This is a genomic window from Nocardia sp. NPDC057668, from assembly GCF_042799795.1.
Classification (GTDB): domain Bacteria; phylum Actinomycetota; class Actinomycetes; order Mycobacteriales; family Mycobacteriaceae; genus Nocardia.
This window is the reverse complement of record NZ_JBHVIC010000005.1, coordinates 112,477-573,849: the sequence shown is the minus strand read 5'-3', so window position 1 is coordinate 573,849 and position 461,373 is coordinate 112,477. Positions and strand designations below refer to the sequence as shown.

Below are 461,373 nucleotides of genomic sequence, written 5' to 3'. Positions count from 1 at the left end.
GCTGCTGCTCTCGCCGTACGCCGAGTTCGCGGGGCATCCGTTCGCGCAGGCGCGCGGAATCCCCACCGCGGGTGTGCGTTTGCAGCACATGTCGGCCACCGGCGACTTCCCGCCGTCCTTCACCGGCGCCTGGTCGCGCGGCCGATTGGGCAATCGGCTGTTCGCCGACGCCGGAGCGTGGGTGGTGGATCGGTACTACCGCCCGGTCATCGCCGGGTTCCGGCGGGAACTCGGGCTGCCCCGGGTCTCGGCGCGCACGCTGCGCCGTCGGCGCACCGCGGCCGAATGGCCGATCCTGCACGGGTTCTCACCCACCCTGGTGCCCCGGCCGGCGGATTGGCGGCCCGGACTCGAGGTGATGGGTTTCTGGTGGCCCGCCCGGCCCGCCGATTTCGAGCCGCCCGCGGCGCTGGTGGAATTCCTGGCGGCGGGCCCGCCCCCGGTGCTGGTGAGCTTCGGCAGCAACATGAACTCCCCGGAGCACACCGCCGAACTGGGCGCGATGGTGCGCATCGCGCTGCGGGCGGCCGGGGTGCGCGGCCTGGTTCAGGCGGGCTGGTCCGGGCTGGGCGTCACCGATGAGGATGTGCTGAACATCGGTGAGATCCCCTACGACTGGCTCTTTCCCCAGTTGGCAGCGGCCGTGCACCACTGCGGCGCGGGCACCTGCGCCGCCGCGCTGCGCGCCGGCATCCCGACCGTCGCGGTACCGAAGATCCCCGAACAGCGGTTCTGGGCGCACCGCACCGCACTGCTCGGCGTGACCGCCGACCTGATCCCCGAGTCCGAGCTGACCGCGCCCCGGCTCACCGACGCGATCACCCGGGCCGTGACCGATACCGTGTTGCGCGCCAACGCCGTCCAGGTCGCCGCCCGCATAACCGCCGAAGACGGCGCGGGGGAGACGCTCCGGGTCATCGAGGAACTGCTCGCCCGCGCCGAACCGGCGACCGCGCACTGACGTTGGGCGTATCCGGGGCCCGGGTTCTGCCCCCAGTCGCAGGTGTCATCTGCTGCACCCGGCTGTGATTCGCAGAGCGGCAGCAGATTTCGGTGCGGGGTCGTAGAACTCGAGGCGCCGTTGCCTCGCCGCCCGGCGGCTGCTCCGGACGTGATTCGGAGAGCGGCAACGGGTTGCGTTGCGGGGTCGCGGAACTGCACGCGCCCTCGGGTGTCCCGCGCTGGGCAACTCGTTCCGGCTCGTCCTCATCGAGCGGGGACGCCGACCGGCTTCCGCCGGACAGCAGAACGCCGGCACGACACTCGCGGAAGGTGTCGTGCCGGCGCTCGTCGCATCGCCGGGGGCCGAATCAGGCCGCGCCGATGGGCTTTCCGAAGAAGGACGCCAGGGTCTCGCCCAGGGTGTGGCCGAGCATTTCCAGCTCACCCGGGGTGCCGAGCATGGACGGCATGTCGGTGGTGGAGCAGCCGGTCGGCGCCGGCTTGCCGTCGAGCCGGTCGAACAGCCACATGAGCGCGGCCGGGCCGCCGACGACCTCGGCCACCACGTGCTCGCTCGCCCAGTCGCGGGTGTAGGTCACCCGGGCGGACGGATCGGCGCAGTAGGTGTCGACCAGCTGGTTGGCCGAGGACAGCGGCAGGATCTCGTCCCACTGCGAATGCCACATGTACAGCGGCACGTCCGGCAGCGTGGTACCCAGCTTGGTATCGGCGAGCACCTTCTGCACCGCGGGCTCGGCGAACGGATCCGGGCTGTTGATCAGGCCGTAGATGTTCAGGAACGGCAGCAGCGCGGTCTGGTACTGCACGCACAGCGGGGCCTTGATCGCGCTGAGCACCTGCCCGACGGGGTTGAGCTTGGTGTCCAGCAGTGCCTTGAACTCCGGGTACTCGCGCGACAGGCCGAGCACCGCGCCGAAGACCAGGCCCGCGGTGGCCTGGTTGTTGGCCATGTTCAGCGCCGCGCCCAGATCCGCGCCGGTGCCGCCGGAGGCCGCGCCGACGATATTCAGTTCGGGCGCATAGGTTTTGCGCATCTCGGCGGCGTGCATGGTCGGCATGGACCCGCCGGAGTAGCCGTACAGCGCCGTCGGCGCGCCCGGTCCGGCCTCCAGCGGCGCGAACGAGGTCGCGGCGCGCACGCCGTCCAGGGTGATGCGGCCGCCGAGCGGGCCCGCGGCGTACGCGGAATTCGGACCCTGGTGATCGGGGATCACCACGGCCATGCCCTGCTGCAGCGCGGCCTGCGCGAAGAGGAATTCGGCGGGCGCGACGATCTGCCCCAGGAAGGTCGAGGGTGACAGGTGCTGCAGCGCGTACGACGGGCTGCAGTAGCCCTGGGTGGAATCCTCGGCGATCTGCACCGAGAGCAATTTCCGCGGGGTCGGCGAGGTGCCCCGCGGCTTGATCAGGGTGGCGACCGCCGCGATGGCGTCGTCCCGGCTGTCATTGGACCGGTAGGACACCTGCCAGGCGTCCACGTTGAGCGGGATGAGCCCGAAATTGGCGAGATTCACCTGGCGGGCGGCGATGATCCCACCGGGCGCGGTGGCGGCCACGATCTCGGGCGCGGGGCGGTAGAACCCCGGATCGAGTTCGGGCGGCAGCGGGATCATCTTCACGGGTTCGATCGGCGGCGTTGCCGGTGCGTCCGGCTCGGCCGCGGCCGGCACGGTCATCGCCATCACCGCGACCAGCGCGGAGATGGGGACCACCGCCAACCGCGCCAACCGGCTGAACCTGTCCCTGGTCTTCATGGGTACATTCCTTCACGGACTGTGAGACTTCTCGGTCTCAGAATTGCGCCCACTATGCCATCCCTGTGACCCGGACCGCAATAAGCGATGTCGCCGGGGTTGAATCACCCCGATGTGGCTGGGCTCACCGCGGGCGACGCTATTCGCGCGCGTATACGCGATACTCGGTCCAACTCGAGAGCTATTGCGCGGAAACGTAATTCGATACTCACCCGCAGAATTCCGGTGTGCGCCGGTCATACTTGTGCCGCGGCGGGGTAAGGACACATGAACACCGTTTTCCACGCCCCCGGGGCGTGTTTCCCGGCCGGGCGAAAGGCGGACGGGAGCACCGATTCCGATATCGCACCGCCCGGGCAGCCGGTCCGCTCCATTCGATGGACCGACCGGCTGGAGCACGAAGTGGACGCCGCGCTGGCCGCGGGCGCTCCGGGCCTGGAAGCGGTGGCGCGGCGGTTCGCGGTCAGCCCGCGCACACTGCAGCGCCGGCTGGCGGACGAGGGCACCACCTGGCGTCGCGAACTCGAACGTGCCCGGCACCGGCGGCTGCTGGCGAGCGCCGGGTCGGCGCTCACCCGGGACGAGCAGGCCGCCCTGCTCGGCTACGCCGATCCCGCCTCCCTGCGGCGCGCCCTGCGCCGCTGGGCCATGCGCAACTGAGCTTTTCCGGCATTCGTGGCGTGTTCGTACGAACGTGGCGTCTTCGGCCCTGGGCGGGCGGCACGCCATCCGGCAGGCTGGAAGCCGGGAGGTCGCCCCCGAATTCGCCCGATTCCCGGCGACCTCCCACTTTCGCGCAGGCGCGCCGCATCGGCGCGCGACCTGCTTCCCGGCCGGGTGGACGATGGAATCAATGGTGATTTGGCGCAATCCGGCCGGTTCATGACCCGTCGACGCGAGGCGCTTCGTGGCATCCGGAGCGCCTCGCGTCAACGGGGCGGGGGTTCCGCCGGGTATGGGTAGCCCTATGGGTAGTGCCCTGGCGGCGTCGGCCCGGGGCGGGGGACCATGGCGGAGTCGGTCGATCCCCCGCAGATCGTCCGGCGTTCCCGGACGAGAAGGGCCGCACTCCACCCCTTCCAGCACAACCGCCGCCGGAGGCGGCCCGTCTCGTCCGCGAACCGCTACAGCAGACCGGTCAGGCGGGCCCGCTCCACGGCGTTGACCCGCGTATTGGCTTCGAGTTTGGTGTAGATCCCGCGCAGATGAGTCTTGATGGTATTGATGGAAACCCCGAGGTCCGTCGCGATCTGCCCGGTGGTCCGCCCGGACGGAAGCTGCTTCAGCACAATGGTTTCCGATTCGGTCAGTGGCGGCAGCGTGCCGTCGCGCACCGCCGCCGGATGATGGCGCAGCCCTTCGGCGTACTCGTCGAGGCGGCCGAAGCGCCCGGCGTAGATATCGAGGAGCTCGATCGCCTCGGGCACATCGATCCACGGCGAGACCAGCCCGTCCGCGGCCGAGAGCCGCAGTGCCGCTTCCAGCGCGGTGGCGGCCTTGGCCGGCATCTCGAGCTGGTGCAGCACGCTCGCGTAGCGCAGCCACACCGACAGTTCCGTCACCGGATACATCCGTTCGGCCCCCCGCAGCAGGGGTTCGAGCAGTGCGCGCGCCGAGCGCGGCTTGTGTGCCGCATCGGCCAGCATGGCCTGCGCCAGAACCACTTCCGGGGTATCGCCCAGCGCCGCGTGCGCCCGATCGGTGAGTTCCCGCGCCGTGCGCGGCTCACGAAGTTTCAGCAGGGAACGCACCACGCCCGGCAACTGCACACCCTGATTGCCCGGTGGCAGCGGAGTGGATTCCAGGAGCCGGAGCAGGCTCGTGCGCGCCTGATGGACGGCGGTGTATTTGTCCGGTTCTATCCGGCTGAGCAGGAAGCGGCACGAGGCCAGGGTGGCCGGGCCGGTGCCGGGCATTCCGGAACTCTCGGACTCGAGAAAGTGCGTCACGATGTCGTAGATCGCCTGCTCATCGAACTTCTCGCCCTGGACGTACCGGGCCAGCGCGATGACCAGGCGCATATGCTGCGTATCGGCGACATCGTGCAATTCGTGCCGTACCGCGAAGTCGATCGCGTGCTGGGCGCGGGCGCGGGCGATGGTGATCGCGCCCGAGTAGATGGACGCCACCGTCAATCGGGACAGTGCCCGCATGACCAGCCGCTGCCGTCCGGTGTGCTCGGCCAGGGTGATGCCGGACCGCAGCAGTGCTTCGCCCCGGTCCATCCGGCCGGACAACAGCATGGCCCCGGCGGCCTGGATCGCGAGATAGCAGTCGATATCGAGATTGCCGGTCGCGGGCAGGTCGGTGTGCGCGTCCAGGTCGTCCGGGCTCGCACCGGAACTGAGGACGGCGTCGATACGCAGTGCGTGGCCCAGGGCGTCGAGCCAGGACGCCGGCGCCAGGGACGGTATCGACATCGGCTGGCTGCGAATCAAATCGAGATAGGCGAGCGCTTCACGGTGCTCGCCGCGTCCCATCGCGTCGATGGCGCGCAATCGCCACACGAAGGGATCGTCGGAGATCACGGATCCGGCGCGGTCCAGCTCGGCGAGCAGCCGCGGCCCATCGCCATCGAAAACGAGTCCGAGACCGTTGTCCCGGATGAACTTTCGCAGTGGCTCCGGATCGGGCAGGGCCACCAGGTGCGGTAGCGCCGCGGCCGGCTGCCCCGCCCGGATGAGCCAGTCGGCGCTGTCCAGGCGGAGCCGCGCCAGGGCCACGTCACCGCGTGCGCGAGCCTCGGTGAGCAGGTACGCCCGCACCATGGGGTGGTAGGTGAACCACAGCTCGCCGTGCTCCGATTGCCGGGTGAAGGGAAAACCCTTGCGCTGCAGTTCATCCAACGCCTCATGCGCGGGTGTGTCCTGCAGCCGGTCCGCGAGCGCCTCGGTGAAGCGCTCCGGAACGCTTGTCCGGACCAGAAATTCGACCAGGTCCGCGGGCAGTGGTCGCAGCAGTTCGCCGACCACGAAATCCACCATGGCGGGTGCGGGGCGCGCCAGCACCGCCAGCGCGGCGGCACGGTCCTGCGCACTGCCCGACACCACCAGCGCCGCGATCCGTACCAGCGCGGGCCAGCCCTGAGTGAGGGCCATGACGGTGGCCAGCCCGGGTGCGTCCAGGGTGCACCCGTGCCGGGTGAACAGTTCTGCCACTTCGGCTTCGGCCAGGGCCAGATCCCATTTGCGAATCCGCACCACGCGCCCCTCTGCCCCGAGGGCGTGCCAGCGCAGCGGCGGCTCGTAGCGGCCGGACAGCACGATGGTCAGTGCGGGCGGTGCGTGCCGGATCAGATACTGCACGGCGGCCAGCACGAAGGAGTCGGTGATGAGGTGCGCGTCGTCGACAACCAACACGGCCGGGGTCTCCCGATCTGCGAGTGCGTCGATGACGTGCGCGGCGAACGTGCTGCCGGTCGGGGTCGGAGCTATGCCCAGTGCTTCGCACAGCGCGCCGGTGACCACGGGCCAGCGGGTGCGATCCCGGTCGAAGGATTCGGTGATGGTGAGCCAGGCGATGGTGGTCCGGGGTGAGCGCGTTCGCAGTCGGCGTTCGAGCCAATCCAGCAGCAGTACGGTCTTACCCGTGCCGGCCGGTGCGTTCAGCACGATCACCGGCGCCCCGCGTTCCGGATCCGGGGCGACCATGCGGTCGAAGAGTTCGGCACGGGGGAGCGGATCGCAGTCGAGCGTGGGCGGCCGGTAGGGCGCGTAGCGCTCCATCGCCGATCGCGGACAAGAAGTTGTTCGTTGTGAGGTGGTCACCGAAACCTCCGGTTCGAGTGCAGACACATCACAACCGCCGCCAGCGACTCTACCGCAAATAAGAGCTGGTCAAGCGTTCGATGGTCTTCCTCACACGCGTTCGCGGGCGGTGCCGACGCTCGCGGGCGCGGTATCCCCGGCGGTGTGGAGGACGCCGCGCCCGCGAGCCGGGCCGGGCTCAGCCGAGCTCGGCGGCGGCCTCGTCGATCAGATCGGCCACGGCCTTGGGCTGCGAGGCCAGCGACGCGTGGCTCGCGGCCAGTTCGATGGTCTTGCGCGGCTCGATCCGCGCCGCCATACGACGCTCGTTGTCCGGGTGGATCATTCGATCCTCGGTAGACACCTGGTACCAGCTGGGCTTGACCTTCCAGGCCGGCGCGGTGACGGTATCGCCGAAGGTGGAGGCCAGCGGCGCCTTCTGGGTCACCGCCATGACCAGCGCGTCGTCATCGGACAGGTCCTGGCAGAAGCTCTCCTGGAATTTGTCCTGCCGGACCCAGAGGTAGCCGTCGGAATCGGGGGCCAGGTTCGGCGCGGCGGCGGGCGGCTGCTCCTGGGTGATCTGTCCCGGGCTCTCGCCCGCGTCCGGGGCGAAGGCCGCGATGTAGACCAGGCCCACCACGTTCGGCAGGTCACCGGCCTCGGTGATGACCGCGCCGCCGTACGAGTGACCGACCAGCAACACCGGCCCGTCGATCTGGGCAACCATCTTGCGGGTGCGCTCGGCGTCGTCGGCGAGCGAGGTCAGGGGGTTCTCCACGGCGTGCAGATCGGTGTAGCCGCGCTGCTTCAGTTCGACGATGACATTGGCCCAGTGGGCGGCGCCGCCCCAGAATCCGTGGACGAGAACGATTGCCGGCTTTGCCATTACGGGTCTACCTCTCCATTGATGTCGTGCCTGCTGATGTCGTGCCTGCTCGAAACGAATGCGACCGGGAGCACCCGGGCGCGCCGGCCGCGCGGGCCGGCCGTGGAGATCACGCGGTGCGACTCGCGGCGTGCACGAGTCCGAACAATCGCTCGGCGTTGGTTTCCAGGATCGCGGCCGACTCCTCGGGCGCGATGCTCGGATCGGAGATGTAGTCGATCGCGCGAACGAAGATCTTGTCGGCCTCGTAGGGGAAATCGGTGCCCAGCAGGAGCCGATCCGCTCCGAAGGAGTCGATGGCCGCCCGCAGCGCGGGCAGATGACCGTGCCCCACGGTGTCGTACCACATCATGCGGGCGATCACGCTCGGCGCTTCGGGCGTCTGCGGCGCCTCCCACGGGTACTGGTTGTCCGCGCGCTGCAACAGCATGGGCAGCGCACCGCCCAGATGGGAATTGATGATCCGGATGTTGGGATAGCGCAGCGGAAAACCGTTGGTGATCAACTGCATGACGCTGATCGTGTCCTCGATCGGCGCGCCGGCCATCCAGGTCAGGTGATAGTCGGCGATCAGCGGCGAGCAGGCGCTGTTCCCCGCCGGATGCAGGTACAGCACCGCGCCGCGCCGGTCGAGTTCGGAGAACACCGGGGCGAATTCGGGATCCACCAGCGCGCGACCGAGCACGGTGGTGTTCAGCGCCACCCCGACCATGCCCAGATCGTCCAGCGCCCGGCGTATTTCGGCGATGGCTGCGTCGATGTGCGGTAGTGGCGCGGAGGCGAAGGCCATGAACCGATCCGGATACGCGGCGACCACGCCGGCGTACTGGTCGTTCACGAAACGCGCTGCGGCGACGGCCTTTACCCGATCCTCGCCGTAGGGGTTCTGCGGTGCGCTGGACAGCACCTGCATATCGACCCCGGCGCGATCCATCAGCCGGAGTCTGGTCGCGAGTTCCGCGCCGCGGCCCGCGCCCATTCCGCGCTGGGTAGCGGTGTCGGTTTTGCCGAGTCCGACCAGGAGGTCGAGATAGTCGTCGGTCCAGTAGTGCGCGTGTACATCGATTCGCATGGATCCTCCTGTTCCGTTTCCGGACCGGTCCTGCGGGGCTACACGGGTATCCGAGCGGTGCTCCGATCGATTCGCCTTCACGCTAGGAGCGCCGCGTCCGCCGGACCCCACCCATTGCGGGTGAAGCGACCCGATCGGCACGTGGTGAACCGGACAAAGCGCCTGGTGAACCGGACAACCGGAAGAAAGCGTACTCCGGGTGTGCGGGCCGTCACACGGTGCGCTGTTCACCCGGATCGCGTGAGGCCGGGCGTCGTGCGGGCTCGTAGCGTGCGATCGAACCCGGCGGGAGTGACCGGGGCGGTTCGGAAGGAAGTGCGCGATGGGCAGTGGTGCGCGGTATCGGCTGGAAGTCGCGACCCTGTGCGTCGCGGCGGCGGTCGCGGGTCTCGCGGTCACCGTGCCGATCGACTTCCCTTGGGCAGCAAAGGGTTCGGTCGTGGAATTGCAGATGCTCATCTTCAACGTCCCGCGGGCCACCGCCACCGCGGCGCTGGCGGCGGTGGTCGTCGCGGTGCTGTGTGCGGCGGCGACGATGCGCATGGTGTGGCTGACCGCCGTCGGATTCGGAGCGCTGCTCTCGCTCAGCCACGTGGTGGCCCGCGGGCTGACCCACGAACTGGCGACCTTCGGCTACGTCGACGCCATCGTCGGCGGCGCCCTGCTGGGCGCGCTGACCGCGCTCGCGGGCCGGCGTAGCCTCGCCCGGGCGGGACTGCTGCTCGGCGCGCTGTCCGGCATCATCATCGGCAACCGCGTCACGCCGTCGGCCGATCGCGAGCACCTGCACCCCCTCGTGCGGTGGGCCCTGGTCGACCCGCCCTCCCTGGTGCTCCTCGTGATCGCGCTGGGGCTGCTCGGCTGGGGTCTGTGGCGGCACCGCTATGACGCGGCGGTGCCGGTCGAGGAGATCCCGCTGCGCCCGGTGGCGGCGGTGCTGGTGCTGGTGTCGGCGTCCCTGATCCGCACCGAAGTACTTGCCGAACAGGACAACTGGGTCTTCCGGGTGGTCGCCGGGAGCGCGCTCGTGGTGCTCGCGACACTGCTGGCCGCCCTGCTGCTGCCCGCGCGCGACGGCGTGCTCGTCGCCATGGCGGTGACGTTCGCGGTGGCGGGCGGCGTGGTCGGGACCGGGCCGAGTCCGGGCTGGGCCGCGCCGGTGCTGGTGGTGGCGGTGGCCGTCGGCCTGGCCGCGGGGGCTCGATATCCGCGCCCGGTGCTCGCCGTGCCGGCCACGGTGTCGCTCGCCGTCTTCGAAGCCGTGCTCAACAACACGGTGCGCGCCGAGTCGCTCACCGTCGCGGGGGCCGCCGTGACGGCCGCGATCGGCGGCTACTGCTTCGGGACGATCGTGCCGCGCGAACTGTCCACGTCCGCGCTGGCCCTGATGACGCTGGTCGCGCCCTCGGTGGTCGCGGTGATCACCAGCCGCCGCTTCGGGCACGTCGGCGAGGCCAAGGTGTGGTTCCACGGCCCGCCCGCCGACCCCTGGGTTCCGGGCTGGACCACGGTCGTCGTCGCGATCGGCTGCGGCGCGGTCGCGCTGGCGGTATGGCGGCTGCGGTCGGCGACGTCCGAACCCGAGCTCCCGGCTCGGGCCGACTCGCGCCCGATTCCGACGCACTGAGGAAGCCGCCGCCGCAGGGGCGCTGCGGGTGCGAGTCGAAAACCAGTGCCGCCCGGAGTCGCGCAGCCGTCATCGATGTCGGCGGGATCACCGACGATTGCGGGGTCAGCACCATCGCGGCAGTCGCAAACAGCGTGATGAGCCGATCCCGATCGGGGCCGGCCCGCCCCGCGCGACGGCCGGCAACAACCGCCGCACGGGCACCCGCCGCAGCGGAATCAGCCGGCCCCGGGTGCCACGCCGTGCGGAAGCTGGTCGGGTACAACGCCGAAGTACTCGTTGAAGTCGGCTGTCGTCTCGCTGAGGAGCGGCCCACGCGAAAGCCTTGGGGCGGAGCGCTTCCGCCGTGTGCGATCGTGCCGTGTTCGGGACGGGGGCGCTCCGCCGCAGCAACTACGCTGCCGTCCAATCAGGTCGTCAGGCGGAAGCCGTTCTCGAAATCGATGTTGCCCAGATCGCCGCGACCGGCCAGGCCGAGCTTGGCGAAGATGTGGGACAGGTGGTTTCCGACCGTGCGGGGGCTGATCAGCAGGCGGGCGGCGATCTCGCGGTTGGTCAGGCCGGTGGCGGCCAGGCGGGCCACCTGAAGTTCCTGGGCGGTCAGTACCTCGATGACCTGTGGGTTCGTCGTCGAGCCGGTGCGGTCACCGGCCATGATGATCTCGCGACCGGCGCGCTCGGACCACGGATGCGCGCCCAGGCGCTGGAAAGCGTTGTGGGCCGGACGCAGTTGTTCCAAGGCCTCGGGGCGGCGGCGCACCCGCCGCAGCCATTCACCGAACTGCAGCTGGATGCGCGCGCGGGCCAGCGGGCGTTCGGCGGGCGCTGCCGCCAGTGCGGCCGCGAACAGCTCCTCCGCCGCGTCATCGCCGGCCAGCAGCGCGCGGACCCGGTGGCTGTCCGCGGTGGCCCAGGCGGCTCCGCTGCTCTCGGCGTGCGCGATCAGCCGGTCGAGATAGCCACGGGCACGGTCGAATCGGCCGATTCGGACGGCGGCCTCCGCGGCGTCGGCCGCGCTCAGCACCGCCAGGGTGGGGTGGTGCGCGAAGTGCCCGGGGGTCGCGATCGGGTCCAGTGCCTCGAAGGCGTCGTCCGGGCGGCCCGCACCCACCGCACCGAGCCCGCGCGCGAAGAACGCTCCGGCGGTGATGGGGTAGTAGCGGCGGGGCGTCGAGAAGGCGAGGGAGCGTTCGGTCAGATCGAACGCGGCGGCCGTGTCACCGCGCAGCGCGGTGATGAGACCCAGTGTGCTGTAACCGTATGCGGGCGTTTGCAAGCCGCCGAAATCCGCGGCCAGCGTGATCGCCTCGGACGCGTCGGCGATGGCATCGTCCCACCGGCCCAGCGTGCACAGCAGGATGGCGCGCTGGCACAGCGAATACCCGAGCCAGGTGACGGGACCTTCGGTGCGCATTCGCTCGATACAATCCGAATACTGCCGCAGCGCATGGCTTTCCACGCCGAGTGCGATGGCGACCTCGGCGATCGGCAGCCGGTACGGCGGCAGGTCCGTGCCGTCTGCGATGTCGCGGGCGGCGATCTCGTCCAGCGCACCGGGATCGAGCGGATCCCGCAGCGCCCAGGATGCGCGCAGCGCCAGATGCCGCAGTTCGGCGCCGAAGCGCGGCGCCGTGGATCCGGCGTCCCGCAGCAGCATGTGCCGCGCGCGTTCGGGATCGCCGAGCCCCAGTTCCAGCAGACCGGCCAGGCCACCGGCGGCCGCCCCGACCGCCGCCGCGCCCACGCGGTCGTCGGCCGCGGCGAGCAGTTCCCGCGCCGACTCGATATCGCCGCCGTCCCAGGCCGCGCGGGCGGCTCGGGCCAGGCGATGTGCCGCGGCGGTCGTGTCGGGGGACAGCGCGGCGGCGCGGCGATGCAGCCTCGCCGCGGACAGGGCGCCGCCGCGCGCTCCGGCGCGTTCGGCCGCGATGTCCAGCATGGCGGCGATGGACTCGTCCGGTCCGCTCGCGGTGGCCGCGAGATGCCAGTCGTGCCGGTCCGGATCGCTCTCGGCGTACACCCGGGCCAGGGCCACGTGCGCGGCCCGGCGCGCGAGCGGATCGGCGCTCTCGTAGACCGCCGCGCGAATCAGGGGGTGCCCGACGGTGATTCGCCCGTCGGACAGGTGCAGCAGGTCGGAATCCAGTGCGCTCGGCCATTTCTCGGCCGGCACACCGAGCAGCGCCGCCGCCTGCTGCACCGTGCGCGCGTCCGCGCCGTCCGCGGCGGCGGCGACGAGGGCGACGGTGCGGTCCGCGACGGGCAGCGCGCGCAGGCGGGAGTCGAACGAGGCGCGTAACCGAGGGCCGAGCGCGAGCGGGGAATTGACGGCGGGGCCGAGTTCGGAACCCGCATCGCGGCTCAATTCCAGTAGCGCGAGCGGGTTTCCGCCGGTGAGCAGCAACAGTCGCCTGCTCCGCACCGGGCTCAGCGTCGGATGGTGTTCGGCGATCAGCTGTTCGGAGCTGTGGACGTCCAGCCCCTCGATCACCAGGCTCGGCGTCGGCTCACCGGTCTCGCTCGCGGTGCCGGGGTGCGTGGCCACCAGCATGAGAACAGATTCCTCGGCGATCCGCCGCGAGACGAAGCGCAGGCAGTTCCGGCTCGGCTCGTCGAGCAGGTAGAGGTCGTCGATCAGGACCAGCACCGGGCGGTCCGCGGACAGCTCCGAGAGCAGGGTCAGCACCGCGACGCCGATGAGCAGCCGGTCCCCGGTGTGACCGCCGAGCCCCAGCGCGCCCCGGAGCACGGCGGCCTGCGCGGGCGGCAGCGCGTCGATGCGGTCGAGCACCGGCCACAGCAGCTGATGCAGTCCGGCGAAGGCCAGTTCGGTCTCGCTGGGCACCCCGCGGCAGTCCAGGACCCGGAAGTCCGTGGCCCGGGAGGCGGCGTAGCGCAGCAGCGCGGTCTTCCCGATACCCGGTTCGCCGACGAGTAGCAGCGCCGAACCCGCGCCCGCTCGCGCCCGTTCCAGCAGCCGGTCCAGTTCCCGGCGTTCCCGGTCGCGGCCGAACAGGTGCGGCGGCGTGCTGTGCTGCGGCATCGGAGAGGAATGCTCCCTTCACGAAGGATCGATGCGGGGCAGGCTCGTGGTCGAGCGTATCCCGGAGCCGCACCCGGACCATTTTGTTGAACGAATTCGTCTAACAAATCGCCGATGGTAGCTGGCCGGTGGCGCGAATGCCCCCGGGTTGTCCTAATTGTGATACTGCACGGTCTCACCTTCGGGCATGCGCCGAGGCGCAGCGGGCCGAGTACCCCGGCCGTTGCCGGCTGGGCTTCGGCGGGCGTCGCCGGGCCGTCAGCTCGGCGCGGGCGCCAGTCCGGTCAGGAAGCAGGTCAGCGTCTCGATGATGTCGTCGAGTGCGGCCCGCGACGGCGCGGCGCTCCAATTGTGCACCAGCGCCATCAGCGCGCCGACGAATCCCATTGCCGCGGAGGCGTATCCGCCCGGCGGCGTGTAATCCTCGCCGAAGGTGTAGCGCAACTCGGCCTCGGCGAACTGCAGCCAGATCCGGCGCTGATCCACCCGGTGCTGTTCCACGCGCGCGCTGACCCCGATGATCTCCACGAACGAGATCGCCGCGCGGCGCGGATCCTGGCCGAGCGATTCGGCGTAGGCGGTGACCGCGATCCGGGCCCGCGCCGCGATACCGGTCGCGTCGGTCTCGGACAGCGCGGTCACCAGCGCGGTCCGCGCGTCGTCCTGGATCATGTCGTACACCGCGAGCAGCAGGTCCTCGCGATTGTCGAAGTGCTCGTACAGCTGCGCCCGGGCCAGGCCGGCGGTCCGGCAGATAGTCGCGATGGAGCTGTTGGCGTAACCGTCGTCGCCGAACACCACCAGCGCGGCGGCGAGGAATTGCCGCCGTCGGTGGGCCCGGCGATCCTCCACGGCCAGCCCGCCGTAGGTACGCACAGTCGAACTCGTCACCCGACAACCGTAGCCGCCGCCCGCCGCGCCGGGCCCGCGCGCACACTGGAGTGATGGATCCGGTCGCCGCACTGCGTGAGATCGCCTACTACAAGGATCGCGCCCGCGAGGAGTCCCGGCGGGTGATGGCCTATCGCCGGGCCGCCGACATCGTCGAAGGGCTCGACCCCGCGCAGCGCGAGACGCTGGGCCGATCCGGCGGCTGGCAGTCCCTGCCCGGCATCGGGCCCAAGACGGCAGCGGTGATCGCCCAGGCGTGGGCGGGCCGCGACCCGGATCTGCTCGTGGAGCTGCGGGCCACGGCCGGGGACCTGGGCGGCGGCGAGCTACGCGCGGCCCTCAAAGGAGACCTGCACCTGCATTCCAATTGGTCGGACGGCTCGGCGCCGATCGACGAGATGATGTCCGCCGCACAGGCTCTGGGCCACGAGTACTGCGCCCTCACCGATCACTCGCCGCGCCTCACGGTCGCCAACGGCCTGTCCGCGGACCGGCTGCGACGGCAACTCGACGTCATCGACGAACTGCGCGAACGCTTCGCCCCGATGCGCATCCTCACCGGCATCGAGGTCGACATCCTGGACGACGGCTCGCTCGATCAAGACGCCGACCTGCTGTCCCGGCTCGACGTGGTGGTCGCGAGCGTGCACTCCAAACTCCGCATGGAACGCGACGCCATGACCAGGCGCATGGTGCGTGCGGTAGCGGGCGGGCAGGCCCACGTCCTGGGCCACTGCACCGGCCGCCTGGTCGAGGGCGCCCGCGGCACCCGCCCCGAATCGGCCTTCGACCCCGACCAGGTCTTCACCGCCTGCCGCGACCACGGTGTGGCCGTAGAGATCAATTCCCGCCCCGAGCGCCGCGATCCACCGTCCCGCCTGCTACGCCAGGCCCTGGAGATGGGCTGCGACTTCTCGATCGACAGCGACGCCCACGCCCCCGGCCAGCTCGACTTCCTCGGGTACGGCGCCCAGCGCGCCACCGACAACGGTGTGCCCGCCGCCCGCGTCATCAACACCTGGCCGTGGGAAGAGTTGAGCCGCAGGCTGACTCGCGCCGGCTAGCGTCCCCAGCCGCCGCCGGTGGACCCGCCCGTCATCACCTCCGGCCAGCCGGGCGGCGAGCTCACAGCGTGCGGGCGATGATCTCCTTCATGATCTCGTTGGTGCCCGCGTAGATCTTCTGCACCCGGTTGTCCACCCACAGCCGGGAGATCGGGTACTCGGTCATGTAGCCGTATCCGCCGTGCAGTTGCAGGCACTGGTCGATGTTGGCCATGGCCCGTTCGCTGGTCCACCACTTGGCCATGGCCACCGTGGGGATATCGAGTTCACCGCGAATATGACGCTCCACGCAGTCGTCGGTGAACACGCGCATGATCCGTGCCTCGGTGGCCACCTCGGCCAGGGTGAACTTGGTGTTCTGGAAGCCGAACACCGGTTTGCCGAACGCTTCTCGCGCCTTGGTGTACGTGAGGGTCTGCGCCAGTGCGGTTTCCACCGCGACGGTGGAACCCACCGCGATGATCAGCCGCTCCTGGGGCAGCTGCTGCATGAGCTGGATGAAGCCTTCGCCCTCGACCGTGCCCAGCAGGTTGGCCGCGGGCACCCGCACCGCGTCGAAGAACAGCTCGGAGGTGTCCTGCCCGCGCTGGCCGATCTTGTCCAGCACCCGGCCGCGCCGGAAGCCGGGCCGGTCGCCCTCGACCAGTATCAGCGAAATGCCCTGTGCGCCTTCGCCGCCGGTCTTGGCCACGACGATGATCAGATCGGCCTGGCCGCCGTTGGTGATGAAGGTCTTCGCGCCGTCCACGACGTACTCGTCACCGTCGCGCACCGCGCGCGTCTTCACGTTCTGCAGGTCGGAGCCGGTACCGGGTTCGGTCATGGCGATCGCGCCCACCACCTCGCCCGAGGCCAGCCGCGGCAGCCAATGCCGTTTCTGCTCCTCGGTGCCGTAGGCGAGCAGGTAGTGCGCGACGATGCCGCTGTGCAGCGCCGCGCCCCACGAGGAATCGCCGATGCGGGCCTGCTCCTCGATGAGCACGGCCTCGTGCGCGAAAGTGCCACCGCCGCCGCCGTATTCCTCGGGAATCGACATGCACAGCAGACCCAGCGACCCCGCGACCTGCCACAGTTCCCGATCCACGTGGTGCTGGTCGATGAACCGCTCGATGTGCGGGGCGATCTCCTTCTCGCAGAACGAGCGCGCCAGGTCGCGCAGCGCGTCCAGGTCATCGTCCATCCAGCGGGAGCGGTAGGGGGTTGTCACGTGCGGAACTCTCTTCTTCGAGATAGGACGGTTGCCGAAAGGTGGTGCGGGCGCGGCTCAGTGCGCGGTACGGGCGGGCTCGCTGCGGTAGCGCGAGACCGGGCCGTCGATCCCGCAGAGCTTCCACAGCACCCGCGCGACCGGATTCATCAGGCCGAGGCCGTGGGCGAGCATGCGGACGTCGGCGAAGAAGTCACGCAGGTTCTTCCGGGATTCCGGGCTGCTCCAGAAGATCTCGTCCACCACGTGTTTCGGCACGTCGCAGTCCTCGCGGAACTTGCGTGTGGGCACGGCGATGAGATCGCAGATGATGCGCATGGTCGGCGCGAACAGCAGGGACAGCGCGAATTTGCGGATCCGCCCCATCCGCGGCACCGCGTTCTCCAGGTAGTTGTGCGCGAAGCTGATGTGCCGGGCCTCCTCGGCGACGTGGATCGCCATCACCCGCTGGATCATCGGGTGCGTGTCGCGGCCCGCGCGCAGCAGCAGCTTCTGCCCGTGGTCGATGGGCTCCTCCCCGGCCAGCACCATGACGAAGAACCACTCGGGAAAGATCGAGGCCAGGAACGGGACCAGCGGCCCGACGTAGCGCACCCAGGTCCGCATCCCCGGGGTATCCATGCCGATCCGGTTCACCACCTCCTGGAACATCATGGTGTGGTTGCACTCTTCGATGGATTCGTGTGTGCAGTAGCGGAATTCGGGTGAGCCGTTGGGCACCGAGAACACGTACTGCATGAGCCCGCGGATCAGGATGTTCTCGAATTGCAGGCCGACCTTGGCGATATTGGCCTGGCGCCACATGCCGATCTCGATCTGCCGATCCAGCGGCAGCGCGCGGTACCAGGGGTGCGCGCCGAGCGCGTCCTCCGGGGGCATGACCCAGCGTGGGTCATCGTCTCGGACCGCGAAATCCGGGTGGTCCCAGTCGATGTCGAGGTACGGGTCGAAGCGTTTGTGCACGGACCCGTAGGACAGGGTCGCCAGTGTCTCGGTGTAGTGCGCGTCGGACTGCGCGGCTGCGGTCTGCGTCGTGGAATTCATCCCCAGCACTCCTGATCGAATGAACGTGACACGGTGTCGCGATCACGTCGTGACACGACCGTACCCCGGCCGTGTGGCGTCGAACAAGAGTGATCGCGACATCGTGTCGCGAACAGAATGTGCGGCCGGCCGCGAGCGCGCGGCGGCCGGTCAGGCGTCGGTGGTGGTCCGGTCCAGCAGTTCGCGCAGCGGCAGGTGCGGATCGATCTCGACGCCGTGCGCGCGGGCGTGGCCGTCGATCATGTAGCAGATGGAATCGGTGAGCAGCCGGGTCACCTCGGCCGCCGGATACTCCCTGGGGGTGGTCCCCATCCAGCGCGTGATCGCGCCGTCCGCCATGGACACCACGGCGAAGGCGGCGATCTCCACCCCGGGCTCCTGGATGTCGAGCAGCGCCATCGACATGCTGAACAGCGTCGAAACACGTTCCGCGATGGCGGCTTTCGTGCCGGTCACCACCGCGCGCCCGGCCGGGTCATGGCTGCCGGGACCGTGTTCGACCCACTCGTGCAGGCGCGGATGCGCTTCCACCAGCGCCACATACGGCCCGACGATCCCGGAGACGGTGTCGTACAGGCTGTCCGACAGGTCCAGGGTCGGCAGTAGTCGGTCCACATTCGATTCGACCGCGAACTCGCGGGTCTTGGCGTCCAGATCCTTGCGATCGGTGAAGTGCCGGTAGACCACCGACCGCCGGATCCCGGCTCGTTCGGCGATGAGCTGCAGGGGAATCTCGGCCCCGGGCTCGGACTCCTCGATGAGGGCGATCAGGGCCGCCATGATGGCGCGCCGGCGCTCCAGGTTGTGGTCACCCCACCGTCCACCGGGAACGTCCGCGCTTTCCGACACCATCCGCCAAGCATCCCATCCCGGCCGCGTCGGTACCGCCCCCCGGTCGGCGGCGTGGTTGTCGCCCACGTCGCCGCGATCTCGGCGCTCGGCCCCCGACCGTCCCGTCCGGGCCCGAGCGGGGAAGATCGCTGTGCGCGACCCGGTTGCAGGTGTCGTCGTGTTCGGCGGCGCGGTCGTGCCGATGGCCGCCGGCCCGGGCGCGATCCGGGCTCGCCACTAGTCGGAAAGGAGCGGATATGCCGCTCGAGTCCTCCACCCCGGTGCTGTTCCTCAGCGGCGCGGGGCTGCCCGCGTGGATCTGGGACGCGGTGCGCGCCGAGTTGCCGGTGTCATCGGTGGTCGCGGAGCATCCCCGGGGTGGCCGGGCGAGCCTGCGGGAGTACGCCGAGGCCGCGCTGGCTCAGGCCCCGGAGGGGTCTTTCGTCCTGGTCGCGCATTCGGCGGGCGGGGCCGTGGCCGGTGAGATCGTCGCGGCCGCCCCCGATCGGGTTGCGGGGGTGCTCGGGGTCGCCGCCTCGATCCCCGTACCCGGCGGCTCGTTCGTCTCGGCGCTGCCCGTGCCGCAGCGCTATGTCATCGGGCCGATCATGCGCATCGCGGGAACTCGCCCGCCGGAGAAGGCGATTCGCGCCGGCCTCGGCTCCGGGCTGGGGGAGGACGACCTCACCCGCCTCGTTGCCGATTTCACCCCGGAGTCGCAGCGCCTGTACCGGGATCGCCTGTCCCCGCACGCTTTTCCCGAAAGGGCCGGCTACGTGGTGACAACCGCCGACCGCGAGTTCGCCCCCGCCCTGCAACGCCGCTACGCCGCCCGGCTGACCCCCGCCGCTCCCCGCGAGCTGGCGACGGGCCACCTCCCGATGCTGGAGGACCCGAAAGCGCTGACGCGCGTCGTCACCGAGTTCCTCGCGTCGGCCTGATCCGGCGGGCCGTCGCCACGCGACGGCCCGAACGCCGCCGCGCCCGCTCGTGTAGGCGGCGGGAAATCCCGGCGGTGTGCCGGCCGCGCCGACCGAACGGGCTCCTCGCGACGTGCGTGCCCGAGTCGGCCTACGAATCCGGCTGCGTACCAGCACACTTCGAGGTCGGCCGGTACCTCGCGGGAGTCGATCCCGTCGGTGGCCTGAATTTTCGCGACGGCCGACGACTCCCGAGCGTCAGTGCGCGAGCGCCACGGGTAGCGCGCCCGACTCGGCCAGTGCCTGCTGCCGGTCGTAGTTGTCTCGCGCCGCGGCGATCTGGTTCTGATGCGCCTCGGTCCAGGTGACCAGCGCCTTGATGGTCGTGTGCAGGCTCGCGCCGAGCGGGGTCAGCGCGTAGTCCACGCGCGGGGGGACCGTCGGGTAGACCGTGCGCTCCACCAGGCCGTCGCGTTCGAGCTGGCGCAGGGTGCGGCTCAACATGCGCTGGCTCACCCCGTCGATCTTGTACTTGAGTTCGCTGAAGCGCAGGGTCCGCTCCTCGAGGAGCGCGATCACCAGGAGCGACCATTTGTCGGCGACGCGGTCCAGAATCTGGCGCACCTCGCAGTCGTTGCGCGCGTCCCAGTGCACCGCGTACAGGTCAGGGTCGGTATCCCCGCAGTCACCGGGTGACTTGAATGTGCCGTCTTCCATGAGATCGAATCTTGCCCGAAACTTCCCTTGGTAACAAGAAGTAACCGACCCCACGCTGGGGAACCGTTGATCAAGGGAGTTGCACGATGTTGCAATCCAGGCCGCCCGCGGTCTTCACCGACATGTCCGCCCGTGCGTGGGCGGTACTCGCCGTCCTGAGCGGGGCCATCTTCCTCGAGGGCATCGACGTCGCGATGCTCAACGTCGCGCTGCCGTCCATTCGCGCCGATCTGGGCCTGTCCACCGGCATGCTCAGCGGCGTCGTCTCCGCCTATGTGCTGGGCTACGGCGGGTTCATGCTGCTGGGCGGCCGCGCCGCGGATCTGTTCGGTCGCCGGCGCGTATTCCTGTTCTGGCTCACGGTATTCGTGGTGTTCTCCGGTCTCGGCGGTTTCGCGACCGAGGGCTGGATGCTGCTGACCGCCCGTTTCGTCACCGGTGTCGCCGCGGCGTTCATGGCGCCGGCCGGGCTCTCGCTGATCACCACCAATTTCGCGGAGGGGCCGGTGCGCAACCGCGCGCTGCTGGTCTACGCGGGAGTTGGTGCGGGCGGCTTCTCGCTCGGAATGGTGGTCGGCGGCGTGCTCACCACCTTCGGCTGGCGCTGGGTCTTCTTCGCGCCGGTGGTGCTCTCGGCGCTGATCCTGGTGGCCGCGCTCGCCCTGGTACGCGACGCCGAGGGACCGCGGTCCGAGCGCGGCACGGTCGATGTGGTGGGCGCGATCTCGGTGACCGGCGCGATGATGCTGCTGGTGTACGGCGTCGTCCGGCTCGAACACCCGGGTGAGGGTCCCGCACTGACAGCGGCGGTGTTCGCCGCGGGTCTGGCGCTGCTCGGACTCTTCGTGCTCACCGAGCGGCGCGTGGCCGATCCGCTGGTGCGCCTCGGCATCCTGCGCAATCCGAACCTGGTGCGCACCAACGTGATCGCCCTGCTGTTCATCGGCTCCTTCGCCGGCTTCCAGTTCCTGGCGGCGCTGTACTTCCAGGAGTTGCGCGGCTGGAGCACCATGGAGACCGGTTTGGCCATGGCTGTGATCGGCATCGACGCGATTCTCGCGCCGCTGCTCACCCCGAAACTGGTGGAACGCTTCGGCAACGGCCGGGTGGTCTTCGGCGGCGTCGTCATCGCCGCGGTGGCCTACCTGCTCCTGCTGCCCATGGGCCTGGACACCGCCTACACCGCGATTCTGCCCGCGCTCATCCTGCTCGGCATCTCCTTCGCCCTGGTCTACGGCCCGCTGACCATCGCGGGTACGGACGGCATCGACGAGCGCGAGCACGGCCTGGCGGGCGGGCTGCTCTACACCGCCTTCCAATTCGGCTTCGCCCTGGGCGTTTCCGCGGTCACCGCGGTGCACGTGGCCGCCCTCGCCTCCGGCGCGAGCGGAATGGACGCGATCCGCACTGCCCTGTTCGTCCCGGTGATCGCCGTGGTCCTCGCCGGCCTGCTCGGCGCCTTCGGCCTGCGCCGCGGCGCCGGCTCCACGGCAGCCGAGCCCGCCGAGATCCCCGCCACCGCCACGGCCTGACCGCTGTTCGATTCGAGAGGAAGATCGACATGACCGCCAAGACAACGGCTTTCGCCGATATCGAGACCCAGTTCGACGACTACATCGGCGAAACCGTCTATGCCCACATGGTGACCGTGGATCGCAAGAACCGCCCTCGCGCCCGGGTGCTCATCCCGGTGTGGGAGACGGTGGACGGCAACCCCGTCGGCTGGCTCGCCACCTACCGCACCCCCGTCAAGGAGGCGCACCTGGCGAACAACCCGAACACCACGTTCTCCTACTGGAATCGCAAACAGAACTCGGTGCACATCGACGCTACCGCCGACTGGATTCCCTTGGAGGACTTGACCACTCGTCAGCACGTCTGGAATCTGTACCTGAACACCAGCCCCCGGGGCGCGGGCTATCCGCTGAGCAATTTCTGGACCGGCATCGAAGATCCGAAGCTGCACATGCTGAAGCTCGACCCCTGGCGCATCCAGGTGATTCGCGGCCGGGACCTGCGCAGCACGCTCTGGCAGGCCCCCGCCGAGGTGGCCGTCCGCTGAGCCCCCCGTGTCACGGTCAGCCGAAAGGCCCGGCCCCGCAACCTATTCGGTGCGGCTCCGGGCCTTTCCCGTGTGAACGGCGGGAATCCGCCGCTCGGTCGGCACGTCGGCGAATCCGCCGGCCCACACGCCGATTCGGCTCCACGGTTCATCCGGCGACGGGATTCGCACGGCCCACTCGGGTGGCCCGGCCGGGGCGGCGGCCCGCTGGGCCTGCATGGCACTGCCAAGCGAAAGATGCTGTACCGCAACCGATTCAATCCGGATCCGGGCCTCCCGTGTGGGCGAAGCGGTGTCCGGTGGTCGGGTTCGACACCGCACCCGCCGAGTGGGCGCCGCAGCGCTTCGGGTCAGGCGGCGCGGCGCCGGCGGCGACCCTCGCCGAGCTGCCCGGCCAGCCAGGGCACGGCCACCCGCGTATGTGCCGGGCCCGCGGTCAGGTGTTCCAGCCCGCGGAAACCCCGGAAGGTGACATCTACCCCGAGCCGGGTCCAATCGTCGCGCAGCACGGGGGCCTGCGCGTAGCCGAGCACCTGGTCCCGCTGCCCGTGGGTGAGCAGTACCGGCGCGGCCGGTGCGATCCCGCCGAGCCGGTTCTCCCGGAACCGCGCCAGCCAGTCCGGGTGAGCCATCAGATCCTCGGTCAGATACCGGTGCCGGTCGAAGCGGAACGGCAGCCCGGTCAGGATCTGGGTGACGATGTGCGTATCCGCCAGGCGCGCGGCCATTTTCCGCCCGGCCGGGGTGAGGTAGCCGTCGAGGTCCAGCTCCGGATACGCGACGTCCATCCCGAGCGCGGTGTACGCGAGCAGCCAGGCGAACCGTCCGCCGTCGAGGAACTCGCCCTGGAATTCCAGATCCGCGGCCACCCCGCCGAGCGCGGCCGCGGCCAGCGGGATGTCGGGCGCGTAGGTGGGCTGGAGCTGTGCGGCCCAGCCCGCCGCGGTCCCGCCTTCGGAATAGCCGAACAGCGCCGCCGGTCCCTCCGGCGGCAGCGCGGCCGCCTCCAGCTGCCGCGCGGCGCGCATGCTGTCGAGCACCGCCGGCCCCAGCGCGCGCCCGACGATGTAGGGGTGCCGCCCCGAAGCGCCGAGTCCCGGATAGTCGGTGAGGGCGACGGCCCATCCCCGCCGCAGCAGCGCCATGATCAGCGCCGTCTCGTACTCGAGCCCGGTGAGCAGTTGCAGTGACGGCGCGCAATGGGCTCCGTGTCCCTGTGTGCCGATCGCGTAACCGATCAGCGGCCGCTGCCCCGGATACGGCCGGCGCGGCACCAGCACCGTCCCGGAGACGTCGACGGGCGCGCCCAGCGCGGTGGTGCTGGTGTACAGCACGCGCCACGCGTGCGCCCGCAGGGCGATGCCCGGCAGCAGCCGCGCGATCATGGGCTCGGCGCGCACCAGGGTTCCGGGCGGCCCCGCCGCCACCCCGCCCGCCGCCGGACGGTAGAAGTCGCGGTGACGCAGGGCAGCCGCGCGCAGCGGCGTGGTCGGCCGCCGCATCAGCGCGCCTCGGACGGCTGATCGTGCCCGCTCAGCACATCGGTGATGGTCGAGCATCTCATCGTGCGGCCTCCGTCAGCTGATCGGCGGGTTCGGGCAGGGCGGCGGCGATCCAGCCGCGCAGGTCCTCGCCACCGTACGACGCGATGGCGAGCAACGCCGTCCGGTGCTCGTCCGTGCCGGCCGCCGCAGCCAGCTTTTCGACCGTCTCTCGTTCGGCCAGTGCCGGATGCTGGGCGAGGCTGGTGAGGACCGAATCATCAAGTGCGGCAAGGCAGGTGAGCAGCTCGACCTGTGCGCCAGCGGCGTGCGCGGCGGTGAACAGGATGCCGGTCGCGACATCGGGTCCGCCGAACAGCGTGTCGCACAGCTCACGCCCGATGGCGGAGTCCAGCCGGGCGAGCACGGACAGCCCGGCCAGCGCCGTCGCCGTGTCGCCGGAGGTCGCCGCGCGCAGAATCCGGTCGCGGCGTCCGGGCGGCAGCAGCCGGATCACGTGCGCGAGCCGCTCGGCGGACGAGCCGAGCGCGGCCGTGTGCAGCAGCCCGGCGTCGTCGTCGATGCCGCGCTCGAAGTCCGCGATCAGCTCGTCGGGTGCGTGGTCGAGAAAGCTCGCGGCGGTCACGTAGTCCCGCCGGGCGAGCAGTTCGTTCGCGGCCGGAATGAGCACCGCGGCCGGGATGCGCGGTGCGAGGACCGCGATGGCGCGCGGATCCAGGAACGGCGCGGCATCGGCCATATAGGTCGTGGTCAGCGCGCCGAGCAGCCCCGCCGCGCGATCGGGGTGGTCGATGCCGATCGCGCCGCCCGCGCGACCGGCGACCTCCGGCGGCACCGCCTTGAGCGCCACCTTGGCGGCCAGCGCGTTCGGAATCAACGGGGCCAGCTTCGACACCCGCGCGAAGGTGTCGGCGTGCGCGTCGTACAGCAGCGCCGAAATCCGTTCGCGCAGTGCGCGAATGTCGTCCGCGCCCAGCCGGGCCAGCGATTCCAGCTCGGCCGCCGGGGCGGCCACGGTCTGGGCCAGCAGGTCGAGCTGGCCACGGGTCACCAGGTCGGTCATCGTGCTCACTTTCCGAACAGAATCGAGCGGGCGGGCCTGCGCAGCAGCGCGGGCAGCACCCCCAGGGCCGAATCCATCGCCTGGAACAGGCTTTCGTGCTGATCGGTCCGGGCCTGCCGCAGGTGGCGCAGCAGGAGTTCGGCCTCCCGGTCGGTGAGCGCGTCCAGTACGGTGCGCGGCTCACCCCCGAGTTCGGTGTACAGCTCGGCCCTGGGGTCCGTCATTCGGGCGATGCTCCTGTCGGGTTGATCGCACGGCGGTGCGATGAATGATGCTCGGGCAATGCGGTTCTCGCTCAGGCCGTGCGGGACAACCGCGGCCCGGCGAGCATGCGGTCGACGAAACCGGCGATCTCGCCGAGCGCGCGGGTGGCCTCCGGGACGAAACCGGATGCCGCCTGGAACACGTGCACCTGACCGGGCCAGGTCTGCAGTTCGGTGTGCACACCGTGGGCGCCGAGACGCTCGGCGAGCAGAACCGCGTCGGGATAGACCATTTCGTCGCGGCTGGCCTGAATCAGCGTCGGCGGCAACCCGGTCAGGTCGCAATGCGCGGGTGACTCCAGCGCCGTGTCGCGAACGGCCGCGCGCACGAACTCGCCGAAGATCGGCACCATGGCGGAGGGGAACACCGCGCAGGTGGCCGCCGACGGCGCTGCCAGTTTGGCGGTGAAATCCCAGTCCGCCAGGGGTGCCATGGCCACCAGCGCGGCGGGCGCGGGCAGCCCTCGGCGCTTGATCTCGATGGCGGTCATCATGGTCAGATAGCCGCCCGCGGAATCGCCCATCACCACGATTTCCGCGGGGTCCGCTCCCGAATCCAGGGCGTGCCGGTACGCGTCGACGCAGTCCGAGACCGCGTCGGCGATGGTGTGCCGGGGCAGTTTCCGGTACTGCCCGCTCAGCATCTGCGCGCCGAGCAGCGTCGCCAGGCGACCGACCATGTGCCGATGCAGTTGACGACCCCCGACCAGGAACGCGCCACCGTGCGCGTAGATGACGAACCGCCCGCCCACGCGTCGCGCCGGGGTGGTCAGCGTTGCGGAACAGTGCGGGAGCGAACGGATTTCGCGTTTCACCCCGCGCACCGGCGGCAGCACACGGCCGAGCTGATCGACAGCCGGGTAGGGCCAGCGCCGCTGTGGACCGCGCGACCACACGTTGATGACGGGTTTGACGGTGCCGCGCACGAACGCGTGCACCATCCGACCCTGTCGACTCACCCCGTCGAAATCGGTGCGCGCGAACGCCGCTGGCGCGGCCATGAATTCGGAGCCCATGCCCCTGCCTCCCTCTGCTGCGAAACGGCGGCGCGCCGGTGCGCCGTCGTCGCGGTTCCGCCGCGGATGCGCCGCCGGCGGGACCGGGGCCGGTGTCGGCAGGAGGCGCCCGGCCGGTGCCCGGATAGTCTCCGGGCACCGGTGGACACGACCTGTCGCCGCGGCCGAATCATCAGTATTGGCAGTCCAGGACGGGCGCGTCACTGCACCGAGAGGAGAAAGCGCGCGGGCCGATTAGTCTCCGGAAACAAGGCGCTCGACGGGTGTATTGTCCACGCGCGCAGGGCTCTCCGCCGGATAGAGCCGGTGGATGATCAAGGCCGCGGCGATCAATCGGGAGCCCCCGGGATCGGCCGGATCGATGCCGGTCAGCTCGGCCACGCGGCGCAAACGGTAGCTGAAGGTGTTGGGATGCACGTGCACTTCCGCCGCCGCCGCTTTGCGATCGGCGCCGAATCGGATGTGGGCGTCCAGCGATTCCAGCAGATGCGGATGATCGAGCAGCGGCGCGATGCGGTCGGCGAGCCGGTCCCGGGCGGGGCCGGGCCGCGTCAACTGGAATTCCAGCAGTAGATCGTCCAATTCGTAGACCCCGCCCGGGCGTTCCAGCATGGCGGCCAGCTCCGCGAGCTCGGCGGCCTGCCGCGCGGGTTCGGGCAGTTCGGCGGTGGCGACGCGGGGCCACGGTACGAGCAGCACCGCGGTCCCGAGTTGCTGGGTGAGCATCGTGGCCAGCCGCAGGTACCTGGCCCGGACGCCGTCGGAACGGACCGGCAGCAGGGCGATACCGGAGCTGCCGTCGAAGGTGTGCAGCGCGCTGGTGCCCACGAGATCGTCGAGCGCGTTCTGCACCAGGCGCAGCCGGCGGCGGGCCATGGCGTGCCCGGCGAGCGGTTCGGCGTGGGCCGCCGAGCGGACGCGGATGGCGAGCACGTCGTACTCCGCGGCGGGGGTCAGGTCCGCGCTGACGGCGAGCTCGCCGACGTCCGCACCCCGCAGCAGTGCCGCGCACAGTGCCCGCCGGGCGTCGCGTTCGATGCCCGTGAACGACTGCTCGACCGCCAGGTAGTCGTCGGCCATGGCCAGGGTGAGATTGTTCAGCAGGTCGAACAGCGTGAGTGAGAACGCGACCAGGTCCGGAAGATCCTCGGGCTCGGCCAGTTCCAGCGCCATGGTCCACAGCCGGCGCGCGCCGCCGAAGAAGGCGTCGATGAGCGCGCGCACCGGAATGCGCTCTTCGACGTGGCGCTGGATCACCGGTGTCATGTGGTCCGAGATCTCGGCGACGCTGAAGGGACGCTGTTCCTGTAGCGAGTGCAGAAATCCGGTCATGGTCGCCACGATGGCGGGCAGCACGTGGGGGGTGAAGTGATCGTCCGGAAGTTCGGCCACCTCCGGCATGGTGGCCAGTGATGCCCCGAACAGTTCCTCCGCCACGGTGGGCAGCAGCGCGGTGAAACGCTGGAAGAGGGCGGAGTCGAGATCGAGCTCGGGGCGTACGGCGACCATCGCCAAATTGTCACCGGCGACAGAGTTTGCGGCAAGTTTCCTGAAGAACATCGTCGCTGGACAGTTGTCTTGCACTCGGGAGACAAAAACCGATCGGGATCTTCTGCGATCCGTGCAGTGACACTCCTCACGCGCCCGCCCTAGATTCGAACACCGGTCCGGATTTTTCGGGCCGTCGCATTCGGGCCAGGGGAAGGATGCCGCAGGGTGGTAGTCGAGGTCGGCGCGGGGGAGATTCGGAATGCCGGGGCCTCGAGTCCGCGAACCATGAGATCGGTGGTTCGCCAGAATTTCGCTGAAACGGTTGTGGACGCGATTCGCACCTTCGGTCGAGCCGTCGGAATGGCCGAGGAGTCGATCACTGTCGCGTTCGGCGATATGGCGCGCAACCGATTCCAGTGGCGCGAGACGATCATTCAGGCCTGGCGGCTGATCACCGTGACCGCGCTGCCCGGATTGCTGATGGCGATTCCCTTCGGTGTCATCGTCTCGGTGCAGGTCGGCAATCTGATCCACACGCTCGGTGCGGATTCGCTGCTCGGCGCGACCGGCGGCCTCGGCGTGATCAAACAGGGCGCGCCCATGGCCACCGGCTTCCTGCTCGGCGGCGCGGGCGCGGCGGCCATCGCCGCGGATCTGGGTGCGCGCACCATCCGCGAGGAGATCGACGCGCTGAAAACCATGGGCATCAACCCGATTCAGCGTCTGGTCGTGCCCCGCATGGCGGCCATGCTGCTGGTCGCGCCGCTGCTCAACATCCTGATCATCTTCATCGGCGTGCTCGCCGGATACGTCGTGGCCATCGGCGGGCAGGGCGTCACCCCGGGCAGCTACTGGGCGACCTTCGGCTCGTTCACCACCACCGCCGACGTCTGGGTCTCGCTGACCAAGGCGCTGGTCTTCGGCTTCCTGGTGGTGATCGTGGCCTGCCAGCGCGGGCTCGAGGCCCGGGGCGGACCCCGGGGCGTGGCCGACGCGGTCAACGCCGCGGTGGTGCTGTCCGTTGTCTCCATCGTGGTGGTGAACCTCGCCATCACCCAGCTCACCGCGATGTTCCTGCCGACCAGGCTCGCGTGATGGCCGCGCCGTACAAGCCGCGCGCGCTGGCCTGGACCTACCGGCTGCCCGGCCCGCGCGGTGTGCTGCGCCCGTTCGAATCGCTGGGCTTCGCGGCGGGCTTCACCTGGCAGGTGCTCTCCGCTGTTCCCTTGGCGCTCATGCACTATCGCGCCGAGACGCTGCGGGCGATCACCAATATGACCTGGGGCCGCGGCTCGGTGATCGTGGGCGGCGGGACCGTGCCCATGATGATCGTGCTCGGGCTGGCCATGGGCGCCTCGGTCGGCGTGGAGTCCTTCGCGACGCTGAACATGCTGGGCCTCGGGCCGGTGACCGGCGTGGTCTCGGCCTTCGCGACCACCCGCGAACTCGCCCCCATCGCCGCCGCGATCGGATTCGCCGCCCAGGCCGGGTGCCGCATGACCGCCGAGATCGGTTCCATGCGCATCTCGGAGGAGATCGACGCGCTGGAATCGCTCGGCCTGCGGTCGGTGCCCTTCGTGGTGACGACCCGGGTGATCGCCGGGGTGGTCGCCATCGTGCCGACCTTCCTGGTCGCCCTCGTGCTGAGCTACCTCGCCTGCCGGGGGCTGATCACCCTGGTGCACGGGCAGCCCGCCGGCGTCTACGACCACTACTTCTTTCAGTTCATCTCCGGATTCGACATGCTCGCGGCGGTCGCCAAGGTCGCCATCTTCAGCACCGCCGTCATTCTGATCCATTGCTATCAGGGGTTTTTCGCCGTCGGCGGCCCGGAAGGCGTCGGCATCGCCTCGGGCCGGGCGGTCCGCGCGAGCTTCGTCGCCATCATCGCGATCGACATGGTGCTCTCCATCGCGCTGTGGGGATTCAACGCGGCCATCAGTTTCACGGGATAGGGATATGCCGCACTACGGAATGCCTGGCGTACAGGTCGACAGGAAACAAGCACTCTCGGCGGGGGCCGTGATCACCGTCGTCGTGACGGCCATCGTGGTCGCCTGGACGGTGACCTCGGGTCTGCGCGAACCCGACCGGGTGCCGGTCACCCTGCGGACCGAGCGGATCGGCGAGGGTATTCGGCCCGGCGTCGACGTCCGGCTGGACGGGCTCGCCGCGGGCACGGTGGACGATATCGAGCCCGGAGAGCTCGGTACGCAATACATTCGGCTGCGACTGGACCCCGAGGCCGCACGGGCGCTGGACGACAGCATGCTGGTCGACTACGCCGCCGCGAACCTGTTCGGCATCAGCGAGATCGACCTGCGCCGGGGCTCGGGCGGTGCGCCGCTGCGGGCGGGCGCGGTGATCGATCTGACCGGTCCGGCCGCGGCCAAAGCATACGACGCCACCATGGGCAGTCTGCTGCGCTCGCTGTCGCAGGTGACCAATGATGTTCTCACCCCGCAGCTGTCGAGTGTGCTCGCGCGAATCGCCAGTGACGTGGGCGCTTTCACCCCGCTGCTGCAGTCGATGGTCGTGCTGGCCCGCACGGTCGCGGACACCCGCACCGTGCCGCTGTCCGAGCAGTTCGGGGCCTACGGGTCCACGCTGGACGGGGTCGGCGTCTTCGCGGACGCGCTCGTGGACGTGATCGGGCAGGTGTACCGCATCGACGTATTGCGTACCGACAGAACCACGTTCGACGCCACTATCGACATGGTGGTGCAGCGGCTGTTCCCCGCGCTGCAGAACACCCTCTACCACGCCGGTGATCAGTTCTCGGAGTACGCGGGCATGCTCGCTCCGATCCTGTCCCATGCTGCCGGGATGGTGCCGGACCCGCAGCGAGCCGGCGCCGAACTGCGCGCACTACTGGACAGCCTGCGCGCGGCCATGCCCGATACCGGGGCGGGCCCGGTCCTGAACGTGGATCTGGATCTGAGACTGGTTCCGGCCCTGGCGGTTCCGCTGGGCGTCGCCGGGGAGGCACGATGAATACGGCGTGGCGCGCGGGCTGGCGACTCCTGGTGTTCGCGGCCGCCATGCTCGTGGTGCTGGCGCTGATCGTCACCGCCATCCGCCGGCCGGTGGCGGGGGAGACGACCCAGTTCCAGGCCCTGTTCACCGACGCCAACGGGCTCAAGACGGGCGACGACGTCCGCATGTACGGCGTGCAGGTCGGAAAGGTGAAAACTATTCGCCTGCAAGGGAACCTGGCCGCGGTGGAGCTCGACGTCGAGAACGACTCCGCGATCTACGACAACAGCAGGTTCGCCATCCGCTACCAGAACCTGACCGGCCAGCGGTACGTGGACATTCAGCAGGCCGCAACCCCGGGTACCCGAACCTCCCCGGGTACCGATGTCGGCACCGATCGCACGGTGCCGTCCTACGACGTGACGAGCCTGTTCAACGGGCTCGAACCGGTGCTGTCCACGCTCTCCCCGGAAGCGCTCAACCGGTTCGGTGAGAGCATGCTGGCGGTCATCGACGGCAACGGCAGCGGCATCGGCCCCGCGCTCGACGCGATCGGTCAGCTCAGTTCCTACGTGTCCGATCGGCAGGCCGTGATCTCCACGCTGGTGCGCAATCTCGCGGAGATCTCCGACCGCATCGGCGGTCGCTCACCGCAATTGGTGACACTGCTCGCCAAGCTCTCCGATGTCTTCGAATCCCTGCAGGTCAAGATCGACGGCCTGATCGACTTCGCCCTCACCGCCCCGCCGGTGCTCGATCCCATCGACCGGCTGCTCGCCACGGCCGGCCTCACCGAACAGCGGAATCCCGATCTGGACGCCCTGCTGCGCACGGCGTTCCCGAATCCACAGGACATCCTCGACATGTTGAGCAGGCTGCCCGGCGTCGTGGCCGGTCTCAGCGCCACGCTGCCCGGTGGCGGTGCTGCCGAATGCGGCCGCGGCGCCGCGGACATCCCCGCGCCGCTGGCCATCCTCGTTGCCGGACAGCAGGTGACGATATGCCGTCGCTGACCCTTCCCGCCGGTGTGCGGAACCGATTCCGCCGGGACGACAGCCCCCGCGACGCGGCCGCCCAGCGCCGCTGGGAAACCCGGCGCGGCCTGTTCGGAGCGCTCGCGTTCGTCATAGCGCTCGCCGCGGTCGCGGTGCTGTACGCCGTGCCCTTCGGAAAGCACACGTACACCGCCGAATTGATCGAGGCGCAGTCGGTGCGGGCCGGAGACGACGTCCGCCTGGCCGGCATCTCCGTCGGCAAGGTCGAAAGCCTGGAACTGCGGCCCGACCGCGTGCTCATGACGTTCACGGTCGACAGCGCCGTGTTCCTGGGCCGCGAAACCTCCCTCGACATCCGGATGCTCACCGTCGTCGGGGGCCACTACGTGGCGCTGTTCCCCGCCGGGACAACCGCATTGGGCTCGGAGCGCATTCCGGCCGATCGAGTGCGGCTGCCCTACAGTCTCGCGGAAGCCTTTCAGGACGCGGCCGCGCCGATCCGCGGCGTCGACGGAGCGACGTTGCGCGGCAATCTCGATGCCCTGGCCGGGGCACTGACCACCGCGCCGGACGGGCTGCGCCGGATGCTCGACGGCGTAGAGAACTTCGTCGACGTGCTCACCCAGCAGCGCTCCGACGTGTCGAAGGCGATCTCCATCTCGGACGAATACCTGCGGGGACTCGTCACCGCCCGCGGTGAACTGAAGCGACTGGTGGACAAGGTCAACGTGCTCGAAACGGTGCTCGGCGACAAGCGCACCGAGGTGCGCCTCGCCGTGGAGACGCTGAACCGGGTCGTCGGCCGGCTCGCCGGAGTGCAACCGGCCTGGGAGGGAACCCTGAAACCGATGGCCGAGCGGATCGCCGCCGTTGTCCCCGAATTGGACAGGCTCGGCGCGCAGCTGGAGCCACTGCTGGGCGCGGTGCAGGCGCTGGCCGGACAGTTGCGCGCACTGACCACAGCCGAACCCGGCGTCACCGTCGACCGGTCCGGGGTGGTCCTGGACGCCCAGGCCGCGATAGACCCGGCCGCGTTCGGTGAGTTCTGTGTTCCGGTGCGGGGCAGGGACTGCCGATGATCATCAGACTTCTCGGCTCGCGCGGATTCATGTCTGCCGCGGGTGCGCTCGCGGTTGCGGTGCTCGCGGTGGTGGGCTACCTGATCATCGTCCAGCCGCTGCGCGCGCAGAACGCGTACTGCGCCATCATGTCCGACGGCATCGGGCTGTACCCCGGCAACGAGGTCACCATGCGGGGCGTGCCCATCGGCACCGTGCGTTCGGTGGAACCCCGGGGGCGCACCGTACGGGTGGACTTCGACGTGGACGCGGACTACGCACTCGCGGGTGATGTTTCGGCCACGACCGTGTCGCCGACCATCATCGCGGACCGCGCGCTGGCGCTGTTGAGCCCCGACCCGGGCGGGCCGCGCCGGGACGGTTCGCAGTGCATCACCAAGACGCTGACCCCAAAGAGCATGACCGAGACCCTCGGCGCGCTCGCCGAACTGTCCAGGCAGACACTGGGTCCCGACGGCGAGAGCCCGGAGGCGCTGCGGCGGGGTGTGGCCGCCCTGGACGCGGCGACCACGGGCACCGGGCCGCAGCTCAACGAGATCATTCGGAAACTCGGCACCGCGCTGAATTCGCCCGACGCCGCCATCGGTCACCTCGCCGGCGTGATCGACTCGCTGTCGGCCCTCTCGCGCAGCATCGCCGGGAACTGGGGCGACATCAAATCCATGCTGGTGCGGCTGAGTTCGGTACTGGGCCAGGTGAACAACGAATTGTTCAGCCGCACGGTCGAGATCATCGACGGCTTCCAGCGGGTGCTGCCGATGCTCAACGACATCACCACCCTCTTCGGGGATCCCATCTTCCGGGTGCTCGACTCCACCGTGCCGCTGGCCGAATTCATCGGGGCACACGCGAATACGCTGCGTGACCTCATCGGTACCGCTCCCGTGCTGACCGGCGCGTTCGCCGCCGTCACCGATCTGCGGCCCGATGCCACCGGAATCTCCTATCGGCCACCTCGTTTCGCGATTCCGCAGCCGCAAGCGGAGCAGGTCTGCGCTGCGGTGAACGCGGTCACCGCCGGCACCTGCGCGGGTGCGGCGAACGGCCTGGTGGACCTTCGACTCGTGCAGCTGGTGCTGGGAATGGCGGGTGCGCGATGACGCGGCGTTCGATCGTCCGGCGGTCGATGATCAGGTCCACGGTGACCGGATCCGCCGGCCGGTGGCGGGCCGGGACCGGGCGCGCCCTGGCCGGGCTGGCGGCCACCACGCTGCTGCTCGGCGGGTGCGCCTTCGATCCGGCCGCCGTGCCCATCCCCGGCACCGAGGTCTCCGGCCCCGCGTACGAGATCGGCATCGAGTTCAGCAACGCGCTGAATCTGCCCATGCGGGCCAAGATCTTCGCGAACGGCGTGCGCATCGGGACGGTCGAGGACGTCACGGTGCACGAATCGGCGGAACCCGGCGGGCACGGCGGCTACGTGGTGGTGCGCGCGAGCATCAGCGAATCGGTGCGCCTGCCCGTCACGACCACCGCCGACCTGCGGCAGGACACGGTGCTCGGCGATATCCACCTCGCCCTGACCACGCCGCCGGACGGGTTCGGCGAGCTGCTCGGCGCGGGCGGCACCATTCCGCTGCGGCAGACCCGCCCGCCGATTCAGATCGAGGACACCCTCGCGGGTATGGCGACGTTCGTGCAGGGCGGTGCGATCAATCGGATGCAGGAGATCGTCAACCGGTTCAACGCCGTGCTGCCCGAGGACCCCGCGCAGACGGCCCGGATCGCGCAGGTGGTCGGCGGCGACGCCATCGATCTCGCGGCGAATCTCGCGCAGGTCGAATCCCTGCTGAACGGGCTCGGCGGCACCGCGGCGAGCGTGCGCGCCAACGGCGACGAACTGGCGGAACTGCTCACCGATGACGGGGTGCGGCAGGTGTCGGATTCGGTGACCTCCATCGTCGGTGTGGTCGGCGTGCTGGGCGCGCTCGGTGAGGTCGCGCACTCGCTGGCCTGGCTGGCTCCGCTCGCGCAATCCGGTGACGCGGCGGCGGCCGCGTTCGTGCCGCTGGCCCTGACCGGGCGGCCACTGGATCTGAACGCGCCGTCCAATCTCAACGCCCTGGTCGCCCTGATTCGCGACAAGATCATTCCGTGGGTCGAGCACGGCCCGAAGGCGAACATCATCGCCGCGCGGATCACCGGTGCGGGGGAGACCCCGGGCACCGACGAACAGATCGAGCACATGCTCGACGCCCTGCGCATGATCGGAGCCGTGCGATGAAGGCGGGCAACGTGTTCTCCCTCGGCGGGATCGCCGTCATCTGCGCGGTCTGCGTGGCCTACCTGAGTTTCGGTGTGCTGCGCGCCGACCCGCTGTCCGAACCGATCCGGGTCGCCATGGCGCTGCCGGAAACAGCCGGGCTGCAGGTGGGTTCGCCGGTGCTGCTGCTCGGGGTGAAGGTCGGTGAGGTCACCTCGCTGCGGCGCGCGGCCGCGGGCATCGAGGTCGGGCTCGAGGTCGAACCCGAACGACCGATCGCGGTCGACAGCACGGTGACCATCGAAACCCTGTCCGCGCTCGGCGAGCCCTATCTCGAGTTCGTGCCCGATACCGAGGACGGACCGCACCTGGTCGACGGCGATCGGGTGCGCACCGAGGCCGTGCGCGTTCCGCCGTCGATTCCCGAGGTGGCCCGGGTGGTCACCCAGGTCATGAACCAGCTCGATCCCCGCGCCATCGAATCCCTGATCGGCACCGCCGGAACGGCATTGGCGGGCACCGAGGCCGTGGTGCCGGATCTGGCGCGCGCCACCGACGTGCTCGCCGCCACCGTGCTGACCCGGTCCCCGCAGATCGCGTCCATGCTCACCGATCTGCAGTCGATGGTCCCGGACACGGCCTGGACCGGTCCCGCGTTCACCGCCGCCGCACCGGATTTCGTGGAGTTCGGGCAGCGCGTCGACGAGATCGCCAGGGCCGTGGAACGTCTGGTGCGTACCGGCGACACCCCGGCCATGTACCTCGAGGGCCAGGGCCTGGTGCCGTTCCTGGACCGGCTCACCGCCTGGATCGACAAGGCGGGCCCCGAACTCCAGCCCTTGATTCCGGTGCTGCGGCCCTTGGCCGAGAGCTCCGCCGCCGCCCCGCGCATCGATATCGGCGCACTGATCAGCCAGGCCCTGGCCGCCACCGCGCCCGACGGCGCGATCCGGCTCCGGGTCACCGTCAACTAGAGGTTCGAGGACACCCATGAGCGACGAGACATCCAGCAGCGCCACGGCATCGGAGAGCCAAGTGCGCCTGGACAAGCCACCTGCACGGCCGACCGCGAGCGGCACCGTCTCGATACGCCGTTCCACCCTGGTCACCGGGGTCGCACTGCTGACCGCGGCGGCGGTCGCCGGAACGACCACGACACTGTGGCTGTCTGCCCGCTCCGACCTGAGCGCGGCGGACGCCGCCCGGAGCGCGGAGCACCGGGCCGAACAGGTCGCCACCGACTACGCGGTCGGTGCGGCGAGCATCGACTACCGGCAGGCCGACGCCTGGGTGGGCAAGCTCAAGGCCAACACCTCGCCGCAGCTGGCCGGCAAGTTCGACGCCACCGCGGGCAAACTCCAGGAGATCCTGGTCCCGCTCCAATGGACATCGACCGCCGCGCCCCTTGCCGCGAAAGTCGCTGATACACAAGGGGAGCTGTACAGGGTGAACGTCTTCGTGAACGTCACCTCCAAGAGCGCGCAGAACCCGGACGGGGTACAGACCACGGTCACCTACACCGTCAGCGTGGACGGGGCGCAGGGCTGGCAGGTCGTGGACGTCGGCGGCGCCGAGGGGGCGTTCCCGGCGAAGTAGGTGGCCCGGCGACAGTGCGCCGGCCGGGGAGGATGTGCCGTACACCGAGTCGCGATGCCCCGGGCACGATTCCACGCGACGAGCTGTTCGCAACCCGATGCCCCGGTCGCTGGAAAATGCCGGGGCACAGGATCTTCGGTCAGCTCGTGAGGTCGCTCGGCCGGGCGTCGAGCTGCTTGCGCAGCACCTTGCCACTCGGATTGCGCGGAATCCGGTCCAGCGCGCGGAACTCCTTGGGGACCTTGTAGCGCTCGAGCCGGGCGCGAATATGAGCCTTGAGCTCGTCGTCCCCGGGCGCCGCGTGACCGGCCGCGGGCACCACGTAGGCGCGCAGCACCTGACCGAATTCCGCACTGGGAACGCCGATCACGACGGTGTCGCCGATCGCCGGATGGTCGGCCAGCACGTCTTCCACCTCCTTGGGATAGATGTTCTCGCCGCCGGAGACGATCATGTCGTCGTCACGGCCGTCCACGTACACGCGGCCGTCGGCGTCGAGGTGGCCCATATCGCCGGTGTTCACGTGGCCGTCGACGATCTCCTTGGCCGGGGCCGGCGAATTCGCTTCCGCCACATAGCCGTGATAGCCGAGACCGCCGCGCACGAAGATGGTTCCGGTCTCCCCGGTCGCGGCGGGCGTGCGGTCGGCGCGCAGGACGCGCACCGAGACCCCGATGGCGGGCCGTCCGGCGGTCTTGGGTGAGAACAGCAGATCGTCGGCGGTGGCGATGGACACCACCCCCGCCTCGGTGGACCCGTAGCCGTTGACCAGGATCGGGCCGAAGGCGGCCAGGAACCTCGAAATCGTCACCGGTGCGATGGGAGCCGCGCCCGTCACCGCCAAACGCAGTGAATCGGTGCGGAACTCGCGGCGGCGCTGCTCGGGCACCGCCATCAGACGCTGGATCATGACCGGGACGCCGACGAAGACCGTCGCCCGGTGCCGCTCGATATCGCCCAGGGCGACTTCGGGATCGAAGCGGGTGCGCGTGATCACCGTCGCGCCCAGCGCCAGCGCTCCGGTCAGCAGGGCGAGGCCGAACCCGTGGAAGAACGGCGGTGCGAGCACCAGGACATCACGGGTGCCGAAGCGGGTGGCGGACATCGAGGTCGCCACCATCTCCAGCAGTACGCGCTGACTGATCGGGCGGGAAACGCCCTTGGCCAGACCGGTGGTGCCGGAGGTCAGCAGGGTGATCTTCACCGGTACCCGCACGCGCGGCGCGGCCGGATGCGACTGCCGAGCAAGCGAATCCAGGCTCGGCTCGGCAGTGCCGCCATCCGCGCACAGGCGAGTACCCGCGAACCCGGTCCCGGCGATGGCGGTCTCGTACTCCGCGTCGTGCACCAGGATGTCCGGACGGTGCCGATCCAGAATCTGCGCGAGCTGAGCGGCGGGCAGATCGGTGTTGAGGAATACCAGCTCGCACCCGAGCTGCGCTCCGGCCACGGTCGCCTCGATGAAGCCGCGATGATTGCGGCACAGCACCGCAAGGGTTTTCGCGCCGGGGTGCAGGGCGTGCAGAGCGGCGCTGATGGCCTCGGCGCGTCGCTGCAGGGTCCCGTAGGTGACCGCGCCGCGCTCGTCGATGATCGCGGTGCGATCGGCGTGCCGGGCGGCCGAGATGGCCAGCACCGTCGCGAGTGAGGGGCCGTACCGCCGCAGCGCGGCGCCGATCCGGACCGCGGTGACCGGGCCGACCGGCGTCAGCGCACCCGAGGCAAGCAGCGGCAGCGCCGCGTCCCGCCAGCGGAAACCCTTGGTGTCATGCGGCATTGCCGTCCCCCTTGACCACGGCCAGCGAGGCCCGCGTGTCGCCGAGGAAGCGGTACAGCAGGCCGGCCCCGATCTCGAGCGGATTCTGCAGCAGCGCCGCCAGCACCGCGCTCGGCCGGCCGTAGGCGGGGGTCAGCGTGCGCGGCTTGCGCACCACGGCCCGGGCGATGATGTACCCGGCCTCGCGCGCGGAATGCCCGGGGAGCGCGGAGATCCAGCCGCTGGGCGCGCTCATGCGGGTGAACATCGCGCCCGCGTAGAGGGTGGTCAGCGTGACGCCGTCGGGGCGGGCCTCCATGCCGACCGCGCGCATCCAGATGTCGAACGCGGCCTTGGAGGAGAGATAGAACCCCCATTTCGGGGCCACCGGGAACAGCACGCCCACGGTCGAGACATTCACGATGTGACCGGATCCGCGCTCGCGCATGCCCGGCAGCAGCGCGAGGGTCAGCCGCATCGGGCCGATGTAGTTCGCGGCGGTGGTGGCGGCCAGATCCTTCGGCCGGTCGTAGGACAGGTGGATCGAACGACGCAGTGATTTGCCCGCGTTGTGCACCAGGTAGTCGACCCGGCCGAACTGCGTGAGCACTTGTCCGGCAAAGGAATTGACGGAATCCTCCGATGCCAGGTCGAGCGGGATCGCGACCGCGCTGCCGCCCGCCTCCTTGATCTCGGCCACGATCAGATCGAGCTGATCGGCCGAGCGCGCGCCCAGCACCACCGTCGCGCCCGCCGCGGCGAGCATGCGCGCGGTGGCTTCGCCGAGGCCGTAGGACGCGCCCGTCACGACGGCGATCTTGCCGTCCACCTCGCGGCGCAACCGGTCCGGATTCCGCAGGCCGCGCGGGCCGATCAGCCAGGCGATGCCGCGGCCGAGCGGGCCCGCCGCGAGTCTGTTGGTCGGCCCGGTGTCGAGCGATGTGGTCATCTGTCGTGCTCCGTCTCGTCGTCGAGTGCGTGTGCGGTGGGGGAGTGGTCGGGGCGGGAGTGATCGAACAGCGCGGTGATCGCGCGCGAGGACAGGGGCGTGCCCGGGTCCATGGACAGCACGGCCTGGGCGGTGCCGAAGAAGTTGGCCAGCAGCAGTTCTCGCACCTGCTCGCGGGTGAGCTCGCGGGTGCGCAGCCACTCCGCGACAACGCCCTCGACGAAACCGAGCCAGCCCGCCACCGAGGCGCGAATGAGCGCGGTGCCGGGTCCGCCGGAGACCTCCTGCAGCAGGCCGTTCACCAGCTGGTCGAAGTACCGCTCGTGAATGGCGCGCAATTCCGGATCGGTGGCGCGGGCGGTGGGGGCCAGCGGCGAGCCCAGGTAGCGCTCGGCATGGTCGAAGTACAGGTCGAGGCCGCGCACCAGGCGCGGGACGGCCGGACCGCGCATCGCCCGCAGGCTCTCCCAGAACTCCGTCGCCACCGCCTCGGCCGCGGCCAGGTACAGGCCGCGCTTGCTGCCGAAGTGATAGGTGATCAGGCCGATGGCGACGCCGGCGCGGCGGGCGATCTCGGTGGTGGAGACCTCGTCGAGGCGCTGTGCGGTGAAGATGTCGACGGCGGCCGCCAGCAGCGCGGTCCGCGCACCGCCGCGGCCGGTTGAAGGATCTTCAACGGTGGGCTGCGGGGGAGTTTGAAAATCTTTCAACCCATCGGCCGCCCGCTCGGCGGGTGCCGGGCTCCCGGCGGTCACGGTCGCGGCGGCGGCTTCGGCGCGCTGTGCGGTCTCGGCGTGGATCAGTTCGAGAACCTCCAGGCAGAGCTCGTTCTTGCTCTGAAAATTCGAGTACACCGCACCTTTCGAGTACCCGGCCGCTTCGGCCACCCGGGCCAGCGAGGTATTCGCCGGCCCTTCGGCCACGAAGAGGTCGCGGGCCGCCCGGACCAGCGCGTTACGGGTGTGGGCTCGGCTCTCCGCCCGGTTCATCCGTGCCATGGGTATCAAGATACCCATGGAATCTGAATACCGGAAGACTCTTCACGCGCGGGATCGTTCCAGCAGCACGACCGGGACGCAGAGCAGGGCCAGGCCCGCGCCCAGCCACGGAACGGCGGAAATGCTCGCGCCCGCGTCGAGCGCGACCCCGGCGATGATCGGCACCAGGGCGATTCCGAGCTGGAAGGCCGAGACCGTGGTCGCGCCCGCCAGGGTCGGGGCATCGGCGGCCACGGTGAAGACGCGGCCGTAGATCGCGGGATTCAGCACGAAGCCCGCGATGCCGAGCAGCGCGACGAGCGGAACCACGGAGATCGCCTGCCCGGCGAACACCGCGATCAGCGCCGAGCACAGCGCGATTCCGGCCGCACCGGCCAGCAGCGCACGATGCGGACGGCGATCGGCGATCCGGCCGCCGATGGCCAGGCCGACGTACGCGCCGATCCCGAACAGCACCAGAATCGGTGCGAGCCAATCGTTCTCGATGCCGGTGACGGTTGTCAGCAACTCGGCCAGATAGTTGAAGGTGATCATGTACGCCGCGGTGCTCAGCAGGGTGGCCGCGTAGACGAGCCAGAGCCCGGGCCGTCGCATGGCGGCGAGCTCACGCCCGATACTCGGCTCGGCCGCCCCCGCCGTCGGCGGCAACAGGAGCGCGACGGCGGCGGCCGCCACCACGGTCAGCGCCACCACCAGCCAGAACCCGCCCTGCCAGCCGGTGCGATAGCCGATGAAGGTGCCCGCCGGACCGCCCAGAATCATGGCCAGGCTCAACCCGCTGATCACCACCCCCGACGCCCGGGCCGCCCGATCCGGGGACACCAGCCCGACCGCCGTCACCGCGGCCACCGCGAAGAATCCGGCGTACGCGAGGCCCGCGACGAATCGCGTGATCAGCAGGGCCGGATACGTGCCGACGAGCAGTCCCGCCGCGATGCTCGCCGCGAACACCAACTGCGACAACACCAGTGCGGTGCGCCGCGGCCACCGCAGACTCACCACCGCGAACGGCGGCCCGCCCACCACGACGCCGATGGCGAACGCGGTGATCAATCCGCCGACCGTGGCCAGCCCGACCCCGACGTCGGCGGCCACCGCCGGCAGCACCCCGGCGAGCAGAAACTCCGCGCTGCCCATCGCGAAAAGACTGAAGGCCAGCAGATACACCCCGGCGGGCAACCGGCCGCCGGCCTGCGGGGCGGCCGTGCCGACACCCGTCTCGATACTCGAACTCATACCTCGGAGCGTGCTGCGCCCCGCACGGACCGGCAATGAATCGTTGCCGAAACAGGGACGCTCACGTCTACTGGACGCGGTGGAGAATCACCCCGCCCTCGCCGCCACCCTCGCCCAGGTCGGCCTGCGCCTGCGCCGCCTGCGCGAAAGCAAAGACCTCTCGCTCGCCGACCTGAACCGCCTGACCGGCATCTCGAAGAGCACCCTGTCCCGCCTCGAATCCGGCGGCCGCAAACCGAGTTTGGAGCTCCTGCTCCCGATCGCCGCCGCCCTCGCCGTCCCCCTGGACGACATCGTCGCCGCCCCCCGCATCCTCGATCCCCGCCTACCCCAGGAACCCCGCCACACCGCGGGCCGCGTGATAGTCCCCCTCTCCCGCACCCAGGGCGAACCCAAGGCCTACAAACTCTTCATCCCCGAGTCCGAGTCCGACCCGTTCCCCCGAACCCACACCGGCTACGAATGGCTCTACGTCCTGACCGGCCGCCTCCGCCTGGTCCTCGGCGACTACGACGTCACCCTCGGCCCCGGCGAGGTGGCCGAGTTCGACACCCAGCACCCCCACTGGTTCGGCTCGACCGGCAAGGGCCCGGTGGAGATCCTGAGCCTGTTCGGCGGCCAGGGCGAACGGATCCACATCCGCGCACGCTCGACGCCGTGATCGCGGTTGCCCCGGCAATCCCGGTCATTCGACAGAGGCCACCCCGCGCGGCTCGCACATAGCGTTTCGGACATGACCACAACCGAGCGCCCCGAGGTTTTCACCGCCGCCGTCAGTGCCGAGGACCGAGCGCAATTGCACGCGCTCATCACGCATTTGGAAGACGGGTTCAACAGCAAGGAGGCCGCGGTTCTCGATCGGCCCTTCGCCCGCGACGCGGTGATCGTCGTCCCCGACGGCACCCTGATCCGCGGCTGGGACGACCTGTTCGCCTATCACACCGAGCGCCTGGCCAACGCGGTCTCGACCTGGAAAACGCAGATCCGGATGCTGAGCGTGGCGATGCTCGACCGCGACACCGCCGTGGCCCACTTCCGCCAGGACACCACGATCCACGGTGGCGCGTTCGCCAACCACGGAACGTTCGTGGCGGTCCGCCGGTCCGGCGCATGGTGGATCGCCGCGCTGCACAACACCAATATTCAGCACTGAGCAGTCGCCGCGGGAGGTCCACGGCGCCGGGCTCTTCGCCGGCCAGTCGGCGGTGTTTATCTACGCGGCGGCTCGGTTGGAGTTTCCGAGCGCCGGCCGGTCGGTGACCGCGCGCGGCGCGAAGCAGGGTGGTAGGTGCCCTGGGCGGGAATCGAACCTGCGACCTACCCTTTAGGACATCGGGCGGGGCCTCGGTCGGCTGTGGTGCCCTCGGCAGGAATCGAACCTGCGACCTACCCTTTAGGACATCGGGCAGAGCCTCGGTCGGCTGTGGTGCCCTCGGCAGGAATCGAACCTGCGACCTACCCTTTAGGAGAGGGTTGCTCTATCCCCTGAGCTACGAAGGCTGGCCGGTGCGGTGGGTGACCGAGCCGGACCCGGGGGAGTCTACCTGGTTCGGGTCCGGGGGACAGCATCGAATCGGGGCGGCGCGGTCGTGTTCGGCGCGCCGCCGGGGACTCAGCGGCGGTCGGCTCGCTGCTCCTCGTAGTCCGACGGATCGAAAGAGCGTGTCTTCCAACGGAACAGCACCGTCGCGCCGGGCCAGTTGTTGGTGATCCGGCCCGAGGCGTTGCGATACCAGCTCGAGCAGAAGTTCCAGGGGGTGTCCTTCAGGCGCTTCTGGAGCCAGTCGTCCCAGGACTGCTCCGCCTCGGCGCGCGCGGAGAGATAGCGGCCGGACTTGCCCGAGAGATACTGCGCCACCTGCCGGATGTAGCGGGCCTGCGACTCCAGCATGTAGATGATCGAGCCGGAGCCGACATTGGTGTTCGGGCCGTACATCATGAACAGATTCGGGAACTCCGGCACCGACATGCCGAGGTAGGCGCGCGCGCCCTCGGGCGTCCACTGATCGGTCAGCTTGCGGCCGCCCAGGCCGTAGATGTGCATGGGCGCAAGGAATTCGGTGCCCTTGAAGCCCGTGCCGTAGACGATGACGTCCACCGGATGCTCCACGCCGTCGGCCGTGCGAATGCCGGTCGGGGTCACCGCCTCGATCGCGGTGGTCTCCACGTGCACGTTGGGCTGGGCCAGTGCCGGGAAGTACTCGTTGGAGAACAGCCCGCGCTTGCAGCCGGCCGCGTAATCGGGAGTCAGCTTGGCGCGCAATGCCGCATCGGGCACCTGCTTCAGGCGGTGCCGGTCCGCGATGGCGATCACGGGCGCCTTCATGGCCGGGATATCGGTCAGCGCCAGCGCGAGCACCTCGAAGAAACTCCAGATCGCGAACCGCTCGGCGAGCCGTGTGACGGGGAGGCGCTCGAACAGCGTGTGATGCAGCGCCGTGTACTCGGTGTCGAACTTCGGCAGCACCCAGGCGGCCGAACGCTGGAACAGCGTCAGGTGCCGAACCTGCGGCTGAATCGCCGGAATGTACTGAATGGCACTGGCTCCGGTGCCGATGCAGGCCACCCGCTTACCGGTCAGATCGACCGAATGGTCCCACTCCGCGGAGTGAAAGGCGGCCCCGGTGAAACTGTCGATACCCGGCAGATTCGGCATCGCCGGGCGCGAGAGCTGGCCGACCGCCGGAATGAGAATGTCGGCGAGATGGGTGTTGCCGTCCGCGGTGCGCACCCGCCAGATGCCGTTGCGCTCATCGAATTCCGCCTCGGTGACCTCGACCCCGAATTCGATCTTTTCGGGCAGCCGGTGCTTCTCGGCGACATCGCGCATGTAACCGTGGATATCGGCCTGGTGCGAGAAGCGCCGGGGCCAATCGGATTTCGGCTCGAACGACCACGAGTACAGCGGCGAGGGCACATCGCAGGCCGCGCCCGGATAGGTGTTCTCGCGCCAGACGCCGCCCAGGTCGGCGGCCTTCTCCAGGATCGTGAAATTGGACAGGCCGTGACGCTGCAACTCCAGCGCCATGCCGAGCCCGGCGAACCCGGCGCCGATGATGAGGATGGACGGCTCACGATTCATAACCCGACAGTATTGGGTATAGGCGCTGGTCAGAAAGACATCCCCGGACACTGAATCGATATTTTCGGCCACCTTGTCGTGTCGCGGGGTAGAAAATGTTTGCCGAGCCGCCCGCGGGTCAACCTCACTGCCGGGTTTGCGCGCCGGTGAGCCCCGTCTGACCTGCGCCGCTGTCGCCGACTGGACAGCCCGCGGGCGAACTACCTATATTCACGGAAGACTGTGCTTCAATTTGCTTGTCCTGGTTAGTGATTGGCTATTCTGCGGCGCCGCAGGGGGTGTCGTAGCCGTCGATCCTCATCGGGACTTCGAGGCCGGCCGGTCGCTGTTCACGCGGCGGCGGGTCGGCGCAGACTGCGGGCGGCGAATGTGGGGTTCGCCGCCCGCAGTCATTTTCCGGGTTCGACCGGCCTCGTGTGTCTGAGGTCACCCTGCCATCAGTTACTGCGGGTAACACTAATTCGGTTACCCGAGGTCACAGCTCTGTCCGATTCGACTATTCTGCCGGATAAGTGACCTGGTTCACGGTCGCGAGGAAACGTGCAAGGGAGCGGTTGGGAAATGTTGAGCACCATGCAAGACGAGCAGCTGTCACTCGCGACGCTGCTGCGGTATGCGAGCACCTTCCAAGGTGAGAGCACCATTTCGACCTGGACCGGCGACGGCGTGCGCACCCAGACTTTCCGGGAGATCGGCGCGGACGCCGCCCGTCTCGCCAATGCCCTGCGTGACCTCGGCATCGGCGAAGGCGACCGGGTCGGCACCTTCATGTGGAACAACAACGAGCACATGGTCGTGTACGTGGCCGTGCCCGCCATGGGCGCGGTGCTGCACGCGCTGAACATCCGCCTGTTCCCCGAGCAGCTGGTCTACGTGGCCAACCACGCCGAGGACCAGGTCGTCATCGTGGACGGCACGCTGCTGCCGATGTTCGCGCAGTACCTGCCGAACCTGAAGACCGTGCGGCACGTCATCGTCGCCAACGGCGACGCGAGCGCGCTCACCGCGCCCGAGGGCGTGCAGGTGCACTCCTACGCCGAGCTGCTCGCGGCCCAGCCCGATACCTACGACTTCCCGGTCGTGGACGAGCGCTCGGCCGCCGGCATGTGCTACACCTCGGGCACCACCGGCGACCCCAAGGGCGTCGTCTACTCGCACCGCTCGAACTTCCTGCACGCCATGCAGGTCTGCGCGCCCAACGGCATGGGCTTCTCCGAGGCCGACACGGTGCTGGCCATCGTGCCGCTGTTCCACGCCAACGCCTGGGGCCTGCCGTACGCGGCCATGATGTCCGGCGCGAATCTGCTCATGCCCGACCGCTTCCTGCAGCCCGGACCGCTGCTGGAGATGATGGCCGCGGTCAAGCCGACCTTCGCCGCCGCGGTGCCCACCATCTGGGGCGGCGTGCTCGCGGGCCTGCAGGCCCAGCCGCAGGACATCTCGCACCTGCGCACCTGTGTCGTCGGCGGCGCGGCCGTGCCGCCGTCCATGATGCAGGCGTTCCAGCAGCAGCACGGTGTGCGCCTGCTGCACGCGTGGGGCATGACCGAGACCTCCCCGCTGGGCTCGGTCGCGCACGCTCCCGCCAGCGCGGAGGGCGACGAGGAGTGGGCCTACCGCTACACCCAGGGTCGTTTCCCGGCCGGCGTGCAGGCGCGCCTGGTCGGCGACGACGGCAGCGTCGTGCCCAATGACGGTGTGGCCCTTGGTGAGCTGGAGGTGAAGGGCCCCTGGATCACCGGCTCGTACTACTCGCCCACCGGCGCCGAGGTCGACCCGGACAAGTTCGACGACGGCTGGCTGCGCACCGGCGACGTCGGCAAGATCAGCCCCAACGGCTTCCTGACGCTGGTCGACCGGTCCAAGGACGTCATCAAGTCCGGTGGCGAGTGGATCTCCTCGGTGGATCTGGAGAACGCGGTCGTCGGCCATCCGGCCGTCGCGGAGGCCGCGGTCATCGGCATTCCGGACGAGAAGTGGGACGAGCGCCCGCTGGTCGCGGTGGTGCTGGCGGAGGGCGCGGACGCCAAGCCCGAAGAGCTGCGCGACTTCCTGGCCGACAAGTTCGCCAAGTGGCAGCTGCCCGAGTACTGGACCTTCATCGCCGAGGTGCCCAAGACCTCGGTCGGCAAGTTCGACAAGAAGCGGCTGCGCGCGCAGTACGCCGAGGGTGAGCTGACTGTCACCACGCTGTAGTCCCCGGGGTCTACCCGCAGGTCACGCCCGTCCCGGTTCGCCCGGGGCGGGCGTTTCCCGTCGCGGCGGCCGGGCACGGGATGTGCGATGCGCCGGGGGTGCGAGGTTCACCGAGCCATTCCGTTCGAGCCCCCGCGGTCGTACGGTTGACTCGCGGGCGAACGCCCGCGGTCGCCGGTGGCAGCCGGCACGGGGTGGACGAGGAGGTCCGGGTGGAATCAGCAGGGGCGCAGGGACAATCGCGGGCAGTGCACTGTCCGGCCGGTCCGGCGAACGGGGCACGCGCATGACACTCGGCTTGATTCGCGCGGTGGGGGAGCGGGCGTACACCGAGGTGGAGTCCGCCCGCCTGATCATGGAGGCGGGTCTGGCCCGGGTCGAGTCCCCGACGGTCCTGCTGGCCGCCGCCACCGCCATGCTGAGGTACGGCACCCTGGCCGCCGGCCTCCGCCTCTCGGCGGCCCGATACGGCAGGCGCACCGCCCTCATCGATGAACTGGGTGAACTGACCTTCGCCGAACTGGAGGACCGTTCCAACCGGCTGGCCAACGCCTGGCGCGAACGCGGCCTGGAACCCCGTGAGGGCGTGGCGATCCTGGCGCGCAACCATCGCGGCCTGCTGGACGCCACGTTCGCGGCCGCCAAGTGCGGCGCCCGAATAATCCTGCTCAACACCGACTTCGCGGGCCCGCAGATCCGCGACGTGGCCACCCGCGAAGGCACCGACCTACTCGTCTACGACGACGAGTACGCACACATGCTCGACGGCGTGACCCCGCGCCGGGGCAGCTACCGCGCCTGGACCGACGACCCCGGCGAAGACAGCCTGGAATGGCTGATCGAGATCGGCTCCTCGGCGGCCCCGCCCGCCCCGGGCGTCGAACCCAAGATCATCCTGCTGACCTCGGGCACGACCGGCACCCCCAAGGGCGCACCCCGACCCGAACCCAAATCCCTTGCGGCCCTGGGCGGTCTGCTATCCCGGGTGCCGTTCCGCGCGAAGGAGGTGACCGAGTGCTGTGCCCCCATGTTCCACACCCTCGGCTTCGCCTCGGCCATGCTGGCCCTGGGTTTCGGCTCCACCCTGGTCATCCGCCGCCGCTTCGACCCGCAGGCGGCGATCGACAGCGCGGCCGCACACGGCGCCACCACCATGATCGTGGTGCCCGTCATGCTCTCCCGCATGGTGGATCTGGGCGGCCGCGCTCTGACCGGCCGGGACCTGTCGGCACTGCGCATCATCTTCGTCGCGGGCTCCCAACTCGGCGCCCAACTGTGCCGCGAGGTCACCGCGGCCTTCGGTCCCGTGATCTACAACCTGTACGGCTCAACGGAAGTCGCGTACGCGACGGTCGCCGATCCCGAGGATCTGGCCGCCGAGCCCGGCTGTGTCGGCCGCCCGGTACTCGGCGCGCGCGTGCGGATCCTCGACGAGAACGGCCGCCGTCTCCCCGCCGGTGCCACCGGCCGGATCTTCGTCGGCAACGTCATCCAGTTCGAGGGCTACACCGGCGGTGGCCACAAGGAGATCGTCCGCGGCCTCATGTCCTCGGGCGACGTGGGCCATTTCGACAGGGAGGGCAGGCTTTTCATCGACGGCCGCGACGACGACATGATCGTCTCCGGCGGCGAGAACGTCTTCCCCGGCGAGGTGGAGGAGTTGCTGCACACCCATCCCGCCGTCCGCGAGGCCGCCGTGATCGGCGTTCCCGACGAGACTTTCGGCGCTCGTCTCAAGGCGTTCGTGGTCGTGCACGAGGGTCATTCGCTCAGCGCGGAGGACACCCGGGAGTTCGTGAAGTCCAATCTGGCCCGCTACAAGGTCCCCCGCGAGGTGGTGTTCCTGGTGGAGCTCCCCCGCAACCCGACCGGCAAGGTGCTCAAACGCAGACTGCTGGAGGTCTGAGGGACCGGAACCCCCGGAAAATACCCCCTGAACACGGGTATTTTACCCCCGGGTTAGGGTGCCCTTATGAGCACTGTGTCGCTGGGTCGCATTCGGAACCGGTTGGCCGCCGCCGCACTCGCCGTCGTGACGGCGGCGGGCGTCGGGGCCGTGACGGCAACACCGTCCGCCGCGGACCCGTCCCCGTCCATCGAGCTGTTCACGGCCGACGGCAAGACGCCGCTGTCCGACACGGTGGTGCATCCCGGCGACAAGATCGTGGTACGCGGCACCGGCTTCGACCCGTCCGCCAACACCGACGGCCTCCCCGTCCCGGTTCCCCCGGGCGTCCCGCACGGCACCTTCGTGACGTTCGGCGGCTTCGCCCCCGACTGGCGTCCCTCCGCCGGCGCGCCCGGAGCTTCCCGGGGCGTCAATCGCTCTGCGGTGCAATGGATCATGGGCGAGTCGGCCCTGAACCAGGTACCCCGCGCCCCCTTCGACCTCCAGCGCACCATCCGCAATCAGTGGGTGCCGCTGGCGTCCGACGGCACGTTCACGGCGGTCATCGACGTGGTCCAGCCGACCAAGGCGCCCGCCGACGCGGTGTTCGGCGTCTACACCTACGCGGCGGCCGAATCGGTGAACCCGTCCCAGGAACTCGCGGTCCCCGTGCGCTACGACCCGGCCCCCGGCCCGAACACCCCCAAGCCCCCCGCCGCCGACCTGACCTGGGCGGTGGCCCCCGGCTTCGCCGACACGGTGACCGGCCCGCTCCAGGGTTCGATGTCCGGTAGGGACGGCGCGGCGGTCCGCGACAAGGCCCTGACCTTCGAGCTGGATGAGGCTGCCATCGACCCGGCGACCGGCCTCGGCGAACTCCGCTACCGCGGCACCGTGATCGCCTCGACCCGCTTCCACCTGGGCGAGATCGCCCTGGCCGATCCGTGGATCGAGTTCACGAGTTCCGGAACCTGGCTCACCGCCGAAACTTCCACCAGCGACACCATCGGCGCTGACGATCTGCGCCGTATTCGGGTGGCTCGGCTCGATGCCCCCGCCACGTCGAACCGCACCGAATGGTCGCAGGTATCTGCCACTTTCGAACCGGTGCTGACGCCCGCTTCGCTTCAGCTCTATGCCGGCGGGGCTACCGCGCCACTTTCTTTCCGGTACTGACGGAAGGGTGTGGCGGAGGCTGTGGATAGATTTGCACCCCTACCCCGCCAACCGAGCCAGCAACGCGGCGAACTCGGCCCGAGACAACTTCCCATCCCCATCCAAATCAGCAGCCCCCAACAACTCTCCGGCACTCTGATCCGACAACCCCGGACAAGTCCGCAACAACGATTCGAGCTCATCCACCTCGATCAACTCGTTCCGATTGACATCGAACTCATCGAAAGCCGCATCCGCGTCATTGATTTCGGGATCCCGCCCGATCCGAGCTGCTTCGAATTCCGCTCGCGATACCAGCCAGTCACCGTCGGTGTCGGCGGCGGCGACGAGCCGCTGCACGGCATCGGGATCGATATCCAGTCCGAGTGCGGTGATGCCCGCGAGGATGTCGTCGGCGGAGATCAGCCCGTCGCCGTCGCGATCCCAGAGATCAAAAGTGTCGGCTGACTGTTCGCTGGCCACGGTAACTCCTCGAGACTGACTCTGCTGACGTGCCTTTCGATCGTATGCTGACCCTGCGCGCAGGGCAGTGTGCGCAGCGGTGCCGCAATTGGAGGACAGGTGTTGGGGGATGGCAAGCTCGGCCACTATCGGCTCGAAGAGCTGCTCGGGCAGGGCGGTATGGGACAGGTCTGGCTGGCCTACGACACTCGCATGGGTCGCGATGTCGCGCTGAAGGTGCTACCGGCCGAGCTCGCCGATGACGCCGACTATCGGCAGCGATTCGAGCGGGAAGCTCGGCTGGCGGCCAAGTTACGCGGTCCGCATGTGGTGCCCATTCACAATTTCGGTGAACTCGACGGCCGGCTGTTCATCGATATGGAACTGGTTGACGGGGTCGATCTGGGACAGGTGCTGCATGATCGAGGGCCGCTGCCGGTCACCATGGCCGTTGATATCGTGCGGCAATTGGCGCAGGCTCTCGACATCGCGCACGATGCGGGACTGGTGCATCGGGATATCAAGCCATCCAATACCCTGCTGCTCCCCAATGGCTTCGTCTACCTCATCGATTTCGGCCTCGCCCGGGGCGCCGGGCAGACCGCGCTGACTTCCACCGGTGCGGCTGTGGGCACCTGGGGATATATGGCGCCGGAGCGATTCTCCGGTGAGGGCGGGATTCCCTCCGATGTGTATTCGCTCGCCTGCGTGCTCTACGAATGCCTCACTGCCCGGCGGCCTTTCGGTGACAGTGCTCCGGCGCAGCAGATGCTCGCGCACATGACTTCACCGCCGCCGCGTGCCAGCGGTCAGAATTCGGCCGTACCGGCCGGCCTGGACGAAGTGATCGTGCGCGGTCTCGCCAAGGATCCCGCGCGGCGGTTCGACACCGCCGGTGAGTTGGCCGCGAGTGCGCTGGCCGCGATTCAGGAGCCCACCGCGCCGCGGGCGGTGTTCGCGCCACCGCGGGATCCGGTACCCACGAGCGCTCAGCCGAGTTCTTCGCCACGGTCCTACGTGGTGCCCGGGGCGTATTCCGCACCGCAGCCCTATCCCGAGCCGCCGCCGCCCGCTGCGCGGCCGTACGGCGCGCCACTTCAGGCTGCGCTGGGCAGGGCGGAAAGTCAGCCTCGCCCAACGGGTTACGCGCCCTCAGCGCCACAGTACGACTACGTGCACCCCTCGGTGCCGCCCGGAGCGGCAGCGCCGCTGCGGTATCCGATGCCCCCGCAACCGGCGACTCATCAGCCGGGGCACTCCGAACAGCCCTGGGGCTATGCACCCATTGCTCCGGGCAGGCCCAAGCCCGTCAATCACCTCGGCCGGATGCTGTGGTGGGTGCTGCTGGGCGTGTGCACGGTGTTCTTCGGATTTCTCTCGATGGTCTGCGTTTTCGGGCTGTTCGTCGGCGACCAGAGCATTGCGACGCGGGTCGCGATCAACGTCTTCTTCCATGTGCCGACGGCGGGATTCGTCTGGCTGGTGCGCCGCGAGGTACGTAAACACCAGGGGCGCTGAACGAGCGGTGGCGTCGATTCGCGCTCGATCACCATGAGTCACAAGCGAATCGGCGCGCTCGCCAGGGGCGAACGCGCCGATTCACCGACCACGACTCAGCAGTTGCGCAGTTCCGGGCTCTGGTTGAGCAGTTGTGCGCGCGTGGAGACGAAGGTGTTGTAGGTGTCACCACCCGCCGAGGTCACCGGGAAGGCCGCTACCCGGTGGCAGTTCTGGAAGGCGAGCTTGATGTTGAAGTGGCGTTCCAGGCCGCCGCGAATGGCGTCCGAGGCCATGGCGCGCAGCAGTTGGCCGCGGGCCGTCTCATCCGGCGGCGGGATGACGTTGTCCGCGTATTCCTCGGTGCCCGAACGCAGATCGGCCGCGACTCGGCTGACTACCTCGTAGGCGTAGGGCAGGGAAATCCGAACACATTCGACGAATTCCTCGTCGCTGACTTCACCGCGTTCGGCACGCTCGAGTAGTGCGGTGGGTACTTCGAGTGACATATCGCTCTCCTCATGGGATGGCGGATGGTGTGACCCGAGTCTAATCGGCAAACGTTGTCAATAACCCTGAATTCGAAGCGAAAGTACCCGCTCCAGAGCACTTTTCGCGTCGCGGGACAGTTGCCGCACCAGCTCGCCCGCCGGTAGCTCGGGTGCGAGTGAATGTGCTTGACCTGCCCAGAGATTCACTTGCTCGGCGTCTCCCGCGGCGCGTGCTGCGGCGCGCAAAGGTCCGGTGGCGTAATGGATTTCCGGATAGGCGGCGGGTGCGTTCGGATGGTCGAGCATGAATTGGTTGCGCAGTCCGCGGGCGCGGCGTCCGGTGAAGGCGCGGGTGAGCATGGTGGGGGTCTGGCTCGTGATGGCCGTGCGCACGAGCGGTGCGGTGCCCGCTTCGGGACAGCGCAGGAAGGCCGTGCCGATCTGTACCGCGCGAGCGCCCGCGGTGAGCGCGGCCGCCATGCCCGCGCCGGTGGCGATGCCGCCGGCGGCGATGATCGGCCGGTCCATTTCGGGCACGAGCAGTTGGATCAGCGCGAGCAGCCCGAGTGCGTCCTCGCTGTCGTCCTCCGGCCGATCATCGAAGCTGCCGCGATGCCCACCCGCTTCGGCGCCCTGGGCGATGACCGCGTCCGCGCCGACCGTGCGGGCGTGCAGTGCTTCGGGCACGGAGGTGACCGTCACCCACACTTCGGTGCCGACGGCGTGCAGTCGCTCGATGTCCGCTACCGATGGGCAGCCGAAGGTGGTGGACACGACCGGCACCGGATCGGCGATGAGCACGTCGAGCTTGGCGGTCCAGTCGTCGCTGTCGTAGCGGGCATCGCCGATCGGGAAGTCACGACTCAGTTCCGTGACATAAGCGGCGAAACGCTCGGGCGGCGAGGGTTCGGAGGGGAAGAAGAGATTCACGCCGAAGGGTGCGGCGGTGACTTTCCGCGTCTGCCGCACGCGGTCCGCGAGGTCCGTAGCGGAGAGATATCCGGCGGCCAGAAAACCCAGTCCGCCGGCGGCCGAAACCGCTGCTGCCAGCTCGGGAGTGGACGGCCCGCCCGCCATCGGGGCCAGAACTATCGGTGTGTCGAGCGTGTCGAGTAGCACCGCACCAGTGTGCCCCGCGGGTAACGGGCAATGCGCGCGTCGCCTCCCTAGCACACGAATAAACGCGATCCAAGGTTGCGGAATGGTCACGGGCGAGTACAGTTTCCATCACAGCGATGCCGAATCGTTACCGGATCCCCGAACGCTAGGACGAGCTTTGCCGCACCACAGAGAGACCGCAGACTCCGTATCCGTTATGGACTTGCTTGGTGATTCTGGTGCGGGGCGCGTTGACGTCGCCGCACGTCGTCGCCGGCATCGGGCCGATCCCACCACCGCCGATCGCGTGAAGGTCGTGGCCAGTGCCGCGGTCGCCGCGGGTGCGCTGCTGGGCACCGCGTCCCAGCTGGTTCCGGCCCTCGCGCACGCCGCGCCGCTGCTCCCCAATCACGAGGAGAAGTCGGTCGCCGAGGATATCGCGCTCGCCGATGCCTCCCAATCTCTCAAGCAGGCCGCTGTTCCCGCTGCCGCGCCCGTCGCCGAGCAGGCTCCGGCTCCGGACGCGAATGCCGCGCCGATCGCCGCCGCGCCCGCGCCCTTCGGCCTGCAGAATCTGCCGCCGGAGATCTCCGGGCCGCTGGCTCAGGCCGAGTCGACGCTCAAGCAGTTGCAGCAGCAGTTCGCCCCCGCCGCGGCCGTGCGCCCGGTCGCCGGCGTCATCTCCTCCGGCTTCGGCGCGCGCTGGGGCGCCATGCACTACGGCGTCGATTTCGCCGATCAGATCGGCGCTCCCATCCATTCGGTCATGGGCGGCACCGTCATCGAGGCCGGACCGGCTTCGGGCTTCGGCCTCTGGGTGCGCGTGCAGCAGGACGACGGCACCATCGCCGTCTACGGCCACGTGAACGACATGCTGGTCAATGCCGGTCAGCGCGTGAATGCCGGTGATGTCATCGCCACCGTCGGCAATCGCGGCAATTCCACCGGCCCGCATCTGCACCTGGAGATCTGGGATGCCGCGGGCGGCAAGATGGATCCGCTGCCGTGGCTGGCCAGCAAGGGCGTCATCATGCAGCAGCAGTGGGGCCCGGGCCAGTAGAGCGTGCACCCGCCCCTGCGAACGGGCGCTTCCCGGACCGGCGATCGCCGGTGGGCGCGGTGACAACGCTGGATGACCTTTTCGACCCGGCTTCGCTGCACGGTCGCGCGTACGCCGCGCTCGTCCAGCATCCCCGGTCGACCGCGCTCGAAGTCGCCGAGCGACTGGACTGCCCGCCGCAGGTGGCCGAAGCCGCGCTGGACGCGCTGTGCCGGCTCGAAGCCGCGGTTCGCCTCACCGAGAGCGATGGCACCGTGCGCTGGGACGCGCACGCTCCGGAAGCCTTGTCCGAGGCCGAGACTCGCCGCCGCAATTCCGACATGCTGCGCATGCAGTCCGCTGCCGCGCGCCTGGGCGAGACCTTCCGCTCGGTGCGCCGCACGACCGATGCCGATGGCGCGGTGGTCGCGGTCTACGAACGCCGCCAGCTGCTGGCCGATTTCGAGGATCTGCAGCACACCGCGCATCACTGCGTGAAAGTCGTGGAGCGCGGTCCGTTCCTGTCCGATGTGGATACCGAGGAGCGGTTGTTCGAACTCAAGTCCGCGCGCATCACCGCGGGCATCGACTACCGCACGCTGTACCAGGAGACGATCTACCAGGACGCCGAGCGACTGCGGCACGTACTGGCCACCAATGCCGTCGGCGCGCAGGCACGAACGCTGCCCGATCCACCGATGAAGATCATCCTCGCCGATGATCGCCGCGCGGTGCTGGTGCTGCACACCGATGAGCGCCGCGGTGATCCCATGGGCGTGCGGGTCGGCCCGTCGCCGACGCTGGATCTGCTGGTCAAGACCTTCGACGCGCTGTGGTCCATGGCCACTCCGGTCTCGGTGAATCCCGCGGAGTCGCTCGACGAACGCGATCGGGCCATTCTCACCCTCATGAGCATGGGCGCCACCGACGACACCATCGCCCGCCGCCTGGGTCTGTCCCGGCGTACCGTGGTGCGCCGGACCGCGAGCCTGCTGGAGCGCCTCGGCGCCAGCACTCGTTTCCAGGCGGGGGTGCAGGCCACGCGCCGGGGGTGGTTGTAGCAGGCTGTGGCGCAGATCACATGGCTGCAACGCCCTGACCTGGCCACCGATAGTCACTGAGCTCGAGCCGTTATCGCGGCTCCGCGCGCCCGATATGATTGCTCGGTCCGCCGGCCCAGGGGTTGACCGGGGTCCCGTGTGGGTTGACCGAAGGTTTTCGGCGCGCGGATCAAGCTAGACCCGAGAGGTGAATGCACTCGAATGGATACTGCCCGCCGTACTGCTCGCGGTAATCGTCGGCGTCGGTCCGGCAGCCCCCTTTTCGGGCAGCTTCTCACCGCCGCGGTCGAGTCCGCGGCCGACACCGTCGCCATCTCCTTCAATCCGACGGGCGCGCCCGAGGATCAGCGGGAGGTCACCTACCGCGAATTGGACGAGCAGTCCTCGCGGATAGCGCGCGAACTCATCGCGCGCGGGGTCGGGCCGGGCGACGTGGTCGCCATGGCGATCACCCGGTCGGTGGAATCGGTGCTCGCCATGTGGAGCATCGCCAAGACCGGCGCGGCGTATCTGCCGGTGGATCCGTCCTATCCGGTCGATCGCATCGAGCACATTCTCACCGACTCCCGGACCGACTTCGGCCTGACGCTGCGTGCGCACCGGGGCGGGCTGGACGACGCCTCGACCTGGCTCGAACTCGACGATCCGGAGCTGGCAGCGGCCATCGCCGCGCAGCCCGCGCATCCGGTCTCCTACGCCGATCGGGTGCGCCCGCTCGCCGAACAGCATCTGGCCTGGATCATCTACACCTCCGGTTCCACCGGTAAGCCCAAGGGCGTGGCGACCACGCACGCGGGCGTGGCGCACCTGGCCACCGCCATGCGCGAGCGCCGCCGGGTGACCGGCGAATCGCGGGTCTCGCAGCTGACCACCCCCAGCTTCGACTTCTCCCTGGTCGAAATGCTGATGGCCTTCACCGCCGGGGCGACGCTGGTCGTGGTGCCGCCGAACGTCTTCGGCGGGCCGGAGCTGGCCGAGGTGCTGCGCCGCGAGCGCGTGACCCACATGTGCATCACCCCCGCGGTGCTCGAATCCATCGATCACACCGGGCTGGACGATCTCGCGGCCATCATGTGCGGTGGTGAGCGGGTCAGCACCAATCTGGTGGATCGCTGGTCCTCTCCGACGCGCTCCTTCTATATCGAGTACGGCCCGACCGAGGTCACCGCGATCTCCGTCGGCACCGAGGTCCTCACCCCCGGCGATCCCGAGCACATCGGCACCGCGATCCCCGGCATCGGCGCGTACGTGCTGGACGCGCGGCTGCGGCCGGTGCCCGCGGGCGTGGTCGGCGAGCTGTATCTCTCGGGTCCCGGTCTGGCACAGGGCTATCTGTATCGCCCGAGCCTGACCGCCGAGCGCTACGTGGCCAGCCCGTTCGGCGACGCCGAGAACGGTGAGGCCGGATCGCGCCTGTACCGCACCGGCGATCTCGTGAAGCGCCTGGACAGCGGCAATTTCGAGTATCACGGCCGCTCGGACTTCCAGGTGAAGATTCGCGGTCTGCGCATCGAGCTCGGCGAGATCGACGCGGTGCTGGCCTCGCATCCCGATATCGACTACGCGGCCACCCTCGGCGTCACCCTGCCGACCGGCGCGGCCGCGCTGGTGTCCTACGTGCTGCCGCGCCCGGGCGCGGTCGTCGACACCGCGGCGCTGGCCGCCTTCGCGGGAGAGTCGTTGCCCGCGTACATGGTTCCGGCGGCCCTCATGGTGCTGGACGAGATTCCGCTGAATCCGGTGGGCAAGCTCGATCGCGCGCGCCTGCCCGAGCCGGAGTTCAACGCGCGCGCCTTCCGCGCGCCCGCCACCGCCGCCGAACAGGCGATCGCCGAGGTGTTCTCGGCCCTGCTGACTCCGCCCGAGGCCGATGACCCGGTGCGGGTCGGCGCGGACGACGACTTCTTCGAACTCGGCGGCAACTCGCTGCTGGCCACCCAGGCCACCGCGCGCATCGGCAACGCGCTCGGCGTGCGGGTGCCGGTGCACGTGCTGTTCGAGGCGTCCTCGGTCGCGGCGCTGGCTTCGCGCCTGGAGGGGGAGAGCGTCGCGGCCACCGGTCCCGCGCTGGGCACCCTGGCCCGCCCGGAGCGGGTGCCGCTCTCGTTCGCCCAGCAGCGCATGTGGTTCCTCAATCGCTTCGATCCCGCCAGCGCGGTGAACAACATCCCGCTCGCGGTGCGCCTGACCGGCGCCATCGACATCGACGCGTTGCGCGCCGCGGCACGGGATCTGGTGCAGCGGCACGAGGTGCTGCGCACCATCTACCCGGAGGTCGACGGCGAAGGCTTCCAGCAGGTGCTGGCGCTGAACGATCCCCGCGCGGTGCCCGCGCTCGACGTGCTCGACATCGACCTCGCCGATATCCGCGCCCGCGTGGGCGAGGTGGTCGCCGGCGGTTTCGACGTGACCACCGCGCCGCCGATTCGCCTGCGCGTGCTGCGCGTCGGCGCGCAGGAGCACGTGCTGGTGTGCGTGGTGCACCACATCGCCGCCGACGGTTTCTCCATGGGACCGCTGACCCGGGATCTGGTGACCGCCTACGCCGAACGCGCGCGCGGGGTGGCCCCGTCCTGGGCGCCGCTGTCCGTGCAGTACGCGGATTACGCGGTGTGGCAACGGGAAACGCTCGGCCGCGAGGACGACGAGACCTCGGTGCTGGCCCGGCAGATCGCGTTCTGGCGCGAGGCGCTGGCGGATCTGCCCGACGAACTGGTGCTGCCCGCGGATCGCCCGCGGCCGCCGGTCGCCTCGTATCGCGGTGGGACCTACCGGTTCACGCTCGCCGATGATGTGTACGCCGCCGCGCGCCGGCTGGCCGAGAGCCGCAATTCGACGCTCTTCATGGTCGTGCACGCGGCGCTCACGGTGTTGCTGGCGCGGCTGTCCGGCACGGCCGACATCGCCGTGGGTACGCCCGTGGCGGGTCGCGGCGAGGCCGAATTGGACGATCTGATCGGCATGTTCGTCAACACCCTGGTGCTGCGCACCGAGGTCGACGGCGCGCGGTCGTTCGACGAACTGCTGGCGCAGGTGCGCGAGCACGACGTGCGCGCCTTCGGGCATGCCGACGTGCCCTTCGAGCGCCTGGTGGAACTGCTCGATCCGGCGCGCTCCCAGGCGCGCAATCCGCTGTTCCAGGTCATGCTCGCCTTCCAGAATCTGGCCCCCACGCGGCTGGAACTGCCGGGCCTGAGCGTGTCCGGCGCCGATCTCGAGGTGCCGTTCGCCAAGTTCGACCTGCAGCTCACCGTGCAGGAGGAGATGGACGAGCGCGGCGACGCCACCGGTCTGGCCGCCGAGTTCTCCTACGCGCTGGATCTTTTCGACGAATCGACGATCGCGGGCTTCGCGAACCGGTTCGCGCGGATTCTGGCCGCGGTGAGCGCGGACCCGAACGCGGCGGTCGGCGACATCGACCTGTTCGGCGTCGGCGAGCGGGCGCGCGTGCTGCACGACTGGAACGCCACCGCGGTCGATATGCCCGCCGCGACACTGGTTTCGCAGTTCGACGCGCAGGTCGCGGCCACCCCCGACGCGGTGGCCCTGGTCTTCGAGGACGAGGCGCTCACCTACCGGGAACTGGCCGAGCGGTCCGCCCGCCTGGCCCGCGAACTGGTGCGCACCGCCGGAGCCGGTCCGGAATCGCTGGTGGCCCTGGCCATTCGGCGCTCCACCGAACTCGTCGTGGCGATGTACGCGGTGCTGCGGACCGGTGCGGCGTACGTGCCGCTGGATCCGGACCAGCCGCTGGATCGCATCGCGCACATTCTCGACACCGCGCAACCCCGGCTGGTATTGAGCACCGCGCGTGACGAATTCACCGCCGCCGGCGCGGCGCTGGTGGAGGACCTCGAGCGCGCCGCGCTCGGACACAGCGGCGCACCGCTCACCGATGCCGAGCGCACCGGCCCACTGCGGCCGGAGAATTCGGCGTACGTCATCTTCACCTCGGGGTCGACCGGCCGCCCCAAGGGCGTCGCGGTCTCGCACGCGGCCATCGTGAATCGCCTGGTGTGGATGCAGTCCGAATACGGGCTCACCGCCGACGACGCGGTGCTGCAGAAGACCCCGGCGACCTTCGACGTGTCGGTCTGGGAGTTCTTCTGGCCCCTGCAGGTCGGTGCGCGCCTGGTGGTCGCCACCCCGGACGGGCACCGGGATCCGGCCTACCTGACCCGCGTCATCGCCGAAGCCGGCATCACCACGGCGCATTTCGTGCCGTCGATGCTCGCGGTGTTCGTGGCCGGGCTGGACGCGGCGACCCCCGATCTGCGCCTGCGGCACGTCTTCGCCTCGGGTGAGGCGCTGCCCGCGCCGACGGCACAGCGACTGCGGGAGCTGACCGGCGCCCGCCTGCACAATCTCTACGGACCCACCGAGGCCGCGGTCGACGTCACCTATCACGAGGTCACCGCCGCCGACACGGTGTCGGTGCCGATCGGCCGCCCGGTCTTCAATACCCGCGTATACGTGCTGGATTCGCGCCTGGTGCCGGTTCCGGTCGGCGTCGCGGGCGAGCTCTACCTGGCCGGTGCGCAGTTGGCGCGCGGCTATGTGCGGCGCCCGGATCTGACCGCGGATCGATTCCTGGCCGATCCCTTCGTCGACGGCGAACGGATGTACCGCACCGGCGATCTGGTGAAGTGGTCCGCCTCCGGGGAGCTGGAATACCTGGGCCGCACCGACTTCCAGGTGAAGCTGCGCGGTCTGCGCATCGAACTCGGCGAGATCGAGGCGGCGCTGCTGGCCCAGCCGGGCATCGCGCAGTCGGTGGTCGTGGTGCGCGCCGACGCGCACGCCGGGGATCGCCTGGTCGGATACGTGGTTCCCGAACCCGGCGCGGTGATCGACACCGCCGCACTGGAATCCGCGCTGACCGCCACGCTGCCGGGCTACATGGTGCCCGCCGCCACCGTGGTGCTGGACGCCTTCCCGCTGAACGCCTCGGGCAAGCTGGATCGAAAGGCCCTGCCCGCGCCGGTGTTCGAGGCCAAGGCCTTCCGTGCGCCCGGGACCCCGATCGAGGAGATCGTGGCGCAGGTGTTCGCCGATCTGCTGGGCGCCCAGCGCGTCGGCGCCGACGACGATTTCTTCGAACTCGGCGGCAACTCCCTGGTCGCGACGCGGGCGGTGGCCCGGGTCAACGAGGCCCTGCACGCCGACGTCGCGGTGCGCGAGCTGTTCGAGACCTCCACCGTGGCCGGACTGGCCGCGCGCATCGTGCCCGGCGCGGGCGCCGGGGCGCGGCCGCCGCTGACCGCCGGGCAGCGCCCGCAGCGGCTGCCGCTCTCGCTCGCGCAGCAGCGCATGTGGGTGCTCAACCAGTTCGATCCCGAGTCCCCGGCCTACAACATCCCGATGGCCATCCGCCTGACCGGCGCGCTCGATGTGGCCGCGCTGCGGCAGGCCGCGGAGGACGTGCTGCTGCGGCACGAGGTGCTGCGCACCCGCTACCCCGAATCCGCGCCCGGCGCGCCGGCGTACCAGGAGATCCTCTCGGTCGCCGATGTGCTGCCGCGCGGGCTCGAGACCGAGCGCATGGCCGACGTCCCGGCGCGACTGGTGGAACTGGCCTCGGCCGGATTCGATGTCGCGGCACAGGTTCCGGTGCGGGTGCGCCTGCTCACCGGCACCGATCCCGAGGATCACCTGCTGGTGCTGGTCGCGCACCACATCGCCGCCGACGGCTCGTCGATGGCCCCGCTGGCGCGCGACCTGATGACCGCGTACCTGGCCCGCACCGCGGGTGCGACGCCGGGCTGGACGCCGCTGACCGTGCAGTACGGTGATTTCGCGGTCTGGCAGCGCACGGTCATCGGCGCCGACGACGACGAGACCTCGCGCGCGGCACAGCAGTTGGCGTTCTGGCGGGATCGCCTGGCCGGTCTCCCCGACACCCCGGTGCTGCCGCTGGACCGCCCCCGCCCGGCGGTGTCGAGCATGCGCGGCGCGCTGGTGGACACCACGGTCCCCGCCGCGGTGCACGCGGAACTGAATCGAATCGCGCGCCGCCACAACGCTTCGCTGTTCATGGTGGTGCACGCGGCGCTGGCCGTGGTGCTGGCGCGACTCTCCGGCGGGAACGACATCGCCGTGGGCACCGCGGTCGCCGGGCGCGGGGAACGCGCGCTGGACGACCTGGTCGGCATGTTCGTGAACACCCTGACCCTGCGCACGGTGGTCGATCCCACCGCGCCCTTCGACGCCCTCGTCGAGCAGGCGCGCGAGGCCGACCTGTCGGCCTTCGCCAATGCCGACGTGCCGTTCGAACGGGTCGCCGAGGTGGCCGCCGCCGGTCGCGGCGCCGCGAATCCGCTGCTGCAGGTGGTGCTTTCGCTGCTCAACACCGAGCAGCCGGTGGTGGAACTGCCCGGTCTGACGGTCTCGGCCCTGGACTCCGGCCTCACCGTGGCCAAGTTCGATCTGCAGATCGGCGTCGAACCCCGCCCCGCGGTGGACGGTGATTTCGGCGATCTCGGCATCGTGTTCTCGTACGCCACCGACCTTTTCGACGAGGAGACGGTGCGGTCGTTCGGGCGCAGGCTCGAACGCGTGCTGGCGGCCGTGGCGGCCGACCCGCAGATTCCGGTCGGCGACATCGACCTGCTCGATGAGCGGGAGCGTGATCGTGGCGTGGCGGCGGTCGAGTCGGCCGAGCCCGCGGTCGGACTCACCCGGGGCGCGGCTCTGAGTCAGGTCCTGGTCACCGCGGCCGACGACGATCCCGAGGGTCCCGCACTGGTCTGGGGCGAGGACGCGGTCAGCTACGAGGAGCTGGCGGCGCGGTCCGCGCGGCTGGCTCGTGTGCTGATCGCGCACGGGAGTGGGCCGGGGACCGGGGTGGCGGTGCGCCTGGATCGCGGTGTGGAGCTGGCGGTGGCGACCTGGGCGGTGCTGCAGGCGGGCGCCGCGCTGGTGCCGGCCGCCGCCGCGACCGCGCCCGGTCTCGACGTCAAAGTGGGCCTGACGCTCGGGGTGGCGCCCGCCGCGGCGGACGGCATCGCATGGCTGGCACTGGACGATCCGGCGGTCGTGGCCGAGATGGCCGCCGAGTCGGCGCGGCCGGTGACCTACGCGAGCCGCACCCGTGCGCTGCGCGGTGAGGATGCCGCGTACGTGGCGGGGTCGGGCCTGAGCTACGACGGGCTGGCCGCCGCGGTGCATCGGGTGCGCACGGGCAGCGAACTGACCTTCGAGTCCCGCACCTATCAGTTCGGGCCGTCCGAATCGGCGCTGGCGCTGATCGAACTGGTGAGCGCGGGCGCGGTGGGCGCCTCGGTCGTGCTGGCCGAGCCGGACGAGGTGTCCGAGGAATGGATCACGCACCTGTTCGCGGCCGGCCACCTGCTCCCCGAGCTGGGCGATCCGGCGGCGTTAGCGGACTTACAGGCGCTGGTGCTCGACACCACACCCGTCACACCGGCATGGGCGCAGGTCGAGACCGTGCTCGAGCTGCCCGGACTGCCCGTCGGCGGCACGAAGTGAGGTGAGCTCGAACCGCCGGGTTTGCGAGCACGCGCCTGCTGGGGTGAAGTAACCGCTGTGAAGTAACCGCTCGACGTAACACGGCCTCGGCACGCTCGATGGTTCTCGTGGCGTGTCGGCACAGCACAATGGACAGGATGAGGAAAATCTTCATGATTCGGGTGGTCGGGGACCGGCACTACGAGACTCGGGCGGTGTGCGCATGACCCGCACGGCTCGCGTCCGGCCCACCCGCACCCGGCGGCCGCGTATTCCCACGCTGCCGCAGCTCATGGCGACCGCGGTGGAGGCCAATCCGGCCGGCGCCGCCCTCGTGCTCGCCGACGGCGAGGCCACCCTCGCGCAGTTGAGCTACGCCGAGCTGGACGAGCGGTCCACACGCCTTGCGCGCCTGCTCATCGAGCGCGGCGTCGGCCCCGAGGATCTGGTCGCGATCGGCATCCGGCGCTCGCTGGAGTCGGTCATCGCGGTCTGGGCGGTCGCGAAGTCCGGCGCCGGATTCGTTCCCGTCGACCCGAACTATCCGGCCGATCGCGTCGCGCACATGGTCTCCGATTCGGGGGCGGTACTCGGCCTGACCGTGACCGATACCCTCGGTGATCTGCCCGGACTCGTCGAATGGGTGACCATCGATGGACCCGAGGGCGATTACTCGGCCGAGGCCATCGCCAATGCCGAACGAGTGCGCCCGCTGCGCGCCGAGCATCCCGCGTACGTCATCTACACCTCCGGCTCGACCGGCAAACCCAAGGGCGTCGTCGTCACGCACGCCGGGCTCGCGGGCTTCTGCGAGGTACAGCGCGAGCGATACGACATCACGGCCGCCGCGCGCACCGTGCACTTCGCGACGCCGTCGTTCGACGCCTCGGTGCTGGAACTGCTGCTGGCCCTGGGCGGCGCGGCCACCATGGTCGTGGTGTCGCCCGCGGTGTACGGCGGCGCGGAACTGGCCGCCGTGCTCGAGCGCGAGCAGGTGACCCATGCCTTCATCACCCCCGCCGCGCTGGCGTCGGTCGATGCCAGCGGATTGCCCGCGCTGCGGGTGGTGATCACCGGCGGCGAAGCCTGCCCGCCGGACCTGGTGCAGCGCTGGGCCACCGATTCCCGCCGGTTCTGGAATGCCTACGGCCCCACCGAGGCCACGGTCATGACCAATATGGCCGAGTTGCTGCCGGATCGGCCGGTGACCATCGGCGCGCCGATCCCGGGCGTCGTGGAGTATGTGCTGGACGAACGGCTCGGGCAGGTCCCGACCGGCGTCGTCGGTGAACTGTACGTCGCCGGAGCGCATCTGGCCCGCGGCTACCATGGGCAGTCGGCGCTCACCGCAGGACGATTCGTCGCCAATCCCTTCGCTGCCAACGGTTCCCGGCTCTACCGCACCGGTGATCTGGTGCGCTGGAACGCGGCCGGTGAAGTCGAGTACATGGGCCGCAACGACTTCCAGGTGAAGATCCGCGGCTTCCGCATCGAACTCGGCGAGATCGACGCGGTGCTCGCCGAACATCCCGGCATCGACCTGGCCGTCACCGTCGGCCACCGATTGCCGACGGGCGCAACGGTGCTGGTGACATACGTGCACGGGATCGGCGACGCGGAGGTGGCGGTCGCGGAGCTGTCCGCGCTTGCCGAGCGCAGCCTGCCCGCCCACATGGTGCCCGCCGCCATCATGGTGCTGGATCGGATCCCGCTGACTCCGGCGGGCAAACTCGACCGGCGGGCGCTGCCGGAACCCGAACTGCGGGAACGCGAATACCGCGCTCCCGAAACCGCGACCGAACAGCTGCTGGCCGGCATCGTCGCGGAGGTGCTGCGGCTCGAGCGTGTCGGGCTCGACGACGATTTCTTCGCACTCGGCGTGGATTCCATCACCGCCATTCAAATCGTCTCGCGCGCTCGGGCACAGGGCGTGGCGTTCAAGCCCAAGGATCTGTTCGAGACCCGAACGGTCGCGGAACTCGCGCTGATCGCCGAAGAGGCCGGGGCGGAAACGGAATTCACCCCCGGCACGCTGCCCGAGCCCGCGCCGGCGGATCTGGAGCGACTGCGCGGCGACTACCCGAACCTGGCCGAGGTCTGGCCGCTGACGCCGCTGCAGTCCGGCATGCTCTTCCACGCGCTGCTGGCCGAATCCTCGGTCGACGCCTACATGACCCAGTTCACCGTGGACATCGGCGGCGGGGTCGACATCGAGCGCCTGCACAGCGCGGCCCAGTCCGTGCTGGACCGGCATCAGAACCTGCGCGTCGCCTTCGCCGAGGACGGTGACGGCAATCCCGTCCAGGTCGTGGTCGACGGTCTCGATGTGCCCTGGCGCTATGTGGATCTCGGCGAGCTGCCCGCGGACGAGTCCGGCGCGGAGACCGCGCGGGTCCTGGCGGCCGACCTGGCCGAGCACTTCGACATGGCCGCCGCGCCGCTGCTGCGGTTCACCCTGATCCGGACCGCCGCCGACGGCTACCGTGTCGTCGCCACCAGCCATCACATCCTCGTAGACGGCTGGTCCATGCCCCTGCTCATGCAGGACATGTTCGCCTTCTACGCGCTCGGCGACGCCGCGGCGCAGCTGCCTGCCCGGCCCTACCGGGACTACCTGGAATGGCTGGCGGGACAGGACCGTTCGGCGGCGCGCGCGGCGTGGGGCGAGGCGCTGGCCGGTATCACCGAGCCGACGCCGCTCGCGCCCGGCGACCGCTCCCGGGTGATCACCGACGGCATCGGCCAGATCGAGTTCGAGCTGGCCGAGGCCGAGACCGCAGCGCTGAGCCGGGTGGCCGCCGAAGCGGGCGTCACCGTCAACACCATCGTCCAGGCCGCCTGGGGCCTGCTCATCGGACGCAGCACCGACCGCGACGACGTGGTCTTCGGAGCCACCGTCTCCGGGCGTCCCCCGCAGCTCGCGGGCATCGAGACGATGGTCGGGTTGTTCCTGAACGCAATTCCCGTCCGTGTGCGGCTGCGCGCGGCAGACACCCTGGGCGGGCTGCTGCGTCAGCTGCAGCGCGAGCAGGCCGGGCTGCTGGAGCATCACTACCTGGGCCTCAGCGAGATACAGGACACGATCGGCGTCGAAGGGCTCTTCGATTCGCTGGTCGTCTTCGCCTCCTTCCCGGTCGACGGGGAGAAGCTGGCCGAAGCCGCCGCGCCGGTGGCCGGGGTCGACCTGCTCGGTACGCAGATGGTGAACGGCACGCACTACCCGGTGACGGTCATGGTGCTGCCCGGTGCGGACACGCTGCACATCCAGGTCAAATACCTGCGCGACGTCTACGACGAACCGGTAGCCGAGGCACTGGCACAGCGACTGTCGATGCTGCTGGATCGTTTCGGCCGCGATCCGCACGCGCGCGTCGCGGACGTGGACGCGCTCACCGCCGGCGAGCGCACCGCGCTGGCCGCGATCAACGACACCGAAGTCGCCGAGCTGCTGGACGATTCGACGCTGCTGTCGCTGTTCGACGCACAGGTCGCGAAGACCCCCGAGGCCACCGCGGTCATCTTCGGGGACACCACGCTGAGCTACGCCGAACTCGACGCGCGCTCGCGGGTGCTGGCCGAGGAACTGCGCCTGCGCGGGGTCGGGCCCGAATCGCGGGTGGCCGTGGCGCTGCGGCGCAGTATCGATCTCGTCGTCGCGGTGTACGCGGTGCTGCGCGCCGGGGGCGCGTACGTGCCGGTCGACCCGGACCATCCGGCCGAGCGCAACGAGTACGTGCTCGACAGCGCCGCACCGGTCTGCGTGCTCACCCGCCGGGCCGAGGAGTTCGAAACCGCCTCGGGCACACCGCTCTTCTATCTCGAGGCGCTGACCTCGGGCAGCTCGGTCCCGGTGGTCGCCGCCGCCGCGCAGGTGCACCCGGACAACGCCGCGTACGTCATCTACACCTCCGGCTCGACCGGCCGCCCCAAGGGCGTGATGATCACGCACCGGCAGATGGCGAACCAGTTCCGCTGGGCGCAGCGCGAATACCCGCACGGCCCCGGTGACGTGGTGCTGCACAAGACTCCCATCACCTTCGACATCTCCACCTGGGAACTGTTCTGGCCGTTGCAGACCGGCGCGGCCGTGGTCGTCGCCGAGCCGGACGGCCATCGCGATCCCGCCTACCTGGCCCGGGTCATCGACGCCTACGGCGTGGGCACCGTGCACTTCGTGCCGTCGATGCTGGACGCCTTCCTGGACGGCGCCACCGGCGCCGGATTCCCGTCGCTGCGGCGCATTTTCGCCGCGGGTGAGGCGCTGACCGCCGAGACCGCCGCCAAGTGCGCGGACCGGCTGCCCGGCACCGCCCTGCTGAACTGGTACGGCCCGGCCGAGGCCACGGTGGTCACCGCCCATCCGGCGCGCGAGATCACCGGACTCGCGGTGCCGATCGGCAGCCCGGTCGCCAATACCCGTGTGCACGTGCTGGATCGCCAGCTGCGGCCGGTGCCCGTCGGCGCGGCCGGTGAACTCTACGTCGCGGGTGTGCAATTGGCGCGCGGCTACCTCGGCGCGCCCGCCCTCACCGCCGAGCGTTTCGTCGCCCACACCGGCGGGCAGCGGCTCTACCGCACCGGCGACGTGGTGCGCTGGACCGGGAACGCCCTGGAGTACCTGGGGCGCAGTGACTTCCAGGTGAAGCTGCGCGGTCAGCGCATCGAGCTGGGCGAGATCGAGACCGTCCTGCTCGCGCACCCGGACGTGCACCGGGCCGCGGTGTCGCTGGTGCGCGGCGCGGGCGGCGATCGACTGGTTGCCTACGTGGTGCTCGAACCGGGCGCCGAACCCGCGGACGCCGCGCTGCTCGCGCCCGCCCGCGAGGCGCTGCCGTCGTACATGGTCCCCGCGGCGATCGTGCGCCTGGACGCCATGCCGCTCAACGCCAGCGGCAAACTCGACCGTAAAGCCCTGCCGGAGCCGGAGTTCCAGGCCCGCGCCTACCGCGCGCCCGCCACGGCGCTGGAGAACACCGTGGCCGAGGTGTTCGCGGCCGTGCTCGGCCTGGAGCGCGTCGGCGCGGACGACGAATTCTTCGAGCTCGGCGGCAACTCGCTCAGCGCCACCCAGGTCGTGGCCAGGCTCGGCGCGGCGGTCGGCGGCCGGGTGCCGGTGCGAGCGCTGTTCACCGCGCCGAGCGTGGCGCAGCTGGCGGCCCATCTGGCCGAGCACGCGGATTCCGCTGCCGCGCAGCCGCTGCGGCCCATGCCGCGCCCGGACCGGGTGCCGCTGTCGTACGCGCAGCAGCGCATGTGGTTCCTCAACCGGTTCGATCCCGAGAGCGGCGTGAACAACCTGCCGTTCGTGGTCCGGCTCACCGGTGACCTGGACGCCGCGGTACTGCGCGCCGCGCTGCACGACGTGGTCGCGCGGCACGAGGTGCTGCGCACGCGCTACCCCGAGCTCGACGGCGAGGGCTACCAGCTCATCCTGCCGAGCACCGATCCGGCCGCGCTGCCGGAGCTTCCGGTCCTCGACGTCGAGGCGGGTGAGATCGCGGACCTGGTGGCCGCGGACGCCATCGCCGGCTTCGACGTGACGGTCGCGCCGCCCCTGCGGATTCGCCTGCTGCGGGTGTCAGCGACCGAGCACGTGCTGGTCGCGGTCGTGCACCACATCGCGGGCGACGGCTTCTCGATGGGCCCGCTCACCCGCGATCTCATGATCGCCTACTTCGATCGGGTACAGGGCAGCGCGCCGCGGTGGGAGCCGCTGCCGGTGCAGTACGCCGATTACGCGCTGTGGCAGCGCGAGGCACTCGGCGCCGAATCGGATCCCGAATCCGCGCTGGCCCGCCAGGTGGCCTACTGGCGGACGGTCCTGGCCGGCCTGCCCGATCAATTGGATCTGCCGCTGGACCACCCGCGGCCCGCGGTGGCCACCGGACGCGGTGCGACACTGGTCTTCGACATCGACCGGTACGTGCACGCGGTACTGAACCGCACTGCGCAGGAACATAATTCGACGCTGTTCATGGTCGTGCACACGGCCCTGGCGGTGCTGCTGGCCCGGCTGTCGGGCTCCCGGGACATCGCCATCGGCACCCCGGTCGCCGGCCGCGGTGAGGCCGAACTCGACGGCCTCATCGGCATGTTCGTCAACACCCTGGTGTTGCGCACCGACGTCGACCCGTCCGCCACCTTCGGCGAACTGCTGGCCACGGTGCGGCACAACGACATCGAGGGCTTCGGGCACGCGGACGTGCCGTTCGAGCGGCTGGTCGAGCTGCTGGATCCGGCGCGCTCGCAGGCCCGCCATCCGCTGTTCCAGACCATGCTGACCTTCCAGAACATGGCAAGCACCGAGCTGGAACTGCCGGGCCTGGCGGTGGCGCCGGTCGATCTGGACGTGCCGCTGGCCAAGTTCGACCTGCAGCTCTCGGTGGTCGAGCAGACCGGGCCGGACGGCCGTGCGCAGGGCCTGACCGCCGTGTTCACCTACGCCACCGACATTTTCGGCCCGGCGACGGTGCAGAGCTTCGCGGATCGTTTCCGTCGCGTGCTGGTCGCGGTGGCCGCGCATCCGGAGCTGCCGATCGGCGACTTCGACCTGCTGGCGGTGGACGAGCGCCAGCGGGTGCTCGCCGATTGGAACGCCACCGGCGTGGACCTGCCGCCCGCGACGACCCTGGTCTCGGTGTTCGCCGAGCAGGTCGCGCGCACGCCTGGCGCGCCCGCGCTGATCGCCGAGGGGACGAGTCTGTCCTACGGCGAGTTCGCCGACCGCGTGCACCGGCTTGCCCGCCGCCTCATCGCGGCGGGCGTCGGACCGGAATCCCTGGTGGCCCTGGGCATCAGGCGCTCGGTCGACCTGGTCGTGGCCATGTACGCGGTCCTGGAGGCCGGTGGCGCGTACGTGCCGCTGGATCCGGACCAGCCCGCCGAGCGCAACGGCCACGTCCTGGACACCGCGGCGCCGGTGTGCGTGCTGTCCACCGGCCGCGATGGCTTCGACGCGGGGGACCGCCCGGTCCTGGACATCGACCGCGAGGATCTGTCCGGCTTCGCCGCGACCCCGGTGACGGACGCCGAACGCCGTGCCCCGCTGCGGTCGTCGAACACCGCCTACGTCATCTTCACCTCCGGTTCGACCGGCCGCCCCAAGGGTGTGGCCGTGCCGCACGCGGCCGTGGTCAACCAGATCCGCTGGATCACCGCCGAATACGGCATCGACGCCGACGACGTGGTGCTGTTCAAGACCCCCGCGACCTTCGACGTCTCGGTGTGGGAACTCTTCGGGCCCTTGGCCGTCGGCGGCCGCATGGTCGTGGCGAGCCCGGACGGCCACCGTGATCCGCACTACCTCGCCGAGGTCATTGCCGCGCGCCGGGTCACGCTCACCTCGTTCGTGCCGTCCATGCTCAGCGTGTTCGCAGGCAGTGCCGCGCCCGACGCGCTCACTTCGCTGCGCGCGCTGCTCATCGCCGGTGAGGCTTTCACCGCCGACGCGGTACACGCCTTCCGCCGGGTCGGCACGGCCGCGCTGCACAACCTCTACGGCCCCACCGAATTCACGGTGCACGCCACCTTCGCGCCGGTGCCCGAGCAGGTTTCGGGCGCGGTGCCGATCGGCGCTCCGGTGTGGAACTCGCAGGCGTACGTGCTCGATGCGCGACTGCACCCGGTCGCGCCGGGTATCGCGGGCGAGCTGTATCTCGCGGGCGATCAGCTGGCCACGGGATACGTCGGCCGCCCCGATCTGACGTCGGATCGATTCGTGGCCAACCCCTTCGGCCGTGCCGAGCGGATGTACCGCACCGGCGACCTGGTCACCCGCGACGCCGACGGCGCGATCGTGTACCTGGGCCGCACCGATTTCCAGGTCAAGCTGCGCGGCCAGCGCATCGAGCTCGGTGAGATCGAGGCGGCGCTCGTCGCACACGAAACTGTCGCGCAGGCGGTCGCGCTGGTGCGCTCGGACGAGCACACCGGTGACCGGCTCATCGGCTACGTGGTGCCGGTGGCGGGCACGGAGACGGACCTGTCCGGCCTGCGCACCCACCTGTCCGATCTGCTGCCGTCCTACATGGTGCCCGCGGCGCTGGTGGTGCTGGACGCGTTGCCGCTCAACGCCAACGGCAAACTCGATCGCAAGGCGCTGCCCGTCCCCGACATCGAGGTCCGGGCTTTCCGTGCGCCGTCCACCCCGGTCGAGGAGATCATCGCGGGGGTGTACGCCGAAGCGCTGGGCCTGACCCGGCCCGTCGGCGCGGACGACGACTTCTTCGATCTCGGCGGCAACTCGCTGATCGCCACCCAGGTCGCGGCCCGCCTCGGCGCCGCCCTCGACATCCACGTACCCGTGCGGGTGCTCTTCGAGGCCGCGAGCGTGAGCGGTCTCGCCGTTGCCGTGGAGCAGCACCGCGGTGCCGGCGCCCGGCGCGCGCTCACCCCAGTCGAACGGCCCGAGCGTATTCCGCTGTCGATGGCGCAGCAGCGCATGTGGTTCCTGAACCAGCTCGACAACGCGTCGGTCGCCTACAACCTGCCGATCGCGTTGCGGCTCATCGGTGACCTGGACGTCGAGGCGCTGCAGCACGCGGTCGCCGACGTGGTGACCCGGCACGAGACGTTGCGCACCGTCTATCCGGAGATCGACGGTGTCGGGCACCAGGTGGTGCTGCCGGTCGGGGAGTTCGCACCCGATCTCGCGCCCGAGACGATCGAATCGGCCGACGTGCTCGAACGCGTCGCCCGGATGTTCCTGAGTCCGTTCGACGTGACCGGCGCGGTTCCGTTGCGGGTCAAGCTGTTCCGCATCGACACCGCCTCGCGCGAGGCCGAGCACGTGTTCGTGATGGTCGCGCACCACATCAGCTCCGACGGCTGGTCGCTCGGACCGCTGACCCGCGACCTGATGATCGCCTACGCGGCCCGCACGGCGGATGTCGAGCCCGGCTGGGCGCCGCTGGCGGTGCAGTACGCGGACTACTCGCTGTGGCAGCGCGAGGTGCTCGGCCGCGAGGACGATCCGGAATCGCTTGCCGCGCAGCAGCTCGCGTACTGGAAGCAGGCCCTGGCGGGGCTGCCCGACCAGCTGGACCTGCCCACCGACCGGCCGCGGCCCGCGGTGCAGTCCTTCGCCGGCGGCACCGCCGAGATCAGCGTAGGCGCGCAGACGCATCAGGCGTTGCTGAACCTGGCGCGCGCCGAGGGCGCGACCCTGTTCATGGTCGTGCACACCGCACTCGCGGTGCTGCTGGCCCGGCTCTCGGGGACCGACGACATCGCGGTGGGCACCCCCATCGCCGGTCGTGGCGAGGCGGTGCTGGACGACCTGGTCGGCATGTTCGTCAACACCCTGGTGTTCCGCTCCCGCGTCGACAGCGACGCCGTCTTCACCGATCTGCTCGCCCGCCAGCGCGCCACTGACATCGCGGCCTTCGCCCACGCGGACGTGCCGTTCGAGCGCCTGGTCGAGGTGCTGAATCCGGTGCGATCCACCGCGCGGCATCCGCTCTTCCAGGTCGGGCTCTCGTTCCAGAACCTGGCCAAGGCCGGACTGGAACTGCCCGGCCTTTCGGTCGCGCCGGTCGCGGTGGACACCGAGCTGTCGCAGTTCGATCTGCACTTCCTGATCACCGACTCGCACGACGATTCCGGTGCGGCGGCGGGGATCACCGGCCTGGTGACCTACGCGGCCGACATGTTCGACCGCGCCACCGTCCAGGGCTTCGCGGATCGCTTCATGCGCCTGCTCGACGCCATCGTGGCGAACCCGGGCAGCGCGGTCGGCGACTACGAACTGCTGACCCGCACCGAGTACGACCACCTGGTGCGCGACGCCAATGCCACCGCGCACGAGACGGATTCGACGGCGACGCTGGCCGCGCTGCTCACCGGTAGCATCGCCCGGCACGGGTCGGCCATCGCCCTGTTCGAGGACGCCACCGGCGCCGACCTGACCTACGCCGAGCTGGGGGAGCGGGTCAATCGCCTGGCCCGGTACCTGATCTCGGCCGGGGTCGGACCCGAGACTCGGGTCGCCCTGGCGTTGCGGCGCTCGGCCGATCTGGTCGTTGCCATGTACGCGGTCACCCTGGCCGGTGGCGCGTACGTGCCGGTGGATCCGGATCAGGCCGCCGAGCGCACCGGGTACATCCTGGAGACCGCCGCGCCGATCTGTGTGCTGACGAACGCGGACGCCGACTTCCACACCGACCTCGCGCCGGTGCTGCGGATCGACGAGCTGGATCTCGAAGCCTTTGCGAGCGATCCGATTTCGGACGCCGACCGCACCGCGACCCTGCTGCCCGAGCACACCGCCTACGTCATCTTCACCTCCGGCTCCACCGGCAGGCCCAAGGGCGTGGCGGTGCCCCACGCGGCCATCGTCAACCAATTGCTGTGGAAGACGGACGAATTCGCGCTCGGTTCCGACGACGCGGTGCTGCTCAAGACCGCGGCCACCTTCGACCTGTCGGTCTGGGAGTTCTGGTCCGCGGCGGTCTGCGGGGGACAGCTCGTCATTGCCGGGCCGGACGGGCATCGCGATCCCGCCTACCTGAACGAGCTCATGCGTCGCGAGCAGGTCACCACCCTGCATGTCGTGCCGTCCATGCTGGACGCGCTGCTGGCCGACGCCGCCACCACGGGCGCGGGTGCGCTGCGGCGGGTGCTGGCCATCGGCGAGGCGCTGCCGGGCGCGCTGGCCCAGCGCTACCGCACCACCTTCCCGCAGGTCGAGCTGTTCAACCTGTACGGCCCCACCGAGGCCGCGGTGTCCATCACCAGTCACCGGGTGAACTCCGGCGATCAGGTGTCGGTCTCCATCGGCGCGCCCGAGTGGAACAGCCGCGCCTACGTGCTGGATTCCCGGCTGCGGCCGGTCCCGGCCGGGGTGTCGGGCGAGTTGTACCTGGCCGGAGCGCAATTGGCGCGCGGCTACTTCGCCCGGCCCGACCTGACCGCCGATCGGTTCGTGGCCGACCCGTTCGGCGTCCCGGGCACGCGGATGTACCGCACCGGCGACCTGGTGGCGTGGAATCGCAACGGCGAGCTGGACTATCGCGGCCGCACCGACTTCCAGGTGAAGATCCGCGGCTTCCGCATCGAACTCGGTGAGATCGAGGCCGCGCTGCTGGCGCTGCCCGAGATAGACCGGACCGCGGTGCTCGCCACCTCCGACGCGCGGATCGGGGATCGGCTCGTCGCCTACCTCGTCGGCACGGATATCGATGTGGCGCGGGTGAAGTCGGCGCTGTCGGCTGCCCTGCCCTCGTACATGGTGCCGGCCGCCTTCGTGGTGCTGGACGCACTGCCACTCAACGTCAACGGCAAGCTCGACCGCAAGGCGCTACCCGAACCCGAGATCGCGGCCCGCGAATACCGCGCGCCGGGAACGGCTTTGGAACAAACCGTCGCCGACGCGTTCGGCGCCGCGCTCGGGGTCGAACGCGTCGGGCTGGACGACGACTTCTTCACCCTGGGCGGCAACTCGCTGCTGGCCACCCAGGTGGTCAGCCGCCTGCGCACCCTCACCGGCGCGCAGGTCATGGTCGCGTGGTTCTTCACCGATCCCACCGTCGGCGGGCTCAGCGCGCAGATCATGACCGCGCTGGCCGGGGAACACGACTACGACGAAGACTCCGAGGCCGGACTCCAGGTCGTGCTGCCCATCCGGGCCACCGGTGCCCGCGCCCCGCTGTTCTGTGCGCCGCCGATGGCGGGCATGTCCTGGTGCTACGCGGGCCTGACCCGGTTCCTGCCCGACGACCAGCCGATCCTCGGCCTGCAGTCGCCAGCGCTGACCGAAGCGGACTGGGATCCCGCCACGCTGCAGGATGTGGTGCGGCGCTACGTGTCCGAGATGCGGCGCGTGCAGCCGGAAGGCCCGTATCGGGTCCTCGGCTACTCACTCGGCGGCATCCTGGCGCACGCCATCGCCACCGAGCTGCGGGCCGACGGTCAGCAGGTCGACCTGGTCGCGATCCTGGACTCGTACCCCGAAACCGAATTCACCGACTTCCGCAGCTCACTGCGTGACGAGCTGGCTCAGGTCGGCGTCGGACCGGACGCCTTCCCGGACGGCGACCTGCGCAACCTCGACGGTGAGGCCCTCGCGGCGGTACACGCCGCCATCCCCGCCGACCTGGCGGTGCTGACGCTGGAACGTTTCCAGCAGATCTACCGCGGTGCGGTGCGCAGCATGGAACTCGGCTCCGAGTACCGGCACGCCGTACTCGACGGCCCCCTGGAACTCTTCCGGGCTACCTTCGGCCGTGACGGCGCGGGACAACCGCATTCGGCCGCGGACTGGCGACCGTACGTCACCGGACCCATCGGTGAATACTCTGTCGAGACACGACATCAGCTCATGACGACCGCCGAAGCCTTCGCCGAAATCGGACCGAAGCTGGCGGAGCTCATCGAACGCGCCGACCGAGAACGCGGCGAATCGGAGGAAACCGTGCGAGTTCCGGTATCCCCGGCCCAGCAGCGCATCTGGTCCCGCGAGCGATCGGCGGTCGACAACCTGCCCGTCGTGCTGCGCTTCACCGGTGAGCTCGACGCCGGAGCCCTCGAACAGGCCCTCGGGGACGTGGTGCGGCGGCACGAGTCGCTGCGCACCCTGTACCCGGTGGTCGACGGCGAGGTGTATCAGCGGGTGCTGCCCGGGGTGCAGATCGCGCCGAAGGTCACTCCCGAGCTGATCGACGTCGACACCCTGCCCGATCGGCTGGAACGGCTGCTCACCCGGCGGTTCGACGTGGCCGCCGAACTGCCCTTGCGCGCGGAGCTCTTCCGCGTGGATCTGGGCGGCGAGATCGAGCACGTGCTCGGCCTGGTCGTGCACGCGATCAGCGCCGACGAGGGCTCGGTCGGGCCGCTGGTGCGAGATCTGGTGACCGCGTACGAGTCCCGGACCACCGGCGCCGCCCCGCAGTGGGCGCCGCTGCCCATGCGCTCGGTGGATCAGACCGGATTGCGCACGGACACCCGGCGATTCGCCGACCTGCGACTGCCCGGCGACCGGCCGCGTCCCGCGACGCCGAGTCATCGCGGCGGCAGCGTGCGGTTCCCCGTCAACGCCGCCATCCACCGCGGCCTCGATCGCATCGCCCGCCGGCACGGCACCACGCTGTTCTCCGTGGTGCACACCGCGCTGGCGTTGTTCCTGGCCCGGCTGTCCGGGACCGAGGACATCGCCATCGGTACCCCCGTCACCGGGCGGGACGCGGCCGGATTGCACGACTCGGTCGGCGTTTACGCCAATACCGTGGTGCTGCGCACCCGGGTCGAAGGCCACCTGAAGTTCGCGCAGTTGCTCGCGCGGGCCGGGGACGCCCAGGCCGAGGCGTTCGCCCAGGCCGAACTGCCGGTCGGGGCCGCGCAGGTCGCGCTGTCCTTCCAGCGGCCCGCGCAGACCGAGTTCGAGCTGCCCGGATTGCGGGTCAGCACACTCGATTCCGGAATCGAGTACACCGCGACCGATCTCGCGCTCAGCATTCGCGAGCGCACCGATCACGACGCCGGGCTGTTCGCCACGCTGAGTTTCGCGCGGGACCTGTTCGACGACGAGACCGTGGACGTGTTCGCGTACCGCTTCGTGCGGCTGCTCGCGGCCGTGGTCACCAGCTCCGAGACGCCCATCGGCGATCTGCCGTTGCTCGGCGACGACGAGTACGAATTGCTCACCCGGGTCACCGATTCGGCGCCGGTCACCCGGCTGCTGCCGGATCTGCTGGCCGCCGGCGCACGCCTGGGCCGGGACCGCGTCGCGGTGCGCTACCGCGGGCATTCGCTGACCTACGGGGAATTCGACGACTACTCCTCGCAGCTGGCGCGGGTGCTCATCGATCGCGGGGTGGCGCCGGAAAGCCTGGTCGCCGTGGCGTTCCCGCGCTCGTTCGAGGCCGTGGCCGCAGTGCTCGCGGTCGCCAAGTCCGGTGGCGCGTACGTGCCGGTCGATCCCACCGATGCCGCGTCGGCCGCCCGGCGGATCACCGAATCCGGTGCCACCGTGGGCATCACGGTCAAGGCGTTCCTGCCGGTGCTGCCGGGCACGGTCGAATGGCTGTGCCTCGACGACGCCGACACCGACGCGCGGTGCGTGGCCGAGGCCACCGATCCGGTGACCGACGCCGATCGCAACGCGCCGCTGCGCGCGGACCATCCCGCCTATGTCGTGTACACCGCGGGAACCCGAGGTGTGGTCGTGACGCACGCCGGTGCGCAGGGCCTGCTCGAATCGGTCGTGCGCCGGTTCGGCCTGGACTCCGGCAGCCGGGTGCTGCACGCGGGCAGCCCCGCCGACGATCTGTCGGTCCTGGAATGGCTGTCGGCCTTCGAGATCGGGGCCACCCTGGTCATCGCGCCGGCCGCCGCCGCCGACGGTGCGGCGCTGGCCGATGTCATTCGCGCCGAGCAGGTCACCCATGCCCTGCTCACCCCGCGCGTCGCCGAGACCCTGGAGCCGGGCACCCTGCCCGGATTGCGCCTGGTCGCGGTGCGCGGGCACAGCACGCCGGAACTGGTCGGCTCGTGGCAGCGGCCCGAGCGCGCCTACCGGCAGCTGCACGGCTCGGCCGAGGCCACCGTCGTGGCCGCCCTGGCCGAGCCCGCACCCGGCCGGCACCTGACCCTCGGCCATCCGGTCAACGGCTTGTCCGCGCTGATCCTGGACGAGCGCCTCAACCCCGTGCCGCCCGGCGTCCCCGGCGAGCTGTACCTCACCGGTCCGGCCCTGGCCCGCGGCTACCACGCGCGCCGCGCCACCACCGCCGTGCGCTTCGTGGCCAACCCGTGGGGCGCCCCCGGCTCCCGCATGCTCCGCACCGGCGACCTGGTGCGCTGGTACGCCGCGCCCCGGGCCCGCAACGGCAACGCCGCCCTGCCCACGGTGGACTGGGAACTCGAGTACCTGGACCACACGGCTCCCGCCGACGAGTTCGACCTCGAGCAGCTGGCCCGCGCTCGCAAGGCCGCGGCCGACGCACCCCCCGTCCTGCGCACCGAGTTCGGGGTCCTGCCCCCGGTGACTCCCCGCCGCGGTGAAACCGCCACCGGTGCAACAGGTCTGTCCGGTGATCGTTCTACCGGATCGGGTCTGCCCGGCGATCGTTCCGCCGGTTCCGGCTTGCCCGGCGACCGTTCTGCCGGATCGGGTCTGTCGGGCGACCGTTCGCCGGGCTCGGCTGACGGCCGCGCTGCTGCTCCCGGCTCAGCTGGTAACCGGTCCGCCGCCACGGGTCTGTCCGGTGACGCCGCTGCCGCACCGGGCGTACCCGGTGGCCGTCGCGGCTCGGGTCTGCCCGGCGACAGCCAGGCAGCCTCGGGGCTATCCGGTGCCGGCCCGGCCGGTCCGGTCCGGTCCGGCGACCGCCCCGCCTCGCCGGTCACCGCCCGCCGCGACCTACCCCCGCGGACGGAGCCGAGATCCTCGAGATCCGCCGAATCCGCTTCCCCGAGTAGGAATTTCGCTGACAACAACGAGGACTGGGCTACCACTCAGGTGTTGCCCGTGATCAAGTCGGACGGCCCCCCGACCAGCGTCAAACTCCGCGCGGTCGACCCCTCCACCCTCGGGCCCGACTTCGCTCCCCGGGTCTCCCGCCCCCGCACGGAGGAACCCGGCGCGGCCGCGACATCCCCCGGCGAGACGGACGAACGCCCCCCGGCAGATGCCTCCCGCTCCGGCGACGCCGAGCTTGGTACGTCCCGGTCGGTGGAAGCCCCTGCCGCGCAGCGCGTCATAGACGCCGCAGCGGGCGGCCCGGCCGAGCTCCGGTACCCCGGCGGCGATACGGCCGCCGGATCCCGGACCTCCTCCGCCGGCGCCGCACCTCGTTTCGGCGATCCGGCGTCCGATGCGCAGCCCCCGAACCCGGCGGACGAGCGCGCCCTGGCCGACGCGTACCGATTCGGCGCGGCCACTCCGGCGGAAACAACAACCGTCGTGCCGGTTTTCACCGACACCGCCGACGGCGGCTCGGGCGAGCCCCCGCGGCCCGGCGGTGCCGAACCCTTCGGTTCCCGTGGTTCTTCCGCGGGTTCCGCGGGTCGTTTCGGTGACGCCGCAGCCGGTGAGCAGGCTCCCGGCGCGGCGGACGAGCGCGCTTCGGCCGACGCCTATCGCTCGGGCGCAGCCGCGCCGGCGGAATCCGCTGCCGCGCCACGGTTCCCAGATGCCGTCGAGGCCGAGCGCCCGCTACCTCGCGGTGCCGAGGCTTTCGGCTCGCGCGCCTCCTCTGCCGATTCCGCGCCGCGTTTCGCTGACGCGGATTCCGATGCACAGGCTCCCAGTGCGGCGGATGAGCGTGCTTTGGCCGACGCCTATCGGTCCGGCGCAGCCGCCCCGCTGGAATCCGCTGCCACGCCGCGCTTCACAGATGAGGTTGAGGCCGGACGGGACGATCGCCCGCTACCCGGCGGTGCCGAAGCCTTCGGATCTCGTGCCCCCGCTGCCGGCTCCGCGCCGCGTTTCGGTGACGAGGATTCCGATGCGCAGGCCCCCAGCGCGGCGGATGAGCGTGCGTTGGCCGACGCCTATCGGTTCGGGGCGGCTACGCCCGCCGAAACCGGTGCCGCGCAGGTGGATCAGGATCCCGCGGCTCGGTTCGCCGACGTCGGGCCGAGCACCGCGGCCAACCGCGCACTGGCCGAGGCGTACAAGGCCGACGCGGTCGGTCCGGATGTCAGTTGGCAGGCGTACTCGGCTGTGCCCGAGGATGAGCCCACTGATGCCGGGAGCTTCGGCGATGACGCCGGCGAGGCTCCCAATACTGCCGCGAACCGAGCGCTGGCGGACGCCTACAAGGCGGACGTGTCGGCGGAGGATGCCGCCTGGCGCGCCGGAGGACTGGCGTATTCGGCCCTGGACGAAGGCATCTCGCTGCCCGGCCGGCCGGAAGCGGCCGGGCCGGGCGGATCGGGAGACGCAGCCGGGAACGGCGCGCCCGCGCGGTTCGACGACTCGGCCGACGAGATCGACCACCGTGCGCTGGCCGACGCGTATCGCGCAGGCTCGCAGGGCGACTCCACCGGCTCGGAGGGCAGCGAGCTGCCCGCGCGATTCGGCGACGAGGCCGAGCGGCCCGCCGCCGACGCGGACCGTGCGCTCGCCGACGCCTACCGCTCGGATTCCGGCCCGGACGACACAGCGTGGCGCACCGGCGGCCTGGCCTACTCGGCCGTCCCCGACGAGCACGCCACCGGCGCTTCACGTTTCGGCGACACCCACGACGAGCCACACGCCGAGGTCGACCACCGCGCGCTGGCCGACGCCTACAAGGCGGACGCGGGCGCACAGCCGACCGGCGATGCCGATCGGCACGCGTTCGGACCCGCTGCGGCAGATCAGCATGTGTTCGGGCAGGCGTCCGGCGATGCCGACGCGCGCACTTTCGGTCGGGCGTCCCGCGATGCTGACCCGCATACGTTCGGGCAGGCATCGGGTGAGGCTGATTCGCACCCGTTCGGGCAGGCATCGGGTGAGGCTGATTCGCACGCGTTCGGGCAGGCGTCGCGTGGCGCTGACCTGTACGGGGACTCGCCCCGGGCAGGTGCGGGGTTCGGCGCGGACCCGGCCGACCGGGCACGGACGGCGGGGGAGAACCTCGCTGCCGCAGGCGAATTCGATGAAGCCGAAGCACAGCGGGCCAGCGCCGCCGCCGATCGGGCACTGGCCGAGGCGTACCGCGCCGAAGCCGCGGTGAGCCCCTCGGCCGGGGTCTTCGGACCGCCCGTGGACGCGGAGCCGGTACCGGAACCTTCCGTGGACAAGGCGTTCTCGGGCTTCGGTGAGCCGAGCGCCCCGCCGCACACCGAGGACTTCACGCACCGCGCGGACCGGACCGCCGAGGCGGCGGCCGGTTTCGGGCCGGGCTTCGCGGACTCGACCGACGCCGACGCGAATGCCAGTGCCGGTGCGAATATCGAGGCCGACCAGAGTTTCCGCGCCTACTCGGATCACGACGCCGGTACCTCCGGCACCGCCGCACGGGCCGAGTTCGCTGGGAACCCCGTCGCCGGTGTGAAGAACGGCGGAGGCGCGAACGTCGCCGAACTCGGCACACCCGCTGATGCCGTTACCGGCGCTGCGGCCGATGCAGACGCCGTGTCTGCAAACGCGGCTGGCGCTGCCGCCGCCAACGACGCCGGTGCTCCCGACGCCGTTCTCGCCGACGCCACCGCCGCTGCCGCCGACGAGGTTGCGGCCGCCGCGGCCGAGAACGCGGACGCTGCCGCGGCACACGCTGCCGCCGCCGAAGCTCCCGCCGCCGGCGATTCGCCTGTCCCGCAGGCGGATTCCACCCCCGTCCCCCGGCTCTCCGCGGTAGGCAAGGTCTCCGCCCTCCCGGCGGGCGCGGTCAGCCTGCTCGAGGTGGAGCCCTCGGGGCTGTGGGTGCGGGCCATCACGCTCGACATCGCGGCCGATGTGTCCGGCACCCGGGTCCGGCGTTCGGTCGCGGGCCTGCTGGAACGGCATCCGGCGCTGTGGTCGCGCCTGCGCCGGGACGGCGACGCCGTCGCCATGGACATTCCGGCCGCTCCCAGCCGCGGGGACGCGGTGGTGTGGCAGCTGGATCCGTCGGTCGAAGCCGTCGGGGACCCCATCGAAGCGGTGATCCACGCGGCCGCCGCGGAGATGGATCCGGAGAAGGGCCGCAACATTCGCTTCGTGCTCATGGCGGGCGCCGAAGCGGATCCGAGCGTCGACGCCGGTGACCGGCCGGCCGCGGTGCTGGTCGTGGTCGCCAACGGACTCGTGGTGGACGACACCTCGTGGCGCACCGTCATCGAGGACCTCACCGCCTCCTGGTCCGGCGGTCACGCCACCCCGCCCAGTGCCGACGCGCACCCGCTCGGCATCGCCGCCGCGCTCGCCGACCGTGCCGCCGAACCGGACACCCTCGACGAATTGCCGTGGTGGCAGGCCACACTGGCCGGCGCCGAACCGGGCATGGATCTCGAGCAGGCGCTCGGCGGCGACGACGGCCCCGTCGGCCGCGGCCGCGTGTCGGTCTCGATCACCGGCGAAGGCGCGGCCGCGGTGGACACCGTCGCCCGCCGCTACCACGCCACCATCGACGAGGTCCTGCTCGGCGCCCTCGCGGTCGCCCTGCTGGACGACAGCGTCGAATCCGCCCGGCACGCCATCGGTTCGGTGGTCCGGCTGGTCGCCGACGGCCGCGTCCCCGGCGACCGGGCCGGTCATCGCACCGTCGGCGCGTTCAGCACCGAGTACCCGTTCGCCCTGCGCCTGGCCGGCGTGGACTACGCCGAGGTACGCCGGGGCGGCGGCGCCGCCGGATCGGTCATCGAGCAGATCCGCGACCGCTGCCGCGAGGTGCCCTCGCAGGGCGTCGGCTTCGGGCTGCTGCGGCACCTGAATCCCGACACCGCCGCCGAGGCGGCCGCGCTCCCGGTGGGCCGCATCGGCTTCCGCTATCGCGATCTGCGACCCGCCCGGGTGTACCCGGAACCGGTCGCCGACGATCTGTACCTGGACGTCACCGTCGACACGACCCAGGACGGCCTGGTCGCCCGGTTCGATTTCGCCGGTGCGGTGCTGGACCTGGAGCAGATCAAGAAGCTCGTGGAGGGCTGGGTTCAGGCACTGGGCGGACTTGCCGAACATGGACGCGCGGTCAATTCGTAGCGCATCGGCTACCGTCACCAACGGTTAGCCCGTAGGGTCTCCACCCGAGGCCCGTATGCGCTGCGAGTCCGGCCGGAGCCATCCGGTCGAGAACCCGAATGCGGGGTAGATCTACCGGCACACGAACCGATAGTGAAGGTGTGAACATTGATTCGTCGACATGTCCGCAATCGGCTTACAAGTCGCAAGCGCGGTGCCCGCACCGCCGCTTTCATGGCCGCGACGGCAGTACTCACCGGCCTGGTGGCCGGTGTCGGCATCCCCACCGCCGCTGCTGATCCGATCATCGACAACAAGAAGCTGCTCGCGGATCCGGTGGCGCCGGACGGGTCGAAGATCACCAAGGCGGAGATGAAGGACGGCCGCAACATCCGGCTGTACGTCTACTCCGCGGCCATGGACGCCACCTTCCCCGTCGATGTGCAGCGGCCCGCCGACACCTCCGAACCGCGCCCGACCCTCTACCTGCTCAACGGCGCGGGCGGCGGTCAGGACGACGCCTCCTGGGTGAAGAAGACCAATATCGTCAACGGCTTCCTCGCCGACAAGAACGTCAATGTCGTGCAGCCGATCGGCGGCAAGTGGTCCTACTACATGGACTGGCAGCAGGACGATCCCACGCTCGGCCGCAACAAGTGGCAGACCTTCTTCACCGAGGAACTGCCGCCGCTGGTCGACGGCGCCCTCGGCACCAACGGCGTGAACGCGGTCGCCGGCATCTCCACCTCCGGCACCACCGTCCTCTCGCTGCCCGAGGCCAAGCCCGGCCTGTTCCGTGCCGCGGCCGCCTACAGCGGCTGCGCCCAGTTCGCCGATCCGGTGGGCCGCGAGTTCATGCGCCTGACCGTCGAGACCTGGGGCGGCGGCAAGCTGGAGAACATGTTCGGCCCCGAGAACTCCCCGGCCTGGGCCGAGAACGACCCGGTCGTCAACGCCGAGAAGCTGCGCGGCACCGACCTTTACATCTCCACCGGCAACGGCCTGCCGGGCCAGTGGGACGGGCTCAACGGCCCGTACACCCTGCCGGGCAGCTACGGCCTGGTGAACCAGCTCGTCATCGGCGGCGTCATCGAGGCGGGCACCAACTACTGCACCGCGAACCTCAAGACCAAGCTGGACTCGCTGAACATTCCGGCGACGTACAACTTCCGCAACAGCGGCACCCACTCGTGGGGGTACTGGAACGACGAGTTCATCAACTCGTGGCCGGTGCTCGCCCGCGGCCTGGGGCTCTAGAGCTAGCCCGCCTCGCTAGCCCGCCTCCCCGAGTATTCAGCGCCCGGCTCGGGAGCCGTTGCCTGATTCGCACGCGTGGTGCGGTCGGGCACGGCACCGGTTCTGGGCGTACCCGGGGAGTTACCCCGATCTCGCGAGATCAGTTGTCGCCTTTGCATGACGTGGCGGGGAGCGGTCCTCGTACGGTGCCTGCGTCTGATCCGGGTGCATCCTCTTCGGCGTCGCGCGTCGCCGTGAGGGTCTGGCTACGTAACCTGCGGTGTTCTTTCGACCGCTCGCCTTCGGGCGGGCGGTCGAATTCGTTCGGCGGGTTCGTCGGCCTGCCATAACGCGGCGGGTGGCCCGGTTTTATGGGGCTGACTCAACAAAAAGTTTGGTTCACCGTAAACTCCTGGGGTGGAGATCAGGCAGGCCGAGCGCCGCACCCGGTTGCAGCGCGGCAGATCGGCCGCCGTGCTGCTCGGCCCGGCGTTCGTCGCCGCCATCGCCTACGTCGATCCCGGCAACGTGGCCTCGAACATCAGTGCCGGCGCGAAGTTCGGGTATCTGCTGGTGTGGGTCATCGTCATGGCCAACGTCATGGCGGGGCTGGTGCAGTTCCTGTCGGCCAAGCTGGGTTTGGTCACCGGCATGTCGCTGCCCGAGGCCGTGCGCGACCGGGCGAGTCGCCGGGTGCGCCTGGCCTACTGGGCGCAGGCCGAGACCGTCGCGATGGCAACCGATCTCGCCGAGGTCGTGGGCGGCGCCATCGCGCTGAACCTGCTGTTCGGACTCCCGCTGCTGCTGGGCGGGCTGATCACCGGGGTGGTGTCGCTGGCCCTACTGGCGGTGCAGAACCGGCGCGGGCAGCGGCCCTTCGAACGCATCATCATCGGCATGCTGGCCGTCATCGCCATCGGCTTCCTGGCCTCGGTATTCATCTCGCCCCCTTCGGTTTCGGGCACCATCGGGGGACTGGTGCCGCGCTTCGACGGCACCGAGAGCGTGCTGCTGGCCGCCGCCATGATCGGCGCGACCGTCATGCCGCACGCCGTGTACCTGCACTCGGGACTGGCCCGGGATCGGCACGGTTCACCCGAACCCGGTCCCGCCCGCGCCCGGCTGCTGCGCATCACCCGGTACGACGTGGGCCTGGCCATGCTGCTGGCGGGCGCGGTGAACCTGGCCATGCTGCTCATGGCCGCGAGCACCCTGCGCGGGCGCGAGGGCGTGGACTCCCTCGAGGACGCGCACGCGGCGGTGACCCAAACCCTCGGTCCCGCCGCCGGATTGCTGCTCGCGGTCGGCCTGCTCGCCTCGGGCCTGGCCTCGACCTCGGTCGGCGCGTACGCCGGCGCGATGATCATGCAGGGCCTGCTGCGCCGCCGGATCCCGCTGCTGGTGCGCCGCGTGGTCACCCTCATTCCGGCCCTGGTGATCCTGGCCCTGGGCGTCGACCCCACCCGCGCGCTCATCGTGTCGCAGGTGGTGCTGTCCTTCGGCATCCCGTTCGCCCTGATCCCGCTGGTGCGCTTCACCGCCGACCGAAACCTCATGGGCGCGGACGTGAATCGCCGCCTCACCACGGGGCTGGCCTGGCTGGTGGCGGCCGTCATCTCGGCGCTGAACGTCGCGCTGATCTACCTGACGGTCACCGGAAGTTAGTCCGGTACAGGCGAAGTCGCTCGCTCCGTAGGGGGGAGCGAGCGACTTCGCACGGGCCCGGGGGACGGTCGCCGTCCCCCGGGCTCCGCGTGACGACCGGGAAACCTATTGTGCGAAAACCGCCGGGCGCTTCCCGAGCATGGCGTTCGCGCCCTCGGCGAAATCGGGGGAGCGCAGCAGCTCCGGCTGCCCCACGGCCTCGGCCGCCAGCGCCGCGTCGAGCGAGGTGAGCGCCGCGGCGTTGAGCGCGCGCTTGGTGAGTTCGATGGCCCGGCGCGGACCGTGCGCGAGCTTGGCGGCCGCGGCCTCGACCTTCGCGTCCAGCTCCGCCTCGGACAGCACGCCGGTGACGAGCCCGTGCCGCAGCGCGTCGGTCACCGGCAGCCGCTCGCCGAGCAGTGCCATCTCCGCCGCCAGCGGCCGCCCCGCCGCGGCCGCCACCATGGCCGCCGCGCCGCCGTCGGGCATGAGCCCGATATTGATGAAGGCCAGCAGCAGATAGGCGTCCTCGGTGGCGTAGGTCAGATCCGCCGCGAGCGCGAACGCGACCCCGACCCCGGCCGCCGCACCCCGTAGCCGGGCGATAACCGGTACGGGCGCGTCGACGATGGCCTTGATCATCCGATTGGCCGCCACCATGGTCATCTCGGGGGTGATGCCGCGGGCCGCCTCGGCGGGACTGGCCGACAGATCCGCGCCCGTGCAGAAGTCACCGCCCGCACCGGTCAGTACTATCACCCGCACGGCCGGTTCCGCCGCCGCGGCCAGCACGGTTTCGCCGAGACCGACCATGGTGTCGTAGTCGATGGCATTCTTGCGCTTGGGATTGGTGATGGTGATGCGCAGCACCCGCCCGTCGAGCACGGCGGTGTAGCCCGGGGTCGTCGCGGCAATGCTCATCGGTACTCCTGCCCGCGTGCGGCGAATTAGCCCGCGCGATGTGTTCAGCTGTGCGAATTGTGGTTAACTTAGGGTGACTCGTCCGGCACTGTCAACAGCCGGTGCCGTTCGGAAGGAGAAAGCGCATGGTCGCCGATCGCAGCGAGGTGGGACTCGCCGACGCGCGACCGGCCGCCGAATCCGGCCCCCGCCGACGACCCAAGAATCGCAAGGCGCAGATCGTGCGGGTGGCCGCACGAGCCTTCGCTGAGCGGGGCTATCACCCCGTGGGCGTGGACGAGATCGCGGCCGAGGTCGGCATCTCCGGGCCCGCGCTGTACCGGCACTTCCACAACAAGTACGCCATGCTGGTCGCCGCCGCCGAAATGGGGGCCCAGCAGTTGCTCGACGCCGCCAAGGCCGCGGACGACCCGAACCTCGAACCGGAACCGCGACTCACCGCGCTGTTCCGCGGCATCACCGAATACACCATCGACTGCCGTCGCGAGGGCGGGCTGTACCGCTGGGAGCGCCGCTACCTCGAACGCGAGGACCGCGCGCGCATCCGCGTCATCTACACCGAACTGCACGCCACCATGGAAGCGGCGATCGCCGCGCTCTACCCCGACGCCGACCCCGCCGACATCAGCCTGCGCGCGGCCGCCGTGCTCAGCGCTATCGGCAGTGTCACCGCGCACCGCACGGCCCTGTCCAACACGCGCCTGGTCGGCCTGCTCAACGAGATCTGCTGGGACATCCTGCGCGCCGACCTGCCGCCGGTGCCGCCCCATCCCGCGGGCGATCCGATCGTGCGCGGCCTGCCCGTCATCTCCAAGCGCGAGCAGTTGCTGACCGAGGCCATTCGCATCTTCGGCCGCCAGGGCTACCACGAAGCCAGCATCGAGGAGATCGGCGCGGCCGCCGGCATCAACGCCTCCAGCGTGTACCGGTACTTCGCCAGCAAGGCCGACCTGCTGGCCGCGGCGTTCCACCGCACCGGCGAGCGGGTGGCCATCGCCAACGCCGAGGCGCTCTCGGAGGCGACCAGCCGTTCGGACGCCGCGGTGCGCATCGCCGAGCGCTTCGCCCGCATGACCTTCCACATGCCCGAGATCCTGCCGGTGTACTTCGCCGAGTTCTCCAATCTGCCCGCCTCCGAACAGCATCGGCTGCGCTCGATCCAGCGGCAGAACGTCCTGGAGTGGGCCAATCTGCTCGAGGGCGATCAGGTGGAGGCGCGCTTCCGGGTGCACGCGGCCATCGGCCAGGTCGTCGATGTGGGCCGCCGCCTGCGCTTCGACTCCCGTCCCGCGCAAATGGCCCGGGTCGCCGCGCTCATGAGCGCGGTGCTGCTGGGCGCGGACACCGCGAACGCGGCGGAACCGGTCGCCTAGGCCGCCCGGCCGCGAAAGCGACCGCCGCGCAGGCTCGATCGTGTGGAATCGACGCCGCGGCCGGACCCGGTGCTCGGGCCCGGCGGCTCAGACCCGGTGCCGCAACCGGAACAGCGCCCGCGCCATGCGCAGCCGCTGCGGATGCCGGTCGAAGGTGCCCAGATCCACCGGATCCCGGCGGCGCTTCTCCACGATCGCCTGCGGCCGCGCGAATTCACGCAGCCGCTGTGCGTCCCGGATCCGGCCCGGACCGTGCACCCCGTACGCCGGGGCCGCGTTGACCGTCACCAGCTCGGTGCGGAGCCGTTCGGCGAACTCCGGCACGCTGCGCAGATCGCGGGTGAAAACCGCGACGGGCAGCGACCTTTCGTGCCCGTTGACGCGTTCCACCGCCTCGTCCATGGTCGCGACCCGGTTCACGATGAGCACCGGCCCGGTCGCCTCGCCGGTGGCGGCCAGGCTGACCTCCGGAACCTCGGTCAGCACAATGGGTTCGATGTAGGGCTCGCGAATCGACTCCAGGCTGCCGACCACCGGCCGCCCGCCCCGGGTGAGCGCGTCCCGGACCTGCCTGCGCACCACGTCGATCTGCGAGTCCAGGGTCATGGGCCCGTAGGAGGCGCGCCGATCGGCGGCCGGTCGCAGCCGGCGGGCCTGTTCGGCCACCAGCTCGAGGAAGGGCTCGTACACCGATTCCGCCACGTACACCCGGTGCACGCCCGCGGGTTGCTGGCCGGCATTGGACATCGACCCGTAAACCGCTGCCGCGGCGGCGATGTCGAGGCGCGCGTCGACCTGGACGATCATCGCGCCGCGCCCGCCCGGCTCGACCACCAGGGGAGTGGAGCTCTGCGCGCACAGCGCGGTGACCTCGCGGGCGCCCGCCACCGACCCGGAGTACGCGATCTTGTCCAGCCGGGCCCGGCACAGCGCGGCGGCGGTCGAACCGTCGCCGGTGACCACCTGCAGCACAGGCTGATTGGGAGACAGTCGACTCCAACTGTCGGCCAGCCAGGCGCCGACGCCGGGCGTCAGCTCGCTGGGCTTGAAGACCACCGCGTTCCCGGCCGCCATGGCGCTCGCGATCGAATTCATCGGCGTGAGAACGGGATTGTGCCAGGGCCCCAGGACTCCGACCACGCCGAGTGGCCGGTAGCCGACCACGCCGGGCTCGGCCCGCCGGAACCACGCGCGGGCGCGGGTGGGGCGGCCCAGCGTCTTTTCCGCATGGCGCGCAACCCAATCCAGGTGCTCGATCGCGAGCGTCACCTCGATCGCCGCGTCCATCCGGGGTTTGCCGGTCTCGGTGCTGATGAGCTCGACCAGGTCGCGGGTGCCGCGCGCGATCACGCGTTTCCAGTCCAGCAGCCAGCGCCTTCTGCCCGCGAATCCCAGTGCCGCCCACCACTGTTCGGTGGTGCGGGCGGAGCGGACCGCGCGGGTCAGCTCGCCGGCGCCCATGATGGCGAAATCGCCGACGACCTCGCCGGTGCGTGGATCGTACGATGTCAGTACCTTCGGTCGGCCCGTTCCCGTGCGCACCGTGGCCCGCGGCGGATGGGATTCCGACCGCGGCTGCGCAGACTCGGCCATGGTCACCCTCTCGTGGCCAATGAAATTCTCCCCGTCCCGCCAGACTATGGGCGGTGCGCGGACCCGACAAGGTACGAAAATCGACACATACCGCCCGGTCTGCGCCCGGAACAGCGGCTATTCGTAAACCCATCGGTTTGTGACCAAGCACACGTTTGCCGGATAGCTGCTTCGGCAAAGAAACGTCCTCGAAACTGGTGCCCCGGTAACATCGCGCACGGTGGAGTGGATCATCCCGGATGGGATGTGGGGACCTGCCGAAACGGGGCGACGGAATTGCCCGCCTATGCCGATAGTGGAGAGTTGATGCCGAGCTTGGACAAACCGGATTCGCAGACCGCGGAGACGCACAGCATAGGGAGCGAACCGGCCGTTTTCGTCGAGGACGTTCGTAAGTCGTTCGGCGATGTGCACGCGCTGCAGGGCATCAGCTTCAGCGCCGCCCGCGGCCAGGTGCTGGGCATTCTCGGCCCGAACGGCGCCGGCAAGACCACCACGGTCAAGGTCCTGTCCACCCTGCTGCGCCCGGACTCCGGCATCGCCCGCGTCGCCGGGCACGATGTGCGCAAGGATCCGGCGGCCGTCCGCCGCTCGATCATGATGACCGGCCAGTACGCGGCCCTCGACGAGAACCTCTCGGGCCGCGAGAACCTCGAACTCTTCGGCCGTCTCATGGGTCTGCAGCGCAAGGCCGCTCGACAGCGCGCCGACACCCTGCTCGAGGAATTCGACCTGACCGGCGCCGGCCGCCGCGCGGTCCGGCACTACTCCGGCGGCATGCGCCGCCGCGTCGACATCGCCTGCGGACTCGTGGTCCGCCCCGAGGTCGTCTTCCTCGACGAACCCACCACCGGTCTGGACCCGCGCAGCCGCCAGGGCGTCTGGGATCTGGTCAACACCCTCAAGACCCAGGGCATCACCGTCCTGCTGACCACGCAGTACCTCGAAGAGGCCGACGTGCTCAGCGACAACATCATCGTCATCGACAAGGGCACCGTCATCGCCGAGGGCACCGCCGACGCCCTCAAGGAGAAGACCGGCGGCAGCTACTGCGAGATCGTGCCGTTGGATCCGAGCGATCTCGCCAAGGCCGTCGAAGCGCTCGGCGAACTCGTGCCCGAGGCGGTACGCACCGTGACCACCGGCGAACGGCTCTCCATCCCCGCGCCCGACGGTGCGGGCACCCTGTCCGACGCGCTGCGCAAGCTCGACGCCGCGGGCATCAAGCTCGCCGACATCGGCCTGCGCCGCCCCTCGCTCGACGATGTGTTCCTCACTCTCACCGGGCACGGCGCCGAGCAGAACACGGCGGCCGTCACGGCGAAGCCGGAAGCCGTGCCGACAACCGCGGACGCGGAGCAGGCCGCCACCGCTGTCGAGACGACGGAGACCGCGGAGCAGAAAGCGTCCGCCGAGTGAGCGCCCCCGCCATGCCGGCCGGGGCACAGCTCTTCTCCGGGATGCCGGAGTCCAAACCGAACAGCTTCGCGCAGTGGCGTGCGCTGACCGGGCGCATCGTCTGGGTCATGGCCACCAAGGGTGAGCTGATCGTCGCGGTCTTCATTCCGCTGGTCTTCACCCTCGGCTTCTACCTGCCGCTCAAATTCATCATGTCGTTCCAGGGCATCGACTACGCCCAGTACGTCATGCCGATCATCGTGCTGCAGACCATGTCCTTCACCATGATGTCGAACGCGCAATTGGCCGCGTTCGAAGCCATGACCGGTCTCAACACCCGCATGCAGACCATGCCCATCGGCAAGATGGTGCCGCTGCTGGCCCGGCTTTCGGCGGGTCTGGTGCGTTCGGTCGTGTCCCTCGCCGCCGCGCTGGGCTGGGGCCACATGATCGGCTTCCGCTTCGTGGCCGGGTGGCAGCAGGCGCTGTGGTTCTGCCTGTTCTCCCTGGCGGTCGGCACCGTGCTGGCCATCGGCGCGGATGGTCTCGGGTCGCTGACCAAGAGTCCGGAATCGCTGAGTCAGGCGCTGACCCTGCCGACGCTCATCTTCGGCATGCTCTCCTGCGGCTTCGTGCCCGAAGACGGCTTCCCGGCGTGGATTCGGCCGTTCGTCCGCAATCAGCCCATCTCGCAGTTCTCCTACGCGCTGCGTGACATGGCGGCGGGTGGGGTGACCTGGCAGGTGCTGTGGGTGCCGCTGGTGTGGTTGATCGGCGGCCTGGTGGTCTTCACGCCACTGGCCGTGTGGGCGAGTGTGAGGCGATCATGAGTACAGTCATCGAGGCCGATCGGGCCACCGTCGCCGAAGCGGATTCGTGGGCCGGTCATCAGCCGTTGCCCGTCGTGCGCGCCCGCAACGAGAAGGCCCTGCGAATCTGGCTGCAGCAGAGCCTCATCCAGTGCAAGCGACTGCTGATCGGCTGGTCCCGGGACCCCGCGACCACCGTGCAGACGCTGGTCTACCCGGCGGCCACCCTGCTGATGTTCAACGTCGTGCTCGGCCACACGATCACCAGGGTCACCGGCATCCCCGCCGTGTACGGCCACACGCCGATGATCATGCTGGTGGCGGCCATGTCCGGATCGGTCGTCTCGGCGCTCGGCTTCAAGGTCGAGAAAGCGACCGGTCTGCTCGGGCGCTTCTACACCATGCCGACGCATCGGGCGGCCGGGTTGACCGGGCGGCTGCTGGCGGAGGCGATCCGGGTGCTGATCACCACGATCTTCGTGCTGCTGGTCGGAGTCTGCCTGGGCTTCAGATTCTGGTACGGCCCCGCGGCGTCCATCGCGATGATCCTGATTCCGGTGCTGTTCGCGATCGGTTTCGCGGTGCTGGTGACCGCGCTGGCCACCCTGTCCGAGGGCATCATGCTGGTGTCGATCATCGGCATCATCAGCAACCTGCTCATGTTCTTCAACTCCGGCTTCGTGCCGGTGGCCGCGTACCCCGCGTGGCTGCAGGGCGTGGTCGAGAACCAGCCCATGAGCACCGCGATCGACGCCATGAAGGGACTCGCCTTCGACGGTCCCATCGCCACCCCGCTGTGGAAGACGGTGGCGTGGTCGGTCGGCATGATCGTGGTGTTCGCGTACCCCGCGATCCGCGGTTATCGGAAGGCCGCTGAAACCGGGGCGTGAAATTTCGTCCCGCATGCGAGCTTTGGGTGTGTCGTCGAGCCGGGAACCGGGTGTGTCGTGGATCACGCTAGGCTGAGTCCATGTCTTACCTGGTTACCGGGGCAACCGGGTTCATCGGCCGATTTCTGGTACCCGAACTCCTCGAACGCGGCAGGCCCGTCCATGTGCTCGTGCGTCCCGGTGAAGACTCCGTCCTGCGTTTCAACCGCTGCATGCGCGCCTGGGATGCAGAGGGCCGGGTTCGTCCCGTGCGCGGGGACCTCGGCGCACCCGGGCTCGGGGTGGATCCGGGCTGGATCGCGGCGCACCGGGGTTCGATAGAACACGTCATCCACCTGGCCGGCGGCTACGACGCCGCCGTGCCCGGGGGCGGCACCCGCCGCGTCGCCGAACTCGCCGCGACCCTGGAAGCGGGCCTGCTGCACCATGTTTCGACCGTGCACGTGGCCGGCGGCTGGAACGGCACCTTCACCGAGGACATGCTCGACGTCGGCCAGCAGCTCGGCACCCCGTATCAGCGCGCCATGCTCGCCGCCGAACAGGCCGTGCGGGATCAGGATTCGGTGCCGTGGCGGATCTACCGGCCGTCCATCGTGATCGGGCATTCGCGCACCGGCGAGATCGATCGCATCGAGGGGCCGTACTACTTCTTCCGGCTGCTGCGCATGGCGGCGCAATTGCCGCGCATCCTGCCGGTGGTCGCGCCCAAGCTCGGCGACACCAACATGGTCCCGGTCGACTTCGTGGCCCGGGCGCTGGACCACATCGCGCATCGGCCCGGCGGCAACGGTCAGACCTACCACCTGGCCGACCCGCGCGAGCAGAGCGTCGCGGACGTGTTCAACCTCTTCGCCGACGAGGCCGGGGCGCCGCACCTGGTCGAGGTCATGCCAAAGCAGACCCTCGACATGACGATGAAGGTGCCGGGCATGGGCTGGATGCTGAAGCAGGTAGGCGTGCCCAGCGACGTCATCGAGCACAGCGAGTTCGGCTGCCGCTTCGACACCGCGCGGACCGGGGCCGCGCTGGCCGGCAGCGATATCAAGGTGCCGCCGCTGGCGGGGTACGCGCCGGTGATCTGGAAGTACTGGATCGAGAACTGGGTCTGACGCGCCGGGATCGTCGTGGACCGGGGGCTCAGGGCGCGGTGCTGGTCTCGCTCTCGTGCGTGCCCGGGAAATCCGGCTCCGGGCGCGGTTCCGGGCGGCCGTAATCCCAGCCCACCCAGCGATTGCGGTTGGTCCAGCCGACCAGGTCGTAGCGCCAGCGGAACGGCCAGGTGCGGGCCACCGTCATGAACAGGCCGCCGCCGAGCGCGGCGTAATCGTCGTGTGCGGACAGCAGCGCGCGCTGCTGGCGGGGGGAACCGGTGAAGAAGGCGTCGAACATCGCGATCGCCTGCGCCTCGGTGAGCCGGCCCAGGCCGTAGACGCCGCGCATGCGCATCCAGTACACGAGGCGCGCCTGCCACGGCCACAGCGCCTCGACCGGATCCGTGCCGCGCTGCACCGCGTCGACCGCGGTGTCCACCAGGGCCAGCGAATCGGCGACGCAGTAGCCGGTGATCGGGTGCATCATGCCGCCGCGCGAGCCGTACGGAATCACCTGCCCGAGACCGGTTTCCGGCGGCGGGGTGTCGAGCGGATAGTGCGCGGCCTCGCTGGGTTCGTCGCCGCGTAGTCGAATACCGTGCGCGGCCAGGCGATTCAGCGTGCGCCGCCGCAATTCGTGCTGCGGCATGCCGCCGCGCAGGCCGAGGCTGGTCTCCTCGAAGATCACCGTGCCGTCGCCCAGGGGCACCGAGTACAGGAAGCTCGGCGGGGCGCCGGGGCCCGCGCCGTTCTCGGGCCGCCAATCCAGCAGCAGGCCCTCACCGGCCTTGACCATGGGCGCGGCGATGTCCTCGTCCACGAAAATGCCATGTGCGCTGGCGGTTCGGCGTTTGGCGGGGGAGGGCATGCCGCGGGTGTCGAACACCGTCGCCGCGCGGACCTCGGTGCCGTCGGCCAATTCGACCCGGTGCGCCTGCACGATCCGGGCGCGACCGGAGATCACGGTGGCGTCGTCCAGCGCCAGGGTCTCGTGCAGGCCCCGTTTGGACAGCACGGCGTACGGCCGGTCGATGCGGTGCGCGCTCTTGGTCCACACCACGGGGGCCTCGATGCGGCTGGCGATCACGCCGGGCGGCAACCAGTCCGGCAGTTCGTCGACCCAGCACGAGAAGGTGGGCGGGAAGAGCCGATCGGGCCGCGGATCCACCGCGACCACCCGCAACCCCGCCCGCATCGCCCGGTGCGCCAGGGCCCGGCCCGTGGGCCCGAGCCCCACCACGCACACATCGGCGGCTCCGCCGACCTTCCGGCCACTCATACCCGCATTCAAACAGCCGGGTCCCCGGGCCGCCAGCACCCGGGCGACCTCGCACCCCCGGGGTCGCGAAGAGGGCGGTTGCGGCGAATCGGCCGCGCCGAGTCGGCACACTGCTCTCAGCTGCGCAGACGGTGGTCGAAGAGATGTTTGAAACTGGTCAGTTTGATAGGACGCAATCTTCGAGTTACTGACAAGGCCCGGGGAATCCATGAGGAACGACAGCGATCCGCTGCAGAACACCACTGCCCGGCTGGCCGACGCGCTGACCGCCGCCCGCACCCGGGCCCGTTCCGCCGACGGCTGGCTCCAGGTCGAGGCCCGCGCCGACGGTGAGATCACCATTCACATCGACGACCGCGCCCCCGCCCTGACCGGCGGCGAACTGGGCCGCCGGCTCACCGCCCTGGCTCAGCAGGCGCTCGCCGACGCGCGCGCCCACGCGGCCGCCGCGCTCGCCGCCTTCCGCGCCGACCCGCGGATCGAGGCGGCGGTGCAGGCCGCGACCGCCGCGATCGACGCGCCCCGGCCGGAGTTGGCAGGGGTTGGTTCCCGGTCGATGTCCGGCGGGGAGCCCGCCACCGCACGATCCGCGCACGCGGTGAGCGCGCCCGCCCAACCCGCGCCCCCGGCCCGGGACCCGCGCGCCCGAGCCGACGCCGAGCTGGCCCGTGAACTCGAATTCGAGGACGAGGTCCGCGAGAACCAGGCGTTCCTGCGCCGCAGCCTGGGCCGGTAGTCCCGTGCCGAGCCCCTTCGCCGAGTCGCTCCGCATCGACCAGGCCGACGCCCTGAGCCTGGCCACCGCGGTGCGCGCCCACGGCAGGTCCCTCGAAGAACTCCCCGCCGGTCAGGCCGCGGCCGGAGTCGCCGCGGGCTTCGCCGGCTTCCGCCTCGGGACGGTGTGCGCCGCTCGCTCCGCGGATACCGACGACGCGACCGCCGCGCTCGGCCGGGCCCTGGAACTGATCGGCGGCAACACCGTCCGCTGCGTGGACGCCTTCCACCACACCGACCACGCGGTTCGCCTGAACATCGTGGACGCGACGACCCACCTCCCGAACCCATGACCGCGCCCGTCACCAAGTCCCAGGCCTACGCGCTGGCCCCCGATTCCCTCACTCGCCAGATCGCCGAGTGGACAACGGCCCGCGACACGACCCAACTCCACCTGGACCTTTCGGCCCGCGACTACACCGCCTCCACCACCTTCTGGGAAGGCGCCGCCGCCGACCGCGCCCGCGCCGCGGTGACCGAAACCGCCACCGCGGCAACCACCCTGACCACAGCCCTAACCGCCGCGATCACCACCGCCACGACCGCTCGAACGAAAATCGCTATGGCCCAACAGGTCACGATCGCCGCGATAGACCTGGCCGAGAAAAACAACTTTCAGGTCGCCGAAGACGGCACGGTAACGCCCCCCGACGCCGCCCTCTCCCTCCCCGCCGACGCGACCCCCGCCGACCTGGCAATGGCACAGGGGGCTTTGAACCACACCGCCAAAACCTTCTACGAGCCCCCGATAAAGCTGGCCCTCGCCGGCCTCGGCCAGATAGTAGAAAACGCGACCGCCGCAATAGATTCCGCCTTCGAGCCGCTGACCGCCGTCAAGGCCCTCCCCTCGCGGGTCCCGGTATCCCTCGGCGAACGCGGTCAGCGGGTGCAGGACGTCGTCGACGGCAAAGCCGCCCTGCACGCCGATCAGCAGGGCTTCGGCGACTTCTGGCAAACCCTGGGTCAGGAAGAGAAAGACGCACTCTGGTTGCACGATCAGTACCTCGGTAATCGCGACGGCATGCCGGTCGCCGAGCGTGACCACTACAACCGCATCAAGCTCGCGGACGAACTGGCGCGGGCCCGCGCCGGCGACCCCGCGGTGAGCGGCAAGTTCGCCGATCTCGAAGCGGTCGACAAGGCCGTCAACACCGGGCCGCTGAAGAACGAACGCATGCTTCTGCTGTTGGACACGCAATCGGGCGCACAGGCGCACGCGGCTGTCTCGGTCGGCAATCCGGATACAGCGGACCATGTCTCGGTCACCACGCCCGGTCTGAACACGACGGTGCACAGTTCGATCGGCAGCATGGTCGCCGAGGCCACGACGTTGCGAAACACCGCTGTCTCGGACCTGCTGACGGCGAATCGCCCCGACAGCACCGTCGCGACGATCGCCTGGATCGGCTACGACGCACCGCAGTTGGCCAATACCGACGAGTGGTGGGATACCGACAACGCCCAGGGCGGCTGGGACGTGGCACACGACGACCTCGCGGCGAACGCGGCACCCAGGCTGGCGTCCTTCTATCAGGGATTGCAGGTCTCACACGGCGGGGATCCCCATCTGACCGCGGTCGGCCACTCCTACGGGTCCCTCGTTACCGGCATGGCCCTGCAGCAACCCGGCCCCCATCCGGTGGACGACCTGGTCGTCTACGGTTCGCCTGGCCTGGACACGGGGTACAACCCGTGGGAGAACGCGCTGGACAAGCTCAACCTCGACCCCGGCCACGCGTACGAGATGACCGCGCACGACGACGCCGTGGCGAGTCTCAACGGCTTCGGTCTGAGTCCTGGCTACATTCCTGGTTTCACGCACCTGGAGACAGATGCGGAGGTAACTCCCGACGGCGTCCGCCGCGACGGTGCGGTGGGTCATTCGGAATACCCGCGATCGGGCGATGACGGCGAACAACTCCGGACGACCGGATACAACGTCGCCGCCGTCGTCGCCGGGTTGCCGGTGGTCGAAGGGGACCCCGGCTACAAGACGGGACCGACCGACCTCGGCCGAGCAATTCTGGACTGGGTGCGATGACTTCGAGCGTGGGGCGATGACAGTGAAGCGCAAACGAATTCGGCTACTTGTCGCTGCGGCCGCAGTGCTGCTGACCATGACGGGATGTGATCGAGCGGTGTCGGACCCTGCCGAACAGACCAGCCGGGCGGAATCGGACAACGCGGAGCGAACGCTCGCGGGTCTGCCTTCGCTCGAGGAATCGAAGGCCGAACTCGAGGCCGCGGTGCTGCAGCTCGCCGCCTATATCGACACGCTCGTACCGGGCTTGCGGTGGGAATGGAAGGACAGCGAACTGGGTGCCGAGTGCAGCCCGCCCTTCGAGAAGTCCCAAGGTGTGAAGCTCTTCCTCCGCCACTACACCGCGTCGGGCCCAGTTCCCGACGACCTGTGGCCCGCCGTAACACAGAGGGCGAAAGAGCTTGCCGCGCCGCTGGGCTCCACCGAGGTGGAAACTTTCCCCGAGCAGGCCGGCAACCACGGTGTGCGCTACTTCGGCTCCAACGCCCCCGTGCTCTGGGCCCGCAGCGGCGCGGCCACGGTCATCACTTCCAACACCGGCTGCCGCCTCCCACGAGAGGTCAAGGACCGGGATTGAGCGGCGGCCATGCAGAAGCGCTCTGGCCGGAGTACTGCTGGTCCTAGGGGGCGGCGCTGTTGTTGGTCGGGGAGAGGGCCTCAATCGCCGAGTAGCCTTGGCGATTCTGTTGTCTCGCAACAGAATCGCCGGTTCGGGACTACTTCGGCGTCACCCACGTGGTGATATCCGCGTGCACCACCTCGAGCCCCGAGCGGTCGTAGATCGACACCGGAACCACGATCTCGCGGCCCTCGGTGATCGCCGTGAAGTCCGGGACCTCCGGGAGCTTCGCCACCGCGTGCAGGCTCGAGTTCGCCTTCGCCAGGTACTGCACGTTCATCGCCTTGGGGATCCAGCGGTGGGTGCCGGGGACCGTTGCCTCGGACAGCATGCCCATGGCCACCTCGGCGAGGTTGCAGGCGGCGATCGCGTGGAACGTGCTCAGGTGGTTGTGGATGCCGAACCACTTGGGGGCGCTGACCTCGCACAGGCCCGGTTCGAGGCGGGTGACGGTCGGCAGGATCGTGCCGAAGTAGGGGACCCGCGCGACCATGCCGAGGGAGAACAGGGTGTGGCCGAGCCGGTTGTCCGGCAGTTTCTTCCAGCCGCGGTAGGTGGCGGTCTCTTGTGTCATACCGCTATCTTACTCAATAGTAAGTTCTGTGGAACCCCTCGGGCGCGCCCGGGAAGCGTTTGCCTATAGGTTGGATTCGCCCCCGAACGCGGCGGCTGTGACCAGCGCCATCGCCATCCGGGATGGATGTGGGGGGCGATTTGAAGTCCCCCCGGGGCGTGGGGCATACTGTTCAGGTTGCCCGCACCGGGTTGCGTCTGTTTTCTGGATAGACGCTGGTGGTGGCGGGTGAGAAGGACCAATCTCGTACTTCGCCGAAATGGCTGGAGTGCGTCCGGGACAGGATTCCGAGGCTCGAGTTTCACTCCGAGGCCGAAGAATGAGCGGATGGGCGACACGCCCGACCGCGTGGACCGGATAGAACCATGACAGATGAACAGCGGCGATGGATCGGGCCCACGGGTCTCGGTCGTGTGGTGGCTGATGCGTCTTCGTGTGTTCGGACTGTGCAAATGAGGGTGTTTCGGGAGCGAAAGTTCCTGGGGCACAAACGTTAAGCGGAGAAAAGGACACTCAGCGTGGCGGGACAGAAGATCCGCATCAGGCTCAAGGCCTACGACCATGAGGCGATCGACGCGTCTGCGCGCAAGATCGTCGAGACGGTGACCCGTACCGGTGCCCGTGTCGTCGGCCCGGTGCCGTTGCCCACCGAAAAGAACGTGTACTGCGTCATCCGTTCGCCGCACAAGTACAAAGACTCGCGCGAGCACTTCGAGATGCGTACTCACAAGCGGCTGATTGACATCCTCGACCCCACGCCGAAGACGGTTGACGCGCTGATGCGCATCGATCTCCCGGCCAGTGTCGACGTCAACATTCAGTGACGGGGATTCCAGATATGACTGACAACAAGAGCAGGCCGGCTGCCGGCATCCTGGGAACCAAGCTCGGTATGACCCAGGTCTTCGACGAGAAGAACCGTGTTGTTCCGGTGACCGTCGTCAAGGCCGGGCCGAACGTGGTGACCCAGATCCGCACCGCAGAGCGCGATGGCTACGCCGCCATCCAGATCGCCTACGGCGCCATCGACCCGCGCAAGGTGAACAAGCCGGTTTCCGGCCAGTTCGCCAAGGCCGGCGTCACCCCGCGTCGCCACATCACCGAGATCCGCGTCGCTGACGTCGATTCCTTCTCGGTGGGCCAGGAAATCGGCGCGGAGGCCTTCGAAGAGGGCACCTACGTCGACGTGACCGGCACCTCCAAGGGCAAGGGCTTCGCCGGCACCATGAAGCGTCACGGCTTCGCCGGCCAGGGCGCCTCGCACGGCGCGCAGGCTGTGCACCGTCGTCCGGGCTCCATCGGTGGTTGCTCCACCCCGGGTCGCGTGTTCAAGGGCATGCGCATGTCCGGCCGGATGGGTAGCGACCGCGTGACCACGCAGAACCTCACGGTCCACAAGGTGGATGCCGAGAACGGTCTGCTGCTGATCAAGGGTGCGATCCCGGGCCGTCGCGGCCACGTCGTGATCGTCAAGAGTGCAGTGAAGGGTGGTGCCCGGGCATGAGCACCGAGACCAAGACCAACCTGACGCTCCCGGTCAAGGCCGTTGGCGGCAAGACCGAGGGCACCGTCGAGCTCCCCGCGGAGATCTTCGACGTGACCGCCAATATCGCGCTGATGCACCAGGTCGTCGTGGCCCAGCTGGCCGCGGCTCGCCAGGGCACGCACGCCACCAAGACCCGCGGCGAGGTCCGCGGCGGTGGGCGTAAGCCGTACCGCCAGAAGGGCACCGGCCGCGCCCGTCAGGGCTCGACCCGTGCGCCGCAGTTCGCCGGCGGTGGCACCGTCCACGGCCCGCAGCCGCGCGATTACACCCAGCGCCTGCCCAAGAAGATGAAGGTTGCCGCACTGCGTGGCGCCCTGTCCGACCGGGCCCGCAACGAGCGCATCCAGGTCATCACCGAACTGGTTGCCGGGCAGGCCCCGTCGACCAAGACCGCCAAGACCTTCCTTGCCGAGCTCTCGAGCCGCAAGCAGATCCTGGTTGTCATCGGTCGTGAAGATGTCGCCGCGTGGAAGAGCGTTGCGAACCTGCAGAACGTGCACCCGATCGCTCCCGATCAGCTGAACACTTACGACGTGCTGAAGGCCGATGAGGTCATCTTCTCCGTCGAGGCGCTCAACGCCTTCGTGCACGGCCCTGCCGAAGCTGCACAGGAGGAGAGCAAGTGACCACGATCGCCGACCCCCGCGACATTCTGCTGGCGCCGGTCATCTCCGAGAAGTCCTATGGACTGATCGAAGAGGGTACCTACACCTTCATCGTGCACCCGGACTCCAACAAGACGCAGATCAAGATCGCCGTCGAGAAGGTTTTCGGCGTGAAGGTGACCAGCGTCAACACCGCTAACCGTCAGGGCAAGCGCAAGCGGACCCGCGCCGGTTACGGCAAGCGCAAGAACACCAAGCGCGCGCTCGTGACCCTCTCGGCCGACAGCAAGCCCATCGAGATCTTCGGGGGCCCGGTCGCGTAAGCGCCTGGGAATCCAGAAAGTAGAGAAGACTCATGGCAATTCGTAAATACAAGCCGACAACCCCGGGTCGTCGTGGCTCCTCGGTGTCCGACTTCGCCGAGATCACCCGTTCGACCCCCGAGAAGTCGCTGCTGCGTCCGCTGCACAAGACCGGTGGCCGTAACGCGCAGGGTCGCATCACCACCCGGCACAAGGGTGGCGGCCACAAGCGTGCCTACCGCGTCATCGACTTCCGTCGCCTCGACAAGGACGGCATCCCGGCCAAGGTCGCTCACATCGAGTACGACCCCAACCGCACCGCGAACATCGCCCTGCTGCACTTCGCGGACGGCGAGAAGCGCTACATCATCGCGCCCAAGGGCATTGCCCAGGGCACGCAGATCGAGTCCGGCCCCGGCGCGGACATCAAGCCCGGCAACAACCTGCCGCTGCGCTCGATCCCGACCGGTACCACCATCCACGCGGTCGAACTGCGTCCGGGTGGCGGCGCCAAGCTGGCCCGCTCGGCCGGCATGAGCATCCAGCTGCTGGGTAAGGAAGGCGCCTACGCCGTCCTGCGTATGCCCTCCGGCGAAATCCGTCGCGTCGATGTGCGCTGCCGCGCCTCCATCGGCGAGGTCGGCAACGCCGAACAGTCGAACATCAACTGGGGCAAGGCCGGCCGTATGCGGTGGAAGGGCGTTCGCCCGACCGTCCGTGGTGTGGTCATGAACCCGGTCGACCACCCGCACGGTGGTGGTGAGGGTAAGACCTCCGGTGGTCGCCACCCGGTCTCCCCGTGGGGCAAGCCCGAGGGCCGCACCCGCAAGCCCAACCGTCCGAGCGACAAGCTCATCGTCCGCCGCCGCGGCAAGAAGCGTTAAGGAGGAGGTTAGAAATGCCACGCAGCCTGAAGAAGGGCCCGTTCGTCGACGATCACCTCCTCAAGAAGGTGGACGTTCAGAACGAGAAGGGCACGAAGCAGGTCATCAAGACCTGGTCGCGTCGTTCCACCATCATCCCCGATTTCATCGGGCACACGTTCTCGGTGCACGACGGCCGCAAGCACGTCCCGGTCTTCGTGTCGGACAACATGGTTGGACACAAGCTCGGTGAATTTGCGCCGACTCGGACGTTCAAGAGCCACGTCAAGGACGATCGGAAGAGCAAGCGGCGATGAGCACTGAAACTCAGAACCAGACCGCACGCGCCACCGCCAAGCACGTGCGCGTGACGCCCATGAAGGCCCGTCGTGTTGTGGACCTGGTCCGCGGCAAGAGTGTTGCGGACGCGCTGAACATCCTGCGGTTCGCCCCGCAGGCCGCCAGCGAGCCGGTCGCCAAGGTCGTGGCTTCGGCCGCCGCCAACGCGACCAACAACCTCGGCCTGAACCCGGCCACCCTGGTCATCTCGACGGCTTTCGTCGACGAGGGCGCGACCATGAAGCGTTTCCAGCCGCGGGCCCAGGGCCGTGCGTTCCGGATCCGCAAGCGCACCAGCCACATCACCATCGAGGTCGAGAGCGTGCCCACCGTCGGCGCTGCCACTCGTAGCCGCCGGAACGGAGGGGAGAAGTAAATGGGACAGAAGATCAATCCCCACGGCTTCCGCCTCGGCATCACCACCGACTGGAAGTCGCGCTGGTACGCCGACAAGCAGTACAAGGAATACGTCGGAGAAGACGTCAAGATCCGCAAGCTTCTTGCCACCGGCATGGAGCGCGCGGGCATCTCGAAGGTCGAGATCGAGCGCACCCGTGATCGCGTCCGTGTGGATATCCACACCGCGCGTCCGGGCATCGTGATCGGCCGTCGTGGCGCCGAGGCCGACCGCATCCGTGCCGAGCTGGAGAAGCTCACCGGCAAGCAGGTGCAGCTGAACATCCTCGAGGTCAAGAACCCCGAGTCGGATGCGCAGCTCGTTGCCCAGGGTGTGGCCGAGCAGCTGTCGAACCGTGTGGCGTTCCGTCGCGCGATGCGCAAGGCCATTCAGTCGGCCATGCGTTCGCCGAACGTCAAGGGCATCCGCGTGCAGTGCTCGGGCCGCCTCGGTGGCGCCGAAATGTCGCGCTCGGAGTTCTACCGCGAAGGCCGTGTGCCGCTGCACACGCTTCGCGCGGACATCGACTACGGCCTGTACGAGGCCCGCACCACCTTCGGCCGCATCGGCGTGAAGGTGTGGATCTACAAGGGCGACATCGTCGGTGGCAAGCGCGAGGTCACCGCCTCCGCCGCGCCCGCCGGCGACCGTGATCGTCCGCGTCGTGAGCGGCCGAGCCGCCCGCGTCGCTCGGGTGCCCAGGGCACTACTGCCACCAGCACTGAAGCCGGCCGTGCCGCGACTGCTGTCGCGGATGCTCCGGCAGAGACGACCCAGGAGGGCTGACCTATGTTGATGCCTCGCAAGGTCAAGCACCGTAAGCAGCACCACCCGGGCCGCTCCGGCATGTCCAAGGGCGGCACCTCGGTGACGTTCGGTGAGTACGGCCTCCAGGCTCTGGAGCCGGCTTACGTGACCAACCGTCAGATCGAGTCGGCGCGTATCGCGATGACCCGCCACATCAAGCGTGGCGGCAAGATCTGGATCAACATCTACCCCGATCGCCCGCTCACCAAGAAGCCGGCCGAAACCCGCATGGGTTCCGGTAAGGGTTCGCCGGAGTGGTGGATCGCGAACGTGAAGCCGGGACGGGTCATGTTCGAGATGTCTTACCCGAATGAGGAGACCGCTCGTGAGGCCCTGCGCCGCGCGATGCACAAGCTCCCCATGAAGTGCAGGATCGTGAAGCGAGAGGAGCAGTTCTGATGGCTACCGGAACTCCGGCTGCAGAGCTGCGCGAGCTGACCGAAGAGGAGCTCGTCGCGAAACTGCGTGAAAGCAAGGAAGAGCTGTTCAACCTGCGCTTCCAGATGGCGACGGGCCAGTTGCAGAACAACCGTCGTCTGCGCGTGGTCCGGCACGAGATCGCGCGCATCTACACGGTCATGCGTGAGCGCGAGCTCGGCCTGGCCACCGGTCCTGAAGGCAAGGGAGATGCGGCATGAGTGACGCAAAAGGCCCGGCCAAGACGCCGGCGCAGGTTGAGGATCGTGGCCAGCGCAAGGTGCGCTACGGCTACGTCGTCTCCGACAAGATGACCAAGACCATCGTGGTCGAGCTGGAGAATCGCGTGAAGCACAAGCTTTACGGCAAGATCATCCGGACCACCTCGAAGGTCAAGGCGCACGACGAGAACGAGATCGCCGCCGTCGGTGACCGCGTGCAGCTGATGGAGACCCGTCCGCTGTCCGCCACCAAGCGCTGGCGTCTGGTCGAGGTGCTGGAGAAGGCCAAGTAAGCCGGTTCCACCTCGACGACAGTCGAAGTACGAAGGCCCGCTTCCCGATTGGGGAGCGGGCCTTCGTCGTATCCGAGGGTGTCGCCGGTTTCAGAAGCTGCCCATGTCGGCCGACAGCCAGTGTTCGGGGGTCATGTACACGGCGACCTGCTCACCGTGCGATTCCGCGAATTTCAGGTACTCGTCCACCGCCGCGGGCGGCAGGTAGCGCTCCGCCATCTCCCGATGCTGTTCGGGCGTCATCACCGTGACCTTGGTGATCGGCCCTTCCACGGTCACGTAGCGGACGCTGGGTTCCACGACCTGCACCATGAGGCTGAAGCGCCCCGCGGATTCCAGGGCGCGCATCTTGCGGGATTCGGGTCCGGTGAGGATCCAGAGATCGCCGCCGGGGGTGTACTGGTACCAGATGGGCAGGTTGAGTGGCGCCCGCCCGGGCTTCTCGGTGACGGCGAGCGCGCCGATGAGCGGCTGCGCGAGGAATTCCTGTCGATCTGCAATCGTCAGTGCCATGTTCCCAACCTACTGAAACCGAGCCGCCTCCCTCGGAAATTCTTGCCCGAGAGCGTCAGTGGGCCGGGGTGTGCAGTGCCTCCACCGTGCGGACCAGGGGTGCCAGTTCGGGGGAGAGGGCGGCCTCGTCGAGGGCCGCGCGCAGGGCGGCGTCGTTGGTCGGGCGGGCCTGTTCCAGGAGGGTGCGGCCGGCGTCGGTGACGTTGGTGTAGATGCCGCGGCGATCGTGCGGGCAGAGGTAGCGGGCCAGGAGGCCGCGGTCCTCGAGGCGGGTCACCAGCCGGGTGGTGGCGCTCTGGGACAGGACCACCGCGTCGGCCACCTGCTTCATCTGCAGCATGCCGCCGTCGCCCGTGTGCTGGCGGTTGAGCACGTCGAGCAGGGAGTACTCGCGCACGCTCAGGCCGTGCCCGGACTGCAGGGCGCGTTCGATATGGGCCTCGATGCGGCCGTGCAGCAGCGAGAGCGCGCACCAGCCCTGGGCGAGCGCGGTCAGGGCGGGGTCCGTGGCGGTCATGGCGTTTCCTCTGTTCGGAGCGGCTCGTACCAGAATAGACGACTTCCGCGAATGCCAGCGCTTGCATATAGAGCGCGCGTGCAACTAATGTGCATGCAATAACAAGCTAGTGCAATCGTCTGGAAGGTGTTCCCATGCCGCTCGCGCTGCTGGCTCTCGCAATCGGGGCCTTCGGAATCGGCACCACCGAATTCGTCATCATGGGCCTGCTGCCCGAGGTCGCCGGTGACTTCGGCGTCTCCATTCCCACCGCGGGCTGGCTGGTCACCGGCTACGCGCTCGGCGTCATGGCCGGCGCCCCGATCATGACCGCGCTCGGCACCCGCGTCTCCCGCAAGCGCATGCTCATGATCCTCATGGGCCTGTTCATCGCCGGAAACCTGATCTCCGCCGTCGCGCCGGTCTTCGGTGTGATGCTGGCGGGCCGCGTGGTCGCCTCGCTGGCGCACGGCGCGTTCTTCGGCATCGGGGCCGTGGTGGCCGCCGAGCTGGTCGCGCCGGACAAGAAGGCCGGGGCCATCGCGATGATGTTCACCGGGCTGACCGTCGCCAACGTCGTCGGCGTTCCGCTGGGCACGATCGTCGGTCAATCCCTGGGCTGGCGTGTCACTTTCGCCATCGTGGCCCTGCTCGGCGTCGTCGGGCTGGTGGGCATCGCCAAACTGGTTCCCGAGCAGCCGATGCGCGAACCGGTGCGCCTGCGCCGGGAGCTGGCCGCCTTCAAGAACATTCAGGTGCTACTGGCCAATGCCATGACGGTGCTGGGGTTCGGCGCGGTCTTCGCCGCCATCACCTACATCGCCCCGATGATGACCGAGATCGGCGGCTTCGCGGACACTTCGGTGCCCTGGCTGCTGGTCCTGCTCGGCCTCGGCATGGTGGTGGGCAACCTGGTCGGCGGCAGATACGCCGACCGTCACCTGATGCCGATGCTCTACATCTCCCTCGGCGCGCTGACCCTCACCCTGGCCCTGTTCACCGTCACCGCCCACAGCAAGCCCCTGGCCGCGATCTCCGTATTCCTCATCGGCGCACTGGGTTTCGCGTCGGTCCCGTCGCTACAGAAGCGCGTCCTGGATCACGCCCAGGCGGCCCCGACCCTGGCCTCCGCGGTGAACATCGGCGCCTTCAACCTCGGCAACGCCCTCGCCGCCTGGCTCGGCGGCCTCACGATCGCCGCGGGCCTGGGCTACACGGCCCCCAACTGGGTGGGCGCGGCCCTGGCGGCTTCCGCCCTGGCCCTGGCGGTGCTGGCGGCGGCACTCGAACGCCGCGGCGTCGCAACAACTCTCGTCACCGGCCAACGAGATCAGGTACTGGTCCACTCCTGACCGGCTGCTGATATCTGTGGCGCGGAGAGCATTACGCGCTCCGCGCCACGGGTCGCAGGGGCTAAGCCTTCTTACCGGGCGCCCCGAACCGGTTCTTCGCGGGCCGGTTGGTGGCGGCGCGACGCTCGGCATCCTTGTTCTTCACACGCTCGGCCTCGGCCTGCACCGTGCGCAGGTTCTCGCGTTCGCGCACCAGCCAGTCCGGGGACTCGGCGTTCAGGGCGTCGATCTCGGCGGAGGTGAGCGCGTCGGCGACGCCCGCGCGGGCCAGACCGGAGTTGGAGATCCCGAGTTTGCGGGCGGTCACGTCGCGGGGGAAGGGGCCGGCGGCGCGCAGGTCGGTCAGCCACTGCGGCGGGTTGACGCGCAGCTCCTCGAGTTCGCCGCGGGTGATGGGTGAGTTCCGGAACTCCTCGGGCGCGGCCGGGAGGTAGATGCCGAGCTTGTCGGCCGCGGTCAGCGGCTTCATGGTCTGGTTGTTCTTGTCCGGGCTCACTGATCAAGGGTATCGGGGCGGGCCGGGCACCTGCGCACAGGGCGGTGTCGCGGTGCAATAACCTGGGTGGAATGAGCCGCTTCTCCTCGATCGATGTCACGCGTCTGCGCTGGTTCGTGGCGGTTGCGGAAGAGTTGCACTTCGCGCGCGCCGCGCGCGGTCTCGGGATCTCCCGGCAGCGACTGAGCGCGACGGTCATCGAGCTGGAGGAGGAGCTCGGCGTCAAGCTCTTCGTGCCCGGTGCGCAGCCCACCGAGCTCAGTGCCGACGGCGGCGAGCTGCTGGCGTCGGCGCGCGAGATCCTCGCGAATGTCGTGGAGCCCGAACCCGTTGCCGCACAGGGTGATCGGCTGCGCGTCGGATTCGTGCCGGGCGTGACGGTCACCAAATGGGATCGCATCTGGCGTGAGCGCTTCCCCGACACTCCCGCCGAGATGATCCCGGTCCCCATGCGCGAGCAGGAGTCGGCGCTGCGTGAGCGCGCCGTGGACATGTGCTTCGTGCGCCTGCCCATCGACCGTGACGGCCTGGACGTGATTCCGCTCTATCGCGAGCTGCCGGTGGTGGTCGTGCCCAAGGATCATCCGCTCTCGGTCTTCGAGCAGATCGGCCTGGCCGACCTGGCCGATGAGCGCATGCAGGACGCCGACGACCTGGACGACGCGGCCATGACCATGGATCTGGTGGCCGCGGTGAGCGGCGCCGCCATCGTCCCGCATTCGATCGCGCGCCTGCACACCCGCAAGGATCTGGTTTATCGGACCGTCATGGGCCTGCCCGAGACCGAGATCGCCCTGGCCTGGCCGACCGAGGCGACCACCGAGCTGGTGGAGGAGTTCGTCGGCGTGGTGCGCGGCCGATCGGCGCAGAGTTCGCGGTCCCCGTCGGGACAGCGCAAGCCGGCGCGGGCGCAGCCTGCCAAGGCGCGCACGGGCGGTGCGAAGAAGTCCGTCGGCAAGAAGCCGCAGCCGGGCGCCGCGAAGTCGAAAGGCGCTGGAGCGCAGAAGAAGTCCGGTAAGAAGCGAGGCCGCTAGCCCGGCCCGCCGGAACACGAGCCCGCCGCCCCGGTCCCCGGGGCGGCGGGCTTTCATCATCTCGGGGATCGATTCCGGGAAAGTTCAGGGTCACGTCAGGGTTGCGCTATACGTATACGTCTACTTATAGTGATTTCAGGCGAGGGGAGACCCTGGCACCAACTGGATCCGGAAGCCCTGTGGCGCAAGGGGAATCGAGCGCGGTGCCATGTTCTACAAGCATGCCTATATGCGCATCTATGCGAACAATTTCGTCAACCAACTGTTGACTATTCACCATGGGTCAACCTATGGTTGACGCACTGAATCCGGGAGCGATCATGGACATCGATATGCAGAAAACAGCCGGCGAACCCACCTCCGGCGCCGCCGTCACCCAGACCCTGCCCGAGGGCATGCGCACCATCGAGCTGCGCGTCGGCCCGGGTGGCGCGCGGACGCAGACCTTCATCGGGCGTGAACTCGCCGAGTCGCACCGCGTCACCAAGGCCGGCGCCGAGGTGGTCCGGGTGTATCAGAGTAGGAAGGGCAAACTCGTGGTGCACCGGCACTACATCGAGTGGACCGAGTTCACCAACGTCACCCGGCGGGCCTTCCGCGACAAGAAGTCCGAGTTCACTGTCGCCCGCAAGCAGTCCGACCAGTCGGACCTTTCCGCGATCACGCACTGGGCCAAAGGTTTCCGGGACTGGCGCGACATGCTCGGTCTCGGTGAGGATGGGTATGGCGACTTCACCGTCGACATCGTGAACGCGCCGGGGGAGTTGCGTGATCTGGTGCCGGAGAAGGTCTTCCGGATCGTCGCCGATGTGCTCGAGAACCCCGCCGCCCAAGTGCTCGACATCTGAGTTCGCCTCGAAAAACGAATAGTACGGCCGAACCCCGAAGGGACCCTTCGCATGTTCTCCCGACTCGGACGCCTGGTCGTCGCGCAACCGTGGGCGGTGATCGGCGTCTGGCTGATCGCCATCGTCGCGGTGGCAGGCCTCGCGCCGAAGCTCACCGCGACCACCGACCAAGCCGACTTCCTGCCCTCGCACTACGAGTCCATCCAGGCGATGGAATTGCAGCAGCGGGCCTTCCCCAACAGCGCCACCCCGGCCGCCCTCATCGTGTTCGTCCGGGCCGACGGCGGTCCGCTCACCGACGCCGACGCGGCATCGGTGGCTGCTGTCGCGGGTGCGCTCGGTGAACGCAAGGTCGAGGACGTCACGACCGTTCAGGCCACGCCGCCGTCGCAGAATCGCCTGGTACAGGTGGTCGCGGTCGGAATGACCAAGATCACCAGTCCGGAGGACACCCGGCAGAGCGACGCGGTCAAGGACCTGCGCACCGCGTTGCAGGAGCAGGTCGCGGGCACCGATCTGAAGGCCGGTATCACCGGCTCGGCCGCGCAGGGCCTGGATCAGCAGGAGTCGAGCCAGAAGGGCATGGCCATCATCGCCATCGCCACCATCGTGCTGATCCTGGTGCTGCTGCTCGTCATCTTCCGCAGTCCGGTCATCGCACTGCTGCCCATCGTGGTCATCTTCGGGATCTCGTCCATGGTCGGCGGTCTGCTCGCCATCGTGAGCAAGGCCTTCGATCTGAAGATCGACAGTTCGGTGCAGTCGCTGCTCATCGTGGTGCTCTTCGGCGTCGGCACCGACTACATCCTGTTCCTGATGTTCCGGTACCGCGAACGACTACGGGCCGGTGAGGATCCCAAGACGGCCATGGTCAGCTCGGTGACCCGGGTCGGCGAGGCCATCACCTCGGCGGCCGCGGCGGTCATCATCGCCTTCGGCGCGCTCACCCTGTCCACGCTCGGCATGTTCCGGTCCATGGGCCTGGCGCTGGCGATCGCGGTGGCGGTGGCGCTGCTGGCCGGGCTGACCCTGATCCCGGCGATCGTCTCGCTGCTGGGCACCAAGGTCTTCTGGCCGTCCAAGGCGTGGCAGCACGAGCCCACGGGCGCGCGTTTCGACGCCATCGGAAGCTCGCTGGGCAGGCGGCCCGGGCTGTACGCGGTCGCGTCCGGCGGTGTGCTGATCCTGTTGGGCGTCTTCGCTTTCGGCTTCAATCCGACCTTCGATCTGTCCTCGGGCTCGACCTCGAGCGCGTCCGAGTCCACGATCTACGGCGAGGAACTGCTCAAGGGCATGCCCGCGGGCAGCACCCAGCCCTCGCAGGTCTACCTGAGCGCGGATCAGGGCGCGCTGGGCGCGGATCAGCTCGGCGCGTATCGCACCGCGCTGGCGGCGGTCCCGGGCGTCGGCCAGGTCGGCGAGCCGGTGCTGTCCGAGGACAAGGCCGTGGCCGAATATCAGGTGACGCTCACCGACGCACCCGAATCCGACGCGGCGGCCGACACCATGAAGGGCCCGCTGCGCACCACCGCGCACGACGCGGCGCCGGCCGGCACCACGGCGGTGGTGGGCGGTATGACCTCGATCTTCGTCGATTTCCAGGCGGCCATGAATCGGGACTATCGGGTGGTCTTCCCGGTGGCGGCGGTGCTCATCATGATCGTGCTCGGGTTGCTGCTGCGCAGTCTGGTGGCGCCCTGGTACCTGATGGCCTCGGTGTTCCTGGGCTTCGCGGCCACGCTCGGCGCGGCGGTGCTGGTGTTCCAGCACCTGCAGGGTGATTCGGGCTTGATCTTCACGTTGCCGATCATCATGTACCTGTTCGTGGTCGCACTCGGCACGGACTACAACATCCTCATGGTGGCGCGCCTGCGCGAGGAGGCCCGCGAGGGCCACGATCCGCACCGGGCGGCGGCGCTGGCGTTCAAGCACGCCGGCCCGACCGTCGCCGCGGCCGGTGTCATCCTGGCGGGCACCTTCGCCTCGATGATGCTGGCGGGCAACAACGTGCTCTCGCAGATGGGTTTCGCCATCTCGGTCGGCATCGCCATCGCGGCGTTCGTGATGGCCATGTTCTTCACCCCGGCGGTGACCGCGCTCATCGGTCGCGCCGCGTGGTGGCCCGGGCACGGCGGCGACGCCCGGCCGAACACCACGACGGTGACCCTGGGCAAGTCCGCGGATGCGGATCGGGACGCCGCACACCGGTAGCTCCGCACCCGTGATCGGGCCCGCTTCCCTCGGGAGGCGGGCCCGTTTCGCCGTGTGCGGTCGGTTGTTCACGCAGGTCGGGGATGTTTGACAGGAACTCGTTTCAGTTTTTCGGGCAAAGTGCCCCATAGTGAACTGGACAACCGATACAGTTCGCCGACCGCGCACAACGCGGGCAGGCATCGAGGAGTGACATGAAGCAGTCCGTGCACAAGCGCATCGCCCGTCGGGTCGGCGCGGGCGCCACGGCCCTGGCCGCGCTGGGCTGTTCGGCGGCGATGGCGGCCCCCTACGCGGGCGCGGTCCCCACCGGCATCTCGGTGAACGCCGACAAGATCTACGCGGCCTGCACCTACGAGATCACCGCGACCTACGACCACTGGTTCGAGGCGTGGTTCTACGTGGACGGCCTGGTCATCTCCGGCAGCCCCGTGAAGCCGTCCGGCGGCAAGGCCACCATTCAGTGGACGCCGAAGAAGGCCGGGACGCACACCATTTCGACGCTGCAGGGCTCGGCGTGGGAGCTGAAGGTGAACGTGCTGCAGCCGACCCTGACCGGCAGTGCCACCTGCGGCGCGAGCCCGCTGGGCTTCCTGGGTTCGTAGGCGCGGCCTCCAAGACCCGGTTCGCTGTGGCCCGACCACGGCGAACCGTCCCGGGCCAGGCTGACGCCATTCCTCTGTTCCCTAGTCAGCCTGGCCCTCCCCGTTGTCCGGGAACCGTCCTCAGCTGAGGGTCGTGTGCCAGACCACGGCCGCGGCCAGCGCGCCGGCGCCGTTCACCGACCAGTGCAGTGCGATGGGTGCGAGCAGGCTCCCGCTGCGTCGCCGCAGCCAGGTGAATACGGCACCGGCTGCCGCGGTGGCGACCACCGCGAGCGCGATACCCGCGATCTGACCGGCGACCCCGCCGCCCAGAAATCCGCTCAGTCCCTTGTTCCCGCTGGTCAAACCGAGCGAGGACGCGATGTGCCAGAGCCCGAAAAGCATTGATCCGGCCGCGAATACGCCGCGCGCCCCGTAGGCGCGATCGAGGGTTCCGTGCAGGACGCCGCGGAAGGCGAGCTCTTCCGGGATGGCCGTCTGCAGCGGAATGACGATCATCGACGCGATGAGCGCGCCGGAGATGGTGGCGTAGCGATCGGCCAGGAAGAACGGCCGGGTGATCGGCAGGATCGCGCCGATGGCGACGACCGTGAGAACGAGTCCCACCGCCCCCAGCGCCCAGAGCGACCCCCGCCGCCAGTGCCGCGGGGAGAGCCCGAGTTCGGACCAGGCCAGCCCCCTGCGCCGGACCATGGCCAGCAGCACAACCGCGGCAATCGGTACCGAGACGATGCTCGCCCAGGGCGTGGTGAAGTGCGCTATGAGATTCGTGCAGGTCAAGACGACGACAACGACCGCCACATCGATATACGCGTGCATGCGGTGGCGCGGCTGTTCGGTCGGGGCCGACAGGACAGCGACCGCACCGTTATCGTTTCGAGACATCTCGGCCAGTGTACGTAGCAATTCTTAGAGCGCACTTCGAATGTGCGTAATACCGCTCGGTTCGATCGGATCAGCCGGTTTCCGCTGTTCCGTTCCACCCGGCGAGGTCGTCCCAGGCCTGCAGGGTGCGGGCGGTTTCGAAGCGGCGCGGGTCGCCGGTCAGCGGATCGGTGAATTCGAGTGCGCAGGCGAGCAACTGGAGTGGACGGGTGTAGTCATCGACCGGTTTGTCGGTGAGTTCGGGATAGAAGTCGTCGCCCAGGATCGGGATACCCAGGCCGTTCATGTGCAATCGGAGCTGATGGGTGCGGCCGGTGGCGGGCAGCAGCCGGTATCGGCCCAGTCCGTCGCGCTGGTCGAGCAGCTCGATCCGGGTCTCGGCATTGGGCTCGCCGGGCTCCTCGTACGCCTTGAGGATCTGCCGTTCCTTGACGATGCGGCTCACCACCGTGCGCGGCAGTTCGAGCGCGGGGTCGAACGGCGCGACGGCTTCGTACTCCTTGTGCACCACGCGGCGGTGGAACATGGTCTGATACGCGCCGCGCGCGGCCGGGTCGACGATGAACATGACCAGTCCGGCGGTGACCCGGTCGAGCCGGTGCGCGGGCACCAGATCGGGCAGGTCGAGGTCGCGGCGCAGGCGCACCAGCGCGGTCTGCAGAATGTGCTGCCCGCGCGGAATCGTGGACAGGAAGTGCGGTTTGTCGATGACGAGCAGCCGCTCGTCGCGGTGCACGATGCCGATCTCGAACGGCACCTCGGCCTCGTCGGGCAGATCCCGGTGGAACCAGACCGCGCCGCCGGGCACGTAGGGCGCGTCCGGCGCGATGGGCCCGTCCAGGTCGACGATGCCGCCGGTGCGCAGCAGTTCGTCGATGCGCGCGGGATCCACGCGCGGCAGGCGTTCCACGAGATGGTCGCGGATGGTCGTCCACTCGCCGTCCTCGGGCAGCCGCAGCCGCGCCGGGTCCAACCCGTGCCGCTTGGGTAGCGGCGGCTGCTGCCTGCGTCTCACCGCTAGGACCCTAGTGGGGTCAGTACCCGCGCAGTTTGTCGGGAGTGATGCGGATCAGCGTGTTGTACTCGCCGAAGAACTGCTCGGCGGTGAAGTTCAGGCTCGCGAGCCCGCCGGTGTACTTCTCGGTGTAGTCGGCGATCTCGCCGGGGGTGGCGGGCTGCGCGGCGATGTGCGCGTCGCCGACGAAGATGGCGAAGTCGCCGCCGTCGAAGGTGGAGTTGAGGTTGAGCGATACGCGCGGCTGCCGGGTGAGGTTGCGCACCTTGGCCTGCCCGGGCTTGCTGAAGATCAGGAACTCGGTTCCGTTCCAGAGGAACCAGACCGGGTTGGGCTGCGGGGTGCCGTCGGCGGCGGTCGTGGTGAGCCAGATGACATTGTCGCGCTGCAGGCGCGCGGCGACGCGGGCGCCGAAATCGGTGGCGGCGTCGATGAGCGGTGCGTGAGTGGTCATATCAGGCGACAACGCGGGTGCGGTCGCGGCGATTCCGGATCGGCGATGCGGATTCTTTACTGGCGTATCCCGAACGTGGCCCCACAAAATAAGGTAAGCCTATGCAAATATAGCCGGGGCGGTGGGTTACCCGCTGTGGACAACAGTGGGCAACCGTGACAGGCGGGAGAACCGGTGGACACAGTTCTGGTGGTCGGGGCAGGTCCGAAAGCCCTTGCCGTGGCGGCGAAGTCGCAGGCGTTGCGGGCGATCGGGTTGCCCGCACCACGCGTGATCGTGGTGGAATCGCATGCGGTGGGCGGCAATTGGCTGCCCAGCGGAGGCTGGACGGACGGTCAGCATCGACTCGGCACGAGCCCGGAGAAGGACGTCGGCTTCCCGTACCACTCCACGTGGGCGCGCGGCCGCAATCGCGAGATCGACGCGGCCATGCGCGATTTCAGCTGGAACGCCTTCCTGATCGAGCACGGCACCTACGCCGAGTGGATCGATCGCGGCCGCCCCGCGCCCCAGCATCACGTCTGGGCCAGGTATCTGCAGTGGGTGGGCCGCAAGACCGACATGGAGTTGATCGCGGGCAGCGTCACCGGCATCGCCGCCGCCGCGGACGGCTGGCTCGTCACGGTCACCGATGCCGGCGGCGGCAGCAGCGAAATCGACTGTGACGCCGTGATGATCACCGGCCCGGGTCGCAGCGATCGGGCCTTCACCACGCATCCGAAGGTGCTCAGCATTCAGCGCTTCTGGGATCTGGCGGGACGGCGACTGCTGCCCCCGTCCTCGCGGGCGGCGGTCATCGGAGGCGGCGAGACGGCGGGCTCGGCCCTGGACGAGCTGGTCCGGCACGAAATGCTCACGGTCTCGGTCATTTCGCCGAACGCCACGCTGTACACCCGCGGCGAGAGCTTCTTCGAGAACTCGCTGTACAGCGATCCGACGAAGTGGAGCACGCTCGGCGCCGAGGAGCGCCGCGATGTGATCCGGCGGACCGATCGCGGGGTGTTCTCCGTCCGCGTGCAGGAAACGCTGCTGGGCGACAACCGGGTTCACCATCTCCAGGGCAGGGTGACGGCGATGGCCGATCAGGACGGCCGGGTCGCGCTCACCCTGGCCAATGAGCGGCGCGCGGATCAGGTGCACACCTTCGATCTCGTGGTCGACGCGACCGGCGGGCAACCGCTGTGGTTCCTGGACCTGTTCGACGCGAGCGCGACCGATCTGCTCGAGCTGGCCGTGGGCGGACCGCTCACCCAGGCGCGCATCGAGAACGCCATCGGCTACGACCTGGCGGTGTCCGGACTGGACGCCAAGCTGTACCTGCCCAACATGGCCGCGCTCGCGCAGGGGCCGGGCTTCCCGAATCTCAGTTGCCTGGGCGAACTTTCGGATCGGGTGCTGCGCCCGGATCCGGCGCGGCGGCGGCCCGGAGCGCGTGAGCGTGCCGGGCTGAATCGGTAGCCGTGGGCCGGTTCGCGGTGCGCGCCGAGCCCGCGGCCCGCGCTCGCAGGCTGTCGGCGAACGTCCGGCTACGGCCGGTGGCGGCAACCGCGATGCGCTATCGCGGGCGAATTGCGTAGCCGCCCACATTATTCCGGCGCCGGCGCGGGTGAAATCCGCACGGCGGTGAATTGCGGGCCGCTGAATCACTGTGTGAATTACGCGAGATTCGCCCTGCTCAACCGAATTATCCCAAAGAGTGGTAAGGGTAGCCTATACTAACTCGGGGGCGTTGCACTGCCCGGGCGCCGGGGGGCAGGTGAACCGATGATGCCGCGTGCGGTGGGCGGCGTGCAGGAGAGATGACCAATGCCAAGGGAACTCGGATGGATCAGGCAATTTCAGGCTCCGGGTTCCGATCGCTGCCCGCCGCTGCTGATTTTCCCGCACGCGGGCGCCGGCGCGTCGGCTTATCGAGTTTTTGCCAAATCGCTGGCCCCGCACTTCGACACCGTGGTGTTCCAGTACCCGGGTCGCCAGGACCGCGCCCGGGAGGCGGCCGCGCCGACGTTGAACGAGCTTGCCGCCGGGGCATTCTCGGCCTTTCATCGCTCACCGCATCACACCGGTGCGCCGCTGACCCTGTTCGGGCACAGCATGGGCGCGGTCGCGGCGTTCGAGTTCGCCCGCCTGGCCGAGGCCGCCGGGGTGGGCGTGCGCCTGCTGGCGGTCTCGTCCTCGGCCGCGCCCGCGCTCATCGCCGAACTGCCCCCGCACCCCACCGGTGACGAGGAACTGCTCGATCATCTGTCCGCGCTCAACGGCACCGGCGCCGAGGTGCTGGCCAGCCGGGAACTGCTGCGCATGGCGCTGCCGGTCATGAAGGCCGACTACCGCGCCTTCGATGCCTACTCGTGTGCCCCCGGCATCGCCGTGCGCGCCCCGATCGTGGCCCTGGGTGGTGACGAGGACGAATTCGTCTCGCCCCGTGCGCTGTACGCGTGGGAACCGCACACCGCCGGTGGATTGCGGGTGACGCTGTTCGCGGGCGGGCACTTCTACATCGACGAGCACGCCGCGGGCATCGCCGATCTGCTGGTCCCGCAATCGAGCGGGGTCGCGTGAGCGGGGCCGATCCGGGCGATCCCATCGTGATCGCGGGTATCGGGGTCGAAGCGCCCGGCGGGGTCGGCACACCGGCGGAGTTCTGGGCCGCGCTGGCCGGGGGCCGGGAATTGATCGGCGCGTTCCCGCGCGATCGGGAATGGCCGCTCGCCGAGGTCTTGGGCCTGGGTGAGCGCGAGAGCTGGGGGACGGTGTGCGACGCCGGTGGATTCCTCACCGCCGCCGCCGAATTCGATCCGCTCTTCTTCGGCATCACCCCGCGTGAGGCCGTCGCGATGGATCCGCAACAGCGCGTGGCGCTGCGGGTGGCCTGGCGCGCCCTCGAGCACGCGGGAATGAATCCGGCTGCACTGGAAGGTGATTCGGCCGGGTGCTGGATGGGCGTCTCCACCATGGAGTACGGACCGCGCGCCTCGGAGATCAACGAGTTCAACGGCTATCGCGTCACCGGCGCCGCACAGGGCGCGGTGGCCGGTCGGATCTCGCACGCGTTCGGTCTGCTCGGGCCGTCCATCAGCGTCGATACCGCCTGCGCCTCCTCGCTCACCGCGGTGCATCAGGCCGCAGCGGCCATTCGCGCGGGCGAGTGCGACTGGGCGCTGGCGGGCGGGGTCTGCGTCATGGGCTCGCCGGGCGCGTTCTACGAGTTCGCCAGGAACAACGCCCTCGCCGCCGACGGGCACTGCCGCCCCTACGCCGCCGACGCCACCGGAACGCTGTGGGGCGAGGGTGCGGGAGTGGTCGTGCTGGAACGGGAATCGCGGGCGGCGGCGCGCGGGCACCGGGTGTACGGGCGCCTGCTGGGTTCGCGGGTGAACCACAACGGCGGCGGTGCGCCGCTCGCGGTGCCGAGCGCCGCCGCGCAGGAGCGCCTGATTCGCGGCACGCTGGCCGCGTCCGGGGTCGCGCCGGATCGGGTCGGGGTCGTCGAGGGTCACGGGACCGGGACACCGGTCGGCGATCCGCTGGAGCTGGCCGCCTTGGCCGGCACCTACGGGAGCGCGGGCGGCGCGGGCCCGTACCTGGGTTCGGTGAAGTCCAACACCGGTCACGCCCAGGCGGCCGCGGGCATGCTGGGGCTGATCAAGGTGCTGCTGTGCGGCCTGCACGGGCAGGTCGCGCCCTCGCTGTTCGCCGACCGTCCCACCGCGGAAATCGACTGGGATACAGCCGGTTTACGGCTGGCCACCGAGCTGACGGACTGGGAGCCGATCGACGACTGCCGCTACGCCGCGGTGTCGTCCTTCGGCGTCTCGGGCACCAACGCGCACGCCATCATCGGCATGCCGGTCCCGCGGGAGAGCGATGTCTAGCCACCGACTGCCCGACGGGAGCATCCCGGTCCCGCTGTCCTCCGATACCGGACCGGGCCTGCGCGCCGAAGCCGCCGCCGTGGCGGGGTACCTGGAGTCCCACGCCGCGGTCAACCCGGATCGGGTGTCGGACATGCTCTTCCGCACCAGAACCGTGCGCCGCCATCGGGCACTGGCCATGGTGACAACCCGGTCCGACCTGCTGCAGGCCCTGCGCGCCATCACCGCGGGCGTGCCCCATCCGCTGGTGGCGGCCGGCGACGGGCCCGCCACGGCGCGCCGCATCGGCTTCGTCTTCCCCGGCCAGGGCGGCCAGCGCCCCGGCATGGGCGGGCTGTACTACGAACTCTCCCCGGCCTATCGGGCCGCCGTCGATGCCTGCGCCGCCCTGCACGCCGCGCGATTCGGCCAGAACCAGCCGCTGCACTATCTGCTCGGCGACGAGGGCCGGTTCCGAGACGAGGTGTGGGAAGTGCAGCCCGCCTTGATGTTCCACATGATCGGGCTGGCCGCGATGTGGCGGGCCGCCGGGGTGCACCCGGCCGCCACCATCGGTCACAGCCAGGGCGAACTGGCTGCCGGCGCGGTGTCGGCGGTGATGTCGCTGCACGACGCGGTCCTGGTGGTGACGCATCGCTCCCGGCTGGTCGAGCGGCTGTCGCCGCGCGGCTACTCCATGGCGGTGCTGGCCATGGATCGCGAGGAGTGCGAGGCGCTGCTGGCCCGGCATTCGGGCTGGGCCGAACTGTCGGTGGTGAACTCCCCGCACATCATGGCCGTCTCGGGAACCCGCGAAACCATCGGCGAACTGGTGGTGTCGGCCACCGGCGGCGGCCGGTTCGCGCGTGAGATCCGGGTCGCCTATCCGGCGCACACCTCCATCGTCGCCGAATTGCGCGCGGATCTCGGCGCCTTCCTCAGCGCGGACATGGAACACGAGCACTTCCTGCCCACCGAGATCCCCTGCTACGGATCGACTCTCGGCGAGCCCCTGACTCCGGAGCTGGTGCAGGAGGAGTACTGGTACTGGAACCTGCGCAACCGGGTGCGCTTCGATCGCGCCGTCGTCGCGGCCGCGACCGACGGCATCGACACCTTCATCGAGGTGGTCGAACACCCCGTGTTGCAGTTGGCGATTCAGGAGAACCTGACCCTGGTCCCGTCCGACCCGGTGCGCGGCCCGCGCGACTACACGGTGCTCGCCACCTCCCTGCGCACCGCGACCGGCCTGACCGAGTTCACCCGCAATCTGGCCGCGGTCGCGGTAGCCGACCTGAACTACGACTGGGACGCCCTGCGCACCGGCGAACCCCCCGCCCTCCCGCTGCGCGACTTCCCGCACACGGTCATGAACGAACGCCGCCTGTGGGCGCCGATCGGCTACGACGACAGCCGAATCCACCCGCCCCCGCCGCCGGTCCCCGCCCCACAGCGCCTGGTCGAAACCTGGATTCCCTGGAATCAGCGGTCCCTGACCCCGCCGCGCCGCATCGCCCTGATCGATCCGACGGATGACTGCGCGGAGCTGACCGCCGCCCTGGTGCGCTCCGCCGATCGATATGGAGCCAGCGCAGAGGTGCTGTCGGAGAACGAATCCGACCTGAGTGCCTACGACACCCTTGCAATCCTGCTCTCCGCGCCGTCCGCCACCGCGACCGGCGCGAACACCGACCTCTTGGCGACCTTCTTCGCCGAATCGCGTTGGATTCCGGCGGCTACTGCGTTCTCAGCCGCCGCTGGAAAGCCGGCGTTCCCGCAGAACGACTTCCGGCCGACGCGGTGGGCCGCCCCCTGCGATGCCGATGAGCCGGTCGCTGCGGCCGGGCTTGCAAGCGATGTGAGACAGAGGGGCGCGCGACCGGCCTCGCCCTCGAGTTGGCGGAGCGGGGCGGGACCGGAAAATGATCGCGGGACCAAGGACGTCCCGATGGCGGGCCACACCGTCCAGACGTCCGGCGACGGTCCTGCCGGTGCAGTGCCGGGCGCGCGGGCGGGACGGAATTCGGCTGTGCCGGTCGTTGCGGGCGGCACCGATCTGAGCCGTGATGACCGCGGCGCGAGTGCGGAAACACCGGCTGCGGTGAATGGGCGAGCGGCAGCGCTGCACCGTGAGCTGTGGCTGATCACCGTTGGTGGTGAGACGGTGACGTCCGGGGAAGACGGTCTCTCCCCGTACCTCGCCGCGGCTGCCGCCGGATTCCGCTGTGCGGGGGCCGAACTGCCGGGTGCGCGGGTCCGGCATCTGGACCTGTCGGCGGGGTCCGGGATCGAGCAGGCCGCCCGGGCGATCGGTGCGCTGCATACGGCCGGTGAGTCGGAGATGGCGCTGCGTGCGGAGAAGGTGTTCGTCAAACGCCTGGTGCCCGACGACTCCGCGCCCGGCCCGGCGGCGGATCTCGGCCACGTCTTGATCGTGGGCGGTACGGGAAAACTCGGGCTGTTGTTCGCAGAGCATTTCGCGCGGGCCGGTGCAATCCGGGTGACACTGCTGAGCCGCACCGGTGAATCTCCTTCCATAGCAGCCGATCTCGTCCGACTGCGCGGAATCGGGCGCACCGAGATCGAGGTGGCGGCGTGCGACGTCGTCGATCCCGCGGCGCTCGCGCTGTTCGCCGGCGCATCCGCCGCGCGGCCGGTGAGCCTGCTGATTCACGCGGCGGTCGGCTACGTGGCCGCCGATCTCGCGGACATCGGCCCAGACCTGGTCGTCGCCGCCACGGCCGCCAAGGTGATCGGGCTGGAATCGGTCCTGGCCACGGTCGCGCGTACCCCCACCTGCCGCATCGTGCTGTGCTCTTCGCTGGCCGCGACCATCGGTGGCCGGGGCCAGGCCCTGTACGCGGCGGCCAACCGCCTGCTCGACGTGACCGCGCGGCGGCTGCGTGCGGACGGCCTGGACGCAGTAGCCCTGCAATGGAGCCTGTGGAGCGAGGCGGGCCCGCTCGACGCCGACGGTTTCGCCCGGGTCTCGGGAGCCGGTGTGTACCCGATGAATCCACCGGACGCGATTGCCGCGGGTCTCACCGGCGCGCCCGCCGACGCGGTGATCATCTCCGCCGACTGGCCCACGTTGCGCGATGTGCTCGATGCGTTCGGTCAGGCCCCGCTGCTCGCACTGGTTCCCGACCCTCCGGAACAGGCGGCTGGGCAGCGGAATCCGGCGGCCGAGCCGTTCGATACCGGCTTCGCTCGGCCCGGAGCTGTGACCGGCCGGGCCGACTCTTCGGCCGGACAGCCGGGGACTGGGGCGGCGGCCCTGGGGGCACCGGGCGGACAGTCGATGCCCAACCGGACGTCCGAAACCGTGAACGGATCGTTGCCGCACGCGGTTCCAGGACCGGACGCCTCCGGCCACGAGGGACGGTCGGCCGCGGCGGGCGTTCCGGTTCCGGCCGACACCCGCCCGCTCGCCGATCGGGTGCTCACCGAACTCGAACGCGTCATGGGCGTGGCGCCCGGCGAGCACCTCGACCGTTCCATTCCACTGGTCGCCCTGGGCCTGGATTCGTTGCAGGCCCTGGACTTCCGCAAACGCGTGCGATCGGTCCTGGACCGAGACCTGCCGGTCGCGGCGATTCTGGGCGGCGCGTCGTTCGACGACGTCGTATCGCTCATGGCACAGAACACCATCCAGCGCTGAGGGGCCAGATCTCATGTCAGACACCGACGCCACCGTGCGCGAAGACCTGTCCGCCACCGACCGCCGCCGTGCGCTGTTGCGCCGCCGGCTGGCCGAGAACGGCCTGGCAGAGGACGGTTCGGGTGCTCCGCCGCCGCGCACCGCGGCGGGGGAGCGCCGTCCGCTCTCGGCAGGACAGCGCCGGATGTGGTTCCTGCAAACCCGCGATCCCCTCGACACCACCCTCAACATCTGTGTGGCCTACCGGCTTTCGGGCGAGCTCGACGCGGACCGCCTGCACGCGGCGTTCACCGCCGTCGCCGCCCGGCACGACATCCTGCGCACCACCTACGGCGTGGACGCCGACGGTGAACCGTTCCAGGTGTTCACCGACACCGCCGAGGTGTCCTGGCGATCCCACGATCTGACCGACCTGTCCGAGCAGAGCCGCCCGGTGCGCGTGGAGGTCCTGGCCCGCCGGGAGTTCGCGCGCGCCTTCGACCTGGCGACCGAGACGCCGCTGCGGGTGAGCCTGGTGCGCACCGGCGCCCGAGACCACGTGCTGCTGCTGGCCGTGCATCACATCTGCTGGGACGACGACGCCTGGGGAGTGCTGTTCACCGAACTGAACGCGGCCTATCGCGGCAGCGGGAAGCCGGCCCTCGCAGCGCAATTCATCGATCTGGAGGTGCTCGACGCACCCGCCGAGAACGACGCCGACGTCGACTACTGGCGCACAACGCTGCGCCCGCCCCCCGAGCCGCTGGAGCTGCCGGGTGCGGCGCTGCCCGCCCCCGGCCGCGCCGCCGCCCGCCGCACCGTCCCACTGCCCGCGGGCCTGCTCGACCGGGTGGACGCCTTCGCGCGCGCCCACGCGGCCAGCCCCTTCATGGTGCTGCTCGCCGCCTACGCAGCCCTTGTCGAGCGCTACACCGCCGCGGGTGATTTCCTGGTCGCCATCCCGATCACCGACCGCCGCTCCGCCGCCGCCGAAAACCTGATCGGCTACTTCGGCAACACCCTGCTGATCCGCGAAACCGTGCCCGCGGGAGCCTCTTTCACCGACCTGGTGAAGTCCACCAAACACACCTGCCTCGCCGCCTTCGCCCGCCAGGGCGTCGGGATCGATCGGGTGGTGCGCGAGGTGAATCCCGAGCGCGCCGGCGGCCGGGACGGCATGGATCAGCTGGCGCGTCTGGGCTTCAGCGTGCGCAAGAACGTGAACGGCTTCGACCTGGACGGCATCGACGCCACCCGGCTCGACGAGCTCGGCGCACCCACCGCGCAGGTGCCGCTGGCGCTGGCCGTTGTCACCGCGGCTTCGGATGACTCGGTGTCCGGTGACCCGGAATCCACGCGCCCGCACCGGGTATCGGCCGTGCTGGAAGCCGAGTACCAGGTCGACGTGCTGTCCGGCGCTCTCGTGCAGCGCATGCTCGAGCATTACGCCCACCTCCTGAACAGCGCCCTGACCACGCCGGATCGCCGCCTCGGCAACCTCGACATGCTCGGCCCGGACGATGCCGCCGAACTCCTGGACCTGTCCCGCGGCCCGCTCGTCCCCGCGGCTCCCACGACCGTCGTCGAGCTCTTCGAGCACTCGGTGGCCGCGACCCCGCAGGCCACGGCCCTGGTCTCGGACACCGAGCGTCTCACCTACGCGGACCTCGCCGCCCGCGTGCACCGGCTGGCGCACAAGCTGATCCGTGACGGCATCGGCCCCGAGGACATCGTCGGCCTGCGGATGAGCACCTCGGTCGACTTCATCGTGGCCCTGTTCGCGGTGCTGGAAGCGGGCGCGGCCTACCTGCCCATCGACCCGGCCTACCCGCCCGATCGCATCGCCTACCTGGTCGCCGATGCCCGCCCCCGGCTGGTCCTGGATCACGAGTCCTTCGCCGCGGCCGAAACCGTCGCCGCCGAACTGTCCGGTGCCGCTCCCGCCGACGCCGATCGCGTCCGTCCGCTGCACCCGTCCAACCTGGCGTACGTCATCTACACCTCCGGTTCCACCGGCCGTCCCAAGGGCGTCCCGGTCGAGCACGCGGCCATCGCCGAGCACGTCACCGGCTTCGCGGCCGAATGGGGCATGACCGCCCAGGATCGCCTGCTGCAATCGTCCTCGGTCAGTTTCGACGCCTCCCTGCTGGACATCTTCGTCACCCTGGCCCTGGGCGCGCGGCTCGTCGTCCCGAAACCCGATGCCTTCCGGGACATCCGGTACGTCGCCGATCTCATCACCCGCCAGGGCGTGACGGTGCTGCACATGGTGCCGTCGATGCTGAGCACCTTCCTGCTGCTGCCCGAGGTCAGCGAATGGCGTGCGCTGCGCCATGTTCCGGTCGGCGGCGAGGCACTCACCGGGGAAGTGGCCGACCGTTTCGCCACCGTCTTCGACGCCGAACTGCGAAATCACTACGGTCCCACCGAGGCCGTGGTCTGTGCCACCCACATGCCGGTGGAAGGCCCGCAGGGCACGGGCATCGTGCCCATCGGGGTGCCGAACCGGAACGTCGCGGCCTACATCCTGGACGACGCGCTGGGCCTGGTGCCCGCGGGCGTGGTCGGCGAAATCTACCTGGGCGGTGCGCAATTGGCGCGCGGGTACCTGGGCAGGCCGGGGCTGACCGCCGAGCGTTTCGTCGCCGACCCCTTCTCCCCGGGCGCGCGCCTGTATCGGTCCGGAGATCTGGCCCGCCGCAACGAGTTCGGCGAGATCGACTTCGTGGGCCGGGCCGACGAACAGGTCAAGATCCGCGGCTACCGCATCGAACTCGGCGAGGTCGAAGCCGCGCTGACCGCCCACCCCGCGGTCGGGCACTGCGTGGTCGTGGTGGTCCGGGATCCGGCGGCAGGGCCGCTGCTGGCCGCCTACGTGGTGCCCGCGGCCGGGCAGCGGGTGGAGACCGAGGGTGTGCGCGCGCACGCCGCGACCGTGCTCCCGGAGTACATGGTGCCCGGCGCTTTCGCCGTCATCGACGAGATTCCGCTGACGGTCAACGGCAAACTGGACCGGCGAGCCCTGCCCGCGCCGGTCTCCGCGGCCCGCCGCAACCACCGTGCCCCCGCCACCGCGACCGAGCGCCGCCTCTGCGAGATCTACGGTCAGCTCTTCGATCGCGAGTCCGTGGGTGCGGACGACTCGTTCTTCGAACTGGGCGGCCATTCCCTGCTGGCGGCTCGCCTGGTCGCCCGGATGCGCGCCGAATTCGGGGTGGAACTCGAGGTCCGGGTCGTCTTCGACGCGCCGACGGCGGCGGGACTGGCCGCCCTGCTGGTGGCGCACTTCCGCGCGGAGTTCGACATCGACCTCGACGCGGCGACATCCGATGCGGCGGGCTTCGAACCGGATCCCGAGCCCACCGACCGGCCCGCGCTCGTCGAACATCAACGGCCGCAGCGTCTTCCGCTGTCGTACTCACAGCTGGCCATGTGGTTCCAGTACCGCATGGAGGGTCCGAGCGCGGTCGGCAATCTGCCCTTCGCGATGCGCGTGGACGGCGCACTGGACACCGCGGCCCTCACCGCCGCGCTGAACGATGTGGCCACCCGGCACGAGGCGCTGCGCACCTCGTTCCCCGAACAGGGCGGTGTGCCCTGCCAACTCGTGCACGATCACCTCGAGATCCCGCTGCCCGTCACCGATATCGAGCCCGCCGCACTGGATTCCGAACTCGCGGCGATCGCCGGCCTGCAGTTCGCCGTGGAGTCCGCCCCGCTGCTGCGGGCCCGGCTGCTGGTGCTCGGCCCCGAGACCCGGGTGCTGTCCCTGCTCGTGCATCACATCGTCGCCGATCACGCCTCCCTCGGCCTGCTGCTGGCCGACCTGGTGACCGCGTACCGGGCGCGGGTGGCCACCGCCGCGCCGCCGCGGTGGCCCGCGCTCCCGGTGCAGTACGCGGACCACGCGCTGTGGCAGCACGAGGTCTTCGACACCGGCGCGGGTGGTGCGCCGAGCGCGTTCGCCCGGGCTCGGATCGATTACTGGCGTGCGACTCTGGCCGGAGCGCCCGTCGAAATCGATGTCGCGCACGATCGCCCGCGTCCGCCAATCCCGGGTAGGCGCGGCGAGGTCGTCACCTTCACCCTCGCCCCGGCCCGGCGTGCGGAACTCACCGCTCTCGCCGAGCACTGTGGCGCCACCGAATTCATGCTTTACCAGTCGATCGTGGCGACCCTGCTGCACACACTCGGCGGGGGACCGGACATCACCCTCGGCACGCCCGTCGCCGCACGCGTAGACACGGCCGTGCAGCACCTGGTGGGCCTGTTCGCCAATATGGTCGTGCTGCGCAACGACCTGTCCGGCGCGCCCACGCTGCGCGACACCGTGCTGCGCGGCCGCGATGTCGTGCTCGACGCGTACGCGCACCAGGAATTGCCGATCGAGCGGGTGGTGGAAGCGCTCAATCCGCCGCGGTCGCGCTCCCGCAATCCGCTGTTCCAATCCATGCTGCACTTCCGCGGCGCGGAGTGGGCGCCGGCGGCCCTGGCGCTGTCCGGGGACACCACCGTGACGGTCCTGCCCGTCGATTTCGACGTCTCGTTCCTGGACTTGAATCTGAGCCTGACCGTGACCGCGGACGGCGGTCTGGCGGTGCGGGTGGTCGCGAATGCCGATCTGTACGAGCCGGATACGGTCCGTTCCATCGCCGCGGCACTGGACGCCGCCCTGCACGCCTACGCCACCGAGCCCGGCCTCCCGGTCGCGGAACTGACGGTCCTGCCCGCCGCCGAACTCGAACGGCTGCGGACCGCGCCCCGGCCCGTGGTGCGCGACCGCACCCCGGAAGCGGATCCGGACCGCCCCGCGACCCCCACCGAGATCACCCTCATCGCCCTGCTGGAAGAACTGCTGGAGATCACCGGGGTCGATCCCGAGGACAACTTCTTCGCCCTCGGCGGCGACAGCGTGATCTCGATCCAATGGTCCGCGCGTGCGGCGGAGGCGGGCCTCGCGCTGACGCCGCAGCTGGTGTTCGAGCACCTGACGATCGCCGAGCTGGCCGCCGCGGTGTCCGCCACGGAAAGCGCTGATCCGCAGCCGGATTCGGCCGCCGGACCGCGCTCCGCGCCCATGAGCGCCTCCGGCCTCGACGCCGAGGCGCTGGCCGCGCTGACGACCGCGTGGCAGGAGCGGCCGTGAACCAGCCGTCGCGCATCCGGGATGTCCTGGCCCTGAGTCCTTTACAGCAGGGCTTGTTCGCGCTGGCCCGGGTCGGTGGACCCGACCTGGACCTGTACACCATGCAGTTCGTCGCGGATGTCGACGGCCCGCTCGACCTGCGGTTGCTGCGCCGCAGCGCCGCCGCGATGCTGGAACGCCACCCGAATCTCGAGGCGGCGTTCTGGGACGAGAACGTGCCGCACCCTGTGCAGATCATTCCGGCCGAGGCAGAGCTACCGTGGTACGAAGACGACTGCACTGCTGAGCAATTCGATGATATGGCCGCCGCCGATCGCCGCACGCCGTTCGACCTGTCCCGGGGTCCGGCCCTGCGCTTCCGCATCGTGCACGACCCGCGTTCGGGCGCGCGCCGCCTGATTCTGACCGCGCACCACATCCTCATGGACGGCTGGTCGGTCGCGGTATTCGTCACCGAGCTCCTGGCCGTGCACGCGGCGGGCGGCCGCACCGGCGCACTGCCCGCGCCGCACCCCTACCGGGACTACATCGCCTGGCTCGCCGGGCGGGATCGCGCCGTGGCCACGGCCGCGTGGGCTGACTACCTGAGCCTGCTGTCCGCCCCGCTCATGCTGGCCGAGGCTGTCCCACAGCCGAACTCGATCCCCGAGACGACCAGGCTGCTGCTCTCCGCCGCCGACACCCGCCGACTCCGCGACTGGTCGCGAGAGCACGGGCTGACGCTCAATACCGCCGTGCAATTCGCCTGGACGGTCCTGCTGGGCCGCCTCACGGACCGCCGCGACATCGTCTACGGCGCCACGATCTCCGGCCGCCCCGAACATCTTCCGGGCGTGGAAACCATGGTCGGCCTGTTCATCAACACGGTCCCGGTCGCACACCGCCTCGATTACAGCCTGAGCGTCGTCACGCAATGCCAACGCCTGCAACGCGACTGCGCCGCCATGCGCGATCACGGGTACCTGGCCCTCTCCGACATTCAGCGCGCCGCCGGCCACGGTTCCCTCTTCGACACCCTCTTCGTCTTCGAGAACGCTCCCATCGACGCCGCCGTCCACGCGGTCCGCACCCCCGATGGGGCCCACTTCCGCCCCCGCGAGATGGAAAGCCTGGCCCACTACCCCCTCACCGTCGTCGCCCACCTCGCCGCCGACGACCTGGTGGTCCTGATCGAGGCCGTCCCAGCCGCCCTGCCCCACCTGTCCGCCCCCGACCTGGGCGCCCGCCTCCTCGGCCTGCTCCGCCAACTCCCCGGCATCGCCGACGCGACCCCCGACGCCCTGGAGGTGCTGACCGCTGCCGAAGGTCTGAACGGACTTCTCTCAGCTCCGAATGGCACGTCTGCAGGTCCGAACGGCCCTGTCGGTGCGGTGTCGCCCGCACCGGCCGCCTCGGCGTTCGCCGGGTCCGTTTGGACCGGGTTCGAAGAACAGGCCGCGCGGACTCCCGGCGCGGTGGCTCTGCAGACGAGCGGGGGAGTGTGTCTGACCTATCGCGAGCTACGCGCCGCCGCCGCTCGGCTGGCCAACGAGCTGGCCGGGTGGGGTGTGGGACCGGAATCCGTTGTCGCCCTGCTGCTGCCGCGCGGACCGGAGGCCATAGTCGCACTGCTCGCCACCCTGGCAGCCGGCGCGGCCTATGTGCCGGTGGACATCTCGCTTCCGCCCGCGCGAATCGAATCCATCCTCGAGCAATCGGCGCCCGCCCTGCTGGTCACCGTGGCCGCCTGTCGCGAATCGGTGGGCGGCCGGAAATCCGTGCTGCTGGACGACCCTTCGGTCGCCGAGCGGCTGTCCCGTCATCCCGTCACGACACCCGATGTCTTCCGCCACCCGCAGCATGCCGCGTATCTGATCTTCACCTCCGGTTCGACCGGTGCGCCCAAGGGCGTCATGGGCACCCATGCCGCCCTGCTGGCCTACTGCGCCGACCATCGCGAACGCGTCTACCGCTCCGCCCGTGCCCGTCTCGGCCGCCCGCTGCGCATAGCGCACGCCTGGTCGCTGAGCTTCGACGCCTCCTGGCAGCCCATGGCCGGGCTGCTCGACGGCCACACGGTGCACCTGTTCGACGCCGAGGAGCTGCGCGACGCGGGCCGATTGGTCGAGGGCATAGCCGAATTCGGCCTGGACATGATCGATACGACACCGTCGATGTTCGCCCAGCTCCTGGCCGCCGGGCTCGCGGACCGCCCGCTCCCGGTGCTGGCACTCGGCGGTGAAGCGATCGACGGCGCGCTGTGGACCCGCTTGCGAGCCCTGGCTCCGGCAGGTGGTGCACCGGGCACCGCCGTCTACAACTGCTATGGGCCGACCGAGACCACCGTCGAAGCGGTCGTCGCGCCGGTCGCGGACCACGAGACCCCCACCATAGGGACGCCGAACACCGGAACGGCCTGCTACGTATTGGATTCCAGGCTGCGCCCGGTGCCGCACGGCGTCGTCGGCGAGCTGTACCTGTCCGGCCCGCAACTCGCGCGCGGCTATGTCGGGCGGGCCGCCGCCACCGCCGATCGCTTCGTCGCGGACACCTTCCGGCCCGGCCACCGCATGTACCGCACGGGCGATCTGGTGCGCCGCCTCGCCCACGGCGGTCTCGGCTATCTGGGCCGCGCCGACGACCAGGTCAAAGTGCGCGGCTACCGCATCGAGATGGGCGAAATCGAGACGGCGCTACGACGATTGCCCGGCGTGAGCACGGCCGCGGTCACCGTGGTCCGCCGGGCGGGCGGCGCGAGTCTCGTGGGTTTCCTGGTGGGGGATCCCCGTGCTCACGGAGATGTGCTCGACCCCGCGCGGCTCCGCCCGGTTCTCGCGGAAGGCTTGCCCGCGTACATGATTCCCGCCCGCCTGCTCGTCCTGCCGAATCTGCCCACCACCGTGAACGGCAAACTCGACGCCCGCGAACTCACGAGCATGGCCGAACAGGCTCTGTCGGCGACCGGCGTCCGCGACACCGCGGCCACCCCCATGGAGAAGGAACTCGGCGAAATCCTGGCCGAGCTCTTCGAAGGCCGCACCCCCGCCGCCGACGACGACTTCTTCGCCCTGGGCGTGGACAGCATCGTCGCCATCGCCCTGGTCAACAGGGCTCGCCGCCGCGGCCTGACCCTCACCCCGCGCATGGTGCTGGCCACGCCCACCATCCGCGACCTCGCCGCCGCCGTGGATGCCGCTGCCGCCCCGGGTGTTCCGGACCGAACCCCCGACTACGGCGAGGTGCCGCCGCTCCCGGTGGTCGCCTGGCTGCACGAGTACGGCAACTACCGCCGCTTCACCCAGACCGCCCTGCTGCGCACCCCGCCGGGGATGACCCGCCCGCAGCTCGAAGCCGCACTGCGGATTCTGCTGGACAACCACGACACCCTGCGCGCGATCCTCACCGATACCCCGGCCGGGCCACGCCTGCGCACACGGGAGCGCGGGAGCGTGCCGGTTGCGAATATCTTTGTGGACCGGCTCGACTCGGGGCGGGACGGTCCGCCAACCGCTGGTCCGCCAACTGCCGGCCTGTCACCTTCCGGTCCCGTGGAGTCCGGCCCCGAGCACTCGACCGCCGGTGGTCCGCCCGCATCGGCGCACTCCACGCCGGCCTGCGATCCGCCGTCCCCCGGCGCCTTCGCCGCGGCACTACGCGCGGCCGCTCGCCGCGCCGACGACGGCATCGACCCCCGCACCGGCGATATGGTCCGCGCGGCATGGTTTCCACACGCACCCGGGGGCGCGGTTCTGCTGCTGGCCATCCACCACTTGGCCGTCGACGTGGTGTCCTGGCACCTGATCCTCGCGACCCTGAACGACGCGCGGGCGCGAGCCGGCATGGGCGACGCACCCCGCCCACTGCCGGAAGTCACGGCCTACCGCGAGTTCGCCCGGTTGATGGGGGAGCGGGCCCACGATCCCGCCGTGTCGGCGCAACGCGACTACTGGGCGAGCCAACTGCGCGGCCCGGATCCCGCCCTCGGAGCCCGGATTCCGGACCCGCGCACCGACACCTGGTCGACCCTGCGCGTCGCCACCGCGCACACCCCGGTCGCCGTCACCGAACGACTGCTGTCCCGCCTCACCCGCGCCGAGGGCGTGCGCGAATTCCTGCTCACCGCCCTCACCATCACCCTGGCGAGCTGGCGCGCGGAACGCGGGCAGGATTCGACCGGGGGAGCGCTCATCGCCCTCGAAGGGCACGGCCGCGCGGACGAACTGCTCGGCACCGACACGAGCAACACGGTCGGCTGGTTCACCACGGTCTACCCGGTCCGGCTCGGGCGCGGCGCGCAAGTCGATCATGCCCGGGCGCACCGGGATCCGAGTGCCGCGCGCGCCCTGCTCGACTCCGTGGCCGAGCACCTGACCGCCCTGCCGAATCAGGGTTCGGACTACGGCGTCCTGCGCTACCTCACCCGCGACCCGGAATTGGCGACGGCCCCGCACCCGCAGCTCGAGTTCAACTACCTGGGCCGCGTCGACCTCACGGCCGGGGACGCGACGGCCTGGTCCCTGTACACGGGTGAACACGCCGAGGCGCTGCCCCTGGACCCGGAACCGGATCTACCGCTGCGCTACGCCCTCGACGTGATCGCGGGCATCGGCGCGACCCCCGAAGGCCCGCGCCTGACCACCACGTGGCGCTGGAGCACCGCCCTGTTCACCGAGTCCGAGGCCGTCCGGCTGACCGAACTCTGGAACCTCAGCGTCCGCGCCCTGAGCGCGGCGCTGTGACGAGCCCCGGGTCGCCGCCACCGGCTGGGGCGGCGGCGACCCGGGCCCGACCGGCTCAGTGGGTGATGAGCTGCCAATCGTCGGGCAGATGCGACGCCGTCACCCGATCGCCCTCCACCGCGAGATCGATCAGCGCACCGCCGAGCCGCAGATCGGTGAGCTCCACCCGTCCCCAGCGCGCGGGCAGATGCGGCAGCACCGTCAGCGATCGGCGCGGCACATCCGGATCCAGCCCCAGGAACGAGCGCACCAGCAGCAACGGTGCGGCGCTCGCCCACGCCTGCGGGGAGCAGGAGGTCGGGTAGGGCACCGGCGCGGGGAACTTGGAACGCGGGAAACCGCAGTACAACTCGGGCAGTCGCCCCCCGAACGCGGCCGCGGCGTCCCACAGCCCGTCGGCCAGCCGGGTCGCCAGGGTGATGGCCCCCGGAATGTGCCGGTACTTCAGCAGCCCCGCGACCCCGATCGCGGTGTCGTGCGGCCACACCGAGCCGTTGTGGTAGCTCATCGGGTTGTAGGCGCCCATGTCCGAAGACAGTGTGCGCAAACCGAATCCGCTGTCCATGTCCGCGGCCGAGAGCCGTTCGATCACGATCGCCGCGTGTTCGTCCGAGACGATGCCCGACCACAGGCAGTGCCCGATATTGCTGGTGAGCGCGTCCAGCCGGCGCTTGCTGCCGTCCAAACCCACCGCGAACCAGCCCTTTTCGGGCAGCCAGAACGCTTCGGCGAACTTGGTGCGCAGATCCGCGGCCCTATCCCGCAGATGTCCGGCGGTGATGCCGTCGCCGAACTCCTCCGCCAGGTCGGCGCGCGCCAGCAGTGCGGCGTACACGTACCCCTGCACTTCACACAGTGCGATGGGCGGCTCGGGCAGGTGCCCGAGCACATCGTTGATGCCGTCGAAGCTGTCCTTCCAGCCCTGGTTGATCAGGCCCCGGTCGGTGGCGCGCCGGTACTCCACGAACCCGTCGCCGTCCCGATCGCCGTGGTCGGTGATCCACGCCAGGGCCGCATCGGCGGCGGGCAGCAGGGCCCGCACCGCCTCCACATCCGCGCCCCAGCGCCGGGCCTGCGCCAGCAACATGACGAAAAGCGGTGTGGCGTCGATCGTTCCGTAGTACGTCTCGCCGCCCAGAACCTGACCGCTGGCCGGCCCGCGGCGCATCTCGTGCATGATGCGCCCGGGCTGCTCCTCGGTGAGCGGATCATGCTTGGTCCCCTGCATCTCCGCGAGCTGCTGCATGGTGCCGACCGCCAGGCCCACGTCCAGCGGCAGCGCCATCCACGCGGTCAGCAGGGAATCCCGCCCGAACAGCGTCATGAACCACGGCGCGCCCGCCGCGACGAACGGTCGCCCGCCCCGCGTTTCGTCGTGAATCTGCAGTGCGCCCAAATCACTTTCGGTGCGCTGCAGGACCCAGGCCAGGTGCGGATCCGAGGCGGTGACATTGGTGGCGCTGTCGCGCCAGGCCGCGATCTTGCGACTCGGCTCGCTGAATTCGTACTGCTCGCCCGCGCGCGGCGGTGAGTGCACCGACTGCCCGCCGTGGGTGGGCTGGGCCACGATCTCGGTCTGCCAGCTCCCCCCGGCGGGGACCACCACCCGCCACGACAGCGAACCCGGTAGCACCACGGGCGTTTCCGAGGACGAGACCGCCAGCCCGCGGGTGCGGTCCGAGCGATCGTTCAGCAGCAACTCCACGTCGGCCACCATGATCTCGGCCCGTGCGCTGGCGGTGCGGCCCTCCTTGACCGCGAACAGGTCCACGAAATCGGCGTCGACGAGCAATTGCAGGTCCATGGCGGTGGTTTCGCGCCCCAGATTCTCCACCGTGATCGTCTCCCGCAGCCCGTCGGCGACCAGCCGTTCCCGGACGATGAGCACCGTACTGTCCGCTGCGCCGGCCCGGGGCGGCCGGCGCAGTATGAACCGGGCGGTGAAGGCCTCCGGGTTCAATACCGAGAGCGGTTCGGGCCGTTGCCCGTCCAGGCGCAGCTCCCAGCGGGACAGCACCCGGGCGTCGCGATAGAACAGTCCGTACGGGGTGCCCGGCTCCACGTCGCCGAGCCGGTCCGATAGACAGAAGGTGCTGCCCTCCACCAGGGTCACCGCACCGCTGAGGCCGCCCAGCGCCGACGGTTCACCGGCGTTCAGAGCGGCCGGGGCCTCTCCGTTCATATGAGCCTTCCTGTGTCGTCTCCACGCCCGCGGGTGTCGTCACCGGGCCGGCGGCATGGATTGGTGCGCGGCGTTGGCGGATCGGGCGTGAATCGCGGTGACCCGGTTGCCGCGGTGGGGTGCACGGGCGCGCAGCACGCGGTGATAGATCTCCTCGTAGCCCCGGCTCAGGGTGTCCGCCCCGAAGTGCGCCAGCACGTGATCGCGCATGGCCTGCGGATCGTAGGTCTGCACTTCCTTGATGGCGGTGGGGAGTTCGCTCGGGTCGTCGCAGACGCGCCCGGTGACGCCGTCCACGATGACCTCGGCGACCGCGCCTCCGCGCAGGGCGACCACGGGCGTGCCGCAGACCATCGCCTCGATCATGACCATGCCGAACGGTTCCTCCCAGCGGACCGGGAACAGCAGGCAGCGCGCCCCGGTCAGCAGTGTGCGTTTGGCGGCGGCGTCGGCCATTCCGAACATGTGATCGTGCTCGGTGAGCAACGGCCGTACCGCACTGTCGAAATATCTCAACTCGGGTGGTTCGGCGCACTTTCCGGCGAGGATCAGCGGAATATCGGCGGCGTGCGCGGCCTCCAGCGCCAGGTGGGGCGCCTTCTCCTCGGTGAACCGGCCCAGGAACAGAGCGTAGTCCTGTTTCTCGGGCTGGAAGGGCCAATCCGGGACACGGAGCGCATTGTGCACGCGTCCAACCCAATTCAGGTCCGGTGCCAGCTCGCGCTGCCGGTCGCTGATCGCCACCAGGTGCGCGTCCGAGCCGAGCGCGCGGTAGTACGGATACGGATCGCCGGTGACCGGACCGTGCACGGTGACCACGGTCGGCAGGCCGAGCGCGCCGTACGCGGGCATGTTGAGCGGTCCGGCGAAGGTGTGGTCGTGCACCAGATCCAAGCCGTCCAGTACGGCCAGTTCCTCGATGGCGCGCCGAACCTTCAACGCGTGCAGCACCTCCGGGAAGGGATTGCCGAGTCCGTCCGATTGGATGCGATCCCACAGCGAGACCAGCCTGCCCCGCGTCCCGTTCTCGCCCGCGCCGAACAGCGTCACCCGGTGCCCGCGATCGGTGAGCGCGTCGACCAGGTCGGCCACCACCGCTTCCACGCCGCCGTACGCCTTGGGCGGTATGTCGAAATACGGGGGCACCACCATGGCGATGCGGAGTTGTTCCCGATCGAGGAACGGAAATTCGAATGCGGCAGTTGCCGGGCCGGGCGTCACGTAATCCGTGCGCATAGCCCCTCCTTCCAGAACGCGAGCGTCGACACCCGATGTGCGCGGGGCATCGAGACAGGTGATCGTGGTCCGGGAAGACGGCGCGACTACAGCACCATTGGTGGGGTCGTCACCGTCGGTCGTTCACGGTGAGACCAGGATCGAAGGTCCGCCGGGTCGCGTCGTCGCGACGGGCGGCCAGTGAATGATTTCCACGATATCGCTGGAGATCACACATTTCGGGCAGATCGTAATGTTCCGGTGTTTATTCGGAGAAAGTTTCAGGCGGCGTAGTCGACGGGGTCGCTCGGGTCGCCCAGGTCGACATCGGAAACATGTGCGGCATTGGTAGATTCGGCCACATCGAACACCAGCCAGCCGTCGGCGTTCCAGCGGCCGCGCGTACCGGTCGGATAGATTCGGCCATCGGGGGCAAAGGGATCCGCGAGCGCGGCGATGCCGGACTCGGCCGCCAGTGCCGCGCCGCCGAGATATACGTCCCCGCTCACGCCGGGCGCGCACAGGCCCAGGGCGTCGTCGAGCACCAGCACCCGCGCGCCGGGGATGGGACGCAGCCGCCCGGTGCCGTCCAGCGGGCCGCGCGCGGCGATGCCCGCGTATTCCGGTGCGGTGTACGCGAATCCGGCCACCGATCCCGGCGCGATGGCGCCGAGCAGGCTGGAAAGAATTGCCGGGCAGCCGGTTCCGGTGATGTCCCAGCGCCGCACGGTCGGCAGCGCCGGGGCGGGCCGGTCCGCCAGCGCGGCCAGGGTCCGGGCCTCGGCCACCACGTGCGTCGCCGCGCAGGTGGAGATGAGTTCGGCCAGGGCGATGGGATCGTTGCGCTGGGCGGTGGTGGCCAGCACCAGCGTGGCGCCGTCGGCCAGCGCGGCCAGCAGTTCCACCGCGGCGTCCGCGCAGTCCCAGGCCGTGGCGAACAGGCGCACGTCGGCCGAGCCGTAGGCGGGATCCACCCGCCCCGAGCGACAGTCCGCGACCACGGCCCGCCGGTCGTCGGCGGCGGCGGCCAGGGCGTCCGGAGTGAGTGCGATGTCGGAGGAGCCCAGGATCAGCACCGAATCGGCCGCGGCGGCTGCCGCGATGTCGCAGAACAGCCGGGCCAGTCCGTCGAGCGAGGGGCCCGCGGTGCCGATCGCACCGCCGTCGAGGCTGCCGAACAGTTCGGCGTAGGTCAGGATGTGCCCGCCGTAGCGGACCGCGGTGCGCACCATGGGCACTCGCCGGCCGGATTCGATCAACTTGGTGACCGGCGGCACGTCGTAGAGCTCGACGCCATTGGCCCATTCGTCCACGAGCCGATGCCGCTCGACAGCGGACATGGCCGGCACCACTTGCTCCATCGCAATCATCCTCGGAACGAATACTTGATCAACAACTGCACAACGACTGCGCAACTACTTATGCAACCCTAACCTAACGGTTGTGGAACACGATAGGCAGACCTAACCGGAATCGAAGCGGCAACATGCTGCCGTGATCGGATTGATAATTAGGCTAGGCTCACCTCTGGCTCTTCCGTGCGGGATTGAGCTTTTCTACTAGGAGAGGTCCATCGATGAAGTCGGTCCGCAGTTCACGCGGCTGGACGCGGGCGGCCGTCGCCGCCCTCGCCGGCGCACTCACCCTCGGATTGGCCGCCTGCGGTAGCGGGTCGGACGAGGCCGGGGGCGGGGGCGAACCCGTCACCATCACCCACGCCCAGGGTGAAACCACCATCACCGGCGTGCCCGAGCGCGTCGTCACGCTCGGCAACCAGTGGCTCGACACCGCCCAGGTGCTGGGCGTGCAGCCGGTCGGGTACATCGACAATGTGGCCGTCGTCGGCAAGGGTGTCACGCCCTGGGAGCCGGAGTCGCTGAAGCAGTCCAAGGCCCTGGACACCACCGGCAGCGTGGTCGAGCAGGTCGCGGCGCTGGCCCCGGACCTCATCCTGGTCGACGCCTTCCTCGCCGATGCCAAGATGTACGGCGATCTGTCCAAGGTCGCCCCGACCATCCCGGCGCTGTCCAAGGACGCCGTCGCGGCCTGGCAGGACCAGGTGAAGGCCCTCGGCAAGGTCCTGCACAAGGACGAGGCCGCGGAGAAGGTCGTCACCGACCTGAACACGCGGATCGAGGCCATCGGCAAGAAGAACCCGACCCTGGCCGGCAAGACCTTCGTCAGCAGCTGGCTCGCGAGCCCCGCGCAGCTCATGGTGCTCACCGACGCCAAGGATCCCTCCGCCACGCTGTTCACCCAGCAGGGCATGACCGTTCCGGCCGGGCTCGCCGCCAAGGGCGGCACCGGTGGTCGCCTGTCGCTTTCGCCCGAGCGCCTCGACGAGCTGAACGCCGATCTCGTGCTGGCCGGCTACTCGCCCGGCATGGACGAGAAGTGGAAGCAGCTCCCGGGCTACAACGAGCTGCCCGCGGTCAAGAAGAACTCCCTCGTCTTCCTGACCGTGCAGGAGATCACCGCGGTGAACCAGCCGACGCCGCTGTCGCTGCCCTACGTCCTGGACAAGCTGGAGCCGGCCTTCGCGAACGCAGCCAAGTAGCGTTTTTCGCGTAAGATCCGACGCTCCATCGCTTTTCGAAGGACCGCGGTCGTGTCGATTCCGCTCGAACACACCCGCTACGCGCTGCGTGCAGGTGCCACCCGACTCCTGATCCCGGGTGGCGCCCTGCTGCTGAATCCACCGCGCCAGGACAGACTCACCGGCCTGGCCCCGGCACAGCGCGGGGTTGTCGAGTCCCTCGGCCCCGGTCCCTCGACGGCACGCGAACTTTCCGGCGGCACACCCTCTTCCGAGGTCACCGCCCTGCTCGACCGCCTCGCCGCGGACGGCTGGCTCACCATCACGGTCAGCGACATCGAGCGCGACTACTACACCCTGCGCCCCTTCGGCGTTCCGCCGACGGCCGGGACCGGGCTCGGGGTTGAGCGCTCCGGCGGCGCGGCGGCATCCTCACCGCAGACCGCGGGTGATATCGGCCGGACATCCGGTCCCGAGGCGGCTCCGTCCGGTCCGGGTGTGCGCGCCTCGGCCGCAGCTCCCGCCGCTGCCCCGGCGGTGCTGTCGAAATTCGCCCTCATGCACCGTGATTCGGATGGGCTCGTGCTCGAGCACCCCACCTCCTGGTGCGATATCCGGCTGCACGATCCGCGCCTGGCCGCGGTGATCGCCGGTGCGAATCCCGCCGAACTCGGCCTCCCCGCGACGATTTCGGCCCGGTTCGCCGCCGACCTCCGCCACGCGGGCTTCACCCTCGCCGACCCCGCCGCCGAGGAGTCGACCTTCACCACCCGTTCCTGGAGCGCCCCCGACCTGTGGTTCCACCGCCGCAGCACCCTCGGCCCGCGCACCCTGACCTGGGACGATTTCGGCCCCACCCGCTGGGCCGCAACGGAATTCCCGCCCCTCCCGGCCCGCAGGCCGCCCTACCCCGCGCCCCCGCTGGCCCTGCCGGTCCCCGACCTGGCCACCCTGCGCGCCACCGACCCGCCCCTGGCCGCCGTCCTGGAGGACCGCCGTTCCCACCGCGCCTTCGACGATGCCGCCCCCCTCACCCTGCCCCAACTGGCCGAGCTCCTGTACCGCACATCCCGCACCCGCTCGGTCGAAACCACCCCCGCCGGTGACGAACTCCCGTCCCGCCCCTACCCCTCGGGCGGCAGCGTCCACGAACTAGAGCTCTACCCCGTGGTCCGCCACGTCACGGGCCTACCCCCCGCGATGTACCACTACGACTCCCACACCCACGCCCTCCACGAGGTGGCCCCCGCCGATTCCCCCGCGGTCCGCCGCCTCCTGACCACCGCGGCCGCCACCCTCACGGCGGCCGCCACCCCCCAACTCCTGCTGGTCCTGGCCGCCCGCGCGGGCCGCGCGATGTGGACCTACGAACAGGTCGCCTACGCCAACACCCTGAAACACGCAGGCGTCCTGACCCAAACCCTCTACCTGGCCGCCACCGCCATGAACCTCGGCGCCGTGGCCCAGGCGTTCACCGACACCGCCGCCTTCGCCACCGCCACCGGCGTCGACGAGCTGGAGGAATGCCCGGTGGGCAGCATGGTCATCGGCAGCATCGGCCGATGACCGCCTGGGTGCGACGGCATCTGTCGGACGGGGCTGGGAGCATCGGGGCATGAAAGTAGTCGGGGATGATGTTCGGGCGGCGGCGCTTGCGCTGCCGCAGGTTCGAGAGCTGTTCGAGTGGGAGATGCCCACGTTCCGGGTCGCGAAGAAGCTGTTTCTGACGCTGCCGGACGGGGAGACCTCGATGGCGGTCAAGTGCCCGATCGCGGAGCGGAACGAGCTGGTGCTGGCCGAGCCGAAGAAGTTCTGGGTCGCCGCGCACGAGGTGGGCGGGGCGTGGGTCCGGGTGCGGCTCGAGGCGCTGGACGACCTCGACGAGCTGGCGGCCATCGTGCTGGATTCGTGGCGGCAGGCCGCGTCGCCGAAACTGCTGGAGGAGTTCGCCGATCGGTGAGGCGCGGGCGCTGCCGCGCCTCACCGGGACGCGCTAGAGCGAGGCCCGCTTGTCCGGGGCCAGGAACAGCTTGTCGCTCTCGACCACCCCGAAGGTGGTGTAGAACTCCGGCAGGTTCCGCACGATCTGGTTGCAGCGGAACTCGTTGGGGGAGTGGGTGTCGGTGAGCAGTTCGGCGGTGATCTCGGGGGTCTGGACCTGCCGCCACCCGCGCGCGTAGGACAGGAACAGATCCCGGAAGTCGGGATTCGCGTTGCCCTCCCGCTGCTCGGCCACCCGGTAGGCGGCCAGCGCGATCTGCAATCCGCGCAGGTCCGCCAGGTTCTCACCGAGCGTCAGCTTGCCGTCGACGTGCTCGTTGGGCTCCAGCCCCTCGGGCACGAGCACGTTGTACTGATCCACCAGCTTCTGCGCGGTCGCGTCGAACGCCGCCCGATCGGCCGCGGTCCACCAGTCCCGCAGATTGCCGTCCCCGTCGTACTTGGAACCCTGATCGTCGAAACCGTGCCCGATCTCGTGCCCGATGGTCGTGCCGATCCCGCCGTAATTCACCGCGCGCGTGGCATTCACATCGAAATTGGGCGACTGCAAATACGCTGCGGGGAAAACGATTTCATTGTTCGGCGGCGAATAGTAGGCATTCACCGTCTGCGGGCTCATTCCCCATTCGCCCTTGTCCACCGGCTTGCCCAGCCGATCATTGGCGCGCCGGGATTCGAACGCCGACATGGCGAGCATCGATTCGACGAGCTTGCCCCGGGTGATGGTGAGCTTGGAGTAGTCCTCCCACTTGTCCGGGTACCCGATCTTGACCCGCATCTTGTCCAGCTTGGCCAGTGCGGCGTCCTTGGTGGCCTGGGTCATCCACGTCGAATTCCGGAAGTCCTCGCGGTAGGCGGCGAACAGATCGTCCACCATGCGCTTGATCTCGTCCTTGGCCTCGGGCGGGAAATGCTTGTCCACGTACAGCTTTCCGAGCTGCTCGCCGAGCATGTCGTTGACCGTGGACACCCCGTACTTCCAGCGGTCGGGCCGCTCCTGCTGCCCGGCCATGACGGTGCCGAAGAAGTCGAAGTTGGCGTCGTTGATCTTCTGCGGCAGGTACTTCGCGAACCCGCGCACCAGCGAGATCTTCAAATACTCACGCCAGATCGCGATGTCGACCTCGCTCCACAGCCGCGCCGCCGCCGGAATGTACGACGGCTGCCCGACCACGATGTCCGCGAACAGCTCCTTGGGCCGGTCGGAATTGCCCAGCAGCCACGGCTCCCAGTCGAAACCCTTACCGAGCTCGGTCAATTGGGTCCAGGTCATGCGGTTGTAGGTGGCGTTGGCGTCGCGCAGGCGCACGCGATCCCAGTGCTCGGCCGCGATCCTGGTCTCCAGGTCGAACACGCGCTGTGCGATGCCGGCCGCGTCCGCGAAACCCGCTCCGGCGGCGATCTTTTCGAGATACACCCGGTAGGCGGCCCGCTTCTCCGCGTGCTCGGGCTTGCTGTAGTAGTCCTGCTCCAGCCCGATGCCCGACTGCCACACCGAGGGGACGTAGCTGTCGGAATTTTTGCGGTCGATGCCGATGCTCAGCGAAACCAGCCCGCCCAGCGGCAGTTCCCCCATGACCCGCGCCAACTCGGGCTTGCCGGCCGTCTTGTCGATCTTGTCGAACAACCCCTGCAACGGCGTGATGCCGAGCTTCTCGATGGTGTCCCAGTCCACGCGCGCGTCGTACAGATCACGAATCTGCTGCGCCTCGGAGCCCGGCGCCGCATCGGCCGGGATGCCGTCGATGATGGCCCGCAACTGATCCTGGGTGCGCTCGGCGATCTCCCCGGTGGTTCCGTAGGCCACCTTGTCCGGCGGCAGCTTGTACTCGCGCAGCCACTTCCCGTTGACGTGGCGGTACAGGTCGTCCTGCGGCCGCACTACCGCATCGGCCCCGGACACGTCCGGTCCGGTCAGCGCGCGCGGCGCCTCGTCCTTCGAGCAGGAAGCGAGCGCGGCCGCGGCCGGAACCAGCCCCAGGGCGATGAGAAAAGCACGGCGGTCGATCCGCGCCGGACTCGACGAACTCACGTGTGGAACCCTCCCGGTAGCCGAATTGCTGGCTCGAGGCTACCGGGGATACGGGAACCGCGTCAGAGAGTCACGCGCTGGTCGGGCGCCAGGTACAGCTTGTCGCCCTCGTGCACGCCGTAGGTGTCGTAGAACTCGGCGAGATTGCGCACCACCTGGTTGCATCGGAACTCGGCGGGGGAGTGCGGATCGTTCGCGATCTGATTCTCGAGCGCCTCGGTCGTCATCTCGGTGCGCCAGGTCCGGCCCCACGACTCGAACATGGGCCGGAAGTCCGGCTTGTCTTTGCCATCTCGCTGCTGAACCAGCCGGTAGGCCGCCAGCGAGATCTCGAGTCCGCGCAGATCGGCCAGATTCTCCCCGACGGTGAGTTCGCCGTTCACGTGCTGATCGGCGGGCAACCCCTGCGGCACCAGCGCGTTGTACTGCGCGATGAGCTGTTTGGTCTTGGCCTCGAAGGCCGCCTTGTCCGCCGGTGTCCACCAATCCTTCAGATTGCCGTCGCCGTCGTACTTGGAGCCCTGATCGTCGAAGCCGTGCCCGATCTCGTGCCCGATGACCGCGCCGCCCGCGCCGTAGTTGACCGCGGCCTGCGCGTCCGGATCGAAGAACGGCGGTTGCAGGAACGCCGCGGGGAACACGATCTCGTTGGCGGCCGGGTTGTAATAGGCGTTCACCGTCTGCGGCGGCATGCCCCATTCGGTCTTGTCGACCTTGGTGCCGAGCCGGTCGAACATGCGGCGCGCATCGAATTCGTTTGCCGCGATGAGGGATTCGACGAGCCTGCCGCGCGTGACGGTCAGCTTGGAGTAGTCCTCCCACTTGTCCGGGTACCCGATCTTGGCGTCGATCTTGTCCAGCTTCACGATCGCGGCGTCGCGGGTCGGCGGCGACATCCAGTTCGACGTGCGGAAGTTCTCCCGGTAGGCGGATTTGAGATCGTCCACCATAGCCAGCGCCTGCTTCTTGGCCGACGGCGGAAAGTGCTTGTCCACGTACATTTTTCCGAGCGCCTCGCCCACGGTGCCGTTGACCGTCGCGATGCCGGACTTCCACAGTTCGGGCCGCTGCTGCAAACCCGCCATCTGCCTACCGAAGAAGTCGAAGTACGGATCGGAGATGCTCTTGGGCAGGTTGTTCGCGAATTCGCGCACCAGTCCCAGCTTCAGATAGTCCTTCCAGAGCGCGAGATCGGTCTCGGCCCACAGCCCCGCCGCGCCGGTGACGAACGAGGGCTCCCCGACGTTCACGGTGGCGAAGAGCTCCTTCGGCCGCTCGGTGCTGCCGGTGAGCCAGGGGTCCCAATCGAATTGCGGTCCGAGCGCGACCATGTCCGCCCAGCTCATGGGATTGTTGGTGGCATCGGTGTCGCGGGTGCGGACGTTGTCCCAGTGGAATCCGGCGATCCGCGATTCCAGATCCACGACGCGATCGGCCAGCGCGTCCGGATCCGCGAACCCCGCGCCGGCGGCCATCTTGCGCATGCACGCGCGGTATCCGGCGAGCTGTTCGGCGTTCTCGGGTTTGCGGTAGTACTGCTCACCCAGTCCGAGCCCCGCCTGCATGACGAACGGCTGATAGGCATTGGAATCGGACGGGTTCGCGCCCACACCCAGCCCGATCAACCCCACCCCCGGCAGCGCTCCCATCACCTGGGCCAGCTCCGGCTTGCCCGCGGCCAACTCGATCCGTTCGAACAGCCCGCGCAGCGGTGTCATACCGAGCTGCTCGATCTCGGTCAGATCCATCCGCCCGTCGTACAGATCGCGGATCCGCTGCTCGTCGGTGTTCTTGCCCGGGTTGTGGATGCCCTCCACGATCTCCCGCAGCTGTCCCTCGACCCGGTCGTTGACCTCGTCGAAGGTCCCGAACGACACCTTGTCCGGCGGCAGCTTGTACTCGTTCAGCCACTTGCCGTTGACGAACCGGTACAGATCGTCCTGCGGCCGGACGGCCGCGTCCGAGCCGGACATATCCGGCCCGACCAGCGCCTTCTGCTGATCATCGGGAGAACACGCGGGCAGCAGCGCCGTGGCCGGCAGCACCCCCAGCGCGATCAGGAACCTACGGCGATCGAGAGCGAAGGGGCGCTCATCATTCAACGCGAATCTCCTCTACCGGGGAAAACGGCCATTGCTGGGACGTTGCCGAATCGACGCTAGTGGCTGACCCTGAGCGAGAGCTGAATCACCGCGTTCCCCGGCTTGTCCCGGTCCCGCACCCCGATTTCACTCCTACCTGCGGCTTGGCTACACTTGACCGGTTGCCTGCGGGACCTGTACCCGCAATCCGGCCGCGAACCCCCGGTGGTCGATCGGTTTCCGATCGTGATAACCGCAGGTAGGCGCGCGTTCCGGTGGGTAACTGACCATGCTCGTCGGGTCGGCAATCCGGCGCGCATTTCGTCCAGGTCTAGGAGGAGCTGAAGTGATTCAGCAGGAGTCGCGACTGCGCGTCGCCGACAACACGGGTGCCAAGGAGATTCTCTGCATCCGCGTTCTCGGTGGTTCGGCGCGTCGCTATGCCGGTATCGGCGACATCATCGTCGCCACCGTGAAGGACGCCATCCCCGGTGGCAACGTCAAGAAGGGCGAGGTCGTCAAGGCCGTCGTCGTGCGCACCGTCAAGGAGCGTCGTCGCCCGGACGGCTCGTACATCAAGTTCGACGAGAACGCCGCGGTGCTGATCAAGCCGGACAACGATCCGCGCGGCACCCGCATCTTCGGCCCGGTCGGCCGTGAGCTGCGTGAGAAGAAGTTCATGAAGATCGTTTCGCTCGCTCCGGAGGTGCTCTGACCATGAAGGTGCACAAGGGCGATACCGTGATCGTCGTTTCGGGCAAGGACAAGGGCGCCAAGGGCAAGGTCATCACGGCCTACCCGGCGACCGGCAAGGTCCTGGTCGAGGGCGTCAACCGGATCAAGAAGCACGTCGCGAACTCCGCGAACCAGCGTGGCGCCAGCTCGGGCGGCATCGTCACCCAGGAAGCGCCGATCCAGGCCTCCAACGTGATGGTCGTCGACTCCGATGGCAACCCGACCCGCGTCGGCTACCGCACGGATGAGAACGGCAAGCGCGTTCGCATCTCCCGTCGCAACGGGAAGGACATCTGAGATGACTTCTACTGAGAACAAGGTGCAGCCGCGCCTGAAGGCGCGCTACCGCGCCGAGATCAAGGACGCGCTGCAGAGCGAGTTCAACTACGACAACGTGATGCAGATCCCGGGCGTCGTGAAGGTCGTCGTGAACATGGGTGTCGGCGACGCCGCCCGTGACGCGAAGCTGATCAACGGTGCGGTCGCCGACCTCACCCTGATCACCGGCCAGAAGCCCGAGATCCGCAAGGCGACCAAGTCGATCGCGCAGTTCAAGCTGCGCGAGGGCATGCCGATCGGCGCGAAGGTCACCCTTCGTGGCGACCGCATGTGGGAGTTCCTGGATCGCCTGATCTCCATCGCGCTGCCCCGTATCCGCGACTTCCGCGGCCTGTCGCCGAAGCAGTTCGACGGCAACGGCAACTACACCTTCGGCCTCTCGGAGCAGTCGATGTTCCACGAGATCGACGTGGACAAGATCGACCGTCCGCGTGGTATGGACATCACCGTGGTGACGACCGCGACCAACAACGAAGAAGGTCGCGCCCTGCTCAAGCACCTCGGCTTCCCGTTCAAGGAGAACTGAGAATGGCCAAGAAAGCCCTCGTCAACAAGGCCAACGCCAAGCCGAAGTTCGCGGTGCGCGCCTACACCCGTTGCCAGCGCTGCGGTCGCCCGCACGCTGTCTACCGCAAGTTCGGCCTGTGCCGCATCTGCCTGCGCGAGATGGCCCACCGCGGCGAACTCCCGGGCGTGCACAAGTCGTCCTGGTGACGTAGTCCCTTCGGGGACAGCACATCTGAATCAGCGAAAGCCCTCCCGAGTCCGCTCGGGAGGGCTTTCGCCGTGCTGGTGGAGTCACACCGCGATCAGCGTGAGCAATGGCTCCAGGTCTTTGAAATCGTCGGCGTTGCGAGTGAACAGTGGAAGGTCGTTCGCCGACGCGATGGCGGCGATCATCAGGTCCATTCGGCGTGGCTTGGGGCTACGGCCGGACGCGACAACAAGTTTCGACATCGAGGTGAATCGTCGCGCCGCCGCCGTGCAGAACGGGAGCGCGTCGAAACCGTGCTCGATCGCCAGTAGCCGCTCGGTCCGCAACGCCAGTGCCGTGGGTGTCGACGCGAGTGCGATTCCGAGACCCAATTCCGCGAGGGTGACCGTGCAGATCTTCGCGCGCACCGGCAGTTCGGCATCGTCGATGGTTTCGAGGTCGATGAGAACGCAGGTGTCGAGCAGCCCCTCCGGAAATCGGCCGGTTGGTGTCGGCTCAGTCATCGAGTCGATCCTCGCCGAAGACTGCGTCGATCTCCGCCCGCTCCTCCGCTCCGCTGCCGCTGCGTCCGATACGCGCCAGCACGGCCTTGAGTTCGGTGACCGTCAGATCGCGGGTCGGGGCGATCGGCCGCAGCTCGCCGACGGGCCGTCCGTTTCGGGTGATGACAAAGTCCTCACCGGCTTCCAGGGCGTCCATCACACCGGCGCTGCCGTTGCGCAGCTCGGCTTGGGTGATAGTACGGGTCATCCCCCCAGGATAGCTTCGGGTGCTATCTCTTGCTATATGGTTTGGCGGGTTCCGCAACTGGTTGACGGGCCGTCCGAAATCTGTGCCGAGACCGTGAGCCCGGCCCGGCGCGACATTGGATGGCGAGGCCGTAAGTTTCGCCTTTTTTCGGTGGGTGTATGGCACCCCAACTTTCGTTGACATACAAAGTTCTGCCCCCAAAATTGCCGGGGCACAACATATTTCAAATATCGGCGATGCATTTTCCTGGAACGCTATGGTGCGCTGACTCCGATATCCGGGGGCTGGGAGGTTGGAAAATGCAGAAGATAATGACGTTCTTGGGTGCCGCCGCCGTTGCGGGCGCCGCGGTTCTCGCCGGCACGGGAACGGCGAACGCCTACTACCCCTACGACGTCGAACTGGGCAGCTGCTACGGGTACCTCGACACCAAGATCACCGGCAACGCCGACGAAGCCCGGGCCGTAGGCCGCCAGGACTGGTTCGAGCAGAGCGGCATCTGCCGCTTCTGGCTCGAGCGCAAAACCCCCGACTACGCCTACAAACGCGTCAGCGACGTCTACACCTCGCCCTCCGGCCTCGATGTGAAGCGCACCGGCTGGCACTGGAACGGTTCCCCCAGCGACAGCGTCCTGTCCCGCGTCTGCGTCAAGAACGTCTCAACCAACCAAACCAAGTGCGGTACCGGCCACTAGCCGTTCCGCATCAACGCTGAACACCCGGTCCCGCAGCGCCGGGTCGTTCGCGCTGCCCCGGCTATGCCGCTTTCGCGGCAGGACCGGCCGGTCGAATCAGAATGCGAGCTCGGACCAGGGGATGTGGATCGGGAACGGGTAGTCGAATTCGATTCCGTCCGAATCGGATCGGGTCCACTCGCCCGCGAGGATGTAGTTCGCCGGCCGCAACGGGCGAACGCCATCGACCAGCCGTCCCGGTTCGAGTTCGAGCGCGTGGGCTTGGACGCGGGCGATTGCGCTGGTGTCCGGGTCGAGTGAAACCTCCCAGTACCAAGGGATTCCGGCGCCGGCGTAACGGGTCTTCTTCGCGCCCATCTCCGGTGGAGTGTTGGAAGGTGAGAGAACCTCGCCGACCAGGAGCGTGTCGGCGGCCCGCACATCCTGGTAGGGCGACGAGAGACACTGAAAGATCAAGAAGTCAGGGGTCAGGAAGTCGGACTTTCCACTGTCTCCGAGAAAGACGTTGTTTTCGAAATCGACCCGCCAGCACTGTTCCGGGTGTTCTGACATCGACTCTCGGGCGGAGCGCTCCAACGCGTTCGTGACACGACGGGTGAAGGTTTGATGCTCGCCAGGTCCTCGGCGGAGCCAGACCACCCGGCCGTCCCACAGTTCGATCTGCTCGGCTATCTCTTCGGGAAGCCGCTCGAGCTCCTCCCAGGTCATGAACTCCGGGAGTTCCGGTTGCGCGAGGTTGGGCACGGACATGTCATCAGGGTATTTCGACATATTCGCGTCCTCCCGGGGTTCGTCAATTGGGTCGGTTTCGTCTGGATCCCGCCTGCCCTGTTGTCAGTAGACCCTCTGACCCGTTGGTTGTCACTCACCGCGCTCGATACGGGCGATCCCCGGTACGTCGTCGTTGCTCGGTGACAAGCGTCCCGGCGCGTGCCGGAAACCTCACGATTCGGTCGGCGGCCTATGCTCGTCCCCGACGAGAGGAGAGGCACATGCGCATCGGCATTCTGCTCAACGAGGGTCGCGGTCCGGACGCCCTGACCCGGCTCACCGACGAGGTCGCCACGGCCGCCGCGGACGGTTTCGCCTCCGCCTGGCTCCCGCATATCTTCGGTCTGGACGCGTTGACCGCGCTGGCTGTCGCCGGCAGCCGGGTCCCCGGCATCGAGCTCGGTCCCGCCGTCGTCCCCACCTACCCCCGGCACCCCGCCGCCCTGGCCCAGCAGGCCCGCACCACCGCCCTGGCGCTCGGCCCGAACCGCCTGACCCTCGGCATCGGCCTGTCCCACAAGATCGTCATCGAGAACATGTTCGGCCTCGACTACGACCGCCCCGCCCGCCACATGCGCGAGTACCTCGAGGTCCTGACCCCGCTGCTGGCCGGCCAACCGGCCTCGTTCCAGGGCGAAACCCTCAGCGCGAACGTGGCCCTGTCCACCCCCGCCGAAGGCGAGATCCCGGTCCTGCTGGCGGCTCTCGGCCCCCACATGCTGAAACTCGCGGGCCGCGCGACGGCGGGGACCATCCTCTGGATGACCGGCCCCACCACCATCGCCGACCACATCGCCCCCCTGATCAGCGAAGCGGCCGCCACCGCGAACCGCCCCGCCCCCCGAATCGTCTGCAACCTCCCCATCTGCGTAACCGACGACCCGGCCCCCGCCCGCGAAGCGGCAGGCAAGGCCTTCGCCGTCTACAACACCCTCCCCTCCTACCGCGCCATGATGGACCGAGAAGGTGCCTCCGGCCCCGCAGACCTCGCCGTGATCGGCACCGAAGATCAGGTAGCGGCCCAGCTGGCCACCATCTCCGCTTCCGGCGCAACGGATTTCGTCGCCAGCGTCTACACCCGCGACGACACCCGAACCCGAAAGTTCCTCTCCGACTACGCCTCCGACACAAAGTCGTAGTCGAACAACCAGAATTCGCCCCTGCTGCTTACTCCTCGAGCAGCACGGGCGATTCCACCCGGCACGGGCGATTCCACCTCGTTCCGCGGCCGCGAATACCCGCAATCCCGGCCTCCGGGAACGCCCGCGCCCATTCTCGGCCCCGGTGCTGGTTCGTGTGCTCGCGGAGCCCGTCGGCGTGGTGCGAGCACCGGCAATCGGCGGCTCGATCCCCGAGCCCTCCGCGAAGGGCGCGGTGCGCCGCGACACGACCGATGAACCGCCGCGCGTGACGACTCGCCGAGTGCAGCAACTATTCAGTTGACCATCAGCCGGAATCGGGCACTCGCTCAGCCGATCTCCCTGATACTGGGGTGATGGCACAGCCGGGTGATGGTCGGTCCAACGGGAACTCGGAGCCCACGAGCGTGGGGCAGCGGGCGGGTGGGGGCGGTCAGCCGCTCGGAATCATCGTGGTCGGGGCGGGTATCGCGGGACTCGCTGCCGCGCAGGCGCTTCGCAAGCTCGGCCACGCCGTCACGATCGTCGAGGCCCGGGACCGGATCGGCGGGCGGATCTGGACCGACGACGAGGGCGTCGACCTGGGCGCGCACTGGATCCACGGCACCGAGGGTAACCCGCTCACCGAGCTGGTGGAGCGGCTCGAGATACCGTTCAGCTACGTCGGCGGGGACAGCTCGTACACCGGCGGATTCGACAGCCTGACCCTGTTCGGGCCGGACGGCATCGTCACCACCCCGACGGCGAAGTCCCGCACCCTGGCCCTGGCCGACCAGGTGTTGCACGAACTCGAACAGCGGGCCGAGATCGCCCGCCGACGTGGGCATCCGGACATGTCGCTGGCGAGCGTCCTGGACGAGATCCTCACCGCGGGCGAGCATTCCGCGCAGGACGAGCAGGCCATCAGATACCACCTGAACGTGATCCTGCGCGAGGACGTCGCCGAGGACCCCGCCCGCCTGTCCTTCAAGTACTGGGAGGACGGCTACCGCGTCTACGGCTACGGCGACAGCATCCTGCGCGGCGGGTACCACGCGGTCATCGCCTCCCTCGCCGAAGGCGCGACGGTGGAACTCGGCACCCCGGTCCGTCGAATAGCGCTGAGCGACAGCCACGTCCGTGTGATCACGGACGACAAGGTGCACGAGGCGGACAAGGTCCTGATCACCGTCCCGCTCGGCGTCCTGAAATCCGGCGACGTTCTGTTCGACCCGCCCCTGCCCGACCGCAAACAACAGGCCCTGACCCGCCTCGGCTTCGGCACCCTGAACAAAATCGCCCTGCACTACGACGAAAGGTTCTGGCCCGCAGAGCAATACGTCTTCGGCTACCTCTGCCGCGAGACCGCGAGCTACCCCACCGTCGTGATCAGCATGTGGAAATCGCACGGCAAACCCATCCTGGTCCTGCTCCTGGGCGCATCCCTGGGCCGCGACATGGAATCCTGGCCCGACGAACAGGTCCGCGACTACGCGACCACCGTCGTCAACGACATCTTCGGCGCGAACACGCCTTCCCCCCAGCACATTTCACGCACCGCCTGGAACTCGGACCCCTACGCCCGCGGCGCGTACGCCTGCATCGGCGTCGACGCTTCCCCGCGCGATCTGGACGTTCTCGCCGAGCCCATAGCCGACCGCCTCTACTTCGCCGGCGAGGCCACCAACAGCTACCACTGGGGCTGCGTGCACAGCGCCTACGAATCCGGCCTGCGCGAGGCCGCTCGCATGGCGAACGACTCCTCGCTCTACAGCCCGCCCGCCACCGAGACCGCCCGCCGCCAGCGCCGCGACATCGACCGCATGAAACGCTTCGCCCGCATGCGCATCAGCCACCTGAGCCACGCGCAGATCCGCGAGCGCATGTCCTGCCTCGCCGACGGCATCGACCCCTTCGGCGTCCGCCTCTTCGCACCCCTGGTCGACACCGATCTGGAAACCCTCGCCTCGATGTTCGACGAAATCACCTACGAACCGGGCGATTCCATCTGCAAGGAGGACGACCCCGCACACGGCGTCTACGTCATCGCCGAGGGTGAGGTGGAGATCGATTTCGGCGGCGTCTACGAACGCGCGATCATGTCCCGCGGCGCGGTCCTGGGCAGCCACGACCTGTTCTTCGACGCCAGAACGGCCACCGTCACCGCACACACCCCGGTCCGCCTCTACTACCTGGACCACTACCGCTACAAAACGTTCCTCTACGCCTTCCCCGACGTCATGATGATGATGCTCACCGACTTCGTCACCCGCTGGGAGCAACTCGAAGACGTCCTGGGCGCGGCGACCTTGGCCGGCGCCCGCCGAATCATCCAGAGCCGCCGCGCACCCGTCGCCGAGTCCTGAGTTCGCGCACCCCGAAGTACCGATCGAGCGAACACGACTCCCCGAGCCAAGACCCGAATCCCCGCACCCACCCGGTAAGTTGCGCGCCGGGGGTGATCGATGGGCCCCATGACGTCCGAGGGGGACCCGATGATCCGACGCCTGGCCGCAGCCGCCCTGCCGCTATTCCTGCTGGCGGCCTGCGCCGACGACCAATCCCCGACACGCCCGGCCGGATTCTGGTTTACAGCTCCGCGGAACGACGAGATCCGCCTCGAGGCCCTCGACCGCGCCCGAGCCGTCGACCCCTGCGCGCTGGTTCCGCGCGCAGAGTTGGCGAAGATCGCCCCGATCCGCTCGGTGGAGAACGACGATCGGGATTCCTGTGAAGCCGAACTGGGTTCGGCGGAGGCGAACAAGGGAATCGAGCTCGACTGGGCGGTCGTCTTCGCAACCGTGCAGGAGGGCGCGAAGAGCGCGAAGACCACCATCGCGGGCACGGATGTCCTGCTCGCGGGCGACAAGAACAACATCCCCGAGGACCAGTTCGCCAAGCTCGTCCAGCGAAACTGCACCGCCACAGCCCAATTCCCGGCCGGCGCCGCGCTGATGCTCTTCGTCACCACCCCGCTCGGCACCGAACCCTGTGACCTGGGCGAGAAAGTACTGGGCACCGCGATCGCGGAATTTCTGCAGGAACCGGCCCGCGGCACCTCACCCGACACCGCCGCCACGGTGCTCGACGCGACCGCCGACCCGTGCGACGTGCTGCCGCAGCTGGGCGTCACCGTGAACGCCGCCGACCGTCGCATGCGAACCTGCGACTTCACCTACAAGGGTGACGAGATCTCCCTGCGCTACGAATACGAGGAGCGCGACACCATCCCCGGCCACGACGGACCACCGCTCGACCTGGGCGGCAACTACCCCGTGTACCGGGATGTCTCCGGCGACGACCCCGATGACTTCCACTTCTATACGGCCGTCATCGGCCCCGAGATCAACCCGGCGACCGCGGATCCGACCTTCGGTCCCCGCGTGCCGACGGTCAGCGTGACCGGCAAGAACGACGAGGTCCTCACCGAAGTCCTACGCCGCACGCTGACCCTGTTCCCCTGAACCGCCAACGACACGCCCGGCCTCAGCGCACTCTTTCCGCCCGTGCCAGCCCCACCAATTGAGGCTATGTGGAGCATGTGATTTTCACTACTGTTTCCCGGGGCTGGTCGCGGTGATCGGCCCAGGGAGGAAGTGATGTTCAAGCTGGCAGTGAAAACCGTTGGCGCGGTGTGCTTTACGTCATTCGTACTGCCCGGGGTGCTGGCCCCGGCGGCCTCCGCGTACGTCTCCGCGATCAAGGTCGCCGCGCGGGACAACACCGACTGCACGGTGGCGGTGGGGGACTGCCGCATCTACGTCACCGTCAAAGGAGACGACGTACACGAGCCGATAACCGTCAATGTCAACGACGTCGCGCTGGGGGAATGCCCGATCAAGCATGCGGGCAAGGACTATCTGAAATGCGAGCTGAGCTGGTCACCGGCGGCGAACGGAACGTACGTCATCTCCGCGACCCAGGGCACGCGCACCGAATCGGTGACCCTGAACATCCCGGGCCGGGTGGAGCAGGACGTGGCAACGGGCTCCGCCGACTGGCTCGGCAGACTCGGGACCGGCTCACTGGGTTAGCGATCTCGACGCCCGATCGCTATCGGAGCTCACACCCACCCCGATTTTGCGTGCTCAGAGCGCTTGTCTACACTGAACCGGTTGCCTGGGCACATCTATGTCCGCACGCGTCGTCGTCGCGGCGTTGCTCCAGGCCACAAGCGAATTGATCCGGTCGGGCAATCCCGGCTGGACCGCCCCGAATTGTCGTAGGCCCACGACCGCCGATCTCAGACGGTGCTGGATGGGAACCGCGGCGAGAAAGGTAACGGTCAACCCATGACCATGACTGATCCAATCGCAGACTTCTTGACCCGTCTGCGCAACGCCAACTCGGCGTACCACGATCAGGTGAAGGCTCCCCACTCGAAGATCAAGGTGAACATCGCCGAGATCCTCAAGCGTGAGGGCTACATCTCTGATTACCGCATCGAAGACGCTCAGGTCGGCAAGGCCATCGTCGTCGACCTCAAGTACGGCCCGAGCCGTGAGCGCAGCCTGCAGGGCGTGCGTCGCGTCTCCAAGCCCGGTCTGCGTGTGTACGCGAAGTCCACCAACCTGCCCAAGGTGCTCGGCGGCCTCGGCGTGGCGATCATCTCCACGTCCGCTGGTCTGCTCACGGACCGTCAGGCCAAGCAGCAGAGTGTAGGCGGGGAAGTCCTCGCCTACGTCTGGTAAGGGAGGTAGGAACAATGTCGCGTATCGGTAAGAAGCCGATCCCGGTTCCCGCCGGCGTCGAGGTGTCCATCGACGGCCAGAACATCGCGGTCAAGGGTCCCAAGGGCACCCTGTCGCATGTTATCGCCGAGCCGATCACCGTCGCCCGCGCAGAGTCCGGTGAGCTCGAGGTCGTTCGTCCGAACGACGAGCGTCAGAATCGCGCCCTTCACGGCCTGACCCGCACCTTGGTCTCCAACATGATCGAGGGCGTCACCAAGGGCTACGAGAAGAAGATGGAGATCTTCGGCGTCGGTTACCGCGTGCAGGCCAAGGGCTCGAACCTCGAGTTCGCCCTGGGCTACAGCCACCCGGTCCCGATCGAGGCTCCCGAGGGCATCACCTTCGCGGTCGAGGCTCCCACCAAGTTCTCGGTGTCGGGCATCGACAAGCAGAAGGTCGGCCAGATTGCCGCGGTGATCCACGGCCTGCGCAAGCCCGACCCGTACAAGGGCAAGGGCATCCGCTACGCCGGCGAGGTCGTTCGCCGCAAGGTCGGAAAGACGGGTAAGTAAGCCATGGCACAAACCGAAAACCAGAAGCTGAAGCGTAAGCCGAAGGGCACCGACGCTTCGACTCGTCGTCGTTTGTCCAAGACGCGCCGGCACTTCCGTCTGCGCAAGAAGATCGAAGGCACCACCGTGCGTCCGCGCCTGGTGGTCAACCGCTCGGCTCGCCACATCCACGCTCAGCTGATCGACGACTCGGTGGGCAAGACCATCGCGTACGCGTCGACCATCGAGGCCGATGTGCGCGCCGTCGAGGGTGACAAGTCCGCCAAGGGCGCCAAGGTCGGCGAGCTCATCGCCGCCCGCGCCAAGGCTGCCGGCATCGAGGCGGTCGTGTTCGACCGTGGTGGTCACGACTACCACGGCCGTATCGCGGCGCTCGCGGATGCCGCCCGTGAAGGTGGGCTGAAGTTCTGATGATCAACACTGCAAACGGAAGGAACGTCTGATGCCGGGACGTCAGCGGCGTGACGGCGGAAACAACGGTCCCGCCGGACAGAACAACGGACCTGGCGGCAACGACCGCGACAACCGTGGCCGTGGCCGCGGCGACCGTCGCGATCAGCAGCAGGCCGAGAAGAGCAACCAGCTCGAGCGCGTAGTCGCGATCAACCGCGTCTCCAAGGTCGTGAAGGGTGGTCGTCGCTTCAGCTTCACCGCCCTCGTGATCGTCGGTGACGGCAACGGTCTGGTCGGCGTCGGCTACGGCAAGGCCAAGGAAGTTCCCGCGGCCATCCAGAAGGGTGTCGAGGAGGCTCGCAAGAGCTTCTTCCGCGTCCCGATGATCGGCTCCACCATCACTCACCCGGTTCAGGGTGAGGCGGCGGCCGGTGTCGTCATGCTGCGTCCGGCTTCGCCCGGTACCGGTGTGATCGCCGGTGGCGCGGCTCGTGCCGTGCTGGAGTGCGCTGGTATCCACGACATTCTGGCCAAGTCGCTCGGTAGCGACAACGCCATCAACGTCGTGCACGCCACCGTTGCTGCCCTCAAGATGCTGCAGCGCCCCGAAGAGGTTGCCGCCCGCCGCGGTCTGCCGATCGAGGATGTTGCACCTGCGGGCATGCTGCGTGCGCGTGCGGGACAGGGAGTCTGACATGGCAGATCTCAAAGTGACCCAGACCAAGAGCTCCATTGGCGCCCTGCGTAACCAGCGCGAGTCGCTGCGGACCCTCGGCCTGCGTGGCATTCGCCAGACTGTCGTCCGCGAGGACAACGCGCAGAACCGCGGTCTGATCAACGTCGTGCGCCACCTCGTTCAGGTTGAGGAGGTTTAAGCATGACCATCAAGTTGCACCACCTGCGTCCTGCCCCCGGTTCCAAGACCGAGAAGACCCGTGTGGGTCGCGGTGAAGGTTCCAAGGGTAAGACCGCGGGCCGTGGTACCAAGGGTACGAAGGCTCGCAAGAACGTTCCGGTCCGCTTCGAGGGCGGGCAGATGCCGATCCACATGCGTCTGCCCAAGCTGAAGGGCTTCAAGAACCCGTTCCGCACCGAGTACCAGGTCGTGAACGTGTCCGATATCGCCCGTCTGTTCCCCGAGGGCGGCACCATCGGCAAGGCAGAGCTGGTCGCCTCCGGCCTCGTTCGCAAGAACGAGCTCGTGAAGGTGCTCGGCGAGGGCGAAATCGGTGTGGCCGTTCAGGTCTCCGCCGACAAGTTCTCCGGCTCGGCCACCGAGAAGATCACCGCTGCCGGTGGCTCCGCCACCGTCCTCGGCTGATCTTGCCGAGCGACCTGCAAGCAGTCGCTACGGATCGGTAATCTAGTTTCAGTGACACCGGGTGAGCGCAGAGCTCACCCGGTGTCACTGTTAGAGTTCAAGTGTTGTCTGCCAACACTGTCATGGGGATTCGGCGTTCCGTCGTTGTAGCCATGGCCTGACCCATGTCGTTCGCCAGGAGGATCTGTGCTTTCCGCCTTCGTGTCGGCTTTCAGGACCCCGGACTTACGGCGGAAGATTCTCTTCACGCTGGGGCTGATCGCGCTCTACCGGATCGGCGCCGCGCTGCCCTCCCCGGGCGTCAGCTACAAGAACATCCAAGAGTGCGTCGAGCTGGTGAACGGCGGCGATTCCGCCGGCATCTACCAGCTGATCAATCTCTTCTCCGGTGGTGCCCTGTTGCAGCTGTCGGTGTTCGCGATCGGCATCATGCCGTACATCACCGCGAGCATCATTATCCAGCTGTTGACGGTGGTTATTCCGCGGTTCGAGGAACTGCGTAAAGAAGGCCAATCGGGTCAGAACAAAATGACCCAGTACACCCGATATCTGTCGATCGCCCTGGCGGTCCTGCAGGCGACGGGTCTGGTGGCGCTCGCAGCGCGCGGTCAGCTGCTGCGCGGGTGCCCCAAGGACATCCTGGCCGACACCTCCATCTTCGGCATGATCATCATCGTGCTGGTCATGACCGCGGGCGCCGCCCTCGTCATGTGGTTCGGCGAGCAGATCACCGAGCGCGGTGTCGGTAACGGCATGTCGCTGTTGATCTTCGCCGGTATCGCGGCGCGAATTCCGGCCGAGGGCAAGATGATCCTCGACAGCCGTGGCTGGGGCGTGGTCGGCATGGTCGCCGCCGCCGCACTGGTCGTGATCGTGGGTGTCATCTTCGTCGAGCAGGGTCAGCGCCGAATTCCGGTGCAGTACGCCAAGCGCGTGGTGGGTCGCAAGATGTACGGCGGCTCGTCGACCTATCTGCCGCTGAAGGTGAATCAGGCGGGCGTCATCCCCGTCATCTTCGCCTCGTCGCTGTTGTATCTGCCCAACCTGCTCGCCCAGCTCACGCAGGACACCTCCGGCGGAGATATGTCCAAGTGGCAGGAACTGATTCAGAAGTACCTGGTCAACCCGAGCAACCCGGTCTACGTCGGAATCTACTTCGCGTTGATCGTGTTCTTCACCTACTTCTACGTCGCGATCACCTTCAACCCGGAGGAGCGCGCGGACGAGATGAAGAAGTTCGGCGGCTTCATTCCGGGCTACCGTCCCGGCAAGCCGACCGCGGACTACCTGAACTATGTGCTGAGCCGGATCACCCTGCCCGGATCGATCTACCTCGGTGCGGTTGCCGTGCTCCCGAACCTGCTGCTCGGCATCGGCGCCGACAGCGGCGTACAGAACCTGCCCTTCGGCGGTACCGCTGTGCTGATCATTGTGAGCGTGGGCCTCGATACCGTGAAACAGATCGAGAGCCAATTGATGAATCGAAATTACGAAGGGTTCCTCAAGTGAGAGTTGTTCTGCTCGGACCGCCCGGTGCCGGCAAAGGCACGCAGGCCGTCCTGCTGTCGGAAAAGCTTGGTGTACCGCACATCTCCACCGGGGATCTGTTCCGTGCGAACATCGGCCAGCAGACCGCGCTGGGCCGCGAGGCGCAGAAGTACATGGACGCCGGGGATCTGGTTCCCAGCGATGTGACCAACCGCATGGTCGAGGCTCGCATCGCCGAGCCGGACGCCACCAATGGCTTCGTGCTGGACGGCTACCCGCGCACGGTGGATCAGGCCGACGCCCTGGAGAAGATGCTCAAGGAGTCGGGCCATGCGCTCGACGCCGTGCTCTGCTTCGTGGTGGCCGAGGACATCGTGGTCGAGCGCATGCTGGCGCGCGGCCGCGGTGACGACACCGAGGAGACCATCCGCAACCGCATGCGCGTCTACCGCGAGGAGACCGAGCCGCTGCTCGACCACTACGACGGTCTCGTCGTGTCGGTCGAGGGCATCGGCGAGATCGCGGACGTGAACGCGCGGGCGCTGTCGGCGCTGGGTCGCTGAATGGTCTTCGGCCGCAAGAACAAGAAGGTGGTGCCGTTCCGCACCGCCGGTGAGTTGGACGCGATGGCGGCGGCCGGCGAAATCGTCGGCCGCGCGCTGGTGGCGGTGCGCAATGCCGCCAAGCCCGGGGTCTCGACCCTGGAGCTGGACGAGGTCGCCGAGCAGCTCATCCGCGAAGCCGGAGCGATCCCGTCCTTCAAGGGCTACAACGGCTTTCCGGGTTCGATCTGCTCGTCGGTGAACGACCGCGTCGTGCACGGCATCCCGACCAAGGACGACGTCCTGGCCGAGGGTGATCTCGTGTCCATCGACTGCGGCGCGATTCTCGATGGCTGGCACGGTGATTCGGCGTGGACGTTCGGCGTCGGCAACATCATCGAGGCCGACCGCCTGCTGAGCGAGGCGACCCGGATGTCGATGGAGGCCGGCATCGCCGCGATGATCGCCGGTAACCGCCTGACCGACGTCTCGCACGCCATCGAGCTGGGCACCCGCGCGGCCGAGGTCGAGCACGGCCGGTCCTACGGCATCGTCGACGGCTACGGCGGTCACGCCATCGGCCGCAAGATGCACATGGATCCGTTCCTGCCCAACGAGGGCGCGCCCGGCAAGGGCCCGCAACTCGTGGTCGGCTCGGTGCTGGCGATCGAGCCGATGCTCACCCTGGGCACCACGGAAACCGTGACCCTCGAGGATGATTGGACCGTGGTGACCAGCGACGGCACCCGTGCCGCCCACTGGGAGCACACGGTCGCGGTCACCGAAGACGGCCCGCGGATCCTGACCCTCCGCCCGGAGTAGTACACGCTTTCACCGAACGCCGCGATCCCTTCGGGGGTCGCGGCGTTCGGTGTTTTCATGCCTGCTCGGGCACCGCGAATGTCGTGCCGACCGCGGAAACCGCCATGGGATGCACGGCCGTCCGGCCACGGTCGTGCCTGCTGTCAGGCGATGCGAATGTGTTTGACGCCCACCAGTGCTCGCCGCAGCCGACCTCGTAGCGGACCGTCGGCATCGGCGGTGAGCCTTACTCCGGCGGAGTTGGCGATCCGCTCGGCGACCTCGGGAATCCCGATGTGATCGGTGCGGATGTGTTCCCCGAACTCGCTGCCGCGCAGACTCTTCAGGCAATCATCGACTCGATCGACCGCGAAACTCTCGTGCCGCAACCCCCACAGCGAGCGCTCCCGTAGCCGGCGCAGCACCGTCTCCCGCTCGGCGAGCAGCGCGAAATGCCGTACGTCGTGGCCGATTTCCCGCAGTCGCCCCACGGTTTCCGCGAAGTACGCGGGCTCGACCACGGTCATGGGCGCGATCACCACCCCGTCGTGCTTGCGCAACACCAGATCGAGCACCTCCACCACCCCCTGCCGCCAGGCGGTCAGATGCTGAAAGTCCTCCCGCAACTCCCGGGGCATGGCTCGATGCAACCCGAACCCCACCATCTCCGGGTCGCACACGACACTTCCGGCCAGTCGCCGATGCAGCTCGAACGCGGTCTGCGTCTTGCCCCCGCCGAACGGCCCGTTGATCCAGATCAGCATCCCGCCACCCTAGGCGCGCTCCCGCCCGGCCCGCCGAATCCGCCGGTCACGGTCGCCGGTAGCGGTGTCGGATCCGTCCCCGGATGGCAGGGCGTCGAGCGTCGATCCGCGCGGATCTCGTGCTCGTGCGGGCCGGGCAGGCTGATCTCGATCGTGGGGTGCACCGCGGTCTCGATCCGTACGGGGAGCTAGTCGAGGAAGAAGGCCAGGGTCTTCTCGTCGGAATCCAGGATCTCGTCCGCCGCCACGCCGAGTTGTCGCGCGAGCTCGGCCGAACCGGTGAGGGCGGCCTCCACGTCGGGGGTGAAGGCCCGGTCCAGCAGCCCGAGGTAATCGGCCATGCTCGCCTCGAGCCTGTCGATGAGCTCCCGATGCTCGGCCGCGAGTTGCTCCGTGAGCAGGCGTTGCTGGTCGAGATACCGTGCGATCGCCTCCGCCTCCCGCTGCGAAAGGGCGGACGAGACAGCCCGGTACATCACGGTGCCGACGGTGTTGCCGATGACGGCGCCGAGGATCGGCACCGGAATCGCCGCCTGTCCCAGGAAGGACGACAGCGCGCTCACCGCCGCCTCCAGTGAGACCAACTCGGCGTTCTCGATGAACTCCAGTTCGTCGATCTCGCCGCGGCGGAACTTGTTGGCCTGCGCGGCGATTCCGAACGACGCGGTGACGATCGAACTGGCCACGGCCGCCGGTGTCGCGGTGAAGTTCGTCAGCGTGTAGGTGCTCATACCGCGCACGCCGCCCTGCACGAAGCCCAGCCCGATGCCGGTCCAGTCTTCTCGGGTGAAGTCCTCGAACTTCATGCCCTCCCTGCGCTTCTGGACGATGGCCAGCACGATGGCGGTTCCGCCTTCGATGGCTGCCGATGCGAGCGTGGCTTTCACGCCTTCCCGCATCGACAGCAGGCTCGCCTGATAGTCGCTGTCCCGCAGCGATTTGTCGGTGGCGCGCAGGGAATCCTGCTCGGCCCTCAGCGTGGCTTCGTAGCTGTCCCGCTGCACGTCGTGATAGTCCAGTGCCGAGGGCTCGATCGATTCGACGCCGATCTGCCCTTCCGCGAAGAACGCTCGAACGCGCTGCCAGTCCCCGAACGAGGGGCCGTCGCCGCCGCGCGTCAATAATCTGCCCGCGTCCTCGGGCGACATGGCGTGTAGTTCGCGCACCACCCTGAAGTGGTCGCCGGGGATCTGGTACTTCCCGCCGTCCCGTACGAAGTCGGGATACCTGCCGAGGTGTTCCGCGATGGCGCCGAGCCCGAAGCGGCCACCGGCGGCGACGAACTTCTGCTGGATTTCGACCTCGCCGCGCATCAGATCGACGGGTCCGTTGTCATTGACCCACCGGTAAACCGCGCCCCCGCCTAGAATCCGGCTCCGCGCGTTGCCGACTCCTACCTCGGCGATCTCGGCGATGAAGCCGTGCATTCCCTTCACACCGCCGCGATTGGTCTCGACCACTTTGGAGCCGATGTCCTTGACCGTCACCTCGATGGTGGCAAGGGCTTCAGCCAGATTCAGGTTTCGCTGCTTATAGGCGCTCACAAGCTCCTCGAGCCGGAGCTGGTTCAGATAGCCCACCCACGCCGCGACAGCCTGCTCCTGGTTGCTCTTCGCGAGTCTCGTGCTGTCGTCGACGATCTCACTCACCGGGCGCGTCCTGCTCGACGCGGCGGCTCAGCAGCGCCGCACATGCTTTCGTGTTGTTGACCAGAGCGGCCAGCTGTGACTGTCGGGCCGGCTCCAGCGTCCGGAAGTCGGCGCCGAACAGTCTCAGTGCTCCGCCGTAGCTCGTGACGAGCAGGCCGCGCAGGGCTGCGGTGCGCTCCAGCAGATCGCTGATCTCCGCATCCATACCCCGCACCAGGGCGGTGTTGCGCGTGAGCGCGGTCAGCGCCTCCTGCTTCGCCTCGCGGTTCTCGAACTTCTTCCGGGCCAGAAGCGCGATCGATGCGAGTAGGGTCGCGCCCGCGATCCCCCAGCCGACCGGACCCGCGAGCGCGAGTAGTGCGCCGCCCCCTGCGATTCCGTTACCTCCGGCAGCAAGTGCACCACCGCCGAGCCAGGCCAGAGCCGCCTTGGTCGCGGCCGCTCCCGAAAGTGTCGAGATCGCGGAGCCCGTCGAGGCAGTGCCGAACGTGGTGGCGACCCATATCGCGGCCGACGGGGCCATGCTCGCCACCGCGGCGCCGGCGGTGAACCCAGCGCCCGCACCCGCCGCGGACTGACGTGCGGCTGCCAAGTCGCGCTGGGCGAACTCTGTGGCATCGACGAAAGATGTTTTATCTGCATTGATTTCGATGAAGTCGCGCTCGAACGACTTCGGCGTACACGCGATGCTGTTGACGAGCGACTCGACCAGCTCGATCAGGTCCGCCGCGCGCTCCCGCTGCCGCAGCAGCGATAGTCCGGCGTCGTTCATCAAAGTGAAAGCGCCGTTGTATTCGACAATGGCCTCTTCATAGGGGTCGGGCTTCTTCGCGGTCAGCTTCTCCACGGTGCCGACCGCGGAGTCCTTGAAGTCACCGGCCTGCACGGCCAGATGCGTCGAGCTGTTTCGCGCGAACCGCCCGAGCCCGTCCAGGGACTTACCCAGACTTTCCCTGGCCTTGTCCATGCTGAGTGGTTCGGTCATCGTGCCCCCGGATTCATCACGGGTCACCTACTCGGAAACGTAGGTTTACCCTCCCGGCAGAAGGGTATAACCATCCGCTGACGCGCGATGAGATACCGATCGGTAAGCGCTATTCGCGAACAATGCACTCTAGGTACAGGTTTCGCGCGCTCAGCCCTCCAGCATCAGCGTGACCGGTCCGTCGTTGATCAGCTCCACCTGCATGTGCGCCCCGAACTGCCCCGTGGCGACGCTCGCCCCGAACGCCCGCAGCGTCTCCGCGAACAAATCGACCAGCGGTTCGGCGACGGCCCCCGGCGCGGCAGCGTTCCACGACGGCCGCCGCCCTTTCGCGGTCTCGGCGTACAGCGTGAACTGGCTGATCACCAGGATCGGCGCGTTCAGGTCGGCCGCCGACCGCTCCCCGTCGAGTATCCGCAACCGGAACAGTTTGTCCGCCAGCGCTTTCACGGTGGCCTCGGTGTCGGTGTGCGTAACCCCGACCAACGCCACCAGCCCGTGCGGTGCGTCACAGGCCCCGGGATCGATCGCACCGACAACTTCGCCGTCGACGCTGACCCGCGCCGAGCTCACCCGCTGCACCAGTACTCGCACGACCTGATCATCGCAGCAGGCCAGGACCCTGCTGGGGTGGGGCCCCGCCATAACCGGCGGCCGTTCACGCCGTCTGCCCCCACTTCTAGGGGCAGCGGAACGAATTTCCTTCTGCGCCATCGGTAGTTCACGAAAGTAGGCTGTGCTGGATCGAACTGTTGGAAACGGGCGGAGTGGCAGTAGATACCGATGGCACCTGACAACAAGGACAACACAGCGTGGGCCGGTCTGCGGAAGGCAGCCGAGGCTCCGGGCGGTGCGGTGAAGTTCCATCCGTCGGCGGCGAAGGCGGGATTCAATGGGGCCACAACGCTGCTGACCGAGTTCCGGGCTTTCCGGGATATGGCGACGACCGGCAAGCTGAACAACATCCCGACGATCGGCACCGTGCCGATGCGTTCGGGTGAGCTGCTGGCGCTGGCCTACAGCAGGCAGGGCGGCTATCTGCTGGACCTGTTCGAGATTCAGGTCGACACGCTCACCAACATGGCCGAGACGTTTCGAGCGGCGTCCAAGGCCTTCGCGGAGTCCGAGAAGACCTCCGTCGACGATTTCAACGCGATCAAAGACACGGCCATCCCCAAGGTCTCGGCGAACCTGGACACGCCCAAACCCGCGGACTACAAGCTCTCCTACGACCCGCCGAAGCTGCCGGACCGGCTGAAGAACTACAAGGGGGAAAAGGACACCGAGACGGTGTTCGCGCAGGAGAACGCCGACGGCATGCTCTGGAAGCCGCTCTACGATCTCGGCGTGGAACTTCAGCCGCAGACCTACCGGGCGGCGAGCAAGCTGTGGAACGACATCGCCGGACTCGTCGAGTCCAGGGTCAAGAACTTCACGACCATGATCCAGACGTGGGACAAGAACGACAACTGGCGGGGGAGCAGCGGGGATGCCGCGCGAGCCGCGATCAAGCAGTACGCGCTGGATGTAGATCCGTTCGTCGAGAAGATGCGAACGATGGGTTCGAGTCTGGACTACACCGATCAGTGGGTCGGCTGGACCAAACGGACGTGTCCCGATACACCGGAGAATCCCGGAGCGGGCTGCTACAAGCAGAAGAAGCTCGAGGAGCATCAGCGGTACTTCGAACGCGACTACAACAAGCCGCTGCAGGAGACCGCGAAAGCGCTTCCGACCCTGGCGGTTCCACCCGCACAACCCGCCAAGCCGGCGCTTCCCACCGAACCGAAGGACGACACCACCAAGAAGCCCGGCGACGACGAGAAGAAGACGGAGCCGACGACACCGGCCGGCCCCGGCGGGGGTGGCAATCAGCAACAGCCCCAGCCGCAGCAACAGCCTCAACCGCAGCAGAAGCAGCCGGACCCGAAGGACAAGGACAAGCCGCAGGACAAGGACAAGCCGCAGGACAAAGACAAGCCGCAGGACAAAGACAAGCCGCAGGATAAGCCGCAGGATAAGCCCGGTGAAAAGCCGACCCAGCCGGGTGGCCAGGGTCAGCAGCCGGGAGCGGGAATCGGCGGCACCGGCTCGGGCTCGATCGGCGGCGCCACCGGAGCGGGCTCGTCCGGCGCGGGATCCAGCGGATCGAGCAGTGGCCAGGGCCTGTCGCAGATCACGAGTGCGCTCAGTGCGCTGATCAGCGCGGGATCCACTGCGCTGCAACAGCTGCCGTCCCTGCTCACGCAGCTCGACACCGCGTTGAAGTCCGGCGACAACACGACGCTGGCCCAGTTGCTCGGTGTTCCGGAGGACAAGGTCACCGCGGCGCTCGCCCAGATACAGCAATCTCCCGACAAACTGGCCGACCTGTCTCAGCTGCTGGGTCTGACAGCGGCGCCCGAGGTTGCCGTCCCCGTCGCCGGTCTGCCCGCGGAGACCACCGCCTCGGGTGCGGCCCTGGTGACGCCGGTCGTCGGCGGTGCCACCGCTGATCCCGCTGCCGCGCTGACCAACCTGTTCGCACGAGCCGGTCTCGATACCTCCCCGATGGCACCGGTTCTCGGCGTGAGCGCGGGCTTTTCCGAAGGTGTGCTGGTCGATTCGGTCACCGCGGGTGCGGACGCCGAGCCGGCCCCGGTGGACTTCCTCGAACCGCTCGTCCACGCCATCGATCCGCAAGCCGGTCGACCGGCGGAATCGAATCCGGTGGTAGAAGCGTGAAGTGGGAATTCACCGACGTCGAATTCAAAGTGCTGTGCAATCGGCACTGGTCCGACTCGATGCTGCCGCCGTTCACCTACGTCAGTCGCACGCCGAGTCTGGCCGAGTACCAGCGTGAGCTGGCAGCGGCGGGCGCGCAGCTCGACGAGCGGCTGGGCAGCAGCTTCGACGCGATGATCGACACCATCGCGCGCCCGGAGTTGCTCTACGTCCTGCAGGGTTGGTGCGACAGCGATTTCGAGAACCCGGAGAAGTGGATTCGCGCCCGGGCCCTGCGTAGTGGGATGCGCGCGTGCGTCATCACGATGAAGCCGGGCGAAACCGATATGCACAGTGGTGGTTTCACGGTCGTCGAATGCACGCCTGAGCAGATCCCGGCAATGATGGTCGCGTTGCTCCCCGATGCCGGCCCGGGACGGCTCTCGGAGATCCAGCTCGTGACCGAGACGGCGACGGACGACTCGGATCCGGACTCGCAATCCTTCGCGTTCGACAGTTTCGATGACTCCGTCGAAACCCGAAGCATGGCATTCCTGTCCACGCCCGCGGAACTGACCGGGACGTTTCTGGTGGGCCAGGGGCGATCCAAGTTCGGCCCGCGCGGCCGGATGGAGCGAATACTGCTGCTTCGCGACATCGCCGGTGATGGCAGATACCTGACCGATCTGGATGCTCCCGTTCGCACCGCGGTCGGTGTGACGACCCAGAAGTTCGTGGATCGGATCGGGCGCTGCGTCGGTGATGTGCTGGCCCATATGGAGAATCAAGATGACCGAGCCGAGGAATGGCAGGACGGGGATGCCCGCAGCTGGGCCTTCTGATCCGGACCGCCTGTCTCGCGTGAGATGAACAACGGAGAGCGTCGATTCCCCGGGAACGGCACTCTCCGTTCACTTTCCAGCAAAGATCCGGTTGCTCTGACCTGACAGTCTCACCCGTGTGAACGACCGGCTCAAGACGTACACGGACCTGCTGAACACCGCCGCCGGCAAGACCGGCAAGGTGCGCGACGGCATCGAGAAGGTCGTCGACACACTGGTTTCCACCTCGAACGGCCGTGGTCAGCCCTGGGGCAACGACACCCTGGGTAGGAACTTCTCCGGCGGCGACAACGGCTACGACAAGTCGAGCCAGAACATCATCAAGGGCGCGGGCAACATGGCCGGCACCTTCGGCAACTTCTCCGCGGGCCAGATCAAGGCCGCGGAGAAGCTGGCCGGAATGGACGAAACCAACGGCAGTCAGTTCAAGTAGGGGACTGACGATGGCCAACGAGTTCGCCAAAGCCAATCTGTCCGACATCCTCGAGGATTTCGCGGGCCAGATGCGGACCATCACCGGACTGCAGCGACAGCGGGCGGTGCTCACCGCCTCCGCGACCGTGCGCAAGCGCGTGACGGTGACGGTGAACGCCGACGGCACGGTGATCGAGGTCAAATTCTCCTCGGACATAGCCGATCTCGACTACCCGGAGATCGCCGCCGCGGTCGCCGAGGCCGCGCAGCAGGCCGCCGCCGAGGTGGCCCGCAAGGGCCGGGAACTCATGGCCCCGGTCTCGCAGAACCGCAACCGCCTGCCCAAGTTCAGCGATCTGGTGCCCGGCATGCCGGATCTGAGCCGCGAGCTGGCGATCCCGGAACCGCCGGTGGTCTCGACCGCGCCGCCGAAGGCGCCGGAACGCCTTGCCGCACAGGCGGAACTGGACGCGGACGCTCCGCGCCGAACCGGCGGGGCCACCGACTCGGGATGGTGAGCGCGCGCCCCGGGGCAGTCGGCACGTCATGATCTACCTGCCCTCGGAACTCGAATGGCTGGGCTGGATCGTCGGCATGGAATGGCCCGACGGCAACGAAGACCAGATGTGGAATCTGGCCCAGGACTGGCACACCGCCGCCGACGGTCTGCGCGGCCTGCTCGACGAGGTCAGCGACGCGCGCTACGCCACCCTGGCCTCCTACCCGGACGGCAAGGGTTCGGAGGAGATGGCCAAGGTCTTCGACCTGCTCAGCGGCAAGACCGACGCGGACGACAGCACCTCCATCCCGGATCTGGCGAAATACTTCGACTCGATCGGTGATTCGGCGCACGACACCGGCACCGAGATCGAGTACACGAAGCTGATGTTCTATTCGTCGCTGGGGCTGCTGGCGGCGGAACTCATTGCCGCATGGGTGTTTCCGCCTACCGCACCGGCGGTGGAGGCCGCGGCGATCGCCTTCACCCGGGTCGCGGTCCGCATCATCGGCGCCCGCGCGGTGGCGGCGATCGCTCGCTTCGCCGCGAAGATGGCGGGCTCCGCGCTCGCGAAATTCCTACTGCGCCACGTGGCCATCGATTTCACCCTCGGCACGGTCCAGGAAATCGGCATCCAGCAGTACCAGGTGTCCAAGGGCTCCCGCAAAGAGATCAACTGGACCCAGGTCGGCGTCACCGCCATCAGCTCGGCGGCGGGCGGCGCGGCGGCCGGCCCGTTCGGCGGCTGGCTCGGCGACAACCTGGCCCGGCGCGGCCTGGACGGTATCGGCGGCGCGGGCCTGGCCAGCATCGGCGCCGGATTGGCCGGTGCCGGAGCGGGTTTCGTCGCCGCGACCGGTGCCCAGTTCGGCTTCGACGTGGCACAGCATGGCTGGGACCAGGCGGTCGAGAACCTCTCCAACACCCAGTTCGACTGGCGCATGCTCAGCGCCGGCGCCACGAACGGCGCGATGTCGGGCATGAATCACCATGCCGCCCACAACTTCTGGGACTCCCGCGGCGGCGACGGCAGCAGCGATCCGCCCCCGGCCCCGCCCGCCCCCAACGTCGATCCGCCCGCACCCGGTGTGGATCCCGCCGCTCCGGGCGTCGACCCCGCCGCTCCCGGTGTGGATCCCGCCGCCCCCGGTCAGGACCCGAGCACCCGTCCGACCACCGACGGCCAAGATCCGAGCACCCGTCCCACGACAGACGGTCAGGACAACCGCGCCAACCCGGATGTCAACGAGCCCACCCGAGGTGAGGACCGAACCCGTCCCGGCGGCCACGACACCAACGACCTTCGCGGCGCCCCAGCCACTTCCGAGTCGAACGCCCCCCGCGCCTCGACCCCCGACTCGCCCGCGACAACCCCCACGGTCAACACGGCCGCGGGCCCCACGGCAGCCCCGGCCCCCAGCACCGCCCCCGTCACCTCCGCACCCCACGCCGCGCCCACCACGTCCGCGCCGGGCTCCAGCGCCCCGGGCTCTAGCGCACCCGGTTCGAGTTCGCAGCCTTCGAGCGCACCCCAATCCAGCGCCCCCCGCGCGGACGCACCCTCGAACCCCGGTGCCGCCACCGATTCCCGCGCGGACATAGACGGCTCGTCCGCCCACCCAGATTCCCCGCCGGAGACCCAAGATGCCTCCCGCGCAAGCGCTCCCGACGCCGCCGATGCACACGCGGCCGCCGCGGACCCGTCCGCCGAGACCCCACGCGCCGGTGTCTCCGACGCCCCCACGTCCCCCACGGCCGAAGTCTCCGCCGCCCCCTCGGACGCACCCCCCACCCACCCCGCCGACGCAGCAGACCACAGCGCCCGCACTCCCGAGTCGGCCGATTTCCCCACCTCGACCCCCTTCACGACCCCCGACACCCCCACTTCCCACCTCGACGCACCGGTTTCTCCGGCCGGCGACCAGGTCCCCGCAACGTCCCCCGTCCCGACCACGTCCCCCGCGACGGCGACCGCCCCGCCCACCACCGCTCCCACCTCGACCGCGCCTACGTCCCCCAATACCCCCGGCGATCACCGTGCCCCAGCCCCGCCCGCCCGGCCGGACGTCGCACCCCGCCCGGATCTGAACGCCGCCACTCGCCCCGACGTCACCACGCCACTCGCCGACACGGCCCCGCGCGCCCATGCCGCCCCCGGCCCCGGCGAAGCTCCGCGGGCCGCCGCCGACACGACACCGCCCCGCGCGGACCTCGCCCCCGAGCCCGGCACTGCCCCCCGAGTCGACTCCGACCTCGCTTCGCGCGCGGACCTGAATCCCGTAGACGGTCCGGAGTCCCGTCCCGCCGTCGACCCGGTCGCGGACCCCGCCGCGGTCGGTCGCCATGATGCCGAACCGGCCGCACGGCCGGACCCGAGCCTGCGCGCCGACCCCGCGCCCGGAACCGACGCGAACCCCCGCGCCGATTCCGACTCCGCCTCGCGCACGGAGTCGCCCCCGCGTGCCGACGACACGGTGCAGCCGGACGACCCGGGCGCGGATCGAACCTCCGAACCGGAGTCTCGTTCATCTGCCGAGGAAAGCTCGGCGGCGCGTCCGGACGCCCCGCACACCACCGGCGATGGGGCTCCGATTCGTGATGCGGACCCGGCTGGGACGATCCGAGCCGTCGAGAATGCTGTTGGTGCAACCGATTCCGTCGCGTCCCGCACCGTCGGTGATGATCGTGCCGGTTCCCCGCTGGGCGATGACCCCGGCTCGGTCCCGCGTGTCGACAACGTCATCCCCTTTCCCGTGGACGCCCCGGCTCCCGCCGCGCACGAGCCGCGTTCGCGCCCCGCCCCCGCAGCGGCCCGCCGTTCGGGCGGCGAGCCCATCGGCGACGGCGGACCGGACCGCGCGGGCGACGGGGGAGCGCCGCGTGACGCGGACGCCCGCCCGCCAACAGACGAGGAAGTGGCCTCCGCCTTGTACGGCGGTGACGAACCCCCGGTCGACGACTGGTCGAACCTGACCCCAGACGAGATCTCCGAGCGGCTGCGCACCTTGCACGGCATCGAGACATTCGGCTTCGACAACCCGAACGTGCATCCGGAAGTGTTGCGCGAGTTCGCCCGTGCGGTCGACGACGTCGTCAGCCGCTACGGCGAGATCGACCTGCGCGAGGTGTCCGTCCAGTCGATGGACGACCCGGACAACTACGCCGAGGCATGGTCGGCGTGGGGGTCGGACGGCAGCATCGTCACCCAGCGGCTGGTGCTGAACGACACCTGGATGACCACGCCCGAACGCTTCGCGAACGCCGTGTCGGAGGATGAGGCGGCGGGCGATCTGGTCCCGAATTCCGCTGCCCGGCCGGTGTTCTCGACGGTCGTGCACGAACTCGGCCACGCCCTCGATTTCGCCGGCAACCTGGACGCCCGCGATCGCGCCCTGGACGCGCTGGTCGATCACTACGAGGACACCTACAACGTCCAGAACTGGACCGACGCCGAGAACGCCCGCTTCCAGGAGTGGCTGCATCAGCTCAGCGACTACGGCTTCGACGACCGCGACAACTTCGACGCCACCGAGGCCCTGGCCGAGGCGTTCACCGACGTCGAGCTGAACGGCGACGACGCCAGCGAACCTGCCCGGGTCCTCTACAACCTGCTCACCGACATCGCCGCCGATGCGACGAGCGGCCGCGATCCCGATGCCGCACGCCCCGAGGTGATTTCACCCGGCGACGAGTCGCCCCCGCGCGGCCGCACCCCGGACTCCGGTGACGAGTCGGGGAAACCCGGCGACGATTCACCCGGGAAGCCCGGGGGAGACGATTCTGCGGCGAAGCCGGACGCCGAAACCCCGGCCGACAAGACCGACGCTCCCGCCGACAAGACCGACGCTCCCGCCGACAAGCCGGACGCCGAAACCCCGGCCGACAAGCCCACCGCGGACGATCCGAACTCCCGACCGGATTCCGCTGATACCCAGGAAATCCCGCTCCCGACCACGGCCGAAGCCCTCGATCGCGCGAACGCCGTCATCTCCGAATCCGAAGCGCGCCTTGCGGAGATGCAGCGCCGCATCGACGAAGGGTTCGCCGACCTGGACCGCCTCGTCGAACGCGGCATGGACGCGGCCACCCGAGGCGAGGAACCCAACCTCGCCGATGCCCTGGATCGCGCCGGCGACGTCCTGGACGAGTCCGCCAATCGCCTGGCGGAGATGCAACGCCGCATCGACGACGGTCTGGCCGAGCTGGAGCGGACGATCGACGAGGGTTTCGCCCGCACACCCGAATCCACCGGCGACCAACGCAATCCGGATGGCAGCTTCCAACGCCCGGACGCCGACGCCGCGCCCGATCGGCACGATGAATCGGCTCATCCCGGCGACCGCCGCGCCGAGGACGGTTCCTGGCAGCGTCCGGATGCGGATGCGCCCGGCGACCGCCGCGCCGAGGACGGCTCTTGGCAGCGTCCGGATGCGGATGCGCCCGGCGACCGCCGCGCCGAGGACGGCTCCTGGCAACGACCTGACGCCGAAACCCCGGTGGCAGAACGCAATCCGGACGGCTCTTGGCAGCGCCCGGGTGACCCGCCCGGCATGTTGCGCGATGCCGACGGCAAATGGCGGCCGGATGCCCGCAATCCCGACGGCTCGTGGCAATCACCGGGTTCGGACGCCACCCGCCCCGACATTCCCGTCTCCGAGGCGACCCGCACGGATATGACCCGTCCGGACATCCCGGTCGCACCGGCCACCCGTCCCGACATCCCGCTCGACGCCACCCGCCCGGACGCACCCCCGACCCGCCAGGATCTGCCCACGCAGTCGACCCGCGCGGATGCCACGCGCCCCGACCTCCCGGCCGCCGACGCGACGCGCACCGACATAACCCGCCAGAACACCCTCCCGCTGGAGGTAGGCCCCGACCTGCCGACCGCCCCGCTGCCGGTGCGCCCGGAGGCCCCGCGCCTGATCGAGCGTCTACGACAAATCCGCGACGAGATCCGCGAACTCCTGCGTCAGCACGCGGAGATCCTGCGCCACCCCTCCGGCTCCCAAAACGACAGTTTCGGCGCGTCGTTCCTCTGGGAGGGCCTGACCACGATCTTCGGCGGCAAACCGAACCTCGACGGTTCGGACGGCATCATCCGCGTGCTGAAGGAGGTCATCGAGCTCTACAAGAAGCGCGGCCGCATCGCCGAGTTCTTCAAGGGCTTCAAGGCGAATCGCGCGGATGATTTCACCGTCCCGGTGAACGAGGACGGCACCCCGAATCGCTACTGGGAGAACGAGGCCGATCCGAGCCTGGCCGATCAGGTCGATATTCCCGAACACCTGCGCCGGCACTGGGCGGACCTGGATTCCCGCCTGCCCGAACCGGGTTCACCCGATGCCACGCAGGATCTCCTCGATCCCCGCGAACGCGCCCAGCGCCGCGTGGACATGGTCGACGAGCTGGAAGATCTCGCCCGCCGCTACGTCGAAGAGAACGAGCGCGTCCCCTTCAGCGACCAGCTGCCCCTGGACGGTAAGGGCCGCGTCACCGAGGATCCGGGCCAGCGCTACCTGCGCGAGCTCCGCGGCGACGCCGCCAACATCCTCGACCACCCCGGCGTCAACAACGGCATGGAAGGCGCGCCCCTCGACGGCCCCCTCGGCGACCAGTTCCGCGAAGCAGGCCGCCGCCGCGCCGAATTGGTCGAGGACCTCGGCATCCTCGCCGACTATTTCGACCTGACCTTCGCCGACCTGACCAACGACCTCGAAGGCACGATCACCCGCCTCCGAGCCGAAGCCCTCCTGGAACAACTCCGCGCGGAACGCCTCTTCGCCCCCCACCCCACCCTCCCCGATGCGACCCCGCCCTTCGGGACCCCTCTCCCACCCCCCGGCCCGCCGCCGTCGTCTCCCGAAACCCGCACCGACACAACGCGCCCGGACGGCTTCGATCCGGCCCCGACTCGCCCCGACGCCGTCGATGCCGACCTGACGCGCCCTGACGGCTTGGATCCGAACGCGACTCGTCCGGATGGCTTGGATCAGGACGCGACTCGTCCGGATGGCTTGGGTCCGAACGCGACCCGTCCCGACGGCTTGGACCCGAACGCGACCCGCCCCGACGGTCTCGATCCCACCGCAACCCTTCCGGACGGCCTCGACCCCAGTACGACCCGCCCCGACGGCCTCGAACCCCCCGCCCGACGCCAGTCGCCCGATGACGATCCCGACGGCCCGGAGTTCTTCGACGGCAGCGACTGGGGTTCGGACCCCGGACCCGGCGGCGATTCACCCGTCCCCCAGCACGCTCAACCCGAAGCAGGCCCGGTCCACACCGACGCGACCACACACACCTCGGACGCGGACGACGCGGCGAACTCACCGGGTTCCGCGACACCCGAGCCCGATTGGTCGCCCCGTCCGGACGACGACTGGTCCACCCGCGACCGCTGGGAAATCACCGACCGCCTGACCGAGATACTCTCCGACCGCCGCACCGACGGTGTCCCGATCCAGGTGCTCGGCTTCGACAACGAGCACGTCCCCACCGAGGTGCTGCGCGAGTACGCGCGCGCGATCGCCGACATGCTCGCGCGCCATCCGTCGGTGGATCTGCGCGGTATTTCGATCGAGCCGCTGTCCGACATCGACACCTACGCACAGGCTTTCCCGGTGGTGGACGAGTCGGGCCGCGTGTACACCGAACGTCTGGCGCTGGGCCTGCGCTACGCCATCTTCCCGGAGGAGTTCCAGACCAGTCTGGCCGCGGACGAGGCGACTCGTTTCATGGCCCCCGGCTCCGGCGACCGCCCCGTCTACTCGACGATCCTGCACGAGTTCGGTCACGCCCTGGACTTCGAAGGCCAAATGCGCGCCCGCGAATTGGCTTTCGGGGTGCTGTCCGACGCGTACGATCGCCTCACCGGCACGTCGGACCTCACCGGCTTCGGCCCCTGGCTGTCGGAAGGGCTCAGCGGCTACAGCTTCCGCGATGGCGTCTTCAATCCCACCGAGGCTCTGGCCGAAGCCTTCACGGACGTGGAATCCAACGGAGACCGAGCATCCGAACCCGCCAGGGCCCTCTATCAGGCCATGCTGGACGCCGCCGCCGAGTCTGCGCCGAACCCGCGCCTGCGCGCGGACGACGATTCCGACGCCCCGCCCCGCCATGACACGGCCGACCCGGACCCCGATGCGGCTGTACGCCCCGCGCCGGGTTCGGAGTCGGCAACCCGCCTCGATCCGGATGCCGATCCGGGCAACCGTCCCGAGCGCAGCGCGGACGTCCGTCCCGAGTCCGCGCGCCGGCCGGACGGTCAGCCGCCGCAAACCCCGGATTCTCCGGGCAGGAGCCCCCTGCCCGACGAACCTGGGCAGCACCGGTCGTCCGCTCCTGCTTCGGAGAATCGGGAGCCTCGCGTGGAATCCGCGCCCGCACAGCGCGATACCGGCGACGACGGCGAAACAACCAGGGCGGATCCGGATAGCAGCGTCCCCGCGCGCGAGGCCCCGGATTGGTCACCGCGCCCCGACGACGAGTGGTCCCCCCTGGATCGCGATCAGATCGCGGACGAGTTAGCCGAGCGCTGGGACGTCGACGTATTCGGTTTCGACAATCCGAATATCGACCCGGAAGTGCTGCGCGAGTTCGCGCGGGCCGTGGACGAAATGTTCACCCGCTACCCGGACACCGATCTGAACGCCATTGCCATCATGCCGCTCGAGGAAGGGACGTTGGGCGAGGCATGGCCGAAGATCGAGGACGGCGAGCACTACACGGATCGGCTGGTGCTGAACGAGCAATACGCCGGCAACCCTGAGGATTTCGCCCGCCGCGTGCGGGAGAGCGAAGAAGCCGGCCACCTGGTCGCGGGCTCGGCAGATCGTCCTATCTACTCCACGGTGGTCCACGAGTTCGCCCACGCCATCGACTTCTCCGGTCAAATGCACGGCCGCACAGAGGCGTTCAACGCGCTGATGGAGCACTATTCAGAGACCCGGGGCGATCTGGACGGCTTTGTCGACTGGCTCGAGGACCAGCTCAGTGGGTACAGCTTCGCCGAGGACGGCACCTTCGATCGCGCGGAGGCCATGGCCGAGGCCCTCACCGACGTCGTATTGAACGGTCCGGCGGCCAGCCCTGCCGCCCACGTCCTGCACCGGGTGCTCGTCGAGGCTGCCGCGGACTACATCGCGCAGCGTGACCTGGCAGATTCGGCCGAACCCGTCGAAAACCCTGGTGGCAAAGTCGAATCCGGTCCCAAGCAGGGGTTCAACGCCGATGGCACCTTGCTGCCCCCGGAGCCGGTTACCCCGCACGGTTTCAATCCGGACGGCACCCTTCGGCCGCCCGATGCGGCGGACCCCGTCGTGCGCCCGGGCTACGACCCGGACGGCAACTCGACCGCGCCCCGCCGGGCGTTCGGCGATGACGGCGCACCGACCGACCCCGGCCGTTCCGACGGCACGGATCCCGGCCGTGGCGAACCCGAAGCCGGCTCCCCGCGGCCCGAATCGGCCGACGAGCCCGCCGCCGCGCCGGGCTCGGACGGCTGGTTCGAGCGCATGCAGCAGGATCAAGCCGATTGGCTCGCGCGGATGGAGGCCGAGCGCGAAGCCTGGCTGGCCGGCTTCGATCATCCCGAAACCGACTCGGAGACAGCGCCTCCCGAGACTTCAGCCGCCGGTGACGGTCAACCTCCGAACGACGGCCCGCCCACCCGCCGGGCAGCCGACGACGATGACCCCGACGCCTGGTTCGATCGAATGCAGCGCGAGCACGATGCCTGGCTGGCGCGCATGGACGCCGAGCGCGCCGAATGGCTCGCCGGCTTCGATCTCCCGGAGTCGTCCGCGACCACCCCGGATACGCCGCCGACCACCCCGGAAACCGCTCCGGCGGGTCCCGGAGAACCCCCGGACGCGGGCCCGCCCCTGCGCCCGGCGTCCGATCCCAACGATCCGGACGCCTGGTTCGACCGCATGCGCGCGGACCAGGCCGACTGGCTCGCCCGCATGGACGCCCAGCGCGCGGAATGGCTGCACCGCATAGCCGACGAATACACCCCCGGCAGCCCCGAGGAATGGGCCGCCCGCTTCCGCGCCGACGCCGCGACCTGGGACGCCCAGATCTCCGCCGACCGTGCCGACTGGCTCTGGGACATGGCGGGCGGCCGCCCCGATCTCCCAGCGCCCGGCGCGATCCCGCCCCCCGAGAGTGCCCCTGCGGCAACGAGTCCGGACCTGGCACCGAGCCCCGGTCCGGCGACAACCCCGGATCCTGCGACCACCTCTGGTCCGGCCACGATCCCGGACGGATACACCCCGACCGTGCCCGATCTCCCCGCGGCACCGACATCGGGCGATCCCGCCACGACCGGCCATGACCCCGGCTCGGGCTACACCCCGACTCTCCCGGACATCCCGGTACCTCCGGGTATCCACGAGGCCGAAACGCAGCCGATTCCTGTGGGGGAGCAGCCAACCGGGGACGCACCCGCCCCGGCCCCGGTGAACCCCATGCTCGCCTCCCCGGCGCTACGGGCACTCGCCGAGCACCTGCTCCGGCCGGGCGTGCGCGGCCCGGCATCGACCCGCACCCCCGAGCAGCAGGCCTACGCCGACCGCCTCGCGCACACCCTCGGCCTGCGCCAGGCCCTGGCCGGCCACCCCGACTCCCTCGCGGCCTTCCGCGATATCGCCGAAATGGCCCGCGCACGGGGACTTTTCGGCGACCCGGAGAACGGCGTCCCGCCCACTCCCATGGGCCCGGATGATTTCCGCCCCCTGACCCCCGACGAGCGCTACGCGGGCGAGCAGTACTGGCGCACCGAAGCCGACCCCGAGCAACGGGCCGCCATCGAGGCGGAGATCCGCGCCGCGGGCCTGGAAGACCGCCTGGCCCGTGCCGCCGCCGAGGAAGACGCCGCCGCCCTCCCGCCGGCCACCGGCGAATCCCGCCCGGCCCTCTCCCCGGCCCGCCCGGACGACCCGTCGACGACCCGCCCGGACAACTCCGCCGTCACCCACCCCGAAAACCTCTCGTCCACACCACATCCCGACCCCCAATCCGCCCTGACCCGCCCCGACGCCCCCACCAACCGCCCCACCGAGCCCCAGTCCGAACCGCGCGTCCTCACCCTCCCCGAACTGCGCGCCGAGATCGCAGCCCGCCTCAACCTCTCCGAAGCCGATCTCACCCCCGCCCGCATGTCCGAGCTCGCCGGCGACCTGCAGTTCCAGAACGTGTTGCGCGCCGGTGCGATCGAAGCGCTCGCCGACGCCGTCCAACGGCACGACGCGGCCACCGATCCCGCCGACCGAGCGGATCACGCCCGCACCCGAGACGACTGGGCGCGGCGTCTCAACGTGGACCCGGATGCGCTCGCCACGGACAGCGCCCGCGTCCTGGACGAGCTGCGCGCCGAAACCTACCGCCGCGCAGCCGATGTCGCCGACCTGCTCGCGATCACCCACCACACCCCCGATCCGGCCGACGGCACCCGCATCGTGCTCGAGGCCGACGGCGAGCGAATTCACGTGCGCATCACCGACGGCCCCGACGGCCGTGTGGTTGAGCAGGTCCCGCGCCCAGGCCTCCCGCCCGAACCCACGACCTCGAACGCGGTCGAACGCCGGCAGCGGCCCGGTTTCTTCCGCAGGCAGTGGGAGCGTCTCAAAGCCGGATTCCCGGTCTTCACACCGAAATACCCGTCGGGCTCGGGTCAGGACGGCCAGGTGCAGGTCCAGCTCGCGGTGGAGCTGGGCCACCTGGTGGACAGCACGCTGCTGATGGGCATCGAGAGCGGCTTCAACCCGATCCGCCTGTGGAAGGAACTAGCCACCCAGTGGCAGGTCCGCGAGCGCCTCCCACTGCTGAACCAACTCACCGCCCGTACCGCCGCCATCTCCCCGGACGCGCTGCCCATGCACACGCGCCAGGGCGATCTCTACGAGCCGTGGTTCACCGAAGCCGACCCGGTGCTGCGCGCCGAGGTCGAGGAGAGCCTGCGCATGGCGGGCCTGCCCGTCGGCGAGGAGCAGCTGGAAAACGTTCCGTACCAGCAAAGTCCGGCCGAGCGTCCCGAAATCCCCGAGCCGCCGCCGCATCACTGGAGCCCGGAGCTGCCGCAGCCGGTCACCGATGCGGTGGACGCGCGCGACGCCGCCCTCACCGACCTGCTCCGCATGGCGCGGGACCAGGGCATCGATCTGTCCGCGATCGATCCGGCGACCCTGCACCGCGCGGTCGACGCCGCGACCTACGAACTCATGCGCCGCGCGGGCGCCATCGAGGGCCTGCGCGACGCCGCGACGCGCTACAACACCCAGGACGGCGAGGTCCCGTACACCCGCGAGATCAACTTCTCCGACAACGACCCGCTCGGCCGCTACCTGCGCGAGGTCCGCGCGGCCAACGAAGCGATCCTGGCCGACGAGCGCGCCGAAGCGGCCCGGGCACGAGCCCGCACGCCGCTGGAGGCGGACTACCTCGAGTACAAGGCCCGCCGCCCGCGCCCGACCTTCCTGGACGCGGTCGGGGTCAACAACGGCGGCGAGCCCGCCCGCGATTTCGACAATGCCGAGGAGGAGCTCAGCAGCGAACGCTCGGGCGGCCTGTTCGAGACCGCGCTGATGCGCGATCAGATCCGCGACGAACGCTCGAACTGGGCTCAGCTGCTGGCTGTTTCGCTCGACGAGCTGACCGCCGATCGCCTGGCCCACACCATCGGCGACATGCGGATGGAGGTTCGCGACGGCGCTGACCGGCTCGCCGATTTCGCCGACGCCGTCGACAACTTCCTGCGCCTCGATCAGGCCGCCCGCGACCAAGCGATTCTCTTGGGCGAGGGCACGTCTCGCGATTGGGTGCACGCGAACGGCGGCGTGATGATCGACCGGGGCGTCGGGTTGCTGCCGGGGGAGCCGGGCGGTCCGCAACGCCTGGTCGTCATTCGCGGCGACATCGATCACGACGCCCGCCTGGCCGACGCGCTCGCCGTGAATCCGCACCTGGGCGACATGCTGAATCGCGGTGAGCTGCAACTCGATTACCGCAGGGTCGGATTCGACGAGGACGGCCGGCTCCGCGTCATCGACATGGCCCCGCCGCAGGTGCGGTTCCACGACGTCGAGTCCGCTGGGGAAAGACTGCCGCTGACGCTGCTGCGCGACGGTGCAGACCCGTGGCGGATCGTGCAGGGCGCGGTCCCGGAGCCGGACGCCCCCGTGCACTCCGATCCGGACACCGCGCCCGCGCCTCCGCGCGACCCGGACGTGGTGCGCGAGGAACGCAACGAGGTGGCCGCCCGCCTGTCCGTCTATCAGATGGATCTGGGCCCGGAGTTCCTGCGGGACACCATCGATAACCTCCGGCACGACAATGCCCTGCGGGCCGCGCAGATCGAGGGCATGGTCGATTTCATTCGCACCAGCGATGCCATCGACAACTTCCACGATCTCGATCGCCACCTGGCCAATCTGGCCAACCGGTTGAACCTGGATCCGACCCAGCTCACCGCACAGGGTCTGGCCGAGGCCATGGCGGATCCGAGCGTGCGCGCCGTACGGCGGTTGCAGGCCGTCGAAGATCTGCTGAACTACGCGAAAGTGCTTCGCGACGGCGCGGATTCGGCCGCCGTGCTCGCCGCGCGCGACGAGCTCGCGCGCAGGCTCGGGGTCGAGCCGGAGGATCTGTACGCGTCCAAGCACGTCAAGGACGAGGTCAGCGGCGAAGTCGTCGCGTACCGGCCCGATCCCAAGAGCGTCAAGCCGGGTTCGCTGCTCGAGGCCATCAACGACCTGCTGTACCGCTCCGGTGAACGGCCGGAATTGCTTGCGGCCCTGACCGATTACATCGACACGCTCGGCAAGCTCGATCCGTACCGCGAGAACATGCGGTACGACCCGTCCACCGATCCGCGCGCAGCGGACGGCGAACTCCCGATCCACGATCCGAAGGCGCCCGCGCTGCTCCGGGCGCTGATGAACGAACTCCTCGGTGAGCCACCGGTTTCCGACAACCCGTCCGGCGCGGCCAGCGTCTGGTCGCGACTGCTCGGGGTCGATCTGAGCGATAACGCGGCGATCGCGAAGATCTACGAGAAGCGCATGGTCGATCTGCACGATCGGCTGTCCCCGCGGCAGTTCGCCGATGTGCTCGATACCCTTCGCGCACGGGATATGGACGCGGCGTACGACGCCTACACCGACAGCGCGACCGAAGGTCAGCGACTTCTCACGCCCGATCAGCTGGCCGAAGTGGTGCAGCGACTGCAGGACGCGCGCTACTCCGACGTGTACGACCTGTACCGCGACGGCAAGATCGACAAGCACGAGCGGCTGGAACCGGCGAAGTTCGCCGAGCAGATCGAGAGCCTCCGGCGCGAGATCCGCGAGCGCGAGGCCGACATCGACCTGCTGGAGCGGCTCGCGGCCGAACACGGAGCGCTGACGGGAACTCCGGAACCGGCAGCACCACCGCGTGATTCGCGTGACGTGGCTGCCGACCTCGCCCGGGCCCGGCGCGATCTGGAGCAGGCACGCGCCGACCTGGACTACGCCCGCGATCGCCTGCCGCTGCGGCAGGACCGCCCGCTCGCCGACGCCGATCTGTCCCCGGAACGCCTGCCGGGCACGATCGACTACCTGAATACCCGGAGCGAGCGGGAGATCGGCGCGCCCGCGGTCTCCGACCGGCGGATCGCGGATCTGCACGATGCCGCGCAGCAGTTTCACCGGGCCGAGGACGGCGTCGCCCGGCTCGAGGACGCCATGCGCGACGCGCTGCTGCGCGAGTCGGGCCCGGACGAGTCGCCGGTCGACGCCTGGCGGCGTGAAGTGGACAGCGCCAGAACCGAACTCGAGGCGGCCCTGGACGATCTGCCGGGCAACAGGCCGGTGGACCCGGAGCGCGCGGCCGAGATGATCGAGCGCCTGAACCGAATCCCGCTGGATCAGACCGACGTCTGGACCGACGAACTGCTCGCGGTCCGCGACGCCGCCGACCGCTACACCCAGGCCCAGGATTTCCTCTCCCGCGCCGAAGCGGACCAACTCGACGCCGTGCACGCGGCCGAGTCCCCGGCCGACACGGCCCGCCGCGAACTCACCACCGCCCGCCTGGACCTGCTGTCCGCCGAGGCTCAGCGCGACGCCTCCCTCATCGGCCACCCCGAGTCCGCCGCCGACCTCAGCCGCGACTGGGTGGCCGACACCCGAGAGGCGCTGTCCGGCAACGATCCCCGCACCCTGCCCCCCGCCGATCGCGCCCGCCTGGATCTGGCCGAAGCCGCAGCCCGCCACCACGATGCCGAAGATCGCGTAGCCCGCTGGGAAGCCGAACAGTCCCGCCTGGCCTCCCAGGCGGCAGCCGCCGACCTCGGCCCCCACACCGCCGCGGCCCGCGCCCGCGATGCCGCCGAAGCGGATCTGCACCAGGCGATCTCCGACTTCCGCCGCCACACCGGCCTCAACGTGGCCCCCGCCGACCTGACCCCCACCCGCCTGATCTCCACCCTCGATGATCTGGCCTCCCAAACGATCCGCGGCGTCACCCCCCACTCCTTCGACGCCTTCACCACCCTCCGCGATGCCGCCGAAGCTCACCACCGAGCCGCCGCCTTCGCCGACTGGCTGGCAACGAACCTCCCCGACCCCGCCTCCAACCCACCCCCGGCCGAAGCCGCCACGACGCCGGATCAGCCTGCGGCCGTGATGACGCCGGATCAGCCTGCGGCCGTGACGATCCCGGATCAGCCTGCGGCCGTGACGACTTCAGATCCGGTCAAGGCCGTGACGACGGAGGACCCCACCGGAGGCATTACTCCGCCGCAAAATCCGGACTCCCCACATTCACCGGACCCCGGCGATGACCCGGACCCCGGTGACTCCGGCCCAACCCCCGCCAAACCTGACGGCCCCGCCCACCCGCCAACGACCCCCGCGTCGCCCGCAACCCTGCCCACACCTGAACCCCCAACCCGCCCGGTCCCGCTCACCTCCGGCCAGTCCCCAGACCCGGCCGTCCACCCTGCCGCCGATCCCCCGGCAACCCCACCGCCGCCGTCACACCCCCCGCGTCCGGTGGCCCCGCCGATGCCGTCCGAGCCGCCGCGTCCTGTCGGCCCGCCGCGGCCGAGCCATCCGCCGATGCCGGTGGAGCCTCCGAGGCCCGCGCACCCTCCGCGCCCGTCGGAGCCGCCGCGTCCTGTCGGCCCGCCGAGGCCGAATCATCCGCCGATGCCGGTGGAGCCTCCGAGGCCCGCGCACCCTCCGCGCCCGTCAGAGCCGCCGCGTCCGGTGGCCCCGCCGATGCCGTCAGAGCCGCCGCGCCCTATCGGTCCACCCATGCCCAACCACCCGCCGATGCCGTCGGAGCCGCCGAGGCCCGCGTATCCGCCGATGCCCGTGGAACCGCCACGCTCGCCGGACTCTGCGATCCCGGCTCAGCTCGAACAGCCTGATCCCGCAACTACTCCGGATCATTCGGCTGCTCCCGACACGGGCGAACAACTGCCCCCGGCAACGGGTCCGTCGAGTTCGGACGAGGCACTCAGCCCCAAACCTCCGATGCGCTCGGATGATTCGACGGCCCCGCCGATCTCCGAGACCTTCTATCTCGCAACGGAACCGGCCCCGAACGCGGAACGACCCGTCGCCGAACGCATTCCGTCGCCGGATGCTTCGGCCGAGCAGCTTCCGCCGCCGGGTGTCGACGCTTCCACTCCTCCTGATCGGGAATCGGCGATGTCGCCGGGACCGGAACAACCGATAGCCGACCCCGCCGATGCCGGCGGAGATCCGGGTGGGCCGGTCGTTCTGGGCACCGACGCCGCGGACGAATCGGCCGGCACCGATCGGAATGTCGATACCCCTGATGAATCAGGAGCTGCCGGGAGAAGCGCTGACGATCCGCACGGATCGGCAGATTCCGACCGAGATCGCAGTGAGGGGATCGACGAGGATCCGGATGTGCCCGAAGCAACGGGTCCGGACACCGGGGATCGCGATGCCGGGGACCGGTCCGGAGGCGTCGATCGCGCTGACGACGGTGCCGATGCCGACGACACGGCCGGTGACGCCGACTCTGGCGACAGGAACTCCGACGATCCAGATTCCGACGATCCCAATTCCGGCGATCAGGATGGTTCCGACGCGGGCGACGATCGGCCGGATCGTGCGAACTGGCGCTCCCACCTGCCCCGCGTCCCGCACGACGAGGAGTTCGAGTTCCCGGAATATGCGCCGGAGCCCCCTCGCGACCTCTACCCGTGGACGCTGCCCCCGGAGGATTCGACCGACAATCCTCCACAGCCACAGCCACAGCCACAGCCACAGCCACAGCCACAGCCACAGCCACAGCCACAGCCACAGCCACAGCCACAGAAGCCGCCGTACGTACCCGACCGGGTGCCAGGCGTCCCACCGTCGCAGCCCCAGCGCCCTCCCTATGTACCGGGCGAGGCCCCGGGTACTCCGGAGCCTCAGCCGCAACGGCCGCCGTATGTCCCCGGTGAGGTCCCGGGCATTCCCCAGCCGCAGCAGCCGCCCCAAAACCCAGGCGGGTTCCCGAATGTTCCAGGTGCCCAGCCCGGACAGCCGCCTCAGCTGCCGGGTGGGTTCCCGGGCATTCCGGGGCAGCAGCCGCCCTACGTCCCCGGCGAAGTCCCGAATGTTCCGGGTGTACAGCCCGGTCAACCGCCCCAACTGCCCGGCGGGTTCCCGGGCATCCCGGGTTCGCAGCCGCAGCAGCAGCCCAATGTCCCCGGCGAAGTCCCGAATATCCCGGGTGACCAGCCGGGCCGCCCGCCTCAGCTGCCGGGCGGGTTCCCAGCCATCCCGGACGCTCAGCCCGGTCAGCCGCCGTTCGGCTCCGGCGGGTTCCCGACGATCCCGCAGTCGGGCCAGTCACCTCAGCTGCCGGGCGGTTTCCCCGGCGTCCCGGGCGCGCAGCCGGGCGAGTCGCCGGACGGCACCGACGGCTTCCCCGCGATCCCGCAGCCCGAGCGACCGCCCTACGTCCCGGGGCAGGCCCCCGGTCTGGCGCAGTCAGGATGGAACAGCGATTCGGACTGGAACAGCGAGTCCGGCTGGAACAACCAGCCGAGCTGGTCGGGGGGCTCGGGCACTCTGCCGGAGAATCCCTGGCAGCAAGACTTTTCGCAGTCGCCGACCGACTCGGACGCGAACGGACAGCCCCGCAACCCGGGTGAATCCGCACCCGGTGCAGCCGAATTCGACTGGGGGCAGTTCGGGGACCCGAATGTCCAGGCGCCCAACGGATACGACCCCGCTCACGATCAATTCGGTGCACCTGGCGGCCGGCCTATCGGCGGACCGGATGCGGCCCAGGACCCGTACGGGCAGGCCCCCGGTGGTCCGGCGCAACCCTTCGGCGGGCACCCGGGTGCAACCGGCGACGGCACGAACCACGTTGCCGGACAGCCCGTCACGAACGGCGACGCGCCCGCCCGCTACGAAGCCGGCGGATCGGGCCAAGCCCCCGCGCAGTCCCAGCCCGGCGCTGGAATGCCCATGGGCGGCGCCCCGATGATGGGCCAGCCACCCGCGCCCTCCACCGCACCCGCCCGTGCGGCACAGCGCTTCCCGCGCGCCACCGCACCGAGCGCGGGCAACGGCGAACTTCTGCTCCGCGCCCACGCGGGCTTCGGCGAGTTCGCCGTGCTCGACCCCGGCACCGGCGCCCTGCGCGGCGTGGCAGGTGCGGGCAGCGCGGTCGCCGGGCTGTACGCGGACCTGTCCGGAATGCAGGTCCTGTTCTATCGCGACCCGCAGGCCGGTCTCATGCTGCGCGTCGCCGACCAGGCCATCGCCCTCGACCGCGTCGGCGGTGAGGCGGTGTGGGAACGCGGGCAGGGTTTCCACCGGCTGCTGGTGCACGCCGCCGGGAATCCGGTGTGTGACCTGAAGTACGCCCCGCTGTCGCCCGACGCCGACCTCGGCCTCCTGATCAGGGATGTCCTCGCTGATCCGGCGCGCAGAGCGGGGATTTTCGGATGATTCGCTCGACCTGAGTTGGCCGGTTATTGGTGTTCCGGCAACCACACGGTCGGCTCGGATATGTGATGCTGACAGTTGATTCGATAGCGAAGGAGACGAACGTGCGCAGTGCCCGCCCCAGCGAGGAGCAGTTGCGGCGCAACTTCGACTCCGTGCTCAGCGAGGTGTCGGCCGGGCGCGGGGTGCGTACCGAGACCGGGCTCGACGAGCAGACCGAGAACGCGCTCTGGGCCATCGCCCGGGCCGCGCCGAACATCGCGCCCGAACTCGTCGACGCCGCCCGCGCCGCGTTCGCCGGCCAGCTGGATGGCAGCAACGCCGTCGCCCGGCGCGCGGAGTTCGATCGCAAACTCGCCGAGCGCGCGGCCCGCAATCAGCGCTGACCGCCGCGCCTTCCCCGCAGCTCGGGATGCCCGCCGTCTCGAAGTGCCCGCCCAGGAGACGACTACGTGACGATGTCCTACGAACCCGCCGAAGCCCGCGCGACGCGGCAGCAGTCCACCGACGCGGCACCGGATTTCACCGAGTTCAACGCACCGGCCACGGCCGCGAATCACGCTGATCACAGCGCCACAACGGATCTCGGCGAGTCAGCGAATCTGGACCGGGGCTTCTCCGTTTCGGACTCGTCCGCCGAACCGCCTGCGCCGTCGGTGCACACTCCCGCGGAACCTCGGATCTCCGCGGATTCCGAATCGCTCGGCTCCGCAGCGGATTCCGAGTCCGCGGATCACCCCGGCACAGCGTCGTCGGACTCCGATCCCGAATCCTCCAGCACCCCGGCCGATCCCACTCCCGACATCGGCTTCAGCCTCACCCCGCCGGAACCCGAGCCCGAACCCGACCTCGCCGAACGCGCCCGCAGGCTCGCCCACCGCATCGCGCAGGACCTCATCGCCGAGGCCCCGACGGGCTGGGACACCCTCACCGCTGCCTTCGCGGTCACCGTGGCGGGCCAGGTCTCCAGGGTCGTCTTCGCCGACACCCAGCAGCGCCAGGCTCAGATCCTGCCCTCACCACAGGCTTTGGCCATGGTCGAGGCCCATCGCGGTGTGGCCGCCCAACTCGGCGATCCCTGGTGGCGCCTGGAGCTGGTGCTCACCGCCGCCGGTGAACTCACCGTCGACCACGACTACGGCGACGAGCCGTTCCCGGACGACCAACTCTTCGCTCCCCAAGCGTATTTGGCCGACCTGGAGGCCTACCCGCGGGCCGAGCTGCCGACCTGGCTCGCCGCCTACCTGCGCCACGGCAATCGCCAGTCGCGCCCGCCGCGCGACGCAGCCGAAATGTCGCGCGTGGACGCCACCACCGGTGCGCGGCCGATCCGTTCGCGAGACGACTTCCCGGATTTCCCGCTGCTCTGGGCGCGCTGGGCCGCCATCGCGGCCGCCTTCGTTGCGGTCGGCTCCGAGCGCGGTCCCCGAGTCCTGCCCTCCTTCGCCTGGTTCGAGGGCTCCCGCCGTTCCGGCGCTTCGCTCTACCAACTCCCCGGCGGCCGCGCGGTGCTGTCGGGTGGCGTGTGGAACGCGCCGCAGTTGCACGCCGCCTACAACGGCCATTCCGCGCTCCCGCGGCTGTACGACGGCGCACCGGAGTGGGTTGCCAATCCGGTCTTGAACACTCGGGCCGGAGCCGGCCTGCTTTCGTTCTGCTACTGGTGGGATCAAGACAGCTGGTATCGCGGGGAGTCGCCCGCGGCAAGGGAACTCGCGGCGGCGGTCCCGGGTATCTGGACCGCCGACAGCGCCGCGAGCGTGATCAGTGGCCTGCTCGCGGATGACCCGACCGCCGAACAGCGCGCTGCCGCAGTAGCTTTGGTAGCCGCAGCCGAAGGGGGCCGCGTCACGCGGGAACTGCTCGCCGAGATATTCGGTGCCGCAGCAGATCTGGATTCAGCGAACTACCAGCTCCTGCTCGCGGGCGTAGTGGAGTAGAGGTCTCGCCGCGAGGGACCTATCTTAAGGCGTTGGTGAGTGAGGAGCTGATGACGTGGGCGACTGGGACGATCTTTCCAAGCGAGCGCACCAGGGCGGGCTGACACTGGACGACGGCGCGGCCAAGAAGGCGGCCGACGCCGCGGCCGACTGCGTGTACTCGCTCGAGCGCATGCGGGGCCTGGTCGACGCTCTGGTGGATTCGCACAAGGGTTTCAGCGACAACGCCCAGCTCGGGTCCGCGACCAAGCTCGCGGGCCGATTCGACACCCAGGGCGGACGCCTGACCGAGGTTCTGACCCAGTACATCGCGCTGGTCAATGCCATGGGCGACACCTTGGTGACCGCAGGCCAGCTGTACGACGCTCAGAAAGAGGAGTCCGTCGCGCACTTCCGGTCGCTGCAGACCGCAGCCGCGGATCGGGACTACAAAGACGCCCCGCCCATCGTTCTCAACGGCAAAACCCCGATTCCCGAATGGCAGGAGTCCAACGCGAATCTGGTCGTCGACAACAGCAAGAACGGATTCGACCCCGTCAAGAAGGCCGCCAAGGGTGACAACGCGCACTACACCGATGCGATCGGCGTGGAGGACATCGGCAGTAAAAGCATCTGGTGGTTCGTCGATGTCCGCAGTGGCATCAACGCTCAGCTGGTCGCGGATCGCGCCGGCGACTGGCACTGGATCGCCAAGTCGATCGCTCAGGACTTCAAGACGCTGAAAGATCAACTGGCGGCGATGGAGAAGAACGAGCAGTGGAAGGGGGCCGGCGCTCGAGGTGCGATCCTCGCCGCGGGCCGCTTCAAAGAGCAGGCCGACGACTTGACCACCGATCTGCATCTCATGGGCAACACCTTGACCTTCATCTCGGGCTGGCTGCAGAACACCAAGAACGCCCTGCCTGTGGAATGGGATATCGCCAAGACGAATACTCAGGCAGAGCGGAATGCGGTCGATCGTGCCGTAGCGGGATTCACCAACTGGTACATCCCGGGCATGGCGAAGGCCAGTGTCGCGATCCCCAAACTCGGCTCGCCGGACTCGGATGCGCCTACCCTGACCGGTCCCACGACAACGGCCACCGGCCCCGGGGGTACGACCGGCAACGTGCTGAGTGACAGCACCTTCAAGTGGCCGGACAAGAACACCCAGGACAAGAATCCCGACGGCAAGAACCCGGACGGCAAGAATCCCGACTCGAACCAGCCTCCGGGACAGCAGGATCCAGGTAATCAGCAGCCGGGGCAGAACGGCCAGGATCAAGGCGGCGGCCAGAACCAGAACGGCGGCCAGGATCAAAACGGATCCTCCAGCCAGGACGGCCTGTCACAGCTGACGAGCGCGCTGGAGCAGGGCACGCAGGGCTTGGAATCGCTCACGACCCAGGAGACCAAGCAGGACCCGGCCACAACCCTGGCCGGACTGCCGGGCCTCAGCACCATGCTGAACGATCTGAAGGGCGGCGGTGGTGGTGGTGGAGGTGGCGGCGGCGGACCCGCGACCGCCCCGGCGCGAGATGTCCAGCAGACCAAGCTCTTCCCGCGTGCAGCCGTGGCGACGCCTACCGCTGAAACGACTTCCAGCGCCGTACGAGCCGGAATCGCCGGCGGCGCGATGGCCGGCGGCATGGGCGGTATGCCGATGGGCGGCATGGGTGGCGCGCAGGGCGCCGGCGGTCAGGGCAAGGACCACAAACGCCCGGATTACCTGGACAACCTCGAACACCTCGAAAGCGCCATGGGTGCACCGCCGGTCGTAGCCAAGCCGGTGGTAGAGGGCTGATTCGGTGGATCGAACCTGGACCTTCAGCGATCTCGAATTCGTTGCGCTCTGGGCGGACCTCGGCGAGGAGTTTCTGCCGCACCCGCTGATGTTCACGAGTCGCACCGAGTGGTGGGACGACCACCTGGAGAATCTGGCCCGCGCCCGAGAATCACTGCGCGACCGCGAGTCCGAGCTGGAGGATCTGCCCGAGCTGACCTACGCCCTGCGCAACCCGGACCTGCTGGTACGGGTGCACGGCTGGGATCCACGCGACATCGAATCCGGTGCGGGCAGCGTGCGGGGACTGGGCGTGCGATACGGCGAGCTCGGCTACGTGCTCACCCAGCTGCCCGGCGAAACCTACCGGCACAGTGGCGGATTCACCGCGAAGGAGTTTCCGGCCGCTCGCCTGGCCGAAGAGCTGGTTGCCCTGCTGCCGGACACCGCGGCCAGTCGCGGCCGCGACATCGTGCTCGCCCGGCCCGAACACGTCGAGCAGTTCGATTACGCCTTCGGTATGTCCCCGGCGCACGAAACCCTGGAGGGCGGGGTGATCGACCGGGCCGCGGACTTCCTCGCCGCGCCGGCGACCAGCCGCGGCACCATGGAAGTGGTGCAGGGACATTCGCGCTTCGGCCCGCGCGGCATTACTCGCCACCAGCTTGAATGGCGCGACGTGGTCGACGACGGCCGCTACGTCATCACCGGATACCCGTCCGTCGCCGCGCCCGCCGACCGCAGGCGCATGGTCTCGACCCTGCAATCTCATATCGCCGAAGTCGTCCTGGCCATGGCGGACGAATGAGCACAGCACAGGAGGATTCACGGTGACGATCGAGGACACCTTCCCGACGCACTTCACCATGTCCTCACGGACGGGTTCGGTCGTGGTGACCACCACCGAGCAGGGGTTGCCGGTCGGCCTCGAGGTCGAGCGCGACCAATTGCGCGGTGACCCCGATCAATTGGCCGGTGAGATCCTGCGCCTGTGCGCGCAGTCCGCCGCTCGTGCCGGTCTGGAGCGCCGCGCGCAACTGCAGGCCGCCGGCCTGGCCCCGGAGATGCTGGCGCTGTCCGGGCTGCCCACGATCGAGGAGGTGACCAGGCAGGAGTACGTCGAAGAACAGGAGTACGACACCGAGCCCGACAGCTGGCTGCGACCCATCTGACGGAATGAAAACCGCTGTACCGCAGTTTGATTACATGAACAGCGGGGCACTCGTACGGCACCTGATGTTCACCGCACCACCCCAGGAATTGGGGCATCGCTCGCTATGCCGGGTGAATCCTCGCTCTGTATAGTTCAAATCGAATTGATCTTCCTGATGGGGGACCTATGACCAACCTCGTTGCCACGCCCGACGCGATTCGCGGTTACGGGGACGCCTCGGCCGCCATGGCCTCGGCCGTCGCCGGCGCGGCCACCGTGGACCAGGCCGCCCTGCTCGCCTCGGTGATCCCGGTGTTCGGTCTCATCGGCCAGGAGTTCCTGCTGAGTTTCGTGGGCGCACAGGGCAATCACTATTCGTCCACCGCCGAACTCGCCGCCGTCTTCGCCGGCACCGCGGTCACCGCGCACGAGGCCGCGGCCTCGTACGAGACGGTCGAGGATCACTCCAGCGTCGACTTCCTCTCGCTGTCACACGACCTATGACCACGCCGGCGGCCTCGGGATCGGTCGAGTCGGGCGCACCCGGCGCGATGGCGGGGGCGCAGTCGCAAGTGCTGTCCGGCACCGCGCTCGGCGCGAACCTGGACCTCCCGATCAACGACATCCTGAGTGGTCTGGGCCTGCCGAACCTGCCGCAATTGCCCGCGGCCCCCATAGCTTTCGAGCTGCCGCCGCTGCCCACCCTGGATCTGTCGGTGCTGACCAGGCCGCTCACCGATCTGGCGTCGTCCTTCGGCACCGGCCAGCTCGGCCAGGGCCTGAACGTGGATCCCACCGCGGTGCTTGACGGGATCTCCAGCGCGCTGCAGACCGCGATGTCGCTGGCGTCCACCGTCGCCCAGCTCGCCAGTTCCTGGCAGGGCTCCGGAGCAACCGGCGCGACCGACAAAGCCGCTGCCGCGCAGACGAATACGACCGAGCTGGCGGGCCAGAACGTGCAGCAGAAGACGATTCTGGTGAACGCCTCGACCACGGTGGCCACCGGCGCGGCCTCCATCTCGGCCATCATCGCCAAGTTCCTCGCCGCGGTGACCGCCTCGGCCCCCTTCCTGGTGACCCCGCCCGGACAGGTCTTCCTGCTGTCCATGGCGACCGAGTCCGCCGCCGAGGCATCCGCGGTGGTCGCCAAGACCAAGGCCGAACTGACCGTGCAGAGCGCGCAGATGACGACCGCGGGGGAGAAGGTCAAGGTCACCGAGGCCCCCGGCGGTGTGGACGCGCTGTCGCAGGTCACCCAGCTGCTCAGCCTGATCTCGCCGCTGGCGAGCGTGGCGACCACCGGCGCGGAAGCGGTACAGAAGCTGCAGGACATCGCGCAGCCGGTCGAGATCACCGAGGATGCCGCACCCGTCGCCGACCCGATCGACAGCGTCGCGACCCTCGGCGGGGGTGGCGGCGGAATGCCGATCGGCGCGCTCGTCGGCTCGACCTCCCCGGTGGCGCAGTCCCTGACCCCGCGCACCGCCGCGGCCCCGCCGGTAGCCCCCGGCGTCGCCGCCGACGCGCCCGCCGTGGCACGGGTCGCCGGCCCGGGCGGCACGGGCATGATGCCGCCGATGGGCATGATGGGTGCCGGTATGGGCGGACGTGCAGGCCTGGACGAGTCCGAGGGCGGCGACGACGTGCGCACGCAGATGGTCACCAGCGAGCACGGTGACGACGTCGTGGGCGAGCTGGGCAACACCGGCGTGGCTGTGGTCGGCGCGGCGGGGTCGACGAGCACGCGCGCCGTTCAGTCCTGAGGATTCGGGTCGGGTCATCCGGCTGTCCGTGCGTCGGGTAAACAGCTGACACCCAATTGCTTTCGTGTCGATGGTTCGGGTGCGATGGTCCGTTGCAGCGCGTGTGCGGTTGGCTCTTGATGTCCCGAACGGTGTTTCGAAGCGGGCGACCTTGCGAAGTACACAGGTGTGGGCACGCCGGGCCGGACAGAATTGTCGGGGACGACGCGGCCAGGAATAGGTGCTCCAGGACAGGCGGGAGTGCGCGCGCGGGAGCAGTCAGGAAGGTACCCGCCGGGACAGACAGGAATGCGTGCGCCGGGACAGCCAGAAGTGTGCGGGCGGACGCTGACAAGAATGCGCTTGCCGACCTGGGTATGCTCCTGACCTGGTAGGGATTGTTGGGAGGGGAGCCCAAATGGTTAAGCTCGGGGTGGGTCAGTCATTCGCGGAATTCACGCTCGACGGCGTGCTCGGCCGCGGCGGTACGGGGTTGGTCTATCTGGCCAGACATCCGCGCATGCCGGGCCAGGTGGCCTTGAAATTGCTGGCGAACGAGGTGTCCGCCGACCCCCGGCTACGGTCGAGATTCGAGCAGGAGGCCAATGCCATTGCCCGGCTGAATCATCCGGGAATAGTCGGCCTGCACGACCGCGGCATGCACAACGAACAGCTGTGGATCGCGATGCAGTACATCCGCGGCACCGACGCGGCGCAGCTGATGCCCCGGGAGGTCTCGCCCCACCGTGCGGTCCGGATCATCACCGAAACCGCTGCCGCCCTGGACTTCGCACACAGCCGCGGCGTGCTGCACCGCGATGTGAAACCCGCGAACATCCTCCTCGCGACACCGGAACCCGGTCACGAGGAACGCGCGGTACTCACCGATTTCGGCATAGCTCGCCTGGTCGACTCGAACCTGCAACTCACCTCGACCGGAACCTTCACCGCCACCATGGCTTTCGCTTCGCCCGAGCAGTTGACCGGTGCGCCGGTAGACCACCGCGCGGACCAATACGCCCTGGGCTGCACACTTTTCACCCTGCTGACCGGACGCCCGCCGTTCGTATCGGAGAACCCGGGCGAGGTGGCGGCGGGCCACCTGAACCGGTCGATGCCCCGACTGAGCGTCTTTCGCCGCGATACGCCCCCGCAGCTCGATCGCGTTCTCGCCCGCGCCACAGCCAAACGGCGCGAGGATCGCTATCCAACGTGCACGGAGTTCGCCGTCGCGGCCGCGCAGGCGCTCGCTGGGCAGGCTGTCGCTCGGGAGCCGCAGTCGCTTACGGAACCGGTCGGCATTCGGGCAGGAGGCGCTGCTCCGAGCTTGGGCGCTGCTCCCACGGGGGCGGCACTTCCCGGCCGGAACGCTGATCCGGCGGGGGAGTCCTTGCCCGGGCGCGGCCCGGCTCCTGCCGGCGATGTCCGCTCAGCGTCCCAGGATGGTGTGCGGCAAACCTTTTCATACGGCTCCCCGACACCGCCCGCCCGACACTCTGCCGATCATCGTGGAGCGGACGCCACCTCGCAGCTGGGGACCATTCTCGGCAAGGTGACCGGTGGCCTGCTCCTCGCCGGCGCGATGCTCGGCATCGGCGCGTCGATCCTGCCGATCGTCAGCGTCTGGCTGCCTCCCTTCGGCCTGCAACGCTGGTACGCCTGGCAGGTCGAAACCGAGAGTATGTCCGGCCGCACCGGCTCGGCGACCCACCTGCTGGCCGTGGCTTTCGTGATGTCGATCGTGTTGGCCGGCGTCTCGGGTGTTCTCCTGCTCCGCAACGCTTCCCGCGCCTGGGTACGGCCGCTCGCCGCGCTCGCCGCGGGCCTGAACTTCGGCGTCAACCTGGCCGCGATCATCGACATGGCCGAGTACCAATCCCAGGCATACACGGATTTCGTGCTCGGCGCGGGCGGCTGGTTCCTGGTCGGCGCGGCAACGCTGGCCCTGGCCGCCCTGGCCCTCTCACTGGCCGAATCGGCGCTCTCCACCCCCCACCCCTCGCCCGCGTCGCACGCCGGTCGATCGAACCGAACCACCGGCGCGCTACTCACCGCCGCGGCCCTGCTGACGGCCGTCACCCCCTTCCTCGGCCGCGAGAACCGAGGCGACGCAGGCTACTTCGCCTTCTTCGGCGTAGCCCCCCACACGTTGTTCCAAAGCCCAGACATCGCCCTGCTCCTCGTGGCCCTCCCCGCCGCCGCGATGGGCATCCTGCTCACGGTCACCCCGGGCCCCGCCCATCGCCACGGCATGCTCCTGTCGACCGGAGCACTGATCGGTGTGACGGCCACGGCGGTCCTGGAGGCGTCCTCCGAACTCGTCGGCAGTTGGCGCTTCACCGAGATGTTCGTGCTCGGCGAATGGCTGCTGACGGCCGCGGCGCTGCTGGCCGTGCTCGCAGTCGGCGTGGGGATGATCGGGCATTCGACCCGGGACCGGCGATCCGGTCGCTGATCAGCCGATAGCCGATCTCACCCCTCGCGCGGGGGTGGGAGCGGCAACCTGTAGTGCGCGCGCAGTTCGCCCGGCGCGATCGTATTCTCCGTATTCACCGGGCCGAACCCCTTGTTGAACTTCGGGTTGTCGTCGAGGATCCGATCCTCGGGCGGCAGCGCGTCGCGAGCCCGCACGTCCTCGGCGACCTGCCGGTCGATCGCGTGCAGCTCCTCGACAGTGATGCCCATCCGAGCGGCGGTCCGCTCGTCCCGGGCACGTTCGGCATCGGGAACCGCAGGTTCCAGCCAGGGTGGCAAGCTCATCGAATCCTCCTACGGCAGATCAGAAGTAGGCCTCGATCGCGGCATCCGCGATCTCGTGGGTGAGGGTGAAGGCCGCCGGGCGATAGTCGAGCGATCGCACCCGCCGCAGGAACTCCTCGGGGATCTCCATCGGGTACTCGCGCAGATAGTGCACCGAGTCGAGGCGCCAGACCCACTCACCGTCGGTGACGAGGGACGGGCCCGCGTGGACGGAGCGATTGCCGTCGATGAGGTCGGGAGACGGTCCCATGACATCGAAGACGACTGTCGCCGAATCCATATAGCGGACAACGAGATCGCGGTCGTCGATGACTTCCGTGGTTTGTGAATCGCGCAACGAGGGCAGCTCCTCGCGCACTTTGCTATACATCTCGCGGTAGATCCCGACGGGCTTCAGTGACCGGCGTGCATCCGATCCTGCGGCGATCCCCTGCGTGAGCCGCTTCTGCAACCACGTACGGAACGCCGTGTAATTGGCCCTGTGCACGAGGAACACGGTGTGTTCGCCCGGGGTCATGCGGCCGATGTCGTCCAACCCGACACCGGTCCGCCCGAAACGCAGGAACGGCAACAGCATCGCCTGCGCCAAGGCCAGTGCGTCGTGCTGCATCGTCCCGGGGTGGAAGTTTGCGAACCACTGATCCATATGCGCTTGAATCAGCGTCCACGGACCCCCGGCTCCCGCCAGCAACTCGTACTCCGGTGACCGGGAAGTGATTTCGTTCTCGGCGTGGAACGTGACATCGGACGGCACGATCCACATCTGCGGTCCGGCGGCCAAAACCGTGCGCGCGGCAGCGACATCGAGCCGGATATTGTGCTCGGCCCGGTCATCGTGTCGATATTGCATGGCCCCGCCCATCTGGGTAACCACCAGGCGCGGAAGTGATTCGGGAATCTCGGTCAGGACGTTCGCGAGGTTCGACGGCGGTCCGATGCCCAGCCAGCGCACCTTGCCCTCGGCCCGGTCGAGCACTCCGCGAACCGCGCCGATCACATCCCGCGACTGGTCAGGAGTATCGATCGGTGTGAGTCCGTCGGCAGCCCAATACTTTTCGTTGCCGAGGTCGATTCCCGCGACAACCGGAACCTCGGGCCGGCCCAATGCATCCAGCAGGTGCCGGGCGAATCGCGCACGCCGATCGCCATGTTCGTCGCTGGTGATCACCAGCGCCAACTCGGGCAGCCCCGCCGCGACCGCGAGGGCCACCGCATCGTCCGGGTCGCCACCGATGTCGGTATCGACGATCAAGGGCATCGTCGACGGTGGCGGCAACAGGTCCGGGTTGGCGGCCAGCCGGTCGGCGGTGCCGGTCAATCCGATGCTGCGGGCCTGCTCCACCAGTGCATCCCGAAGCTCGTTCGTCGACAGCTCCGGGTTCTCGGGGCCAGTCATCAAGCGTCTTCCAGTCGCTTCGGTACGTAGTCCCGAAGGTACCCGGCGAAGAAGGTGGTCACGTCGTCCGGAAGCGGAATGTAAGCCGAGAGGGAGTAGTCCGCGACGTAGCCCGCACGGCTGTGCCCGCCCTCGAAGAACCTGTAGTTGGGGGCGTAGTCGTCGAGCAGACCCTGGTAGAGATCGCGGATCTGCAGGAAGTCGAGAAGTGCCGGGAGATCCCACTTTTCGATCCTCTTGCCGGGATCCGCTGGCAAGAGCTGCGAATGGACCCCGTCGTTTCCACGCAGTCGCTCACCGCGGCCCAGTGTTTCCGCCCGCTCGAGATCGAGTATGTGAAACGGTCCGGCCGACTCCACGAATACCCAGCGATCGAACCGCGGACTCTCGTAGATCTCGCCGCTGGCGAGGACCGCGACGCGTTCGGTGAAACCCAGTCCGGTGCGGGTCGACTCGTGTTGCAACCCGTCCGTTCCCATCAGGCTGATGGTGTCTCGAGTAACGGTGATCCAAGCGAGAAATTCCCTGCGGACCTCCGCGTGCCGATCGAAGGATCGCAGACAGGCCAAATGGTATGAAGCACCGCCGAAGAAGGTCGCCTCGTCGTCCCACGGCGCGAGGATCTGGTGATATGGCTGAGTCGACTCCGCCCAGCCTTCGACCTCCAGCACGAAACGCCCGCAGAAGTGACAGCTGTAGCGCTCGTGGAACATTCGTGACCCTCTCGTTCTGAATCGTCGTCCGAGTCCCGACAGCTCACCCGCCGCCGGTGACCATTTGTACCGCCGATTTCTTCGCCGCCTCGTCGACCGTACCCACCTCGAAGTTGCGGCTCACGATGTGGGACACCAGCTCGGGCGCCGGTGGCAATCCGTGTTTACGCAGATAGTGCGCGACCACCCCGCCCCAGATCCACACCCCGTCGGTTCGGAACGTCAGCGGCACATCCACATCCGCGGGTACGAACTCGTCTGCCCCGAAGCTGCGCGCGGCCAAGACAAGCGGCGCCGACTCCAGGTATTCGAGCAGATCGTTCACAACCTCCGGTGCTACCGCGTCCCGCTTCGCGAACGGCCGCCCGCGCGCATCTCGCCCGTCGTACACCGGCGCCAAACGCATCGTCGCTCTCCTTGGCCTAAACAGCGGACTCGCGTTGCACGTCAAGGATGTTCGTGCGGTTGTCCCGGAACACCTCGAACAACATGTCCGGGCCCTCCTCTTTGATGAAATCGACCTCGTAGCCCGTGATTGGCACCATGGTGATGAGCTGCAGCTTCGGGGCGTCATGGCCAGGGAAAAGGTTGAAGCCCACATCGTGGATCAGGTTGGTATGCCCCACCAGGGCCGTGATCTTGGTCCCCTCGATCAGCGGCTTGCTGTTTTCGAATACCGATCCGTACTCCATGCCCTGCTTGTTCTTCAGTATCAGCGAGGCCATCGAATCCACCAGATACATCGCGATGTGCTGCTGGTCCGAGCGCAGGGAGCACATGATCTCCTCTGGCAGCATCGAGGTGATGGCCTGGAAACGAAGCCCGTTGGTGACAACGGTGGTGACCGGAGGCTGGTCGTTCTCGTAGAAGGTCAAATCGTATCCACGATTTCCCGCGGCCGTCTTCGCCGATTCTACGCGCTGGACGGGGCCGAGTCGCTGCTCAATATGCTCGAGCAGGCCGGGGAATCTCGCGTCTTCGGTCATGGCGTCGATTTCTTCCTTCTGTCGAACAGATGTCAGCGGCGGGAAAGAGGTCTTCGAATCATGCTATCCGAGGCTATCATTGGCGCGGGTCGCCAGGTTTCGGCGTTCCCTTGACGATGTCATCCTCGTTCGCGGGCGCCATCGGGATGCCGTCCAGTTCGTCATCCGGAAACAGCTTTTCGTACAGCGCAGGGTATTTGCCGTATCCGGGTTCGTTGGACTCATGCCCGTGTGCCTCGTTCTCTTCCTTCAACTCGAGCCGATAGTGACCGGGATCGTCGTACACTCGCTCGAATTGCTCGATCGTGGAGGTGTGATAGAGCGCGTACATGCGCTGCCGCCAGTATTCGTAGCCCTCCATATGGCCCATATGGGCCACTTTCGGTTCGGGGATCGTGAATTTCTGATGAGGCGGGTCGGATGGATCGGTGCTGTTCGTGAACCAGTCGGGCGGTGTGGTCGCCGCACGCTGACCATTTACCATTTCGAAGAATTGCGGCTTGCCGTTGGCGTCGGTTACGACGGGAATGTCTCCTCCCGATACAGCACACTTGTACGTTCCGTCTTCGTTCATTTCCGTATTGCGATAGACGGCGTACTTCGTGGACGCGGAGAAGGAAGGCCGAGCCCCTTCGTAGATGTACCGCAGGAACTTCTCCACGGGCGTCAGATGGTCCGGTGTGTCCGGTGTGGGCACGAGCGTGCCTTCCCGCTCGACCCAATCGCCCTTCCCGTTGTCCGCCGCCGGGTCCCAGCGCAGCGGCGGGCCGTCCTCACCGGCGCGCAGTCGCGCTTCGATGCCGCGGTACAGGTAGTACTGGCTGGGCAGCGCGTCGCGGCGCTGCTTCTTCTCGGCCTCAGTGGGCGGTTGCGGATTGCCCGCGTCGGGATCGTCCCCGCGATCCCGCGCTCCCTCCGGGTCGAGGTGCTGTTCGGCCTCGTCTCGGGTGCCCGGAACGAAGCCGTCCTCGCCGGCTCTGGTGCTGGTCCCGTCCGGGTGATGCGTCTGCCATTCGCCGTCCGGTGGGATGCGGGGCCTGCGTTGTCCGTCGGGGCCGATCTCGGCGGAACTGGTGTAGACATTTCCGTCGGGATCCGTCCAGGCCGGCGCGGTGGGCGCCAGCACATCGACGCCCAAGGCCTGGGCGAGGCGCGTGGCGAAGCCGTTCGTGGCGGCGTCGCAGCCGATCAGGCGGATGGGAGTACGCCCATCCCACCCGGATTCACGAAGCAGGTCGGCGAACTGTTCGGGAGTCATGACCCGGTCGCCGATTCGGATGTTGCCGGCCTGATCGATGTGAGCATCGACGGTCGTGTAGTCGGGATCGTTCGGAACTCGATGCGCAAGGTCCGCGTAATCGGGGTCGGTGTGGAAAGAGTGACCCGCGTCGGTCGGCTCACCGTGGAAGGCGTCGGGTTCTTGCGTGGTTCGGATGGCGGGGTCGAGGTCCTGCACCATGCGGACGATGTCCGCGGGATCGGTGCCGTTGCGGGCTTCGAGAGCGATCGTGGCCATCTTGTGGGCCGGGCTGCCCTCCACATCCGGTGTTGCCGGGTTGCCCTCCAGCAGAGAACGGTATGCGGGGTGGTCGAAATCCGGTGCGGCGGCCAGATCGTTGGCTAGTCGGCGTAGTTCGTCGATGTCCGCCGGGGCAGTCTCGGATCGGGTGGGATCGATTCCGGCCAGATCGGATTCCAGGTGCCACGGCGTCATGTCCCGGTCGATGGCGTGAACGTCGCGGTCGGACCAGGTGACCCGCGGATCCTGATGCGGTTCGAACCTGATGAGCGGTTCGGCGTCGGGGTTGCCCGGATCGAACCGGTGGTCCTTGATGATGGGCTCGAAGTTGCGGATGCGCTGGTCGGGTTCGGGGTTCCAGTAGACGTGCGGGCCGTGCATGATGCCGGCGTCGAGCTTGCTCAGCTCCTTCTCGTGGAAAGCGAGTTCCGCTGGGCTGAGGCGTGTTCCATCGGCGTGCCGAAGATCGAAGAGGTCATGATCACCGGTGACGGGCACGGGCACGCCGTCGACCAAGGCTTCCAGCACACCGTGTTCGTTGACCTGGAACTTGCCTTCCTCGATGTACTTCCGCATGTTCTTCTGGTACTTGCCGTAGTCGCCTTCGCGGTCGGCGAGCCGCTTCGCCAGGGCCGCGATCTCCTGCTCGGTCATGCCGGTGGTGTCCGGCATGGCGAGCGTGCCGGGCGCGAAACGGCCTACCAGGCCCTTGTCCTCTGCACGCGCACCCAGTTTGATGTCGAGATCGTTGATCGTCTTGTCCTTGATCGACATCGGTTTGGGCATGGCGCCGTTTTTCAGGTGCCGGACCGCGTCGGGGTTGGTCGGACGGACGTCGAAACGCAGGTTGTGCCCGTTGGCGTACCGCTGGATCTTGCCCTGGTTCTCGACAGGTATTCCGTATTTGGACTCGATCTCGGTGTCACCGATCGGATCGGAGGCCGGTGGCGCGGTGTTGTCGGGAATCGGGGTGGTCGGGGTCGGCCCACTGTGTGCCGTGCCAGTAGTGGCGGGCTCGGTTGTCGTTTGCTGGTCGGGGCTCTGCTGCGGCAGCGGAGAAGTCGCGTCGGGTGTGCCGGAAGTTGTTGTGGGCAAGGCGGATCGAGGTGCCAGTGTGTCGAGATTCTGGTCCAGGTACAGCGCCAGCGCAGGCTGATGCTGGTTGAGCAGGTTCCACGGTGTGCCCGACGGATCCTGCGTGTCGAGACCGAGCTGGGTGAGCAGATCGGTCAATTGCCGCTGCTTGACGGGAACTTCGGTCGCGCGGCCCGGGTCGCGCATGGCCGTGGCGATGTCGGTGGCCAGCGCGCGCACCTGTTCGAACCGGGCACTCAGATGGGGTGTGAGCTGTTGCGGCTGATCGGGGTTCGTGTCCTGATCAGGTGTCGAGTCGTCCGGGCCGAAGTCGGGCTCCGGCGCGGCCGGTTGCTCGGTTGTGGTGTCGATCCCCGACGTCGTCGCGGTGGTGGTGTCCGCTGGTTCCTGGTCCGCGGTCTCGTTCGCCGCCGGTTGGTTCGGACCGTTCTCCGGTCCCTCGGGGCCGACCGGTTCCGCGCCGGAGTCGGGTGGGGTGTCATCGCCCTGTTCACCGTCGTCTTTGGCGTCCGGGTCCGCTCCTGTGGTATCCGGGGGTGCCGGTTGCGCGGGTCCGGTGACGGTGTCCTGCTGCGGTGCCGGATGGTCCAATGCCTCGACCTTACCGAGGATCTCGGCGGGATCGGTCCCGGCGAGAGCTTCGAGCTTGATCGTGGCGATCTTGTGTGCGGGTGTACCGGTTTCGGTCGGGGTGGTGAGTTCGTCGTTGAGCCACGCGCGGTAGGCGTCGTGGTCGAAGTCGGGATGATTGGCCAGGTCGCGAGCCAGGTCGCGCAGCCGGTCGATATCCTGCTCGACCCGTTGCCGGGGGTCGGTGGTGCTGGTCTCGTTCGGCTGATCGGCGTCGGTATCGGGAACCGCTGTCTGCGGCTGCGCGGGAGACTGTTGCCGGTCCAGTGCGTCGAGGCTGTGCTGCTGCAGTTTCCGCAGATCGGTTTCCAGGTGCCACGGTGTCATCTCGCGGTCGATGGCCGCGAGATCCTTGTCTGCCCAGACGACCGCGGGTTCCTGATTCGGCTCGAATCGGATCAGTGGCTCGGCCTTGGGATTGCCAGGATTCTCCTGGTGATTGTCGACAATGGGCTCGAAGTTTCGTTGCCGCTGGAACTCGGTGTCGGGGTTCCAGTAGACGTGCGGCCCGTGCATGATGCCCGCGCCGAGATCCTTGAGTCTGTCTTCGTGCGCCGCGAGTTCCTCGGGCGTGAGCCGAGTTCCGTCCCCGTGCCGGATGTCGAAGAGGTCATGATCACCGGTGACGGGGACGGCCTCGCCATCGACGAGGGCTTCGAGAACACCGTCATCACGCACCTGGAACTTGCCCGCGTCCAGGTAGCCCTGCATGTACTCGCGATAGGCGTGAAAGTCCTTCTCCCGGTCCGCCAGTCGCTTCTGCAGGTCCGCGATCTCCTGCTCGGTTCGGCCCGTGGTGTCGGGCATCGAGAGTTGACCGGGTGCGAACCTGCCGACCAATCCTTTGGCATCGGACGGTGCCCCCAGCTCGATGTCCAGGTCGTTGATCGTCTTGTCCTTGACGGACATCGGCTTGGGCATCGCGCCGTTCTTCAGGTGCGGAACGGCGTCGGGATTCGTAGGCCGGACGAACATCTGCAGGTTGTGCTCGTCCGCGTAGCCCTGGATCTTGCGCTGGTTCTCAACCGGGATGCCGTACTCGGACTCGATGTTCCGTTCCAGATCAGAAGCGGGCGGGTCGAGCTCGGTCGCCACCGGAACGTCGCCCGCCTGATCTTCGGCAGTCCGCTGTTCGGGTTGAGCCGGTTCCTGTTCGGGCTGAGCCTGCTTCGGTTGCGACTGCGCCGGACTCTGCTCGGGCCGATCCGAGGAATCCGGCTCTTGGATGGGTGGATCCTGCTCCGGATCTCGTTCCGGCGGTTCAGGTTCGGGATCCTGGCTGATGTCGCGATGATTCTCTGGATCCGAGTCGGGGTTCTGATTCGGGTTCGGCCCCTCGGACATATTGCGTGTCGAGGGGGAGTCCGTGTTCGGACCGCCCAGATTCTGGACAGGGACCACGTAGCCGCGATCGTTGATCGGACCGCCGGCGGGAACCTGGCCGGGTGGGACGTCGAGCAGGCCCTCGTTGTTGAAGAATCGCACCTGGCCGTCGCGGCTCACCACAACTTCGGTGTGGGGAGAACGCTTGTTGTCCAAATCCTTCCACATGCTGTCCGTGTTGTGGCCGAGCCGGCGCTCGGCTTCGGACGGAGGCCCGGGCGTGCGATCTTCGGGATGCGTGTGGACGACGAACATGTATTCGCCACGCAGGTCGAGCGGGATGGAGCTGGTGGTTTCCTTGCCGCGGAACAGACGCAGGTCGCCGTTCCTGTTCTGCACGATGGCGTGTTCGACACCGGAGAACTGCTGCAGTTCGGCGAGGTGCGAGACCGAGACCTCACCCGCGCGGATCGGGATATGTTCGTTCTGCGCCAGTGCGTTGACCAGTTGCTTGGCCTTGGGCGATAGTTCGCCGAAGCTGATCTGCCCGCCGGGCATGCGGGAGTTCGACTTGTAGTTCTGGGCCATTTCCCGCTGGTCCTCGTTGCGGGTGCCGGGGTCGTTGGATCTGGTCGGGTCGACGCCGACGGGCAGTACCGGCACCGGAACCGGGACGGGAACGGCCTGCTCTGTGTCCGGGTTGAGTTGCGGCCCTTGGTGTTCGGTGTGCTGATCAGGTTTGGAAGTGGCTTCCACGCCGGTCTGTGCCGCCTGGATCGAGATGCCCGCGCCGGGGTGCGCGAATGTAGCGTCGCCGATAGACGCACGGGTGGTCGTGGCCGGTGCGTCGACAGCACGGGGGCCCGCTACGTCGGCCCGGGGGGCGGGCGCGGACCTGGCGGGGTCGCCAGGATTTGCGGCGCGGGTATCGGCGGAGTTGGGAGCGGTTGCCGAGTTGCTCGAGGTGGGTGTCGTCGTGGTGGACGTCGTGCTCGTCGCGGTGCTGGGTGCACTGGTGTTGGGCGCGGTGGTATTCGGTGCCGTGGTGTTCGGCGACACGTTGGCCGTGGTGTTCGTCGTGGCCGTCGCGTGCTGGTTCGTCGTGGCAGCCGTGTCGGGCGATGTCGTCGTATCAGGTTGCGAGGAAATGTCGTTCAGCGCCCGACCGGTCTGATCGGCCTTCGTGTCCGCTTCGCTTCGCGTCTCGCCCTTCGTCTCGGACCTGGTATCCGCGTCGGTCTGACCGTCCGTGGCGGTTGCGGTGTCCGGCTTGCCGTCCGTGGCGGTTGTGCTGTCAGCTTTGCTATCGCTCGCGGTCGTGCTGTCGGACTCGGTATTCGAATCGTTGCTGGGTACGGCGCCATCATCGTTGGTGTCCGCGTCCGGTCCGTCGCCGCGCCCGTCGGTGTCACCGGACTCCTTGCCGTTCGACGGCGCGGACTCGCCGTTGTTCGAGGGAGATTCGCCGCCCTGCTGATTGGCGCCGGAGGTATCGGAGCCCTTCCCGTTGGTGTCGCCGGAGTTGGCGGGCTGGTTCGATCCGCCGTCCTCTCCGTTGGTCGCGCCGTTTTGGTTGGCGCCGTTGGAGTTCGCCCCGTTCTGGTTGGCGCCGTTCTGGTTGGCGCCGTTGTTGTTCGCGCCGTTCTGGCCGGACCCCGGGCTGTTCGCGCCGTTCGTACCGGCGGGACTAGTCGAACTCGGATTGGTCCCGGGCGTTGTACCCGGGGTGTTCGTGCTCGGCGTCGTGGTGGGGTCGGTGCCGGGAGCACGCACCGGACCCGCGTCCGGCGACAGCCCCCGCGCCCCGTGAATGGCGCTGGGCCCCGCACCGGACAGTGCACCGCCGGTCAGTGAGCGCGGATCGAACTCACCCAGCTCACCGGTGACGAGGCCGCCGCCGAGCCAGGCCGCTCCCGCGCCGACGGCGCCGGCGCCCGCGCCGGTGAGCGCCCCGTTGAATGCGCCTTTGAAGCCGCCCATATTGGTCGGGAACAACTTGCTGCCGCCGAACCCGGCGGCGCCCCCCGCGGCGCCCGCTATGGCGGAGATCTTGGCGTTGTCCTTGACCGCGTCCCAGTTGTACTCGTCGATATGGCCGGACTTCTTCTGAATGTACTGGACCAGTAGTTCCTGCGACGTTCCCTGCAGCGTCTCCTCGAGCGATTCCTGCACGATCTCGTAGATCAGCTTCGGCGAGATCCTGCGCAGCAGGGGGGAGGTGATGCGCCGAGCGATGTTCGCGAGAATGCGCTTGAGGAACGCGCCGCCCAGGGCTCGGAAGACGACTCGGCCGGTGGCGAGCGCCGCCGCGTGCAGGGCGGGGGCGAAGGGGCCGCCGAACGCGGCCCACGCAAGCTCGGCGACCAGCCAGCCGCCCGCGATGTAGAAATTGAGTTTCGCGGACTGCAACTGATCGCCCATGGCGTCGGCCGACGTGGCGAGCTGCTGGTAGTGCTCGGCGAGTTCCTGCACGGAGCCGTTTTTTTCGGGCCCGGTGCCGTCCCGAAGCGGTTGCAGCCAGGTCAGGATCTGCTCGCCGCCGGTGCCTTCCGGGTATGCCTTGCGCACATCGCCGAGCAGCTTATCGATGTCACCGAGCAGGAAGTCCGCTTCGTCAGCGACGGTTTGCAGATCGCGACCCATCTGCCACATCAGATCTTCGTTGCCGTGCGGCCAGTCGGAGCCGACGACCCATTCGAGCCATTCCAGCCAGGACGGAAACTCCAGCGCCATCGGACACCTCAGCCGTCAACAGAACGGAAAGTGCTGCGCGACATCACCGGTGGCGCATCCAACTCGGATTGTCCATGAGTTCCCCTGTGTCCCTGCCGCCCGACCATTGGTCACGACTGATGTCGGCGAGACCGACTGTGCCACAGCATTGCAACTGAACTCAACATGAACGGGATGTGACTTTGCGGTGCAGGCTCACCACTCGCGGTCGGTGGCGCCCCCGGACTTGGTGGATTGCCACGCTTCGTAGTCCAACGCGCCGTCGAACTCGGGGGCAGGTTCGGCGGTTGCCGCCAGCCGCTCGCGCGAGTTCGGCGCCGCCAGCGAGGCGGGCGTTGTCAGTGGCGCCTCGGTAATCAGATCCGGCATGCCCTCGAACAGGTCCGAAAGCTTCGGCATCCTAGCCCGTTGATCGGTAAGCGGCTTCATCAAATCGGCTGCCTTGCGGCCCATTTCGGCCGCCGCGTTCTGGGCGGCCGTGGTGACGGCCTTGGCGATCTCATCGGAGGTGAGATCGTCGATCGCGGAGGAGAAGCGGGTGGCGATGACGATCATGTCGGCGTTCACAGTGACCACCACCCGGCCGCTGGAGGCCGTTCCCGTCGCCGTGAGTTGCGCGCGCTTGTGCGACGCCTCGGCGATGGCGCGCATCTGCCCGGCGAATTCCTCCACGATGGAGGCGGCTTCAGCTTCCCCGTGCTCTCTGACCACTTGGATCCCTCCCCGACTACTACACCCTGAACCGGTCGGCGTTGGCCTGTTCCATCGCGGTCAGTCGGTCGGCAGTGGTATCGAATCCGGTGCTGAGCGTCTCGAACGACTCGGACAGGCTGGACGTGCTGTCGACGGTGTTGGTCGAGCCCTTGGCGAATCCGTTGTCGCCGTCGGCGAACTTCGACCCGAACTTGTCGTCGCCCCATGCGCCGGAACCAGCCGACACCGCGGCCTCCGCGGACTTGGCGATGCGCGCCAGTCGATCCGCCAGGTCGCCCGCCGAGTTGCCGGCCTGCCGCACGTTGTCCGGGGTGACACCAACCTTGTTACCCGACATGGAATTCCCCTTCGAGTCTGCGAGCTCAGCGTTCGACCGGTGACGGTGTTCGGTGACGAGCGGAGCCCTGACACCGCGCCTGCACCGGACACGCTGGGATCGACTGTGTCATACCTCTTTTGGCTCGGCAACAAGAAGGGCTCCTCCACCAGCCTCGATGCTGACAGTTGCCGACCTCACTATGAATCAAGATCACAGGTTGTCAACCATCCGTATCACATTGCCGCCGAGTGCAACTCGTTCGGATATTGTGCGAGAGCGGGGCTGATGTTGGATCGGGGGACCGATGAACCACGAGAATCGCTGGTTCCCGCTCAAGCCGACGAGTATTCGTCCATCGGCCGGGGCAGCGGCGGAAGCCGTCGTTCAGCAGTCTCGAAAGGCAGTGCCGCGCCAACCCGAACCCGTCGTGCCCGGCCGAACCAGCGATGTGATGGCCCTCGAAGGGACGCTGGAGGGCTCGGGGTCAGCCGTGGGGTCCGGTGTGGCATCCCCGCCGAAGCCCGATGCCGGACCGGCATCGAAGCTGAGGCACCGGCGTCTGCTGCGGAGCGGGGCGGCCCGGTCGCGTGGGCTCCTTGTTCTGTGGAGGCGGCGAACTTCGATCGGGATCGGGGCGGTGGCCGTCTTCCTTGTCACGGCCGCGCTCGTCATAGGAGCGGAGCGGACTGGCACCCCCCAATACACCGATCCCGCTGGACGTTTGTTCGCCGATTTCGGAATTCCGGTTCGGAATAGACCGGTGAGTCTGGCGGTGTATTCGAATACGGCTTACGTCATCGGCAAAGACGGCACACTTGTGATGGTTGATACCGCCGCCGGCGCCACGCTAGCGACGATAACGCTCGGTTCGGCACCCGGGGAGGCCGTCCTCAATCCCGATTCGAAGCTGCTGTACGTCACCAATGGCGACCGCGCGAACAAGAACTGGGTTGATGTGGTCGATACAGCTACTCGCACTGTCAAACAGTCCATCACGGTCGGAGCGAAGGCAACGGATATTGCCATCGATCAGTCGGTTGACTCCGTCTATGTCGTGGGTGAGGGATCAGGCAGTGGTATCAGTCTGCTGGAAGTCATCGATATTCGCACCAACTCCGTTGTCGCGGAGCTTCCGATTCGTGGTTCCGTCTTCGATCTCGCCGTGGATCCCAGCACTCATCTGGTGTACGCCAGCGTCAGGAGGGAAGGGGGTGGACATGGCGAGGGCACGGTAGTTGTCATCGATGGTCCGAAGCGGTCCATCACCGCCACCCTGCCCCTTCCCGGAAACGCCTACCGACTCGCAGTGGATCCGGAGGCCCATACGCTCTTCGTCGAGGGTGAAGTCGACAGCGAGGACGGCCCGACCGTCTTCCATGTGATCGACACCCGCACACGCGCGGTGACCGGCGAGATAGCCGTTGACGGGTCTGTAGCCGGCATCGCCGTGGACCCGTTGGCCCGCGTCTTCTACACGTTCGGCCATTCGACTCCGGCGGGTTCGCAGACTCGCGTGTCGATGATCCGTGCCTACGACACGGATGCCAGGGCTGCTTCGGCCGAAGCTGTGGTTCGGTCAGGAATGCCGCTGGGCGGTAACGGTATTGCCGTGGATCCGGCTACAGGCCGCGTCTTCGTGATCGACGAGATCAAGCTGTATCCGTTGGCTCGCTGATGGCTGTCTGTTGGCGGAGTGTGTCCACTCACCAATCAGGGGCTGCGATATTCGAGCGTTGCCGGACGTGCGGGTCGTGTTCGTAATCCTCGGTTTCGGTGAACACGGCGGGTTCTTCGGGCTGCGGTTCCTCGCGAGCACCCGGAGGCGCGGTAGGCGCGCTCGGAGCCTTGGGAATCAGTGCCGCCATGTCAGGCATACCCGGGAACACCTCGGACAGCGTGGGGATGAGCTTCTGCTGCTCTTCCAGTTTTTCCAGAAGCTCCGCCGCCCTGCGCTGTACCTTGCCGGCGGCTTCCTGCGTGGCGGCGGTGACCGCGCTCGCAATCTCCGCGTAGGTCAGTTCGTCTATGTCATCGGAGAATTCGGTCTTGATGACGATGCAATCGGCGTTGACGGTCACCGTGACGCGCCGACCTCTGGCGTGCGCGGTAGCGGTCAGCCGTGCACGTTCTTCCTGCGCGTGGGCGACCATGGCAAGACTGCCTTTGACCATGTCGACCAAATCGGCCAGTTGCGCTTTCTCGTGTTCATTAGCCATAGGGCATCAGTCCTCCCCGCTCCTGGCCATATCGACCGTTACCGTCCCCGTACGGTTTCATCGAACGTCGGGCGAGCATATACGTGGCTCGCCGAAGTCGCGACTGCGTCCGGCGCTAGCCGATAAGACGCCCCCTTTCAAGGGGCAAGCACCGAACCAACGACGCGCTTGTATCCCGCTACCGCGGGAGAACCAGTAGCCTCGGCGCCGCTCAGAAGTAGACGAGCAGGTCGGCGTGCAGTTCGGGGGTGAAGTCGAGTTGTTCCGGAGCGCGGTAGTCGAGGCGTCGCACGTGCCGCAGGAAGTCCTCCGGAAAGCCCAGGTCGTAGCGGCTCAGGTAGTAGATCGAGTCCAGGCGCCAAATCCATGTCCCGTCGGAGATCAGCGATGAGGCGCTCATGATCCGGTCGGCCCCGTCGATCAGGTCGTCCGCGACGTCGAGTACGTCGAACACAACCGGCGCGGAACGCATGTAGGCGAGCACCGAGTCGCGGTCCTCGATCCTCAGTTCACTGAAAGAGTCGTGGATCGACGGAAGTTCGGCGTGCTTGCCGTTGTACATCTCTCGATACAGCCCTACCGGGTTCAATGGCATGTCGCGATCCTAAACGTCACCCTCGCAATGGTTTCTAACCCTGTATAGGATCGTCCGGGGTTGCTCCGAAGACCACAGGGGGACGGCATGGCGAGGACGACGCGACGCGATGCGGCTGAAATCCGCAGTGCAACAGTAGAACCTGTCGGGTATTTCGGTAGCTGATGTCGAAGTTCACAGCGGCAGGAGACTTCCTCCCCGGCTGGTTGATGCAGGCCCTGAACTTCGGTATGGCCTATCCCAAGGGTGATGAGGACGACCTTTTCGCGCTGGGTGACGCTTGGAAACAAGCCGCGGCCGCCCTCGAGGCACTCGAACCCGATCTGCGGGCGGCGACCGACAAGGTTCCGCAGTACTACACCGGCGAGGGCGCGACCGCCGCGGCCACGGAATTCGCGTTGCTGTTCGACGGCAAGGACTACTCGATCCAAAAGCTCGTGGAGAGCCTCGAGGCACTGGGCAAGGATGCTCGGACGACCGCGACCGATATCGAGTACACCAAGATCCAATCGGAGATCTTCGCACTTCTGACGCTGTCCACGGTGCTGTCGTTGCTGCCCACACTGTGGGGTTCGGCGGCGGTTCCCAGCGTGTTGGCCGTTGCCCGAGTGGGTTTGGCCAAGTTCGCAGCCCAGATGGCAGAGAAGATCGCCGCCCGCACCGCAGCCGCCGGCCTTCGATCCTTGGCGAAACCGCTGAGCCGCGAGCTGGTCATACCGGTGGCGCCGAAGCTCACCGCGAGACAGCTCGCCGGCCAGGTGGCCAAGGGAGCCGGCGTCGGAGCGGGCCTGGGCGGGCTGATGGACGGAGGTATTCAAGCCGGTCAGATCATGGCGGGGCGTCGTGACGATGGTTTCGATGTTCGGCAGTTCGTCAAGACGGTGACCGAATGGGGTGCCGGCGGAGCATTCGGAGCGCCCGCCCACAGCCTGCTCGGCGCCGGGATCAAGCGGGTTCCCTCGCTGACGAGCAAACCGGCGATGCTGACCGAAGGGTTGGCGGGCGCCGGGGCGGGCGCGGTCGGCGGCGTCGGTATGTGGGGCGCGGGGATCGGCAACCAGCTCTACGACTTCCACAACGACAAAATCACCAAGGTCGACTACTCCTTTCACAAGGAGATGCTCATCGGTGGCGTGGTACTGGGCGGTGGTGGCGCCGCCCGACACGCGTCCGTCGCGGCGAAGCACGACGGCTCCGCGCCGTACGCCGGAGACGGCGCTACCAAGCCGCCCACCAATGAGCATGCCGCTGATCCGAAACGTGTCGCTGATGTCGGTGACCGCGATGTCGCGAAGATTCACAAGTCGATTTCCAGGGACCTGCATCCAGACGCGGCCGGGAGATACTCGGACGCCGGTCAGCAGGCACGAGAGAGTCTTTGGAAGCAGGCCAGCGATGTTCATTACGCGGCCTCGCTGAAGGACGCGACCGGCCAAACCGGCTACACCGCCGAACATGTGACCAGGCTCGAACAGATCCGCGACGAAGGTCGTCAGCTCGCCCGCACCGACCCCGGCCCAGAATCGCGGGCGAACGTGCCGTCCGATACCGGCAGGTCCGGCGACGGCAGCACTCCCAAACCGGCCGACCGAGCCGGGGCGCCTTCGGCTCCGAGGGACGCCGGGGCAGGGGCAGGTAGCCGCCCGTCGATTCCGGAGAGCACGCACCGTGCCGGCGCCGGCACGGGTACCACCACACAGAACCCGAACATCGCAGCGGCAACACAAGGCAAGGCCGTAGTCGCGGATGTGAAGCCTTCGCACGCCCCGGTGGTGGAAGTCGAGTCCTCGCTGCCTGCAGGCGGCCGAGATGCCACGGCGGTCGAAGGGTCTGTCCCGCACACATCCGACAGGGTTCCGGTACCTGACAACGCGAAGGTGATCGAAGCCCCCCAGGACCGGGCTCAAATACCAGCGGAGAACCGCCCCGCCCCGGCGGAGAACGGCAAGACCCCTACTTCGGTAGCCGAGACATCGGTCGACCATCCTCAGCGTCCGGTAGCTGGTGAGAGCCCTGATGCTTCAGCGACGCACACCGGCAGCGGTAACCGGCCGGAAGCGAAATCGCCGTCGCAGCCGTACCAAGGGGAGCACAAGCCGTCGAAAGTCGAAGAACCGAACATATCGGACGAGATGGGCGGGCCCGCCAAGGAGGGGCCGGAGAACTCGAAGCCGGACAACGGCGAGGTCGTGTTCGACGACTACCTGCCCGACGGCGCGCCGGTTAGGCATGACCCGACCAGTACCACGATCGGACATGATCAAGCCACACAGAACGTCCGGAAGAACGTACTCAACGAGGGCGAACACGACGTCATTCTGCATGGCAGTCCCGAAGGTGAGCCGATTCCAGGGTTCGGGAACGCGGTCCACCCGGAGCAGGTTGTCCAGGCGATCCTCAACAATCCGCACTACGTAGCGGGGACCCCTGTCCGCCTGCTGGCCTGCTTCAGCGGCAACGAGGTCGGCTGGGCGCAATACGTCGCCGATCGATTGGGTGCGCAGGTTCGCGCCCCTTCCGACAAGGTGGGAACACCTCAGGCCCCGAACTCGCCCGCAGTGATTTGGAACAATGGCGAGTGGGTGACCCGCAGCCCGCGGAACCCCGTCGATCCGGCAACGCCGTCCAACCCGCTGCACGAGCCCAGCCAATCGCGGGAGCCCGGGACCGAGGGCCCGGGTGCACGCCGGTCCGTTTACGAGGACCCACCCGGTTGGGATTTCATGGGTAAGGACCCGCGGGGAACACCACTCGAGTCCGTCCACCTCGACGGTCGTGAGTGGTATCAGCACACCACTGACAAGTGGTCGGCGATGGATGCGGTGGAGATCGCGGACAGACTCCGGAGCGAATGGGGCGTCGAAGCAACGCATTTCGAGTATCCGGGCCTGCATCCGGAGGTGTTTCGCGAGTTCGCTCGCGGCGTCGAGGACATGCAGACCAGGTATCCGGATGTGCGGTTGCCCGAGATCTCCATCGCGAGACTCCCGGAAGGGTGCTACGCCGAAACCGTCCCTCGCATCGAGAACGGCCAAGCGTCGACCAAACGAATCGTGCTCAACGGGGACTACGCTCTCGACCCGCGGCAGATGACCGACCATGTCGCACAGGACGTCGTGGATGGCCATTTCGTCCCCGGCTCCGGCGACCGCCCTTTCTATTCGACGTTTGTGCACGAATACGGCCACACCATCGATCTGGAAGGTCAGATGCGGGCCCGGTCGAGTGCCGAGCAGGCGCTGGAGGACTACTTCACCTCGAGTCGCGGAGGGATGGACAGAGCTGCGTTCGATGCGTGGATGGACGAACTCACCGGTTACAGCTTCCAAGAGGACGGCCGATTCAATCCGGCCGAGGCGCTGGCCGAAGCCTTCACCTATGTGGAGCTTTATCGTGAGGCCGCGCCCGAACCCACCAAAGTGCTGTATTGGCATCTCCTGGACAATGCGAACTGGCACAGTACTTCCCCGAACGGGTTCACCCATGTACCCGATGACGCAATCGCTCGCGTCTTCGAGCCGTACCGCCCTGATCGGCCGATAGCGAATACTGTTGCGCCCGAGCATAACTCCGCGCCGCTCGAGGCTCCCGCCCCGCAGTTGCACCCAACGGAGTTGACGCCCGAACTGCGTGAGCGCTTCGAGGACTTGCGCGGCCAGGCTCAGCAGGTCGCGGTAGCGTTCGGCGACCCGGCGAGCGCCGCCGAATTGCCAGGGCTTCGCACGGAATTGGCTCTCACCTTCGATGAGCTCGGCCTGCGCTCGCCCGCGATCAGCGAGGCGGTCTGGAACCTGGTTCACGAGCACGATCCCAAACTGGCCGAATATCTCTCGCTGTACAGTCGTGAGCTCTTGCCCGCGGAGACCCCGTCGCATTCGGGAACTGAACTGGACCCGATGCGGTCGGAGCGACCGGCTCGAGAAGAGCCGGGTTCGCCTGCGGATTCGAGTGCCAAGCCCTCCAGTTCGCCCGAATCCCAGGTCCCTGCCGGAGAACCGGCGCCGGTGACCCACGGGCCTGATGCGCTGCCGGATCTGACCGAAGCGCAGAACCCGGCGACCACGGCCCTGCCGGAAAACGTGCCGCATTCCTGGCCTGTCGACCCGATGACCGGCTACGAGATCAAGCCACGCGACCTGGAATTCCTCGGTCTGACGTCCGAACAGGTGCATGCCTGGATGGCGCGTGAGGCGCCGCTGGGTATGACCCCCGAAATCTACGGGGATTGGCGCACTTCGCTCTTGGAAGCCCTGCACCGTGACGGCGTCGACACCCGCGCGGTGGACATCCGGTTGCGGGGCTCCGGCGCTGATTTCTTCTCCGGTGCGCACAAGCAGCTGCCGACGCTCGAGGAACTCGCTGGGCAACCGGAAGCGCAGGCCAGGCTGCGAGAGTGGCTGGGTGAAGACCTCGACCGCCCGGTGAGCCGCCCGTACGACTCGATGTACAAACTGGGCCTCGAAGAGCCGAGCGATTTCGATCTCAACATTTCTTCCCACGAGATGTTCGACCGCGCGGCCGCAGTGTGGGATCCGGAGCTGTTCGAAGGGCAGTTGTCGAAGGATCACGGGTATCTGAACAAATCGCTGATCACGGCGGAGTACCCGCATCTGCTTCGATGGGCGGAAGAGTGGAGCGCCCGCCTGGGTCGCGAAATGTCGTACGCCGTTTTCACCGGAACCGGTCCGAAAGATGTGTCGGCTCAAGGATTTTATGTACATTTCCAGGCGACGGACTGGATCATCCACGATCCTGGCCGACTCTCGGTGGATGTCGGGCCGGACGGTGGGCTGCCGCTCAAGCCGGTGCGGGCGGTCGATCCGAGCGCGGTTGCGGAGCGGAGTTGGTCGTCGGAGTTCAGTGAGTCGATCATGACCGACCACGGCACGGTCACCCGGTCCGAAGATGCGAAGACCCGTGTCATCCAATCCATTACCGAACTCATGACAACGCCGACCGGCCGACTGTTGGAAGCCGGCCGTGAGGTTCATGTGGATCCCGCCATGCATCTGCGTCTCGGCGATCCGGAGTACGTTGTTGCACTGCGGAATCCGGACTATCCGTCGATGGGTGGAACGTTGCTGGCCAGGGCCGAGTTGGACCCGGGGAATCCGGCACATGCTCCCGAATACCTCTTGGCGCTGGATGTGCCCGGGGCCGAACGCGTACTCCGTCAAATCGGTGTCAGCGAGCTGATCCAGTCCTGGGCACACGATTCGAACGGTACGAACGTGAAGTCGCTGGCCATACAGGAGGCAGCTGCCGCGGAATTCGGTCTGTCAAATATTTTGGAATGGCGAATGACCGAAGAGCTGCGCGCCATAGTCGACCGGGAGATAGCGGACTATGGCGACGTGCACAGGGAACTGCTTCGCGCCCAATACGAGCGAACCCAGCAACAGCTGGCGAGCGAGGGTGTCAACAGCCTGATCCTCTACCGGGCAGTTTCCTGGTCGCCGGAGGACTTCCCAGCGTGGGCCGCAGGGCAGCCCGGTGCCGTGCTGGATATGCCACAGCAACGGCCGCTGTCATCCTGGACCGGCGAGCGTCGTATAGCGTCGGATTGGCTCACCCAGCATGAACGGCCGGGTGTAATCCTGGCGGCCACCTTCTCCCGGGAGTCCATCCTGGCATACCCGCAGACCGGTATCGGCTGCCTTTGGCAGGTTGAGTTCGTACCCCTGGCGCGCCCGGGTTCGGTGACACTCGATCTGGTGCACCGGCCGCCGGATCGCCCGAAGGGGTAGAAAGGCAGCGGAACGTCCGCTCGAAACCGCGCGAACAGGATGAGGACTCGTCACGAATGACACGACTGAAACCACTGCGGCCCAGGCTGCGGATGATTATGAGCGGCGAGCTCGACCGAACTCGGCTCGACCGGCTGCGTGAGGCACTCGGGCTCGCGCGCAAAGGGCGACTGACGGATCGAGAAGACGAGCATTTCGGGTATCGGGATGTCAGTGAGAACCAGGATCGATCGCTCAGCCTCGATCTCTGGCGGGTCTCCGATGCCGAGTGGTCCCTGCGCATCTCCGCCGCCGCCGACGTGGATCTCAGCGACGCTGAGATCACCCGCTGGCAATCGGTCATCGCCGCCGCCGCGGATGCCAACGGTCTGGAAATTTCCAGTGTGAAGGTCTTCCCGCCGCCGAGCCGCGATAACTACGAGACGATGTGGCGGAACGAGAACTGGCTGCGTACTGCGCATTGGGACCTGCCCGCACGAACCCTCGACGAGCTCTGGTGGGTAATCGGCATCGAACCATCCGCGTCCGAGGTGGAGCGGCGGGACAAATTGGCTGCGTTCATGACCAATCCTGTGTGGCAGCCCGCACCAGCCGAACTGCGTCAAGAGGCCGAAGCGTTCGTGCGGCGCGTAACCGAGTCCGAGGGTGGCGAGCAGTAGCCGACACCTTCCGCCGCGTCAGTCGCGCTGTTCGAGCTCTGTCAGTCGGCGGTCCCGCTCGGCTCGCCACCGAGCTGTATTGCTGCCGTCCAACTGCCCGGCGAATGTGCGCCGAGCGGCTGCGACCAGATCGTCGGTGACAGCTGGATACGATCGTGCAATCGTCCATAGGGCCTCAGTGGTGTCCGGGTCGAGCCCGGTCGAACTCGGAACTCCGTCGCCCGAGAGCACCATCGACAGCGCGCGATCGAAGTTCTGGCGCAACTGGTCGCTGGTTGGATGGCTACGTCGCACAGTGATCCTCTCCGCTGGGGCCCGATCCCCAGCATCGCACAACTCGGGATGTCGTGGAGGACGCACCGCCTTGATCTGCGTCCTTCGCTCTGCCAGCGGATTCGCCGACGAATCGCGAAGCCATCCCGATCTGGGTAGGATCGCAAACGGTTTGTCACAACAACCGACTGGGGGCGTAATGTCGGACGAACTGCGGGTCGAATTTACCGGGATGCGGACTGCCGCAAGCGGTCTCACCGATGTGTCCACTCGAATAGACGCTCTCCGGGCAACCTTGAAATCCGCTGCGGATTCCGGCGACGGTTGCTGGGGCGCCGATGAGTTCGGGAATCCGTTCGCCGAAGGTGAATCCGGCTACCTGACCCGTTCCGTGCAGCTATTGGATGTCCTGCAGTCCAAGGTCGGTCGTTTGAACGTGTACTCCACCGCGTTGAACGATGCCGCCACCTTGCTCGAGGACACGGACGACAACAACGCCGGCCAGTTCAAGTAGCAGGATCGATGCCGGCGACAACCGATCGGGATGCCCCGGCGATGTGCCTCGCACCCGAATCGGCAATCGGTGGGAGGGCTCGGTCGATGCGACCTGGACGGCTGTGGCGAGGACAACCGTTGCGAGAGCGAAAGAATGCGTACGTTGTCTCGCTGGTCGCGGTTGCGGCCATTCTGGCCGGGTGTTCCACCGTACCGGGAAAGCCGGTAGCCGCATCGAACACCGCCCCCTTCTATGCCGCGGTGGTGGACCTGCTCACGCAATCGATCGCACGGTACACGGGCTCGGATTCCGAAGGGACGGCCTGGGATATTCAGACCACCACAAAGGGTGAGTCGCTCGGAACGGTGTTCACCGCCGGTCAGCGATCCTCCGTACTGGTGTCCGGGGGCACCATCTATGTGCGGCCTCCGGCGAGCGCTCTGACGTCCAAACTTCCACGCGGGCTGTCATTCTCGGAGGCCGGCGGACGCTGGATCACCGGTGCTGCCGATTACGGTGTGAAGCTGCCCAACTTGGCGTCACCCAGGGATCTCGCGGTGGCGCTACTGGATTCGCTCGATCGGACCGCGGACTTCCCGCACGTCGGTGACCCGGTTGTGCAGGTGGAAACCGAAAAGGCCTACGAGGTAGAGACGCCCGACGGCAAGTTGGCGGTCTCGACTACAGCCCCGTACCGAGTATTGAGGTTCCTGCCGGAATCCCCGTCCGAATCTTCGGCAGACGAAGGCGGCAGCGCTGCTGGAGTCAACCCGCTGGGCTCGCCGATCATCTTCCCCCTGATGACGCCGGCGTCCAGAGAACAGGCCTACCGAGAACTGATCGCACAGACCCAGGCTTTGAACTCCGCGGTCGATACTCGTGTGCAGTTCGACTTCGATTCCGCGGGAAGCCTCGACTGCACCGACACGGGCTGCACGGTCACCACGAATGTTCGAACCTCGACGTCCTCCACGTCGGGCGGGGGTGTATCGGGCACTGTCGGGGCGACGATGAAGGCCACGGTCACCGTGGACGGAACGCCGAGTGCCGGCTGTGTCGCCACACAGCAGTTGCCGATCAACGGCAACGCCGTCATGTCGTGCGTGGATACTAGCGTCGCTCCGCTCGTCGCGGCGATCAAAGCACGGAAGCAGGCCGAAGCCGACGCGCAGTCGCGGGCGCAGGGCCGCAGCGTTACCGTCGAATACTTCATCGACTATCGAGCGTCGATCGATGTCCAAGCCGCGGCCATGGTCCAGGCCGAGATCGACCGTGCCGCAGCGGCATTGCGTTCTGATCAGGAGAGTGATCGCAACCGGGCAGACTGCGGTACCAACTGCGAGCTTCAGCAGATCCCCTACAACAGTGATCGATTGAGCCAGGCGGCGAATCAGGACCGAAACGGCAGGGGCACGCCATCGGACCGCAATATCCTGGTGGTGCTGGTGCCGGGCTGGAACGATCCGACTCACGGCGACCTCGTCATCGGAACCGGCGAGAGCCGGTCCGGCAACGCCACTGGCGAATCCGAGGAGGACGTCCTCGGGCAGCTGGCGACGAGGGGCTTCGCGCCCGACCGGATCACGGGGGTGTACAGCGAGCGCCAGCCATGCTTTGTGAACTGTGGTTCCAAGCTGGGACAGGGCCTCGTGGCGGGAACTCCCGTGAGTTACACGATTCCCTGGCGGGCAAACGATCAGCAGGCCCTCGACGCCGGAAACGATCTGCTCGACAGACTTCGGGAGGAACCCGCGGCAGGGTGACGGAGATGTATCAGCGCTGCAAGGTTCCGCGCTCGTCCCGAATTCTGCGGACGACTTCCGCGATGCGGGTGTTGATCATGGTCACCAGTCGTTTCGAGTCCACGCCGACGGCTGTGACCGGTGGCTCGCTTCCGATGGCGTATCGGCCGTCGTCATCGAGATCGCGCCACTGCAAACGGAACCGGGCTGTGCCACGCGGGCCGAATTCGGAACGGCCCTGAATGACGTCGATCGTTCCGACGACTGTCGGGACCGTGGTCAGAAACATCTTCGAGCGGTGGCCAGCTGAATCCTCGAAGATGTCATCGACCACCACTCGCCCCGTGCCCGCTTCCCCTTGTGGATCGACCAGGGGGATATCCGCCTGCTTGCCGGCGTCACATTCAGGCAGTGCGCGGACTACTTCGTCCGCCAGCCGCAGGGCATCGCACTCGCGAACTACGAATCCGCCACTGTGCGCGTAGGTCTTTCCCGGTAGCTGCGTCAGGAGATAGCCCCGGTCTCGGTGCCGAATCGCCATCATGCGGATACATCCGTCAGCCCGTCCGGGATCGTGTCCATCGAAGCCGTTGACGACTATGCGTAGGTCCGGCTGGGTGACGGCTGTCTCGAGGTACCCGAGCGCGGCGTCCCAATCCGCTCGCAGCCGCCGGGCTACCTCCTGCTTCTCGCGCATGTAGTCGATGAGCAGCGGTGTGCTGCTGGTGAACAGGAACGGGTGCGGCAGGTCCTCCCCGGTCATGAGTTCCCACAGCACGGTGAACTCGAGGTCGCCGAAGCGCCGTTCACTCATCGGTCGGCCACCGGTGTGGAAGCTTCCGGGAGGACCCCGAGCGCTTCCTTGATGTTTTCGGAGGACCTCAGATAGTCGGGCCGCTTCTGCTCTTTTCCTTGACCGGCGCCCTGCGCCGCGCCCGCGCCCATGGGGCTGGCTGCCATGGGTGTTCCGGAGGATGTCGTCCCACCCGTAGTGGTCGATGCCAGCCCCGCACGTGAGGTCGTCGTCGTGGCGGTTTCGTCGACGCTGACCGCGGCTCGTGGGAAGAGCTTGGTCTGTGGGCTGTTCTGTACCGGCGCTGCGCCCGTGGGCACGCCACCGCCACCCCCACCACCGCCGCCGCCGGTCGTGGTCGGAACACCCGGAGTGGTCGGGGTGGTCGGCACCGGCTGGACTTCCGGCTGTTCGGTTGTCGGCTCGGTAATCTCTTTCACGGCCGTGGTGAGTTGGTCGGCCAGTGAAGTCAGCCCGGACAGCCCTTGTGTCACAACGCTTTGCAGGGCCTCGGAACCCGCGGACAGGGCGCTCGTCAAGGCTTCGGAGCCGGTCGACAGCAAGCTCTGCAACGCTTCGGACTGCTTGGTCGTGGCCTCGGATGCCTGTTTGGCAGCTTCTTCTGCCGCGGTCTTGGCGGCTTCCTCCGCAGCCTTTTTCGCGGCCTCGTCTGCTGCGGTCTTGGCGGCTTCCTCCGCTGCTTTCTGCTGTTCGTCGGTGTTCACCGGGACGGAGGGCACGCCGCCGCCGCCACCGCCTGTGTTGTTGCCGCCACCGCCACCATTGGTATTCGGCACAGCCGCGGGGTTAACCTGCGGTTGCGACGGAATCGAAGCCGTCGGCAAGCCTTTTGTCGGGAACACCTCGAATTTCACCAAGGTCGAGTTGTAGTCGTACAGGCCCGGGAGATACGTCGAATCGAAATCCATTCGATAGATCTTGAGCAAGTTATCGAGACATTCCTGCTCGGTATCACCCATGGACCAGTGCGCGCCGCCCGAATCGTATACCCAGTAGTTGTTTTCCTTGGTCATCTGCGGGGGAGATGCGGTCTTGGGCATCGCGTTCTTGGCTGCCAGCAGCCAGCTTGCCGAGGTGCGGAGGCGAGAGTCTATGTCGCCGAGTTTGTTTGCGAAATCCGTTGCCGCGGTGACGTAGTTGCCACCGGCTCTCTCCGCGCTCTGGGCCGATAGGCCAACCCATTGATTCTTGAAGGTCGGGTTGTCGACTATTTCAGATTTGAAGGTGGTCAGCGCCGATGTCAGCTGCGTTTTCATCCACTTGAATTCATCTGCGAGCCGCACGACGTCGTTGGCGTCGATAATGGTGCCCAAGGTGTACAGCGTAGACCAGCCCAAGCTTGTGGAATTCTCGGGAGACAGCGCCCTGTCATCGTTGGGTAGTGTCCAATTCTGACTGGCCTCGCCCGGCAGAAGTGTTTTGTTCATGATAGTTTTTGGGGCCGGAATATGAGGTTCGACGCGACTCGAGTAATCGACGGCGGGGAGGCCGGTCCTGGCTTCGGTGGCCATCTTGATTTTGGTGAAGCTCTGCACGGATTCGTCTTCGGAATTCTGAAAGGTCTTCGCGGCGTCACGGTACAGATCTGCCATCGCCTGTACCGTGCTGATGTTCTCGCCGAGGATCACCCCGGCTTGAGCGGCCAACTGCCGGAAGCCCTCCGCCCATTTGTGCCCGGACGCGATCTCGGGGCTGGGGCCGGCGAAATCCTTTATGCTGTCACGTGTCTTGTCGGCTTGGTTGCGGATGGCCAGGAGCGTCGCGATCGTATTGCTGCACGTATTCATCGCCGCGGTCGCGACACTCGGGTTGAACGTCAACTGATCCAGCCCAGCGGCGGCCAGCATCTCTGCCAACGTCGCATCCGCCATCTTCAACCCTCCCCGATCGAGATTTCAGCCACCACAGTACAGCGAACGGTTGTGCGGCGTGGCTGCGCACATCCTGTCGCGCAGCGGTCAGGCCCGCAACTTCGGGAGGGTTGTGCTCGCCGAATCCCGTAGCAGTGCAACGGCTTCGTCGGTGGTGAGTAGGGGTGCGCCGTCCGCGCCGACGTCGATGCCCTGACTCCAGGTCAGGGTGTACACCATCCATCCGTCGCGAATCGCGAGCTCTACACGGTTGACCTTGCTCTGCTGGGGATCCGAGAGCACCACCCTGTATGCGTCGTCTCCGATGCCGGTCAGCCGGAGTGTTGTCTCCTCGGGAAGGCCGACGCCGAAGTGTCCTTGAATCCGGGCTTGGTACGCGGCTTCGAATTCGGCTGCGGGGTCGGACTGCTTGTTCAGGCGTGCGACAGCGTCGAACTGGTTGTGCTTGCCCGCGCCCGAGGTCTGTGCCGGCCAAGCGAAAGAAATGCGGCACCGCATCGTGTCGACGGCAGGATGCCGAGTGGTCCGCGAGTCCGGATTGTTGCCCGCGTTGTCCGAGACGACGAAGCCCGCCTTGGTGATCGCCGAGGTGTCCGCTACCGCGCAGATGTCGTCGACGGCGTGGTAGCCGCGCAGGTCTGCGGTGGGATGCGGATCGTCTACCGGGTTGGTGGTGATGGCCGCTCCTTCGCCCCGCCCGAGTATGAATATCGCTACAGCCCAGACGATCGCAGTCGCCGTCGCTGCGCCCGCAGTCCATACCCAGGTTTTTCGCTTCGGGCGATCGGGCCCGGGGCGATCAGGGCTGAACTGTTCGAGTGCTGACACGAGTTTCCTTACCGAATTCGGACGCGAAGGGTGCTACCGGCTCAGTTCTGATAGTGCGTGCGAAGCCAGGGCCTGCAACATCGGGCTCTTGGCATCTCGGGGAACGATGTCGCTCGAGGGCGACGAACTGCGCCAGAGTATTTCGTAGACGAACCAGCCGTCTCGAACCCGCAGAGTAGCCAGTGCGCCATTGCGTTCGTAGACGATGTAGGCGTCGTCTCCGAGTCCGGAGATCTTTTCGACTTCCGGCTTGCCGCTCTGCTGATCGACCGTTTCGAATTCGGCGAGGAACGCGGGGACCGGATTGGATACTTTGTGCACGGTGGCGGTTGTATCCAAGAAGACAGTCGTCCGGCCGCCCTTGTCCGTAAGAGTCATGCGGCATTGCGAGGTGTCGACCGCGGGATGCCGTGCGACGGAGTACGTCGGTGACGACCCGGTTGCCGGTGCTGCGCCCGCGGCCGCGATCGGCTTCAGGTCAAGCACCGTACAAGGCGTATCGGTTAGTTGATAGCCCCGTGTATCGGGAGTCGAACCGAGGTAGCCGTCTTCCGTTCCCTTCGAGGAGCGGAGGCCTACCAATATGGCGGCGCCGATGCAGGATGTGAGGACCACCGCGATGGTCGGCCACAGCAGCCCCCGTAGTGGCGAGCGGGTTGATCGCGGCGGGGAGAGAAGGTCGGACAACCCGTCGTCAGCACGAAAAGTGTTTTCGCCGTGCCGATTCTGCGTGATTGGTGCGGGGGCGAGCGGCCTGGCGGGGTTTTCGCTCGATGTTGAGAAACCCTCGCCGTTGTGCTGCTGCGCCCCCGGTCTGTGCATGGTGGGACCGTATCATTCAGGAAGAGAGGTGCGCTCGGTGCAGACGGAGCCCGTGGTGCGCCTCGGATCGCGCCTACCGGGTGGATACCCCTGCTAATGCGCCTCCATCACCGGTGGAGGTTTGTCTCGTTTGCCCGCCCGGCTGCCTGCCGATAGCGTCCAGGCCGAGTGATCGCGTCTATGCGGGGGTGTGCGATGAACCGAAACCTGGTCGCAAAGAGAAACGGTAGATCGCGCGGCCGCCGGGGCGGGGTGATCGCGGCGCTGCTGTCGGTAGTGGTCGCGGCTGGATGCTCCACCGTGCCGGGTCATCCGATTGCCGCGTCGAACTCCGATCCGTTCTACTCGGCGGTGCTGGACCTGATGACGCAACCGGTGGTGCACGTGAGCAGCCTTGACGCCAGCGACAACGGGTGGAATCTACGGATCACGTCGGACGGGTGGTCGACCGGGTTCGCCGTCTCGCGCGGCAAGCCTTCCGATCTGCTGCAAACGGGAACCGTCAGCTACGTGAAGCCGGACGCTGGAGTGCTGGCGTCGAACCTGCCCCGGGGCAAGTCGGTTGCCGACCTGCAAGGGAAGTGGATAACCGGCTCGGACGCGTTTCTGGAGGGAGTGCCCAGGAGGCTGGAGCCGGACGACCTGGGCGAGGCGCTGCTGTTGGCGCTGAACAAGGTCGAGGAGTTCCCGCGGGTGGGGGAGCCGACCATCACCGTCGGTTCTGATCAGGCATACGAGGTAACGACTCCTCGTGGCGCCCTTGCCGTTTCAGCTGCCCGGCCGTATCGGGTGTTGCGTTTCATTCCGGGGAACGATGCCGCGCCGACATCCTCGGAGTCTGCCGAGGCCTCCGAGACTCCCGACGAGAACTCCGGTGGAACGACGCCCCGGTTCGACCCGCTGGCGGTGCCACTGGTGTTCTTCCCGCTGACCCCTGCCGCGCGAGACCAGGCCTACAACGACATCGCGGGACAGTTGCAGGGACTCGCCAACGTGGTCGACGTCGGGGTGCAGTTCGACTTCAACTCCACCGGAGAGATGAAGTGCACCAACGACAGTTGCGTGGTCACCTCCAGTGTGAAGACTTCGACGACATCTTCGAGTAGCGCGCGATTGACCGGAGGCGTCGACGCACTGATGCGGGCCTCGATCACGGTCGATGGCACGCCCAGCGCGGGTTGCACCGCCGCGCAGAAGATCTCGATCAACGGCACAGCCAAGCTGACCTGCACCGACGCCTCGATCGCGCCGCTGGTCGCGGCCATCGGAGCGCGCAAGCAAGCCGAAGCCGATGCGCAGTCCCGCGCACAGGGGCGGAGTGTCACCGTCGAATACGTCATCAACTATCGAGGCTCGGTCGACTTCCAGGTCGCGCCGATGATCCAGGCCGACATCGACGCCCGCGTCAAACTCGTTCGGGGCTATCAGGACAAGGCTCGCAGCGAGACCGGTTGTGGGCCGAACTGCACCTATCAATTAGTCCCGTACGGCGGTGATCCGCTGAGCCAGGCTGCCGGCCGGGAGCGGCAGACCGCGGGAACCGCGCCGAACGGCAATATCCTCGTGGCACTGGTGCCGGGCTGGGGCGATCCGGAAACCGGAGACATGGTGATCGGCACCGGGCCGGGCGAGCACAGCAGCGCCACCGCGGCCTCCGAAGCAGATCTGCTCGGCCAGTTGACCGCGCGTGGTTTCAATCCCGGGCAGATCACGGCGATGTACAGCGAACGCCAGCCCTGCTTCGCGACGTGCGGCACCAAACTGCAAGGGGTGAAACCGGATACGCCCGTCAGTTACAGCGTGCCTTGGAAGGAACACGGTCCCGACCTGACCGCTGCGGCGGACAGCGTGGTGGAGTCGCTCAGCAGGAATTCAGGCGGCAAGTGAGTCGCGTGCTGACGTGGCGCGGCGAACCGCCCTGGTCGACGGCCAATATCGTCAAAGAAGACTGCGCAGGAATCGATCCCACTGCTCCCCGGTGAACCAGAGTTCCGGGCCGCCAGCGTGTTTGGAATCGCGGACGCCAACCACCGCGTCGGACAGGCAAATCTCGACGCACGCGTTCGAAGCCTCGCTGTGACTCGACTTGAACCAGTTGCCCTGGGGCGCTGTGCTACTCACGCCGCGTACTCCTTTGCCAATCTGGCCACCATGTCTCGGGTGTCGCCTTCACTCAACGCTACAGCCCGCTGGGAGGAGATCGCGGCCTCGTACTTCTGGACGACTTCCTCTCGATCGTCGTAGTCGCCACCGCCGAGGTGGCGTTCCAGGTAGACCACCGGCGGCTCCGAGCGTCCACGATCGAGGGTGGGGAACCGCAGCAGCGAGAAGCTCAGAATCGTCAGTCCGCGGTGCGAGCCGACGTCGAACGGAATCGCGCGGAGGCTGATGTTGTCGCGTTCGCTCGCCTCGGCCAACCAGCGCAGTTGCGCGGACATGACCGCGTTCCCTCCTGGGCGGTGGCGGAGAACCGCTTCGGAGACGATGACCTCCATCTGAAAACCCTCTTCATCCAGCTTGGCCTGTCGTTTCGCCGTCAGCTCCACTCGGCGTTCTTGGTTGACCCGTGACATCTCGGGGTCATCGATCAGCGCTACGGCCCGGCGGTAGTCGGCGGTCTGCAGTAGGCCTGGAACCAGGACGAGTTGGTGTGTGCTGATTCGGTTGGCCGTGGCCTCCAGGCGCAGCAGATGGGGGAGGTGGGAGGCGAACTGGTCCGCGTACTCGCGCCAGTAGCCCTTCGAATTGCCCTGTAGTTTCGCGACTTTGGCTTGCTCGCGAACCTCTGCCCACAGCTGCAACGCTTCCTCCCGGCAATCGGGTTCTGCGCCGTAGAAGGTGAGAAGACTTTCCAGCTGCGGAGTGGTTATTTTTGTTAGCTCACCGTCCTCCAAACGGCTGATTGTCATGCGGGAGACCTCCGCATGCAATCCGGCCGCGAGCGGTGATTTGCCTGATTTGGTGCGTATCTCGCGCAAGAACTTCCCGAATGCCCTGCGAGAGACCGTTGTTCCGGTCATTTCTCCGCCTAGCTGTCTGGGTGCTCACTCTGTGCACACACATGGTGTGCATGCTCACCGTGTGCACCCAGCATATTTGCTGTTCATCGAGCCGTGTGCAGTTCGCGTGAATGGATTGGGGTGTCTACTGAGTGAGTCAGATCAGGTTCCGCAAAGCAGCTTTCATGAAAGTGGTGCCGAAATGTCTTGGGACGCGTGGGCTCTACTGTCGATCAACGTTTTGTGTATCTCCGTCATCGTTTGGGCCGCTTGGGGTTTCCGCCAGGAGTCACGAAACTCCCGGCTACTACGGATCGCGCTGACCACCGGCGAGTACCTCGTCATCCCCGTCGGCCCGCAGCGCGGGGCGGGCTGGGTGCACCGGGGCCAGCATCGGGGGTGGGTATGACCAATCCATTCGCCTATATTCCGCGGACCGATCGGCCGGCCGTCTATCACGGTGAGCCCGCGCCCTACACCCGGTTCTCCGATCGTGACATCGAGCGGCGACTGCTGGAGCACGGCGCCGAGTGCGAGGAGAACGACTGTCCGATGCTGCGGCATCTGCGGCGGCTCCGGGACCGGCGCGACGGTCGTGGAGAGGCCGGATGACGCCGACAAGCGGGTGCGGCGCTGCTCACATGGGTCCCTCGGGGGCGGAAACAAGATTGCTCCCCGCTCGTGCCGTATGGTACTTCTACGCAAGGTAGTTCTGGGGAGGGAGTGTCTGCATGACCGAGGCGGAGGCGGTGACATCGGGCGCTGGGGAGTGGCCCGCGGTCAACGCGATCTCGCGCAACGGTGGCATACGGATGCGGATTACCGAACAGGGGATTCCGCTCGCGGTGAAGATCGATCCGGCCGAGTTGCATCGGGATCCGGCGCATTTGGCGGCGGAGATGCTGCGAATTTGTCGGCGGGCCGCCGACGAAGCCGGATTGGCCACTCGTAAGAAGCTGGAGGCAGCGGGTATGAGTCCCGCCGCGCTCGCTGCCACGGGGTTGCCCACCGAGGCTGATCTCGCTCGACAGGAGATTGTCGAGGAGCAGGACTACGATACGGAACCGCAGAGCTGGCTTCGGACTGTGTGAGAGGGGGGCTCGATGGTCGGATCAATGGATGAACTCGAGGATCGGGTTCGTCGGCAGCTGTATCGGTTTCAGGATTTGGCCGATCAGATGAAGGCCGTTCGGGGGCGGGAGACCTCCGAGGACGGCGCCGTGATGGCCGAGGTGGACGGCAATGGCGCACTGCGTGATTTGCAGTTCAGCAGCGCCGTGTCCCGAATGACGCCCGCCGAGTTCGAACAGGCCGTGGTGAGTACGGCCGCCGCCGCCGCCCGAAATGCCTTCCAGCGCAGGGCCGATGTTGTGAATCGGTTCAACGAGGAGATGGCCGGCTGATCCGGTCCGTTCACTCAACCGTGCATCAGTGTTAGCGCTTTACTTACTGGCACAACCATTTTCATACTTGTACTGTTACTCAAGATCGATGTACTGGGAGGGACCACCGATGGCTGGAACCGTAAAGGCTGATTTCGTCAAGATCGCGGAGTACGGCACCCGAGAAGCCGCCAGTGCCACGCAGGTCGCGGGGGCCGCAGCCGCCGACTCGATCAGCGCGCTGGCCGCGGCGGTGCCCGTCTTCGGCCTCATCGGACAGGATTTCCTGCTGGCCTTCGCGGGCGCGCAGGCGAGCTACCTGTCCTCGGCCGCCGAGATCGCCGCGGTGCACGGCAGCACCGCCGTCACGGCTTATTCCGCTGTCGGTCTTTTCGAGGGCAATGAACTGACCTCGGCGGCGAGCTTCCTCTCGACCCTGTGAGCGAGGAAGTCGGAGCGGCGTCCGGGGCTGCGGTCAGCCCCACGGTCGCGGATGTGCTGTACAGCAGCCCGGTTGGTCCCCTGATGGACCAACCGGTAGCCGATGTGCTCAGCAACATCGGACTACCGCAGCTGCCGGCGCTCCCCGAGATCACGCTGCCCGACCTGTCGGGGCTGGAGATGCCGACGCTGCCGACCATCGACCTCAGCACGCTCATCGAACCGGTGACCTCGCTGCTGTCGTCCTTCGGTTCCGGCAGTCTCGGTGACGGATTCGATCCGACCTCGATCTTCAGCGCCGTTACCAGCGCGCTCAGCTCGGCTTCTTCGAACAGTAAATCCGCGATGCAACAGCTCTCCACCGGCATGCTCGGTCAGGCGGCTGACGCGGCGCAGATCAAGAGCGACCTGGTGCAGGCCGACTATCCCAAGGTTCTGAACCAGGGCAATGAGCAGCGCGCCATTCTGCTCGACGCCCAGCGGGTCGTTGCCCAGGGATATGCCGAACTCACCGCCCTCATTTCGCGTTTCATCGCTTCGGCGACCGCGGCCGGCGCCTTCATCTGGACTCCGGCCGGATTGCCGACGCTCATTGCTCTTGCGACGGAGGCGATTTCCGAGGGCACGGCCATCGTGGCGAAGACCAGGGTCGAACTCGCGGTGAAGACCGCCGAGATCGCCGTCGCCGGAATCAAGATCCCGATCACCGGCGCACCCAATCTCGCCGATGCCGCAACCCTGGCGAACAACGTCATCTCCGCCATGGAGCCCTACGCGAACATCGCCAAGACCGTCGGCGAGAAGGTGATCGAGAAGGGTGGCGAGGTCGTCTCCGCCGGCTCCGAGGTGGTCAGCGAGATCAGCTCGACCGGTCAGGAGATCCTCAGCGGCCTGACCTCGACCACGACCGACACCAAGACCACCACGACCGATCCCAAGACGACCACGACCACCACCGAAGAGAAGACGACCGAGGAGAAGGTCACCGGCGAGGACGGCGGCGCCGGAGACGGTGGTGGCGGAGGCGGTGGCGGCGGCCTCGGACTCGGCGGGGTGCCGACCAGCACCTCACCGCTGAACAACGTCGCCGCGCGCGTGCCGACCGGTGAATCCAGTCCGCTGTCGGGTCAGCCGCGCACGAGTACCGCCAGCGCGGTGCCGCAGACCACCCGGGCGGGCACCTCGCCCATGATGGGCGGCATGGGCGCCGGTGCGGGCCGGGCCGGCGACGCCGGTGAATCCGGATCGGGCGCGGACCGCTCCAACCTCGTCACCGGTGCGCACGGCGACGAGGTCGTCGGACAGATCGAAGGCGTATCCATTCCGGTCGTCGGCGCCGTAGAGGTGGTCGAGGAATCGCCGGACAAAGCTCTCACACTCTGAAATATCCGGGGGAACAGGAGAATTGACATGACCACCAATGCATTCGAAGGTGTGCGGTTCGACGCGACGACGGCGCTGTCCGCCGCCGCGCAGCTGGACGCGCTCGCCGATCGCATCGAGAGCAGCCTGGGCGAGGAGCAGTCCAAGCTCGGCTTCGTCGCGGCCGGAGCGGACCAGGTCTCGGTGCGCGCGGCGCAGACGCTGACCGCGGTCGCGGACTCGTTCGGCGTCTCCACCGGCGCGGGCGTCACCGAGGTGCGGCAGCTCGCCGCGGCCCTGCGGGCCCAGTCGGTGCAGTTCGGACAGGTCGAAGAGCAGAACTCCCTCGGCTTCGCGGTCTGATCGGGACTGCCGCCGATGCTCGAGCCGACGAAACCCGGTTTCACGGGGGAAGTTTGGGAATCCAAACCCCCCGAGGAACTGGCCCGGGATCTGGTGACGGGGGCGGGCGCCGTGCCCGCCGCCGAAGCCGGTCTCGCCTGGGCCAGGTTGAGCGCGAACCTCGGTGCGGCGGCACTCGATTACGACCGCATCCTCGGCGTGCTGAGCAGCGCGTGGGAGTCGAAGAACAGCACCGCGTTCATCGAACGCATTCGCGCGCTGCGTGAGTGGCTCGCGCACTCGGCCGCTTCGGCGGCCGGGAACGCGGTCCAAGCCGAAACACACGCCGCCGCATACGAAATAGCCCGCCTGGCGATGCCGGACGCCGGTGATGTGGAGAAGCTGCGCCAGCTGCAGGAGATGCTGGAGAAGGTCGGCACCGCCCTGGGCGCGCCGATGCTCGCCAAGCTCGCCACCGTGGACGGCGACGCCGATGCGGCGAAAGCCGTTGCGGCACGGGTGATGCGCACGTACGAGGCGGCGACGGAATCCCTGGCGACCCCGTGGGAGCACCAGACGCCCCCGCCCATCACCGAGGGCATGAACACCACGGCCGCCCCACCGGCCGAACCCGCGCCCGAAGCGCCCGCCGCCGCACCCGGCTTCCCCGGCGGCATCCCGAGCCTGAGCCTCGGCTCGATGCCCCTGGTACCGGTGAACCTGGCGGCCCGCACCGCGACCACCACCAACTCCACGACGAAACAGACGGTGGTGCAACCGGTTACGGTGCAGTCGATGGGCTCCTCGATGCCCATGGCGCCCATGGCCGGCACCCAGAACGGTCAGGACGAGGAACACACGACCCGCGAGGGCCTGGCGGGCCCGCAAGCCAGCGATGCCGAACTCGGCCTCGCCTCCGGCATGCAGGTCGCGCCGTCGGTCCTCGGCGGCGTGGACCCGAACGCGCAGCGCTCGCCCGACATCGCGTTCTCCGCAGGCAGTACCGGCGCGGAGAACGCGGCCCCGGGTCCCGCGGCGACGCGAACGGAGTCCGCCACATGATCACCCTGAGCAACGACGGCGTGATGGCGCTGGCCGCCGAACTGGGCGTCCAGACTCTCCCGCTGGTGCTCGCGGTAGGCCCGCAGCAGACGACCCACGCGGAATGGAATGCGGCGCAGGAACGCGCCCGCGCCGAGATCCGCGCGGCCCGCCTGGTGGACGCACACGGTGACGTGACCGCCGACGCGGCCGAGTCCCTGTTCGTCCTGGCCCAGCCGGATCGGGAACTGGCGGCTCGGATCGTGACCCCGGACGGGCTGGTGCGGCTGTGCGTCGCCCGCCGCGGGGAGGCGCACGCGGTCGCGGTGCGGCGGGATGATCGGTTCGCGATCAGCTCGCTGTGGACCGACGGGTCCGGATCGTCATTGATCCGCCCGATCCTGGATGCGCTGGGCCCCTGCCCACCCGCCGAGGTCGCCAACTTCAGCGCCGCCGCTTCGGAACTGAGCGAGCGCTTCGACGCGGCGTCAGTCTCGGCGGACTACACCAATGCCTGCTATGCCCTCGGCATGAATGAAACCGACGCCACCGCATACGGTCTAGCGCTCGGCTCATGCCATACCTACGCCGAGGTGGTGGCTTACGCCTACACCGACGGCGTCACCGAACGATCTCCGGGAGCCGTGGTGGTTTACGACACCGCAAGGGGTCGCATTGCCTCCGCGCCCGGGGTCGCTGCGGACCAGCAGATCTGGTCCACATTGACACCGGGCACCGATCACCGTATCGCACAAGCGATTACGGGCCTGATCGATTCGATGCCTGGGCGGAGGTGGCTCTCTTGAGCCGCTGTGACGGGGGCCGCTGGTCCACTCCGAATGGGCGATGCAGTACCGCATCGTTCGACATATCAAGGAACTACCAGAGGTAGGGAAAATGTCCGAAGAGAACGCAGTCAAGTCTAATCACGACGCCGCGACCGCGGCGCAGAACGAGATGGCCGATGTCGTCGCCACGGTCAAGGCGATCCTCGCCAAGACCACCGATTCGGTCGACGGCGCGCGCCGGGGCTTCTACGGCCAGGCCGCCGTGGCGTTCAACGCGGTCGCCAACGAGTGGGACCTGGAGAACAAGAACCTGAACGACCGCCTCGATGAGGTCGAGAAGCAGGTCGGCGTCGGTGTTGCCAGCTTCCGCAACCTCGAATCCGAGAACGAGGGCGGCTTCAAGCAGCTCACCAACCTCTGATCCCTTGACCACCCAGGTCGCTGTTATACCCAAGAATCTTGATGGAGGAATGAATCATGGCTGCTGATGATGGAATGCTTTATGACCCCGCGGTGATCAGCCAGCTGGTCAGCGAGCTGCGCGAGAACTTCGGCCAGCTCAAGGCCGCCGGTACCGACATGGAGACCGCCGCCGGCAAGCTGCAGCAGGCGTGGTCCGCGCAGGCTTGGGCCGGCTTCGCCGGTGTCTACTCGAAGTGGACCACCGAGTACGGCGACTCGCTGCACAAGCTGAACGCTGTCGCGGCCGCCGTCGAGGACGCGATGGGCCGCGCGCTCGGCGCCGACCAGAAGATCGGCGACGGCTTCGGCGCGTTCTGAAAATTGATCGCGCAGTGCGAAACAGCGCATCTCTCCACGGCGGAGGGGTGCGCTGTTCGCCGCTCGCAGTCGCAGTAGTCTCGTGCCCGTAGTTCTTGTCCCCACGGAGGATCTGTGCCAGCCCAATTGACCACTCGTGCCCAGGTCAATGGGTACCGCTTCCTGCTGCGCCGGCTGGATCACGCGCTCGTGCGCCGTGATGTGCGCATGCTGCACGATCCCATGCGCGCGCAATCGCGCTCGTTGATCTCCGGGGCGATTCTGGCACTGCTGGTCGTAGCAGGTTGTGCGATTCTGGCCTTCATCAAGCCGCAGGGTTCGATCGGTGACGCCAACATCGTCGTCGGCAAGGACAGCGGCGCACTGTACGTCGTGATCCGCGACAAGAGCGACAAGTCCAAGATGACCCTGCATCCCGCCTTGAACTTGGCGTCTGCGCGGCTCATCGCCGAATCGGCCGACTCGCCGAAGTCGGTGAAGGACAGCAAGCTCGACTCGGTGGCCCGCGGACCCATGCTCGGAATTCCGGGTGCGCCCGGATCGCTGCCGGGATCGGATCAGGGCGACCGTTCACGCTGGACGCTGTGTGACACCGTGCAACTCTCGGCCACCGGTGGCTCGGCCTCGACCACCGGATCCACGACAACCGCTATTGCCGGTGGTCTGGAACTCGGTGACCGAATCAAGCAGGCGGAGAACGGCACCGCGATTCTGGCCACCAAAGAGAACAAGACCTATCTGATCTACGACGGCAAGAAGGCCGAAGTCGATCCGCAGAACGCGATCATGAAAGACGCGCTCGGACTGAGCGGCGTGCGGGCCCGCCCCATTTCAACCGGTCTGCTCGATGCGGCGGTTTCCGTGCCGGTACTGTCCGCGCCGTCGATTCCCCAGGCTGGGCAACCTGGCCCCGGTCGACTCAGCGGTGTGCCGGTCGGCGGTGTCATCAAGGTAACCGGGCTCGACAATTCCGCCGACCCCGAGCTGTATGTCGTGCTGGCCGATGGTCGTCAAAGAATCTCCCCATTCACCGCCACCGTCATTCGCAATGAGAATTCGCAGGGCATGAGCGAGATCAAGCCCGTCACACCGGATCTCCTCGCCAGCGTGCCGGTGGTGAAGTCGCTTCCGGTGGACGACTTCCCGATAGCGCCCCCGAGAATCATTACGGCCGAAGACAATCCGGTTGCTTGCATCGCCTGGGCACGTGAAGCCGGATTCGGGCGTTCGTCCTCGGATGCGGCCGAGGGCCCCACCGATCGCGCAACGGTGAATCTGCTCGTGGGCACACGGCTCCCGCTGTCGGATAAGGCTGTGCCTGTCTCGCTGGCGTCCACCGACACAACCGGCGATCGCATCGACGCTGTCTACGTTCCTCCTGCCTCGGGGGAATTCGTCCGTGTCACCGGGGTGGAACCCGGCAGTCAGCGCCGCGACACGCTCTTCTACGTTACTGATACCGGAATTCGGTACGGCATAGATGATTTGGAGACGGCCAAGATTCTCGGGCTGGGTACTTCGCCGCGGCTCGCGCCCTGGGCGATCATCGGCGAGCTGGTGCCCGGGCCGACGCTGTCCAAGGCCGAGGCACAGGTACAGCACGACGTACTGCCCACCAAATAGCGGTGGTTGCGCCGCGCCCGAACAGCCTCGGGCGCGGCTATCGACTTATTTCACGTTCCTGCGCAGCACGGGCACAAGCTTTTCGAGCAGTACCTGTTCGGATCCATCCGACCACTGCCGCATGGCAGCTACGGCCGCCGGATCGTCGAGTACGAGAACCGATGCGGTGGTCGCAGATACGCCGCTCGGCAGATTCACGAGGCCGCCGCCGCCGGCATCGGTGTCGCTGCGCACGGCGAGCACGAACCCCGAGGTCGCGCGATCCATTGCCTTGTATTGCGCTGTTGAACTCGATTCGACCGGACGCGGATTGGGCTCATCGCCTTGGCGGGCGTAGCCCGAGTTGTAGACGAACCCCAAACCCTCCAAGAACTGCGACTGCGGGCTGGGACTGAGCGGGATGCTCATGGTCGCGTTGTAACCGCTCTTGCCGGAGATATCCACGATCATGATGGTTTTGCCGGCGAATGCGGGGTTCTGAGCCTTTGCGTCGGGCAGTGTTTTCGGAGCGGTCGTGACGGTCGTCGTTGTGGATCCTCCGGCCGCGGGGGTGGAGTCACCCTGTACCGCCCAGATTCCTACACCTGCGGCGACCGCGATTGCCACCGCGGCCGCCATGCCGATCAGCAGCGGGCGTTTCGCGGCCGCTGGCTTCGGCGCCTGCGGCGTGGTCCCGGTTTTGGCGAACTGTGTATGGGTGGTGGTGCGTGGATCTGTCGCGGTGGTGGACGAATGGTGCGGAGCGAGCGGCAAGGTCTGCAGATTGAGACCCGAAACTCCGTATTCGAGAGCTGATTTGAGCGCGGTGGTGAATTCGTGGCAGGTATCGAATCGATCCGCCGGATCCTTCGCCATCGCGACGGCCAGCACTTCGTCGACCGCGGGCGGCAGACTGCTGTCCACGGCGGTAGCGCGTGGGACCGGCTCGTAGAGGTGACCCATCATCACCATGGCCGGTTGGGTTCCGGGATAGGGGTTTTGACCTGTCACCAATCGGAAGAACGAGCACGCCAGGCTGTAGACGTCTGCACGGTGGTCCACGTGCTGGCCGCTGAGCTGCTCGGGAGACGCGTACGCGATGGTTGCGACGAAACTCCCCGCCTGAGTCAGCTCGTTGGTGTCCTCGGTGGATTTGGCGACGCCGAAATCAGTGAGCAGCACACGTTCTTCGCCGCCGTCGCTCTGTGAGAGCAGGAAGTTGGCGGGTTTGATATCGCGGTGCAGCATGCCCCGGCGATGCGCGTGATCGAGGCCGCGGCCCACCTCGCTGACAATGTGCAGTGCTCTCCACGGCGTCATGGATTGCGGTTGCTGCTTGGCGGCGTCGGAGGCGTCGATGCCGTTGACATACTGCATGGCGATCCACAGCTGGCCGTGGTCCTCACCGCGGTTGTAGATCGAGACGATGTTCGGATGATCCAGTGCGGACGCGAGATTCGCTTCACGTTCGAATCGCGCTCGGTACTCGGTATCTTGGCTGTACTGGGTACTGAGCACCTTGAGCGCGTCGCGTCGCGGCAGCTCCGGATGCTTCGCCAGGTATACCGTACCCATTCCGCCGGCGCCGATCACGCGCTCGATCCGGTATCCCCCGACGAGAGAACCCGGGCCGATGCTCATTGTGGATTCCTACGATCGCAGAACCGCATGTCTGAATTCCCCCACCGTTACCGCTGACTGGTCGAACGTACTACTGGTCGCAGAGTGTACTGGCCGACACCGTCCGACCGTGCACCGTGCAATCCTTGGTCCTTCTTGACTTGCTACTTGACCGATCTGCTCAGGACGGGAACCAGCTTCTCCAACAGGATGCCCTCCGATGTCCCGGACCACTGCCGGAGCGCGGTGACCGCCACCGGGTCATCGAGGACGATGATGGTGGCCTTCGAGGAGAGCAGAAAATCAGGGAGATTCACCAGGCTGCCGCCTCCCGCTTTGGTGTCACTTCGGGCAACGAGCAGGTAGCCGGAATTGATGCCGCGCAACAGCTTGGCTGTTGCTTCGCTCGTAATTGGCCGAGGGCTCGGTTCGTCACCATCACGCTGAAAGTCGCTGTTGTAACGAAAGCCGAGCTTCTCCAAGAAATCGGACTGCAGACCCGGGCTCAGCTGGACACTCAAACTGGCATTGGGATTGTCGAGTGTGCTGCTCGGAGCATCCACGAGCACAATGCGCTTTCCTTCGAACGCGGGGTTCTGTGCACGTGCCTGGTCGATGGACTTTGGTCCGCTCAAGGTTGCCGATGCCGCAGTGTCTGCGTTCCCGTGAGTGTTGTCAACGCGCGACCAGATTCCTATGCCCACCGCTGCTGCGGCGACTGCTGTGACAGTGGCAATGCAGATCCAAAGTCGCTTGGGTACAGACGCTATCGGACGCGAGGCGGTGAGTGGGCTCGTCCATGTCGCGCCGCGCCCTGTGGGAAGCCCCGGGGCCAACGAGGGTGCACGTTGAGGAATCGTGCGCTCATCGAAGCTCGAAGTAGAGTGTTCAAGAGCGGATTTCAACGCGGAGGTGAAGTCATGGCAGTTGTCGAACCGGGCCGTCGGATCCTTCGCCATGGCCATGGCCAATACGTGGTCCACGCCAGGAGGTAGTGCGGGGTTCACCGTGCTCGCCCGTGGTAGCGGTCCGTGTAGGTGGCCGACCATCACCGGGGCCGGCTGAGTGCCGGGGTACGGGTTCTGCCCTGTTGCCAACCGGAAGAATGAACAGGCGAGGCTGTAGATGTCAGTGCGATGGTCGAGCCGATGACCACTCAATTGCTCGGGTGAGGCGTACGCGATGGTGGCGACCAGGCCTCCAGCCTGCGTGATTTCCGTTGTGTCGTCTGTGGACTTGGCGACGCCGAAATCAGTGAGTAGCACGCGCTCATCGTCATCATCGCTGGCGGAGAGCAGGAAGTTCGCGGGTTTGATATCTCGATGCAGCATGCCACGTCGATGTGCGTGGTCGAGTCCACGGCCGATCTCACTGACAATCCGCAGCGCACGCTGCGGGGTCATCGTTTGAGGGGATCGCGCCTGTTCGTTTGCGGCGTCGACACCGCTCACGTATTGCATGGCGATCCAGAGCTGACCTTGTGATTCGCCCCGGGTGTAGATCGAGACGATGTTCGGGTGATCCAGTGCTGCAGCGAGATTCGCTTCACGTTCGAATCGCGCCCGGTAGTTGGGATCGCGGCTGTATTGCGCGCTCAGTACCTTCAGTGCATCGTATCGAGGCAACTCTGGATGCCGGGCGAGATACACGCTGCCCATTCCGCCCACTCCGAGAACCCGCTCGATGCGGTACCCGTCGACCACGTCTCCCGGTCTGATGCTCATTGCGATTCCTCAGAGATACTGGCTCTTGGCAAGCAACGCGTACTGTGCGGCAGCACGTTGTTGGGCGTCAGCCAACTGCGAGCTTGCTACTCGAGCCACGTATCGGTCGTACCGTATGTTGCAGTAAAAGCGACCGTTGTCGTACCACGCCGGGTGGACTCCGTTGCTGCGCTCGGGCTGAGGATTCTCTTTGCAAACCACGTCGCGGGTGTTGGCGGGCGGATCTACAGTCTTTGGGAGCTGTTCATTGATTGCGGCCCATAGGGTGACCGCTGCTTCGCTGTCGCGGGCGCGCAGTAGCAGCGCGGCCGCGGTGGAAATACGGTCCACACCGTTGTCGTCGAGCAATGTCTTCCAAGTTCGCTGATCTGCCGCGTAGTGAAGCCAGCCGCGCGGGAGGCGGGTGATATGCGACTCAGCGTCCGGGATCGCGTATCCGCTTTCGTTCAATGTTCTCCGCAGCATCGACTGGGGATCGTAGTCTTGGTGCAGGGAATCGCGCGCGCTGAGCGGCGGCGACTGATTCAACAGTGCCAGCTGAGCCGTGAATATCCGCTGGAGAAGTTTCTGCAGTTCCGCTGCATCCGGATTCGGCTGCTGTGCATAGACATTGATGAAGTACTGCCCGGACGCCATCGTCGCGGCCATCGAAGCCACTCCAGGGCGCCAGTGGGCCTTCGCGTTCGGGTACCCATCAATAGTGACACGAGCGTTCTGATCGGCGGCGATATCGAAATCGGCCTGCTCCACCTGCTCGGCGGCAGTCTTGGCACGCTGCTCGTCCGGAAATTGGAGCACCATGATGCTGAATGAAGTTGCCTCTGGGCGGTTGGTCTTTCCAATGCCGAACGGACTGAAGATGTCGGATCCGTCCCATGTCCTACCGTCGGTTGGTGGATGTGTGCTCGACGCCGCCATGAAGCCCAGAATCATGCCGTTGGCTTCCAGGATCGACTTAGCGGCCGATACCAGCAGAAACTGTGTCAAGGCGGGCTGAGTGATCGCCCTGGGCTCAAAGCTATTCGTGAATTTCGGGTCGACGTCCGCACCGATTACGACGGAGTCTGCCAACCTTCCCAGTGCCAGTGATCGGCCGTACGCCGCGTTGTGCTCGTAGGTATCCCGGTACTCCAGAGGATCTGTCCCGTACTTGCCGACGGACAGCAAACGGATGTCGATCTCTCCAGGAATTGCCGTGCCGCCAGTCTCGCTGCTACAGGCCGCGAGGGCAGCTGTCAGCGCAACAGTCATGATCGTGTTTCCGACGGTGCAACAGCGCTTTCGGATTCTCAACTCGATCCCCCTACTTGTCGTTCGCGAGAATGGCGTACTGTGCCGAGATTTGCTGGTATGTCTCCTGCACCTGGTCGGCTCTGGTATATGCGGCGTACCGGCCAACCGAGACGTAGCAGTCGAATGCCCAAACGCTCCAGGACGGGCCGTGGTATTTGAAGCATCGCGCCGTCGGCAACTCCTGCGGAGGATCGATGCGTACACGGAACTTGTTGATCGAGACTTCATCGATGTAGGTTTCGGCTGCTGTGGCGTCGCGGGTGCGAACGAGCATGCCAGCGCCGTAACTGATGTTGTCCACGCCCGTCCTGTCGAACAGGGCACGGGCTTTGTCCTGGTCAGGACGGCGATGGAGTTCAGCGGTGGCACTCAGGACGCCATTGAAGCTGGACTCCTGAGCTTCTCGGGGAGCTATCGGCAGCGTGATTCGGACCATTCCCGTTGGGTCGAGCGCAAGGCTTGTCAGAGCGTTCGGCGGCGTTGGAACGAACTTGCTTAAACGGTCCATAGTGACGGTGATCGCCTTGTCCGACAGAGCTAGAAGGCCGGGGAGATCGGAGATCCTCAGTTGAAAGTTCTCTTCATTCCTGACCAACGTGCTGATGACGAATCGTCCTGTGGCATACCAGGATGCGAGTACCTGATTGTTCGGCTTCCAGAGGACCTTCGCGGCAGGAAACCTCAGTGAGGTGGTCTCTACGGGCGGAGTGCGGTTACTGTCGTGATCGAGATCCGGGCTGGAGAACCCACTGCGGGACAGTGCGTTTGCGGCAGCCGCGGCTGAGTTGTCACTGTCGAAGATCATGACGTTGTTCGTCAGTGCGTATGAGAGACCGTCGCTCGGATTCGACTGGGCGGTGGTGTAGAAACCACCGATTAACCCGGCAGTATCGGAATCGAAGTTCTCTTCCTCGAACCAGCTCAAATCCACCGCAGGTGACAGTGAGGCAAGGTTCGTGTATGACTTCGCTCGGCCGGATCCATGGATCAATGCCGAATCGATGTCCTTCGGAAGCGGCATGACTTCGGCGAGCCGGAGGGCCTCGAGGTTGTGGGCTGCGGCAACAGGATTGAGCGGCGCCGGGTCCCGAGGCTTGGTTTCGTAACCGCCCGTATCCAGCTTACTGAGGTCGATCTCGGGAAGCGTCCCGGCAGCGTCGGATTCCGAACCACATCCGGCGCTGACCAGCACCGTAACCGCCAACGCGACAGCCGTGGCAGCGCGTAGAGCGCTACCCGCCGGCTTGTTCAGGCCATGGCTGATGAACATGTCGAAATTTCCCCCCACCGGTACCAGTCGACTGGCACTACGTTCTTCTGGTTTGCCGAGTGTACTGGTCGGTACTGGTGAGCCGCTCGCCGTGCTCGGCAACTTCGCTTCGTGCGACGCCTGTGTTCGGCCCCGGCAATCTCGAAGCTCTCACATGTACTGGCTCTTGACCAGCAAGGCGTACTGCGCGGCAGCACGTTGCTGGGCGTCGGTCAGTTGGGTGCTGGCCACCCGGGCCACGTACCTGTCGTAGCTGACGGTGCAGAGGAACCGGTCGCTGGCGTCCCAGGTCTGCAAGACGTTCCCGGAGCGTTTGGGCTTCGGGTTCTCGGCGCAGGTGATGTCACGAGAGTTGGGCGGCGCCTCAGCCGGCTGGGGGTACAGGGCGTCGATCGCCGTGTGGAGGGAGCGAGCGGCGGTGGCGTCACGCGCCCGGAACAGGATCGCGGTCTTCTTGGTCGTCGCGATGTAGTCCACGCCGCTGGAATCCAGCATGGGCTCCCACACCCGCTGCTCCGGCACGAAATGCAGCCAGCCACGGGGGGTTCGGATCGCGTTGCTGTCGGCGTCCACCGCGAGGCCGTCGTTCAGGCTCAGCGTCCGGCGGGCGACGCCGTGGGGATCGGGAGGCTGGAGCAGTGAGTCGCGGGGGCTCAGAACCGGCATCCGCTCCAGCAGGGGGATCTGGGCCGCGAAGACCCGCTCGGCGAGGCTCTTCAGTTCCGGCAGGTCCGCGGTCGGCTGTTGGACGAACACGTTGATCAGATGGCTTCCGTGCGACACCGTCGCGGCCAGGGATGGGACGCCCGGCCGCCAGTGCGCTCGGGCCGTCGGCAGGCCGTCGATGGTCACGCGGGCATTCACGTCGGGCGCGACATCGAAGTCGGCAGCCTCGATCTGCTCGGCTGCGGTCCGGGCACTCTCATCATCCGGGAATTCCAGGACGGTGATATTGAACGACGTCGCTTCGGGATTCGTGTCCGCGCCGCCGAACGGCTTGAAGTTGCCGGTGCTGTCGTAGTACGTGGTGTCGACCAAGGGATGGGTGCTGGCGGCCGCCGAGAAGCCGTACAGCATTCCGGTCGCTTCCAGAATGGGCTTCGCCGCCTCGGTCAGCACAATTGTCGTATACGTGGGTGTGTGAAGGAGTCTGGACAGCAGGGCGTGCTCGAACTTCTCGTCGACATCCGATCCGATGACGACATGATCGACCAGACGGGAGAAATCGAGCATCTCGCCGGCCGCGACCGAGTGACGGGGCTTGCCTCGATACTCTGCCGGATCAGTGTTGTAGTTACCCACGTCCAGCTGTCGGATGTCGATCTCGCCGGGGGAGGGGAAGCCGTCGATGTCGCTGCCGCAGGCGGCTAGCGACGCCGCTAGGACGAGCGCGCCCACGGCCTTGGCGCGCCGCCGATGTGCGTGACTCCACATTGGTTTGCCCTACCTGTCGTTCGCCAGGATCGCGTACTGCGCGCTGACGCGCTGGTACGCGTCTTGCAGGTGGTATGACCACACCTGGGCCGCGTAGCGGCCGTGCGAGACGTAGCAGTTGTAGGGGAACTCATTGGTGGCCGGGCCGCGATACTTGAAGCAGAGGGCCGTGGGGAGACCCGGGGGCGGGTCTATCCGTTGCTGGAACTTGTTGGCGGAGAGGTCGGTGATGAAGGTTCGGGCGGATTGCGCGTCTCGGGTGCGGGTCAGCTCGCCGGCGCCGTAGCCGACGTAATCCGCTCCGGCACGGTCGAAGATCGCGGCGGTTTTCGTGTCGTCCACCCAGCGGTGCAGGGCGCCGTGGGTGGTCAGGGTGCCGTCGAAGGCCGCGGCGGTTTTGTCGCCGTTCGGGCGGAGGAGGGTCAGGCGCATCAGGCCCTGAGGATCGATCGGGAGGGAGGCTAGTTTGTCGGGCGATGTCGGCTCGAACGTGCGCAGGCGGTCCGACAGCACGGTGACGGCCTTCTCGGTGAGGGCCACGAGGGACCCCTGGTCCGAGATCTTCAGCTGATTGTTCACGTTGTCGCGGACCAGAGTGTTGATCACGTACCTGCCGGTGGCATACCAGGACGCCAGGACCTGGTAGTCGGGGATCCAGGTCAACTGTGCCGACGAATAGCGTTGGGGGACAGCGGGTTGAGCCTTGCTGTTGTCGTTGAAACCTTTGCGACCGAGCGCGATAGCGGCCGCAGCGGCCGCGTCGTCGCTGTCGAAGACCATGACGGCGGCCGTGATTCCGAACGCGATGTCGGTGTCCTCGTTGGATCGTGCGGAGGTGGAGAAGCCCGCTACCAGGCCCGCGGCGTTGGCGTCGAACTCGGTCTTGTCGAACCAGCCGAAAATCGAAGCGCTGTCGAACGAGTCCGCACCCGTGAACGGCCCGCCGCCGGTCGAGCCGTAGGTCAGGGCCGGGTCGATGTCCTGCGGCAGGGGCATGGCGTCGCCCAGGCGCAGCGCCTCCAGGTTCCTGGCCATCTTCGCCGGATCCTTGGCCGCCAGGACCTGCGGCTTCGTGTCATAGCTGCCGGTGTCGAGTTTGCTCAGGTCGATGTTCGGAACCGGCTCGCCCGCATCGGATTCCGAGCCGCAGCCGGTGACCGCCAGCACCGACACGGCCAGTGCGGCCGCGACCGTCGCGCGCAGCCGTCTCCCCGCCGACCTGCGCCGGACGTCGTTGTACCGCATGTGTGTATCCCCCACCGAACCGCCTACCCGGTCGCACGTCCCACCGGTGGGGCGAGTCTACTGGGTGGGCGCGGGCCCGCGTCCAGCGTGCGGTGGCCGGCGACTTCTCTCGCCTTGCCGAAACCGGCGCGGTCGATATTCTCTAGAACCGTTGAGTTGATCAGCGGGGGAGCGAATTTCGTGCGTAGGGCATTGCGGGGTGGGCTGGTCGCGGCGTTGGTCGCGGGTGTGGTCACCGTCACATCGTGTGGGTCGGATCCGGGTGGGGGGCCGCCGGATCCGGTGGTCGACCTCGGGGCGCTGGACGTGGGCGGATACCGGACCGAGCCGAAGGACTACGCGCCGAAAGACCATCGGTCCGTCGCGCGGATCTTCGAGGCCGAGCGACTCGGGGCGATGGTTCCGGTGCCGTCGGAACTGGATGCCCGGTTGCGGTTCAATCGGGGCGGGGACATCCACGCGTTCCTGGAACCCGACGTCACCCACCCGAGCCCCATGTACACGTGGTTGAAGAAGGACGGATTCGCCCAGGACGCAGCGGGTTTCGTCGCGGGGTTCGCGAGCAGCGGGCGATCCGAGTCCGACGAGCGCATCTCCTTCGCGCTGTCGGTCTCGGTGCTGCTCTTCGAATCCGAGCAGCAGGCCGCGGCAGCCGGAACGGCGCTGGCCGCGCGCGGGTGGCAGGCCGAGGCGAGCAAGGTGGTGGCGCTGAGTTCGGCCCGGCATCCGCGGGCGGTGGTCTCGTGGCAGCCCGAGGCACAGGTGCTCACATCCTGGTACGCGACGGGGAAGTTCGTCATCGTGGCCACGGCGGACAGCCGGGAGAACCGCACGCTGAAGATCTCCGATCAGGACCTGCTGTCCACGCTGGCCGACAACGGCACGGCGGCGGTCGCCGAGCGGGTTCGCTCGTTCGAGCCGACGCCGCCGGACCAACTGGACACCGTCCCGCTGGATCCCGAAGGACTGCTGCGGATTTCATTGCCGCGACCCGAGGGGGACGAGTTCCGAATGCTGCCCGGCGTCTACGAGCCGACCGCCTTCGTGCACCTGAGCGAGGACGCTGACAAGGCGCGGAAGCGACTGGAGGAGTTCGGCGTCGACCGGGTGAGCGTCAACGGCTCCTGGCTGTATCGGACGCGGGACGCGGCAGCCGCCGAGGGGATGCTGGCCGAGGAATCCGCGGGGAAATTCCGGGTGGCGGTGAGCCCGCCCGCCGGGCTGTCGAACGCGAAATGCACCAAATACCGCGGGCCGGAGGAGAGCACCTACCCGTTCTACTGCTACGTGCGTTTCGGCCGGTACATGGCCATGTCGTGGGGACTGCAACTACCCGATGTCCAGCAACGCATTTCGGCCCAGTACACGCTGCTCGCCCGGAACAAGTAGGGGAGCGATCCTGATGTCTGCGCGCAGAACACTGTCAAGACTGATTCCGGGGCTGCTGTCGGCGCTGCTGCTGACCGCCTGTGCCGGGGTGTCCGGCACGCCGGTGGCCGGTGAGATCGACGTCCGCACCATCGATGCCGGTTCCTATCCCACCGACCCGCTCGACTACCGCATGGTGTGGGAGCACTATCCCAACAAGACCGCGGACCTGGCCGCCATCCGGCTGGCCGGATACGTCCCCACCGGAACCGAGATCGATTCGGAGTTGCGGTTCCGGCGCAACGGGAGTCCGATCACCAACGTGTACGCGGGAGCGCAGTTCCTGCTGAAAGCCGATGTCCCGATCATCGAGCGCAACGGAATGCTGTTCGGGTTCACCATGTCCGCGGCGTCCACGCCGCGGCAGAACGGGGACGCGGCCGAGCAGATCGAGGTCAACGCGCTCGATTCGGCGGCACTGGAACCGAATTCGAGCTCCGTGCATCTGACCGTGCTGCAGTTCCCGGACGGGAGCGCCGCGACCCGCGCGGTCGTGGAGATGGAGGCCGCCGACTTCGCCGTCGCGGCGGAGAACGTTCCGGTGACCCTGGACCGGTATCCGGACGCGAAATCGCACTGGCGGCCAGGTGTTCCGACCCTGGGCGCGCTGGCGGCACGCGGGAACTACCTGATCAACGTCTTCGTGAAGCGCCCCACAGCCGAACTCGGCGACCTGACCGCACTGGCGCAGAAGACGCTGGACGCACAGATCCCCCTGCTGGATCAGCTGCCCCCGCTCTCCTCGCGCGACGTCCTGCGTCTGGACTACGACCCGCAGGGCATGATGCGGCGAATCCTGCACCCCGACAGGTACGTGACGCCGTACTTCGGGCGGGAGGGCGTCTACACCCCGCGCGCCTACCTGCACACCACCGACGATCAGGAGCAGACGCGCCGGGTGCTGGAGAGCGCCGGGGTCGATGCGGTGGCCGAACTGAATTCGTTGCAGGACACCACTTTGATCCGGGCACGTGACGGCGACGCCGCCGCTGCGCTGCTGAACGACTTCAAGAGCAATCGCACCGACTCGGCCGACGCCCCGACCGGTGTTCCCGACACCTTCTGCCATCGCTACGTGCGGTACCCCAAGCTCCGCTCGCTGGACGAGTTCCACTGCTACGTGCGATACGACCGCTACGTCGGCATCGTCCAGGCCACCCAGCTCCCGGACGCGCAGCAGAAGGCCGCCGCCCAATACGCGCTGCTCGCCAAGAGCGCGTGGATGTAGGTGCCGGACATGACAATTCAACCCGGAGCGGTGCTGGGCGGATACCGCCTCGATCGCGTGCTCGGCGCGGGCGGCATGGGGACGGTGTATCTTGCCCGCCATCCGAGCCTGCCGAGGTGGGACGCGATCAAGGTGCTGGGCGCGGAGTACTCCGCCGACCCGGAGTATCGCTCCCGTTTCACGAGGGAAGCCGATCTCGCCGCTGCCCTCGATCATCCGAACGTGGTGGCCGTGCACACCCGCGGTGAGACCGATGGGCAGCTGTGGATCGCCATGCAGTACGTCGAGGGCACCGACGCCGCCGCCGCGCTCGAACACGATCCGGGGTCGATGACGCCCGCGCGGGCGCTGCGCATCGTGACCGAGGCCGGACGGGGCCTGGATCACGCGCACCGGCGCGGGCTGCTGCACCGGGACGTCAAACCCGCGAACTTCCTGCTCTCCAGCGCCGACGGTGACGCGGAGCGGGTGCTGCTCACCGATTTCGGAGTCGCCAAGTCCACCGCGGACGCGGTCGAGATCACCCGGACCGGAAAGTTCGTCGCCACCATCGCCTACGCCTCACCCGAACAGCTCGAGGGGCACCGGCTCGACCACCACGCGGACGTCTACGGCCTGGCGTGTGCGTTCTTCAAGCTGGCGACGGGACGCAATCCCTTCCCGGGCAACCAGCCCGGGCCGGTCATGATGGCGCACCTGTTCGAGCCGCCGCCCCGGGTCACCGAGCTGCGGCCGGAACTGCCGGCGGCGGTGGACGAGGTGCTCGCGGTCGCCATGGCGAAGCATCCCGAAGGACGATTCCACAGCTGTCACGAATTCACTCGGGCTTTGGAAGCTGCGATGGTGCAAGGGGTTTCACCGCTTGCTACCTCGACCGACAGAGGTTTCCACACGATCCCGGCGGGCACCACGCGGACAGGAAAGCCGGATCCGGCCACCGTGCCGTCGGCTTCCGGTGTGCCGCCGCGGAATGCCACTGCGACATCGCGATCCGAGGGTGCGAAACCGGATCGCCGCCGAAACCGTTGGATCGCAGCGGGTGTGGGAGCGGTAATCCTCGCCGCGGCGGCCGGAACGGGTGCGTGGGCGATTCGCGGCGACGACCCCGTCGCGGTCCCGCCCGGATCCACCACGACCGCGGCCGCCCCGCCGCACACCACCGCCGAAGCGCGGCAGCAGAATCCGGCGTTCGCGGGCAAGGTCATCGCCGCGGTGGACATCATCGGAGAGGGCGGCCGGGAAGGCGATGTGGATCTGCACCTGGAACCGAGCCCCCAGGCCGCCTTCCTCGAGGCCCTCGGCTTCACCTACAACCTGAACTGCCGGCGCGCCGGCGACGAGCCCACCCCGCGCCCGGTGACCCGCGACAGCCAGAACCCGGCCGAGCTTTCGGACATCCGGTCCGGATACATCCTCGCCGTTCGCAGCGACGCCGCCGCGAAAGGCGGTGGCAGCCAGACGAATCTGCCCCTGAGCATCACCTTGCGCGAGGCGGCCGTCGTGGTCCTGGACGACCCGGCCGCCGTCGAGGCCTTCCGCCACTGGACCGACGCCTCCGAACAGATCCTGCTCGACAAACTCGTGCCGGCCCTGCGGCGCGGCGTCCGATAGTTCCGTGGTCCGGGCGGGCCGCACCGGGAGCTCGACCCGGTGCGTGAGGTTGCTCTGCCTCGGCCGACGAACCTCGGTCCGGCGGTCCGGCCGGGCCGCGCGCTCGGGATGGCGGTGAACCCCGAATCGGCGCCGGACAGCCATCTTCGGGCGGTCCGCCGTGGCGTCCGCGGTCAGTAGCGAGCCGGTTGCGCCGCCCCGATATAGCGCTGCTCCGCCGGCGTCGTCACCAACTGCGCCGTCGTCTTGGTCGCCGGGGTGTGCACCGTCACCGTGTGGGGCGCGTTGCGGTGCTGCATGATCGTCACGTCCGCGTCCGGCTGGTAGCCCGGGGGTACACCCTGGTGCAGGGTGACCACGGTCGCCGAGCCCGGGGGAGCGGTGGCCGGAACCCCGTCGAAGACGATCACGGTCGCGGCCGGGTTCGGGGTGCGGGCGGTCATCGTGCTGTGGCGCGAGCTGTGGGTGACCGAGGACGCCAACGAGAGTGCGTGGGACGCACCGACATTCGCGATCATGTGCTGCCACGCGCCGGGGCGGGCGGTGTGCACCACCGCGCCCGCGCCCAGGGCGATGGCGCGCAGGATGACCTGCTGGGCCAGATGGAGATCGGAGATGATGTCGATGCGGCGCGAGCCGTTGCCGATCAGCGGTACGGCCACGCCGCTGCCGGTGGCGTCCGCGCCGATGAGCTGGCCGCAGCCCGCGGTCGGGACCGCGATCTCGGACAGCGCCTCGATCGGGCCCTGGTAGCCGCTGGGCCGAATCTCCTGCGCGCCATAGGAAAGAATGTCGGCCAGGGCCCACAGCTGGCGGCGGGGGAGTTCGAGCAGGCCCGGGACCGGCGGCTCCTCGACCGGCTGCTGGGTGTCGTAGCGGACGCGCGCGTCCACCTCGATGGCCTCGAAGCGCGCGTCGGCATCGGCCGTCGGGCGCAGGCGCACGGTCACCGTGGTGGCCAGGCTGCGCACCGCCCAGATCTTGGCCAGGCCGTCGAGATTGAACAGCTGGGGATCGATCTGGAAGCTGGTCAGGTGAATGCCGTTGTACTCGAGCGAATCCGGGTGCTCGATGAACTCCTCCAGCGGAATGCCGCGGGTGAGTTCACGACTGGCCAGGGTCATCTCGGCGGTGGTAAGCACCGAGGCCGTGATGCCGCGGGCGGCAAGGCGATTGGCGACCCGGCGGGTGCCGATGATCGCCGAGCGCAGCGCGCCCTCGGGGCCGCCGCCGCGATTCTGCACCGCCTTGTTGTTGGTGAGCGGGTTCAGGCGCAGCACCAGCCACACCGTGCGGTGCGCGATGGCCGGTAGCGGGCCGAGGATCTCGTCGTACAGGTGGCCGAGCGGCGCGATGCTCGACGCGTAGCCGGACAGCACCGCCTCGGTGCTCGCGGTGCGGGTGCCGTTGCTGATCACGTCGACCGAATCCAGCTCGACATCGTATTGCCGGAGGCAAGAGGCGATTTCGGCGAGCGGAAGCACCTGGTCGGTGCTGAGCGAGCCGCGCCGCAGCAGCGTCAGGGTGTCCGGCGGATTGTCGATGCGCAGCATCGTGGTGAGCAGCGTTCCGTCCCAGCGCAATCCGTAGCTGCCGCCCTCGGGCAGCGGCACGTCGAACTGGGTGCCCTCCTCGACGTCGCGGCGCGTGGCCTGGCGCCAGCGGAAGCCCGCCCAGCGGCCCAGGCGCAGGCCGATCGGGACGCCGCGGAAGGGAGACAGGAAGATCAGGGCGGGGATCACCCCGGCCAGCGCCGCTGCCCACCAGGGGGCGTCGAGCATGACGGCGATGAGCGAGGTGAGCACGCCGAACAGCGCGACCGGAATCACCAGCCGCAGCGGCAGCATGCGGAACAGCCACATCTCGTCCGACCGCAGTTCGGCGGGCGGGCGCTGCGGCGCGGGCGGCGGCTCCGGTGGCGCCTGCGGCGCCGGACGTTCTTCTGTAGCGACCCCGGATCCCCGGTTCGGGACGTCGTTCACAAGTGTTCCCCCTAGCTCTAACTCACTGCCGACGCCAAGCCTAGCGAGGTGAGCATGGTGGCCAAGGCCGCCTTCATATCCGGGGCTTCGATTCGCATGAGCACCGCCTCGTCGACCGCGCTCAGATCGATGGATTCGTCGTTGGCCAGCCGGAATTCGCGCTCTTCCTCGGCTGCCTCGATGAGATTTCGAATGAAGCGGCCGTTGCCGGCCACGTCGACGCCTCGGCGCGGCTGCCCGCTCTGATCGGTGCTCTCCAGGTCGTAGAGCCGGCGGCAGGTCTGCACCAGCTGGCCCAGCGCCTCGTCCGTGAGCTCGGAATCGCGCTTGTTCGAGATGACCCGGCCGATGTCGCCCAGCTCCTCGGCGGAGTAGGACGGGAACTGCAGGCGCTTGGCGAAGCGCGAGGACAGACCGTCGTTCGCCGCCAGGAAGCGGTCGATCTCGCCGTCGTATCCGGCGATGATCACCACCAGGCGGTCGCGGTCGTTCTCCATGCGTGCCAGTAGCGTGTCCACCGCCTCGCGGCCGAACGCGTCGCCGCCGGAAAGACCCTGCTGGATCAGGGTGTACGCCTCGTCGATGAACAGCACGCCGTCCATGGCCGAGTCGATCAGCTTCTCGGTCTTGATGGCGGTCGAACCCAGGTGCTGGCCGACGAAGTCCGAGCGCTTGGACTCGATCACCTTGTCGGTCTTGAGGATTCCCAGTCCGCAGTAGATCTTGGCGACCACGCGGGCGATGGTGGTCTTACCGGTTCCGGGCGGGCCGGTGAAGGCCAGGTGCTGGCCGCGCGCGGAGCTCGACAGGCCCTTCTCGGCGCGGATCTTCGCCAGCTGCGCGCTCGACTGCAGCTTGGCCACCTGGGTTTTCACCGCGGTGAGACCGATCTGCTTGTCGAGTTCGGCGCGCGCCTCGGCGAGCACGCGCTTGGCGCGGTCCTCGTGTTCGGCCTGCTGCTTCTCCGCCAGCGACGGCGCCGACGCCGGATCCCACTTGTCGGTGCGGGCGTCGATCACCTCCTGGGAGGTGATGGTGATGCGGTAGGTGCGGTCGCGCATCGCCGCGGCGTTGGCCTCGAAATCCGGGGCCTGGGAGTAGACCTTCTCGAACAGCGACTGCGCCTCGTCGGCATTGCCGCTCTCGCGCAGGCTCAGGCCGCGGCAGAACATGGCGGCGGTGCGCGCGGCCGGAATCGGGCCCGCCTCGGCCTTTTCCATGCGGCGGATGGCCTCGGCGAACAGGCCCAGTTGCGCACAGGCTGTGCCGACCATCACATGCGCGCCGGCCGCGAGGTACGGATCCTCCCATTCGGCCGAACCGGCCAGAATGGTCATGACGTCGGGCCAGCGCTGGGTGTTGTAGTGCAGGATGCCGCGAATGTAGCTGGTGATTCGCCCATCTACCGCGTAGTCCGGATCCGAGTTGCGCCCGCGGCGGTAGGCCTCGAGCTCGTCGAGCACGCGCTCGGCCTCGTCGAACTGCTTGTCGGTGATCAACTGTGCGGCGTACGCCAGGTGGATTTCGGTGTAGCTGGCGAGGGGATAGTCGATGTAGAGCCCGGGCAGGAATCGGCCGGCCAGCACCCTTGACGGGAGGCCGAGACGGCGCTGTTCCCGGGACAGGGTCTCGGAGCTGGTCTTGTACAGGTTGTACAGAACGTCCTTGGTCACCTCACCGGCGACGGCCCGGCCGAGCCAGGCGTCGCACATGGTGGGATCCCACTCGGTCGCGCGCTGGAACGCCAGCTTCGCGTACTCGAGGTCCCGATTCGATTCCTGTCCGTCGATGCTCAACCCCAGTGACAGCACCCCGGCATCGAAGGCGCGCTGGGCCTGGCGAGTGTCGATCATGCTAGTCGAACCCCGAATTCGTTGAACCTGGTTGGGCTTTCGTTCACATTCCCCAGCCACACGTGCTCTTCGCACAGTTGCGGACAGTCGGATACATTATGGTTAACCGCCCTGGGCGGGCAACTGTTGAGACGTTAGGGGCAGTTCAGCAAGTGACAACAGCACCTTCGATCGGCGGCCTGGGAGCCGCCGAACCCGAATTGTGCCGAGTGTCCGTCATCGGGGGGAATACCCAGCTCGACGTCGGGCTGCCGGCAAACACGCCAATCGCAGCATTCATCGACGATCTCGTGAAATTGATCGAATCCCGCAACCCGGAGCCACTGGGTAGCGAAGACGGGGGGACACCGCTTCAGCCGCAGCACTGGACGCTGGCCAAACTCGGGCGCGACATGATCGCGCCGAGCCAGACGCTCAACGACGCCGAGATCTTCGACGGCGAGCTGCTCGTACTGCGCGCGGTCGCCGCGAAGGAAGCGCCCGCGCTCTTCGACGACGTGATCGACGCCGTATCCCGGCTCACCGCAGAGGAATTCCGGGGCTGGTCGGCGGGCTCGGCCCGCTGGACCGGACTGGCCGCGGCGATCTTCGCCACACTGTTCGCGCTGGTGCTCGGTGCGTTCGCGCGCGGTGCGGGCGACGCGTTCGTGGCCGCGGCCATGTTCATGGGCGGGGCGATCGCGGCACTGGTGGCCGCTGTCATCACCGAGCGCAAATATCAGGACGAGCTCACCGCCACCGTGCTCACCCTGCTCATGCTGCTGCTGACCTTCGGCGGCGGCGCGCTCATGGTGCCCGGCGACCTGGGCAGTCCGAACGCGCTGCTGGGGGCCACGGCCACGCTGCTCATGGCGATCGTCGGATACCGGCTGATCCGCGTGGGCGCGGCCGTCGTCGCGGCGGGGGTGACGCTCTCGATACTGATCGGCGGAGCGGCCGCGGTCCGTATCGCCTGGGATGTGGGCCTGGCCCAACTCGGCGGCGGCGCACTGGTCGTCGCGCTCATCGTGCTCTCCTCCGTGCCGCGACTGGCCGCCACCCTGGCCCGGCTGCCCGTGCCGCCGGTGCCCACCGCGGGCGCGGCCATCGACCCGGCCGACCACGAACCACGGCCCACGATCGAGGGCATCGGCGCCATCGGCGCGACCGTGCTGCCCTCGGCCCACGGGCTCGGCATTCGCGCGCGCACCGCCAACCAGTTCCAGACCGGCATGGTGGTCGGCAGCACCCTGGGCGCGGTCGTCGGCGCGCTGCTGGCCGCGGATCCGCTGGGATCGCCGCGCTGGCAGGGCATCACGCTCGCCGTCGTGGTCGCCATCATCCTGTGCCTGCGGGGGCGGTCCTTCGCGGACCTCACCCAGGCCTGCGTGCTCATCGTCGGGGGCATGAGCACCTTCGCGGGCCTGCTGGTGCTGCTGGCGCTCAGTGACAATCACAAGCTGTTGCTCTCGGCCGGATTGCTGCTCATCTTCGCGGTGTGCGCCATCGGGTTCGGGGTCATCGGCCCGCACATCGAGGTGACCCCGGTGCAGCGGCGCTTCAACGAGATCTTCGAATACGGCCTGATCGTATCGATCATCCCGCTGGTGCTCTGGCTCACGGGCGTCTACTCGATGGCGCGGAACATATGAGCGGGCGATTCACGAACTGGGCCCGAGTGGTCTGCGCCACAGCCGTTCTCGGCGCCGCCCTGATGGGACCGGCGGCCGGGGCCGGCGCACGGCCGATGGCGACGGTGTCGCCGCCGGTCGCCGATCTCGGGTTGCTCGGTGAGGCACAGGGTTTGAGCGGCAAGCCCGCTCCGCTGGTGACCACCGAGAAGCACGGCATCTGCATCGAGGGCACGGTCGGCACCGCGGTGGACACCGGTGACGGCCGAAAGGTCAAGCCGGACGGCATCGTTCCGCGTGACGAGCCGGTCTCGCAGAAGGTGCTCAACCTGCCGGCGGCGTGGAAGTTCGCCACGGGCAAGGGACAGAAGGTCGCGGTCATCGACTCCGGGGTGAACCGGCATCCGCGGTTGCCCGCGCTGCAGGCGGGCGGGGACTACGTGTCCGCCGACTCCGACGGCACCTGGGATTGCGACGGGCACGGAACGCTGGTGGCCGGGATCATCGCCGCCCGGCCCAGTGGTGACGACGCCTTCGTCGGCGTCGCGCCGGACGCCGAGATCCTCTCGATTCGGCAGTACAGCATCGCCTATCGGGAGAAGGACAAGAAGGGCGACGCGGCCCCCGGCAGCATCACCGACAGCGGGTACGGCAGCACGCTGACCATGGCCGCGGCCGTGGTGCGCGCGGTCGACATGGGCGCGACGGTCATCAACATCTCCGAGGTCGCCTGTTCCGGCGCGTCCGGCGACAGCGCCGACGGATCGCTCGGCGCCGCGGTGCGCTACGCCTACGAACGCAACGTGGTCGTGGTCGTGGCGGCGGGCAATACGTCCAACAAGGGTTGCGGCACACAGAATCCGGGCAACGGCGGCTGGGGACAGGTGAGCACCGTGGCCACCCCCGCGTGGTTCACCCCGTACGTGCTCAGCGTCGGATCGGTGCAGGACACCGGCGGGCCCTCCAGCTTCAGCCTCTACGGGCCGTGGGTCGGGGTCGCCGCCGTCGGCACCAACATCGTCTCGCTCGACAACAAGCCGGGCGGCACCGGGCTGATCAACGGATTGCCCGGGGACAAGGGCGGATTCGTGCCGATCAACGGCACCAGCTTCGCCGCGCCCTACGTGGCCGGGCTCGCCGCGCTCATTCGTGAACAGCATCCCGAATACACCGCGCAGCAGGTCATGGACCGCATCACCCGCACCGCGCACGGTCCCGGCACCGGCCGGGACGATCGCATGGGCTACGGGCTCATCGATCCGCTCGCCGCGCTGACCGCGAAACTGCCCGCACAGCACGTGAGTACGGGCGCCGATCAGGCCTTCATCTTCCCGGAGCCGCAGGCGCCGGAGGGACCCGCGCGGTTCCCCCGTCTCGTGGCCGTCATCGGGTCCATCGTCTGCCTCGCCGCGCTGGGAATCGGTCTCGCCATCTCGATTCCGTTCCGCCGCGCGCACCGCGACGACGAGCTGCCCGACCTCGATTAGCAAGGACCGGAGAAACATCCATGGCTACCGAAGGATTCGTACGCAGGCCACGTATCGCCCCGCCCCGCGCACCCGGCGGTGAACTCGCGCTCACCGCGCCGCCGGAGATTCCGCGCGCGGTGCCCGCACCGCTGATCCAGAAGCTCATGCCGGTGATCATGATCATCGCGATGGTCGGCATGATCGCCATGATGGCGATGATGGGCAGGTCCATCCTGACCAACCCGTTCATGATGATGTTCCCGCTCATGATGGTCATGTCCATGGCCGGCATGTTCATGGGACAGCGCGGCAACAACAAGGGTTCGGCCGAGCTCAACGAGGATCGCAAGGACTACTTCCGCTACCTGGACCAGACCCGGCGTGAGGTGCGGCGCACCGCGCAGAAGCAGCTCGAGACGCTGGTGTGGAGTCATCCGGAACCGGCGGATCTGCCCTCGGTGGTCGGGACCAGGCGCATGTGGGAGCGCAGGCCCAACGATCCGGACTTCGGGCACGTGCGCGTCGGCATCGGAACCCACCGGCTCGCGGCCAAACTCGCCCGGCCCGAGACCGGGCCGCTCGAGGATCTCGAACCCGTCTCCACGGTGGCGCTGCGCCGGTTCGTGCGCACGCATTCGGTGGTGCACCATCTGCCCACAGCGGTGTCGCTGCGCGCCTTCCCGGCCATCAATGTCGAAGGGCCGGTGGAGGATTCGCGGGCGCTGGTGGCGTCGATGATCATGGAGCTGACCGCGTTCCACGGGCCCGACCACGTCGCGGTCGCCATCGTCTGCGCCGAGCCCGACGACCCGGCCTGGTCCTGGGCGAAATGGCTTCCGCACATCCAGCATTCGGCCCATCGCGACGGCATGGGCGCGGCCCGCATGATCTACCGTTCGCTCGGCGAGCTGGAGACCGCGCTCGCGGAGGATCTGCTCGAACGCGGGCGGTTCATGCGCAATCCGCAGCCCACCGCGGGCCGGCTGCACCTGGTCGTGGTGATCGACGACGGGTACGTGAACGGAACCGAAAGGCTCATCAGCGAATCCGGGCTGGACGCGGTGACGGTCATCGACCTCAGCTCCACCGACAACAGCCTGGCGGCGCGGCGCGGGCTGCAATTGGTGGCCGCCGACGGTGACGTGTTCGCCAAGAGCGCCTCCGGCACCGAGAAATTCGCCACCGCCGACATCGTGACGCGGGCGCAGACCGAATCGTTCTCGCGCAGTCTGGCGCGCTTCCGCATCGCCACCGCCGCGCAGATCGTCAGCCTGGGGGACAGCACCGGCGCGGCCGACCCGGGACTCATGGCGCTGCTGAAGATTCCGGACGCGGCGCAGATCGACGCGTCCAAGGTATGGCGGCCGCGTGCGGGGCGCGAGCGGTTGCGGGTGCCGATCGGCACCACGCCCGACGGCACGCCCGTCGAGATCGACATCAAGGAATCGGCCGAGAACGGCATGGGCCCGCACGGGCTGTGCATCGGCGCGACCGGTTCGGGTAAGTCCGAATTCCTGCGCACCCTGGTGCTTTCCATGGTCGCGACGCACTCGCCCGATCAGCTGAACCTCGTGCTGGTCGACTTCAAGGGCGGCGCGACGTTCCTCGGACTGGATCCGCTGCCGCACGTCGCGGCGGTCATCACCAACCTCGAGGAAGAGCTCGACCTCGTCGACCGTATGCGGGACGCGCTGGCCGGTGAGATGAACCGGCGGCAGGAATTGCTGCGCACCGCGGGCAATTTCGCCAACGTCACCGACTACGAAAAGGCGCGTGCGGCGGGCGTGCCGCTGGATCCGCTGCCCGCGCTGTTCGTCGTCATCGACGAGTTCTCCGAATTGCTCTCGCAGAAGCCGGATTTCGCGGATCTTTTCGTCATGATCGGCCGCCTCGGGCGGTCGCTGCACGTGCACCTGCTGCTCGCCTCGCAGCGGCTGGAGGAGAACAAGATGCGCGGACTCGACGCGCATCTGTCGTACCGGATCGGTCTGCGGACGTTCTCCGCCAACGAATCCCGTGCCGTGCTGGGTATCACCGACGCCTACCACCTGCCCGGTGTACCGGGTGCGGGCTATCTCAAGAGCGATGCCTCGGATCCGTTGCGGTTCAACGCGACCTACGTGTCCGGACCGTACGTCGCGCCGCGCGCCGCGCGTCAGGCCGACGGCACCGCGGTGGCCGAAGCGCCGCCGCGCGAATTCATCGCCGGGCCGGTGGAACAGCTGGCGCTGCCCGCGCCCGATCCGAGCCTGGATCCGCTGGACCTGCTGCCCCCGCCGCCCGCCGCCGACGAAGGCATCCCGGACAGCCTGCTGCAGGTGGTCGTCAAGCGACTGACCGGGCACGGGCGGCCCGCCCACGAGGTGTGGTTGCCGCCGCTCGAGGAATCGCCGACCGTGGACATGCTGCTGCCCGACCCGGATTGGCGCTCGCCCGTCAACCGGCACGGACAGCTGTGGATGCCCATCGGCATCATCGACAAGCCGTACGAGCAGCGGCGCGACGTGCTGCAGATCAATCTCGCGGGCGCACAGGGCAATATCGCCGTCGTCGGTGGTCCGCAGGCGGGTAAATCCACCACGCTGCGCACCATCATCATGGCGGCCGCGGCGACGCATACGCCCGAACAGGTGCAGTTCTACTGCCTCGACTTCGGTGGCGGCAGCATGGCCGGTCTGTCGGGGATGCCGCACGTCGGGTCCGTCGCCAACAAGCTGGACGTGGATCGGGTGCGGCGTACGATCGCCGAGCTCACCACGCTGCTGCATCAGCGCGAGGAGCGTTTCGCGCAGCTCGGCATCGAGTCCATGGCCGAGTACCGGCGGCGCAAGCACGCGGCGCTGGCTCAAGGGGCGCACGACGATCCGCTGCTGACGGACAAGTACGGCGACGTGTTCCTGGTCGTCGACGGCTGGGCGGTGCTGCGCGAGGAGTTCGACACCCTCGAGTCCGCGGTGACCCAGCTCGGTGCGCAGGGTCTGTCGTACGGCATCCACGTCATTCTCGGCACCTCGCGCTGGGCCGAGATCCGGCCGGCCATCAAGGATCAGATCGGTACTCGAATCGAACTGCGCCTGGGTGATCCGTCCGACTCGGAGATGGGCCGGCGCATCGCGGTGAACGTGCCGCTGAACCGGCCGGGCCGCGGTCTGACCGCCGAGCAGCTGCACATGCTGATCGCGCTGCCGCGCTTGGACTCCGACACCGGCGCCCAGAACCTCGGCGAGGGCGTGGCCGCGGCCAAGGCGCAGATGCAGGCCATGTACGGCGACCGGCGGGCGCCCGAGGTGCGCATGCTGCCGCAGAACATCCACCGCGAGCAGGTACTCGAGATCGCGCGGGCGCATCGCGTGCAGCAGGGGCCGACCAAGATCGTGGTCGGGCTCGGCGAGGCCGAATTGGCCCCGCTGGTCCTGGATTTCGGCACCGATCCGCACCTGATGGCCTTCGCCGACGTGGAGTCGGGCAAGACCACCCTGCTGCGCAACATCATTCACGGCATCGCCGAGAGCTCGGACGCCACCCAGGCCCGGGTCATCCTGATCGACTACCGCCGCACGCTGCTCGGTGCGCTGGAAGGTGATCAGCTGGCCGGGTACTCGACGTCGTCGCAGACCTCCGGGCCGATGATCCAGGAGGTGGTGAACTACCTCTCCAAGCGGATCCCCGGCTCCGACATCACCCCCCAGCAGCTGCGCGAGCGCAGTTGGTGGACCGGGCCGGAGATCTACATCGTGATCGACGACTACGACATGGTGGCGACCGGCGGTCTGACCAATCCCCTTGCACCCCTTGTCGAATACCTGCCCCAGGCCCGCGACATCGGTATGCACGTGATCATCACGCGCCGGATGGGCGGCGTGTCCCGCGCCCTCTACGACGGCGTTCTCGGCGCGATGAAGAACATGTCCGTCGACGCGCTGCTGATGAGCGGCCCCCGCGACGAGGGCAAACTGATCGGTGACGTCCGCCCGTCGAAGCTGCCCCCGGGCCGCGGGATCCTGGTGTCGCGCTCGCGCGGGCAGGAGATGGTCCAGATCGCCGAACTGCCGGGGTTGTAGGCGTTGATCATCGGTCCCGGCGCCACCCTGGGCGGGTACTACCTCGAACGGGTCCTGGGCAGCGGTGGGATGGGCACGGTCTATCTGGCCCGCCATCCCACCCTGCCCAGGTTCGACGCGCTCAAGGTGCTGTGGCCGCATCTGGTGGGTGATCCGGAGTATCGGGCGCGGTTCGAGCGGGAAGCCAATCTGGCCGCCGCCCTGGATCATCCGAACATCGTGTCGGTGCAGAACCGGGGCGAGGATCAGGGCTGCCTGTGGATCGCCCTGCAATACGTCAATGGCACCGACGCCGCGAGCGCGCTGGAAGCGTCACCCGGCGGGCTGGAGCCGGAGCGAGCGCTGCGCATCGTCGCCGAGATCGGCCAGGGGCTGGACCACGCGCACCGCGCCGGGCTGCTGCACCGGGACATCAAGCCCGCCAACTTCCTGCTCGCGCCGCAACAGCACGGAGATGAGCGAGTTCTGCTTGCGGACTTCGGCATCGCGAAACCGTCCGGCGATGCCACCGAGCTGACCCGCACGGGCACCTTCCTGGCCACCGTCGCGTATGCCTCGCCGGAACAGCTGTCCGGCGGGCCGCTGGATTCGCGCACCGACGTGTACAGCCTCGGCGCGTCGTTCTACCGGCTGGTCACCGGGCAGCCGCCCTTCCCCGGCACCCAGGCCATGACCGTGATGACCGGTCACCTCCACAAGCCGCCGCCCCGGATCACCGCGGCGCGACCCGACCTTCCGGCGGCGCTGGACGATGTGCTCGCCCGGGTCCTGGCCAAGGATCCGGGCGATCGGTTCGCCACCTGCCTCGAATTCACCGATGCGGCGGCCGCGGCGTTGGCGGGAAGGGGTGCGCCGCCTTCGTTCGCCGGGCCGAGTGGTGAATCCGCTCGGCGCTCGCCTGCTCCCGCGCCGTTCTCGCCTCGTGCCGCCGAGACGGTCGAGCAGCAGTTCGCCCCACCGCCCGAATCTGGGGTACGGCCCTTCGCGTCACTGGTCGGCCCGAGTGACGCGTGGATCCCACACGACATCCGGGCCACGGGCCCCGATGCGGAACGGACAGTTGTCCATTCTGGCGGCGGGGCCTTCGATCAGCAGACCGACCGGGCCGTACCGGCCGGTTACCCGTCGAAAGGTGTGAGGCCGAACTTCGTATGGTCCGACTCCGCCGCCCAAGCCCAGGACGGCGTTCCTCCCGCCCGAGCCGGTAGCAAGTGGAAAGCCATCGTCATCGCTCTGGTCTGCGTCGGTGTCGTCGCCTCTATCGCGCTCGCGATCTCGAACGCGGTCGGAGCCGAAGGTGACAGCGCCGCAGACGACGAGTACGCGACTACCCGAACGACCCTCTCGACCACCACCTCCAATGGCTACACGACGACCGGCCCAGCGCCCATCGCGAGGCAGGAACCGTGTTCGTTCATGACGCCGAACATGCGCGATCGACTGGATGTCAGGGACAAGGGCACACTGAGCGACACCGGAGACCAACGCCGCTGCGACTGGCAGATGCGAAATTCGGGCGGCCGGTTGTCCCTCGCGGTATCAATTCTGGTGTCCAGTCGCCGGTTCCCCGATGAACCCGGGGCTACCGTCGTCACCATCGGTAACTCTGTACAAGCGCGGCAGACCGCGCTGTCGCCCGGCGGCGAGCCAGACCACATGACCTGTACCTTGGCCTGGCCCACCACCTACGGCTACGTCTCGGTCGCCACGACCGGTTACCTGTCGAAAGCGGGCCGTGAAGAGCTCTGCGGCTATGCCGTCGAGCTGGCCGATGTCGTGTACCAGAGCGTGTGGCGCTGAGTGTTATCCATTCGGCGGCAACGCCGCCAGCTCGTTCGGATATGTCCGGATCGTGATGGAGGACTGCCGAACCGGCGTTCCCGAGGCCGAACTGTGTTCGTCCGTGCGGGATCTCACCGACCGGGTGGACCCGGCCGGTAATCGCTGATCCGCTCGTTCAGCCTGCGTGGAGCTGCTGCTGCACCGTGGCGGACACGGGCAGCGGTGGGAGTCTACGGGTGGAAACCCAGCTGGCGGTCGCCCGTTCGAACAGGGCGCAGGAGGGGCCGGTGGCCTCGGGGCCGGCTACGCGAGCCTGGCGGAAGCCCGCGCGGACGTAATAGTCGTGCAGGGCCGTGTTCGTCGTCCACGCGTCCAGGCGGACCCAGTCGCGGTGGGTGCGGGCGGCGAGCATCGCGGCGTGTTCCAGCAGCGCGTGGCCTATGCGATGGCCCGCGAAGCGGAGGTCGACGATCATGTAGTGAACGATCACGGCGTCGGCGAGTTCGCCCGGCGACCACAGGCCTTCGTCGGCACGGTCGTTGACCGTGATCGTGCCGGCCACCTCGCCGTCGATCTCGGCCATCCAGGTCTCGCCGTTGCCGACCGCGCGCGCGACCGACCGGACGAAGGTCTCTATGGGCAGGCCGCGGCCCGCGCGCGTCCACTGGTCACTGCCGCGAGCGGCCAGCCAGGACGTACGTTGCAGGCGGAACCGGGTGATGGTCCCGATGTCGGCGAGGCGGGCCGGCCGGATTAGGGGGGTCATGAGGAGCCGGGTAGCAGCGAACTCTCGAAGGAGTGGGAATTGGCGGGAGGTGGTGGGGCGCCGAGGGTCTTGCGTATGACATCGGTGCCGTCGTCGTCGCCCAGTTCGTAGGCGAGGCGATTGCGGGCCGCCGTGGAGCGATGGCGGGTGACGCGGGTGATGCGCTCGTGGTTCGCGCCGATGCGCAGGTGGTCCAGCAGGATCGTGCCGGGACCGACCCCGAGCACGGCCGCCTCCTCCGCCGTCGCCGGGCGCGCCACGACCGTGTCGCGGTGCGCGGTCTCGGCGTAACCGCGCTCGGACAGCCGTCGCGTGGTGCCCTCGGGGATGTCGTGCGGTACATCGATGCCGGTGGCCTCGGCGAGGTCGCGCGGATAGAAGCTGACCTCCCAGGACCACGGCTCATTGTCCAGGTACTGCATGACGGTTCGTGACACGACCCAGGCATCCCTTTCCACGCCGAGCCAGTGGGCAACCTCCGGACTGGCCGGTTCCATTCTGGCAGTGAACTGTTTGGACGGCTCGCGCCCGGCCGCCCGGGCGATCTCTACGAAGATATCGTGTGCAGCCCGCGGCCGGTCGGGTCGAATATGGTTGGTGACAACCGATTCGAGGACCTCTTGGCTGCGGACGATAGTGCCTCTGGAAGTTGCTGTGTAAACCAAGTTCTCGGCGACCAGGAGTTGAATCGCGTTGCGAGCGGTGGTGATCGAAACCTGCATCTGGTCGGCCAGCTCGTTGTGGCTGGGAAGTCGATCGCCCGGCTTCCACTTGCCAGCGCGGATCTCCTCGCGGAGGAGGTCTGCGATCCGTTGGTATCTCGGACCGTCCGCCATCTCGCTCCTCGGTTGTTGCTTCAAGGACCCGAAGTCTACTCCGGGTGCCGAATCGCCGTGTAAGGCTTGACAGGGACGTTCCGAGGTTTATTGTAATGAACATCCTGAATGCGTGTTGTACGTTCATGAACGCGAGGCAACGTGGCAGGTTCGGAGACATCAAATACGGTCGTTGTGGCGCTGCCCGACGTGTCCGAGCAGTATGCGGACGTCGTCGATACGCAGGGCTTGACCTCCGGGCTATTGCCGACCTCCGACCTACTTTTGCGCGCCTGCCGCGGTCACCGCGTCATCGGCGGACCCCTGCTGTGGTTCGCCCATGATCTCGCGGTGCTGCACGAGCGGCGCATCGTCGGTCGCGGCGGCTTCGGGCCGGAGATGGATCCGGCCGCGATAGTCGAAAACAAGCGTCGGCGTGTCGAATTGGTCATGGCCATCGACGACTGGATCGTGCGCTCGGTACCCCAGCATCGGCTGGGCGCCACCCTGCACACGGAAACGGTCGGTTCGGTCATCGATCGGCTGGCCGAGGCGTCGATCCGCGCGCATCACGCGCTGATGACCCTCGACGCCAACGACGAGATGCTGCACGGCGCGTGGCACCATTTGGCCGAATTGTCTGACGCCTACGACGATTTGGTGCGCGACGTGCTCGCCGGGCGTCGGCGGTTGCCCGCCTGGTAAAGGCCCCTGGCGGTCCCGCCGGAACCTCGAGGGTGGGGTCCGGCGGGACGGTCCATTGTGGGTTTGTCCGGCTTCCGGGCTGTGCCCGGGAGTCGATCGGTGCGTGCCCGGGTGCGGTGGGTCGCGGGTGAATCGCGACGGCTGTAAGCATTTGTCGTTGTGCTGCGGGTTATTTCGATACGGACGCGAATCGCGCCGGGGCTGTGGCCCCGGCGCGATCGGTCGTGTGAGTGCGGTCAGCCGTGGCGGCGGTGGTCGGTGGCGAAATCGTCGGCGACGGTGGCGGCGAGTTCCACGTAGGCGCGTTTGGTGTCCTTCGTCAGGCGGGCCAGGTCGATCTCCGCGCCTTCACCGAGGTGGCCGTCGTACGGGATGATGTGGACCGCGCGGCAGCGGGACAGGAAGTAGTCGCGGAGCTGGTTGATGCCCACGGTCTTCGCGCCGGGGCGCGGAAGGTTGATGACCACCACGGCATTTCGGACCAGGTGGTCGTGGCCGTGGAGGGACAGCCAGTCCAGGGTGGCGGCGGCGCTGCGGGCGCCGTCGATGGCAGAGGACGAGATCAGGACCAGGGAATGGGCCAGGTCCAGGACGCCGGCCATGGCCGAATGCATCAGACCCGTGCCGCAATCGGTGAGGATGATGTTGTAGAAGCGCTGCAGGATCCGGGCGACCGACCGGTACTCGTCTTCGCTGAACGCCTCCGAGGCGGCCGGATCACGTTCACTGGCAAGCACTTCCAGGCGACTGGATGCTTGGGAGGTGTGCCGGCGGACGTCGGAGTAGCGCGTGATCGAGGGATCCAGGAGCAGATCCCGGACCGTGGAACGGGTTTGCAGCGCCACCCGCTGGGAGAGCGTGCCGAAGTCCGGGTTCGCGTCGACCGCGATCACCCGGTCGCCGCGGATCGAGGAGAAGATCGCGCCCAGGCCCATGGTCGTGGTGGTCTTGCCTACGCCGCCCTTGAGGGAGAGCACCGCGATGCGGTAATCGCCGCGCACGGGCTGGCGGATTCGGGCCACCAGTTCCTGTAGACGACGCTCTTCAGCGGACAGACCGGGGTTGATGGCTCCGCCCGAAACATGGTGCACGGCTTTACGCCAGCCTGAACCGGGGGCCTTCTTGGCGCGCCGCAGCGGCACGTTGTCCAGCGAGGGCGGTGGCTGTGCGCTGCCGTACTGCAGGGGTGCGCCGGGGGCGGGGTATTGCTGCCCCTGGCCGGGGCCGTACGCACCGGAAGGCCCCGGGACGTATCCGGTGGGCCCGCCCGGTGCGGGCCGGCCGTACTGCGGCGAATTGCCCTGCGGCCCGCCGGTATCCGGTTCGTACTGACCCGGTGCGAACTGCCCCGGTGCGAACTGCTGAGGCCCGTTCGGCTGCCCGGGCGCACCCGGCCCGTAGGACGGCTGCCCGTGCGGCGCGCCCTGCCCGGTCTGCGCCGGATCACCGAGATGCGGCTGCTGCCCGGAGCCGGCTGCCTGCCCGTCGACCGGCTCGGCAGACGGTCCCTGACCCAGCGGCTCGCCGGAAAGATTCTGTCCAGCCGGGTTGCCGGGATTGCCCCAATCAGACTGTCCCGGGTCGCTTCCCGGCTGCTGCCACTGCGGGTTGCCCGCCTGCTGCGCGCCGAACTGCTGCGGCGCAGCGGCGAGCGGGCCACCCTGCTCGGCTCCGGGCTGCTGCCGATCGCCGGTCGCCGGACCGCCGTTCGGCCCGGGTGCACCGGTCTGCTGGGCCCAGCCCTGCTGCGGCGCACCGTGGGCTTGCTGCCACGGACCCTGTTGTGAGGGGCCGAAACCGGCCTCCTGTCCGCCCTGTGGGCCGTCCTGCTCGGGCCGCTGCCATTCACCGGTCGCCGGACCGCCGTTCGGCCCGGGTGCACCGGTCTGCTGCGCCCAGCCCTGCTGCGGCCCACCGTGTGCCTGCTGCCACGGACCCTGTTGTGGGGCACCGAAACCGGCACCCTGCCCGCCGGGCCCGCCCTGCGGCCCCTGCCCGTACACGGTTGTCTGATCCCCGTACTGAGCCTGCTGCGGCGTACCTGGGAAGCTGCCCTGGGTTCCACCAACCGGTGTCTGCTGCCCCGGTGCGAACGGCGACTGCTGATGCGCGGCAGGCGCAAACGGCTGCGGGGCCTGCCCCTCACCACCCGCCGGGTTCACCCACGGCCCGTCTGCGCCTCTGCCCGGCGTCCCGTCTCCGGACGTCGGCCAAGAATCATCGCGCAGCGGAGCCCGATGCGAAGACTCCGAACCACCCAACCCGTCCACGGCCCGATGCCGGCCCGTACTGGTCGATGCGTTCCCGCCGGTGGCCCAGTTCTCCGCGGCGGCCCGCCCGGCTTCGGGCGAACCCACGGGACCCGCTGCCGCGCCTGTGGTTCGAGACTCGTCGGCGGGATCGCCCGGCAGGTCGCGACGTGCCGCCACGGCCGGATCCGGGTCGGCTGTCGTTTCGCCGGGACGGTCGGTCGCCGGAGCAGCGTGCGGGGAACCGTCAACCGCCGCAGCATCGCTCGACCCGCCGAGATCGGGCTGGGTCGCCGGCAGCGCTTGGTCGGAGCGTTCGGCCGCGGTGGCACCGGGGCCGTCGATACCGGGCACGCCGCTTCCGGTCGAATCTCCGATATCGGGTAGCGGTGCGGCAGCGCCAGGAACCTCGGCCGTCGCTCCGCGCTGTGCTGCGGATCCCGCGTTGCCCGGGTCTGTCGTGGGCTCGGCCGGGTGCTCGTCCCAGCCGTTCGCGCTCGCCGAATCAGATGCCGGACGGCGGGCATGCCGCGTTGCGGCGTCGGACACGGCGGAATCTCGCTGTGCTGCCGCAGATTCGCGGGAGTCGGCCGTTGAATCGGCCGTCCACGAGGTCGTTTCGTCGGGATTCAGCTCGCCCGGTGTCGGGGGCAGCGGCGGGCGAACAACCCGGGTTGCCTCGTCGGTGGCCGACTGTGCGGCGTCACGATCGGGCGGGGACGAGACGGGGCCTCCGGTGAAACCAACTCCGTCCGGTCCGGTCGCCCGTGCGGGTTGGCCGCCGGGGGAAGTCGCATTGTCTCGGGCGTCTGCGCCGGAAGCGGATTCCGAGGTGCCATGGCTCGCCGACCCCATCGAGCCCTGGCTGGGCGGGGCGGGGGGTAGCGGGGGAGCGGAATTCGGTTCGGGTGCGGGGGGATTCGTCGGCGGCGTGGGGGGCGTCGTCGCGCCCTGCGGGGCGGGAGCCGGGGGCAGGGGAGGGCGGTTGGGGGTGGCGGCGTTCGGGGCGCTCGTCGGCTGGTCGGGTGCCGGGGGCAGAGGGGGGAGGCCTGGGGGGCGCGGTGCCGGGGCGGGGGTGGGGGCGCTCGAACCGGTGGTGGCGGGACCGGGGGCCGGTGCCGGGGGGAGGCCCGGGGATGTGGAGGGGGCGCTTGGGGCGGAGGGGGACGTGGGGAGGCTCTGCCGAGCATCGGGGGCCGGTGGGAGGGGTGGGGTGCGGCGCGAATCGTTGTTCGGCGCAAGGGGGTTCGCGGCCGTGGCGGAGGGGGCTCCGGGCGGGGCGTCGGGGAGTGGGGGGAGGTTCGGCGGGGCGGGGCGCGCGGCATCGGGGGCCGGGGGTAGGGCGTCGCGAGCGGCGGGTGGTGCCTCGCCCGGGGCGGGGGGCAGCGGCGGGAGGCCGGACTGCGGGGGCGTGTTCGCTGCGGGTGGTGTGGTGAAGCGGCCCGTGCCTATGGCCTGGTTGTGCGGGGTGGGGGCGTCGGGGAGGGGTGGGCGCGCGGGATCGCGCGGCGGCACGGCCGGGGGTGCACTCGGCGGAGCGGCGGGGGCCGGGGCGTCGGGGAGCGGGGGGCGTGCCGCGGCGGGTGGGGTCGGGGCGGGGGTCGACGGGGCGTCCGAGCGGACGGGCGGGGGGACGTCGAAGGGGCCGGGGGCGGGGCCCGTGGAGGGCGAGGGGCGGGGCGCGGGGGGAGCGGGGAAGTCGAGGGGGCCCGGGGTGCGGGCGTCCAGGGGTGGCAGGCGGGGTGGGCTGACCTGGGATTTCGTGGGGGGTGCGGAATCCGGGCGGGGAGTGGTCGCGGGGGCGCCGACCTGGGGCGGCGGCGGGGGCAGGTCGGGGTGAGGGGTGCGCGGGTTCGCGGATTGCGTTGGGGTGGAGGGGAATTGGCCGGTCGTGGGAGATCCGGCCGTCCCGGGTCCGCGATTTCTGGCGCTCGGGCCCTGGGGCTGCGGATCGCTCGGGCGCTGGGTGCCGGATGAGGTGTTCGTCGACTGCTGCGCGCCGCCGGCGCTACTTGTGGATCGAGGCGAGCCGAACCCATCGCCCGTCGGTGTCGGGGCGCCGAACCCGTCGCCCGTGGATCGGGGTGCGCCGAACCCATCGCCCGCGGATGTCGGAGCGCCGAACCCATTGTTCGCGGACGTCGGAGCGCCGAACGTCTCGCCCGTGGACGGTTGAGCGCCGAACGTCTTGCCCGTGGACGGTTGAGCGCCGAACGTCTCGCCCGTCGACGGTTGAGCGCCGAACGCTTCGCTCGTCGCGGGCTGTTCGGGGGCCGCGGGGCGCGGCAGCGGAGGCTGTTGTGTGCGCGCATCGCCCGACTGGGCCGGGGACTGTTGAGCGTCACCCCGGTGATTGGGGCTCGCGGGAGGTCGGTGGCCGTTCGCCTGGGGGCGCGGGTCCACCGGGTGCTGCGGGCGGCCGTTGGTGGCCGGACCCGGGGCGCCGGGGATGTCGCTGACGGGGAGACCGTTCGTGCCCGTCGGCTGCTGGAACTCGGGGGACCGGCCCGTGGGAGCGGACCGGCCGGCTGTGCCGCGGGAGTCGGGTGACCGGCCGTCGGTGGGCTGCGGCGCTGTGCCGCGTGCCGCGTCCGGGGGTGTGGGCCGGGGCGGGTCGGGGGTGAACTCCAGGGGACTGCTCACACCGGGGCCCGGGGGCGGGGTTGCCGCGGCGGGGGGCTGTGGGCGGCGCGGGGGAGCCGGGGGCTGATCCGGCTGGGGCGCGGAGTCGGTGTCCTTGCGGGGTTTGCGGCGGCCGAACAGGCGGCGGGACGCTTTTTCCTCGGGGATGAGGTCGTCGTGGGGGAGGTTCTCGACGGGGGCTTCGTAGCCGGATTCGGAGACGTCGCTCTCGGAGAGCCATGGCGGAAGCATGGGGAGACCGTCGTTGTTGCGGCTCACATCAACCCCCGATGTGCTGGACGATCTTGCAAGGACAGCCCGTAGTTTAGCGATTGCCCCGGCCAGCGTGCTCCCCCCGCTGGTACCTCGCACCGGTTGGGTGGGTGCCGCGGGTGTTCCCGCACACTCGGGACGGCCCTGGTTTGGCCGGATCTACGCGACCGGGTAAAGTTAGTCGGCGGTGCATCTTCACGCTGGTTGTGGCATGTCCGCATACTCACTTCCCGCGAAGTATCGCACCGTCTCGGCTTCCACGCACGACAGTGATGTCGCTGCTGGGCGCCGGGGTAAGCCGTAATGAGCTGCAACCAACCAGGTTCAGCCCAACCGGGATCGCGGAGGATATGGCGAAAAAAGAAGGGGCCATCGAGGTCGAGGGCCGGGTTATCGAGCCGCTGCCCAATGCGATGTTCCGGATTGAGCTGGAGAACGGTCACAAGGTTCTCGCGCACATCAGCGGCAAGATGCGGCAGCACTACATCCGTATTCTGCCCGAGGATCGCGTCGTCGTGGAGCTTTCGCCGTACGACTTGACCCGCGGTCGCATCGTCTACCGCTACAAGTGAGTTCCCGCAGGGGGACAACCAAGTTTCCGGGGTCCTGAACCCCGGTCTTCCCCGGCCATTCCGGCCGGGGAAAAACTGTGTTCACGGCCAGTGAGCACACGGAACCAGATTGGATCTGACGTGAAGGTCAACCCCAGCGTCAAGCCGATCTGCGAGAAGTGCAAGGTGATCCGCCGTCACGGCCGGGTCATGGTGATCTGCGAGAACCTGCGCCACAAGCAGCGTCAGGGCTGATCTCGGCCCACGGTCGGGGTCACCGGAGGTAATTCTCCGGTCGCTCACCAGCCAAGCACCGAACGCGATTCGGATTGGCAGAGAACAAAGAAGTAACTCCCAGCGCCAGTCGCCGTTGTCGAGCCCTGCAGAGGGCGGACGGCGGCCTTCCCCCGGTACGGAGGCCGGGGCCCCATTACGCGGGGACGGACAGGGAGCAGACCTCCGCAACCATTAAGGAAATGCCACATGGCACGTCTGATGGGCGTAGATCTCCCGCGCGAAAAGCGCATGGAGATCGCGCTGACCTACATCTTCGGCATTGGCCGTACCCGGTCCAAGGAGATCCTCGCGGGCACGGGCGTCAGCCCGGACCTGCGTTCCAAGGACCTCACCGATGAGCAGCTCACGACTCTTCGTGACTTCATCGAGCGCTCCGCTCTGAAGGTGGAAGGCGACCTGCGCCGCGAGGTTCAGGCCGACATCCGTCGCAAGATCGAGATCGGCTGCTACCAGGGTCTTCGCCACCGTCGTGGCCTGCCCGTGCGTGGCCAGCGGACCAAGACCAACGCCCGCACGCGCAAGGGTCCGAAGAAGACCGTCGCCGGCAAGAAGAAGTAGGGATAGCGCATGCCTCCGAAGAGCCGGACCTCCGGTCCGAAGAAGACTCAGAAAGCGCGTCGCCGGGATAAGAAGAACATCCCGCACGGCCACGCTCACATCAAGAGCACGTTCAACAACACCATCGTGTCGATCACCGACCCGACCGGCAACGTCATCGCATGGGCGTCCTCGGGCCACGTCGGTTTCAAGGGCTCGCGTAAGTCGACCCCGTTCGCCGCGCAGCTCGCCGCCGAGAACGCTGCCCGCAAGGCGCAGGAGCACGGCGTCAAGAAGGTCGACGTGTTCGTGAAGGGCCCGGGCTCGGGCCGCGAGACCGCGATCCGTTCCCTCCAGGCCGCCGGCCTCGAGGTCGGCACGATCTCCGATGTCACTCCGCAGCCGCACAACGGCTGCCGTCCGCCCAAGCGGCGTCGCGTCTAAAGCGGGAAGGAAAAGGTAAAGAATCATGGCTCGCTATACAGGCCCCATCACCCGCAAGTCGCGTCGTCTCCGTGTTGACCTCGTTGGAGGCGACCAGGCGTTCGAGCGTCGTCCTTACCCGCCGGGCCAGCACGGCCGCGCGCGGATCAAGGAATCCGAGTACCTCATGCAGCTGCAGGAGAAGCAGAAGGCTCGCTTCTCGTACGGCGTCATGGAGAAGCAGTTCCGCAAGTACTACGCGGAGGCCAACCGTCAGACCGGCAAGACCGGCGACAACCTGCTTCGCCTGCTCGAGACCCGTCTGGACAACGTCGTGTACCGCGCCGGTCTGGCCCGTACCCGTCGCCAGGCCCGTCAGCTCGTCTCGCACGGCCACCTGCTGGTCAACGGCGTGAAGGTCGACGTCCCCAGCTTCCAGGTCTCCCAGTACGACATCATCGATGTCCGGGAGAAGTCGCTGGGCACCCTGCCTTTCCAGGTTGCGCGCGAAACCGTTGGTGACCGCCCGGTTCCGGGTTGGCTCCAGGTCGTTCCCGGCCGTCTTCGCATTCTGGTGCACCAGCTCCCCGAGCGTGCGCAGATCGATGTTCCGCTGCAGGAACAGCTGATCGTCGAGTTCTACTCGAAGTAATAGGGGCGCTAACGCGCCGCTGGTGGATTGCCACAGTGTGGGGGCTTGCCCCCACACCCCAGGTCAAGGTCCGATACTTGATATTCGTCAAGCGTCGAGGTTGACATTCAGCGCAGGGCTTCGGTCCGGCGTAAGGGGCTGTGGCAGTTCACAATTCCAGTCGTGAGCGTCAAATAGCGGACGCTCGAAGGAGGAGAAATCCATGCTGATTTCACAGCGACCGACACTGACCGAAGAGGTTGTGTCCGAGAACCGGTCGCGGTTCACCATCGAACCGCTCGAGCCGGGCTTCGGTTACACCCTCGGCAACTCGCTGCGCCGCACGCTGCTGTCGAGCATCCCGGGTGCCGCTGTCACGAGCATCCGCATCGACGGCGTGCTGCACGAGTTCACCACGGTTCCGGGCGTGAAGGAAGATGTCACCGACATCATCCTGAACCTCAAGGGCCTGGTTGTCTCGTCCGAAGAGGACGAGCCGGTCACCATGTACGTCCGTAAGCAGGGCCCGGGGGCCGTCACCGGCGGGGACATCGTTCCGCCGGCCGGTGTCACCGTGCACAACCCGGACATGCACATCGCGACCCTGAACGACAAGGGCAAGCTGGAGATCGAGCTCGTCGTCGAGCGCGGTCGCGGCTACGTTCCTGCCGTGCAGAACAAGGCGTCGGGTGCGGAAATCGGCCGGATTCCGGTGGATTCGATCTACTCGCCGGTTCTGAAGGTGACCTACAAGGTCGAGGCGACTCGTGTCGAGCAGCGCACCGACTTCGACCGGCTCATCCTGGATGTCGAGACCAAGAACTCGATCTCCGCTCGGGATGCGCTGGCGTCGGCGGGTAAGACTCTGGTCGAACTGTTCGGTCTCGCTCGCGAGCTGAACGTCGAGGCCGAGGGCATCGAGATCGGCCCCAGCCCGGCCGAGGCGGATCACATCGCTTCGTTCGGTCTGCCGATCGAGGACCTGGACCTGACCGTGCGGTCCTACAACTGCCTCAAGCGCGAGGGTGTGCACACCGTCGGCGAGCTGGTTGCCCGCACCGAGTCCGATCTGCTGGATATCCGCAACTTCGGCCAGAAGTCCATCGACGAGGTCAAGGTCAAGCTGCATTCGCTTGGTCTGTCCCTCAAGGACTCCCCGGCCTCCTTCGATCCGTCCTCCGTCGTCGGTTACGACGCGGCGAGCGGCACCTGGAGCGACAGCGGTTCGTTCAGCGACACCGACAGCGGCGAGCAGGACTACGCCGAGACCGAACAGCTTTAGGCCGTAATGGGGCGGGCGCCCCGACGGTCTTAGACACAGGAGATTCCAATGCCCAAGCCCAAGAAGGGTGCCCGCTTCGGCGGGTCGGCGTCGCACCAGAAGGCGATCTTCGCCAACCTGGCCACGGCGCTCTTCGAGCACGGTCGCATCACGACCACCGAGTCCAAGGCCAAGGCCCTGCGCCCGTACGCCGAGAAGCTTGTCACCAAGGCGAAGGCCGGCACCCTTGCCGACCGTCGCGAGGTGATGAAGGTGATCCGCTCCAAGGACGTCGTGCACGAGCTTTTCGCGAACATCGGACCGTCGTTCGAGGGTCGCGAGGGTGGCTACACCCGGATCATCAAGACGATCCCGCGCAAGGGCGACAACGCCCCGATGGCGATCATCGAGCTGGTCCGCGAGAAGACCGTGACCAACGAGGCCGATCGTGCCCGTCGCGTCGCGGCTTCGAAGGCCCCCGAGGCCGTCGCCGACGAGGCGAAGACCGAGGAGACCACCGAGGTTGCTGCCGAGGCTCCCGCCGAGGCCGCTGACCTGGAGAAGAAGGAAGACGCCTAGTCTTCCCGCTCATTCCATGAGGAAGCCCGCCGTCCCCTCCGGGTCGGCGGGCTTCTTTCATGTTAACCAGGAGATCGCTGTGACCGTGGACGATCAGGCGGCCGAGTCGCAGGCGCCCGAGCAGGCGCCGGTTCGGGTGCGGCTCGACATCAGCTATGACGGCACCGACTTCACCGGCTGGGCCCGCCAGCCCGGTCTGCGCACCGTGCAGGGCGTGCTGGAGGAATCGCTGAGCAAGGTGCAGCGCGAGCCGATCCAGCTCACCGTGGCCGGGCGCACCGACGCCGGTGTGCACGCACAGGGACAGGTGGCGCATTTCGACACCCGCACCGCGGTGGACGGCGCGCGCCTTGTGCACCGGCTGGCGCGGTTCCTGCCGAAAGACGTGCGCGTCAAGGATGTTCGGCTTGTGCCGCCGGAGTTCGACGCCCGCTTCTCGGCGATCCGCAGGCACTACGCCTACCGCCTGACCACCGCGCCGTACGGAGCGGAACCCCTGCAGGCCCGCCATATCGTGCCGTGCCGTCCCGGCGTGGATCTCGAGGCCATGCGCGCGGCCTCCCGAAAGCTCTTGGGCCTGCACGATTTCGCGGCCTTCTGCCGGCGGCGCGAGGGCGCGACCACCATTCGTGAGCTCCAGCGCTTCGAGTGGGAGCGCGACGGTGAGCTGCTGACCGCCTACGTCAGCGCCGACGCCTTCTGCTGGTCGATGGTCCGCAGCCTGGTGGGCGGTGTGCTCGCGGTCGGGGAGGGCCGGCGCACGCCGGAGTGGATCGGCGGTTTGCTGAACGAACGCGAGCGGGCCAGCGCGGTGACCGTCGCGCCCGCGCACGGGTTGAGCCTGATCGCGGTGGACTATCCGGCGGACGCGGAGTTGGCGGCGCGGAACGCCCAGACCCGCGAGGTGCGGTCGGTGCCGGGGCCTTCGGGCTCCGCCGCGGCACAGGGCTGCTGCGGCGACTGACGGCCCCGCGGCTCGTCGGGGCGATCGTGTTCCCGCGTCGTCCCGCCCGGAATTGCCGGCCGCCGGCGCGGATTTCGCGGTGGCGTGAATTGCCTTATCGCCGAGTCGTATTCGGCTTTGCTTTGCGGGTGTTTTCGGCCCGATATCAGTAACACGGTGTCACGGTCAGCTCGCGTCGTCGCGAAGTGAAAGCTCAACTGGGGGGTGAGGATTCGTGCCGCGGGTTGCGGTGCGATCCGGAGTGCCGGGTCCCGGCGGTTCTGGTTTCTTCGGGCAACTTACCTATTTCGGGCGCGTCTTCCGAAAGTTGGAAGATGTGAAGGGATTTCGGCATTCTGGAACACCAATGGTGCGACAATCGGCCAATGAGCGGCGGCTCCGATCCCGCGGTGGTCGATGTCAGATCTACCCCCGAGGTTTCCGAACAGCAGGCATTCGAGCAGTGGGAGGCTGCCGTCGCGCAGGCGTATGTGCCGCTGGTCGTCACCCCGGTTCGCCCGGGCGAGTTCCGGGCCCGCATCGTGCAGTCGCGGTTCGACGATATGGACATCTCGACGGTTACGGCGACCGGCCAGCACATCTCGCGCCTGCCCCGCCTGATCCACGAGCCCGATGAGCCGTACCTGTTCGCCAGCATCACCACGCAGGGCAGCGGCTGGCTGGAGCAGGACGGCCGGGTGGGGGAGATGGCGAACCGCGGGCTCATGCTCTACGTGAGCTCACGGCCCTTCACCGCGCATTTCGAGCAGAACTGGGGGGTGGTGGCCGTGCAGGTGCCGCTGTCGCGGGTGGTCCGGGCCTCGGGGGTCCCCTCCGATCGCATACCGACCGCGGTGCGGTTCCCGCCCGAGGGCGCGGCGGGCATCGTCGGCCGATTCTTCTGCGGGCTGGCGCAATTGCAGCAGACCGCCCCCGAACAGGCCGCGGTGCTGGCCCGGCACGGCACCGGACTGCTGGCGTCGGTGGTCCAATTGGCGGCCGGGGAGACCCCGCACGAGGAAGCCGGGCAGGCGCTGGCCCGGCAGCACGCGCTGACCTACATACAGCGGCATTTCGCCGATCCCGGACTGACCGTGGACGATGTCGCGGCGGCGTGCTCGGTCTCGCGCCGCACGCTCTATCGCCTATTCGAGGAGGATGACGACGGCGTCGCCGCGGTGCTGCGCCGGTTGCGGATCGAACGGGCGCTGGCGCTCATCCGGACCGATCAGACGAGGCCGTTGCTTTCGATCGCGCGGGCCTCGGGATTCGTCTCCGAACGACAGTTCTATCGGGCCTTCCGGCGCGAAATGGGAATGACGCCGGGGGAATTCCGGACCGAGTACGCCTGAGTCGTACGGGATTCCGCGTACGCCGCGCGGCCAAACCGCCATGACGTGAATAGTCAGTGATCTGGCACGGCCGGACAGTCACAACATCGTGCCCGATGTGAATACTTGTGAAGGCATCCGGTTCACGCCGCTGATCTTCTCCGCACCAACTCGTTGACCCCGTGCACCGCCGGTCTTCGCGTCCCGATCGTGTCTGGGGCGAAGCGCCGCTTGCACGCAGGCGCAGTCGTCGACGTTGCCGACCGGCCGGGTCATGCGATGAGGAGACGCGACCCGGTCGTCGTCGAGCCGCCGACGACCGGGTTGCGTGCTGTACGCCCGGCATTCGGGGCGCTCACCAGCGCGGATACCTGCGCGAATGGACTCAGGCACGTCCGGTCGGTAGCTCGGCACGGTATGTCGCTGCACCTCGCCTCCGTTCGGCGAAGGGTGATTGCACAGATCATCCCGAGCGTGTCGAAGGGGGCCGAGGTGCGAACCAAGGTGCGGGTGGCGGCTGTCCAGGCCGAACCACGATGGCTGGACCTGCGGGCGGGCGTCCAGCAGGCGATCGAACTCATCGAGACCGCGGCCGCGGGCGGCGCGCAGCTGGTGGCCTTCCCCGAGACCTTCCTGCCGGGCTACCCGTGGTGGCTGTGGCTGGATTCGGTGAGCTGGGGACAGGGCTTCTTCGCGCGCTACCGCACGAACTCCATGACGGTGGGCCGCACCGAATTCCGCCGGATCGCCGATGCTGCGCGGCGCAATCGGGTGCACGTGCTGCTCGGCTTCAGCGAGCGCTGCGGCACCTCGCTGTACATGTCGCAGTGCCTGATCGACGACCGCGGCGTCCTGGCCGGTGTGCGGCGCAAGCCCGAGCTGACGCCCCTGGAGCACAAGATCTTTCGTTGCGGTGAGGTGACCGCGCCGTACGTGTTCCGCACCGATATCGGCCGGATCGGGGTGCAGGGCGGGTCGGAGCAGTTGCATCTGCCCGCGCGCCGGGAGTTGGAGCGCACCGGGGCTCAGGTGCACGTGGTGTCGTGGCCGGGCTTCATCATCGCCCGGGATGTGGAGTGGGGTGTGCGGGTGAACAATGCCGCGACGCTCTGGTACGCGGTGGTCGGTCAGCTCAATGTGGTCGCGGCGTGTTCGATTATGGATGTCGCGGGCAGCGAAAGTCGCCACGGCGGAATGGAACCCGCCAAACAGCTGGTGCGCGGCCCGGGTGGTCACTCGCGAATCTTCGCCCCGGGCGGGGAGGAGTTGGCGGCTCCGCTGGGCGGGCACGAGGAGGGCATCCTGTACGCCGATCTCGAACTCGACACGAGCTGTGAATCGGCCGCGTAGGCGTTCGCCGTCGCTGGCTGACCGCAGTCGAATCTGACACACTGCCCGGTATTCGGCCGGGTGGCGGCCGTCGAGGGTTGTCGAGGGATGGGGAGTGGAAGGGTCAGAAGCGATCAATCGGTTCGAAGTGCGGACCGGGTCGGAATCGCCGGCGGTGGATGCATTCGAGCGCTGGGAAGCGCAGGTGAGCGCGGCGTATGTGCCGCTTGCGGTTTCGCCGGATGCGAGTGGGAGTTTCGGGAGTTTTCACGGTCATATCGAGCACGGCAGGTACGGGGATCTCGAGCTCACGATCGTCGGATCGACGCCGCAGGAGATCCGGCGTACGCCCCGGTTGATCTCGCGCACCGAGGACGAGTTCCTGTTGGTGAGCATTCCGCTTTCCGGTACCGCGCGCCTGTATCAGGACGAGCGGATCGCCGAGGTGGGACCGGGCGGCATCGTCTTCTACGACACTTCGCGGCCGTACCGCTGGGAATTCGGGCAGGAGTGGGAGCAGGTGGTACTGCAGGTCCCGTTGAGCCGGCTGCGTGAGCGTCACGGCCTGCTCGGCACGGAAGTCCCTACGGCGACGGCTTTTTCGGGGGATTCCGCCCCCGCTGTCGTGGCGCAATTCTTCCGCGGCATCGCGAAATTGCAGGGCGTCGATCCCGGCGGTGCGGCGCTGCTGGCCGAGCCCGGATTGGATCTGCTGGCGGCGGCGGTGGTGGCGGCCACCGGCGGGGTGGCCCGGGAACGTTCGGCCGATGCGCTGAATCGTCAACGCGTGCTGGTGTTCATGCGGGACAACTGCACCGATCCCGAACTCGGTGTTGATCGAATCGCGGCCGGTTGCCGAATGTCGCGGCGTACGCTCTATCGAGTGTTCGGTGAGTTCGAGGGCGGACCGGGAGCGGTGTTGCGGCGCATGCGAATCGAACGGGCCTGCGAGTTGTTGCGCAGCGCCCCACAGCTTCCGCTGTCCGCGGTCGCCAGTGCTTCGGGTTTCCTTACCGAGCGAAGTTTCTACCGTTCCTTCCGTACCGAGACTGGCACTACACCGGGTACATTCCGTACATTACTTTGAACTGTTCATTGGAATGAACATCGCGGTGGCATGAAGAGTCCGGAAAACGGCACTTTTCGGCATGGTGCGCTCGGAAGGCATTCGCGAACATCACCTCTCATGAGGGTTGTCCAATGAGAAAAACGGTGCGCGTCGCGGCAGTCCAGGCCGAGCCGAAATGGCTTCGGCTGCGAGAAGGCGTCGAGCAGGTCGTGGAACTCATCGGGGCCGCGGCCGTGTCGGGCGCCGAGCTGGTCGCATTCCCGGAGACGTTTCTCCCCGGGTTTCCCTGGTGGCGCTGGGTCGAAACCAATCAATGGAACGTCGAATACTCGACTCGTTGCCGCGAGAATTCGATGTCACGCGACGGCGCCGAAATGCGGGCCGTCACCGCCGCCGCCCGTCGCTACGGCATCCACGTGGTGCTCGGATTCGGGGAGCGGCAGGATCGCCGAATCTATATGTCGCAGGCGGTGATCGACGATTCCGGGGTGGTGCTCTCGGTGCGGCGCAAGGCCGGGCTCAATGGTGTGGAGCGCAAGGTGTTCGCCTCGGGCGCACCGAATCTCCCGGCCGTGCATCGCACGCCGTTCGGGGCGCTGGGCGCGCTGACCGGGCAGGAGAACCAGCGTCCGCTGCTGACCCGCGCGTTGCGCGCGGACGGTGAGCAGATTCATGTCGCCGCCTGGCCCGGCGGGATGGAGGGCGATACGCCCGGACCGGATTCGAGCACCACCGTGAGCCGGATGTACGCCCTCGAGGCCGGCGCCTACGTGATCGCGCCGTGCGTGGTGGTCGGGGACGGCGCCTGGGAAGGTGGCGGCGGGCAGCGGCCCACCGGGCGCGCGCGCATCTACGGCCCGGACGGGATCGAGGTCATCGCGCCGCTGGCCGAGGGCGCGCAGGGGTTGCTCTACGCGGAACTGGAGTTGCGCGGCGGGGTCGATGTGGGGATAGCCCGGCGTCCGCGGGAGCGACGCGGGCAGAGCGCCGCGCGCACCGCGCGGGCGGGGGTCGGGCGGATTCCGAGTTCGGATCGCTGGGCGATGCCGCTCACCATCGGGTCGACGGCGAGCGGCATGGCGGCCTGCTAGCGGGCAGGGCAGAGCGCGGCGGCTGCCGGCGGGCGGTGGGGCGACTGCCGACGGGGGTGGGGAAGCTGCCGGCGGGCGGAACAGACGCTCGCCGGCGGCGGATCAGGAGCGGACCAGGCGCGCGATGGCGTCGGTGGCTTCCTTGATCTTGGCCTCGGCTTCCGGGCCGCCCGCGATGGCGGCGTCCACGACGCAGTGGCTGATGTGATCCTCGAGCAGGCCCATCGCGACCGCCTGCAGGGCCTTGGTCATGGCCGAGACCTGGGTGAGGATGTCGATGCAGTACTTCTCTTCCTCGACCATCCGCTGCAGGCCGCGGCTCTGCCCCTCGATGCGGCGCAGGCGCTTGAGGTAGTCGTCCTTGGCGGTGATGTAGCCGTGCGAGCTGTGATCGTGGCAGGGCTTGTCGGCCTGATCCGCCGCCGTCGCGGCCTTCGCCACGTCGGCGGTGTCCGTCACCGCTTCGGCCGTGCTGATCTGATCCTTGGTCACCGACGGTTTCCTCACTCCCGGCGTCAATACCCCCCTAGGGTACAGGGTTCGCCCTGACCCCACCAGTTGCGCCCGGATGCGCAAGAATTGGCGGCATGAGTTCGGATTCTCGGGCCACGTTGGCCATTATCGGTGGTAGCGGTTTCTACGACTTCTTCGGTGACGACGCGACCGCGGTGGAGGTCGAGACTCCCTACGGCGCGCCCAGTGCGCCCATCACCATCGGCACCGTCGAGGGCCGGTCGGTGGCGTTCCTGCCCCGGCACGGCCGCAAGCACGAGTTCTCCCCGCACACCGTGCCCTACCGGGCCAATATGTGGGCGCTGCGCTCGCTGGGCGTGCGGCGGATCTTCGGCCCCTGCGCGGTCGGCAGTCTGCGCGCGGATTGGGGGCCGGGCACCGTGGCTGTGCCCGATCAGCTGGTGGACCGCACCTCCGGGCGCGATCAGACCTTCTTCGACGCGGGCGGCGTGCACGTCTCCTTCGCCGACCCGTACTGCGCGGAACTGCGCACCGCGGCCATCGCGGCCAAGGGCGACGAACTGCCGCTGAAGGATCACGGCACCATGGTCGTGGTGCAGGGCCCGCGGTTCTCCACCCGCGCCGAGAGCCAGTGGTTCGCCGGGCTGGGCTGGGAGCTGGTCAATATGACCGGTCACCCCGAGGCCGTGCTCGCCCGTGAACTCGAAATGTGCTACTCCGCAATCGCTCTGGTCACGGACCTGGACGCCGGGGTGGAGTCCGGGCACGGCGTGAGCGCCGTGGACGTCTTCGCCGAGTTCGAGCGAAACCTGGTGCCCTTCAAGGGATTGGTGCGCCGCGCGGTCGCCGCCGTCGAGGGCGACGACACCTGCGACGCCTGCCGCGTGCATTCGGGCACCGGCGTGCAGTTGCCGTTCGAGCTGCCCTAGTCCGCCACCCGTTTCCGGCCCGGTTCCTGTTCGGAGCCGGGCCTTTCGCTGTGCTGTATGCCGAGATCTCGCTGCGCGGTATGCCGAGATCTCGCCGTGCTGTGCGCCGAGATCTCGCCGCGCGCTGAACCGGGATCGCGCTGCTCGACGCGTGTGGATCCCGCTGCCTGATGCGCTCGTCCGGTCCGCGCTCCGGCGCGGTCGCCTACGCTGGAGGAATGAGCTCGGGTAGACCTGTGTCCGGCCGGTTGCGAGTGCTGTTGACCGGGGCGGCCGGCTACATCGGTTCCCACGTGCATCGCGCGCTGCTGGAGGCGGGCCACGAGGTCGTCGCCATCGACGCCATGCTCGGCGCGGTGCACGGACCGGGATCGACGATGCCCGAACAGGTTTCACTGGTCGACATCCGCAATCCCGAAGCGCTGGAGCCACTTCTGCGCGGCGTCGACGTGGTGTGTCACCTGGCCGCCGCTGTCCCGCTGCCGGACCTGCCCCCGCCGCCGCCCGAGCCCGCCCGCTCGGCTTCGCCGCGGGCCGCGGCGCGCGCCGAAACCGTTGGCAATCAGGCTCTATCGGGTTCAGGTCCGGCGGTGAACCGTCCCGCCGCGGCGAAGAGATCCGCGGAGGCGAGTGCCGAGCGTCCCGCCGTCGGCCGACCGGTCGGTCCTCTCGGTCCGGATAGCGGCGCCGGCGCGAGCCCTGGCGATTCTGCTGGGAGACAGGGTGAACCGGGCGAGCGGCCGGAGAAATTGATCAGCCGTGTCGACTCCGCCGGGCGAGGCGGCGACCCCGTCGGAGCAGACGGCGGGTCTCCCGGACACGGCGGTGATGCTTCCGGTGTTGGTGGTCCTGCTGGGCACGACGGTGGTCCTGCCGGACCAGGCGGAGCAGATGGCGTGGCTGCCGGGCCGGGTGGTGACACCGGCGCAGGTGCGGGCGCGCCGGCCGGGCGAGGCGGTGGTCCAGTCGGAGCGGACGGCGGGTCATTTGGGCCGGCCGGTGGCGTTGACGCGGAAGTGGGCGGGCCGGCTGAGAGTGACGGTGGCGGCGCACGTCCGGGGGACGGCGTAGTGGGTGGGGAGGCGGCGAGTGCGGTCGGTTCCGGTCGTGCGGGGGAGTCAGGGAAGGGGCTGGGGCGCAGCACTGTTCCGACTTATCGGCAGCAGCCACCCGGGGGCTTTGGGGGGATTCGGGGTGGCGGCGAGGCCGGGGGCCGGGGCGCGGGCGGCGGGTCGAGCGAGGATGTGGGACATGGGGCCGGGGCGGGTGTTCGGGGTCCCGATAGGGGCCGAGGGACGGACGGGGGGCGTGGTGCGGCGAGGGATGGCGTGCGCGGGGCCGCGCCCGCGCGGCGGGGGCCGTTGCAGATGGAGGCGGCGGCCGCCTACGCCACGCACAACGACGCGGGGACCGCGATTCTGCTGGCCGCCATGGAGCGAGTGGGGGTGCGGCGGCTGGTGCTCGCCTCGACGGCGGCGGTGTACGGGGAGGGGCGGTATCGGGCCGTGCGGAGCGGGCCGTTCTTTCCCGGGTTGCGGCGGCGGGGGGATCTCGACCGGGGGTTGTTCGATCATCGGGCGCCGCGGACGGGGGAGTTGCTGACCTGGGAGGCGGTGGGTGAGGACGCGCCGTTGCGGCCGCGCAGCGCTTACGCGGCAAGCAAAGTCGCGCAGGAGCATTACGCGCTGGCGTGGGCGGTCAGCACCGGGTCGGCGGCGACGGTGCTGCGGTACAACCACGTCTATGGCGCGCCGGTGGCGGGGGCGCGGCCGGTGCGGACGGCGGAAACCGGTGTGGTGGCGCGGTTCCGGGCCGAGCTGCGCGCCGGGCGGGCGCCGCACGTGTTCGAGGACGGAGGGCAGGTCCGGGACTTCGTGCAGGTGCGAGACGTGGCGTCCGCGACGGTCGCCGCCGTCGAGCGCGGGCTGCCCGGCTTCCTGCCGCTGAATGTGGGCTCGGGGCAACCGCTCACGCTGTGGGAGGTGGCCTCGACCATGGCCAAGGCGCTGAACGGACCCGCGCCGGTCGTGACCGGGCAGTACCGGATCACCGATGTCAGGCACCTGGTGGCCGACGCCGAACGGGCGCGGCAGGCGCTGGATTTCACCGCGCGCACCGCTCCGGCCGAGGGGCTGGTGTCCTACGCGATCGGGACGGCCGGGTCGCACTAGGCTCGGCGCATGGAGAATCCGCTTCGGCTCGAAGTGCTCGTGGCCAGTGTGCGCCCGGAACGATTCGCGCCGGTGGTGGCGGACTGGTTCCTGCGCGCGGCGCTGGCCGACGAACGATTCGATACGCGGGTCATCGACCTGCTCGACACGCCGCTTCCGGTGGACCTGAGCGTCACCCCGGAATCGAGGGCCTACTGCGAAAGAATCTCCGCCGCCGATGCTTTCGTGGTGGTGACCTCGGAGTACAACCACGGCTATCCGGCCTCGCTCAAGACCGCGCTCGACACGGCCAAGCGGGAATGGCGGGCCAAGCCGATCGGTTTCGTGAGCTACGGCGGACTCTCCGGCGGGCTGCGGGCCGTCGAGCAGTTGCGGCAGGTGGTGGCCGAGATCCATATGGTGTCGATTCGGGAGACGGTCAGCTTCCACGAGGCCAAGCGGAAGTTCGATGACGCGGGGGATACCGCGGACGGGGCGGCCATCGATGCCGCGGGCAGGATGCTCACCCAACTGGCTTGGTGGGGAAGGACTTTGCGGGCCGCGCGGGCGACAGACCCGTATCCGGGGTGATTCCCCGCCGCGCCGGGATCGTGCGCCCTGCGCGGCGTGCGATCTACGGTTGCGCGGCGAACGCGCGAGCGGCGCGAGGTTGCCCGATATAGGCGCCCTCGCGGGGGATGGAGACCAGGGTCAACTCGACCTCGGTTGTGCCGGTGCGCAGGGTGATTCGGTTGCCCGCGGCGCCGGGCTGCCGGATCGACAGGTCCGGGGGCGCACCGGGCCAGCCCAGCGGATTGCCGGTCAGATACAGCGTGGTGACGCCCGCGTGCGGACCGGGGGCCAGGACCCCGTCCACCAGCACGGCGGTGAATCCCGCGTCGGACTGGTGGGTTTCGGCGGCCAGCGTCAGGCGTTCGGGATTGCCGATGGTGGTGAGCAGGTGCTCCCAGGACTGCGGGCGGTCGGTGCGGATGAGCACTCGTTCCCCGACGGCCAGCGCGCGAAAGACCAGCTGTTGCGCGAGATAGAGCTCGCCCGAGATGTACACGGTCGAAATGCCCTGGCCGACAAGACGAACCGCGACCCCGTTGCCCGCGTCGTCGGAGCCGAGCAGCTGGCCGCAGCCCGCCGAGGCGAGCCGGACCCGCTCGACATCGCTCATGGGCCGTTCGATGGCGGGGACGCACTCGTCCAGTCCCGGCACCGCGAGCGGCAGGTGCGCGAGCAGCCCTTCGCGCTGACGGCCGTTCATGGAGATCATGTGCCTGTGCACCGGTTCCGCGGGCAGTTCGCGTGCGGTGAGTCGCCAGGCCGCGCCGATCCGCACCGTGCCGGGTGCGTCGCCGGGCCGCAGCCGCACCGCCACCGTGGTACCGCGCGAGGGCGGCACCCACAGCTGGTCCAGGGTTTCGGACCCGAGCCGGCCGGGATCCAGGGCCGCGCCGATGTTCACGCTGTTGCCGAGTTCGGCGTAGCGCCAGTGCTGGGTGAGATCGCGCGGGTCCACCCCGCCGGTGATCTGCAGGGCCGCCTGGGTGATCTCGGGTGCGGTGAGAACGCGTGCGGCGCAGTCGGCGTCCTCCAGGGTGCGCACGATGCGCCGGGTGGCGATGGTGACCGCGCGGCAGGCTCCGGGCAGGCCGCCGCCGCGCCGGTCCGCGGCGTCCGGGCACAGCAGCGGATCGAAGGCGATGGCCAGCCGGACCGTGCGGTGCGCGGTGGCGGGCAGCGGGCCGAGCAGTGATTCGTAGATGGCCCCGGCTGGCGTGCCGGATCGGCTGCGATGGCCGTGCGAGACGATGTCGATGCCCGCCAAGCGGATGTCGTGCTGTGTCAGTCGCTCGGCCAGCGCCTTCAGGGGCAGCAGGTGGGTGGATTGCACGGTGGTGCGGCCCAGGCGGGTCAGCCCGCCCCTGGGCGGCAGCACCTCCACGACGGCGACAACGCGCGAGCGGTCCAGATACAGCCCGAGCGAGCGGCCGTCGGCGGCGGTGAAGTCGATGGCATCTGCCAGGGCGCGCGGTCGGCGTGCGCGATAGCGGGAGCGGGTGCCGATCCACTGGGCAACTGAACGTTTGCCCAGTGGTACGAGCAGCAGCAGCCCGAGTATGAGGGCAACGCCGAGGGCGGGCCACGGCGGTATGCCGGCGAGTACGGCGGTGAGCAGGACGACCATCGCGGTCGACTGGGCCACCAGCAGGTTCGTCAACCGCGCGCGGCCCGTCATATCGCTCCCCGATCGCCGATTCCCGGCCCGCTTGCGTTGGCCGAGTGCCCATTCGGATTCGGGGGAACTGTACTGTGCTCTGCGGACGTAATGACTGGTCGGGGGATCTACATGCCTTCAAAACCCACGACGCGATGGCAGGTCGGCGGCTATCGCTTCCTGGTTCGGCGCATGGAACACGCCCTGGTGCGCAGGGACGTGCGGATGCTGCACGACCCCATGCGCGCCCAGTCCCGCGCCTTCACCGCCGGGGTGATCCTCGCGTGTGTCGCACTGGCCGGTTGCGGATTATTAGCGCTGCTGCGACCGCAGGACAAGATCGGCTCGAACAAGATCCTGCTCGGCAAGAACACCGGCGCGGTGTACGTGGTCATCGACAACGTCGTGCATCCCGCGCTGAATCTGGCCTCGGCGCGGCTGGCCGCGGGCGAGGCCGCCAAACCCGGCACGGTGAAGGAATCCGAACTCGCCAAGAAGCCGCGCGGGCAGTTGATCGGCATTCCGGGCGCACCCGCCTCGCTGAACGTCGAGACCGGCGGGTCGGGCCGCGCCTGGACCGTGTGCGACGCGCTCGCGAACGACGGCAGCCGGACCCTGACCACCTCGGTCATCGCGGGCACGCCGGATCTGGGGGACAAGGCCGCGCCACTGGCCGCGGGCCGAGCGCTGCTGGTGCAGAGCCGCGACCACACCTACCTCGTCTACGACAATCAGCGCGCGCGGCTGGACATGAACGACCGGGCGGTAGTGGACGCCCTCGACATTCGCGGGCGTACGCCCCGGCCCGTCAGCGCGGGACTGCTGAACGCCATTCCCGAGGTGCTGCCGCTGACCGCCCCGCCCATCGCGGAAGCCGGTGCGGCCCCGCGCTATTCGATCGGTGATCACCGCATCGGCGACGTGGTGCGGGTGCGCACGGACAACCGGCAGTACGTGGTGCTCGCGGACGGCTTGCAGCCGGTGTCGCCGTTGACAGCGGACATCATTCGCAACGCCTACCGCTCCACCGCCGCCGACGACTTCATCGCGCAGGCCGATCGCACCGGCGCGCCGGTCTCGGGCGCGCTGGCGGTCGGCGCCTACCCGGCGGCGGCTCCGGCCCTGGTGGACGGCAAAGATCAACCCGTGGAATGTCTCTCGTGGCGGCCCATCGAGTCCGCCGACACCTCGGACGGCAGCAGGCACGCCGAGCTCACCCTGCTGACCGGGCACGCGCCGCCCATTCCGGACCAGGCGCGGCTGGTGCCGCTCGCGCAGGCCGACGGCAACGGGCCCGAACTCGACGCGTTCTACCTGAAACCCGGTGCGGGCGCGTACGTCCAGACCACCGGGATCGAACCAGACAGCCAGCGGCGCGACAGCCTGTTCTTCCTGTCCGACTATGGGGTTCGCTACGGAATAAGGGATCTGGACGCGGCGAAGGCACTGGGCATGGACCCGGAGTCGACGCGCCCCGAACCCGCGCCGTGGCAGATCGTCGGCCTGCTCGCGCCCGGCCCGACCCTGAGCCGGGAGGCCGCGATGGTCGCCCACGACGGCGTCGCCCCGGACCCGAATCCGGCGAAACAGCCTGTGAAACCTCAGAACTGAGCTTTCCTCGGGTGAAAGGGCGGATGCCGTCGCGGCACGGTGGACCGGCGTCCCCGGTGGGAACCAGGGGAAGGGCGGGATGGCGAAGTCCGGCTCCGGCGGCAGAACGTGCGGGCCGCGCCATCGATCAGCCAGGGACGCGTGAAAAGAGACTCGGGTGGAATGACCGTCGCTGTGCGGCGGCGGGATGCCGCCCGGCGGTCAGCAGTCGGAACACGGCCTGATGAAACCATTCGGTCCCGTGTCATCGCCGATCCGTGTTGCGAGACAACGTCACTCGACTGTCCTCACGCCTACCGAACTTGCGGCGCAGGGGGAACGAGGCCAGGAAGCCCAGGACGACCAGGAGGCCGACCACGCCGGTGCCGATGAGTGCGACGTCGCGGGCGGTGTTGTCCGGGGATGGCGCCGGGGCCGGCAGCGGGAGCTGTCGATCGCGAGGGGTGTTGGGACGCTTGGGCGGTAGGTCGCGGGGGACCTCGGCGGTCAGGGCGGCCACCGGGTCGATCGCGCCGTAGCCGACGTAGGGGTTCCAGCCTTCGCCGGGGGCGTGCGCGGTGGCCTGGATGCGGTCGATCACCGCGCGGGCGTTCAGGTTCGGGAAGCGGGAGCGCACCAGGGCGGCCACGCCGGAGACGTAGGGTGCGGCGAAACTCGTTCCGCTGTAGCGCGATACCTGACCCTGATTGGACACCTTGGCGGTGGTCAGCCCGGTGCTTCGGGGATCGAGGGAGATGATGTCCTCGCCCGGCGCGGCCACCCCGACCCAGGGGCCGGGCACCGTGAACTTCGACGGGCGGCCGAAGGCGTCGATGGAGCCGACCGAGAGCACGTACTCGTCCCACCAGGCCGGGGCCACGTAGGAGGAGATGCGCTTCCAGAGGTCGGCGTCCGGGTGCAGCGGGTCCGGGCCGGGGTTGCTCGCCCTGCAGGTGTCGGTGTTGCCCGCCGAAGTGACCACGACGACGTCCTTCTCGACCGCGGCGTAGCGCACGGCCGCGCCGAGCATGCCCATCTCGGTGCTTGCCGGGCGGCTGGCGGGGCAGGCGACCAGGGAGATGTTGATGACGCGCGCACCGGCGTCGGCGGCGCGGCGCACGGCCGAGGCCAGCGCGGAGATCTTGCCGTAGCCGTCGGGCATGTCGTCGGGGCCCTTGTCCCGGCTCGCGCCCGCGGCCTGGTACATGGCGCTGGTCTGGCGGATGGTCATGATGCGGGCTTCGGGCGCGACGCCGGCGAAACCCTCTCCGGGTACGCGGGTGGCGGCGATCAGCCCGGCCACGAGGGTGCCGTGCGCGTCGCAATCCTCGGTCCCGTCACCGGAATTGGCGACGTAGTCGCCGCCGGGGATGAGCCCGGGCAGGCGGGGATGCGGCGCAACGCCGGTGTCGATGACCGCCACCAGCTGGCCCGCGCCCCGGGAGAACCGCCAGGCGTGTTCGAGGTCGAGCGCGCGCTGGGTGGGCGGGATCGTCGGGCCGTCGCCGCCGGCCTGGGTGCTCAGGCACGGGGAGTTGGCCGGATGTTCGGTCTTGCCGGGCGGGGCGGCGGGACCGCCCGGCGGCAGCAGTCGTGGATCCACGGCGGGCGGCCGATCGGCGTGGGCCGCCGCGAGTTCGGCGCCGAGCCCGAAGGACAGACCTACCGCCAGCACCGCGGCGGCGGCGCCGGCGCGCAGGGCGCGATGCCTCGCGGGAGTCGGCATCGCGTCGATCAGAGCCCGCGCACGAGCGCGAACAGGCCGGTCACCCAGAACACGAGCGGCACAACGGCCGCCACGCAGGTGTATTCCAGCAGTTCCACCGCCCGGCGCATGGGCGGGGTGGCCTGCCTGCGCGGGAGCGCGATGCCCAGCACCAGCGCGGCGATCAGAATCAGCAGGGCCGCACCGAAAACCAGCAGCGGGACCTCGAAGAGCAGGGCCGTGGCGATCAGCATCGCGAGCACGATGCCCGCGCCGCCCGCGACCAGGCCCACCGCCTGGTCGGCCCCGGCGTAGGTCCGGCTGCGGAACATCAGTACCGCCGCGCACACCAGCGCGAGCGCGAGGCCGGGCCAGTAGCGCTGCTCGGATCCCGGATCGCACGCGGCCAGCGCGCCGGCGGCCACGACCAGGGTGGTGGCGGCGATCAGGCCTGCCAGATACTCGCGCGCGCGTTCGGATTTCGCGCGCAGCGCGCCCAGGCTCGGCAGCGCGCGATGATCGTCGGGATCGTCCTCGGTGGGGTCGATGGGGGTGCCGGGGGCGGGCACCGGCGGCAGCGGAAGCCCGGCCAGCGCAATGGAAAGCCTTGGCGCGAGCGCCAATCCGATGAGGCCGAGGGCGGCGGCGCCCGCGCCGATGGATTTGCGCGGCGCCTCGGTGAGCAGTCCGATCAGCGCGACCGGAATCGCGTACACCGCCAGGGTCGCGGTCCCGGTGAACAGGCCCGGGCCCACGTCGCTCACGCGCCGGGTCAGCACGGCGACCGCGCCGGTGAGCACCGCGCCGAGCAGCAGATTCGCCCAGCCGTAGGCGTCGGGGACGAAGAGCATGCCCGCGGTGAACGCTGCCGGGAGCGCACAGCCGCCCAGGACGAGCGCCGTCGCGTCGTCGTCGTACACGCGGGACAGCACCGCACTCGCGACCACCAGCAGGACGGTGACGAACAGGGCGATGGAACCGCTCACCCAGCCGGGTACGGCCGTGGGCGCGGCCAGCAGGCCGAGGCAGCCGACCAGCATGGTGAGCACCGCGAGGATCGAACCGGTCAGCCGGGCCGTGCGCGGATTCCAGCCGCGGAAACGGTCGGCGTCGGCGATGGCGACGTTGTACATGATGTCGTCGAACAGCGGGGTCGGCGCGGTGTGCTCGGCGCTTTCGAGCATGAGCAGTTCGCCGTCGCGCACGCCCTGTTCGGCCAGACTCAGCGAATTGGACAGCGGCGGTTGGCCGATGCGGGCGAGCACCCATTCGCGGGGTTCGAAGGCCTCCCCGTCGCTGCCGAACTCGTTGGCCCGGTTGTGCTGGGCCACCATGTCCACCACGCTCGGAATGAGCAGCGCGACCGGTACGTCGACCGGGATGGCCATATCCACCTGGGTGTGCTTGGCCAGAATCGTCACCCGCGCGAGGTCGGGCGCTCGGACCGTGCCGCGGCCGTCGTCGATATGGTCGTTTCGCGCAAGCGTCACGCTGCCCCCCACTCGGATTCGACCCGCCGGACCGCTCCGGGCGCGCGAATCACCGCCGCCGCGCCGGTATGTGCCGAAATGTTGCCCGCACTGTACGTGATGGCTATGAGTGTCCGTAAACTACCCGCCGGAAGCAGGGGGCAAGCCAACTCGAGCTCCGCCCGATGTCGACTCCCCGCTGATGCCACCCGCTGACGCGGGCGACCCGCCCAATTCTCCGGTAGCAACACCCTGTGGTCCGCGGCCGTCTCGTTCTGGACTGAGTGGAGCGGAGGAGCGGAGGGAGGGAAGAACGAGACCTCCGGGCCGCGGACCGCGCCCGGAGCGAAGCGGAGGGCAGAAGACACTGAGCACCGTACGGTTTCAACGGCGGCCGCGGCGGGAGGTCCCGCGGTCACCGGGCGGCGAGGTGACGCTGCAGGCGCCGCCGGAGATTCCGCGCAGTATCCCGGCGAATCTGTTCACCAAGCTCATGCCGCTGGTGATGGTGGTGGGCATGCTGGGCATGGTCGCGCTCATGTTCACCTCGGGGAGCGGGTTCGCTTCCAACCCCATGAGCTTGATGTTTCCCATGATGATGGTGTTCTCCATGGCGGGCATGTACGCGGGGCAGGGTGGCCGGGGGCAGAAGGCGTCCGAGGCCGACGAGGACCGCAAGGACTACCTGCGCTACCTCGATCAGGTCCGGCGCGACGTGGCCGAGACCGCGGCGCAGCAGCGGGCCGCCATCGAGTGGAGTCACCCCGAACCCGGTCTGGTCTGGATGCTCGCGGGCACCACCCGCATGTGGGAACGCCGGCCGGGGGACAAGGACTTCTGTCACGCCCGCATCGGGCTGGGCAGTCAGCGGCTCGCGACCCGGCTGGTGGCGCCGGAAACCGGCCCGGTCGAGGAACTCGAACCGATAGCTGCGGTGTCGCTGAGACGTTTCGTGCGGACCCATGCGACGGTCCTGGACCTGCCGACCGCGATCGCGGTGAAGGGCTTCGCCAGCATCGCGCTCACCGGTGACCGGGTTCAGGCCCGGGAGCTGACCCGGGCGATGCTGCTGCAGCTGGCCATGTTCCAGGGCCCGGATCAGGTGCTGATCGCCGTGGTCTGCGGCCCCGACACCGCCCGCGAGTGGGAATGGGCCAAGTGGCTGCCGCACACCCAGCACCCGGACTCGCTGGACGGCGTCGGCACCGAGCGCATGGTGTACGGGTCCATTCGCGAGGTGCACGCCGGACTGCATCCGCTGCTGCACAACAGGGTTCGGTACTCGCGCAATCAGCCGCCGGACCCGAACCTGGTGCAGATCGTGCTGGTGGTGGACGGCGGCCTGCTGGAGGCGGAGGAAGATCCCTTGCGCGACAGCGGTTTCGAGGGCGTCACCGTGATAGACCTGTGCGGGTACGCGCCGCGACTGGCCGCCTCGCGCGGTATTCCGATGCTGGTCGAGAACGGCGACTGCTCGGGCCGGGGCGCGAGCGGGGCGATGGAGCGGTTCGCGAGCATCGACCGCATCGGCGTGCGCGAGGCCGAACAGGCCGCGCGCCGGCTCGCGCCCTATCGGGCCGCGGTGCAGCAGACCGGTGCGGCGGCGGGTGATGCGGGCGAAATCATTTCGAGCTGGTCGCAACTGCTGGGGCTGGGCGACATCGGCGCGTTCACGCCCGAGACCGCCTGGCAGCCGCGCTACGGGCGGGAACGCCTGCGGGTGCCGTTCGGCGTCGGCGCGGACGGGCTGCCGGTCGTACTCGACATCAAGGAGGCCGCGGAGGGCGGCATGGGGCCGCACGGGCTGTGTATCGGCGCGACCGGTTCGGGAAAGTCGGAATTCCTTCGCACCCTGGTGCTTTCGCTCATCGCCACGCATTCATCGGACCAGTTGAACTTCGTGCTGGTGGATTTCAAGGGCGGTGCGACCTTTCTCGGGCTCGAGGGCGTGGCGCACGTGGCGGCCATCATCACCAATCTCGAGGAGGAGGCCGATCTCGTCGACCGCATGCGCGACGCGCTGGACGGCGAAATGAACCGCAGGCAGGAAGTGCTGCGGGCGGCGGGCAATTTCGCCAATGTCTCCGAGTACGAGAAGGCGCGGGCCGCGGGCGCGGATCTGGACCCCATGCCCGCATTGTTCGTGGTGCTCGACGAATTCTCCGAATTGCTCTCCCAGCATCCGGATTTCGCCGAACTGTTCACCGGTATCGGGCGACTCGGCCGCTCGCTGCACATGCATCTGTTGCTGGCCTCGCAACGGCTGGAGGAGGGCAGGCTCAAGGGACTGGAGAGTCATCTGTCCTATCGGATCGGATTGAAGACATTCTCCGCCAACGAATCCCGTCAGGTACTCGGGGTGCCCGACGCGTACAACCTGCCGGGCAATCCGGGCGGCGGCTATCTGAAATCGGATTCGGGGGAGATCGTGCGGTTCCAATCCGCCTACGTCTCGGGTCCGTACACCGGCGCCGGAGCCCCACGCGATCTCGGCGCGGCCACGCGGTCCGGGGAAATCGATGTGACCGCTCGGCCTTTCACCGCGACACACGTGGAATTCCGGGCCGCCGATCGCATTCCGCCGATCGGACCGAACGAGCCCGACGAGCCCCGGCCCCCGGCCGAGGAGGTCTCCGATCTGCGCATGCTGGTCTCGCGAGTGCGCGGGCACGGGCGTCCGGCGCACGAGATCTGGCTGCCGCCACTGGATCAGGCGCCGACGCTGGACGAGCTGCTCCCGCGATCGGTGCTCACCGGCGACTGGAATCGCACCGCCACCCTGCGCGCGCCCATCGGCCTGGTCGACCGGCCCTACGATCAGCGGCGCGACCCGCTGCTGGTGGACCTGTCGGGATCACGCGGCAATGTCGCGGTGGTGGGCGGGCCGCAGTCGGGCAAGTCGACCGCGCTGCGCTCGCTGGTCATGGCCATGTCTCTCACCCACACCGCCGAACAGGCGCAGTTCTACTGCCTCGATTTCGGCGGCGGCACCCTGGTCGCGCTCGAGGGGTTGCCGCACGTGGGCGCGGTCTCCTCGCGGATGGAGGGGGACAAGGTCCGGCGGACCGTCGCGGAGCTGGTCGCCCTGGTGCGCCGGCGCGAGGCGCGTTTCCGGCAGTTGGGCATCGAATCCATGGCCGAGTTCCGGCGGCTGCGCGCCGTGGAGGTGAACGCCGCGACCGACCCGGCCGCCGGGCGGGCGGCGGCGGGCGCGCAGGAGGATCCCTTCGGCGACGCCTTCCTGGTGATCGACGGCTACGGCACTTTCCGCCAGGAGTTCGACGCGCTCGAACAGACCGTCATGAACCTTGCCGTGCAGGGACTTTCGTACGGTGTGCACGTGGTGATCTCGCTCGCGCGCTGGCCGGAGGCGCGGCCCGCGCTCAAGGATCAGATCGGCACGCGCGTCGAATTGCGCCTCGGCGACCCGATGGACTCGGACCTCGGGCGCAAGTTCGCGGCGCTGGTGCCGATGGGGCGACCCGGGCGCGGTATGACCGCGGATCTGCTGCACATGCTCACCGCGCTGCCCCGCGTCGACGGGGATTCCGATCCGGCCACGCTGGGAGTCGGTGTGGCCCGGGCTGTTTCGGAGATCGCGCAGCGCACGCCCGGCCGGTCCGCGCCGCGGGTGCGCATGCTGCCCGAGCGGCTGCCGTACTCGGATCTGCTGCGGCTGGCGGGGGATCGGCCCGGGGGAGAGGACCCGGCGCACCCGTGCACGCGGATTCCGATCGGCATCGACGAGGCCGAATTGGCCCCGGTGTACCTGGATTTCGCCGCGAGTCCGCACTTCGTGGCCGTCGGTGATTCCGAGAGCGGCAAGACCGCGCTGCTGCGCTCGATCGTGCGGTCGATCTGCGCCGCGAACACCCCGGATCAGGCTCGCATCATCATGGGCGACTATCGGCGCACCATGCTCGGCACCGTGCCCGACGGGTACCTCGCGGGCTACGGGTCGACAGCGCCGCAGTTCAGTCGGCAGATGTCCGATCTGGCCGCGTACGTCACCCAGCGCATGCCCGGACCCGATGTCACCGCGCAGCAGCTGCGGGAGCGCTCGTGGTGGAACGGGCCCGAGCTGTACGTGGTGGTCGACGACTACGACCTCGTCGCGACCGCGACCGGTAATCCCGTGCACGCGCTGCTCGACCACCTCGCGCACGCCCGCGACCTGGGTTTCCACCTGATCATCGCGCGGCGCTCGGGCGGCGCCGGCCGGGCCATGTACGAGGCCACCCTCAACCGGCTCAAGGAACTGAACTCCGCGGCACTGATCATGAGCTGCGGTCGCGACGAGGGCGTGCTGTTCGGCAACACGCGGCCCTCGCTGATGCCGCCGGGTCGCGGGACCTACGTGACCCGCGCGGGCGAGGATCTGATCCAGCTCGGCCGGCTGCCGGAGTCGTGAGACACGGGCCCGCGGTCCGACGGCTCGCGGCCGCGACCGCTCGAGCTCCGGTCGGCCGGCCAGGGTCCGGCTGTTCGGGCCGGAGGTCCCGTCGATCCGGGCCGGAGGTTCCAGCGGTCCGGGAGCGAGAGCCGGCTGCCCATGACGAAGCGCCCCCGGCACCCGGGCGCGAGGGCGCTTGTCACGCAGCGTTGTTCAGATGTACGGCGTCGCTCGAGCAGGCCGCTGCGGGGATCAGAACAGGCCGGCGAGGGCCGTGTCTTTCGCCTGGAGTTCGGCGTTGCCGGTGCGGACCAGGGTGCCCGCGCCGCTGAGGGTGGCGTTGAGCTGGCCCACGTGGGTGTTCCACACGCGCTGCATGTCGGCGAACGCCTCGTTGGCGTCGCCCTTCCAGTTGTTGGTGACGAACTCTTCGACGGCGCGGTGGAAGGCCTCGAGCTGGTCGCGAATGTTCTCCGCGCGGCGGATGACCGAGGTCGCGCCGTCGGCGACGCCCTCGAACTGGGCGGAAATGATCTGACCGTTGGATGCGGCTGCCATGGTGGTTCCTTTGCTGACGGGTCGGGTGGGAGCGGCGGATCAGACCGGCGGTAGATCGAGGCTGGAGGTCTGCGCCTTGACCCGGGCCTCGTAATCGCGGTCGTGCTCCTCGTAGTTCGACCCGACCCTGATGAGGTTCTCGGTCGTCGTCATCAGCTTGTCGTTGAGCTTGTCGGCCTGGAAGTAGTAGCGCTCCATGAACGCGTTGAAGGCGTTCCGCGCACCGCCCTGCCAGTTCGAACCCACGGTCATGGCGTCCTCGTCGCGCTTGAGGTCGGCGATGAGATGCATGAGCGTCTCGTGGGTCTGCTTGAACTCCTGGGCCTTGGCCTGAATGAGCTCATTACTGGCTTCGAATGCACCGGCCACGGTGCCTCCTCTCGATCACGTGCGGGCGGACGAGCTCTACATCTTGATTAGACGTGGGTCACTGCCCGACGGTTCCACCCCTGTTCAGCAATTCGACGGCACCCTAACCGAGGAGAGGCGTCGCTGATCAGAGTCGATGACTCGGGGGTGAGAATGTCGATGCGAGAGGCTGCTTACACGGCGATTACCAGGAGCTATTCGCCATGAGGGCGTATTGGGCGGCGGCCCGCTGATGGACGTCGGTGATCTGATCACTCTGGACCGCGGCCACGTACTGCCGGTAGGCAACCACGCAGCGGTACCTTTTCAGGCCGCTCGTGGCGTCCTTCGGGGCCTCGCCGCACGTGGTGTCGGGAACGCCGGCGGGCGCTTCGGCGGGCCCGGCGTGATTGGCCGACAGGACGGCCGCGCCGAACCTGATCGCGGCGTCCGCGTCCCGGGTGCGGAACAGGATCGTGGTGCCCTCGAAGGACGCGCCCGAGACGGCGAATCGGTCGACGCCGTTGTCCTGCAGCACCTGCCGCCAGTGCGCCTGATTCGCGACCCGATGCAGATACGCGCGCTGTTCGAAGACCGCCTGCTGCCCGACGTCCGGTTGCCCGATGCCCTGGATGTTGAGCGTCTGGCGCAGCATCCCGTCCGGGTCGTACGGCTGGCGGAGCACCGCCTCGGTATCGAGCGGCCGCAGCGCGTCGAGCAGCGGGAGCTGGACGTCCAGCACCTGCTCGACGAGGGCGGTCAGCTGATCCTGCTCCGGATCCCGCGTGCCGACGAACAGGGCGACCACGTAGCTGCCGCGAGCGATAGTCGCGCCCATGCTCGCGACCCCGGGGCGCCAATGGGCCAGGGCAGCAGGGTATTTGGGCAGCGTCACGTGCTGATTGGCTTCGGCCGCGATCGCGAAGTCCGCCTCGTCCAGCTCGGTCGCGGCCCGGGCGGCGCTCGCGTCGTCGGGGAACTGCATGACGGTGACGGTGGTGAAGGGGCTGCCCGCGGGGGCCGCACCCTTGATCGGCTCCTGTTCGCTGTGGCCCACCGCCACACCGAATTTCAGATTGTTGCGGGCCAGGACGGGCGCGGTGACGTCGGCCAGGACCTTGGTGGCCTTGTCCGGGGTGAGGAACGGGATCATCCCGGTGCCGTACTTGAATCTCGCGTCGATCTCGGGTCCGGTCACCACCCGGTTGGCCAGTCGCATGAGCGCCAGATTCAGGCCCTTGGCCAGATCGGGGTTATAGGCGTACCGCTCCTCGAGCGGTCCCGTCGCGTACTTGCCCACATCGAAACCGCGCACATCTGTTTCGCCCGGTGTGGCCGATCCGGCGACGGTGCAGCCCGCCAGCGCCAGCCCGGTCAGCGTCACCGCCGCGGCATGGCGAATACGTCGTGAAAACATGAGAAATCCCCCGGGCACTTCGTCAGTGAGCGTTGACCAGAATGGCGTACTGCGCGGCGATGCGCTGTTGCGCGTCCTTCAGCTGCAGCGCGGACACCTGCGCGGCGTAGCGGCCGTGCGAGACGTAGCAGTAGTACGGGATATCCGCGGCGCCGGGACCGGAGTACTTGCGGCACTGCGCGTTCGGCAGGTTCTCCGGACTGTCCGCGCGTTTGAAGAGGCGGGTGGTCGAGCTGTACTCGGTGACGATCTCCGCGGCGGCGTCGGCATCGCGGGCGCGGTAGAGATAGCCGCCGTTCCAGGCCACGCGGTCCACTCCGGTGCGTTCCAGCAGCGCCGCGGAATCGGTCCCCTGCACGATGTGCAGTCCGCCGTGCGCGTCGAAAACCCCGGGGGAGCCGACCTGTGCCGAATCGAGTTTCGTCGTGGACAGCGTGCGGCCCAGGATGTTGTCGGGATCCACCGGCAGATTCATGAGCTGATCCTTCGGCGTGGCTCGGAAGGACGTCAGCGCCGGGGGGATCACGTCCAGGGCGCGTTCCACGCGCGCGGTGAGCTTGCCCAGGTCCCGCGTCTTCGCCTCGGCCATCAGGTTGTCCCACACGTAGGTGAACACGACGAATTTTCCGGTGGCGTACCAGGATTTGATGAGGCCCTTGGTGTCGCCGCCCTCGGCGTGCACGATCGCGCCCGGGTATTTCGCCAGCTCCACCGGTTCACTGCCCGCGACGGACTCGAAGTCCAGGCGGCCCAGCGCCTGTGCGGCGGACGTGGCGGCGGCGTCGTCCTCGAAGAGCAGGACGATGTTCTCGTATTCGTAGGAGAGCGCGGGGTATTCGTCGTTCGACTTGCCGCTGCTGACGAAGCCGACGACGAATCCCGGTGCGGCGGCGTTTAATTCCGCAGGTGCGGCGGTGGTCCGGATCTTGATCGCGCGTGAGGAGAAGTCGATGAACGTGCGCACCGCGACGCTGGCGATCTGCGCCGGAACGCTGACCTCGGGAATGATCTCGGACGGCAGCGGGACGACGTTCGCGAGTCGCATGCCCTCCACCGCCTTGGCCTGCTCGATGCTGGTGACCCTGTCGTAGGTCACCGGCTCGGTCGGCAGGCTGCCGACGTCGAGGGTGGTCAGATCGATGTCGGGTTCGGCGCCCCCGGAACCACCGTCCGACCCGCACGCGGCGGCTCCCCCGAGCGTCAACGCCATCGCCGCGGCCACGACGGACCGCACGAATCTACTCACAATTCCCTCCCCGGTAATCGGGGGTCACCCTACTCGATTCGGCTGCGCAGCACCGGAACCAATCGGGCGAGCAGCAGTTCCTCGCTGCGCGGTCCCCACTGCTGCATGGAGACGACGGCGTTGGGGTCCTCCAGATCGATGACCCGGCCGCGCGCGCCGATGATCGCCGAGGGCGTCGCGGGGGCCACCCCGTTGTTCGCCTTCTCGTTGCCGTGCAGCGCGAGGATGTAGGAATCGGCCGGGGCTTGCAGGGCATCCGGGCTCTCGGTCCGCGGGGAGATCTCCGCGTCGCGGGGTACGTACGCGGGGTTGTAGACGAAACCGAGCTCTTCCAGGAACCGTGCCTGCGGGGAGCCGGTGAGGTAGACCCGATAGCGGTTGTCCTCGTGGGGGTATTGCGAGAAGTCGATGACGGTGATCGTCTTGCCCTGGAAGGCGGGGTTCTGCGAGCGGGCCTGCGCCGGCGCCGTTCGGGACGCGGTGGTCGCCGCGGTGTCCGGGCCGGACTCGCCCGCACCGCCGCCCGCGTACACGCCTATCCCCGCGGCCGTGACGGCCGCGATGGCGGCGGCTCCCAGGCCGAGCAGCAGTTTGACCGGGCGTTCGCGCGGAGTGTCCGCGCGGGGCGGGGGTTCGGTTCCCGGGCGGGTGGGCCGGGTGGAAACCACCTCGGTGGGTTCGGAACCGTTGTGTCCCACAGCTTGCGGTCCGGTTGTTCCCGCGACGGTGTGCGCGGCGGTCTCGGCCGTGTGCGCTCCGCCCGGATCGCCGCCGAAAGTGGTTGCCGTCGTGCCGGACTCGTTCGTCCGCGCGGGAGGCGCCGTGTACCAGGGCACATTCGGCGACGTGATGTGGGACGCGTGGTATCCGGGGAGCAGGACTTCGGCGGCCGCCTCGGTGAACTCCCGGCAGGTGGAGTAGCGCGCGGCCGGATTCTTGGCCAGCACCCGGGCGAAGATCGCGTCGATGGCGGGCGGCAGGTCGGGGCGCACCGCCGTGACCCGGGGCGGGGGCTGGTGCAGGTGGCCGAGCATGACCAGGGACGGTTGCGCCGCGGGATAGGGGTTCTGGCCGGTGAGCAGTTTGTAGAACGAGCAGCCGAGGCTGTAGATGTCCGAGCGCGGGTCCAGGGGCAAGCCCGCGAGCTGCTCCGGCGGGGCGTAGTCGATCGTGGCCACGAAACTGCCGGTCTGGGTGAGTTCGGTGGTGTCGGTGACGCTTTTCGCGACGCCGAAATCGCCGAGCAGCGCTCGCTCCTCTTCCCCGTCGTGCTGGGTGAGCAGGAAATTCGCCGGTTTGATGTCCCGGTGCAGCAGACCCGCGCGATGCGCGTGGTCCAGGCCCCGGCCGACCTGGGCCGTAATGGTCAGTGCGCGAAGGGGTGTCATGGCGGCCGGGTCGCGGCGGAGTTCGGCGGCGGCGTCGCTGCCCCGTACGTACTGCATGGCGATCCAGAGGTGGCCGTCCTCCTCGCCGCGATTGTGCACCGCGACGATGCTCGGATGATCCAGTGCCGCAACGACGTCGGCTTCGCGCTGGAAGCGGCCCCGGAACTCCCGGTCGTGTGAGAGCTCGGCGGAGAGCACCTTGAGCGCGTCCATGCGCGGCAGGCTCGGATGCTTGCCGAGATAGACGGTGCCCATCCCGCCGGAGCCGAGCACCCGGACGATCCGATATCCGCCGAGCAGGGCGCCGGCACGAAGCGTCATCTACTCGGGCTCCTGAATCATCTCGCGGGCGGTGCCGTCGCGCGGTCGGCGGCGCGCCCGCGAGCCTACCGATTACAGGCTGTTCGCGAGCAGCGCGTACTGCGCCGCGATCTTCTGCCGCACCTCGGGTTCGTCATCGCTGCTGACCACGCCGATGTAGCGCTTGTAGGTGACGTAGCAGCGGTTCTTGTACTCGGTTTCGGTGTCGCCCTTGCTGTTCAGCTGCACGCACTTCGCGCCGGGGACGTCGTTGGGCGCGCCGATGCTGTCGTAGTGATCGCTCTCGTCGGCGACGAGGGCGTCCAGCAGCGTGGTCGCGCCGGCGTCGTCGCGGGTGCGGATGACCGAGGCGGTGTCGACCGTGGCGATGCCGTCCGCGCCCGTCTCGTTCACCGCCTGCTGGATCTTGCCCTGGTTGTTGGCGCTGTGCACGATCTTGGTCCCGCCGTAGGCGGCGAAGGTGCGCGGTTCCGGCGTGCCGTCGCCCCGTTCGGTGACCACGGCCCGGGCGAGCAGATTGTCCGGATCCACCTCGAGCTCGGGAAGATTGGACTCGGGGGTGGGCGCGAACTTGGCGAGCACCGGAACCTGGGCGTCGAAGGTCTTGCGGACCCACTCGAGCAGGTCCTTCTCGTCGGCGGCGGGGCGCTGGATGAACAGCGAGATCACGAACTCTTTGTAGGGCAGGAACGCGCCGATGGTGGGCACGCCCGGGCGCCAGTGGATGAACGAGTCCGGGTACTGGCTCAGGGTGAGCTTCTTGTTCAGGTCGGGAGCGACACCGAAGTCGGCGTCCTCGAGTTCGCTCGCGGCGGTCTTGGCGGTGCGCTCGTTCCCGAAGCGCAGCACCATGTTGGTGATCGTGGTCGCGCCCGCCGGATCCGGCTTGCCGGGCTCGTCGACCTTGTCCGAGCCGCTGGCGGCGAAGGCCGTGATCAGCTTGTTGCGATCCAGGACCGCGCGCGAGGGCGCGGCGAGCGCGACCTTGGTGGCGTCCTCGGTGCCGACCGTGGCGCGGCCGCCGCGACCGTAGGTGAGCGAGGGGTCGATGCCGACCGTGGGCACCACGGCGTCGGCCATCCGGAAGCCTTCGAGCAGGGCGCCCTGACCGTTGGCGTCCTGCGGGTACGAGAACTTGTCGACCGGGTAGGAGCCGACCGCCAGGGTGCGGACGTCGAGTTCCCCGGCGACCGGCGTGCCGTCGATGCTGCCGCAGGCGGTCAGCAACAGCGCGGCCAGCGACAGACATGCGGCGAAGAGTGGTTTGCGCGCTGTGCGAACCATGTCAGGTCCTCGATCCTCCCGTACGGTGCATTCAAAGTAGCGGACGAACCCGGCGGCCGGTGGGCCGTCGCGCATCGTCGCGCTCCCTACCCCTCATCGTCCGATGGCGGCCCGGACGTAACGGATCCGGGCCACGTAATCTGGTGCGTGTGCTGAACATCCCGTGCCGCGCGAACACCGGGGGCCGGTTCCATTGATGGATCGGCAGGTCGAGGTAGTCGCGGGCAATCACATCGTCGCCCGGGTGGCCGGTGCGGTCATCCTGGTCGCACACCGCGAACCGGGTGCGCCGACCGCGCGCTCGCGGGCGGCCGTCGCCGCGACCGCGCTCTCCGAACTGGTGGCCGAGGCCACCCGCCTGGCCCCGGACGGACCGGGCAGGCAGGTCGCGCGCCAGGCCACCCGCTGGCTGATGAAGGACGCCGAGCGCATCTCCCCGGGCGAACCGATCGAATTCGGGATCCTGTCCGCCGCCGAGACGGGCGGGGTGGCGATCTTCCTGCACGGTTCGGTGACCGCGGTGCTGGCCGGTGCGCAGCTCGAGTACTACCGCGGCAGCGACGCCGCGTTCACCGTGGACCGGGTGGCCGCGCATCCCGCGCGTGCCGCGGCGCTGCTGATCGACGCGGGCAAGCGCCGGGCGCCCGAGCTGCCCGAACGCGGAATCGGTTCGCTCATCGAGGGCGTGGCGGTCGCGGCGGGCGCGGTCGTCTGGTTCGAGGGCGAGCCGGTCACCCCGTGGCTGCCCGCGCGCGGCGACGGCGCGCGGAGTGCCGCGGCCCCGAACGCCGCCCGGCCGAGCCGGCCGTTGCCGCCCACCGCCTCCTATGACCCGGAGCCGGAAACGGCCGCGCGGGAACCGTATTCGGAAGCGGACCCGAATCTCACGCCCACCCGGACCTCCAATCGCATTCCGACCGAATCCGATACCGAGCTGGGCGCACCGCCCGCCACCGCCGAATTCGATCCGCGCACCGATGCACTGCCCGCCACGGCGGGTTTCGACCCGGCCGCCGAATCACCCGGCGTACCCGGCGGATTCGATCCGCATCACGCGCCCACCGAGACCGGCGGCACCAACCCCGCGCCGAAACCGGACCCGGGACTCCAGCGCCGCCTGGAGGCCACGGCCAAGGCCGCCGCGCTGACCACCAAGGTGCTCGGGTTCAAGTGCGCGCGTGCGCATCCCAGCGACCCACGCGCCGCGTTCTGCTCGGTGTGCGGCATGCCGGTGGATCAGACGCAGCAGGTGAGCGAGGTGATCCGGCCGCCCCTGGGCATGCTGGTGCTCGACGACGGCATGACCTACATGCTGGCCGCCGACGCGGTGGCCGGCCGCGATCCGGAGTTCTCCGACGCCGCCCGCGGCGGGCTGGTGCCCCTGAAGATCGACGACAATTCCGGCGGCATGTCCCGTGCGCACGCGGAGATCCGGCTGGTGAATTGGGATGTCACGGTGCTGGATCGGGGGTCCACCAACGGCACGCGGGTGCGCCTGCCGGGATACCGGGATTGGGTGCGGCTCCAGCCCGGGCAGCCCATGACGCTGATTCCCGGCGCGGAGATCATGCTGGGCAACCGCATGCTGCGCCTGGAACCGGTCGCGCCCCCGCCCTTCGGCTGAGCGCGGGATTGCCCGGCGGTACGCGGTATTCCCGCGCGGCGCGTGGTATCCCGCTGTGAACGCGTGGTATCCCGCTGTGAAAAGCGATATCCGGGCCGCGGGGTGCGGTATCGCGCTCTCGGGACCGGTATTACGAATACCGCGACGTGCAGGTGTTCTGGTTGCCCAGGACACCGGCGCGGAAGGCGTCCACCCGCGAGAACCCGCTGGGCACCGTGTTGCCGTCGGTGTCACTGGCCGCCAGCCCGTCGGTGAGCAGGCCCGAGACCGCCTCGTCCAGATCGCCCGGCGACAGGCTGATATCCCCGTCGGCCTTGGATCTGTTGGGATCGGCCAGTTTTCCGGTGATCACCCCGGCCAGACAGGCCGCGCGCAACGCGGTCTTGGCGCCCTTGAGTTTCTGCCCCTCGCTCTGCTGCACCGCCAGCGCGTACCGCGAGATGAACACCACGTACGCGGTGAAATCGCCGGTCACCTTGACCGGAAGACCGTCCTGTTCATCGGTGTTGGCCTCGCCGCGATCACGGAGCGCGGGTAGATCGGTGCCGATGGTGTTGGTGGCGGGGCAGTAGGTCACCGGTGCGGTGTCCTTGCCGTTGCGGCACTTCAGGGTCGCGCCGTCGTAGGTGTACTCGGGGGCCTCGTCGATCGGCATGATCGCGGCCATGGCCTTGGCCATCTCGTCGAGGTTGCTTCGCGCCACCTCGGATTCGCCCATGGTGGTGTCGTTGCCGAAGGTCTGCGGCAGGTTGCCGCGGCGGCGCTCGATCTCGTCGGTGTCGATGGCCTTGCAGCCCTTGGCGCCGTCGGTGAAGCCGATCTGCACCGCGGTCACGCGCTCGAAGGCCGAACCGTGCACGCTCTCGGGATCCTCGGGATTGTCGTCGCGGATGGCGACGGTCGCGGCCAGCACCGCGTTCAGCCCATCCGAGGTGTTGATCGTGAAGTGCTTCGACTTGCCCTCGGCCACATGGCGAATGAACGCGCCGGCGAAGCAGTCGGCCTGCTGTTCCTTCACGATGGTCGGGGTCTTGCGGCTCACGATCTTGGCGATGCTCTGGATGGCGTGCCCGTATTCGTGGGCGATGACGGTGACCACCGACATCTTCCCGAAGCTCTCCTGCACCGCGGGCAACAGCACGGTGCGATCCCAGCCGATGGTGTGGTCGAGACTGCAGTACGCGGCGTTGACCAGCCGGTATGTGCTCTCCTCGCAGAACTGCACCTGTTGCGAGCGTGGGGCTTTCGCGCTCCAGGACACCAGCTTGGTGACCCGCACGAAATCGCCCTCGAAGTCCTTGCTGAACTCACCGCCCCAGTACGCCTCGATGTCCTCGATCGCGTTCATGACGAGCCGGTCGATATCGCCGTTGTCGGTGTTCTCCGCGCGTAACGGGCTGTCGGGCACCCCGCCGCGCGGGCCGCTGGGGCCGCTCGTGGTGGGCAGGCCCGCGACCTTGAACGGATCGTCGTAGATCGAGACGGCGCGACCCGGCACATTGCGGGTGCATCCGCAGACGACCACCGCGATACAGGTGAGCAGGAGCAGCATCACCGTCGCCCGACGCTTCCCCACGTCCACTCCCTCACGGTCCGACCCTGTTCCGCCCCACCGGCCGGCCCCACGCATATTATCCGGCTCGTGGCCCGCGGCCCGGGTCAGCTGTCCGATCGGTCATCGGACCGGCGGTGATTCGCCGCCGGCGCGGCCGCTCGGCGGGCAATCCGTGATGCGCCCTTGACCGCCTCGAGACTCATCTGGCTCCCGGCGAGGTAGCCGGTAGTATCCGGGCCATGTCTTCACCGGGGGCGCAGCAGATCACCGTGCGTCATGAAGGAACCGATCGGGTCTTCGACGCAAGTCAGCAGATCACCATGGGGCGGGCGCCCGAGGTCACGCTATTCGTGGACAGCCCGCTCGTGTCGCGAGTGCACGCCACACTGTCCTGGCGGGGGAACGGGTGGGTGCTCGCCGACAACGGCAGTACCAATGGTGTTTTCGTGGACGCGCGGCGGATCGGTCAGCCGCTGACCATCGACCGGCCGGTGCAGGTGCGGCTGGGGGACGCCATCACCGGCCCGCTGCTGCACCTGGTGCCGCAGGGCGCGCAGCCGCAGTACCGGCCGCCGGCGCCCCAGCGGCCGCCGACACCGTCGCACGGTCAGCCGCAGCAGCGGCCGCCACAGCAGCCGCAGTACCGGCCCCCGGCCCAGCATCGGCCGCCCACGCCCGCGCATCCGCAACAGCCGGTGCAGCAGCGCCCGCCGCATTCGGCGCAGCAGCCGGTGCAGCGGCCCCCGACGCCGGCCAATCCGCTGCCCTCGGCCGGTATGCCCTCGGCCGGTATGCCCTCGGCGCCGCTGCCTTTGCACCCGGACGCCCCGGCCAATCTGAACATGACGGCCAAGGCGACCATCGCCGCCACGCCCCCGGTGCGCGCCCGCGCGGGCACCGGTCCCGCCGCGCGCGCGGATCGAATTCCCGCCAACGGCTTGCACATCGGCCGGACCAGCGACAACGAGATCGTCGTCAATGATCCGCTGGCCTCGCGCCGCCATGCCCGCCTCGTCTCGGACCGCGGCAATCTGGCGATCGAGGACCTGGGCTCGGCCAACGGCACCTTCGTCAACGGCCGCCGCGAACAGCGCACCGCCCTGCGCGAACGCGACATCGTCACCATCGGCAACATCGACTTCGTCGTCCAGGAGGGCACTCTCGTCCACCGGCAGCGACCGGTCGCCGAGCAGGGCCTGCACGTGCACGGGGTCAGCTTCACCGTCGAGGGCAACAAACAGCTGCTGGTCGATGTGAACCTGCAGGCCGGGCGCGGCACCCTGACCGCGCTCATCGGGCCCTCGGGCGCGGGCAAGTCGACGCTGTCCAAGCTCATCGCGGGCAACACCCAGCCCTCGGCAGGCGTGGTCACCTTCGAGGGCCGCGGCCTGCACGCCGAATACGAAGCGCTGCGCTCCCGCATCGGCATGGTGCCGCAGGACGACGTGCTGCACCGGCAGCTCACCGTCAAGCAGGCGCTGGGCTTCGCCGCCCAGCTGCGGCTGCCCCCCGACACCACCAAGGCCGACCGCAAGCGCGTCATCGACGGTGTGCTGGACGAGCTTTCGCTCACCCAGCACGCCGACACCCGCGTCGATCGCCTCTCCGGCGGACAGCGCAAACGCGCCTCGGTGGCCATGGAACTGCTCACCGGCCCGTCGCTGCTCATCCTCGACGAGCCCACCTCCGGCCTGGATCCGGCGCTGGACCGTCAGGTCATGACCATGCTGCGCGAGCTGGCCGACGCCGGGCGCACGGTCATCGTGGTCACGCATTCGGTTGCCTGCCTTGACATGTGCGACCAGGTGCTGCTGCTGGCGCCGGGCGGCAAGACCGCGTTCGCCGGGCATCCGGGCAGCGTGCGCGACTTCCTCGGCACCAGCGACTGGGCCGAGATCTTCGCCCGCGTCGCCGAGGATCCCGACCGCGCCTTCGCCAATTACCGCTCCCGTCAAGCCTTCGCGCCCGCGCCGCCGGCCGTGCAGCAGGGCCAGCGCGCCAAGCCGCCGAAATCGAGTTCCTTCAAACAGTTCTCGACACTGTCGCGCAGGCAGATACGGCTCATCTTCGCCGATCGCGGGTATCTCGCCTTCCTGCTGATACTTCCGTTCGTCCTGGGCGGGCTATCCCTGGTGGTGCCGGGCAAGAACGGCTTCCAGAAGGGCGGCTTCACCCAGATGCCGGACGGGTCGTTCGTGAACACGGGCGGCAGCGAGGCGCAACAGCTGCTGGTGGTGCTGATCCTGGGCGCCTGCTTCATGGGCTCGACGCTGACCGTCCGCGATCTGGTGGGCGAGCGCGCCATCTACTACCGCGAGCGCGCCGTCGGCCTGGGGTCGGGCGCGTACCTGATGTCCAAGGTCGTCGTGTTCAGCCTCGCGGCACTGCTGCAGGCCGCGGTCATGATGGGCATCGTGCTGGCGGGCAAGAAGCGGCCCGGGCCCGGCGTGGTGCTGTCGGCGGGCAGCGCCGAGCTGTACATCGACATCGCGTTGACGGCCGTCACCTGCGTGGTGGTGGGTCTGTTGCTGTCCACCCTGGCCAAGTCCAACGAACAGGTGATGCCGCTGCTGGTCGTCACCATCATGTGCCAGCTGGTCATGGCCGGCGGCATGATCCCGGTCACGGGCCGCGTTGTGCTGGAACAGGTTTCGTGGCTGTTCCCGGCTCGCTGGGGGTATGCCTCCGGAGCGTCCACCATCAACATCCGGGACCTGTTCGCCAGCGCGCAGCCCGATGCGCTGTGGAAGCACGAGTCCGGCATCTGGTACCTCGACATCGGCATGCTGGTGGTGCTCACCGTGCTGTTCTCGCTGCTCACCTGGTCCCGGCTGCGTTTGAAGAAGACGGCGGCGTGAGCACTGCGAGCGGGCAGCCGCGCGCTTCGCTGCGCGAGCAGGCACACTGATGGCTGTGACAGCTCGAGTAGGGGCAGTGCATCTCGGCTGGGACGTGGTCTCGGTCGCCGCCGGCGGCGGTGGCGCGCCGATCCGCCCGGTCCAGGTCGAGGGCACCTACACACCGCCCGCCTATCTGCTGGCGGACGCCTCCGGCCGCCTGCACACCGCCGGGGTGGACCGGCGCCCGGACGTCGGCATCGCCATCTCCGATGTGCGCGACATCCTCGGGCATCCGCAGATCGTGGTGGCCGGGGCGACCTGGCCCGCCGACCTGGTCTTCCGCGCGCGCCTGCACAATCCGCTGGCCGAGATCGTCAAACACCTCGGCGGTCAGGCGGACGTTGTCGCGGTGCCGTTCCCGGACGACTGGCCCGACGCCAAGGTCGAGGAGTTCATGCGGCTGGTCGAGCAGCTCGGGGTCGTCGCCGAACCGCTGCCCGAATCGGTGGCCATGTCCGGCTACGTGCGGGCGCTCGGGCTCGTGCGCGCGCCCGGGCGGGGTCCCGCGGTCGGGGCCACCGGCGTCTACTCCGACGGCCGCGAATGCCTGGTCGTGGCGGTGGACGGTGACGACGAACAGCCCACCGAATCGGTGAGCGTGCGCATCACGCCCGAGGCGCTGCACCAGGCGCGCGCCGCGGACAACGTGGTCATCGAGGTCATGGCGGCCGCGCGGGCGGTGGGGGCCGACACCTCGACCGTGCTGCTGGCGGGCAACGTCTGCTTCAACGACGCCATTCGACTGGCGTTCCAGAACCATCTCGGGCACCGGTTCCAGGTGGCCGATCACCCGATGCACGCGCTGGTGCTCGGGGCGACGCATCTGCTGGTGAACGACAGCGAACTGGCCGAGGGTCTCGCGGAATCCGGTGCCCGGCAAGGGGACTCGGCGGGGCAGGGTGCGGCTCCCGCCGCGCCGCAGGCTCCCGCCGCGCCCGCGCAGTCACCGGCGGCTCCCGCGCCGCAGGCTCCGGCCGCCGCGCAGCCGCCGGTCGCACCGGCGCAGCAGGCGGCCGCCGCATCGGCGCCCGCCGCCGTACCGCACGTTCCGGCACAGCCGGTCGCGCCCGCACAGCCGGCCGCACAGGCTCAGGGCACGCGGGGTCCGGTCGCCGAAGGCGGGTCCGAGCGCGCGCCCGGGCAGCCGCGGCACGGCAGGCCCGCGCAGGCGGGACCGCCGTCCGGGCCGATCGGCCAGCAGCCCGCGGCCGCCGCCCGCCCGGCCGAGCAGGGTTCGCGCCAGGGCGAACAGCCGCCCGCCGAGACGCCTGCCGTCGAGGAAACGCATCGCATCACCCCCGAGGAACTCGCGCAGACGCCGATCGCGTCGCGGGGGCTGCCGCCCGGTCTGGCCGGGGTGGGCGGGCGCTTCACCCGTCCGCCGGGGACGCCCGCCGACGATCAGATGACCTCGGTCATGGGCCGGAATCCGCAGCAGCCGGGTTCGCCCGGCGCGTTCGGTCCCGCCCAGCAGGGCGTGCCGCCGCAGGGTCAGGCCGGCCAGGGTTACCCGGGTTACGGCGCACAGGGGCAGCCCGGCGGCCAGCAATCGGGGTATGCCGGTGGGACGCCGGGACATTCGGGCGGCCAGCAGGGTGCGCCGGGCGCCGGCGCGTACGGCGGTCAGGGCGGCTACGGCCAGCCGGCCGGCGCGTACCCCCAGCAGGGCGGATACGGCCAGGGCGGCGGCGGATACGGTCAGCCGGGCGGCCAGTCCGGTGGTGAATCGGGTGGCTACCACCCCGAGTCCGGCGGACGCGGGGGTTTTGCTGGGACTTCCGGAAACGCTCCTGGTCAGGCCGGGTCGATGTACGGTGGGTCGATGCCGTCCAGTGGGTCGCGTCAGAATCCGCAGTCGCCGGAGGATGTTGCCGGGCAGTCGGATTCGGAGTCCGGCGCCGAGGGGGAGCGCAGGCCGCGCAAGGGCAAGCTGTGGAAGAAGATGAAGGGCAACCTGTTCGGTGCGCCCATCATCATCGGCGCGGCGGCGCTGACCGCGCTGGGCGCCTATTCCGGTTCCGAGCCACCGCAACTCGCGGCCTCGAACATCGCGGACGGGCCACTGGCTCCCGGGCACGTGTGGGACCTGTCCCGCCTCATGGGCGAGGTCTGCGCGCTCACCCCGCTGGCGGTCCCGCCCGCGCCGGGCATCTCCGGGGTCGAGGATCCACAGCGCTCGCAATGCGTCACCGAGGGCGTGGACACCCTGCGCTACAAGATTCCCGGCCCGGTCCGGGGCAAGGACCCCGGGCCGCCGCTGCACATCTAGCGCAGGCGGAAACCGCCCCCGGACTCGTTGTCGGCTTGCGGCTGTACCTTCCCTCGGCCAGCTGGGGGAAGGTACAACACCTCCCTGTCCGTGGCCCGTCTCGTTCTGGACTGAGTGGAGCGGGGGAGCGCAGCGGAGGAGCGGAGGGAGGGAAGAACGAGACATCGGGGGCCACGGACCCGCCCGGAGCGTAGCGGAGGGCAATAAGGTACTGTTCTCCGTTGGCGTGCGGTACAGCCGGGTTCATTCCTGGCCGTCGCACGAGCCCCGGGTCTCCACCAGCCGCCGGGATCGCTCGACCACACGCCTGGCTGGCACCACATACGACAGACAGGGAACGACTGTGCCTACGTACAGCCCCAAGGCGGGTGACGTGACCCGCAAGTGGTACGTCATCGACGCCACTGACGTAGTGCTCGGCCGTCTCGCCGTGCAGGCCGCTGGCCTGCTGCGCGGCAAGAACAAGCCGACCTACGCGCCGAACGTCGACGGTGGCGACTTCGTCATCATCATCAACGCTGACAAGGTTGCCATCTCCGGCAACAAGCGTGAGAACAAGTTCATCCACACCCACTCCGGGTACCCGGGTGGTCTGACCTCGCGCTCGGTGGGCCAGGTCCTGGCCAGCCGTCCCGACCGTCTGGTCGAGAAGGCTGTCAAGGGCATGATCCCCAAGAACAAGCTGGGTAACGCCATCGGCGGCAAGCTCAAGGTCTACGCAGGCCCGACGCACCCGCACGCCGCTCAGCAGCCCATCCCGTTCGAGATCAAGCAGGTGGCCCAGTGACCGCTCCTGAGGAATTCGCCGACGACTACGTGGTCGAAGACACCACCGTCGAGGTTGTCGAGGAGGGTGACGGCTACGAGGCCGAGTACTCCTCCGAGGAGACCTTCGCCCCCATCGTGATCGACCGTCCGGTGCAGACCGTCGGCCGTCGCAAGGAGGCCGTGGTTCGCGTGCGCATGGTGCCGGGTACCGGCAACTTCGTGCTCAACGGCCGCACCATCGAGAACTACTTCCCGAACAAGGTGCACCAGCAGCTGGTCAAGTCGCCGCTGGTGACCGTCGAGCGCACCGAGTCGTTCGACATCTACGCCCGCCTCGTCGGCGGCGGCCCGTCCGGTCAGGCCGGCGCGCTGCGCCTGGCGATCGCGCGTGCGCTGATCGAGGTCACCCCGGAGGACCGTCCCGCCCTCAAGCGTGCCGGCTTCCTGACCCGTGACCCGCGTGCCACCGAGCGTAAGAAGTACGGCCTCAAGAAGGCCCGTAAGGCGCCTCAGTACTCGAAGCGCTGATATCACGCCGTACGGCAATACCGTGCCCGGTCTCCTCGGAGGCTGGGCACGGTACGGTTCGGGCGGCGTTTCGTGTGGGCGGGGCGCGGTGGCCCCGTGTTCTTCGCCCACATGCGCGGGGTTTTCCCGAGAGCAGGCTCCCGGCGGCGATTCTCGAAATCGCTGCTACCCCCGCCGTCCGGCGTTATCCGATACGTTTCGTGTCGGGTATCCCGGGCGGCGGGTGGGTCCGGGTGCCTGCTCTTTCTGTTTTCCACCGATCAGGGGTGAGGTATGGGACGTTTGTTCGGCACCGACGGTGTCCGCGGGCTCGCCAACGACTCGTTGAGTCCGGAACTGGCGCTGCGGGTTTCGGCCGCGGCGGCACAGGTTCTGAGTAGGGGCAAGAAGCGCGCGCTGGCCGTGGTCGGCCGCGACCCCCGCGCGAGCGGCGAGATGCTGGAGGCGGCGGTCATCGCCGGGCTCACCTCCGCGGGCGTGGACGTGCTCTCGGTCGGCGTGCTGCCGACCCCCGCGGTCGCGTATCTGACCGGGGTCCACGACGCCTGCCTGGGCGTCATGATCTCCGCGTCGCACAATCCCATGCCGGACAACGGCATCAAGATCTTCGCGGCGGGCGGGCACAAACTCGATGACGCCATCGAGGACCGCATCGAGGCGCTCATGGCCGACGGCGGCTTCGCGCGGCCCACCGGTGCCGGGATCGGCCGCGTGCTGGGCAAGCCGGGGCAGCTGGACGAGGGGCAACCCGCGTACAGCCTGGAAGGCACCCACGAGCGGTACGTTGAGCATCTGGTGGAGGCCACCGGGCGCGACCTGAGCGGGCTCACCGTGGTCGTCGACTGCGCGCACGGCGCGGCCTCCGAGGTCGGGCCCGCCGCGCTGCGGGAGGCGGGCGCGACGGTCATCGCCATCAACGCCGAACCCGACGGGCTCAACATCAACGACGGCTGCGGCTCGACGCACCTCGAACCGGTGCGGCGCGCGGTCACCGAACACGGTGCGGATCTGGGCCTGGCGCTGGACGGCGACGCCGACCGCTGCCTGGCCGTGGACGCCACCGGCGCGGTGGTCGACGGCGACGCCATCATGGCGATCATCGCCCTGGCCATGCGCGATGCCGGGGAACTGGCACAGGACACGCTCGTGGCCACCGTCATGAGCAATCTCGGCCTGCACATCGCCATGCGCGACGCCGGAATCCTCATGCGCACCACCGCGGTCGGTGATCGCTACGTGCTCGAGGAACTGCGCCGCAGCGGGTACACCCTCGGCGGCGAACAGTCCGGGCACGTCGTGCTGCCCAGGTTCGGCACCACCGGCGACGGGGTGCTGACCGGGCTCAAGCTCATGGCGCGGATGGCCGAAACCGGCCGTGCCCTGGCCGATCTCGCGTCCGTGGTGACGACCGTGCCGCAGGTGCTGGTGAACGTCCCGGTCTCGGACAAGGCCGCCGTCGCGGTCGCGCCCGAGGTGCTGGAGGCGGTCGCGGAGGGCGAACGCCAGCTTGGGGACACCGGGCGAATCCTGCTGCGGCCCAGTGGAACCGAGCAGCTGGTGCGGGTGATGGTGGAGGCCACCGACCCCGAGCACGCCAACCGGCTGGCCGGCGATCTGGCGAAGCTGGTCGCCGCGGTCTGACACAGGTCCGATCGCGATGATGCCCGCTGTCGTCCCGGCAGCGGGCATTGCCCGGCGGCGAACCGGCGCGGCCGGAGCCGCTCGCAAATCTACACGGGTCGTGCATGCCGCGCCGCAGTGGCGAGTGGAGTACGCCCGCGACATCGAGACCACGCCAAGGGAATTGGCGACGTCCTGCACCTGCGGGCGAAGCCCAGTTCGGCGAGCCCCACCCGGCCGGACACTCGGCGCAGGGTGACGGTGCCCGCGCCCACGGCGGCGCGGTGGCGGGGCCCTGCGGCCCGGTGCCCGAGGTTGCCCGGAAACACGGCACGGCCTGCGCCGCGACCGGCCGCCTCGGCGAGCGGCCGGATGGTCGGCTTCGGGCTACTGCTCTTCGGTGAGCTGACCCGCGTCCAGGTGCCAGCGGCGGGTGGCGCGGACGTTGTCGAGCATGCGGCGGTCGTGAGTCACCAGCAGGACCGTGCCGGTGAAGGATTCGACGGCCTGCTCGAGCTGCTCGATGGCGGCCAGGTCCAGGTGGTTGGTGGGCTCGTCCAGCACCAGGAGGTTGACGCCGCGGGCCTGGAGCAGGGCCAGGGCGGCGCGGGTGCGCTCGCCGGGGGACAGGGTGTCGTTGGGGCGCAGCACATGTGGGCCGCGCAGGCCGAACTTGGCCAGCAGGGTGCGCACCTCGGCCTCGGGCCAGTCGGGGATCAGGGCGCTGAAAGTGTCCGCGAGCGTTTCGTTTCCGCGGAAGAGGCCGCGGGCCTGATCCACCTCGCCGATCGCGACGCCGGAACCCAGTGCGGCCGTGCCGCTGTCGGGGGCGGTCTTACCCAGCAGCAGCGAGAGCAGGGTCGACTTGCCCGCGCCGTTGGCTCCGGTGAGCACGATGCGATCGCCGTAGTCCACCTGCACCGTCACCGGGCCGAGCGTGAAATCGCCGCGGGTGACGCGCGCGCCGTTCAGGGTGGCCACCACCGAACCGCTGCGCGGCGCGGCGGCGATGGACATGCGCAGTTCCCACTCTTTGCGCGGCTCCTCGACGGTCTCCAGGCGCTCGATGCGGCGCATGGTCTGCTTGACCTTGGACGCCTGCTTCTCGGTGGCCTCGGCACGGGCCTTGCGGCCCATCTTGTCCGAATCCTGTTTGCTCTTGCGGCGGGCGTTGCGGACGCCGTGCTCCATCCAGTTGCGCTGCATGCCCGCTCGGGCCTCGAGCCCGGCCTTGGTGTCGGCGTACTCGTCGTAGGCCTCGCGCACATGCCTGCGGGCGATCTCGCGCTCCTCCAGGTACGACTCGTAGCCGCCGTCGTACTGGCCGACCTGCTGCTGTGCCAGGTCGAGTTCGACGATGCGATTCACGGTGCGCGCCAGGAACTCCCGATCGTGGCTGATCACCATGAGCGGTTCGCGGACGCCGGTCACGAACTGCTCCAGGCGGGCCAGGCCGTTCAGGTCCAGGTCGTTGGTCGGCTCGTCCAGCAGCAGAATGTCGAAGCGGGACAGCAGGACCGAGGCCAGACCGGCCCGTGCGGCCTGGCCGCCGGAGAGCACGGTCATCGGGGTGTCCAGGCCGTGCGGCAGGCTCTCGGTCAGACCCAGTTCGGCGGCGACCTCCTCGGCGCGCTGTTCCAGATCCGCGCCGCCCAGGGCCAGCCAGCGTTCGAGCGCGGGGGAGAACTCGTCCTCGCCGCCCTCGGCGAGGCGTTCGGCCGCCGCGTCCATGGTCTGCTGGGCGGCGGCGACCTCGGTGCGGCGGCGCAGGAACTCCAGCACCGATTCACCCTCGACGCGTTCGGGTTCCTGGGTCAGATAGCCGACGGTGGCGTCGGGCGGGCTCAGGGTGATCTCGCCCTCGGGGGCGTCGCCGTCGGCGAGCATGCGCAGCAGGGTGGACTTGCCGGCGCCGTTCACCCCGACCAGGCCGATCACATCCCCGGGCGCCAGCACGAGATCGAGGTCGGCGAACAGGGTGCGCTCGCCGTGTCCGGCGGCCAGGCCGCGCGCATGCAGAGTGGTGCTCACCTGCGCGATTCTGCCGTGCTCAGGGTTTCACCCTGACCTCGGCCCCGTCGAAGTTCAGGGTCGGAATCGGGTGTGGGACCGATGCGCGGGGTCCGCCGAAACCGGAGAGTGGAGGTATGACAACACCGATCACCACCCGCAAGCGTCTCACCCGTTCGAGCCAGGACAAGTGGATCGCCGGTGTGTGCGGCGGCCTCGCCGAGTACTTCGGCTGGAGCCCCGCCATCGTCCGGCTGCTCTTCGTGCTGTCCTGTCTGCTGCCCGGACCGCAATTCGTGCTGTACATCGTGCTGTGGCTGGTTATCCCGAAGCGCTGATTCATCCACAGGCGGGGAGTTATCCACATTTGGTATGAACGCGGTGCGGCGAGTCCTCGCGGGTGACAGGATGAGATCCACGTCACAGTGGAGGAGCTCAAATGGTCACATCGGGTGATCTGTCCGGCTTGGATCTGCCGAATCTCGACTCGCATTCCGAATTGGGCGCGCTCGGCGCCGTGGAGCTACAGCACCCGACCCAGGACATCGATGGCGACGGGCTGCTGGACACCGTGACAACCAACAGCGATCGCGCCATGCACGTCTGGACAGATATGGATCACGACGGGTACGTGGATCACGTCACCGTCGTGGACAGCGGTGGGGCGTACGCGGCCTGGGAGTTCCACCATCACCCGGACGGGTCCACCGAATGGGTGCGCACCGACGCCGGTCACCTCGGCGGGTGACCGGACGCTCGGGGGGTTTCGCGCCCGGATAGCTGAATTACGCTGCCGCCCAGGCTGATCCGCGCGTCCTCGGCGGGTGGCTGCCGCATTCTTGCCAGGGATTCAGGGGGATCAATGGGTGGATCGAACATGCCCGGATTCGGTGCGCTGCACGCGGATCTGACCGAGATGCGGGTTGCTGCCACCACCCTGCGATGTTGCGCGGACGCGCTCGCCCGGCAATCTCGCGCGGTGGCGGACAACAGTTTCGGTGCGGGAAGTTCGGACGCGGGCCGCGACTACGCCGCCCAGGCGGCGGCAATCCACGCCGGGTTCACCCAGATAGCGGCCTTCCTGCACCGGTGGAGCAGCGCGGCGTTGCTCACTGCCGACGTATTCGATCATGCCGCTGCCGAATACGAGCGGCTGGATCGCGAACGGGCGGCCTCCGCCGGTGCGGCGCAGCCATGACCTACGACGCCGCCGGCAGGTCGATCGACGAGATCCTGGACCACGGCGCCCCCGGGCTCCGGTACTGGGAGCACTTCCTGCCGCTGTACGAGGAGGTGTTCCCGTCCCGGCCGAACAGCGCGCTGTCGGCTCTGCGGGCGGCCTACGACGAGCAGCGCGGTGCGGATCTCGCCGGACTCGACGACGCCCGAAACCGGTTGGCGCAGGCGCTGTCCGACGCGGAGTGCCAGTGGTCCGCCCAGTGGGCCCTGGCCCAGCGGTTGCCCGCGTTCTGGAGCGGCGGCACCGGCGACCAGGCGCAGTCCACCCTGATCGCCCAGTTGCGCCGCGCCCGCGAGGATCTCGATGTCGCCCGCTCGGCCGTGACGGCCCTCGGTGACCTGCCCGCCCCGCTCCGCCAGGCCGCCCTGACGAAAGCGGAGTCGGCTCTCGCCCTCCTGGAATCTGCCGGGGGTGGTGAGCCCCGCGTCGCCGTCGCGGGGAGGTCGCTCGTCGAGATCGCGGCCTTGGAGGATTCCGACCCCTGGCTCACCTCCACCTTCAAACCCGAGGTGGAAGAGAAACTGGAAGCCTTCACCCGAACCTGCCGCACAACGGACCAAGCCTTCGAATCCCACTACGCCACGGTGATATCCGCGCTCGACGCCGTTCTCGACCTGCCCTTTCCGCAGCCGTTCGCCGTCTGGTCGGAGCAGTCACCAGCCGATCCTGCCCGGCTCGGCACGTCACCGGACGCGATGGCGGGCGGCTCGAAGTACGGTTTGCCCGATGATCGTTCGGGTCCCGAGCGGAGCGCCGAAGGTCGGCAGGGTGGTCCCGACTCTCCGGGTTCCGGATTCACCGATTCCGGAGCCGGACCAGGCGCGCCACCGGCAACGAACCCCGACCTCCGATCGGCCCCGGCATCCCAGTACGACGACGCGCAGACCCGGCCGGCCACCACCCTCGATGCCTGCCCGCAACCGCCCGGCCCGATGACAGCGCCCGCCGCAACCTGCCCGGACGCGGCGAACCCGAATGCCGCGCAACAGGCCCAGCCGAACGCCGCTCAACCACAGTGCGCACAGTCGAACCCCGCCCGACTCCACTGCGCCCCATCGGGAACCGCCTCCGCCCCAGGCCAGCCGTCCACCCTCAACGCCCCGTCCAACCGTGAACCCGACGGCGAACCGGGCCACTCACGTCCGGAATCGTCCACCGACCCCGAAGCGCCGGGCGCGCCCGCGACCCAACTCGCCGAAGCCGCCGCGACCTTCCTCACCACCCTCACCGAGGCCGTCGGCACCCTCGCAACCACCGTGCTCCCCGAAGCCCTCTCGGCCCTCACGGACCTCCTGCCCACCCCGGGCGAATTCCTCGGGGAGCCATCGGATCCGAACCCGATTCCGTCGGACCCCGCCGATCCCGCCCCCACGCCCGGCGCCCCCGCGGACAACTCGCCCGCTCCCGGCGGCCTCGACCAGCCACCCGAGCCGCCCCCTGCCGAAGCCCAACCCCCCGCGGCGGACAACAATCCATCGCCCGGCGACCCTCGGCCTCCGGAGTCCTGCGCCAATCCGCCACGCGCACCCGAAAGCCCGGTTGCGGCAGCCGATCCCGCCCCTCGGTCTCCGGCGAGTCCGGATGCATCGTTCCCCGGCCCCGCACCCGCCGAAATCCCGCCGTCCTGTCCCGCCCCGCCAACGGATGCCAAGGACGACACGGCGCCGCCCGGGAAACACGATCCCGGACCGCCATCCGCCGCATGCGAAGAGGTTCCGCCACCCGTCCACCCCGATCCAGGTGTGGCACAGAACGAATGCGGACCCGGTTCCCCCGCCTCCTCGTGTCCCGGCGATGGATCCCCGGAAGCGCCATCACCCCCATCCGCCGGTAAGCCCGACTGCGAAGCAGCGCCGCCGCCGAACGAGGCTCACCCCGACCCCGCCCCGAACCAGCTCCCGGATCGCCCGGCTCCCCCAGAACTCGAGGTGCTGCCCCTCGGCCCGGACGGCCTCCCCCCTCCCTCCGCCGCGCCACCCCCCGAACCCGCTCCGCCCCCGAACAACCCGGCCGAACCCCCGCCCGCCGCCCCACCCGGCGCCGAGATCCCCGACGGCGGAACAGAAATCCCCGACACCGTCGAGCCCTAGCGGATCGGATCATGGTCGATACCCTCGCCCTGCAACGTCCTTGTCGCCCGATCGCGACAGTGGACTGCCAGTCCTGGTGGTATCTGAGCTCCGCTGAATCCCGGCGACCAGGAGCGGGGAGGCACCTTACGAACCTGTTCCGTCATAGAACAACCCGGCCGAACCTCGAGCGAAGGCCTGCTAGCGGCGAATTCCTCGACCGCGGAACGGAAATCCTCGACACCGCCGAGGAGCAAACGTGCGCGTCGGCTTCGCTTTCCCCGCGGATGACCTTCGCCATCGGATATACCTGGAGGCATCACGGTTCTTACCTCTGCGGCCGTGTAACCGTCGCGCCGAACTCGCCGGGCTCGTGAATCCGCCCGGATGAACTCGGGTGGCTAGGTCGCGGCGCGGTGGAAAGAGATTCGGCAGCCACCTCCCATTCTCGCCGAACCCGTTCTATGGCATGGCAACCCGGTTCGAGCCCGATACGCCATCTCGCCGGTCGCGGCGGCCCGAGTTGCGGGCGTGCCAGGGCGATCACGCGAAACGGATCGGGCTTCCGCGCCTGTCGAGCGGGTGGGTAGCGACCGGAGATGCGTGGCAGATCCGACCGGGGCGTGGCGGTGTCGGAGTGGGGCGGCCGTGGACCTTGGGCTACTTGCGGAGGGCCTGGACCAGTTGGAGGAGGGGGAGTTTCTGGGGCTCGGGGGTGGGGTCTTCCTCTTCGGGGGCGTGGGGGTCCACGGTTGTCGTGTGGGGGACCAGGGACTCGGGGTCGGCGAAGGGCTTGTACTTCTTGTCGCCGAGGAGGGTGTAGTTCAGGTAGCCGGTCAGCAGGGCGCGGGTCAGGCGTTCGGTCTTGGGCTCGTGTTTGCCCGCGCCGAGGGCCGACAGGGCGCGGCGGCCTTCGACTATGCCGTTGTGCGTGGCCTTTTCGACCGTGCGCAGGACGGCGGGGCCGGCCCAGGCGGCGGCCAGGGGGAGGGCGTTGGAGTTCACGGCGTCGATGTCGTCGGCGCCCGCCAGGATCAGGGCGGGGGCGTCGATGCCGGGGGCCAGGGCCTCACCGGAGGGCGCGGTGGGGGAGGGGTAGAGGGCGGCGACCGCCGCGACCTCGCGCTGGGCGGCGGCGATCACCGCGGCGCCCGCGCCCATGCCGTGCCCGGCCAGCGCCAGGCGATCGGGGTGCACGCTGATGTCGCCGTTGCCCAGTCGCACCCCGGTGCAGATGTCCAGGGTGGTGAGCAGGTCGGCGGCCAGATTCAGGTGCGAGGGAATCGGCCCGCGCTCGGTATCGGGCGCGGCCGCCACGAATCCCCACGACGCCAGATGCTCCAGCAGGCGACGGTAGTTCGAGGCGCCCGTCAGCCACCCGTGACCGAAGGCCACCGCGGGCAGGTTCAGGCCCTTCGCGGGCGTGTACACCACACCGGGCTGCCCCGCGATGCCGAGGTTTCCCCGCAGCACCTGGTGGTTGCCGCGGGCGGTCAAAGTGCTCAGGAGCGATTTCACAGACGCCGACACGAGGTTGAACTTATAGGATCGCCGACTCGTTGGGGCGTTTCGCCCGGTCCGCTGCACATCCGGATTCGCGAGCCTCACATACCTCGGTAGGCTGGTGACCCATGTGCGGAATCGTGGGGTACGTGGGGTATAGGGACGCCCTGGCCGTGGTGGTGGACGCGTTGCGCCGCATGGAGTATCGCGGCTACGACTCCGCCGGAGTGGCCATCGCCGACGGCGCGGGCGGGCTCGCCGTCGAGCGAAAAGCGGGCCGACTCGCCAATCTGGAAGCCGAACTCGGCGAGTCCGGTGTCGCGCGTTTCGCGGGATCGACCGGTATGGGTCACACCCGCTGGGCCACCCACGGTGCGCCCACCGACCGCAACGCCCATCCGCACCGCGACCACACCGGCCGGGTCGCGGTGGTGCACAACGGCATTATCGAGAACTTCGCACCCCTGCGGCGCGAACTCGAGGAGGCCGGGGTCGAGCTCGGCAGCGACACCGATACCGAGGTCGCGGTTCACCTGGTCGCCCGTGCCTACGCCAAGGGCGAGACCGCCGGTGATTTCGTCGCTTCCGCGCTCGGCGTGGTCCGCCGCCTCGAAGGCGCGTTCACCCTGGTCTTCACCCACGCCGACCATCCGGACACCATCGTCGCCGCCCGCCGCTCCACCCCGCTCGTCGTCGGCGTCGGCAAGGGCGAGATGTTCATCGCCTCCGACGTCACCGCCTTCATCGAGCACACCCGCGAGGCGGTCGAACTCGGCCAGGACCAGGCCGTGGTCATCACCGCGAACACCTACGCCGTCACCGACTTCCACGGCGCGACCGAGGGCGTGCGCACCCGGCCCTTCACCATCGACTGGGATCTGGCCGCCGCCGAGAAGGGCGGCCACGAGTACTTCATGCTCAAGGAGATCGAGGAGCAGCCCGCCGGCGTCGCCGACACGCTGATCGGGCACTTCGCCGACGGCAAGATCATCCTCGACGAACAGCGGCTGCACGATCAGGAACTGCGCGAGGTCGACAAGGTCTTCGTGGTCGCCTGCGGCAGTTCGTATCACGCGGGCCTGCTCGCCAAATACGCCATCGAGCACTGGACCCGCCTGCCCGTGGAAGTCGAGCTGGCCAGCGAATTCCGTTACCGCGACCCGGTTCTGGACCGCTCCACGCTGGTGGTCGCCATCTCCCAGTCCGGCGAGACCGCCGACACCCTGGAGGCCGTGCGGCACGCCAAGGAGCAGAAGGCGCGCGTACTGGCCATCTGCAACACCAACGGCGCGCAGATCCCCCGCGAGGCCGACGCCGTGCTCTACACCCGCACCGGGCCGGAGATCGGCGTCGCCTCCACCAAGGCGTTCCTGGCCCAGATCACCGCCAACTACCTGGTCGGGCTCGCCCTGGCCCAGGCGCGCGGCGTCAAGTACCCGGACGAGGTCGCGCGCGAGTTCGCCGAACTCGAGGCCATGCCGAAACTCGTGTCGCGCGTGCTGGAATCGGGCGAACAGGTGCGTGCCATCGCCCGGCAACTCGCCACCGTGCCCACGGTGCTGTTCCTGGGCAGGCACGTCGGCTACCCGGTGGCCCTCGAAGGCGCGCTCAAGCTCAAGGAACTGGCGTACATGCACGCCGAGGGCTTCGCGGCGGGCGAGCTCAAACACGGCCCGATCGCGCTCATCGAGGAGGGACTGCCCGTCATCGTGGTCATGCCCTCGCCCAAGGGCCGGGCCGTCCTGCACTCCAAACTGCTGAGCAATATCCGCGAGATCCAGGCGCGCGGCGCCCGCACCATCGTGATCGCCGAGGAAGGCGACGACACCGTGCGCCCCTTCGCCGACCACCTCATCGAAATCCCCGCGGCCCCAACCCTTTACCAGCCGCTGCTGGCAACGATCCCGCTCCAGATCTTCGCCGCCGAGGTGGCGATGGCTCGCGGCTACGACGTCGACAAGCCCCGCAACCTCGCGAAGTCGGTGACGGTCGAGTAGCTCGCCCGGGCGTCACCGGCGAGATACCGGGTCATCCGGGGCTCAGGGCTCGACGGTGACGGTGCCCTTCATCTCCGGATGCAGCGGGCACAGGTAGCGGAAGGTGCCGGCGGTGGTGAAGGTGTAGCTCCACTCGCCGGTGCGGATGATCGGACTGTTGATCCCGAGGGCCACGTCGCCGATGCCCTGCACCGCGTGCGGGGCCTTGTCGGCGAACTTCCACAGGACCGTGTCGCCGGCCTTGACGGTCAGGTTCGCGGGGGAGAACGCCATGTCCTCGACGGTCACCGTCGTGGTGGCGGCCGGGCGCGGGCCGGAGTTCGCCGCCGCCGAGGTGGTCGCACCGGCGCCCGGGGTCGCCGAGGCGCTCGGCTTCGACTCGTCCGAACCGCATCCGGCCAGCGCCACCACTCCACCGACGACGGTCACGAGGAACAGGGCACGCGCGGGCGAGTAGCGGCGGATCGACATGCGGGCCAGCGTAAACCCTCGCCGGTGGCGGCCCGCCGAGCGGTGCGCCCAAGGGGCGGCCCCACGGTGCGGACTCGGCTCGGCGGGTGCGAACCGCCGAACCCGAGGCGGCGCGACTCGATTTCACGCACCGGCGCGAGTAGGCATGCACGTCCGTATGCACGGTGCCCAGGGCGCGCGGTTTTGCCGGGCGAGTGCACGCACGTCCGGGATGGGGGGCATCGAGGCGTGCGTCCCGACGGGTGGGCGCCCGCGGTCGGCACCGGGACGCGAGCCGGTCTCGCGCCCCGGCGCGCGTGCGCGCCCGGGGGTGGTGGCGGGGCGTAGTCTGCTGACGTCGTGCACAGGCGGGGTGAACGCCCCGCGAAACCTGCTCTCGCGGGAGGCGAGCCATGAGCGCACCGGGCCGGCGTGGATATTTCACCGCCGCGGAGATCCGCGCGGCCGAGGCGGAGCTGTTCGAACGCGTGCCCGTCGGAATGCCCATGCGCCGTGCGGCTTTCGGGCTCGCCGAGGTGGTGGTGCGGGAACTGCGCGAGCGCACCGGCGGCGTGGCCGGGCGTTCGGTGACACTGCTGGCGGGCTCCGGAGACAACGGCGGCGACGCGCTGTGGGCGGGCTCGTTCCTGCGGCGGCGCGGGGTGGCGGTCGAGGCGATTCTGCTGGCCCCGGAGCGGGCGCACGCGGCGGGGCTGGCCGCGCTGCGCCGGGCCGGCGGCCGGATCAGCGACGGCCCGGGCGCACCCGATCTCGTGGTGGACGGCATCGTCGGCATCTCGGGGCGCGGATCGCTGCGGCCCGACGCCGCGAAACTCGTTGCCGCCGTGCGGGCTCCTATTATCGCCGCCGATCTGCCGAGCGGTGTGGACCCGGATACCGGCGCGATCGACGGTCCGGCGGTACGGGCCGCGGTGACCGTCGCGTTCGGCGCGTACAAGCCGGTGCACGCCTTGGCCGCCCCGCACTGCGGGCGAATCGATCTGGTGCCCATCGGCTTACGGCTACCGGAGCCGAATCTCGCCGCGCTGGAACCGATGTCGATCGGCGCGGACTGGCCGGTCCCCGCCGCCTCGGACGACAAGTACACCCAGGGCGTGACCGGCGTCTGCGCGGGCAGCGCCACCTATCCCGGCGCGGCGGTGCTGTGCACCGGCGGCGCGATCGCCGCCACCTCGGGCATGGTTCGCTACGCGGGCACCGGGGCCGAATCCGTGCTGGCGCACTTCCCTGAAGTCATTGCCGCACCCGCTGTTTCGGCGACCGGCCGGGTTCAGTCCTGGGTGTTCGGCCCCGGCGCGGGCACCGACGCCGCCGCCCGCGAGCGACTCGCCGAGATCCTGGCCACCGACCTCCCGGTCGTGGTCGACGCCGACGGTCTCACGCTGCTGGCCGCGGACCCCGCCCTGATCGGCGGTCGCAGCGCGCCCACGGTGCTGACCCCGCACGCCGGTGAGTTCGCCCGTCTGACCGGCGCCGAACCCGGCCCGGACCGGGTGTCGGCGGTGCGCGAACTCGCCGAATCCCGGGGGGTCACAGTCCTTCTCAAGGGCCGGGCCACCCTGGTCGCCACGCCCGGGCAGCCGGTCCTGGTCAACGAGGCGGGCGGCTCCTGGGCCGCGACCGCCGGATCCGGTGACATCCTGTCCGGCGTCATCGCCGCCCTGCTGGCCGCCGGGCGCGAGCCCGCCTGGGCCGCCGCGGCCGGTGCGCGCGTCCACGCGCTGGCCGCCAACCTCGCCGCCCACGACACGTCCGTCGCGGGCGCGCCGATCTCGGCCTCCCCGCTGCTCGCCCACCTCCGCCGGTCCATCGCCACCCTGCGTGAACTCGCCGCCTGAGCCCGGTCCCGATACGAGCGCCGATCGATGCGTCCGCGTTCGGACACCGTCCCGCCCGGTCGCGCACGGTGTTCGAGCACCGGGCCGTGGCTTTTCGCGCCCGCGGAGGCGGCAGCACCGCGAGGACCCTGCTCGGCTCAGGCTGATCGATCGGCCTCGACACCGGATTTCGGCGGCCGTGCGCCGGATCGGCCCGCCTGCCCGGGCGGGTGTGATCGGTGTCGCGCGGGCCGGGATGGCAGGATCGGGATTGTGAACAAGCCCGATCCGCAGGTGGAGACCCTCGTCGATCTGAACGCCATTGCCCACAATGTGCGAATTCTGGCCGAGCACGCGGGGGACGCGGCGGTCATGGTCGTGGTGAAGGCGGACGGATACAACCACGGGGCGGCGGAAGTCGCACGGGCCGCGCTGGCCGCCGGGGCGCGCGAGCTCGGGGTGACCACCGTGGGCGAGGCGCTGCAGTTGCGGGCGGCGGGGATCACCGCGCCGATTCTGTGCTGGCTCAACAACTCCGACGCCGATTTCGTGAGCGCGGTCGAGGCGGACATCGAGATCGCGACACCGTCCGTGGACCACCTGCGGGCGGTCGCGACGGCGGCGCGCGAGGCCGGCAAGACCGCGATCGTCTCGCTCAAGGTCGACACCGGGCTGAACCGCAACGGGGTCTCGCCCACCGAATACACGTCGGTGCTGGAGCTGCTGAAGGAACTGGTGGCAGCCGGCACGGTGCGATTCCGGGCCGTGTTCTCCCATCTCGCGCACGCCGATCAGCCGCACCACCCCACCATCGACACCCAGCGCGATCGGTTCCTCGATTACATCGCCACCGCCAAGGAATACGGCCTGGAACCGGAACTGGTGCACCTGGCCAACTCCGCCGCCACCCTGACCCGCCCGGACCTGGCCTTCGACATGGTCCGCCCGGGCATCGCGGTGTACGGGCTCTCGCCCATTCCGGAGATCTCCGACTTCGGCCTGCGCCCGGCCATGACCTTCCGCGCCCGCGTCGCCCTGGTGAAACACGTCGCCGCCGGGGAGGGGGTCTCCTACGGTCACGAGTGGATCGCCGAGCGCGAGACCGTCGTCGCCCTCATCCCCGCCGGGTACGCCGACGGCGTACCGCGCACACTGGGCGGCAAATTCGAGGTGTGGGTCGGCGGCGAACGGCGGCCCAATGTCGGGCGGGTCTGCATGGACCAGCTGCTGGTGGACCTGGGCGACAACGCCTCCGGCGTCCGCGAGGGCGACACCGCGGTGCTGTTCGGCGGCGCCGCGGGCGAGCCGCACGCGCAGGACTGGGCCGACATCCTCGGCACCATCCACTACGAAGTGGTGTGCGCTCCCCGCGGCCGCGTCGTCCGCCGGCACCTCGGCGGTGACCGGTGAGCGCGCGCGGCGGCCACCGCGAACTCCCCACCGTTGAGGACACCGAAGCCCTCGGCCGTGAACTCGCCACCCACCTCCAAGCCGGTGACCTCGTGATCCTCGACGGCCCCCTGGGCGCGGGCAAAACCGCCCTCACCCGCGGCATAGCCGCCGGCCTCGGCGTCCAAGGCCGGGTCAGCTCACCGACTTTCATCATCGCCCGCCAGCACCGCGCCGCCGCCGACCCCGGCTCGATAGCCCTGGTCCACGTCGACGCCTACCGCCTCGGCGGCGATCTCGACGAGCTCGACGCCCTCGACCTCGACACCGACCTCAACGACGCCGTGGTCGTGGTCGAGTGGGGCCTCGGCGTGGTCGAGCACCTGGCCGACCGCCACCTCCGCGTCCTGCTCCGCCGCGAACCCGACTCCGACACCCGCACCGCCGACTGGGAATGGGTGTCGTCGAACTGACCCCCGGCCACCCGGTGCCACCCTGATCACCCCACCCGGACCCGCATTCGCGAGTGGTGAACCCGCCGGAGCGAAGCGGAGGCAGACAACCCAGTATCGTGGGGTCAATCATGCTTGTATTGGCTGTCGACACCTCGACTCCTGCCGTTACGGCGGGACTGGTGGAACTGGAACCGGCGGACGGCGGGGCTTCCGCACCTCGAATCACCACGATCGCCTCCAGGGTGACCGTGGACGCACGCGCGCACAACGAGGTGCTGACCCCGCAGATCCTGGCCTGCCTGGCCGAATCCGGGCGGGCCAGAGCCGATATCGCGGCGGTCGTCGCCGGGGTCGGCCCGGGACCGTTCACCGGGCTGCGGGTGGGTATGGCCACCGCGGCCGCGTTCGGCGACGCGCTGGGCGTGCCGGTGTACGGGGTGTGCAGCCTCGACGCCATCGCCGTCGACACCGAAAGTGATCTGCGCGACCGCACCGAACCCGTCGAACTGCTGGTCGTCACCGACGCCCGGCGTCGCGAGGTGTACTGGGCGCGCTACAACGCCACCGGCCGGATCGAGGGTCCGGAGGTGAGCAAGCCCGCCGATCTGGACCCGGGCACCGCGACCGTCATCGCCGGTTCGGCCTCGCACGTGGACTATTTCGATCTGCCGGTGCTGCCGGTCGAGACGCCGTCCCCGGCCGGGCTGGTGCGCTGCGCCGCCGCCGATCTGCTCGCCGGCGTCACCCCCGAACCGCTGGTGCCGCTGTACCTGCGCCGTCCCGACGCGGTCGAACGCAGCTACGCCCAGGTGGGCCGATGACCATCCGCATCGGGCCGATGCGGCCGAGCGATGCCGCGCGCTGCGCGCAGCTCGAAACCGTGCTGTTCCCCGAGGACGATCCCTGGCACGAGGTGTCGTTCCTGTCGGAGCTGGCCGGGCCGCACAACCGCTACATCACCGCGCGCGACGCCGACAACCGATTGGTCGGCTACGCCGGGATCGCGTTGCTCGGCACCCCAGAACATCCCGAGGCCGAAATCCACACCATCGGCGTGGATCCGCGGGTGCACCGCGGCGGCGTCGGCACCCAGCTGCTCAACGCGCTGCTGGCCGCGGCCGGGCGGCGCGGCGGACCGGTGTTCCTCGAAGTGCGCACCGACAACGCGCCCGCCATCGCGATGTACGAGAAGCACGGCTTCCACATCATCGGCCTGCGCAAGAACTACTACCAGCCCAGCGGCGCGGACGCGTACACCATGCGCCGGCCCGCCCTGGCCGGATTCCCGCAGGGCGCCGCGGCTTTCGCGTCGGAGACGACCGGCGCGACGCTCCCGCACGACACCGAGGTCACGTCATGATCGTCATGGGTATCGAGAGTTCCTGCGACGAGACCGGGGTCGGCATCGTCCGGTACCTGCCGGACGGCACGTGCGAACTGCTCGCCGACGAGGTCGCCTCGAGCGTCGATCAGCACGCTCGCTTCGGCGGCGTGGTTCCGGAGATCGCCTCGCGCGCCCACCTGGAATCCATCGTCCCGGCCATGCGCCGAGCGCTCGCGGCGGCCGACATCGAACGACCGGACGCGCTGGCCGTCACCATCGGGCCCGGGCTGGCCGGTGCGCTGCTGGTCGGGGTCGCGGCGGCGAAAGCCTATGCGGCGGCCTGGGATATCCCGTTCTACGCGCTCAATCACCTCGGCGGGCACGTCGCGGTCGACACCCTCGAACACGGGCCGATGCCGCCCGCGGTCGCGCTGCTGGTGTCCGGCGGCCACACCCATCTGCTGCACGTGACCGATCTCGGGCAGCCGATCGTCGAACTCGGCAGCACCATCGACGACGCCGCCGGCGAGGCGTTCGACAAGGTGGCGCGCCTGCTCGGACTCGGTTACCCGGGCGGACCGGTACTGGACGCCATTGCCGCCGAAGGCGATCCGGCCGCCATCGCGTTCCCGCGCGGCATGACCGGTCCCCGCGACGCGCGCTACGACTTCTCCTTCTCCGGGCTCAAGACCGCGGTGGCGCGCTATGTCGAAGCCGCCCAGCGCGAGGGCCGCGAGGTGCCGATCCCGGATATCGCCGCGTCCTTCCAGGAGGCGGTCGCGGATGTGCTGACGATGAAGGCCGTGCGCGCGGCCGAGGACGTCGGCGTCGACACCATCGTGCTCGGCGGCGGCGCGACCGCGAACTCCCGCATCCGCTCGATGGCTCAGGAACGGTGTGCCGCGGCCGGTCTCACCCTGCGCGTCCCCAAGCCCCGGCTCTGCACCGACAACGGCGTCATGATCGCCACCCTCGGCGCTCACGTGATCGCGGGCGGTGCGAAGCCGTCCGCGCTGACCGTGGCCACGGATCCCGGCCTGCCGGTGTCGACCAGCCAGCTCTGAATCCGGCGCAGGTCCTTTCGCGCGTTCATCCCCGATCCGCGCAGGAGGCCGGGGCGATGTGCGCGACGGACAGCACCGCGCAGACGATCCCGTGGTCGTGTGAACCGGCCGGCTCCACCGGCGGGGCGGTCGACAACACCGACAGCGCCAACCCGACCGCCGCGACGGCCCCCGCCGCCACGTCCCTGATCCGCATCACGCCACCTCACTCCTCGGGACCGTTCCCGCCGGTGACGCTAGCCATCCCCGCCCCGCCCCCGTAGCCGGAACTTCCCCCGCCCCGGAAACCGTGGGCCGCCGACGGCCGGTGCGTGGACGCCGCGTCGAGGTTGCGATGCACCGCGCGCGGCATCTTGTCCGGGTCTGTCCCGCCCAGCGACCCCGTGATGGCGCCCCGGTTATCTGATCAACGGTCATCCCGTAGCGGCGGGCCGGGGTGCGGTGCGACGCCGGGCGGTCTTCGAGCGCGACTTGTGGTCGGCGAGTCATGGTTTGGCGCGCCGAGGGTGCGGCGTGTGGGGTAACGGGCGGGGAGTGGCGGCGTATTGCCTGGATATGAACACCGTGTGGGGGACGGGAGCCGGGCTGGGGCCGGGGGCGGGTGCAGCCGTGCGGGGTGAAGGGGATCGAGTGGCCAGCGGTCACGGTAGCGCGGGCGCGGCCAGGCAGGGTGCGGCAGAGTGGATGTGCTGCAAGAGGTTTCGTGCGGCTCTCGGGACGGCGCGGCCGAACGGGAACTTGCGGGGCGGGGGATCGAGCCTGCGACCGGGGCCGGTGGGCGCCGGGAGGTTCGGGGAGGTCGGCGGCGTTCGAGGGGTGGCTCGGGAGCGCGGCCGGAAGCCGGGGGGCGACTGCGGGTGGGTCGCGGGTGGGTCGGTCAGTCGGTCGGACGGGCCGAGGTGGTGCTTGCGCCTGCGCCGGAACCGGAATCGCGGCGCGGGGTGGTGGTGGCGGGGGCGCTCGGGTCGGGGGTCGTGCCGGGCGTGGTGGTGCCCAGCAGGGGGCCGAGGATGCGCGGTAGGTCGGCGGGGAACGGGATCTGGGGCAGACCGGGATCCGGGCGCAGGGGCGGCTGCTGAATCGTGGTCACGGTGGTGCCGGGGCCGCTGGTGCCGGCCGGACCGGTGGTGGTGATCGGCGGCGTGGTGGTGCGGCGGGCGGTCTCGCGACTCTGGCCCGTGGTGGTGCTGATGGCGGGGCCGACGCCCGCGCCGGTGCTGGGCACGGTCGACGAGACCGGCTGCTGCACACCGGTGGTGGTGGGCGAGTAGTTCGTGCCCTGCGGCTCGGGCACCAGTTCCTTCACGCCGTAGCCGATGATCAGCCCGACCACCACGATGGCGCCGGCCAGCGTGCCCGCGAGTTTGGTGAAGGTGCCGATCGGGGCGTCGGCGCCGCGGCTGATGACCGGGAACGCGGTGGGCGTGGCCGAATCGGCGGTGAGGGCGGCGCCTTTGGCGATGACCGATTCCGGTTCGGGCACGGTGAATACCGGAACATCGAGCCGGCGTTCGAGATTGGCCACCACCGCGGGGGTGTTCGCCCCGCCGCCGATGACCGCGACCGCCTCCGGAAACTTCGGCGCGCGGGCGAAGACCCCGCGGGCGAAGGACGAGAGCTCGCGTAGCAGGTCGGCGACCAACTCGTCGAAATCCACCCGGGTGAGCTTGAGCGGCTGCCCGGCCACGTGGTCGATGGTGACCGCGGGCGCGATGGACAGGTGTTCCTTGGCCGCGCGGCTGCGGTTGAGCAGCATGCCGCGATTGGGGCGGGTGCCCCGGCGCGCCAGGTGGCAATCCATGAGGTGCTGCAGGATCAATTCGTCGACCGCGTTGCCGCTGACGGTCGCGGTGCGCTCGGAGCGCAGCACGGTGTCGTCGGCGTGATCGGCGACGGTGACCGTGGATCCGGAGGCGCCCATGTCGAGCAACGCCACGGTCTCGTATCTGTCCAGCAAACCGGTGTGCCGCAGGAAGGCCAGGGCCGCTGTGCTTTCCGGAATCAGTCGCACCTCGCGACGTTGCCGGCCGATAGCTGAGCGGATGATCTGGGCCTGTTCCCGGTCCCGGTACGCCACGGCGATGTCGCCGGGCGGGCCCGCCTCCGAATCCTGCTGTGCCGCGACCTGACCGGGGTGCGCGCCGACCGGATGCACTGTCTCGCGCGGGATCTGGGTGGTCATCAGCTCGATGGACGAGGCCACCAGATCGCCGAGGTCCGAATGCGCCGTATCGGCGGTGACGACCCGGTAGTCGAAGTTCTGGGCGCCGTTGGGTGCGGTGGTGACCGTGGCCGAGCACACCACTTCGCTCCCGGCGGAGATGCCGAGGGATGTTCGCATGTTCACCTCCCTTCGAGCGGATGGTCCGGGTGTAGACGACCATCTCGAACGGACTCTGGAACCGCCCCGCGGATGGCGGGTGATCCCGAGCTACGGATCCGGCCGGGCCCCTGTCCGATGGGGCGTCGGGACCAGCCAGCGATCACTTGCGGTAAGGCTCTCGTCTCAGCGCTGTGCGGAAACTCCCGCGCAGTGGGGTTCAGCAACTGTGGGATGAAGCAACTGTGTAACTGTTCGGCGACGGCGTGACGGAGATGGACGGGGGTCGGCAGCCTTGTCACGCGGCCGTCGTCAATGGTGTCACAATCCGTTATCCGAACGTTACAGATTTTCGTTTTTCTTTGGAAGCCCTCAGATTTTCCGGCCGTTCGCTCCGGCGAGTCGGGGTTATCCGTCTCAGCTGCGGATAACCCTGCCTTGAGCGCTGGCACTCACGTGTATAGAGTGCTAGTTGGCTCCCGGTCAGTGCTCCCGGACGCCAGTTTCCGACTACTGGGCAGTGGTCCCGGCTCCCGCGACGACGGGGCTTGTGCGCAGCAGGTCGGAACCTAAGACCGAAACCGTGAGTCCGGGGAACCGCCCCGGGCGCGAAGACCCCTGAAAAGTGGAGGGCTCAACGTGGCGAGCGTGAACATCAAGCCGCTCGAGGACAAGATCCTCGTCCAGGCCAACGAGGCCGAGACGACGACCGCCTCCGGCCTGGTCATCCCCGACACGGCGAAGGAGAAGCCCCAGGAGGGCACCGTCATCGCCGTGGGTCCCGGCCGCTGGGACGATGAGGGCGAGAAGCGGATTCCGCTGGACGTCAAGGAAGGCGACGTCGTCATCTACAGCAAGTACGGCGGCACCGAGATCAAGTACGGCGGCGGCGAGTACCTGATCCTGTCGGCGCGCGACCTGCTGGCCGTCGTCACCAAGTAGGAACGACCGAACTCCCGGACCCGAGAGCCGGCCCTGTCCCCCCAAATTGGGTGGGTGGGTGCGCCGTCTCGAAACGCCCGCAACGGGTGAACGGGGCACCACCGCCCCGCGGGTTCCCGAGGTTTCCGCCCCGGTGTCGTCGCTGTCAACAGCTCCGGCCCCGGGGCGGTTCGCGTTTGCCCCCCAACTCATTTTCAGGAGCAGGTACACATGCCAAAGCAGATCGAATTCGACGAGAAGGCTCGTCGCGCGATGGAGCGCGGCGTCGACAAGCTCGCCGACGCCGTGAAGGTCACCCTGGGCCCGCGTGGCCGGCACGTGGTGCTGGCCAAGGCTTTCGGCGGCCCGACCGTCACCAATGACGGCGTGACCATCGCCCGCGACATCGATCTCGAGGATCCGTTCGAGAACCTGGGCGCGCAGCTGGTCAAGAGCGTCGCCACCAAGACCAACGACGTCGCCGGCGACGGCACCACCACCGCCACCGTGCTGGCCCAGGCCCTCATCAAGGGCGGCCTGAAGAACATCGCCGCGGGCGCCAACCCCATGACCCTGGGCAAGGGCATGAACAAGGCCGCCGACGCGATCACCGCCGCCCTGCAGGCCGCCGCGACCCCGGTCGACGGCGAGAAGGCCATCGCCCAGGTCGCCACCGTGTCCTCGCGCGACGAGGAAATCGGCGAGCTGGTCGGCAAGGCGCTCACCACCGTCGGCAAGGACGGCGTGGTCACCATCGAGGAGTCCTCCTCGACCCAGACCGAGCTGGCCATCACCGAGGGCGTGCAGTTCGACAAGGGCTACCAGTCCCCGTACTTCGTCACCGATCCGGAGACGCAGCAGGCCGTTCTCGAGGACGCCTGGATCCTGCTGAACCGCGAGAAGATCAGCTCGCTGCCCGATCTGCTCCCGCTGCTGGAGAAGATCGCGGAGTCCGGCAAGCCGGTCGTCATCATCGCCGAGGACATCGAGGGCGAGGCGCTGTCCACCCTGGTGGTCAACGCGATCCGCAAGACCCTCAAGGCCGTTGCCGTCAAGGCCCCGTTCTTCGGCGACCGCCGCAAGGCGTTCCTGGACGACCTGGCCATCGTCACCGGCGGCACCGTGATCAACCCGGACCTGGGCATCACGCTGCGCGAGGCCGGCCTGGACGTGCTGGGCAAGGCCCGTCGCGTGGTGGTCACCAAGGACGAGACCACCATCGTCGAGGGCGCCGGCACCCAGGACGAGATCAACGCGCGGGTTTCCCAGCTGCGCAAGGAGATCGAGAACACCGACTCCGACTGGGACCGCGAGAAGCTGGAAGAGCGCCTCGCCAAGCTGGCCGGCGGCGTCGCGGTCATCAAGGTCGGCGCGGCCACCGAGACCGAGCTCAAGGAGCGCAAGTACCGCGTCGAGGACGCGGTCGCCTCGGCCAAGGCCGCGGTCGCCGAGGGCATCGTCCCCGGCGGCGGCACCGCCCTGGTGCAGGCCGCCGCGACCCTGGGCGCGCTGAAGGATTCGCTCTCGGGCGACGAGGCGGTCGGCGTCGAGGTCGTGCGGCAGGCGCTGCTGGCCCCGCTGTACTGGATCGCCACCAACGCGGGCGTGGACGGCGCGGTCGTGGTCGCCAAGGTCACCGAGGGCAAGGACGGCTTCAACGCCGCCACCCTGGCCTACGGCGACCTGGTCGCCGACGGCGTCATCGACCCGGTCAAGGTGACCCGTTCCGCGGTCGAGAACGCCATCTCGGTGGCGCGCATGGTGCTCACCACCGAGAGCGCCATCGTGGAGAAGCCGGCCGAGGAGCCGGCCGACGCGCACCACGGCCACTCGCACTGAGTGTGAGGACCGCTCGGCGCTCGTGAGTCGCTGAACGTCGAAGCCCCCGGACAGGAGATCTGTCCGGGGGCTTCGTCGTGTTCGGGAGTTGCCGGGCGGGGTTCACGGTCGAGCTGTCCGGAATGCGGCGCGTCCGGCTCCGCTGGGCCGCGGTACGGCCTGCCGCCGGAGTGGTTGTGTCTCAGCCGTACCCGGCCCGGGGTTCGGGCCGTCGCGGATTTCGGTCAGGGCCACTTGACGCCGAGGGGGAGCGTCGGTGCCCGGAAACCGTTGTGCGCGCGAGCGATCCCCGTGTGTGGAGCGGCACCCCGCGTCCCGCGAACGGGATTCCCGCGGGGCCGGAGCCCGATCGCACAGAAGGGACTGGGCGGATGCCCTGAACGGCGGATACGCGAAAGCGGCTCAGTCGTGAACGGCTGGGCTGCGCCCGTTTCCGGAATGGAGCGTGGAGCGGTCGTGGTGGAACTCTGTCGCCGGCGCCTGGTCTGCTGCTACTGCGGCGAGCACGCGATCGCGCAGGGCGGGCGGCGGTGGTGTGGCCACCGCGCTCGCGTATGCGGCGAGGGCGTCTCGGGTGTGCTGCACTTCCTGGGTGAAGCTCGCGCGCAGTACCGGATCGTCGGTATCCAATAGTTCCCGCACCGCGCGCTGATCTTCGTCGCCGATCGATCCCAGCGCGACAGTGTGCGCGAGATCGATCTGGCTTTCGTTCATCTCACGTCACTCCCAAACTTTTCTTGAGTCGTGTCAGTCCGTCCCGTATACGGGACTTAACGGTAGGTAACCCTACGCCGAGGTACGCCGCTACCTCCGCATATGTGCGCCCGCCGAAGTAGGCGAGCGAGATGGCCTCGCGCTGCGTCTCGGTCAGGGTCGCCAGACCCTGCAGCACCGCCTGCTGTTCGAGCCGCCGGCCGACCTCTTCGGTCACTTCATCGAATTCGTGCCCGAGAGTGCTGGTGCCATAGGCGACTTCGCGCAACGCGTGGGCTTGTTCGGCACGTACCCGATCGACCGCGCGCCGGTGGGCGAGGGTCATGAGCCAGGTGACAGCGGACCCCTTGGCCGGATCGAAATTGGCTGCGGTGCGCCATATCTGGAGGTAGACCTCCTGGGTGGTCTCCTCCGCATAGCCCGGATCGTGTAGCACCCGGAGAACCAGCCCGAAGACTCGCGCGCTGGTGCGGTCGTAGAGCTCGGCGAATGCCGGCTCGTCGGACTGCCCACAGCGCTGGAGAAGCGCGGCTAGTTCGAGGCTTTCGGCTGCGCGCGCCGTCATCGCAGAGTCCGTCGGTGTCTCCACCTTCTCGTTCCCCGAACTCTGGAACGAGTCGCCCTCTGCGGCCGGCGGCCGCGCTGTCACAACGCTCCGTTCTGTGTCATCGGCCACGAGGGTAGCGTGCCGCTATGACCTCCTTCCGCGTGGGGGTATCGGCAAAACGATTGTCGTACAGCGGTTTTCCGTTTTGTACCGACTTGTCCAAACCGGTGTGAAATGAAGACACGCCGTGACACGCCGGAGCTCCGGCGAATCGCCGGGGCTCTGCCGTCTGCAACCGGTTTTGCGCTCCGCAGTGGCCGGTTGTTTGCTAGACATTCGGCGCGCCGTGCCGCGCGGATGGGAAGGTTTCTGAACTCACACCTGCTGTGGTCAGCGGCAACGTGGCCACTCGCCCCGCTCGTATCGCTGATGCTCAGGAGTCACACGCGTGCTCCCGGGCGATTCTCCCGGAGTGTCAGGCGACCGCCCGGCGGCGGTTGCGGCGCGCGTGCATCTCGCGCTCGGTTTCGGACATCCCGCCCCAGATTCCATAGGGCTCGCTGACCTTCAGGGCGTGCGAACGGCACTGCAGCAGGACGGGGCAGGCGCGGCAGACTTCCTTGGCGCGCATCTCGCGCTGAGCCCGGGCTCGGCCGCGTTCGCCATCCGGGTGGAAGAACACCGAAGAGTCCTGTCCGCGGCAGGACCCGCGCATCTGCCAATCCCAGACATCGGCGTTCGGACCAGGGAGGTGGGTCGGCATCGGCATGGTGAACTCCTCTTGGTGCGAGCTCGTCGGCATTGTCGAGCAGTGCTGGTGGCAAACGGTGAGCCGCATCGCCGGGTCCCGGCGATCACGCTCCGCCGGTGCCGCAATTTCACACGGCGCCGACGGCGGCGATGTCGTACGTTAGGTCGGACAATGAATTCCAGTCAATAGACAGTTCCACGCTGATCCAAATACCTGCGCATTAGAGAATTAACACCATTGCTATTTACAAGTAGGGCCGACTGTGGTGATACTGATCGGTTGGCCAGGAGGGTGCTGGCTCTCTGATAGCCCATCCGACTTGTTGAAACTGCTGGTGGAGACTGGTTTTCGCGCTCGAATGGGATCAATGTCGGCTATGCGTGAGTGGCGATCACCGTGATCTCAGCCATTGCCCCGCCGGCCGTGAGTGCGGTAGAGATGGCCACCTCGAGGCCGTCAGGTTAATAGCGCGAAACGGCGCACGAATTTCTTGTGCGCGTGCTAGGCGATAGCGAGCGCAGTTTTACGGAGTGGAAACACAATGCCGCTTTCGAATGCTGCGAGGTAGCTGAGGTTCTGTGCTATGTCGGGGCATGCTCGGCCGATAGCACTGGTTACAGTGCGGCGGTGCCTGTGCTCGAAATGAACTCGCTCCCGGCCGCCGTCGCGTTCGGCGCCGATCCCGGTCGCGCTGCTGCCGGATTGCCGTCTCCGGGCGACGCCACCGAAAGTTGGCTGCGCGCGGTCGCACTCGGCGGGGTCGGGCATTACGCCGCGGCCCGGACCGAGCTGCGGCGCGCCGCGCTCGGCACCGTCGATCCGGTGTTGCTCTCACTCGTGCACAGCACCCGGGGCTCCCTGCTGCGCCAGCTCGGCTGGCATGCCCGCGCCGCCGTCGCGGACGGCCGGGCCGCGGCCCTCGTGCTGCCGTCCGCCCCCTTTGCCGGGAGTGTCGCGATAGCTGCGGAGTCGGATCCGGCCCGCGCGCAAGCGGTTTGCGACGCGTTGACGGGTTTGGCCGCCGATGCGCTCGGCACCGCACGGCCCGGGCTCGCGGCCCGGCTGCTGAACCGTTGCCATCACTACCTCGGCGCCGCGCCCGCGGATCCCGATCCGCTGTGGCGGCAGCGCATCCGGCTGCACTGGGTGGCTGCCGAGACGGCGCTGTGCGCCCCCGGCTCCGGATTGATCGCCACGCCCGGACCGAGCGGTTTCGTTCCGGGCCCGGCCGGTCCCGCGGACCGGTCCGGCGAACCGGCCCGCGCGCATGCCGAAGTGGCTCTGGCACTGGCCGTGAACTCGCCGTCGGTGCGGCATCGAGTCAAATCCCGGCTACTGGTGGCCGCCGCCTCGGCCGCGGCCGGCGACCTCGAGCGGTCCCGGCTGCTGGCGGCCGAAGTGTCCACGGCGGCGCGCGAATTCGAGCTGCTGCCGCTGCGGTGGGCCTGCGCCATGTTGCGCTCGGGGGTGGACCCGGCCGCGGGCGCGGCCGCCGAGGCCGACGAGTGCGCGCGTTTGCTGGCTGCTCGCGGAGGGCGATTGCGTTCGGCCGCCGACCTTCTCGATCGCCCCTGAACTTGCTCCGGGACCACCCTGAGAAGCCCCGGAGACTGACCCCGTAACAGCTGGTGCGGATGCGGTAGCCGCTATTGTTGGACCGTTCCGCCCCTCCGCGGAAGCACCGCTGCGCCATCCACGGTGCCACTCGTAACGCCAGGAACAGCTCTGACGATGAACAACGCGGGTGAGGAGTTGGACCCAGCAGTCGTCGCTGCCGCAGCGCAGGGCGACCGGTCCGCTCTAGCCCAGGTACTGGAGAGCATCCGCCCCCTCGTGGTGCGGTATTGCCGTGCGCGCATCGGGTCGGCCGAACGAGGTCAACTCTCCGCGGACGACGTCGCGCAGGAGGTTTGTCTGGCCGTCATGACAGCCCTGCCGCGTTATCAGGATCAGGGCAGACCGTTCATGGCTTTCGTCTATGGCATCGCTTCCCACAAAGTCGCTGACGCTCATCGCAACGCCGCCCGTAACAAGGCGGACGCCATGGCCGAAGTACCGGATGTCATATCCACCGACCAGGGGCCGGAGCAGCGAGCTCTCGAATCCGAAACAAGCAGGCAGATGAACAGTCTGCTCGCAACGCTTCCGGAGAAACATCGAGAAATCCTGATCCTCCGCCTGGTTATGGGTTTGTCAGCCGAAGAAACAGCAGTCGCCGTGGGCAGTACGGCGGGTGCTATACGAGTCGCCCAGCACAGGGCACTCGCGAAACTCAAGACTCAAGTGGCGAGGGCAGGTGAAATGTATGGCTAGGGATGGCGAGCGCGGTCGGGGCGACGGCAAGCGGCTTGGATCGCAGAACAGCGGTCCCTACGCCGAGGCGTCCGGTGATTCCGGTCCGGTGGATATCGCGGCGGTTCGCCGCGATGATGCGCTGATCGATGCCATCTCCGGCGACGGTCCCGTGCAAACGGGGACCTCGGACGAGTACCAGCTCGCGGCGTTGCTCGCGAACTGGCGCGCCGAGATCCTCGAGGAGCCGATGCCGGCCGGTCCGGATCTCGACACCATTGTCGCGGCGGTTAATCAGGAGATCGGTGCGCGAGACGCGCGGATCGGCGCTCAGGCGGGACGCGGCCGACTACGGCTCGTGCGCCCCCTGTTCGGCGCCGCGGCCGCGCTGGCGCTGGTGTTCGGCGGTCTGACCGCCTTCTCGTACAGTGCCGAACCCGGTGATCCGCTGTGGCGGGTCAAGGAGGTCGTGTTCAGCGAGCAGGCCCAGACCACCGTGGTGGCTCGTGCGGACAGTGATCTGGCCGAGGCGCAGTTGCTCATCAGCCAGAATCGCCCCGAGGAAGCCAAGGCCGTCATGGAGCGGGCGTCGGCGAACGCGGGTCAGGTCAACGACTCCGGTAAGAAGGACGATCTGCTCGATCGCTGGCAGCAGCTGTACACCCAGCTGCACGATATCGCGCCGACGATCGCCAGCTCCCTCGTGCCGGTGCCGACCACCTCCGCGGTCAAGCCGACCGGTAATCCGGCGATCAGCACGACCCCGGACGCCTCGGTGCTCGGCACCACCGCGCCGAACACCTCCGGTGGTGGCGAGGATCCCACGACGGTCGACCCGCGCGGCATCGATACCTTGCCGGGTACCGTGCCGCCCACGGGTGGCCCGGTCACCCCGTTGCCCGAGACCCCCGGTCCGAGCACGGTGCCCACGCAGCCGTCGGTGGATTCGCCTCCGCCGTCCACGGTTCCGGGCACCGGCGGGACCACAGCTCCGGCGTCGCTGCCCGAACCGGGCGGCACCGTGCCGCCCGGCGGGCCGGTGACGGCGCCCTCGGTCGAGCAGCCCGCGCCGGCGCCGGTGGTGCCGCCGCAGAACACGCTGCCGAGTGCCGGTGGTGGCCTGCCGAATGTGCCGTCGGTGCCGGGTGCGGGTGCGCGGTGACATGATCGGCCGCAACGTGTGACGAGATCATGAGAGAGCCGGCCTACGGTCGGCTTTTTTCATGTCCTTTTCCGGCCCGCGGTGAGAGCGGGCACAGCGAAGCGGGCCCGCGATCGATGATCGCGGGCCCGCTTCGGTGTTCTAGACGTCGAACCCGTCGAAGCCGTCGCCGTGCAGTGCCTCGTTCATCGAGGCATCGGCATAGCCGCGGCAGTAGTCCCAGGTGACGTACGCCTCGGGAGTGGGATCGTAGGCGGGTTCGTGCGGGCGCACCGTGCCGTCCACCAATAGCTGGAGGAGGTTGGCGCGCAACATGTCCCAGTCGTGGTAGTGGTCCTGTCGGCAGTCCTCGCAACTGACAACCAAACCGCGGATGCCGCGGTGGGCCAGTAGTGCCTCATATACCGCGAGGTCGGCGAGGTCCTCTTCGACCGCTAGGCGCTCGTGAGGATCCAGCGGTTCCCCCGGCTCGATGGCATCGAGCGCGGCCGACGGGTCGGAGGGGTCTCCGGCGAATGGATCCGGCGGCAAGCCAGGTGGTAGATGGTCACGCACAGTCCCACGGTACGCAGAAAGAGGGGGTCTGCGCCAGCGCTGTTGAGTATTTGCCCTCACTTTGCGGGTGGTACAACGCACACCCGCACGCCGCATTCGCCATTGTGTCGCATTCGCGGACTTCGCAGTGGCCGGGCGTGGCTGCCGGAGGGAATCGGCGGGCGGATACCATGGTTGACCAAAGGCCGGGTAGCAAACGCCGGCTTTGTCATTCATCCAGTCGCCCGCCGGTACCGGTCAGGGGGACTGTGCCGAGCTCCAGGAGGGGTCGATCCGATGAGCAGTCCCGTAACGGGCGAACGAAACGCCGGCCGCCCCCATACGGGTGGAGACGATCCGAACAAGATCGCCATGCTCGGCCTCACCTTCGACGACGTATTGCTGTTGCCCGCCGCTTCGGACCTGATTCCCAGCTCGGTCGACACCTCGAGCCGTCTGACGCGTGAGATCACACTGCGCACGCCGCTGGTGAGTTCGGCCATGGACACCGTCACCGAGGCGCGCATGGCCATCGCCATGGCGCGTGCCGGCGGTATGGGCGTGTTGCACCGCAATCTGTCGGTGGCCGATCAGGCGGCGCAGGCCGAGACGGTGAAGCGGTCCGAGGCGGGCATGGTGACCGATCCGGTGACCTGTCGCCCGACCGACACCCTCGCCGAGGTCGACGCCATGTGCGCGCGCTACCGCATCTCGGGTTTGCCGGTGGTGGACGACGCGGGTCAATTGGTGGGCATTATCACCAATCGCGATATGCGTTTCGAGGTCGATCAGAACAGCCGGGTCGCCGACATCATGACCAAGGCGCCGCTCATCACCGCGCAGGAGGGCGTCACCGCGCCGGCCGCGCTGGGGCTGCTGCGCCGGCACAAGATCGAGAAGCTGCCGATCGTCGACGGCAACGGCAAGCTGCGCGGTCTGATCACGGTCAAGGACTTCGTCAAGACCGAGCAGTACCCGAACGCCACCAAGGACCGCGACGGCCGCCTGCTGGTCGGCGCGGCGGTCGGTGTCGGCGAGGACGCCTGGTCGCGTGCCATGACCCTGGCCGACGTCGGCGTCGACGTGCTCGTGGTGGACACCGCGCACGGTCACCAGGCCGGCGTGCTGCAGATGGTCTCCAAGGTCAAGGCCGAGGTCGGCGATCGCGTGCAGATCATCGGCGGCAACGTCGCCACCCGCGCGGGCGCCCTGGCGCTGGTCGAGGCGGGCGTGGACGCGGTGAAGGTGGGCGTCGGTCCCGGCTCCATCTGCACCACCCGCGTGGTCGCCGGTGTCGGCGCGCCGCAGATCACCGCGATTCTCGAGGCCAACGCGGCGTGCGCGCCGCTGGGCGTTCCGGTCATCGCCGACGGCGGCGTGCAGTACTCCGGCGACATCGCCAAGGCGATCGCCGCGGGCGCGTCGACCGTGATGCTGGGCTCGCTGCTCGCGGGCACCGCCGAATCGCCGGGTGAGCTGATCCTGGTGGGCGGCAAGCAGTTCAAGAGCTACCGCGGCATGGGTTCGCTGGGCGCGATGCAGTCGCGCGGCGAGGCCAAGTCCTACTCCAAGGACCGCTACTTCCAGGACGACGTGCTCTCGGAGAAGAAGCTGGTGCCCGAGGGCATCGAGGGCCGGGTGCCGTTCCGCGGTCCGCTGGATCAGGTGATCCATCAGCTGGTCGGCGGCGTGCGCGCTGCCATGGGCTACACCGGCGCGCAGAATATCGAGGGTCTGCAGTCCGCGCAGTTCGTGCAGATCACGGCGGCGGGTCTGAAGGAGTCGCACCCGCACGACATCACGATGACCGTCGAGGCCCCGAACTACACCACTCGCGGCTGAGATACGGCGCATCCGTTGTCGCGCGGCCCGTTCGGTCTCCGGACCGGGCGGGCCGCGCGCTGCGGGCGCCGGTCACCGGACAACTTCACAACCCGAAACCGATTGCCCCACCTCGAAGGTCCGCCCGTCTTTGTTCTGGACCGTGAAGTGATCGAGCCGAGGGCGGGTACGTCGCGACCATCGAGTCGCGAGCACCGCCCTTCGGCGCAGGCAATCACCACAGAAAGGACATACAGGCGTGCGCGACCTCGTTGAGATCGGCATGGGGCGAACTGCCCGTCGCACTTACGAGCTGGATGATGTGGATATCGTGCCCTCGCGCCGGACCCGCTCGTCCAAGCAGGTCTCGGTGGCGTGGCAGCTCGATGCCTATCGCTTCGAGATCCCGTTCCTGGCACATCCCACCGATGCGCTGGTGTCGCCGAAGTTCGCGATCGAGCTGGGTAAGGCCGGCGGGCTGGGCGTCATCAACGGCGAGGGCCTGTGGGCGCGCCACTCCGATGTCGAGGCGAAGATCCAGCAGCTGTCCGACGTCGCGGAGAAGGAGGGCGTCGAGGCCGCCATCGCGCTGCTGCAGGAGCTGCACGCCGCGCCGATGCAGCCCGAGCTGCTCGCCACCGCGGTGGCCGAGGTGCGCGCGGCCGGTGTCACGGTCGCGGTGCGGGTCAGCCCGCAGAACGCGCGGGCGCTGACCCCGGGTCTGGTGAAGGCCGGGCTCGACCTGCTGGTCGTGCACGGCACCATCATCTCGGCCGAGCACGTCGGTGACGGCGAGCCGCTGAACCTCAAGACCTTCATCTCCGAACTGGACGTGCCGGTGGTGGCGGGCGGCGTGAGCGATCACCGCACCGCGCTGCACCTGATGCGCACCGGCGCGGCCGGCGTCATCGTGGGCTACGGCTCGCAGCAGGGCGCGACGACGACCAACGAGGTGCTGGGCATTCGGGTTCCGATGGCGACCGCCATCGCCGACGCCGCCGCCGCGCGCCGGGATTACCTGGACGAGACCGGTGGCCGGTACGTGCACGTGATCGCCGACGGCGAGACGCTGACCTCCGGGCATATCGCCAAGGCCATCGCGTGCGGCGCGGACGCGGTCATGCTGGGCATGCCGCTGTCGGTCGCGAAGGAGACCCCGGGCAGGGGCCTGTACTGGCCGTCGGCGGCCGCGCATCCGTCGGTGCCGCGCGGTGCGGTGCTGCCGTATGCCATCGACGAGGAGCAGGTGCCGCTGGAGCAGGTGCTCAACGGGCCCTCCAACGATCCGTACGGTTCGCTGAATCTCGTTGGCGGCCTGCGCCGTGCGATGGCCAAGACCGGGTACAGCGATCTCAAGGAATTCCAGAAGGTCGGCCTGAACATCCGCGCGTAGGTTCTCGCGCTCGCATCGCCCCCGTTCCGGATCCGCGGAGCGGGGGCGTTGTCGTCAATGACGACAACGGATTTCGTGGGGCGGCAACCTTCGGGTAGCACGCCCTGACTTGCCGGGGCACCCGAGCGTGCCCGGCGGTTTACGGTGCCCGGGACCGCGCGCGGAAGCCCGGGACATCGTTCAGGGTTCGCGGCGCAGGGGAATCTCGCCCGTTCTGGGGCGGCTGGTGACGCGGGAAACCGCTGGCTCGCGCAGGAATTGGCGGATGGCGTTGTTGACCGCGACCGGGTGGGTCATGTTGACGGTCTGGCGCGCGCCCTCGATTTCGAGGTAGCGCGCGTCGGGCAGCCGAGCGGCGAGTTCGCGGGCGTGCGCGAGCGGGACGCCGCTGTGTGTCGGATGCACGATCAGTGTGGGACAGGCGATCTCGGCTAGTCGGTCCAGGACGGCGTCGCGGCCGAGCATCGCGCCGGCGGCGACCTCGGTGGCATTGGGGTCGCGGGTGAGCCAGCGTTTCACCCAGACGGCGCGGTACCAGTCGTCGTCGCCGATCAGCCAGCGGGCGAGGTGTTCGGCCAGGGCCGGGCGCGGACCGTCCTCGTACCATTTGTCCAGGAACCTACGGGCATTCGAGAGTTCGGCGGGCAGCGGTTCGTGCGCCTCGGTGGTCAGCAGCACCAGGGCCGTCACGCGTTCGGGGGCCAGCAGCGCGGTGCGCAGCGCGATGATGCCGCCCTGGGAAATGCCGCCCACCACGGCTCTTTCCACGCCGAGGTGATCCAGTACGGTGAGCGCGTCGCGGGCGCAGGTCCAGTAGGTGAAGGGCAGGCCCTCGTCCCGAGTTCGGCCGTGCCCGCGGGCATCCCAGGACACGAGCCGGAATTCCGGTGTCAGCGCCGCGATCTGCGACGCGAACATCGTTCGGTCCATGAGGAATTCGTGCCCCAGCAGCAGTACCGGACCCCCGCCCCCGCTGTCCTCGTAGTGGATCTCGGCATCGATCGCACGGGCGAATGGCACGAGGTAGAGGATAGCCAGCACCGCCGACAAGTGGCGATGCTTTCTCGCACGGCAGCATCCGCCAAATCGGGTGTGCCACGTAGGACACAGACGATTGACGCGAACGCGACATCGGGTTCCGTCGCTCGACAGTGACACAGATCGCGTACGGAAGCGGCGGCGAATCAAACGGAACGCGACAACTGATTTCGCGAGGATCGGGGTAACTCCCCGGGTACCCCCAGAATTGTGTTCGCGCACGACCGCACCACGCGTGCGCGACTGTTGACGGCTCTCGGCCGGGCGCTGAGTATTCGGGGTGGCGGGGGAGTGGCGTATGTCGCTCCGTAGACTGCCCAGGTGGCAGAAACGCAGCGACCAGTCCTTGTTGTCGACTTCGGCGCGCAGTACGCGCAACTGATCGCGCGCCGGGTGCGCGAGGCCAGCGTCTACTCCGAGGTGGTACCGCATACGGCCACCGTCGAGGAGATCGCGGAGCGCAATCCGCTGGCGGTGATTCTGTCCGGCGGCCCGTCGAGCGTGTACGCCGAGGGCGCCCCGCAGCTCGACGCGCGGCTGTTCGACCTCGATGTTCCGGTGTTCGGCATCTGCTACGGCTTCCAGGCCATGGCGCAGGCGCTGGGCGGAACCGTGGCGCACACCGGCACTCGCGAATACGGCCGCACCGAGCTGAGCATCGACGGCGGTGTGCTGCACGGCGGTCTGCCCGCGCGGCAGCCGGTGTGGATGAGCCACGGTGACGCGGTCACCGACGCCCCGGCCGGGTTCGAGGTCACCGGTACCTCCGCGGGCGCGCCGGTCGCGGCGTTCGAGAATCTGGAGCGCAGGCTCGCGGGTGTGCAGTACCACCCCGAGGTGCTGCACTCGCCGCACGGGCAGCAGGTGCTGAGCCGCTTCCTGCACGAGATCGCGGGGATTCCGGCGGCGTGGACGGCGTCCAATATCGCCGAGGCGCTGATCGAGCAGGTGCGCGAGCAGGTCGGCGACGGGCATGCCATCTGCGGGCTGTCCGGCGGCGTGGATTCCGCGGTGGCGGCCGCGCTGGTGCAGCGCGCGATCGGTGATCGGCTGACCTGCGTGTTCGTCGATCACGGTCTGCTGCGCGCGGGTGAGCGGGAGCAGGTGCAGCGCGACTTCGTCGCCGCGACCGGCGCCCGCCTGGTGACCGTGGACGCGGTGGAGAAGTTCCAGAGCGAACTGAAGGGTGTCACCGACCCCGAGGAGAAGCGCAAGATCATCGGCCGGGAGTTCATCCGGTCGTTCGAGGACGCGGTCGGCGAGGTCGTCGGCGAGCAGGGCGAGACCAAGGTCGAGTACCTGGTGCAGGGCACTCTGTACCCGGACGTGGTCGAGTCCGGCGGCGGCACCGGCACCGCGAACATCAAGAGCCATCACAACGTCGGCGGGCTGCCGGACGATCTGGAGTTCTCGCTCGTCGAGCCGCTGCGCCTGCTGTTCAAGGACGAGGTGCGCGCGGTCGGCCGCGAGCTGGGCCTGCCCGAGGAAATCGTTGCCCGCCAGCCCTTCCCGGGTCCGGGTCTGGCGATTCGCATCATCGGCGAGGTGACCTTCGAGCGCCTGGAGCTGCTGCGCCAGGCCGACGCCATCGCGCGCGAGGAGCTCACCGCGGCCGGTCTGGACAAGCAGATCTGGCAGTGCCCGGTGGTGCTGCTGGCCGACGTGCGCAGCGTCGGCGTGCAGGGCGACGGGCGGACCTACGGTCACCCGATCGTGCTGCGCCCGGTGTCGTCCGAGGACGCCATGACCGCGGACTGGACCCGCCTGCCGTACGAGGCGCTCGAGCGCATCTCGACCCGCATCACCAACGAGGTGCCGGACGTGAACCGGGTGGTGCTCGACGTGACGAGCAAGCCGCCGGGCACCATCGAATGGGAGTGACAGGGGTTTCCTGACACGTGCGAAAGGGCCCGCGATCCGAAGATCGCGGGCCCTTTCGCGGTGGGGGAGAAGCTGTCTCGCCCGGGTCGTGTCGCTCGCTAGGTCTTCGGCGGGGCGGGGGAGTCGTCGCGCTTTCTGGGCGAGAGCACCAGGACCACGCCGACCACGATGGCGACGATCACCACGATCCAGCCCAGGGACAGCCCGCCCGAGATGGGCCACGAGTGCGGGCCGATGAAGGCCCAGATGCTGACCGCCAGGCCGAGGACTCCGGCCACCAGCAGTGAGAACGATGGGCGTCGGTTCTTGTTCTCAGCCACGCTTCACCTCCGCGGATCCCATCTGTACGTCGATGGTCAGGTTCAATGTCGGTCCGGTCGCCGGGCCGGTGATGCCGCCCACGCAGCCGTCGGTGTCACCCATGCGCACGTTGCACGTGGTGTGGACACGCAGGTTCTCGGGGATCAGCACGCGGGCGTCGCCCATGCGCACCGAGACGGTGGTGGCGCGGTCCTCGGTCAGGGCCAGGTTGGTCAGGTCGAGGGTGGCCGAGCCCATGGAGACGTGATACTCCGGCTGGAGATCGGCGGCGCCGGTGGCGGCCCAGCTGCGGTCGCCCATGGCGCCCTGATCGAACTGGATCGGGCCGATGAGCGAGGCCAGGATGACGAATCCGGCCAGCGGGGCGAGCAGCACCATGAGGCCGAAGCCGCGGCGCAGGAACGCGCCGACGATCAGGCCGAGCGACAGCACCGCCAGCGCGGCGGCGCCGATGCGGCCCGGGGTCATCCAGTCCACGCCCGCGGCGGCCGCCGACCCCGCCGCGGCGGCGGCGAGCAGGCTGAGCCCGATGATCACCGGGGTGAGCCGGGAGCGCGGGGCGCGCGGTGGGGCCTGGACCGGATGTCGCTGTGCGGGGCCGGGTTCGGGGAGGTCCCAGGCCAGCGGGGCGACGCCGAGGGGGTCCCAGCCGGGCGGGGTCGGGCCGAAGTCGGGGGAGATGGGGGCCGGGCCGACCGGGGCGTAGGGACGCTCGGTCGCGGACGGGATGGGATGCAGGGCCGGGGTTTTGCGGAGGACGGGGAGCGGGGCGCCGGTGTCGGCGGACGTGCCGGTGCGGTCGCCGGCCGGTGCGTCGGCGCCGGGCGCGCTTCCGTCGCCGGAAGGGTTCTCGCTGTCGCCACCGGCGGACGGGTCGTCGCTCGGATCCCGGTGCGGTGAATCAGCCTGCTTCGCAGACTGTTTCGGCTCGTCGGTGCCGGGCTTGCGTAGCACCACGGTCTCGGCGGTGATGTCGGGATCGGCATCGGCCGCCGGAAGATCCTGTGCGGTAGCCGGGTTCACGGCGAGGACGGCTGTGTCGTGGTCGGTTGTCGTGTCCGGTGTCGCGGAAGTGTCGCTCTTGCGCAGGACTTCGGTGGGTAGCTCGGACCCGGCCTCGGATGGCGAACCGGTGCCGTGCGCGAAGGAGGCGGCGGCCGGGTGCGCGCCCGCGCCTGATTGCTGCGCGGCGGCCGGATTCGCACGGGACTGTTCGCGATTCGGGTCGGGCTCGTAGCTGTCGGGCAGCTTGGTGTACGGACCGTAGGTTTCGAACGGGCCGCTGGTGCCCGGATAGCCCGTCCAGTACGGGGAATTGGCGTTCGGGTATCCGCCGAGTGCGTCCGGCATCGGGTACTCGAACTGTGCGGCCGGCGGTTGCGGTTGCCGCTGATGCAGCAACCACCATCCGGCCAGCATGAGCGCGAAGCTGATCGCCCCCGATCCGCCGAGTCCGACCCCGACCGGTCCGACGGTGGTGACGGCGATGCCCAGCGCCACCAGCAGCACGACGGTCTTGGACGACCCCTGCGAGCTCTGTCCCTTCCCGAAGAGCGACTCGGCCGCCGAGGTCTGGTCACCCTGCTGGCTCAGCAGCAGCCACGCCAGCAGGTACAGCACGATCCCGGCCCCGCCGAACAGCGCCGACACCACGAACGCGACCCGCACCACGACCGGGTCGATGTTGTATCGCACCCCGAATCCGGCGGCGACGCCCGCGACGTGCCCCTGTTGCGGCAGCCGCACCGGCCGGGTCCGCCACATGTCATGAAGCTGGTCCCCCAGGCCGGTACGCCCGGCGCGCTCGGACCAGTCGCTCGTTCTCGTCATGGGATCCATGGTGGTTGCGCCGGGGTCTCGCGCGCATCGGGGATGACCCTGAAAGTGCACCTGAAATGGGGGTGGGAGCGGTCGGATGAGCGGATTCGAGCCGAAGAGGGATCGGGCGTGTCAGTCGCAGTACGGGCTGTCGAGCAGGTCGCGGTGCGATCGAAGACTCGGTTTCTACCGCTGGGCAGGGCGCGATCGGCGACTCCGCCGGTCAGTCGCAGGGCGGGTGGTAGGGCTGATCGGCGGGTAGGTACCGCTGCCAGAGCTCTTCGGTCCAGATGGAGCCGGTGACCGCGCAGATGCGATCGATGGCGTGCTCTTCGTTCAAGTCCCACAGGCGGATTGCGCCGTCGGCGCCACCGGCGGCGACCATCGTCGTATCGGGGTGCAGGGCGATGTGCCAGGACTGGTGGGCGGACTCGGCGAGGGTGACCGAGCGGGTGGGGTGCGCGGGATCGCTGTAGTCCCAGATCTGCACCGTGCCATCGTTGTCGCTGGTGATCAGGGTGCGGGAGTCGGGGCTCAGCAGTAGCGAGCGCAGGTCGAGAGCGTGGGAGACGAAGGGTTCGCCCAGTCGGGCCGGGCGTGCGGGGTCGCGGATGTCCCAGCTCTGCAGGGACTCGTTGTCGGCCACGATCAGCGTGCTCATGTCGCCCGTGAACGTGAAAATTGGTGTGCCGGTCCCGAACTGCCGCAGTAGCTCGCCGGCCTGATGGGGCTCGGCGGGGACGCTGATGTCCCACAGGGTGATGACGTCGCCTTCCCGAGCGCCGTCGCGGATCGTCTCCCGCACGATCATGGTTCGATTGCCCGGTCCGAACCCCATGCTCGGATGCTTCGAGGAGAGTTTCCAGCCTTGCCCGATCCGGGTCGGTGCGGCTCGATTCGACACATCCCAGAGCTGGACGGTGTTGTCGGCATCGATGGCGGCGAGCATCGACCAGTCCGGACTGAGCACCGTGGAAGCATTCGAGAAATTGGCTGTGCGCCAGTCGGGCAGCGGTTTGATGTGCGCCGGGTCGCTGATGTCGAGCAGGGAGTAGTCACGGCCGGTCGCCCCGATGATCAGGGTACTGCCGTCCGGCGAGATGGTCGGGGAAAGAAAACTCCGCTCGGCACGGTATTCGCCGATACGTCGGGGCAGTTGTGGATTTCGCAGGTCCCACACCACGATTCGGCCGTCGCTCGAGGCGGTGACCATGCGGGTGCCCGTGCTGTCGAACTTCGGGGTCGAGACCCAGCCCGCCTGTCCGGTCAGGATCGCCGGGGGCAGTGACCACACGCGTAGTTCTCCGGAGTTGTTCCCCGCCAGCAGCGTCCGTCCATCGGCGGCGAAGACGAGCGCGCTCGGTCCGCCCGGGCAGGGCATGGATCGCGCGGTGAAGCGGCAGAGGGAGGGTAGCGCAGGCAGCCCGCCGAGCATCCGGATGGGATAGGCGGGCTCGGCCAGGTTCCACAGGCCGCCGCCCTGCATGCCGCCCACCGCGAGCACCCTGCCCTCGGGGGCGAAGTCGAGTGCGGCGAGGCCGCTGAAGCCGGCGTCGAAGGTGCTGAATTCGCGTGCTCGCGACGGGTCGCTGACGTCCCACAGATGTACTTCGGAGTCATTGCTGCCGACCTCTCGCATGGAGCCGTCGCCGCTGCCGAAGGCGAGAATCGTGCCGTCGGGGCTGAAGTCGAGGCCCCGGGCGGAGGCGATCGGGCCGCCGAGCGCCGAATTCCGCAGTACCGGGCCGGCGGGATCACCGAGATCCCACAGCTGCACCGTATGGGATTCCAGCAGCGCATCGATCGAAATCAAGGCCAGCAGTTGCCCGTTCGGTGAGATGCGCAGTTCCCCGATGCCCGCGTTCGAGTCGTCCGCGCGGAGTCGCCGTGCGGGACCCGCGACCGGTGCTGCCGGGTTGCGGACATCCCACAGCATGAGGTGGCTCCGGCTCATCGTCACCAGGGTGCCGCTGTCCGGCGTGAATTCGAGGCGGGAGAACCCGACGTCGTTGATGTCGGGAAGGACGCCGATCCGTTGCGGCGCCGACGGGACGGTGACATCCCACAGGATTGCCAGTTGCGGAGATCTGCTCCAGCCGGTGGTGGCCATGGTTCTACCGTCCGGACTGAATGCCACGGTGCCGATGTCGTCGAGTTGGCCGCCGAGCGAGCGTGGGTGCTGCGCGTCGGTGGTGTCCCACAGCCGGAGACTGCCGTCGTAGCCGAGGGTGGCCAGCACCCCATCCCGCGAGCGCCGCACCATCCGGCTGATGCCTTCGGCATGTGCGGCGATGGTGGTCACCAGCGGAGTGTTCTGTGTTTGCAGGAGCCGGGAGCGGACCCGCTGATCGCCGGGGCGCATCCGCCAGGCGATGAGGTCGAGTTGTGCGGCCACCGAGGAATCCGTCTCACGAATGCGATCGGCCTCCGCCAGAACGTCGGCGAAGTTCTTGTCCGCACGTTGCTGATCGACCAGGCGCGTTTGGGTGTAGGCGGCGAAGCCCAGGACCAGCAGGGCCACCCCGAGTATCGCGAGGATCGCCTTGGAACGGGTGGAGCGGCGGCGGGTGTGGTCGCGGGACGCCGTTGCGGCGGTGAGGAACTCGCGGGCCAGGGGCCCTACCGGGGGCGGGTCTACGTTGTCCGCCGCGTTCTGGAGGCGCGTGCCGCGGTACAGCAGCGACGGATCCCTGTCCTGGGCCGCCCATTCGGCGGCGTCGGTTTCCAGGCGCTGGCGGACCAGGTAGCCGACGCGGTCCTCGTTGATCCATTCGCGGAGGCGGGGCCAGGCGGTCAGGACTATCTCGTGGGTGAGGGTCACCGCTTCGGCGTCGAGGGTGATCAGGCGGGTGCGGGACAGGAGTTCCAGTGCGGCGGTGGCGGCTTCGGTGTCGGTGACGCGGCGCAGGAGGTCGGTGCGGTCGGCGGGGCGGCGGGTGTCGCGGGCGTCCTGGCCGACGGTGACCAGGCCGAGCAGGATGTCGCGGGCCGCGTTCTGCTGGGCGGGCGAGAGCTCGTTCCAGGCCTGTTCGGCGGTTTCGGTGACCGAGCCGACCACGCCGCCGGCGGTGCGGTAGCCGGTGCCGGTGAGGCGGCGGCCCTCGCGGTGCTGCCAGGTGGCGGCCATGACGTGCGAGAGCAGTGGGAGGGCGCCCGGGTCGTAGCTGCGGCGGCCGTGATGGTCGCCCGCCCCGCAGAGTTCGGTGATCACCAGCTCTTCGAGGCCGGGTTCGAGTTCCAGGCCGACCGCGCGGGCGGGGCCCGAAATCGCCTGGGCCAGTTCGTCCAAGCGCATCGGGCCGAGCAGGTAGCTCCGGTGTTCCAGCGCGTCCTGCAGGATCAGGTGGTTGAGGCAGTGGGCGTAGAAGTCGGCGCGCAGGGCCACCACGACCGCGACGGGATCGTCCGCCCGGGTGGCACAGTCGCGCAGCACGGTCAGGAAGTCCTCGCGCGCATGCTCATCGGCGCAGGTGGTGAACAGCTCCTCGAACTGGTCGACGATGAGCAGCCGGCGGGCGCCGTCCGCGCGCGGCGTCAGCGCCGCCCGCGCCGCGGCGACGCCGGCCGAGCCCAGTGCCGCGAGCAGGGCCGCCGACGGATCCGCGCCCGGGGTGAAAGTCGTTGTTTCCCAGTCCGGTAGTGCCGGGATCAGGCCCGCCGCCAGCAGTGAGGACTTGCCCGCGCCCGAGGCCCCGATCACGGCGATGATGCCGGTGGTCGTGCGGACCAGGTCGGTGAGTTCGGTGGTGGCGCGGGTGCGGCCGAAGAACAGGGCGCTGTCATCGCTGCGGTACGAGGTCAGGCCCGGGTACGGGCAGGCCGCCTCGGTGTCGGCTTCGGGATTCCAGGTGGTCGCGGACTGCCAGAGGCGTTGCCATTCCCGGGGTTCGGCGAGTTCGCGGGTGAGCGGGTGGCCGGCTTTGCGGGCCAGGTCGGCGAGGGTGAGCACGACCGGGAGCAGGGACTCGAAGCGCGCCGGGACGTTGCGGCCCGCCTTCCAGTCGCTGATGCGCTGCGCGGACGCGCCGCCGGGACGGGCGCCCGCGGCGGCGCGCATCCGGGTCTCCGCGGTGGCGGCGACCCGGCGCAGCGTCGGATTGCCCGCGGCCTCATACAGTTCGGTGAAGCGGTGGGCGAAAAGCGCTCGTGGGGAACGAATCTGCTCCGCGGTGACCGATTCCCCCGTCACCACTGTCGATCCGCTGTTCGATTCGTTCCCCCACGCACCCCGCCAATTTACCCGTCTCACAGAATGATCGGATCGCCGATGACCCAGTCGGCGGCATCGGTAGCCGTAGAGGTGGCCTCGATGATGACGAACGGTTTGATGGTCAGCTGGCCGCCGCACCCGGTGACCGCCAGCCGATAGTCACGGTTGACGATGTAGCCGGTGTCCGGGCCGGACAGCTCCTTGGTCCCGGTGTCGATCTTCTGGATCTTGCCGGCGGTGATGCCCAGATCGAAGCCGATGCCCGCCCCGATGCTCGGGGTGATGGTCACCCCGGCAGTGGGCGTGACGCCGAACAGGTCGACGTCGACGCCCGCCGAGGCCCCGACGTTGATCCCGACGTTGCCGTTGATGTCGAACGTCACGTCGAGATCGACCGCGCAGCCCACGAAGAAGCCGGTGCTGAGTTTGCCGGTGCCGCCGTCGATTCGGCCGTAGGCGGTGTTGTCCAGGTACACCTCCCGATCGGTCGGCATCCCGTTCATCGGCGCCACCGGCCGGAACGCGGTGTTCATCGAGCCGACGGTGGTGATCATCCCCCCGGGGGCTTCGAGCACCTTCTCGTGCGGGGCCATCGGGCCGGCGTAGGCCAGCGCCGAGTCCGGCATTCCGAAGGCTGCGCCGAGTGCGGTGAAAGCGGCGACGATAGCGGTCTTGGAAAACATGTGCTGGTTCCTCCCCGAACCTTGTCGCGCCGTCGGTAGGACGGTCGCGAGGTGGTGCGCACCGGGTCCGGACCCCCCTTCGGACCGGACCCGGTGCGGGACTGCGGGCCGCCGTGGAAGCGATTCCGTGCGGCTCGTTCGTCCTGAACACAACGTAGGGATTCCGGTGTACTCCGGACGAGCCGGATAGCGTTGGGGGAGAAGTGAAAACGCAGCTCAGAACGGATGTAACCGGTTGTCCGGTCCGGTCATCCGGGTACCGGTCCGGGGCGTGGATCCTGTCCGGACCGGACAGGAATCGGCGGGGTGATCCTCGCGGAATCCCGAAATCGGCTGTGCGCCAGGGGCGGTCAAGCGGGGTCGAGCAGAACGGCCGGGCGCGGCCGGGCGAAGCGTTCGCGGTACTCGCCGGGCGCCACCCCGAGCAGGCGCTGGAAGCTGCGGTAGAGGGTCTCGGGCCGGCGCAGCCCGACCGCGAGCGCGACCCGATCGAGGGGCTGGTCGCTGGTTTCCAGCAGCCGCCGGGCCGCGGTCACCCGGGCCGTCTCCACGTAGCGGGCGGGTGTGGTGCCGAACTCGGCGGCGAAGACCCGGGAGAAGTTGCGGGTGCTCATATCGGCCTGGCGGGCAAGGGCTTCCAGGGACAGATCCGCGGCCAGGTTCTCCTCGATCCAGCCCTGCAGCGCGCGCAGCGGTTGCAGGCGCGGCGGTCCGGCGGCCACCGGCGCGCTGAACTGACTCTGCCCACCCGGGCGGTGCAGATAGACCACCAGCCAGCGCGAGACCTCGCGGGCGAGATCGGGGCCGTGGTCCTCGGCGACCAGCGCGATGGCCAGATCGATGCCCGCGGTCACCCCGGCCGAGGTCCAGATCTTGCCGTCGCGCACATAGATTCGGTCCGGATCGACCCGGATATCGGGATAGCGCTCGATCAGGCCGATACTGCTCGACCAGTGCGTGGTCACCGTCCGCCCGCGCAGCAGGCCCGCTTCGGCTAGCAGGAACGCGCCGGTGCAGATGGCCCCGACCCGGCGGGCGCGGGGCGCGGCGCGGCGGATGCCCTCGATCAGGCTCTGGTTCCGGCCGGCTTCGCCGAAGGTCAGGCCGCCCGCGACCAGCAGGGTGTCCACCGGGCCGGGGCTGTCGCCGATCGCGCGGACGGCCTGGACCTCGATGCCGTTGAACGCGCGGACCGGACCGGGCTCGGCGGACACCACCTCGATGCGATACCGCGGTTCGCCCCCGCCGAGCAGGGCGGCGGCGTGGAAGACATCGGCGGGTCCGGCGAGGTCGAGCAGCTGGAAGCCTTCGAACACCGCCAGCTGGACGAGTCGCGGTTCGCTGGGCACGAGCTCATGGTGCCCGCGCCGCGCGTATGGCGTCAACGACACGGGTATTGCATATCGAGCCGAACAGACCTGGCTGGAATCGCAATACTTGTGTCCTGGACGCCAAGGTCGTGGCGATCGGACCATGGAGGGGTGGCCGGTAAGACCGAGAGATAGGAAGCACCGTGCAGATCGCCATCGTTCTCTACCCGGGGATGACCGCCCTGGATGTGGTCGGGCCGTATGAAATCCTGCGGGCGCTCGACGACACCGAGATCCGGTTCGTCTGGCACGAACCCGGTCCGATCGTCACCGACAGCGGTGTCCTGGTGCTGGGCGCGACGCATTCGTTCGAGGAGACGCCCGCACCGGATGTGGTGCTGATCGGGGGCTCGGCGGCGGCCACCATGAACACCGCCGCCGACGAGAAGCTGCTGGCCTGGCTGCGGCAGGTGCACGCCACCAGCAGCTGGACCACCTCGGTGTGCAGCGGTTCGGTGATCCTGGCCGCGGCCGGGGTGCTGGACGGGCTGTCCGCGACCAGTCACTGGTCGGTGCTGCCGATGCTGCGCACGCTGGGCGTCACCCCGCGCGGCAGCGATCGGATCGTGCGCGAGGGGAAGGTCGTCACCGCGGCGGGGGTCTCGGCGGGCATCGACTTCGCACTGTGGCTGGCCGCGGAGATCGATGGCCGCGAGACCGCCGAGGCGATTCAGCTGGCTATCGAATACGACCCGCAGCCGCCGTTCGATTCCGGGCATTTCGACAAGGCGTCGGGCAAGACCAAGGCGCGGGTCGCCACGGTCGGTAAGCGCATGCTCGCGCCCCGGGACATCGGCTCGGAGGCGGTCGCGGCGACGAAAGTGGCCTGGCGCAACACTCTTCGGCGGGTGCGCGCGGGCAAGGGGATGCGGGGACGCGCCACCGCGGGGGTCTAGGCGTGGTGTTGGGGGTGCGGGTGCCGGTGCGGCTGTTGCCTGCGGGCGGGATCGCCTGCGGCATCGGGTGTTCTGTCGCCCCCTGCCGGCCGGATCCGTTGCCGGAGGTGTCGTGGGTCGCCGATCCGAGCCCGGGATGGCTCGCCTGCGGTCGCGGGTTCGGCGGCCATCGGCCCAGCGTGGCGGGGTGCGGGTCCGGAACACGGGAAGCCCGCGGGGATACGGGCGGGTCGTCGGCGATCCCGCCGGCCCCCGCGTGTGACCGCCGATCCGGTTCACCGTTCGCGACTTGCGGATGATCATCCTCAGGGATGGAATCGGGGTGTTTCCCGATGCCGGGCGTCGGCATGCCGTGCCAGGATCAAAGCATGTATCCGTCCGCACCCCTGTTCGACCCTGCCCGCGGGTTGGCGGAGACCCCGCGTCCGGGCGTGTACGCGCCGCGGCTGCTGCGGCGATCCGGGGGCCGGGTTGTCGGCGGGGTGGCGGGCGGGCTCGCCGACCATCTCGAGGTCGACGTGTTCAAGGTGCGGATGGCCTTCGTGCTGCTGTCCGCGCTGGCCGGGGCCGGGGTGGTGGTCTACGGGCTGCTGTGGATCTTCACCCCGGGCGGCACGGACGAAACTCCGCCCACGCCCGCGGAACGGCGGCAGGCGATCGGGCTCGCGCTGCTGGGCCTGTCGCTCGCGGTGGCCATGGCCTGGGTGCTCAACGGCACGGCCGCCCAGGTGATCGGCCCGATCCTGGCGGTCGCCATCGGCGCGGCGCTGGTGTGGCGCGAATTCGACGCCGAGGGACCGCGGTCGGTCATCGGCCTGCCCGCCTCGCCGACGGTGATCACCTGGGCGCGCATCGTCGGCGGTGCGACGCTCATCGTGGTCGGGCTCGGCGTGGTGGTGCTGGCCCGCATCAATCTGAGTTCGCTGGGGTCGGCGCTGCTGGCGGTGGCGGTCACCCTGGTCGGGGCCGGGCTGCTCACGGTGCCGCTGTGGCTGCGTATGGTGCGCGCGCTCAATGATGAACGCGCGGCGCGCATTCGCAACGAGGAGCGCGAGGAGATCGCCTCGCACCTGCACGATTCGGTGCTGCAGACCCTGGCCCTGATCCAGCGGCAGGCCGGGGATCCGCAGGAGGTGGTGCGGCTGGCGCGCAGCCAGGAACGCGAACTGCGCAAGTGGCTGTTCGACGACACCGGCCCGGCGCAGTCGAGTCTGGCCGCGGCGCTGCGCACCATCGCGGGCGAGGTGGAGGATCAGCACGGGGTGAAGGTCACGCCGGTGACCGTCGGCGATGTGTCCATGGACGTGGACGACAGCGGGGTCGGCCTGCCCAAGGAGAACTTCACCGCCGTGCTGGGCGCGGCCCGCGAGGCCCTGGTGAACGCCGCCAAACACGCGGAGGTGCCCGCCATCGACCTGTTCGCCGAGGCCGAACCGCATCAGGTCAGCGTGTTCGTGCGCGATCGCGGTAAGGGTTTCGACGTGGACGCGGTCGAGGCCGACCGGCACGGGCTGACCCGCTCCATTCGCGCCCGGATCGAAAGGCGCGGTGGGCACGTGGAGATCGTGTCCGCGCCCGGGCGCGGGACCGAGGTCCGAATCATCATGCCGCGCAAGGACGGTGCGGACGAACGGATCGTGGTGGTGCAACCCCCCGAGAGCACGTCCGAAGAAAATGATGATGGACCCGGTGGAAGTGCCTGATCTGGTGAAGGATGTAACCGCCGTGTTCGCGGCCCGCCCGGTTCTGGACTGAGTGGAGCGGGGGAGCGAAGCGGAGGAGCGGAGGGAGGGAAGAACCGGGCCGAAGGGGCAGCGAACAGCCGGAGCGGAGCGGAGGCAGATCAGACGGAGCCCGCCCGGTTCTGGACTGAGTGGAGCGGGGGAGCGAAGCGGAGGAGCGGAGGGAGGGAAGAATCGGGCCAAAGGGGCCGCGAACCCGCCGCAGCGAAGCGGAGGCAGAAAATACAGAGGAGATATCGGTGAGTGTCCGGGTTTTTCTGGTCGACGATCACGCCGTGTTCCGGTCCGGGGTGCGGGCCGAGCTGAGCCGGGAATCCGATATGGAGGTGATCGGCGAGGCCGGCGGGGTGGCGGAGGCCATCGCCGGGATCAAGGCGACCACGCCCGATGTGGTGCTGCTCGATGTGCACATGCCCGACGGCGGTGGCGTCGCGGTGCTGGCGGGGGTGGAGGCGGGCCCGGTGTGCTTGGCGCTCAGTGTTTCCGACGCGGCCGAGGATGTGATCGCGGTGATCCGCGCGGGCGCCCGTGGCTATGTCACCAAGACCATTTCGGGGCCGGAACTGGCCGACGGCATTCGCCGGGTGGCGGGCGGGGACGCGGTGTTCAGTCCGCGCCTGGCCGGGTTCGTCCTGGATTCGTTCACCGGCAAATCACCGGTGCCCGAGCCGCCGCTGGATCCCGAGCTCGATTCGCTGACCCCGCGCGAACTGGAGGTGCTGCGCCTGCTCGCGCGCGGCTACACCTACCGCGAGATAGCCGAGTCCCTGTTCATCTCGGTGAAGACGGTGGAGACCCACGCCTCGAACGTGCTGCGAAAAACGCAGCAGTCCAACCGCAATGCGCTGACGCGCTGGGCGCACCGCCGCCGCATCGATTGAAATTCGCAACGCGACAGTCCTACAGCGCCACCAGGATCACGATGATGATCAGGAGGCCGATGAGCAGGCCGACCGCCACCGCGAGCGGGCCCGCGTTGGGGCCGAACTTGGCCAGATCGAAACCCTTCGACTGCTGTTGCGGTGCGGCCGCGGGCGCGGCGGCCTGCTGGCGCTGCGGGCGCGGCAGCGGGGTGGAGTTCGGGCTGCGCAGGCCGGCGGCGGAATTGCGGGCCGCCCAGGCCGGGATGGTGCCGTCCTCGGTGCGCACGGGCGCGCCGAGGATGTAGGGCGCGGTGCCGGGACCGAAAGCGGCGGTGAGGATTTCGTTGCGAGCCTCGGTCATGGTGGGCCGGCGCTGCGGTGCGGGCTCCATCATGTGCAGCAGCACGCTGGTGAGCGGGCCGCTGCGGGTGGGCGGAATGATCTGCGCCATGGCGGCGCGCTCCACGATCACCCCGCTGTCGTCGTCGAAACCGTAGGGCGGCTGACCCTCGATCGCGGTGTACAGCGTTGCGCCGAGCGAGAATACGTCGCTGGCCGCACTGGGCTGGATGCCGCGCGCCACCTCCGGCGGCAGATAGGCGGGGGTGCCGGTGATGACGTCGCCGACGTCCTCGGCGTCGCCCGCGCCGCTGGAGATGCCGAAGTCGCTGAGCTTGACCATGCCGACCTCGTCACCGCGATCGGCGACCAGGATGTTGCCGGGCTTGATGTCGCGGTGCACGATGCCCGCGGCGTGCGCGGCGGCCAGCGCGTCGGCGACCTGCGCCCCGATCTGCGCGACCTCGATGGGGGAGAGGGTGTCCGCGAGCGAGAGCGCCTTGGCGACGCTGCGCGAGGGCAGGTACTCCATGATCAGCCAGGGTTCGCCGGCCTCGAGGACGACGTCGTACACGGCGATGGCGTGCTCGTGCGAGAGCTTGGCGGCCACCCGGCCCTCGTGCATGATGCGCTGGCGTACCTCGCGGGCCTCGTCCTCGTCGAGGCCGGAGGTCGTGAGCACCTGTTTGATGGCCACATCGCGGTGCAGCAGGCGGTCGGTCGCCAGCCACACGGCGCCCATACCACCGCCGCCGAGCTTCGACTGGAGACGGTAGCGGCCGGCGACCAGGTAGTCGGGGCCGACGATGGGACGGGGGCGTTCGGTCACGGGTGCAGGGTAGCGGAAAACCATCCTGACTGGCCTGGTTCGAAACTCGTGGTTTGCGGCACCCTCGCGCTCGAGGTTTGCGCCACTGTCCTCTTGACGCGCGTCGGGGCTCGAGTTCTACTGTGCATGAATAGAACGTATGTTCGAGTATTCTTGGTTGCTGAATCGGTGCTGACTATCCGGCTCGGACCCGTGGTGGTTCGGGAGCGCGGTTTCGTGCGAGCTCCCGGGAGTTATGGGTCCCCCATCGTTGGGAGAGGTGGTCGTTAGATGGATTCGGCGGAGGACGCGAAGCAGGCGCAGCTGGCGGAGCTGCGGCGACGGATGGCGGCCATTCCGGCGCGCGGTGCGGGTGCGGCGGCGCGGATGCCGGTGCGGGGTGAATCGCCACAGTTGGCGGTGGGTTTTTCGGCGCCCGCCGGGAACGGGCGGCTGGTCGCGGCGGTGGCGACGCCGGTGGCGGCGCCCGCGGGCGGCGGGGGCGAAGGTGCGCGGCGGCTGGCCGAACAGGTGCGGCGGGAAGCGCTGCCGGTGCCGTCCGCGCTCGAAAGTCTTTTGCCCGAAGGCGGTTTGGCCAAGGGTTCGGTGGTCGCCTATACGGGCGCGAGTTCGCTGCTTTCGGGTTTGCTGGCCGCGGTCACCGGGTCCGGCGGCCATGCCGCGGTGGTCGGGTTGCCGCGGCTCGGCTTGCTGGCGGCGGCCGAAATGGGTGCGCGACTGGACCGTTTGGCCGTCGTCACCGATCCCGGATCCGACCCGCTGGAGGTTGCTTCTGTTTTGCTGGATGGCCTCGATTTGGTGGTTCTCGGGCTGAACGGGGCGTCGGTGCCCATCTCGCGCACCCGGGTGCTCGCCGCGCGGGCGCGGAGCAAGGGGTCCACGCTGGTGGTGACGGGCGGATCGTGGGCGGGTCCGGCGCTGCGCATCGACACCCACGTCGCCGGCTACGGCGGGCTGGGGCGCGGGTGCGGGCGACTGCGCACGGTGCGGCTGAACGTCTCGGTGCACGGGCGTTCGGATCGGGCCCGGCAGGGGTATCTGGCCCTGTGCCCGAGCAACGGGCGCGTGGAGTGGGTGGATACGAATCCGGTGAGCGATACGGCATCCGGCGCGCCGGATGCCGCGACCCCGAGTGTGGTCCGGCATGCCGTTTCCTGACGGTGGCGTGGGTCGTGCCGCGGTATAGCGGCCTCGACACGGCACGGTCGGACCGGTCGGTCCCGATCGTGCTGCGGTGCGCGGCTTTTCGTATCACCGGATACGTCCCGCCCGAGCGGCGCCGACCGTGACGGCGCGGCGGTCGCGAGTCCTGGCGGTGTGGTGCCAGGACTGGCCCGCGGTCGCCGCGGCGGCCGAAGCCGGTGCGCCGGTGACGCGGGCGGTGGCGGTGTTCGCCGCGAACCGGGTCGTCGCGTGCTCGGCGGTGGCGCGGTCCGAGGGGATCCGGCGCGGGCTGCGCCGGCGCGAGGCGCAGGGCCGCTGCCCGGATCTGCTGGTGGCACAGGATGATCCGGATCGGGACGCGCGGCTGTTCGAGACGGTGGTGGCGGCCGTGGACGCGACGGTGCCGGGTGTGGAGGTGCTGCGGCCGGGGCTGCTGATTCTGGCTGCGCGCGGTGCGGCGCGGTTCTTCGGTTCGGAGGAGGCGGCGGCCGAGCGGCTCGTGGACGCGGTGGCGGCGGCCGGGGCGGAATGTCAGATCGGCATCGCCGACGAGCTGTCCACGGCGGTGCTGGCCGCGCGCCGGGGTGTGATCGTGCCCGTGGGCGGGGGTGCGGAATTCCTTGCGCCGCTGCCGGTCTCGGAGCTGTCGGTGGAACCCGCGCTGGCCGCGCCCGAACGCGCCGAGCTGGTGGATCTGCTGCACCGCCTGGGTTTGCGCAGGATCGGTGATTTCGCCGCGCTCACGCCCGTGGAGGTGTCCTCGCGCTTCGGCCGCGATGCCATCACGGCGCATCGTTGTGCGCGTGCGGAACCCGAGCGCCCGCCGTCGGCCCAGACCCCCGCGCCCGACCTGACCGTGGACTACCGCTGTGAGCCGCCGATCGAACGGATCGACGCCGCCGCCTTCGCGGGCCGCCTGCTCGCGACCCGTCTGCACGAGGCGCTCGCCGCCGCGTCCTCGGCCTGCACCCGGCTGTCCATCTACGCGGAAACCGAGTCCGGCGAACAGCTTTCCCGCATCTGGCGCTGCGCCGAACCCCTCACCCCGGACAGCACCGCCGACCGTGTGCGCTGGCAGTTGGACGGCTGGCTCACCCGCCGCACCCTGGATCGCGCGCGGCGGCTGCGCGCGGAGCGGGCGGCCGCGCAGAACGCGGCGGCAGCGACCTCGGCTCCGGGCCGGCCCTCTTCACGGAAACGGCCGGCGCGCTCTTCGGGCAACGGCCGGGTGTCGTTGCCTGCCGAGGGAACAGCGCCGGCATCGGCCGCCGGATCGACGGCGTTCCCGATCGACGACGCCGAGATCTGGGACGAGACGCCCGACCCGATCGTGCTGTTGCGCCTGGAGCCCATCGAGGTGGTCGCCGCCGGAGCGTTGCAGCTCGGGCTGTGGGGCGGGGTCGGCGAGGACGAGGAGCGCGCGCGCCGCGCCCTGATCCGCGTGCAGGGTCTGCTCGGCGGGGACGCCGTCCGCATGGGCGTGCTCAGCGGTGGTCGCGGCCCCGGCGAGCGCATCACCATGGTCAACCTGGGTGACGAACCCGTCCCCGCCGCCGATCCGGCGCAACCCTGGCCCGGCCGCCTGCCCGAACCCGCGCCCACCGTGGTCTGGGCGACCCGCCCCGAGATCCGCCTGGAGTCCGCGGACGGCGCCCCCGTCTGGGTGACCGACCGCGGCCTGTTCACCGCCGATCCCGCCGTCCTGCACTGGGGCAGCCGCACCTGGTCCCTCACCGGCTGGGCCGGGCCGTGGCCCCTGGACGACCGCTGGTGGGTCCACCACCCCGACCACCCGCCCGCGGCCCGCGCCCAGGTCCTGCTCGACGAGGACAAGCGGGCTCTGCTCCTGCTCGGCTACGACGGGGTCTGGCACGTGGAAGGGCTGTACGAGTGACTCCGGCGCGGTGTCCGGGCGGCGTGCTGCGGACGCGAAAGAGATTGTGCGCGAGAGAAACGCAGGAGAGATGTCGGCCCGGGGCAGCGCGCGATCGAAGCCGGTAACCGCCGCGTCCCAGCGTGGGCAGCTGCCCGATCCAGGCCGGCCACACCGGGGAAGGATCGAAGCGGCGGGCGCCGGGTGCCGGCCGCTGCGGGGTGTCGTACACCGAATCTCACGGGTCGTCGCCGGCGTACCAGCCCGCGGCGACCGGGCGCGTGAGCGTGCGGCGACCTGTCCGGCGTGGGTCCGGGTCGGCGAGCGGCACCATCGCAGCGCGGCAGGATGCGATGCCGCGGCGATCAGGGCCGATCGGTGTCGTACCGGGTGCGGGCGGTGTGGACCTCGTCCATGTGGTGTTCGGCCCAGGACTTGATCGCGTGCATCACCGGTAGCAGTGAGCGGCCAAGGTCGGTCAGTTCATAGTCGACGCGGACCGGGACCGCGGCGGTCACCGTGCGCGTGACCAGGCCGTCGCGTTCGAGGTTGCGCAGGGTCTGGGTGAGCATCTTCTGGCTGACGCTGGCCAGGCGGCGGCGCAGCTCGCCGTAGCGCTGCGGGCCGTCGGCCAGCGCGGTGATCGCCAGGCTCACCCATTTGTCCGCGATCCGGTCCAGCAGGTGGCGGGCCGGGCATTCGGCCAGATAGGCGTCGTAGGCGACGCCGGCGTCAGCGCGCTGCTGCGCGGCGGTGCGGGTCGGCACAGGCGCTCCTCACGGTTCCCTACGCACCCGAAAGTGCCCACTTCCTTTCGGAGAGTAGCACTCTGAAACTGGTGCACATGACGACGAACAAGGTGATGCGCGCGGTGATCGCCCGCGGCTACGGGGACGCCGATGTCCTCGAGCTCATCGAGGCGGCGGTTCCGGAGCCCGGTCCCGGACAGGTTCTGATCAGTGTGGAAGCGGCCACCGTCAATCCGGTCGACGTGGCGACCCGGTCGGGCGCGCTGGCGGCGGCGGGACTGATGGCGCCCCGGGCGATCACCGGCATCGGCTGGGACGTGGCCGGTGTGGTCGAGCGGCTCGGCCCGGGGACGCGCGGGTTCGCGGTGGGAGAGCGCGTGATCGGGCTGCGCGATCTGCTCGATACAGCGGCGGGCGCGTACGCCGACTACATCGCCCTGGACGCGAGTGCGGTGGCGCCCGCGCCGGCCGGCGTTCCGGCCGTCGCCGCGGCCACCCTGCCGCTGAACGGGCTGACCGCCCTGCAGTCTCTGGACCTGCTCGGCCTCGCACCCGGTGGCACGCTGCTCGTGACCGGCGCGGCGGGCGCTGTCGGCGGCTTCGCCGTCGAGCTGGCGGTGCGCCGCGGTCTGCGCGTGGCCGCGTACGCCGACGCGGCGGACGAGCCGTTCGTGCGCGGGCTGGGCGCGGAGTGGTTCATCGACCGCGCGACCCCCGATCTGGCGGAACGGGTACGGGGGCTCGTGCCCGGCGGCGTCGACGCGGCCCTGGACACCTCCGGCGGTGGGATCCGCGCCATGGCGGCGGTCCGCACCCGCGGTGCTTTCGTCACCGTGATGGGTGGGGACCCTCCTATTCCCTTGCGCGGCATCACCGTTCACCGGCAGTGGATCAGCGCCGACGGTCCCGCGCTGGCGGGGTTGGCCGCCGCGCGCCTCACCCTGCGGGTGGCCGGGACGCTGCCCCTGGAACGAGCCGCCGAGGCGCACGATCGGCTCGGCGCGCGCGGTCTGCGCGGCCGTCTCGTGTTGACGCCCTGAGCGAGTCCCCTCGAACACCCGGCTGCCCGGTGACAGCGCCCCGGACGAGTGGCAGCCGCCTCGGTCCGGCCATCGGTACCTCCTGGACCAGGTGGTACTTGCCACAACCGGCGGCGGGCGTCCGGGAGCGATCCGTACGCTGGTTTCTCGTGGAGACGATCAGCAGGGTCATGGCGGGTGACGTGTCGATCGCCTATCGGGATTCGGGGGCCGCGGGGAACACCGGCTCCGTGCCGGTCGTGCTGGTGCACGGGATGGGTGGGGACGGGCACACCTGGGACAGGTTCGCCGGGCAGCTGGCGCGCCGCGGGCGGCGCGTGATCATTCCGGATCTGCGCGGGCACGGGCGGAGCGCGCACGCGGGCTCGTATCTGTTCCCGGAGTTCGGTGCGGACGTGCTGCGGCTGGTGGAGCGGCTCGGGGTGGAGCGGGTCGATCTGGTCGGCCATTCGCTCGGCGGCTACGCGGTGTCCTGGGTCGCCATGGAACGCCCGGAGCTGGTGCGGCGCTTGGTGATCGAGGAACAGCCGCTGCCGCTGCGGTCGGGTGACGAGCAGGTGACCTTCACGCGGCGACTGCCGTCGATTCCGGAGCTGTGGCATGCGACCAGCAGCGCGATCCGGCATCCGCGCGCGGTGCTCGCCTTCGACCGGTCCATGACGGGCACGGCGCTGGAACAGTTCCGCAAGCCCTATCCGGAATGGTGGGAGGGGCTGGCGGGGATCAGCGCGCCCACCCTGTTCCTGCGGGGCGGGCCGGGCGGCATGGTGGATCTCGCGAAGCTCGAGCTCATGCGCGCGGCGGTGCCCGATTTCACGGTGCGGGCGCTGTCCTGCGGGCACAGCATCCATCGCGATCGGTACGCGGAGTTCGAGTCGGCCGTGCTGCCGTTCCTCGGGCACTGAGCGCGGCCCCTTCCACCGTTCCCATACCGTCGGGTACTCGACGGACCGCCCCGGCCGGTATCTACAGTGAACCGGTGTCCGCACTCGAGCGTCCTACGCTGTTCTTTCCCGATGAGCGGTCGTTCCGGGAGTGGCTGGCGGCCAACCACGCCGCGGTCGACGGCATCTGGGTGAAATTCGCGAAGAAGGGGACGGGGCACCTCTCCCTCGACTACGACGGCGCGTTGCGGCAGGCCCTGTGCTTCGGCTGGATCGACGGGCAGGCCCGGCGCGCGGACGACACGGACTTCCATCTGCGCGGTTTCACCCCGCGCCGCCGGCGCAGCCCGTGGTCGCAGCGCAATGTGGGGATCGCCGGCGAACTGATCGAGCAGGGGCTCATGCACCCCGCCGGGCAGGCCGAGATCGACCGCGCCAGGGCGGACGGGCGCTGGGACACCGCGTACGGCCGCGAGGGCGACCTGCCGCAGGATTTCCAGGCCGCCCTCGACGCCAACCCGGAGGCGGCGGCCTTCTTCGACACCCTGCCCGCCCAGGCCCGCGTCACCGTCGGCTATCACCTGGGCAGCGCGGTGCGCCCGGAGACCCGCGCACGCAGGCTCGAACAACTCATCCGCAAGCTCGCCGCCGGGCAGCCGCTGTGAGTTCGCCCGGGGACCTATCGCGCCCGCCCGCGAGTTCGCCGAACCGGTTCGAGGGCCTGCCCTGTTCGACCGCTGCCCTGGAGGTGCCGCTGCCCGGCACGGCCACCCGCGTCACCGGCTGGCTGTGCGTCGAACAGCCCGGCGCGTGGGGCCGCGATGTCATCGGCGACGAGGTACTCGGTCCGGAGATCACCGCCGAACTCGCCGCGCGCACCAAGGCCGCGCGGGTGCGACCGACTCTCATCCGGCGGCCGGGTCGCCATGAATTCACCGGTGTGCGAACGGTTCTGCTTGCGAGCTCCCGCCCCGAGGGTTCCTGGTGCGAGCGGTTCGAGATCACCGATCTGAAGCAGCTCTTCGATCTGGACCTGGGCCTGGTGAACGGCCCGCCGCCGGGAATCGGCGCGGCCGTTGATGATCCGCTGGTGCTGGTCTGCGCGCACGGGAAACGCGATCAGTGTTGCGCTCGTCTGGGCCGCCCCATCGCTGCGGGTCTGGCCGCGTCCTACCCCGGCCGGGTCTGGGAGTGCTCGCACACCGGCGGCCACCGCTTCGCGCCCGCGGTGGTGCTGCTCCCCACCGGCTTGACCTACGGTCGCCTGGACGGGGATTCGGCCGCCGCGATGCTCGCGGCCGCCGATCGAGGTGAGATCTCGCTGCCCGGGTTGCGCGGGCGCAGTTGCTACTCCCCGGTGGAGCAGGCGGCGGAAGTGGCTGTGCTACAACGCCTCGCGGACGACGCGTCGGCGTCCGCCGCCGATGTCGATGCGGCGCTGCTGCCCGGCGACGACGCGCCGCGGCTCGATCTCGGTGCGCGGTCGGCCGAACTCGCCGCGAGCGTGGCTGCTCAACTGCGGGTGAGCCCGGCTCCCGAGGGGGTCGAATTCTCGGGTGACCCAGCCACTTTCGCGGGCGCGGCCACGGTCACGCACCAGGACGGCCGCGCCTGGCTGGTCACCACCCGCACCGTCTCCTACGCTCCACGGCAGGCCAGTTGCGGCGCCGGGCCGAAGCCGGTGACCGGCCCGGTGGTGGACGAGGTCCGCCGGATCGCCTGAACGCACCGGTCGTCGCCCGGGAGCGGCGGTGGACCGGTATGCGGCGGGGCCTCACCGATGCTTGTCGGTGGCCTGACCAGGTCATGTCTCAGACGGTTGAGCACTTGCACTGCTGCCAATCGAAAATTTCTCGCATCTGCCAATGGTGACCTGGGTAACGCGGGTGGTGTGCTGGGCCGGACGTCGAGGTCAGCGGTTGCACCGTGCCTTGTCGTTCCATCTGGGACACATGCGAAGGAGGCCGATCGTGGCATCGGTTGTCAGTACCCGCCGGGGTCGTCCGGCCCGGGGGAACGCGCGGCGCGCGGCCGCGCTGGCTGTCACCGCGGCGGTGGTGAGCGCGGTGTCGCCCGCGTTCGTCGCCACGGCGCAGGAGCCGATCCCGGTCAGCGGTGCCGTCGACCGTCAGGAGCGTGTGCTCGAAACGCGCGACGGGGTCGTCGTCTCCCAGGTCAGTTACGCACTGCCGCTGCCCGCGAACGCCGCGCCGCACCCGGCGGCCTGCGATCGCGCCGGGTATCTGCGCTACCGCTCGGCGGACGGGCCCGCCGATTCCGGGGACGCCGACAACGTGATCGTCCAGCAGCCCGGCGCCATCGGCGGCGCGGTCAACAACGACAGCGTCGCGGCCAATACCGTCGCCGCCGCGCGCGCACTGGGACAGCACGTCGAGTTCTGGGCGCTGGCGCGGCGCAGCGCCTGCCTCGACGAGACCTTCGGCTTCGACTACGCGCTGCGCACCGGCAACTATCTCGACGCGGTCGACTACTACTTCAATCGCAAGCCGATCGACGGTCAGGTCTTCGGCGGTTTCAAGGAATCACACGATCTCGCGGTGCTCGATGCCATGGGCATGGAACGCATCATTCGCGACCAGTACGAGATGATGCTGTTCGAGATCCCGGATCAGGCTGTGCGCCGGCAGAAGTACGTGTGCACCGGAATCTCCCTGGGCGGCCTCGTCACCGGATTCTTCTCGGACTGGGATTTCGACGGCAATCCGGCGACCACCGCCGACGCGGGCTACAACCAGTGCGCCGCTTTCGCCGCGCAGGACACGATGATCACCTCCGATCCGGTGGCCATCCAGAACACCCCGTTCTTCAGCGACGTCACCGATGCCATTGTCGGACCGGTCAATGACGTGGTGAAGGCCGTTGCCAACGTCGGGGTGCTGCCGCGTTCGCTGACCTCGGTGCCGGTCATCGGCGCGCGCACCTTCATGATCTACCGCCTGGCCGGGCTGGCCGCGCACCTGGATCCGAAGGCGGAAAGCCAACTGCTGGCGCATCTTCCGCGCGATCCGGATCTCGAGCTCAGCCTCGACTACATGTTCTCCGGATCGGTGGCGGGCTTCGCCACCAACGGCGCGGACGGCTCGGGGAACATTCGCGACTTCCGATTCACCAACGAGGCCCTGCTCGGTCTGTTCATCGACAACAACTCGGGCAATTTTGCCATGTTCCACCAGGGTGTCGGCGCGCTGGACGGCGGGCCGGTGACCGAGAAGGTCTTCCCGATTCCTGGTTCGGTTACCCAGATTCCGCTCATGGGCGGCTTCCTGCGCGCCGTCGCCGGCCCGCAGACGCGGGTGCGGCCGACCGATCGGACCGCGCTCTACACCTGGCGGAACTACGACGACGTGCGCGGGGTTCCGTACACCGCCCCGAACCACGAGTCCTCCGATATCCGTGACGCGGCACGGCAACTCGGCACCGGCGGACCCTACGCGTACTGGGAAACCTACTTCCCGTCCCGGATCTTCCTCGATATCGGCGCGGGCTACGGCGGCGCGCGCGGCGGCGACATGACCAACCTGCGGTACGCCAACATGGCGCGCACCAAGCCCATGTACATCGCCTACGCCGGTGACGGTTTCGTGCAGCAGGGCGCCGGCGTGGTGGTCCCGCCGCCGCCCACGGCGCAGGTGGTCACCCTGCCCGGTTACAGCCACGTGGACACCATCGGCGCGGCCCGCGTGCAGAACGACGGCAAGCCCGACGCCAGCGCGCAGACCCTGGCCGAATTCGTGAAAAGCCTGCGATGACAGGCGAACCCACCATCACTGCGAACCGAAAGCGGGGGGCGATGTCGCTCACCAGGCGGATCAGGCTCGGGCTGTCCATGGGAATTCCCCTGGCCGTCAGCGCATTACTGGTCGTCACCGGATTGACCGTGCCGATCTCCGCGGCCCAGCCCGTGGCGCTCGGCGGTGCGGACGATTCCACGGTCACCACCATCACCGGTGATACAGGGCTCGGCGACGATGTCGAGGCGACCTATGTGCGACTGCACTATCCGAGTCCGTACTCGACCATGGCTCATCCCGAGGCGTGCGACTGGATCTCCTTCGTGCGGTACCGGTCCACGAAGGGACCGGAGAAGACGAGCGATGCGGACGCGGTGCTGTCCATGCAGCCCGGCACCTTCTCCGGTGCGGCGAACCTGAATCCGCAGGCGCCGCAGGTGGTTCGCAAGGCCGCCGCGAACGGGAAGTTCGTCGAGTACATCGCGCTGGACCGGCGCTCCAACTGCGCCGAGGACCACACCGGCTGGGCGGCCGCGCAGCGGGCGGGGGACTACCGCGTCGCGGCGGACTACTACTTCGGCGGCAAGCCGGTGGACGGGAAGACCTACCGCTATCAGACACCGCAGGATCTGAACTACCTCGGCGAGTACGGCCTGGCGCTGACCATGGACGACTGGCGGGTGGTCATCGAGCATCTGCTGCCGGACGCGGCCGATCGGCGCAAGAGCTCGTGCGGCGGGCACTCGCTCGGCGCGTTCCTCGTCGGGCCCATGCTGGCCTGGGATTTCGACCGGAATCCGGCCACCGTCGACGACGCGGGCTACAGCCTGTGCGCGGGCGGCGCGGTGCCGGTGGACGGTTTCGCCATGACCGATCCGGCGGGCTTCGAAGGTGTTCCGCCACTGGACATGCTGATGTCCGCGGTGGGCGGGGTGCTCAAGAACGGTGTCGACTTCCTGCTGAAGAACGGCCTGAGCGTGGCGCAGCTGCCGGTGGTCGCGGCCAGTGAGCTGATGAACGCCTACCAGCTGGCCGCCATGGCCGCCGATCAGCAGCCGGACGCGGTCAGTGATCTGAAGTCGCTGGTCCCCGCGGATCTGCGGACCGAACCGTGGATGCGCCTGATGTACGGCAGGGATTACCTGGATCTGTTCACCGGCCAGAACCTGCCGCGCGACTACCAGCTCACCAACACCTCGATGCTGGGCATGATGTTCGATCAGAACTCCGCCGAATACGTCATGCAGGCCGGGCTCGGCTTCTACGACTGCCAGACCGCGAGCAAGACCTACCCGGTGCCCAACGGCCTTGCGTCCGTGCCGGTTCTGGGCCCGACCCTGTTCGTCATCCCGATGCGCGTCGGTTACGGCCAGAACTACACCCCGGCCGATCGCAACCGGCTGTGCGGCTGGAAGAACTACGATCAGGTGCCGTTCGCGACCATCGACGGCATCGACCCGGCACGCGGCAACTTCACCGATCGTGACCACGAGGTCACCGATATCCGGGAGTTCGCGCACGCGATGAATCCGGGCTGGCAGCCGACGGACTTCTTCGAGCAGTACACCCCGCTGCGGATCATCACCGACACCGTCTTCGCCATGGGCCTGGGCCGCGACGGTGAACTGAAGCAGCTGCAGAATCGCGACGGCGGCATCCTGAGCTTCCTGCTGCACGGTGATCGCTGGCAGAGCACCCCGGCCGGGGTGCGCAATCTGACCCTCCTCGCGGGTGATTCGCCACTGCAGAACGCGGGCTATGCCGGGCTGCTCCCGGCCAACGCCAAACTCATTCCGGGATACCGGCATTACGACGTGATCACCGCGACGGAGCGGCAGAACAACGGGTTGCCGGAGATGGCGAGCACCTATATCGCCAACTTCCTGAGCCAGACCTAGCGGGCCGGGCGGACAGCACGACGATGGTCCCGGCCGCTCGGCCGGGACCATCGTCGTTGGCGTGTATATGTTTTCGCCGGTGTGCACGGATTTTCGGGTCACCGCGCCGGGTGCGCCTCCGGCGCTGTCCGCAACCCGGGGTCACCGGGCTTTGCGCAGACCCAGGTACTGCAGGGCGGCGAAGGCGCCGACCGTCACGGCCTGCATGAGGGTCCAGACGGTCCCCGCGACGTTGAGATCCAGGGTGCCCTCGATCGCGGTGGCGAGGCTGACCACGACCCAGACCGCGTTCAGCGCCATGACCGTGCGGGCGGCGGTCATATTGATCGACCGGGTCGCGCTGGTCGCCGCGACCGCCAGGCCGAACAGGGTGAGGAACGCGCCGATGGCGAGGCTGTGCGAACGATCCAGGCCGAGCAGCGATTCCAGCGGCACCGCCAGGGCGAGGTAGGCCAGGCCGTTCGCGCCGGTGACCACGGCGTCCAGCCGGAGCGAGGTGCGCAGCAGCTTGTCGCCGCGGGCGAGCAGGGTGGACAGGTAGGTGGGGGTGACGGCGGTGGTCATGATGGAACTTCTTTCTCGATGCGGGTTTTCGTCGTGCGAGGGGGCGAACTAGATGGCGGCGGGGACCTTGTCCAGGAAGCCGTAGACGCCGTTGATGCGGCCGTGCTCGAGGGTGGCGACGTCGAATCCGACGACCAGGGCGGGACCGTCGGCCGGGCCCAGCTCCCAGGTGAAGCGCACCTGCTCGTGGTGGCCGTCCACCGGGCCCGCCAGGCGGAACACCATGCCGGGGAACTGGGCCTGCACGGCGGCGATGCCGGCGTCCAGGGCGCCGTGGCCGGTGACGTCCATGAGCGGATCGACGTAGCGCACCTGCTCGGTGAACAGTCCGCCGATGGCGGCCGCGCGGGCGGCGGCGTCGGTGGTGTTCCAGATCTCCAGGTAGCGGCTGACCAGGTCGTTCATTGCTGTCTCCCTTGTTGTCTCTGCGCTGTGTCGCGCTCTGGAACAAAGGTATGGCGGGGGCGGGGTCGCCCGAATCAGTCATCCATAGGTACTTTTCGCGGTCGATTACCTAGGTCGGCGGACCCCTACGGCGCGACCGCGAATGTCCGATTAGTCCGACCTTTGCTCGGGTGGCCGCCACCTGCCCCGATACGGTGGACGGATGCTCCACGGACGCCAGGCAGAACAGCTCCGCATCGATGAATTGCTCGACGCGGCGCGGGCCGGTCGCAGCGGGGTCCTGGTGTTGCGCGGCGAGGCCGGCATCGGCAAGACGGCGCTGCTGGATTACGCGGCCGCGCAGGGTATTACGTGCGTGCGCGGCGCGGGCATCGAATCCGAGGCCGAATTGCCGTTCGCCGGACTGCATCTGCTGCTGCGCCCGGGCATGGAACTGGTGCGGACCCTGCCCGAACGGCAGCGGGCGGCCCTGCTCGGCGCGTTCGGCCTGGGTGAGCAGCAGGCCGGTGACCAGCTGCTCATCGGGCTCGCGGTGCTCACGCTGCTGGCCGAGGAAGCCGCGGACGGGCCGCTGCTGGTCCTGATCGACGACGCGCACTGGCTCGATCGGGCGACCGCGGACACCCTGCTGTTCGTCGCACGCCGCCTGGAGGCCGAGGGGATCGCGGTGGTGTTCGCGACGCGTGCGGGCGCCGCGGATTTCCCGGCGCCGGGTCTGCCGGAACTCGAGGTGCGAGCGCTGCGGCAGGACGCGGCGGCCGCCCTGGTGGACGCGGCCGACCCGGACCTGCCGCCCGCGCTGCGCTACCGGCTGCTGAGCGAGGCGGGCGGCAATCCGCTCGCGCTGCGCGAACTGCCCGCCGTGCTGGCCGCCGAATCGGCGGGGGCCGGGCCGAATCCGCTGCCGCTGGGCCAGCGTCTGCAGGTCGCCTTCCACGGCCGCGTCAGCAGGCTGCCCGCCGCGACGCGCACCCTGTTGCTGCTGGCCGCCGCGGCCGGGTCGAGCGAACTCGATCCGCTGCTGCGGGCGGCCGCGAGCCTGGGTGCGGGGCTCGCCGACCTGCAGCCCGCCGAGGAGGACGGCCTGGTCTACACCGACGGCCGCACCCTGGACTTCCGACATCCGCTCCTGCGTTCGGCCGTCTACCAGGGTGCGCCGCTGGCCCAGCGGCTCGCCGCGCACGGTGCGCTGGCCGCGGCGCTGGACCGGCCCGAGGACGCGGATCTGCGGGCCTGGCATCGGGCTTCGGCCGCCACCGGACCGGACGAGGACATCGCCGGGGAGCTGGCGGCCACCGCCGATCGCGCGCGTGCGCGCACCGGGTATCACGGTGCGGTGGCGGCCTACGAACGCGCGGCCGCGCTGAGCGCCGATCCGGTGGCGAAGGTGAACCGGCTGGTGCTGGCCGCCGAAACCGCCGGTGAGACCGGCCTTTACGAGCTGGCCGATCGGCTGGCGGGGCGGGCGGCGGCGCAGACCGCCGATCCGGCGCTGGCGGCCCGGCTGGACCTCATCCGGGGGCGCGCGGAATTCGGTGCGGGCAAACAGCTTTCCGCCCATCGCCGACTGGTCGCCGCGGCGGACGCGGCGCACACGCAGCCGCTGGCGGCGGCGCGCATGCTCATGGTCGCCGTGCACACCGCCTGGTACCTGGGGGACGGCGAGCTGCGCGAGGTCACCGAGCGCCTCGCGAAACTGTCACTACCCGAGGATGATTCGCTGTCCTACACCACCGCCTACGTGCTGGACGGGGTGCACGGCCGATTTCACGCCGACCTGCGCGCCACGGCCGAACGGGCCCGCGCCACCGGTGCGGACGTGAGCGACCTGGTGCAGCTGTCCGGGGTGGGGCTGGTGGTCGGGCAGGACGAGCAGGTGGCCGAACTGGCCGGGGAACTGATCGCGGCCTGCCGCGAGGAGGGGCGGATCGGACCGCTGCCCACCCTGCTGTTCTTCCGCGCCGAAGCCGAGTCGTTCCTGGGCCGCCCGCGCGAAGCCCTGGTGATCGCCACCGAAGGCGCCCGCATCGCGCGCGACACCAGGCAGGAACACTGGGTCGGCCAGCACACGGCGATGCTCGCCTATCTGGCCGCGCTCGACGGGCGCGAGGACGAATGCCGCGCCGCCGCCGAGGAATCGATGGCCGAGCGGTTCGGCGGCGCGGACGCCCCGGGCGCGGCCTGGGCGCGCGCGGCCCTCGGCCTGCTCGAGCTCGGTCTCGGCCGGGTGGACAGCGCGCTGGCCCGGTTCGAATCGCTGACCCGGGAACCCGCGCGGCACATGGTGATCGGCCTGCGCTGCCTGCCCGATCTCATCGAAGCCGCCGTGCGACTGGGTGATCCGGCCCGCGCGGGCGACGCTCTCGACCGCCTGGACCGGTGGGCGGAGGTCTCGCGGCAGCCGTGGGTGGCGGCGCTGGCCGCCCGCGCCCGTGCCCTGGCCGGCCCGGACGCTGCCGCCGAGCAGCACTACCGAACCGCGCTCGACCTCGGCGGCCGCCCCTTCGAACAGGCCCGAACCCAACTGCTGTACGGGGAATGGCTCCGCCGCAACCGTCGCAAGGTCGACGCCCGGACCCAATTGACCTCTGCCCTGGAGACTTTCGAGCGGCTCGGCGCCGCCCCCTGGGCCGGCCGTGCCACCACCGAACTCGGCGCGCTCGGCGTCGGGACGGCCGCCCGCACCGCCACCGGCGTGCTCGCCACCCTCACTCCCCAGGAGCTCCAGATAGTCCGCCTGGCCGCCCAGGGCCTGAGCAACCGTGACATAGCCGCCCAACTGTTCCTGAGCCCCCGCACCGTGGGGCACCATCTCTACAAGGCGTACCCGAAACTCGGCGTGGTCTCCCGCGGCGAGCTGAACTCCCTGGCCCTGGACCAGAACTGAGTCGTCGCGGCCGAGTGCCGACGGCGGCCGATCCGGCGGTGGTTTCGTACACCGAGCACCGCGTGAGCGCGCGAATACCTTGCCGTCGTCGTCTCCGTGATGGCGATTGCCGTCGCCGGGCCGGGACGGCTGCTGCTCGGGACCGGCGACTGCCGGACAGCTCGGCGGCGGTTTACCAGTAGGTGCCGGGGACCAGGCGGGCCGCCTTGCGCAGGGCGGTGCCGGTCACCCGGACCACGGTGGGCGGGGTGCGGCGGTGGCGTTGGGGGACAACGATTTCCGCGTCCTCGGTTTCGGGTTCCTCCACCACCTCGCCCTTGGCGGCGGGGGAGTCGCCGATCGAGCGGTAGTAGCGGTGCAGGACCCGTTCCTTGATGCCGGGGGCGAACATCTGGCCGTACTCGGCCAGGGTGCCGAGGGGGACGTCGATCCGGCGGGGGCGTTCGCTCAGGGCGCGCACGATGAGGGCGGCCGCCCATTCCGGGGACTGGACGGGGGAGCCCTGATCGCCGCTGGGGGCGATCATGGGGGTGCGGACCAGGGGCATGTGGATCGTGGTGAAAGTGACGTTGTCCGAGAGCATTTCGATCGCGGTCACCTCGGCGAACTTGTCCAGGGCGGCCTTGCTGGCCAGGTAGGCCGCGAAGCGCGGCGAGGCGACCTGCACGCCCGCGCTGGAGATGTTCACGATGTGGCCGGACTTGCGCTCGCGCATCTGCGGCAGCAGGGCCAGGGTCATGCGCACCGCGCCGAAGTAGTTCACCGCCATGGTCCGCTCGAAATCGTGCATGCGATCGGTGGAGCGGTGCACGGCCCGGCGAATCGAGCGCCCGGCATTGTTGACCAGCATGTCCACGTGGCCGTGCGCGGCCAGCAGCAGGGTGACCGCGCGGTCCGCGGATTCGGGATCGGTGACGTCGCACTGGTACCCGTGCGCCTGCCCGCCGGCCGCCCGGATCTCCGCGACCACGGCCTCGAGTTCGTCCTCGCGGCGGGCGAGCAGCAGGACCACCGCGCCCTTCTCGGCCACGGCCAGGGCGGCCGAGCGCCCGATGCCGGACGAGGCGCCGGTGATCACGACGTGCTTGCCGGTCAGATCGCGACCGGCACGCCGGCGGGCCAGGTAGCCGTTGCCGTTGGCGGCGGAGGTATCGCTCATCGCTGCTCCCTCGAGGAATCGATTTGCCTCGAACTTACTCCAAAGTAAGTTCCGTGGCCAGGGTGGCGTCGTGAGAGTTTCCGGACCGGTCCGGACACGCCGAATCGAGTGATTACAGACCGTTCGGTTGGGTCTCCTGCAATGCTTCGGAAGATCGAATGTATGTTCGACACTCGAGCAAGATCGAGGCAGAGGAGGGACCGTGGGCTGGCACAACGGTCCGCCGACCTGGTCGGAACTCGAACGCGTGCTCTCCGGCCGCCCCGCCCCGGCCCGCGAGATCGAGGGCGACGGCGGCGACAGCCCGGCCTGGTCCCGCAAACGCGAGAAGTACGAACCGGGCGCACTGGCCCGTGCCGCCGGACCGGGCGTGCCCTACGCCGAACTGCACACCCACTCCGCCTACAGCTTCCTGGACGGCGCGAGCCAGCCCGAGGAACTGGTCGAGGAAGCGGTGCGCCTGGGCCTCGAGGCGCTCGCGCTCACCGATCACGACGGGTTCTACGGGGTGGTGCGCTTCGCCGAGGCCGCCCGCGAATGGGGCATGCCGACGGTCTTCGGCGCGGAACTGTCCCTGGGCACCGCCGCCCGCGCGGGCGCGCACCTGGCCCCGCGCGGCACCCGCCGGGGACGCGGGCGCGCCGAGGAGGACAGCGGCGACTCCGCCCCGCGCACCGGCGCGCCCGATCCGGCCGGACCGCACCTGCTGGTGCTCGCGCGCGGGCAGGAGGGCTATCGCCGGCTGTCCCGGGAAATGGCGACCGCGCACATGGCGGCGGGGGAGAAGGGCATCCTGCGCTACGACCTGGACCGGCTCACCGAAGCCGCGGGCGGGCACTGGCACATCCTCACCGGCTGCCGCAAGGGCACCGTGCGCCAGGCGCTCCAGCAGAGCGACGCCGCCGCCGAAGCCGAATTGCGGGAACTGGTCGAAAGATTCGGCCGCGAGCACGTCAGCGTCGAGCTCACCCACCACGGCATTCCCGAGGACGACGAGCGCAACGCCCGGCTCATCGCCCTCGCCGATCGCCTGGGGCTGCCCGTACTCGCCACCACCGGAGCGCATTTCGCCGCCCCGCCGCACCGGCGCCGGGCCATGGCGCTGGCCGCCATTCGCGCCCGCTCCAGCCTGGACGAGATGGCGGGCTGGCTCGCGCCCACCGGCGGCGCGCACCTGCGCTCTGGCACCGAGATGACACGGTTGTTCGCCCGGTGCCCGCGCGCGGTCGCCAATGCCGTTGCGCTGGCCCGCGAATGCGCCTTCGATCTGCGGCTGATCGCCCCGCAGCTGCCGCCGTTCGACGTGCCGCCCGGGCACGACGAGAACTCGTGGCTGCGCGAGCTGACCATGCGCGGCGCGGCCCGGCGGTACGGTCCGCGCGCGGGCAATCCGAAGGCGTACGAGCAGCTCGAACACGAACTGCGGGTCATCACCGAGCTGAAGTTCCCGGGGTACTTCCTGGTGGTGCACGACATCGTGGACTTCTGCCACACCAACGACATCCTGTGCCAGGGCCGGGGTTCGGCGGCGAACTCGGCCGTCTGCTACGCCATCGGCATCACCAATGTCGATCCGGTCGCCAACAAGCTGCTCTTCGAACGGTTCCTCGCGCCTGAGCGGGACGGGCCGCCCGATATCGACGTCGACATCGAATCCGATCGGCGCGAGGAGGCTATTCAGCACGTCTACGCCAAGTACGGGCGCGAATACGCCGCGCAGGTGGCCAACGTGATCACCTATCGCGGGCGGTCGGCGGTGCGCGATGCCGCACGCGCGCTGGGATTCTCGCCCGGGCAGCAGGACGCGTGGAGCAAACAGGTGAGCCGCTGGAGCGGGGTGGCGAAGGAAGAGCACACCGATATTCCGGCGGACGTGCTCGGGCTGGCCGGTGAATTGGAAGGACTGCCCAGGCATTTGGGCATTCACTCCGGCGGCATGGTGATCTGCGATCGCCCCATCGCCGATGTCTGCCCCACCGAATGGGCGCGCATGGCCGGGCGCAGCGTTCTGCAATGGGACAAGGACGACTGCGCCGCAGCGGGTTTGGTGAAATTCGATCTGCTCGGGCTCGGCATGCTGTCCGCGCTGCACTACATGATCGACCTGGTGCGCGAGCACAAGGGCGAGACCGTGGAGCTGCATCAGCTCGACCTCGGCGAGGCCGCCGTGTACGACATGCTGTGCCGCGCCGACTCGGTCGGGGTGTTTCAGGTGGAATCGCGGGCGCAGATGGCGACCCTGCCGCGGCTGAAGCCGCGCAATTTCTACGACCTGGTGGTGGAGGTGGCGCTGATCCGGCCGGGGCCGATCCAGGGCGGATCGGTGCATCCCTACATCCGGCGGCGCAACGGCCGGGAGAAGGTCACCTACGACCATGCGGCGCTGGAGAATTCGCTCGAGCGCACCCTGGGTATTCCGCTGTTCCAGGAACAGCTCATGCAGATGGCGGTGGACATCGCCGGTTTCACCGCCGCCGAAGCGGATCAGCTGCGCCGTGCCATGGGGTCCAAGCGGTCGCCGGAGAAGATGGAGCGGCTGCGCGAGCGGTTCTACACCGGCATGCACGAGCTGCACGGCATCACCGGCGAGGTCGCGGACCGGATCTACGAGAAGGTCTACGCCTTCGCGAATTTCGGTTTCCCGGAGAGCCATTCGCAGAGTTTCGCCTCGCTGGTGTTCTATTCGTCGTGGTTCAAGCTGCATCATCCGGCGGCTTTCTGCGCGGGGCTGCTGCGCGCGCAGCCCATGGGGTTCTATTCGCCGCAGTCGCTGGTGGCCGACGCGCGCCGGCACGGGGTGGTGGTGCACGGGCCCGACATCAATCACAGCCTCGCCGAGGCGACGCTGGCCGCGGGCGGTACCCAGGTGCGGCTCGGGCTGGGCGCGGTGCGCACCATCGGCACGGAGCTGGCCGAACAGATCGTGGCCGCACGCGAATTCGGGCCGTACACCTCGTTCCGGAACCTCACCGGGCGAGTGGAATTGACCGTTCCGCAGGCCGAGGCACTGGCCACCGCGGGCGCGCTCGGCAGTCTCGGCGGCACCCGGCGCGCGGCACTGTGGGCGGCGGGCGCGGCGGCGGGGGAGCGGCCCGATCGGCTGCCCGGCATGGGCGCGGCGGTGGACGCGCCCGCGCTGCCCGGGATGAGCGCGCTGGAGTTGGCGGCGGCCGATGTGTGGGCCACCGGGGTCTCGCCCGGCAGCTATCCCACCGAGTTCCTGCGCGAACGGCTCGACGCGCTCGGCGTGGTGCCCGCCGATCAGCTGCTGGGCGTGCGCGACGGCACCCGGGTGCTGGTCGGCGGGGCGGTCACGCACCGGCAGCGGCCCGCCACCGCGGCCGGGGTCACCTTCCTGAATCTGGAGGACGAGACCGGCATGGTGAACGTGGTCTGCTCGGTCGGGCTGTGGGCGCGCTACCGCAGGCTCGTGCAGACCGCGCCGGCGCTGCTCATCCGGGGGCGGGTGCAGAACGCCGAGGGCGCGGTCACGGTGGTGGCCGATCACGTGCAGCGGATGGATCTGCGGATCGAGGCGCGCTCGCGCGACTTCCGCTGACAGCGAACGAATGTCACCGCGGGGATGGCTGTGTCGTCTATCCGGTGTTGCCGAGCAGTACTCGAACACAGGAGAACACCGTGAGCATCGACCTCATCAACCCCGCCGATCTGCACGATCCGACCGGCTTCGGGTACAGCCATATCGCCCGCGTGAGTGGGGAATTGGTCTTCATCGCGGGCCAGTACGACTCCGACGCGCACGGGCACACCGTCAACCCGGAGTTCGCCACCCAGGTGGACAACGCCTTCGCGAACCTCGGAAAGGCCTTGCGCGCGGTCGGTCTCGACTACGCCGACGTGGCGCAGCTGCGCACCTTCATCGTCGACCACGACCTGGACAAGCTCGCCGTGCTCGGCAGGAAGATCGCCGAGATCTGGGGCGACCGCCCGCCCGCCCAGACCCTGGCGGGCGTGGCCGCCCTGGCCCTGCCGGAAATGAAGTTCGAGGTGGACGCCACCGCCGTCCGATCCTGACCCGGCGGTGCGACGGCCCGGCCCGGTTCGCGACAATCGACCCGTCCCCACGGGTTCGGAAGGAGCGCGCGATGCCCATCGTGGTCCGGGCCGTCATCAAACCCAACAGCAGGAAAGGCCCCCTGGTGGAGTCCCTCCCCGACGGGACGCTCCAGCTCTACGTCCGGGCCCCCGCCGTGGAAGGCAAGGCCAACAAGGCTGCCCTGGAACTCCTGGCCGCCCACTACGGAGTCCCCAAGACCGCCGTCCGCCTGACCGCCGGGGCCACCTCCCGCTTCAAAAGGTTCGAGGTCGACCGCTGAGCGTGTGAACAGCCCTGAACCGAGCCGAACAGTCGGGCGTACTCGGCGACCCGGTCCCGGTGATGCGGATCGACCACCCGATCGGTTCCGGGACGGTGGCCCGCGGCTCTGCGCCGGTCAGAAGGATCTAGTACTGCAGTTCGGACCAGGGAATGTGGATCGGGAAGGGGAAATCGAAGTCGATGCCGTTGGTGTCGGTGGGAATCCATTCTCCGGCGGCGATGTAGTTGGCCGGGTGCAGCGGGTGCACCCCGTCCGGCAGTACAGCCGGTGTGGTCTGCAGGCCGAAGGCCCGGACCGTTGCTATCGCGCTGGCTTCCGCGGCCAGATGGACTTCCCAGTACCAGGGGATCCCCGCGCTCGCGTAGCGACCCTTCTTCGCCTCGATATCCGATCGAGTGTTGGAGGGGGACAAGACCTCTCCGACCAAGAGCGCGTCCGACGCGCGCACATCCTGGTATGGCTGGTCCAGGCAGCGATGGACGAGGAAATCCGGGGTCAGGAAGTTGGACTTCCCGGTGTGTCCCAGGAAGACATTCGTCTCGGTCGTTGCCTTCCAGCACTGCTCCGGCTGATGCGTCATCGCATCGCGCGCGCACGTCCGCAGGCCACTCCACAGCAGGTTGGTGAAAGTCTGATGCTCGGCGGGGCCGCGTCGTAGCCACACCACACGCCCGTCCCACAGCTCGATCTGCTCGGCGATCTCCTCCGGGAGCCGCTCGAGTTCTTCCCAGGTCATGAATTCCGGCAGTTCCGGTTGCGGGTGCGGGATGGCCACGTCATCAGGGTAATCAGGCATCTCCGCGGCCTCCCGGGGTTTACGCGCTGGGGACGGTTTCGTCCTGATTATCGCGTGTCCGCCCCGCCGGGAGACCGCTCACCTCGCCGAAGGGCACTACACCGCGCCCGGGAAGCCCTGTTGGCGCCAGGCCTCGTAGACGGCGACGGCGGCGGCGTTCGAGAGGTTCATCGAGCGGCGGCCGGGGAGCATCGGGATCCGGAGCTGGTCGGTGACGCGGGGGTCGGACAGGACCTCCGGGGGGAGGCCGGTGGGTTCGGGGCCGAACAGGAGGGCGTCGCCGTCGGCGTAGGTGATGTCGGTGTTGCGGGTCGTGGCGGCGGCGGTGAAGGCGAACACCCGGGCCGGCTGGATGGAATCCCATGCGGCGGTGAGGTTTCGGTGCACCGTCACCGAAGCGAGGTCGTGGTAGTCCAGTCCCGCCCGGCGTAGCTTGGGCTCGGATAGGTCGAAGCCCAGGGGTTCGATCAGGTGCAATCGGCACCCCGTCCCGGCGGCGAGCCGGATGGCGTTGCCGGTGTTGGGCGGGATGCGCGGCGAGAAGAACACAAGATGGAACACGCCCACCAGCATCGCAGAACAAGAGAACCGTACTGTTCGCGGCCGGTGCGTGCGCGTGGCGGCGGGGGAGCCGGGTCCGGCGGGGGCGGTTAAGCTTCCGGGCGTGAGTGCAGCACATGCCGCCCCGGAGAGCCGGGGCAGTCGTCTCGGCCAGGCCCTGCGTGACAACCTGCCCATGGTGGTGATCGCCCTGGTGCTGGTGGTGGCCGTGGTCTTTCTGGCCTGGGACCGGTGGCGGCGCGGCACCTTCTTCTTCGGGGGCGCGACGTTGCTCGCCGCAGCCTTCCGGCTACTGCTTCCGACCGAGCGCGTCGGGCTGCTCGCGGTCCGCAGCAAACCCTTCGACGTGACGTGGCTGGCGGTGCTGGGCAGCGCCATCATCGTGCTCGCCGCGACCATCAACAGCCTCGGTGTCACCTAGACTCGCGGGTAACTCGAGTCATGCCTGTTTCGTACGAATTATCCTGACGCACTGTCGGTTTCGTTAGGGTGACGGCTCCGTAACCCCGGTACCAATTACGGGACGAACTCGCATCGTCCACGTACCCTGTTAGGCATGACAGCGACCTTCGACGACATGGAACTGCGGGACCTGGTCGGCCTGCTCTCTCTCGAGGAACAGCGCGAACTTCGCCCCGCCGTACTCCGTGTCCTGCACCGTTTGCCCGATCAAGAAGTACTGCGCCGCGAACTCGGCCGCCGCCTCACCGAGGTCTGAGACTCGATACAGCAATCCCCCGGCAGCAGGCGCTCCCGGGGGATCATTTGTTTAGAGCTTTGCTACCGCAACTAACGGCGTGCGGCCCGGGCCAGCTCCATGGTCTGCACCATGAGTTTGCCCACCGCTTCGGTCTCGGTGAGGAATCCGTCGTGCCCGTCACGGGAACGCACGATCTCCAACCCCTTGCACCCGGGTAGTAGATCAGCCAGTTCCTGCTGCGTGCGCAGCGGATACAGCCGATCCGAGTCCACGCCGCCGACCACACACGGCACCGTGGTGGAGCCCAGCGCCGCCTCGATGCCGCCGCGCCCGCGGCCGACGTCGTGCCGGTTCATGGCCTCGGTGAGCAACACGTAGGTGGCCGGGTCGAACCGCGAGATGAGCTTGTCGGCCTGGTACTCCAGGTAGCTCTGCACCGCGTAACGCCCACCGTCCCAAGGGTTCTCGTCGCCCTGGGCGCGGTTCTCGAAGCGGTGGTCGAGCTCGCCCTCGGTCCGGTAGGTCAGATGCGCGATCCGCCGCGCGATGCCCATACCGGTCATCGGCGCGGTGCCGGTGCCGTGATAGGCCCCGCCCTGCCAGTCCGGATCGGACCGGATGGCCGCGATCTGGGTGGTCTGGGTTCCGATCTGATCTGCGGTGGCACGCGCGCCCACCGCCAGCACCAGGGCCGACCCGACCCGCTCGGGATAGCCGACCATCCACTCCAGCACCCGCATGCCGCCCATCGACCCGCCGACGACCGAGGCCAGCCGGTAGATGCCGAGCAGATCGAGCAACTGCGCCTCCGCGGTTACCTGATCGCGAATGCTGATCTCGGGAAAGCGTGCGCCCCAGGGCTTTCCGTCCGCGGCGAGCGACGCCGGTCCGGTGCTGCCCTTGCAGCCGCCGAGCACGTTCGTGGCGATGACACACCATTCGCGGGTGTCGACCGCCGCGCCCTCGCCGACGATGCCGTCCCACCAGCCGGGCTGGGCGTGCTGCACGTCGGCGGGGCCGACCACATGTGAATCGCCGGTGAGGGCGTGCTCGACGAGGATGACGTTATCCGCGTTCGCCGAGAGTTCGCCCCACCGCTGCACCGCCAGGCTCGCGTCGGGGATGACGGCGCCGTTCTCGAGCCGGACCTCCCCGATCGCAATGGTGCAGAGCGTCCCGTCGGGCGGCGGCAGCAAGATGTCCGCCGCTGGACGAGAGGTGCTCGATTCAATGCTCACTATCAGCTCGCTGCCGCAATCAGTCCCGCGCGCAAATCCGCCAGGATGTCGTCGATACCTTCGATACCCACGGCCAAACGCACCAGACCAGGGGTGACGCCGGACGCGAGCTGCTCTTCGGGAGTCAGCTGGGAGTGGGTGGTCGAAGCCGGATGAATCACGAGCGAGCGCACATCCCCGATGTTAGCGACATGGCTGTGCAGGACCAGCGCGTCCACGAACTTCTTGCCCGCATCGACACCACCGGCCAGCTCGAACGACACGATGGCGCTCACGCCCTTCGGTGCCAGCTGTTTGCCACGCTCGAACCAGGGGGAGTCGGGCAGGCCCGCGTAGTACACGGACTCCACCGCGTCGTGCCCGCTCAGGAACTCCGCGACGGCCTGGGCGTTGGCCACGTGCCGCTCGACCCGCAGGCTGAGCGTCTCGATGCCCTGGCTGATCAGGAAGGCGTTGAACGGCGAGACCGCCGCGCCGAGATCGCGCAGCAACTGCACGCGCGCCTTGAGCGCGTACGCCGGAGCGCCCAGGTCGGCGAACACCACACCGTGGTAGCTCGGGTCCGCGGTGGTGAAGCCGGGGAAGCGGGGCTTGCCGTCGGCGTCGGTCACGGTCCAGTCGAAGGTGCCGCCGTCCACGATGACGCCCGCGACGGCCGAACCGTGGCCGCCCAGGTACTTGGTCGCCGAGTGCACGACGATGTCCGCGCCGTGCTTCAGCGGCTGGATCAGGTACGGGGTGGCGACGGTGTTGTCCACGATCAGCGGAACGCCGGCCGCGTGCGCGATGCCCGCGATGCCCTCGATGTCGAAGATCGAGCTGCTCGGGTTGGCGACCGTCTCACCGTAGAAAGCCTTGGTGTTGGGCCGGACCGCGGCTTCCCACTGCGCCAGATCGTCCGGATCCTCGACGAAGCTGACCTCGATGCCGAGCTTGGGCAGCGAGTAGTGGAAGAGGTTGTAGGTGCCGCCGTACAGGTGCGGGCTGGACACGATGTGGTCGCCGGCCTCGGCGATGTTCAGGATCGCGTAGGTCTCCGCGGCCTGGCCCGACGACACCAGCAGCGCCGCGACGCCGCCCTCGAGGGCGGCCACGCGCTGCTCCACCGCGTCCTGGGTGGGGTTCATGATGCGGGTGTAGATGTTGCCCGGCTCGGCCAGGCCGAACAGCGCCGCCGCGTGATCGGTGTCGCGGAAGGCGTACGAGGTCGTCTGGTAGATCGGCAGGGCGCGCGCGCCCGTGGCCGGATCGGGGGCCTGCCCGGCGTGGATCTGCTTGGTCTCGAAGGACCAGTTCGCGGGATCGAGGTTGGCAGCGGGCGCGGTCGAGTCACTCATGATTACTGCTCCAGGAAGAATCGCCGTATACGGCGGAAGGCTTGGGTTATCGGAAGGCGAATTGGCTTCGACAACAACACATCTCGGTGCCTCCTACAGTGCGCTTGCGCTCGGCCTTCGAGCGCCCGGTCTTCACCCGGAGCACCCCACCGCAGCTGGAGGGTTGCCGATCAGCGAGCCGGGGCTTGGCGCTGATGCTCTTGACCTGTTTCGGGATTCTAACGGTGCTCGGCCGCGATGTCGGCAATGGGGTTACCCACACTCGGAACGGCGCAAATACGGACGAACTCGTGATAGGCGGTGACCACCGCGTCGGCCATGGCGCGCGCGGAGTCGGCCAGCACCCCGTCGCAGCTCTCGAGCTCGGCCTCGCACTCCACCCCGGCCCGCATGATGGCGTGCCAGGTGCCGGTGATGAGCCGCACGTGCAGTGAATCCGGCCCGGTGCCGAGCCGTTCGCCGAGCACGGTCGAGGTCTCGCGCATCTTGTAGTCCGCGGCGTCGAGACTGCGGGCGCGCACGGCGGGGGAGTGCCGAATGATGTTCTGCATCTGCTGGAACCAGCGGAACGGCAGCGGTTCGTCGCGGTCGATGATGCCCTCGATCATCTCCAGGTAGCTGTTCAGTAGCGCCTGGAGTTCATTGCCCGTGACGGGCTGTCGGCGCAGATTGTCCGCCAGCGTGCCGCCGAAATCCTCGATCGGCGCGATGACGATGTCTTCCTTGCTGTCGAAATACCTGTTCACGGTGCGCGGGGAGACATCGGCGGCATCGGCGATCTGTTCGACCGTGGTGGCGTCGAAGCCGTGCTCGTCGCACAGGCGCAGCGCCACGTCGATGACCCGGGTGCGGGTCTGCTGCTTCTTTCGCTCGCGCAGTCCCGTGCGGGCGGTCGGCGATGACGGCTCGAACATGTCCCGATGGTAGCGCGGACCCGAGCAATGCTGTCCATGTACGCCAACTGTCGCAGTCGGACATTTTTCTCTTGACGCCAATTGTCGCATGATGCCACGATGGGCTCGGCTGTTCGGAGCAATCGAGGAGTAGGTATGACCGGCGGGACGGCAACGCTCGAACCTGACGAAATATCAAGTGAGACAAAAAATTCCGCGCGATGGTGGGCCCTCGGCGTCATCGCCGTCGCGCAGCTGATCGTGGTGCTCGACGCCACCATCGTCACCATTTCGCTGCCCTTCGCCCAGCAGGACCTGGGCATCAGTGACGGCAACAAGCAATGGGTCCTGACGGCGTACACGCTGATCTTCGGCGGACTGCTGCTGCTCGGCGGCCGTCTGGCGGACTATCTCGGCCGCCGGCGCGTCTTCATCGCCGGCCTGGTCGGTTTCGCACTGGCCTCCGCACTGGCCGGGCTCGCGCAGAACGGCGCACAGCTGTTCGCCGGGCGTGGTCTGCAGGGCGCTTTCGCGGCGCTGCTCGCCCCGGCGGCGCTGTCCCTGGTGTCGGTGACCTTCACCGAGGCCAAGGAGCGGGCCAAAGCGTTCGGCGTCTTCGCCGGGGTCTCGGCGGGCGGCGCGGCCATCGGCCTCATCGCGGGCGGCGCGCTGACCGAATACGCCAGCTGGCGCTGGTGCCTGCTGGTGAACACCCCGATCGCGCTGCTCGCCGTGCTGGGCGCGCTCGCCTTCGTGGTCCGGGACGTACCGGCCCCGCGGACCGGCGGATACGACCTGCCGGGTGCGATCACCGGCACCCTCGGCCTGGTCGCGGTGGTGTACGGCTTCAGCCGCGCCGCCGAGGACGGCTGGCTGGCCGCCTCGACCCTCGGGCTGCTCGCCGGCGGCGCGGTGCTGCTGGCGCTGTTCGTTTTCATCGAATATCGCAGCTCGAATCCGCTGCTGCCGCTGCGTATTCCGGGTGAGATCAATCGCGGCGGGTCGTTCCTCGTGGCGCTGCTGGTGCCGATCGCCATGTTCGCCATGTTCCTGAACCTGAGCTTCTACATGCAGATGACCCTGGGGTACTCCGCGCTGAAGACCGGTTTCGCGTTCATGCCGTTCCCGCTGGGCATCACGATCTCCGCGGGCATCACCAGCGTGCTGCTGCCCAAGCTCGGGCCGCGCCCGCTCATGCTGGCCGGTGCGGTGCTCGGGGCGTCCGGCCTCGTGTACATGGCGCAACTCGACTTCGGTTCCAGCTACGCCGCGGTCGTGCTGCCCGCGATGACGCTGATCGCGCTCGGCATGGGCCCGCTGTTCGTCTGCATGCAGACCACCGCGCTGCACCAGGTCGACGACGAGGACTCCGGTGTGGCCAGTGCGCTGCTCAACGCCGCGCAGCAGGTCGGCGGGTCCATCGGCGTCGCGCTGCTCACCACGATCGCGGTGCAGGCCGCCGAGCGGTACGCCACCGACAATCCGACGGTCGACAACCTGGCGGCGCGGGCCGCGATCCACAGTTACGACGTGGCCTTCTACCTGGGCGCGGTGTTCTTCGTGATCGCGATCCCGGTGATCGCCTTCATGATTCGGGACAAGCCGTCGAACCTGCTCGAGGGCTCGGAACGCCCGGTGCACGCGGGCGTCTGAGGTCGGCGCCGGCCGTCGATGGTGGAGGCCCGTGGGCACCGATCCCTCGTCCCGTCACGGATTCGCGCCGTGACGGGGCGAGGCTTCGGGGACGGGCCGCAACGGCAGTGACGCGGCGCGGCGCATCGAAGCCGCCGCCCGGATCAGGCACGGGGCGGCAGGATCCACGCACTTCCCTGCGATCTCCCGACCGCCGCGGGCATCGACAAGCTCGCCGATCTGGAGTTGATCGAACACGGGGAGGCGGCCACGTGGCCGATCGGTCCACGGGAGACCGGTCGCGAGCCGCGGCGGGGCCGCAAGTCGATCGCAAGTCGTGGTCAACAGGGGCGGCTCATGGTGGGTCGCATGAGCATCACCACAGAACTACCGGCGACCGACAGCGACTTCCGCTGGCGGGCATACGCATTGATCGGGGGCGGTGTGCTGTTCGCGATCGGCAACGCGCTGCACCCGCTGCGGCACTCCGAGGAGTCCGAGCAGGCGGCGACCTGGGTCGCGGCGCACGTGAGCTTCAGCGCGGGCGCGGTCCTCATGGCCGCCGGCCTGCCGCTGGTGACCGCGGCCTGGCACTCGCTCGGCCGGCCGAGCATCGCGCGACTGGCCGCCGTCACCCGCGCACTGCTGTATGCCGGTCTGGCCGTGGCCATTCCGATCGGGGGCTATCACGAGGCGTTCGTGGCTCCCCGGCTGTCCCATCACGAACAGCACGCCATCGAGACCGCGGCCATGCCGGTGAACGGGCCGCTCGCGGCCTGCTTCCTCGTCGGCTTCCTGCTGCTGGCGGGCTGCGCGTTCGCGGCCCCGAACACCCTGCTGGCCCGGCCCGCGGCGGCGGTGCTCGTGGTGTCGGTGCTGGTGATGGGCGCGGCCGAAGGGCTGCCGGGCGCGGAGGGCCTGTGGATCATTCCCGGCACGATCGCGGTGGGTCTCGTCGTGGCGTTCGCCGGGGTGCGGGCGCTGCGGGACACGGACGCGAGCACGCCGCGGGCGGCGATGAGTTCCTGAGTGAGGGTGCCGTTTTCGGCCGGCCGGGCTCGCGCGTGCCTTCCGTGTGATGGCTCGGGTCGCGCGATCCCCGGGTACTGGGCAACCTCGCGCGCGGGGCCGTTGCCGTTGGGGTTGCGAAATCGGCTGGGCGCGCGATGCTTCAGCCGTGGTGATCGTGGAACTGCTCGGGGCGCTGTGTGTCCGGGTGGACGGGCGGCCCGCGGTGTTGCGCGGGCCGATGCAGGGCGCGGTGCTGGCGCGGCTGGTGGCGGCGGGCGGGGAGGTCGTGTCGGCCGATCGGCTGATCGACGATCTGTGGGCGGGCGCGCCGCCGCCCAAGGCGGCCGGGTCCTTGCAGGCGCACATCTCGCACCTGCGGCGCGCGCTCGAACCCGAACGACCCGCCCGGGCGCCCGCCCGCGTCGTGGTGTCGCGGACCCCCGGCTACGCGCTCCAGCTGCCCGCCGCCGCCGTCGACGTCTGGCACTTCGAGCGGCTGTTCGCCGACGCGGCGGGCCACACGGACCCCGACACCCGCCATCGTCTCCTGGACACCGCGCTCGCCCTGTGGCGCGGCCCGGCCTACGCCGCCTGCGCCGATGCCGCCTGGGTCGCCGCCGAGATCACCCGCGTCACCGATATGCGCTGGACCGCAATGGAACAGCGCGCGCAGGCAGCTCTGGACCTGGACCGCCCCGGCGACGTCGCCGCCACCCTGCCCCGCCTGCTCCACGAACAACCCGGCCGCGAGGAAGCCGTCCGCCTGCTGGCCCTGGCCCACTACCGCCTGGGCCGCCAGCTGGAGGCCCTGGCCGTCCTGCGCCGCGCCCGCACCACCCTCCACACCGATTTCGGCATAGACCCCGGCCCACCCCTGCGCGCCCTCGAGTCGGCGATCCTGGCCCACGATCCGGCCCTACTGCCGCAGCCGGCGCCCCGGGCGCCGACGGGCCCGGCCCGAGGGACGGCCGACCCCGCCGCACCGCCGATCATCCGCGGGGCTTCGAGTCCGCCCGGGCTCGAGCCGGTTTCGGATCCCATCGCGGCTCACACGGAGCCGCATCCCGCCACACCGCCCGATGACCCCGCGCCTCCGGGATCCGCCACCGTGCAGTCGCCGGTGCCCGGACAGCTGCCGATCCCCGTCTTTCCGGAGCAGGGAGCGGCGACCGGGCCGGGCCGCGTCATCCGCTCGGGATCGGAAGACACCGCCTCGCCGACAGAAGATCCCGCGATCCTGCGGGAGACGGAGTCCGCAGGTTCGGAGGAAGCGGCGGTCACCCCTGCAGAGTCACCGCCTGGGACGAAGCCCGAAACCATCGGCTCGCCGAGCCAGTCGGCCCTGTTGTTCACCCCCGCCCTCGAGGTGAACACCACCGCTTCGTTCGGAGACCGCCCACGCGTGCGTCCGGGTGCGATGGTCGGCTACGCCGCACAGCGCGCCGTCCTGCACGCCGCCGCCCGCGAAGCGGCCCGGGGTGGAGCGCGACTCGTCTGGATCGAAGGTGAAGCGGGAGCGGGCAAGTCGACCCTCGTCGGTTCGGTAGTCGGGGACCTGTCCGAGGCGGGCTGGCGGGTGGCGGTTGGCAGCTGCCCGGAGGTCGACGGCGCACCTGCCGGCTGGGCCTGGCAGCAGATCCACGACGAGTTGTTCTATGTGGCAGCAGAGTTGGAGTCGACGAGGACGACCCCCGTCACAGCTGTGCGGGCTCGCGGGGAGTCGGAGCCTGTCGGTCTGTCGTACCCGGCTCCGGAGGTCGACGGCGAGACCCCGAATGCCGGTGGTGCGGAGGCGAGTGCGCGTGGTGACGGATTCGTCTCCAGTGACGGCGAGGCGGATCTCTCTCGCGTTGGCCGGGTTGCCCATGGTGCGGGTGGAGTTTCGAACGCCGAGCCAACCGTGGAACAGGCTGCTGTTCAGGCAAGGGGTATCCCGAGCGTCGCATCGGATGCGGGCGTCGGTCGACCCACCTCGAGTGGTGGGCCGGAGCCCACTCGCGCGGATCGATACATCGCAGGCGCGGTTCGAGATTCGGGATCTCGTTCGCTGGGCGGAGGAATCGACTCGGATCGCGGGGCGGCGGGGGACACGGCGTTCGGGTTGGCTCGGACGGTGGCGGGGCGGTGTGCGTGGTGGGGGCGGCGGCAGCCGGTCGTGGTCGTGGTGGAGGACGTGCACCGGGCGGACGGGGCGACCTTGCAGATGTTGCGGCAGGTGGTGGCTTGGACGGCGGGGGCGCCGGTGTTGTTCGCGGTCACGGTGCGGGGGTCGGAGGTGCGGGACGAGATACGGGCCACCTCGGCGGCATTGGCGGCGGTGACCGTGGGGCGGTGTCGGCTCGGTGGGCTCGACGCCGGGTCGGTGCGGGCGGTCGCGGAGGGGGCGGGGCTGACCGGGATGGACGAGGACACCGTGCGGCTGGTGTGCGCGCGGACCGGGGGCAATCCGCTGTTCGTGGTCGAGCTGGCGAAACTCGCGGCGGCGGAGGGGGATCTGCTCGGGGTGCCGCCGGGGGTGCGGGATGTGCTGCACCGCAGGATCGCCCGGCTGCCGGACGCGGCGGCGCGGATGTTGCGGCTGTTGGCGGTGTGGGGCGAGACCGCCGAGTTCGGCGTACTGCCGGTGCTGCTCGACGAGAACGAGGACGCGCTGGCCGATCTGGTGGACACGGTCGTGGCGGCGGGACTGCTGCGCACCGAGGGCCGTCGAATCCGCTTCGGGCACGCGCTGATTCGCGACGCCGTCTACTCCGGGATTCCGGCCTTCCGGCGCGCCCGGATGCACGGGGACGCCCTGCGGGTGGCGGCCCGGGCGGCGGCGCCCGATGTGCACGCGCTCGCCCGTCACGCGCTGGCGGGCGGCGACGCGGTGCATCCCGACGCGGCTCTCGGCCACGTGGTGACCGCGGCCCGCCACAGCGTCGCCCGCCGGGCCTTCGCCGAGGCCACGCCGCTGTGGCAGGCGGCCCTGGAACTGCACGCCCTCGCCGGCCACCCCGAGGACGGCTCCGACCGGGCCGCCGGGACCGCCATCCTGGAGGCCCGCTGCGAGCTGGTCGGCGCACTGGCACACGGCGGCAACGACGCGGCCGCCCGGTCCCTGCGGCACCGGGCTCTCACCCTGGCGGAAGCTCTCGTCGGAACCTCGCCCGGGACAACGGAATCGGAGCGCGACTCGCCGGAGGCCGGGGCCGGCGCCTCCCGGACCGATCGCCCGGACGCCTGCGCTGCGGCTCGCGCTCCGCTCGGTTGGTCCGAGGGGTTGTCCGAGCCCCGGTTGTCGGGAGACCCGCGCGGGCCGAGTGAGTTCACCGGGGATCCGTTCGTGCCGCGTGAGTCCGCGGGGCCATCCGAGCCCTCGTTGTCGCCGGTGCCGCGCGAACTCGACACTGCGCGCGGGCCGTCCGATCCCCTCCGTTCGCCGTCACCCGCCGACTGGGAGTCGGTATCCCCGGTGCTCGGTGCGACCACGCCGCCGATCATCGCGGCGCACCTGGACCACGTCCGCGAAAGGGCCGACGCCACGCACCTCGCGCCCGACCCCGCCCGCGATCCGATCGCGTGCGCGCTCGGCTCGTGGCGAGCGCCGGTGATCTGGGAGACCCGGGACAAGCGGCTGCCCGACGCCCGGATGATCGACGCGCTGCGAACCGCGCTGGCCCGCGAACTCTCGCCCGGCGACCGGGTGCGGCTGCTGACGGCGCTGGTGTTCGAGGTCGAGGGCGACGACGACCCGCTCGCCCGGGCGGCCGCGGCCGAGGCGGTGCTCACCGCGCGGGCGCTCGGCGACGACGAAACGCTGTGCGCCGCACTGAATGCCAGGGCCTTCCTCGCGCTCGGTCCGGAGCTGTGGGACGAGCGGGCAGCGCTGACCGCCGAACTGCTCGCCGTCTCGACGGCCGCCGGACTGGTGGAGTTCCAGGCGGTCGCGCACTTCCTGGGCTGCCTCATCGCCTGCGGGTCGAACGATCTCCTGCGGGCGCGCGCCGAAGTGGATCGGGGACTGGAGTGCGCGACCGGCGGCCAGTTGAACCAGATGCTGACGGTGCTCTCGCTCTTCTCGGCGGTGCTCGCCGTCCTGAACGGCGACCTGGACACCGCCGGACGCGTCTATGCCGAACGCAGCGCGGAGATGATCGCCTCGGGCACCGCGAACGGCCCCGAACTGCTGCTCGTCTCGGGAATGATGCTCGGCTGGGCGCGCGGGGACCTGTCGGCACTGGCCGAACCCCTGGCCCGCGTGTACGAGGTCGCACCGCACGCCATGGTGTACCCGTACGTGGCCGCCCTGCTCGACGCGGGCGATGCCGACCGGGCCCGGACGGTGTTCGACGCCGCGGCCCCGGTCAAGCGCGACCACTACTGGTCGGTCATGGCGAGCTTCCGCGCGCGCGCCGCCCTCGGGCTGGGCGACAGCGCCGCGATCGCGGCGTGCTACCGCGACATGCTGCCGCGCGCGGGCACGATGGCGGGCTTGGACACCGGTTCGGTGGTGTACGGCCCCGTGGACGCCATGCTGGCCGAACTGGCGACAGCGCTCGGCGACGGATCCGCCGCCGCGTCGCATCGCGCGCGAGCGGCCGAGGTGGCGGCCGCCGTCGCGGCGCAGCTCGCCCGGATGCCCGCGCCCGGGCGCTGAGCCGTCGCGGGACGTCCGACCCCGCGGTGATACCGATCCGCACGCGACGTGACGTGGCTCCTACTCGCCGGTAACTGAGGGCGTGGTCCCGCACAGCGGGGGCTGCCCGCGCGGTGAGGTTCCTAGCAGCAGTACGCTCGTATTGCTTGGCGCTCCGGAATGCGGACCTGGTACCAGAGGCCCCGTAGGAAACGCCGGGCATATACGTTGTTTGTTGAACAGCCGGGGTCCCCGCTCACAAGCGTGCTCACCTGGCCGTGCAATGGGAGCACCACCTTCCTAGGAGGACACGAAGTCCATGTCCAAGATCAAGGTTGAAGGGACTGTCGTCGAGCTCGATGGCGACGAGATGACCCGGATCATCTGGCAGTTCATCAAGGACAAGCTGATCATCCCGTATCTCGATGTGAACCTCGAGTACTACGACCTCGGCATCGAGTACCGCGACAAGACCGATGATCAGGTCACCGTCGACGCGGCCAACGCCATCAAGAAGCACGGCGTGGGCGTGAAGTGCGCGACCATCACCCCGGATGAGGCCCGCGTCGAGGAGTTCGACCTCAAGAAGATGTGGCGGTCGCCGAACGGCACCATCCGCAACATTCTGGGCGGCACCATCTTCCGTGCGCCGATCATCATCTCCAACGTGCCGCGCCTGGTTCCGGGCTGGACCAAGCCGATCATCATCGGCCGCCACGCCTTCGGCGATCAGTACCGCGCCACCGATTTCAAGGTGCACCAGGCGGGCACCGTCACCCTGACCTTCACGCCCGAGGACGGCTCCGAGCCGATCCAGCACGAGGTCGTGCGCATGCCCGAAGACGGCGGCGTGATCATGGGTATGTACAACTTCCAGGAGTCCATCCGGGACTTCGCGCGGGCCTCGCTGAACTACGGCCTGCAGCAGAACTACCCGGTGTACCTCTCCACGAAGAACACCATCCTCAAGGCCTACGACGGCATGTTCAAGGACACCTTCGAAGAGGTGTACCAGAACGAGTTCAAGGACGAGTTCGACGCTCAGGGCCTGACCTACGAGCACCGGCTCATCGACGACATGGTCGCCTCCGCGCTCAAGTGGGAGGGCGGCTACGTCTGGGCCTGCAAGAACTACGACGGCGACGTGCAGTCCGACACCGTGGCGCAGGGCTTCGGCTCGCTGGGCCTGATGACCTCGGTGCTGCTGACCCCGGACGGCCGCACCTGTGAGGCCGAGGCCGCGCACGGCACGGTCACCCGGCACTACCGTCAGCACCAGCAGGGCAAGCCCACCTCCACCAACCCGATCGCCTCGATCTTCGCGTGGACCCGTGGCCTGGCGCATCGCGGCAAGCTGGACAACACCCCCGAGGTCATCGGCTTCGCCCAGACCCTCGAGGATGTCGTCATCAAGTCCGTCGAGGACGGGCAGATGACCAAGGATCTCGCGCTGCTCGTCGGCGGCGACCAGGGCTACCTGACCACCGAGGAGTTCCTCGGCGTGCTGGACGCCAACCTGGCCCGCACCCTGCGCTGATCGAACTCCGCGGGATTCTCGGGGGTTCCCCCGAAGGCCAAGGAGCGCAGCACCTTTCGGGATACACCCCGAAAGTGAAGGACGTCATCGATGTCCGAGTAGAAAGTCGCGCCGGCGTGAACAGCGGCGCAGCGGCGAAACGATGGCGGCCGGGACCGATCGTCCCGGCCGGAACCATCGCGCCGAGCATCCGGGCACCTGCCTCCGCGAGTACGTGGAACAGCGGGTGCCCGAACTGTTTTCGGCGTCCGTACCGCCGTGCTGCCCGCGATTCCGTTGCGGGTGATAAGAACTGGGCATGGGTAAGGTTCGTGCGCTGCCGTCGCGGCATCGGCTGTGGATTCGGCTGGGGTGGGTGCTCGCGGTGGCATCGCTGGGGATGTCGGTGCTGTGCTTCGTTCTGGCGTCGAGGGCGGACGGCCCGAGATGCGGGCCCGACGAACCCCGCGGGGATTGCCTGGCGAGTACGGACGCGGCCCAGTTGCCGCTACTGCTCGGCGGCGGCTTCGTCCTGGCCACCGTGCTCGCGCTCGCCGGGGTGCTGGGCCTGCGCAAGATGCTCGTCGCCGCGGCCGCCGCACAGGGCAAACGATAATGGCGAGATTTATCTGTTACCGGCGGTAGCGCACACTATGGCCCATGTGTCAGGCTGAAGCGGTATTGCCGGAGCGCTGGAGGTGCAGGTCAATGGGGACCGACGTAGCCATTCGTATTTCGGAATTTCGCCGGGGGAAGCTCGTTTTCCCGGTCATCGACTCGGGGCCGGTGGACGGGGAACCCGTCCTGCTGCTGCACGGGTGGCCGCAGGACTCACGGAGCTGGGACGCGGTCGCGCCGCTGCTGCACGCGGCGGGGTACCGGACGTTCGCGCCGGACCTGCGCGGGTCGGTGGCCAGTGCGGCGCCGCGGTGGCGGTGGCAGTACCGGCTCGAGGAACTCGCCGGGGACGTCGCGGCCATGATCGAGCAGATCGGGCGGCCGGTGCACCTGGTCGGGCACGACTGGGGTGCGGCGCTGGCGTGGGCCGTCGCCGGATCGGGGCAGGCCGGGCTGAAATCCATGGCGGCGTTGTCGATTCCGCATCCGGGAGCCTTCGCGCGCGCGGTGCTCACCAGTCGCCAGGTGGTCGCGTCCTGGTACATGTACGCCTTCCAGGTGCCGCTGCTGCCCGAATTGACCCTGCGGACAGGCGTTTTCCGCCGGATCCTCGGCGAACTCGGGCAGACCGAGGAACACATCCGGCGCGATTCGGACCGCGTGCGCGACCGCGCGATCGCCCGCGGCGGCCTGCACTGGTACCGCGCGATGCTGCTGTCCTCCCCGCGCGTGCTGACCGCCCGGGTCGCGGTTCCGACCCTGCAGATCTGGAGCAGCGGCGACACCGCGGTGCTGGAGAGCGGGATACGACTGACCGAGCGGTTCGTGGACGGCCCGTTCCGCCTCGAGATCCTGCCCGGCGTCTCACATTGGATTCCGGAGGAAGCGCCCGGGGACGCCGCACGGCTGCTCGTGGAGCATTTCGAGTCGGCCGGCGCCGCGCGCTGAGGCACTCTTCGGCGCCCGCCGTGGTACCGGGCCGTGCCCGTCGTGCCGCGGCCGGTGACTGTCGTCCCGAGACTCCCGGTGCTGTCGTCCGGGCCACGCGGTACCCGATCGCGTCGCGCCGGCCGGGCGTTCATGTGCCTGATCGCCGCGGGTGAGTGGGCTCACGCCGAAAGCGGGATGGGGGAGATGCGCCGGGGTGTTGCGCACGTTCATGGCTAACTCTGTGCCCGGCGGGGATGTGGCGGTCGAGACGGCGGTGGCCGCTGCGCCCGAGACGGCGGTGGCCCCCGCACCGGAGAGCGAGCGGCGGTGGCCGATCGCGGCGATGCTCGCGCTCGCGCTGGGCGGTTTCGGGATCGGGACGACCGAGTTCGTCACGATGGGTTTGCTGCCCGATATCGCGGGAGCCATGGACGTCTCTGAACCGGTTGCGGGGCATGTGGTTTCCGCGTACGCGCTGGGCGTGGTCGTCGGTGCGCCGGTGATCGCCGCCATGGCCGCGCGGGTCGATCGCAAGAAGCTGCTGATCTGGCTCATGGTGGCGTTCACCCTGGGAAACGTGGCCACCGTCCTCGCGCCGAGCTTCGCGACGCTGACCGCGGCGCGCTTCGTGTCCGGCCTGCCGCACGGCGCGTATTTCGGCGTCGCGTCACTGGCCGCGGCCTCGCTCGCGCCGGTGGGCCAGAGGGCCAAGGCGGTTGCGGCGGTTATGCTGGGTTTGAGCGCCGCCAATGTTGTCGGCGTTCCCAGCGCCACTTGGCTCGGTCAGCATCTGGGCTGGCGGGACGCCTTCGTGGTCGTCGCCTTCATCGGTCTGGCCACTGTCGCCGCCATTTCTCGTTACGTGCCGCATCTGCACGGGATTCGCCTTACCGACCCGCGGACCGAGCTGGGTGCGCTGCGGCGCCCGCAGGTGCTGCTGACCCTGCTGGTCGGCGCGGTCGGCTTCGGCGGCATGTTCGCGGTCTACACCTACATCACCACCACGCTCACCGATGTGGCCGGCATGCGGGTGGGCCTGGTGCCCATCGTGCTCATGCTCTTCGGCCTCGGCATGGTCGCGGGCAACATCCTGGGCGGCGTGCTCGCCGATCGCGGCGTGGACCGCGCGATTCTCGGCGGGCTGATCTGCATGGTCGTCATCCTGGCCGCCTTCATCGCGGCTGCGCACAATCCGTTCACGGCCGCGGCCGGGGCGTTCTTCGTGGGCGCGTCCGGCGCGGCGCTCGCTCCCGCCCTGCAGACCCGGCTCATGGACGTCGCGCACGACGCGCAGACCCTGGCGGCCGCGCTCAATCACGCGGCCCTCAACATCGCCAACGCGGCGGGCGCGTGGCTGGGCGGTCTGGTGATCGCGGCGGGCTTCGGTTACACCGCCCCGGCACTGGTGGGTACGCTGCTGGCCGTCGCGGGTGTGCTGCTGTTCACCGTGACCCTGTGGGCCGCTCGCCGCAGCGCCTGACGAGCTCGGTCTCCGTTTACATACACTCTTGTATGTAAGTGTACGATCCAGGGATGACCACGACCGCGGCACCGAAGCAACCTCGCCGAACCCAGGAGCAGCGCAGCAGCGAGATGCGGGTGCGGCTGCTGGACGCGACGATCGAGTGTCTGGTCGAGTTCGGGTACACGGGCACCACCACGCCGCGGGTCGCCGAGCGCGCGGGCGTGACCCGCGGGGCCATGGTCCACCACTTCGGTTCCAAGACCGACCTGGTGGTCGCGGCCATCAGCCATCTGGCCCAGCGCCGCACCGAAGCCGCCATGCTGGAGATCGGCCGCATCAAGGACGGCGCGGATTCCATTGCCACCATGCTGGATTTCCTGTGGGAGCTGCATCAGGGTCCGCTGTTCATCGCGGCCATGGAGCTCTGGGTGGCCGGGCGCACCGATCCGGTGCTGGCCTGGGAGATGGGCAAGGTCGAGCCGTTCGTGAACAACGCGGTGCTCATGGCGCTGTCTCGGTACGTGCCGGATGAGGTGCACCGCAAGGACGCTCGCGATTTCCTCTACACCGCCATGGACGCGCTGCGCGGAATCCTGGTGTCCAGCTTCATCGAACCGGATCCGGCCCGCGCGCTGCGGCGCTGGGGCCGGGCCTGCGCGCATCTGCGCGTGATCGCGGCGGCGTCGCTGCCGGGGATCGTCATCGCCGACTGACCTCGGCCTTTTCTCCGGCGCCCGGGCGAATCGCCCGGGCGCTGCTCATTTGCTCATGCATATCGGAATGTATGTATTCGCATTCCGGCGCTGACGCGCGCCCATGACCCGGCTCCGAACCTGCTCGTAACCACACCCTTGTGTGCTTACATACATCTCTGTATGTTTGTTTCTGTTCGGAGCACGCAGGTGTGATGGGAGGAGTTCGATGGCGAACAAGGTGTACGTGGTCGGCGTCGGAATGACGAAGTTCGAGAAGCCGGGCCGTCGCAAGAACGAGGACGGCAGCAACTGGGACTACCCGGATATGGCGCGCGAGTCGGGCACCAAGGCGCTCGCCGACGCCGGCATCGACTACCGCGAGGTCGAACAGGCCTACGTCGGCTACGTCTACGGCGAGTCGACCTCCGGTCAGCGCGCGGTGTACGAGCTCGGCATGACCGGCATCCCGGTGGTGAACGTCAACAACAACTGCTCCACCGGTTCGACCGCGCTCTACCTTGCCGCCCAGGCGATTCGCGGCGGCCTCGCGGACTGCACCCTCGCCCTGGGCTTCGAGAAGATGCAGCCCGGTTCGCTGGGTTCGAGCTATGACGATCGCGAACAGCCGATGGCCAAGCACGTCATGGCCCTCGCGGAGATCTCGGAAGTCCTGTTCCCGGTGGCCCCGTGGATGTTCGGCGCGGCCGGGCGCGAGCACATGGAGAAGTACGGCACCACGCTCGAGCACTTCGCCAAGATCGGCCACAAGAACCACCGGCATTCGGTGAACAACCCGTACGCCCAGTTCCAGGACGAGTACTCGCTGGACGACATCCTGAACGCGCGGATGATCTACAGCCCGCTCACCAAGCTGCAGTGCTCGCCGACCTCCGATGGTTCCGGCGCGGCCATTCTGGCCAGCGAGGACTTCGTGGACCGGCACGGCCTGGCCGCGCAGGCGGTGGAGATCGTGGGCCAGACCATGACCACCGACTACGCCTCCACCTTCGACGGCACCGCCAAGAACCTCATCGGCTACGACATGAACGTCCAGGCGGCCGAGAAGGTCTACGCCGAGGCGGGTTTGGGCCCGGAGGACTTCCAGGTCATCGAGCTGCACGACTGCTTCTCCGCCAATGAGCTGCTGCTGTACGAGGCGCTGGGCCTGTGCGGCGAGGGCGAGGCCGGAAAGCTCATCGACGCCGGGGCCACCACCTACGGCGGCAAGTGGGTCGTCAATCCCTCGGGCGGCCTGATCTCCAAGGGACATCCGCTGGGCGCGACGGGTTTGGCGCAGTGCAGCGAACTCACCTGGCAGCTGCGCGGCACCGCCGACAAGCGGCAGGTGGACAACGTCACCGCCGCCCTGCAGCACAACATCGGGCTCGGCGGCGCGGCCGTCATCACCGCCTACCAGCGCGCGGACCGCTGAGTTCAGCGCGAAACACCGACCGACACAGATCTACTCGACGAGGAGCAGTTTTCACATGGGACACATCGAAGCCAGCCGCGACCTGACCGCCAGCCCCGCCGCCCTGTGGGCCGTGGTCTCGGACCCGCAGACCTGGGACAAGTGGTTCAGCATCCACGAGCGCTGGATGGAGGACGCGCCGGCCGTGCTGTCCGAGGGCGCGGTGCTCACCGCCAAGGTCGTCATGCTCGGCATGGCCAACAAGATGGTCTGGAAGGTCGAGAACGTCGACGCCCCGAATCGCCTGGTGCTCAGCGGAACCGGCATGGCCGGGGTGAAGGTGCAGTTCACCTTCGACATCACCCCCGCGGGCGACGGCAGCAACTTCGCGGTCGCCGGCGATTTCGAGGGCGCGCTCATCAAGGGCGCGCTGGGCAAGGCGGTGGAGAAGGACGGGCTGAACCAGCTCGACAAGACCCTCACCGCCCTCGACTCGCTGGCCGCGGCGGCCTGAGATGTCGGGCACCCCCATCGAATTCGATGCCTCGGGCCTGAACACCTGGTCCGACGAAGAGCGTTTCGAGGTTACGGCGGAACGGCTGGCCGACTACGCCGCCGCCACCAATGATCAGATCGAGGCGCATCGCAAGGGCGAGATCGCCTCGCCCGTGTTCGCCATCGTGCCGGTGTTCGACGCCATGATGGTGCCGGTTCTCGACGTGGTGCCGATGGACATCTTCGGCCGGGTTGTCCACGGCGAGCAGGACTTTCACTTCCACCGCCCGATCCGGCCCGGGGAGACGCTGGTCGCGCGCGCCAAGGCCATCGGCTTCGAGGGCAAGGACAACGGCTCGACCATCACGATCCTCATCGAAACCCGCGCCGAGGACGGGGAACTGGTCAACGAGCAATACCTCACCGCGTTCTTCCGCGGCGTGAACGCCGGTCCCCGGGTCGGCGACGGCGCGCCCGCGCACCGTTTCGATGCCGCGCTGGCCGAGCAGCCGCCGGTGGCGGAAGCGGCCGCGCACGTGGATCTCGACCAGACGTACCGGTATTCGCCGGCGTCCGGTGATCCGGTGCCGCTGCACCTGGACGACGAGGTGGCCAAGGAGGCCGGGTTGCCCGGCATCATCGCGCACGGGCTGTGCACGATGGCCATGTCGTCCTGGGGCGTGCTCAACGAGGTCGCGGGTTCGGATGTGGCGCGCCTGAAGCGATTCGCGGTCCGGTTCTCGAAGATGGTGTTCCCCGGCGACGACCTGCGGACCCAGCTCTGGAAGCTCGACTCCGCCGACGGGGTCACCACCTATGCCTTCCGCACGCTGCGCGGGGACGACGTCGTGTTGAGCGACGGCCGCGCCGAGATCGCCGATTGACATCGCGCGGGGGCGTCCGCGGGGTGACGCTCCCGCGCCGGAAACTTTTGCTGGACAGGAGAATTTCATGGGATTGCTCGAAGGACGGGTAGCCGTCATCACCGGTGCGGGCCGCGGGATCGGCCGTGAGCACGCGCTGCTGTTCGCACGCGAGGGCGCCTCGATCGTGGTGAACGATCTGGGCGGCAGCAACTCCGGTGAGGGCGTCGACGTCGGGCCCGCGCAGGAGGTCGCGAACGAGATCGTGGCCGCAGGGGGGCGCGCGATCGCGAACACCGACAACATCGCCGACTGGGCGGGCGCGAAAAACCTCATCGATCAAGCGGTTTCGGAGTTCGGCCGGCTCGACGCGGTGGTGAACAACGCCGGCATCCTGCGCGACGCGTTCATCGCGGGCATGGACGAGGCGCAGTGGGACGCGGTCGTCGCGGTGCACCTCAAGGGGCACGCCGCGGTGCTGCGCCACGCCGCCGGGTACTGGAAGGACCAGTCCAAGGCGGGCAACCAGCCCAACGCCGCGGTCATCAACACCGCCTCCGCCTCGGGCGTGACCGTTCCCAACGCCGGACAGGGCAACTACGGTGCGGCCAAGGCCGGCATCGCCGCGCTGACCCTGGTCGCCGCCGACGAACTCGCCCGCTACGGCGTGCGCGTCAACGCCATCGCGCCCATCGCGCGCACCCGCCTGACCCTGGCGACCCCGGGCATGGGCGAGATGATGGCCGCCGAGGCCGCGGACCTGGAGGAGGGCGCCTTCGACGCCTTCAGCCCGGCCAACATCTCACCGCTGGTCGCCTACCTGGCCACCGAGAAGTGCCCGATCACCGGCAAGGTGTTCGCGGTGCAGGGCGGGGCCATCTCCGAGCTCGCGGGCTGGCACGACGTGAAGACCATCGAGACCGACGGTCCGTGGCTGATCGACGACATCGCCGCCCGTCTGCCCTGATTCGCACCGATCCGATCGCACCCCGACAGCGAAACCGTCTGGAGAACAACGATGTTCGAATGGTCCGAAACCGACGAGATGATCCGCGACGCGGTGCGCGGCTTCATCGACAAGGAGATCCGCCCGCAGCTGGCGGGCCTCGACAGCGGTGAGATCTCGCCGTATCCGATTATTCGAAAGTTGTTCGGCGACTTCGGCATCGATGCGCTGGGCGGCGACGCGATCGAGAAGCTGCTGGCCCGCCAGCGCAAGCGGGAAGCGGCCCTGGCCGCGGGCGAGCCGCTGCCCGAACGCAAGGACGGCAAATCCGGTGGCGACGGCGGCCCGTTCGCCGGTCAGGAATCGATGATGGCGGTGCTCATCAGCGAACTCTCCGGGGTGTGCATGGGCCTGGTGACCGCGATGGGCGTGAGCATCGGGCTCGGGGCGACCACCATCCTCTCGCGCGGCACGCTCGCGCAGAAGGAGCGCTGGCTCGCCGACATCGTGACCATGAAAAAGGTTGCGGCGTGGGCGATCACCGAACCGGACTCCGGCTCGGACGCCTTCGGCGGGATGAAGACCTATGTGCGCCGCGACGGTGAGGACTACATCCTCAACGGGCAGAAGACCTTCATCACCAACGGGCCGTTCGCGGATGTGGTCATCGTCTACGCCAAGCTCGACGAGGGTGACGGCACGGACAAGCGCGATCGCAAGGTGCTGACCTTCGTGCTCGACAAGGGCATGGAGGGCTTCACCCAGGGCAAGCCGTTCCAGAAGATGGGCCTGCACGCCTCGCCCACCGGCGAGCTGTTCTTCGACAACGTGCGCCTGTCCAAGGACCGGCTGCTCGGGGAGACCGAGGAACACAAGGGCGGGGACGGCCGCGAGAGCGCGCGGTCGAGTTTCACCGCCGAGCGCATCGGCGTCGCGTTCATGGCGCTGGGCATCGTGAACGAATGTCACCGGCTCTCGGTGGAATACGCCAGGACCCGCACGCTGTGGGGGCAGGAGATCGGGCGTTTCCAGCTGGTGCAGTTGAAGCTGGCCAAGATGGAGGTCGCGCGCATCAACGTCGAGAACATGGTCTTCAACATTCTCGAACGCGGCCGCGCGGGTAAGCCGCCGTCACTGGCCGAGGCGTCGGCCATGAAGCTGTACAGCTCGGAGATCGCCACCGAGGTCGCCATGGAGGCGGTGCAGCTGTTCGGCGGCAACGGCTACATGGCGGAGTACCACGTCGAACAGCTGGCCCGCGATGCCAAGTCGCTCATGATCTACGCGGGCAGCAACGAGATCCAGGTGACGCACGTCGCCAAGGGGCTGCTCGGGAAGTGAGCCGATACCGGGTCGCGCGAGGTGCTCGCCGGCGCGACCCGGTTGCCGGAATGACAGCACAGCAATGGATTTCGTGAAGAGAGGGTGACAATGACGTCACCGTGGGCCGCCCTCGGCGGCGAGATCACCGAACGATCGCAGTGGTACGGGGAGTTCCGGACGCGAGTGCTGGAGGTGCCGGGCGAAGGTCCGCGCTTCGTGCTGCTGCACGGCTTCGCCGATTCCGCCGACACCTGGCGGGGCGTGCTCTCGGGATTGCACGCGCGCGGGCGGGCCGCGACGGCGGTGGACATGGCGGGATTCGGCGTGACCGAGCCCTTCGCGCCGGGACCGCTGCTGCCCCAGCTCGACTCCTTCGCCGACGCGCTGCTGGCGTCGACCGGACCCGTGGTGCTGGTGGGCAATTCACTCGGGGTGGCGATCTCGCTGCGGGCCGCGCAGCGCAATCCGGCGCTGGTGCTGGGGGTCTGCGCGCTGGACGAGCCGCTGCTCTCCGACGATTGGCTGGCCCGGTTCGCGCGCGGCCGGGTCGCGCCCGCCGCCGCGCGGGTGCTGCGCCGGACGCGGGTGCCCGCTCCGCTGCTGCGCGGCGGCATCTCGGTGTTCGCGCGCATGGCGCTGTGGGGCGACCCGCGCGCGGCCGACCGGGCGCTGATCGCCCTGTGGCGCGACAAGTACGGCAGCTCGGCGCAGGTGGCCTGGCTGGCCGAGAACGCGATTCGGTTCGCGCAGGAATCGGTGGGCGGTTATTCGGGTGATCCGGTGCCGTGCCCTGTCCGCATCGTGCACGGCCGCCGGGACCGCATCATCCCGGTGCGGGCCGGTGCGGCGTTGCATCGGCTGCTGCCGGGCAGCGAGTTCATCGTGCTCCCGCGTGCGGGGCACTGCCCGCAGCTGGACGATCCGGCCGGAATCGCCGATCTGCTGGCCGATTTCGCGGATCGGCGGCTCGGTGACGCGAGCCGCGACGTGGGGTGATGCGCCGGCGATGACGGGGCGGTCCGGTCTGCCCGGCGTTCGATGCCCGAGTGCCGCACCGCGTGGCGGCGCCTCGTGAGCGTCGACGGTGAGCCGGCCTCGGACGGTCGTCGGTCGGCAGGGGCGGTGGGGCGTCGCGGACGGCCGATGCGAACCGGCGGCGGACACGTGCGGTTGCCCTCCGATAGCTGGAAAGGAATCTCTGCGACTATTCGGGCATGACATCGCTGTCGGACCTGCTGCCCGAGGACGCGATCCAACTGGATGTACCGGTGACCGACTGGCGCGCGGCGATTCGCGCTGCCGGCAGCCTGCTGACCGCCACCGGCGTGGCCGCGGACGAGTACACCGCCGAGATGATCGGCAATGTGGAGGAGAACGGGCCGTACATCGTCATCGCGCCCGGGTTCGCCTTCGCGCACGCCCGGCCCTCGCCCGCGGTGCTGCGCACGGGGATGTCGTGGGTGCGATTGCGGGAGGCGGTGGAGTTCGGCAGCCCCAACGACCCGGTGGATCTGGTGGTCGCGCTGGCCGCCACCGACGCCGAGGTGCACACCGACGCCATGGCCGCGCTCGCCCGGCTGCTACTCGAGCCCGGGGCGGACCAGCGGCTGCGGGCGGTGGCGACGCCGCGGGAACTGCGCGCACTGATCACCGGTGAGGACGCGGCCGGGTCCGAGAAGCTGGTTCCGGCAACGGATTCGGGGGAGCAGCGGCCGTCCGGGCCGATCAAGATCCTCACCGTGTGCGGTAACGGCGTCGGCACCAGCCTTTTTCTCAAGAGCACCCTCGAGAAGGTGCTCAATCGCTGGAAGTGGTCGTCGTACGTGGATGTCGAAGCGACCGACACCATTTCGGCCAGGGGCAAGGCGGGCGAGGCGGTGGCGGTCCTGACCTCCGGGGAGATCGCCAAAACCCTGGGCGACGTGGGGATTCCGGTGCAGGTGGTGGAGAACTTCACCAGCACGGCCGAAGTGGAACGCAAACTCCGCGAACTCTTCGACGTGTAGGAAGGCGAGTGATCGCATGAACGCCCTGCTGGCCGTGGCCCAGTTCATCGTCAACGAAATCCTCAGTCAGCCCGCGTATCTCATCGGAATCATCACCGCGGTCGGCCTGATAGCGCTGCGCAAATCCGCCGGGCAGGTGGTCGGCGGCGCCATCAAGGCCACCCTGGGCTTCCTGCTCATCGGGGCCGGCGCGGGGCTGGTGGTGCTGTCGCTGAAACCGCTCGGGATCATGATCCAGGGCGCGCTCGGCGCACACGGGGTCATTCCCACCAACGAGGCGATCGTGGCCATCGCGCAGGCCGAATACGGCGCGCAGGTCACCTGGCTCATGATCCTGGGCTTCGCGATCAGCCTGGTGCTGGCCCGCTTCACCCCGCTGAGCTACGTCTTCCTCACCGGTCACCACATGCTCTTCATGGCCACCCTGCTGACCATGGTGCTGGCGGTCGCCGGGTTCTCCACCCCGGTGGTGGTGCTCACCGGCGGCATCCTGCTCGGCATCGTCATGGTGGCGCTGCCCGCGCTGGCTCAGCCCTGGACGCGGCGCGTCACCGGCGGCGACGACGTGGCCATCAGGCATTTCGGCACGGCGGGCTACGTCGCGGCGGGCGCCACCGGGCAGTTGGTCGGCAGGCGCAGTCGCAGCACCGAGGAGATGAATCTGCCCGAGGGCCTGCGCTTCCTGCGCGATTCGATGGTGGCCACCGCGCTGTCCATGGTGCTGCTCTACCTCGTGCTGGCGGTGATCTTCCTGGTGCGGGTCGGGCCGGACGAGGCGTACCGGGCGTTCCCGGACGGGGCGGCGAACATCGGGAACTACCTGATGAAGTCGGTGAGTCAGGGACTGCAGTTCGGCATCGCGGTGGCGGTCATCCTGTTCGGGGTGCGCACGATCCTGGGCGAGCTGGTGCCCGCCTTCCAGGGCATCGCGGCGCACGTGGTCCCGGGCGCGGTGCCCGCGCTGGACGCGCCCATCGTGTTCCCGTACGCGCAGAACGCGGTGCTGCTCGGCTTCATCTCCAGCTTCGTCGGCGGCCTGGTCAGCCTGGGACTGCTGACCTGGATCTTCAATCCGCTGTTCGGATTGACCCTGGTGCTGCCCGGGCTGGTGCCGCACTTCTTCACCGGCGGCGCGGCGGGCGTCTACGGCAACGCCACCGGCGGGCGGCGCGGCGCGATCGCGGGCGCGTTCGTCAACGGGGTGCTCATCACGTTCCTGCCCGCGCTGCTGCTGCAGGTACTCGGGCCGTTCGGCGAGGAGAACACCACCTTCGGCGACGCCGACTACGGCTGGTTCGGCACGGCGATCGGGGCCGCGGCGGAACTCGGCGGCTGGGGCGCGGTGGTCGCGGCGCTGGCGATCGGCGCGGTGATCCTGCTCGCCGCGATCGTGGTGCAGGTGAAAGTGGTTGCGGCGGGCTGGGATCCGGGTGCGGCGCGGGACGCCGAACTCGGGGAGTCCACGCTCCCGGCGTCGGTTGCCGAACCGGCGGCGGGAGCGCGGCGGTACGCGAAGATACCGCCGCCCCGGGGTGCTCCCGTCCCGCCGCCGCCGGAGTAGATCGCTAGGGCTTGCGCGCGAGCGCCGCCCCGATGAGTTCTTCCCACACCGTCAATTCCTGGACGTTGGAGCCGATTCGGGTCACGTCGCTCTGCGACTCCTGATGCCACAGCGCCGCCGGGACAACGCCCGGGGCCACGAGGTCGAGATCGCCGAACAGGCCCGCGATCTCCTCGTCGGTGCGCCAGCGGCCGCGGCCGAAGGTGGCCTGCAGCTTGTCCTCGGCGGCCTTGGTCTCGGGATTGCGGCCGGTGCGGAAGTGCGAGATGTAGAACGGGCTGCCGGGCTGCGCGAGATCGGCCCAGTAGCGCACCAGATCGGCGGGCTTCTCGTCATCGTTCAGGTGATGCAGGATGGCGCTGAAGATGACCCCGACCGGGCGGCTGAAATCGATGAGCCGCTCGACTTCCGCGTTGTGGTGGATGCTTTCGGGCTCCACCAGGTCGGCCTGGATGACCGCGGTGGTGTCCAGTGTGGCCAGCAGGGCCCGGCCGTGCGCGAGCACGATCGGATCGTTGTCGACGTACACCACGCGTGCGTCCGGATTCACCCGCTGCGCGACCTGGTGCACGTTGTCCGCGGTGGGCAGCCCGCTGCCCATGTCCAGGAACTGGTCGATTCCGCTGCGGGCCATCTCGTCCACCGCGCGCACCAGGGCCTGGCGGTTGGAGTAGACGATCGACACGGACCCGGGCAGGTCCTTGAAGAAGAAATCGCCGACCTCGCGGTCGACCGCGTAATTGTCCTTGCCGCCCAGCATGTAGTCGTAGACGCGCGCGACACTCGGCTGCGTCTGATCGACCTTCGGTTGAATGCTCATCTGAAAATCACCCCTGTCCGACCCGGACCTACTCTGGCTATCTGTGCCCGTTCGATCCTAGGAGCGAACGGGATCCGGTGGGGCGCTTGGGGAATTCAGACGGCGCGCAAACGGGTGCGACTCGCGTAGACGTGCTCGGCGATCAGGGTGGCAATACGATCGGGGGCCTCGAGCATGGGGACGTGGCCGACGTCGTGGATCAGGATGCGATCCGCGGATTCGGGCAGCTCCTGCAGGAAACGGCGAGCATAGGTCTGGTACGGAATGATCCGGTCGTTCTCACACATGAGCAGGCGCACAGGCGTTTTCAGATCCGACATGTCCTCGAGATCGGGCGCCCGCAGCGCGCCGGCGATCATCGGGAGCATGGCGCGGCAGTTCATGGCCGAGCTGATGGCCGCCTCGACCGCGCGGCGCGGGGCCGCGGCGCCGTTCTTGCTCAGCAGCAGGGCCACCGCCGAGCGCACCGGGGCGCTGAAGGCGATGGCGTTCGGCAGGCGTCTACCCACCTCGACCACCGGCACCAGCGACAGGAATTTCAGGCCGACCCGCACCTGCAGCGCGGACGGGGTTTGCCAGCCACCGGCCGGGGCGATAGCGGTGAGCGTGCGGGCCCGGCCGCGGCGCGCCAGTTCGAAACCGACCCAGCCGCCGAGCGAATTGCCCGCGATATGGCAGGTGCGCCAGCCCATCTCGTCCAATTGGTCTTCTACCCGGTCGGCAAGGGCGCTGACATCGAGGTACCAGCCCTCGAAATCCGGGCCGCCCCAGTGGCCGGTGAAGGCGGGAGCGAACACCTCGCAATGGCCGGCCATGCGCTCGGCGACACCCTCCCAGCAGTGCGGGGACATCATGAAGCCGTGCAACAGGAGCAGTGGATCACCGGAACCGGTGTGCAGTGCGCGCATGGGGGCGAGCGGGGTGGCGGGCTTGGCGGTGCCTGACGTCATCGTCATCACCCCTTCCTGGACCTCGATGTCCACGGAGAAGGTTGGATAGCGGCATTGTACGGTCGTAGGGTGCCCAAAATCCTCAGCACGGTAAACGTCAATGGAGTTCGCGCGGCGGCCCCCAAGGGTCTGCTCGCCTGGCTGGCTGTCACCGAGGCCGATATCGTCTGCCTACAGGAGACCCGGGCGACCGAGGAGCAAACGCGTAGCGTGCTGGCTCCCGCGCTCGATGCCGGGTGGTATCTGAGCCACGCCGAACCGGGGATCAAGGGGCGCGCGGGGGTGGGGATCCTGTCCCGCAGGCAACCCGACGCGGTGCGGATCGGGCCCGGGGTCATGGTGGACGGAAACTGGGTTCCCGGAACCGAATTCGCCAGCATCGGGCGCTACATCGAGGCCGATTTCGACGAGCTGACCGTGGCGAGCGTCTACGTGCACACCGGCGAGGCCGACACCCCGATGCAGGACGAGAAGTACCGGTTCCTCGACGAGATCGGTGCCCGGATGACCGGGATCGACCGCGATTTCGTGATCATGGGCGACTGGAACGTGGCGCACACCGAGCTCGACATCAAGAACTGGAAGGGCAACGTCAAGAACTCCGGCTTCCTCCCGCAGGAGCGGGCGTGGGTGTCCGCGATGCTCGCGGCCGGGTACGTGGACGTGGTCCGTGAGCTGCACCCGGGCGTGCCGGGCCCGTACAGCTGGCACTCCTACCGCGGTCGCGCCTACGACAACGACGCGGGCTGGCGGATCGACTACCAGCTCGCGCGCGGCGACATCGCCGGGCGCGCGAAGCAGGCCGTGGTGGAGAAGGCCGCCACCTACGCGGAGCGCTGGTCCGACCACGCGCCCGTGACGGTCCAGTACCGGTGACGATCTCGCCGCGGGTGCGCGCGTGGCTGCTGCTGGGCGGCGCGATCCTCATGGTCGTGGTCGCCGTGTTGCTCGGGCGCGGGGGACAGGACTCGCCCGCGAGCCAGGACGCGCGGCCCGCGGCGACGTCCACGGCCGCGCCGAAACCGTCGAACCCGGGCGGGGTCGCGAAGCCGAGCGTCTCCGCGCCGGCCAAGGTCGCGGGCGTCCCGGACCGGGCCTATCAGACTCTGATCGAGATCGACGCCGGCCGCTGGCCGGACTCGGCGAACTCGCCCGGAACCCGCGGCGGAGAGCAGTATTTCAATCGCAACCGCGCGCTGCCCACCGGCAATAACATCACCTACCGCGAGTGGGACGTGAATCCCAAACGCCGCGGCCAGGATCGGGGCGCCGAGCGCATCGTCACCGGCAGCGACGGCTCCGCCTGGTACACCGCCGACCACTACGACACCTTCACGAGGATGCGCTGATGGCCACCCCGATCTCGTTGTCGCAGTTCCTGTCCCGGCCCGCGGACCCGGTCCTGGGCGCGCTGCGCGTCAAGGCGCCGGACTTCAGCGGCCTGCGCTACCGCCTGCCGCGCACCTACGCCTCCCGCGAGCTCCGCGCCGGCAAGATGCGCACCGTCGCAGGCGTTTTCGACGAGTTCGCCGCGGCCCTGCAGTTCCCCTACTACTTCGGCGAGAACAAGGACGCGTTCGACGAATGCCTCCGCGACCTCGCCGAATCCTTGGGTGAGGCCGAAGGCTACGTCCTCCTGGTCCGTGACGCCGCCGACCTGCTCGCCGATCAACCGGGCGAACTGGAGTGGTTCGCCTCCGCCATGACCGACTGCGCCACCTACTGGTCCGGGCTCAAAGTCCATTTTCGCGTGGTTCTGCAGGGCGAAGTCCCGGACCTGAGTACCGCTTCCCTCGACTGGAACCACCGCGATCTGTAGGCCCGCACCCGCCGAGTCGCGGACGAACAGAACCACGCCGGCGATCCGGGGGCCCTCTCGGCGCGCAACAGCCTTCCCTGCCGAATCCGTCCGCCACCCGACGTTCGCGCCGAGCTCGCGATGCTCGGCGGAGGGTTCAGCAGGCGTGTTCTCGTGGCAGGTCGGAATCGCTTGTGCTCGAAGGGGTTCAGCTTTCGCGTAGGCGGCCGGCCAGGTCCTCGCCGAGCAGGACGAAGATGTCGGTGGTTTCGGTGATCAGCTCGTCGCGGGTCATGGGGAGGTCGCCCTGGAGCCAGGCCGTCAGGGTCTGGATCAGGCCGCCCACCAGGTAGGTCGCTCGGAACGTGATCGTCGGGTCGGGGGCGGGGGTCGTCAGGGCGTAGAAGTCGGCGCCCTCGGCGGCGACGATGTTCGCGAAGGCCCGGACGGTGTGGACCGTGCGGGTGCGGAGTTCGGGGGTGGCCGAGCTGACCAGCAGGGCCACCCGGGCTTTGCGGGGGTCGTCGGTCAGGACGTGGACGCCGGCGGTGATGGCGGCGTGGGCCTTGGCGCGGGAATCGTCGGGGGCGGTGTGCAGGGCCAGGATCAGGGTGCCCGCCAGTTCCTCGGCGATGGTGTCGAACAGGGCCGACAGGACCGCGTCGCGGCCGTCGAAATTCTCGTAGTAGTAGCGCTCGTTCAGGTTCGCGCCCGCGCACAGGGCCGCGACGGTGAGTTTGTCGATCCCCTGCGTGCCGAGGATATCCAGGGCCGCGTCGAGCAGGGCGGCGCGGCGCTGGCTGCGGCGCTCGGCCGCGGAGATGCCGCCGTACGTGCGTTGCCCGGTCACGGGTCGATTCTGGCACGGACGCAGTTCTGGTGGTAGCTCTTGCCAGATTGGCGAATCCGGGGGACTCTGTTTCCAGATGTGATGGTTCGCATCACACCTTGCTCCAGGAGGCAACGATGCCTGCACGGTCGGATTCCGGATATTTCTCCGATGACTCGATGATTCGGCGCGTGATGCGCAAACGCGCGGTGGGGCTCACCTACGGGCAGCGGGCGCTGGTGATCGGGGCCGTGCACCCGCTGCTCTACGTCGGAACCGCCGAGAACACCCAGCACCGGACCACCCCGTACACCCGGCTCGCGCTGACCGGACGGCTCTTCGAAGCCGTCTCGCTGGGCACGAAGGAGGAGGCCGACCGGGCGCGCTCGTTCACGCACAAGCGCCACGCCAAGGTCCAGGGCGGACTGCCCGAGGACGCGGGCAGCCACCATCCCGCCGGCACGCGGTACTCCGCGCACGATCCCCGGCTCATGTTCATGACCATGGCCTTCACCTTCGACTCCGCCGAGGTCATGCACGATTTGCTCGTCCGCAAACTCACCGTCACCGAACGCGAAGGGCTGTACCGGGATTACGTGCGCTGGGGCGAGCTGTTCGGGATGCCGCGCGAGGCCGCGCCCGCGAGCTACCCCGAGTTCCGCCGGGTCTTCGACGGCTACCTGGCCTCGGACGAGGTCTTCCTCACCGACGAGGCCAAGGTCGTCGGCGGATACCTGATGGGCCAGCAGGTGCCCTACCCGATGCCGGTCCCCGTGCAGCAGGCCCTGGGCGGATTCAACCTGCTCGTGCAGGGCAGCCTGCCCCCGCGCATCCGGGAGATGTACGGCCTGACCTGGGGTATCCGCGAGGAGATCGCCTGCCGCGGCCTGGCGCAGGCGGTCCGCACCGCCCACCTGTCCCCGCCGCTGGCCCCCAAACTGCTGCGCGGCACCCTGACCGGCCCCAGCTACCCGCTGTACCGCCTGGCCACCCGTCGCGAAAAGAAGCTGGTGAACTCCGGGCGGCCGAGCATGCCGGGGGTTGACGCGCAGCCCCGACGCGCCCGGGTCAGCTGACCTCGATCTACTCCCGCCTCGTGGTTCGCGGCCCGCCCGGTTCTGGGCTGACGGAGCGGGGGAGCGGAGGAGGGAAGAACCGGGTTACGAGGGCCGCGAACAGCCGGAGCGGAGCGGAGGCAGATCAAATACCGCTGGACCGGCATGGAAAGATCGGAACCATGTCGAGTCCTGCACCCTCCGCCGAACGCAAGCAGCGGGTCCTCTCCGGGATCCAGCCGACCAGCGATTCGTTCCACTTCGGGAACTACCTTGGCGCGGTGCAGTACTGGGTGCGTCTGCAGGACGACTACGACGCCTTCTACTTCATCCCCGACCTGCACGCCATCACCGTGCCGCAGGATCCCAAGGAACTGCGCAAGCGGACCAAGGTCTCGGCCGCGCAGCTGCTGGCCCTGGGCGTCGACCCCAAGAAGTCGACGCTGTTCGTGCAGAGCCAGGTGCCCGAGCACGCCGAGCTGGCGTGGGTGCTGAACTGCCTCACCGGTTTCGGTGAGGCCAGCCGCATGACCCAGTTCAAGGACAAGTCGGTCAAGCAGGGTGCGGAGAACGCCACCGTCGGCCTGTTCACCTATCCGGTGCTCATGGCCGCGGACATCCTGCTGTATCGCCCGCAGCTGGTGCCGGTCGGCGAGGATCAGCGCCAGCACCTGGAGCTGACCCGAAATCTGGCGCAGCGCTTCAACACTCGCTACAAGAAGACCTTCGTGGTGCCCGAGCCGCACATCGTCACCGGCACCGCCAAGATCTACGACCTGCAGGATCCGACCGCCAAGATGAGCAAGTCCGCCTCCTCGGACGCGGGCCTGCTCAATCTGCTCGACGATCCCAAGGTCTCGGCCAAGAAGATCCGCTCGGCCGTCACCGACACCGAGCGCGAGATCCGGTACGACCCGGAGACCAAGGCCGGGGTCAGCAACCTGCTGGTCATCCTGAGCTCGCTCACCGAAACCCCGATCGTCACCCTGGAACAGGATTTCGCGGGCAAGGGCTACGGCGACCTCAAGGCCGCCACCGCCGACGCCCTGGTCGAGTTCGTGACCCCGTTGCGGGCCAGGGTGAACGAGTTCATGTCCGACCAGACCGAGCTGGACCGCATCCTCGCCGCCGGCGCGGACCGGGCCCGCGAGGTCGCGAGCAAGACCCTGGCCCAGGTGTACGACCGGATCGGACTGCTGGCCCGCTGATCGGCGCCGACTACCCGGACGCCCGCGGCGAAGGCCGCGGGCGTTCGTCGTTCCGGAGTGGCCGAGGCGGCGGCTCGAGTCAGCGCGCCGGGTAGCTCGGCGGCAGCGGCATGCCGCGGTCGCCGAGCACCTCGCGCAGGCGATCCGGGTAGTCGGTGATGATCCCGTCCACGCCCGTGTCCAGCAGCGAGCGCATCGCACCGGGCTCGTTGACCGTCCACGGCACGACCAGGATCCCCGCGGCGTGCGCCTCGGCGACCGAATCACGGGTCACCAGGGGCAGACTCGCCGAACCGCTGGGCGGCAGCGCGTACAGCGGAGAGAGCGCGGTCGCCCCGAAGGATTTCGCGGCGCGGGCCAGGCTGCCGCCGAATCGCGCGACATCGAGGCCGCCCAGCCACGGCGAGAAGGGATACACCTTCGTGGGCTCGGTGAGCGCGTAGAGCCGCAGGCCGGGATCGGCCGCGTGCACCTGGATCAGCGTGCCCCAGTCGAAGCTCTGGATCGCGGCGCGCTCCCGCATGCCCGCGCGGTCGATCTCGGCGACGGCGCGCCGGACGAACGCGTCGCGCGGCGCGGTCTCGCGGGCCGCCGGATCGTTCTTCAACTCGATGCTGAACCGCACGGTGTCCGCCCCGCGGTCGCGGGCGAGGGTGAAAACCTCGTCCAGGGTGGGCATCCGCGCGCCGGGCGCGGTGCGCTGACCCGGGTAATCCGCCTGGGCCTTCGACCCGCAATCGAGGGTGCGGACCTGGTCGAAGCTCAGGTCCTTGACGAACTTGCCGACGTAGGGGAACTGCGGATCACCGGGCGTCACGGGCGATGTGTCGGCGCACTTGCCGCCGTCGACGGCGGCATCGTGCGTGATGACCTCGCGCCCGTCCGCGGTGATCCCGATATCCAGTTCGAGGGTGGATACCCCCAGTTCCAGGGCGTGCGCGAACGCGGGCAGCGTGTTCTCCACGACCAGTCCGCGCCCGCCGCGATGCGCCTGCAGATCGAAGTCGCTCGCCGGCGCGGCGGCCGCGCCGGGCATGGCGAGCACGGCGCTCGCGGTCAGGGCCAAGGTCAGCAGTGCGGTTCTCACGCGGGCGGTCTCCGGTCGTCGGTGCGGGCGGACCAAGGTCATCACGCTAACCCGCAGGACCCGAACCCGCCCCGGGAACCCGGACAATCCACGCGTCAGTGGAACGCGGGCGGCGATCGCGGTGTCGGCGATGCTGCCGGGCGCGACGGGTGTCACGGACCGCCGGGTGGGTATTGCCCGAGGGCGGCCGGGGCCGGGCACGCGTCACAATCGCCGCGCCGGAGCACCTGGCGGCGACCCGGCCGGGGGGATGGAAGAGTGATCGATCTGACCTGGCGTTCGGTGGAGGTGACCGGTGTTCGACAAGACGAGGGCGCGCATCGAGCGGGAGATCCGCAGGCGGCACTGGCTCGACCATCTGGTGCGGACGGCCGGGCGCTACCAACGCCAGCGCGGCGACTACTACGCCGCGGGCATCACCTACTTCACGGTGCTCTCGCTGTTCCCGTTGCTCATGGTGGGATTCGCCGTGGCCGGTTTCGTGCTGGCGCGAGATCCCGAGCTGCTCAACGACATTCAGGCCAAGATCGTCGAGAACATTCCCGGCGCGGCCGGTGATCAGATCAATGATCTGATCACCCAGGCGGTGGACTCCCGCGCGGGCGTCGGCATCATCGGCCTGCTCGCGGGCGCGTACGCGGGCCTCGGCTGGATCGCCAACCTGCGGGCCGCGCTCACCGAACAGTGGGAACAGCCCGCCCAGGACCGCAATTGGGCGCTGACCAAGCTCTCGGACCTGCTGGCCCTGGTGGGATTGTTTCTGGCCATCGGCATTTCGCTCGGCCTGTCGGTGCTGGCCTCCAGCGGCCTCATCCGCACCCTGCTGAAGAGGTTCGAGATCTCCGAGGCGCCGGGCGTCACCGTGTTGCTCACCGTGCTGTCGCTGGTGCTCGCGGTCCTCGCGAACTGGGCCGTGTTCGTGTGGATCATCGCGCGCATGCCCCGGCATCCGGTCACCCTGCGCAGCGCCGCGCGCGCGGCCCTGATCGCGGCGGTGGTGTTCGAACTGCTCAAGCAGCTGTCGTCGCTCGTGCTGCGCTCGGTGGTCAACGGCCCGGCGGGGGTGACCTTCGGCCCGATCATCGGCCTCATGGTGTTCAGCTACTTCACCGCGCGGATCATCCTGTTCGCCACCGCGTGGGCGGCCACGGCGACCGAGAACGATCTGCCCGCGGATGTGCCGCCGCCCGCGCCGGCCGTCATCGAACCCCGGATGTCGGGCCCGGGGCTCACGGCCGGCGCGGGTGCGGCGCTGTTCGGCGCGGGCGCCGTTGCGGGAGCGCTGGTTTCGGTGCTGCGCCGCCCGCGCCGCTAGTAGCGGCGCTGCTGGATCTGGCGCGCACCCGCCAGCAGGAACAGCACCAGGACGATCCCGCCGACCATGAGGGTCACGCGCAGATCGTCGTGCCGCCCACCGGCGTCGTCGACATCGGCCGCGACGGGTTTGGGCGGTGTCGCCAGCGCCGCCGTCGACGTCGCGACCTTCGGTGTGTTCGCCTCGGGCAGCTCACCCACGCTCGCCCCGGACGGCAGCGCGAAACCGTAGTCCAGCAGCTTGGCGGCCTGCTCGAACGGACGGTACGGCCGCACATCGGCTTTGAGCAGGGTGACCACCAGCCGGCGGCCGTTGCGCTGGGCCGCGGCCACGAAGGTCTGGCGGGCGTCGTCGGTGAATCCGGTCTTGCCGCCGATCGCGCCGTCGTAGTTGAACAGCAGCAGATTGTCGTTGGCGATGGGATAGCCCGGATGCTCGGTGTCGGCCGGATTCTTCGGATCCGCGCCGTAGCCCGGGAATTGGACCTCCTCGGTGTGGATGAGTTCGGCGAACAGCGGAATGGACATGGCTTCGCGGAACACCACCGACAGGTCGTAGGCCGAGATGCTCATGCCCGGCCCGTCCAGACCCGAGGGCGTGGCCGCGCGAGTGTCCTTGGCCTGCAACCGCTGTGCCAGATCGTTCATCTTGGCCACCGCCGCGTCGTCCCCGCCGAGCTGTGCGGCGATGGCGTGCGCGGCGTCGTTGCCCGAGGCCATGATGAGCGCCTGGAACAGCTGCCGGTTGGTGTACCGCCCGCCGGGCCCGATGCCGACCCGGGTGCCGTCCACGTCGGCGTCCTCCTGGGTGCCGACCACCACCTTGTTCAGGTCCAGCGTGCGCAACGCGACCGCCGCCAGCAGCACCTTGATGGTGGAGGCGGGGCGGTAGCGCCCGTGCGGGTCCTTGGCGATCAGCACCTCGCCGGTGTCCAGGTCCGACACCTGGTACGCGGTGGCCGAAATCCCTTCCGGGGCCTGCGGTGCGCCCGCGGGACGCACCACGCCGCACGAACCCAGGTTCTTGCCGCCGATCGGCGGGGACGGAATCGGCAGCGGTGCGGGCGATGTGCGGCCGGGTCGCGGGACCTCGGACAGATCGATGGGCGGCGGGGGAGTGGTCCGGTTCGGGCAGTCGTCGGTGTCGGGCGTGGTGAACGGCGTTGTGGTGGTGGGTGGTTGGGCTCTGGCCGCCGGTAGCGGCGCGTAGGCGACGGTGAGGGTGGCCGTGGTCAGCGCCACGGCGAGCAGGGCGGTGCCGCCGGAAGCGGAGCGATGCCGACGCGGTCGGCGGCGGGCCGGACTCTGGTCATGGCGCGAATGCCTGCGGATGCTCATCGCGGACGAGCTTAGAGCCGGGCGGTTCGTACGGTGCGTGCACCTCGGCGCGTCTCGCACAGCGGCTGCGGCCGGCGACCTCCGCACGGGAATTGCGAGTCGCCCCGCCGCGGGCTGTGCGGCGGGGACGACGGGCGCGATACGGCCCCGCGAACGCGGGGGCCGTATCGCGGGCGCGGCGGGCCCGGGGCTGTGGGCACGCGCGAAAGTCCGATGCGTCAGGAGGTCTTGGTGACCGGGCAGCCGTGCGCCAGCGGGCCGAGCAGCCGGTTGTTGTCGTAGAAGTGCTCGAGCTCGAGAATGCGCAGGTCATCGCTGACCTTGGCAATGGTGATGCCGGTCATTTCGATCATCTCGCCGGTGGGCTCGTGGCCCTTGTACTCGCCGGTGTACCGGCCCCAGTGCCGCCATTTGAAGGTGACGGTCGGCGGCCCGGACAGCACTTCGAGCACCTCCCAGAAGAAGCCGCCCGGGAAGGCGGTGTGGAAGATGTGGTGCGAGGACTCGAAGGTCTCCCCGCCGGGGTAGTACGGGTTCTCACCGATCAGGATGTTGTACGAGCCGATGCGCGCGAACTCCTCGGAGTCCTGCCACTCGCCCCCGTTGACCCGCCCGCGGTAGTGCTCGGCGACCAGCGAGACCCACGTCGCGGGATCTTTCTTGTGCGAGACCTCCATCTCGAAGACCTTCACGAGTTCTTCGACGATGAACTCCAGCGAGTCCGGCGCGTGGTCGGTGGTGCGCTCGACCGGCATGACGACCGAGCTCAGGTGGTAGTCGGGGACACCGTCGCGCCACTCTTCCGGTGCGGCAGCGGCGATTACGGCGTCACGACCTTGCAGGTGCAGCGGTGTCGTCACGGGTTCTGTTGCTTGTTCAGTCATTTAGAGCCTCGAAGATCCAGACCTGTTGTGCGGTAGTCGCATTGAAAACGGACCGGATGACGGTAACAGCGGCTCGGCGAAACGTCGCGCCGGGCGTTCGTCGGCCGCGGGGACCGCGGCGGCTACGTGACACGACAAGTTTTGACAGGCTCTCTAAAATGAGAGACTCTCTCATTATCGAGTTGATAGCAACTGATAGGGACTGTCATGAATGATTCGGCATCGAAGCGCTGGCTGGCGCTCGGCGCGCTGGCCGTCGCCATGCTCACCATCGGGCTCGACGTCACCGTGCTCACCGTCGCGCTGCCCACCCTGGCCGTCGATCTGCACGCGGGCACCGGCGCGCTGCAGTGGTTCAGCAGCGCGTACACCCTCGCGCTCGCCGCGGTCATGCTGCCCGCGGGCGCGCTGGGCGACCGGTGCGGGCGCAAGAAGATCCTGCTGGCGGCGCTGCTGCTATTCGGCGCGGCCTCACTGGCCTGCGCCTTCGCGGGCACGTCGGGTCAGCTGATCGCCGCGCGCGCGGTCCTCGGCCTCGCGGCGGCGGCCATGATGCCGCTGTCCATGGCGATCCTGCCGGGCCTGTTCCCCGATCCCGCAGATCGTCAACGGGCCCTGACGATTTGGATCACCTCCACGGCCATCGGCCTGCCGCTCGGCCCGATCGTCGGCGGCTGGCTGCTGCAAAACTTCTGGTGGGGTTCGGTGTTCCTGATCAACGTGCCCATGGTGGCGATCGGCGCGACCGCGGTCGCACTGCTGGTCCCGGAATCGCGCAGTGCCAACGCTGTTCGCGTGGATCTGCCCGGCGTCGCGCTGTCGGTGTTCGGAATGCTCGGTCTCACCTACGGATTCATTCGCTTCGGTGAGCAGAGCTGGGGCGACGGCCTCGCGTGGGCGGCGGTGGCGGGCGGAGTCGCGCTGCTGACCGCCTTCGTGCTGTGGCAGCGGCGCGCGGCGCATCCGCTGATCGATCTCGGGCTCTTCGCCGCACCCGGATTCCGCTGGGGCACCGTCTATATGATCGTCGTCAACTTCGCCATGTTCGGGCTGTTCTTCACCATGCCGCAGTACTTCCAGGCCGTGCTCGGGGCCGACGCGCTCGGCAGCGGCCTGCGCCTGCTGCCGCTGATCGGCGGACTCATCGTCGGCAGCCGCGTGGTCGACGGGCTGCTGCCCCGGGCCGGACTGCGGGTCGTGCTCACCAGCGGATTCGCGCTGCTCGCGGGCGGACTCGCGCTGGCCGCGCTGCTCACCACCAACAGCGGCTACGGGGTCGCCGCCACCGCGCTCGCCCTGCTCGGCGCCGGTATGGGTTTGGTCATGCCCGCCGCCATGGGGCTGGCCATGGGCGAACTCGCCGCCGAGCGCGCCGGCTCGGGATCCGCGCTGCTGCAGGCGCTGCGCCAGGCGGCGGGCACCATCGGCGTCGCGGTCCTCGGCACCGTCCTGGCCACGCGGTACCGCGCCGAGCTCGGTTCCGCGAACCGGCCGCCCGTCGACGACGGCGTCAATGCCGGTGTGGGCGTGGCCCATCGGCTCGGCGACACCGAGCTCCTCGCGCACGTGCAGACGGCCTTCATGGGCGGGATGAGCGCCATGCTGTGGGTGTGCGCCGCGGTCTGCCTGGGCGCGACGGTCATGGCCGCGCTGCTCACCCGGGCCCCGGCGGGGCCGGCGCCCGCGCCCGATGCTGCACAATCGGTACATGCCGGCTGAGCCCATCCACGCGGAATCGACCCGGCCCGGCCCCGACACCGCGGGCCGGGCCCGGCCCGGCCTGCGGGAACGCAAGAAGGAACGCACCCGGTCCACGATTCGGCGCGAGGCTTTCCGGCTCTTCCACGAGCAGGGGTACGCCGCCACCACCGTGGAGCAGATCGCCGACGCGGCGGAGATCTCCCCGAGCACCTTCTTCCGCTACTTCCCCTCCAAGGAACAGGTGGTGCTGGCCGACGATCTGGACCCGATCATGATTCAGCGGTTCCGGGATCAGCCCGTCGAGCTGTCGGCGCTGGAGGCGTTCCGGCGGGCCACCCTCGAATCGTTCGAGGCGCTGGACCCGGCGGAGTTCGCGTTCGAGCGCGACCGCGCCACCTTCGTGGCCACCGTCCCGGAACTGCGCGGCGTGCTGGCCATGGAGATGGACCGCAACGTCGACATGATCGCGGAACTGGTGGCCGAGCGCTCCGGGCGGACGCCCGGGGACTTCGAGGTCCGCGCGCTGGCCGGGGCCCTGATCGGGGCCGCCAAGGCCGTGCTGATGGACCGGGACCCCTTCGACCCCACCGCGATCGCGCGGGTCATCGCCTTTCTGGAATCCGGTATGCGGCTCTGAGCGGTGACTCGTCGTCCATCTCCGCGAAGAAGCCGCCGACCGTGTCCTCGATCTCGCCGATCGATTCCGCGCAGTACAGGATCGGCTGATAGCGCGTGATGTCGTAGACCGCGGTACCCATCGCCGTGATGTCCAGCGGGCGCAGCTCGGCGTGCCGGAACTCCTCGATCTCCCCGTACGAGGACAGCAGTCCCGCACCGTAGCAACGGATCTCGCCGTTCTCGCGGACCACGCCGAATTCCATGGAGAACCAGAACACATCGGCCAGGAACTTCAGCGCGCGATCGGTGCCGATTCGGGCGACGGCCGCGCCCGCGCTCTCGTAGATCGCCGCGAAGCGCGGGCTCGCCAATTGATTGGCATGCCCGAGTATCTCGTGCACGGCGTCCGGTTCCGGGGTGTACAGCGGCGCCGAATGATGCCGAATGTACTGGGTGGAGTGGAAGATTCGGCCGGCGAAGGAGCCGAAGAACTCGCGCAGCGGAACCAGGCCCGCGGCCGGGGCGTAGCCGAAGCCGCTGAGCGGGAACAGCTTCGCCGAGACCTCGGACAGCTGGGGAATGTGATCGGCGGGCAGATCCAGCCGCGCGGCCGCCGCGTTCACCTCCGCGCAGGCGTACCGCTCGCGTTTGCGGGCCAGTTCGGCGGCGACGATCCGCCACACCCCCTGCTCCTGCTCGGTGTACTCGATCGCGGGCGCCGCCGTGCCCGGCCGGTGCCCGAGGGCGAGCGCGGCGATCGCGTTGCGCCGCTCCCGATACGCGGGGTCGTGCACGCCCGGATGTGCATCGCTCAGATGCACGGTGACGTCGCCGCCGGCGCCCTTGGTCACCGGCGAATACAGCTGGGCCTCGGTGAACATACGACGATGCAAGCACCCGCGTGGCAAACCGACAACGAACCTCCCGGCAGCTGCGCAGATTGCCAAGCTGAACGGGTGGCACGGGTGCTCGAGCAGGGGCCTGCCGGGGGACTGGTAGACAGCGAGCGCACTGCGGGACAACACGAGCCACGCCTCCTGCGGCGTGTGCGCACCGGCGTGGCGATCGGGACGGGCGGGTGCCGGGTAGCTCGGTGCGGGGGCATCCGGGCCGCCACATAGGCTGCTCGGGCCTGGCTCTTCCGTGCTCGAACGAACGAGGGGATGTGTTGGTGTCAAGACTGCTGGTCCTGGTCACGGTGCTGCTCTGCACCGCCGTCGCATGCGGCGACGACGCGAAGCAGGGTGCGAAGTCCAATGCCGCCGCGCCGCCGGGGGATTCGCGCTCGGAGACGATCGGCTGGGCGCGCGCGGTGGACCCCTGCGCGCTGCTGGACGCGGGCGAGCTGCGCGAGCTGGGACCCGAGGTGACGGTCGGCACCTCGTCCATGACCACGAACTGCTCGGCCGTTGTGACCGGCGGGCCGGACCAGCGGATCGACGTCGACGTGCGCATCGGGTTCGCGCCGCAGCTCGAGACCTTCAAATACGGGTCGATGATCGAGGTGCAGGACCGCAAGGTGCACCGCGTCGACATCCGCGAGACGGTGCCCGCCGAACAGCGGGATCAGCTGGTGCAGACCGAATGCGACTACCGCATCCCGCTGGACGGCGGTCTCGGGGTGACGGTCTCGGTGGAGATGGACAGGGCCGCCGACCCGTGCGCCACCGGCGACAAACTTATCCCCGGCGTCATCAAACAGTGGAACGACCATCCGGCACAGGGCACTTCGCCCGCCACGACCGTCACGGTGCTGTCCGCGCTGACCTCGCCGTGCGTCGGCCTGGAGAAGTTACAGGCCACCCGCAAGGTCGAATTCGATTGGCAGGAGCAAACTCTCGACAGCTGCTACCTGACCGTGGACGGCGCGTCCACGCTCATCTCGCTGGAGAACCGCGAACGCGATCTGATCACCCTGGACAAGCAGGAGGTGCGCCTGGGCGACTACGTCGGCTACCGCTCCGAACACCAGGGCGACACCTTCATCGACGTCATCGTCGGCGAGGAGTTTCCGGGCGTCTGGGGCAATCGCTCGATCCGCCAGCTCCCCATCGTCGGCGTGATGAGCAACAATCCCGACGTGGCCCAGGCGGTCGCCGAGAACGCCCTGGCCCACCTCCCGAAGTAGCGGCCCGGCGCGCGACGGCGGGCCGAACGGGCTGCCGCCCGCATCGAAGGATGCGGGCGGCCTCGGGCATCACCGCGTGGGTTCACGCGGACCCGTGCGGCGGTGATCGCCGGGCGATCGATCGACGTGCGCACCGGATCCCGCCCCCACCGACCATCGGGGCGGGAGGGGTGTGGAACGGCGAAGGCCGCTCCCGTCCGGAGACGGGAGCGGCCTTCGTGGTCGGTCTAGGGGGAATCAGCGGGCGAACAGCAGGGCGCGCTTGACTTCCTGGATCGCCTTGGTGACCTCGATGCCGCGGGGGCACGCGTCGGTGCAGTTGAAGGTGGTGCGGCAGCGCCACACACCCTCGACATCGTTGAGGATGTCCAGGCGCTCGCGGGCGCCCTCGTCACGGCTGTCGAAGATGAAGCGGTGCGCGTTCACGATCGCGGCCGGGCCGAAGTAGCTGCCGTCGCTCCAGTACACGGGGCAGGAGGTGGTGCAGCAGGCGCACAGGATGCACTTGGTGGTGTCGTCGAAACGCGCCCGATCGTGCTGGGACTGAATGCGTTCCATGGTCGGTTCGTTGCCGCGCGTGATCAGGTACGGCTTGACCGCCTTGAACGCGTCGAAGAACGGCTCCATGTCGACCACGAGGTCCTTCTCCACGGGCAGACCGCGGATCGGCTCGACGGTGATGGTGAGGTCCTTGCCGTTCTTGGGCAGCATGTCCTTCATCAGGAGCTTGCAGGCCAGGCGGTTCACGCCGTTGATGCGCATGGCATCGGAGCCGCAGACGCCGTGGGCGCAGGAGCGCCGGAAGGTCAGCGTGCCGTCCAGGTAGGACTTGATGTAGATCAGCACGTTCAGGAAGCGATCCGTCGGCAGCACCGGAACCTTGAACTCGTCCCAGTGCGCGCCCTGGCCGTCTTCGGGATTGAAGCGCGCGGCCTTGACGGTGATCATGACCGAGCCCTCGGGCACCGGAGCGGGCTGCTGTGAGGCCGGCTTCTCGAGTGTGGCAGTCATCAGTACTTACGCTCCATCGGCTCGTAACGGGTCTGCACGACCGGCTTGTAGTCGAGCCGGATGTCGGAGATCAGCTCCGGGCTCTCCTTGTACGCCATGGTGTGGCGCATGTAGTTGGTGTCGTCGCGGTTCGGGTAGTCGTCGCGCGCGTGACCGCCGCGCGATTCCTTCCGGTTCAGCGCACCCACCACGGTGACCTCGGCCAGCTCGAGCAGGAAGCCCAGCTCGACGGCCTCGAGCAGATCGCTGTTGTAGCGCTTGCCCTTGTCCTGCACGGTGATCCGGCTGTAGCGGTCCTTGAGGCCGTGGATGTCGGTGAGGACCTGCTTGAGGGTGTCCTCGGTGCGGAACACGCCCGCGTTGGCATCCATGGTGGCCTGCAGTTCGGTGCGGATGTCCGCCACGCGCTCGTTGCCGTGATCGGACAGGATCAGCGCGAGCCAGTCCTGCACCATCTGCGCCGGGTTCTCCGGCATCTCGACGAACTCCGCGCGCTGGGCGTACTCGGCGGCGGCGATGCCCGCGCGCCGGCCGAACACGTTGATGTCCAGCAGCGAGTTGGTGCCCAGGCGGTTGGAGCCGTGCACCGAGACGCACGCGCACTCGCCCGCGGCGTACAGGCCGGGGACCACGTCGGTGTTGTTGCGCAGCACCTCGCCGCGGATGCGGGTGGGGATGCCGCCCATGACGTAGTGGCAGGTCGGCATGACCGGCACCGGCTCCTTGACCGGGTCCACGCCCAGGTAGGTGCGGGCGAACTCGGTGATGTCCGGGAGCTTCTCCTCGAGGACGTCCTCACCGAGGTGGGTCACGTCGATGAGCACGTAGTCCTTGTTCGGACCCGCGCCGCGGCCCTCGGCCACCTCGAGCACCATCGAGCGCGCGACGATGTCACGCGGCGCGAGGTCCTTGATGGTGGGGGCGTAGCGCTCCATGAACCGCTCGCCCGAGGCGTTGCGCAGGATGCCGCCCTCGCCGCGGACCGCCTCGGAGATGAGGATGCCCAGGCCGGCCAGACCTGTCGGATGGAACTGGTGGAACTCCATGTCCTCCAGCGGGAGTCCCTTGCGGAACACGATCGCCATGCCGTCACCGGTGAGGGTGTGGGCGTTGGAGGTGGTCTTGTACATGCGGCCCGAGCCGCCGGTGGCGAACACGATCGACTTCGCGTGGAAGATGTGCAGATCGCCGGTGGCCAGCTCGTAGGCGACGACGCCGGTGGCGATCGGCCCGTTGGGGCCGTCGGTCAGCACCAGGTCGAGCACGTAGAACTCGTTGTAGAACTCCACGTCGTGCTTGACGCAGTTCTGGTACAGCGTCTGCAGGATCATGTGACCGGTGCGGTCGGCGGCGTAACAGGCGCGGCGCACGGGGGCCTTGCCGTGGTCACGGGTGTGCCCGCCGAAACGACGCTGGTCGATCTTGCCCTCGGGCGTGCGGTTGAACGGCAGGCCCATCTTCTCCAGGTCGAGCACGGCGTCGATGGCTTCCTTGGCCATGATCTCCGCGGCGTCCTGGTCGACCAGGTAGTCGCCACCCTTGACGGTGTCGAAGGTGTGCCACTCCCAGTTGTCCTCTTCCACGTTCGCGAGCGCGGCGCACATGCCGCCCTGCGCCGCGCCGGTGTGGCTGCGGGTGGGGTAGAGCTTGGTCAGGACGGCCGTGCGGACGCGGGGCCCGGCCTCGATGGCCGCGCGCATGCCCGCGCCGCCGGCACCGACGATCACGACGTCGTAGCGGTGCTCCTGAACGGGACGTGACTCAGCACCGGTGGTTCGTTCGCTGTGCTCACTCATTCGGGGCGGCCTGTTCCTAACCTGTGATGTTGGGGTCGAAGGTGAAGATGACGTAGGTGCCCACGCCCATCACCAGGATCATCGAGACGACCAGCAGGAACTTCAGCCAGAACCGGGTGGAGTCCTTGCGGGCGTAGTCGTCGATGACGGTGCGCATGCCGTTGCCGCCGTGCAGCTGGGCCAGCCAGAGCATGGTCAGGTCCCAGATCTGCCAGAACGGGCTGGCCCAGCGGCCGGCCACGAACGCGAAGTTCAGGCGCTGCACGCCGCCGTCGATCATGAGCATGATCGTCATGTGGCCGATGACCAGGATGACGAGCAGCAGGCCCGAGGCGCGCATGAACAGCCACGCGTACTTCTCGAAGTTGCTGCCGCCGGCGCGGCGGGGCGCGCGGGGCGCGTCCAGGCTGGCGGGGCGATCGTAGGACTTGCCCAGGACAGGTGCGGTCATGATCAGTGCTCCGTCAGCAGGTAGAAGAACTGGCGGCCGATGCCGGCGCCCGCGACGAGGATCCAGATCGTGAGCACGACCCAGAGCATCTGCCGCTGGAAACGCGGGCCCTGCGACCAGAAGTCGACGAGGATCACCCGGATGCCGTTGAACGCGTGGAACAAGACGCAGACGACGAGACCCATCTCCATGAGAGCGACCAGCGGGGTCTTGTAGGTCTCGATGGCCTGGTCGTAGGTGTCCGGGCTGACCCGCACGAGGGCGGTGTCGAGGACGTGGACGAACAGGAAGAAGAAGATCGTCACGCCGGTTATGCGGTGCAGAGCCCAGGACCACATTCCGGGGTCGCCTCGGTACAAGGATCGCTTCGGCTTGGCCGGAGCTTCTAGCGTGGTCATAGAGTGCGGTGCCTCCAACGTCGTTGATGGACCCGGTCAGATCCGGCGCGGAGCCATTGGACTGTCGATAACACCAGCTCACAGCCGGAATCGCCGTCCGGTGGCAGTGCTGCAGGCCCGCTGTCGGGAACCTGAACCGATCTGTCGTGAACTCTAATCCCAGCGGTTGGACGGAACTAATTCGGCGTGCCGCTCGTTGGCCGTAAATTCACTGAGTTAGGTTTGCCTTTCCTGATTTTCGAGGCCCGGTAAAACGGCTTCCGCGCGGGTGTAAGCATGCCCATGGAAGGATGGTCCGATATGCCCGATATTGATTGGAATGCGTTGCGCGGCAAGGCATCCGAAGTCATGCGAAATGCCTATGCGCCGTACTCGAGATTCCCCGTCGGGGCCGCTGCTCTCACCTCGGACGGCCGCACGGTGAGCGGCTGCAATGTGGAAAATATCTCATACGGACTGGGCCTGTGTGCCGAATGTGTACTGGTCGGTAACTTGATTTCGTCCGGCGGGGGGAGGTTGCTGGCAGTCTCGGTCTGCGATTCCCGGGCCGAAATCCTGACACCCTGCGGGCGCTGCCGCCAGGTCCTGCTGGAGCACGGGGGCGCGGGGCTGCTCGTCGATCACCGTGCCGGGCCCCGGCCCTTGAGCGCGCTGCTGCCCGACGCCTTCGGGCCGGACGATCTGGCCGCCGGGCAACTCTGACCACACTGAGCCCCGCCCGCCCTGCGGGTGCGCCCGGCCGCTCGGCCCCGCGATCGCGCCGACGCGGCCCGGGCGATCAACCTGACGCGGCCCCCGCGGCGTGTAAGGGTGGTGGGGTGACTGTGCACTCGGCTGTCGAGGTGATCCGGGCCAAGCGCGACGGGGGTGAGCTCAGCGACTCCCAGATCGACTGGGTGGTGGCCGCGTTCACGCGCGGGGAGGTCGCCGACGAACAGATGTCCGCGCTGGCCATGGCCATCGTGTGGCGGGGGATGACCCGGCGCGAGACCGCGCGCTGGACCGCGGCGATGATCGCCTCCGGGCAGCGCCTGGACTTCCGCGATCTGCCCAGGCCCACCGTGGACAAGCACTCCACCGGCGGTGTCGGGGACAAGATCACCCTGCCGCTCGCGCCGCTGGTCGCGGCGTGCGGGGCGGCGGTCCCGCAGCTGTCCGGGCGCGGGCTCGGCCACACCGGCGGCACCCTCGACAAACTCGAGGCCATCGCCGGCTGGCAGGCCGACATCCCGGTGGCCCGCATGCGCGAGATCCTCACCGATCCCGCGGCGGGCGCGGTCGTGTGCGCGGCCGGGGCCGATCTCGCGCCCGCCGACAAACGCCTCTACGCCCTGCGCGACGTCACCGGAACCGTCGAATCCATCCCGCTCATCGCCAGCTCGATCATGAGCAAGAAGATCGCCGAGGGCACCGCCGCGCTGGTGCTGGACGTCAAGGTCGGGCGCGGCGCGTTCCTGAAGGAGCTGTCGCAGGCGCGCGAGCTGGCCACGGCCATGGTCGAACTCGGCACCGACGCCGGGGTGCGCACCGTCGCCCTGCTCACCGCCATGGACACCCCGCTCGGCTGTACCGCGGGCAACGCCCTGGAGGTGGCCGAGTCCCTGGACGTGCTGTCCGGCGGCGGCCCGGCCGACGTGGTGGAGCTGACCCTGACCCTGGCCCGGGAGATGCTCGCCCAGGCCGGGATCGACGGCATCGACCCGGCCGACGCCCTCGCGGACGGGCGCGCCATGGACCACTGGCGCGCCATGATCAGCGCCCAGGGCGGCGATCCCGACGCCCAGCTGCCCTGCGCCCGGCACGCGGAAACTCTGCGCGCCCCCGCGACCGGGGTCCTGACCCGATTGGACGCCATGGACATCGGCGTCGCGGCCTGGCGGCTCGGCGCGGGCCGGGCCCGCCAGGGTGATCCGGTGCAACTCGGCGCGGGTATCGAAATGCACCTCAAACCGGGCGATTCCGTCACCGCCGGTCAACCCCTCCTGACCCTGCACACCGATACCGCCGAGGTGCTGCCCGCGGTACTGGAATCGCTGGGATCGGCGTTCACCATCGGGGCGGCCGACACTGAGGCGCCCGCACAACCGCTGGTGCTGGGCCGGATCACGGCCTGAGCCGATCCGCCCGGATCGCGCGCGGGCCGCGCGGGGCCGGCGAAACCGCCACGCGGCCAAGCCCGATCGCCTGACCTGCGGCGCGGCGCGGACCCGCGCGCGGGCCTAGCCTGGATGCGGTGAACCGTACTCCCGATTTCCGACCGCGCCGCCGGACGGCGGCGGTACTCGGTGCGGTGGCCCTCGGTGTCGCCGTGCCCCTGACCGCCGGACTCGCCGGACCCGCCGCCGCCGAACCGCGCATCGACAATTCGCCGCCCGCCACGTCGCGCTCGCAGCCCTACCCGTATTACGCCAATTGCCACGAGGTTCGGCTGGCGGGCAAGGCTCCGCTGCTGGTCGGGCAACCCGGCTACAGCTCGCGTCTCGATCGAGACGGCAACGGCATCGCATGTGGCTGACAGGTGAAGATCAGCACTCCGCCAGCAACGTATGGGCAACGACACGCCTAAGAGAGGGTGCACACAGGCCAACTGCCATGCCGCAGAACGCAAATGCGGCTACCGTTTCTACATGACTGGACCGACGCCCCTCACACTCGCTGCGATCCGCCAGGCGCCCAAGGCGGTCCTGCACGATCACCTGGACGGCGGGTTGCGGCCCGCGACGGTCCTGGAGCTCGCCCGCGACTGCGGGTACGACCAGCTACCGGCTGGTGACGCCGAATCCCTGGGCGCCTGGTTCCGCGACGCGGCCGACAGCGGATCGCTCGAGCGCTATCTGGAAACCTTCGCGCACACCGTCGCCGTCATGCAGACGCCCGAGGGCCTGCGCCGCGTCGCCCGCGAATGCGCCGAGGATCTCGCCGCGGACGGCGTCGTCTACGCCGAGGTGCGGTTCGCGCCGGAACAGCACCTCGAGGCCGGGCTCACCCTCGACGAGGTCGTCGAGTACACCCTCGAGGGCTTCCGCGAGGGCGAGGCCATCGCCGCCGCGGCGGGTACCCCCATCCGGGTGACCTGTCTGCTCACCGCCATGCGCCACGCCGCGCGCGGGCGCGAGATCGCCGAACTCACCGTGCGATTCCGCGACCGCGGCGTCGGCGGGTTCGACATCGCGGGCGCCGAGGCCGGGTACCCGCCCACCCGGCATCTGGACGCCTTCGAATACCTGCGTTCCAACAGCGCGCATTTCACGATCCACGCCGGGGAGGCGTTCGGCCTGCCGTCGATTCACGAGGCGCTGGCGTTCTGCGGCTGCGATCGGCTCGGCCACGGCGTGCGCATCACCGACGACATCACCGATTCGGCCGACGGCCCGCGACTGGGCCGGGTCGCGAACTACGTGCGGGACATGCGCATTCCGCTGGAGCTGTGCCCGTCCTCCAACGTGCAGACCGGCGCGGTGCCCTCGCTCGACAAGCACCCGTTCGATCTGCTGGCGCGCTTGCGTTTCCGCGTCACGGTCAACACCGACAACCGGCTGATGAGCGACACCACCATGAGTCAGGAGATGGAGAAGCTGGTGCAGACGTTCGGCTACGGCTGGAGCGATCTGGAACGGTTCACCATCAACGCGATGAAGTCGGCCTTCATCCCGTTCCCGGACCGCCTGAAACTCATCGACGAGGTGATCAAGCCGGGCTACGCGGTACTCATCGGCTGAGGGTTCGCACGGCACAGTGGCGAAGCCCGCTGTAGACCAAGGAATTACGGCTAGTGAAACAGCGGGTTTTTAGAGACGCTCCTTCCGGTGGCCGCGTCGGCCGCCGGAAGGATGTGCACACTCGTGGCGAAACGACTACTCGGGGGCCTGGCCCTGGGTGCGCTGACCGCACTCTCCGTTCCCGGGCTCATCGCCGGCTCCGCGTCGGCGAAGGTCGCGGGGATCACCGCCTCCGCCGGTGACTTCGACTGCACCGTCGAGTCGGGATGCGGTGTCAACGCCGTCCTGACCGGACCGGACCGATTCGATCCGGTGACGGTCACGATCGATGGCGTGGTGGTAGCCGACGCCGTCGTGCCCGACACCCGTCAGCCGGGCGAATACGTCTACGTGAGCCTGCTCTGGCGGCCCGCGAACAACGGCAAGCACACGATCACCGTGACCCAGGGCGCGTCGACGATGACCGCGGCATGGCAGGTGCCGGGCAGGCTGCACTACCCGCAACCGGCGACCGGTAGCTCCGTGCTCGACGCGCTGGGTGGGTCGGGCTCCGGCTCGAAGCGGTAACCGGATCGACGAAAACGCCGTGGTCGCAATGGATTGCGACCACGGCGTTCGTGGTACGGCCCGTGGGGTTGCTACGGCGGGGCGGCTGCTCAGCCCTTGGTGAGGCGGCCTTCGAAGGCGACCTCGAGCGCGCGCCACGCCTCGGCCTCGGCCGCGAACGGCGGGTTCGGGGCCATCCGGCTGGGGTCGGGGTTGAGCAGGTAGGAGACGTACCAGCCCAGGGGATTGGAGCCGGCCAGGGCCCGTTCCACCGCGTCGTCATCGGCGTAATCGGCGGCGTCGGTGAACAATTCGACGGCCAGGTCGAGCTGGTCGGTGTCGACCGACTTGGGGCCGGCGGCCAGATCCTCGGCGATGCCGGGCAGCACGTAGACGTTCTCCTCGTCCACCTCGACCTCGAGCCCGCCGTCCACCGCCGCGGACTGGATCTCGCCGTAGGTGCTGACCCGGGCCAGATCGTGCTCGTGATCGTCGGCGAGGTAGCGGGCCAGCGCGCGCTCGGAACCGAAGACCGTGATCGAACCCTCGGTGCCCAGGAACAGCGGCTCGTCGTCGACGTAGCAGCGCAGGGTGAACCAGGTGCCGTCCGAGGTGATGATCTTGACCGGGTCGATGCCGACGCCGTGCCAGAAGGAGGGGTCGCCCTCGTCCTCGTCGCCCTTGGTCAGGTCGACGGTCTCGAACTCGTTGTCCTCATCGCCGTCGGCCGCGTCCTCCGCGTCCACGACGTTCTCCTCCGCCGCAAGCAGTTCCGCCTCGGCGACCGCCACCGCGTCGGCGTCCACGTCCGGGATCTCCACCACCGAGTCGATGGCGTCCAGGACCGCGTCCCAATCCTTGTTGATGGCCGAGCCGATCTGGTCCCACAGCTCCTGGCCCTCCTTGCCGGCGAAGACGCCGACCCCGCTGGGCAGCGCGCCGAGCACGGGGTGGGAGCCGAAGAACTTGGTCACCACGTCGAGGTCGCACACCTCGCCGATGTTGCGGACCATGTCGAGGGTCTCCTCGAGCTCGGAGATGATCTCCGGGTCTGGATCGTCCGCCGCCAGTTCGGGCACGCCGACCAGATCGAAGACGAACTGCTCCTCGGGCTCGAGTTCGGCCGCCGACAGCCCGGCGATGATCTTCCACGCCGGATGGTCGACCAGATCGTTCTCGGAGCTGGAACGAATGAAGGCGGCGAGCTCCGCGACGGAGTCGAAACCGTAGAGGTCTTCCTCGAATCCGAGGAACGCCTGCCACTCATCGTCACCGTCTCGCCAGCGCGGTGCCCACAGGGTGACGAGATCGCCTTTGGTGAGGCCGAGCGCGATCGGGACGATGTCTCCAGAAGCCATGACCGGAAGCCTATCTAGTGGCTGCCTCAGGCACTATCCGGGCCGCCCCCAACATTTCCCGGCCCGATAGCGGAGTTCAATCGGGCCAGCACCGCGGCGCGTCGCGTGCTCGCCGCGGCGGCCGCCTGCCCGCACGCCCACAGGATCAGTTCCGCCACTTCCGCGGGTGGTCGCGCGGTCACCGAATCGGCCAGCCAGAGGCCGGTGAGCGCGCCCTCGCCGTCGACCTCGGCGGTGACCGAGCCGTCCGGCGCGCCGAAGCGCCCGCGCACGCGATCGAGGCCGTCGAGGGCGTTCTCCAGGGCGTCGAGTTGCAGGGCGACGCCGTTGACCAGGGCATCCATCGGATCGCTCATGAGGGCCTCGTCCAGCTCGTCGGACCGGTGTCGGCGTCGTCGAGACGGTCGAGTTCGTCGACGGCGGCCTGCCGGGTGGGCAGGCCGAGCCGGTCCAGGATGTCGGCGGGGATGCCGGCGTCGGCGAGGGCCTCGCGGCGCCGCGACTTGGCGACGACGGCCGAGCGCTTGGTCAGGCGCAGGATCTCGTCGGCCAGAGCCTGTGCGCCGTAACGGTATTCACCGCGCTCGAAGTGGATCTCCACCGGCATGCCCTGGTCGGTGGCGCGGACGGTCACCGTGCCCGCGCGATTGCCGCTCGCCGCGACGGTGACGGCCGGAATCCGCGGCGCGCTCACGCGGTGGGCCTGTAGAAGCCGAAGAATGTCATTCCGCTGTTCTCCGTTCGAATCGGGCCGATCTGTACCGGGTCTCCTGCTTCGACGAGTTGGCCGTTGCCGATCACCATGGCCACGTGCCCGTCCCACACCGCCAGATCACCGGGCATCAAGTCCCCTGGACCGATCTGCGCGTGTCCCTGTCCCTGCTCCTGCGCCAGGCGGGGCAGTGGCACCCCCGCTTCGGCGTACGCCCATTGCGTGAGCCCGCTGCAATCGAGTCCGGCGCCGGGTGTCGTCCCACCCCAGACGTAGGGCGTGCCGAGCTCGCTCAGGGCGTTGCGGACCGCGTCGGCGGCCCGCTGGTTCGGGGCCTCCACGGTACTGCCGTCGGGCAGGGTGAGCAGCACCCCGGTCCCGGCGGCGTGGGTCCCGCCGGTCGCGGACCGGTCCGCGGGGAGCGCGTCGCCCACCGATGCCGGGACGGTCGTGAGTCCGCCCGCGAGTCCCGCCCCCGATTCCAGCGCCTGCCCGCCGGTGGCGAGCAGTGTCTGCCCGAGCTGTCCGCCGGAGTTCCCCACGGCCGCCGCGACGGTGTCCGCCGCGGGGGCCTCCGGCGTGCCGGGTTGCCCGGCCGCCGCGGCATCGGCCACCGATGCGTCCGGCGAGCCGGCGGCCACCGGCGCGGGAGTCGGTGGCGGCGCGATCAATTCGCGCATGGCCGCGGTCTCGTCCGCGAGCTCGGTCCGCACGCGCTCGGCCACGTGCAGCGCGCGCCCCGAGTGGTCGAGCGCCGACTCCACCACGATCGCGATCCCGGCCGGCGTCACTCCGGTCCGCCCGGCGCTGTCCGCCGAGTCGAGGAACGACCGCAGGATCGCCGCCAGCTCCCGCTGCCCCGCCGCCACCGCGCTCCCGGCTCGCTCGAGCACCGCCGCCAGCTCGACGCCCCGGTCCGCGACGGTCGCCGCACAGGTCTGCACCCGCAGCGCGGTGCCCAGGGCCGCGTCGCCGCCCTCGCCCCGCCACGCGGCGTACATCTCGTCGACTCCGCCCCGGCCCGCCCTGACCATCTCCTCCACCACCCCCGAACCCGCGCGCAGCTCGGCCACCGCCGCCGCCACGTCCCCGCTGCCGAGGCTTTCCATCAACCCCGTGATCGGCCGGGCCAGCCCGGCCACGTCCAACTCCGCGCTCACGGGCCCACCCCCGCCCGTGTCAGGTCCCGGGACATCCGCGCCTGACTCGCGATCGTCCGCGCCGGTCGAATCTCCTCGAGCCGCGTGCTCACGGCAGGGCCTCGAGCCGCCCGGTGGCGTCCAGGGCGGTGGCGTAGGTCGCGTCGGTGGCGGCGTACGAGGTCGTGGCGGTGGTCGCGCCGGCGCCCATGCTGGTCAGGACCGCGGTGAGGGCGGTCAGGGTGGACAGGTGGGTGGCGTGTGCCGCGCGGTAGGCCACGAGGAAGTCGGCGCCCGCGAGGCCGAGGGCCGGGGCGAGTAGCAGGGGATCGGCCGCGGCGGTGCGGGCGGCGGCGGTGCTCAGGTGCGCGGCCATGCCGATGGCGGTGTGCGCGTAGGCGGTGAGACCGTCGGGATCTATCGAAAACCGCGTCATGGCAACCCCTGTCGTGCCGTCGCTGGAATTTCTCCGTCGTGTGCTTGGACGGGCGGCGCGGCCGATCGGTTCCGGCCGTGCGCGAAATTCGCCCGGCCGCGACCTCCAATGTGTGTGCTGACCTATCGTTTTCCTATGCGCACCGACATCGTGGACCACCCGCTCGCAGCCGCTCTGCTGACGACCATGCGCGACGTCCAGACCAGCAATCCCACCTTCCGCGCGGCGCTGCGCGATCTCACCGGCCTGCTCGTCTACGAGGCGATGCGCGATGCGCCCGTCACCCGCTTCCCCATCGCCACCCCCGTGGCCGCCGCCGAGGGCACGACGCTGTCCGCGCCGCCGCTGCTGGTTCCGGTGTTGCGGGCCGGGCTGGGCATGGTGGAGACGGCCGAGAACCTCATCCCGGACGCGCGCATCGGGTTCGTCGGCCTGGCCCGCGACGAGGAGACGCACCGGCCCACCCCGTACATGGAGTCGCTGCCCGAGGATCTGTCCGACACCCCGGTCATCGTGCTCGATCCCATGCTCGCCACCGGCGGCTCCATGGTCTACACCCTGGATCTGCTGGCCGCGCGCAACGCCCGGGACCTGACCGTCATCTGCGTGGTCGCGGCCCCGGAAGGCATTGCGGCGCTGGAGAAGTGGGGTCGCCCGCTGCGCCTGGTCACGGCCGCGGTCGACCGCGGCCTGAACTCGGACGCCTTCATCGTGCCCGGGCTCGGCGACGCGGGGGACCGGCAGTTCGGCCCCCGCTGAGCCCCACGCGAGCGGTCGTCCTATCGGCGGGGCGACCGCAACTCTTTCCACCCGCGGCTATTTGGGTGCGAAGAGCTCCAGATGCGAGCAGCCCCGGCAGCGGTGCGCGAGCACCGAGATCTTGGGCTTGCCTATCCGTTTCGCGCCGCCGAACACGCCTATCTCGAGCGGGCCGGGTATCCAGCGGGTGTAGCCGGGCGCGGAATCACCCGCGTCATCGAGGAAACCCGGCTCCAGGTTCTCACTCCCACAATGGGTGCAGTGCAGTTCGCCCACGGGACACCTCACAGCTTCTCGCAGAAACTCCTACTATCCGAGAGTATGTGGGCCGCAGTGGCCTTCGCGGAGGTTAATGCGTCAGGTGAACCGACCGGAACGACGGCTTCGAGGTAGCACTTGAGCTTCGGTTCGGTCCCGGAGGGCCGCACGACCAGGCGCAGCGCGGGCCCTTCGAAGACGAGCGCGTCGGTCCGCATCCGCCCCCTGAGCTGGGACATATCGGTGCAGATCACCTTCTCCCCGGCGATCTCGGCGGGCGGATCGGCGCGCAGCCGCTCGACCACCGCGGCCGCCTCGGCGGCATCGGCCAGGCGCAGCGAGACCTGCGCGCCGGCGTGCACCCCGAACTCGACGGCGAGATCGTCGAGAAGATCGTCCAGCGTGCGTTCTGCGGCCTTGGATCGCGCCACCAGCTCCGCCACCGCGACGGCGGCCGAAATGCCGTCCTTGTCGCGTACAGCGGCCGGATCGACGCAGTGCCCGATGGCTTCCTCGTACGCGTAGACGAGTCCGTCGCCCGCCCGCGCGAGCCACTTGAATCCGGTGAGGGTCTCGGCGTAGCGCGCGCCGCGCGCCGGCGCCAGCGCGCCCAGCAGTCGCGAGGACACGATCGTGGTCGCCACGAGCGAGTCCGGCGCGGCCGACCGCAACACGAAATCGCCGAGCAGCACCCCGGTTTCGTCACCGCGCAGCATGCGCCACCCGTGTGCCCCCGGCACGCCGACCGCGCATCGATCGGCGTCCGGGTCCAGTGCGATGGCCACGTCGGCCCCGACCCGCTCGGCCAGCTCCAGCAACAGATCCGAGGCGCCCGGCTCCTCCGGGTTGGGGAACGACACCGTCGGAAAATCCGGGTCCGGCTCGAACTGCTCGGCCACGACGTGCACGTCGTCGAACCCCGCCGCCCGCAACGCCGCGACGGCCAACTCTCCGCCGACACCGTGCATGGCCGTCAAAGCGATACGAATCCCGCTGCGCGGCACGCCGATTCCGGGGTCTGACGGCGTGGTGTCACCGGTGACCGCTCCGGCCCCGTGCTCCCGTGCGTCCGAGTTATGCGCGGCCGGTGCGTTTGCGCCCGGCGCAGCCGCGAGCGCGGTTGCCGGGTTGTGTGGCATGTCGATTCCGGGGTCCGGCGGCGCGGTGTCGCCGACGTCGCTGCCTGGTCCGGCCGGCTGCTCCGGTGCGTCCGAGTCATGTGCGGCGGGCCTGCTCGCGCCCGCCGAATCCGGGGGCGCGGTTGCCGGGCCGTGTGGCACGCCGGGTTCGGTGGCCGGCGTCCCGGGCAAGCGAACGTCGTTGTCGGCGAGCGGAGTACGCGTGTGCTCGCCCGGGGCAGAGTCGCGCGTGGCGAAGTGGCTCGGGCCGTGCGCGGCGGACCCGCCCAGGCGGTCCGGGAGACCGGCGACGCGGGCGAGGTAGCGGCGGACCATCTCCTCGCCCAGATCGGCGACCGTGGCGTCCGGGGGAAGCGAAAGCCGTTCCGGCGGTGGGGCCGTCGGGGCGGGATCGGCGCGGGGGATCGGGTCGCGGACCGCTTCGATCCGGGTTTCGATCTCGGCGTCGGCGGGCGGGATCAGCTGGGAGCCGCCGTCGAGGTAGACCTTGTAGCCGTTGTCGGTGGCGGGGTTGTGCGAGGCGGTGATCTGGATGCCGGCCACCGCGCCGAGCTCGCGGACCGCGAACGCCACCACGGGGGTGGGTAGCGGGCGCGGCAGGGGCAGCACCGAGAAGCCCGCCGCCGCGAAGACTTCCGCGGTGGCGGCGGCGAATTCGGCGGAGCCGTGCCGGGCGTCACGGCCGACGATCACCAGCCCGCCGCCCAGACAGCGTTCGCGTAACCAGTCGGCGATGCCCGCGCTCGCGCGCGAGACCGTGTCCACGTTCATGCCGTCCGGGCCGTCCTGAAGCGGACCGCGCAGCCCGGCGGTCCCGAAGCGCAGCAACCCGGGCCGCCCTAGACGCGTTCGAGCACGCCGCGCAGCAGCTTGCCCAATCGTGGTGCGGCGGCTTGCCCTTCGGCCAGCACCTCGGCGTGCGAGAGGTGCGCGCCGGTGACCCCGGCGGCCAGGTTGGTGACCAGCGAGATGCCCAGCACCCGTACGCCCGCGGCCCGGCAGGCGATGGCCTCCAGCACGGTCGACATGCCGACCAGGTCGGCCCCGATGGTGCGCAGCATGCGGATCTCGGCGGGGGTCTCGTACTGCGGCCCGGTCAGGCCGGCGTATACGCCCTCGGTCAGGGTGGGGTCGACTTCCCTTGCCAGCGCGCGCAATTCGGGATCCCAGGCGTCGACCAGGTCCACGAAGTCGGCGCCGGTGAGCGGGGTGCGCCCGGTCAGGTTGAGGTGGTCGGCGATGAGCACCGGCTCGCCGACCGACAGCCCGTCCCGGATGCCACCCGCGGCGTTGGTGAGCAGGATGGTCTTCGCGCCGGCCGCGATCGCGGTGCGGACGTTGTGCACCACCTGCGCGGGCTCGTGGCCCTCGTAGAGATGCTGGCGTCCCATGAGCAACAGCACCGGTGCGTCGTTGACCGCGACCGAGTGGATGGTGCCCTGATGTCCCAGCGCCGTGGGTGATTCGAAACCCGGCAGTTCGGACATGGGGACGGTGGCGCTCGGATCGCCGATCTCCAGGGCGGCTTCCTGCCAGCCCGATCCGAGAATTACCGCGACCGGGTGCGTGGGTACTCCGGTTCGTTCCGCAATGGCCTGAGCGGCCCGCTCGGCAAGCATGAAAGCCACAGTAGCTCCCCCGCCTCCCCGAGACTTCAGCGCCGGGCCAGGTGCCGTAGATCGTCCCATTCGCGTGCCTCCGGTTAGCTGATACTCCCATTTTGGGCGTACCCGACGAGTTACCCCGACCTTTCGAGATCAATTGTCACCCCGGGAAACGATCACCGCACCGGTCCGGATAGTGATCCATCTACCTGGTCCCGACTTTGCTACCCATCGGTAGCAAATCGGAGCGCCAGCGCTACGCTGCGCGTATGCCTTTTTTGAAGCGTGATGGGGACGTGTTCGTGTTGTACCTCGGTGCCGAGGGACAAAACATCGACAGCGAGAATCGCTTCCATCCGGACTGGATCACCGAGGTCCACGCCCTGCTCGACGAGGTCGAGGCGTCCGAGGGGCCCGCCGCGCTGGTGGTAACCGCCAACGGCAAGTTCTTCAGCAACGGTCTCGATACCGATTGGCTGTTCGGCAATTTCGATCGGAACTGCTGGTACCTGGACCGCGTGCACTCGCTGTACAGCCGCCTGCTGGCGTTCCCGACCCCGACCGTCGCCGCGGTGAACGGCCACGCCTTCGGCGCCGGCGCGATGCTCGCCACCTCCTGCGACTTCCGGATCATGCGCGCCGATCGCGGCTTCTGGTGCCTGCCCGAGGTGCACCTGGGCATGCCGTTCACGGTCGCCATGAACGCCCTCGTCACCGAGCGCCTGATCAACCAGGTCGCGGTCGAGGCCATGACCACCGGCCGTCGCTACGGCGCCGACGACGCCATCGCCGCCCGCATCGTGGACGCCAAGGCCGACGTGGAGGCCCTGCTGCCCACCGCCATCGCGCAGGCCGACGCCCTCAAGGGCAACCGCAAGCCGAACCTGCAGGTCATCAAGCTGGCCCTGCACCAGCGCGCCCTCGCGGGCCTGGCCGTGGAGACCACCCCGGAGAACCTGGGCTTCAGCCCGAGCTGAGTTACCGGTCGTCCGCGCCCGGCGTGCCGCGCCCGGGTGCGGACGACCTCTTGCGTTTGCCAGTTAACGGTAGGTAGCTGTGCGTCGAAGTTGCGGGGTTGCTGGACAGTGGTTGACTGTGTGTCATGCCACCTGCGCGCAGCGGTGACGACCGTCGGTCGTCGGCCTCGAGCGGTCGGCACGATGCGTTCGTGCCGGCGCTGACCGCTGTGCCCACCCCGGATGCCGCCATCGCCGATCGCTTCGCGGTCGCCGACGCCGCCATCGCCGAGGCCCGCGCGGGTTTGCTGGCCCTGTCGCATTCCATTCACGCCGAACCCGAGCTCGCGTTCGAGGAGTTCCGCAGCGTCGCCAAGACCATCGAGCCCTTGCGCGAGCGCGGTTTCCGGATCGAGACCGGCGTCGCCGATCTCCCCACCGCCTTCACCGCCGAATTCGGCCACGGAGACCTGGTGGTCGGTATTTGCGCGGAGTACGACGCACTACCGGAAATCGGACATGCCTGCGGGCACAACATTATTGCGGCCGCGGCGGTCGGCGCGGCGCTCGGTCTGGCCGAGGTGGCCGACGCCTGCGGCATCACCGTGAAACTGCTCGGCACGCCCGCCGAGGAATCCGGCGGCGGCAAGGTCCTCATGCTGGACCGCGGCGTCTTCGACGACCTGGCCATGGCCATGATGATCCACCCCGGTCCGGAGGACATCGTGGGTGCGCGGTCGCTGGCCCTGGCGGACCTGTCGGTCTCCTACAGCGGTCACGAAGCCCACGCGAGCGCCGCGCCGCACCACGGGCGAAACGCCGGGGACGCCGTCACCATCGCGCAAGTTGCGCTCGGTTTGCTACGCCAACATCTCCTCCCCGGACAGCAACTGCACGGTATAGTCGCCTCGGGTGGTATCGCCCCGAACATCGTGCCCGGCCATGCGGAACTGCTGTATTACCTACGGGCAGTCGACTCCGCGGCCCTGGACGATCTGATGCAACGCGCGTCGGCCTGTTTCGAGGCGGGAGCGCTGGCGACCGGATGCACACACGAAATCCGCAAGCTCGCGCCGACATATACCGAGCTCACGCCCGATAGCGCACTACTGTGTGCCTATCGCGAGCAGATTCGCGAACTCGGACGCGAGCCCCTGGCCCCGGAACTCGAGGCAGCACGACCGCTGGGCAGCACGGATATGGGCAATGTCACCAACGTCATCGCCGGTATTCACCCCGTCATCGGCATCGACGCCGGGGGTGCGGTGACGCATCAGCCCGCGTTCGCCGCCGCGGCCGTGAACGCCTCCGCCGATCTGGCTGTCATCGACGGGGCAACGGCTTTGGCCCGCACCGCGATACAGATCGCAGGCGACGAATTTCACAGGGACAGGTTGTCGGAACGCGTCAGTCAACGGCAGTTTCAGCGACAGGAGGACATTCGGTGAGCACAACCGGCCAGTCCACACGGGCCACGGGATCATTAGCGGCTGCCTGCGTGGCGCAGGGAGCCGCGAACATCGCGGCGGGCAGCTCGGTGGGGGTCGATATGGGTGTGGTGGACGTCGAAATGGGCGAGATGAGTGGTCGAGATGCGGTGGACGCGTGGCTGTCCGAGCACGCGGATGATCTGATTTCCTGGCGGCGGCACATCCACGCCAATCCGGAACTCTCGCGCGCCGAGTTCGGCACCACCGAGTTCATTGAATCCTGGCTGGTCAAGGCCGGTCTGGAACCGCGCAAACTACCCAGCGGCACGGGTCTCATCGTCGACATCGGGCCCGATACCCCGCGCATCGGGCTGCGCGCCGACATGGACGCCCTGCCGATGCAGGAGTACACCGGCCTGCCGTTCGCCTCCGGCGTGCCCGGCGTCTCGCACGCCTGCGGCCACGACGCGCACACCACGATCCTGCTCGGCACGGCGCTGGCGCTGGCCGAGGTGCCGAACCTGCCGGTCGGCGTCCGGCTGGTGTTCCAGCCCGCCGAGGAGGTCATGCCCGGCGGCGCCATCGACATGGTCGCCGCGGGCGCCATGGAGGACGTGTCGCGCATGTTCGCGCTGCATTGCGATCCCCGTCTCGAGGTCGGCCGGGTGGGCATCCGGGTCGGAGCCATCACCTCGGCCGCCGACACGGTGGAACTCGTGCTGGACTCGCCGGGCGGGCACACCTCGCGCCCGCACCTGACCAGCGATCTGGTCTACGCCATCGGCACCGTCATCACCGGTCTGCCCGGGCTGCTGAGCCGGCGCATCGATCCGCGCACCAGCACCGTCATGGTGTGGGGCGCGGTGTCGGCGGGCAAGGCGCCCAACGCGATTCCGCAGACCGGCATGCTCACCGGCACCGTCCGCACCGGCGATCACGCGACCTGGTCGCTGCTCGAACCGCTGGTGCGCGAGATCGTGGAGGGCCTGCTCGCCCCCACCGGGGTGCGCTACCAGCTCAACTACAAGCGTGGCGTGCCGCCGGTGGTCAACGACGAACTGGCCGTGCGCATGTTCGAGGACGCGATCCGCGAGGTCGGTCCCGACGCGCTCGCGGACACCCAGCAGTCCGGCGGCGGTGAAGACTTCTCCTGGTACCTCGAGGAGGTGCCGGGGGCCATGGCCCGCCTGGGCGTGTGGTCCGGGCAGGGCGAGCAGCTGGACCTGCACCAGCCGACGTTCGACATCGACGAGCGCGCGCTCGCGGTCGGCGTGCGGGTGATGACGAACATCGTCCTGAATTCGTACTGACGTACTCGTTCACCGGAACGGAACGCCGGGCCGCACCTGTCAGGTGCGGCCCGGTGTCGTTCGTGTGGGAAATGCGGGGCGGCGGTTGATGGTTGGTGCTCTACCCACGCCCGGCGTGCGCACCGGACGCGCCCGGGGCTCGGACGTGGGGCGTCGACCGGTCCGGTGACCGTGCTCCGGCCGTCGGACCGCGGTGATCGTGGGATGCACCGCCGGATGCAAGAAGCCGGGCCGCGCCTTTCGGCGGGACCCGGCTTCGGTTATGGACGTGGGTGTTTCGATCGGGCGGTGCGGTGGGCGCGGCCCGGATTTCGGAGTTAAGGGGCGGGGCTCAGCTCAGGCCGAAGGTGCCCGGGCCGACGTTCTTGCTGTTGCGGGTGCGCAGTGCGTGTACGTATTCGCTTGGGGCGCCCGCTTTTTCGGCCCCCTCGGCGATGACGCCCAGGTAGCGGGCCGAGGGTAGGCCGCCCTCGTAGGCATCGAGCACGTACAGCCAGGCCAGCACGGGTTCGGTGGCGTTGCCCTGGTTGGGGGTGACGCGGAGCCGGATCTTCTTGTGGATGCCGAAGTCCGAGCCCTCCCAGCGGTCCAGGCTGGCCTCGTCCTCGCCGGGCACGTCGTACAGGACGACGAAGACCCGGGAGCCGGGCTCCTCGACCACCGTGGCGAGCGGTCCCTCCCAGCCGATGTCGTCCCCGGCGAAGGTCAGGCGCCAACCCTCCAGCCAGCCGGTTCCGTACACGGGGGAGTGCGGACAGCGCTTGAGCATCTGCTCGGGATCCATGTTGGATCCGTAGGCGGCGTAAATCGGCACCGTAGCAGCGTATCGAACAATCAGCGGCAACCACTCCCGATCCCGATCCTGGGCGGTTCGAGTGAGTTGGCCGGTTTGCTCCGGAACAGCCCCGATCGTCGTCCGGACCACCCGAAATTGTGACGAAGCTGTCTTCAGATGCGGTCGGAGGTGTCCGTACCACTGCGGATAACGTGGTGGGGGCGGCGCCGGAGATCCCGGAGCCCAGGCATGAAGCGAGGGACAATGACCCGCATTGCGATCATCGGCGGTGGCCCCGCCGGTTACGAGGCGGCACTGGTCGCGGCTCAGCACGGAGCCCCGGTAACGCTGATCGACAGTGACGGGATCGGCGGCGCGTGCGTGCTGTGGGACTGCGTGCCCTCCAAGACCTTCATCGCCTCGACCGGTGTGCGCACCGATCTGCGCCGCGCCCGCGATCTGGGCATCACCGTGCATCATTCGCAGGCCCAGGTGCGCCTGGCCGAGGTCAACTCGCGCGTCAAGGCGCTCGCGCAGGCCCAGTCCTCCGACATCAAGGTCAAGCTGCAGCAGGCGGGGGTCAAGATCATCGCCGGTTACGGCGAATTGATCGATCAGGCCCCGAATCTGGCCACCCACCTCGTCAAGGCCACTTGCGCGGACGGGCAGCAGCAGGTGATCGAGGCCGAGGTGGTGCTCATCGCCACCGGCGCGAGCCCGCGCGTGCTGCCCGGCGCCGAGCCGGATGGCGAGCGGATCCTGAACTGGCGTCAGCTCTACGACCTCAAGGAGCTGCCCGAGACCCTGGTCGTCGTCGGCTCGGGTGTGACCGGCGCCGAATTCGCCTCCGCGTACACCGAGATGGGCGTGAAGGTGAAGGCGGTCTCCAGCCGCGACCGCGTGCTGCCCAGCGAGGACGCCGACGCCGCCCTGGTGCTCGAGGAAGCCCTGGCCGAACGCGGCGTGGAGCTGGTCAAGCACGCGCGCGCCGACGCGGTCGAGCGCACGGCGGACGGCATCGTGGTGAAGCTGTCGGACGGGCGCACCGTCACCGGCAGCCACGCGCTCATGACGGTCGGCTCGGTGCCCAACACCGGCGGACTGGGCCTGGAACGGCTGGGCATCGAGCTCGGCAAGGGCGGATACCTGCGGGTGGACCGGGTGTCGCGCACCACCGCCACCGGCGTCTACGCCGCCGGCGACTGCACCGGCCTGCTGCCGCTGGCCTCGGTCGCGGCCATGCAGGGCCGCATCGCGATGTACCACGCGCTCGGCGAGGGCGTGCAGCCGATTCGCCTGAAAACCGTTGCCTCGGCTGTCTTCACGCGCCCGGAGATCGCGACCGTCGGTGTCAGCCAGACCGCCATCGACAATGGTGAGACGCCCGCGCGCACGGTCATGCTGCCGCTCAACACCAACCCGCGGGCCAAGATGTCGGGCCTGCGACGGGGTTTCGTGAAGATCTTCTGCCGTCCGGCCACCGGCGTGGTCATCGGCGGCGTGGTGGTCGCGCCGATCGCCTCGGAGCTGATCCTGCCCATCGCGCTGGCGGTGCAGAACAATCTGACGGTCAACGATCTGGCGCAGACCTTTTCGGTGTACCCCTCGTTGACAGGTTCGGTGACCGAGGCCGCGCGCCAGCTCATGCGGCACGACGATCTCGATTAACGAATGATCTTTTCCGGGCGATAACCCCTGTCGCCTTGCTCCATTTCGGTCGGTGTGATTCACTTCGCGACGGGAAGCGATCGGTCGGGCGGTCGCGAGATTGTCGGGGGGTCAACCCTTTCCGGCGTAGTGCCGGGGCGCAGCTCGCGGTCGTTCACGTCCGATCGTGCGGACGAGGGACGAAGGAACGAGCGAAAAGTGAAGCACCGCAAGCCGAACCGAATAAAGGCCAGCACCTCGCTGCCGCTGGCCGCCGCGGCCGCCGTGGTGAGCCTGTTGAGCGCCCCCGCCAACGCCGCTCCCGCCGATCCGGGAGCTGTCCCGGCGGCGCCGGTGCAGCCGGGCACAACCGACGAGAATCCCGCTCCGGAGGTCGTAGAGGTCCCGGAGCAGGCGGCCGTCGTGCCCGGGACCAAGCCGGAGAGCGTGCCGAACAACAACACCAAGCCGCAGCAGAGCCAGCCCGGCGTGACCAAGCCGGAATCGCCGGAGACCAAGAAGCCCGACGCCAAGACCGAGGACACCCAGCCCGCGGCCGTCGACCCCAAGGCCGTCCAGCCCAAGGTCGCGCAGCCGGGCGTGAGCTCGCCGCGCGTCGCCCCGCTGCCGGTGCCCGGTCAGTCCGTGCCGGTGCAGGTCGAGGTCAAGCCCGACGCTCAGCCCGGCCAGTCGACGCAACCCGGCTTGACGAATCCGGGCCAGTCCACCGTCCCGGGCCGGACCACCGAGCCCGAGACCGAACTCGTCATCGACGGCACCGAGGGCAGCGAGCCGGAGACCGTGATCAACACGCTCACCGGAGACGACGCGGTCACCCCGAAGCCGCAGTGGCAGGCCCCGGTCGTGGAGACCGCGCCCGCCGCGCCGGTCGTCGAGATGACCGGCCCGCACACCGAGATCGGCGCGAACATCGACGGCGGGGCCACCCTGCCGGGCTGGGCCGCCAATACGCACCACTTCAGCAACCTGGACGGCTACGTCGGCACCATCGGCTACACCACCCCCGGTGGTCTCGGTGAGGCCGGCGTCGCCCTCGATTTCACCGTGGGCAACCAGGTCAAGGTCACCGCGTTCGCCACCGCGAACGCGGGCGACGATCGCAAGCTCGAATTCATTCTCGACACCGCGGCGGCCAATGCCGTCAAGGCCGACACCGAGAACTTCATTCGACTGCTGCCCGGCGGTGCCACGGTCCTGGAAGCGGCGAGCCAGATTGGTAGGCTCCCGGTGGGCGATATGCCCGGGCAGACGACAGACCTCGGTGGCGTGACCACCCAGGTGGGTGGCTCGGTCCAGTACTGAGGGCGGGGTCCGGTCCGATGACGGGCCGGTGGAAGTTGTGAGTCTGCGCGTGGGGCGGTCGGAAGCGACCGCCCCACGCGTGTGTGGCGAAAGGACGGGCGATGGTTTCCGGCAAGGACGAGTCGGCGGACCCCTCCCAGCCCCTACCCGCATCCGAGGGTGCGGAGCGTGCCGAAACGGGCGGTGCGCAACCGGAATCCGGCACGTCCGGCGAATCCGAGTTCGGCCCGGCCGTCGCTGACTTCGGCGCGCCCGTCACGGGATTCGGCCCGCCGGTCACCGGGCCGAGCGCCGAGACGATCTTCGGTGCGCCGGTGTCGGAGTTCGGCGCGCCGGCCGGGGCCGATCCGGCGACCGCGTTCGATGTCGCGCCGTCCGATCCGACCACCAAGTTCGATGTCGCGCCGTCCGATCCGACCGCGGTGTTCGGCACGCCGGTCGCGTCCGGCGACGACACCGTCTTCGGCGCTCCGGCAGCGGAATTCGGGGCTGCCACGACCGAATTCGGGCCGCCCACCGGTGAATACGCGCCGGTGTTCGGCACCGCACCGGACAGCGGTGCAGCCGGCTGGACGCCCGCGCCCGCTCCGGCCGCCCCGGACCTGGCCTGGCGGCCCGCCGACGGCTCCCCGCCCACCGCGGCCGTGCCGCCGGAATACCGCGCACCCGATTCCAGCGTCGCGCCGGGCGAGCAGTGGTACGCGCAGAGTTCGGATGCGCAATACGACAACGATTTCGGCGGCAGCCCCGAGGAGACCGTGCGCCATCCGCTGGCCGATCCGCCCGCGCGCAAGGCGTCGGGGTGGGCCACCGGCGGCGGGATCAAGACCGCGCACTCGGGCCGGGAATCGGCGTGGCTGCGCAACGCCGACGCGGGCATGCCGCCCGCCGGGACGGAATCGCGGGCGCCGCAGCAGGAGTCGCTGGCCTGGGCCGATGATCCCATCGGCAAGCTGCTGACCCCGAAGAAGCCCGCGCCGCAGCAGGAGTCGCTGGCCTGGTCCGACGACCCCATCGCCAAGCGGCTCGCCCCCAAGCCCGCCGCGACACCGAAGGACGCCGAGCGCAAGGACGTGCCCTGGGCGCGGATCTCGACCATCGTCGGCGGCGTGCTCGCCGTGCTGGTCGTCGCCGGGCTCGTCGTGGTGGCCGTGACCCGCGGCGGCGGTGAGGACAACGAGCCGCTGGCCGCGCCGAGCACGACCGCGGCCGCGACCACCACGGCCACCGCCTCCACCCCCGCGCTGCCCGGCGCGCCGGTGACCGTGCCCGCCGCGCCGAGCTGTGCGAGCAAGCGCGAAGGGCCCCTGTCGATCGGCAACGGCACGGGCGGCACGTCCACCGGCCTGGACGCCATCCTGGGGTTCCAGCACGCCTTCTACATCGACCGCGACGGCGCCAAGGCCCGTTCCTTCGTGGCCGCGGACGCACCGAACGTCTCGCCCGCCGAGGTCATCCAGACCGCGGGCATCGACCCGACCCCGGTCGGCACGATGCACTGCCTGCGCGTCTTCGCCATGGGCCCGGACGCCTACGTGGTGGACCTCACCGAGTACCGCCCCGACGGCGCGACCAACGTCTATCAGCAGTACGTGACCACGGTGACCCGCAACGGCAAACACCTGATCTACGCCATCGACCAACGCTGATCGCACGGAATCGAAAGGGCGCCCGGCCGCGTGCCGGGCGCCCTTCGTGTATGCGTTGAATATCACCATGTGGGATTGAAATTTCATATATTGGTCGCCGTGTGACACAGTGGAATTTCGCAAACCCCGGCGTTCCTCGGAGGTGTCTCATGTCCGCGATAACCCCACCGCTGTCCCGGCGGCTCGACGGCCTGCGGAGTTCGGCCATTCGTGACCTGCTCAAGCTCACCGCGCGGGCCGAGATCATCAGTTTGGCCGGGGGACTGCCGGACGCCGCGCTCATGCCGCGCGAGCGCATCGCGGTCGCGGCGGACGCGGCGCTCGCGGACAGCGCGCGGCTGCAGTACACCGAATCGCCGGGGTGGGCCCCGCTGCGGGAGGTGCTCGCGGCGCGCGAGTCCGAGCGGCTGGGCCGGGCGGTGCCGGTCGACGAGGTCTTCGTGACGCACGGCTCGCAGCAGGCGCTCTCACTGCTGGCCGAGGTGCTGCTGGATCCGGGCGCGCTGGTCGTGGTCGAGGATCCGGCGTATGTCGGTGCGCTGCAGGTCTTCCGGGCCGCGGGCGCGCGTATCGCCGCCGTCCCGCTCGATGCCGAGGGCATGCGCGTGGACGCGCTGCGCGAACTGCTGGCCCGGGGCGAACGCCCGGCGGTGGTCCACACCGTGAGCAACTTCCACAACCCGGGCGGGGTCACCATGAGCCCGGCCCGGCGGGCCGAACTCGCCGAACTCGCGTCCGCACACGGCTTCTGGGTGATCGAGGACGATCCGTACGGCGAACTGTGGTTCGACAGCCCCGCGCCCGCGCCGGTGGCGACCTACTCGCCCAATGTGATTCGCCTGTCCAGCGCCTCCAAGATCCTGGCCCCGAGCCTGCGCGTGGGCTGGATGACGGCGCCGGAAAGCGTGTGCCGCGCGGTGGAACTGCTCAAGCAGGGCGCGGACCTGTGCGGTTCGGCGCTCACCCAGCAGATCGCCGCCGACCTGCTGTCCGACACCGACTGGCTTGCCGCCCACGTGAATTCGGTGCGTGAGGTGTACGGCGCCCGGGCCCGGGCCCTGGTCGGCGCGGTACGCGACACCTTCGGCGAGCGGGTGGTGGCCACCGACGCCGCCGGCGGCATGTTCGTCTGGGTCGACTTCACCGATGGCACGAACACCCAGGAGCTGCTGCCGCGCGCCCTGGAGGCGGGCGTGGCCTACGTGCCGGGCGCGGCCTTCGCGGTCGACACCGACTACAGCCATTCCATGCGCCTGTGCTTCACCACCTCGGACGCCACGGTCCTGACCGACGCGGTCGCCCGCCTGGCCCGCGCCGCGACGCCCGCGCAGGTCTGACCCCGCCCACGACTCGGCGCGTGCTCGGGACGGCCCCGCGCGGGACCGATGGGGTGCCGGCGCGTCCTGCTCAGGCCCAGTTGTAGGTGCGCTCCACGGCCTTGTTCCACTCGTGCAGCAGGTGCTCGCGGGTGTCCGCGCTCATGCCCGGGGTCCAGCGCTTGTCCTCGGCCCAGTTGGCGCGGACGTCCTCGGGGGAGGCCCAGTAGCCGACGGCCAGTCCGGCCGCGTAGGCCGCGCCCAGCGCGGTGGTCTCGGTGACCACGGGCCGCACCACCGGCGCGTCCAGGATGTCGGACTGGAACTGCATGAGCAGCTCGTTCGACACCATGCCGCCGTCGACCTTGAGCGTCACCTTCTCCACGTCCAGCTGCTGCGCGGCCGCGTCGGCGCGCATGGCGTCGATGACCTCCCGGGTCTGGAACGCGGTGGCCTCCAGGACCGCTCGCGCGATGTGCCCGCGATTCACGAACCGGGTCAGACCGGCGAAGACGCCGCGCGCGTCGGGCCGCCAGCGCGGAGCGAACAGGCCCGAGAACGCGGGGACGATGTACAGCCCGCCGTTGTCGGCGACCGTCTCGGCCAGCGGTTCGATCTCCTCGGCGGCCCCGATCATGCCCAGGTTGTCGCGCAGCCACTGCACCAGCGAACCGGTGACCGCGATCGAACCCTCCAGCGCGTACACCGCGGGCTGCTCGCCGAGCCGGTAGCAGACCGTGGTGAGCAGACCGTGCTCGCTGAAGACCGGGGTCTCGCCGGTGTTCATGAGCATGAAATTGCCGGTGCCGTAGGTGTTCTTGGTGTCACCGGGGGACAGGCACGCCTGCCCGAAGGTGGCGGCCTGCTGATCGCCGAGGATGCCCGCGACCGGTACGCCCGCCAGCGCGGTGCCGGTGATCTCCCCGTACACCTCCGAGGAGCTGCGAATCGCGGGCAGCATCGCCTCGGGAATGCCGAAGTCCGAGCAGATCTCCGAATCCCATTGCAGCGTGCGCAGATCCATGAGCATGGTGCGCGAGGCATTGGTGACGTCGGTGAGGTGCTCGCCGGTGAGATTCCACAGGATCCAGCTGTCGACGGTGCCGAAACACAGCTCCCCGGCCGCGGCGCGCTCGCGGGAGCCCGGCACACGATCCAGGATCCAGCGCAGCTTGGGCCCGGCGAAATAGGTGGACAGCGGCAGGCCGGTGCGGTCGGCGTAGCGGGTGGGCCCGGCCGAGCCGCCCAGTTCCACGGTCAGCTCCGCCGTGCGGGTGTCCTGCCAGACGATGGCGCGGTGGATCGGCTTGCCGGTGGCGCGCTCCCACACCACGGTGGTCTCGCGCTGATTGGTGACGCCGACCGCGGCCACGTCGGAGGCGGTGATGCCGCACTTCTCGAGCGCCTCGGCGATGACGGATTCGGTGTTGCGCCAAATGGTTTCGGCATCGTGCTCGACCCAGCCCGGTTGCGGGAAGATCTGCTCGTGCTCGCGTTGCGCGACTCCCACGATGAGTCCGTGGTGATCGAAGACGATGCACCGGCTGGAGGTCGTGCCGGAATCGATGGCGGCCACATAGCGACGCATTCGAGCAGGCTACTCGACGACGCCACGCCGATGGGGCGATGACGCGCACTCGCCGAGCGGGGCGGCCCCGCGCACGGGTTCGCGGCGGGGCGGGCCGCGAGCGCCGGACACCACGGGCACGGGTCGCACGGTCGGCGTCGCGGGTGGACTACGGTTGCTATCGAGTAGCTGTCTGGTTCGGCCGGAGCCCGATCCGGACCGAGCGTGCGACCGAGCGTCATCGATACCAATTCCACGTCGCCGGATGCGGCGCGGCCCGGAGGAGTCGAGCATGGCGAAGAACCCGCGATCACAGTTTCTCGGCCCCGAGCAGCGCGAAGCTGCCTGGGCCCGGCTGAGCAAGGACACCTTCGACGTCGTGGTGATCGGCGGCGGGGTGGTCGGCGCGGGTATCGCGCTCGACGCCGCCACCCGCGGCCTGGAGGTCGCCCTGGTGGAAGCCCGCGACCTGGCCTCGGGCACTTCCAGCCGCTCGTCGAAGATGTTCCACGGCGGTTTGCGCTACCTGGAGATGATGGAATTCGGGCTCGTACGCGAGGCCCTGCACGAGCGTGAGCTCTCGCTCTCGAGCCTGGCCCCGCACCTGGTCAAGCCGCTGCGATTCCTGTACCCGCTGAGCCACTACGGCTGGGAGCGCCCGTACGTGGCGGCCGGGCTCACCCTGTACGACACCATGGGCGGCGCGAAATCGGTTCCCGGACAGCATCATCTGACCAAGTCCGGGGCGCTGCGACTGGCGCCGGGGCTCAAGAACTCCGCGCTCACCGGCGGGCTCACCTACTACGACACGGTGGTCGACGACGCCCGGCACACCATGACGCTCTCGCGCACCGCCGCCCACTACGGCGCGGTCATCCGCACCTCCACCCAGGTCGTCGGCTTCCTGCGCGAGGCCGATCGCATCACCGGGGTCAAGGTGCACGACAGCGAGGACGGCCGGACCGCCGAGGTCAAGGCCAGCGTGGTCATCAACGCGACCGGCGTGTGGACCGACGAGATCCAGGCGCTGTCGCATCTGCGCGGCCGATTCCACGTGCGCGCGTCCAAGGGCGTGCACATCGTGGTCCCGCGCGACCGCATCGCCAGCGACACCGCGCTGATCCTGCGCACCCCGACCTCGGTGCTGTTCGTCATCCCGTGGCACAGCGACCACTGGATCATCGGCACCACCGACACCGACTGGAACCTGGACCTGGCGCATCCGGCCGCCACCAAACACGACATCGACTACCTGCTGGAGCAGGTGAACTCGGTGCTGGTCACCCCGCTCACCCACGAGGACATCACCGGCGTCTACGCGGGCCTGCGGCCGCTGCTGGCCGGCGAGAGCGATCAGACCTCCAAGCTGTCCCGCGAACACGCGGTGGCTCGCATCGCGCCCGGCCTGGTCGCCATCGCGGGCGGCAAGTACACGACCTACCGGGTGATGGCCTACGACGCGCTCGACGAAGCGGTGCAGGACATTCCGCGCAACGTGCCCTCCACCATCACCGACAAGGTGCCGCTGCTGGGCGCCGACGGGTACCACGCGCTGATGAACCAGGTGCCGCACCTGGCCGAGAAGTACGGCATCCACCCGTACCGAATCCAGCACCTGCTCAACAGGTACGGCTCGCTGATCGACGAGGTACTGGCCCTGGCCGACGGCAAACCCGATCTGCTGCAGCCGATCACCGCCGCCCCCGGCTACCTCCAGGTCGAGGTGCTCTACGCGGTGGCCGCCGAAGCCGCCCTGCACCTGGACGACATCCTGGCCCGCCGCACCCGCATCTCCATCGAGTACGCCCACCGCGGCGCGGACTGCGCGGACCAGGTGGCCCGCCTGGCCGCACCCATCCTCGGCTGGGACGAGTCCGACATCGCCCGCGAGGTGGAGACCTACAACGCCCGCGTCACCGCCGAGATCGAGTCCCAGGCCCGCGAGGACGACGCCTCGGCCGACGCCCTGCGCGCCGCGGCCCCCGAGCCCCGCCCGCAGATCCTGGAGCCGGTCCCCGTTCCGGCGGAGAAGTAGCGCCGCCGCTTGCCGGTCACGCGCCCTTGCGATCTCATCGCAGGGGCGCGCTGCCGTCTTCGGCTGATTCGGGCCGTGTCGTGGCCGAGCGCTGACCCATCGCCGAGGCGGGAAGCGCGGTCGTTTCAGGCGACCGACTCGGCGGCCGGGCGGCTCATATCGATATCGAGACGGACGCCGGTGCCGGCGAGGGCGGTGGCCGAGAGCCCGAACATGCGGTGGAAGATCTCGCTCAGGTGTGAGGGTGAGGAGAAGCCCGCGTCCACGGCGCACCGGGTCAGGTCGTGTCCGGCCGAAATGCCTTCCGCGACGTGGAGAATCCGCGCCCACTGCCGGTAGCGGCGGAAGCTGGTGCCGGTGTGCTCGGCGAACAAGCGCAGGAAGTAGGCCCGCGACAAGCCAAGGGCGGCAGCGGTTTCCGTGGCGCTCGCCTCGCTCGCGGGATCTGCTCTGATCAGCTCGAGCGCGGCGGCGATCCGGGCGTCGAGTCCGCCCGGCTCCGCGCCGCCCGCGCCGTGCAGCACCCGGCCGGCGTCCAGCACCCGGTCGGTGGCGGCTGCGACGAGCTCGCGCTCGTTGTCGTGGTCGAAGCCGAACGGCCCGATCGTGCGCCGCATCCGGGCGCGGCAGCGGGCGGTGCGGGTCGAGGCGGCGTCGATGAGCAGGCACAGCATCCGGCCCTCGGTCGCCTCGACCTCGTGCAGCACGCGGGCGGGTGCGAAAGCGCTGTGCGTGGTGACCGCGCCGGTCTCCTTCGCGCGGAACACGAACGGCGAGTCGAGGCCGACCGCCAGGCAGGCGACGGAGGTGGAATGCGGGTCGATCCGCAGCGCCGGCCCCAGATAGCCGACGTGGTCCGGTCGAATCCAGATCACCGGCGCCGGCGCGGGCTCGCGCGTGACGTCGTGCACCGGCACCGGAGCGCCGGCCGGTCGATGGCACGTTTCTGAAAGTGCTGACCCGCCCATGCCTGCGAGGCTACCTGCGCCGCGGTTCGAGATACCTGGCGGCGCAATGACGATCGACGATTCGACGGGTGAGCTCATGACTTCGGACACACAGCGGACGGCGGCGATGGGGCCGCCGTCCGACCCACCCGATTCCACGCCGATCCGGGCCACCGGGCGGCACGGCGGACACGACTATTCGACGGGTGGAGACCTGGCGCCGGGCAACCAGCGCACAGCGACGGTCGATCCGCCGTCCGCCCCGGCGGATTCCGCGTCGATACGGCAGCGCTTGGTCGCGGGCGTCGGCGCGTTGACGGCGCTGGACCGGCGCACCGGATCGGTGGGTGAACGGCAGTCCGCGCAGTGGATCGCGGGGCAACTGCGCGAGATCGGCGCGGCCGACATCGAGATCTCGATGTTCCGCACGCAAACCTCATGGGCGCAGGTGCATCTCGCGTACACCGCCGCCGCGCTCGCGCTGGGGACGCGATCGGGCGCGGCGGCCAGGGTCGCGAACGCGGGCGTCGCGCTGTCGTACGAGTTGGAGGTGAGCGGCCGCACGCAGTGGCTGCGCCGGTTTCTGCCCGCGCGCCACGGTGTTTCGGTCTCGGCCCGGATAGCGGCCGCCGGGGTTCCGCGTCGCACGCTGGTCCTGGTCGCGCACCACGACGCCGCGCACAACGGCATGGTGTGGCATCCGCGCACCGTGGCCGCGAACCGCGTCCGCTCCGCCCGGACCGGACGCGCCGTCCCGAGCCACGCCGTCGTGCTGGGGGCGATGGCGGCTACGGCGGTGCCCGCGAGGGGGATTCGGCGGGCGGCGCGGGCCCTGCTCATCGTGGCCGGTGGGGCGATGATCCAGTCGATGCGGACGTACACCACGCCCGGCGCGAACGACAATGCCACGGGGGTAGTCGCGGTACTCGAACTCGCTCGCAGGCTGCGCGCGGCCCCGTTCCCAGACACCGATGTCGTGGTGCTGTTTCCCGGAGGGGAGGAAGCAGGAAACCTCGGCATGGTCGCCTGGATGAAGCAGGCGCGGGCCGCGCTCGAGCCGGAAAAGACCCTCGTGGTCAACCTCGACTCGCTCGGCAGCGGCGGGCATCTCGTCGTGGCTCGACGAGAGGGCCTGACCGGCCGGTTCGCCGCCAGGGACGTTGCAGCCGCGCGCAAGGCCGCCGCGCACGCGGGCATCGAACTGCGCGCGGTCACCTTCCCCAACGTGTGCGACACCAGTATCGCCAGGCACGCGGGGATGCGGGCCATCTCGCTGCTGTCCTACGCGGACGGGTGGATCAGCAACCTGCATCTGCGATCGGACACGGTCGAGAATGTCGCCTGGGAGACCGTCGAGGACGCGATCACGCTCACCGAACGCCTGGCAGCCGGATGGAACGACGGAAGTATCGATGATGACTGAACGCGGGCGTGCGCGCACCGGAGTCGCGGTGTACGGCGCGAACGGCTACACCGGCAGGCTCATCACCCGGGAACTGCTGGCGATGGGGCACGAGGTGACCGTCGCGGGCCGATCCGCCGAGCCGCTGCGGTCGCTGGCGGCCGAGTGCGGGGGCGGGGTGCGGCGGGCCGTCGTCACCCTCGACGATCACGCGGGCCTGCTCGCCCTGGCGGCGAGCGTGCGCACCGTCGTGAACGCGGCGGGCCCGTTCTCGCGAACCTGCGCGCCGGTCGCGCGCGCCGCGGTGGCGGCGGGCGCTCACTACGTCGACATATCAGGCGAACAGCACGCCATCCGAGCGCTTTTCGAGAACCACGGTCCGGACGCGATCGCGAACGGCGTCGCGCTGCTGCCCGCCTCGGCCTACTACGCGACCCTCTGCGACCTCCTGGTCGGACTGACCGCGGGGGAGTCGGGGCCGATCGACGACCTCGACATCGCCTATCACGTCCGGGGCTGGGTACCGAGTGGAGCGGCCTTCGTGAACCGGCTCGAGGGCATCGGACAGCCGATGATCCAGTACGACAACGGATTCGTGGACGTTGTGCGCCCACCGGCGACCCGCACGGTGAGCTTCGGCCCGCAAGTGCGCCCTCGCCGGGTGACCATGTACCCCGCACCCGAGGTGCTGACAATTCCCCGGCACCTCGACGTGGCCCGCATACGCACGTCGATGACGACCTCGACCCTGATCCGAAAACCACTGGGACGCTTGGTCCCCTACATCAGCGCCGTAGCCGCGGCGATGCGAGGGACACCGGCCGCCGGGCCGGCCGAGCGGCTCCTCGCCCTGGGCGCGACCGGCTCATCGATCCGGGTGCACGACGATCCGAGCAGCTTCGACCTCGTCGCCGTGCTGCACGGCCGCGACGGCACTCGCACGGCGACCCTGTCCGGACCGGGAATATTCGACATCACCGGCCCCATCGCCGCCCGGATCGCGGCCCGCACGCTCGCCGCGGATTTCGACCTTTCCGGTCCCCTCGCGGCGTCCGAGGTCCTGGACCCGCGCGAGTTTCTCGACGGCCTTCGCGATCGCGGTGTCACGTACCGCATCTCGCCCGGTACGGACGGAGTCGGGGACGGCTCAGTTGGCCGGTCGGCCGCGGCGCCGGCTAATCCTTGATCAGGCACTGCGAGAGCAACGGCAATCCCAGCGCCTCCGGCAGGCGGCAGGTCAGCAACTGGGCGACGAACCCGATCGGCAGGTCGAGACCGGCGCTGCCGGTCGGGCCGCCGAAGTTGCCGGGCAGCAGAATTCCGAGACTGCCGGTGGACGCGCTGCCGCTGCTGCCGGATTGATCGGCAACCGGGAGCGGTGACTCCACCGGAGCGGCGGCCGCGGTATTCGCGCCGTAGGTGAGGGCGACGGCCGCCAATGCGGCTGCGAGAGAAGCTCTTTTGACCATCCCCGCACCGTAGTTGAAACACACGTGTTCCCAATTCAGATCGCGTGCCCCCGGAACCGGGGGCTTCCGGTCGGATTCGGCTCACAGGACGCGGGAACCGCTGCTGCCCGGTCGTTTCACCTCGATCCGCCGTCGCCGCCGCGGCGGATCGACGGGTGTGGCCGGTCAGGTGGGCGGGGGTGTGCAGCGGGGGCAGAAGTAGATGCCGCGGTCGGCTCGGGACAGGGTGGGATCGTCGGCCAGGAGGTGGACGACGATGCCGGTCCCGCAGCGGCGGCAGGGTTGGCGTTGGCGGCCGTAGACCAGGACCCGGCGGGGTGGGGATGTCACCGCCTGCAGGAGGATTCGGCGGGACTCCTCGACCAGGGCGGTCAGGTCGTCGATCGCGCCGACGGGGGTGGCCGGGTGGATCCGGCGGAGGTAGCAGGTCTCGCTGCGGTAGATGTTGCCGATGCCCGCCAGGTTCGTCTGGTCCAGCAGGGCCAGGCCGATCGGGCGCTCGGGGCGTGCGGTGAGACGGCGGACCGCCTCGGCCGCATCCCAATTCGGGCCGAGCAGGTCGGGGCCGAGGTGGTCCACGGCGGTGTGTTCGTCCCTGCGGGGCAGCACCCGCACCAGACCGAGGGAGAACCCCACGGCCTCCGCGTCTGCGGTGCCCAGGATCAGGCGGGCGGTGAAACCCGGCTTGGTCCAGCGCTGTCCGGGTTCGTACACGCGCCACACACCCTCCATTTTGAGGTGGGTGTGGATGCTCAGCTCGGGGGTGCGGACGAACAGGTGCTTGCCGTAGCTGCCGACACTCTCCACCGGCTGCCCGCGCAGATCGAGCGTCGCGTACCGCGGCACCCGGAAGTCGCTGCGCGTCAGCGTCTTCCCGTCCAGGGCCTTCCGCAGTCGCGCGGCGGCCAGGTACACGGTGTCACCCTCGGGCACGGTGATCCCCGGTCGTTCGCCCGGGTCGCCGAAGCGGGCTCACGGGCGGCTGCGCAATCGGAAACCCTTGGGGGTGGCGGCGAAACCGGCGTGGGTCAGGAAATCGGCGAAGGTGTTGCCGTGCACCGACTCACCGTCCACACGGTCGATGACGAGGGAGTCGACGCGGCGGCCGGTGACCAGGGCGGCGAGTTCCGCCGCCCCGGCGGCGCGGACGGCGGGGTCCTCGGTGAAGGTGAGCAGCGTCTTCCCGCCGCGCTCGAGGTAGAGCGCGAGCTCGCCCTCGACCAGCACGACCAGGGCGCCCGCCTTGCGGCCCGGACGGTGGCCCGCGCCTTCGGCGGCCGATTTGGGCCAGGGCAGCGCCGCGCCGTAAGGATTGGCCGGATCACAGGCGGCGAGCACGAGCGCCCGGCCCGCCGGCTCCCCGTCGCCGGGGGTGCGCGTGCGGTCGGTGTCGAAGGAGCGCAGGCGATCCACCACATCGGTGGTCGAGAACTGCGCGCCGCCCAGCGAATCCACGAAGTATCCACGCCGGCAGCGCCCGCGATCCTCGAACTCGGTGAGCACCCGGTACATCAGCGCGAACCCGCCGGCCACACCCTCGCTCTGCACCGAACCGCGCGTCAGCACGCCGTAGCGCTCGAGCAGGATATCGGCCGTCGCGTGGGCGCGGATCGTATTGTCCGACACCCGATCCGGCAGCAGCGACCAGCGCCCTGCGGTGTTCGGCGGGCTGGTCCGCGCGGGAACCCCGGTGCGCGGCAGATACATTCGCCCCCGGGGCGCGCGGCGCGGGGTGCGATGCGCGGTGGTGGTGCGCGTGGTGCCGGACAGCATGGCGCGCACCGGCGCGAAGGTATCCCCGGCCACGTACCCGGCCCACACCAGCTCCCACAGCGCCGACACCACCGCCGACTCGGACTCGATTCCGGACGTGTCCATCAACTGCCGGAAGAAGTACGCACCGCCGCCGCTCGGCGAAACCACCTGACCGCCCGCCGCCGAAGCGCCGCCGATCACGGTGGCCCCCAACGCCATCAGCAGGCTGATCTGCGTCTCGCCGAGATCGATGTCGTCCGGCGGGGGCAGGGTCAGGCCCGCCTGCTCGGCCGGATGCAACGCGATCCAGCCGTCCTTTGCGGTGATCGACCCGTGCCCCGACCACAGCACCTCGCCGGTGGCCATGAGCTCGTCGAGCATGGCGGGGGAGTAGTCCCGCACCCGGGCGGGCAGGATCAGCGACTCCCAGGCCGACGCCGGGATCGGCACGCCCGCAAGCTGTTCCACCACCGCCGCCACGCCGTCCACCCCGCGCAGCTCGCCGGTGCCGATGTGCTGCCAGGCGGGCAGGAACCGGCCGAGCGCGGCGGTCGTGACCGGCTCCACCTCCTTGCGGGCCGCGGCCAGCGACCGGCGGCGCAGGCGGCGCAGCACCTCGCTGTCGCACCATTCCGTCCCGGTCGCCCCGGGCGTGAATTCGCCCTCCACCAGCCGCTTCTCGGCGTGCAGCCGGTGCAGCGCGGTCGCAGCCACGGCGGTGCCGAGCCCGAAGCGGTGGGCGGCCGCGGCCACGGTGAAGGGTCCGTGCGTGCGGGCATAGCGCCCGAGCAGATCGCCGAGCGGATCGGCGACCGGTTCGATGAACGCGGCCGGAACGCCGATGGGCAGCGGCACGCCCAGCGCGTCGCGCAGGCGCGCGGCATCCTCGATGGCGACCCACCACGTCGATCCCGCGAACGAGACCTCCAGCGCCCGATGGGCTTTCACCAGCTCACCGAACCACGGCCGCGGATCGTCCGTACTGCGGTCGGCCGCCTCGGCGGCGGTCACCGGCCCCAGCAGGCGCAGCAGGTCGGCGAGTCCCTCCATGTCCCGCGCCTGCCGCTCCGGGGTGAGCCGCTGCAGTTCCCGCTCGGTCAGGGCCAGCACCTCGGGATCGAGCAGCTCGCGCAGCTCGACCCGGCCCAGCAGCTCGGCCAGCAGACTCGAATCCAGCGACAGCGCCGCCGCCCGCCGCTCGGCCAGCGGACTGTCGCCCTCGTACAGGAACTGCCCGACGTATTCGAACAGCAGCGAATTCGCGAACGGCGAGGGCGTCGCGGTCTCGACCTCGATCAGCCGCAGTTGCCTGCGAGCCAAGCGGCCCAGCAGATCTCGCAGCGACGGCAGGTCGTACACGTCCTGCAGGCATTCGCGCACGGTCTCGAGCAGCATCGGGAAATCCGGGAACTTGCGTGCCACATCGAGCAGCTGCGCCGACCGCTGGCGCTGCTGCCACAGCGGCGCGCGCCGGCCCGGATCGCGCCGGGGCAGCAGCAGCGCCCGCGCCGAACACTCCCGGAAGCGCGAGGCGAACAGCGCCGACCCGCCGACCTGCTCGGTCACCAGGTCGTCGATCTCGTCCGGCTCGAACACGAACAACTCCGCACCCGGCGGCTCGTCGGTGGTGTCCGGCAACCGCACCACGATGCCGTCGTCGGACGCGGTCGGCGCGGCATCGACCCCGAACCGTTCGCGCAGTCGCGCCCCCACCGCCAGCGCCCACGGCGCGTGCACCGGCATCCCGTACGGCGAGTGCAACACCACCCGCCAGTCACCCAGCTCGTCCCGGAACCGCTCGACCACCAGGGTCTTGTCGGTGGGCAGTTGCCCGGTCGCCTCCCGCTGCTCGGCCAGCAGCGCGACGAGATTCCCCGTCGCGTTGGCGTCCAGCCCCGCCGTGGCGGCGACCCGCTCCAGTTCGGTGACCGGCGCGCTGTTCGCATCCTTGCCCGCGGCCTTCTTCGAGCGTGCGCCGCGAGGCTTCGCGCCCGGGGGATCGGTGGCATCGGGCACGCCCGCCGAACCCGTGTCGAGCCCGGCCACCCCGGCGGCCGGCCCGTGGGCGTCGCGAGTCTTCGAGTCCCGCGGTTCGCCGCCGGTCGCATCCGCCGCATCCGCACCGAGCGTGGATGCGGGCAAACTCGCGGCCTTCTTCCCGCGCGGGCCACGGGGTTTCGAGTCCTGGGCCGCGGCGGCATCGGTCGCGCCCGTCGCGCTCTCGCTGAACTCCGCCATCGCGGTGGCGAGGGGGACGGGCGTCGCGGGATCCCGCCGCCGATCCCCGGACCCGTCGAGCCCGGCGCGCGAATCGGTGTGCTGTTCCACGGCCTTGCCCGCCGTGCGCACGAATTCACCCAGGGCCGCGCCCAACTCGGCCGGGCGGCCGAGGGAATCGCCGTGCCAGAACGGTAGCCGGCCCGGCAGGCCGAAGGCCGGGGTGACCAGGACGCGGTCGAAGGTGATCTCCTCGATGCGCCAGCTGGTCGCGCCGAGGGCGAACACGTCGCCCACGCGGGACTCGTAGACCATCTCCTCGTCGAGTTCGCCCACGCGCGAAGCCTTCTCGCCGACCATGAAGACCGGGAACAGACCGCGGTCGGGGATCGCGCCGCCGGAGGTGACCGCCAGGCGCTGCGCCCCCGGCCGCCCGGTGAGCGTGCCCGCGTCGCGATCCCACACGATGCGCGGGCGCAGTTCGGCGAACTCGTCCGAGGGATAGCGCCCCGCGAGCAGATCCAGCACCGAGTCGAACGCCGAACGGGGAAGGGCCGCATAGCTGCCCGTGCTCCGCACCGTCTCGAACCAGGTCTCGGCGTCGATCGGCTCCAGCGCGCACGCCGCCACCGTCTGCTGCGCCAGGATGTCCAGGGGATGCGCCGGAATGCGCAGCCGCTCGATCTGCCCGGTGATCATCCGCTGGGCGGCCACCGCGCAGTGCACGACATCGGTGCGATGCTTGGGAAAGAGCACACCGCGCGAGATCTCACCCACCTGGTGCCCGGCGCGCCCCACCCGCTGCAACCCGCTGGCGACCGACGGCGGGGCCTCCACCTGCACCACCAATTCGACCGCGCCCATATCGATTCCGAGCTCCAGGCTGCTGGTCGCCACCACGCAGCGCAGCCGCCCGCTCTTGAGATCGTCCTCGATGATGGCGCGCTGTTCCTTGCTCACCGACCCGTGATGCGCCCGCGCCAGCAGCGGCGCGGCGCCGTGGATCACCTCGGTCGAGGGACCCAGCTGCGCGGGCGGCGCGTGCTCGGTCTCCACTGGCTCGCCGAGCCTGCCCGCGTACTCCTCGTTCAGGCGCGCGGTGAGCCGCTCGGCCAGCCGCCGCGAATTCGCGAACACGATCGAGGACCGGTGCTCGAGCACCAGATCCACGATGGCCTCGTCCACGTGCGGCCAGATCGACCCCGGCTGCCCCGAATCCGCCCCGCCCGCATCGGGTTCGGTCATGTCCGCCACCGGCACCCGCACCGACAGATCGAAGGTCTTGGGCGCGGGCGGATTCACGATGGTGATGGGCGCGGCCCCCACCAGGAACCGGCCCACTTCCTCGGGCGGCCGCACCGTCGCCGACAGGCCGATGCGCTGGGCGGGGCGCTCGGTCAGCCCGTCCAGCCGGGCCAGGGAAAGCGCCAGGTGCGCACCGCGTTTGGAGCCGGCGATGGCGTGCACCTCGTCCACGATGACCGTGTGCACCCCGCTCAGCGCCTCCCGCGACGCCGAGGTGAGCATGAGGAACAGCGATTCGGGCGTGGTGATGAGAATGTCGGGCGGCGTGCGCTGCATCAGCCGGCGTGCCGCGGGCGTCGTGTCCCCGGACCGCACGCCCACGCTGATCTCCGGCGCGGGCAGCCCGAGCCGCTTCGCCGTCTGGGTGATACCCACCAGCGGCGCGCGCAGATTGCGCTCGACGTCCACGGCGAGCGCCTTCAGCGGCGAGATGTAGAGCACCGAGGTCGTGCGCCGGGGCGCCTCCTCGGCCTTCGCGCCCCGCTCGGCCTTGGCCGGCGCGGGCGGCTCCGGCGGCCGGGTGGCCAGCCTGTCGATCGCCCACAGGAACGCGGACAGCGTTTTGCCGGAGCCGGTGGGCGCGATGACCAGCGTGTGCTCACCCGCGGCGATGGCCTGCCAGGCCCCCAGCTGGGCGGACGTCGGCGCGGGAAAGGCGCCGTCGAACCACTGCCGGGTCGCGGGAGAGAACCGATCCATGGCCCCAGTCTGCACCCCCGCACCGACAGTCCGGCGCGACCGCGCAGGTCCCCCCGGTGACGGCGGGGAAACCGGACGGTCGAGCCGAGCGAAGGGCGGGCAATCGGATTACGCCCGCCGGCCCCACGCGTACGCTTCCAACCGTGCAGAAGGTGCTTCGACTCGATTTGGTCAGTCACGGAATGACCGAGGCGATGCGAAAGGCACGATTCCCGGTCGACGAACCACTCACCGAAGCCGGCCGCCGCGCGGTGTCCGCCGCGGGCCGCATGCACGACGCCCGCGTGCTCACCGCCCCCGAACGCCGCACCGTCGAAACCGCCGCGCTCATGGGCCTGCTGGGCGCCGAGGACGACCGATTACGCGACCTCGACGCCGGAGCCTGGCGCGGCGGCGAGCTCATGTCGGTTCCCAAGGAGGACCTGTACCTGTGGCTGACCGACCCGAGCTATCGCGGGCACGGCGGCGAATCGGTGGTCGACGTGATCGAGCGCACCGGCGAATGGCTGGCCGACATCGCCGCCGAGGGCGAACCCACGATCGCGATCACCCACCCCGCGGTCGTGCGCGCCGCGCTGCTGGTCACCCTGGACGCGCCCGCGAAGTCGTTCTGGCGCATAGACGTTCCGCCGGTGAACATCACCAGCCTGCACTACCGCGGGGAATGGACCCTGCACTTCCGGCCCTGAGCCGCCCGCCCCGGCACGACGCTGTGCCGCCGCTCGCCACACCGGCGCAACCCCCGCGACGCCGACTCCGTCAGCGCCCGCCGAGCCCGAACCCGTGGCGTCGCCCGCCGCGCACGGCGTTGCCCTCCGGAACAGCGGTTGCCCTCCCGCACGACGTCGCCCACCACACTCACTCCCACGCCCGTGGTCAGGCCCCCGCGACCGCCGGTCCGGCCGGGCGCAGCGCACCGCCGAACATCTCTCGCACGGCATCGGTGATCAGTTGCGCCGAGATGCTCGGGTCGATCGCGCGCATGATGCCGAGTCCCACCCCGAGTCCGAGGATCGCGTTGGCGGCGTCCTCGGGGGGCAGCGGCAGTGTCAGCTCCATGGAGTCGGCCAGCGACTGCAATTGCGCGGCGATGGCCCCGCGCACGATCGACAGGCTGGAGATCAGCCCGGCCTGCAGTGCCGGGTCCTCCCGCGCGACGATCGCGAACTCGAACTCCAGCATGGTCCAGCCCACGTCACCGAGGGTGTGCTCGGCCCAGCTCTGGAACCGCCCGAGCCGTTCCTCGAGGGTGCCGCCGCCTTCGAGAAGTTCCCCGGCCTCGCCGAACTTGGTCTCGTGGATCAGCTCGATCACCTCGAGCCCGAGCGCGGACTTGGTCTTGAAGTTCGAGTACACCGCGCCCTTGGAGTAGCCCGCCTCCTCGGCGACCCGTTCCAGGCTGGTCTTGGCATAGCCCTCGGTCAGAAAGAGGTCGCGGGCGGTCGCGAGCAGTTCCGCGCGGGTGCGGGCCTGGGTTTCGGTCCGGGTCAGTCGTGCCATGGGTCGATTCTATGTACCTCCGGATTCGGGATACCGCCGGTATCCCGAAACTGCTAGTGTCTGAAACCATGAGTACTAGGAACGGGGCACAGCGACGTGGCCTGGCCATCGGCTGCGGGGGAACGCTGGGCGCGGCATGGATCGTGGCGGCGCTGGCCGCCGCGCGCGACGTGCTGGACTGGGATCCGCGCACCGCGGACGTCATGATCGGCACCTCCGCCGGCGCCGAGATGCTGACCATGCTCGGCAGCGGCGTCGGCGTCGACGACCTCGTCGCCATGCAGGACGGCACCACGACCGACCCCATCCTCGCGTCGCACATGCGCTGCGAGCCGAATCGCTTTCCGCCACTACCGCGCCCGCGCCTGGGCGCGCCCGCCCGTGCCGCGCGCGAACTGCTGGCCCGGCCCGGCAACGGCCACGCCCTGCTCACCGCGGGCAGCGGGCTGCTGCCGATCGGCGGCGGCGATCCCGGCTGGCTGCAACGCCTGGCCGACCGGCTGAACCCCGGCGGCGGCTGGGTCGCGCATCCCGCGACCTGGCTGGTGGCCATGGACGACGCCACCGGCGAACGCGTGGCCTTCGGCTCCCCGAACGCACCCGAAGCGAGTCTCGGTGCGGCCCTGCGGGCTTCGTGGGGCGTACCCGGCTGGTTCCCGCCCGTGCCGATCGCGGGCCGCACCTTCATCGACGGCGGCGCGGCCTCCACCGCCTCGGTCGACCTGCTGATTCCGGCGAACCTCGACGAGGTCGTCGTCATCGCACCCATGGCCTCGCCCGGACGGCTGCCCGCCACCGGCGCGGGACACCTCCTCGAACGCCAGCTGCGAAACCGTATGAGCGCCAAGCTCGACGCCGAGATCGCCCAGCTGCGCGCGAGCGGGACCAAGGTGCTGTACCTGGGCGCCTCGGCCGAGGACCTCGCCGTCATGGGCCCCAACTTCATGGACGGCCGCCGCCGCCGCGCCACCTTCGAGCACAGCCTGATCAGCACCCGGAAAGCGCTGTCGCAAGCCGCTTTCGAATGAGTCACCCGCGGCGGCGGGAGCCCGCCGCGCCCCGCCCGCACCCGCGCGGTGCCCGGCACGCCACACCCGCACGACACAGGAGTCAGCAATGAGCGTTCTCGGAAAGAACTATCCGGCAATCGATATCAACGGCGCGCGCGTGCTCATCACCGGCGGTGGCCGGGGCATCGGCCAGGCCACCGCGGAACTCTTCGCCGCCAAGGGCGCGCGCATCGCCATCGCCGACGTGGATCTCGCGGCCGGTGAGGCCGCCGCGGCCGCACTGGACGGCCGCGCCTACGAACTCGACGTACGCGATCGCGGCCAGTGGGACAAGGTCGTCGCCGACTTCGGCCCCGTCGACATCCTGATCAACAACGCGGGCGTCATGCCCGCCGGCGCGTTCCTCGAGGAATCGGACGCGGTGGGCCGCAGCAGCATCGACATCAACGTGTGGGGCCTCATCCACGGTATGCGCGCGGTGGTCCCCGGCATGATCGAGCGCGGCCGCGGCCACGTGGTGAACGTCGCCTCCCTCGCCGGCAAGGTCCCGATCCCGGGGCTGGCGGTCTACAACGCCAGCAAGTTCGCCGCCGTCGGACTGTCCGCGGCGACGCGCCTGGAATTCGAACCGCAGGGCGTCAGCGTCAGCTGCGTCATGCCTTCCGCCGTGCGCACCCGCCTGTCCTCGGGCCTGACCCTGGGCGCGGGCCTGCCCACCGTCGACCCCGAGGACGTCGCCGCCGCCATTGTCGGCACCGTGCGCAGCCGCCGGGCCGAAGTCGCCGTGCCCAACTACCTCGCGCCCGTCGAGGTGGCCCTGGCCGCCGCCCCCGAGGCCGCCGTGCGCCTGGTCCGCCGCCTCTTCAACGGCGACCGCGCCCTGCACCCCTCGGACGAGACGACCCGCGCCCGCTACGAGGCCCAGATCCGCGCCATCAGCGAGGACTGAAACCGCCTGTCGGTGGCCCGGACCGCATGGGGGGTTCGGGCCACCCGGGGCGGTCTCCCCGCCCGGGCACTCGCGCGCTACTCGAACCGAATGCCCTGGGCCAGCGGCAGTTCGGTCGAATAGTTGACCGTGTTGGTCGCCCGGCGCATGTACGACTTCCAGGAGTCCGTGCCAGACTCGCGGCCGCCGCCGGTCTGCTTCTCACCTCCGAACGCGCCGCCGATCTCGGCGCCCGAGGTGCCGATGTTCACGTTCGCGATACCGCAGTCCGAGCCGTCGGGGCCCAGGAACCGTTCGGCCTCGCGCTGGTTCCGGGTGAAGATCGCGGACGAAAGTCCCTGTGGCACCGCGTTGTGCAGCTCGATGGCGGCGTCGAAGTCGCGGTAGGTGAGCGCGTACAGGATCGGCGCGAAAGTCTCCTCGCGCACCACCGCCGTCTGCGCGGGCATCCGGACCAGGGCGGGGCGCACGTAGTACGCGTCCGGGTGCGGGCCCGCCACTCGTTCACCACCGCAGAGCAATTCGCCGCCGTCGGCCTGCGCCCGCTCCAGCGCGTCGCGCATCCCAGCGTAGGACCGCTCGTTGATCAGCGGGCCGACCAATACGCCCTCCTCCAGCGGATTGCCCACGCGCAGTTGGCGATAGGCCGCCGCCACCCGGTCCAGCAGCGGCCCGGCGACATCGGCGTGCACGATCAGCCGCCGCAGCGTCGTGCAGCGCTGCCCGGCCGTACCCGCCGCGGCGAACACGATGCCCCGCGCGGCCAGATCCAGATCGGCCGACGGCGTCACCACCGCGCCGTTGTTGCCGCCCAGCTCCAGCAGCGCGCGCCCGAAACGAGCGGCCACCCGGGGTGCGACCAACTGCCCCATGCGCACCGACCCGGTGGCGCTCACCAGCGCCACCCGGGGATCGTCCACGAGGCGCTCGCCGATCTCGCCGCCGCCCTGAATCAACTGGTGCACTTGCGGATCCGCGCCGACGTCCGCCGCCGCCCGCTGGAGCAGCGTGTGACACGCCAGCGCGGTCAACGGCGTCGCCTCGGACGGCTTCCACACGACGGTGTCCCCGCACACCAGCGCCAGCGCGGTGTTCCACGCCCACACCGCGACCGGGAAATTGAACGCCGAGATGACCCCGACCACGCCGAGCGGATGCCAGGTCTCCATCAGCCGATGTCCCGGGCGCTCGGAAGGCATGGTGAGCCCGTACAACTGGCGCGAGAGCCCGATGGCGAACTCGCAGATGTCGATCATCTCCTGGACCTCGCCGCGCGCCTCGGCGCCGATCTTGCCGGCCTCCAGGGTGACCAGTTCGCCGAGTTCGGCCTGGTGCTCGGTGAGCAACTGCGCGAGGCGGCGCACCACCGCCGCGCGCTGCGGCGCGGGCACTGTGCGCCAGGCGTGGAAGGCGGTCGCGGCGCGCTCGACGGCCGCGTCCACCTCCGGCGGGGTGCTCGGGCGCAGCGTGGCGAGTTCGCCGCCGGTGATCGGCGTGCGCACCGAGAGTGCGCCCGATTCAGGCGATTTCGCGCCGAGGGCGTGCAGCAGCGCGGCGGTGCGCAGGCGTAGATCGGCGGTGGTGTCGGCGGTGAGCGCGGAAGTCATGGGCAGCTCCGTACTTGGTCGCGGGCGGAAGGTGCGGGCGTCCGCGACGGCGGCGACGGCCGCCGGCGCGGGGCGCGGGTGTGCGGAAGAGTCGCGGAGACGGTGAGATCGGCCGGAACGAGGGCTTCGCGTACCGGGTTCCGGCCACGAGTTCGGTTCGCTGCGTTAGCCTTCGCTGATGGCGGATACACCGGCGAAACCCGTACTCGACGACATCGATCGTTTGCTGATTCGTGAACTGATCGCCGATGGGCGCGCCACCCTGTCGAATCTGGCCGAGAAAGCCAACCTGTCGGTGTCTGCCGTGCAGTCCCGGGTCCGGCGGCTCGAAGCGCGCGGGGTGATCCGCGGCTACACCGCCAACGTGGATCCCGAAGCGCTCGGTCAGCTGCTCTCGGCATTCGTCGCGATCACTCCTCTCGACCCGTCGCAACCCGATGACGCACCCGCACTGCTCCAGCACATCCCGGGCATCGAGGCGTGCCATTCGGTGGCCGGTGACGAGAGCTACATGCTACTGGTGCGAGTGGCTTCGCCCCGGCATCTGGAGCAGCTGCTGCAGGAGATCCGCGCGACGGCCAATGTCCGGACACGAAGCACCATCATTCTGCAGACATTCTATGACAAGTAGGTCTCTTCCGTAATTACTTCGGAAGTTGCGGGCAAGACCGTAAAAATTCATTTACGCTAGGTCTGTGACCCTCGAACTCGATCGGCTCGGGGCGGTAGCCGAAACGCCACTGGTCACCCCCGCCCGGGTGCATGAAATCCTGTCCGCGAGCATCCTCGCGGACGGCTTCGATCTGGTCCTGGATCTGCGCAAATCGCGCGGCCGCCGACTGGTCGACGCCCGCGACGGCACGGCATACCTGGATATGTTCGGCTTCTTCGCCTCCTCGGCGCTGGGCATGAACCATCCGGCTCTGGTCGGGGACCGCCGGTTCCTGGCCAACCTCACGGCCGCTGCCTTGAACAAGCCCAGCAACTCCGACGTCTACACCGTGGAGATGG

The 461,373-nt window shown here is 69.1% G+C and carries 358 protein-coding genes, 1 tRNA gene, 2 pseudogenes and 1 riboswitch (2 of these 362 cut by a window edge); of the genes and pseudogenes, 225 read left to right on the top strand and 136 right to left on the bottom strand.

Annotated elements, in window-relative coordinates:
• Window positions 1-961 carry the 3' portion of a glycosyltransferase gene (locus tag ACFVBH_RS29930; RefSeq protein ID WP_379006689.1) on the top strand. Its footprint begins 296 nt before the window's first position, so the window shows 961 of its 1,257 coding nt (coding positions 297-1,257); its start codon lies off the left edge, out of view; it ends in the stop codon at window positions 959-961.
• 349 nt (window positions 962-1,310) lie between these two features.
• On the opposite strand, the gene ACFVBH_RS29925 is transcribed toward ACFVBH_RS29930, so the two are convergent.
• Window positions 1,311-2,717, bottom strand: a complete 1,407-nt coding sequence (locus ACFVBH_RS29925) for a lipase family protein (RefSeq protein ID WP_354984490.1) — start codon at window positions 2,715-2,717, stop codon at window positions 1,311-1,313.
• A 267-nt stretch (window positions 2,718-2,984) separates the two neighbouring features.
• On the opposite strand from ACFVBH_RS29925, the gene ACFVBH_RS29920 reads away from it, so the two are divergent.
• Window positions 2,985-3,377, top strand: a complete 393-nt coding sequence (locus ACFVBH_RS29920; protein ID WP_379006685.1) for a hypothetical protein — start codon at window positions 2,985-2,987, stop codon at window positions 3,375-3,377.
• A gap of 464 nt (window positions 3,378-3,841) precedes the next feature.
• Here the strand turns inward: ACFVBH_RS29920 and ACFVBH_RS29915 are convergent, their stop codons facing one another.
• From ACFVBH_RS29915 to ACFVBH_RS29905, 3 genes are all read right to left on the bottom strand, one after another.
• Entirely contained in the window at window positions 3,842-6,442 is a 2,601-nt protein-coding gene (locus ACFVBH_RS29915) for a LuxR C-terminal-related transcriptional regulator (protein WP_379006683.1), read from the bottom strand.
• A gap of 220 nt (window positions 6,443-6,662) precedes the next feature.
• Window positions 6,663-7,352 (bottom strand): alpha/beta hydrolase, encoded by a 690-nt coding sequence (locus ACFVBH_RS29910; RefSeq protein ID WP_379006681.1) that lies wholly within the window; start codon window positions 7,350-7,352, stop codon window positions 6,663-6,665.
• Window positions 7,353-7,461: 109 nt separating this feature from the next.
• A complete protein-coding gene (locus tag ACFVBH_RS29905; protein WP_379006677.1) occupies window positions 7,462-8,424 on the bottom strand; it encodes an amidohydrolase family protein in 963 nt (320 codons plus the stop codon).
• A 322-nt stretch (window positions 8,425-8,746) separates the two neighbouring features.
• Between ACFVBH_RS29905 and ACFVBH_RS29900 the strand changes: the two genes are divergently transcribed.
• Window positions 8,747-10,051, top strand: a complete 1,305-nt coding sequence (locus ACFVBH_RS29900; RefSeq protein ID WP_379006675.1) for a hypothetical protein — start codon at window positions 8,747-8,749, stop codon at window positions 10,049-10,051.
• A gap of 409 nt (window positions 10,052-10,460) precedes the next feature.
• Here the strand turns inward: ACFVBH_RS29900 and ACFVBH_RS29895 are convergent, their stop codons facing one another.
• Window positions 10,461-13,094, bottom strand: a complete 2,634-nt coding sequence (locus ACFVBH_RS29895; protein WP_379006672.1) for an AAA family ATPase — start codon at window positions 13,092-13,094, stop codon at window positions 10,461-10,463.
• A gap of 258 nt (window positions 13,095-13,352) precedes the next feature.
• Window positions 13,353-13,985: a TetR/AcrR family transcriptional regulator gene (locus ACFVBH_RS29890; protein ID WP_379006669.1), complete on the bottom strand. Its 633-nt coding sequence runs from the start codon at window positions 13,983-13,985 to the stop codon at window positions 13,353-13,355.
• Window positions 13,986-14,038: 53 nt separating this feature from the next.
• Between ACFVBH_RS29890 and ACFVBH_RS29885 the strand changes: the two genes are divergently transcribed.
• On the top strand, window positions 14,039-15,049 hold the full coding sequence (locus tag ACFVBH_RS29885) for a PHP domain-containing protein (RefSeq protein WP_379006666.1): 1,011 nt from the start codon (window positions 14,039-14,041) through the stop codon (window positions 15,047-15,049).
• Between the two features lie 61 nt (window positions 15,050-15,110).
• On the opposite strand, the gene ACFVBH_RS29880 is transcribed toward ACFVBH_RS29885, so the two are convergent.
• The 3 genes from ACFVBH_RS29880 to ACFVBH_RS29870 all read right to left on the bottom strand — a co-directional run bounded on the left by ACFVBH_RS29880 (window position 15,111) and on the right by ACFVBH_RS29870 (window position 18,152).
• Complete coding sequence (locus tag ACFVBH_RS29880) at window positions 15,111-16,229, bottom strand: acyl-CoA dehydrogenase family protein (protein ID WP_379006950.1); 1,119 nt, start codon at window positions 16,227-16,229, stop codon at window positions 15,111-15,113.
• Between the two features lie 84 nt (window positions 16,230-16,313).
• Window positions 16,314-17,300: a diiron oxygenase gene (locus ACFVBH_RS29875; protein ID WP_379006663.1), complete on the bottom strand. Its 987-nt coding sequence runs from the start codon at window positions 17,298-17,300 to the stop codon at window positions 16,314-16,316.
• Window positions 17,301-17,450: 150 nt separating this feature from the next.
• A complete protein-coding gene (locus ACFVBH_RS29870) occupies window positions 17,451-18,152 on the bottom strand; it encodes a TetR/AcrR family transcriptional regulator (RefSeq protein ID WP_379006660.1) in 702 nt (233 codons plus the stop codon).
• 236 nt (window positions 18,153-18,388) lie between these two features.
• Between ACFVBH_RS29870 and ACFVBH_RS29865 the strand changes: the two genes are divergently transcribed.
• Window positions 18,389-19,072 (top strand): alpha/beta fold hydrolase, encoded by a 684-nt coding sequence (locus tag ACFVBH_RS29865; protein ID WP_379006658.1) that lies wholly within the window; start codon window positions 18,389-18,391, stop codon window positions 19,070-19,072.
• 237 nt (window positions 19,073-19,309) lie between these two features.
• Here the strand turns inward: ACFVBH_RS29865 and ACFVBH_RS29860 are convergent, their stop codons facing one another.
• Window positions 19,310-19,768 (bottom strand): winged helix-turn-helix transcriptional regulator, encoded by a 459-nt coding sequence (locus ACFVBH_RS29860; RefSeq protein WP_379006655.1) that lies wholly within the window; start codon window positions 19,766-19,768, stop codon window positions 19,310-19,312.
• Window positions 19,769-19,854: 86 nt separating this feature from the next.
• On the opposite strand from ACFVBH_RS29860, the gene ACFVBH_RS29855 reads away from it, so the two are divergent.
• On the top strand, window positions 19,855-21,300 hold the full coding sequence (locus ACFVBH_RS29855; RefSeq protein ID WP_379006653.1) for an MFS transporter: 1,446 nt from the start codon (window positions 19,855-19,857) through the stop codon (window positions 21,298-21,300).
• Window positions 21,301-21,329: 29 nt separating this feature from the next.
• Window positions 21,330-21,830 (top strand): pyridoxamine 5'-phosphate oxidase family protein, encoded by a 501-nt coding sequence (locus tag ACFVBH_RS29850; protein ID WP_354984505.1) that lies wholly within the window; start codon window positions 21,330-21,332, stop codon window positions 21,828-21,830.
• A 350-nt stretch (window positions 21,831-22,180) separates the two neighbouring features.
• Here ACFVBH_RS29850 and ACFVBH_RS29845 read toward each other — a convergent pair whose 3' ends face one another.
• The 5 genes from ACFVBH_RS29845 to ACFVBH_RS29825 form a co-directional block, all read right to left on the bottom strand.
• Window positions 22,181-23,332: a lipase family protein gene (locus ACFVBH_RS29845; RefSeq protein WP_379006650.1), complete on the bottom strand. Its 1,152-nt coding sequence runs from the start codon at window positions 23,330-23,332 to the stop codon at window positions 22,181-22,183.
• Between the two features lie 58 nt (window positions 23,333-23,390).
• Entirely contained in the window at window positions 23,391-24,395 is a 1,005-nt protein-coding gene (locus ACFVBH_RS29840) for a hypothetical protein (RefSeq protein WP_379006648.1), read from the bottom strand.
• Between the two features lie 5 nt (window positions 24,396-24,400).
• Window positions 24,401-24,619 (bottom strand): hypothetical protein, encoded by a 219-nt coding sequence (locus tag ACFVBH_RS29835; protein ID WP_354984508.1) that lies wholly within the window; start codon window positions 24,617-24,619, stop codon window positions 24,401-24,403.
• Between the two features lie 71 nt (window positions 24,620-24,690).
• Complete coding sequence (locus tag ACFVBH_RS29830; protein WP_379006646.1) at window positions 24,691-25,674, bottom strand: alpha/beta hydrolase; 984 nt, start codon at window positions 25,672-25,674, stop codon at window positions 24,691-24,693.
• 234 nt (window positions 25,675-25,908) lie between these two features.
• Window positions 25,909-27,183, bottom strand: coding sequence for a PucR family transcriptional regulator (locus ACFVBH_RS29825; protein ID WP_379006643.1), 1,275 nt, complete (start codon window positions 27,181-27,183; stop codon window positions 25,909-25,911).
• 267 nt (window positions 27,184-27,450) lie between these two features.
• On the opposite strand from ACFVBH_RS29825, the gene ACFVBH_RS29820 reads away from it, so the two are divergent.
• The 9 genes from ACFVBH_RS29820 (at window position 27,451) to ACFVBH_RS29780 (ending at window position 36,014) form a co-directional block, all read left to right on the top strand.
• Entirely contained in the window at window positions 27,451-28,260 is an 810-nt protein-coding gene (locus ACFVBH_RS29820) for an MlaE family ABC transporter permease (protein ID WP_379006641.1), read from the top strand.
• On the top strand, window positions 28,260-29,120 hold the full coding sequence (locus tag ACFVBH_RS29815; protein WP_354984512.1) for an ABC transporter permease: 861 nt from the start codon (window positions 28,260-28,262) through the stop codon (window positions 29,118-29,120). The genes ACFVBH_RS29820 and ACFVBH_RS29815 overlap by 1 nt, the downstream gene beginning before the upstream one ends.
• 67 nt (window positions 29,121-29,187) lie before the next feature.
• Complete coding sequence (locus ACFVBH_RS29810; RefSeq protein ID WP_379006635.1) at window positions 29,188-30,159, top strand: MlaD family protein; 972 nt, start codon at window positions 29,188-29,190, stop codon at window positions 30,157-30,159.
• Complete coding sequence (locus ACFVBH_RS29805) at window positions 30,156-31,154, top strand: MCE family protein (protein ID WP_354984514.1); 999 nt, start codon at window positions 30,156-30,158, stop codon at window positions 31,152-31,154. The genes ACFVBH_RS29810 and ACFVBH_RS29805 overlap by 4 nt, the downstream gene beginning before the upstream one ends.
• Entirely contained in the window at window positions 31,142-32,215 is a 1,074-nt protein-coding gene (locus ACFVBH_RS29800; RefSeq protein ID WP_379006631.1) for an MlaD family protein, read from the top strand. The genes ACFVBH_RS29805 and ACFVBH_RS29800 overlap by 13 nt, the downstream gene beginning before the upstream one ends.
• Window positions 32,212-33,315: an MlaD family protein gene (locus tag ACFVBH_RS29795; RefSeq protein WP_379006628.1), complete on the top strand. Its 1,104-nt coding sequence runs from the start codon at window positions 32,212-32,214 to the stop codon at window positions 33,313-33,315. The genes ACFVBH_RS29800 and ACFVBH_RS29795 overlap by 4 nt, the downstream gene beginning before the upstream one ends.
• Window positions 33,312-34,439, top strand: a complete 1,128-nt coding sequence (locus ACFVBH_RS29790) for an MlaD family protein (protein ID WP_379006625.1) — start codon at window positions 33,312-33,314, stop codon at window positions 34,437-34,439. The genes ACFVBH_RS29795 and ACFVBH_RS29790 overlap by 4 nt, the downstream gene beginning before the upstream one ends.
• Complete coding sequence (locus ACFVBH_RS29785; protein ID WP_379006623.1) at window positions 34,436-35,392, top strand: MlaD family protein; 957 nt, start codon at window positions 34,436-34,438, stop codon at window positions 35,390-35,392. Before ACFVBH_RS29790 ends, ACFVBH_RS29785 begins: the two co-directional genes overlap by 4 nt.
• Window positions 35,393-35,408: 16 nt before the next feature.
• Complete coding sequence (locus ACFVBH_RS29780; protein ID WP_379006620.1) at window positions 35,409-36,014, top strand: hypothetical protein; 606 nt, start codon at window positions 35,409-35,411, stop codon at window positions 36,012-36,014.
• 139 nt (window positions 36,015-36,153) lie between these two features.
• Here the strand turns inward: ACFVBH_RS29780 and ACFVBH_RS29775 are convergent, their stop codons facing one another.
• From ACFVBH_RS29775 to ACFVBH_RS29760, 4 genes are read right to left on the bottom strand one after another with little or no spacing between them, the layout of a single operon-like run.
• Window positions 36,154-37,791: an AMP-binding protein gene (locus tag ACFVBH_RS29775; RefSeq protein ID WP_379006618.1), complete on the bottom strand. Its 1,638-nt coding sequence runs from the start codon at window positions 37,789-37,791 to the stop codon at window positions 36,154-36,156.
• Window positions 37,781-38,719, bottom strand: a complete 939-nt coding sequence (locus tag ACFVBH_RS29770) for an SDR family NAD(P)-dependent oxidoreductase (RefSeq protein ID WP_379006616.1) — start codon at window positions 38,717-38,719, stop codon at window positions 37,781-37,783. The genes ACFVBH_RS29775 and ACFVBH_RS29770 overlap by 11 nt, the downstream gene beginning before the upstream one ends.
• Window positions 38,716-39,717 (bottom strand): TetR/AcrR family transcriptional regulator, encoded by a 1,002-nt coding sequence (locus tag ACFVBH_RS29765; RefSeq protein WP_379006614.1) that lies wholly within the window; start codon window positions 39,715-39,717, stop codon window positions 38,716-38,718. The genes ACFVBH_RS29770 and ACFVBH_RS29765 overlap by 4 nt, the downstream gene beginning before the upstream one ends.
• Window positions 39,718-39,759: 42 nt before the next feature.
• Entirely contained in the window at window positions 39,760-40,953 is a 1,194-nt protein-coding gene (locus ACFVBH_RS29760; RefSeq protein ID WP_379006611.1) for an MFS transporter, read from the bottom strand.
• Window positions 40,954-41,032: 79 nt separating this feature from the next.
• On the opposite strand from ACFVBH_RS29760, the gene ACFVBH_RS29755 reads away from it, so the two are divergent.
• The gene (locus ACFVBH_RS29755) at window positions 41,033-41,614 is read left to right on the top strand and encodes a helix-turn-helix domain-containing protein (RefSeq protein WP_354984524.1); all 582 of its coding nucleotides are present in this window, start codon (window positions 41,033-41,035) and stop codon (window positions 41,612-41,614) included.
• A gap of 72 nt (window positions 41,615-41,686) precedes the next feature.
• A complete protein-coding gene (locus ACFVBH_RS29750; protein WP_379006609.1) occupies window positions 41,687-42,106 on the top strand; it encodes a YybH family protein in 420 nt (139 codons plus the stop codon).
• Window positions 42,107-42,377: 271 nt separating this feature from the next.
• On the opposite strand, the gene ACFVBH_RS29745 is transcribed toward ACFVBH_RS29750, so the two are convergent.
• Both ACFVBH_RS29745 and ACFVBH_RS29740 read right to left on the bottom strand, forming a co-directional pair.
• Window positions 42,378-42,453 (bottom strand) — tRNA-Arg (locus ACFVBH_RS29745).
• Window positions 42,454-42,565: 112 nt separating this feature from the next.
• On the bottom strand, window positions 42,566-44,035 hold the full coding sequence (locus ACFVBH_RS29740) for a flavin-containing monooxygenase (protein ID WP_379006607.1): 1,470 nt from the start codon (window positions 44,033-44,035) through the stop codon (window positions 42,566-42,568).
• Between the two features lie 561 nt (window positions 44,036-44,596).
• Between ACFVBH_RS29740 and ACFVBH_RS29735 the strand changes: the two genes are divergently transcribed.
• The 3 genes from ACFVBH_RS29735 (at window position 44,597) to ACFVBH_RS29725 (ending at window position 49,295) form a co-directional block, all read left to right on the top strand.
• The gene (locus tag ACFVBH_RS29735; protein WP_379006604.1) at window positions 44,597-46,231 is read left to right on the top strand and encodes a long-chain fatty acid--CoA ligase; all 1,635 of its coding nucleotides are present in this window, start codon (window positions 44,597-44,599) and stop codon (window positions 46,229-46,231) included.
• A gap of 286 nt (window positions 46,232-46,517) precedes the next feature.
• Window positions 46,518-48,137 carry an acyl-CoA synthetase gene (locus ACFVBH_RS29730; RefSeq protein ID WP_379006602.1) on the top strand — a complete coding sequence of 540 codons (1,620 nt, stop codon included), beginning with the start codon at window positions 46,518-46,520 and terminating at the stop codon, window positions 48,135-48,137.
• A gap of 66 nt (window positions 48,138-48,203) precedes the next feature.
• Window positions 48,204-49,295: an HtaA domain-containing protein gene (locus ACFVBH_RS29725; protein ID WP_379006600.1), complete on the top strand. Its 1,092-nt coding sequence runs from the start codon at window positions 48,204-48,206 to the stop codon at window positions 49,293-49,295.
• A gap of 39 nt (window positions 49,296-49,334) precedes the next feature.
• Here ACFVBH_RS29725 and ACFVBH_RS29720 read toward each other — a convergent pair whose 3' ends face one another.
• A complete protein-coding gene (locus ACFVBH_RS29720) occupies window positions 49,335-49,757 on the bottom strand; it encodes an EF-hand domain-containing protein (protein WP_354984530.1) in 423 nt (140 codons plus the stop codon).
• Between the two features lie 99 nt (window positions 49,758-49,856).
• Here ACFVBH_RS29720 and ACFVBH_RS29715 point away from each other — a divergent pair, with 99 nt between their 5' ends.
• The gene (locus ACFVBH_RS29715) at window positions 49,857-51,254 is read left to right on the top strand and encodes a protein kinase (RefSeq protein ID WP_379006597.1); all 1,398 of its coding nucleotides are present in this window, start codon (window positions 49,857-49,859) and stop codon (window positions 51,252-51,254) included.
• 95 nt (window positions 51,255-51,349) lie between these two features.
• Here ACFVBH_RS29715 and ACFVBH_RS29710 read toward each other — a convergent pair whose 3' ends face one another.
• Together ACFVBH_RS29710 and ACFVBH_RS29705 are read right to left on the bottom strand one after the other, a co-directional pair.
• Window positions 51,350-51,742 carry an SCO5389 family protein gene (locus tag ACFVBH_RS29710; protein ID WP_354984532.1) on the bottom strand — a complete coding sequence of 131 codons (393 nt, stop codon included), beginning with the start codon at window positions 51,740-51,742 and terminating at the stop codon, window positions 51,350-51,352.
• A 57-nt stretch (window positions 51,743-51,799) separates the two neighbouring features.
• Window positions 51,800-52,843: a nitronate monooxygenase gene (locus tag ACFVBH_RS29705; protein WP_379006595.1), complete on the bottom strand. Its 1,044-nt coding sequence runs from the start codon at window positions 52,841-52,843 to the stop codon at window positions 51,800-51,802.
• A 196-nt stretch (window positions 52,844-53,039) separates the two neighbouring features.
• Between ACFVBH_RS29705 and ACFVBH_RS29700 the strand changes: the two genes are divergently transcribed.
• The 6 genes and pseudogenes from ACFVBH_RS29700 (at window position 53,040) to ACFVBH_RS29675 (ending at window position 84,872) form a co-directional block, all read left to right on the top strand.
• Window positions 53,040-53,882 carry a M23 family metallopeptidase gene (locus ACFVBH_RS29700; RefSeq protein ID WP_354984534.1) on the top strand — a complete coding sequence of 281 codons (843 nt, stop codon included), beginning with the start codon at window positions 53,040-53,042 and terminating at the stop codon, window positions 53,880-53,882.
• Window positions 53,883-53,941: 59 nt separating this feature from the next.
• Entirely contained in the window at window positions 53,942-54,922 is a 981-nt protein-coding gene (locus ACFVBH_RS29695; RefSeq protein ID WP_354984535.1) for a helix-turn-helix transcriptional regulator, read from the top strand.
• A gap of 201 nt (window positions 54,923-55,123) precedes the next feature.
• Window positions 55,124-62,410 carry an amino acid adenylation domain-containing protein gene (locus ACFVBH_RS29690; protein ID WP_379006592.1) on the top strand — a complete coding sequence of 2,429 codons (7,287 nt, stop codon included), beginning with the start codon at window positions 55,124-55,126 and terminating at the stop codon, window positions 62,408-62,410.
• Window positions 62,411-62,612: 202 nt separating this feature from the next.
• Window positions 62,613-81,992: pseudogene (locus ACFVBH_RS29685) on the top strand (amino acid adenylation domain-containing protein); the annotation flags it as partial.
• 213 nt (window positions 81,993-82,205) lie between these two features.
• Complete coding sequence (locus tag ACFVBH_RS29680; RefSeq protein ID WP_354984538.1) at window positions 82,206-83,228, top strand: alpha/beta hydrolase family protein; 1,023 nt, start codon at window positions 82,206-82,208, stop codon at window positions 83,226-83,228.
• A 396-nt stretch (window positions 83,229-83,624) separates the two neighbouring features.
• Window positions 83,625-84,872, top strand: coding sequence for an Nramp family divalent metal transporter (locus tag ACFVBH_RS29675; RefSeq protein ID WP_379006587.1), 1,248 nt, complete (start codon window positions 83,625-83,627; stop codon window positions 84,870-84,872).
• Window positions 84,873-84,977: 105 nt separating this feature from the next.
• Here the strand turns inward: ACFVBH_RS29675 and ACFVBH_RS29670 are convergent, their stop codons facing one another.
• A complete protein-coding gene (locus tag ACFVBH_RS29670; protein WP_354986671.1) occupies window positions 84,978-85,772 on the bottom strand; it encodes an enoyl-CoA hydratase-related protein in 795 nt (264 codons plus the stop codon).
• 125 nt (window positions 85,773-85,897) lie between these two features.
• On the opposite strand from ACFVBH_RS29670, the gene ACFVBH_RS29665 reads away from it, so the two are divergent.
• Window positions 85,898-87,145, top strand: coding sequence for a TetR/AcrR family transcriptional regulator (locus ACFVBH_RS29665; RefSeq protein WP_379006584.1), 1,248 nt, complete (start codon window positions 85,898-85,900; stop codon window positions 87,143-87,145).
• 87 nt (window positions 87,146-87,232) lie between these two features.
• On the opposite strand, the gene ACFVBH_RS29660 is transcribed toward ACFVBH_RS29665, so the two are convergent.
• On the bottom strand, window positions 87,233-88,738 hold the full coding sequence (locus ACFVBH_RS29660; RefSeq protein ID WP_354986669.1) for an aldehyde dehydrogenase family protein: 1,506 nt from the start codon (window positions 88,736-88,738) through the stop codon (window positions 87,233-87,235).
• Between the two features lie 306 nt (window positions 88,739-89,044).
• Between ACFVBH_RS29660 and ACFVBH_RS29655 the strand changes: the two genes are divergently transcribed.
• From ACFVBH_RS29655 to ACFVBH_RS29640, 4 genes are all read left to right on the top strand, one after another.
• Complete coding sequence (locus ACFVBH_RS29655; RefSeq protein WP_354986668.1) at window positions 89,045-90,157, top strand: ATP-binding cassette domain-containing protein; 1,113 nt, start codon at window positions 89,045-89,047, stop codon at window positions 90,155-90,157.
• An 11-nt stretch (window positions 90,158-90,168) separates the two neighbouring features.
• A complete protein-coding gene (locus ACFVBH_RS29650) occupies window positions 90,169-90,966 on the top strand; it encodes an ABC transporter permease (protein ID WP_354986674.1) in 798 nt (265 codons plus the stop codon).
• Complete coding sequence (locus tag ACFVBH_RS29645) at window positions 90,963-91,835, top strand: ABC transporter permease (protein ID WP_354986667.1); 873 nt, start codon at window positions 90,963-90,965, stop codon at window positions 91,833-91,835. The genes ACFVBH_RS29650 and ACFVBH_RS29645 overlap by 4 nt, the downstream gene beginning before the upstream one ends.
• 80 nt (window positions 91,836-91,915) lie before the next feature.
• Window positions 91,916-92,944, top strand: a complete 1,029-nt coding sequence (locus tag ACFVBH_RS29640) for an SDR family oxidoreductase (RefSeq protein ID WP_354986666.1) — start codon at window positions 91,916-91,918, stop codon at window positions 92,942-92,944.
• A gap of 28 nt (window positions 92,945-92,972) precedes the next feature.
• On the opposite strand, the gene ACFVBH_RS29635 is transcribed toward ACFVBH_RS29640, so the two are convergent.
• Window positions 92,973-94,205: a lycopene cyclase family protein gene (locus ACFVBH_RS29635; protein WP_379006577.1), complete on the bottom strand. Its 1,233-nt coding sequence runs from the start codon at window positions 94,203-94,205 to the stop codon at window positions 92,973-92,975.
• Between the two features lie 208 nt (window positions 94,206-94,413).
• Here ACFVBH_RS29635 and ACFVBH_RS29630 point away from each other — a divergent pair, with 208 nt between their 5' ends.
• The 4 genes from ACFVBH_RS29630 to ACFVBH_RS29615 are packed head-to-tail and all read left to right on the top strand — an operon-like array spanning window position 94,414 to window position 97,597.
• Window positions 94,414-94,941: a hypothetical protein gene (locus tag ACFVBH_RS29630; protein WP_379006574.1), complete on the top strand. Its 528-nt coding sequence runs from the start codon at window positions 94,414-94,416 to the stop codon at window positions 94,939-94,941.
• A gap of 4 nt (window positions 94,942-94,945) precedes the next feature.
• Window positions 94,946-95,272 carry a hypothetical protein gene (locus tag ACFVBH_RS29625; RefSeq protein WP_379006572.1) on the top strand — a complete coding sequence of 109 codons (327 nt, stop codon included), beginning with the start codon at window positions 94,946-94,948 and terminating at the stop codon, window positions 95,270-95,272.
• Window positions 95,269-97,020 (top strand): alpha/beta hydrolase, encoded by a 1,752-nt coding sequence (locus ACFVBH_RS29620; protein ID WP_379006569.1) that lies wholly within the window; start codon window positions 95,269-95,271, stop codon window positions 97,018-97,020. The genes ACFVBH_RS29625 and ACFVBH_RS29620 overlap by 4 nt, the downstream gene beginning before the upstream one ends.
• Before the next feature lie 16 nt (window positions 97,021-97,036).
• On the top strand, window positions 97,037-97,597 hold the full coding sequence (locus tag ACFVBH_RS29615) for an LppA family lipoprotein (RefSeq protein WP_379006566.1): 561 nt from the start codon (window positions 97,037-97,039) through the stop codon (window positions 97,595-97,597).
• A gap of 139 nt (window positions 97,598-97,736) precedes the next feature.
• Here the strand turns inward: ACFVBH_RS29615 and ACFVBH_RS29610 are convergent, their stop codons facing one another.
• On the bottom strand, window positions 97,737-98,213 hold the full coding sequence (locus tag ACFVBH_RS29610; protein ID WP_354986660.1) for a hotdog fold domain-containing protein: 477 nt from the start codon (window positions 98,211-98,213) through the stop codon (window positions 97,737-97,739).
• 518 nt (window positions 98,214-98,731) lie between these two features.
• On the opposite strand from ACFVBH_RS29610, the gene rpsJ reads away from it, so the two are divergent.
• Genes rpsJ through rpsQ form a run of 11 tightly spaced genes read left to right on the top strand, consistent with a single transcriptional unit; the run spans window position 98,732 to window position 104,003 of the window.
• A complete protein-coding gene (gene rpsJ / locus ACFVBH_RS29605; RefSeq protein WP_003938093.1) occupies window positions 98,732-99,037 on the top strand; it encodes a 30S ribosomal protein S10 in 306 nt (101 codons plus the stop codon).
• Between the two features lie 14 nt (window positions 99,038-99,051).
• On the top strand, window positions 99,052-99,717 hold the full coding sequence (gene rplC / locus ACFVBH_RS29600) for a 50S ribosomal protein L3 (protein WP_354986659.1): 666 nt from the start codon (window positions 99,052-99,054) through the stop codon (window positions 99,715-99,717).
• Window positions 99,714-100,385 (top strand): 50S ribosomal protein L4, encoded by a 672-nt coding sequence (gene rplD, locus ACFVBH_RS29595; protein ID WP_354986658.1) that lies wholly within the window; start codon window positions 99,714-99,716, stop codon window positions 100,383-100,385. Before rplC ends, rplD begins: the two co-directional genes overlap by 4 nt.
• The gene (rplW, locus tag ACFVBH_RS29590; RefSeq protein ID WP_354986657.1) at window positions 100,382-100,687 is read left to right on the top strand and encodes a 50S ribosomal protein L23; all 306 of its coding nucleotides are present in this window, start codon (window positions 100,382-100,384) and stop codon (window positions 100,685-100,687) included. Before rplD ends, rplW begins: the two co-directional genes overlap by 4 nt.
• A 32-nt stretch (window positions 100,688-100,719) precedes the next feature.
• The gene (gene rplB / locus ACFVBH_RS29585) at window positions 100,720-101,550 is read left to right on the top strand and encodes a 50S ribosomal protein L2 (protein WP_354986656.1); all 831 of its coding nucleotides are present in this window, start codon (window positions 100,720-100,722) and stop codon (window positions 101,548-101,550) included.
• Between the two features lie 14 nt (window positions 101,551-101,564).
• Window positions 101,565-101,846, top strand: a complete 282-nt coding sequence (gene rpsS / locus ACFVBH_RS29580; RefSeq protein WP_327143669.1) for a 30S ribosomal protein S19 — start codon at window positions 101,565-101,567, stop codon at window positions 101,844-101,846.
• Complete coding sequence (rplV, locus tag ACFVBH_RS29575) at window positions 101,843-102,244, top strand: 50S ribosomal protein L22 (protein ID WP_354986655.1); 402 nt, start codon at window positions 101,843-101,845, stop codon at window positions 102,242-102,244. The genes rpsS and rplV overlap by 4 nt, the downstream gene beginning before the upstream one ends.
• Complete coding sequence (gene rpsC / locus ACFVBH_RS29570; protein ID WP_354986654.1) at window positions 102,245-103,051, top strand: 30S ribosomal protein S3; 807 nt, start codon at window positions 102,245-102,247, stop codon at window positions 103,049-103,051. It begins immediately after the preceding gene.
• 3 nt (window positions 103,052-103,054) lie between these two features.
• Window positions 103,055-103,471, top strand: a complete 417-nt coding sequence (gene rplP, locus ACFVBH_RS29565; protein WP_354986653.1) for a 50S ribosomal protein L16 — start codon at window positions 103,055-103,057, stop codon at window positions 103,469-103,471.
• A complete protein-coding gene (gene rpmC / locus ACFVBH_RS29560) occupies window positions 103,471-103,710 on the top strand; it encodes a 50S ribosomal protein L29 (RefSeq protein WP_354986652.1) in 240 nt (79 codons plus the stop codon). The genes rplP and rpmC overlap by 1 nt, the downstream gene beginning before the upstream one ends.
• A complete protein-coding gene (rpsQ, locus tag ACFVBH_RS29555) occupies window positions 103,707-104,003 on the top strand; it encodes a 30S ribosomal protein S17 (protein WP_354986651.1) in 297 nt (98 codons plus the stop codon). Before rpmC ends, rpsQ begins: the two co-directional genes overlap by 4 nt.
• A 90-nt stretch (window positions 104,004-104,093) precedes the next feature.
• Here the strand turns inward: rpsQ and ACFVBH_RS29550 are convergent, their stop codons facing one another.
• Together ACFVBH_RS29550 and ACFVBH_RS29545 are read right to left on the bottom strand one after the other, a co-directional pair.
• A complete protein-coding gene (locus ACFVBH_RS29550) occupies window positions 104,094-104,516 on the bottom strand; it encodes a pyridoxamine 5'-phosphate oxidase family protein (RefSeq protein WP_354986650.1) in 423 nt (140 codons plus the stop codon).
• A 55-nt stretch (window positions 104,517-104,571) separates the two neighbouring features.
• The gene (locus ACFVBH_RS29545; RefSeq protein WP_354986649.1) at window positions 104,572-105,033 is read right to left on the bottom strand and encodes a MarR family transcriptional regulator; all 462 of its coding nucleotides are present in this window, start codon (window positions 105,031-105,033) and stop codon (window positions 104,572-104,574) included.
• A 134-nt stretch (window positions 105,034-105,167) separates the two neighbouring features.
• Between ACFVBH_RS29545 and ACFVBH_RS29540 the strand changes: the two genes are divergently transcribed.
• Window positions 105,168-106,364 carry an MFS transporter gene (locus ACFVBH_RS29540; RefSeq protein ID WP_379006553.1) on the top strand — a complete coding sequence of 399 codons (1,197 nt, stop codon included), beginning with the start codon at window positions 105,168-105,170 and terminating at the stop codon, window positions 106,362-106,364.
• 61 nt (window positions 106,365-106,425) lie between these two features.
• On the opposite strand, the gene ACFVBH_RS29535 is transcribed toward ACFVBH_RS29540, so the two are convergent.
• Window positions 106,426-106,860 carry a DUF5997 family protein gene (locus ACFVBH_RS29535; protein WP_379006551.1) on the bottom strand — a complete coding sequence of 145 codons (435 nt, stop codon included), beginning with the start codon at window positions 106,858-106,860 and terminating at the stop codon, window positions 106,426-106,428.
• 71 nt (window positions 106,861-106,931) lie between these two features.
• Here ACFVBH_RS29535 and ACFVBH_RS29530 point away from each other — a divergent pair, with 71 nt between their 5' ends.
• The 4 genes from ACFVBH_RS29530 (at window position 106,932) to ACFVBH_RS29515 (ending at window position 111,558) form a co-directional block, all read left to right on the top strand.
• Complete coding sequence (locus ACFVBH_RS29530; protein ID WP_354986646.1) at window positions 106,932-107,894, top strand: LysR substrate-binding domain-containing protein; 963 nt, start codon at window positions 106,932-106,934, stop codon at window positions 107,892-107,894.
• Between the two features lie 290 nt (window positions 107,895-108,184).
• Window positions 108,185-108,742, top strand: a complete 558-nt coding sequence (locus ACFVBH_RS29525; protein ID WP_379006548.1) for an EXLDI protein — start codon at window positions 108,185-108,187, stop codon at window positions 108,740-108,742.
• Window positions 108,743-108,793: 51 nt separating this feature from the next.
• Complete coding sequence (locus tag ACFVBH_RS29520; RefSeq protein WP_379006546.1) at window positions 108,794-110,953, top strand: MMPL family transporter; 2,160 nt, start codon at window positions 108,794-108,796, stop codon at window positions 110,951-110,953.
• A gap of 194 nt (window positions 110,954-111,147) precedes the next feature.
• Window positions 111,148-111,558 carry a hypothetical protein gene (locus ACFVBH_RS29515; RefSeq protein WP_354986643.1) on the top strand — a complete coding sequence of 137 codons (411 nt, stop codon included), beginning with the start codon at window positions 111,148-111,150 and terminating at the stop codon, window positions 111,556-111,558.
• 120 nt (window positions 111,559-111,678) lie between these two features.
• Here ACFVBH_RS29515 and ACFVBH_RS29510 read toward each other — a convergent pair whose 3' ends face one another.
• The 3 genes from ACFVBH_RS29510 to ACFVBH_RS29500 form a co-directional block, all read right to left on the bottom strand.
• Entirely contained in the window at window positions 111,679-112,377 is a 699-nt protein-coding gene (locus tag ACFVBH_RS29510; RefSeq protein WP_379006946.1) for a CPBP family intramembrane glutamic endopeptidase, read from the bottom strand.
• Window positions 112,378-112,513: 136 nt separating this feature from the next.
• Window positions 112,514-113,458 carry an RluA family pseudouridine synthase gene (locus ACFVBH_RS29505; protein WP_379006542.1) on the bottom strand — a complete coding sequence of 315 codons (945 nt, stop codon included), beginning with the start codon at window positions 113,456-113,458 and terminating at the stop codon, window positions 112,514-112,516.
• A 19-nt stretch (window positions 113,459-113,477) separates the two neighbouring features.
• Complete coding sequence (locus ACFVBH_RS29500; protein WP_354986641.1) at window positions 113,478-113,912, bottom strand: TIGR03667 family PPOX class F420-dependent oxidoreductase; 435 nt, start codon at window positions 113,910-113,912, stop codon at window positions 113,478-113,480.
• Between the two features lie 174 nt (window positions 113,913-114,086).
• Here ACFVBH_RS29500 and ACFVBH_RS29495 point away from each other — a divergent pair, with 174 nt between their 5' ends.
• From ACFVBH_RS29495 to ACFVBH_RS29470, 6 genes are all read left to right on the top strand, one after another.
• The gene (locus ACFVBH_RS29495; protein ID WP_379006537.1) at window positions 114,087-115,370 is read left to right on the top strand and encodes a SidA/IucD/PvdA family monooxygenase; all 1,284 of its coding nucleotides are present in this window, start codon (window positions 114,087-114,089) and stop codon (window positions 115,368-115,370) included.
• Between the two features lie 348 nt (window positions 115,371-115,718).
• Entirely contained in the window at window positions 115,719-116,474 is a 756-nt protein-coding gene (locus tag ACFVBH_RS29490) for a thioesterase II family protein (RefSeq protein ID WP_379006535.1), read from the top strand.
• On the top strand, window positions 116,471-117,787 hold the full coding sequence (locus ACFVBH_RS29485) for a polyketide synthase (protein ID WP_379006533.1): 1,317 nt from the start codon (window positions 116,471-116,473) through the stop codon (window positions 117,785-117,787). Before ACFVBH_RS29490 ends, ACFVBH_RS29485 begins: the two co-directional genes overlap by 4 nt.
• Window positions 117,780-121,427, top strand: a complete 3,648-nt coding sequence (locus ACFVBH_RS29480; RefSeq protein ID WP_379006531.1) for an acyltransferase domain-containing protein — start codon at window positions 117,780-117,782, stop codon at window positions 121,425-121,427. The genes ACFVBH_RS29485 and ACFVBH_RS29480 overlap by 8 nt, the downstream gene beginning before the upstream one ends.
• 13 nt (window positions 121,428-121,440) lie before the next feature.
• Window positions 121,441-126,552, top strand: a complete 5,112-nt coding sequence (locus ACFVBH_RS29475) for an amino acid adenylation domain-containing protein (protein ID WP_379006529.1) — start codon at window positions 121,441-121,443, stop codon at window positions 126,550-126,552.
• Window positions 126,549-131,270, top strand: coding sequence for an amino acid adenylation domain-containing protein (locus ACFVBH_RS29470; protein ID WP_379006527.1), 4,722 nt, complete (start codon window positions 126,549-126,551; stop codon window positions 131,268-131,270). Before ACFVBH_RS29475 ends, ACFVBH_RS29470 begins: the two co-directional genes overlap by 4 nt.
• Before the next feature lie 55 nt (window positions 131,271-131,325).
• Here the strand turns inward: ACFVBH_RS29470 and ACFVBH_RS29465 are convergent, their stop codons facing one another.
• The 3 genes from ACFVBH_RS29465 to ACFVBH_RS29455 form a co-directional block, all read right to left on the bottom strand.
• Complete coding sequence (locus tag ACFVBH_RS29465; RefSeq protein WP_354986634.1) at window positions 131,326-133,452, bottom strand: glycogen debranching N-terminal domain-containing protein; 2,127 nt, start codon at window positions 133,450-133,452, stop codon at window positions 131,326-131,328.
• Between the two features lie 39 nt (window positions 133,453-133,491).
• The gene (locus ACFVBH_RS29460; RefSeq protein WP_379006944.1) at window positions 133,492-134,604 is read right to left on the bottom strand and encodes a glycosyltransferase family 4 protein; all 1,113 of its coding nucleotides are present in this window, start codon (window positions 134,602-134,604) and stop codon (window positions 133,492-133,494) included.
• Window positions 134,605-134,948: 344 nt separating this feature from the next.
• A complete protein-coding gene (locus ACFVBH_RS29455) occupies window positions 134,949-136,028 on the bottom strand; it encodes an AMP-binding protein (protein ID WP_379006523.1) in 1,080 nt (359 codons plus the stop codon).
• A gap of 215 nt (window positions 136,029-136,243) precedes the next feature.
• Here ACFVBH_RS29455 and ACFVBH_RS29450 point away from each other — a divergent pair, with 215 nt between their 5' ends.
• Genes ACFVBH_RS29450 through ACFVBH_RS29440 form a run of 3 tightly spaced genes read left to right on the top strand, consistent with a single transcriptional unit; the run spans window position 136,244 to window position 139,163 of the window.
• Entirely contained in the window at window positions 136,244-137,224 is a 981-nt protein-coding gene (locus ACFVBH_RS29450; RefSeq protein ID WP_354986632.1) for an ABC transporter substrate-binding protein, read from the top strand.
• 51 nt (window positions 137,225-137,275) lie between these two features.
• Window positions 137,276-138,769: a SagB family peptide dehydrogenase gene (locus ACFVBH_RS29445; RefSeq protein WP_379006520.1), complete on the top strand. Its 1,494-nt coding sequence runs from the start codon at window positions 137,276-137,278 to the stop codon at window positions 138,767-138,769.
• A gap of 49 nt (window positions 138,770-138,818) precedes the next feature.
• Window positions 138,819-139,163: an MmcQ/YjbR family DNA-binding protein gene (locus ACFVBH_RS29440; protein WP_379006517.1), complete on the top strand. Its 345-nt coding sequence runs from the start codon at window positions 138,819-138,821 to the stop codon at window positions 139,161-139,163.
• A gap of 33 nt (window positions 139,164-139,196) precedes the next feature.
• Here the strand turns inward: ACFVBH_RS29440 and ACFVBH_RS29435 are convergent, their stop codons facing one another.
• A complete protein-coding gene (locus tag ACFVBH_RS29435; protein WP_379006515.1) occupies window positions 139,197-141,236 on the bottom strand; it encodes a M13 family metallopeptidase in 2,040 nt (679 codons plus the stop codon).
• Between the two features lie 62 nt (window positions 141,237-141,298).
• Window positions 141,299-143,338 (bottom strand): M13 family metallopeptidase, encoded by a 2,040-nt coding sequence (locus ACFVBH_RS29430; protein WP_379006513.1) that lies wholly within the window; start codon window positions 143,336-143,338, stop codon window positions 141,299-141,301.
• A 325-nt stretch (window positions 143,339-143,663) separates the two neighbouring features.
• Between ACFVBH_RS29430 and rplN the strand changes: the two genes are divergently transcribed.
• The 4 genes from rplN to ACFVBH_RS29410 are packed head-to-tail and all read left to right on the top strand — an operon-like array spanning window position 143,664 to window position 145,105.
• Window positions 143,664-144,032 (top strand): 50S ribosomal protein L14, encoded by a 369-nt coding sequence (gene rplN / locus ACFVBH_RS29425; RefSeq protein ID WP_354986627.1) that lies wholly within the window; start codon window positions 143,664-143,666, stop codon window positions 144,030-144,032.
• 2 nt (window positions 144,033-144,034) lie between these two features.
• Window positions 144,035-144,349 (top strand): 50S ribosomal protein L24, encoded by a 315-nt coding sequence (gene rplX, locus ACFVBH_RS29420; protein ID WP_354986626.1) that lies wholly within the window; start codon window positions 144,035-144,037, stop codon window positions 144,347-144,349.
• A 1-nt stretch (window position 144,350) separates the two neighbouring features.
• Entirely contained in the window at window positions 144,351-144,917 is a 567-nt protein-coding gene (gene rplE / locus ACFVBH_RS29415; RefSeq protein ID WP_354986625.1) for a 50S ribosomal protein L5, read from the top strand.
• 2 nt (window positions 144,918-144,919) lie between these two features.
• A complete protein-coding gene (locus ACFVBH_RS29410; protein ID WP_067695781.1) occupies window positions 144,920-145,105 on the top strand; it encodes a type Z 30S ribosomal protein S14 in 186 nt (61 codons plus the stop codon).
• A gap of 84 nt (window positions 145,106-145,189) precedes the next feature.
• On the opposite strand, the gene ACFVBH_RS29405 is transcribed toward ACFVBH_RS29410, so the two are convergent.
• Together ACFVBH_RS29405 and ACFVBH_RS29400 are read right to left on the bottom strand one after the other, a co-directional pair.
• Window positions 145,190-145,609: a type II toxin-antitoxin system VapC family toxin gene (locus ACFVBH_RS29405; protein ID WP_379006508.1), complete on the bottom strand. Its 420-nt coding sequence runs from the start codon at window positions 145,607-145,609 to the stop codon at window positions 145,190-145,192.
• Window positions 145,602-145,856 carry a type II toxin-antitoxin system prevent-host-death family antitoxin gene (locus ACFVBH_RS29400; protein WP_354986623.1) on the bottom strand — a complete coding sequence of 85 codons (255 nt, stop codon included), beginning with the start codon at window positions 145,854-145,856 and terminating at the stop codon, window positions 145,602-145,604. The genes ACFVBH_RS29405 and ACFVBH_RS29400 overlap by 8 nt, the downstream gene beginning before the upstream one ends.
• Before the next feature lie 311 nt (window positions 145,857-146,167).
• Here ACFVBH_RS29400 and ACFVBH_RS29395 point away from each other — a divergent pair, with 311 nt between their 5' ends.
• Window positions 146,168-146,551 (top strand): hypothetical protein, encoded by a 384-nt coding sequence (locus tag ACFVBH_RS29395; protein WP_354986622.1) that lies wholly within the window; start codon window positions 146,168-146,170, stop codon window positions 146,549-146,551.
• Window positions 146,552-146,647: 96 nt separating this feature from the next.
• Here ACFVBH_RS29395 and ACFVBH_RS29390 read toward each other — a convergent pair whose 3' ends face one another.
• Window positions 146,648-147,301, bottom strand: coding sequence for a Uma2 family endonuclease (locus ACFVBH_RS29390; RefSeq protein WP_379006505.1), 654 nt, complete (start codon window positions 147,299-147,301; stop codon window positions 146,648-146,650).
• A 242-nt stretch (window positions 147,302-147,543) separates the two neighbouring features.
• Between ACFVBH_RS29390 and ACFVBH_RS29385 the strand changes: the two genes are divergently transcribed.
• From ACFVBH_RS29385 to map, 13 genes are all read left to right on the top strand, one after another.
• Window positions 147,544-148,461, top strand: coding sequence for an LLM class F420-dependent oxidoreductase (locus ACFVBH_RS29385; protein WP_379006502.1), 918 nt, complete (start codon window positions 147,544-147,546; stop codon window positions 148,459-148,461).
• 356 nt (window positions 148,462-148,817) lie between these two features.
• Window positions 148,818-150,806, top strand: coding sequence for an FAD-dependent oxidoreductase (locus tag ACFVBH_RS29380; RefSeq protein ID WP_379006498.1), 1,989 nt, complete (start codon window positions 148,818-148,820; stop codon window positions 150,804-150,806).
• Between the two features lie 129 nt (window positions 150,807-150,935).
• Window positions 150,936-151,904, top strand: coding sequence for a hypothetical protein (locus ACFVBH_RS29375; protein WP_379006496.1), 969 nt, complete (start codon window positions 150,936-150,938; stop codon window positions 151,902-151,904).
• Window positions 151,905-152,039: 135 nt separating this feature from the next.
• Window positions 152,040-152,474 carry a hypothetical protein gene (locus ACFVBH_RS29370; protein ID WP_379006493.1) on the top strand — a complete coding sequence of 145 codons (435 nt, stop codon included), beginning with the start codon at window positions 152,040-152,042 and terminating at the stop codon, window positions 152,472-152,474.
• A gap of 258 nt (window positions 152,475-152,732) precedes the next feature.
• Complete coding sequence (gene rpsH, locus ACFVBH_RS29365) at window positions 152,733-153,131, top strand: 30S ribosomal protein S8 (RefSeq protein ID WP_354986617.1); 399 nt, start codon at window positions 152,733-152,735, stop codon at window positions 153,129-153,131.
• A gap of 14 nt (window positions 153,132-153,145) precedes the next feature.
• The gene (gene rplF, locus ACFVBH_RS29360; RefSeq protein WP_354986616.1) at window positions 153,146-153,685 is read left to right on the top strand and encodes a 50S ribosomal protein L6; all 540 of its coding nucleotides are present in this window, start codon (window positions 153,146-153,148) and stop codon (window positions 153,683-153,685) included.
• Window positions 153,686-153,688: 3 nt separating this feature from the next.
• Window positions 153,689-154,096, top strand: coding sequence for a 50S ribosomal protein L18 (gene rplR, locus ACFVBH_RS29355; protein WP_354986615.1), 408 nt, complete (start codon window positions 153,689-153,691; stop codon window positions 154,094-154,096).
• 31 nt (window positions 154,097-154,127) lie between these two features.
• Window positions 154,128-154,772, top strand: a complete 645-nt coding sequence (gene rpsE, locus ACFVBH_RS29350; protein ID WP_354986614.1) for a 30S ribosomal protein S5 — start codon at window positions 154,128-154,130, stop codon at window positions 154,770-154,772.
• A gap of 1 nt (window position 154,773) precedes the next feature.
• The gene (rpmD, locus tag ACFVBH_RS29345; protein WP_153809684.1) at window positions 154,774-154,953 is read left to right on the top strand and encodes a 50S ribosomal protein L30; all 180 of its coding nucleotides are present in this window, start codon (window positions 154,774-154,776) and stop codon (window positions 154,951-154,953) included.
• 2 nt (window positions 154,954-154,955) lie between these two features.
• Window positions 154,956-155,399 (top strand): 50S ribosomal protein L15, encoded by a 444-nt coding sequence (gene rplO, locus ACFVBH_RS29340; protein WP_354986613.1) that lies wholly within the window; start codon window positions 154,956-154,958, stop codon window positions 155,397-155,399.
• Window positions 155,400-155,585: 186 nt separating this feature from the next.
• Window positions 155,586-156,908, top strand: coding sequence for a preprotein translocase subunit SecY (secY, locus tag ACFVBH_RS29335; RefSeq protein WP_354986612.1), 1,323 nt, complete (start codon window positions 155,586-155,588; stop codon window positions 156,906-156,908).
• Window positions 156,905-157,450: an adenylate kinase gene (locus ACFVBH_RS29330; protein WP_354986611.1), complete on the top strand. Its 546-nt coding sequence runs from the start codon at window positions 156,905-156,907 to the stop codon at window positions 157,448-157,450. The genes secY and ACFVBH_RS29330 overlap by 4 nt, the downstream gene beginning before the upstream one ends.
• Complete coding sequence (map, locus tag ACFVBH_RS29325) at window positions 157,451-158,251, top strand: type I methionyl aminopeptidase (protein ID WP_354986610.1); 801 nt, start codon at window positions 157,451-157,453, stop codon at window positions 158,249-158,251.
• A 143-nt stretch (window positions 158,252-158,394) separates the two neighbouring features.
• Here map and ACFVBH_RS29320 read toward each other — a convergent pair whose 3' ends face one another.
• From ACFVBH_RS29320 to dtd, 4 genes are all read right to left on the bottom strand, one after another.
• Complete coding sequence (locus ACFVBH_RS29320) at window positions 158,395-158,994, bottom strand: AAA family ATPase (protein WP_379006486.1); 600 nt, start codon at window positions 158,992-158,994, stop codon at window positions 158,395-158,397.
• 188 nt (window positions 158,995-159,182) lie between these two features.
• Window positions 159,183-160,643, bottom strand: a complete 1,461-nt coding sequence (locus tag ACFVBH_RS29315; RefSeq protein WP_379006484.1) for a hypothetical protein — start codon at window positions 160,641-160,643, stop codon at window positions 159,183-159,185.
• Window positions 160,636-161,628: a hypothetical protein gene (locus ACFVBH_RS29310; protein ID WP_379006482.1), complete on the bottom strand. Its 993-nt coding sequence runs from the start codon at window positions 161,626-161,628 to the stop codon at window positions 160,636-160,638. Before ACFVBH_RS29310 ends, ACFVBH_RS29315 begins: the two co-directional genes overlap by 8 nt.
• A gap of 150 nt (window positions 161,629-161,778) precedes the next feature.
• Window positions 161,779-162,222, bottom strand: a complete 444-nt coding sequence (dtd, locus tag ACFVBH_RS29305) for a D-aminoacyl-tRNA deacylase (protein WP_379006480.1) — start codon at window positions 162,220-162,222, stop codon at window positions 161,779-161,781.
• A 189-nt stretch (window positions 162,223-162,411) separates the two neighbouring features.
• Between dtd and ACFVBH_RS29300 the strand changes: the two genes are divergently transcribed.
• The 13 genes from ACFVBH_RS29300 (at window position 162,412) to ACFVBH_RS29240 (ending at window position 193,107) form a co-directional block, all read left to right on the top strand.
• Window positions 162,412-164,352, top strand: coding sequence for a hypothetical protein (locus ACFVBH_RS29300; protein WP_379006478.1), 1,941 nt, complete (start codon window positions 162,412-162,414; stop codon window positions 164,350-164,352).
• Window positions 164,349-165,173 carry an ESX secretion-associated protein EspG gene (locus ACFVBH_RS29295; RefSeq protein WP_379006475.1) on the top strand — a complete coding sequence of 275 codons (825 nt, stop codon included), beginning with the start codon at window positions 164,349-164,351 and terminating at the stop codon, window positions 165,171-165,173. The genes ACFVBH_RS29300 and ACFVBH_RS29295 overlap by 4 nt, the downstream gene beginning before the upstream one ends.
• Window positions 165,174-165,291: 118 nt before the next feature.
• The gene (locus ACFVBH_RS29290) at window positions 165,292-165,606 is read left to right on the top strand and encodes a hypothetical protein (RefSeq protein WP_354986603.1); all 315 of its coding nucleotides are present in this window, start codon (window positions 165,292-165,294) and stop codon (window positions 165,604-165,606) included.
• A 10-nt stretch (window positions 165,607-165,616) separates the two neighbouring features.
• Window positions 165,617-166,105: a YbaB/EbfC family nucleoid-associated protein gene (locus ACFVBH_RS29285; RefSeq protein WP_354986602.1), complete on the top strand. Its 489-nt coding sequence runs from the start codon at window positions 165,617-165,619 to the stop codon at window positions 166,103-166,105.
• A gap of 28 nt (window positions 166,106-166,133) precedes the next feature.
• Window positions 166,134-184,058 carry a hypothetical protein gene (locus ACFVBH_RS29280; RefSeq protein WP_379006472.1) on the top strand — a complete coding sequence of 5,975 codons (17,925 nt, stop codon included), beginning with the start codon at window positions 166,134-166,136 and terminating at the stop codon, window positions 184,056-184,058.
• Window positions 184,059-184,159: 101 nt separating this feature from the next.
• Complete coding sequence (locus ACFVBH_RS29275; RefSeq protein ID WP_354986128.1) at window positions 184,160-184,441, top strand: hypothetical protein; 282 nt, start codon at window positions 184,160-184,162, stop codon at window positions 184,439-184,441.
• 66 nt (window positions 184,442-184,507) lie between these two features.
• A complete protein-coding gene (locus tag ACFVBH_RS29270) occupies window positions 184,508-185,995 on the top strand; it encodes a hypothetical protein (RefSeq protein WP_379006470.1) in 1,488 nt (495 codons plus the stop codon).
• 55 nt (window positions 185,996-186,050) lie between these two features.
• Window positions 186,051-187,778, top strand: a complete 1,728-nt coding sequence (locus ACFVBH_RS29265) for a hypothetical protein (protein ID WP_379006468.1) — start codon at window positions 186,051-186,053, stop codon at window positions 187,776-187,778.
• A 4-nt stretch (window positions 187,779-187,782) separates the two neighbouring features.
• Entirely contained in the window at window positions 187,783-188,565 is a 783-nt protein-coding gene (locus tag ACFVBH_RS29260) for an ESX secretion-associated protein EspG (RefSeq protein ID WP_379006466.1), read from the top strand.
• A 22-nt stretch (window positions 188,566-188,587) separates the two neighbouring features.
• Entirely contained in the window at window positions 188,588-188,929 is a 342-nt protein-coding gene (locus ACFVBH_RS29255) for a hypothetical protein (protein WP_354986125.1), read from the top strand.
• Window positions 188,930-189,096: 167 nt separating this feature from the next.
• The gene (locus tag ACFVBH_RS29250; protein ID WP_354986124.1) at window positions 189,097-189,414 is read left to right on the top strand and encodes a type VII secretion target; all 318 of its coding nucleotides are present in this window, start codon (window positions 189,097-189,099) and stop codon (window positions 189,412-189,414) included.
• On the top strand, window positions 189,411-190,673 hold the full coding sequence (locus ACFVBH_RS29245; RefSeq protein ID WP_379006462.1) for a hypothetical protein: 1,263 nt from the start codon (window positions 189,411-189,413) through the stop codon (window positions 190,671-190,673). Before ACFVBH_RS29250 ends, ACFVBH_RS29245 begins: the two co-directional genes overlap by 4 nt.
• Window positions 190,674-191,070: 397 nt before the next feature.
• The gene (locus tag ACFVBH_RS29240) at window positions 191,071-193,107 is read left to right on the top strand and encodes a serine/threonine-protein kinase (protein ID WP_379006460.1); all 2,037 of its coding nucleotides are present in this window, start codon (window positions 191,071-191,073) and stop codon (window positions 193,105-193,107) included.
• 17 nt (window positions 193,108-193,124) lie between these two features.
• Here ACFVBH_RS29240 and ACFVBH_RS29235 read toward each other — a convergent pair whose 3' ends face one another.
• The 8 genes from ACFVBH_RS29235 to ACFVBH_RS29200 form a co-directional block, all read right to left on the bottom strand.
• Complete coding sequence (locus tag ACFVBH_RS29235) at window positions 193,125-193,412, bottom strand: hypothetical protein (protein ID WP_379006457.1); 288 nt, start codon at window positions 193,410-193,412, stop codon at window positions 193,125-193,127.
• A 19-nt stretch (window positions 193,413-193,431) separates the two neighbouring features.
• Entirely contained in the window at window positions 193,432-194,730 is a 1,299-nt protein-coding gene (locus ACFVBH_RS29230) for a nucleoside hydrolase (RefSeq protein WP_379006453.1), read from the bottom strand.
• Window positions 194,731-194,807: 77 nt separating this feature from the next.
• Window positions 194,808-195,521 (bottom strand): hypothetical protein, encoded by a 714-nt coding sequence (locus ACFVBH_RS29225; RefSeq protein WP_379006450.1) that lies wholly within the window; start codon window positions 195,519-195,521, stop codon window positions 194,808-194,810.
• A 43-nt stretch (window positions 195,522-195,564) separates the two neighbouring features.
• A complete protein-coding gene (locus ACFVBH_RS29220; protein ID WP_379006448.1) occupies window positions 195,565-195,927 on the bottom strand; it encodes a hypothetical protein in 363 nt (120 codons plus the stop codon).
• 16 nt (window positions 195,928-195,943) lie between these two features.
• The gene (locus ACFVBH_RS29215; protein WP_379006446.1) at window positions 195,944-196,507 is read right to left on the bottom strand and encodes a suppressor of fused domain protein; all 564 of its coding nucleotides are present in this window, start codon (window positions 196,505-196,507) and stop codon (window positions 195,944-195,946) included.
• Between the two features lie 76 nt (window positions 196,508-196,583).
• The gene (locus tag ACFVBH_RS29210; RefSeq protein ID WP_379006442.1) at window positions 196,584-203,807 is read right to left on the bottom strand and encodes a GH-E family nuclease; all 7,224 of its coding nucleotides are present in this window, start codon (window positions 203,805-203,807) and stop codon (window positions 196,584-196,586) included.
• Window positions 203,808-204,002: 195 nt separating this feature from the next.
• Window positions 204,003-204,518, bottom strand: coding sequence for a YbaB/EbfC family nucleoid-associated protein (locus ACFVBH_RS29205; RefSeq protein ID WP_379006440.1), 516 nt, complete (start codon window positions 204,516-204,518; stop codon window positions 204,003-204,005).
• Window positions 204,519-204,537: 19 nt separating this feature from the next.
• Complete coding sequence (locus ACFVBH_RS29200) at window positions 204,538-204,858, bottom strand: hypothetical protein (protein ID WP_379006437.1); 321 nt, start codon at window positions 204,856-204,858, stop codon at window positions 204,538-204,540.
• 619 nt (window positions 204,859-205,477) lie between these two features.
• Between ACFVBH_RS29200 and ACFVBH_RS29195 the strand changes: the two genes are divergently transcribed.
• Window positions 205,478-206,515, top strand: a complete 1,038-nt coding sequence (locus ACFVBH_RS29195) for a YncE family protein (protein ID WP_379006435.1) — start codon at window positions 205,478-205,480, stop codon at window positions 206,513-206,515.
• Between the two features lie 28 nt (window positions 206,516-206,543).
• Here ACFVBH_RS29195 and ACFVBH_RS29190 read toward each other — a convergent pair whose 3' ends face one another.
• Together ACFVBH_RS29190 and ACFVBH_RS29185 are read right to left on the bottom strand one after the other, a co-directional pair.
• A complete protein-coding gene (locus ACFVBH_RS29190; RefSeq protein WP_379006433.1) occupies window positions 206,544-207,056 on the bottom strand; it encodes a YbaB/EbfC family nucleoid-associated protein in 513 nt (170 codons plus the stop codon).
• A 211-nt stretch (window positions 207,057-207,267) separates the two neighbouring features.
• Window positions 207,268-207,651 (bottom strand): hypothetical protein, encoded by a 384-nt coding sequence (locus ACFVBH_RS29185; protein WP_379006430.1) that lies wholly within the window; start codon window positions 207,649-207,651, stop codon window positions 207,268-207,270.
• A gap of 164 nt (window positions 207,652-207,815) precedes the next feature.
• On the opposite strand from ACFVBH_RS29185, the gene ACFVBH_RS29180 reads away from it, so the two are divergent.
• The 4 genes from ACFVBH_RS29180 to ACFVBH_RS29165 all read left to right on the top strand — a co-directional run bounded on the left by ACFVBH_RS29180 (window position 207,816) and on the right by ACFVBH_RS29165 (window position 216,589).
• Window positions 207,816-213,398, top strand: a complete 5,583-nt coding sequence (locus ACFVBH_RS29180) for a hypothetical protein (protein WP_379006427.1) — start codon at window positions 207,816-207,818, stop codon at window positions 213,396-213,398.
• Between the two features lie 56 nt (window positions 213,399-213,454).
• Window positions 213,455-214,057, top strand: a complete 603-nt coding sequence (locus ACFVBH_RS29175; protein ID WP_379006425.1) for a hypothetical protein — start codon at window positions 213,455-213,457, stop codon at window positions 214,055-214,057.
• A gap of 472 nt (window positions 214,058-214,529) precedes the next feature.
• Complete coding sequence (locus tag ACFVBH_RS29170) at window positions 214,530-214,844, top strand: WXG100 family type VII secretion target (protein WP_379006422.1); 315 nt, start codon at window positions 214,530-214,532, stop codon at window positions 214,842-214,844.
• A gap of 119 nt (window positions 214,845-214,963) precedes the next feature.
• Entirely contained in the window at window positions 214,964-216,589 is a 1,626-nt protein-coding gene (locus tag ACFVBH_RS29165; protein WP_379006419.1) for a nucleic acid/nucleotide deaminase domain-containing protein, read from the top strand.
• A 10-nt stretch (window positions 216,590-216,599) separates the two neighbouring features.
• On the opposite strand, the gene ACFVBH_RS29160 is transcribed toward ACFVBH_RS29165, so the two are convergent.
• The 4 genes from ACFVBH_RS29160 to ACFVBH_RS29145 all read right to left on the bottom strand — a co-directional run bounded on the left by ACFVBH_RS29160 (window position 216,600) and on the right by ACFVBH_RS29145 (window position 220,903).
• Window positions 216,600-217,382, bottom strand: a complete 783-nt coding sequence (locus ACFVBH_RS29160) for an ESX secretion-associated protein EspG (protein WP_379006415.1) — start codon at window positions 217,380-217,382, stop codon at window positions 216,600-216,602.
• Window positions 217,379-219,253 (bottom strand): hypothetical protein, encoded by a 1,875-nt coding sequence (locus ACFVBH_RS29155; RefSeq protein ID WP_379006413.1) that lies wholly within the window; start codon window positions 219,251-219,253, stop codon window positions 217,379-217,381. Before ACFVBH_RS29155 ends, ACFVBH_RS29160 begins: the two co-directional genes overlap by 4 nt.
• 87 nt (window positions 219,254-219,340) lie before the next feature.
• The gene (locus ACFVBH_RS29150) at window positions 219,341-220,081 is read right to left on the bottom strand and encodes a hypothetical protein (RefSeq protein ID WP_379006410.1); all 741 of its coding nucleotides are present in this window, start codon (window positions 220,079-220,081) and stop codon (window positions 219,341-219,343) included.
• A 33-nt stretch (window positions 220,082-220,114) separates the two neighbouring features.
• Window positions 220,115-220,903, bottom strand: coding sequence for a hypothetical protein (locus ACFVBH_RS29145; RefSeq protein WP_379006407.1), 789 nt, complete (start codon window positions 220,901-220,903; stop codon window positions 220,115-220,117).
• A 195-nt stretch (window positions 220,904-221,098) separates the two neighbouring features.
• Between ACFVBH_RS29145 and ACFVBH_RS29140 the strand changes: the two genes are divergently transcribed.
• Window positions 221,099-222,790 carry a nucleic acid/nucleotide deaminase domain-containing protein gene (locus tag ACFVBH_RS29140; RefSeq protein ID WP_379006404.1) on the top strand — a complete coding sequence of 564 codons (1,692 nt, stop codon included), beginning with the start codon at window positions 221,099-221,101 and terminating at the stop codon, window positions 222,788-222,790.
• A 51-nt stretch (window positions 222,791-222,841) separates the two neighbouring features.
• Here the strand turns inward: ACFVBH_RS29140 and ACFVBH_RS29135 are convergent, their stop codons facing one another.
• Both ACFVBH_RS29135 and ACFVBH_RS29130 read right to left on the bottom strand, forming a co-directional pair.
• Window positions 222,842-223,024 (bottom strand): DUF397 domain-containing protein, encoded by a 183-nt coding sequence (locus tag ACFVBH_RS29135; RefSeq protein ID WP_379006402.1) that lies wholly within the window; start codon window positions 223,022-223,024, stop codon window positions 222,842-222,844.
• Window positions 223,021-223,923: a helix-turn-helix domain-containing protein gene (locus tag ACFVBH_RS29130; RefSeq protein ID WP_379006400.1), complete on the bottom strand. Its 903-nt coding sequence runs from the start codon at window positions 223,921-223,923 to the stop codon at window positions 223,021-223,023. The genes ACFVBH_RS29135 and ACFVBH_RS29130 overlap by 4 nt, the downstream gene beginning before the upstream one ends.
• A gap of 384 nt (window positions 223,924-224,307) precedes the next feature.
• Here ACFVBH_RS29130 and ACFVBH_RS29125 point away from each other — a divergent pair, with 384 nt between their 5' ends.
• The 11 genes from ACFVBH_RS29125 to eccB (ACFVBH_RS29075) all read left to right on the top strand — a co-directional run bounded on the left by ACFVBH_RS29125 (window position 224,308) and on the right by eccB (ACFVBH_RS29075) (window position 231,661).
• Window positions 224,308-224,514: a hypothetical protein gene (locus ACFVBH_RS29125; protein ID WP_354986101.1), complete on the top strand. Its 207-nt coding sequence runs from the start codon at window positions 224,308-224,310 to the stop codon at window positions 224,512-224,514.
• Between the two features lie 119 nt (window positions 224,515-224,633).
• On the top strand, window positions 224,634-224,993 hold the full coding sequence (locus ACFVBH_RS29120; protein ID WP_354986100.1) for a hypothetical protein: 360 nt from the start codon (window positions 224,634-224,636) through the stop codon (window positions 224,991-224,993).
• Between the two features lie 24 nt (window positions 224,994-225,017).
• Window positions 225,018-225,305 carry a YbaB/EbfC family nucleoid-associated protein gene (locus tag ACFVBH_RS29115; protein ID WP_379006396.1) on the top strand — a complete coding sequence of 96 codons (288 nt, stop codon included), beginning with the start codon at window positions 225,018-225,020 and terminating at the stop codon, window positions 225,303-225,305.
• A gap of 109 nt (window positions 225,306-225,414) precedes the next feature.
• Window positions 225,415-225,726 (top strand): hypothetical protein, encoded by a 312-nt coding sequence (locus ACFVBH_RS29110; RefSeq protein WP_354986098.1) that lies wholly within the window; start codon window positions 225,415-225,417, stop codon window positions 225,724-225,726.
• Window positions 225,723-227,108, top strand: a complete 1,386-nt coding sequence (locus ACFVBH_RS29105) for a hypothetical protein (RefSeq protein ID WP_379006393.1) — start codon at window positions 225,723-225,725, stop codon at window positions 227,106-227,108. Before ACFVBH_RS29110 ends, ACFVBH_RS29105 begins: the two co-directional genes overlap by 4 nt.
• 27 nt (window positions 227,109-227,135) lie before the next feature.
• Window positions 227,136-227,450, top strand: a complete 315-nt coding sequence (locus ACFVBH_RS29100; RefSeq protein ID WP_379006390.1) for a PE family protein — start codon at window positions 227,136-227,138, stop codon at window positions 227,448-227,450.
• Between the two features lie 15 nt (window positions 227,451-227,465).
• Entirely contained in the window at window positions 227,466-228,491 is a 1,026-nt protein-coding gene (locus ACFVBH_RS29095) for a PPE domain-containing protein (RefSeq protein WP_379006388.1), read from the top strand.
• Complete coding sequence (locus ACFVBH_RS29090; RefSeq protein ID WP_379006386.1) at window positions 228,488-229,276, top strand: ESX secretion-associated protein EspG; 789 nt, start codon at window positions 228,488-228,490, stop codon at window positions 229,274-229,276. The genes ACFVBH_RS29095 and ACFVBH_RS29090 overlap by 4 nt, the downstream gene beginning before the upstream one ends.
• Before the next feature lie 91 nt (window positions 229,277-229,367).
• Complete coding sequence (locus ACFVBH_RS29085; RefSeq protein ID WP_379006384.1) at window positions 229,368-229,679, top strand: WXG100 family type VII secretion target; 312 nt, start codon at window positions 229,368-229,370, stop codon at window positions 229,677-229,679.
• Between the two features lie 56 nt (window positions 229,680-229,735).
• Window positions 229,736-230,038, top strand: a complete 303-nt coding sequence (locus ACFVBH_RS29080; RefSeq protein ID WP_379006381.1) for a WXG100 family type VII secretion target — start codon at window positions 229,736-229,738, stop codon at window positions 230,036-230,038.
• Window positions 230,039-230,152: 114 nt separating this feature from the next.
• A complete protein-coding gene (gene eccB, locus ACFVBH_RS29075) occupies window positions 230,153-231,661 on the top strand; it encodes a type VII secretion protein EccB (protein ID WP_379006378.1) in 1,509 nt (502 codons plus the stop codon).
• A gap of 45 nt (window positions 231,662-231,706) precedes the next feature.
• Here the strand turns inward: eccB (ACFVBH_RS29075) and ACFVBH_RS29070 are convergent, their stop codons facing one another.
• The 6 genes from ACFVBH_RS29070 to ACFVBH_RS29045 all read right to left on the bottom strand — a co-directional run bounded on the left by ACFVBH_RS29070 (window position 231,707) and on the right by ACFVBH_RS29045 (window position 240,226).
• On the bottom strand, window positions 231,707-233,281 hold the full coding sequence (locus ACFVBH_RS29070) for a serine/threonine-protein kinase (RefSeq protein ID WP_379006375.1): 1,575 nt from the start codon (window positions 233,279-233,281) through the stop codon (window positions 231,707-231,709).
• Between the two features lie 143 nt (window positions 233,282-233,424).
• On the bottom strand, window positions 233,425-234,984 hold the full coding sequence (locus tag ACFVBH_RS29065; RefSeq protein ID WP_379006373.1) for a serine/threonine-protein kinase: 1,560 nt from the start codon (window positions 234,982-234,984) through the stop codon (window positions 233,425-233,427).
• A gap of 9 nt (window positions 234,985-234,993) precedes the next feature.
• Window positions 234,994-236,235, bottom strand: a complete 1,242-nt coding sequence (locus ACFVBH_RS29060; protein WP_379006371.1) for a hypothetical protein — start codon at window positions 236,233-236,235, stop codon at window positions 234,994-234,996.
• Between the two features lie 52 nt (window positions 236,236-236,287).
• Entirely contained in the window at window positions 236,288-237,547 is a 1,260-nt protein-coding gene (locus ACFVBH_RS29055) for a hypothetical protein (RefSeq protein ID WP_379006368.1), read from the bottom strand.
• Window positions 237,548-237,697: 150 nt separating this feature from the next.
• Window positions 237,698-238,981: a hypothetical protein gene (locus ACFVBH_RS29050; RefSeq protein ID WP_379006366.1), complete on the bottom strand. Its 1,284-nt coding sequence runs from the start codon at window positions 238,979-238,981 to the stop codon at window positions 237,698-237,700.
• A gap of 9 nt (window positions 238,982-238,990) precedes the next feature.
• The gene (locus ACFVBH_RS29045; protein ID WP_379006364.1) at window positions 238,991-240,226 is read right to left on the bottom strand and encodes a hypothetical protein; all 1,236 of its coding nucleotides are present in this window, start codon (window positions 240,224-240,226) and stop codon (window positions 238,991-238,993) included.
• Window positions 240,227-240,406: 180 nt separating this feature from the next.
• On the opposite strand from ACFVBH_RS29045, the gene ACFVBH_RS29040 reads away from it, so the two are divergent.
• Genes ACFVBH_RS29040 through ACFVBH_RS29030 form a run of 3 tightly spaced genes read left to right on the top strand, consistent with a single transcriptional unit; the run spans window position 240,407 to window position 244,493 of the window.
• Window positions 240,407-241,615, top strand: a complete 1,209-nt coding sequence (locus ACFVBH_RS29040; protein ID WP_379006362.1) for a hypothetical protein — start codon at window positions 240,407-240,409, stop codon at window positions 241,613-241,615.
• Between the two features lie 13 nt (window positions 241,616-241,628).
• Window positions 241,629-242,882 carry a hypothetical protein gene (locus tag ACFVBH_RS29035; protein ID WP_379006360.1) on the top strand — a complete coding sequence of 418 codons (1,254 nt, stop codon included), beginning with the start codon at window positions 241,629-241,631 and terminating at the stop codon, window positions 242,880-242,882.
• Window positions 242,883-242,891: 9 nt separating this feature from the next.
• Complete coding sequence (locus ACFVBH_RS29030; RefSeq protein WP_379006359.1) at window positions 242,892-244,493, top strand: serine/threonine-protein kinase; 1,602 nt, start codon at window positions 242,892-242,894, stop codon at window positions 244,491-244,493.
• A 173-nt stretch (window positions 244,494-244,666) separates the two neighbouring features.
• On the opposite strand, the gene eccE (ACFVBH_RS29025) is transcribed toward ACFVBH_RS29030, so the two are convergent.
• Both eccE (ACFVBH_RS29025) and eccA read right to left on the bottom strand, forming a co-directional pair.
• A complete protein-coding gene (eccE, locus tag ACFVBH_RS29025) occupies window positions 244,667-246,475 on the bottom strand; it encodes a type VII secretion protein EccE (RefSeq protein ID WP_379006357.1) in 1,809 nt (602 codons plus the stop codon).
• A 17-nt stretch (window positions 246,476-246,492) separates the two neighbouring features.
• On the bottom strand, window positions 246,493-248,328 hold the full coding sequence (gene eccA, locus ACFVBH_RS29020) for a type VII secretion AAA-ATPase EccA (RefSeq protein WP_354986081.1): 1,836 nt from the start codon (window positions 248,326-248,328) through the stop codon (window positions 246,493-246,495).
• A 98-nt stretch (window positions 248,329-248,426) separates the two neighbouring features.
• Here eccA and eccD (ACFVBH_RS29015) point away from each other — a divergent pair, with 98 nt between their 5' ends.
• The 4 genes from eccD (ACFVBH_RS29015) to ACFVBH_RS29000 are packed head-to-tail and all read left to right on the top strand — an operon-like array spanning window position 248,427 to window position 257,268.
• Window positions 248,427-249,959: a type VII secretion integral membrane protein EccD gene (eccD, locus tag ACFVBH_RS29015; protein ID WP_354986080.1), complete on the top strand. Its 1,533-nt coding sequence runs from the start codon at window positions 248,427-248,429 to the stop codon at window positions 249,957-249,959.
• Window positions 249,956-251,425, top strand: coding sequence for a type VII secretion-associated serine protease mycosin (gene mycP / locus ACFVBH_RS29010; protein WP_354986079.1), 1,470 nt, complete (start codon window positions 249,956-249,958; stop codon window positions 251,423-251,425). Before eccD (ACFVBH_RS29015) ends, mycP (ACFVBH_RS29010) begins: the two co-directional genes overlap by 4 nt.
• A 20-nt stretch (window positions 251,426-251,445) precedes the next feature.
• Window positions 251,446-255,468, top strand: a complete 4,023-nt coding sequence (eccCa, locus tag ACFVBH_RS29005) for a type VII secretion protein EccCa (protein ID WP_379006351.1) — start codon at window positions 251,446-251,448, stop codon at window positions 255,466-255,468.
• 3 nt (window positions 255,469-255,471) lie between these two features.
• On the top strand, window positions 255,472-257,268 hold the full coding sequence (locus tag ACFVBH_RS29000) for a serine/threonine-protein kinase (RefSeq protein ID WP_379006348.1): 1,797 nt from the start codon (window positions 255,472-255,474) through the stop codon (window positions 257,266-257,268).
• A gap of 157 nt (window positions 257,269-257,425) precedes the next feature.
• Here the strand turns inward: ACFVBH_RS29000 and ACFVBH_RS28995 are convergent, their stop codons facing one another.
• Both ACFVBH_RS28995 and ACFVBH_RS28990 read right to left on the bottom strand, forming a co-directional pair.
• Window positions 257,426-258,016, bottom strand: coding sequence for a GNAT family N-acetyltransferase (locus tag ACFVBH_RS28995; protein ID WP_354986076.1), 591 nt, complete (start codon window positions 258,014-258,016; stop codon window positions 257,426-257,428).
• Window positions 258,013-258,852 (bottom strand): GntR family transcriptional regulator, encoded by an 840-nt coding sequence (locus ACFVBH_RS28990; RefSeq protein ID WP_354986075.1) that lies wholly within the window; start codon window positions 258,850-258,852, stop codon window positions 258,013-258,015. The genes ACFVBH_RS28995 and ACFVBH_RS28990 overlap by 4 nt, the downstream gene beginning before the upstream one ends.
• 174 nt (window positions 258,853-259,026) lie before the next feature.
• On the opposite strand from ACFVBH_RS28990, the gene ACFVBH_RS28985 reads away from it, so the two are divergent.
• Window positions 259,027-259,536 carry a DUF4254 domain-containing protein gene (locus ACFVBH_RS28985; protein WP_354986074.1) on the top strand — a complete coding sequence of 170 codons (510 nt, stop codon included), beginning with the start codon at window positions 259,027-259,029 and terminating at the stop codon, window positions 259,534-259,536.
• Window positions 259,537-259,772: 236 nt separating this feature from the next.
• Here ACFVBH_RS28985 and ACFVBH_RS28980 read toward each other — a convergent pair whose 3' ends face one another.
• Window positions 259,773-261,539: an AAA family ATPase gene (locus ACFVBH_RS28980; protein ID WP_379006342.1), complete on the bottom strand. Its 1,767-nt coding sequence runs from the start codon at window positions 261,537-261,539 to the stop codon at window positions 259,773-259,775.
• A 3,491-nt stretch (window positions 261,540-265,030) separates the two neighbouring features.
• Between ACFVBH_RS28980 and infA the strand changes: the two genes are divergently transcribed.
• The 12 genes from infA (at window position 265,031) to ACFVBH_RS28920 (ending at window position 274,722) form a co-directional block, all read left to right on the top strand.
• A complete protein-coding gene (gene infA, locus ACFVBH_RS28975) occupies window positions 265,031-265,252 on the top strand; it encodes a translation initiation factor IF-1 (RefSeq protein ID WP_040804562.1) in 222 nt (73 codons plus the stop codon).
• Window positions 265,253-265,372: 120 nt separating this feature from the next.
• Window positions 265,373-265,486, top strand: coding sequence for a 50S ribosomal protein L36 (rpmJ, locus tag ACFVBH_RS28970; protein ID WP_067561702.1), 114 nt, complete (start codon window positions 265,373-265,375; stop codon window positions 265,484-265,486).
• A gap of 228 nt (window positions 265,487-265,714) precedes the next feature.
• Window positions 265,715-266,086 carry a 30S ribosomal protein S13 gene (gene rpsM, locus ACFVBH_RS28965; protein WP_354986073.1) on the top strand — a complete coding sequence of 124 codons (372 nt, stop codon included), beginning with the start codon at window positions 265,715-265,717 and terminating at the stop codon, window positions 266,084-266,086.
• Between the two features lie 9 nt (window positions 266,087-266,095).
• The gene (rpsK, locus tag ACFVBH_RS28960) at window positions 266,096-266,509 is read left to right on the top strand and encodes a 30S ribosomal protein S11 (protein WP_354986072.1); all 414 of its coding nucleotides are present in this window, start codon (window positions 266,096-266,098) and stop codon (window positions 266,507-266,509) included.
• A gap of 25 nt (window positions 266,510-266,534) precedes the next feature.
• Window positions 266,535-267,140 carry a 30S ribosomal protein S4 gene (rpsD, locus tag ACFVBH_RS28955; protein ID WP_354986071.1) on the top strand — a complete coding sequence of 202 codons (606 nt, stop codon included), beginning with the start codon at window positions 266,535-266,537 and terminating at the stop codon, window positions 267,138-267,140.
• A gap of 202 nt (window positions 267,141-267,342) precedes the next feature.
• Window positions 267,343-268,401: a DNA-directed RNA polymerase subunit alpha gene (locus ACFVBH_RS28950; RefSeq protein ID WP_354986070.1), complete on the top strand. Its 1,059-nt coding sequence runs from the start codon at window positions 267,343-267,345 to the stop codon at window positions 268,399-268,401.
• 48 nt (window positions 268,402-268,449) lie between these two features.
• Window positions 268,450-268,959, top strand: coding sequence for a 50S ribosomal protein L17 (gene rplQ, locus ACFVBH_RS28945; protein ID WP_379006335.1), 510 nt, complete (start codon window positions 268,450-268,452; stop codon window positions 268,957-268,959).
• A gap of 136 nt (window positions 268,960-269,095) precedes the next feature.
• Entirely contained in the window at window positions 269,096-269,923 is an 828-nt protein-coding gene (gene truA / locus ACFVBH_RS28940; RefSeq protein WP_379006941.1) for a tRNA pseudouridine(38-40) synthase TruA, read from the top strand.
• A gap of 365 nt (window positions 269,924-270,288) precedes the next feature.
• Window positions 270,289-271,254 (top strand): helix-turn-helix domain-containing protein, encoded by a 966-nt coding sequence (locus ACFVBH_RS28935; RefSeq protein ID WP_379006333.1) that lies wholly within the window; start codon window positions 270,289-270,291, stop codon window positions 271,252-271,254.
• A 453-nt stretch (window positions 271,255-271,707) separates the two neighbouring features.
• Window positions 271,708-272,583 (top strand): nitrilase-related carbon-nitrogen hydrolase, encoded by an 876-nt coding sequence (locus ACFVBH_RS28930; protein ID WP_379006331.1) that lies wholly within the window; start codon window positions 271,708-271,710, stop codon window positions 272,581-272,583.
• Window positions 272,584-272,737: 154 nt separating this feature from the next.
• Window positions 272,738-273,649: a helix-turn-helix domain-containing protein gene (locus ACFVBH_RS28925; RefSeq protein ID WP_379006328.1), complete on the top strand. Its 912-nt coding sequence runs from the start codon at window positions 272,738-272,740 to the stop codon at window positions 273,647-273,649.
• A 113-nt stretch (window positions 273,650-273,762) separates the two neighbouring features.
• Window positions 273,763-274,722 carry a nitrilase-related carbon-nitrogen hydrolase gene (locus ACFVBH_RS28920; protein ID WP_379006326.1) on the top strand — a complete coding sequence of 320 codons (960 nt, stop codon included), beginning with the start codon at window positions 273,763-273,765 and terminating at the stop codon, window positions 274,720-274,722.
• 102 nt (window positions 274,723-274,824) lie between these two features.
• Here ACFVBH_RS28920 and ACFVBH_RS28915 read toward each other — a convergent pair whose 3' ends face one another.
• Window positions 274,825-275,163, bottom strand: coding sequence for a metal-sensitive transcriptional regulator (locus ACFVBH_RS28915; RefSeq protein WP_354986134.1), 339 nt, complete (start codon window positions 275,161-275,163; stop codon window positions 274,825-274,827).
• A gap of 146 nt (window positions 275,164-275,309) precedes the next feature.
• Between ACFVBH_RS28915 and ACFVBH_RS28910 the strand changes: the two genes are divergently transcribed.
• The 5 genes and pseudogenes from ACFVBH_RS28910 (at window position 275,310) to ACFVBH_RS28890 (ending at window position 278,866) form a co-directional block, all read left to right on the top strand.
• Entirely contained in the window at window positions 275,310-276,125 is an 816-nt protein-coding gene (locus tag ACFVBH_RS28910; protein WP_354986064.1) for an S-methyl-5'-thioadenosine phosphorylase, read from the top strand.
• Between the two features lie 248 nt (window positions 276,126-276,373).
• Window positions 276,374-276,601 (top strand): annotated as a pseudogene (locus ACFVBH_RS28905) (NAD-dependent epimerase/dehydratase family protein); the annotation flags it as partial.
• Window positions 276,602-276,884: 283 nt separating this feature from the next.
• On the top strand, window positions 276,885-277,196 hold the full coding sequence (locus tag ACFVBH_RS28900; RefSeq protein WP_379006964.1) for a hypothetical protein: 312 nt from the start codon (window positions 276,885-276,887) through the stop codon (window positions 277,194-277,196).
• A 257-nt stretch (window positions 277,197-277,453) separates the two neighbouring features.
• Window positions 277,454-278,296, top strand: coding sequence for an NAD-dependent epimerase/dehydratase family protein (locus tag ACFVBH_RS28895; protein WP_379006937.1), 843 nt, complete (start codon window positions 277,454-277,456; stop codon window positions 278,294-278,296).
• A 9-nt stretch (window positions 278,297-278,305) separates the two neighbouring features.
• Window positions 278,306-278,866 (top strand): NADPH-dependent FMN reductase, encoded by a 561-nt coding sequence (locus ACFVBH_RS28890; protein ID WP_379006323.1) that lies wholly within the window; start codon window positions 278,306-278,308, stop codon window positions 278,864-278,866.
• A gap of 43 nt (window positions 278,867-278,909) precedes the next feature.
• Here the strand turns inward: ACFVBH_RS28890 and eccE (ACFVBH_RS28885) are convergent, their stop codons facing one another.
• Window positions 278,910-280,523: a type VII secretion protein EccE gene (gene eccE / locus ACFVBH_RS28885; protein ID WP_379006320.1), complete on the bottom strand. Its 1,614-nt coding sequence runs from the start codon at window positions 280,521-280,523 to the stop codon at window positions 278,910-278,912.
• Window positions 280,524-280,634: 111 nt separating this feature from the next.
• Between eccE (ACFVBH_RS28885) and eccB (ACFVBH_RS28880) the strand changes: the two genes are divergently transcribed.
• Window positions 280,635-282,113: a type VII secretion protein EccB gene (gene eccB / locus ACFVBH_RS28880; RefSeq protein WP_379006318.1), complete on the top strand. Its 1,479-nt coding sequence runs from the start codon at window positions 280,635-280,637 to the stop codon at window positions 282,111-282,113.
• 244 nt (window positions 282,114-282,357) lie between these two features.
• Here the strand turns inward: eccB (ACFVBH_RS28880) and mycP (ACFVBH_RS28875) are convergent, their stop codons facing one another.
• Window positions 282,358-283,818 (bottom strand): type VII secretion-associated serine protease mycosin, encoded by a 1,461-nt coding sequence (mycP, locus tag ACFVBH_RS28875; RefSeq protein WP_379006316.1) that lies wholly within the window; start codon window positions 283,816-283,818, stop codon window positions 282,358-282,360.
• Window positions 283,819-283,826: 8 nt separating this feature from the next.
• Window positions 283,827-285,287 (bottom strand): type VII secretion integral membrane protein EccD, encoded by a 1,461-nt coding sequence (gene eccD / locus ACFVBH_RS28870; RefSeq protein WP_379006312.1) that lies wholly within the window; start codon window positions 285,285-285,287, stop codon window positions 283,827-283,829.
• 346 nt (window positions 285,288-285,633) lie between these two features.
• Here eccD (ACFVBH_RS28870) and eccCa (ACFVBH_RS28865) point away from each other — a divergent pair, with 346 nt between their 5' ends.
• Window positions 285,634-289,677: a type VII secretion protein EccCa gene (gene eccCa, locus ACFVBH_RS28865; RefSeq protein WP_379006935.1), complete on the top strand. Its 4,044-nt coding sequence runs from the start codon at window positions 285,634-285,636 to the stop codon at window positions 289,675-289,677.
• A gap of 234 nt (window positions 289,678-289,911) precedes the next feature.
• Here the strand turns inward: eccCa (ACFVBH_RS28865) and ACFVBH_RS28860 are convergent, their stop codons facing one another.
• From ACFVBH_RS28860 to ACFVBH_RS28835, 6 genes are all read right to left on the bottom strand, one after another.
• Entirely contained in the window at window positions 289,912-290,217 is a 306-nt protein-coding gene (locus tag ACFVBH_RS28860; RefSeq protein ID WP_354986058.1) for a WXG100 family type VII secretion target, read from the bottom strand.
• A gap of 39 nt (window positions 290,218-290,256) precedes the next feature.
• Window positions 290,257-290,586, bottom strand: a complete 330-nt coding sequence (locus ACFVBH_RS28855) for a WXG100 family type VII secretion target (protein ID WP_354986057.1) — start codon at window positions 290,584-290,586, stop codon at window positions 290,257-290,259.
• Between the two features lie 184 nt (window positions 290,587-290,770).
• Window positions 290,771-291,982 carry a hypothetical protein gene (locus ACFVBH_RS28850; RefSeq protein WP_379006308.1) on the bottom strand — a complete coding sequence of 404 codons (1,212 nt, stop codon included), beginning with the start codon at window positions 291,980-291,982 and terminating at the stop codon, window positions 290,771-290,773.
• 22 nt (window positions 291,983-292,004) lie between these two features.
• Window positions 292,005-293,228: a hypothetical protein gene (locus tag ACFVBH_RS28845; protein WP_379006305.1), complete on the bottom strand. Its 1,224-nt coding sequence runs from the start codon at window positions 293,226-293,228 to the stop codon at window positions 292,005-292,007.
• A gap of 29 nt (window positions 293,229-293,257) precedes the next feature.
• Window positions 293,258-294,937, bottom strand: a complete 1,680-nt coding sequence (locus ACFVBH_RS28840; RefSeq protein ID WP_379006302.1) for a serine/threonine-protein kinase — start codon at window positions 294,935-294,937, stop codon at window positions 293,258-293,260.
• Between the two features lie 72 nt (window positions 294,938-295,009).
• Window positions 295,010-296,221, bottom strand: coding sequence for a hypothetical protein (locus ACFVBH_RS28835; RefSeq protein WP_354986053.1), 1,212 nt, complete (start codon window positions 296,219-296,221; stop codon window positions 295,010-295,012).
• 196 nt (window positions 296,222-296,417) lie between these two features.
• Between ACFVBH_RS28835 and ACFVBH_RS28830 the strand changes: the two genes are divergently transcribed.
• Window positions 296,418-297,845, top strand: a complete 1,428-nt coding sequence (locus tag ACFVBH_RS28830; RefSeq protein ID WP_379006298.1) for an FHA domain-containing protein — start codon at window positions 296,418-296,420, stop codon at window positions 297,843-297,845.
• A 130-nt stretch (window positions 297,846-297,975) separates the two neighbouring features.
• Here the strand turns inward: ACFVBH_RS28830 and ACFVBH_RS28825 are convergent, their stop codons facing one another.
• Entirely contained in the window at window positions 297,976-299,421 is a 1,446-nt protein-coding gene (locus ACFVBH_RS28825; RefSeq protein WP_379006296.1) for a neutral zinc metallopeptidase, read from the bottom strand.
• A gap of 218 nt (window positions 299,422-299,639) precedes the next feature.
• Between ACFVBH_RS28825 and ACFVBH_RS28820 the strand changes: the two genes are divergently transcribed.
• From ACFVBH_RS28820 to glmM, 5 genes are all read left to right on the top strand, one after another.
• Window positions 299,640-302,258 carry an FHA domain-containing protein gene (locus tag ACFVBH_RS28820; protein WP_379006294.1) on the top strand — a complete coding sequence of 873 codons (2,619 nt, stop codon included), beginning with the start codon at window positions 299,640-299,642 and terminating at the stop codon, window positions 302,256-302,258.
• 55 nt (window positions 302,259-302,313) lie between these two features.
• Window positions 302,314-304,569: a hypothetical protein gene (locus ACFVBH_RS28815; RefSeq protein WP_379006291.1), complete on the top strand. Its 2,256-nt coding sequence runs from the start codon at window positions 302,314-302,316 to the stop codon at window positions 304,567-304,569.
• A gap of 343 nt (window positions 304,570-304,912) precedes the next feature.
• Window positions 304,913-305,356 (top strand): 50S ribosomal protein L13, encoded by a 444-nt coding sequence (rplM, locus tag ACFVBH_RS28810; RefSeq protein WP_354990186.1) that lies wholly within the window; start codon window positions 304,913-304,915, stop codon window positions 305,354-305,356.
• Window positions 305,353-305,865 (top strand): 30S ribosomal protein S9, encoded by a 513-nt coding sequence (rpsI, locus tag ACFVBH_RS28805; protein WP_354990185.1) that lies wholly within the window; start codon window positions 305,353-305,355, stop codon window positions 305,863-305,865. The genes rplM and rpsI overlap by 4 nt, the downstream gene beginning before the upstream one ends.
• A 273-nt stretch (window positions 305,866-306,138) precedes the next feature.
• Window positions 306,139-307,506 (top strand): phosphoglucosamine mutase, encoded by a 1,368-nt coding sequence (gene glmM / locus ACFVBH_RS28800; protein ID WP_354990184.1) that lies wholly within the window; start codon window positions 306,139-306,141, stop codon window positions 307,504-307,506.
• A gap of 366 nt (window positions 307,507-307,872) precedes the next feature.
• Here the strand turns inward: glmM and ACFVBH_RS28795 are convergent, their stop codons facing one another.
• The gene (locus tag ACFVBH_RS28795) at window positions 307,873-309,516 is read right to left on the bottom strand and encodes an ABC-F family ATP-binding cassette domain-containing protein (protein WP_379006285.1); all 1,644 of its coding nucleotides are present in this window, start codon (window positions 309,514-309,516) and stop codon (window positions 307,873-307,875) included.
• 116 nt (window positions 309,517-309,632) lie between these two features.
• Here ACFVBH_RS28795 and ACFVBH_RS28790 point away from each other — a divergent pair, with 116 nt between their 5' ends.
• The 4 genes from ACFVBH_RS28790 (at window position 309,633) to ACFVBH_RS28775 (ending at window position 312,825) form a co-directional block, all read left to right on the top strand.
• The gene (locus ACFVBH_RS28790) at window positions 309,633-309,833 is read left to right on the top strand and encodes a PspC domain-containing protein (protein ID WP_354990182.1); all 201 of its coding nucleotides are present in this window, start codon (window positions 309,633-309,635) and stop codon (window positions 309,831-309,833) included.
• Between the two features lie 101 nt (window positions 309,834-309,934).
• Window positions 309,935-310,243 (top strand): DUF6802 family protein, encoded by a 309-nt coding sequence (locus ACFVBH_RS28785; RefSeq protein ID WP_379006282.1) that lies wholly within the window; start codon window positions 309,935-309,937, stop codon window positions 310,241-310,243.
• Between the two features lie 129 nt (window positions 310,244-310,372).
• Window positions 310,373-310,693 carry a hypothetical protein gene (locus ACFVBH_RS28780; protein ID WP_379006280.1) on the top strand — a complete coding sequence of 107 codons (321 nt, stop codon included), beginning with the start codon at window positions 310,373-310,375 and terminating at the stop codon, window positions 310,691-310,693.
• Window positions 310,690-312,825 carry a hypothetical protein gene (locus tag ACFVBH_RS28775; RefSeq protein ID WP_379006278.1) on the top strand — a complete coding sequence of 712 codons (2,136 nt, stop codon included), beginning with the start codon at window positions 310,690-310,692 and terminating at the stop codon, window positions 312,823-312,825. The genes ACFVBH_RS28780 and ACFVBH_RS28775 overlap by 4 nt, the downstream gene beginning before the upstream one ends.
• 639 nt (window positions 312,826-313,464) lie before the next feature.
• Here ACFVBH_RS28775 and ACFVBH_RS28770 read toward each other — a convergent pair.
• Entirely contained in the window at window positions 313,465-314,334 is an 870-nt protein-coding gene (locus tag ACFVBH_RS28770; RefSeq protein ID WP_354990178.1) for an alpha/beta hydrolase, read from the bottom strand.
• Between the two features lie 101 nt (window positions 314,335-314,435).
• Here ACFVBH_RS28770 and glmS point away from each other — a divergent pair, with 101 nt between their 5' ends.
• Window positions 314,436-316,304: a glutamine--fructose-6-phosphate transaminase (isomerizing) gene (glmS, locus tag ACFVBH_RS28765; protein ID WP_354990177.1), complete on the top strand. Its 1,869-nt coding sequence runs from the start codon at window positions 314,436-314,438 to the stop codon at window positions 316,302-316,304.
• A 42-nt stretch (window positions 316,305-316,346) separates the two neighbouring features.
• Here glmS and ACFVBH_RS28760 read toward each other — a convergent pair whose 3' ends face one another.
• Window positions 316,347-316,775, bottom strand: coding sequence for a cupredoxin family copper-binding protein (locus ACFVBH_RS28760; protein WP_379006274.1), 429 nt, complete (start codon window positions 316,773-316,775; stop codon window positions 316,347-316,349).
• Between the two features lie 392 nt (window positions 316,776-317,167).
• Here ACFVBH_RS28760 and ACFVBH_RS28755 point away from each other — a divergent pair, with 392 nt between their 5' ends.
• From ACFVBH_RS28755 to tsaD, 6 genes are all read left to right on the top strand, one after another.
• The gene (locus ACFVBH_RS28755; protein WP_379006271.1) at window positions 317,168-318,613 is read left to right on the top strand and encodes an NAD(P)H-hydrate dehydratase; all 1,446 of its coding nucleotides are present in this window, start codon (window positions 317,168-317,170) and stop codon (window positions 318,611-318,613) included.
• Between the two features lie 252 nt (window positions 318,614-318,865).
• A complete protein-coding gene (gene alr, locus ACFVBH_RS28750) occupies window positions 318,866-320,002 on the top strand; it encodes an alanine racemase (protein WP_379006269.1) in 1,137 nt (378 codons plus the stop codon).
• Window positions 319,999-320,454, top strand: coding sequence for a tRNA (adenosine(37)-N6)-threonylcarbamoyltransferase complex ATPase subunit type 1 TsaE (tsaE, locus tag ACFVBH_RS28745; RefSeq protein WP_379006266.1), 456 nt, complete (start codon window positions 319,999-320,001; stop codon window positions 320,452-320,454). The genes alr and tsaE overlap by 4 nt, the downstream gene beginning before the upstream one ends.
• Before the next feature lie 110 nt (window positions 320,455-320,564).
• Entirely contained in the window at window positions 320,565-321,257 is a 693-nt protein-coding gene (tsaB, locus tag ACFVBH_RS28740; RefSeq protein ID WP_354990172.1) for a tRNA (adenosine(37)-N6)-threonylcarbamoyltransferase complex dimerization subunit type 1 TsaB, read from the top strand.
• The gene (rimI, locus tag ACFVBH_RS28735; protein WP_354990171.1) at window positions 321,254-321,796 is read left to right on the top strand and encodes a ribosomal protein S18-alanine N-acetyltransferase; all 543 of its coding nucleotides are present in this window, start codon (window positions 321,254-321,256) and stop codon (window positions 321,794-321,796) included. The genes tsaB and rimI overlap by 4 nt, the downstream gene beginning before the upstream one ends.
• A complete protein-coding gene (gene tsaD, locus ACFVBH_RS28730) occupies window positions 321,793-322,824 on the top strand; it encodes a tRNA (adenosine(37)-N6)-threonylcarbamoyltransferase complex transferase subunit TsaD (protein WP_354990170.1) in 1,032 nt (343 codons plus the stop codon). Before rimI ends, tsaD begins: the two co-directional genes overlap by 4 nt.
• Before the next feature lie 25 nt (window positions 322,825-322,849).
• Here tsaD and ACFVBH_RS28725 read toward each other — a convergent pair whose 3' ends face one another.
• Entirely contained in the window at window positions 322,850-323,020 is a 171-nt protein-coding gene (locus tag ACFVBH_RS28725) for a hypothetical protein (RefSeq protein WP_379006260.1), read from the bottom strand.
• A 681-nt stretch (window positions 323,021-323,701) separates the two neighbouring features.
• A complete protein-coding gene (locus ACFVBH_RS28720) occupies window positions 323,702-325,165 on the bottom strand; it encodes an Hsp70 family protein (protein WP_379006257.1) in 1,464 nt (487 codons plus the stop codon).
• 618 nt (window positions 325,166-325,783) lie between these two features.
• Here ACFVBH_RS28720 and groES point away from each other — a divergent pair.
• Complete coding sequence (gene groES / locus ACFVBH_RS28715) at window positions 325,784-326,086, top strand: co-chaperone GroES (protein ID WP_354990166.1); 303 nt, start codon at window positions 325,784-325,786, stop codon at window positions 326,084-326,086.
• A gap of 210 nt (window positions 326,087-326,296) precedes the next feature.
• Window positions 326,297-327,904, top strand: coding sequence for a chaperonin GroEL (gene groL, locus ACFVBH_RS28710; protein ID WP_354990165.1), 1,608 nt, complete (start codon window positions 326,297-326,299; stop codon window positions 327,902-327,904).
• Between the two features lie 402 nt (window positions 327,905-328,306).
• On the opposite strand, the gene ACFVBH_RS28705 is transcribed toward groL, so the two are convergent.
• The 3 genes from ACFVBH_RS28705 to ACFVBH_RS28695 form a co-directional block, all read right to left on the bottom strand.
• A complete protein-coding gene (locus ACFVBH_RS28705; protein WP_354990164.1) occupies window positions 328,307-328,618 on the bottom strand; it encodes a hypothetical protein in 312 nt (103 codons plus the stop codon).
• A 1-nt stretch (window position 328,619) separates the two neighbouring features.
• Window positions 328,620-329,183 (bottom strand): sigma-70 family RNA polymerase sigma factor, encoded by a 564-nt coding sequence (locus ACFVBH_RS28700; RefSeq protein WP_354990187.1) that lies wholly within the window; start codon window positions 329,181-329,183, stop codon window positions 328,620-328,622.
• A gap of 457 nt (window positions 329,184-329,640) precedes the next feature.
• On the bottom strand, window positions 329,641-329,934 hold the full coding sequence (locus ACFVBH_RS28695; RefSeq protein WP_153805677.1) for a WhiB family transcriptional regulator: 294 nt from the start codon (window positions 329,932-329,934) through the stop codon (window positions 329,641-329,643).
• 609 nt (window positions 329,935-330,543) lie between these two features.
• Between ACFVBH_RS28695 and ACFVBH_RS28690 the strand changes: the two genes are divergently transcribed.
• The 3 genes from ACFVBH_RS28690 to ACFVBH_RS28680 all read left to right on the top strand — a co-directional run bounded on the left by ACFVBH_RS28690 (window position 330,544) and on the right by ACFVBH_RS28680 (window position 333,370).
• Window positions 330,544-331,491 carry a hypothetical protein gene (locus ACFVBH_RS28690; protein WP_379006253.1) on the top strand — a complete coding sequence of 316 codons (948 nt, stop codon included), beginning with the start codon at window positions 330,544-330,546 and terminating at the stop codon, window positions 331,489-331,491.
• A 156-nt stretch (window positions 331,492-331,647) separates the two neighbouring features.
• Window positions 331,648-332,229, top strand: coding sequence for a sigma-70 family RNA polymerase sigma factor (locus tag ACFVBH_RS28685; protein WP_354990162.1), 582 nt, complete (start codon window positions 331,648-331,650; stop codon window positions 332,227-332,229).
• Entirely contained in the window at window positions 332,222-333,370 is a 1,149-nt protein-coding gene (locus ACFVBH_RS28680; protein WP_354990161.1) for an anti-sigma-D factor RsdA, read from the top strand. Before ACFVBH_RS28685 ends, ACFVBH_RS28680 begins: the two co-directional genes overlap by 8 nt.
• A 141-nt stretch (window positions 333,371-333,511) precedes the next feature.
• Here the strand turns inward: ACFVBH_RS28680 and ACFVBH_RS28675 are convergent, their stop codons facing one another.
• A complete protein-coding gene (locus ACFVBH_RS28675) occupies window positions 333,512-333,925 on the bottom strand; it encodes a DUF5319 domain-containing protein (RefSeq protein WP_029923780.1) in 414 nt (137 codons plus the stop codon).
• Window positions 333,926-334,201: 276 nt separating this feature from the next.
• Between ACFVBH_RS28675 and guaB the strand changes: the two genes are divergently transcribed.
• Both guaB and ACFVBH_RS28665 read left to right on the top strand, forming a co-directional pair.
• Window positions 334,202-335,746, top strand: a complete 1,545-nt coding sequence (gene guaB / locus ACFVBH_RS28670; protein WP_354988768.1) for an IMP dehydrogenase — start codon at window positions 334,202-334,204, stop codon at window positions 335,744-335,746.
• Window positions 335,747-335,984: 238 nt separating this feature from the next.
• Entirely contained in the window at window positions 335,985-337,118 is a 1,134-nt protein-coding gene (locus tag ACFVBH_RS28665; RefSeq protein ID WP_379006247.1) for a GuaB3 family IMP dehydrogenase-related protein, read from the top strand.
• Window positions 337,119-337,298: 180 nt separating this feature from the next.
• Here ACFVBH_RS28665 and ACFVBH_RS28660 read toward each other — a convergent pair whose 3' ends face one another.
• A complete protein-coding gene (locus tag ACFVBH_RS28660) occupies window positions 337,299-338,138 on the bottom strand; it encodes an alpha/beta fold hydrolase (protein ID WP_379006243.1) in 840 nt (279 codons plus the stop codon).
• 339 nt (window positions 338,139-338,477) lie between these two features.
• On the opposite strand from ACFVBH_RS28660, the gene guaA reads away from it, so the two are divergent.
• Window positions 338,478-340,037 (top strand): glutamine-hydrolyzing GMP synthase, encoded by a 1,560-nt coding sequence (guaA, locus tag ACFVBH_RS28655; protein WP_354988771.1) that lies wholly within the window; start codon window positions 338,478-338,480, stop codon window positions 340,035-340,037.
• A gap of 98 nt (window positions 340,038-340,135) precedes the next feature.
• On the opposite strand, the gene ACFVBH_RS28650 is transcribed toward guaA, so the two are convergent.
• From ACFVBH_RS28650 to ACFVBH_RS28630, 5 genes are all read right to left on the bottom strand, one after another.
• Complete coding sequence (locus ACFVBH_RS28650; RefSeq protein WP_379006240.1) at window positions 340,136-340,357, bottom strand: hypothetical protein; 222 nt, start codon at window positions 340,355-340,357, stop codon at window positions 340,136-340,138.
• Window positions 340,350-342,188: a PspC domain-containing protein gene (locus ACFVBH_RS28645; RefSeq protein WP_379006238.1), complete on the bottom strand. Its 1,839-nt coding sequence runs from the start codon at window positions 342,186-342,188 to the stop codon at window positions 340,350-340,352. Before ACFVBH_RS28645 ends, ACFVBH_RS28650 begins: the two co-directional genes overlap by 8 nt.
• 211 nt (window positions 342,189-342,399) lie before the next feature.
• Window positions 342,400-346,365, bottom strand: a complete 3,966-nt coding sequence (locus ACFVBH_RS28640; protein WP_379006234.1) for a WD40 repeat domain-containing protein — start codon at window positions 346,363-346,365, stop codon at window positions 342,400-342,402.
• 56 nt (window positions 346,366-346,421) lie between these two features.
• Complete coding sequence (locus tag ACFVBH_RS28635) at window positions 346,422-347,069, bottom strand: MspA family porin (RefSeq protein WP_379006231.1); 648 nt, start codon at window positions 347,067-347,069, stop codon at window positions 346,422-346,424.
• A 350-nt stretch (window positions 347,070-347,419) separates the two neighbouring features.
• Entirely contained in the window at window positions 347,420-348,418 is a 999-nt protein-coding gene (locus tag ACFVBH_RS28630) for a GlxA family transcriptional regulator (protein ID WP_379006228.1), read from the bottom strand.
• 164 nt (window positions 348,419-348,582) lie between these two features.
• Here ACFVBH_RS28630 and ACFVBH_RS28625 point away from each other — a divergent pair, with 164 nt between their 5' ends.
• From ACFVBH_RS28625 to ACFVBH_RS28615, 3 genes are all read left to right on the top strand, one after another.
• On the top strand, window positions 348,583-349,335 hold the full coding sequence (locus tag ACFVBH_RS28625) for a DJ-1/PfpI family protein (protein WP_354988777.1): 753 nt from the start codon (window positions 348,583-348,585) through the stop codon (window positions 349,333-349,335).
• Window positions 349,336-349,703: 368 nt separating this feature from the next.
• On the top strand, window positions 349,704-351,038 hold the full coding sequence (locus ACFVBH_RS28620) for a PspC domain-containing protein (RefSeq protein WP_379006225.1): 1,335 nt from the start codon (window positions 349,704-349,706) through the stop codon (window positions 351,036-351,038).
• Window positions 351,039-351,316: 278 nt separating this feature from the next.
• On the top strand, window positions 351,317-351,958 hold the full coding sequence (locus ACFVBH_RS28615) for a response regulator (RefSeq protein ID WP_379006223.1): 642 nt from the start codon (window positions 351,317-351,319) through the stop codon (window positions 351,956-351,958).
• A gap of 19 nt (window positions 351,959-351,977) precedes the next feature.
• On the opposite strand, the gene ACFVBH_RS28610 is transcribed toward ACFVBH_RS28615, so the two are convergent.
• Window positions 351,978-353,132 (bottom strand): serine/threonine-protein kinase, encoded by a 1,155-nt coding sequence (locus tag ACFVBH_RS28610; protein WP_379006220.1) that lies wholly within the window; start codon window positions 353,130-353,132, stop codon window positions 351,978-351,980.
• Window positions 353,133-353,378: 246 nt separating this feature from the next.
• Here ACFVBH_RS28610 and ACFVBH_RS28605 point away from each other — a divergent pair, with 246 nt between their 5' ends.
• Window positions 353,379-354,266: a hypothetical protein gene (locus ACFVBH_RS28605; protein ID WP_379006217.1), complete on the top strand. Its 888-nt coding sequence runs from the start codon at window positions 353,379-353,381 to the stop codon at window positions 354,264-354,266.
• 127 nt (window positions 354,267-354,393) lie between these two features.
• The gene (locus tag ACFVBH_RS28600) at window positions 354,394-356,166 is read left to right on the top strand and encodes a DNA polymerase Y family protein (RefSeq protein ID WP_379006214.1); all 1,773 of its coding nucleotides are present in this window, start codon (window positions 354,394-354,396) and stop codon (window positions 356,164-356,166) included.
• A 344-nt stretch (window positions 356,167-356,510) separates the two neighbouring features.
• On the opposite strand, the gene ACFVBH_RS28595 is transcribed toward ACFVBH_RS28600, so the two are convergent.
• A complete protein-coding gene (locus tag ACFVBH_RS28595; protein ID WP_379006212.1) occupies window positions 356,511-356,912 on the bottom strand; it encodes a winged helix-turn-helix transcriptional regulator in 402 nt (133 codons plus the stop codon).
• Between the two features lie 77 nt (window positions 356,913-356,989).
• Here ACFVBH_RS28595 and ACFVBH_RS28590 point away from each other — a divergent pair, with 77 nt between their 5' ends.
• The 6 genes from ACFVBH_RS28590 (at window position 356,990) to ACFVBH_RS28565 (ending at window position 364,468) form a co-directional block, all read left to right on the top strand.
• The gene (locus tag ACFVBH_RS28590) at window positions 356,990-357,934 is read left to right on the top strand and encodes an NADP-dependent oxidoreductase (RefSeq protein ID WP_379006209.1); all 945 of its coding nucleotides are present in this window, start codon (window positions 356,990-356,992) and stop codon (window positions 357,932-357,934) included.
• Between the two features lie 170 nt (window positions 357,935-358,104).
• Window positions 358,105-358,839 (top strand): alpha/beta fold hydrolase, encoded by a 735-nt coding sequence (locus ACFVBH_RS28585; RefSeq protein WP_379006932.1) that lies wholly within the window; start codon window positions 358,105-358,107, stop codon window positions 358,837-358,839.
• A 74-nt stretch (window positions 358,840-358,913) separates the two neighbouring features.
• Window positions 358,914-359,483 carry a YdeI/OmpD-associated family protein gene (locus ACFVBH_RS28580; protein WP_354988784.1) on the top strand — a complete coding sequence of 190 codons (570 nt, stop codon included), beginning with the start codon at window positions 358,914-358,916 and terminating at the stop codon, window positions 359,481-359,483.
• Entirely contained in the window at window positions 359,480-360,541 is a 1,062-nt protein-coding gene (locus ACFVBH_RS28575) for a sucrase ferredoxin (protein ID WP_379006205.1), read from the top strand. The genes ACFVBH_RS28580 and ACFVBH_RS28575 overlap by 4 nt, the downstream gene beginning before the upstream one ends.
• A gap of 247 nt (window positions 360,542-360,788) precedes the next feature.
• A complete protein-coding gene (locus ACFVBH_RS28570) occupies window positions 360,789-362,588 on the top strand; it encodes a hypothetical protein (protein ID WP_379006203.1) in 1,800 nt (599 codons plus the stop codon).
• A 41-nt stretch (window positions 362,589-362,629) separates the two neighbouring features.
• On the top strand, window positions 362,630-364,468 hold the full coding sequence (locus ACFVBH_RS28565) for a hypothetical protein (protein WP_379006200.1): 1,839 nt from the start codon (window positions 362,630-362,632) through the stop codon (window positions 364,466-364,468).
• A 141-nt stretch (window positions 364,469-364,609) separates the two neighbouring features.
• Here ACFVBH_RS28565 and ACFVBH_RS28560 read toward each other — a convergent pair whose 3' ends face one another.
• Complete coding sequence (locus ACFVBH_RS28560) at window positions 364,610-365,032, bottom strand: hypothetical protein (RefSeq protein WP_354988788.1); 423 nt, start codon at window positions 365,030-365,032, stop codon at window positions 364,610-364,612.
• A 48-nt stretch (window positions 365,033-365,080) separates the two neighbouring features.
• Complete coding sequence (locus tag ACFVBH_RS28555) at window positions 365,081-365,437, bottom strand: nuclear transport factor 2 family protein (RefSeq protein WP_379006197.1); 357 nt, start codon at window positions 365,435-365,437, stop codon at window positions 365,081-365,083.
• A 202-nt stretch (window positions 365,438-365,639) separates the two neighbouring features.
• Between ACFVBH_RS28555 and ACFVBH_RS28550 the strand changes: the two genes are divergently transcribed.
• Window positions 365,640-368,324 (top strand): AAA family ATPase, encoded by a 2,685-nt coding sequence (locus tag ACFVBH_RS28550; protein WP_379006194.1) that lies wholly within the window; start codon window positions 365,640-365,642, stop codon window positions 368,322-368,324.
• A gap of 172 nt (window positions 368,325-368,496) precedes the next feature.
• Here the strand turns inward: ACFVBH_RS28550 and ACFVBH_RS28545 are convergent, their stop codons facing one another.
• Complete coding sequence (locus ACFVBH_RS28545; protein ID WP_379006191.1) at window positions 368,497-369,483, bottom strand: SDR family NAD(P)-dependent oxidoreductase; 987 nt, start codon at window positions 369,481-369,483, stop codon at window positions 368,497-368,499.
• Window positions 369,484-369,685: 202 nt separating this feature from the next.
• On the opposite strand from ACFVBH_RS28545, the gene ACFVBH_RS28540 reads away from it, so the two are divergent.
• The 3 genes from ACFVBH_RS28540 to ACFVBH_RS28530 all read left to right on the top strand — a co-directional run bounded on the left by ACFVBH_RS28540 (window position 369,686) and on the right by ACFVBH_RS28530 (window position 373,820).
• On the top strand, window positions 369,686-373,042 hold the full coding sequence (locus ACFVBH_RS28540) for an error-prone DNA polymerase (protein ID WP_379006189.1): 3,357 nt from the start codon (window positions 369,686-369,688) through the stop codon (window positions 373,040-373,042).
• An 80-nt stretch (window positions 373,043-373,122) separates the two neighbouring features.
• A complete protein-coding gene (locus tag ACFVBH_RS28535; RefSeq protein WP_354988793.1) occupies window positions 373,123-373,518 on the top strand; it encodes a Rid family hydrolase in 396 nt (131 codons plus the stop codon).
• A gap of 71 nt (window positions 373,519-373,589) precedes the next feature.
• Window positions 373,590-373,820, top strand: coding sequence for a DUF167 domain-containing protein (locus ACFVBH_RS28530; RefSeq protein WP_354988794.1), 231 nt, complete (start codon window positions 373,590-373,592; stop codon window positions 373,818-373,820).
• Between the two features lie 127 nt (window positions 373,821-373,947).
• On the opposite strand, the gene ACFVBH_RS28525 is transcribed toward ACFVBH_RS28530, so the two are convergent.
• Window positions 373,948-374,559, bottom strand: coding sequence for a Uma2 family endonuclease (locus tag ACFVBH_RS28525; protein WP_379006930.1), 612 nt, complete (start codon window positions 374,557-374,559; stop codon window positions 373,948-373,950).
• Window positions 374,560-374,715: 156 nt separating this feature from the next.
• Window positions 374,716-375,192 (bottom strand): tRNA (cytidine(34)-2'-O)-methyltransferase, encoded by a 477-nt coding sequence (locus tag ACFVBH_RS28520; RefSeq protein ID WP_379006185.1) that lies wholly within the window; start codon window positions 375,190-375,192, stop codon window positions 374,716-374,718.
• A gap of 163 nt (window positions 375,193-375,355) precedes the next feature.
• Between ACFVBH_RS28520 and ACFVBH_RS28515 the strand changes: the two genes are divergently transcribed.
• On the top strand, window positions 375,356-375,601 hold the full coding sequence (locus ACFVBH_RS28515; RefSeq protein WP_354988805.1) for a DUF3017 domain-containing protein: 246 nt from the start codon (window positions 375,356-375,358) through the stop codon (window positions 375,599-375,601).
• Between the two features lie 135 nt (window positions 375,602-375,736).
• Window positions 375,737-375,898: a hypothetical protein gene (locus ACFVBH_RS28510; RefSeq protein ID WP_354988797.1), complete on the top strand. Its 162-nt coding sequence runs from the start codon at window positions 375,737-375,739 to the stop codon at window positions 375,896-375,898.
• A gap of 71 nt (window positions 375,899-375,969) precedes the next feature.
• Here the strand turns inward: ACFVBH_RS28510 and ACFVBH_RS28505 are convergent, their stop codons facing one another.
• From ACFVBH_RS28505 to ACFVBH_RS28495, 3 genes are all read right to left on the bottom strand, one after another.
• Window positions 375,970-377,079: a homoserine O-acetyltransferase gene (locus tag ACFVBH_RS28505; RefSeq protein ID WP_354988806.1), complete on the bottom strand. Its 1,110-nt coding sequence runs from the start codon at window positions 377,077-377,079 to the stop codon at window positions 375,970-375,972.
• Window positions 377,080-377,120: 41 nt separating this feature from the next.
• A complete protein-coding gene (locus tag ACFVBH_RS28500) occupies window positions 377,121-378,455 on the bottom strand; it encodes a bifunctional o-acetylhomoserine/o-acetylserine sulfhydrylase (RefSeq protein ID WP_379006182.1) in 1,335 nt (444 codons plus the stop codon).
• Window positions 378,456-378,550: 95 nt separating this feature from the next.
• Window positions 378,551-378,661: riboswitch (SAM riboswitch) on the bottom strand.
• Between the two features lie 12 nt (window positions 378,662-378,673).
• Entirely contained in the window at window positions 378,674-379,369 is a 696-nt protein-coding gene (locus ACFVBH_RS28495) for a TetR/AcrR family transcriptional regulator (RefSeq protein WP_379006180.1), read from the bottom strand.
• A 135-nt stretch (window positions 379,370-379,504) separates the two neighbouring features.
• Here ACFVBH_RS28495 and ACFVBH_RS28490 point away from each other — a divergent pair, with 135 nt between their 5' ends.
• From ACFVBH_RS28490 to ACFVBH_RS28415, 16 genes are all read left to right on the top strand, one after another.
• Window positions 379,505-381,001 (top strand): MFS transporter, encoded by a 1,497-nt coding sequence (locus tag ACFVBH_RS28490; RefSeq protein ID WP_354988800.1) that lies wholly within the window; start codon window positions 379,505-379,507, stop codon window positions 380,999-381,001.
• A 348-nt stretch (window positions 381,002-381,349) separates the two neighbouring features.
• A complete protein-coding gene (locus tag ACFVBH_RS28485) occupies window positions 381,350-382,009 on the top strand; it encodes a hypothetical protein (RefSeq protein ID WP_379006177.1) in 660 nt (219 codons plus the stop codon).
• Between the two features lie 148 nt (window positions 382,010-382,157).
• Complete coding sequence (locus ACFVBH_RS28480) at window positions 382,158-386,630, top strand: BTAD domain-containing putative transcriptional regulator (RefSeq protein ID WP_379006175.1); 4,473 nt, start codon at window positions 382,158-382,160, stop codon at window positions 386,628-386,630.
• Between the two features lie 298 nt (window positions 386,631-386,928).
• Window positions 386,929-388,146, top strand: a complete 1,218-nt coding sequence (locus tag ACFVBH_RS28475; RefSeq protein ID WP_354990369.1) for an NADP-dependent isocitrate dehydrogenase — start codon at window positions 386,929-386,931, stop codon at window positions 388,144-388,146.
• A gap of 298 nt (window positions 388,147-388,444) precedes the next feature.
• Window positions 388,445-388,741, top strand: a complete 297-nt coding sequence (locus tag ACFVBH_RS28470) for a hypothetical protein (protein WP_379006171.1) — start codon at window positions 388,445-388,447, stop codon at window positions 388,739-388,741.
• A 92-nt stretch (window positions 388,742-388,833) separates the two neighbouring features.
• Complete coding sequence (locus ACFVBH_RS28465) at window positions 388,834-389,691, top strand: alpha/beta fold hydrolase (protein ID WP_379006168.1); 858 nt, start codon at window positions 388,834-388,836, stop codon at window positions 389,689-389,691.
• A gap of 211 nt (window positions 389,692-389,902) precedes the next feature.
• On the top strand, window positions 389,903-391,153 hold the full coding sequence (locus ACFVBH_RS28460) for an MFS transporter (protein WP_379006166.1): 1,251 nt from the start codon (window positions 389,903-389,905) through the stop codon (window positions 391,151-391,153).
• Between the two features lie 53 nt (window positions 391,154-391,206).
• Window positions 391,207-391,851: a TetR/AcrR family transcriptional regulator gene (locus ACFVBH_RS28455; protein ID WP_379006163.1), complete on the top strand. Its 645-nt coding sequence runs from the start codon at window positions 391,207-391,209 to the stop codon at window positions 391,849-391,851.
• A gap of 208 nt (window positions 391,852-392,059) precedes the next feature.
• Complete coding sequence (locus tag ACFVBH_RS28450; RefSeq protein WP_354990365.1) at window positions 392,060-393,265, top strand: lipid-transfer protein; 1,206 nt, start codon at window positions 392,060-392,062, stop codon at window positions 393,263-393,265.
• A gap of 55 nt (window positions 393,266-393,320) precedes the next feature.
• Window positions 393,321-393,758 carry an SRPBCC family protein gene (locus ACFVBH_RS28445; protein WP_354990364.1) on the top strand — a complete coding sequence of 146 codons (438 nt, stop codon included), beginning with the start codon at window positions 393,321-393,323 and terminating at the stop codon, window positions 393,756-393,758.
• Window position 393,759: 1 nt separating this feature from the next.
• Window positions 393,760-394,623 (top strand): MaoC/PaaZ C-terminal domain-containing protein, encoded by an 864-nt coding sequence (locus tag ACFVBH_RS28440; RefSeq protein WP_379006159.1) that lies wholly within the window; start codon window positions 393,760-393,762, stop codon window positions 394,621-394,623.
• A gap of 67 nt (window positions 394,624-394,690) precedes the next feature.
• A complete protein-coding gene (locus ACFVBH_RS28435; RefSeq protein ID WP_379006156.1) occupies window positions 394,691-395,569 on the top strand; it encodes an SDR family oxidoreductase in 879 nt (292 codons plus the stop codon).
• Window positions 395,570-395,620: 51 nt separating this feature from the next.
• Window positions 395,621-396,889 carry an acyl-CoA dehydrogenase family protein gene (locus ACFVBH_RS28430; RefSeq protein WP_354990361.1) on the top strand — a complete coding sequence of 423 codons (1,269 nt, stop codon included), beginning with the start codon at window positions 395,621-395,623 and terminating at the stop codon, window positions 396,887-396,889.
• Window positions 396,890-396,979: 90 nt separating this feature from the next.
• Window positions 396,980-397,867 carry an alpha/beta fold hydrolase gene (locus ACFVBH_RS28425; RefSeq protein ID WP_379006152.1) on the top strand — a complete coding sequence of 296 codons (888 nt, stop codon included), beginning with the start codon at window positions 396,980-396,982 and terminating at the stop codon, window positions 397,865-397,867.
• 218 nt (window positions 397,868-398,085) lie between these two features.
• A complete protein-coding gene (locus ACFVBH_RS28420; protein WP_379006149.1) occupies window positions 398,086-398,877 on the top strand; it encodes a PTS sugar transporter subunit IIA in 792 nt (263 codons plus the stop codon).
• A gap of 16 nt (window positions 398,878-398,893) precedes the next feature.
• Complete coding sequence (locus ACFVBH_RS28415; RefSeq protein WP_379006146.1) at window positions 398,894-400,438, top strand: PTS ascorbate transporter subunit IIC; 1,545 nt, start codon at window positions 398,894-398,896, stop codon at window positions 400,436-400,438.
• A gap of 4 nt (window positions 400,439-400,442) precedes the next feature.
• Here ACFVBH_RS28415 and ACFVBH_RS28410 read toward each other — a convergent pair whose 3' ends face one another.
• Entirely contained in the window at window positions 400,443-401,258 is an 816-nt protein-coding gene (locus ACFVBH_RS28410) for an SAM-dependent methyltransferase (protein WP_379006143.1), read from the bottom strand.
• A gap of 95 nt (window positions 401,259-401,353) precedes the next feature.
• Window positions 401,354-402,214, bottom strand: a complete 861-nt coding sequence (locus ACFVBH_RS28405; RefSeq protein ID WP_354990356.1) for an alpha/beta hydrolase — start codon at window positions 402,212-402,214, stop codon at window positions 401,354-401,356.
• Between the two features lie 63 nt (window positions 402,215-402,277).
• Here ACFVBH_RS28405 and ACFVBH_RS28400 point away from each other — a divergent pair, with 63 nt between their 5' ends.
• Genes ACFVBH_RS28400 through ACFVBH_RS28390 form a run of 3 tightly spaced genes read left to right on the top strand, consistent with a single transcriptional unit; the run spans window position 402,278 to window position 404,027 of the window.
• Window positions 402,278-403,084, top strand: coding sequence for an exodeoxyribonuclease III (locus tag ACFVBH_RS28400; RefSeq protein ID WP_354990355.1), 807 nt, complete (start codon window positions 402,278-402,280; stop codon window positions 403,082-403,084).
• Window positions 403,081-403,557 carry a ribonuclease domain-containing protein gene (locus ACFVBH_RS28395; protein ID WP_354990354.1) on the top strand — a complete coding sequence of 159 codons (477 nt, stop codon included), beginning with the start codon at window positions 403,081-403,083 and terminating at the stop codon, window positions 403,555-403,557. Before ACFVBH_RS28400 ends, ACFVBH_RS28395 begins: the two co-directional genes overlap by 4 nt.
• The gene (locus ACFVBH_RS28390; protein WP_379006140.1) at window positions 403,557-404,027 is read left to right on the top strand and encodes a barstar family protein; all 471 of its coding nucleotides are present in this window, start codon (window positions 403,557-403,559) and stop codon (window positions 404,025-404,027) included. The genes ACFVBH_RS28395 and ACFVBH_RS28390 overlap by 1 nt, the downstream gene beginning before the upstream one ends.
• 187 nt (window positions 404,028-404,214) lie before the next feature.
• Here ACFVBH_RS28390 and ACFVBH_RS28385 read toward each other — a convergent pair whose 3' ends face one another.
• The gene (locus ACFVBH_RS28385; RefSeq protein ID WP_379006138.1) at window positions 404,215-404,856 is read right to left on the bottom strand and encodes a TetR/AcrR family transcriptional regulator; all 642 of its coding nucleotides are present in this window, start codon (window positions 404,854-404,856) and stop codon (window positions 404,215-404,217) included.
• Between the two features lie 116 nt (window positions 404,857-404,972).
• On the opposite strand from ACFVBH_RS28385, the gene ACFVBH_RS28380 reads away from it, so the two are divergent.
• Both ACFVBH_RS28380 and trpS read left to right on the top strand, forming a co-directional pair.
• Window positions 404,973-405,911 carry an oxygenase MpaB family protein gene (locus ACFVBH_RS28380; protein ID WP_379006135.1) on the top strand — a complete coding sequence of 313 codons (939 nt, stop codon included), beginning with the start codon at window positions 404,973-404,975 and terminating at the stop codon, window positions 405,909-405,911.
• Between the two features lie 161 nt (window positions 405,912-406,072).
• A complete protein-coding gene (gene trpS / locus ACFVBH_RS28375; protein ID WP_379006132.1) occupies window positions 406,073-407,098 on the top strand; it encodes a tryptophan--tRNA ligase in 1,026 nt (341 codons plus the stop codon).
• A 79-nt stretch (window positions 407,099-407,177) separates the two neighbouring features.
• Here the strand turns inward: trpS and ACFVBH_RS28370 are convergent, their stop codons facing one another.
• Window positions 407,178-408,185 (bottom strand): glycerophosphodiester phosphodiesterase family protein, encoded by a 1,008-nt coding sequence (locus ACFVBH_RS28370; protein WP_379006130.1) that lies wholly within the window; start codon window positions 408,183-408,185, stop codon window positions 407,178-407,180.
• 295 nt (window positions 408,186-408,480) lie between these two features.
• Here ACFVBH_RS28370 and yhjD point away from each other — a divergent pair, with 295 nt between their 5' ends.
• Entirely contained in the window at window positions 408,481-409,500 is a 1,020-nt protein-coding gene (yhjD, locus tag ACFVBH_RS28365; RefSeq protein ID WP_354990348.1) for an inner membrane protein YhjD, read from the top strand.
• Here the strand turns inward: yhjD and ACFVBH_RS28360 are convergent.
• The gene (locus ACFVBH_RS28360; protein WP_379006127.1) at window positions 409,497-410,837 is read right to left on the bottom strand and encodes a D-alanyl-D-alanine carboxypeptidase family protein; all 1,341 of its coding nucleotides are present in this window, start codon (window positions 410,835-410,837) and stop codon (window positions 409,497-409,499) included. The two genes, yhjD and ACFVBH_RS28360, sit on opposite strands and share 4 nt — an antisense overlap.
• A 218-nt stretch (window positions 410,838-411,055) precedes the next feature.
• Window positions 411,056-411,697 carry an ester cyclase gene (locus ACFVBH_RS28355; protein ID WP_354991802.1) on the bottom strand — a complete coding sequence of 214 codons (642 nt, stop codon included), beginning with the start codon at window positions 411,695-411,697 and terminating at the stop codon, window positions 411,056-411,058.
• Window positions 411,698-411,928: 231 nt separating this feature from the next.
• Here ACFVBH_RS28355 and ACFVBH_RS28350 point away from each other — a divergent pair, with 231 nt between their 5' ends.
• Window positions 411,929-413,440: an MFS transporter gene (locus tag ACFVBH_RS28350; RefSeq protein WP_379006123.1), complete on the top strand. Its 1,512-nt coding sequence runs from the start codon at window positions 411,929-411,931 to the stop codon at window positions 413,438-413,440.
• Window positions 413,430-414,059, top strand: coding sequence for a TetR family transcriptional regulator (locus tag ACFVBH_RS28345; RefSeq protein WP_379006120.1), 630 nt, complete (start codon window positions 413,430-413,432; stop codon window positions 414,057-414,059). The genes ACFVBH_RS28350 and ACFVBH_RS28345 overlap by 11 nt, the downstream gene beginning before the upstream one ends.
• Here ACFVBH_RS28345 and ACFVBH_RS28340 read toward each other — a convergent pair.
• Window positions 414,025-414,921: a phenylalanine 4-monooxygenase gene (locus ACFVBH_RS28340; protein ID WP_379006118.1), complete on the bottom strand. Its 897-nt coding sequence runs from the start codon at window positions 414,919-414,921 to the stop codon at window positions 414,025-414,027. The genes ACFVBH_RS28345 and ACFVBH_RS28340 overlap by 35 nt on opposite strands.
• 290 nt (window positions 414,922-415,211) lie before the next feature.
• On the opposite strand from ACFVBH_RS28340, the gene ACFVBH_RS28335 reads away from it, so the two are divergent.
• A complete protein-coding gene (locus ACFVBH_RS28335) occupies window positions 415,212-416,168 on the top strand; it encodes a hypothetical protein (protein WP_379006116.1) in 957 nt (318 codons plus the stop codon).
• Window positions 416,169-416,405: 237 nt separating this feature from the next.
• Here ACFVBH_RS28335 and ACFVBH_RS28330 read toward each other — a convergent pair whose 3' ends face one another.
• Genes ACFVBH_RS28330 through sdhC form a run of 4 tightly spaced genes read right to left on the bottom strand, consistent with a single transcriptional unit; the run spans window position 416,406 to window position 419,824 of the window.
• Window positions 416,406-417,179: a succinate dehydrogenase iron-sulfur subunit gene (locus ACFVBH_RS28330; protein ID WP_354991134.1), complete on the bottom strand. Its 774-nt coding sequence runs from the start codon at window positions 417,177-417,179 to the stop codon at window positions 416,406-416,408.
• Entirely contained in the window at window positions 417,179-418,975 is a 1,797-nt protein-coding gene (sdhA, locus tag ACFVBH_RS28325; RefSeq protein ID WP_354991133.1) for a succinate dehydrogenase flavoprotein subunit, read from the bottom strand. The genes ACFVBH_RS28330 and sdhA overlap by 1 nt, the downstream gene beginning before the upstream one ends.
• Before the next feature lie 16 nt (window positions 418,976-418,991).
• Window positions 418,992-419,426, bottom strand: coding sequence for a succinate dehydrogenase hydrophobic membrane anchor subunit (locus ACFVBH_RS28320; RefSeq protein WP_354991132.1), 435 nt, complete (start codon window positions 419,424-419,426; stop codon window positions 418,992-418,994).
• A 2-nt stretch (window positions 419,427-419,428) separates the two neighbouring features.
• Window positions 419,429-419,824 carry a succinate dehydrogenase, cytochrome b556 subunit gene (gene sdhC / locus ACFVBH_RS28315; protein ID WP_354991131.1) on the bottom strand — a complete coding sequence of 132 codons (396 nt, stop codon included), beginning with the start codon at window positions 419,822-419,824 and terminating at the stop codon, window positions 419,429-419,431.
• A 300-nt stretch (window positions 419,825-420,124) separates the two neighbouring features.
• Here sdhC and ACFVBH_RS28310 point away from each other — a divergent pair, with 300 nt between their 5' ends.
• The 5 genes from ACFVBH_RS28310 (at window position 420,125) to ACFVBH_RS28290 (ending at window position 424,110) form a co-directional block, all read left to right on the top strand.
• Window positions 420,125-420,526 (top strand): cytidine deaminase, encoded by a 402-nt coding sequence (locus ACFVBH_RS28310; protein WP_354991130.1) that lies wholly within the window; start codon window positions 420,125-420,127, stop codon window positions 420,524-420,526.
• A 122-nt stretch (window positions 420,527-420,648) separates the two neighbouring features.
• On the top strand, window positions 420,649-421,938 hold the full coding sequence (locus ACFVBH_RS28305; RefSeq protein ID WP_379006925.1) for a thymidine phosphorylase: 1,290 nt from the start codon (window positions 420,649-420,651) through the stop codon (window positions 421,936-421,938).
• Window positions 421,939-422,057: 119 nt separating this feature from the next.
• Window positions 422,058-422,339: an excalibur calcium-binding domain-containing protein gene (locus tag ACFVBH_RS28300; protein WP_379006111.1), complete on the top strand. Its 282-nt coding sequence runs from the start codon at window positions 422,058-422,060 to the stop codon at window positions 422,337-422,339.
• Between the two features lie 112 nt (window positions 422,340-422,451).
• Window positions 422,452-423,543: an adenosine deaminase gene (locus tag ACFVBH_RS28295; protein ID WP_354991129.1), complete on the top strand. Its 1,092-nt coding sequence runs from the start codon at window positions 422,452-422,454 to the stop codon at window positions 423,541-423,543.
• A 123-nt stretch (window positions 423,544-423,666) separates the two neighbouring features.
• Window positions 423,667-424,110, top strand: a complete 444-nt coding sequence (locus tag ACFVBH_RS28290) for a hypothetical protein (protein WP_354991128.1) — start codon at window positions 423,667-423,669, stop codon at window positions 424,108-424,110.
• Window positions 424,111-424,199: 89 nt separating this feature from the next.
• On the opposite strand, the gene ACFVBH_RS28285 is transcribed toward ACFVBH_RS28290, so the two are convergent.
• From ACFVBH_RS28285 to ACFVBH_RS28265, 5 genes are all read right to left on the bottom strand, one after another.
• Window positions 424,200-425,447 carry a primosomal protein gene (locus tag ACFVBH_RS28285; RefSeq protein ID WP_379006106.1) on the bottom strand — a complete coding sequence of 416 codons (1,248 nt, stop codon included), beginning with the start codon at window positions 425,445-425,447 and terminating at the stop codon, window positions 424,200-424,202.
• A 26-nt stretch (window positions 425,448-425,473) separates the two neighbouring features.
• Window positions 425,474-425,803: a YbaB/EbfC family DNA-binding protein gene (locus ACFVBH_RS28280; RefSeq protein ID WP_354991126.1), complete on the bottom strand. Its 330-nt coding sequence runs from the start codon at window positions 425,801-425,803 to the stop codon at window positions 425,474-425,476.
• Window positions 425,800-426,141: a hypothetical protein gene (locus tag ACFVBH_RS28275; protein WP_354991125.1), complete on the bottom strand. Its 342-nt coding sequence runs from the start codon at window positions 426,139-426,141 to the stop codon at window positions 425,800-425,802. The genes ACFVBH_RS28280 and ACFVBH_RS28275 overlap by 4 nt, the downstream gene beginning before the upstream one ends.
• Window positions 426,138-427,319 carry a C40 family peptidase gene (locus ACFVBH_RS28270; RefSeq protein WP_379006102.1) on the bottom strand — a complete coding sequence of 394 codons (1,182 nt, stop codon included), beginning with the start codon at window positions 427,317-427,319 and terminating at the stop codon, window positions 426,138-426,140. Before ACFVBH_RS28270 ends, ACFVBH_RS28275 begins: the two co-directional genes overlap by 4 nt.
• An 88-nt stretch (window positions 427,320-427,407) precedes the next feature.
• The gene (locus ACFVBH_RS28265) at window positions 427,408-427,734 is read right to left on the bottom strand and encodes a type VII secretion target (RefSeq protein WP_354991123.1); all 327 of its coding nucleotides are present in this window, start codon (window positions 427,732-427,734) and stop codon (window positions 427,408-427,410) included.
• 135 nt (window positions 427,735-427,869) lie between these two features.
• Here ACFVBH_RS28265 and upp point away from each other — a divergent pair, with 135 nt between their 5' ends.
• On the top strand, window positions 427,870-428,493 hold the full coding sequence (gene upp, locus ACFVBH_RS28260; protein WP_354991122.1) for a uracil phosphoribosyltransferase: 624 nt from the start codon (window positions 427,870-427,872) through the stop codon (window positions 428,491-428,493).
• Window positions 428,494-428,550: 57 nt separating this feature from the next.
• On the opposite strand, the gene ACFVBH_RS28255 is transcribed toward upp, so the two are convergent.
• From ACFVBH_RS28255 to ACFVBH_RS28245, 3 genes are read right to left on the bottom strand one after another with little or no spacing between them, the layout of a single operon-like run.
• The gene (locus ACFVBH_RS28255; protein ID WP_354991121.1) at window positions 428,551-428,769 is read right to left on the bottom strand and encodes a hypothetical protein; all 219 of its coding nucleotides are present in this window, start codon (window positions 428,767-428,769) and stop codon (window positions 428,551-428,553) included.
• 8 nt (window positions 428,770-428,777) lie between these two features.
• On the bottom strand, window positions 428,778-430,718 hold the full coding sequence (locus ACFVBH_RS28250) for a hypothetical protein (RefSeq protein WP_379006099.1): 1,941 nt from the start codon (window positions 430,716-430,718) through the stop codon (window positions 428,778-428,780).
• Window positions 430,719-430,729: 11 nt separating this feature from the next.
• Window positions 430,730-431,578 carry a purine-nucleoside phosphorylase gene (locus ACFVBH_RS28245; RefSeq protein WP_379006096.1) on the bottom strand — a complete coding sequence of 283 codons (849 nt, stop codon included), beginning with the start codon at window positions 431,576-431,578 and terminating at the stop codon, window positions 430,730-430,732.
• A gap of 185 nt (window positions 431,579-431,763) precedes the next feature.
• Between ACFVBH_RS28245 and ACFVBH_RS28240 the strand changes: the two genes are divergently transcribed.
• The 3 genes from ACFVBH_RS28240 (at window position 431,764) to ACFVBH_RS28230 (ending at window position 435,190) form a co-directional block, all read left to right on the top strand.
• Window positions 431,764-432,471 (top strand): enoyl-CoA hydratase/isomerase family protein, encoded by a 708-nt coding sequence (locus ACFVBH_RS28240; protein ID WP_354991120.1) that lies wholly within the window; start codon window positions 431,764-431,766, stop codon window positions 432,469-432,471.
• A 125-nt stretch (window positions 432,472-432,596) separates the two neighbouring features.
• Window positions 432,597-433,898 (top strand): amidohydrolase, encoded by a 1,302-nt coding sequence (locus tag ACFVBH_RS28235; RefSeq protein WP_379006092.1) that lies wholly within the window; start codon window positions 432,597-432,599, stop codon window positions 433,896-433,898.
• 131 nt (window positions 433,899-434,029) lie between these two features.
• Window positions 434,030-435,190: a M20 family metallopeptidase gene (locus ACFVBH_RS28230; protein ID WP_354991135.1), complete on the top strand. Its 1,161-nt coding sequence runs from the start codon at window positions 434,030-434,032 to the stop codon at window positions 435,188-435,190.
• Window positions 435,191-435,521: 331 nt separating this feature from the next.
• On the opposite strand, the gene ACFVBH_RS28225 is transcribed toward ACFVBH_RS28230, so the two are convergent.
• A complete protein-coding gene (locus ACFVBH_RS28225; protein WP_354990412.1) occupies window positions 435,522-436,004 on the bottom strand; it encodes a gamma-glutamylcyclotransferase in 483 nt (160 codons plus the stop codon).
• 225 nt (window positions 436,005-436,229) lie between these two features.
• Here ACFVBH_RS28225 and ACFVBH_RS28220 point away from each other — a divergent pair, with 225 nt between their 5' ends.
• From ACFVBH_RS28220 to ACFVBH_RS28205, 4 genes are all read left to right on the top strand, one after another.
• The gene (locus ACFVBH_RS28220) at window positions 436,230-437,633 is read left to right on the top strand and encodes an NAD(P)H-quinone dehydrogenase (RefSeq protein ID WP_354990413.1); all 1,404 of its coding nucleotides are present in this window, start codon (window positions 436,230-436,232) and stop codon (window positions 437,631-437,633) included.
• Window positions 437,634-437,831: 198 nt separating this feature from the next.
• Window positions 437,832-438,935, top strand: a complete 1,104-nt coding sequence (locus tag ACFVBH_RS28215) for a hypothetical protein (protein ID WP_354990414.1) — start codon at window positions 437,832-437,834, stop codon at window positions 438,933-438,935.
• A gap of 101 nt (window positions 438,936-439,036) precedes the next feature.
• Entirely contained in the window at window positions 439,037-440,584 is a 1,548-nt protein-coding gene (locus tag ACFVBH_RS28210) for a hypothetical protein (RefSeq protein WP_379006088.1), read from the top strand.
• A gap of 149 nt (window positions 440,585-440,733) precedes the next feature.
• Entirely contained in the window at window positions 440,734-441,921 is a 1,188-nt protein-coding gene (locus tag ACFVBH_RS28205) for a PLP-dependent aminotransferase family protein (protein WP_354990416.1), read from the top strand.
• A gap of 70 nt (window positions 441,922-441,991) precedes the next feature.
• Here ACFVBH_RS28205 and glpK read toward each other — a convergent pair whose 3' ends face one another.
• Window positions 441,992-443,488, bottom strand: coding sequence for a glycerol kinase GlpK (gene glpK / locus ACFVBH_RS28200; RefSeq protein ID WP_379006083.1), 1,497 nt, complete (start codon window positions 443,486-443,488; stop codon window positions 441,992-441,994).
• A gap of 271 nt (window positions 443,489-443,759) precedes the next feature.
• Here glpK and glpD point away from each other — a divergent pair, with 271 nt between their 5' ends.
• Window positions 443,760-445,502 carry a glycerol-3-phosphate dehydrogenase gene (glpD, locus tag ACFVBH_RS28195; protein ID WP_354990418.1) on the top strand — a complete coding sequence of 581 codons (1,743 nt, stop codon included), beginning with the start codon at window positions 443,760-443,762 and terminating at the stop codon, window positions 445,500-445,502.
• Window positions 445,503-445,627: 125 nt separating this feature from the next.
• Here the strand turns inward: glpD and ACFVBH_RS28190 are convergent, their stop codons facing one another.
• Window positions 445,628-446,419, bottom strand: a complete 792-nt coding sequence (locus ACFVBH_RS28190; protein ID WP_379006080.1) for a helix-turn-helix domain-containing protein — start codon at window positions 446,417-446,419, stop codon at window positions 445,628-445,630.
• A 127-nt stretch (window positions 446,420-446,546) separates the two neighbouring features.
• On the opposite strand from ACFVBH_RS28190, the gene ACFVBH_RS28185 reads away from it, so the two are divergent.
• Complete coding sequence (locus ACFVBH_RS28185) at window positions 446,547-447,872, top strand: M28 family metallopeptidase (RefSeq protein WP_379006078.1); 1,326 nt, start codon at window positions 446,547-446,549, stop codon at window positions 447,870-447,872.
• On the top strand, window positions 447,862-449,037 hold the full coding sequence (locus ACFVBH_RS28180) for a saccharopine dehydrogenase NADP-binding domain-containing protein (protein WP_379006075.1): 1,176 nt from the start codon (window positions 447,862-447,864) through the stop codon (window positions 449,035-449,037). Before ACFVBH_RS28185 ends, ACFVBH_RS28180 begins: the two co-directional genes overlap by 11 nt.
• On the opposite strand, the gene ACFVBH_RS28175 is transcribed toward ACFVBH_RS28180, so the two are convergent.
• The 3 genes from ACFVBH_RS28175 to ACFVBH_RS28165 all read right to left on the bottom strand — a co-directional run bounded on the left by ACFVBH_RS28175 (window position 449,027) and on the right by ACFVBH_RS28165 (window position 455,296).
• Window positions 449,027-449,320, bottom strand: coding sequence for a hypothetical protein (locus ACFVBH_RS28175; RefSeq protein ID WP_379006073.1), 294 nt, complete (start codon window positions 449,318-449,320; stop codon window positions 449,027-449,029). The genes ACFVBH_RS28180 and ACFVBH_RS28175 overlap by 11 nt on opposite strands.
• 165 nt (window positions 449,321-449,485) lie before the next feature.
• Window positions 449,486-450,253, bottom strand: coding sequence for a DNA-formamidopyrimidine glycosylase family protein (locus ACFVBH_RS28170; RefSeq protein WP_379006069.1), 768 nt, complete (start codon window positions 450,251-450,253; stop codon window positions 449,486-449,488).
• A gap of 39 nt (window positions 450,254-450,292) precedes the next feature.
• A complete protein-coding gene (locus ACFVBH_RS28165; RefSeq protein ID WP_379006066.1) occupies window positions 450,293-455,296 on the bottom strand; it encodes a DEAD/DEAH box helicase in 5,004 nt (1,667 codons plus the stop codon).
• A gap of 143 nt (window positions 455,297-455,439) precedes the next feature.
• On the opposite strand from ACFVBH_RS28165, the gene ACFVBH_RS28160 reads away from it, so the two are divergent.
• Window positions 455,440-455,985, top strand: a complete 546-nt coding sequence (locus tag ACFVBH_RS28160) for a histidine phosphatase family protein (protein ID WP_354990425.1) — start codon at window positions 455,440-455,442, stop codon at window positions 455,983-455,985.
• Between the two features lie 187 nt (window positions 455,986-456,172).
• Here the strand turns inward: ACFVBH_RS28160 and ACFVBH_RS28155 are convergent, their stop codons facing one another.
• Entirely contained in the window at window positions 456,173-456,796 is a 624-nt protein-coding gene (locus ACFVBH_RS28155; RefSeq protein WP_379006063.1) for a TetR/AcrR family transcriptional regulator, read from the bottom strand.
• 68 nt (window positions 456,797-456,864) lie between these two features.
• Between ACFVBH_RS28155 and ACFVBH_RS28150 the strand changes: the two genes are divergently transcribed.
• Together ACFVBH_RS28150 and ACFVBH_RS28145 are read left to right on the top strand one after the other, a co-directional pair.
• Window positions 456,865-457,824 (top strand): patatin-like phospholipase family protein, encoded by a 960-nt coding sequence (locus ACFVBH_RS28150; protein ID WP_379006061.1) that lies wholly within the window; start codon window positions 456,865-456,867, stop codon window positions 457,822-457,824.
• An 88-nt stretch (window positions 457,825-457,912) separates the two neighbouring features.
• Window positions 457,913-458,755, top strand: coding sequence for an SDR family oxidoreductase (locus tag ACFVBH_RS28145; RefSeq protein WP_379006059.1), 843 nt, complete (start codon window positions 457,913-457,915; stop codon window positions 458,753-458,755).
• Window positions 458,756-458,832: 77 nt separating this feature from the next.
• On the opposite strand, the gene ACFVBH_RS28140 is transcribed toward ACFVBH_RS28145, so the two are convergent.
• Window positions 458,833-460,362 carry an aldehyde dehydrogenase family protein gene (locus ACFVBH_RS28140; RefSeq protein ID WP_379006057.1) on the bottom strand — a complete coding sequence of 510 codons (1,530 nt, stop codon included), beginning with the start codon at window positions 460,360-460,362 and terminating at the stop codon, window positions 458,833-458,835.
• A 178-nt stretch (window positions 460,363-460,540) separates the two neighbouring features.
• Here ACFVBH_RS28140 and ACFVBH_RS28135 point away from each other — a divergent pair, with 178 nt between their 5' ends.
• A complete protein-coding gene (locus tag ACFVBH_RS28135; RefSeq protein WP_354990430.1) occupies window positions 460,541-460,993 on the top strand; it encodes an Lrp/AsnC family transcriptional regulator in 453 nt (150 codons plus the stop codon).
• 64 nt (window positions 460,994-461,057) lie between these two features.
• A protein-coding gene (lat, locus tag ACFVBH_RS28130) for an L-lysine 6-transaminase (protein WP_354990431.1) crosses the window boundary here: on the top strand, window positions 461,058-461,373 show its 5' end (the start). 1,025 nt of this gene lie beyond the right edge of the window; the window shows 316 of its 1,341 coding nt (coding positions 1-316); the start codon lies at window positions 461,058-461,060; its stop codon lies off the right edge, out of view.

Coding starts and splice junctions, on each gene's coding strand:
- ACFVBH_RS28390 (WP_379006140.1), top strand. CDS start 403,557: ATGGCCACCCCGATCTCGTTGTCGCAGTTCCTGTCCCGGCCCGCGGAC.
- ACFVBH_RS28320 (WP_354991132.1), bottom strand. CDS start 419,426: ATGACCGCACCTGTCCTGGGCAAGTCCTACGATCGCCCCGCCAGCCTG.
- ACFVBH_RS29190 (WP_379006433.1), bottom strand. CDS start 207,056: ATGGCTAATGAACACGAGAAAGCGCAACTGGCCGATTTGGTCGACATG.
- rplC (WP_354986659.1), top strand. CDS start 99,052: ATGACTGACAACAAGAGCAGGCCGGCTGCCGGCATCCTGGGAACCAAG.
- ACFVBH_RS28610 (WP_379006220.1), bottom strand. CDS start 353,132: ATGGTTTTCCGCTACCCTGCACCCGTGACCGAACGCCCCCGTCCCATC.
- ACFVBH_RS29540 (WP_379006553.1), top strand. CDS start 105,168: ATGCCGCTCGCGCTGCTGGCTCTCGCAATCGGGGCCTTCGGAATCGGC.
- ACFVBH_RS28530 (WP_354988794.1), top strand. CDS start 373,590: ATGCCCATCGTGGTCCGGGCCGTCATCAAACCCAACAGCAGGAAAGGC.
- map (WP_354986610.1), top strand. CDS start 157,451: ATGGTCTTCGGCCGCAAGAACAAGAAGGTGGTGCCGTTCCGCACCGCC.
- ACFVBH_RS29630 (WP_379006574.1), top strand. CDS start 94,414: ATGAGGAACGACAGCGATCCGCTGCAGAACACCACTGCCCGGCTGGCC.
- tsaB (WP_354990172.1), top strand. CDS start 320,565: ATGCTTGTATTGGCTGTCGACACCTCGACTCCTGCCGTTACGGCGGGA.
- ACFVBH_RS28165 (WP_379006066.1), bottom strand. CDS start 455,296: ATGGATCGGTTCTCTCCCGCGACCCGGCAGTGGTTCGACGGCGCCTTT.
- glpD (WP_354990418.1), top strand. CDS start 443,760: ATGGCGAAGAACCCGCGATCACAGTTTCTCGGCCCCGAGCAGCGCGAA.
- rplX (WP_354986626.1), top strand. CDS start 144,035: ATGAAGGTGCACAAGGGCGATACCGTGATCGTCGTTTCGGGCAAGGAC.
- ACFVBH_RS29450 (WP_354986632.1), top strand. CDS start 136,244: ATGAAGTCGGTCCGCAGTTCACGCGGCTGGACGCGGGCGGCCGTCGCC.
- ACFVBH_RS29735 (WP_379006604.1), top strand. CDS start 44,597: ATGTTGAGCACCATGCAAGACGAGCAGCTGTCACTCGCGACGCTGCTG.
- ACFVBH_RS28950 (WP_354986070.1), top strand. CDS start 267,343: ATGCTGATTTCACAGCGACCGACACTGACCGAAGAGGTTGTGTCCGAG.
- ACFVBH_RS29725 (WP_379006600.1), top strand. CDS start 48,204: ATGAGCACTGTGTCGCTGGGTCGCATTCGGAACCGGTTGGCCGCCGCC.
- ACFVBH_RS29545 (WP_354986649.1), bottom strand. CDS start 105,033: ATGACCGCCACGGACCCCGCCCTGACCGCGCTCGCCCAGGGCTGGTGC.
- ACFVBH_RS28330 (WP_354991134.1), bottom strand. CDS start 417,179: ATGACTGCCACACTCGAGAAGCCGGCCTCACAGCAGCCCGCTCCGGTG.
- ACFVBH_RS29620 (WP_379006569.1), top strand. CDS start 95,269: ATGACCGCGCCCGTCACCAAGTCCCAGGCCTACGCGCTGGCCCCCGAT.
- ACFVBH_RS29185 (WP_379006430.1), bottom strand. CDS start 207,651: ATGCCATTGAACCCGGTAGGGCTGTATCGAGAGATGTACAACGGCAAG.
- ACFVBH_RS28440 (WP_379006159.1), top strand. CDS start 393,760: ATGTCGGGCACCCCCATCGAATTCGATGCCTCGGGCCTGAACACCTGG.
- ACFVBH_RS28455 (WP_379006163.1), top strand. CDS start 391,207: ATGACCACGACCGCGGCACCGAAGCAACCTCGCCGAACCCAGGAGCAG.
- rimI (WP_354990171.1), top strand. CDS start 321,254: ATGACCATCCGCATCGGGCCGATGCGGCCGAGCGATGCCGCGCGCTGC.
- ACFVBH_RS28645 (WP_379006238.1), bottom strand. CDS start 342,188: ATGACGAGAACGAGCGACTGGTCCGAGCGCGCCGGGCGTACCGGCCTG.
- ACFVBH_RS28265 (WP_354991123.1), bottom strand. CDS start 427,734: ATGACGCGGTTTTCGATAGATCCCGACGGTCTCACCGCCTACGCGCAC.
- ACFVBH_RS28790 (WP_354990182.1), top strand. CDS start 309,633: ATGACAACACCGATCACCACCCGCAAGCGTCTCACCCGTTCGAGCCAG.
- ACFVBH_RS28700 (WP_354990187.1), bottom strand. CDS start 329,183: ATGACGGCGCGCGCAGCCGAAAGCCTCGAACTAGCCGCGCTTCTCCAG.
- ACFVBH_RS29680 (WP_354984538.1), top strand. CDS start 82,206: ATGGCCGCGACGGCAGTACTCACCGGCCTGGTGGCCGGTGTCGGCATC.
- ACFVBH_RS29550 (WP_354986650.1), bottom strand. CDS start 104,516: ATGGCACTGACGATTGCAGATCGACAGGAATTCCTCGCGCAGCCGCTC.
- eccA (WP_354986081.1), bottom strand. CDS start 248,328: ATGATCGACACTCGCCAGGCCCAGCGCGCCTTCGATGCCGGGGTGCTG.
- ACFVBH_RS29060 (WP_379006371.1), bottom strand. CDS start 236,235: ATGACTGTTGCGCTGACAGCTGCCCTCGCGGCCTGTAGCAGCGAGACT.
- ACFVBH_RS29615 (WP_379006566.1), top strand. CDS start 97,037: ATGACAGTGAAGCGCAAACGAATTCGGCTACTTGTCGCTGCGGCCGCA.
- tsaD (WP_354990170.1), top strand. CDS start 321,793: ATGATCGTCATGGGTATCGAGAGTTCCTGCGACGAGACCGGGGTCGGC.
- ACFVBH_RS29740 (WP_379006607.1), bottom strand. CDS start 44,035: ATGAATCGTGAGCCGTCCATCCTCATCATCGGCGCCGGGTTCGCCGGG.
- ACFVBH_RS28590 (WP_379006209.1), top strand. CDS start 356,990: ATGACGACGAACAAGGTGATGCGCGCGGTGATCGCCCGCGGCTACGGG.
- ACFVBH_RS29870 (WP_379006660.1), bottom strand. CDS start 18,152: ATGGTGTCGGAAAGCGCGGACGTTCCCGGTGGACGGTGGGGTGACCAC.
- eccB (WP_379006318.1), top strand. CDS start 280,635: ATGCCTTCAAAACCCACGACGCGATGGCAGGTCGGCGGCTATCGCTTC.
- ACFVBH_RS29885 (WP_379006666.1), top strand. CDS start 14,039: ATGGATCCGGTCGCCGCACTGCGTGAGATCGCCTACTACAAGGATCGC.
- ACFVBH_RS28495 (WP_379006180.1), bottom strand. CDS start 379,369: ATGTTCGAGCCGTCATCGCCGACCGCCCGCACGGGACTGCGCGAGCGA.
- ACFVBH_RS28485 (WP_379006177.1), top strand. CDS start 381,350: ATGAGCATCACCACAGAACTACCGGCGACCGACAGCGACTTCCGCTGG.
- ACFVBH_RS29460 (WP_379006944.1), bottom strand. CDS start 134,604: ATGGTGGTGCCCCCGTATTTCGACATACCGCCCAAGGCGTACGGCGGC.
- ACFVBH_RS28340 (WP_379006118.1), bottom strand. CDS start 414,921: ATGTTCACCGAGGCCCAGCTGTATTCGCCGGTGACCAAGGGCGCCGGC.
- ACFVBH_RS29085 (WP_379006384.1), top strand. CDS start 229,368: ATGTCCGAAGAGAACGCAGTCAAGTCTAATCACGACGCCGCGACCGCG.
- glmS (WP_354990177.1), top strand. CDS start 314,436: ATGTGCGGAATCGTGGGGTACGTGGGGTATAGGGACGCCCTGGCCGTG.
- ACFVBH_RS29895 (WP_379006672.1), bottom strand. CDS start 13,094: ATGCCGCAGCACAGCACGCCGCCGCACCTGTTCGGCCGCGACCGGGAA.
- ACFVBH_RS29125 (WP_354986101.1), top strand. CDS start 224,308: ATGACCAATCCATTCGCCTATATTCCGCGGACCGATCGGCCGGCCGTC.
- ACFVBH_RS29730 (WP_379006602.1), top strand. CDS start 46,518: ATGACACTCGGCTTGATTCGCGCGGTGGGGGAGCGGGCGTACACCGAG.
- ACFVBH_RS28935 (WP_379006333.1), top strand. CDS start 270,289: ATGAGCGGCGGCTCCGATCCCGCGGTGGTCGATGTCAGATCTACCCCC.
- rplE (WP_354986625.1), top strand. CDS start 144,351: ATGACTTCTACTGAGAACAAGGTGCAGCCGCGCCTGAAGGCGCGCTAC.
- ACFVBH_RS28500 (WP_379006182.1), bottom strand. CDS start 378,455: ATGAGTGACTCGACCGCGCCCGCTGCCAACCTCGATCCCGCGAACTGG.
- ACFVBH_RS28705 (WP_354990164.1), bottom strand. CDS start 328,618: ATGAACGAAAGCCAGATCGATCTCGCGCACACTGTCGCGCTGGGATCG.
- ACFVBH_RS29610 (WP_354986660.1), bottom strand. CDS start 98,213: ATGACACAAGAGACCGCCACCTACCGCGGCTGGAAGAAACTGCCGGAC.
- ACFVBH_RS28785 (WP_379006282.1), top strand. CDS start 309,935: ATGGTCACATCGGGTGATCTGTCCGGCTTGGATCTGCCGAATCTCGAC.
- ACFVBH_RS29800 (WP_379006631.1), top strand. CDS start 31,142: ATGCCGTCGCTGACCCTTCCCGCCGGTGTGCGGAACCGATTCCGCCGG.
- glpK (WP_379006083.1), bottom strand. CDS start 443,488: ATGCGTCGCTATGTGGCCGCCATCGATTCCGGCACGACCTCCAGCCGG.
- ACFVBH_RS28515 (WP_354988805.1), top strand. CDS start 375,356: ATGGTGGTGATCGCCCTGGTGCTGGTGGTGGCCGTGGTCTTTCTGGCC.
- ACFVBH_RS29780 (WP_379006620.1), top strand. CDS start 35,409: ATGAGCGACGAGACATCCAGCAGCGCCACGGCATCGGAGAGCCAAGTG.
- ACFVBH_RS29115 (WP_379006396.1), top strand. CDS start 225,018: ATGGATGAACTCGAGGATCGGGTTCGTCGGCAGCTGTATCGGTTTCAG.
- ACFVBH_RS29655 (WP_354986668.1), top strand. CDS start 89,045: ATGCCGAGCTTGGACAAACCGGATTCGCAGACCGCGGAGACGCACAGC.
- ACFVBH_RS29320 (WP_379006486.1), bottom strand. CDS start 158,994: ATGCTGATCTGGATCAACGGGCCGTTCGGCGGGGGCAAGACGCAGACC.
- ACFVBH_RS28830 (WP_379006298.1), top strand. CDS start 296,418: ATGGATCGGCAGGTCGAGGTAGTCGCGGGCAATCACATCGTCGCCCGG.
- ACFVBH_RS29410 (WP_067695781.1), top strand. CDS start 144,920: ATGGCCAAGAAAGCCCTCGTCAACAAGGCCAACGCCAAGCCGAAGTTC.
- ACFVBH_RS29510 (WP_379006946.1), bottom strand. CDS start 112,377: ATGCACGCGTATATCGATGTGGCGGTCGTTGTCGTCGTCTTGACCTGC.
- ACFVBH_RS28280 (WP_354991126.1), bottom strand. CDS start 425,803: ATGAGCGATCCGATGGATGCCCTGGTCAACGGCGTCGCCCTGCAACTC.
- ACFVBH_RS29775 (WP_379006618.1), bottom strand. CDS start 37,791: ATGCCGCATGACACCAAGGGTTTCCGCTGGCGGGACGCGGCGCTGCCG.
- ACFVBH_RS29790 (WP_379006625.1), top strand. CDS start 33,312: ATGACGCGGCGTTCGATCGTCCGGCGGTCGATGATCAGGTCCACGGTG.
- rplB (WP_354986656.1), top strand. CDS start 100,720: ATGGCAATTCGTAAATACAAGCCGACAACCCCGGGTCGTCGTGGCTCC.
- ACFVBH_RS29925 (WP_354984490.1), bottom strand. CDS start 2,717: ATGAAGACCAGGGACAGGTTCAGCCGGTTGGCGCGGTTGGCGGTGGTC.
- ACFVBH_RS29235 (WP_379006457.1), bottom strand. CDS start 193,412: ATGAGCTTGCCACCCTGGCTGGAACCTGCGGTTCCCGATGCCGAACGT.
- ACFVBH_RS29825 (WP_379006643.1), bottom strand. CDS start 27,183: ATGGTCGCCGTACGCCCCGAGCTCGATCTCGACTCCGCCCTCTTCCAG.
- ACFVBH_RS28140 (WP_379006057.1), bottom strand. CDS start 460,362: ATGACTTCCGCGCTCACCGCCGACACCACCGCCGATCTACGCCTGCGC.
- ACFVBH_RS29520 (WP_379006546.1), top strand. CDS start 108,794: ATGTTCTCCCGACTCGGACGCCTGGTCGTCGCGCAACCGTGGGCGGTG.
- ACFVBH_RS28150 (WP_379006061.1), top strand. CDS start 456,865: ATGAGTACTAGGAACGGGGCACAGCGACGTGGCCTGGCCATCGGCTGC.
- ACFVBH_RS28990 (WP_354986075.1), bottom strand. CDS start 258,852: ATGGCGGACGGTCCGAGATACCAACGGATCGCAGACCTCCTCCGCGAG.
- rpmC (WP_354986652.1), top strand. CDS start 103,471: ATGGCTACCGGAACTCCGGCTGCAGAGCTGCGCGAGCTGACCGAAGAG.
- ACFVBH_RS29845 (WP_379006650.1), bottom strand. CDS start 23,332: ATGCGGCGGCCGACCACGCCGCTGCGCGCGGCTGCCCTGCGTCACCGC.
- ACFVBH_RS29390 (WP_379006505.1), bottom strand. CDS start 147,301: ATGTCCGTGCCCAACCTCGCGCAACCGGAACTCCCGGAGTTCATGACC.
- ACFVBH_RS29500 (WP_354986641.1), bottom strand. CDS start 113,912: ATGACCACTCACGCACCGCTCATCGACGCCGCCACCGATTTCGGCGCC.
- ACFVBH_RS29065 (WP_379006373.1), bottom strand. CDS start 234,984: ATGAGCATCAGACCGGGAGACGTGGTCGACGGGTACCGCATCGAGCGG.
- rpsS (WP_327143669.1), top strand. CDS start 101,565: ATGCCACGCAGCCTGAAGAAGGGCCCGTTCGTCGACGATCACCTCCTC.
- ACFVBH_RS29130 (WP_379006400.1), bottom strand. CDS start 223,923: ATGACCGGAACAACGGTCTCTCGCAGGGCATTCGGGAAGTTCTTGCGC.
- ACFVBH_RS29300 (WP_379006478.1), top strand. CDS start 162,412: ATGGCACCTGACAACAAGGACAACACAGCGTGGGCCGGTCTGCGGAAG.
- ACFVBH_RS28490 (WP_354988800.1), top strand. CDS start 379,505: ATGACCGGCGGGACGGCAACGCTCGAACCTGACGAAATATCAAGTGAG.
- rpsE (WP_354986614.1), top strand. CDS start 154,128: ATGCCGGGACGTCAGCGGCGTGACGGCGGAAACAACGGTCCCGCCGGA.
- ACFVBH_RS29865 (WP_379006658.1), top strand. CDS start 18,389: ATGCCGCTCGAGTCCTCCACCCCGGTGCTGTTCCTCAGCGGCGCGGGG.
- ACFVBH_RS29210 (WP_379006442.1), bottom strand. CDS start 203,807: ATGGCGCTGGAGTTTCCGTCCTGGCTGGAATGGCTCGAATGGGTCGTC.
- ACFVBH_RS28725 (WP_379006260.1), bottom strand. CDS start 323,020: ATGCGGATCAGGGACGTGGCGGCGGGGGCCGTCGCGGCGGTCGGGTTG.
- ACFVBH_RS29405 (WP_379006508.1), bottom strand. CDS start 145,609: ATGACTGAGCCGACACCAACCGGCCGATTTCCGGAGGGGCTGCTCGAC.
- rpsK (WP_354986072.1), top strand. CDS start 266,096: ATGCCTCCGAAGAGCCGGACCTCCGGTCCGAAGAAGACTCAGAAAGCG.
- ACFVBH_RS28775 (WP_379006278.1), top strand. CDS start 310,690: ATGACCTACGACGCCGCCGGCAGGTCGATCGACGAGATCCTGGACCAC.
- infA (WP_040804562.1), top strand. CDS start 265,031: ATGGCGAAAAAAGAAGGGGCCATCGAGGTCGAGGGCCGGGTTATCGAG.
- ACFVBH_RS29815 (WP_354984512.1), top strand. CDS start 28,260: ATGGCCGCGCCGTACAAGCCGCGCGCGCTGGCCTGGACCTACCGGCTG.
- ACFVBH_RS28465 (WP_379006168.1), top strand. CDS start 388,834: ATGGGGACCGACGTAGCCATTCGTATTTCGGAATTTCGCCGGGGGAAG.
- ACFVBH_RS28460 (WP_379006166.1), top strand. CDS start 389,903: ATGGCTAACTCTGTGCCCGGCGGGGATGTGGCGGTCGAGACGGCGGTG.
- ACFVBH_RS29660 (WP_354986669.1), bottom strand. CDS start 88,738: ATGGCCGAGTCTGCGCAGCCGCGGTCGGAATCCCATCCGCCGCGGGCC.
- ACFVBH_RS28685 (WP_354990162.1), top strand. CDS start 331,648: ATGAACAACGCGGGTGAGGAGTTGGACCCAGCAGTCGTCGCTGCCGCA.
- ACFVBH_RS29700 (WP_354984534.1), top strand. CDS start 53,040: ATGGACTTGCTTGGTGATTCTGGTGCGGGGCGCGTTGACGTCGCCGCA.
- ACFVBH_RS29250 (WP_354986124.1), top strand. CDS start 189,097: ATGACCAACCTCGTTGCCACGCCCGACGCGATTCGCGGTTACGGGGAC.
- ACFVBH_RS29095 (WP_379006388.1), top strand. CDS start 227,466: ATGCTCGAGCCGACGAAACCCGGTTTCACGGGGGAAGTTTGGGAATCC.
- ACFVBH_RS29080 (WP_379006381.1), top strand. CDS start 229,736: ATGGCTGCTGATGATGGAATGCTTTATGACCCCGCGGTGATCAGCCAG.
- ACFVBH_RS29475 (WP_379006529.1), top strand. CDS start 121,441: ATGTCAGACACCGACGCCACCGTGCGCGAAGACCTGTCCGCCACCGAC.
- ACFVBH_RS28245 (WP_379006096.1), bottom strand. CDS start 431,578: ATGGGACGATCTACGGCACCTGGCCCGGCGCTGAAGTCTCGGGGAGGC.
- guaB (WP_354988768.1), top strand. CDS start 334,202: ATGAGCAGTCCCGTAACGGGCGAACGAAACGCCGGCCGCCCCCATACG.
- ACFVBH_RS28345 (WP_379006120.1), top strand. CDS start 413,430: ATGCCGGCTGAGCCCATCCACGCGGAATCGACCCGGCCCGGCCCCGAC.
- ACFVBH_RS29860 (WP_379006655.1), bottom strand. CDS start 19,768: ATGGAAGACGGCACATTCAAGTCACCCGGTGACTGCGGGGATACCGAC.
- ACFVBH_RS28520 (WP_379006185.1), bottom strand. CDS start 375,192: ATGCTGGTGGGCGTGTTCCATCTTGTGTTCTTCTCGCCGCGCATCCCG.
- ACFVBH_RS28560 (WP_354988788.1), bottom strand. CDS start 365,032: ATGACCACCGCCGTCACCCCCACCTACCTGTCCACCCTGCTCGCCCGC.
- ACFVBH_RS29490 (WP_379006535.1), top strand. CDS start 115,719: ATGCCAAGGGAACTCGGATGGATCAGGCAATTTCAGGCTCCGGGTTCC.
- ACFVBH_RS29820 (WP_379006641.1), top strand. CDS start 27,451: ATGAGATCGGTGGTTCGCCAGAATTTCGCTGAAACGGTTGTGGACGCG.
- ACFVBH_RS29525 (WP_379006548.1), top strand. CDS start 108,185: ATGGTTGACGCACTGAATCCGGGAGCGATCATGGACATCGATATGCAG.
- ACFVBH_RS29200 (WP_379006437.1), bottom strand. CDS start 204,858: ATGTCGGGTAACAAGGTTGGTGTCACCCCGGACAACGTGCGGCAGGCC.
- ACFVBH_RS28230 (WP_354991135.1), top strand. CDS start 434,030: ATGAGTGGTCGAGATGCGGTGGACGCGTGGCTGTCCGAGCACGCGGAT.
- ACFVBH_RS28415 (WP_379006146.1), top strand. CDS start 398,894: ATGAACGCCCTGCTGGCCGTGGCCCAGTTCATCGTCAACGAAATCCTC.
- ACFVBH_RS29750 (WP_379006609.1), top strand. CDS start 41,687: ATGACCACAACCGAGCGCCCCGAGGTTTTCACCGCCGCCGTCAGTGCC.
- ACFVBH_RS29370 (WP_379006493.1), top strand. CDS start 152,040: ATGTTCAAGCTGGCAGTGAAAACCGTTGGCGCGGTGTGCTTTACGTCA.
- ACFVBH_RS28185 (WP_379006078.1), top strand. CDS start 446,547: ATGACTTCGGACACACAGCGGACGGCGGCGATGGGGCCGCCGTCCGAC.
- ACFVBH_RS29900 (WP_379006675.1), top strand. CDS start 8,747: ATGGGCAGTGGTGCGCGGTATCGGCTGGAAGTCGCGACCCTGTGCGTC.
- ACFVBH_RS28780 (WP_379006280.1), top strand. CDS start 310,373: ATGCCCGGATTCGGTGCGCTGCACGCGGATCTGACCGAGATGCGGGTT.
- ACFVBH_RS28565 (WP_379006200.1), top strand. CDS start 362,630: ATGTCGCTCACCAGGCGGATCAGGCTCGGGCTGTCCATGGGAATTCCC.
- ACFVBH_RS28175 (WP_379006073.1), bottom strand. CDS start 449,320: ATGGTCAAAAGAGCTTCTCTCGCAGCCGCATTGGCGGCCGTCGCCCTC.
- ACFVBH_RS29050 (WP_379006366.1), bottom strand. CDS start 238,981: ATGTGGAGTCACGCACATCGGCGGCGCGCCAAGGCCGTGGGCGCGCTC.
- ACFVBH_RS29395 (WP_354986622.1), top strand. CDS start 146,168: ATGACGTTCTTGGGTGCCGCCGCCGTTGCGGGCGCCGCGGTTCTCGCC.
- ACFVBH_RS28695 (WP_153805677.1), bottom strand. CDS start 329,934: ATGCCGATGCCGACCCACCTCCCTGGTCCGAACGCCGATGTCTGGGAT.
- ACFVBH_RS28620 (WP_379006225.1), top strand. CDS start 349,704: ATGTATCCGTCCGCACCCCTGTTCGACCCTGCCCGCGGGTTGGCGGAG.
- ACFVBH_RS28840 (WP_379006302.1), bottom strand. CDS start 294,937: ATGACGCTTCGTGCCGGCGCCCTGCTCGGCGGATATCGGATCGTCCGG.
- ACFVBH_RS29440 (WP_379006517.1), top strand. CDS start 138,819: ATGAAAGTAGTCGGGGATGATGTTCGGGCGGCGGCGCTTGCGCTGCCG.
- rplD (WP_354986658.1), top strand. CDS start 99,714: ATGAGCACCGAGACCAAGACCAACCTGACGCTCCCGGTCAAGGCCGTT.
- ACFVBH_RS29765 (WP_379006614.1), bottom strand. CDS start 39,717: ATGGCACGGATGAACCGGGCGGAGAGCCGAGCCCACACCCGTAACGCG.
- ACFVBH_RS29515 (WP_354986643.1), top strand. CDS start 111,148: ATGAAGCAGTCCGTGCACAAGCGCATCGCCCGTCGGGTCGGCGCGGGC.
- ACFVBH_RS28220 (WP_354990413.1), top strand. CDS start 436,230: ATGACCCGCATTGCGATCATCGGCGGTGGCCCCGCCGGTTACGAGGCG.
- rplR (WP_354986615.1), top strand. CDS start 153,689: ATGGCACAAACCGAAAACCAGAAGCTGAAGCGTAAGCCGAAGGGCACC.
- ACFVBH_RS28635 (WP_379006231.1), bottom strand. CDS start 347,069: ATGTTTTCCAAGACCGCTATCGTCGCCGCTTTCACCGCACTCGGCGCA.
- ACFVBH_RS29915 (WP_379006683.1), bottom strand. CDS start 6,442: ATGGAGCGCTACGCGCCCTACCGGCCGCCCACGCTCGACTGCGATCCG.
- ACFVBH_RS29855 (WP_379006653.1), top strand. CDS start 19,855: ATGTTGCAATCCAGGCCGCCCGCGGTCTTCACCGACATGTCCGCCCGT.
- ACFVBH_RS28550 (WP_379006194.1), top strand. CDS start 365,640: ATGCTCCACGGACGCCAGGCAGAACAGCTCCGCATCGATGAATTGCTC.
- ACFVBH_RS29830 (WP_379006646.1), bottom strand. CDS start 25,674: ATGGGCTCCGAATTCATGGCCGCGCCAGCGGCGTTCGCGCGCACCGAT.
- upp (WP_354991122.1), top strand. CDS start 427,870: ATGCGCACCGACATCGTGGACCACCCGCTCGCAGCCGCTCTGCTGACG.
- ACFVBH_RS29070 (WP_379006375.1), bottom strand. CDS start 233,281: ATGAGCATCGGCCCGGGTTCTCTCGTCGGGGGATACCGGATCGAGCGC.
- ACFVBH_RS28475 (WP_354990369.1), top strand. CDS start 386,929: ATGTCCAAGATCAAGGTTGAAGGGACTGTCGTCGAGCTCGATGGCGAC.
- ACFVBH_RS29645 (WP_354986667.1), top strand. CDS start 90,963: ATGAGTACAGTCATCGAGGCCGATCGGGCCACCGTCGCCGAAGCGGAT.
- rpsC (WP_354986654.1), top strand. CDS start 102,245: ATGGGACAGAAGATCAATCCCCACGGCTTCCGCCTCGGCATCACCACC.
- ACFVBH_RS28380 (WP_379006135.1), top strand. CDS start 404,973: ATGCCTGCACGGTCGGATTCCGGATATTTCTCCGATGACTCGATGATT.
- rplF (WP_354986616.1), top strand. CDS start 153,146: ATGTCGCGTATCGGTAAGAAGCCGATCCCGGTTCCCGCCGGCGTCGAG.
- ACFVBH_RS28180 (WP_379006075.1), top strand. CDS start 447,862: ATGATGACTGAACGCGGGCGTGCGCGCACCGGAGTCGCGGTGTACGGC.
- ACFVBH_RS28545 (WP_379006191.1), bottom strand. CDS start 369,483: ATGAGCGATACCTCCGCCGCCAACGGCAACGGCTACCTGGCCCGCCGG.
- ACFVBH_RS28445 (WP_354990364.1), top strand. CDS start 393,321: ATGGGACACATCGAAGCCAGCCGCGACCTGACCGCCAGCCCCGCCGCC.
- rpsD (WP_354986071.1), top strand. CDS start 266,535: ATGGCTCGCTATACAGGCCCCATCACCCGCAAGTCGCGTCGTCTCCGT.
- ACFVBH_RS28720 (WP_379006257.1), bottom strand. CDS start 325,165: ATGCGAACATCCCTCGGCATCTCCGCCGGGAGCGAAGTGGTGTGCTCG.
- ACFVBH_RS28680 (WP_354990161.1), top strand. CDS start 332,222: ATGGCTAGGGATGGCGAGCGCGGTCGGGGCGACGGCAAGCGGCTTGGA.
- ACFVBH_RS28135 (WP_354990430.1), top strand. CDS start 460,541: ATGGCGGATACACCGGCGAAACCCGTACTCGACGACATCGATCGTTTG.
- eccD (WP_354986080.1), top strand. CDS start 248,427: ATGGTTAACCGCCCTGGGCGGGCAACTGTTGAGACGTTAGGGGCAGTT.
- ACFVBH_RS29225 (WP_379006450.1), bottom strand. CDS start 195,521: ATGTTCCACGAGCGCTACAGCTGTCACTTCTGCGGGCGTTTCGTGCTG.
- ACFVBH_RS28205 (WP_354990416.1), top strand. CDS start 440,734: ATGTCCGCGATAACCCCACCGCTGTCCCGGCGGCTCGACGGCCTGCGG.
- ACFVBH_RS28285 (WP_379006106.1), bottom strand. CDS start 425,447: ATGGCTTCTGGAGACATCGTCCCGATCGCGCTCGGCCTCACCAAAGGC.
- ACFVBH_RS28310 (WP_354991130.1), top strand. CDS start 420,125: ATGCCCGATATTGATTGGAATGCGTTGCGCGGCAAGGCATCCGAAGTC.
- ACFVBH_RS29155 (WP_379006413.1), bottom strand. CDS start 219,253: ATGGCGGATGCGACGTTGGCAGAGATGCTGGCCGCCGCTGGGCTGGAT.
- rpsQ (WP_354986651.1), top strand. CDS start 103,707: ATGAGTGACGCAAAAGGCCCGGCCAAGACGCCGGCGCAGGTTGAGGAT.
- ACFVBH_RS29375 (WP_379006496.1), top strand. CDS start 150,936: ATGATCCGACGCCTGGCCGCAGCCGCCCTGCCGCTATTCCTGCTGGCG.
- ACFVBH_RS28860 (WP_354986058.1), bottom strand. CDS start 290,217: ATGGCAGCCGCATCCAACGGTCAGATCATTTCCGCCCAGTTCGAGGGC.
- ACFVBH_RS29530 (WP_354986646.1), top strand. CDS start 106,932: ATGAGCCGCTTCTCCTCGATCGATGTCACGCGTCTGCGCTGGTTCGTG.
- ACFVBH_RS28755 (WP_379006271.1), top strand. CDS start 317,168: ATGAGCGCACCGGGCCGGCGTGGATATTTCACCGCCGCGGAGATCCGC.
- ACFVBH_RS28450 (WP_354990365.1), top strand. CDS start 392,060: ATGGCGAACAAGGTGTACGTGGTCGGCGTCGGAATGACGAAGTTCGAG.
- ACFVBH_RS29710 (WP_354984532.1), bottom strand. CDS start 51,742: ATGTCACTCGAAGTACCCACCGCACTACTCGAGCGTGCCGAACGCGGT.
- ACFVBH_RS29120 (WP_354986100.1), top strand. CDS start 224,634: ATGACCGAGGCGGAGGCGGTGACATCGGGCGCTGGGGAGTGGCCCGCG.
- rpsH (WP_354986617.1), top strand. CDS start 152,733: ATGACCATGACTGATCCAATCGCAGACTTCTTGACCCGTCTGCGCAAC.
- ACFVBH_RS28350 (WP_379006123.1), top strand. CDS start 411,929: ATGAATGATTCGGCATCGAAGCGCTGGCTGGCGCTCGGCGCGCTGGCC.
- trpS (WP_379006132.1), top strand. CDS start 406,073: ATGTCGAGTCCTGCACCCTCCGCCGAACGCAAGCAGCGGGTCCTCTCC.
- ACFVBH_RS28425 (WP_379006152.1), top strand. CDS start 396,980: ATGACGTCACCGTGGGCCGCCCTCGGCGGCGAGATCACCGAACGATCG.
- ACFVBH_RS29090 (WP_379006386.1), top strand. CDS start 228,488: ATGATCACCCTGAGCAACGACGGCGTGATGGCGCTGGCCGCCGAACTG.
- ACFVBH_RS28760 (WP_379006274.1), bottom strand. CDS start 316,775: ATGTCGATCCGCCGCTACTCGCCCGCGCGTGCCCTGTTCCTCGTGACC.
- ACFVBH_RS29785 (WP_379006623.1), top strand. CDS start 34,436: ATGAAGGCGGGCAACGTGTTCTCCCTCGGCGGGATCGCCGTCATCTGC.
- ACFVBH_RS29640 (WP_354986666.1), top strand. CDS start 91,916: ATGTCTTACCTGGTTACCGGGGCAACCGGGTTCATCGGCCGATTTCTG.
- ACFVBH_RS29480 (WP_379006531.1), top strand. CDS start 117,780: ATGTCTAGCCACCGACTGCCCGACGGGAGCATCCCGGTCCCGCTGTCC.
- ACFVBH_RS28430 (WP_354990361.1), top strand. CDS start 395,621: ATGTTCGAATGGTCCGAAACCGACGAGATGATCCGCGACGCGGTGCGC.
- ACFVBH_RS28155 (WP_379006063.1), bottom strand. CDS start 456,796: ATGGCACGACTGACCCGGACCGAAACCCAGGCCCGCACCCGCGCGGAA.
- ACFVBH_RS29910 (WP_379006681.1), bottom strand. CDS start 7,352: ATGGCAAAGCCGGCAATCGTTCTCGTCCACGGATTCTGGGGCGGCGCC.
- ACFVBH_RS29160 (WP_379006415.1), bottom strand. CDS start 217,382: ATGAGTGAACGGCGCTTCGGCGACCTCGAGTTCACCGTGCTGTGGGAA.
- ACFVBH_RS29635 (WP_379006577.1), bottom strand. CDS start 94,205: ATGAGTGGCCGGAAGGTCGGCGGAGCCGCCGATGTGTGCGTGGTGGGG.
- eccE (WP_379006320.1), bottom strand. CDS start 280,523: ATGACGGGCCGCGCGCGGTTGACGAACCTGCTGGTGGCCCAGTCGACC.
- ACFVBH_RS28910 (WP_354986064.1), top strand. CDS start 275,310: ATGAGTTCGGATTCTCGGGCCACGTTGGCCATTATCGGTGGTAGCGGT.
- ACFVBH_RS28605 (WP_379006217.1), top strand. CDS start 353,379: ATGGATTCGGCGGAGGACGCGAAGCAGGCGCAGCTGGCGGAGCTGCGG.
- ACFVBH_RS28235 (WP_379006092.1), top strand. CDS start 432,597: ATGCCACCTGCGCGCAGCGGTGACGACCGTCGGTCGTCGGCCTCGAGC.
- ACFVBH_RS28470 (WP_379006171.1), top strand. CDS start 388,445: ATGGGTAAGGTTCGTGCGCTGCCGTCGCGGCATCGGCTGTGGATTCGG.
- ACFVBH_RS29100 (WP_379006390.1), top strand. CDS start 227,136: ATGACCACCAATGCATTCGAAGGTGTGCGGTTCGACGCGACGACGGCG.
- rpmD (WP_153809684.1), top strand. CDS start 154,774: ATGGCAGATCTCAAAGTGACCCAGACCAAGAGCTCCATTGGCGCCCTG.
- ACFVBH_RS29760 (WP_379006611.1), bottom strand. CDS start 40,953: ATGAGTTCGAGTATCGAGACGGGTGTCGGCACGGCCGCCCCGCAGGCC.
- glmM (WP_354990184.1), top strand. CDS start 306,139: ATGGGACGTTTGTTCGGCACCGACGGTGTCCGCGGGCTCGCCAACGAC.
- sdhC (WP_354991131.1), bottom strand. CDS start 419,824: ATGACCACGCTAGAAGCTCCGGCCAAGCCGAAGCGATCCTTGTACCGA.
- ACFVBH_RS28835 (WP_354986053.1), bottom strand. CDS start 296,221: ATGGTTCGCACAGCGCGCAAACCACTCTTCGCCGCATGTCTGTCGCTG.
- ACFVBH_RS29400 (WP_354986623.1), bottom strand. CDS start 145,856: ATGACCCGTACTATCACCCAAGCCGAGCTGCGCAACGGCAGCGCCGGT.
- ACFVBH_RS29840 (WP_379006648.1), bottom strand. CDS start 24,395: ATGACCGACCTGGTGACCCGTGGCCAGCTCGACCTGCTGGCCCAGACC.
- ACFVBH_RS29215 (WP_379006446.1), bottom strand. CDS start 196,507: ATGACCGAAGACGCGAGATTCCCCGGCCTGCTCGAGCATATTGAGCAG.
- ACFVBH_RS29175 (WP_379006425.1), top strand. CDS start 213,455: ATGACACGACTGAAACCACTGCGGCCCAGGCTGCGGATGATTATGAGC.
- ACFVBH_RS28240 (WP_354991120.1), top strand. CDS start 431,764: ATGCCTTTTTTGAAGCGTGATGGGGACGTGTTCGTGTTGTACCTCGGT.
- ACFVBH_RS29665 (WP_379006584.1), top strand. CDS start 85,898: ATGGTCGCCGATCGCAGCGAGGTGGGACTCGCCGACGCGCGACCGGCC.
- ACFVBH_RS28920 (WP_379006326.1), top strand. CDS start 273,763: ATGAGAAAAACGGTGCGCGTCGCGGCAGTCCAGGCCGAGCCGAAATGG.
- ACFVBH_RS28420 (WP_379006149.1), top strand. CDS start 398,086: ATGACATCGCTGTCGGACCTGCTGCCCGAGGACGCGATCCAACTGGAT.
- ACFVBH_RS29180 (WP_379006427.1), top strand. CDS start 207,816: ATGTCGAAGTTCACAGCGGCAGGAGACTTCCTCCCCGGCTGGTTGATG.
- ACFVBH_RS29465 (WP_354986634.1), bottom strand. CDS start 133,452: ATGAACGGAGAGGCCCCGGCCGCTCTGAACGCCGGTGAACCGTCGGCG.
- ACFVBH_RS28435 (WP_379006156.1), top strand. CDS start 394,691: ATGGGATTGCTCGAAGGACGGGTAGCCGTCATCACCGGTGCGGGCCGC.
- ACFVBH_RS29145 (WP_379006407.1), bottom strand. CDS start 220,903: ATGCACAGACCGGGGGCGCAGCAGCACAACGGCGAGGGTTTCTCAACA.
- ACFVBH_RS29905 (WP_379006677.1), bottom strand. CDS start 8,424: ATGCGAATCGATGTACACGCGCACTACTGGACCGACGACTATCTCGAC.
- ACFVBH_RS29110 (WP_354986098.1), top strand. CDS start 225,415: ATGGCTGGAACCGTAAAGGCTGATTTCGTCAAGATCGCGGAGTACGGC.
- ACFVBH_RS28555 (WP_379006197.1), bottom strand. CDS start 365,437: ATGAACGACCTGGTCAGCCGCTACCTGGAGATCTGGAACACCACCGAC.
- ACFVBH_RS28410 (WP_379006143.1), bottom strand. CDS start 401,258: ATGAGCATTCAACCGAAGGTCGATCAGACGCAGCCGAGTGTCGCGCGC.
- sdhA (WP_354991133.1), bottom strand. CDS start 418,975: ATGAGTGAGCACAGCGAACGAACCACCGGTGCTGAGTCACGTCCCGTT.
- rplP (WP_354986653.1), top strand. CDS start 103,055: ATGTTGATGCCTCGCAAGGTCAAGCACCGTAAGCAGCACCACCCGGGC.
- rplV (WP_354986655.1), top strand. CDS start 101,843: ATGAGCACTGAAACTCAGAACCAGACCGCACGCGCCACCGCCAAGCAC.
- mycP (WP_379006316.1), bottom strand. CDS start 283,818: ATGCCGACTCCCGCGAGGCATCGCGCCCTGCGCGCCGGCGCCGCCGCC.
- ACFVBH_RS29055 (WP_379006368.1), bottom strand. CDS start 237,547: ATGTTCATCAGCCATGGCCTGAACAAGCCGGCGGGTAGCGCTCTACGC.
- ACFVBH_RS29170 (WP_379006422.1), top strand. CDS start 214,530: ATGTCGGACGAACTGCGGGTCGAATTTACCGGGATGCGGACTGCCGCA.
- ACFVBH_RS28510 (WP_354988797.1), top strand. CDS start 375,737: ATGACAGCGACCTTCGACGACATGGAACTGCGGGACCTGGTCGGCCTG.
- mycP (WP_354986079.1), top strand. CDS start 249,956: ATGAGCGGGCGATTCACGAACTGGGCCCGAGTGGTCTGCGCCACAGCC.
- ACFVBH_RS29240 (WP_379006460.1), top strand. CDS start 191,071: ATGGTTAAGCTCGGGGTGGGTCAGTCATTCGCGGAATTCACGCTCGAC.
- ACFVBH_RS29795 (WP_379006628.1), top strand. CDS start 32,212: ATGATCATCAGACTTCTCGGCTCGCGCGGATTCATGTCTGCCGCGGGT.
- ACFVBH_RS29690 (WP_379006592.1), top strand. CDS start 55,124: ATGGATACTGCCCGCCGTACTGCTCGCGGTAATCGTCGGCGTCGGTCC.
- ACFVBH_RS29805 (WP_354984514.1), top strand. CDS start 30,156: ATGAATACGGCGTGGCGCGCGGGCTGGCGACTCCTGGTGTTCGCGGCC.
- ACFVBH_RS29670 (WP_354986671.1), bottom strand. CDS start 85,772: ATGAGCATTGCCGCGACGACCCCGGGCTACACCGCCGTGCTCGACGGG.
- ACFVBH_RS28360 (WP_379006127.1), bottom strand. CDS start 410,837: ATGAGCATCCGCAGGCATTCGCGCCATGACCAGAGTCCGGCCCGCCGC.
- ACFVBH_RS29140 (WP_379006404.1), top strand. CDS start 221,099: ATGAACCGAAACCTGGTCGCAAAGAGAAACGGTAGATCGCGCGGCCGC.
- ACFVBH_RS29385 (WP_379006502.1), top strand. CDS start 147,544: ATGCGCATCGGCATTCTGCTCAACGAGGGTCGCGGTCCGGACGCCCTG.
- ACFVBH_RS28850 (WP_379006308.1), bottom strand. CDS start 291,982: ATGTTTTCACGACGTATTCGCCATGCCGCGGCGGTGACGCTGACCGGG.
- ACFVBH_RS29045 (WP_379006364.1), bottom strand. CDS start 240,226: ATGCGGTACAACGACGTCCGGCGCAGGTCGGCGGGGAGACGGCTGCGC.
- ACFVBH_RS28210 (WP_379006088.1), top strand. CDS start 439,037: ATGGTTTCCGGCAAGGACGAGTCGGCGGACCCCTCCCAGCCCCTACCC.
- ACFVBH_RS28585 (WP_379006932.1), top strand. CDS start 358,105: ATGGCGGGTGACGTGTCGATCGCCTATCGGGATTCGGGGGCCGCGGGG.
- rplO (WP_354986613.1), top strand. CDS start 154,956: ATGACCATCAAGTTGCACCACCTGCGTCCTGCCCCCGGTTCCAAGACC.
- ACFVBH_RS28525 (WP_379006930.1), bottom strand. CDS start 374,559: ATGACCTGGGAAGAACTCGAGCGGCTCCCGGAGGAGATCGCCGAGCAG.
- rpsM (WP_354986073.1), top strand. CDS start 265,715: ATGGCACGTCTGATGGGCGTAGATCTCCCGCGCGAAAAGCGCATGGAG.
- ACFVBH_RS29770 (WP_379006616.1), bottom strand. CDS start 38,719: ATGACCACATCGCTCGACACCGGGCCGACCAACAGACTCGCGGCGGGC.
- ACFVBH_RS29455 (WP_379006523.1), bottom strand. CDS start 136,028: ATGGAGCAAGTGGTGCCGGCCATGTCCGCTGTCGAGCGGCATCGGCTC.
- ACFVBH_RS29880 (WP_379006950.1), bottom strand. CDS start 16,229: ATGGACGATGACCTGGACGCGCTGCGCGACCTGGCGCGCTCGTTCTGC.
- ACFVBH_RS29220 (WP_379006448.1), bottom strand. CDS start 195,927: ATGCGTTTGGCGCCGGTGTACGACGGGCGAGATGCGCGCGGGCGGCCG.
- ACFVBH_RS28145 (WP_379006059.1), top strand. CDS start 457,913: ATGAGCGTTCTCGGAAAGAACTATCCGGCAATCGATATCAACGGCGCG.
- groL (WP_354990165.1), top strand. CDS start 326,297: ATGCCAAAGCAGATCGAATTCGACGAGAAGGCTCGTCGCGCGATGGAG.
- ACFVBH_RS29030 (WP_379006359.1), top strand. CDS start 242,892: ATGACAATTCAACCCGGAGCGGTGCTGGGCGGATACCGCCTCGATCGC.
- ACFVBH_RS29035 (WP_379006360.1), top strand. CDS start 241,629: ATGTCTGCGCGCAGAACACTGTCAAGACTGATTCCGGGGCTGCTGTCG.
- ACFVBH_RS29835 (WP_354984508.1), bottom strand. CDS start 24,619: ATGACGGACCCCAGGGCCGAGCTGTACACCGAACTCGGGGGTGAGCCG.
- ACFVBH_RS28995 (WP_354986076.1), bottom strand. CDS start 258,016: ATGACCCCCCTAATCCGGCCGGCCCGCCTCGCCGACATCGGGACCATC.
- ACFVBH_RS29310 (WP_379006482.1), bottom strand. CDS start 161,628: ATGACCGAACCACTCAGCATGGACAAGGCCAGGGAAAGTCTGGGTAAG.
- ACFVBH_RS29380 (WP_379006498.1), top strand. CDS start 148,818: ATGGCACAGCCGGGTGATGGTCGGTCCAACGGGAACTCGGAGCCCACG.
- ACFVBH_RS29875 (WP_379006663.1), bottom strand. CDS start 17,300: ATGAATTCCACGACGCAGACCGCAGCCGCGCAGTCCGACGCGCACTAC.
- ACFVBH_RS29650 (WP_354986674.1), top strand. CDS start 90,169: ATGCCGGCCGGGGCACAGCTCTTCTCCGGGATGCCGGAGTCCAAACCG.
- ACFVBH_RS29850 (WP_354984505.1), top strand. CDS start 21,330: ATGACCGCCAAGACAACGGCTTTCGCCGATATCGAGACCCAGTTCGAC.
- ACFVBH_RS29285 (WP_354986602.1), top strand. CDS start 165,617: ATGGCCAACGAGTTCGCCAAAGCCAATCTGTCCGACATCCTCGAGGAT.
- ACFVBH_RS28820 (WP_379006294.1), top strand. CDS start 299,640: ATGTCTTCACCGGGGGCGCAGCAGATCACCGTGCGTCATGAAGGAACC.
- ACFVBH_RS29245 (WP_379006462.1), top strand. CDS start 189,411: ATGACCACGCCGGCGGCCTCGGGATCGGTCGAGTCGGGCGCACCCGGC.
- ACFVBH_RS28405 (WP_354990356.1), bottom strand. CDS start 402,214: ATGACGATGACGTCAGGCACCGCCAAGCCCGCCACCCCGCTCGCCCCC.
- ACFVBH_RS29280 (WP_379006472.1), top strand. CDS start 166,134: ATGATCTACCTGCCCTCGGAACTCGAATGGCTGGGCTGGATCGTCGGC.
- eccCa (WP_379006351.1), top strand. CDS start 251,446: ATGGCTACCGAAGGATTCGTACGCAGGCCACGTATCGCCCCGCCCCGC.
- rplQ (WP_379006335.1), top strand. CDS start 268,450: ATGCCCAAGCCCAAGAAGGGTGCCCGCTTCGGCGGGTCGGCGTCGCAC.
- ACFVBH_RS28295 (WP_354991129.1), top strand. CDS start 422,452: ATGACTGGACCGACGCCCCTCACACTCGCTGCGATCCGCCAGGCGCCC.
- ACFVBH_RS28890 (WP_379006323.1), top strand. CDS start 278,306: ATGGAGAATCCGCTTCGGCTCGAAGTGCTCGTGGCCAGTGTGCGCCCG.
- ACFVBH_RS29920 (WP_379006685.1), top strand. CDS start 2,985: ATGAACACCGTTTTCCACGCCCCCGGGGCGTGTTTCCCGGCCGGGCGA.